This window comes from Pseudomonas xanthosomatis, from assembly GCF_019139835.1.
GTDB lineage: Bacteria > Pseudomonadota > Gammaproteobacteria > Pseudomonadales > Pseudomonadaceae > Aquipseudomonas > Aquipseudomonas fakonensis.
Genome location: NZ_CP077075.1, coordinates 2736662 through 3188772 on the forward strand (window position 1 = coordinate 2736662; position 452111 = coordinate 3188772).

The 452111-nt window shown below is 64.6% G+C and carries 405 protein-coding genes, 8 tRNA genes and 10 pseudogenes (2 of these 423 running past the window's edge); 165 read left to right on the forward strand and 258 right to left on the reverse strand.

What is annotated here, in order from left to right:
• The 4 genes from KSS93_RS12180 to KSS93_RS12195 form a co-directional block, all read right to left on the reverse strand.
• Positions 1 to 383, reverse strand: partial view of a GntR family transcriptional regulator gene (locus KSS93_RS12180; RefSeq protein ID WP_217888469.1) — the 5' portion only. It extends 295 nt beyond the left edge of the window; 383 of the gene's 678 nt are visible here — the first part of the coding sequence; it begins with the start codon at positions 381 to 383; the stop codon falls past the left edge of the window.
• A 16-nt stretch (positions 384 to 399) separates the two neighbouring features.
• The gene (locus KSS93_RS12185) at positions 400 to 1107 is read right to left on the reverse strand and encodes a FadR/GntR family transcriptional regulator (RefSeq protein ID WP_217888470.1); all 708 of its coding nucleotides are present in this window, start codon (positions 1105 to 1107) and stop codon (positions 400 to 402) included.
• Positions 1108 to 1177: 70 nt separating this feature from the next.
• A complete protein-coding gene (locus KSS93_RS12190; protein WP_217888471.1) occupies positions 1178 to 2488 on the reverse strand; it encodes a C4-dicarboxylate transporter DctA in 1311 nt (436 codons plus the stop codon).
• A 273-nt stretch (positions 2489 to 2761) separates the two neighbouring features.
• Complete coding sequence (locus tag KSS93_RS12195) at positions 2762 to 3709, reverse strand: IS110 family RNA-guided transposase (protein WP_217884790.1); 948 nt, start codon at positions 3707 to 3709, stop codon at positions 2762 to 2764.
• Between the two features lie 429 nt (positions 3710 to 4138).
• Between KSS93_RS12195 and KSS93_RS12200 the strand changes: the two genes are divergently transcribed.
• On the forward strand, positions 4139 to 5704 hold the full coding sequence (locus KSS93_RS12200; protein ID WP_217888472.1) for a methyl-accepting chemotaxis protein: 1566 nt from the start codon (positions 4139 to 4141) through the stop codon (positions 5702 to 5704).
• Between the two features lie 147 nt (positions 5705 to 5851).
• Here KSS93_RS12200 and KSS93_RS12205 read toward each other — a convergent pair whose 3' ends face one another.
• Positions 5852 to 10651, reverse strand: a complete 4800-nt coding sequence (locus KSS93_RS12205) for a dermonecrotic toxin domain-containing protein (protein ID WP_217888473.1) — start codon at positions 10649 to 10651, stop codon at positions 5852 to 5854.
• Positions 10652 to 10757: 106 nt separating this feature from the next.
• Between KSS93_RS12205 and KSS93_RS12210 the strand changes: the two genes are divergently transcribed.
• Positions 10758 to 11855, forward strand: a complete 1098-nt coding sequence (locus KSS93_RS12210; RefSeq protein ID WP_217885335.1) for an IS630 family transposase — start codon at positions 10758 to 10760, stop codon at positions 11853 to 11855.
• 51 nt (positions 11856 to 11906) lie between these two features.
• On the opposite strand, the gene KSS93_RS12215 is transcribed toward KSS93_RS12210, so the two are convergent.
• From KSS93_RS12215 to KSS93_RS12250, 8 genes are all read right to left on the reverse strand, one after another.
• A complete protein-coding gene (locus KSS93_RS12215; protein ID WP_217888474.1) occupies positions 11907 to 12392 on the reverse strand; it encodes an Lrp/AsnC family transcriptional regulator in 486 nt (161 codons plus the stop codon).
• A gap of 13 nt (positions 12393 to 12405) precedes the next feature.
• A complete protein-coding gene (locus KSS93_RS12220; protein ID WP_225917337.1) occupies positions 12406 to 13218 on the reverse strand; it encodes an ABC transporter ATP-binding protein in 813 nt (270 codons plus the stop codon).
• A gap of 4 nt (positions 13219 to 13222) precedes the next feature.
• Entirely contained in the window at positions 13223 to 13936 is a 714-nt protein-coding gene (locus KSS93_RS12225; protein ID WP_217888475.1) for an ABC transporter permease, read from the reverse strand.
• On the reverse strand, positions 13933 to 14640 hold the full coding sequence (locus KSS93_RS12230) for an ABC transporter permease (RefSeq protein WP_217842663.1): 708 nt from the start codon (positions 14638 to 14640) through the stop codon (positions 13933 to 13935). Before KSS93_RS12230 ends, KSS93_RS12225 begins: the two co-directional genes overlap by 4 nt.
• Before the next feature lie 109 nt (positions 14641 to 14749).
• On the reverse strand, positions 14750 to 15532 hold the full coding sequence (locus KSS93_RS12235) for an ABC transporter substrate-binding protein (protein WP_217888476.1): 783 nt from the start codon (positions 15530 to 15532) through the stop codon (positions 14750 to 14752).
• A 529-nt stretch (positions 15533 to 16061) separates the two neighbouring features.
• Entirely contained in the window at positions 16062 to 17108 is a 1047-nt protein-coding gene (gene ocd, locus KSS93_RS12240) for an ornithine cyclodeaminase (protein WP_217888477.1), read from the reverse strand.
• An 18-nt stretch (positions 17109 to 17126) separates the two neighbouring features.
• Complete coding sequence (gene ctlX / locus KSS93_RS12245; RefSeq protein WP_217888478.1) at positions 17127 to 18044, reverse strand: citrulline utilization hydrolase CtlX; 918 nt, start codon at positions 18042 to 18044, stop codon at positions 17127 to 17129.
• Between the two features lie 433 nt (positions 18045 to 18477).
• Positions 18478 to 20244 (reverse strand): sigma-54-dependent Fis family transcriptional regulator, encoded by a 1767-nt coding sequence (locus tag KSS93_RS12250; protein ID WP_217888479.1) that lies wholly within the window; start codon positions 20242 to 20244, stop codon positions 18478 to 18480.
• 234 nt (positions 20245 to 20478) lie between these two features.
• Between KSS93_RS12250 and KSS93_RS12255 the strand changes: the two genes are divergently transcribed.
• The 6 genes from KSS93_RS12255 (at position 20479) to KSS93_RS12280 (ending at position 26455) form a co-directional block, all read left to right on the forward strand.
• Positions 20479 to 21573 carry an ABC transporter ATP-binding protein gene (locus KSS93_RS12255; RefSeq protein WP_217888480.1) on the forward strand — a complete coding sequence of 365 codons (1095 nt, stop codon included), beginning with the start codon at positions 20479 to 20481 and terminating at the stop codon, positions 21571 to 21573.
• The gene (locus KSS93_RS12260; protein ID WP_217888481.1) at positions 21573 to 22670 is read left to right on the forward strand and encodes an ABC transporter ATP-binding protein; all 1098 of its coding nucleotides are present in this window, start codon (positions 21573 to 21575) and stop codon (positions 22668 to 22670) included. Before KSS93_RS12255 ends, KSS93_RS12260 begins: the two co-directional genes overlap by 1 nt.
• Complete coding sequence (locus tag KSS93_RS12265) at positions 22667 to 23530, forward strand: carbohydrate ABC transporter permease (protein ID WP_217842670.1); 864 nt, start codon at positions 22667 to 22669, stop codon at positions 23528 to 23530. Before KSS93_RS12260 ends, KSS93_RS12265 begins: the two co-directional genes overlap by 4 nt.
• Positions 23531 to 23534: 4 nt before the next feature.
• Complete coding sequence (locus KSS93_RS12270; RefSeq protein ID WP_217888482.1) at positions 23535 to 24335, forward strand: carbohydrate ABC transporter permease; 801 nt, start codon at positions 23535 to 23537, stop codon at positions 24333 to 24335.
• A gap of 12 nt (positions 24336 to 24347) precedes the next feature.
• Positions 24348 to 24620 (forward strand): DUF2160 domain-containing protein, encoded by a 273-nt coding sequence (locus tag KSS93_RS12275; protein WP_217888483.1) that lies wholly within the window; start codon positions 24348 to 24350, stop codon positions 24618 to 24620.
• A gap of 95 nt (positions 24621 to 24715) precedes the next feature.
• Positions 24716 to 26455: an ABC transporter substrate-binding protein gene (locus KSS93_RS12280; RefSeq protein ID WP_217888484.1), complete on the forward strand. Its 1740-nt coding sequence runs from the start codon at positions 24716 to 24718 to the stop codon at positions 26453 to 26455.
• A 172-nt stretch (positions 26456 to 26627) separates the two neighbouring features.
• On the opposite strand, the gene folD is transcribed toward KSS93_RS12280, so the two are convergent.
• The gene (folD, locus tag KSS93_RS12285) at positions 26628 to 27482 is read right to left on the reverse strand and encodes a bifunctional methylenetetrahydrofolate dehydrogenase/methenyltetrahydrofolate cyclohydrolase FolD (protein WP_217888485.1); all 855 of its coding nucleotides are present in this window, start codon (positions 27480 to 27482) and stop codon (positions 26628 to 26630) included.
• Positions 27483 to 27713: 231 nt separating this feature from the next.
• Here folD and KSS93_RS12290 point away from each other — a divergent pair.
• The 11 genes from KSS93_RS12290 to KSS93_RS12340 all read left to right on the forward strand — a co-directional run bounded on the left by KSS93_RS12290 (position 27714) and on the right by KSS93_RS12340 (position 37379).
• Positions 27714 to 27790, forward strand: a tRNA-Arg gene (locus tag KSS93_RS12290).
• A 35-nt stretch (positions 27791 to 27825) separates the two neighbouring features.
• Positions 27826 to 27901: transfer RNA gene (locus KSS93_RS12295), tRNA-His, on the forward strand.
• A 56-nt stretch (positions 27902 to 27957) separates the two neighbouring features.
• Positions 27958 to 28042, forward strand: a tRNA-Leu gene (locus tag KSS93_RS12300).
• Between the two features lie 37 nt (positions 28043 to 28079).
• Positions 28080 to 28155, forward strand: a tRNA-His gene (locus KSS93_RS12305).
• Positions 28156 to 28306: 151 nt separating this feature from the next.
• Positions 28307 to 28606 (forward strand): DUF6388 family protein, encoded by a 300-nt coding sequence (locus KSS93_RS12310; protein ID WP_217888486.1) that lies wholly within the window; start codon positions 28307 to 28309, stop codon positions 28604 to 28606.
• A gap of 318 nt (positions 28607 to 28924) precedes the next feature.
• The gene (tig, locus tag KSS93_RS12315) at positions 28925 to 30238 is read left to right on the forward strand and encodes a trigger factor (protein WP_217888487.1); all 1314 of its coding nucleotides are present in this window, start codon (positions 28925 to 28927) and stop codon (positions 30236 to 30238) included.
• 91 nt (positions 30239 to 30329) lie between these two features.
• The gene (gene clpP, locus KSS93_RS12320) at positions 30330 to 30971 is read left to right on the forward strand and encodes an ATP-dependent Clp endopeptidase proteolytic subunit ClpP (RefSeq protein WP_166888479.1); all 642 of its coding nucleotides are present in this window, start codon (positions 30330 to 30332) and stop codon (positions 30969 to 30971) included.
• Positions 30972 to 31079: 108 nt separating this feature from the next.
• Positions 31080 to 32363 (forward strand): ATP-dependent Clp protease ATP-binding subunit ClpX, encoded by a 1284-nt coding sequence (clpX, locus tag KSS93_RS12325; RefSeq protein WP_217888488.1) that lies wholly within the window; start codon positions 31080 to 31082, stop codon positions 32361 to 32363.
• A 153-nt stretch (positions 32364 to 32516) separates the two neighbouring features.
• Complete coding sequence (gene lon, locus KSS93_RS12330; protein WP_217888489.1) at positions 32517 to 34913, forward strand: endopeptidase La; 2397 nt, start codon at positions 32517 to 32519, stop codon at positions 34911 to 34913.
• A gap of 154 nt (positions 34914 to 35067) precedes the next feature.
• Entirely contained in the window at positions 35068 to 35340 is a 273-nt protein-coding gene (hupB, locus tag KSS93_RS12335) for a nucleoid-associated protein HU-beta (protein WP_054883552.1), read from the forward strand.
• Between the two features lie 179 nt (positions 35341 to 35519).
• Positions 35520 to 37379, forward strand: a complete 1860-nt coding sequence (locus KSS93_RS12340) for a SurA N-terminal domain-containing protein (protein ID WP_217888490.1) — start codon at positions 35520 to 35522, stop codon at positions 37377 to 37379.
• 212 nt (positions 37380 to 37591) lie between these two features.
• Here the strand turns inward: KSS93_RS12340 and KSS93_RS12345 are convergent, their stop codons facing one another.
• Positions 37592 to 38632 (reverse strand): patatin-like phospholipase family protein, encoded by a 1041-nt coding sequence (locus tag KSS93_RS12345; protein ID WP_217888491.1) that lies wholly within the window; start codon positions 38630 to 38632, stop codon positions 37592 to 37594.
• A gap of 155 nt (positions 38633 to 38787) precedes the next feature.
• Here KSS93_RS12345 and KSS93_RS12350 point away from each other — a divergent pair, with 155 nt between their 5' ends.
• The 3 genes from KSS93_RS12350 to KSS93_RS12360 all read left to right on the forward strand — a co-directional run bounded on the left by KSS93_RS12350 (position 38788) and on the right by KSS93_RS12360 (position 40728).
• Positions 38788 to 39066 carry a hypothetical protein gene (locus KSS93_RS12350; RefSeq protein ID WP_217842681.1) on the forward strand — a complete coding sequence of 93 codons (279 nt, stop codon included), beginning with the start codon at positions 38788 to 38790 and terminating at the stop codon, positions 39064 to 39066.
• Between the two features lie 14 nt (positions 39067 to 39080).
• A complete protein-coding gene (locus KSS93_RS12355) occupies positions 39081 to 39848 on the forward strand; it encodes a CHAD domain-containing protein (protein WP_217888492.1) in 768 nt (255 codons plus the stop codon).
• An 82-nt stretch (positions 39849 to 39930) separates the two neighbouring features.
• Positions 39931 to 40728 carry an acyl-CoA thioesterase gene (locus KSS93_RS12360; RefSeq protein WP_217888493.1) on the forward strand — a complete coding sequence of 266 codons (798 nt, stop codon included), beginning with the start codon at positions 39931 to 39933 and terminating at the stop codon, positions 40726 to 40728.
• Positions 40729 to 40875: 147 nt separating this feature from the next.
• Here KSS93_RS12360 and KSS93_RS12365 read toward each other — a convergent pair whose 3' ends face one another.
• The 3 genes from KSS93_RS12365 to KSS93_RS12375 all read right to left on the reverse strand — a co-directional run bounded on the left by KSS93_RS12365 (position 40876) and on the right by KSS93_RS12375 (position 43708).
• Positions 40876 to 41244, reverse strand: coding sequence for an Mpo1-like protein (locus KSS93_RS12365; RefSeq protein WP_217888494.1), 369 nt, complete (start codon positions 41242 to 41244; stop codon positions 40876 to 40878).
• Positions 41245 to 41335: 91 nt separating this feature from the next.
• A complete protein-coding gene (locus tag KSS93_RS12370) occupies positions 41336 to 42814 on the reverse strand; it encodes a methyl-accepting chemotaxis protein (RefSeq protein ID WP_217888495.1) in 1479 nt (492 codons plus the stop codon).
• An 87-nt stretch (positions 42815 to 42901) separates the two neighbouring features.
• Entirely contained in the window at positions 42902 to 43708 is an 807-nt protein-coding gene (locus KSS93_RS12375) for a TatD family hydrolase (RefSeq protein ID WP_217888496.1), read from the reverse strand.
• A 157-nt stretch (positions 43709 to 43865) separates the two neighbouring features.
• On the opposite strand from KSS93_RS12375, the gene KSS93_RS12380 reads away from it, so the two are divergent.
• The 4 genes from KSS93_RS12380 to greB all read left to right on the forward strand — a co-directional run bounded on the left by KSS93_RS12380 (position 43866) and on the right by greB (position 46909).
• Positions 43866 to 45269, forward strand: coding sequence for an MltF family protein (locus KSS93_RS12380; protein WP_217888497.1), 1404 nt, complete (start codon positions 43866 to 43868; stop codon positions 45267 to 45269).
• 114 nt (positions 45270 to 45383) lie between these two features.
• Positions 45384 to 45818, forward strand: a complete 435-nt coding sequence (locus KSS93_RS12385; RefSeq protein ID WP_217888498.1) for a DoxX family protein — start codon at positions 45384 to 45386, stop codon at positions 45816 to 45818.
• A gap of 233 nt (positions 45819 to 46051) precedes the next feature.
• On the forward strand, positions 46052 to 46360 hold the full coding sequence (locus KSS93_RS12390) for a hypothetical protein (protein WP_217842689.1): 309 nt from the start codon (positions 46052 to 46054) through the stop codon (positions 46358 to 46360).
• Between the two features lie 75 nt (positions 46361 to 46435).
• Positions 46436 to 46909, forward strand: coding sequence for a transcription elongation factor GreB (gene greB / locus KSS93_RS12395; RefSeq protein ID WP_217888499.1), 474 nt, complete (start codon positions 46436 to 46438; stop codon positions 46907 to 46909).
• A 72-nt stretch (positions 46910 to 46981) separates the two neighbouring features.
• Here greB and KSS93_RS12400 read toward each other — a convergent pair whose 3' ends face one another.
• Together KSS93_RS12400 and KSS93_RS12405 are read right to left on the reverse strand one after the other, a co-directional pair.
• Positions 46982 to 49489, reverse strand: coding sequence for an ABC transporter permease (locus KSS93_RS12400; RefSeq protein WP_217888500.1), 2508 nt, complete (start codon positions 49487 to 49489; stop codon positions 46982 to 46984).
• Positions 49489 to 50172, reverse strand: a complete 684-nt coding sequence (locus KSS93_RS12405; RefSeq protein WP_217888501.1) for an ABC transporter ATP-binding protein — start codon at positions 50170 to 50172, stop codon at positions 49489 to 49491. Before KSS93_RS12405 ends, KSS93_RS12400 begins: the two co-directional genes overlap by 1 nt.
• Before the next feature lie 10 nt (positions 50173 to 50182).
• Between KSS93_RS12405 and KSS93_RS12410 the strand changes: the two genes are divergently transcribed.
• From KSS93_RS12410 to KSS93_RS12420, 3 genes are all read left to right on the forward strand, one after another.
• Entirely contained in the window at positions 50183 to 50788 is a 606-nt protein-coding gene (locus tag KSS93_RS12410) for an arylesterase (RefSeq protein ID WP_217888502.1), read from the forward strand.
• Between the two features lie 58 nt (positions 50789 to 50846).
• The gene (locus tag KSS93_RS12415) at positions 50847 to 51128 is read left to right on the forward strand and encodes a hypothetical protein (protein ID WP_217842733.1); all 282 of its coding nucleotides are present in this window, start codon (positions 50847 to 50849) and stop codon (positions 51126 to 51128) included.
• Between the two features lie 120 nt (positions 51129 to 51248).
• Positions 51249 to 52226, forward strand: a complete 978-nt coding sequence (locus KSS93_RS12420; RefSeq protein ID WP_217888503.1) for a L,D-transpeptidase family protein — start codon at positions 51249 to 51251, stop codon at positions 52224 to 52226.
• An 87-nt stretch (positions 52227 to 52313) separates the two neighbouring features.
• Here the strand turns inward: KSS93_RS12420 and KSS93_RS12425 are convergent, their stop codons facing one another.
• A complete protein-coding gene (locus KSS93_RS12425) occupies positions 52314 to 53519 on the reverse strand; it encodes an ISL3 family transposase (RefSeq protein WP_217888504.1) in 1206 nt (401 codons plus the stop codon).
• 148 nt (positions 53520 to 53667) lie between these two features.
• Positions 53668 to 53919: an outer membrane lipoprotei OprI gene (gene oprI, locus KSS93_RS12430; RefSeq protein ID WP_003259780.1), complete on the reverse strand. Its 252-nt coding sequence runs from the start codon at positions 53917 to 53919 to the stop codon at positions 53668 to 53670.
• A gap of 499 nt (positions 53920 to 54418) precedes the next feature.
• On the opposite strand from oprI, the gene KSS93_RS12435 reads away from it, so the two are divergent.
• On the forward strand, positions 54419 to 54700 hold the full coding sequence (locus KSS93_RS12435) for a GNAT family N-acetyltransferase (protein ID WP_217888505.1): 282 nt from the start codon (positions 54419 to 54421) through the stop codon (positions 54698 to 54700).
• Positions 54701 to 54757: 57 nt separating this feature from the next.
• Here the strand turns inward: KSS93_RS12435 and KSS93_RS12440 are convergent, their stop codons facing one another.
• Together KSS93_RS12440 and KSS93_RS12445 are read right to left on the reverse strand one after the other, a co-directional pair.
• Positions 54758 to 55831, reverse strand: coding sequence for a 3-deoxy-7-phosphoheptulonate synthase (locus KSS93_RS12440; protein ID WP_217888506.1), 1074 nt, complete (start codon positions 55829 to 55831; stop codon positions 54758 to 54760).
• Positions 55832 to 55993: 162 nt separating this feature from the next.
• Entirely contained in the window at positions 55994 to 56416 is a 423-nt protein-coding gene (locus tag KSS93_RS12445; RefSeq protein ID WP_217888507.1) for a PilZ domain-containing protein, read from the reverse strand.
• Between the two features lie 108 nt (positions 56417 to 56524).
• Here KSS93_RS12445 and KSS93_RS12450 point away from each other — a divergent pair, with 108 nt between their 5' ends.
• From KSS93_RS12450 to cysB, 3 genes are all read left to right on the forward strand, one after another.
• A complete protein-coding gene (locus KSS93_RS12450; RefSeq protein WP_217888508.1) occupies positions 56525 to 57472 on the forward strand; it encodes a putative 2-dehydropantoate 2-reductase in 948 nt (315 codons plus the stop codon).
• A gap of 100 nt (positions 57473 to 57572) precedes the next feature.
• Positions 57573 to 58070, forward strand: a complete 498-nt coding sequence (locus tag KSS93_RS12455; protein ID WP_217888509.1) for a universal stress protein — start codon at positions 57573 to 57575, stop codon at positions 58068 to 58070.
• Positions 58071 to 58195: 125 nt separating this feature from the next.
• Complete coding sequence (gene cysB / locus KSS93_RS12460; RefSeq protein ID WP_217842739.1) at positions 58196 to 59170, forward strand: HTH-type transcriptional regulator CysB; 975 nt, start codon at positions 58196 to 58198, stop codon at positions 59168 to 59170.
• Positions 59171 to 59261: 91 nt separating this feature from the next.
• Here cysB and KSS93_RS12465 read toward each other — a convergent pair whose 3' ends face one another.
• From KSS93_RS12465 to rloA, 5 genes are all read right to left on the reverse strand, one after another.
• The gene (locus KSS93_RS12465) at positions 59262 to 59996 is read right to left on the reverse strand and encodes a phosphoadenylyl-sulfate reductase (RefSeq protein WP_217888510.1); all 735 of its coding nucleotides are present in this window, start codon (positions 59994 to 59996) and stop codon (positions 59262 to 59264) included.
• A 193-nt stretch (positions 59997 to 60189) separates the two neighbouring features.
• The gene (pabB, locus tag KSS93_RS12470) at positions 60190 to 61533 is read right to left on the reverse strand and encodes an aminodeoxychorismate synthase component I (protein WP_217888511.1); all 1344 of its coding nucleotides are present in this window, start codon (positions 61531 to 61533) and stop codon (positions 60190 to 60192) included.
• Between the two features lie 226 nt (positions 61534 to 61759).
• Positions 61760 to 62740: an alpha-L-glutamate ligase-like protein gene (locus KSS93_RS12475; RefSeq protein ID WP_217842742.1), complete on the reverse strand. Its 981-nt coding sequence runs from the start codon at positions 62738 to 62740 to the stop codon at positions 61760 to 61762.
• Positions 62740 to 64275 (reverse strand): osmotic stress tolerance membrane protein RloB, encoded by a 1536-nt coding sequence (gene rloB / locus KSS93_RS12480; protein WP_217842743.1) that lies wholly within the window; start codon positions 64273 to 64275, stop codon positions 62740 to 62742. The genes KSS93_RS12475 and rloB overlap by 1 nt, the downstream gene beginning before the upstream one ends.
• Positions 64276 to 64280: 5 nt before the next feature.
• Complete coding sequence (rloA, locus tag KSS93_RS12485) at positions 64281 to 64817, reverse strand: retropepsin-like aspartic peptidase RloA (RefSeq protein WP_217842744.1); 537 nt, start codon at positions 64815 to 64817, stop codon at positions 64281 to 64283.
• A 286-nt stretch (positions 64818 to 65103) separates the two neighbouring features.
• Between rloA and KSS93_RS12490 the strand changes: the two genes are divergently transcribed.
• From KSS93_RS12490 to prpF, 5 genes are all read left to right on the forward strand, one after another.
• Positions 65104 to 65820, forward strand: a complete 717-nt coding sequence (locus tag KSS93_RS12490) for a GntR family transcriptional regulator (protein ID WP_217842745.1) — start codon at positions 65104 to 65106, stop codon at positions 65818 to 65820.
• Positions 65817 to 66707: a methylisocitrate lyase gene (gene prpB / locus KSS93_RS12495; protein ID WP_217888512.1), complete on the forward strand. Its 891-nt coding sequence runs from the start codon at positions 65817 to 65819 to the stop codon at positions 66705 to 66707. Before KSS93_RS12490 ends, prpB begins: the two co-directional genes overlap by 4 nt.
• Before the next feature lie 127 nt (positions 66708 to 66834).
• The gene (prpC, locus tag KSS93_RS12500; protein ID WP_217888513.1) at positions 66835 to 67962 is read left to right on the forward strand and encodes a bifunctional 2-methylcitrate synthase/citrate synthase; all 1128 of its coding nucleotides are present in this window, start codon (positions 66835 to 66837) and stop codon (positions 67960 to 67962) included.
• Between the two features lie 163 nt (positions 67963 to 68125).
• Positions 68126 to 70714 (forward strand): Fe/S-dependent 2-methylisocitrate dehydratase AcnD, encoded by a 2589-nt coding sequence (acnD, locus tag KSS93_RS12505; RefSeq protein WP_217888514.1) that lies wholly within the window; start codon positions 68126 to 68128, stop codon positions 70712 to 70714.
• Positions 70715 to 70847: 133 nt separating this feature from the next.
• Positions 70848 to 72038 carry a 2-methylaconitate cis-trans isomerase PrpF gene (prpF, locus tag KSS93_RS12510; RefSeq protein ID WP_217888515.1) on the forward strand — a complete coding sequence of 397 codons (1191 nt, stop codon included), beginning with the start codon at positions 70848 to 70850 and terminating at the stop codon, positions 72036 to 72038.
• Positions 72039 to 72416: 378 nt separating this feature from the next.
• On the opposite strand, the gene acnB is transcribed toward prpF, so the two are convergent.
• Positions 72417 to 75026, reverse strand: a complete 2610-nt coding sequence (gene acnB, locus KSS93_RS12515) for a bifunctional aconitate hydratase 2/2-methylisocitrate dehydratase (protein ID WP_217888721.1) — start codon at positions 75024 to 75026, stop codon at positions 72417 to 72419.
• A 406-nt stretch (positions 75027 to 75432) separates the two neighbouring features.
• Between acnB and KSS93_RS12520 the strand changes: the two genes are divergently transcribed.
• Positions 75433 to 75906 (forward strand): DUF1289 domain-containing protein, encoded by a 474-nt coding sequence (locus tag KSS93_RS12520; RefSeq protein WP_217888516.1) that lies wholly within the window; start codon positions 75433 to 75435, stop codon positions 75904 to 75906.
• Between the two features lie 115 nt (positions 75907 to 76021).
• On the opposite strand, the gene queD is transcribed toward KSS93_RS12520, so the two are convergent.
• Positions 76022 to 76378 carry a 6-carboxytetrahydropterin synthase QueD gene (gene queD, locus KSS93_RS12525; RefSeq protein WP_011533154.1) on the reverse strand — a complete coding sequence of 119 codons (357 nt, stop codon included), beginning with the start codon at positions 76376 to 76378 and terminating at the stop codon, positions 76022 to 76024.
• 54 nt (positions 76379 to 76432) lie between these two features.
• On the reverse strand, positions 76433 to 77512 hold the full coding sequence (locus KSS93_RS12530) for a patatin-like phospholipase domain-containing protein (protein WP_217888517.1): 1080 nt from the start codon (positions 77510 to 77512) through the stop codon (positions 76433 to 76435).
• Between the two features lie 286 nt (positions 77513 to 77798).
• Between KSS93_RS12530 and KSS93_RS12535 the strand changes: the two genes are divergently transcribed.
• The 5 genes from KSS93_RS12535 to KSS93_RS12555 all read left to right on the forward strand — a co-directional run bounded on the left by KSS93_RS12535 (position 77799) and on the right by KSS93_RS12555 (position 81794).
• Positions 77799 to 78107 (forward strand): PepSY domain-containing protein, encoded by a 309-nt coding sequence (locus tag KSS93_RS12535; RefSeq protein ID WP_217888518.1) that lies wholly within the window; start codon positions 77799 to 77801, stop codon positions 78105 to 78107.
• Complete coding sequence (locus tag KSS93_RS12540; protein WP_217842753.1) at positions 78107 to 78421, forward strand: PepSY domain-containing protein; 315 nt, start codon at positions 78107 to 78109, stop codon at positions 78419 to 78421. The genes KSS93_RS12535 and KSS93_RS12540 overlap by 1 nt, the downstream gene beginning before the upstream one ends.
• Complete coding sequence (locus tag KSS93_RS12545; protein WP_217888519.1) at positions 78422 to 79090, forward strand: response regulator transcription factor; 669 nt, start codon at positions 78422 to 78424, stop codon at positions 79088 to 79090.
• Positions 79087 to 80412: a sensor histidine kinase gene (locus tag KSS93_RS12550; protein ID WP_217888520.1), complete on the forward strand. Its 1326-nt coding sequence runs from the start codon at positions 79087 to 79089 to the stop codon at positions 80410 to 80412. Before KSS93_RS12545 ends, KSS93_RS12550 begins: the two co-directional genes overlap by 4 nt.
• A gap of 224 nt (positions 80413 to 80636) precedes the next feature.
• Positions 80637 to 81794 (forward strand): HPP family protein, encoded by a 1158-nt coding sequence (locus KSS93_RS12555; protein WP_217888521.1) that lies wholly within the window; start codon positions 80637 to 80639, stop codon positions 81792 to 81794.
• Here KSS93_RS12555 and KSS93_RS12560 read toward each other — a convergent pair.
• The gene (locus tag KSS93_RS12560; protein WP_217888522.1) at positions 81768 to 82634 is read right to left on the reverse strand and encodes a LysR family transcriptional regulator; all 867 of its coding nucleotides are present in this window, start codon (positions 82632 to 82634) and stop codon (positions 81768 to 81770) included. The two genes, KSS93_RS12555 and KSS93_RS12560, sit on opposite strands and share 27 nt — an antisense overlap.
• 362 nt (positions 82635 to 82996) lie before the next feature.
• On the opposite strand from KSS93_RS12560, the gene KSS93_RS12565 reads away from it, so the two are divergent.
• Positions 82997 to 84298, forward strand: a complete 1302-nt coding sequence (locus tag KSS93_RS12565) for an IS4 family transposase (RefSeq protein WP_217888722.1) — start codon at positions 82997 to 82999, stop codon at positions 84296 to 84298.
• A gap of 673 nt (positions 84299 to 84971) precedes the next feature.
• Here KSS93_RS12565 and KSS93_RS12570 read toward each other — a convergent pair.
• Complete coding sequence (locus KSS93_RS12570) at positions 84972 to 86150, reverse strand: integrase core domain-containing protein (RefSeq protein ID WP_217884504.1); 1179 nt, start codon at positions 86148 to 86150, stop codon at positions 84972 to 84974.
• A 347-nt stretch (positions 86151 to 86497) separates the two neighbouring features.
• On the opposite strand from KSS93_RS12570, the gene KSS93_RS12575 reads away from it, so the two are divergent.
• Positions 86498 to 88387 (forward strand): propionyl-CoA synthetase, encoded by a 1890-nt coding sequence (locus KSS93_RS12575; protein WP_217888523.1) that lies wholly within the window; start codon positions 86498 to 86500, stop codon positions 88385 to 88387.
• A gap of 151 nt (positions 88388 to 88538) precedes the next feature.
• On the opposite strand, the gene zapE is transcribed toward KSS93_RS12575, so the two are convergent.
• Together zapE and KSS93_RS12585 are read right to left on the reverse strand one after the other, a co-directional pair.
• The gene (zapE, locus tag KSS93_RS12580) at positions 88539 to 89612 is read right to left on the reverse strand and encodes a cell division protein ZapE (RefSeq protein WP_217888524.1); all 1074 of its coding nucleotides are present in this window, start codon (positions 89610 to 89612) and stop codon (positions 88539 to 88541) included.
• Positions 89613 to 89854: 242 nt separating this feature from the next.
• The gene (locus KSS93_RS12585; RefSeq protein ID WP_217888525.1) at positions 89855 to 90097 is read right to left on the reverse strand and encodes a hypothetical protein; all 243 of its coding nucleotides are present in this window, start codon (positions 90095 to 90097) and stop codon (positions 89855 to 89857) included.
• A gap of 317 nt (positions 90098 to 90414) precedes the next feature.
• On the opposite strand from KSS93_RS12585, the gene KSS93_RS12590 reads away from it, so the two are divergent.
• A tRNA-Gln gene (locus KSS93_RS12590) sits at positions 90415 to 90489 on the forward strand.
• Between the two features lie 51 nt (positions 90490 to 90540).
• Here the strand turns inward: KSS93_RS12590 and KSS93_RS12595 are convergent.
• The 3 genes from KSS93_RS12595 to KSS93_RS12605 are packed head-to-tail and all read right to left on the reverse strand — an operon-like array spanning position 90541 to position 95664.
• Positions 90541 to 92934: a hybrid sensor histidine kinase/response regulator gene (locus KSS93_RS12595; protein WP_217888526.1), complete on the reverse strand. Its 2394-nt coding sequence runs from the start codon at positions 92932 to 92934 to the stop codon at positions 90541 to 90543.
• A gap of 9 nt (positions 92935 to 92943) precedes the next feature.
• Positions 92944 to 93405, reverse strand: a complete 462-nt coding sequence (locus KSS93_RS12600; RefSeq protein WP_217888527.1) for a response regulator — start codon at positions 93403 to 93405, stop codon at positions 92944 to 92946.
• A 15-nt stretch (positions 93406 to 93420) separates the two neighbouring features.
• Entirely contained in the window at positions 93421 to 95664 is a 2244-nt protein-coding gene (locus KSS93_RS12605; RefSeq protein WP_217888528.1) for an ATP-binding protein, read from the reverse strand.
• 260 nt (positions 95665 to 95924) lie between these two features.
• On the opposite strand from KSS93_RS12605, the gene KSS93_RS12610 reads away from it, so the two are divergent.
• From KSS93_RS12610 to KSS93_RS12640, 7 genes are all read left to right on the forward strand, one after another.
• Complete coding sequence (locus KSS93_RS12610) at positions 95925 to 96452, forward strand: Csu type fimbrial protein (RefSeq protein ID WP_217888529.1); 528 nt, start codon at positions 95925 to 95927, stop codon at positions 96450 to 96452.
• A gap of 24 nt (positions 96453 to 96476) precedes the next feature.
• A complete protein-coding gene (locus KSS93_RS12615) occupies positions 96477 to 97013 on the forward strand; it encodes a Csu type fimbrial protein (RefSeq protein WP_217888723.1) in 537 nt (178 codons plus the stop codon).
• Between the two features lie 17 nt (positions 97014 to 97030).
• Positions 97031 to 97564 carry a Csu type fimbrial protein gene (locus KSS93_RS12620; RefSeq protein ID WP_217888530.1) on the forward strand — a complete coding sequence of 178 codons (534 nt, stop codon included), beginning with the start codon at positions 97031 to 97033 and terminating at the stop codon, positions 97562 to 97564.
• Positions 97565 to 97567: 3 nt separating this feature from the next.
• A complete protein-coding gene (locus KSS93_RS12625) occupies positions 97568 to 98071 on the forward strand; it encodes a Csu type fimbrial protein (protein WP_217888531.1) in 504 nt (167 codons plus the stop codon).
• 36 nt (positions 98072 to 98107) lie between these two features.
• Entirely contained in the window at positions 98108 to 98887 is a 780-nt protein-coding gene (locus KSS93_RS12630; protein ID WP_217888532.1) for a fimbrial biogenesis chaperone, read from the forward strand.
• A gap of 105 nt (positions 98888 to 98992) precedes the next feature.
• Positions 98993 to 101287, forward strand: a complete 2295-nt coding sequence (locus KSS93_RS12635) for a fimbria/pilus outer membrane usher protein (protein WP_217888724.1) — start codon at positions 98993 to 98995, stop codon at positions 101285 to 101287.
• The gene (locus KSS93_RS12640; protein WP_217888533.1) at positions 101284 to 102249 is read left to right on the forward strand and encodes a Csu type fimbrial protein; all 966 of its coding nucleotides are present in this window, start codon (positions 101284 to 101286) and stop codon (positions 102247 to 102249) included. The genes KSS93_RS12635 and KSS93_RS12640 overlap by 4 nt, the downstream gene beginning before the upstream one ends.
• 37 nt (positions 102250 to 102286) lie before the next feature.
• On the opposite strand, the gene KSS93_RS12645 is transcribed toward KSS93_RS12640, so the two are convergent.
• The 3 genes from KSS93_RS12645 to KSS93_RS12655 all read right to left on the reverse strand — a co-directional run bounded on the left by KSS93_RS12645 (position 102287) and on the right by KSS93_RS12655 (position 104791).
• Complete coding sequence (locus KSS93_RS12645) at positions 102287 to 103435, reverse strand: M14 family metallopeptidase (RefSeq protein ID WP_217888534.1); 1149 nt, start codon at positions 103433 to 103435, stop codon at positions 102287 to 102289.
• 93 nt (positions 103436 to 103528) lie between these two features.
• Positions 103529 to 104044: a DUF4880 domain-containing protein gene (locus tag KSS93_RS12650; protein ID WP_217888535.1), complete on the reverse strand. Its 516-nt coding sequence runs from the start codon at positions 104042 to 104044 to the stop codon at positions 103529 to 103531.
• A 438-nt stretch (positions 104045 to 104482) separates the two neighbouring features.
• Complete coding sequence (locus tag KSS93_RS12655) at positions 104483 to 104791, reverse strand: DUF6124 family protein (protein ID WP_217888536.1); 309 nt, start codon at positions 104789 to 104791, stop codon at positions 104483 to 104485.
• A gap of 132 nt (positions 104792 to 104923) precedes the next feature.
• On the opposite strand from KSS93_RS12655, the gene KSS93_RS12660 reads away from it, so the two are divergent.
• Positions 104924 to 105592, forward strand: coding sequence for a LexA family transcriptional regulator (locus KSS93_RS12660; protein WP_217888537.1), 669 nt, complete (start codon positions 104924 to 104926; stop codon positions 105590 to 105592).
• Positions 105593 to 105647: 55 nt separating this feature from the next.
• Here KSS93_RS12660 and KSS93_RS12665 read toward each other — a convergent pair whose 3' ends face one another.
• The 4 genes from KSS93_RS12665 to KSS93_RS12680 are packed head-to-tail and all read right to left on the reverse strand — an operon-like array spanning position 105648 to position 111206.
• Positions 105648 to 107600, reverse strand: coding sequence for an acetyl/propionyl/methylcrotonyl-CoA carboxylase subunit alpha (locus KSS93_RS12665; RefSeq protein ID WP_217888538.1), 1953 nt, complete (start codon positions 107598 to 107600; stop codon positions 105648 to 105650).
• A complete protein-coding gene (locus KSS93_RS12670; protein WP_217888539.1) occupies positions 107597 to 108412 on the reverse strand; it encodes a gamma-carboxygeranoyl-CoA hydratase in 816 nt (271 codons plus the stop codon). Before KSS93_RS12670 ends, KSS93_RS12665 begins: the two co-directional genes overlap by 4 nt.
• Before the next feature lie 3 nt (positions 108413 to 108415).
• Positions 108416 to 110023, reverse strand: a complete 1608-nt coding sequence (locus KSS93_RS12675) for a carboxyl transferase domain-containing protein (RefSeq protein WP_217888540.1) — start codon at positions 110021 to 110023, stop codon at positions 108416 to 108418.
• 19 nt (positions 110024 to 110042) lie between these two features.
• Positions 110043 to 111206 (reverse strand): isovaleryl-CoA dehydrogenase, encoded by a 1164-nt coding sequence (locus tag KSS93_RS12680; RefSeq protein ID WP_217888541.1) that lies wholly within the window; start codon positions 111204 to 111206, stop codon positions 110043 to 110045.
• A gap of 316 nt (positions 111207 to 111522) precedes the next feature.
• Here KSS93_RS12680 and KSS93_RS12685 point away from each other — a divergent pair, with 316 nt between their 5' ends.
• The gene (locus KSS93_RS12685) at positions 111523 to 113196 is read left to right on the forward strand and encodes an AMP-binding protein (RefSeq protein WP_217888542.1); all 1674 of its coding nucleotides are present in this window, start codon (positions 111523 to 111525) and stop codon (positions 113194 to 113196) included.
• A gap of 207 nt (positions 113197 to 113403) precedes the next feature.
• On the opposite strand, the gene KSS93_RS12690 is transcribed toward KSS93_RS12685, so the two are convergent.
• The 4 genes from KSS93_RS12690 to KSS93_RS12705 form a co-directional block, all read right to left on the reverse strand.
• Positions 113404 to 113625 carry a hypothetical protein gene (locus KSS93_RS12690; protein ID WP_217888543.1) on the reverse strand — a complete coding sequence of 74 codons (222 nt, stop codon included), beginning with the start codon at positions 113623 to 113625 and terminating at the stop codon, positions 113404 to 113406.
• A 27-nt stretch (positions 113626 to 113652) separates the two neighbouring features.
• Positions 113653 to 113901 carry an acyl carrier protein gene (gene acpP / locus KSS93_RS12695; protein ID WP_217888544.1) on the reverse strand — a complete coding sequence of 83 codons (249 nt, stop codon included), beginning with the start codon at positions 113899 to 113901 and terminating at the stop codon, positions 113653 to 113655.
• A gap of 97 nt (positions 113902 to 113998) precedes the next feature.
• Positions 113999 to 114250 (reverse strand): acyl carrier protein, encoded by a 252-nt coding sequence (locus tag KSS93_RS12700; RefSeq protein ID WP_217888545.1) that lies wholly within the window; start codon positions 114248 to 114250, stop codon positions 113999 to 114001.
• 146 nt (positions 114251 to 114396) lie between these two features.
• Positions 114397 to 114564 (reverse strand): hypothetical protein, encoded by a 168-nt coding sequence (locus KSS93_RS12705; RefSeq protein ID WP_217888546.1) that lies wholly within the window; start codon positions 114562 to 114564, stop codon positions 114397 to 114399.
• Between the two features lie 139 nt (positions 114565 to 114703).
• On the opposite strand from KSS93_RS12705, the gene KSS93_RS12710 reads away from it, so the two are divergent.
• From KSS93_RS12710 to glgB, 3 genes are all read left to right on the forward strand, one after another.
• Entirely contained in the window at positions 114704 to 116722 is a 2019-nt protein-coding gene (locus KSS93_RS12710) for an alpha-1,4-glucan--maltose-1-phosphate maltosyltransferase (protein ID WP_217888547.1), read from the forward strand.
• 156 nt (positions 116723 to 116878) lie between these two features.
• Positions 116879 to 120196: a maltose alpha-D-glucosyltransferase gene (treS, locus tag KSS93_RS12715; RefSeq protein WP_217888548.1), complete on the forward strand. Its 3318-nt coding sequence runs from the start codon at positions 116879 to 116881 to the stop codon at positions 120194 to 120196.
• A 166-nt stretch (positions 120197 to 120362) separates the two neighbouring features.
• On the forward strand, positions 120363 to 122573 hold the full coding sequence (gene glgB / locus KSS93_RS12720) for a 1,4-alpha-glucan branching protein GlgB (protein WP_217888549.1): 2211 nt from the start codon (positions 120363 to 120365) through the stop codon (positions 122571 to 122573).
• Between the two features lie 117 nt (positions 122574 to 122690).
• Here the strand turns inward: glgB and KSS93_RS12725 are convergent, their stop codons facing one another.
• The 10 genes from KSS93_RS12725 to KSS93_RS12770 form a co-directional block, all read right to left on the reverse strand.
• The gene (locus KSS93_RS12725) at positions 122691 to 123767 is read right to left on the reverse strand and encodes an autotransporter domain-containing protein (RefSeq protein ID WP_217888550.1); all 1077 of its coding nucleotides are present in this window, start codon (positions 123765 to 123767) and stop codon (positions 122691 to 122693) included.
• 419 nt (positions 123768 to 124186) lie between these two features.
• Positions 124187 to 124981, reverse strand: coding sequence for an endonuclease/exonuclease/phosphatase family protein (locus KSS93_RS12730; RefSeq protein WP_217888551.1), 795 nt, complete (start codon positions 124979 to 124981; stop codon positions 124187 to 124189).
• A 90-nt stretch (positions 124982 to 125071) separates the two neighbouring features.
• Positions 125072 to 127225, reverse strand: coding sequence for a glycogen debranching protein GlgX (gene glgX / locus KSS93_RS12735; protein ID WP_217888552.1), 2154 nt, complete (start codon positions 127223 to 127225; stop codon positions 125072 to 125074).
• Between the two features lie 153 nt (positions 127226 to 127378).
• Positions 127379 to 127636, reverse strand: a complete 258-nt coding sequence (locus KSS93_RS12740) for a DUF2934 domain-containing protein (RefSeq protein ID WP_217888553.1) — start codon at positions 127634 to 127636, stop codon at positions 127379 to 127381.
• Between the two features lie 17 nt (positions 127637 to 127653).
• Positions 127654 to 130428, reverse strand: coding sequence for a malto-oligosyltrehalose synthase (locus KSS93_RS12745; protein ID WP_217888554.1), 2775 nt, complete (start codon positions 130426 to 130428; stop codon positions 127654 to 127656).
• Positions 130425 to 132494, reverse strand: coding sequence for a 4-alpha-glucanotransferase (malQ, locus tag KSS93_RS12750; protein WP_217888555.1), 2070 nt, complete (start codon positions 132492 to 132494; stop codon positions 130425 to 130427). The genes KSS93_RS12745 and malQ overlap by 4 nt, the downstream gene beginning before the upstream one ends.
• A complete protein-coding gene (gene treZ, locus KSS93_RS12755; RefSeq protein ID WP_217888556.1) occupies positions 132491 to 134230 on the reverse strand; it encodes a malto-oligosyltrehalose trehalohydrolase in 1740 nt (579 codons plus the stop codon). Before treZ ends, malQ begins: the two co-directional genes overlap by 4 nt.
• Before the next feature lie 14 nt (positions 134231 to 134244).
• A complete protein-coding gene (glgA, locus tag KSS93_RS12760; protein WP_217888557.1) occupies positions 134245 to 135804 on the reverse strand; it encodes a glycogen synthase GlgA in 1560 nt (519 codons plus the stop codon).
• 648 nt (positions 135805 to 136452) lie between these two features.
• Positions 136453 to 136911, reverse strand: coding sequence for an SgcJ/EcaC family oxidoreductase (locus tag KSS93_RS12765; protein WP_217888558.1), 459 nt, complete (start codon positions 136909 to 136911; stop codon positions 136453 to 136455).
• A gap of 91 nt (positions 136912 to 137002) precedes the next feature.
• Positions 137003 to 137170: a DUF6026 family protein gene (locus KSS93_RS12770; RefSeq protein WP_225917338.1), complete on the reverse strand. Its 168-nt coding sequence runs from the start codon at positions 137168 to 137170 to the stop codon at positions 137003 to 137005.
• Positions 137171 to 137371: 201 nt separating this feature from the next.
• Here KSS93_RS12770 and gnd point away from each other — a divergent pair, with 201 nt between their 5' ends.
• The 3 genes from gnd to KSS93_RS12785 all read left to right on the forward strand — a co-directional run bounded on the left by gnd (position 137372) and on the right by KSS93_RS12785 (position 141856).
• The gene (gene gnd, locus KSS93_RS12775; protein WP_217888559.1) at positions 137372 to 138355 is read left to right on the forward strand and encodes a phosphogluconate dehydrogenase (NAD(+)-dependent, decarboxylating); all 984 of its coding nucleotides are present in this window, start codon (positions 137372 to 137374) and stop codon (positions 138353 to 138355) included.
• On the forward strand, positions 138352 to 139860 hold the full coding sequence (gene zwf, locus KSS93_RS12780; RefSeq protein WP_217888560.1) for a glucose-6-phosphate dehydrogenase: 1509 nt from the start codon (positions 138352 to 138354) through the stop codon (positions 139858 to 139860). The genes gnd and zwf overlap by 4 nt, the downstream gene beginning before the upstream one ends.
• A gap of 199 nt (positions 139861 to 140059) precedes the next feature.
• Positions 140060 to 141856 (forward strand): glycoside hydrolase family 15 protein, encoded by a 1797-nt coding sequence (locus KSS93_RS12785; protein WP_217888561.1) that lies wholly within the window; start codon positions 140060 to 140062, stop codon positions 141854 to 141856.
• A gap of 127 nt (positions 141857 to 141983) precedes the next feature.
• Here the strand turns inward: KSS93_RS12785 and KSS93_RS12790 are convergent, their stop codons facing one another.
• The gene (locus KSS93_RS12790; protein ID WP_217884923.1) at positions 141984 to 143231 is read right to left on the reverse strand and encodes an IS256 family transposase; all 1248 of its coding nucleotides are present in this window, start codon (positions 143229 to 143231) and stop codon (positions 141984 to 141986) included.
• A 1207-nt stretch (positions 143232 to 144438) separates the two neighbouring features.
• On the opposite strand from KSS93_RS12790, the pseudogene KSS93_RS26500 reads away from it, so the two are divergent.
• The 4 genes and pseudogenes from KSS93_RS26500 to KSS93_RS12805 all read left to right on the forward strand — a co-directional run bounded on the left by KSS93_RS26500 (position 144439) and on the right by KSS93_RS12805 (position 146151).
• A pseudogene (locus KSS93_RS26500) lies at positions 144439 to 144676 on the forward strand (hypothetical protein).
• 198 nt (positions 144677 to 144874) lie between these two features.
• Entirely contained in the window at positions 144875 to 145084 is a 210-nt protein-coding gene (locus KSS93_RS12795; protein WP_217888562.1) for a DUF1737 domain-containing protein, read from the forward strand.
• Positions 145085 to 145089: 5 nt separating this feature from the next.
• Complete coding sequence (locus tag KSS93_RS12800; RefSeq protein ID WP_217888563.1) at positions 145090 to 145545, forward strand: GNAT family N-acetyltransferase; 456 nt, start codon at positions 145090 to 145092, stop codon at positions 145543 to 145545.
• 336 nt (positions 145546 to 145881) lie between these two features.
• A complete protein-coding gene (locus KSS93_RS12805; RefSeq protein ID WP_217842803.1) occupies positions 145882 to 146151 on the forward strand; it encodes a hypothetical protein in 270 nt (89 codons plus the stop codon).
• 21 nt (positions 146152 to 146172) lie between these two features.
• Here the strand turns inward: KSS93_RS12805 and glpT are convergent, their stop codons facing one another.
• From glpT to KSS93_RS26950, 7 genes and pseudogenes are all read right to left on the reverse strand, one after another.
• Positions 146173 to 147525 carry a glycerol-3-phosphate transporter gene (gene glpT / locus KSS93_RS12810; RefSeq protein WP_217842804.1) on the reverse strand — a complete coding sequence of 451 codons (1353 nt, stop codon included), beginning with the start codon at positions 147523 to 147525 and terminating at the stop codon, positions 146173 to 146175.
• Positions 147526 to 147697: 172 nt separating this feature from the next.
• The gene (locus KSS93_RS12815) at positions 147698 to 148984 is read right to left on the reverse strand and encodes a PQQ-dependent sugar dehydrogenase (RefSeq protein WP_217888564.1); all 1287 of its coding nucleotides are present in this window, start codon (positions 148982 to 148984) and stop codon (positions 147698 to 147700) included.
• Entirely contained in the window at positions 148981 to 149385 is a 405-nt protein-coding gene (locus KSS93_RS12820) for a DUF2231 domain-containing protein (RefSeq protein WP_217888565.1), read from the reverse strand. Before KSS93_RS12820 ends, KSS93_RS12815 begins: the two co-directional genes overlap by 4 nt.
• A gap of 222 nt (positions 149386 to 149607) precedes the next feature.
• On the reverse strand, positions 149608 to 149913 hold the full coding sequence (locus KSS93_RS12825) for an NIPSNAP family protein (RefSeq protein ID WP_217888566.1): 306 nt from the start codon (positions 149911 to 149913) through the stop codon (positions 149608 to 149610).
• Between the two features lie 61 nt (positions 149914 to 149974).
• Positions 149975 to 150532 carry a lipocalin family protein gene (locus KSS93_RS12830; protein WP_217888567.1) on the reverse strand — a complete coding sequence of 186 codons (558 nt, stop codon included), beginning with the start codon at positions 150530 to 150532 and terminating at the stop codon, positions 149975 to 149977.
• A gap of 236 nt (positions 150533 to 150768) precedes the next feature.
• Positions 150769 to 151635: a methyl-accepting chemotaxis protein gene (locus KSS93_RS26945; protein ID WP_437182124.1), complete on the reverse strand. Its 867-nt coding sequence runs from the start codon at positions 151633 to 151635 to the stop codon at positions 150769 to 150771.
• Positions 151630 to 152730 (reverse strand): annotated as a pseudogene (locus tag KSS93_RS26950) (nitrate- and nitrite sensing domain-containing protein); the annotation flags it as partial. The pseudogene KSS93_RS26950 and the gene KSS93_RS26945, both read right to left, overlap by 6 nt.
• Before the next feature lie 324 nt (positions 152731 to 153054).
• Here KSS93_RS26950 and KSS93_RS12840 point away from each other — a divergent pair.
• The 3 genes from KSS93_RS12840 (at position 153055) to KSS93_RS12850 (ending at position 154862) form a co-directional block, all read left to right on the forward strand.
• Positions 153055 to 153552 (forward strand): PaaI family thioesterase, encoded by a 498-nt coding sequence (locus KSS93_RS12840; RefSeq protein ID WP_217888569.1) that lies wholly within the window; start codon positions 153055 to 153057, stop codon positions 153550 to 153552.
• 66 nt (positions 153553 to 153618) lie between these two features.
• A complete protein-coding gene (locus KSS93_RS12845) occupies positions 153619 to 154134 on the forward strand; it encodes a GNAT family N-acetyltransferase (protein WP_217888570.1) in 516 nt (171 codons plus the stop codon).
• A gap of 32 nt (positions 154135 to 154166) precedes the next feature.
• A complete protein-coding gene (locus KSS93_RS12850) occupies positions 154167 to 154862 on the forward strand; it encodes a glutathione S-transferase N-terminal domain-containing protein (protein ID WP_217888571.1) in 696 nt (231 codons plus the stop codon).
• 172 nt (positions 154863 to 155034) lie between these two features.
• Here KSS93_RS12850 and KSS93_RS12855 read toward each other — a convergent pair whose 3' ends face one another.
• A complete protein-coding gene (locus KSS93_RS12855) occupies positions 155035 to 156651 on the reverse strand; it encodes an inorganic phosphate transporter (RefSeq protein WP_217839336.1) in 1617 nt (538 codons plus the stop codon).
• A gap of 127 nt (positions 156652 to 156778) precedes the next feature.
• Here KSS93_RS12855 and KSS93_RS12860 point away from each other — a divergent pair, with 127 nt between their 5' ends.
• The 3 genes from KSS93_RS12860 (at position 156779) to KSS93_RS12870 (ending at position 159078) form a co-directional block, all read left to right on the forward strand.
• Positions 156779 to 157165, forward strand: coding sequence for a DUF488 domain-containing protein (locus KSS93_RS12860; protein WP_217888572.1), 387 nt, complete (start codon positions 156779 to 156781; stop codon positions 157163 to 157165).
• The gene (locus KSS93_RS12865) at positions 157155 to 157619 is read left to right on the forward strand and encodes a GNAT family N-acetyltransferase (protein ID WP_217888573.1); all 465 of its coding nucleotides are present in this window, start codon (positions 157155 to 157157) and stop codon (positions 157617 to 157619) included. The genes KSS93_RS12860 and KSS93_RS12865 overlap by 11 nt, the downstream gene beginning before the upstream one ends.
• 211 nt (positions 157620 to 157830) lie before the next feature.
• The gene (locus KSS93_RS12870) at positions 157831 to 159078 is read left to right on the forward strand and encodes an IS256 family transposase (protein ID WP_217884661.1); all 1248 of its coding nucleotides are present in this window, start codon (positions 157831 to 157833) and stop codon (positions 159076 to 159078) included.
• A gap of 853 nt (positions 159079 to 159931) precedes the next feature.
• On the opposite strand, the gene KSS93_RS12875 is transcribed toward KSS93_RS12870, so the two are convergent.
• The 4 genes from KSS93_RS12875 to KSS93_RS12890 form a co-directional block, all read right to left on the reverse strand.
• Positions 159932 to 162421, reverse strand: a complete 2490-nt coding sequence (locus KSS93_RS12875; RefSeq protein ID WP_217888574.1) for a TonB-dependent siderophore receptor — start codon at positions 162419 to 162421, stop codon at positions 159932 to 159934.
• A 100-nt stretch (positions 162422 to 162521) separates the two neighbouring features.
• Positions 162522 to 163457 carry a FecR domain-containing protein gene (locus tag KSS93_RS12880; RefSeq protein WP_217888575.1) on the reverse strand — a complete coding sequence of 312 codons (936 nt, stop codon included), beginning with the start codon at positions 163455 to 163457 and terminating at the stop codon, positions 162522 to 162524.
• Complete coding sequence (locus tag KSS93_RS12885) at positions 163457 to 163957, reverse strand: sigma-70 family RNA polymerase sigma factor (RefSeq protein WP_217888576.1); 501 nt, start codon at positions 163955 to 163957, stop codon at positions 163457 to 163459. The genes KSS93_RS12880 and KSS93_RS12885 overlap by 1 nt, the downstream gene beginning before the upstream one ends.
• 83 nt (positions 163958 to 164040) lie before the next feature.
• Entirely contained in the window at positions 164041 to 165015 is a 975-nt protein-coding gene (locus KSS93_RS12890) for a D-2-hydroxyacid dehydrogenase family protein (RefSeq protein ID WP_217888577.1), read from the reverse strand.
• A 143-nt stretch (positions 165016 to 165158) separates the two neighbouring features.
• Between KSS93_RS12890 and KSS93_RS12895 the strand changes: the two genes are divergently transcribed.
• Entirely contained in the window at positions 165159 to 165845 is a 687-nt protein-coding gene (locus tag KSS93_RS12895; protein WP_217888578.1) for a helix-turn-helix domain-containing protein, read from the forward strand.
• Here KSS93_RS12895 and KSS93_RS12900 read toward each other — a convergent pair.
• On the reverse strand, positions 165828 to 166709 hold the full coding sequence (locus KSS93_RS12900) for a sterol desaturase family protein (protein ID WP_217888579.1): 882 nt from the start codon (positions 166707 to 166709) through the stop codon (positions 165828 to 165830). The genes KSS93_RS12895 and KSS93_RS12900 overlap by 18 nt on opposite strands.
• A 242-nt stretch (positions 166710 to 166951) precedes the next feature.
• Between KSS93_RS12900 and KSS93_RS12905 the strand changes: the two genes are divergently transcribed.
• Together KSS93_RS12905 and KSS93_RS12910 are read left to right on the forward strand one after the other, a co-directional pair.
• Positions 166952 to 167581 carry a DUF3885 domain-containing protein gene (locus tag KSS93_RS12905; RefSeq protein WP_217888580.1) on the forward strand — a complete coding sequence of 210 codons (630 nt, stop codon included), beginning with the start codon at positions 166952 to 166954 and terminating at the stop codon, positions 167579 to 167581.
• Entirely contained in the window at positions 167559 to 167915 is a 357-nt protein-coding gene (locus KSS93_RS12910) for a hypothetical protein (protein ID WP_217888581.1), read from the forward strand. Before KSS93_RS12905 ends, KSS93_RS12910 begins: the two co-directional genes overlap by 23 nt.
• 88 nt (positions 167916 to 168003) lie before the next feature.
• On the opposite strand, the gene KSS93_RS12915 is transcribed toward KSS93_RS12910, so the two are convergent.
• From KSS93_RS12915 to KSS93_RS12940, 6 genes are all read right to left on the reverse strand, one after another.
• Complete coding sequence (locus KSS93_RS12915) at positions 168004 to 170454, reverse strand: TonB-dependent siderophore receptor (RefSeq protein WP_225917339.1); 2451 nt, start codon at positions 170452 to 170454, stop codon at positions 168004 to 168006.
• Between the two features lie 117 nt (positions 170455 to 170571).
• The gene (locus KSS93_RS12920) at positions 170572 to 171513 is read right to left on the reverse strand and encodes a FecR domain-containing protein (protein ID WP_217888583.1); all 942 of its coding nucleotides are present in this window, start codon (positions 171511 to 171513) and stop codon (positions 170572 to 170574) included.
• The gene (locus tag KSS93_RS12925; protein ID WP_217888584.1) at positions 171513 to 172019 is read right to left on the reverse strand and encodes a sigma-70 family RNA polymerase sigma factor; all 507 of its coding nucleotides are present in this window, start codon (positions 172017 to 172019) and stop codon (positions 171513 to 171515) included. The genes KSS93_RS12920 and KSS93_RS12925 overlap by 1 nt, the downstream gene beginning before the upstream one ends.
• A gap of 69 nt (positions 172020 to 172088) precedes the next feature.
• Positions 172089 to 172394, reverse strand: a complete 306-nt coding sequence (locus KSS93_RS12930) for an I78 family peptidase inhibitor (RefSeq protein ID WP_217888585.1) — start codon at positions 172392 to 172394, stop codon at positions 172089 to 172091.
• Positions 172395 to 172562: 168 nt separating this feature from the next.
• A complete protein-coding gene (locus KSS93_RS12935) occupies positions 172563 to 172856 on the reverse strand; it encodes a DUF3077 domain-containing protein (RefSeq protein ID WP_217888586.1) in 294 nt (97 codons plus the stop codon).
• A 155-nt stretch (positions 172857 to 173011) separates the two neighbouring features.
• Positions 173012 to 173269, reverse strand: coding sequence for a hypothetical protein (locus KSS93_RS12940; RefSeq protein WP_217888587.1), 258 nt, complete (start codon positions 173267 to 173269; stop codon positions 173012 to 173014).
• A gap of 826 nt (positions 173270 to 174095) precedes the next feature.
• Between KSS93_RS12940 and KSS93_RS12945 the strand changes: the two genes are divergently transcribed.
• Positions 174096 to 174917, forward strand: a complete 822-nt coding sequence (locus KSS93_RS12945) for an SDR family oxidoreductase (protein ID WP_217888588.1) — start codon at positions 174096 to 174098, stop codon at positions 174915 to 174917.
• 84 nt (positions 174918 to 175001) lie between these two features.
• Positions 175002 to 175358 (forward strand): DUF7079 family protein, encoded by a 357-nt coding sequence (locus KSS93_RS12950; protein ID WP_217888589.1) that lies wholly within the window; start codon positions 175002 to 175004, stop codon positions 175356 to 175358.
• A 103-nt stretch (positions 175359 to 175461) separates the two neighbouring features.
• Here the strand turns inward: KSS93_RS12950 and arfB are convergent, their stop codons facing one another.
• The 4 genes from arfB to KSS93_RS12970 all read right to left on the reverse strand — a co-directional run bounded on the left by arfB (position 175462) and on the right by KSS93_RS12970 (position 179505).
• Positions 175462 to 175875 (reverse strand): alternative ribosome rescue aminoacyl-tRNA hydrolase ArfB, encoded by a 414-nt coding sequence (gene arfB / locus KSS93_RS12955; RefSeq protein WP_217842879.1) that lies wholly within the window; start codon positions 175873 to 175875, stop codon positions 175462 to 175464.
• Positions 175876 to 175949: 74 nt separating this feature from the next.
• A complete protein-coding gene (locus KSS93_RS12960; protein WP_217888590.1) occupies positions 175950 to 177692 on the reverse strand; it encodes an OPT family oligopeptide transporter in 1743 nt (580 codons plus the stop codon).
• 74 nt (positions 177693 to 177766) lie between these two features.
• Entirely contained in the window at positions 177767 to 177934 is a 168-nt protein-coding gene (locus tag KSS93_RS12965) for a zinc-binding dehydrogenase (RefSeq protein ID WP_217888725.1), read from the reverse strand.
• Between the two features lie 656 nt (positions 177935 to 178590).
• The gene (locus KSS93_RS12970; protein ID WP_217888591.1) at positions 178591 to 179505 is read right to left on the reverse strand and encodes a LysR substrate-binding domain-containing protein; all 915 of its coding nucleotides are present in this window, start codon (positions 179503 to 179505) and stop codon (positions 178591 to 178593) included.
• A gap of 122 nt (positions 179506 to 179627) precedes the next feature.
• Between KSS93_RS12970 and KSS93_RS12975 the strand changes: the two genes are divergently transcribed.
• From KSS93_RS12975 to KSS93_RS12985, 3 genes and pseudogenes are all read left to right on the forward strand, one after another.
• Complete coding sequence (locus tag KSS93_RS12975) at positions 179628 to 180488, forward strand: glutathione S-transferase family protein (protein ID WP_225917340.1); 861 nt, start codon at positions 179628 to 179630, stop codon at positions 180486 to 180488.
• Positions 180373 to 181308, forward strand: coding sequence for an LLM class oxidoreductase (locus KSS93_RS12980; RefSeq protein ID WP_225917367.1), 936 nt, complete (start codon positions 180373 to 180375; stop codon positions 181306 to 181308). The genes KSS93_RS12975 and KSS93_RS12980 overlap by 116 nt, the downstream gene beginning before the upstream one ends.
• Positions 181309 to 181544: 236 nt before the next feature.
• Positions 181545 to 181790, forward strand: a pseudogene (locus tag KSS93_RS12985) (transposase); the annotation flags it as partial.
• A 117-nt stretch (positions 181791 to 181907) separates the two neighbouring features.
• Here the strand turns inward: KSS93_RS12985 and KSS93_RS12990 are convergent.
• Positions 181908 to 182891, reverse strand: coding sequence for an IS5-like element IS2000 family transposase (locus KSS93_RS12990; protein WP_217888593.1), 984 nt, complete (start codon positions 182889 to 182891; stop codon positions 181908 to 181910).
• An 82-nt stretch (positions 182892 to 182973) separates the two neighbouring features.
• Here KSS93_RS12990 and KSS93_RS12995 point away from each other — a divergent pair.
• A pseudogene (locus tag KSS93_RS12995) lies at positions 182974 to 184125 on the forward strand (IS1182 family transposase); the annotation flags it as partial.
• Positions 184126 to 184414: 289 nt separating this feature from the next.
• Here KSS93_RS12995 and KSS93_RS13000 read toward each other — a convergent pair.
• The 6 genes from KSS93_RS13000 to KSS93_RS13025 all read right to left on the reverse strand — a co-directional run bounded on the left by KSS93_RS13000 (position 184415) and on the right by KSS93_RS13025 (position 192124).
• Entirely contained in the window at positions 184415 to 186874 is a 2460-nt protein-coding gene (locus KSS93_RS13000; RefSeq protein ID WP_225917341.1) for a TonB-dependent siderophore receptor, read from the reverse strand.
• Positions 186875 to 186945: 71 nt separating this feature from the next.
• Positions 186946 to 187884, reverse strand: a complete 939-nt coding sequence (locus KSS93_RS13005) for a FecR family protein (RefSeq protein ID WP_217888594.1) — start codon at positions 187882 to 187884, stop codon at positions 186946 to 186948.
• A gap of 52 nt (positions 187885 to 187936) precedes the next feature.
• The gene (locus KSS93_RS13010) at positions 187937 to 188437 is read right to left on the reverse strand and encodes an RNA polymerase sigma factor (protein WP_217888595.1); all 501 of its coding nucleotides are present in this window, start codon (positions 188435 to 188437) and stop codon (positions 187937 to 187939) included.
• A 360-nt stretch (positions 188438 to 188797) separates the two neighbouring features.
• Positions 188798 to 190234: an IS1182 family transposase gene (locus KSS93_RS13015; RefSeq protein ID WP_217888727.1), complete on the reverse strand. Its 1437-nt coding sequence runs from the start codon at positions 190232 to 190234 to the stop codon at positions 188798 to 188800.
• 147 nt (positions 190235 to 190381) lie between these two features.
• Positions 190382 to 191179, reverse strand: coding sequence for a molybdate ABC transporter substrate-binding protein (locus tag KSS93_RS13020; RefSeq protein ID WP_217888596.1), 798 nt, complete (start codon positions 191177 to 191179; stop codon positions 190382 to 190384).
• 6 nt (positions 191180 to 191185) lie between these two features.
• Positions 191186 to 192124 carry a type 1 glutamine amidotransferase domain-containing protein gene (locus KSS93_RS13025; protein ID WP_217888597.1) on the reverse strand — a complete coding sequence of 313 codons (939 nt, stop codon included), beginning with the start codon at positions 192122 to 192124 and terminating at the stop codon, positions 191186 to 191188.
• Between KSS93_RS13025 and KSS93_RS13030 the strand changes: the two genes are divergently transcribed.
• A complete protein-coding gene (locus tag KSS93_RS13030) occupies positions 192123 to 193031 on the forward strand; it encodes a LysR family transcriptional regulator (RefSeq protein ID WP_217888598.1) in 909 nt (302 codons plus the stop codon). The two genes, KSS93_RS13025 and KSS93_RS13030, sit on opposite strands and share 2 nt — an antisense overlap.
• A gap of 24 nt (positions 193032 to 193055) precedes the next feature.
• Here KSS93_RS13030 and KSS93_RS13035 read toward each other — a convergent pair whose 3' ends face one another.
• Positions 193056 to 193976 carry a LysR family transcriptional regulator gene (locus KSS93_RS13035; protein ID WP_217888599.1) on the reverse strand — a complete coding sequence of 307 codons (921 nt, stop codon included), beginning with the start codon at positions 193974 to 193976 and terminating at the stop codon, positions 193056 to 193058.
• A gap of 140 nt (positions 193977 to 194116) precedes the next feature.
• Between KSS93_RS13035 and KSS93_RS13040 the strand changes: the two genes are divergently transcribed.
• The 3 genes from KSS93_RS13040 (at position 194117) to KSS93_RS13050 (ending at position 195504) form a co-directional block, all read left to right on the forward strand.
• Positions 194117 to 194509: a Rid family hydrolase gene (locus KSS93_RS13040; protein ID WP_217888600.1), complete on the forward strand. Its 393-nt coding sequence runs from the start codon at positions 194117 to 194119 to the stop codon at positions 194507 to 194509.
• Between the two features lie 150 nt (positions 194510 to 194659).
• The gene (locus tag KSS93_RS13045; RefSeq protein WP_217888601.1) at positions 194660 to 195217 is read left to right on the forward strand and encodes a GNAT family N-acetyltransferase; all 558 of its coding nucleotides are present in this window, start codon (positions 194660 to 194662) and stop codon (positions 195215 to 195217) included.
• Between the two features lie 74 nt (positions 195218 to 195291).
• The gene (locus KSS93_RS13050; protein WP_217888602.1) at positions 195292 to 195504 is read left to right on the forward strand and encodes a hypothetical protein; all 213 of its coding nucleotides are present in this window, start codon (positions 195292 to 195294) and stop codon (positions 195502 to 195504) included.
• Here the strand turns inward: KSS93_RS13050 and KSS93_RS13055 are convergent.
• The 5 genes from KSS93_RS13055 to KSS93_RS13075 form a co-directional block, all read right to left on the reverse strand.
• The gene (locus KSS93_RS13055; protein WP_217888603.1) at positions 195493 to 195945 is read right to left on the reverse strand and encodes a GNAT family N-acetyltransferase; all 453 of its coding nucleotides are present in this window, start codon (positions 195943 to 195945) and stop codon (positions 195493 to 195495) included. The two genes, KSS93_RS13050 and KSS93_RS13055, sit on opposite strands and share 12 nt — an antisense overlap.
• Positions 195946 to 196046: 101 nt before the next feature.
• A complete protein-coding gene (locus KSS93_RS13060) occupies positions 196047 to 196976 on the reverse strand; it encodes a LysR family transcriptional regulator (RefSeq protein ID WP_217888604.1) in 930 nt (309 codons plus the stop codon).
• A 17-nt stretch (positions 196977 to 196993) separates the two neighbouring features.
• Complete coding sequence (locus KSS93_RS13065; protein ID WP_217888605.1) at positions 196994 to 197503, reverse strand: flavin reductase family protein; 510 nt, start codon at positions 197501 to 197503, stop codon at positions 196994 to 196996.
• Between the two features lie 25 nt (positions 197504 to 197528).
• Positions 197529 to 198560 (reverse strand): methionine synthase, encoded by a 1032-nt coding sequence (locus KSS93_RS13070; RefSeq protein ID WP_217888606.1) that lies wholly within the window; start codon positions 198558 to 198560, stop codon positions 197529 to 197531.
• A gap of 26 nt (positions 198561 to 198586) precedes the next feature.
• Positions 198587 to 199570 carry a DUF1852 domain-containing protein gene (locus KSS93_RS13075; RefSeq protein WP_217888728.1) on the reverse strand — a complete coding sequence of 328 codons (984 nt, stop codon included), beginning with the start codon at positions 199568 to 199570 and terminating at the stop codon, positions 198587 to 198589.
• Between the two features lie 210 nt (positions 199571 to 199780).
• On the opposite strand from KSS93_RS13075, the gene KSS93_RS13080 reads away from it, so the two are divergent.
• Positions 199781 to 200413 carry an HAD family hydrolase gene (locus KSS93_RS13080; protein WP_217888607.1) on the forward strand — a complete coding sequence of 211 codons (633 nt, stop codon included), beginning with the start codon at positions 199781 to 199783 and terminating at the stop codon, positions 200411 to 200413.
• 285 nt (positions 200414 to 200698) lie between these two features.
• Here KSS93_RS13080 and KSS93_RS13085 read toward each other — a convergent pair whose 3' ends face one another.
• Positions 200699 to 201592 (reverse strand): LysR family transcriptional regulator, encoded by an 894-nt coding sequence (locus KSS93_RS13085; RefSeq protein WP_217888608.1) that lies wholly within the window; start codon positions 201590 to 201592, stop codon positions 200699 to 200701.
• Between the two features lie 172 nt (positions 201593 to 201764).
• Between KSS93_RS13085 and KSS93_RS13090 the strand changes: the two genes are divergently transcribed.
• The 4 genes from KSS93_RS13090 (at position 201765) to KSS93_RS13105 (ending at position 205699) form a co-directional block, all read left to right on the forward strand.
• The gene (locus KSS93_RS13090) at positions 201765 to 203078 is read left to right on the forward strand and encodes a dicarboxylate/amino acid:cation symporter (RefSeq protein ID WP_217888609.1); all 1314 of its coding nucleotides are present in this window, start codon (positions 201765 to 201767) and stop codon (positions 203076 to 203078) included.
• 34 nt (positions 203079 to 203112) lie between these two features.
• Positions 203113 to 204024, forward strand: a complete 912-nt coding sequence (ttdA, locus tag KSS93_RS13095; protein WP_225917342.1) for a L(+)-tartrate dehydratase subunit alpha — start codon at positions 203113 to 203115, stop codon at positions 204022 to 204024.
• A gap of 8 nt (positions 204025 to 204032) precedes the next feature.
• The gene (ttdB, locus tag KSS93_RS13100) at positions 204033 to 204641 is read left to right on the forward strand and encodes a L(+)-tartrate dehydratase subunit beta (RefSeq protein ID WP_217843567.1); all 609 of its coding nucleotides are present in this window, start codon (positions 204033 to 204035) and stop codon (positions 204639 to 204641) included.
• A 149-nt stretch (positions 204642 to 204790) separates the two neighbouring features.
• Positions 204791 to 205699, forward strand: a complete 909-nt coding sequence (locus KSS93_RS13105) for a LysR family transcriptional regulator (RefSeq protein ID WP_217888611.1) — start codon at positions 204791 to 204793, stop codon at positions 205697 to 205699.
• Here KSS93_RS13105 and KSS93_RS13110 read toward each other — a convergent pair.
• Together KSS93_RS13110 and KSS93_RS13115 are read right to left on the reverse strand one after the other, a co-directional pair.
• Complete coding sequence (locus KSS93_RS13110) at positions 205685 to 206455, reverse strand: substrate-binding domain-containing protein (RefSeq protein WP_217888612.1); 771 nt, start codon at positions 206453 to 206455, stop codon at positions 205685 to 205687. The genes KSS93_RS13105 and KSS93_RS13110 overlap by 15 nt on opposite strands.
• 124 nt (positions 206456 to 206579) lie before the next feature.
• Complete coding sequence (locus KSS93_RS13115; protein ID WP_217888613.1) at positions 206580 to 207878, reverse strand: MFS transporter; 1299 nt, start codon at positions 207876 to 207878, stop codon at positions 206580 to 206582.
• Positions 207879 to 208074: 196 nt separating this feature from the next.
• Here KSS93_RS13115 and KSS93_RS13120 point away from each other — a divergent pair, with 196 nt between their 5' ends.
• A complete protein-coding gene (locus KSS93_RS13120) occupies positions 208075 to 208497 on the forward strand; it encodes a DUF6508 domain-containing protein (RefSeq protein WP_217888614.1) in 423 nt (140 codons plus the stop codon).
• Positions 208498 to 208709: 212 nt separating this feature from the next.
• Here the strand turns inward: KSS93_RS13120 and KSS93_RS13125 are convergent, their stop codons facing one another.
• The 26 genes from KSS93_RS13125 to KSS93_RS13250 form a co-directional block, all read right to left on the reverse strand.
• A complete protein-coding gene (locus KSS93_RS13125; protein WP_217888615.1) occupies positions 208710 to 209369 on the reverse strand; it encodes a phytanoyl-CoA dioxygenase family protein in 660 nt (219 codons plus the stop codon).
• A 116-nt stretch (positions 209370 to 209485) separates the two neighbouring features.
• The gene (locus tag KSS93_RS13130) at positions 209486 to 210070 is read right to left on the reverse strand and encodes a biliverdin-producing heme oxygenase (RefSeq protein ID WP_217888616.1); all 585 of its coding nucleotides are present in this window, start codon (positions 210068 to 210070) and stop codon (positions 209486 to 209488) included.
• A gap of 333 nt (positions 210071 to 210403) precedes the next feature.
• On the reverse strand, positions 210404 to 212545 hold the full coding sequence (locus KSS93_RS13135; protein ID WP_217888617.1) for an HlyD family efflux transporter periplasmic adaptor subunit: 2142 nt from the start codon (positions 212543 to 212545) through the stop codon (positions 210404 to 210406).
• A complete protein-coding gene (locus KSS93_RS13140; RefSeq protein ID WP_217888618.1) occupies positions 212545 to 213900 on the reverse strand; it encodes an efflux RND transporter periplasmic adaptor subunit in 1356 nt (451 codons plus the stop codon). Before KSS93_RS13140 ends, KSS93_RS13135 begins: the two co-directional genes overlap by 1 nt.
• Complete coding sequence (locus KSS93_RS13145; RefSeq protein ID WP_217842918.1) at positions 213897 to 214652, reverse strand: efflux RND transporter periplasmic adaptor subunit; 756 nt, start codon at positions 214650 to 214652, stop codon at positions 213897 to 213899. The genes KSS93_RS13140 and KSS93_RS13145 overlap by 4 nt, the downstream gene beginning before the upstream one ends.
• On the reverse strand, positions 214642 to 216327 hold the full coding sequence (locus KSS93_RS13150) for a TolC family protein (RefSeq protein WP_217888619.1): 1686 nt from the start codon (positions 216325 to 216327) through the stop codon (positions 214642 to 214644). Before KSS93_RS13150 ends, KSS93_RS13145 begins: the two co-directional genes overlap by 11 nt.
• Positions 216328 to 216350: 23 nt before the next feature.
• On the reverse strand, positions 216351 to 226082 hold the full coding sequence (locus tag KSS93_RS13155) for a beta-propeller fold lactonase family protein (RefSeq protein ID WP_217888620.1): 9732 nt from the start codon (positions 226080 to 226082) through the stop codon (positions 216351 to 216353).
• A 41-nt stretch (positions 226083 to 226123) separates the two neighbouring features.
• Positions 226124 to 227686, reverse strand: coding sequence for a Tad domain-containing protein (locus KSS93_RS13160; RefSeq protein WP_217888621.1), 1563 nt, complete (start codon positions 227684 to 227686; stop codon positions 226124 to 226126).
• A gap of 1187 nt (positions 227687 to 228873) precedes the next feature.
• A complete protein-coding gene (locus KSS93_RS13165; RefSeq protein WP_217888622.1) occupies positions 228874 to 229161 on the reverse strand; it encodes a hypothetical protein in 288 nt (95 codons plus the stop codon).
• A gap of 36 nt (positions 229162 to 229197) precedes the next feature.
• Complete coding sequence (locus KSS93_RS13170) at positions 229198 to 229491, reverse strand: hypothetical protein (RefSeq protein ID WP_217888623.1); 294 nt, start codon at positions 229489 to 229491, stop codon at positions 229198 to 229200.
• Positions 229488 to 230201: a DUF4225 domain-containing protein gene (locus tag KSS93_RS13175; RefSeq protein WP_225917343.1), complete on the reverse strand. Its 714-nt coding sequence runs from the start codon at positions 230199 to 230201 to the stop codon at positions 229488 to 229490. The genes KSS93_RS13170 and KSS93_RS13175 overlap by 4 nt, the downstream gene beginning before the upstream one ends.
• Positions 230198 to 230683, reverse strand: a complete 486-nt coding sequence (locus KSS93_RS13180) for an Hcp family type VI secretion system effector (RefSeq protein WP_217842925.1) — start codon at positions 230681 to 230683, stop codon at positions 230198 to 230200. The genes KSS93_RS13175 and KSS93_RS13180 overlap by 4 nt, the downstream gene beginning before the upstream one ends.
• Positions 230684 to 231149: 466 nt before the next feature.
• A complete protein-coding gene (locus KSS93_RS13185) occupies positions 231150 to 231731 on the reverse strand; it encodes a TadE/TadG family type IV pilus assembly protein (protein WP_217888624.1) in 582 nt (193 codons plus the stop codon).
• A gap of 2 nt (positions 231732 to 231733) precedes the next feature.
• Positions 231734 to 232243: a TadE/TadG family type IV pilus assembly protein gene (locus KSS93_RS13190; protein WP_217888625.1), complete on the reverse strand. Its 510-nt coding sequence runs from the start codon at positions 232241 to 232243 to the stop codon at positions 231734 to 231736.
• Between the two features lie 4 nt (positions 232244 to 232247).
• Positions 232248 to 233099, reverse strand: a complete 852-nt coding sequence (locus KSS93_RS13195; RefSeq protein WP_217888626.1) for a tetratricopeptide repeat protein — start codon at positions 233097 to 233099, stop codon at positions 232248 to 232250.
• Between the two features lie 14 nt (positions 233100 to 233113).
• Positions 233114 to 234073, reverse strand: a complete 960-nt coding sequence (locus KSS93_RS13200; protein WP_217888627.1) for a type II secretion system F family protein — start codon at positions 234071 to 234073, stop codon at positions 233114 to 233116.
• Positions 234073 to 235062, reverse strand: coding sequence for a type II secretion system F family protein (locus KSS93_RS13205; RefSeq protein WP_217888628.1), 990 nt, complete (start codon positions 235060 to 235062; stop codon positions 234073 to 234075). Before KSS93_RS13205 ends, KSS93_RS13200 begins: the two co-directional genes overlap by 1 nt.
• Positions 235062 to 236435: a TadA family conjugal transfer-associated ATPase gene (locus KSS93_RS13210; RefSeq protein WP_217888629.1), complete on the reverse strand. Its 1374-nt coding sequence runs from the start codon at positions 236433 to 236435 to the stop codon at positions 235062 to 235064. The genes KSS93_RS13205 and KSS93_RS13210 overlap by 1 nt, the downstream gene beginning before the upstream one ends.
• A 13-nt stretch (positions 236436 to 236448) precedes the next feature.
• Complete coding sequence (locus tag KSS93_RS13215; protein ID WP_217888630.1) at positions 236449 to 237657, reverse strand: CpaE/TadZ family protein; 1209 nt, start codon at positions 237655 to 237657, stop codon at positions 236449 to 236451.
• 33 nt (positions 237658 to 237690) lie between these two features.
• A complete protein-coding gene (locus KSS93_RS13220; protein WP_217888631.1) occupies positions 237691 to 238335 on the reverse strand; it encodes a CpaD family pilus assembly lipoprotein in 645 nt (214 codons plus the stop codon).
• Positions 238336 to 238346: 11 nt separating this feature from the next.
• The gene (locus tag KSS93_RS13225) at positions 238347 to 239909 is read right to left on the reverse strand and encodes a type II and III secretion system protein family protein (RefSeq protein ID WP_217888632.1); all 1563 of its coding nucleotides are present in this window, start codon (positions 239907 to 239909) and stop codon (positions 238347 to 238349) included.
• 52 nt (positions 239910 to 239961) lie between these two features.
• Entirely contained in the window at positions 239962 to 240855 is an 894-nt protein-coding gene (gene cpaB, locus KSS93_RS13230; RefSeq protein WP_217888633.1) for a Flp pilus assembly protein CpaB, read from the reverse strand.
• Positions 240856 to 240870: 15 nt separating this feature from the next.
• Positions 240871 to 241431, reverse strand: coding sequence for a prepilin peptidase (locus tag KSS93_RS13235; RefSeq protein WP_217888634.1), 561 nt, complete (start codon positions 241429 to 241431; stop codon positions 240871 to 240873).
• 19 nt (positions 241432 to 241450) lie between these two features.
• Positions 241451 to 241645, reverse strand: a complete 195-nt coding sequence (locus KSS93_RS13240) for a Flp family type IVb pilin (RefSeq protein ID WP_217888635.1) — start codon at positions 241643 to 241645, stop codon at positions 241451 to 241453.
• A gap of 485 nt (positions 241646 to 242130) precedes the next feature.
• A complete protein-coding gene (locus KSS93_RS13245; protein ID WP_217888636.1) occupies positions 242131 to 243543 on the reverse strand; it encodes a sensor histidine kinase in 1413 nt (470 codons plus the stop codon).
• Positions 243530 to 244195 (reverse strand): response regulator transcription factor, encoded by a 666-nt coding sequence (locus KSS93_RS13250; RefSeq protein WP_217842940.1) that lies wholly within the window; start codon positions 244193 to 244195, stop codon positions 243530 to 243532. Before KSS93_RS13250 ends, KSS93_RS13245 begins: the two co-directional genes overlap by 14 nt.
• A 309-nt stretch (positions 244196 to 244504) precedes the next feature.
• On the opposite strand from KSS93_RS13250, the gene KSS93_RS13255 reads away from it, so the two are divergent.
• Complete coding sequence (locus KSS93_RS13255) at positions 244505 to 244723, forward strand: hypothetical protein (RefSeq protein ID WP_217888637.1); 219 nt, start codon at positions 244505 to 244507, stop codon at positions 244721 to 244723.
• A 588-nt stretch (positions 244724 to 245311) separates the two neighbouring features.
• Here KSS93_RS13255 and KSS93_RS13260 read toward each other — a convergent pair.
• The 3 genes from KSS93_RS13260 to KSS93_RS13270 form a co-directional block, all read right to left on the reverse strand.
• Positions 245312 to 246343 (reverse strand): AraC family transcriptional regulator ligand-binding domain-containing protein, encoded by a 1032-nt coding sequence (locus KSS93_RS13260; protein ID WP_217888638.1) that lies wholly within the window; start codon positions 246341 to 246343, stop codon positions 245312 to 245314.
• Positions 246340 to 247254 carry a GGDEF domain-containing protein gene (locus KSS93_RS13265; RefSeq protein WP_217888639.1) on the reverse strand — a complete coding sequence of 305 codons (915 nt, stop codon included), beginning with the start codon at positions 247252 to 247254 and terminating at the stop codon, positions 246340 to 246342. The genes KSS93_RS13260 and KSS93_RS13265 overlap by 4 nt, the downstream gene beginning before the upstream one ends.
• 354 nt (positions 247255 to 247608) lie before the next feature.
• Complete coding sequence (locus tag KSS93_RS13270) at positions 247609 to 249024, reverse strand: purple acid phosphatase family protein (protein WP_217888640.1); 1416 nt, start codon at positions 249022 to 249024, stop codon at positions 247609 to 247611.
• Positions 249025 to 249375: 351 nt separating this feature from the next.
• Here KSS93_RS13270 and KSS93_RS13275 point away from each other — a divergent pair, with 351 nt between their 5' ends.
• From KSS93_RS13275 to KSS93_RS13295, 5 genes are all read left to right on the forward strand, one after another.
• Positions 249376 to 251853 (forward strand): TonB-dependent receptor, encoded by a 2478-nt coding sequence (locus tag KSS93_RS13275; protein ID WP_217888641.1) that lies wholly within the window; start codon positions 249376 to 249378, stop codon positions 251851 to 251853.
• An 18-nt stretch (positions 251854 to 251871) separates the two neighbouring features.
• Positions 251872 to 253764 (forward strand): phytase, encoded by a 1893-nt coding sequence (locus KSS93_RS13280; protein WP_217888642.1) that lies wholly within the window; start codon positions 251872 to 251874, stop codon positions 253762 to 253764.
• Between the two features lie 251 nt (positions 253765 to 254015).
• Positions 254016 to 254729, forward strand: coding sequence for a protein TolQ (gene tolQ, locus KSS93_RS13285; protein WP_217888643.1), 714 nt, complete (start codon positions 254016 to 254018; stop codon positions 254727 to 254729).
• Between the two features lie 12 nt (positions 254730 to 254741).
• Positions 254742 to 255185 (forward strand): protein TolR, encoded by a 444-nt coding sequence (gene tolR / locus KSS93_RS13290; protein WP_217888644.1) that lies wholly within the window; start codon positions 254742 to 254744, stop codon positions 255183 to 255185.
• A 2-nt stretch (positions 255186 to 255187) separates the two neighbouring features.
• Entirely contained in the window at positions 255188 to 255967 is a 780-nt protein-coding gene (locus tag KSS93_RS13295) for an energy transducer TonB (RefSeq protein WP_217888645.1), read from the forward strand.
• A 155-nt stretch (positions 255968 to 256122) separates the two neighbouring features.
• On the opposite strand, the gene KSS93_RS13300 is transcribed toward KSS93_RS13295, so the two are convergent.
• Positions 256123 to 256503: a hypothetical protein gene (locus KSS93_RS13300; RefSeq protein ID WP_217888646.1), complete on the reverse strand. Its 381-nt coding sequence runs from the start codon at positions 256501 to 256503 to the stop codon at positions 256123 to 256125.
• A 434-nt stretch (positions 256504 to 256937) separates the two neighbouring features.
• The gene (gene bamA, locus KSS93_RS13305) at positions 256938 to 259301 is read right to left on the reverse strand and encodes an outer membrane protein assembly factor BamA (protein ID WP_217884500.1); all 2364 of its coding nucleotides are present in this window, start codon (positions 259299 to 259301) and stop codon (positions 256938 to 256940) included.
• A gap of 190 nt (positions 259302 to 259491) precedes the next feature.
• Here bamA and KSS93_RS13310 point away from each other — a divergent pair, with 190 nt between their 5' ends.
• The 4 genes from KSS93_RS13310 (at position 259492) to KSS93_RS13325 (ending at position 262345) form a co-directional block, all read left to right on the forward strand.
• Positions 259492 to 260184 (forward strand): response regulator transcription factor, encoded by a 693-nt coding sequence (locus KSS93_RS13310; protein WP_217884501.1) that lies wholly within the window; start codon positions 259492 to 259494, stop codon positions 260182 to 260184.
• Positions 260181 to 261443: a HAMP domain-containing sensor histidine kinase gene (locus KSS93_RS13315; protein ID WP_217884502.1), complete on the forward strand. Its 1263-nt coding sequence runs from the start codon at positions 260181 to 260183 to the stop codon at positions 261441 to 261443. The genes KSS93_RS13310 and KSS93_RS13315 overlap by 4 nt, the downstream gene beginning before the upstream one ends.
• 30 nt (positions 261444 to 261473) lie before the next feature.
• On the forward strand, positions 261474 to 261674 hold the full coding sequence (locus tag KSS93_RS13320) for a DUF1289 domain-containing protein (protein ID WP_217842954.1): 201 nt from the start codon (positions 261474 to 261476) through the stop codon (positions 261672 to 261674).
• Positions 261675 to 262153: 479 nt separating this feature from the next.
• Positions 262154 to 262345: a hypothetical protein gene (locus KSS93_RS13325; protein ID WP_217884503.1), complete on the forward strand. Its 192-nt coding sequence runs from the start codon at positions 262154 to 262156 to the stop codon at positions 262343 to 262345.
• Positions 262346 to 262524: 179 nt separating this feature from the next.
• Here KSS93_RS13325 and KSS93_RS13330 read toward each other — a convergent pair whose 3' ends face one another.
• From KSS93_RS13330 to KSS93_RS13340, 3 genes are all read right to left on the reverse strand, one after another.
• On the reverse strand, positions 262525 to 263703 hold the full coding sequence (locus KSS93_RS13330; protein WP_217884504.1) for an integrase core domain-containing protein: 1179 nt from the start codon (positions 263701 to 263703) through the stop codon (positions 262525 to 262527).
• 224 nt (positions 263704 to 263927) lie between these two features.
• The gene (locus KSS93_RS13335; RefSeq protein WP_217884505.1) at positions 263928 to 264623 is read right to left on the reverse strand and encodes a YoaK family protein; all 696 of its coding nucleotides are present in this window, start codon (positions 264621 to 264623) and stop codon (positions 263928 to 263930) included.
• Between the two features lie 31 nt (positions 264624 to 264654).
• The gene (locus KSS93_RS13340) at positions 264655 to 265128 is read right to left on the reverse strand and encodes a GNAT family N-acetyltransferase (RefSeq protein WP_217884506.1); all 474 of its coding nucleotides are present in this window, start codon (positions 265126 to 265128) and stop codon (positions 264655 to 264657) included.
• Positions 265129 to 265293: 165 nt separating this feature from the next.
• Between KSS93_RS13340 and KSS93_RS13345 the strand changes: the two genes are divergently transcribed.
• Positions 265294 to 265623, forward strand: a complete 330-nt coding sequence (locus KSS93_RS13345; protein WP_217884507.1) for an alpha/beta fold hydrolase — start codon at positions 265294 to 265296, stop codon at positions 265621 to 265623.
• On the opposite strand, the gene KSS93_RS13350 is transcribed toward KSS93_RS13345, so the two are convergent.
• Positions 265624 to 266241, reverse strand: coding sequence for a dihydrofolate reductase family protein (locus KSS93_RS13350; RefSeq protein ID WP_217884508.1), 618 nt, complete (start codon positions 266239 to 266241; stop codon positions 265624 to 265626).
• 207 nt (positions 266242 to 266448) lie between these two features.
• Between KSS93_RS13350 and KSS93_RS13355 the strand changes: the two genes are divergently transcribed.
• Both KSS93_RS13355 and nudC read left to right on the forward strand, forming a co-directional pair.
• Positions 266449 to 267261 carry a crotonase/enoyl-CoA hydratase family protein gene (locus KSS93_RS13355; protein WP_217884509.1) on the forward strand — a complete coding sequence of 271 codons (813 nt, stop codon included), beginning with the start codon at positions 266449 to 266451 and terminating at the stop codon, positions 267259 to 267261.
• A gap of 36 nt (positions 267262 to 267297) precedes the next feature.
• Positions 267298 to 268128: an NAD(+) diphosphatase gene (gene nudC / locus KSS93_RS13360; RefSeq protein WP_217884510.1), complete on the forward strand. Its 831-nt coding sequence runs from the start codon at positions 267298 to 267300 to the stop codon at positions 268126 to 268128.
• Positions 268129 to 268909: 781 nt separating this feature from the next.
• Here the strand turns inward: nudC and KSS93_RS13365 are convergent.
• The 9 genes from KSS93_RS13365 to KSS93_RS13405 form a co-directional block, all read right to left on the reverse strand.
• The gene (locus KSS93_RS13365) at positions 268910 to 270088 is read right to left on the reverse strand and encodes an integrase core domain-containing protein (protein WP_217884504.1); all 1179 of its coding nucleotides are present in this window, start codon (positions 270086 to 270088) and stop codon (positions 268910 to 268912) included.
• A gap of 223 nt (positions 270089 to 270311) precedes the next feature.
• Positions 270312 to 271085 carry a TSUP family transporter gene (locus tag KSS93_RS13370; RefSeq protein ID WP_217884511.1) on the reverse strand — a complete coding sequence of 258 codons (774 nt, stop codon included), beginning with the start codon at positions 271083 to 271085 and terminating at the stop codon, positions 270312 to 270314.
• Positions 271086 to 271280: 195 nt separating this feature from the next.
• A complete protein-coding gene (locus KSS93_RS13375; protein WP_217884512.1) occupies positions 271281 to 272633 on the reverse strand; it encodes a glutamine synthetase family protein in 1353 nt (450 codons plus the stop codon).
• A 10-nt stretch (positions 272634 to 272643) separates the two neighbouring features.
• Complete coding sequence (locus tag KSS93_RS13380; protein WP_217884513.1) at positions 272644 to 273204, reverse strand: helix-turn-helix domain-containing protein; 561 nt, start codon at positions 273202 to 273204, stop codon at positions 272644 to 272646.
• Entirely contained in the window at positions 273197 to 274486 is a 1290-nt protein-coding gene (locus KSS93_RS13385; protein ID WP_217884514.1) for an NAD(P)/FAD-dependent oxidoreductase, read from the reverse strand. Before KSS93_RS13385 ends, KSS93_RS13380 begins: the two co-directional genes overlap by 8 nt.
• A 207-nt stretch (positions 274487 to 274693) precedes the next feature.
• Positions 274694 to 276016: a c-type cytochrome gene (locus tag KSS93_RS13390; RefSeq protein ID WP_217884515.1), complete on the reverse strand. Its 1323-nt coding sequence runs from the start codon at positions 276014 to 276016 to the stop codon at positions 274694 to 274696.
• 11 nt (positions 276017 to 276027) lie between these two features.
• Entirely contained in the window at positions 276028 to 277797 is a 1770-nt protein-coding gene (locus KSS93_RS13395) for a GMC family oxidoreductase (protein ID WP_217884516.1), read from the reverse strand.
• Positions 277798 to 277833: 36 nt separating this feature from the next.
• Entirely contained in the window at positions 277834 to 278553 is a 720-nt protein-coding gene (locus KSS93_RS13400) for a gluconate 2-dehydrogenase subunit 3 family protein (RefSeq protein ID WP_217884517.1), read from the reverse strand.
• 249 nt (positions 278554 to 278802) lie between these two features.
• Complete coding sequence (locus KSS93_RS13405; RefSeq protein WP_217888730.1) at positions 278803 to 280740, reverse strand: DNA topoisomerase III; 1938 nt, start codon at positions 280738 to 280740, stop codon at positions 278803 to 278805.
• A gap of 236 nt (positions 280741 to 280976) precedes the next feature.
• Between KSS93_RS13405 and KSS93_RS13410 the strand changes: the two genes are divergently transcribed.
• Positions 280977 to 282821, forward strand: coding sequence for a polyurethane esterase (locus KSS93_RS13410; protein ID WP_217884518.1), 1845 nt, complete (start codon positions 280977 to 280979; stop codon positions 282819 to 282821).
• A 221-nt stretch (positions 282822 to 283042) separates the two neighbouring features.
• Here KSS93_RS13410 and KSS93_RS13415 read toward each other — a convergent pair whose 3' ends face one another.
• The 17 genes from KSS93_RS13415 to KSS93_RS13495 all read right to left on the reverse strand — a co-directional run bounded on the left by KSS93_RS13415 (position 283043) and on the right by KSS93_RS13495 (position 301017).
• On the reverse strand, positions 283043 to 283477 hold the full coding sequence (locus KSS93_RS13415) for a GNAT family N-acetyltransferase (RefSeq protein WP_217884519.1): 435 nt from the start codon (positions 283475 to 283477) through the stop codon (positions 283043 to 283045).
• The gene (locus tag KSS93_RS13420; protein WP_217884520.1) at positions 283470 to 284639 is read right to left on the reverse strand and encodes a ribosomal protein uL16 3-hydroxylase; all 1170 of its coding nucleotides are present in this window, start codon (positions 284637 to 284639) and stop codon (positions 283470 to 283472) included. The genes KSS93_RS13415 and KSS93_RS13420 overlap by 8 nt, the downstream gene beginning before the upstream one ends.
• 81 nt (positions 284640 to 284720) lie before the next feature.
• Complete coding sequence (gene purB, locus KSS93_RS13425) at positions 284721 to 286091, reverse strand: adenylosuccinate lyase (protein WP_217884521.1); 1371 nt, start codon at positions 286089 to 286091, stop codon at positions 284721 to 284723.
• A 213-nt stretch (positions 286092 to 286304) separates the two neighbouring features.
• Positions 286305 to 286931, reverse strand: coding sequence for a high frequency lysogenization protein HflD (gene hflD, locus KSS93_RS13430; protein ID WP_217842973.1), 627 nt, complete (start codon positions 286929 to 286931; stop codon positions 286305 to 286307).
• Complete coding sequence (gene mnmA, locus KSS93_RS13435; RefSeq protein WP_217884522.1) at positions 286928 to 288052, reverse strand: tRNA 2-thiouridine(34) synthase MnmA; 1125 nt, start codon at positions 288050 to 288052, stop codon at positions 286928 to 286930. Before mnmA ends, hflD begins: the two co-directional genes overlap by 4 nt.
• Positions 288053 to 288111: 59 nt before the next feature.
• On the reverse strand, positions 288112 to 288552 hold the full coding sequence (locus KSS93_RS13440) for an NUDIX hydrolase (RefSeq protein ID WP_217884523.1): 441 nt from the start codon (positions 288550 to 288552) through the stop codon (positions 288112 to 288114).
• A gap of 59 nt (positions 288553 to 288611) precedes the next feature.
• Positions 288612 to 288956 carry a cupin domain-containing protein gene (locus KSS93_RS13445; RefSeq protein WP_217884524.1) on the reverse strand — a complete coding sequence of 115 codons (345 nt, stop codon included), beginning with the start codon at positions 288954 to 288956 and terminating at the stop codon, positions 288612 to 288614.
• An 18-nt stretch (positions 288957 to 288974) separates the two neighbouring features.
• On the reverse strand, positions 288975 to 289994 hold the full coding sequence (locus tag KSS93_RS13450) for an FAD-dependent oxidoreductase (RefSeq protein WP_217884525.1): 1020 nt from the start codon (positions 289992 to 289994) through the stop codon (positions 288975 to 288977).
• Positions 289975 to 291027, reverse strand: a complete 1053-nt coding sequence (locus KSS93_RS13455; protein WP_217884526.1) for an ABC transporter substrate-binding protein — start codon at positions 291025 to 291027, stop codon at positions 289975 to 289977. The genes KSS93_RS13450 and KSS93_RS13455 overlap by 20 nt, the downstream gene beginning before the upstream one ends.
• Positions 291024 to 291557 (reverse strand): DUF3291 domain-containing protein, encoded by a 534-nt coding sequence (locus tag KSS93_RS13460; RefSeq protein WP_217884527.1) that lies wholly within the window; start codon positions 291555 to 291557, stop codon positions 291024 to 291026. Before KSS93_RS13460 ends, KSS93_RS13455 begins: the two co-directional genes overlap by 4 nt.
• The gene (locus tag KSS93_RS13465) at positions 291550 to 293115 is read right to left on the reverse strand and encodes a class I tRNA ligase family protein (RefSeq protein ID WP_217884528.1); all 1566 of its coding nucleotides are present in this window, start codon (positions 293113 to 293115) and stop codon (positions 291550 to 291552) included. Before KSS93_RS13465 ends, KSS93_RS13460 begins: the two co-directional genes overlap by 8 nt.
• Before the next feature lie 36 nt (positions 293116 to 293151).
• The gene (locus KSS93_RS13470; RefSeq protein WP_217884529.1) at positions 293152 to 293556 is read right to left on the reverse strand and encodes a cupin domain-containing protein; all 405 of its coding nucleotides are present in this window, start codon (positions 293554 to 293556) and stop codon (positions 293152 to 293154) included.
• Positions 293556 to 294878 carry a lysine N(6)-hydroxylase/L-ornithine N(5)-oxygenase family protein gene (locus KSS93_RS13475; protein WP_217884530.1) on the reverse strand — a complete coding sequence of 441 codons (1323 nt, stop codon included), beginning with the start codon at positions 294876 to 294878 and terminating at the stop codon, positions 293556 to 293558. Before KSS93_RS13475 ends, KSS93_RS13470 begins: the two co-directional genes overlap by 1 nt.
• A 12-nt stretch (positions 294879 to 294890) precedes the next feature.
• Positions 294891 to 296141: an aspartate aminotransferase family protein gene (locus tag KSS93_RS13480; protein ID WP_217884531.1), complete on the reverse strand. Its 1251-nt coding sequence runs from the start codon at positions 296139 to 296141 to the stop codon at positions 294891 to 294893.
• Positions 296142 to 296223: 82 nt separating this feature from the next.
• Complete coding sequence (locus tag KSS93_RS13485) at positions 296224 to 297126, reverse strand: DMT family transporter (protein WP_217884532.1); 903 nt, start codon at positions 297124 to 297126, stop codon at positions 296224 to 296226.
• Positions 297123 to 298367, reverse strand: a complete 1245-nt coding sequence (locus KSS93_RS13490) for an ATP-grasp domain-containing protein (RefSeq protein ID WP_217884533.1) — start codon at positions 298365 to 298367, stop codon at positions 297123 to 297125. Before KSS93_RS13490 ends, KSS93_RS13485 begins: the two co-directional genes overlap by 4 nt.
• Positions 298368 to 298791: 424 nt before the next feature.
• The gene (locus tag KSS93_RS13495) at positions 298792 to 301017 is read right to left on the reverse strand and encodes an NADP-dependent isocitrate dehydrogenase (RefSeq protein WP_217884534.1); all 2226 of its coding nucleotides are present in this window, start codon (positions 301015 to 301017) and stop codon (positions 298792 to 298794) included.
• 526 nt (positions 301018 to 301543) lie between these two features.
• Here KSS93_RS13495 and icd point away from each other — a divergent pair.
• Complete coding sequence (gene icd / locus KSS93_RS13500; protein ID WP_217842977.1) at positions 301544 to 302800, forward strand: NADP-dependent isocitrate dehydrogenase; 1257 nt, start codon at positions 301544 to 301546, stop codon at positions 302798 to 302800.
• 408 nt (positions 302801 to 303208) lie between these two features.
• Here the strand turns inward: icd and cspD are convergent, their stop codons facing one another.
• On the reverse strand, positions 303209 to 303463 hold the full coding sequence (gene cspD / locus KSS93_RS13505) for a cold shock domain-containing protein CspD (protein ID WP_217884535.1): 255 nt from the start codon (positions 303461 to 303463) through the stop codon (positions 303209 to 303211).
• Positions 303464 to 303694: 231 nt separating this feature from the next.
• Here cspD and clpS point away from each other — a divergent pair, with 231 nt between their 5' ends.
• Positions 303695 to 304069, forward strand: a complete 375-nt coding sequence (gene clpS / locus KSS93_RS13510; protein ID WP_217842979.1) for an ATP-dependent Clp protease adapter ClpS — start codon at positions 303695 to 303697, stop codon at positions 304067 to 304069.
• 30 nt (positions 304070 to 304099) lie between these two features.
• Positions 304100 to 306370 carry an ATP-dependent Clp protease ATP-binding subunit ClpA gene (clpA, locus tag KSS93_RS13515; protein ID WP_217884536.1) on the forward strand — a complete coding sequence of 757 codons (2271 nt, stop codon included), beginning with the start codon at positions 304100 to 304102 and terminating at the stop codon, positions 306368 to 306370.
• 80 nt (positions 306371 to 306450) lie between these two features.
• Here the strand turns inward: clpA and infA are convergent, their stop codons facing one another.
• The 3 genes from infA to aat all read right to left on the reverse strand — a co-directional run bounded on the left by infA (position 306451) and on the right by aat (position 308221).
• Positions 306451 to 306669: a translation initiation factor IF-1 gene (gene infA / locus KSS93_RS13520; RefSeq protein WP_002553999.1), complete on the reverse strand. Its 219-nt coding sequence runs from the start codon at positions 306667 to 306669 to the stop codon at positions 306451 to 306453.
• A gap of 103 nt (positions 306670 to 306772) precedes the next feature.
• Positions 306773 to 307480 carry an arginyltransferase gene (locus KSS93_RS13525; RefSeq protein ID WP_217884537.1) on the reverse strand — a complete coding sequence of 236 codons (708 nt, stop codon included), beginning with the start codon at positions 307478 to 307480 and terminating at the stop codon, positions 306773 to 306775.
• A gap of 60 nt (positions 307481 to 307540) precedes the next feature.
• The gene (aat, locus tag KSS93_RS13530) at positions 307541 to 308221 is read right to left on the reverse strand and encodes a leucyl/phenylalanyl-tRNA--protein transferase (RefSeq protein WP_217888731.1); all 681 of its coding nucleotides are present in this window, start codon (positions 308219 to 308221) and stop codon (positions 307541 to 307543) included.
• A 397-nt stretch (positions 308222 to 308618) separates the two neighbouring features.
• On the opposite strand from aat, the gene KSS93_RS13535 reads away from it, so the two are divergent.
• From KSS93_RS13535 to cysG, 6 genes are all read left to right on the forward strand, one after another.
• On the forward strand, positions 308619 to 311072 hold the full coding sequence (locus KSS93_RS13535; protein ID WP_217884538.1) for a DNA translocase FtsK: 2454 nt from the start codon (positions 308619 to 308621) through the stop codon (positions 311070 to 311072).
• A 61-nt stretch (positions 311073 to 311133) separates the two neighbouring features.
• On the forward strand, positions 311134 to 311757 hold the full coding sequence (gene lolA, locus KSS93_RS13540; RefSeq protein ID WP_217842983.1) for an outer membrane lipoprotein periplasmic chaperone LolA: 624 nt from the start codon (positions 311134 to 311136) through the stop codon (positions 311755 to 311757).
• 12 nt (positions 311758 to 311769) lie between these two features.
• Positions 311770 to 313095 carry a replication-associated recombination protein A gene (locus KSS93_RS13545; protein WP_217884539.1) on the forward strand — a complete coding sequence of 442 codons (1326 nt, stop codon included), beginning with the start codon at positions 311770 to 311772 and terminating at the stop codon, positions 313093 to 313095.
• Positions 313092 to 313466: a fluoride efflux transporter CrcB gene (crcB, locus tag KSS93_RS13550; protein WP_217884540.1), complete on the forward strand. Its 375-nt coding sequence runs from the start codon at positions 313092 to 313094 to the stop codon at positions 313464 to 313466. The genes KSS93_RS13545 and crcB overlap by 4 nt, the downstream gene beginning before the upstream one ends.
• Positions 313467 to 313496: 30 nt before the next feature.
• A complete protein-coding gene (gene serS, locus KSS93_RS13555) occupies positions 313497 to 314777 on the forward strand; it encodes a serine--tRNA ligase (RefSeq protein WP_217884541.1) in 1281 nt (426 codons plus the stop codon).
• Positions 314778 to 316169 (forward strand): siroheme synthase CysG, encoded by a 1392-nt coding sequence (gene cysG / locus KSS93_RS13560; protein ID WP_217884542.1) that lies wholly within the window; start codon positions 314778 to 314780, stop codon positions 316167 to 316169. It abuts the gene before it with no gap.
• 38 nt (positions 316170 to 316207) lie between these two features.
• Here the strand turns inward: cysG and KSS93_RS13565 are convergent, their stop codons facing one another.
• The 5 genes from KSS93_RS13565 to KSS93_RS13585 all read right to left on the reverse strand — a co-directional run bounded on the left by KSS93_RS13565 (position 316208) and on the right by KSS93_RS13585 (position 321517).
• Positions 316208 to 317533 (reverse strand): OprD family porin, encoded by a 1326-nt coding sequence (locus KSS93_RS13565; RefSeq protein ID WP_217884543.1) that lies wholly within the window; start codon positions 317531 to 317533, stop codon positions 316208 to 316210.
• A 118-nt stretch (positions 317534 to 317651) separates the two neighbouring features.
• On the reverse strand, positions 317652 to 318050 hold the full coding sequence (locus KSS93_RS13570; protein WP_217884544.1) for a PPC domain-containing DNA-binding protein: 399 nt from the start codon (positions 318048 to 318050) through the stop codon (positions 317652 to 317654).
• A complete protein-coding gene (locus KSS93_RS13575) occupies positions 318047 to 318598 on the reverse strand; it encodes a PPC domain-containing DNA-binding protein (protein WP_217884545.1) in 552 nt (183 codons plus the stop codon). The genes KSS93_RS13570 and KSS93_RS13575 overlap by 4 nt, the downstream gene beginning before the upstream one ends.
• Positions 318595 to 320175, reverse strand: coding sequence for an acyl-CoA synthetase (locus KSS93_RS13580; RefSeq protein ID WP_217884546.1), 1581 nt, complete (start codon positions 320173 to 320175; stop codon positions 318595 to 318597). The genes KSS93_RS13575 and KSS93_RS13580 overlap by 4 nt, the downstream gene beginning before the upstream one ends.
• A gap of 175 nt (positions 320176 to 320350) precedes the next feature.
• Complete coding sequence (locus KSS93_RS13585; protein WP_217884547.1) at positions 320351 to 321517, reverse strand: acetyl-CoA acetyltransferase; 1167 nt, start codon at positions 321515 to 321517, stop codon at positions 320351 to 320353.
• Positions 321518 to 321910: 393 nt separating this feature from the next.
• On the opposite strand from KSS93_RS13585, the gene KSS93_RS13590 reads away from it, so the two are divergent.
• From KSS93_RS13590 to KSS93_RS13600, 3 genes are read left to right on the forward strand one after another with little or no spacing between them, the layout of a single operon-like run.
• Positions 321911 to 322942 (forward strand): TRAP transporter substrate-binding protein, encoded by a 1032-nt coding sequence (locus tag KSS93_RS13590; RefSeq protein ID WP_217884548.1) that lies wholly within the window; start codon positions 321911 to 321913, stop codon positions 322940 to 322942.
• Entirely contained in the window at positions 322939 to 324822 is a 1884-nt protein-coding gene (locus tag KSS93_RS13595) for a TRAP transporter large permease (RefSeq protein ID WP_217884549.1), read from the forward strand. Before KSS93_RS13590 ends, KSS93_RS13595 begins: the two co-directional genes overlap by 4 nt.
• A gap of 13 nt (positions 324823 to 324835) precedes the next feature.
• Positions 324836 to 325627, forward strand: a complete 792-nt coding sequence (locus KSS93_RS13600) for an SDR family NAD(P)-dependent oxidoreductase (protein WP_217884550.1) — start codon at positions 324836 to 324838, stop codon at positions 325625 to 325627.
• A 222-nt stretch (positions 325628 to 325849) separates the two neighbouring features.
• On the opposite strand, the gene KSS93_RS13605 is transcribed toward KSS93_RS13600, so the two are convergent.
• Entirely contained in the window at positions 325850 to 326773 is a 924-nt protein-coding gene (locus KSS93_RS13605; RefSeq protein ID WP_217884551.1) for a LysR family transcriptional regulator, read from the reverse strand.
• Positions 326774 to 326932: 159 nt separating this feature from the next.
• Between KSS93_RS13605 and KSS93_RS13610 the strand changes: the two genes are divergently transcribed.
• Positions 326933 to 327964: a sigma-54-dependent Fis family transcriptional regulator gene (locus KSS93_RS13610; RefSeq protein WP_217884552.1), complete on the forward strand. Its 1032-nt coding sequence runs from the start codon at positions 326933 to 326935 to the stop codon at positions 327962 to 327964.
• 84 nt (positions 327965 to 328048) lie between these two features.
• Entirely contained in the window at positions 328049 to 328831 is a 783-nt protein-coding gene (locus KSS93_RS13615; protein ID WP_217884553.1) for an SDR family NAD(P)-dependent oxidoreductase, read from the forward strand.
• A gap of 81 nt (positions 328832 to 328912) precedes the next feature.
• Here the strand turns inward: KSS93_RS13615 and KSS93_RS13620 are convergent, their stop codons facing one another.
• From KSS93_RS13620 to KSS93_RS13655, 8 genes are all read right to left on the reverse strand, one after another.
• The gene (locus KSS93_RS13620) at positions 328913 to 329875 is read right to left on the reverse strand and encodes a glutathione S-transferase family protein (RefSeq protein WP_217884554.1); all 963 of its coding nucleotides are present in this window, start codon (positions 329873 to 329875) and stop codon (positions 328913 to 328915) included.
• 98 nt (positions 329876 to 329973) lie between these two features.
• Complete coding sequence (locus tag KSS93_RS13625) at positions 329974 to 330975, reverse strand: glycosyl transferase family protein (protein ID WP_437182047.1); 1002 nt, start codon at positions 330973 to 330975, stop codon at positions 329974 to 329976.
• A gap of 11 nt (positions 330976 to 330986) precedes the next feature.
• Positions 330987 to 331322, reverse strand: coding sequence for a TusE/DsrC/DsvC family sulfur relay protein (locus KSS93_RS13630; RefSeq protein WP_217884556.1), 336 nt, complete (start codon positions 331320 to 331322; stop codon positions 330987 to 330989).
• On the reverse strand, positions 331319 to 331615 hold the full coding sequence (tusB, locus tag KSS93_RS13635; RefSeq protein ID WP_217884557.1) for a sulfurtransferase complex subunit TusB: 297 nt from the start codon (positions 331613 to 331615) through the stop codon (positions 331319 to 331321). The genes KSS93_RS13630 and tusB overlap by 4 nt, the downstream gene beginning before the upstream one ends.
• The gene (gene tusC / locus KSS93_RS13640) at positions 331615 to 331974 is read right to left on the reverse strand and encodes a sulfurtransferase complex subunit TusC (protein ID WP_217884558.1); all 360 of its coding nucleotides are present in this window, start codon (positions 331972 to 331974) and stop codon (positions 331615 to 331617) included. Before tusC ends, tusB begins: the two co-directional genes overlap by 1 nt.
• 1 nt (position 331975) lies before the next feature.
• On the reverse strand, positions 331976 to 332368 hold the full coding sequence (tusD, locus tag KSS93_RS13645; protein ID WP_217884559.1) for a sulfurtransferase complex subunit TusD: 393 nt from the start codon (positions 332366 to 332368) through the stop codon (positions 331976 to 331978).
• An 87-nt stretch (positions 332369 to 332455) separates the two neighbouring features.
• Positions 332456 to 333835 carry a nucleobase:cation symporter-2 family protein gene (locus KSS93_RS13650; RefSeq protein WP_217884560.1) on the reverse strand — a complete coding sequence of 460 codons (1380 nt, stop codon included), beginning with the start codon at positions 333833 to 333835 and terminating at the stop codon, positions 332456 to 332458.
• 653 nt (positions 333836 to 334488) lie between these two features.
• Entirely contained in the window at positions 334489 to 335160 is a 672-nt protein-coding gene (locus tag KSS93_RS13655; RefSeq protein ID WP_217842994.1) for a Bax inhibitor-1/YccA family protein, read from the reverse strand.
• 154 nt (positions 335161 to 335314) lie between these two features.
• Between KSS93_RS13655 and KSS93_RS13660 the strand changes: the two genes are divergently transcribed.
• A tRNA-Ser gene (locus KSS93_RS13660) sits at positions 335315 to 335402 on the forward strand.
• A 492-nt stretch (positions 335403 to 335894) separates the two neighbouring features.
• On the opposite strand, the pseudogene KSS93_RS26955 reads toward KSS93_RS13660, so the two are convergent.
• The 10 genes and pseudogenes from KSS93_RS26955 to KSS93_RS13705 form a co-directional block, all read right to left on the reverse strand.
• A pseudogene (locus tag KSS93_RS26955) lies at positions 335895 to 336185 on the reverse strand (methyl-accepting chemotaxis protein); the annotation flags it as partial.
• Positions 336180 to 337178, reverse strand: a pseudogene (locus tag KSS93_RS26730) (PAS domain-containing protein); the annotation flags it as partial. The pseudogenes KSS93_RS26955 and KSS93_RS26730, both read right to left, overlap by 6 nt.
• A gap of 14 nt (positions 337179 to 337192) precedes the next feature.
• Positions 337193 to 338449, reverse strand: a complete 1257-nt coding sequence (locus KSS93_RS13670; RefSeq protein WP_217884562.1) for a GTP-binding protein — start codon at positions 338447 to 338449, stop codon at positions 337193 to 337195.
• Complete coding sequence (nthB, locus tag KSS93_RS13675) at positions 338446 to 339108, reverse strand: nitrile hydratase subunit beta (RefSeq protein ID WP_217884563.1); 663 nt, start codon at positions 339106 to 339108, stop codon at positions 338446 to 338448. Before nthB ends, KSS93_RS13670 begins: the two co-directional genes overlap by 4 nt.
• Positions 339109 to 339147: 39 nt before the next feature.
• Complete coding sequence (nthA, locus tag KSS93_RS13680) at positions 339148 to 339729, reverse strand: nitrile hydratase subunit alpha (protein ID WP_217884564.1); 582 nt, start codon at positions 339727 to 339729, stop codon at positions 339148 to 339150.
• 87 nt (positions 339730 to 339816) lie between these two features.
• Positions 339817 to 341331 carry an amidase gene (locus KSS93_RS13685; RefSeq protein ID WP_217884565.1) on the reverse strand — a complete coding sequence of 505 codons (1515 nt, stop codon included), beginning with the start codon at positions 341329 to 341331 and terminating at the stop codon, positions 339817 to 339819.
• Positions 341332 to 341679: 348 nt separating this feature from the next.
• On the reverse strand, positions 341680 to 342204 hold the full coding sequence (locus tag KSS93_RS13690; RefSeq protein WP_217884566.1) for a group I truncated hemoglobin: 525 nt from the start codon (positions 342202 to 342204) through the stop codon (positions 341680 to 341682).
• 36 nt (positions 342205 to 342240) lie between these two features.
• Positions 342241 to 343107: a transporter gene (locus KSS93_RS13695; RefSeq protein ID WP_063544291.1), complete on the reverse strand. Its 867-nt coding sequence runs from the start codon at positions 343105 to 343107 to the stop codon at positions 342241 to 342243.
• Positions 343108 to 343199: 92 nt separating this feature from the next.
• Positions 343200 to 344258: an aliphatic aldoxime dehydratase gene (gene oxdA, locus KSS93_RS13700; protein ID WP_217884567.1), complete on the reverse strand. Its 1059-nt coding sequence runs from the start codon at positions 344256 to 344258 to the stop codon at positions 343200 to 343202.
• Positions 344258 to 344440, reverse strand: coding sequence for a hypothetical protein (locus KSS93_RS13705; RefSeq protein WP_217884568.1), 183 nt, complete (start codon positions 344438 to 344440; stop codon positions 344258 to 344260). The genes oxdA and KSS93_RS13705 overlap by 1 nt, the downstream gene beginning before the upstream one ends.
• A 339-nt stretch (positions 344441 to 344779) precedes the next feature.
• Between KSS93_RS13705 and KSS93_RS13710 the strand changes: the two genes are divergently transcribed.
• A complete protein-coding gene (locus KSS93_RS13710; protein ID WP_217884569.1) occupies positions 344780 to 345721 on the forward strand; it encodes an AraC-like ligand-binding domain-containing protein in 942 nt (313 codons plus the stop codon).
• A 60-nt stretch (positions 345722 to 345781) separates the two neighbouring features.
• Here KSS93_RS13710 and KSS93_RS13715 read toward each other — a convergent pair.
• From KSS93_RS13715 to KSS93_RS13730, 4 genes and pseudogenes are all read right to left on the reverse strand, one after another.
• Positions 345782 to 346285 (reverse strand): annotated as a pseudogene (locus tag KSS93_RS13715) (IS5 family transposase); the annotation flags it as partial.
• A gap of 36 nt (positions 346286 to 346321) precedes the next feature.
• Complete coding sequence (locus KSS93_RS13720; RefSeq protein WP_217884570.1) at positions 346322 to 346831, reverse strand: ProQ/FinO family protein; 510 nt, start codon at positions 346829 to 346831, stop codon at positions 346322 to 346324.
• A gap of 162 nt (positions 346832 to 346993) precedes the next feature.
• Positions 346994 to 347671, reverse strand: a complete 678-nt coding sequence (locus KSS93_RS13725; RefSeq protein ID WP_217884571.1) for a type 1 glutamine amidotransferase domain-containing protein — start codon at positions 347669 to 347671, stop codon at positions 346994 to 346996.
• A 66-nt stretch (positions 347672 to 347737) separates the two neighbouring features.
• On the reverse strand, positions 347738 to 348481 hold the full coding sequence (locus tag KSS93_RS13730) for an SDR family oxidoreductase (protein WP_217884572.1): 744 nt from the start codon (positions 348479 to 348481) through the stop codon (positions 347738 to 347740).
• A gap of 105 nt (positions 348482 to 348586) precedes the next feature.
• Here KSS93_RS13730 and KSS93_RS13735 point away from each other — a divergent pair, with 105 nt between their 5' ends.
• Positions 348587 to 349522 (forward strand): LysR family transcriptional regulator, encoded by a 936-nt coding sequence (locus KSS93_RS13735; protein ID WP_217884573.1) that lies wholly within the window; start codon positions 348587 to 348589, stop codon positions 349520 to 349522.
• 160 nt (positions 349523 to 349682) lie between these two features.
• On the opposite strand, the gene KSS93_RS13740 is transcribed toward KSS93_RS13735, so the two are convergent.
• The 6 genes from KSS93_RS13740 to KSS93_RS13765 all read right to left on the reverse strand — a co-directional run bounded on the left by KSS93_RS13740 (position 349683) and on the right by KSS93_RS13765 (position 357218).
• Positions 349683 to 350924 (reverse strand): OprD family porin, encoded by a 1242-nt coding sequence (locus KSS93_RS13740; RefSeq protein ID WP_217884574.1) that lies wholly within the window; start codon positions 350922 to 350924, stop codon positions 349683 to 349685.
• Between the two features lie 148 nt (positions 350925 to 351072).
• Positions 351073 to 352797, reverse strand: a complete 1725-nt coding sequence (locus tag KSS93_RS13745) for an acetyl/propionyl/methylcrotonyl-CoA carboxylase subunit alpha (RefSeq protein ID WP_217884575.1) — start codon at positions 352795 to 352797, stop codon at positions 351073 to 351075.
• The gene (locus KSS93_RS13750; protein ID WP_217884576.1) at positions 352794 to 354392 is read right to left on the reverse strand and encodes a 5-oxoprolinase subunit B/C family protein; all 1599 of its coding nucleotides are present in this window, start codon (positions 354390 to 354392) and stop codon (positions 352794 to 352796) included. Before KSS93_RS13750 ends, KSS93_RS13745 begins: the two co-directional genes overlap by 4 nt.
• Before the next feature lie 9 nt (positions 354393 to 354401).
• Positions 354402 to 355196, reverse strand: coding sequence for a putative hydro-lyase (locus KSS93_RS13755; RefSeq protein ID WP_217884577.1), 795 nt, complete (start codon positions 355194 to 355196; stop codon positions 354402 to 354404).
• A complete protein-coding gene (locus tag KSS93_RS13760; RefSeq protein WP_217884578.1) occupies positions 355193 to 355963 on the reverse strand; it encodes a LamB/YcsF family protein in 771 nt (256 codons plus the stop codon). Before KSS93_RS13760 ends, KSS93_RS13755 begins: the two co-directional genes overlap by 4 nt.
• Before the next feature lie 22 nt (positions 355964 to 355985).
• Positions 355986 to 357218 carry an NRAMP family divalent metal transporter gene (locus tag KSS93_RS13765; protein ID WP_217884579.1) on the reverse strand — a complete coding sequence of 411 codons (1233 nt, stop codon included), beginning with the start codon at positions 357216 to 357218 and terminating at the stop codon, positions 355986 to 355988.
• 253 nt (positions 357219 to 357471) lie between these two features.
• Here KSS93_RS13765 and KSS93_RS13770 point away from each other — a divergent pair, with 253 nt between their 5' ends.
• Entirely contained in the window at positions 357472 to 358137 is a 666-nt protein-coding gene (locus tag KSS93_RS13770) for a GntR family transcriptional regulator (protein WP_217843005.1), read from the forward strand.
• A 162-nt stretch (positions 358138 to 358299) separates the two neighbouring features.
• Here KSS93_RS13770 and KSS93_RS13775 read toward each other — a convergent pair whose 3' ends face one another.
• Both KSS93_RS13775 and KSS93_RS13780 read right to left on the reverse strand, forming a co-directional pair.
• Positions 358300 to 358485 (reverse strand): hypothetical protein, encoded by a 186-nt coding sequence (locus KSS93_RS13775; protein ID WP_217843006.1) that lies wholly within the window; start codon positions 358483 to 358485, stop codon positions 358300 to 358302.
• A 258-nt stretch (positions 358486 to 358743) separates the two neighbouring features.
• Positions 358744 to 358924, reverse strand: a pseudogene (locus tag KSS93_RS13780) (hypothetical protein); the annotation flags it as partial.
• Positions 358925 to 359184: 260 nt separating this feature from the next.
• Between KSS93_RS13780 and KSS93_RS13785 the strand changes: the two are divergent.
• A complete protein-coding gene (locus KSS93_RS13785; protein ID WP_217884580.1) occupies positions 359185 to 359538 on the forward strand; it encodes an SH3 domain-containing protein in 354 nt (117 codons plus the stop codon).
• Here the strand turns inward: KSS93_RS13785 and KSS93_RS13790 are convergent.
• Positions 359515 to 360090, reverse strand: a complete 576-nt coding sequence (locus tag KSS93_RS13790) for a cysteine hydrolase family protein (protein ID WP_217884581.1) — start codon at positions 360088 to 360090, stop codon at positions 359515 to 359517. The genes KSS93_RS13785 and KSS93_RS13790 overlap by 24 nt on opposite strands.
• Positions 360091 to 361049: 959 nt before the next feature.
• Between KSS93_RS13790 and KSS93_RS13795 the strand changes: the two genes are divergently transcribed.
• A complete protein-coding gene (locus KSS93_RS13795) occupies positions 361050 to 361241 on the forward strand; it encodes a hypothetical protein (protein WP_217843010.1) in 192 nt (63 codons plus the stop codon).
• Between the two features lie 133 nt (positions 361242 to 361374).
• Here the strand turns inward: KSS93_RS13795 and KSS93_RS13800 are convergent, their stop codons facing one another.
• Entirely contained in the window at positions 361375 to 362280 is a 906-nt protein-coding gene (locus KSS93_RS13800) for a LysR family transcriptional regulator (protein ID WP_217884582.1), read from the reverse strand.
• Positions 362281 to 362378: 98 nt separating this feature from the next.
• Here KSS93_RS13800 and KSS93_RS13805 point away from each other — a divergent pair, with 98 nt between their 5' ends.
• Positions 362379 to 363140, forward strand: a complete 762-nt coding sequence (locus KSS93_RS13805; RefSeq protein ID WP_217884583.1) for a sulfite exporter TauE/SafE family protein — start codon at positions 362379 to 362381, stop codon at positions 363138 to 363140.
• Here KSS93_RS13805 and KSS93_RS13810 read toward each other — a convergent pair whose 3' ends face one another.
• From KSS93_RS13810 to KSS93_RS13835, 6 genes are all read right to left on the reverse strand, one after another.
• Positions 363141 to 364553 carry a GGDEF domain-containing protein gene (locus KSS93_RS13810; RefSeq protein ID WP_217888732.1) on the reverse strand — a complete coding sequence of 471 codons (1413 nt, stop codon included), beginning with the start codon at positions 364551 to 364553 and terminating at the stop codon, positions 363141 to 363143.
• A 202-nt stretch (positions 364554 to 364755) separates the two neighbouring features.
• The gene (locus KSS93_RS13815) at positions 364756 to 366585 is read right to left on the reverse strand and encodes an SLC13 family permease (RefSeq protein WP_217884584.1); all 1830 of its coding nucleotides are present in this window, start codon (positions 366583 to 366585) and stop codon (positions 364756 to 364758) included.
• A 180-nt stretch (positions 366586 to 366765) separates the two neighbouring features.
• Positions 366766 to 367158 (reverse strand): glycine zipper domain-containing protein, encoded by a 393-nt coding sequence (locus KSS93_RS13820; RefSeq protein WP_217843014.1) that lies wholly within the window; start codon positions 367156 to 367158, stop codon positions 366766 to 366768.
• A gap of 73 nt (positions 367159 to 367231) precedes the next feature.
• Complete coding sequence (locus KSS93_RS13825; protein WP_217884585.1) at positions 367232 to 367414, reverse strand: hypothetical protein; 183 nt, start codon at positions 367412 to 367414, stop codon at positions 367232 to 367234.
• Between the two features lie 167 nt (positions 367415 to 367581).
• Positions 367582 to 367722 carry a hypothetical protein gene (locus KSS93_RS13830; RefSeq protein ID WP_217884586.1) on the reverse strand — a complete coding sequence of 47 codons (141 nt, stop codon included), beginning with the start codon at positions 367720 to 367722 and terminating at the stop codon, positions 367582 to 367584.
• Between the two features lie 118 nt (positions 367723 to 367840).
• Positions 367841 to 368137, reverse strand: a complete 297-nt coding sequence (locus KSS93_RS13835; RefSeq protein WP_217884587.1) for an RcnB family protein — start codon at positions 368135 to 368137, stop codon at positions 367841 to 367843.
• Between the two features lie 117 nt (positions 368138 to 368254).
• Here KSS93_RS13835 and KSS93_RS13840 point away from each other — a divergent pair, with 117 nt between their 5' ends.
• Positions 368255 to 368605: a hypothetical protein gene (locus KSS93_RS13840; protein WP_217884588.1), complete on the forward strand. Its 351-nt coding sequence runs from the start codon at positions 368255 to 368257 to the stop codon at positions 368603 to 368605.
• 214 nt (positions 368606 to 368819) lie between these two features.
• On the opposite strand, the gene KSS93_RS13845 is transcribed toward KSS93_RS13840, so the two are convergent.
• The 4 genes from KSS93_RS13845 to KSS93_RS13860 form a co-directional block, all read right to left on the reverse strand.
• On the reverse strand, positions 368820 to 369587 hold the full coding sequence (locus KSS93_RS13845) for an SDR family oxidoreductase (RefSeq protein WP_217884589.1): 768 nt from the start codon (positions 369585 to 369587) through the stop codon (positions 368820 to 368822).
• Positions 369588 to 369619: 32 nt separating this feature from the next.
• Positions 369620 to 370687 (reverse strand): phosphotransferase family protein, encoded by a 1068-nt coding sequence (locus tag KSS93_RS13850; protein ID WP_217884590.1) that lies wholly within the window; start codon positions 370685 to 370687, stop codon positions 369620 to 369622.
• A gap of 251 nt (positions 370688 to 370938) precedes the next feature.
• Complete coding sequence (locus tag KSS93_RS13855; protein ID WP_217884591.1) at positions 370939 to 371256, reverse strand: SCP2 sterol-binding domain-containing protein; 318 nt, start codon at positions 371254 to 371256, stop codon at positions 370939 to 370941.
• Between the two features lie 54 nt (positions 371257 to 371310).
• Complete coding sequence (locus KSS93_RS13860) at positions 371311 to 372024, reverse strand: histidine phosphatase family protein (RefSeq protein ID WP_217884592.1); 714 nt, start codon at positions 372022 to 372024, stop codon at positions 371311 to 371313.
• Positions 372025 to 372221: 197 nt separating this feature from the next.
• Here KSS93_RS13860 and sohB point away from each other — a divergent pair, with 197 nt between their 5' ends.
• Positions 372222 to 373238 carry a protease SohB gene (gene sohB / locus KSS93_RS13865; RefSeq protein ID WP_217884593.1) on the forward strand — a complete coding sequence of 339 codons (1017 nt, stop codon included), beginning with the start codon at positions 372222 to 372224 and terminating at the stop codon, positions 373236 to 373238.
• A gap of 145 nt (positions 373239 to 373383) precedes the next feature.
• A tRNA-Cys gene (locus KSS93_RS13870) sits at positions 373384 to 373457 on the forward strand.
• Positions 373458 to 373664: 207 nt separating this feature from the next.
• Here the strand turns inward: KSS93_RS13870 and KSS93_RS13875 are convergent.
• The 4 genes from KSS93_RS13875 to KSS93_RS13890 all read right to left on the reverse strand — a co-directional run bounded on the left by KSS93_RS13875 (position 373665) and on the right by KSS93_RS13890 (position 376345).
• Entirely contained in the window at positions 373665 to 373952 is a 288-nt protein-coding gene (locus KSS93_RS13875) for a hypothetical protein (protein WP_225917173.1), read from the reverse strand.
• A 69-nt stretch (positions 373953 to 374021) separates the two neighbouring features.
• A complete protein-coding gene (locus KSS93_RS13880) occupies positions 374022 to 374705 on the reverse strand; it encodes a tetratricopeptide repeat protein (RefSeq protein WP_217884594.1) in 684 nt (227 codons plus the stop codon).
• A 14-nt stretch (positions 374706 to 374719) separates the two neighbouring features.
• A complete protein-coding gene (locus KSS93_RS13885; RefSeq protein ID WP_225917175.1) occupies positions 374720 to 375391 on the reverse strand; it encodes a hypothetical protein in 672 nt (223 codons plus the stop codon).
• Between the two features lie 279 nt (positions 375392 to 375670).
• The gene (locus tag KSS93_RS13890; RefSeq protein WP_217884596.1) at positions 375671 to 376345 is read right to left on the reverse strand and encodes a polysaccharide lyase family 7 protein; all 675 of its coding nucleotides are present in this window, start codon (positions 376343 to 376345) and stop codon (positions 375671 to 375673) included.
• 243 nt (positions 376346 to 376588) lie between these two features.
• Here KSS93_RS13890 and KSS93_RS13895 point away from each other — a divergent pair, with 243 nt between their 5' ends.
• Entirely contained in the window at positions 376589 to 376780 is a 192-nt protein-coding gene (locus tag KSS93_RS13895; RefSeq protein WP_217843030.1) for a hypothetical protein, read from the forward strand.
• Between the two features lie 22 nt (positions 376781 to 376802).
• Here KSS93_RS13895 and KSS93_RS13900 read toward each other — a convergent pair whose 3' ends face one another.
• The 3 genes from KSS93_RS13900 to KSS93_RS13910 all read right to left on the reverse strand — a co-directional run bounded on the left by KSS93_RS13900 (position 376803) and on the right by KSS93_RS13910 (position 377716).
• Positions 376803 to 377216 (reverse strand): DoxX family protein, encoded by a 414-nt coding sequence (locus KSS93_RS13900; RefSeq protein WP_217884597.1) that lies wholly within the window; start codon positions 377214 to 377216, stop codon positions 376803 to 376805.
• Positions 377217 to 377322: 106 nt separating this feature from the next.
• A tRNA-Leu gene (locus KSS93_RS13905) sits at positions 377323 to 377407 on the reverse strand.
• 81 nt (positions 377408 to 377488) lie between these two features.
• Positions 377489 to 377716, reverse strand: coding sequence for a hypothetical protein (locus tag KSS93_RS13910; protein ID WP_217884598.1), 228 nt, complete (start codon positions 377714 to 377716; stop codon positions 377489 to 377491).
• Between the two features lie 145 nt (positions 377717 to 377861).
• Here KSS93_RS13910 and KSS93_RS13915 point away from each other — a divergent pair, with 145 nt between their 5' ends.
• Genes KSS93_RS13915 through KSS93_RS13925 form a run of 3 tightly spaced genes read left to right on the forward strand, consistent with a single transcriptional unit; the run spans position 377862 to position 380834 of the window.
• Positions 377862 to 379016 (forward strand): two-component system sensor histidine kinase NtrB, encoded by a 1155-nt coding sequence (locus KSS93_RS13915; RefSeq protein ID WP_217884599.1) that lies wholly within the window; start codon positions 377862 to 377864, stop codon positions 379014 to 379016.
• Between the two features lie 6 nt (positions 379017 to 379022).
• Positions 379023 to 380468, forward strand: coding sequence for an ATPase domain-containing protein (locus KSS93_RS13920; RefSeq protein WP_217884600.1), 1446 nt, complete (start codon positions 379023 to 379025; stop codon positions 380466 to 380468).
• A 12-nt stretch (positions 380469 to 380480) separates the two neighbouring features.
• Complete coding sequence (locus tag KSS93_RS13925; RefSeq protein ID WP_217884601.1) at positions 380481 to 380834, forward strand: response regulator; 354 nt, start codon at positions 380481 to 380483, stop codon at positions 380832 to 380834.
• 75 nt (positions 380835 to 380909) lie between these two features.
• Here the strand turns inward: KSS93_RS13925 and csrA are convergent, their stop codons facing one another.
• The 8 genes from csrA to KSS93_RS13965 form a co-directional block, all read right to left on the reverse strand.
• A complete protein-coding gene (csrA, locus tag KSS93_RS13930) occupies positions 380910 to 381101 on the reverse strand; it encodes a carbon storage regulator CsrA (protein WP_217843036.1) in 192 nt (63 codons plus the stop codon).
• 260 nt (positions 381102 to 381361) lie between these two features.
• Entirely contained in the window at positions 381362 to 382372 is a 1011-nt protein-coding gene (locus KSS93_RS13935; RefSeq protein ID WP_217884602.1) for a DNA topoisomerase IB, read from the reverse strand.
• A 55-nt stretch (positions 382373 to 382427) separates the two neighbouring features.
• Entirely contained in the window at positions 382428 to 383519 is a 1092-nt protein-coding gene (gene modC / locus KSS93_RS13940) for a molybdenum ABC transporter ATP-binding protein (RefSeq protein ID WP_217884603.1), read from the reverse strand.
• A gap of 1 nt (position 383520) precedes the next feature.
• On the reverse strand, positions 383521 to 384201 hold the full coding sequence (modB, locus tag KSS93_RS13945) for a molybdate ABC transporter permease subunit (RefSeq protein WP_217884604.1): 681 nt from the start codon (positions 384199 to 384201) through the stop codon (positions 383521 to 383523).
• A complete protein-coding gene (modA, locus tag KSS93_RS13950) occupies positions 384201 to 384959 on the reverse strand; it encodes a molybdate ABC transporter substrate-binding protein (RefSeq protein WP_217884605.1) in 759 nt (252 codons plus the stop codon). The genes modB and modA overlap by 1 nt, the downstream gene beginning before the upstream one ends.
• A 112-nt stretch (positions 384960 to 385071) precedes the next feature.
• Positions 385072 to 386169, reverse strand: a complete 1098-nt coding sequence (locus KSS93_RS13955) for an NAD(P)H-dependent flavin oxidoreductase (RefSeq protein ID WP_217884606.1) — start codon at positions 386167 to 386169, stop codon at positions 385072 to 385074.
• A gap of 27 nt (positions 386170 to 386196) precedes the next feature.
• On the reverse strand, positions 386197 to 386367 hold the full coding sequence (locus KSS93_RS13960; protein ID WP_217884607.1) for a hypothetical protein: 171 nt from the start codon (positions 386365 to 386367) through the stop codon (positions 386197 to 386199).
• Positions 386368 to 386374: 7 nt separating this feature from the next.
• A complete protein-coding gene (locus tag KSS93_RS13965; protein WP_217884608.1) occupies positions 386375 to 386677 on the reverse strand; it encodes a DUF1883 domain-containing protein in 303 nt (100 codons plus the stop codon).
• 160 nt (positions 386678 to 386837) lie between these two features.
• On the opposite strand from KSS93_RS13965, the gene KSS93_RS13970 reads away from it, so the two are divergent.
• Both KSS93_RS13970 and KSS93_RS13975 read left to right on the forward strand, forming a co-directional pair.
• Entirely contained in the window at positions 386838 to 387197 is a 360-nt protein-coding gene (locus KSS93_RS13970; RefSeq protein WP_217884609.1) for a hypothetical protein, read from the forward strand.
• A gap of 76 nt (positions 387198 to 387273) precedes the next feature.
• Positions 387274 to 387470 (forward strand): annotated as a pseudogene (locus KSS93_RS13975) (c-type cytochrome); the annotation flags it as partial.
• A gap of 46 nt (positions 387471 to 387516) precedes the next feature.
• On the opposite strand, the gene KSS93_RS13980 reads toward KSS93_RS13975, so the two are convergent.
• From KSS93_RS13980 to KSS93_RS13990, 3 genes are all read right to left on the reverse strand, one after another.
• Positions 387517 to 389073, reverse strand: coding sequence for a hypothetical protein (locus KSS93_RS13980; protein ID WP_217884610.1), 1557 nt, complete (start codon positions 389071 to 389073; stop codon positions 387517 to 387519).
• Positions 389074 to 389259: 186 nt separating this feature from the next.
• Entirely contained in the window at positions 389260 to 389754 is a 495-nt protein-coding gene (locus KSS93_RS13985) for a DUF934 domain-containing protein (protein WP_217843046.1), read from the reverse strand.
• Complete coding sequence (locus KSS93_RS13990) at positions 389738 to 391390, reverse strand: nitrite/sulfite reductase (protein WP_217843047.1); 1653 nt, start codon at positions 391388 to 391390, stop codon at positions 389738 to 389740. The genes KSS93_RS13985 and KSS93_RS13990 overlap by 17 nt, the downstream gene beginning before the upstream one ends.
• A 215-nt stretch (positions 391391 to 391605) precedes the next feature.
• Here KSS93_RS13990 and KSS93_RS13995 point away from each other — a divergent pair, with 215 nt between their 5' ends.
• Positions 391606 to 392682: an ABC transporter substrate-binding protein gene (locus KSS93_RS13995; RefSeq protein WP_217884611.1), complete on the forward strand. Its 1077-nt coding sequence runs from the start codon at positions 391606 to 391608 to the stop codon at positions 392680 to 392682.
• Positions 392683 to 393077: 395 nt separating this feature from the next.
• Here the strand turns inward: KSS93_RS13995 and KSS93_RS14000 are convergent, their stop codons facing one another.
• The 3 genes from KSS93_RS14000 to KSS93_RS14010 form a co-directional block, all read right to left on the reverse strand.
• Positions 393078 to 393296 (reverse strand): DUF2970 domain-containing protein, encoded by a 219-nt coding sequence (locus tag KSS93_RS14000; protein WP_217884612.1) that lies wholly within the window; start codon positions 393294 to 393296, stop codon positions 393078 to 393080.
• Between the two features lie 226 nt (positions 393297 to 393522).
• Positions 393523 to 394245 (reverse strand): UDP-2,3-diacylglucosamine diphosphatase, encoded by a 723-nt coding sequence (locus KSS93_RS14005; RefSeq protein ID WP_217884613.1) that lies wholly within the window; start codon positions 394243 to 394245, stop codon positions 393523 to 393525.
• Positions 394242 to 394742, reverse strand: coding sequence for a peptidylprolyl isomerase (locus tag KSS93_RS14010; RefSeq protein ID WP_217884614.1), 501 nt, complete (start codon positions 394740 to 394742; stop codon positions 394242 to 394244). The genes KSS93_RS14005 and KSS93_RS14010 overlap by 4 nt, the downstream gene beginning before the upstream one ends.
• Positions 394743 to 395004: 262 nt before the next feature.
• Here KSS93_RS14010 and KSS93_RS14015 point away from each other — a divergent pair, with 262 nt between their 5' ends.
• Both KSS93_RS14015 and cysS read left to right on the forward strand, forming a co-directional pair.
• Positions 395005 to 396708 (forward strand): glutamine--tRNA ligase/YqeY domain fusion protein, encoded by a 1704-nt coding sequence (locus KSS93_RS14015; protein ID WP_217884615.1) that lies wholly within the window; start codon positions 395005 to 395007, stop codon positions 396706 to 396708.
• 9 nt (positions 396709 to 396717) lie between these two features.
• A complete protein-coding gene (gene cysS, locus KSS93_RS14020; protein WP_217843053.1) occupies positions 396718 to 398100 on the forward strand; it encodes a cysteine--tRNA ligase in 1383 nt (460 codons plus the stop codon).
• Between the two features lie 141 nt (positions 398101 to 398241).
• Here cysS and KSS93_RS14025 read toward each other — a convergent pair whose 3' ends face one another.
• From KSS93_RS14025 to KSS93_RS14050, 6 genes are all read right to left on the reverse strand, one after another.
• Positions 398242 to 399633, reverse strand: a complete 1392-nt coding sequence (locus KSS93_RS14025) for a sensor histidine kinase (protein WP_217884616.1) — start codon at positions 399631 to 399633, stop codon at positions 398242 to 398244.
• Positions 399611 to 400291 (reverse strand): response regulator transcription factor, encoded by a 681-nt coding sequence (locus tag KSS93_RS14030; RefSeq protein ID WP_217843055.1) that lies wholly within the window; start codon positions 400289 to 400291, stop codon positions 399611 to 399613. Before KSS93_RS14030 ends, KSS93_RS14025 begins: the two co-directional genes overlap by 23 nt.
• A 103-nt stretch (positions 400292 to 400394) precedes the next feature.
• Positions 400395 to 402230, reverse strand: coding sequence for a sensor domain-containing diguanylate cyclase (locus tag KSS93_RS14035; protein ID WP_217884617.1), 1836 nt, complete (start codon positions 402228 to 402230; stop codon positions 400395 to 400397).
• A 423-nt stretch (positions 402231 to 402653) separates the two neighbouring features.
• Positions 402654 to 404027 (reverse strand): nucleotide 5'-monophosphate nucleosidase PpnN, encoded by a 1374-nt coding sequence (gene ppnN, locus KSS93_RS14040; RefSeq protein WP_217843057.1) that lies wholly within the window; start codon positions 404025 to 404027, stop codon positions 402654 to 402656.
• A 233-nt stretch (positions 404028 to 404260) separates the two neighbouring features.
• A complete protein-coding gene (pncB, locus tag KSS93_RS14045) occupies positions 404261 to 405460 on the reverse strand; it encodes a nicotinate phosphoribosyltransferase (RefSeq protein WP_217884618.1) in 1200 nt (399 codons plus the stop codon).
• Positions 405457 to 406107 (reverse strand): nicotinamidase, encoded by a 651-nt coding sequence (locus KSS93_RS14050; RefSeq protein ID WP_217884619.1) that lies wholly within the window; start codon positions 406105 to 406107, stop codon positions 405457 to 405459. The genes pncB and KSS93_RS14050 overlap by 4 nt, the downstream gene beginning before the upstream one ends.
• Positions 406108 to 406251: 144 nt before the next feature.
• On the opposite strand from KSS93_RS14050, the gene KSS93_RS14055 reads away from it, so the two are divergent.
• Positions 406252 to 406953 carry an NUDIX hydrolase gene (locus KSS93_RS14055; RefSeq protein WP_217884620.1) on the forward strand — a complete coding sequence of 234 codons (702 nt, stop codon included), beginning with the start codon at positions 406252 to 406254 and terminating at the stop codon, positions 406951 to 406953.
• Positions 406954 to 407143: 190 nt separating this feature from the next.
• Here the strand turns inward: KSS93_RS14055 and KSS93_RS14060 are convergent, their stop codons facing one another.
• Positions 407144 to 408013, reverse strand: coding sequence for a LysR family transcriptional regulator (locus tag KSS93_RS14060; protein ID WP_217884621.1), 870 nt, complete (start codon positions 408011 to 408013; stop codon positions 407144 to 407146).
• Positions 408014 to 408133: 120 nt separating this feature from the next.
• Between KSS93_RS14060 and KSS93_RS14065 the strand changes: the two genes are divergently transcribed.
• Positions 408134 to 408559 (forward strand): VOC family protein, encoded by a 426-nt coding sequence (locus tag KSS93_RS14065; protein WP_217884622.1) that lies wholly within the window; start codon positions 408134 to 408136, stop codon positions 408557 to 408559.
• A gap of 177 nt (positions 408560 to 408736) precedes the next feature.
• Here KSS93_RS14065 and KSS93_RS14070 read toward each other — a convergent pair whose 3' ends face one another.
• Entirely contained in the window at positions 408737 to 410023 is a 1287-nt protein-coding gene (locus KSS93_RS14070) for a sensor histidine kinase (protein WP_217884623.1), read from the reverse strand.
• Complete coding sequence (locus KSS93_RS14075) at positions 410020 to 410760, reverse strand: response regulator (RefSeq protein ID WP_217838872.1); 741 nt, start codon at positions 410758 to 410760, stop codon at positions 410020 to 410022. The genes KSS93_RS14070 and KSS93_RS14075 overlap by 4 nt, the downstream gene beginning before the upstream one ends.
• A 222-nt stretch (positions 410761 to 410982) precedes the next feature.
• Here KSS93_RS14075 and KSS93_RS14080 point away from each other — a divergent pair, with 222 nt between their 5' ends.
• From KSS93_RS14080 to KSS93_RS14095, 4 genes are all read left to right on the forward strand, one after another.
• Positions 410983 to 411258 (forward strand): DUF2790 domain-containing protein, encoded by a 276-nt coding sequence (locus KSS93_RS14080; RefSeq protein ID WP_217884624.1) that lies wholly within the window; start codon positions 410983 to 410985, stop codon positions 411256 to 411258.
• Entirely contained in the window at positions 411248 to 411793 is a 546-nt protein-coding gene (locus tag KSS93_RS14085; RefSeq protein ID WP_217884625.1) for a thioredoxin family protein, read from the forward strand. The genes KSS93_RS14080 and KSS93_RS14085 overlap by 11 nt, the downstream gene beginning before the upstream one ends.
• Before the next feature lie 65 nt (positions 411794 to 411858).
• The gene (locus tag KSS93_RS14090; protein WP_217884626.1) at positions 411859 to 412491 is read left to right on the forward strand and encodes a LysE family translocator; all 633 of its coding nucleotides are present in this window, start codon (positions 411859 to 411861) and stop codon (positions 412489 to 412491) included.
• A 111-nt stretch (positions 412492 to 412602) separates the two neighbouring features.
• Positions 412603 to 414774 (forward strand): GAF domain-containing hybrid sensor histidine kinase/response regulator, encoded by a 2172-nt coding sequence (locus KSS93_RS14095; protein ID WP_217884627.1) that lies wholly within the window; start codon positions 412603 to 412605, stop codon positions 414772 to 414774.
• 23 nt (positions 414775 to 414797) lie between these two features.
• Here KSS93_RS14095 and pbpG read toward each other — a convergent pair whose 3' ends face one another.
• From pbpG to KSS93_RS14110, 3 genes are all read right to left on the reverse strand, one after another.
• Positions 414798 to 415724 (reverse strand): D-alanyl-D-alanine endopeptidase, encoded by a 927-nt coding sequence (gene pbpG / locus KSS93_RS14100; protein ID WP_217884628.1) that lies wholly within the window; start codon positions 415722 to 415724, stop codon positions 414798 to 414800.
• Between the two features lie 246 nt (positions 415725 to 415970).
• Positions 415971 to 416153: a hypothetical protein gene (locus tag KSS93_RS14105; protein ID WP_217884629.1), complete on the reverse strand. Its 183-nt coding sequence runs from the start codon at positions 416151 to 416153 to the stop codon at positions 415971 to 415973.
• A 104-nt stretch (positions 416154 to 416257) separates the two neighbouring features.
• The gene (locus tag KSS93_RS14110; RefSeq protein WP_217884630.1) at positions 416258 to 416602 is read right to left on the reverse strand and encodes a hypothetical protein; all 345 of its coding nucleotides are present in this window, start codon (positions 416600 to 416602) and stop codon (positions 416258 to 416260) included.
• A gap of 162 nt (positions 416603 to 416764) precedes the next feature.
• Here KSS93_RS14110 and KSS93_RS14115 point away from each other — a divergent pair, with 162 nt between their 5' ends.
• Positions 416765 to 417586 carry a shikimate 5-dehydrogenase gene (locus KSS93_RS14115; RefSeq protein WP_217884631.1) on the forward strand — a complete coding sequence of 274 codons (822 nt, stop codon included), beginning with the start codon at positions 416765 to 416767 and terminating at the stop codon, positions 417584 to 417586.
• A gap of 151 nt (positions 417587 to 417737) precedes the next feature.
• On the opposite strand, the gene KSS93_RS14120 is transcribed toward KSS93_RS14115, so the two are convergent.
• From KSS93_RS14120 to KSS93_RS14130, 3 genes are all read right to left on the reverse strand, one after another.
• Positions 417738 to 417980 carry a hypothetical protein gene (locus KSS93_RS14120; protein WP_217884632.1) on the reverse strand — a complete coding sequence of 81 codons (243 nt, stop codon included), beginning with the start codon at positions 417978 to 417980 and terminating at the stop codon, positions 417738 to 417740.
• 94 nt (positions 417981 to 418074) lie between these two features.
• Complete coding sequence (gene gloA, locus KSS93_RS14125) at positions 418075 to 418602, reverse strand: lactoylglutathione lyase (RefSeq protein ID WP_217884633.1); 528 nt, start codon at positions 418600 to 418602, stop codon at positions 418075 to 418077.
• Positions 418603 to 418809: 207 nt separating this feature from the next.
• Positions 418810 to 419169, reverse strand: a complete 360-nt coding sequence (locus tag KSS93_RS14130) for a histone-like nucleoid-structuring protein, MvaT/MvaU family (RefSeq protein ID WP_217884634.1) — start codon at positions 419167 to 419169, stop codon at positions 418810 to 418812.
• Between the two features lie 359 nt (positions 419170 to 419528).
• Here KSS93_RS14130 and KSS93_RS14135 point away from each other — a divergent pair, with 359 nt between their 5' ends.
• Together KSS93_RS14135 and cobF are read left to right on the forward strand one after the other, a co-directional pair.
• Positions 419529 to 420818 (forward strand): OprD family porin, encoded by a 1290-nt coding sequence (locus tag KSS93_RS14135; RefSeq protein ID WP_217884635.1) that lies wholly within the window; start codon positions 419529 to 419531, stop codon positions 420816 to 420818.
• A 69-nt stretch (positions 420819 to 420887) separates the two neighbouring features.
• Entirely contained in the window at positions 420888 to 421637 is a 750-nt protein-coding gene (gene cobF, locus KSS93_RS14140; RefSeq protein WP_217884636.1) for a precorrin-6A synthase (deacetylating), read from the forward strand.
• Positions 421638 to 421798: 161 nt separating this feature from the next.
• Here the strand turns inward: cobF and KSS93_RS14145 are convergent, their stop codons facing one another.
• Together KSS93_RS14145 and KSS93_RS14150 are read right to left on the reverse strand one after the other, a co-directional pair.
• Positions 421799 to 423007, reverse strand: a complete 1209-nt coding sequence (locus KSS93_RS14145) for a glycosyltransferase (RefSeq protein WP_217884637.1) — start codon at positions 423005 to 423007, stop codon at positions 421799 to 421801.
• Positions 423008 to 423058: 51 nt separating this feature from the next.
• Positions 423059 to 423409 carry a response regulator gene (locus KSS93_RS14150; RefSeq protein ID WP_217884638.1) on the reverse strand — a complete coding sequence of 117 codons (351 nt, stop codon included), beginning with the start codon at positions 423407 to 423409 and terminating at the stop codon, positions 423059 to 423061.
• A 255-nt stretch (positions 423410 to 423664) separates the two neighbouring features.
• Between KSS93_RS14150 and KSS93_RS14155 the strand changes: the two genes are divergently transcribed.
• Genes KSS93_RS14155 through KSS93_RS14175 form a run of 5 tightly spaced genes read left to right on the forward strand, consistent with a single transcriptional unit; the run spans position 423665 to position 430172 of the window.
• Positions 423665 to 427132: a response regulator gene (locus tag KSS93_RS14155; protein WP_217884639.1), complete on the forward strand. Its 3468-nt coding sequence runs from the start codon at positions 423665 to 423667 to the stop codon at positions 427130 to 427132.
• 4 nt (positions 427133 to 427136) lie between these two features.
• On the forward strand, positions 427137 to 427958 hold the full coding sequence (locus KSS93_RS14160; RefSeq protein WP_217884640.1) for a CheR family methyltransferase: 822 nt from the start codon (positions 427137 to 427139) through the stop codon (positions 427956 to 427958).
• On the forward strand, positions 427955 to 428554 hold the full coding sequence (locus tag KSS93_RS14165; RefSeq protein ID WP_217884641.1) for a chemotaxis protein CheB: 600 nt from the start codon (positions 427955 to 427957) through the stop codon (positions 428552 to 428554). Before KSS93_RS14160 ends, KSS93_RS14165 begins: the two co-directional genes overlap by 4 nt.
• A complete protein-coding gene (locus KSS93_RS14170; RefSeq protein WP_217884642.1) occupies positions 428524 to 429750 on the forward strand; it encodes a hybrid sensor histidine kinase/response regulator in 1227 nt (408 codons plus the stop codon). The genes KSS93_RS14165 and KSS93_RS14170 overlap by 31 nt, the downstream gene beginning before the upstream one ends.
• A 44-nt stretch (positions 429751 to 429794) precedes the next feature.
• On the forward strand, positions 429795 to 430172 hold the full coding sequence (locus KSS93_RS14175; RefSeq protein ID WP_217884643.1) for a response regulator: 378 nt from the start codon (positions 429795 to 429797) through the stop codon (positions 430170 to 430172).
• A gap of 333 nt (positions 430173 to 430505) precedes the next feature.
• Here KSS93_RS14175 and KSS93_RS14180 read toward each other — a convergent pair whose 3' ends face one another.
• A complete protein-coding gene (locus KSS93_RS14180) occupies positions 430506 to 431099 on the reverse strand; it encodes a helix-turn-helix domain-containing protein (RefSeq protein ID WP_217884644.1) in 594 nt (197 codons plus the stop codon).
• Between the two features lie 298 nt (positions 431100 to 431397).
• On the opposite strand from KSS93_RS14180, the gene glnT reads away from it, so the two are divergent.
• The 5 genes from glnT to KSS93_RS14205 all read left to right on the forward strand — a co-directional run bounded on the left by glnT (position 431398) and on the right by KSS93_RS14205 (position 437236).
• Positions 431398 to 432732, forward strand: coding sequence for a type III glutamate--ammonia ligase (gene glnT / locus KSS93_RS14185; protein ID WP_217884645.1), 1335 nt, complete (start codon positions 431398 to 431400; stop codon positions 432730 to 432732).
• A 66-nt stretch (positions 432733 to 432798) separates the two neighbouring features.
• Positions 432799 to 433704 carry a class II glutamine amidotransferase gene (locus KSS93_RS14190; protein ID WP_217884646.1) on the forward strand — a complete coding sequence of 302 codons (906 nt, stop codon included), beginning with the start codon at positions 432799 to 432801 and terminating at the stop codon, positions 433702 to 433704.
• A 27-nt stretch (positions 433705 to 433731) separates the two neighbouring features.
• Positions 433732 to 434406: a GltB/FmdC/FwdC-like GXGXG domain-containing protein gene (locus tag KSS93_RS14195; protein WP_217884647.1), complete on the forward strand. Its 675-nt coding sequence runs from the start codon at positions 433732 to 433734 to the stop codon at positions 434404 to 434406.
• Between the two features lie 15 nt (positions 434407 to 434421).
• A complete protein-coding gene (locus KSS93_RS14200) occupies positions 434422 to 435747 on the forward strand; it encodes an FMN-binding glutamate synthase family protein (RefSeq protein ID WP_217839236.1) in 1326 nt (441 codons plus the stop codon).
• 187 nt (positions 435748 to 435934) lie between these two features.
• Positions 435935 to 437236, forward strand: a complete 1302-nt coding sequence (locus KSS93_RS14205; protein ID WP_217884648.1) for an ammonium transporter — start codon at positions 435935 to 435937, stop codon at positions 437234 to 437236.
• Between the two features lie 308 nt (positions 437237 to 437544).
• On the opposite strand, the gene KSS93_RS14210 is transcribed toward KSS93_RS14205, so the two are convergent.
• Positions 437545 to 438597 carry a proline racemase family protein gene (locus KSS93_RS14210; protein ID WP_217884649.1) on the reverse strand — a complete coding sequence of 351 codons (1053 nt, stop codon included), beginning with the start codon at positions 438595 to 438597 and terminating at the stop codon, positions 437545 to 437547.
• A 438-nt stretch (positions 438598 to 439035) separates the two neighbouring features.
• Here KSS93_RS14210 and KSS93_RS14215 point away from each other — a divergent pair, with 438 nt between their 5' ends.
• Positions 439036 to 440367, forward strand: coding sequence for an MFS transporter (locus tag KSS93_RS14215; RefSeq protein ID WP_217884650.1), 1332 nt, complete (start codon positions 439036 to 439038; stop codon positions 440365 to 440367).
• A 73-nt stretch (positions 440368 to 440440) separates the two neighbouring features.
• Here KSS93_RS14215 and KSS93_RS14220 read toward each other — a convergent pair whose 3' ends face one another.
• Positions 440441 to 440824 carry a hypothetical protein gene (locus tag KSS93_RS14220; protein WP_217884651.1) on the reverse strand — a complete coding sequence of 128 codons (384 nt, stop codon included), beginning with the start codon at positions 440822 to 440824 and terminating at the stop codon, positions 440441 to 440443.
• A 327-nt stretch (positions 440825 to 441151) separates the two neighbouring features.
• Here KSS93_RS14220 and KSS93_RS14225 point away from each other — a divergent pair, with 327 nt between their 5' ends.
• From KSS93_RS14225 to KSS93_RS14245, 5 genes are all read left to right on the forward strand, one after another.
• Positions 441152 to 442045 carry a LysR substrate-binding domain-containing protein gene (locus KSS93_RS14225; protein WP_217884652.1) on the forward strand — a complete coding sequence of 298 codons (894 nt, stop codon included), beginning with the start codon at positions 441152 to 441154 and terminating at the stop codon, positions 442043 to 442045.
• A 91-nt stretch (positions 442046 to 442136) separates the two neighbouring features.
• Positions 442137 to 442841 carry an SDR family oxidoreductase gene (locus KSS93_RS14230; RefSeq protein WP_217884653.1) on the forward strand — a complete coding sequence of 235 codons (705 nt, stop codon included), beginning with the start codon at positions 442137 to 442139 and terminating at the stop codon, positions 442839 to 442841.
• An 88-nt stretch (positions 442842 to 442929) separates the two neighbouring features.
• Entirely contained in the window at positions 442930 to 443433 is a 504-nt protein-coding gene (locus KSS93_RS14235) for a sigma-70 family RNA polymerase sigma factor (protein WP_217884654.1), read from the forward strand.
• Positions 443430 to 444395: a DUF4880 domain-containing protein gene (locus KSS93_RS14240; protein ID WP_217884655.1), complete on the forward strand. Its 966-nt coding sequence runs from the start codon at positions 443430 to 443432 to the stop codon at positions 444393 to 444395. Before KSS93_RS14235 ends, KSS93_RS14240 begins: the two co-directional genes overlap by 4 nt.
• A gap of 190 nt (positions 444396 to 444585) precedes the next feature.
• A complete protein-coding gene (locus tag KSS93_RS14245; protein WP_217884656.1) occupies positions 444586 to 446985 on the forward strand; it encodes a TonB-dependent siderophore receptor in 2400 nt (799 codons plus the stop codon).
• A 187-nt stretch (positions 446986 to 447172) separates the two neighbouring features.
• On the opposite strand, the pseudogene KSS93_RS14250 reads toward KSS93_RS14245, so the two are convergent.
• Together KSS93_RS14250 and KSS93_RS14255 are read right to left on the reverse strand one after the other, a co-directional pair.
• Positions 447173 to 447367, reverse strand: a pseudogene (locus tag KSS93_RS14250) (TolC family outer membrane protein); the annotation flags it as partial.
• A gap of 5 nt (positions 447368 to 447372) precedes the next feature.
• The gene (locus KSS93_RS14255; protein ID WP_217884657.1) at positions 447373 to 448236 is read right to left on the reverse strand and encodes a sensor domain-containing diguanylate cyclase; all 864 of its coding nucleotides are present in this window, start codon (positions 448234 to 448236) and stop codon (positions 447373 to 447375) included.
• Positions 448237 to 448669: 433 nt separating this feature from the next.
• Between KSS93_RS14255 and KSS93_RS14260 the strand changes: the two genes are divergently transcribed.
• The gene (locus KSS93_RS14260) at positions 448670 to 449176 is read left to right on the forward strand and encodes a DMT family transporter (protein WP_217884658.1); all 507 of its coding nucleotides are present in this window, start codon (positions 448670 to 448672) and stop codon (positions 449174 to 449176) included.
• Positions 449177 to 449183: 7 nt separating this feature from the next.
• Here the strand turns inward: KSS93_RS14260 and KSS93_RS14265 are convergent, their stop codons facing one another.
• The gene (locus KSS93_RS14265) at positions 449184 to 450089 is read right to left on the reverse strand and encodes a LysR family transcriptional regulator (protein ID WP_217884659.1); all 906 of its coding nucleotides are present in this window, start codon (positions 450087 to 450089) and stop codon (positions 449184 to 449186) included.
• A 93-nt stretch (positions 450090 to 450182) separates the two neighbouring features.
• Complete coding sequence (locus tag KSS93_RS14270) at positions 450183 to 450965, reverse strand: hypothetical protein (protein WP_217884660.1); 783 nt, start codon at positions 450963 to 450965, stop codon at positions 450183 to 450185.
• Between the two features lie 161 nt (positions 450966 to 451126).
• Between KSS93_RS14270 and KSS93_RS14275 the strand changes: the two genes are divergently transcribed.
• On the forward strand, positions 451127 to 452111 hold the 5' portion of the coding sequence (locus KSS93_RS14275; protein WP_217884661.1) for an IS256 family transposase. Its footprint extends 263 nt past the window's final position; 985 of the gene's 1248 nt are visible here — the first part of the coding sequence; it begins with the start codon at positions 451127 to 451129; its stop codon lies beyond the right edge, outside the window.

Here is a 452111-nt window from a genome sequence, read left to right on the forward strand (position 1 = left end):
TCCACCAGCTGGCGCAACTGGCGAATTTGCGCCGGGCGGGCGCGCTGGGTGGCCAGGCCGATCAGCGTGGTTTCCGCCAGGCGCCGGGCGCTGAGCACCTGGCGCGCCTGCTGCGGGTCGGGGGCGGCCAGGTGTGCGGTGTGGCTGGGGCGCTGCACCACTACCTGCTGGTCGGACAGGCGCCCGAGCACCCGGCGGATCACCGTGCGGCTGACACCGAAGGCATTGCCCAGGGCCTGCTCGGGCAGGGCGCTGCCCGGTGGCAGGCGTTGCTCGAGGATGGCGTCGAACAAGCGGGGGTAGATCTGCTCGGCCGACAGGCGGGTTTCGCCGGCGCCCAGCAGGGCAGGCAGGTGGGGGGCGGCTTGGGCGCAGGCGGTCATGGTCGCTCTCCTTGGGTCAGGGGCCGGGGTGGTCGTCGGGGATGTTCAGGGCAATGCCCATGCGCTCGCCTTCGGCGAGGATGTGGCGGCGCATCTGCAGGCTGGCGTGGGCGCTGTTGCGTTCGCGGATGGCACGCACCACCGCTTCGTTTTCGCTCAGGCGCGCAGCCAGGTGTTCGGGGGAGTTGCGCAGCATGTCGGCGCTTTCTTTGAGGGCGTTGCCGGTTTGCTGCACCACGCTCTGGAAGATCGGGTTGGTGGTCAGGGCGAACAGCGCTTCGTGGAAGGCGATGTAGGCATTGAAACCGGCCTCGCTGTCGTTTGATTCCAACGCTTCGCGCATGTCCATCAGGGTCAGGCGCAGCTGACCGATGTCCTGGCTGCCGGCCGATTGCGCCACTAACCCGGCGATGAAGGGTTCGAGGGTGTAGCGCAGCTCCAGCACGTCGGCAAGGCTTGCCTGGGCCACGGTTTCCGGGCTTTGCGCCGGGGCGGCGTCGGCGTCGGCGTCCAGCACCAGCACGCCCTTGCCTGGCAGCGAACGCACCAGGCCCAGGGTTTCCAGCACGATCACCGCTTCGCGCAGGCTGGGGCGGCTGATGCCCATTTGCTCGGCCAGCTCGCGCTGGCCAGGCAGCATGTCGCCGCTGCGCCACTGGCCGCGGGCCAGGGCCTGGCGGAGCTTCTCCACCACTGAGTTGACTACGGTCGATGAGCTGATCACGGTTCGCTCCTTGGTTGACGCGTTAGGCTCGCGTCTGGCGGGGCGGCGGCTGGCGCCGCCCGCCGGGGGCTTAGAATTCCTGTTGATGGGCGCTGCCCTGCTTGCGCGGTGCCGGGGCGTAGCCGGGTTTGTTGGCCAGCACGTTGTTGGCGCGCTCCAGGTCGATATCCTTCTCCCAACGGGCGATGGCCACGGTGGCGACGCAGTTGCCGATCAGGTTGGTCAGCGCGCGGCCGATGCCCATGAACCAGTCCACCGCCAGTACCAGCACCAGGCCCACCACCGGGATCGCCGGTACCGCGGTCAGGGTGGCGGCGAGGATCACCAGGGCCGAGCCTGGGATGCCGTGGGCACCCTTGGAAGTCACCAGCGACACCAGAAGAATGGTCAGCAGGTCGGTCATGGCCAGCGGCGTGCCGGTGGCGTTGGCGATGAACACGATGGCCAGGGTCAGGTAAATGGAGAAACCGTCGAGGTTGAACGAGTAGCCGGTGGGGATCACCAGGCCCACGGTGGAGCTGCCGATGCCCAGGTGCTCGAGCTTGCGCATCACCTGCGGCAGCACGGCGTCGGAGGAGGCGGTGCCGAGCACGATGCTCAGTTCTTCACGCAGGTACTTGATCAGCGGCAGCAGCTTCAGGCCGGAAATGCGCATCACCGTACCCAGCACGATCAGCACGAAGCCTGCGCAGGTCAGGTAGAACAGCGCCACCAGGCCGCCCAGGTGCTGCAGCGAGCTCAGGCCGTACTTGCTGGTGGTGAAGGCGATGGCGCCGAATACGCCGATCGGTGCCAGGCGCACGATCATGCCCATGATGCGGAAGATCACGTGGCTCAGCTCGTTGATCAGCCGGGAGATGCCCGAGGCCGACTCGCCCACCAGGTTCAGCGCGCTGCCGAACAGTACCGAGAACAGCAGCACTTGCAGGATGTTGTTGTCGGCGAAGGCGCCCACCACCGAGGTGGGGATCAAATCCATGAGGAAGGTGGTGGTGCTGTGGATATGCGCACCACGGTCGGCCAGGGCGCCGGCATCGGCGCTGGACAGCTGGTCGAGGTGGATGTTGGCGCCGCTGCCAATGCCGCTGGTGAAGGCGAACACCAGGCCGATCACCAGGGCCAGGGTGGTCAGCACTTCGAAGTAGATCACTGACTTGAGGCCGATGCGCCCGACCTTTTTCAGGTCGCCCGCGCCAGAAATACCGCTGACCACCACGCAGAACACGATCAGGCCGATGAGCATCTTGATCAGCTTGATGAAGCCGTCGCCAAGGGGTTTGAGTTGCAGGGACAGGTCGGGGAAGCTCAGGCCGCAGATGACGCCTAGGGCGAGGCCGAGCACTACCTGGAGAAAGATCGAACGCGAACACCATTTGAGCATGGGAGGGATCTCTGATCGGTGTCCTTGCCCCCCAGCCACACGGAGCGAAAGAGTGCAGGACTTAATTATTGTGGTCTTACCGGTTTGTTCACTGCGAGGGCCATAAAACTCCCATTTTGCTGGTATTGCAAGATTTTTCGGCCTTACCGGTCTGACCAGTTGTCGTGCGGATATCTAGAGGCTGGCACCCGCTGCGCGGGTGATCGCGGGCAAGCCCGCTCCTACAGGGGGTATGCAGGCCTGTAGGAGATTCTATGGTCTCAGGGAAGCCCATTAGCTGACTTTGGGTTGATATTCGTCCTGCCCCTTCAGCAGGGCGAATACTACGCGGGCAAGCTTGCGAGCGAGTATGACCAGCACCTGGGTAGTGCGTAGCCCCTTAGCTATGTAACCCTCGTAGACATCCCGCCAGATCGCGGTACGGCGAGCAGACATCGCGGCGTTGTGCAGCAAACGTCGTGCTTCAGGATCCCCTCGTTTGGACAAACTGCGGCGGTTATCTTTCTGGCCTGATTTCGATACCCGAAGATCCAAACCCAGAAACGCAATGAAGGCATCCGAGTTTCGGAAGTCTCCTCGTTGAAAAGCAGTAATCAGGCGAGCGCCAGTCAACAGTCCGATACCCTCGACCTGCATGCATCGCTTCAGTTGATCTTTTAGCCCGGCTGCTTGCAACTGGTCACAAATGGTCTTTTCGACAAGTGCTTCCAATCGCGCCATGGCCTTCAGATGCTTGGTTATTGCTGACTTGAGCAGCGGCTCGTTAGCCCAGCTTTGCTTCAAGCTCACTCGGGCTTGAACCACAGCAGCACGGCGGCGAAAAAGGCTGATAAGACGGCGGTAGAGACCGCTGGGAGGACTCCAGGGACGTAGTTCCTGGCCCTCGTTCTTGAGGTATCGAGCGAGCAGCTTGGCATCTAGCGCGTCGGTCTTGGCTCGGATGTTGACGCCCTTGCGGTAGTGGCTAAGTTCGTAGCCACCCACCATGTAGATGATGCAGTCAAACTCGTAGGCGAGGTCTGCAAACACCAAGTGATAGATATTCGTGGCTTCGATGGCGACAGCTACTTTTCCCGGCAACGCTTTGAGCCATTTCTTGATGGCTGTTTTGTTGTTGGGAATGGTCTCCAACTGATCGGAATCAGCGTGATAGATCACCAGCTCATCCTTGGCGACATCCACGCCAATGATCGGTAGTGAGACAGTAACTGGCATTGCCATTGGGCTTCCTCCCCGTATAAGGTTTCAGGACTTGAAGGGCCACCCAGAGGCGCAGGCTTGTTTCTATCGTCGGTTGCGAGCCAGAAGCATTCTTTATCGGCGCTTGGGTGAAAGGAGGAGGGGTGAAATCTCCTACGGTCTGTACTGCTGCTAACAGTCAGAAGCCGACTTTGTCCCTCCTCCTCCCTTCAAGTCCTACCATACAAGCCGGCTTGCCGGCGATGAGGCCGGTAGCCTCTAAGCCGGTGCCAGACCTGTCGCCGCCAGTTCAGCTGCGACAACGGGCAGCGCGAGGGAAAATGGTCTGCTTGCAAAGCCCTATGGACCCCGTAGAATTCGCCGCCCATGACTGATTGGTCATTCAAACAAGTATCCGAAGCCAACCGCCTCTCGGCTGGCTCCACGCCCGCGTGAGAATGGAGTCCCATCGTGCGCACCAACCTGCCGGTCAACCCGGTCGAGCAAAGCTTCCCCGAGCACCAGCGGCTCATCTCCGCCACCGACACCACCAGCCTGATCACCTACTGCAACGCCGAGTTCGCCGCCGTCAGCGGCTACAGCCAGGCCGAGCTGGTCGGCAGCCCGCACAACCTGGTGCGCCACCCGGACATGCCCGAGGCGGTGTTCGAGCTGATGTGGCAGTACCTCAAGGCTGGCCAGAGCTGGATGGGCATTGTCAAGAACCGCTGCAAGAACGGCAATTTCTACTGGGTCAGCGCCTATGTGACGCCGATTCTGGAGAACGGCCGGCTGGTGGGCTACGAGTCGGTGCGGGTGCGCCCGACCCGTGAGCAGGTGGCCCGCGCCGAGGCGGTGTACGCGCGCCTGCGCGCAGGCCAAGCCGCACTGTCGCCGGCCCGGCGCCTGGCGCTGGCAGCACGCGCCCTGGTGGTGCCGCTGGGTGCCGGCGCCCTGGCGGTGGGCGCCGAGCGGCTGTGGCCGGGCCTGCCGGCCCAGGGCCTGACCCTGGCGCTGTTCGCCGCCACCGGCTGGTGGGCGCAAAGCCGCATGGCCCGCCACCAGCGCCGGATTGCCGCTTGCGCCGGCAACACCTTCAGCGACCCGGTAGCGGCGCTCACTTACAGCGACCAGGCCGGTGCTGCCGGGCAGCTGGAGCTGATTTTGATCAGCGAAGAGGCGCGTCTTAAAACCGCGCTGACCCGCCTGAGCGACCTGGCTGCACAAATGGCCGATGCCGCTCTGGACGCCGGGCGCCTGTCGCGCGGCACCGAGGCGGCGCTGCTGGAGCAGCGCGCCGAAACCGACCTGACCGCCACCGCCATGACCGAAATGGCCGCCTCCATCGGTGAGGTGGCCGGCCACGTGCAGCTCACCGCGCAAGAAGCCCACACCGCGCACCAGCTCACCGAGCGCGGCAGCCAGGTGGCCGACGCCAGCGGCGCGGCGATTCGCGGTTTGGCCGGCACCGTCGGGCAGATCAATCAGGCGGTCAACGACCTGGCCGGTCAGACCGGTGCCATCGCCGAGGCCGCCGGGATGATCCGCGCCATCGCCGAGCAGACCAACCTGCTGGCGCTGAACGCCGCCATCGAGGCGGCCCGGGCCGGTGAGCATGGCCGCGGCTTTGCGGTGGTGGCCGACGAGGTTCGCGCGCTGGCCGACAAGACCCGCCAGTCTACCCTGCATATCCAGGCCATCACCGACAGCTTGCGCAGTGGTGCCGAACAGGCGGTGAGCATCGCCAGTCTGGGGATTGCCGGGGCTGAGCAGGGTGTGGTTCAGGTGGGTGAAGCGCAGCAGGCATTGCAGGGCATTCGCGAGGCGGTGCTGCGCATCAGCGACATGAGCCAGCAGATGGCGGCAGCGTCGCAGCAGCAGTCCAGCGTGGCCGAGGATGTGTCGCGGCAGATCAACGGGGTGGCCGGTACCGTGCAGCAGAGCGCCAGCCGGGCCAATGCAGCGGCATCGCGGGGGGCGGAGCTGGAGCAGATCTGCGCCGGGTTGCGGGCGTTGGTTGAGCGGTTTAACCGTTAGTGGTTGGTACCGCGTCAGGGCTGACAGGTGCTTGCCACAGCCCTTGCAGCGCCTATGAAACCGAGCGCCGCTCGATCTCACAGGCGCCATAAGCCTTTCGGCGAACACCTGGCAGCCCTGACGCAAACTCCTTAAAACGCTACCCCGTCACTGCAGCGCCCGAATCATCTCCTCGGTAAGCCGGCGCAGCAGCGCCGCCTCAGCGGCCTTGCGGCTCTCAAGCAACAGCTCTGCCGCACGCTGGTAGATCTCCCCTTGGTTCGGGTACAGCCCTGAAACCAGCTCGATACGCTGCAACACCCCGCCGATACGCCACGGCACCTTGGCGAATTTACCCTCCAGCGCCTCGACATAGCCCAGCGGCACAGCAGTACCGGCATAGGCACCCGGTGTTGCGGCTTCGCCCAGGCTGTCGAAGTACTCCGATGCGCCCCCCCATTGTTCAGCCAAGGCTTCGAAGGCCTGCGGCCGCAGCCGCCGGACCCAGGCACTCCAGAACCGCTGTTCCGGCGCCCAGTCAGCCAGGCGCTGGTCGGTGATCGCTGCCGCCACGTCTTCGGCCAGGCGGGCGAGGGTTTCTTCGCTCAGGCGGGCCAGGTAGTCGAAGGCGATTTCCTCGGGTTGCGGGGGCAGGCGCAGGGTCTGGCGCAGGTGAATACGGGCATGCAGTGCCATCTCCACTTCGTCGAGCGGGTAAATGGCGTCGGTCAGGTCGTCGTCGCTGATGTCGTCGCCGGCACGTAATGGAGGGGCTGCATCGCGATCGGCTTGCCCATGCGCCTCGTTGAGTGCCCGGCGCCGGGCGACCCGGGCGTTGTAGATCTCGCCCACCTGGGCGTCCAGTTCCTGTTGGCGCAGCAGGCTGGTGGCGCTGTCCACGGCCACCTGCTCGTCGGCAAGGCCTGGGCCGGCATGGCTGACGGTCTGCCACACCGTCACGTCGGTTTCGACCTGCTGGAACAGCAAGCTGGCCTGGTCGATGCACCCCGTGGTGGCGTCATTGAGCAGGTCGATGATCTGTTCCAGCACCTGGGCCTGGCCCCAGCCGCCGGCGTCTGCGGGTTGGCCATCGCCGGCCAGTGCCTGCACTACCCGTTGCATGCGCAGGCGAAACGCCTGCGGGTGGTGATCAAAATCGCGGGTATCGGGCAAGCGCTCCATCAAATCGTATAACGGCCGCCATTGCGGGTCGGCGTAAGTGTTGGCGATATGGTCCAGCAGGGCCTCCGGCCAGCCGACCGACCATTGCGGTGGCGCGTCGTCCTGGGCTGGCGTGGTCAACCCGGCATCGTTCAGGCGTTGCAACGCTTCGGGGGTAAAGGGGTTGTCGTCGAAGGCGTAGACCATGTCTTCGTTGCCTTCGCGCACGGCTTCGGCGAACGCGCTAGCGTGCAAGTCCGGCGCATCGGTGAGGGCATTGCGGTTCATCTCCACCCGGAGCAGCACCAACGGGCGCTGCTCCATCAGCCCCTGCAGCCCCGGGGGCCATTCACCGATGCCGGTGTACTCAAGGTCCAGCCATTCCAGTTGCGTCCAGCCGGTCAGGTCCGGTGGCTGGTCGAGCGGATTTTCGTACAGCGACAGGCGGCGCAGGCGATTGAGCCCGGCCAGGGCGGTGCGGGTGGCTTGGTCCAGTTCGACCTGGTTCTGGCCCAGGTACAGCTCGCGCAGCGCCGGCCAGCGTTGCAGGGCCTGAAAGTGCTCGGCACCCAGTTCCAGGTCGTTCAAGGTCGCCTGGAATACCTCCAGTTGCGGCAGCCGCGCGAGTTGCAGGAGCGTGCCGGGTGACAAGGCCTGCAGAGACTCGTCCAGGCTCAGGTGGCGCAGGCGCCCCAGCCGGCTGATGATATCCAGCTGGTTCTGGTTTTCCAGGTTCAGGGCGTTACCGGCCAGGTCGAGGATTTCGACTTGCTGCAATTCACCCAGTACGGGAGGCAGCGCGCGCAGCGCGTTGTCACGCAGGTCCAGGTGGCGAACCTGAGGGAAGGCGCGCAGGAAGAGGTTCAGGTCGCCTGCGGGGACTTCCTGCAGGCCATGCACCGCCAGGTTTCGCACGTAGGGCAACTGCACCGGCAGGATCGGCAGTTCGTCGAGGTACTGGCAGTGGATACGCAGGATCACATTGTCGATGTCGGCAATCGTGTCCGGGGCGTTTTCCCGCCGCCAGGCCTGGCGGATGCGGTCGGCCATGAGGCCACGGCGCACCCGTCGTTGTTCGAAGGAGCCTTGGTGAAGGTTGTCGGGGTCGTGCACCCAGCGCTGCAGGGTCTCGTCCAGTTGCCGGTATTCCCGTCGCAGTCGCTCGAGCAGGCGGGTGAAGGCGCCGGGGTTTGGCCCGGCTTCGTTGCGCAGGATGCCGCGCAGCAGCTCGCGGTCGCCTTGCTCGCTGGCGGGGAACAGCTGGTCGAACACCTGGTCGTCGGTCAGCCAGCCGCTGCCACGGCCGCTGAGGCGGTAGCCGATACGGCGGCTGCCGGGCAGGCGCGTCGGCAGGCGGTACATTGGTCGCACCGGCGCCATGCCCAGGTAGCCGGCGGCACCTTGGCGGTTGTCTGCAAGCACTGCGAACAGGGCTTCGCGCAGCCCGTTCGAATCATGAATCTGCAACCCCAGCGCCACCCGTTCGCTGTCGGGCAGGGCATGCAGGATGGCCTGGAACAGGTCGCCGGCGCTGGCCAGCACCTGGTCACGTTCATCACGCGGCTGATAACGGCCCGCTTCGCGTATCACGGTCTTCAGCGGCTTGCCCTCGGTGCCGGCCGCGTGGCGCAACTGGCCGTTCTCGTGCAATTCAATTCGAACCTCGCCGCGCCAGCCAGGCAGTTCGGCGAGGGCGCCGATGGCCAGCGCGTCGCGGTCGGCGCCGGCTTGCTGGAAGCTGCCCAAAGCCCGGTTGATGCGGGCCTCACGCAGGTACAGGCGGGCGGTCTCGGCCAGTTGCAGCGGCAACTTGCCTGAGCTGCGCAACCTGGCCAGGTCTGCCGGGCGGGCGCGGGCGATGATCTCGTTGCAGGCACGCGGGCTCAACGAGGGGAAGTCCCGGGCCAGCAGCTCGCTGCCGGGCAGGGCAGCCACCTCGGGTGTTTTCGCCCCCAGGGCCTGGAAGCTGTCGACCAGCAGCGCTGGCAGCGGCTGATGGTCGGCCAGCGCCTTGCGCACGCTGGCAGCGTCGTAGCCGCTGCAGCGCAGGGCCTGTTCCATTGTTTCGTCAGCCAGCCCCTGGGTAACCGGCCCTACGCGGCGCAACAGCTGTGCGCTATCCCAGCTCAAGGGGCTCTCATGGGGTAGCAGCCAGGCGCCTTGGCCGTTTTGCAGCAACGCTGGCTGGTACTGCTGGCCGCGCGTGTTGGCCAGTCGCCAGCGACCCTTTTCCATAGGTTGCAGGGGGAGTGCTTTGCCCTCGTGATGCAGCCAGCGCTGGTGCTGCCAGTCATGCAGGCCATCGGCGGCAGCCGGCGTACCTGCGGGCCAGGGCTCGGGGCGGGCGAATGGCGACAGGTCGCCCTGCCACAAGCGTTGGCGACCGTCACGCGCCACCCGATGCCATTCGTGCAGCGGGCCCTGGGCTTCGCCAACCGAGGCGGCAGCGCCCAGTACGGCGACTTGCGCCAGGTTTTCCAGCACGTCCAGCAACTGTTCGATGGCCGCTTCGGCATCGCCTTCGTTGGCTGCGTGCACCCCTTCGAGAAACTCGTCCACCAGTTGGGCGCCGCCAATCACCATCATCAGCTCGCCCAGGCCTGGCACGAACAGGCCGGCAACGTTCAACACGCTCAGGCCCACCCCCAGCCAGGCCTGCACGTTGGCCAGCAAGGCGGCGGCGTCGCGCTGCGCCACCGGCACCGCAACGCAGGCTGCGTCGATCAGCTTGCGCTCCACCTGCACCCGCGCGCGGTCCGCGAAGCAGTCGCCTTGCCAGGCGCGCAAGCCCAGCGGCAGGCGGGCGTTCTTGTCCAGGGTTTGCTGCCAAAGGTCGGTAGGTGCGGGGAACAGTTGGTTGAGCCAGTTGCTGGGCGCGCCTTTCTCCCTGACCGGCATGGCGGCCAGTTGCGTGGCATAGGGGTAACTGGGGAGGAGCAGGCCGTGCAGTTTTGTGGCGAATTCGGGCTGTTGTGCCTGGTTGACGTAGCGGCTGAAGATGCGCCGCTCGCTCTCTTGCCACAGGGCTTCGGTCAGGGCCTGGCCCAGCGCCTTGACCGAGCTGTACTGGCGCAGGGTGCGGGTGGGGTGGCCGGGCAGGTAGAGGATGCAGGGTTCGCTGCTGTTGCCGGGCTGCACGCGCAGCAGCAGCGGGCCGTCCAGGGGGATGCCGAACAGGCTGAGGTAGCTGCATTCCAGCGTGCTTGGCTGCCCCGCGATGATCGGCTGGCGCACACCGGCCAGCGCGGCTTCGCCCAGGGCTGCACCCTGTGCATCGAGCTGGCCTTGCAGACGGGCCAGGCTCAACTCTGCTGCGAAGGCTGCACGGTCCTGCTCGCGTAGCAGGGTGCGGAAGGCATCGGTGTCGATGTGGTCGGCCAGGTGGTAGCGGTAACGCTGGCCCAAGTCGAGGTTGCGCACACCGCTGACGAAACGGCCGCTGTCCAGAAGCAGGGGGCTGGTGTCGTCAGCCGAACCATACAGCGCCACCTCGTTGCCTGTGTCGAAGTTCTGCAGCGCAGCCTCCAGCCAGGGCATGTCGCGGCTGTTGGCATAGTTCCAAAGCACCGCAGTGTCCAGGCTGGGCAGGGCGGTGGCAGGGAACCAGCGGGCCAGGGCTGCCTCCAGCAACGGGCGGCAGTAGCTGTCGATTGGCTGCACAGGGGCAAGGGCCTGGGCCACGGCGCGGCTGGCGCGGTAGCTGGCGAGGATGCGTTGCTTGAGCTGCTGGCGCTGGTGGGGGCTGGCGTGCTTGTGCCAGTGGGGGTGGTGGCTGTGAATATGGCTCAGGTGCGGTGAAAGGGGCATGGCTGCTCTCCGGTGGGCAAAGCAGCGAGGCTAGTGTCCTGTCTCGGAAATAACTTAACCCACTTGAGCTACGCTTCGTTGGTCAGCCACAAAGAGGAGTGGAGCCGTGAACTCTCAAGCCATTGTGCTCAGTGACGATGAGCAGGTTGAGTTGAGCCGGCGGGTTCGCTCGGCGACCATCAGCCAGCGCGACGGTCGCCGAGCGCGTGTAATCTTGCTGGCTGCTCAAGGTCATTCACGTAACGAAATCGCTGAATTGACCGGCCTCTCCGTTGTTTCGATCACCCGCTGGTGCAAGCGTTTTCAAGCCCAGCGCCTACAAGGCTTAGTGGATTTGCCTGGGCGAGGACGCAAAACTTCCTTACCTGCCGAAGCTTTGAAACGAACGCTTGAGCAGGTCACTCAACCACGCATTGGCCAACCTCGTTGGAGCTGCCGCAGCATGGCGCGAGTCGCCGGTATTTCGCCTGCCAGCGTCCAACGAATTTGGGCCGCGAACGACATCAAACCGCACCTGACTCGCACCTTCAAACTGTCCAATGACCCGCATTTCGAAGAGAGATTCTGGGACGTCATTGGACTGTATCTGGCGCCACCGGATAAAGCGCTGGTGCTCTGCTGCGATGAAAAGAGCCAGGTTCAAGCCTTGCAACGCACGCAACCAGGCTTGCCATTGGGCATTGGCCACATCCGCACACAGACCCATGACTACGTTCGTCACGGCACGCTAACGCTGTTCGCGGCCATGGATTACCTCCAGGGTCGGCTGATCAGCAGCATCGAAACACAGCACCGGCATCAGGAGTGGCTGGCTTTCCTGAAAAAGATCAACCGGGAAACACCCAAGAACCTGCAATTGCACTTGATCGTGGATAACTACGCCACGCACAAGCATCCGGTCGTCAAGGAATGGCTCAAACGCCATCCACGATTTCATCTGCACTTCACCCCGACCTCAAGCTCCTGGATGAACATGGTTGAACGCTTTTTCCGGGACATCACCGTCTACCTGCGCGATGGCAGCTTTAGTTCGACACGCGAACTGGCTAGCTCCATCACCGCGTTCTTGGCGCTGCACAACGCTCAGCCCTGCCGGTACGTCTGGAACGCGAAAGGTGAAGACATCTTGCGCAAGATCCAGAGTGCCCGAGACGCGATGGCAGGCGCGATGAAAAAGAACGTTTTATCTGAGACGGGACACTAGGGAGGGTGAAGGTGGGGGGCGGGGTACATAACTACCACGCCCGGTTTCAATTCAGATTTGCGGCGCGGTGCTTTTCACCGCCGCCAGCTCCGGGTGCGCCACCAGCTTGTCGATGTGCAACTCGTCGTTGTTCATCCAGGTTTCGGTCAGCACCCGGTAGTGTTCCATGTCGCGGCAGCGCATGCGCAGGCTGTAGTCGAAGTGGCCGCTGATCAGCTGGCATTCGTACACCTGCGGGCAGGCCCGCACGGTGGCTTCGAAGGCTTTTTGCGCCGAGCGCCCGCTCTGGTTGGACAAGGCCACCAGCACCAGCAGCGACAGCCCGGGGCTGACCTGCTGCACATCGATGATCGCCCCGTAGCCGCGGATCACCCCGCGCCGCTCCAGCTTGCGCACCCGCTCAAGGCACGGCCTTGGGGTGAGGTGCACGAGGGTGGAGAGTTTCTCGAAGGTGATCCGCCCCTGGTGACGCAGCACATCGATGATGGCTTCGTCGATGCGGTCCAGCGGGGCGCTGGCGGTGGCCTTGGTATCCATATTCGGCGTGGCTTCACTTCAGACGGTTGGACAGGAACTGGCGCAGGCGCTCGCTTTGCGGCCGGTCGAGAATCTCGGCGCTGCCGTGCTCCTCGACCAGGCCCTGGTGCAAAAACAGCACCTGGCTCGACACCTGGCGGGCAAAGCCCATTTCATGGGTGACCATGAGCATGGTACGTCCTTCCTCGGCGAGCGTCTGTATCACCTTGAGCACCTCGCCCACCAGCTCCGGGTCCAGCGCCGAGGTGGGTTCGTCGAACAGGATGATTTCCGGCTCCATGGCCAGCGCCCGGGCAATGGCCACCCGCTGCTGCTGGCCGCCGGAAAGAAACGCCGGGTACTGGCTGGCGGCGCGGGCCGGCAGGCCGACCTTGTCGAGGTACTTGCGTGCCCGTGCCTCGGCCTCGCCGGCACTGATGCCCAGCACCTTGCGCGGCGCCAGGCAGATGTTCTCCAGCACCGTCAGGTGGCTCCACAGGTTGAAGTGCTGGAACACCATGGCCAGGCGTGTGCGCAGATTCTGCAACTGTGCGGGCGGTGGGGTGCCTTTGGTTATCTGTAAGGTCTGGCCGTCGAGGGTGATGCTGCCGGCGTCGGGTTTTTCGAGGAAGTTGATGCAGCGCAAAAAGGTGCTCTTGCCCGAGCCGCTGGCGCCGATCAGGCTGATCACGTCGCCCTTGCGGGCCTGCAGCGACACACCCTTGAGCACCTGATGCTCGCCGTAGTGCTTGTGCAGGCCGGCGACGCTGAGCTTGAGGGCGCTGGTGTGTGCCTGGGCGCCCGGGGCCTGTTCGAAGGTGGAAAGTGGCAGTGCGGTGGCAGTCATGGGGTCAGCCTCGGGCAGGGTCAAGGAAGCGCATCCAGCGGCGTTCGGCCAGGCGCAGCAGGCCGACCAGGGCGAAGGACAGCAGCATGTACAGCAGGGCGGCCACGCCGAAGGCCTGGAAGGTGAGGAAGGTGGCGGCGTTGGCGTCGCGGGCCACCTTGAGGATGTCGGCGACGGTGGCGGTGAAGGCCAGTGAGGTGGCGTGCAGCATCAGGATCAGCTCGTTGCTGTAGGCCGGCAGCGAGCGGCGCAGGGCCGCCGGCAACACCAGGAACAGGTTGAGCTTCCAGCCGCGCAGGCCGTAGGCCTGGGCTGCTTCCAATTCGCCGGCGGGCAGGTTGCGGATGGCCCCGGCGAAAATCTCCACGGTGTAGGCGCAGGTGTTGAGCACGAAGGCCAGCAGGGTGCAGTTCAGCGCATTACGGAAAAACTGGTCGAGCAACGCGTGCTCGCGCACCACCTGCAGGCTGTACAGCCCGGTGTAGCAAATCAGCAGCTGGATATACAGCGGCGTGCCGCGGAACACGAAGGTGTACAGCTGCACCGGCAGGCGCAGCCAGGCGTGGCGCGAAACCCGCGCCAGCGCCAGGGGCAGCGACAGGGCAAAGCCCAGCACCATGCTGGCGACGAACAGCCACAGGGTCATGGCCAGGCCCGACAGCCCGCTGCCATCGGTGTACAGGTAGGCCAGGCCGTATTGCTGGAGAAGTTCGATCATCGCGCCAGCTCCTTGATGCCGGTGTTGTAGCGCCGCTCCAGCACCTTCAACAGGTAGTTGGAGAGCACCGTGATCAGCAGGTACACCAGCCCCGCCAGGCACAGGAAGAACAACACGTCATTGGTGGTCTTGCCGGCGTTTTGCGCAGCCTTGACCAGGTCGGCCAGGCCGATGATCGACACCAGCGCGGTGGACTTGAGCAGCACCAGCCAGTTGTTGCCCAGCCCCGGCAGGGCAAAGCGCATCAGTTGCGGGAACAGCACCAGGCAGAAGCGCTGGGCGCGGCTCAGGCCGTAGGCGGTGGCGGCTTCCAGCTGGCCGGCCGGCACGCTGAGAATGGCGCCGCGAAAGGTTTCGGTGAAGTACGCGCCATAGATGAAGCCCAGGGTGATCACCCCGGCGCCGAACGGGTCGATTTCCACGTAGTCCCAGCCCAGCGCCTCGGTGAGGTCGTTGAGCCAGATCTGCATGCTGTAGAAGATCAGCAGGATCAGCACCAGGTCGGGCACGCTGCGGATCAGCGTGGTGTACAGGGTGGCGGGGATGCGCAGGAGCTTGGCGCGGGACAGCTTGGCGCTGGCGCCCAGCAGGCCCAGCAGCAGGCTCAGGGCCAGGGACAGCAGGGCCAGCTTGAGGGTCATCCAGGTGCCTTGGGCCAGCAGCGGGCCGAAGCCTTGCAGGCCGCTTGTGAGGAAGTCAGGCATAGCAGGGGATCTCGCGGTGGATTCATCGCGGGCAAGCCCGCTCCTACAGGCAGTGAAGTTTTCGCAGTTCTGTGGGAGCGGGCTTGCCCGCGAAGAGGCCGGTGGGGGCTCATTCGTTGTAGATGTCCACGTCGCCGACGTACTTCTTCTGGATTGCGGCATAGGTGCCGTCGGCGTGAATCATGGCGATGCCCTTGTCGAGCAGGGCCTTGAGCTCGGGGTCGGTCTTGCGCAGGCCCATGGCGATGTCCAGCGGCAAGGTCGGGTCCTTGATGGCCGGGCCGCTGCGAAAATCGGCGCCCTCGGGCTTGGACAGGAAGTTGAGCTGGGCTTCGAGCTTGTCGGTGACGGTGGCGTCCAGGCGGCCATTCATCAAGTCGGCGTAGTTCTGATCCTGTGCCTGGTAGGCCTTTACCTGCGCGCCCAGCGGGGCGAGCACGGCGCGGGCGTAGGCCTCCTGCAGCGAGCCCTGCAGCACACCCACCTGCTTGCCCTTGAGCGATTCGACGCTGTCGCCGAAGGTGGCCGACTTGCGCACGATCACCGAAGTGGGGCTGAGGAACAGGCGGTTGGTGAAGTCGATCTGTTTTTGCCGCGCCGGGGTGACGGCCATGGACGACATGATGGCGTCGAACTTGCGGGCGCGCAGGGCCGGGATCATGCCGTCGAACTCATTGTGCACCCAGGTGCATTTGACCTGGAGTTTTTCGCAGATGGCGTTGCCCAGCTCGATGTCGAAGCCTTGCAGGCTGCCATCGGCGGCGACGGATTCGAAGGGGGGGTATTCGGGGTACACGCCGAAGCGGATTTCAGTCCATTCCTTGGCCTGGGCCAGGGTGGTGGCGCAGAAGGAAAGCAACAGCACGCCGAAGCGTTTGCGCATGGAAAGCATAGGAGTAGGTCCCTTGGTGTTGTTATTGGATTTGGGGCAGTGCAAGGGTGCAGGGTTGTCGCTGTTGTTGTGGTGACTGCTTGGTCAGGGCTCAGGATGCGCGAGGCAGAGCGGTTTTTTGTGTCGTTTGCCAGCGCGTCGAGGGCCGGATTCGGCTGTTGCGTGAACGCTTGCAGCCGAATCGGCTGTCGCGACATGGATTTATGGAAGTGCGACAGCCGATTCCGTCAGGCCTTCGCTGTACCTGTAGGAGATCACCCAGCCCTTTCGGGCTGCGCTGTCGCGCAGGGAACTGGGCACGAAGCCGCCGCGGCCCCTGTGGGAGCGGGCTTGCCCGCGAACACCGGCGAAGCCGGTGCCAGACACCGCGTCGCCTGCTTCGCGGGCAAGCCCGCTCCCACAGGTCCCTGCTAAATCAATGAATTATGTGCAGTTCTATGAGAGCCGGCTTGCCGGCGATAGCGCCCGCAAGGGCGATGCAAATCTGTGCGGCCGCATCGCCGGCAAGCCGGCTCCTACAGGGGGCGTGTCAGGCTGCGTTGGCCTTGCGCTCGGCCGCCGCCGGGCGCAGCAGCGCGAACAGATCCTTCGGGTTGGCCAACTCCGGCACCAGCGCGATGTCCTCGCCGATATCCAGCGCCTTGGCCACATCCAGCACATAGCGCAGCGCCGAGTAGTCCTCGATGGCAAAGCCCACCGAATCGAACAGGGTCACCTGCGCGGCGTCCTCCCGCCCGGCAGCGCTGCCCTCGACCACCTGCCAGAACTCGGTGGTCGGCGAGCCGGCCGGCAACTGCTGGATTTCGCCTTCGATGCGGCTTTGCGGCTCGTACTCGACGATCACCCGGGCGCGCTCGACGATGTCGCGGTGCAGCTCGGTCTTGCCCGGGCAGTCGCCGCCCACGGCGTTCAGGTGCATGCCCGGCTCGATCATCTCGGGGCTGAGGATGGTGGCGTAGGCCTTGTCGGCGGTTACCGTGGTGACGATGTCGGCGCCGCGCACCGCATCGGCCACGCTGGTGGCGATGCGCAGTTTCAGCTGTGGGTAGCCGGCCAGGTTGGCGGCGAGTTTTTCCGACGCGGCGCAGTCGATGTCGAACAGGCGAACCTCGTCGATACCCAGCAGGGTGTGGAAGGCGATGGCCTGGAATTCGCTTTGCGAGCCGTTGCCGATCAGCGCCATGCTGCGGCTGCCTTCACGGGCCAGGTAGCGGGCGGCCAGGGCCGAGGTGGCGGCGGTGCGAATGGCCGTGGTCAGGGTCATTTCGCTGAGCAGCACCGGCGCGCCGGTGTCGACATCGCCCAGGGCGCCGAAGGCCATTACCGTGAGCAGGCCGTCGTGGGTGTTCTTCGGGTGGCCGTTGACGTACTTGAAGGCGTACAGGTTGGCGTCGGATACCGGCATCAGCTCGATCACCCCGTCTGTCGAATGGTTGGCCAGGCGCGGGCATTTTTCGAAGGCGTGCCAGCGCAGGTAGTCCTGGCGGATGTATTCGGCCATTTCACCAAGGCAGGTGGGCAGGCCTTTGCGGTTGACCAGGCGGGCGAGGGCGGGCACGTCTATATAGCGGGTCATGGTGGTTCTCCTTGGCTGTCAGTGGCGCGAAGGCAGGTGCACTTCGGCGAGCATGCAGCGGGCGCTGCCGCCGCCGATGCGTTCGATATGGTCGATGTTCACCACCAGCGGGCGGCTGTGGCGCTGCACCTGGCGGCGTTGGCCGGCGTCCAGCGAGCCCCAGGCGCTGCGCGACATCACCAGCAGCGGCTGGCCGTCGCGGTCGTGCACCTCGAGCATGTTGCCGGCGAAGCGCTCCAGCTGGTCGAAGCCCAGGGCCAGCAGCTCTTTGCCGGTGTCGCGCAGGGAGCGTTCGAGGGCCTGGCGTTCGTCGGCGTGGGGCAGGGCGTCGAGGCAGGCCACGGCCAGCTGGCGGCCGACGTTCATCATCACGTTGCTGTGGTAGATGGGCGCCTGCTGGCGGTCCACGGCGTGGAACAGGCACAGCTGGTAGTCGAGCTGTTCGGCGAACTGGCGCAGGGCTTGTTCGTGGGTGCGCCCGGAGTGGCAGGCGTAGCTGATGCGGTGTTCGCGGTCCAGCACCATGCTGCCGGTGCCTTCGAGGAACAGGTTGTGCTGCTCCAGCGGGGTGAGGTCGACGGTGCGCTGGATGGCGAAGCGCTCCTCGAGCACTTGCAGCACGCCCTTGCCGCGCTCCAGGCGGCGGTTTTCGCCTTGCATGGGGTAGAGCACCAGGCTGCCGTCGGCGTGGCTGCTCCACCAGTTGTTGGGGAAGATCGAGTCGGGGGTGTGGGGCTCGGGGGTGTCCTGCACCACCAGCACCTCGACGCCGTGCTGGCGCAGGCTGTCGACGTAGCCGTCGAACTCTTCCAAGGCCTTGGCGCTGGCGGCTTGCGGGTCCAGCGGGGCTTGCTGGAAGCGGTTGTTGGCGGCGGTGTCGGGGTTGAAGGCGAACCGCGCCGGGCGAATCATGAGGACGGTATTTGTTGTTTGCATTGGGGCACGCATCCACGGGGGGGGGGCTGTGTGGCCATTGTCCGGTGGATGGCGGGGGAATCCCCGCTGAAGCGGGCGGGGTGGGCAGCGGGGGTGGCTGAAAAGGTGGGTTTGGCAGCGGAATCGGCTGTAGCGGTTTTGGCGCACATCCCCTGTAGGAGATTACCTAGCCCTGCGGGCTGCGCGGTCGCGCAGAGAACTGGTCTCGCAGGTGTACTGTGGCCCCTGTGGGAAGCGGCCTTGCCGGGGCGCCGTCCGGTCGAGATGGGCTGCGCAGCAGCCCCTGCAATTTTGCATGAGACTGAGGCCCTGGGGCCGCTTCGCGCCCCATCTCGACCGGACGGCGCCCCGGCAAGGCCGCTTCCCACAGAGACCGTGTTAAATCAATGAGTTGTAGTTTGTTCTATGAGAGCCGGCCTGAAGGTTGGGAGTATCAGTCTGTGGGCACTCTCCCCTGTTCGCGCAGGCGCTTGTACAGGGTGGTGCGGCTGATACCCAGCACTCGTGCCACCGACGACAGGTTGCCATTGGCCTGGCGTAGCAGTTCGTCGAGGTCTGTAGGGCTTTGGGCCGTGTCAGTTGGCGCCTGGGCTTCGGTGAGGAAGTTCACCGGCAGGTGCTCGAGTTCGATCGGGCCGTTGCCTGCCAAGGCCAACGCCACTTGCATCACGCTGACCAGCTCGCGGATGTTGCCCGGCCATGGGTGGCTTTCGAGCAGGGCCAGAATCGCTGCCGGCAAGCGTTCGGGCTGCCCCGGCTCGCGGTAGCGCCGGTGCACCTGCTGGATCAGCATCCGCCGGTCGCTGCGCTCGCGCAACGGTGGCAATACCAGCGCAAGCCCGGCAATGCGGTAGTAGAGGTCCTGGCGAAAACGCCCGGCGCGCACGTCGGCGGCCAGGTCGCGGTTGCTGGCCGAGACCACGCGAATATCCACCGCCACCGGCTCGCCGCTGCCCAGCGGCTGGATGCTGCGGCTTTGCAGCACGCGCAGCAGGCGGGCCTGGGTGGCCAGGGGCATGTCGCCGATCTCGTCGAGAAACAGCACGCCACCGTCGGCCTTGCGGATCAGCCCGCTGTTGCCTTTATGGTGGGCGCCGGTGAAGGCGCCCTTTTCGTAGCCGAACAGTTCCGACTCCACCAGCTCGGCCGGAATGGCGGCGCAGTTCACCGCGATCAACGGCTGGCGCGCGCGGCTGCTGGCCTGGTGCAGGGCGTTGACGAACACCTCCTTGCCCACGCCGGTTTCGCCCTGCACCAGCAGCGGGATGTCCTTTTCCAGCAGCAGGCCGGCCTGGGCCAGGGCCTTGGCCAACCGTGGGTCGGTGGCCGCGGGCGCTGCCCGTGGCGGTTGCTGGCGCGGGGCGTGCCATTGGCAGTGCAGGCGCTGGCCGCCCTGGGTGTGCAGGGCGAACGGGCGGCCTTCGGGGTGTTCAAGGAGCTGGCGCAGCGGCTGCTGGAACAGGCGCTCCAGGCTTTGCTGGCGCGGGTCGCCGCCCAGCAGGCTGTCGGCGCGGTGGTTGGCGGCTTGCACCTGGCCGCATTCGTCGAACAGCAGCAGGCCGGCCCAGGGGCTGTCGAGGTTGTCGGCGGCGCTGTTGAACCGCAGCTGCCAGTGCTGCGCGCCGGGGCCGCTGAGGATCAGGCGGTTTTCCAGGCTCTGGCTGAGCATGCGCACCAGGCCCAGGGTCTGCGTGGCGGGCAGGTAGCCGTCGCTGGCCACATCGAGCACGCCTACCAGGCGCCGCTCATGGTCGAACAGCGGGGCGGCGGCACTGGCCATGTAGCGGTTCTGGCGCAGGAAGTGCTCGTCCTGGCCGACGTGGATGGCCTCGCCACACACCAGCGCAGTGCCCAGGGCATTGGTGCCCACGCCTTGCTCGCACCAGCTCGCGCCGGGGATAAACGCATGCTGCTGGCGCGGCTCGACGAAGCGCCGGGTGCCCCAGGCTTCCAGCAGGCAGCCACTGGCATCGCCGAGCATCACCAGATGGCTGGCGTTGGCCAGCAGGTGGGCATGGTGCGGCAGCACATCGTCGCGGGTCAGGCGCAGCAGGGCCTGGTGGCGTTCGAGCAGGGCGCTCAGCTCGGCGCCGGTCAGGCAGTCGAAGTCGGGGGCGTGCTGGGGTTGCAGGCCGTGGTCGCGGCAGCGCGCCCAGGAGGCCTGGATCAGTTGGGCATGGGTGGCAGTGGAAGGGGCCATGGGCCTGTCCTGTGTCTTGTTGTTGTTCTTGTTGGTGTTCTACCGGCCGCGTTTGAGTGTCGTTCAGGGTTGTTCAATGTCAAACCCCGGGGTGTTCATTTGTTCAGCGAAGCTGTTCACATCTGAACAAGGCCGCGGGAGTTGCGACGGGCTCAGGGCCGGGCCAGAGCCTGTGCGCCGAACTGGCACGGTTCTGGCTCCGTTCGGCGGACAACAATCAGAAAAGGCGCCGCCATGTCCCTGGTGCTGGAGCAGGTCAGCCGCAGTGTCGATGAACAGGTCTGGATACATGACGCCAGCCTGCGGTTCGAACCCGGCTCGTTCAATGTGTTGCTGGGCCGCACCCTGGCCGGCAAGACCAGCCTGATGCGGCTGATGGCCGGGCTCGACCGCCCGGACCATGGCCGCGTGCTGATGGACGGTGAAGACGTCACCGGCCGCCCGGTGCGTCTGCGCAACGTGTCGATGGTGTATCAGCAGTTCATCAACTACCCCACGCTGACGGTGTTCGAGAACATCGCCTCGCCGCTGCGCCAGGCGCGCATGGCCGAAGCCGAGGTGCAGCGCCGGGTGCGCGAAACCGCGCAGATGCTGCGCATCGAGCCGTACCTTGCGCGCCTGCCGCTGGAGCTGTCGGGCGGGCAGCAGCAACGCACGGCCATGGCCCGGGCGCTGGTCAAGGATGCGTCGCTGATTCTGTTCGACGAGCCGCTGGTCAACCTCGACTACAAGCTGCGCGAGGAGCTGCGCCAGGAACTGCGGGCGCTGTTCGCCGCGCGCAACTGCATTGCCGTGTACGCCACCACCGAGCCCAACGAGGCCCTGGCGCTGGGCGGCACCACCACCTTGCTGCACGAGGGCCGGGTGATCCAGAGCGGGCCCACCGCCGAGGTGTACCAGCGCCCGGGCAGTGTGCTGGCTGCCGAGCTGTTCAGCGAACCGCCGATCAACCTGGTGCCCGGCAGCCTCAGGGGCAATGAGGTGAGCCTGGCGGGTGCGGTGCACTTTGCCCGCAGCGCTGCCCTGCGCGAGCTGCCCGACGGCGATTACCGCTTCGGCATCCGCCCCAGCCACCTCACGCTGGTGCCGTCCGGCGATGACGACCTGGAGCTGTCGGTGCTGGTGGAACTGGCCGAGATCAGTGGCTCGGAAACCTTCCTGCATGTGCGCAACGACCACTGGCGGATGATCCTGCACCTGCCCGGGGTGCACGAGTATCAGGTGGACACGCCGATCCGCGTGTTCATCCCCACCCACAAGCTGTTCCTCTTCGACAGCCGTGATGCGCTGGCGCAGGCCCCGGGGCCGCGCCAGGCGAGGAGTGCCTGATGGCCGAGATCCGCCTGCGCCAGCTGGCCCACAGCTACAGCCGCACCCCGGCCAGCGCCGCCGACTATGCCCTGCACGAGCTCGAGCATGTGTGGGAGCAGGGCGGTGCCTACGCCTTGCTGGGGCCCTCGGGCTGCGGCAAGTCGACCTTGCTCAATATCATTTCCGGGCTGCTCAGCCCGTCCCATGGCGAGGTGCTGTTCGACGGCAAGGCGGTCAACGCCCTGACGCCGCAGCAGCGCAACATCGCCCAGGTGTTCCAGTTCCCGGTGGTGTACGACACCATGAGCGTGTTCGACAACCTGGCCTTCCCCTTGCGCAACCAAGGGCTGGACGAGGCGCGGGTACGGGCGCGGGTGGAGGAGATCGCCGAGGTGCTCGATCTGGCCGCGGTGCTCAAGCGCAAGGCGCGCAACCTCAGCGCCGATGAGAAACAGAAGGTCTCCATGGGCCGTGGGCTTGTGCGTGACGATGTGTCGGCAATCCTGTTCGACGAGCCGCTGACGGTAATCGACCCGCACCTCAAGTGGAAGCTGCGGCGCAAGCTCAAGCAGATCCACGAGCAGTTCAACATCACCATGATCTACGTCACCCACGACCAGCTGGAGGCCTCGACCTTCGCCGACAAGATTGCGGTGATGCACGGCGGGCGCATCGTCCAGTTCGGCACCCCGCGCGAGTTGTTCGAACGCCCGCGGCACACCTTCGTGGGTTACTTCATCGGCAGCCCCGGGATGAACCTGATCGATGTGCGGGCCGAGGCCGACGGGGTGAGTTTCGGCGGCCTGCACCTGCCGTTGCCGGAGGGCCTGCGCGAGCGCCTGGCGGCCACCCCTGGTGGACGCCTGCAGGTGGGTATTCGCCCGGAATTCGTGCAGGTGTGGGAGCAGCCGCTGGTGGAGGCCCATGAGGCGCGGGTGCTGGATGTCGAAGACCTGGGTACCTACCGCATCGTCACCCTGGAGCTGGCTGGGGTGACGCTGAAGGCACGCCTGGGCGAGGATCGCCCGCTGCCCACCGGTACGGCCTGGGTCGGCCTGCCGCCGCAGTGGTTGATGCTGTACCTCGATGACGTACTGCTGGAGGCCGGGCCATGAACAAGGTGCACAACAACAAGGCCTGGTGGCTGGTGCTGCCGGTGTTTGTGCTGGTGGCATTCAGCGCCGTGGTGCCGATGATGACCGTGGTCAACTATTCGGTGCAGGACATCTTCGACGCCTCCAACCGCTACTTCGTCGGCGCCGACTGGTACCGCCAGGTGCTGCGCGACCCGGCCCTGCACGACGCGCTGCTGCGCCAGTTCATCTACTCGGCCTGTGTGCTGGCCATCGAGATCCCGCTGGGCATCGCCATCGCCCTGACCATGCCCACCCGCGGGCGCATGGCGTCGGTGTGCCTGATCGTCATGGCCATCCCGCTGCTGATCCCGTGGAACGTGGTGGGCACCATCTGGCAGATTTTCGGCCGCGCCGACATCGGCCTGATGGGCGCCACCCTGGCCAAGCTGGGCATCAACTACAACTATGCCGGCGACCCGTTCGACGCCTGGGTGACGGTGCTGGTGATGGATGTGTGGCACTGGACCTCACTGGTGGCGCTGCTGTGCTACTCGGGGTTGCGCGCCATCCCTGACGTGTACTACCAGGCCGCGCGCATCGACCGTGCCTCGGGTTGGGCGGTGTTCCGGCATATCCAGTTGCCCAAGCTCAAGAGCGTGCTGCTGATTGCGGTGATGCTGCGCTTCATGGACAGCTTCATGATCTACACCGAGCCGTTCGTGCTCACCGGCGGCGGGCCGGGCAACGCCACCACCTTCCTCAGCCAGACCCTCACGCGCATGGCGGTGGGGCAGTTCGACCTGGGGCCGGCGGCGGCGTTCTCGCTGGTGTATTTCCTGATCATCCTGCTGGTGTCGTGGCTGTTCTACACAGCCATGACCCACGCCGACAAGGAGTAGCGCCATGAGCAAACGCAAGAGCATGGCCCTGGCGCTGTACTTCTTCTTTCTGCTGGTGCCGATCTACTGGTTGCTGAACATGTCGTTCAAGAGCAACACCGAGATCCTTGGCGGGCTGACGCTGTGGCCGCAAGCGTTCACGCTGGACAACTACCGGGTGATCTTCACCGACCCCAGTTGGTACAACGGCTACCTCAACTCGCTGTATTACGTGTGCCTGAACACGGTGATTTCGCTGGCGGTGGCGTTGCCGGCGGCTTATGCGTTCTCGCGCTATCGCTTTTTGGGTGACCGGCACCTGTTCTTCTGGTTGCTGACCAACCGCATGGCGCCGCCTGCGGTGTTCCTGCTGCCGTTCTTTCAGCTGTATTCGTCGATCGGGCTGTTCGACACCCATATCGCCGTGGCGCTGGCCCACTGCCTGTTCAACGTGCCGCTGGCGGTGTGGATTCTTGAGGGCTTTATGTCCGGGGTACCGAAGGAAATCGACGAAACCGCCTACATCGATGGCTACAGCTTCCCGCGCTTCTTCGTGAAAATTTTCGTTCCGTTGATCGGTTCGGGCATCGGTGTCACGGCGTTCTTCTGCTTCATGTTCTCGTGGGTGGAGCTGCTGCTGGCGCGCACCCTGACCTCGGTGAACGCCAAGCCGATCGCGGCGGTGATGACCCGCACGGTGTCGGCTTCAGGTATCGACTGGGGGGTGCTGGCGGCCGCCGGGGTGCTGACCATCCTGCCGGGCATGCTGGTGATCTGGTTCGTGCGCAACCATGTGGCCAAGGGCTTTGCCCTGGGCCGGGTGTAAGGAGGGCGGGTGATGGAGTGGATGGCCTGGACCTTGCCGACCGCGTTGTTCTTTGCCGGGGTCGGGGTGTTGCTGGCGTGCATGACTGTGTTCGAGCTGCGCCGCCCGTGCCTTGAGCGGCGTGGCTTTTTGCCGATCGCCACGACCCGTGGCGACCGTTTGTTCATCGGCCTGCTGGTTAGCGCCTACCTGCACCTGTTGCTGGCGGGGCTGAGCGACGGGCCGTTGTGGGTGGCCTCGCTGCTGTCGCTGGCGTGGCTGGTGGTGGTGCTGCGCTGGGGCTGAACCTGGGCAGGGAGGGTGACCTGTGTGGGAGCGGGCTTGCCCCGCGATGGCGCCCGCACGGGCAACACGAAGGCTTCTTCAATCGGGAGTTCACAATGTTCGATAACAACGACAAACGGCGACATTTGACCCTGGCCGCGCTGCTGGTGCTGGCCGGCGTGCACGGCACGGCCTGGGCCGACCAGTACGAGGACGCGGCAAAAAAATGGATCGGCAGCGAGTTCAAGCCTTCCACCCTGAGCGCCGAGCAGCAGCTCGACGAGCTCAAGTGGTTCATCAAGGCCGCCGAACCGTTCCGTGGCATGAAGATCAATGTGGTGTCGGAAACCCTCACCACCCACGAGTACGAGTCCAAGGTGCTGGCCAAAGCCTTCAGCGAGATCACCGGCATCCAGCTGACCCACGACCTGCTGCAGGAAGGCGATGTGGTGGAGAAGCTGCAGACGCAGATGCAGTCGGACAAGAACATCTACGACGGTTGGGTCAACGACTCTGACTTGATCGGCACGCACTTTCGCTACGGCAAGGTGGAGTCGATCACCGACATGATGGCCAACGAGGGCAAGAACTTCACCTCGCCGACCCTGGACCTGAAGGACTTCATCGGCATCTCCTTCACCACTGCGCCGGACGGCAAGGTGTACCAGCTGCCCGACCAGCAGTTCGCCAACCTGTACTGGTTTCGCGCCGACTGGTTCGAGCGGCCCGAGCTGAAAGCCAAGTTCAAGGAAAAGTACGGCTACGAGCTGGGCGTGCCGGTGAACTGGTCGGCCTATGAGGATATCGCCAAGTTCTTCAGCGAGGACGTGAAGGAGATCGACGGCAAGCGGGTGTACGGCCACATGGACTACGGCAAGAAGGACCCGTCGCTCGGCTGGCGTTTCACTGATGCCTGGTTCTCCATGGCCGGTGGCGGCGACAAGGGCCTGCCCAACGGCCTGCCGGTGGACGAATGGGGTATTCGCGTGGAGGACTGCCACCCGGTGGGCTCCAGCGTGACCCGTGGTGGTGACACCAACGGCCCGGCGGCGGTGTTCGCTACCCAGAAGTACGTGGACTGGATGCGTGCCTATGCGCCCAAGGAAGCCCAGGGCATGACCTTCTCCGAGTCCGGGCCGGTGCCGGCCCAGGGCAACATCGCCCAGCAGATCTTCTGGTACACCGCCTTTACCGCCGACATGACCAAGCCGGGGCTGCCGGTGGTCAACGCCGACGGCACGCCGAAGTGGCGCATGGCGCCGTCGCCCAAGGGGCCGTACTGGGAGGAGGGGATGAAGCTTGGCTACCAGGACACCGGCTCCTGGACCTTCTTCAAATCGACCCCGGAGAAGCAGCGCCTGGCGGCTTGGCTGTATGCGCAGTTCGTGACGTCCAAGACCGTGTCGCTTAAAAAGACCATCGTCGGCCTGACGCCGATCCGCGAGTCGGACATCAACTCCCAGGCCATGACTGACCTTGCGCCCAAGCTGGGCGGGTTGGTGGAGTTCTACAGAAGCCCGGCACGGGTGCAGTGGACGCCCACCGGCACCAACGTGCCGGACTACCCACGGTTGGCGCAGTTGTGGTGGAGCCATATCGCCGAGGTGGCCAGTGGCGAGAAAACCCCGCAAGAGGCGCTGGATGGGTTGGCTCGCGATCAGGACCGCATGATGGAGCGCCTGCAGCGTTCCAACGCCCAGGCCACCTGTGCGCCCAAGCTCAACCCCGAGCGTGATGCGCAGTACTGGTTCGACCAACCGGGGGCGCCGAAGCCCAAACTTGCCAACGAGAAGCCCCAGGGCGAGACGGTGAGCTACAACGAGCTGCTCAAGTCGTGGGAGGCGATGCGCAAGTGATCGGCCAGGGCTGAGCAAGCCGGCTCCTACAGGTACAGCGCAGGCCTGAAGGTTATGCGCTCACTGTGGGAGCGGGCTTGCCCGCGAAGAGGCCGGCAAAGCCACAACACAAACCACAGGCAAAAAAAACGGCACCTGCCTGAGGTGCCGTTTTTTGTCCACGCCGTCGTGCTTACTTGTGCAGCTCTTCAGCCGCATACAGCGTGTTTTCCAGCAGGCACGCCCGGGTCATCGGGCCAACGCCGCCCGGCACCGGGGTGATCCAGCCGGCGCGGGGCAGGGCGGTCTCGTAGACCACATCGCCCACCAGCTTGCCGTCTTCCTGGCGGTTGATGCCCACGTCGATGACGATGGCGCCTTCCTTGACCCACTCACCCTTGACCAGGCCCGGCTTGCCGGCGGCAACCACCAGCAGGTCGGCGCGGCCGACGTGGCCGGCGAGGTCTTTGGTGAAGCGGTGGCAGACGGTGATGGTGCAGCCGGCCAGCAGCAGCTCCATGGCCATGGGGCGGCCAACGATGTTGGAGGCGCCGACGATCACTGCGTTCATGCCGTACAAGTCCTGGCCGGTGCTTTCCAGCAGGGTCATGATGCCCTTCGGGGTGCACGGGCGCAGCAGCGGGATGCGCTGGGCCAGGCGGCCGATGTTGTAAGGGTGGAAGCCGTCGACGTCTTTGTCGGGGCGGATGCGCTCGAGCAGCAGGGAGGCGTCCAGATGCGCCGGCAGCGGCAGCTGCAGCAGGATGCCGTCGACGGCCGGGTCGTCGTTGAGGCGGTCGATCAGGTCGGTCAGGGCTTGCTGCGTGGTATCGCTGGGCAGGTCGAACGCTTGCGAGATGAAGCCGACTTCCTCGCAGTCCTTGCGCTTGTGCGATACATAGACTTGAGAGGCCGGGTCGGTACCGACCAGGATCACAGCCAGGCCTGGGGTACGCAGGCCCTGCTGGCGGCGCTCGGCGACACGTTGGGCGATCTGCTTGCGCAGGTTGGCGGCGATCGCCTTGCCATCGATAAGGTGTGCAGTCATAGACGCGTGATTAACCATCGAGAGAGGAACATGAAGAAGCGCGCATTCTCGCACGACACGGCGCAAGGGCAAAGGCGCGTGGTCGGGCAAATTCCCTAACCCCTTCAATAATTTAAATTTTTTAGAGAAAGGTGTTGACGGGTCAGAGGGTCGTCTATAAGATTCGCCGCACTTGTCGGGCACTGCCTGGCACGGGTTGGCAAAGTTGGTTTGTTCCAACTGTACGCTTAAGCGCCCGTAGCTCAGCTGGATAGAGCATCCGCCTTCTAAGCGGATGGTCGCAGGTTCGAGTCCTGCCGGGTGCGCCATTAAGGCCTGGGCAAGTAAGCAGTACCGCAATATGGTGGGCGTAGCTCAGTTGGTAGAGCGCTGGATTGTGATTCCAGTTGTCGTGGGTTCGATTCCCATCGTCCACCCCAGATTCTGCAGAGGCGCCTCGATTGAACGATCCGGCGCCTTTGTTTTTGAGTTGCATGCGGACGTGGTGAAATTGGTAGACACACTGGATTTAGGTTCCAGCGGCGCAAGCTGTAAGAGTTCGAGTCTCTTCGTCCGCACCATGTTTCTGTGAAGTTGTAGGTGTTGTACCGCGTTATGGTGGGCGTAGCTCAGTTGGTAGAGCGCTGGATTGTGATTCCAGTTGTCGTGGGTTCGATTCCCATCGTCCACCCCATATTTTTCGAAGGCGCCTTGGTCGTGAGACCGGGCGCCTTTGTCGTTTCTGGCGTTCGCGCTTTTCGGTCTCTGGTGGCCGTGTAATAAAAGCTGATAAATTTTAGCCGGTTTAGCGTCCGGCAGTAGTTGTCGGCAGAGGAATAGCGCAAATGATCGCAAAAGAAGCGCGCCAGGCCCTGGCGCTGCAACGGTTCGCCGAACAAAACCCGCAATTGCTCGAGGAGGTCCGCGAACTGGATGCCCGTGAGCAGGCCCAGCAGATCGAGTGGGCGTTCGAGGATGCCGCCGACGAGCAGGGCGTGCAGCCCTGGGAGTACGCGTTGCAGCTGATCGCCGAATCGCCTGAGCAATTAAAGGCCATGCGTATGGAAACCCATCGCGAGGTGGCCGAGGCGCTGGGGCTGGAGTGGGAAGAGTATTGCCAGTTCAATGAGATTGAGCCGGAGTAGGGGTTGTGTGAGGGCTTTCGCCGGGCACTTGAAGATTTTCACGCCATCCCCCTTGAAAACCCTGAAAAAAATCCCATATCCCAGCCAGCTGTTGTTTGTTTGACAAGGTTTTGCAACTGCGCGCCATCAACGCCGCCGCGCAGTCACTGTTTGAACAGGCTCGACGCCACGGGGCGCGGGCCTTCCAGGGAAATCGACCGGCGTAGATAACCGACAATCCGGGTGGGGTGACTTCTGCTGCATGAGTCACTAGAATGCTTGCCCTTGATTCTGGAGTCGGGCTATCGCCGGCTAACGTCTGTGCAACGAGGAATATCCATGCAAGTTTCTGTTGAAAACACTTCCGCTCTCGAGCGCCGCATGACCATCGCCGTTCCGGCCGAGCGCGTCGAGAACGAAGTCAACAAGCGTCTGCAGCAGACTGCCAAGCGCGCCAAGGTTGCCGGCTTCCGCCCAGGCAAGGTGCCAATGAGCGTGATCCGCCAGCGTTTCGAAGCTGACGCCCGTCAGGAAGCCTTCGGTGATCTGGTCCAGGCCTCCTTCTACGAAGCCATCGTCGAACAAAAACTGAACCCGGCCGGCGCCCCAGCCGTTGAGCCCAAGTCGTTCGAAAAAGGCAAGGACCTCGAGTTCGTTGCCATCTTCGAAGTCTTCCCGGAGTTCACCGTTGCCGGTTTCGACTCGATCGCCGTGGAGCGCCTGAGCGCCGAGGTGGCTGACGCCGACCTGGACAACATGCTGGAAGTGCTGCGCAAGCAGAACACCCGTTTCGAAACCGTCGAGCGCGCTGCTCAGAGCGACGACCAGGTCAACATCGACTTCGTCGGTAAGGTTGACGGCGAAGTGTTCGCCGGTGGTTCGGCCAAGGGCACCCAGCTGGTACTGGGCTCCGGCCGCATGATCCCGGGCTTCGAAGATGGCCTGGTTGGCGCCAAGGCCGGTGAAGAGCGCGTTGTCAACGTGACCTTCCCAGAGGACTACCAGAACCTCGACCTGGCTGGCAAAGCCGCCGAGTTCACCATTACCGTCAACAGCGTTTCGGCCCCTGCGCTGCCAGAACTGAACGAAGAGTTCTTCGCCCAGTTCGGTATCAAAGAGTCGACCCTGGAAGGCTTCCGCACCGAAGTTCGCAAGAACATGGAGCGTGAACTGCGCCAGGCCATCAAGGCCAAGGTCAAGAATCAGGTCATGGACGGTCTGCTGGCCGCCAACCCGATCGAAGTGCCGAAAGCCCTGCTGGAAAACGAAGTCAACCGTCTGCGCGTGCAGGCTGTTCAGCAGTTCGGTGGCAACATCAAGCCTGAGCAACTGCCGGCCGAGCTGTTCTCCGAGCAAGCCAAGCGCCGCGTGGTGCTGGGCCTGATCGTCGCCGAAGTGGTCAAGCAGTTCGACCTGAAGCCGGACGAAGCCGAAGTGCGCAAGGTCATCGAGGAAATGGCTTCGGCCTACCAAGAGCCTGAGCAGGTCGTTGCCTGGTACTACAAGAACGACCAGCAACTGAACGAAGTTCGTTCGGTTGTACTGGAAGAACAAGTTGTAGATACTGTTCTGCAGAAAGCGACTGTGACAGACAAGTCGGTTTCGTACGAAGAGGCCGTCAAGCCAGCACAGGCACCTGCCGAAGCTGAGTAACAGGCTTCTCTCGTAAGAAACCTCCACAAGCCAGCCTTCGCGCTGGCTTGTGCGTATTCAAGCCATGACTATTTGGGAGTGAGCGCAGGACATGTCCCGCAATTCTTATATTCAGCAGAGCTCTGACATCCAGGCCGCAGGCGGCCTGGTCCCGATGGTTATCGAGCAGTCCGCCCGTGGCGAACGCGCCTACGACATCTATTCGCGCCTCTTGAAGGAGCGGGTGATCTTCCTGGTCGGCCCTGTAGAGGACTACATGGCCAACCTGGTAGTGGCGCAGCTGCTGTTCCTTGAAGCGGAAAACCCGGACAAGGATATCCATCTGTACATCAACTCGCCGGGCGGTTCGGTGACTGCGGGCATGTCGATCTACGACACCATGCAGTTCATCAAGCCGGACGTCTCGACCATCTGCATCGGCCAGGCCTGCAGCATGGGTGCCTTCCTGCTCGCCGCTGGTGCGGCCGGCAAGCGCCACTGCCTGCCGAACTCGCGGGTGATGATTCACCAGCCGCTGGGCGGCTTCCAGGGTCAGGCCACCGACATCGAGATCCACGCCCAGGAAATCCTCAACATCAAGGCGCGCCTGAACGAGCTGCTGGCCCACCACACCGGCCAGGATCTGGAGACCATCAAGCGCGACACCGAGCGTGACAACTTCATGAGCGCCCAGCGCGCGGCCGAGTACGGCCTGATCGACTCGGTTTACGACAAGCGGCAACTGGCATCCTGAAGCAATGCGCCAGAGCGGGCGGGCGCAGATTGCGCCCACCCGCGGACTTGAAAAAGCCAGCGATTGCCTTCATCTTGTGTTTCAAGCCTACCGGATTGGATCGATCGAATGACTGACACCCGTAACGGCGAGGACAGCGGCAAATTGCTCTATTGCTCCTTCTGCGGCAAAAGCCAGCACGAAGTGCGCAAGTTGATTGCCGGCCCCTCGGTATTTATCTGCGACGAGTGCGTCGACCTGTGCAACGACATCATCCGTGAGGAGGTGCAGGAAGCCCAGGCCGAGAGCAGCGCGCACAAACTACCCTCGCCGAAAGAAATCAGCACAATCCTGGACCAGTACGTCATTGGTCAGGAGCGCGCGAAAAAGGTGCTTGCCGTAGCGGTGTACAACCACTACAAGCGCCTGAACCAGCGTGACAAGAAGGGCGACGAAGTCGAACTCGGCAAGAGCAACATCCTGCTGATCGGGCCTACCGGCTCGGGCAAGACCCTGCTCGCCGAAACCCTTGCACGCCTGTTGAACGTACCGTTCACCATCGCCGACGCCACTACCCTGACCGAAGCCGGTTACGTGGGTGAGGACGTCGAGAACATCATTCAGAAACTGCTGCAAAAGTGCGACTACGACGTGGAAAAGGCCCAGATGGGCATTGTCTACATCGACGAGATCGACAAGATTTCGCGCAAGTCGGACAACCCGTCCATCACCCGTGACGTATCGGGCGAGGGTGTGCAGCAGGCGCTGTTGAAGCTGATCGAAGGCACCGTGGCCTCCGTGCCGCCCCAGGGTGGGCGCAAGCACCCGCAACAGGAATTCCTGCAGGTTGATACCCGCAATATCCTGTTCATTTGCGGTGGCGCCTTCTCGGGCCTGGAAAAGGTCATCCAGAACCGCTCCACCAAGGGTGGCATCGGTTTTGGTGCTGAAGTACGCAGCAAGGAAGAGGGCAAGAAGGTCGGCGAATCGCTGCGCGAAGTCGAGCCGGACGATCTGGTCAAGTTTGGCCTGATTCCCGAGTTTGTCGGTCGTCTGCCGGTGCTGGCCACCCTCGACGAGCTTGATGAAGCTGCGCTGATGCAGATTCTCACCGAGCCGAAGAACGCCCTGACCAAGCAGTACGCCAAGCTGTTCGAAATGGAGAGCGTCGACCTTGAGTTCCGCAGCGATGCGCTCAAGGCCGTTGCGCGCAAGGCCCTGGAGCGCAAAACCGGCGCCCGTGGCCTGCGTTCCATCCTCGAAGGCGTGTTGCTTGACACCATGTACGAGATTCCTTCGCAGAAGGAAGTCAGCAAGGTGGTGATCGACGAGAGCGTCATCGAAGGCACTTCGCAGCCGCTGCTGATCTACGAGAACAGCGAGCCGCAAGCCAAGGCCGCCCCCGACGCCTGATCGGGCAAGGGTAGCCACTCAGAAAGGGGCCTTCGGGCCCCTTTTTGCATTTCGTGGACTCGGCGCTTGTAATTTCAAATTGCTGCCCCCACATTAGCCCCAAGCACCATTTCCACCGGTTTCCGGCCACAAGGCCGCTGTAGAGGCGAAATCATGAAGACCACCCTCGACTTGCCTCTTTTGCCATTGCGCGACGTTGTCGTCTATCCGCACATGGTCATCCCACTGTTCGTGGGGCGTGAGAAGTCCATCGAAGCCCTCGAGGCGGCGATGACGGGCGAGAAGCAGATCCTCCTGCTGGCCCAGAAGAACCCTGCCGACGACGATCCGGGCGAAGACGCCCTGTACCGCGTCGGTACCATCGCCACCGTGCTGCAACTGCTCAAGCTGCCTGATGGCACCGTCAAGGTGCTGGTCGAGGGCGAGCAGCGCGGTGCGGTCGAGCGCTTCAACGAGGTTGAGGGGCACGTGCGTGCCGAAGTCAGCCTGATCGACGAAACCGAGGCCGCCGAGCGCGAGTCCGAGGTGTTCGTGCGCACCCTGCTGTCGCAGTTCGAACAGTACGTGCAACTGGGCAAGAAAGTCCCGGCCGAGGTTCTGTCTTCGCTGAACAGCATCGAGGAGCCGGGCCGCCTGGTCGACACCATGGCCGCGCACATGGCCCTGAAGATCGAGCAGAAGCAGGAAATTCTCGAGATCGTCGACCTGCAGGCCCGCGTCGAGCACGTGCTGGCCCTGCTGGACGCCGAAATCGACCTGCTGCAGGTGGAAAAGCGCATCCGCGGCCGGGTCAAGAAGCAAATGGAGCGCAGCCAGCGCGAGTACTACCTGAATGAGCAGATGAAGGCCATTCAGAAGGAGCTCGGCGACGGCGACGAAGGCCACAACGAAATCGAAGAGCTGAAAAAGCGCATCGATGCCGCTGGCCTTCCGAAAGACGCCCTGACCAAGGCCCAGGCCGAGCTGAACAAGCTCAAGCAGATGTCGCCGATGTCGGCCGAGGCCACCGTGGTGCGTTCGTACCTCGACTGGCTGGTGCAGGTACCGTGGAAGGCCCAGAGCAAGGTGCGCCTGGATCTGACCAAGGCCGAAGAGATCCTCGATTCCGACCACTACGGCCTGGAAGAGGTGAAAGAGCGCATCCTCGAATACCTCGCCGTGCAAAAGCGCGTGAAGAAGATCCGCGGCCCGGTGCTGTGCCTGGTCGGCCCGCCTGGTGTGGGCAAGACCTCGCTGGCCGAGTCGATCGCCGCTGCCACCAACCGCAAGTTCGTGCGCATGGCCCTGGGCGGCGTGCGTGACGAGGCCGAGATTCGTGGCCACCGCCGTACCTACATCGGCTCGATGCCGGGCCGGCTGATCCAGAAGATGACCAAGGTGGGTGTACGCAACCCGCTGTTCCTGCTCGACGAGATCGACAAGATGGGCAGCGACATGCGTGGCGACCCGGCCTCGGCGCTGCTGGAGGTGCTCGACCCCGAGCAGAACCACAATTTCAACGACCACTACCTGGAAGTCGACTTCGACCTCTCGGACGTGATGTTCCTGTGCACCTCGAACTCGATGAACATCCCGCCGGCGCTGCTCGACCGCATGGAAGTCATCCGCCTGCCGGGTTACACCGAAGACGAGAAGATCAACATCGCGGTCAAGTACCTGGTACCCAAGCAGGTCAAGGCCAACGGCCTGAAAAAGGACGAGCTGGAGGTGGATGTCACCGCGATCCGCGACATCATCCGCTACTACACCCGCGAAGCCGGTGTGCGTGGCCTGGAGCGCCAGATCGCCAAGGTCTGCCGCAAGGTGGTCAAGGAGCACACCGGGCAGAAGCAGGTGAAGGTCAAGGTCACCGGCGAGCAGCTCGAGCACCTGCTGGGCGTGCGCAAGTTCCGTTACGGGCTGGCTGAACAGCAAGACCAGATCGGCCAGGTGACCGGCCTTGCCTGGACGCAAGTGGGCGGCGAACTGCTGACCATCGAGTCGGTGGTCATCCCTGGCAAGGGTCAATTGATCAAGACAGGCTCGCTAGGCGACGTCATGGTCGAGTCGATCACCGCCGCGCAAACCGTGGTGCGTAGCCGCGCGAAAAGCCTGGGGATCGCTGCAGACTTCCACGAAAAGCACGACGTTCACATCCACATGCCCGAAGGCGCCACCCCCAAGGATGGCCCGAGCGCGGGTATTGGCATGTGCACCGCACTGGTGTCGGCCCTGACCCAGATCCCGGTGCGCGCAGACGTTGCGATGACCGGCGAAATCACCCTGCGCGGCCAGGTACTGGCCATTGGCGGGTTGAAGGAAAAACTGCTGGCGGCACACCGTGGCGGCATCAAGACGGTGATCATCCCTGAGGAGAATGTTCGCGACCTCAAGGAAATTCCGGAAAATATCAAACAGGATCTTCAAATCAAACCGGTCAAATGGATTGACGAAGTCCTCCAAATTGCGCTGCAATACGCCCCGGAGCCCTTGCCAGATGTGGCTCCTGAGATTGTCGCGAAAGATGAAAAGCGCGACGGCGATGCTAAGGAAAGAATCAGCACGCACTAGTACGTATTTCGTTGGGGGGCGTTGGTTGACAGCTTTTTCGGGGCCTTGCTATAAAGCGGCACGCCAAATGTCACCAGGCCACCTAACGCTCGTTTCATAAGCTTTTCATTACATACTTAGAAACAAACTCAATAGAGATATAAGGGGACTTAGAGTGAACAAGTCGGAACTGATTGACGCTATCGCCGTATCTGCTGACATTTCCAAAGCTGCCGCTGGCAAAGCTCTGGACGCTGTCATCGACTCCGTGACCGGTGCCCTGAAAGCAGGCGACGACGTCGTTCTGGTTGGCTTCGGTACCTTCTCGGTCAAAGAGCGCGCAGAGCGCACCGGCCGTAACCCGCAAACCGGCAAGGCGATCAAGATCGCTGCTGCCAAGGTTCCAGGTTTCAAGGCTGGCAAAGGCCTGAAAGACGCCGTCAACTAAGTCGTCTTTCAGCCGGCCAGGGCTTGCCCCGGCCGACCGCGTGACGGCGGGTCGCAAACGTTCCCGCTGGCACGCTCGCTTCGAGAAGGCGCATCCACTGGATGCGCCTTTCTTCTATCAGGACTCTACCCACGCTCCGCGGTTGTCGACGCAGTGGTACAACCGTTTCTGGGGGACGCATGCTGCAGAATATCCGGGACAATTCACAAGGTTGGATTGCCAAGACCATCATTGGCCTCATCGTCGTACTGATGGCGCTGACTGGCTTCGAGGCCATTTTCCAGGCCGCCAGCCACAGCCAGGACGCCGCCAAGGTGAACGGCCAGACCATCAGCCAGAACGAGCTGAGCCAGGCCGTCGACATGCAGCGCCGCCAGCTGATGCAACAGCTGGGCAAGGACTTCGACCCGGCCCTGCTCGACGAGAAAATGCTGCGCGAAGCCGCGCTCAAGGGGCTGATCGACCGCAAGCTGCTGTTGCAGGGCGCCGAAGACGCCAAGTTCGCTTTCTCCGAAGCCGCGCTGGATCAACTGATCCTGCAGACGCCCGAATTCCAGGTTGATGGCAAGTTCAGTGCCGAGCGTTTCGACTCGGTGATTCGCCAGATGGGCTACGGCCGCATGCAGTTCCGCGAGATGCTCGCCCAGGAAATGCTCATCGGCCAGCTGCGCACCGGCCTTGCCGGCAGCAGCTTCGTCACTGACAAGCAGGTGGAGGCCTTCGCCCGCCTGGAGAAGCAGACCCGCGATTTCGCCTCGCTGACCTTCAAGGCCGACCCGGCCGCGATCAAGGTGGGCGACGATGAGGTCAAGGCGCACTATGACCAGCACGCCAAGGAGTTCATGACCCCCGACCAAGTGGTCATCGACTACATCGAGCTGAAGAAGGCGGCCTTCTTCGACCAGGTCAAGGTCAACGATGACGAGCTCAAGGCCCTGTACGAGAAGGAAATTGCCAACCTCGCCGAGCAGCGTCGTGCAGCGCACATCCTGATCGAGGTCAACGACAAGACCAGCGATGCCCAGGCCAAGGCGCGCATCGAAGAAATCCAGCAGCGCCTGAACAAGGGTGAAGACTTCGCCAAGCTGGCCAAGGAGTTCTCCCAGGACCCGGGCTCGGCCAGCGCTGGCGGCGACCTGGGCTTCGCCGGCCCCGGCGTTTACGACCCTGCCTTCGAAGAAGCCCTGTACAAGCTGAACAAGGACCAGGTATCGGCCCCGGTGCATACCGAATATGGCTACCACCTGATCAAGCTGCTGGGTGTCGAAGCGCCGGACGTACCGAGCTTCGCCAGCCTGAAAGACAAGCTGACCCACGAGCTGAAGACCCAGCAGGTGGAGCAGCGCTTCGTCGAGGCCACCAAGCAGCTCGAAGACGCCGCCTTCGAAGCCTCCGACCTGGCCCAGCCGGCCCAGGACCTGGGCCTGAAGGTGCACACTTCGGCGCCGTTCGGCCGCGAGGGTGGCGAGGGCGTGACTGCCAACCGCGCCGTGGTACAGGCCGCGTTCAGCGAAGAAGTCATGGATGAGGGCGCCAACAGCAACGGCATCGAGCTGGATCCGGAAACCGTGGTGGTGCTGCGCGTCAAGGAACACCGCAAGCCTGAGCAACTGCCGCTCGAGGCCGTGGCCAGGAACATCAGCCAGCAGCTGGCCAAGGACAAGGCGACTGCCGAACTCAAGGCCAAGGCCGACAAGCTGGTCGCCGGCCTGCGTGACGGTTCGGTCAAGCCTGCCAGCCAGAGCTGGAAGGTGCAGGAAGCGGCTACCCGTGGCCAGGACGGTATCGACCCGGCCGAGCTGCAGGCAGTGTTCCGCCTGGGCAAGCCTGAGTCCAAGGACAAGCCGGTGTACGGCAGTGTGGTGCTGGGTGATGGCAGCCTGGTTGTGCTGCAGCTCAGGGGCGTCAACGAAGGCGCTGCCGCCACCGACGAAGAGAAAGCGCAGATCCGCCGCTACCTCGCTTCGCGTGCCGGTTCGCAAGACTTCGCGGCGTTCCGCAAGCAACTGGAAGCCAAGGCTGACGTCACTCGCTACTGAGTACCCCAGCCACCACGAAACAGGCCGCGCAAGCGGCCTGTTTCGTTTCTGCAGTTCAGAAGCGCCACACACATGACCCTGTAGGAGATCACCCAGCCCTTTCGGGCTGCGCGGTCGCGCAGAAAACTAGTCTCGCAGATGCACCGTGGTCCCTGTGGGAAGCGTGTTAAATCAATGAGTTGTAGTTTGTTCTATGAGAGGCGGCCTTCACCCTACCGCCTCACCCCCTCATGGCTATCCAGCGTATCCCGCGCAATCTCACGCCCCAGGGCAATCAGCTCCGGCGCCTTGTAGAACTCGAAGAACCGGCATACCCGCTTGGGTACGTTGATCAGCACGTCCGGTGGGTAGCCGGCAATCTTGTACTGCGCAAGCGACGTTTGCATCACCTCGAAACTCTGGTTGATCAAATCCAGCAGTGACGCCGGCCCCACGTTGTCGATGATGAAAGAGCCGGTGGCCGACTTCGGCGCGCCTTCGCTTTGCGGTGCCGCCGCCGGTTGCTGAGCCTCAGGCTTGGCGCCGTCGGCCAGCCAAGGGTTGGGTGACGCCATGCCTTCGGCGTTGATCTCCTGGTCCAGGCGCAGCAACTGCTCGGCAGGCTTGCGGCGGAACGGCATGCGCGAGCCCAGCGAACTGATCAGCGCATCGAAACGCATACGGAACGCCGCTGGCCGTTCGATCACCGGCAACTGGTACTGCTTCTGGTTGGTGGCGTTGAGGTTGACCGCGATGATCAGGTCGCAATGGCTGGACACCACCGGCACAATCGGCAGCGGGTTGAGGATGCCGCCGTCGACCAACATGCGGTTGCCTTGCACCACCGGGGTGAACAGGCTGGGGATCGCCGCCGAGGCACGCATGGCCTGGTGCAGGCAGCCTTCCTGGAACCAGATCTCCTGCTGGTTGGTGAGGTCGGCAGCCACCGCCGTGTAGGGGATGCGCAGCTGTTCGATGTTGATCTCACCGACGATCTTGCGAATTTGCCCGAACACCTTGTCGCCGCGGATGGCACCCAGGCGAAAGCTCACATCCACCAGGCGCAGCACGTCGAGGTAGTCCAGGCTCTCGATCCAGCTGCGGTATTCGTCGAGCTTTCCGGCGGCGTAAATACCGCCGATCACCGCCCCCATTGAGCACCCGGCGATGCAGGCGATCTCGTAGCCGCGCCGCTCGATTTCTTCGATCACACCGATGTGTGCATACCCCCGGGCACCGCCCGATCCCAATACTAGCGCTACACGTTTGCTCATGTTTTCCCCCGGTAGCTGTGCAACCATGGTCCAACAATGCACCCATCGCCCCCTGTGCTTCAATGTAGCCCGCGCTGAACTACGCTGAGCAGGGCACTTTTCAGCTGTTGTACCGTCGAACGGCCATACCGTTTCCCTTCTTCGAGGTTACCCCCATGAAAGCCTGGATTGCCCTTCCCCTGATTGCCCTGGCCCTGGCTGGCTGCGCTGGCAAGACGGCTTATCGCGAAAGTTGCGCGACGCAGCTCGATGCCGCCTGGAAGGAACTGGACCTGGCCAAGGCCGAAGGTTTCGCCGGTGCTGTGAGCTACTCCAAGGCCCTGTCGCTGCTGACCGGTGCCAAGACCCAGCAGCAGTTCGAAGGTTATGAAAGCTGCACGGCCAAGGCCGAAAAAGCCCGCTTCTACATCCGTGAGTCCCGCGCCGGCCGTTGACCTGGGAGGTCTCTATGCCCGCCATGCTCGACCATGTGGTAGCCCAGGTGCTGGCCGTGCAGGTGCGTCTGCTGGCCTGCCGCGAACGCCTGGTGGCCAACACCGACAGCGAAGCGCTGCATGACCTGCGTATCGCCCTGCGGCGCCTGCGCAGCCTGTTGCGCCCGCTACGGGGCCTGCCAGGGGTGGACCAGCTGGAGGAGGCGGCGAAGTCCCTCGGCACCCTGACCACGCCGCTGCGTGACCGTGAGGTGCTGGCGGCCCAGTTGGTCGCCCGTGGCCACCTGCTGGCCGGGCAACGGCGCCTGGAGGGCAGGGCGGGTACCTTCGCCAGCGTAGCGGCCAGCCCCCAGCTCAAGCGGGTGCTGCTGATTCTCGATGCGTTTCCGTTGTTCCTGCGGGCATCCGATCGCGAGGGCCTGGCCGAGCGGCTGCGCCAGCGCATCGACAAGCGCCTGGAAAAGCAATGGAACAAGCTTGCCGAGGCGCTGCAGGACCCGGCCCACGATCGTCATCGCCTGCGCCTGCTGATCAAGCGGGTACGCTACGGCGACGATTCCTACCCGCAACTCGAGCATGCCGGCAAAAAGCTGCAGCGCCTTCTGAAAAAAGCCCAGGGTGATTTGGGTGACTGGCACGACCGCCTGCAGTGGCTGTTGCAGGTGCGCGACCACCCTGACCTGGCAGGCTGCAAGGTGGCTTGGGAGCACGAACTGCACGCAGCCGAGGGCAAGTCGGATTTGACCCTCGACGCGCTGCACAAGGCGCTGGAGCGCCGATAGCCCCTGCAAATGACCGATATACGGGCTGCCGCTGCAGTAACGGCTGGTTAAGATCGAGCTTTTGCGCAGGAGCCAAGCCCTTATGAACTTCACCGAGTTGCTCGCAGCGGCGCGCGCCCACCCTGACGCAGTCAGCGTACCGGCCGACTGGGCCCAGGGCCGGGCGGTATTCGGCGGGCTGATGGCGGCCATGCTGCACGAGGCCATGCGCCTGAAACTGGCCGATGACCGCCCGGTGCGCTCGCTGGCCATCACCTTCGTTGGCCCGGCGGCGCCGGAGGTGCCTATCAGTCTGGAAGTCGAGGTACTGCGCGAGGGCAAGGCGGTCAGCACCTTGCTTGGCCGGGCGGTGCAGAACGGCCAGGTGGTGACCTTGGTGCAGGGTAGCTTCGGTGCCGGCAGGCCGTCGGTGGTCGCTGTCGAGGCGTTGCCGGCGGCAGCTCTGAAGCCGCTTGAACAAGCCGCACCCGAGCTGCCCTTCATCAAGGGGGTCACACCGGAGTTCATGCGTCATGTGGCCTTGCGCTGGGCCGTGGGCGGGTTGCCGTTCAGTGGCAATGCGTCACGCCAGATGGGCGGCTGGGTGCGCCTGCGCGATGTCGCCGAAGCGCCGGCGCAGGCTGCTCACGTGCTGGCCCTGGTGGACGCCTGGCCCCCCAGCCTGCTGCCGCACCTCAAGCAGCCTGCGGCTGGCAGTACGCTTACCTGGACCATCGAGTTCATCCAGCCCGCACCGGCGCTGTCGACTTTGGACTGGTGCCGCTACGTAGTGGAAACCCAACATGCCCGCGATGGCTACGGGCATGCGGCTGCGGCGCTGTGGACCGCAGAAGGGGAGTTGGTGGCGCTGAGCCGACAGACCGTCACCGTGTTTGCCTGATCAGCGCACCACGCCCCTGTGGTGAGCGGCCTTGTGTCGCGATGGGGCGCGAAGCGGCCCCAAGGTCTTAGCGCCATGCGAAATTGCCGGGGCTGCTACGCAGCCCATCGCGACACAAGGCCGCTCCTACAGAGTCAGTGTCCGACTTCAATGCCGATGCTTGTGCCGTTCGCGCCAGGCCTTCCACCACGCCCCGCTCACCACGAACCGGGGAAAAGTGACGAACTGCTCGGTCAGCAGGCGCTGCACGGCGTCTTTGCGGTTGGCGAACGGCTCGGGTTGTTCGGCTTCCAGGCGATGCCCCTGGCGCTGCAATCCAAGGCCCGCAACCAGGGCAATGACGCCAACGGCGATCTGCGACAGGTCCAGCCCGAACAGCCCCGACAGCACCAGCAGGGCGCCGATAATGAACAGCGGCACGGCGATCAGGTGCAACACCAGGTTGGCCGGGTGGCGATGGTTATGGTGGTAGCCGCGCCATTGCCAGGCGGGCAGGTTGGGCAGTCTTTTGTTCATGGGCAGTTCCTCACAGACATGCCCAAAGCTTAGTGCGGCCCCCGGGTGGGGGCCAATCGAGGCTGGCTATGGTGACCATAGCCGCACAGCCCTACAGCTTGAGCTGGCCGATCACCTTGTTCAGCTCCCCGGCCAGGGTCGCCAGCTCGTTGCTGGTGGTGGCCGAACCCACGGTCTGCTGAACGGTTTCCTCGGTGACGTCGCGGATGCTCACCACTGCGCGGTTCATCTCCTCGGCCACCTGGCTCTGCTGTTCGGCGGCCACGGCAATCTGCGTGTTGCTTTCGCGCATCTGTGCCACCGCGCTGGTGATCTCGGCCAGGGCTTCGCCGGCCTCCTTGGCCTGGCGCACGCAGTCGTCGGCCTTGTACGAGCTCTCCTGCATGAAGTCCACAGCATCGCGGGTACCGGCCTGCAGGTCGGCGACCATGGTGGTGATCTCGTCGGTGGAGGTCTGCACGCGCTTGGCCAGGTTGCGCACCTCGTCGGCCACCACGGCAAAGCCCCGGCCCAGGTCGCCGGCGCGGGCAGCCTCGATGGCGGCGTTGAGCGCCAGCAGGTTGGTCTGCTCGGCAATGCTGTGGATCACCCCGACCACGCCGTTGATCTTCTGGCTGTCGTCGGCCAGCTGGCGGATCATCTCGGCCGTCTGCTGCACGCCGCTGGACAGCCCGGCGATGGAGTCCTGCACCCGGCTGACCACCGCCTGGCCGCTGCCAGCCAGGGTGTCGGCGGTCTGCGACAGGTCGCGGGTGGCGCCGGCGTGCTGGGCGATATGGTGCACGGTGGCGGTCATCTCGTTGATCGCGGTGGCGGCCTGGTCGGTTTCGCTCTGCTGGCCGATCATGCCGTGGCGCACCTCGTCCATGCTGCCGGCCAGGCGCGCGGCGCCCGAGTCCAACTGCGCGGCGGTGCGCGCCACGGTGCTGACCACTCGATGGTAGGTGGCCTGCATGGCATTGAAGGCGCCGGCCATCTGCCCGACTTCGTCGCCACAGGCCAGCGGCACCCGCGCCGACAGGTCGCCGGTGCGCTCCACATGCAGCATCACGTCCTTGAGGGTGTTGAGCTGGCTCAGCAGGAAGCGGATCAGCAACTGCGAAGCGCCGAGCATGGCCAACATCAGGACCAACACGCACACGGCGTAGTTGCTGAAGCGGTCGAAGAACACCTGGCTCAGGCTTGGCGACTGGGCGAGCAGGGCCAGGCGCTGGTCGCCCTGGCGGATGACCTGGGCGCCGAACAGCGGGTTGTCACCGAGCAGGGTGGCCGCAGGCAACTCCACCCAACCTTGGGCATCGTCTAGGGCTGGCAGCGGCTCGCCGGCAAACTGCGGCGCCTGCCCGGCCTGCCAGGTGATCAGGTTGGGCGGGGCAGGCAGGGGCTGCCCTGCCGGCCGTGAAGCCAGCAGTTGGGCTTGCGCCTGCACCAGGGCCTGGGTGCCCTCGGCGCGGGCCTGTTGCTCCAGGTGCACGGCGTAGAGCACCAGCAGCAAGGTCGTGACGAAGGCCACCGCGTTGACGGCCCAGAATTTGTACTTCAGCGAAATATTGCTAAGCCAGGCACCCATGGTAGGTCTTCTCTGAGTTGGCGAAAAACATTGTTGGCAAGGTGCCATCATTGTGCCCGCCAAGGCCAGCCGGCTTGTTGATATGCGTCAAGAAACCTCGGGCAGGCCGAAGAACGCCCGCGCGCAGGCGCTGGTATGGGCGGCGGTGAGCTCGGCGCTTTCACTGCGGTGCAGGGCTACCTCGCGTAGCACTTCGGGCAGGTAGGCCGGTTCGTTGCGCCCGTTCTTCGGCTTGGGTCGCAGGCTGCGCGGCAGCAGGTACGGCGCATCGCTTTCCAGCATCAGTCGGCCCTTGGGTATGTTGCCCACCAGCGGGTGCAGGTGGGTGCCGCGGCGCTCGTCGCAGATCCAGCCGGTGATGCCGATGTGCAGGTCGAGGTCGAGGTAGGCGAACAGCGCCTCGCGCTCGCCGGTAAAACAATGCACCACGGCGGCGGGCAGTTGGTCGCGGTAGTGCTTGAGGATCGCCAGCAGCCGTTCGCTGGCATCACGTTCATGCAGGAACACCGGCAGGCGCAGCTCGGCGGCCAGGGCTAGCTGCGCTTCCAAGGCCTTTTCCTGCAGCGGGCGAGGGGAGAAGTCGCGGTTGAAGTCCAGGCCGCATTCACCTACGGCTTTGACCCGTTCCTGCGCCAGCAGCTGGCGCAATTGCCGCTCGCTGTCACCGCTCCAGTGGCTGGCATCGTGGGGGTGCACGCCAGCGGTGCTGAACAGCCGCTGGCCGTCGCCATCGAGCTGCTGGCATAGCTCAAGGGCCTGCTCGCTAACCTCAAGGCTGGTGCCGGTCAGGACCATCTGCACCACGCCGGCTTGCACGGCGCGCTCGACCACGGCCGCCTGCTGGTCATGGAAACTGCTGTTGGTCAGGTTGACGCCGATATCGATCAGTTGCATGGTGCTACCTCGTGCCGCGGGGCGGCCAGCATAGCAAAAACCGCTGGAGCGCGAAAAACCAAGAACTTCAAACGTTTGCTGTGGTCTTTTGCCGTCATTTATCACGGAATGATCATCGCGCATGGCGCACCTCAACCGCCCTCGGAGCCGTTTCTCCATGCTGCGAACCCTCACTGCATTGTTGTTGCTCGGCCTGCTCGTCGCTGTGCCGGCGCACGCCCGCGAGCCCGGGCCGCAGCAGCACGTGCCGGCCAGTCAGGCCCGCGACCTGGGGCAGATCCGCTCGAGCAAGGTGCTGCGGGTGCTGGTCAACCAGAGCCGCAACAGCTCCGGCGAGGTCAAGGGTGAGCCGGTGGGGGTGGAGTACTACCGCCTGCGGGCGCTGGAGCATGCCCTCAACGCCCGAGTTGCTGACGGGCAAGAAATCACCTTGAAGATCGTCCCGCGGGCGAAAGAGCAGTTGCTGGCAGCGCTGCAGCGCGGCGAAGGCGACCTGGCAGCGCCTGGCGAATTGCTTGACCCTGCATTGGTGCGCGGTGTGCAGCCCAGCGCGCCGGTGGTCGACCAGGTGCCGCTGGTGCTGGTCGGGCGCAAGGGCGAGCGCAGCTACAGCCGTGTGGAGCAGTTGTCCGGGCGCACGGTGGCGCTGACCAGCGCCAGTGCTGCCGGGGTGGCGATCCAGGCTATCAACCAGCAGTTGGTACTGCGCAAGCGTGCGCCGATCAAGGTCGAGTGGGTGGACCCGACCCTGGCGGTAGAAGATGTGCTGGAGATGGTCCAGGCCGGCATTTACCCGCTGACCGTGGTCGAGCAGCCGATCGCCCGGCGTTGGTCGCGGGTGATGCCGCGCCTGCGCCTGGACAACAAGCTGAGCCTGGCCCGGCCCGGGTCCATTCGCTGGTACCTGCGCGACGATGCGCCGATGTTGCGTGCGGCGGTGGACCGCTTCCTCGCCACCTACCGGGCCCCGGACAACCAGGACGCTGCTTTCGAGCGCATTTACCGCCGCCAGTACCGGGTGCACAACCCATTGGCTCGCCAGGACCGCCAGCGCCTGGCGTCGTTGCGCCCGGTGCTGCAGAAGCACGGCACCGACCAGCAGATCGACTGGCTCAACCTGGCGGCGCTGGCATTCAAGGAGTCGACCCTCGACAGCAAGGCCCGTGGCAGCGGCGGTGCCCACGGGCTGATGCAGATCACTCCGTCGGCGGCGCAGCGGGTGGGGGTGAGCAACACCAGTAGCGTTGACGGCAACGTGCAGGCCAGCGCCCGCTACCTGGCGATGATCCGCCGCAAGTTCTTCGCCAGCCCGCAAATCAACGAACGCGAGCGCATGGCGTTTGTGCTGGCTGCCTACAATCTCGGCCCCGAGCGGGTTCAGGCCATGCGCGCCGAAGCCCGGCGCCGCGGGCTCAACGGCAACCAGTGGTTCTTCCAGACCGAGCGCATCGCCATGGAACAGGTGGGCATGGGGCCGGTGAGCTTCGTCAACAGCGTCAACAAGTACTACCTGGCGTTCAACCGTGAGCGGGCGTCCTTGGAGCGGGTGGTCAAGCGGTGATAAATCGAAATCATCGATAGTAACTACGGGGTTTTTGCGATTTTCTTATTTGCAGGTTCGATTAAGATGGCCCCCATCGAAACCAAACATCTGCTCACACAAGGAAGCAACGCAATGAACACCGCCATCAAATCCCTGCTGAACACCCGCGCTGGCTACGGCCTGAGCGTCGTCCGCATCCTGGTCGGCATCATCTTCATGGCCCATGGCGCACAGAAGCTGTTCGGCCTGTTCGGTGGCTACGGCCTGGAAGGCACCGGGCAGTGGATGGAAAGCATCGGCCTGGCCCCTGGCTACCTGATGGCACTGCTGTCCGGCAGTGCAGAATTCTTCGGCGGCCTGGCTCTGGTGGTCGGCTTGCTGGCCCGCCCGGCAGCCCTGGCCCTGGCGGTAACGCTGGTGGTGGCGATTTTCTCGGTGCACATTGGTAACGGCCTGTTCATGTCCAACAACGGCTACGAATTCGCCCTGGCCCTGCTGGCCGGTAGTGTGGCGGTGCTGATCGAAGGTGCCGGCCGCCTGTCCCTGGACCGCCTGATCGCCCGCTGAGGCCCACTGCCAGGCAAGCCCGCCCCCCCCCGATGTGGGGGCGGGCTTATGTCGTGATTTACAGCTTGTAACTTATAGCGTCAGGCTCTAGCATACCGATTGCGCCGATTTAAACAGCTACTTGCGGGGCGCAGGAGAGGCTCCGGTGGGCCATCCGAAATACCGCTAAAGCGCTGGTTCGGTGACGCCTCGCACCGCTGCCCAGCGGGATCAGCGAGGCGCAGAGAGACTCCATGAGTTGTCCACGTACCAGTGTTTGTTTAAGCCCCCTGCCTGAAGACCAGGCTTCCCGTACCCCGCGCATTCTGCTGGGTGGCCAGCATCAGCCCACGCTCCTGCGCAACCTCGACGGTTTTTCCCGTCGCAAGGGCCAGGCCCGCGCGTTCCTCATCCAGTTTTTCGAAAGCTGCGCCCAGCTTGGCCAGTACGGCAACGACCGCTTCGACCTGGCAGTCATCCAGGCTCCGGCCGCCGAAGACGCCGCCGAAGTGATCGGCCAGCTCACCCGCATCGCCCGCCAGGGGCTGATCACCCGTCGTTGAGTGCGCGTTTTTTCGCAATGTCGGTCACTCGGTGGGCGCCAGGCGCCTGCCGCGGATGCACTGAGGAGACAGCCGTTGAGCACCAACATCATCACCACCGAAGGTCATGCAGCACTGAAGAAGGAGCTTGACCACCTGTGGCGCGTGTATCGCCCCGAGATCACTCAGAAGGTCACCTGGGCCGCGTCGCTGGGCGATCGCAGCGAGAACGCCGATTACCAGTACAACAAGAAGCTGCTGCGCGAGATTGACCGCCGCGTGCGCTACCTGCGCAAGCGCCTGGAGGACGTCAAGGTGGTGGCGTATGCGCCGGAGCAGGAAGGCCGGGTGTTTTTTGGCGCCTGGGTGGAAATCGAGAACGATGACGGCGAGCAACTGACTTTTCGCATTGTCGGCTATGACGAAATCCATGGCCGCAATGACTACATCTCCATCGACTCGCCCATGGCTCGCGCGTTGCTCAAAAAAAGCCAGGACGATGAAGTGCGGGTACAGACGCCGACCGGCGAGGCGACCTGGTACGTCAACAGCATTCGCTATCAGCCGTAAGCCGGCCCCTACAGGCAGTCACATACCCCTGCAGCAGCCGGCTTGCCGGCGACAGTGCTCGAGCAGCCAACCTTAACTCTCGCGCAACACCGCCAACGGGCTGGCATTCAGCGCCCGGCGCGTGCCGAGCACCCCGGCCCCGCCCACCAGCACCGCCCCTGCCAATGGCAGCACCAGCAGCCACGGGTGCGGCGCCCAGTGCAGGTCGAACGCATAGCGGTACAGCGCCCAGGTAATCACCTCGCAGCCCAGCGCCGCCAGCAACCCGCTCACCGCGCCCAGCAAACCGAACTCGATGCGCCGCGCCTTCACCAGCAGCGGCCGCGCCGCGCCAAGTGCCCGCAGCAGCGCGCCCTGGCGAATGCGTTCATCCAACGTCGCCTGCAAGCCGGCGAACAACACCGCCAAGCCTGCTGCCAGCACGAACAGCAGCACGTACTCCACCGCCAGGGTCACCTGGGCGAGGATGCTGCGCAGCTGCGCCAGCAGGGCATCGACCTGCAGGATGGTCACCGCCGGGAAGGCTCGCGACAGCACGACCACCTCTTGGTCGTGCCCAGGCTCCAGGTAGAAGCTGGTCAGGTAGGTGGTAGGCAGCCCCTGCAGGGTGCCGGGCTGGAAGATCATGTAGAAGTTCGGCTGAAAGCTGTCCCAGTGCACCGTGCGCAGGCTGCTGACCCGCGCCTGGCGCTGCTGGCCGCCGATGTCGAAGGTCAACAGGTCGCCCAGTTGCAGCTTCAGGCTTTGTGCCAGTTCTGCTTCCACCGAAACCCCAGGTATCGCGTCGGCGGCCGGTACCTGCTGCCACCAACTGCCGGCGCTGAGCGCGTTGCCCTGGGGCAGCTCGGCAGACCAGGTCAGGCTGAGGTCGCGTTGCACGGCGCGCTCGCCGGTGGACTCCTTGCTCACCAGTTGGCGCACCGGCTCGTCGTTGATATGGGTGAGGCGCCCCGGGATCACCGGGTACAGCGGCGCCGAGGTGGCGTTGATCTGCGCCAGGCGTTCGGCGAACGGCTGGCGGTCGTCGGCGAGGATGTTCAGGGCGAAGTGGTTGGGGGCGTCCTTGGGTAACTGCGCCTGCCAGTTGTCCAGCAACTCGGCGCGCAGCAGCGCCACCAGCCCCATGGCCAGCAAAATCAGGCCGAAGGCCAGGGCCTGGCCGGCGGCGGCCAGCGGGTGGCGCAGCAACTGGCCCAGGCCCAGGCGCCAGGCCAGCGGCGCGCCGGCCAGCAGTTGGCGCAGGCTGCGCAGCCCCAGCAGCAACAGCCCGCCGAGCACCAGCGCGGCGATCAGCCCGCCGCCGAGCAGGGCGAAGGTCAGCAACAGGTCCAGGCTCAAGCGCCACATGATCAGGCCCAGGGTCAGCAGTGCAGCGCCGTAGACCAGCCAGCTGCTGGGCGGGATCGGCAGCAGGTCGCGGCGCAGCACCCGCAGGGGTGGCACGCGGCCCAGGGCTGCCAACGGCGGCAGGGCAAAGCCGGCCAGGGCCACCAGCCCGGTGCCGATGCCGGCCAGGGCAGGGGTCAGACCGCCGGGCGGCACCTGGCTGGGTAGCAAGCCTTCGAGCAGGCGGAACAGTCCCAGTTGCGCCAGCCAGCCCAGTAGTGCGCCGGCCAGCGCCGCCACGATGCCCAGCATCGCCAGTTGCAGGCAGTACAGGCCCAGGGCCTGGTGACGCGACAACCCCAGGCAGCGCAGCAGCGCACTGGCGTCCAGACGCCGAGCGGCGTAGCGGCTGGCTGATAGCGCCACGGCAACGCCAGCCAGCAGCACCGCCACCAGGCTGGCCATGTTCAGGTAACGCTCGGCCTTGCCCAGGGCACCGCCGATCTGCCGGTTGCCGTCGCGGGTGTCGAGCAGGCGCTGGTTGGCGGCCAGTGACGCTTCGACGCCTTGCCGATACTGCGCCAGGGCCTCGGGTTCGCCACGCCACAGGTCGCGGTAACTGACCCGGCTGCCGGGCTGTATCACCCCGGTGGCATCCAGGTCGGCGAGGTTCATCAACACCCGCGGGGTGAGGCTGTAGAAGTTGTTGGCGCGGTCTGGCTCGTAGGTGAGCACGCGGGTCATGCGCAGGGTCTTCATGCCCACGTCGATGCTGTCGCCGATCGACAGGTCAAGGGCCACCAGCAGGCGTGGCTCGACCCAGGCTTCGCCGGCTGCCGGGCCGCCGCCGGGTGTTTCCACGCCATAGGGAGCGGGCGCGCTGCGCAACTGGCCGCGCAGGGGGTAGGCCGGGTCGGCGGCCTTGATGCTCGACAGTTGAATACCCTTGTCGCCACCCACCACGCTGGTGAACTCCACCACCCGGGCGTGGCGCAGGTTCAGCGCCGCGCCGCTGTTGACCTGCTGCTCGCTGGCCGGGGCGCTGCCCTGCAGCACCAGGTCGGCGCCGAGGAATTCACTGGCGCGCAGTTGCATGGCGCCGTTGAGTCGGGCACCGAAGTAGCCGATGGCGGTGCTGGCGGCTACCGCCACCAGCAGTGCGAAAAACAGCACTCGCACTTCGCTGGCGCGGGCATCGCGCAGCAGCTGGCGCAGGGCCAGGGCGCACAGGCGTGGAAACGACAGGCGGGTCATCATGGCTCCAGGGGCGCCACCAGGCGGCCGGCATCCAGGCGGATCTGGCGGCGGCAGCGCCGCGCCAGGCGTTCGTCGTGGGTCACCAGCACCAGCGTGGTGCCGCGCTCCTGGTTCAGCTCGAACAACAGGTCGCTGATACGCTCGCCGGTGTGGCTGTCGAGGTTGCCGGTGGGCTCGTCGGCGAACAATACCGCTGGCTGCGCGGCGAAGGCGCGAGCGATGGCCACCCGCTGTTGCTCGCCACCGGAAAGCTGGCGCGGGGTATGGCTCAGGCGTTTACCCAGGCCGACTCGCTCGAGCAGGCTGCGGGCATGCTCGCGGGCGTCGCGACGGCCGTCCAGCTCCAGCGGCAGCATGACGTTTTCCAGGGCGTTGAGGCTGTCGAGCAACTGGAACGACTGGAACACGAAACCCACATGCTCGGCACGCACCCGGGCGCGCTGGTCTTCATCCAGCGGGCCGAGGTCGTGGCCGGCCAGCACCACCTTGCCGGCGCTGGGCTGGTCGAGGCCGGCGAGCAGGCCGAGGAGGGTGGACTTGCCCGAGCCCGAGGCGCCGACGATGGCCAGGCTGTCGCCCTGGGCGAGGTCGAGGGAGAGTGCGTGGAGGATAGTCAGGTCACCTTCCGCGCTGGGGACCACTTTGCTAAGGTTCTGCGCAACGAGAATGCTGGGGCCCATGGAGAATCCGATGCGAATGTGGTGGTTGAGTGCCGGCCTGGCCTTGTGTTGCCTGGCCCAGGGGGCGGTGGCGGGAACCGTGCTGGTTGTCGGCGATAGTATCAGCGCAGGTTTTGGCCTGGATACCCGCCAGGGCTGGGTCACCCTGCTTCAGCAGCGGCTGAAGGACGAGGGTTTTGACGATACGGTGGTCAATGCGTCGATCAGCGGCGACACCAGTGCCGGCGGCCAGGCGCGGCTGCCGGCGCTGCTTGCAGCGCACAAGCCGCAGCTGGTGGTGCTGGAGCTGGGCGGCAACGATGGCCTGCGCGGGCAGCCGCCCGCGCAATTGCAACAAAATCTTGCCTCAATGATCGACCGCTCCCGCCAGGCCGGTGCCAAGGTGGTATTGCTGGGCATGCGCCTGCCGCCCAACTACGGGGTGCGCTACACCACCGCCTTTGCCCAGGTGTACGAACAGCTGGCCAGCCAGAAAAAAGTCGCGCTGGTGCCGTTCTTCCTCGATGGGGTAGGGGGCGTGCCCGAGATGATGCAGGCCGACGGCCTGCACCCGGCACAGGTCGCCCAGCAGCGCCTGCTGGAAAACGCCTGGCCGACGATAAAACCCTTGCTGTGACGCTTTTATCGGGGGCCGCTTTCGGCTAATGTTGCGCCCCCCGATTCGAGTGCCCCCGATGCCCCGCCCCGCCTGGTCCCTGTACGCCTACCAACTGATCGAGCCTGACGAGCAACTGGACCTGTTTGCCTGCCAGGAAGTGCGCGTGCACCTGGTGGCCCGTCAGCTGGAGCTGGGCGTGCCGGTGGACCGCACCCTGTGCGGTGGCCTGTTGCCAGCGCAGCCGCGCTGGTCGGGGGTGGCGCGCGCCATCTATCGCGACGAGCGTCTGTGCCCGTTGTGCAAGGCCATCCTCGAGGCGCAGCGCCGTGGTATGCGGCCGGTATGGCCGGAGCTCTGAGCCGGTTGCGTGAAACACCTTTCATCATCTGAAACGCTTGCAGCCTGCCAACGCCTCCCGCTTGTTTCGGGGCGGGTGTACAATCGTTGCCCTTGACTGACCTTTCGAAGGATTTACCGGATGTTGCCGCGCTTTCCTGCCGTCACCCGTAGCCTCTCCCTGGCCGCCCTGCTGGCAGCCGGCCCTGCTGTTGCGCTGGAGCTGCCACTGCCACCGCCCGGTGAAGACGTCGTCGGCCAGGTGCAGGTGATCAAGGCCAAGTACGAAGACACCTTCGCCGACATCGGCACCGCCAACGACCTGGGCTACCTGGAAATGATCGCCGCCAACCCCGGTGTCGACCCTTGGCTGCCGGGTGCCGGCACTGAAATTGTGCTGCCGACCCGCTACATCCTGCCGCCTGGCCCGCGCGAAGGTATCGTCATCAACCTCGCCGAATACCGCCTGTACTACTACCCGAAAGGGCAGAACGTGGTGCACACCTTCCCGCTGGGTATCGGCCGTGAGGGCTGGGGCTCGCCGATCGCCAACACCAAGATCACCGCCAAGACCCCCAACCCGACCTGGACGCCGCCGGCCTCGATCCGTGCCGAGCACGCCGCTGACGGCGACATCCTGCCGACCGTGGTGCCGGCAGGCCCGGACAACCCGTTGGGGCCGTTCAAGTTCACCCTGGGCGTGCCGGGCTACCTGATCCACGGTTCGAACAAGAAGTTCGGTATCGGCATGCGCACCAGCCATGGTTGCTTCCGCATGCTCAACAACAACGTGCTGACGCTTTCGAAGATGGTCCCGGTCGGCACCCCGGTGCGCATCATGAACGAGCCGTACAAGTTCGGTATCAGTGGCGGCAAGGTGTACCTGGAAGCACACACGCCGCTGGACGATCACGGCAACCCGTCGGTGGTCGACAAGCACACCGCAGTCATCAACGCGCTGCTCAAGCGCGAAGACCTGGCCAACAACTTGCGCATGAACTGGGACATGGTGCGGGATGTGGTTGCCGCCGAAGATGGCATGCCGGTAGAGATCGCCGTGCCGGTCAGCGGCAATGGTTCGGCGCCGGTGGTTTCCAGCATTCCGGCAGAACTGCAGTAAGCCTTTGCTAGTTGCCAAAGGCCTGCCTTAGTGCAGGCCTTTTCGTTTTTACCTGCATGCTTTTCACCAGGCAATAAAAAAGGTTCTTCACGGATTGCCGGGAAAGTCATTCTTGATCTTCATGAAAAAGAACTCGCTGTCCCGGTAGCCGTAAGCCATCCGCTTGATCGCCTTGATCCGGTTGTTGATACCTTCCAACTGACCCGTGTGCATCGGCCACCGCACCCTACTCAGGATGCCGCGCCAGTATCCCTTCAGGCGTTTAGCGAACTGCTTCAATGCCGGTATCGCGCTTTCATCAGCTAGGCGTAGCCACTGCTTCCAGGCTGATCGCCAGCCCCAGGCGGTGGTGGGTGACCACAGGGCTTTGAGCTCTGCCTTCATCAGATAAACCGTCATCAGCGATTGGTTAGCTGCTAGCAGATCCTGCAGATGTACCTGCTGATCTTCTCGCTTGAGATTTTCTGGATTACGCAGCAGGAGCCACCGCGCTTGCTTGATCACCTTGCGGGCGGGTTTGTCATGGCGCAAGCGGTTGGCCTCATCGACCCGCACCCGGTCAATTACCTCTCGCCCATACTTAGCGACCACATGAAACAGGTCATAGACCACGCGTGCCTGCGGGCAATGTTGGCGTACCTCCAGGTCAAATGCGGTGTTCATGTCCATTGCCACTGCTTCGATCCGTGCACAGCCCTCCGGCCCCAGCTCTTCAAAAAAGGGTCTGACAGCAGCTCGGCTACGCCCCTCGCCAATCCACAGCACCCGGCGGGTATCAGCATCCAGAACCACGCTGGCATAGCGATGCCCTTTGAACAGAGCGAACTCATCCATCACCAAGCGCCTGGGCTGGGCCTTCGGTAGATTTTCCAGTGCGTGTTGTAGCGCCCGTCGCTCCAGTAAGCGCACGCTGTCCCAATGCAAACCAAACAGCTCGGCGACGTGCAGGGTGGGCAGTCTTTGGCAAGACTGGATCACCGCCTCGGCCAAGCGCTTGGTCATCCGCGAATAGCGATCAAGCCAACGGACTGACTCCATTCGCTTGCCGCATGCCCTGCACCCGACGCGCCGCAGTTCAACATTCAACCGCACTGCACGGCCAAGAATGGGTAGGTCACGGATTGAGCGCTGGCAGTATTCGTGGATGGTGGTGCTGGACTGATGACAGCCGCTGCAAGTGGGGAATCGGGTGGGCTGCGGAATCAGGTCGATCAGCAGGTCATCGCCATCAGGCCTGATCGCAGTGACAGAAAAGCCCTCCCAGAAGGGCAGAAACGTATTAATATCGTGCACAAGAACGCCGGTTTGTAGATGTGTTTGCTCGCACGAACATCATCCATCAAACCGGCGTTCTTGTTTCTGTCTTTCCCGGGATTCCGTGAAGAACCATAAAAAAGCCGACCCACAAGTGGGTCGGCTCCATAACAATCCGTGAGGATTATTACTTGCGGCTGGCTTTGTCCAGCATACGCAGAGCGCGCTCGTTGGCTTCGTCAGCGGTTTGCTGAGCCTTCTGAGCAGCTGCCAGAGCGTCGTCAGCTTTGCGGTAAGCTTCGTCTGCACGAGCTTGGGCGCGAGCTGCTGCGTCTTCGGTAGCGGTCAGGCGAGCTTCGGTTTCTTTGGATACGCTGCTGCAACCGGTAGCCAGAACTGCGGCCAGGGCCAGAGCAGAGAATTTCAGAACGTTGTTCATCGTGTTCCCCTTCAAGGACTTTCTATTAAATAGCCATCTCTCACAAAGAGAAACTGGCCGGCGTACATAGTACCCATTACTTGTAGTAAGTAAACTGACTGAGCGCAAGACGCGCAAAAAAAATCTCACTGCAAGGGCGCCAGCCCGGGGTTTGCAGCGCAACTGTGAAAAATTCGTGCCTGCACGCAAGCGGTTGTAGTTGCGGAACTTTTTTGTGAACTAAAGGTGACTTTAACTGTCCGTCAGCGTCATAGCCCAAACAACATCCGGCTACTGTTGCATGCCTTGTGCAGGGTTGCATAAACCCTCTGTGTGGCATTTTCATCAGCGCCGCTTGAGCAATCCCGCTTGTGCCGCCTACTATTTGTAGGTGCTCCTGCGGCCAGAACGATCCTGATCGTACGATTGTCCAAGGGGCAGAGGTGGCGTAGAGGTCCCTCCGCCGGATAAACCACATCGGTAAGGCAAGGGTCTGCCGTGAGACCTGAGAGGAGTAGTGATGAGCGACACGCTGACCATCCACCATGACCAGGCCGGTCATCAGTTCGAGACCAACGTGGACGGTCACCGGGCCTACCTGACGTACATGGACCTGGGCAAGCAGACGCTAGACATCTACCGCACCTTCGTGCCCAACGCCCTGCGCGGGCGTGGCATTGCCGCCGCGCTGACCGAGAGGGCCCTGGAGTACGCCGAGCAGATGGGCTACACGGTGATCCCTTCGTGCTCGTACGTGGAGCGCTACATGGAGCGCCAGCAGCGCCATTCGAGCAAGGCCTGAAATTACCGCACATATGAAAACGCCGGGCATTGCCCGGCGTTTTCGTTTGGTTGAATTTCAGCGCTGGCGCTTTGGCAGCACATCCTTGAGCTTGGCGCGCATGCCGCGCAAGGCTTTTTCGGTGGCTGCCCAGTCGATGCAGGCGTCGGTGACCGAGACGCCGTACTGCAGCTCGTCGAGGTTTTTCGGAATGGCCTGGCAGCCCCAGTTCAGGTGGCTTTCGACCATCAAGCCGATGATCGACTGGTTGCCTTCAAGGATCTGGTTGGCGACGTTCTCCATCACCAGAGGCTGCAGGGCCGGGTCCTTGTTGGAGTTGGCGTGGCTGCAGTCGACCATGATGTTGGCCTTGATCTTGGCCTTGGCCAGGTCCTGCTCGCACAGGGCGACGCTGACCGAGTCATAGTTCGGCTTGCCGTTGCCGCCACGCAGTACCACGTGGCCGTAGGCGTTACCCTTGGTGGTGACGATGGACACGCCGCCTTCCTGGTTGATACCCAGGAAGCGGTGCGGTTTGGACACCGACTGCAGGGCGTTGATGGCCACGGTCAGGCCGCCGTCGGTGCCGTTCTTGAAACCGACTGCCGAGGACAGGCCCGAGGCCATTTCGCGGTGGGTTTGCGATTCGGTGGTGCGCGCACCGATGGCCGACCAGCTGATCAGGTCCTGCAGGTACTGCGGGGAGATCGGGTCGAGGGCTTCGGTGGCGGTGGCCAGGCCTTTTTCGGCCAGGTCCAGCAGCAACTGGCGGCCGATGTGCAGGCCGTCCTGGATCTTGAACGAGTCGTCCAGGTACGGGTCGTTGATCAGGCCTTTCCAGCCCACGGTGGTGCGCGGCTTCTCGAAGTACACGCGCATTACCAGGTACAGGGTGTCGGAGACCTCTTCGGCCAGCACTTTCAGGCGCTCGGCGTACTCGTGGGCGGCCTTGATGTCATGGATCGAGCATGGGCCGACCACCACGAACAGGCGATGGTCCTTGCCGTCGAGAATATTGCGCACCACTTCGCGGCCGGCAGTCACGGTCTGCAGGGCCTTGGCGCTGAGAGGGATTTCCTTCTTGAGCTGATCGGGGGTGATCAAGGTCTCGTTGGAGGCAACGTTAAGGTCATCGATCGGTAAATCAGCCATCGTGTTACTCGTCAGGTCACGGGTGCCGGCCGCCAGCGATCCCCCGTGCGGCCCAGCAGCAGATTGTTCGCAGCGGGGAGGCCGAACCTTAGCGCGTTAGCGGGGGCGCGACAATGGGCTGGGGCCCGTCATTACGGGGTTTTTGCCGGCCTTGGGCGGTTTTCAGGCGTGGCCCGGGCGCAGGCTGGCTTCGGAAAACGCCTCGGCGTGCAGGCTGACCCAGCGTTCGGCCAGTTGTTGTGCACTTAGCCCGGCCGGGGCGTGCAGCTGGCAATAGTGGTGGATCTGGCACACCTGCTCGCCCATGCGTGCACCGAACAGCGCCTGTTGGTCGGTAAACGCCACGCCCACCCGGTAACCCTGGTCGAGCCGCTGGCACCAGGCCACGTAGCCGGGGTAGCGGGCCTCCAGGCCAAGTGAGGGGATCAGTACTTCAACCGCAGTGCCGCGCCGGTAGGCGCGCGGTTGCAGGCAGGCGATGCCACCGAGGCCCTGGGTGAGGAGGTGGCGGCGGAACAGGTGGGAGGCGGGGCGAAAGGCGAGTTCGACCGGGATCTCGTCGGGGTGGGGCAGGTATCCGCACATGGTCGACTCCGTGTCGATTATTTGACCTTCTTCGCCACAGTATAGAGAGGGGTCGAAAACCGGCTGATTTGCGTGTAGAAAAACGGACGAACGACACAGGAGAACAGCATGGACCCTCGTACTACCCGCATCGGTATCATTGGCAGCGGGGCCATTGGCGGTTTCTACGGCCTGATGCTGGCCCGCGCAGGCTTCGACGTGCACTTTCTGCTACGCAGCGAATACGCCGCGGTGCGTGAGCAGGGGCTCAAACTCGACAGTGCCGTGCACGGCCAGTTGCAGATGCAGGTACAAGCCTACGACAGCGCAGCTGAGATGCCGTCCTGCGACTGGCTGCTGGTGGGCGCCAAGGCCACCAGCAACGCCGAGCTTGCGCCGTTGATCGTGCAGGCCGCAGCGCCGGGTGCGAAGGTTGTGCTGTTGCAGAACGGCCTGGGTGTCGAAGACCAGCTGCGCCCGGCCTTGCGTGACGACATGCACCTGCTGGGCGGGTTGTGCTTCATCTGTGTCCACCGCCAGGGCCCGGGTGATATCCGTCACCAGGCCCTGGGCGCGGTCAACCTGGGTTACCACAGTGGCCCGGCTGGCGATGGCGGCGCAGCGTTGGTGGAGAAGGGGGCCAGGCTGTTCCGTGCGGCGGGCATCGACTCCCAGGCCATGGCCAACCTCGAGCAGGCGCGCTGGCAGAAGCTGGTGTGGAACGTGCCGTACAACGGCCTGTCGGTGCTGCTGCAGGCCAGTACCACGCCGTTGATGGCCGACCCCGACAGCCGCGCGCTGGTGCAGGCATTGATGGCAGAAGTGGTGGAGGGGGCCCGGGCCTGCGGTCTGGAATTGCCCGATGGCTACGCTGAGCACCTGCTGCGGGTGACCGACCAGATGCCCGACTACTGGCCGAGCATGTACCACGACCACGCCCAGCAGCGGCCGCTGGAATTGCAGGCGATCTACGCCGAGCCGCTGCGCAGGGCAGTTGCTGCCGGTTGCCATTTGCCGCGCATGCAGGCGCTGTATCAGGCGCTGGCTTTCATCGACCGGCGCAACGTTTCGGTGTGACCGCCCCGGCCCGAGCCAGCAGCGCCGGACGGCAAAGCGCCGGTCGATGGCGCTGCTAAGCTCAAGCTTGCTCTGCCGCTGCGGCAGTCGAGGAGGCCGAATGATCCGTTCCATGCTGTATGCCACCGACCTGGGGGTATACGCGCCTTTCGTCATGCAACACGCCCTGGCCTTGGCGCACACGTTCAAGGCAGAGCTGTATGTCATCCATGCGGTCGAACCCATGGGCCAGTTCGCCGAATCCCTGTTGCAGAGCTACCTTGACGAGCAGACCCTCGATACCCTGCACAGCGAGGGGGTGAACACGGTAATGGCCAATATCGAACAGAAGGTCCTGGAAAACTTTCGTGACGAATTGGGCGAAGAGGCCGACCTGGCACTGATACGGGCGGTGCGGGTACGCCAAGGCGACCCGGCCCAGGTGATCCTCGAGCAGGCCCAACGCCTGGCCGTCGACCTGCTGATCTTCGGCAGCCACAGCGCCGGGGCGGGGGTGGACGTACCGCTTGGGCGCACGGCGGTCAGGCTGCTGCAACTGTCGCCGGTGCCGGTGTACATGGTGCCGCTGGCACAGCATTTGGGGCGTAGGAAAATTTAACTGCGCAGGAAGGCAAACCCGTGGAGGCGTAACAAAATAGTTCTAGATTTATTGCTGGAACCACTAATATAGTTATAACTCGTCGCGGCCAGCAGCCGGTGACTCACCGCCTTTGAGGGATATCTATGAAGCTTCAACAACTGCGCTACATCTGGGAAGTGGCGCACCATGACCTCAACGTTTCCGCGACGGCGCAGAGCCTGTACACCTCCCAACCCGGTATCAGCAAGCAGATCCGCCTGCTCGAGGACGAGCTGGGCGTTGAAGTGTTCGCCCGCAGCGGCAAGCACCTGACCCGCGTCACCCCGGCCGGCGAGCGCATCATCACCACTGCCGGCGAGATCCTGCGCAAGGTCGAGAGCATCAAGCAGATCGCTCAGGAATTCTCTAACGAGAAAAAGGGCACGCTGTCCATCGCCACCACTCACACCCAGGCGCGCTACGCCCTGCCGCCGGTAATCAGCAACTTCATCAAGCAGTACCCGGAAGTGGCGCTGCACATGCACCAGGGCTCGCCGATGCAGATCGCCGAGATGGCCGCCGACGGCACGGTCGACTTCGCCATCGCCACCGAGGCGCTGGAGCTGTTCGGCGACCTGATCATGATGCCGTGCTACAAGTGGAACCGCTGCGTGGTAGTGCCCCAAGGTCACCCGTTGACCAAGCTGCCAAAGCTCACGCTGGAAGCGGTGGCCGAGTACCCGATCGTCACCTACGTGTTCGGCTTCACTGGCCGTTCGAAGCTCGACGAAGCGTTCAACCACCGCGGCCTGACGCCCAAGGTGGTGTTCACCGCAGCTGACGCCGACGTGATCAAGACTTATGTGCGCCTGGGGCTGGGTGTGGGTATCGTGGCCAAGATGGCGGTTGACCCGAAGCTCGACAGCGACCTGGTGTGCCTGGATGCCAGCGAGCTGTTCGAAGCCAGCATCACCAAGATCGGCTTCCGTCGCGGCACCTTCCTGCGCGGTTTCATGTGCGATTTCATCGAGAAGTTCGCTCCGCACCTGACCCGCGAAGTAATGGCCAAGGCCATCCAGTGCCACAACAAGCAGGAGCTCGAAGAGCTGTTCGAGGGTGTCGAGCTGCCGGTGCACTAAAGGCAGTCGCAAACCTCAAGCGGCAAGAAAGAGCAGCCCGTGCACGGTCTGCTCTTTTTGTGGTTTAAAGCTTAAGGCTTGCCGCTGCTTCTCAGGCTTTGCTGATCAGGTTGCCGGCATGCAGCCCGCATTCTTTCTGCGTGGCCTCTTCCCACCACCAGCGGCCTTCACGTTCGTGCTGGCGCGGCAGCACCGGGCGGGTGCACGGCTCGCAGCCGATGCTGATGAAGCCGCGCTCGTGCAGGCTGTTGTACGGCAGCTCGAGCATGCGGATGTAACCCCATACTTCCTCGCTGGTCATCTGCGCCAGCGGGTTGAACTTGTACAGCGGGCGCTCCGGGGTGGAGAAGGCGCTATCGATCTCCAGCGCCGCCACCTGGCTGCGGGTGCCCGGGCTCTGGTCGCGGCGCTGTCCCGTGGCCCAGGCGCTGACGGTGGCCAGCTTGCGGCGCAGCGGCTCGATCTTGCGGATGCCGCAGCATTCGCCGTGGCCGTCCTTGTAGAAGCTGAACAGGCCCTTTTCCTTGACGAACGGGTCGAGCTTGTCGCGGTCGGGGCTGAGCAGCTCGATGGGCAGGTTGTACTGCTCGCGCACCTGGTCGATGAAGCGGTAGGTCTCCGGGTGCAGGCGCCCGGTGTCGAGGCTGAACACCTTGACCTGCTTGTTCAGCTTCCAGGCCATGTCCACCAGCACCACGTCTTCGGCGCCGCTGAAGGAGATCCACAGGTCGTCACCAAAATGCTCGAAGGCGAGCTTGAGGATGTCCTGCGGGGACTTGCTGGCATAGGTCGCGGCCAGGGCGGCGACGTCGAAGGGTTGGCTCATCAGGCGGTTTCCATCGGGTGAGTGGCGCTGTGCGCTCGTAATGGGCAAATGGTAACAAAAAATGGCGGGTTAGACCGGCTGAAGTCGGCGGCGCCTGCTTCGCGGGCGAGCCCGCTCCCACAGGTACAGCGCAAACTTCAGGCCTGCGCGTAACCTGTGGGAGCGGGCTTGCCCGCCAAACAGGCGCCGCCGCTCACAAGCTCTGCAAGGTCTCCATCAACACCCGCACCTTGGCGATCGATTCTTCGTACTCGGCCTCCCAATGCGAGTCCGCCACCACTGCGCCGCCACCCCAGCAGCTCACCTGGCCATCCTTGACCAGCAAGCTGCGGATGGCGATCGAGCTGTCCATCTCGCCGCGCACGTCCACATACAGCAAGGATCCGCAATACAGCGCCCGGCGCGCGGGCTCCAGCTCGTCGATGATCTGCATGGCACGGATTTTCGGCGCGCCGGTGATCGAGCCGCCGGGGAAGCTGTCGCCGATCAGCGTCAGCGCGTCCTTGCCCGGCGCCAGGCGCCCGGTGACGCTGCTGACCAGGTGGTGCACGTTGGGGTAGCTCTCCAGGCTGAACAGCTCCGGTACCTTCACCGAGCCGATCTCGCAGGTGCGACCGATGTCGTTGCGCAACAGGTCGACGATCATCAGGTTTTCCGAGCGGTCCTTGGGGCTGGCCAGCAGCTCGGCGGCGTTGTGTGCATCTTGCAGCGGGTCGCTGGCGCGCGGGCGGGTGCCTTTGATCGGGCGGGTTTCCACCTCGCCCTGGCTGACGCGGATGAAACGCTCCGGCGAGAAGCTCAGCAGGGCTGCGCCATCGCCCAGTTGCTGGTAGCCCGAGAAGGGCGTCGGGCAGGCGGCGCGCAGGGCCTGGTAGGCGTGCCAGGGGTCGCCCTGGCAAGGCGCGCGAAAACGCTGGGTGAGGTTGATCTGGTAGCAGTCGCCGGCCTGGATGTAGCGCTGCACCTGGTCGAAGGCGGCGCGGTACTGGGCTGGTTGCAGGTCGCCGGTCATCGCTGCGAGCAGGTGGAAGTGCGTTGGCTGTGCAGTATCTGGCGCTTCGAACAGTTCAGCCAGGCGCTGGCGCTCGCTGTCGGCGAGCTTGGGGTGAAACACCAGCTGGCTGGTGGCGAGCTGGTGGTCAGTCAGCAGCGCCCAGGCGTACAGCCCCAGTTGCGCGTCGGGCAGGCCAAGGTCGTCCAGCGCCTGCGCCGGCAACTGTTCCAGGCGGCGGCCGAAGTCGTAGCTGAGGTAGCCGATAAGGCCGCCGGCAAATGGCAGCTCGATGCCCGCTGGCAATTGCGCTTCGCCAAGGCCTGCCAGGGCTTGGCGCAAGCGCTGCAGGTAGGCGCGCCCGTCCTCATCCGCTTGCGCCTGCAGTTGTTGCAGTGGCCAGGCGCTGAGCAGGTCGAAGCGGCCGCGTCCGGCGCCAGGGCGGGCACTGTCGAGCAGGATGGCGCCGGGGGCGTTGCGCAGGCGTGCGAAGTAATGAGCTGGGTCGGCTTGGTAGGGCAGGGGGTGGAGCGTACAGGTCGGCATCAGAATGGACGGCGATGAAAAAGCGAAGATGCCGATTGTAGACCTGTGTAGGAAATGCGCCTAGCGCTGGGGGCGACATTCACATGTTGTGTAAGGACGCGGTCGGGCGCGGACCGTGTAGGAGCGGCCTTGTGCCGCGAAAGGGCCGCGTAGCGGTATCAACACCACATAGAATCGCCGGGGCCGCTAAGCGGCCCTTTCGCGGCACAAGGCCGCTCCTACAGGATCAATTCGGCTGAACGTGCCCGAACAAACCCTGGGCCACTTTTACCCGCTGCTCGGCATCTTCGCTGCGGCCTTCTTTGGCCAGCATCTCGATGTGCGCCTCGATGGCGTGGGTGCGCTGGGTCAGGCCGCAGTCGTTGGCGATCTGGATGTTCAGGCCAGGGCGGGCGTTGAGCTCGAGGATCAGCGGGCCCTTGTCCTGGTCCAGCACCATGTCCACACCGATGTAACCCAGGCCGCACAGCTCGTAGCAGCTGGCGGCCAGCTTCATGAAGCCGTCCCAGTTCGGCAGCTGCACGCCGTCCACCGCGTTGGTGGTGTCCGGGTGCTTGCTGATGATCTTGTTCAGCCAGGTGCCGCGCAGGGTCACGCCGGTGGCCAGGTCCACGCCCACGCCGATGGCGCCCTGGTGCAGGTTGGCCTTGCCGCCCGACTGGCGGGTCGGCAGGCGCAGCATGGCCATCACCGGGTAGCCCATCAGCACGATGATGCGGATGTCCGGCACGCCCTCGTAGCTGATGCTCTTGAAGATCTGGTCGGGGGTGACCCGGTACTCGATGAGTGCGCGGTCGCGGTGGCCGCCGAGGGAGTACAGGCCGGTGAGGATGCTCGAGATCTGGTGCTCGATTTCCTCGTGGCTGATGATCTTGCCCGACACCGTGCGGTAGCGGTCCTCGAAGCGGTCGGCGACCACCAGGATGCCGTCACCGCCGGCGCCTTGCGCCGGCTTGATGACGAAATCGCTGCGCCCGCCGATGATCTCGTCGAGCTTTTCGATCTGCTTTTCGGTCTCGATGATGCCGTACATCTCCGGCACATGGATGCCGGCCGCCAGCGCGCGCTCCTTGGTGATGATCTTGTCATCGACGATCGGGTACAGGTGGCGCTTGTTGTACTTGAGCACGTAGTCCGCGTTGCGCCGGTTGATACCCATGATGCCCCGGGCTTCCAGGGCCTTCCAGGTCTTGATCAGTCCGAACATCAGGCGTCAGCCTTCTTCAGGAATGCCTTGAAGCGCACGAGCTCGGTCAGGCGGTAGCCGCGGTAGCGACCCATCGCCAGCATGAAGCCCACCAGAATCAGCAGCACTGCCGGGAAGGTGAACACGAAGTACACAGCTTCCGGCACGGTCATCAGCAGGTGTGCGATGGATGCGGCGAACAGGGTGCCGATGGCCACTTTCATGGCATGGCCGCCGCCGCGCTCTTCCCAGGTGATCGACAGGCGCTCGATGGTCATGGTCAGGATCACCATCGGGAACAGTGCCACCGACAGCCCGCGCTCCAGGCCCAGTTTGTGGCTGAACAGGCTGATGGCGGCGATCAGTACCACCACGAAGGTCAGCACCACCGACAGGCGCGGCAGCATCTGCAGCTTGAGGTGCTCCAGGTACGAGCGCAGCGACAGCCCCAGCGCGGTGATCACCGTGAACAGCACGATACCGAAGCCCAGCTGCGTTTCGCGGAAGGCCAGGGCGATCAGTACCGGGGTGAAGGTACCCAAGGTCTGGATGCCGATCAGGTTGCGCAGGATCAGGATCACCAGCACGCCGATCGGGATCATCACCATGATCATGAAAGTCTGCTGGGTTTGCAGCGGCAGCCCGTACAGCGAGTATTCGAGGAAGTCCGCGTCGGTGTTCTCGTCGGTCAGCTTGGCCAGGCGGATGGCGTTCATCTCGCTGTTGTTCATGCTGAAGGTGACGCTGGCTTTCTTGCCGCCATCGACGCTGATCAGGTTGTCGTCACCGGTCCACCACAGCAGGCGGTCGGCCGGCAGGCCCTGCTCGCCGGTGTCCGGGTTGAAGTACAGCCAGTCGTTGCCGTTGAAGCTGCGCAGCCACAGTTCAGGGGTTTGCGGGGTGTCGGCCACCAGGCGGATGGTGTGCACCTTCTCCAGCGGTACGTGGGCGATGGACAGCAGCAGGTCGATGACCTGGGCCTTCTTCATCGATGAGGTGTCGCCGGCCAGCAGCAGCTTGACGTTGTCGTCATTGAGGTTGTTGACCCGCTTGATGGTCTCGCTGACGAAGGTCTCGACGTCGGCCGAGTGCTGGCGGATCGGCGCCATCAGCGCCTCGGCGGCGATCTTCTCGGGGCCCTCGACGGCCAGGCTGTCGCGGAAGGTCGGGCCCTTGATCTTGGTCTTTTCGTTGCTGTAGCGCTTGGTCAGCACCAGGCGATAGTAGAGGGTCTGGTTGCCGCTGGCGCGGCGCGCCGACCAGGTCACCTTGCGGTTGCCGTCGGCTCGGTTGACGCTGACCCCGTAGTTGTTGGAGATGAAGCTCTCGTTGAGGCTCACGTAGTCACGGTTGAGCGGCGGTACGAACATCTGCACCTTGACCGGGTCCTTGGCGCTGGCGACGAACTCGACCTTGGCGTCGATGTTCCACAGGTCGTCGGTTTCGTCTTCGGTCACCGGGATGCCCAAGGCGAAGATCTGGTAGGCCGTGACGGCAACGCCCAGCAGCACCAGTACGGTGATCAGGACTTTCAGGTGGAGGGTAAGAGAGCGCATCGGGATTACTCTGCTTTGGGAGCTTCGGTGGCGCAGGCAGGTTTGCCGGCCGCGTATTTAAGGCTTGGGTCGACTAGTGCATCCATGTGCTTGAGGGCCTCGGAGCCGATCAGCAGCGGGAACTGGAACGCGCTGCGGTCGGTGAGGTTGACCTCGATGGTGCGCAGGGTCTGGCCCATGCAGATATCGAGTTCGATGACCGGGCGGGCGGTGTAGGCCTTGCCCGATTCGGCGTCATAGTCCCCGGCGCGGCGCTTGATCTTGCTGACCCGGGCCAGGGGGCGTTCGATGGGGTGTTCGTGGGCGGCGTCGATGGCGAGGTAGAAGCGCACCCAGCTTTCGCCGTTGCGCTTGAAGCGCTTGATGTCACGGGCGCTGAGCGAGGCGGTCTTGGCCCCGGTGTCCAGTTTGGCTGCCACTTCCAGGTCAAGGTCGCCCAGCCGGGCGTATTCGTTCAGGCCGTAGACGGTCTTCTGCGCCGCGGGCGCCAAGGCCGGCAGCACAGTCAGGCAGAGCAGCAATGCAGCGAGTATCGGTTTCATAGTCCTGGCGCGGTGCTGTGCGGGGTTCTGGGCAAGGCGACGGGCCAAGCATCCTTAATAAGCCTGTCAACAGCATGAAATGACGACAGGCACGCTATCCGTGCTCCGAAAGGAGCGCGGCATTCTATCACGCCGATGTGTGGACGCCAGCGCGCCCGCGATCAGACCGTGGCGGGGCGGGGTAAGTTCGTTCTTAGACGATTGTCGACAATATGCTTTTTGTCTTTGACTCGCGGCCTCTGTTTGGCTAGTTTTGCTGGCATGGTTTTAAGAGGTGTCGACAATCATGCTGGATGCCGTGCAAGCACCCGCTAACAGCCAGGACGAAACCGAGACGCTCTCGGAGAACGTCTTCCGCCGTATCCAGGCGGCCATCGTCAAGGGCGAGATCGCCCCCGGCAGCAAAATCTCCGAGCCAGAGCTTGCGCGCACCTACGGCATCAGCCGCGGCCCGCTGCGCGAGGCCATCCACCGCCTCGAAGGCCAGCGCCTGCTGGTGCGGGTGCCACACGTCGGCGCGCGGGTGGTATCGCTGAGCCATGCCGAGCTGATCGAGCTGTACGAAATCCGCGAGTCGCTCGAAGGCATGGCCTGCCGCCTGGCCGCCGAGCGCATGAGCCAGGCCGCCATCGACGAGCTGCGCCATGTGCTCGACACCCATGAGCGTGACGCCGCATTCCAGGCCGGGCAGGGCTACTACCAGCAGGAAGGCGACTACGACTTCCACTACCGGATCATCCAGGGCAGCGGCAACCAGACCCTGTACAAGATGCTCTGCGGCGAGCTGTACCAGCTGGTGCGCATGTACCGCATCCAGTTCTCCACCACCCCCAACCGCCCGCGCCAGGCCTTCGCCGAGCACCACCGCATCCTCGATGCCATCGAGAGCCGTGACGGCGAACTGGCAGAACTGCTGATGCGCCGGCATATCGGCGCGTCCAAACGCAATATCGAGCGCCATTACCAAGGCGCAGACAACAATAGCCCACGAGGTGAGTCATGACAGTCAAGAGCACGCCCGGCCAACGTTTCCGCGATGCGGTTGCCGCCGAACACCCGTTGCAGGTAGTCGGGGCGATCAACGCCAACCATGCGCTGCTGGCCAAGCGCGCCGGGTTCAAGGCCATCTACCTGTCCGGCGGCGGTGTGGCCGCCGGCTCCCTGGGCCTGCCGGACCTGGGCATCAGCGGCCTGGACGACGTGCTCACCGATGTGCGCCGTATCACCGACGTGTGCGACCTGCCGCTGCTGGTGGATGTCGACACCGGCTTCGGCGCCTCGGCGTTCAACGTTGCCCGTACCGTGAAGTCGATGAGCAAGTTCGGCGCCGCGGCCATCCACATCGAGGACCAGGTCGGCGCCAAGCGCTGCGGCCACCGCCCAAATAAAGAGATCGTCACCCAGCAGGAGATGGTCGACCGCATCAAGGCGGCGGTGGATGCGCGCAGCGACGACAGCTTCGTGATCATGGCGCGCACCGACGCGCTGGCGGTGGAAGGCTTGAACGCCGCCCTGGACCGCGCCGCGGCCTGCGTCGAGGCCGGCGCCGACATGATCTTCCCCGAAGCCATCACCGAGCTTTCGATGTACAAGACTTTCGCCGACCGGGTAAAGGCGCCGATCCTGGCCAACATCACCGAATTCGGCGCCACGCCGCTGTACACCACCGAAGAGCTCGCCTCGGTGGATGTGTCGCTGGTGCTGTACCCGCTGTCGGCCTTCCGCGCCATGAACAAGGCCGCCGAGAACGTCTACACCGCCCTGCGCCGCGACGGCACGCAAAAGAACGTGATCGACACCATGCAGACCCGCATGGAGCTGTACGACGCCATCGGCTACCACGCCTTCGAGCAGAGCCTGGATGCGTTGTTCGCGCAGAAAAAAGCCTGACCTGTGGCCCCCGTCGCCGGCACTGCATACCCCCTTGTAGGAGCCGGCTTGCCGGCGATAGGGCCGGTACAGCCACACACGATTAGCCAGAAGAATTCCATAACAAGTTCAAGAAAGGAGAAACCCCATGGCCGAAGCAAAAGTACTCAGTGGTGCAGGCCTGCGTGGCCAGGTGGCCGGGCAGACGGCGCTTTCCACCGTCGGCCAGGCCGGTGCCGGCCTGACCTACCGCGGCTATGACGTGCGCGACCTGGCCGCCGGCGCCGAGTTCGAAGAGGTAGCCTACCTGCTGCTGTACGGCGAGCTGCCAAGCCAGGCCGAGCTTGCCGACTACAAGCACAAGCTCAAGGGCCTGCGCGAGCTGCCCCAGGCGCTGAAGGAAGTGCTCGAGCGCATCCCCCGCGACGCCCACCCGATGGACGTCATGCGCACTGGCTGCTCGGTGCTCGGCACCCTGGAGCCCGAGTTCACCTTCGAGGCCCAGCGCGACAAGACCGACCGCCTGCTGGCGCTGTTCCCGGCGGTGATGTGCTACTGGTACCGCTTCACCCACCACGGCGTGCGCATCGACTGCAGCAGCGACGAAGACACCCTGGGTGGCCACTTCCTGCACCTGCTGCACGGCAAGAAGCCGAGCGAACTGCATGTGAAGGTGATGAACGTTTCGCTGATCCTGTACGCCGAGCACGAATTCAACGCCTCGACCTTCACCGCCCGGGTGTGCGCCTCGACCCTGTCCGACCTGTACTCCTGCATCACCGCTGCCATCGGTTCGCTGCGCGGCCCGCTGCACGGCGGCGCCAACGAGGCGGCCATGGAGCTGATCGAGCGCTTCCAGAGCCCGCAGGATGCCACCGCCGAGCTGCTGCGCATGCTCGAGCGCAAGGACAAGATCATGGGCTTTGGCCACGCCATCTACAAAGAGTCCGACCCGCGTAACGAGGTGATCAAGGGCTGGGCCAAGCAGCTCGCTGATGAAGTGGGCGACAGCGTGCTGTACCCGGTGTCCGAGGCCATCGACAAGACCATGTGGGAGCAGAAGCGGCTGTTCCCCAACGCCGACTTCTACCATGCCTCGGCGTACCACTTCATGGGCATCCCGACCAAGCTGTTCACGCCGATTTTCGTCTGCTCGCGCCTGACCGGCTGGGCCGCACACGTGTTCGAACAGCGTGCCAACAACCGCATCATCCGCCCGAGCGCCGAGTACACAGGCGTCGAACAGCGCAAGTTCGTGCCGATCGAGCAGCGTTAAGGCAAAGGTCGCCGGGGGCTGCTGCGCAGCCCTTTCGCGACACAAGGCCGCTACAGGTGCGGCGCTATCCCTGTAGGAGCGGCCTTGTGCCGCGAAACGGGCGCGCAGCGCCCTCATTGGCCAGACCTGCCCACCGAATACCGTGACCGAGCCTGATAACGATATGAATACTGCATACCGCAAGCCCCTGCCAGGCACTGCCCTGGACTATTTCGACGCCCGCGCCGCGGTCGAGGCGATCAAGCCCGGCGCCTACGACGGCCTGCCTTACACCTCCCGGGTACTGGCCGAAAACCTGGTGCGCCGCTGCGACCCGGCCACCCTCGACGCCTCGCTGAGCCAACTGATCGAGCGCAAGCGTGACCTCGACTTCCCCTGGTTCCCGGCCCGGGTGGTGTGCCACGACATCCTCGGCCAGACCGCGCTGGTGGACCTGGCCGGCCTGCGCGACGCCATCGCCGACAAGGGTGGTGACCCGGCCCAGGTCAACCCGGTGGTGCCGGTGCAGTTGATCGTCGACCACTCCCTGGCCGTGGAGTGCGGCGGTTTCGACCCTGACGCCTTCACCAAGAACCGCGCCATCGAAGACCGCCGCAACGAAGACCGCTTCCACTTCATCAACTGGACCAAGCAGGCGTTCAAGAACGTCGATGTGATCCAGCCGGGCAACGGCATCATGCACCAGATCAACCTGGAGAAGATGTCGCCGGTGATCCACAGCGACCACGGCGTGGCCTACCCGGACACCTGCGTCGGCACCGACAGCCACACCCCCCATGTGGATGCACTTGGGGTGATCGCCATCGGCGTCGGTGGCCTTGAAGCCGAGAACGTGATGCTTGGCCGCGCCTCATGGATGCGCTTGCCGGAAATCGTCGGCGTCGAGCTGACCGGGCGCCTTGCGCCGAATATCACGGCCACCGACCTGGTGCTGGCGCTGACCGAGTTCCTGCGCAAGCAGAAGGTGGTGGGCGCGTACCTGGAGTTCCACGGCGCAGGTGCCAGTGCACTGACCCTGGGCGACCGCGCCACCATCTCCAACATGGCCCCGGAATACGGCGCCACCGCGGCGATGTTCGCCATCGACCAGCAGACGCTGGACTACCTCACCCTGACCGGGCGTGACGACCATCAGGTGCAGCTGGTTGAAACCTACGCCAAGGCCACCGGCCTGTGGGCCGACAGCCTGGCCAAGGCCGAGTACGAGCGTACCCTCTGCTTCGACCTGTCGAGCGTGGTGCGCAACATGGCCGGCCCGTCCAACCCGCATGCCCGGGTGGCCACCAGCGACCTGGCGGCCAAGGGTATCGCCGGGCAGTGGCAGGAGGTGCCCGGGCAGATGCCTGACGGCGCAGTGATCATCGCCGCCATCACCAGTTGCACCAACACCAGCAACCCGCGCAACGTGATCGCTGCCGGCCTGATCGCGCGCAATGCCAACAAGCTCGGTCTTACCCGCAAGCCGTGGGTCAAGTCGTCCCTGGCGCCGGGCTCCAAGGCTGTGCAGCTGTACCTGAAAGAAGCAGGGCTTGAGCAGGAACTGGAGCAACTGGGCTTTGGCATCGTCGCCTTCGCCTGCACCACCTGCAACGGTATGTCTGGCGCGCTGGACCCGGTGATCCAGCAGGAAATCATCGACCGCGACCTGTACGCCACCGCCGTGCTGTCGGGTAACCGCAACTTCGACGGGCGCATCCACCCCTACGCCAAGCAGGCATTCCTGGCTTCGCCGCCGTTGGTGGTGGCCTATGCCATTGCCGGCACCATTCGTTTCGATATCGAAAAAGACGTGCTGGGGGTGGTCGACGGTAAGCAAATCCGCCTGAAGGATATCTGGCCAAGCGATGCCGAGATCGACGCCGTGGTGCGTGCCTCGGTCAAGCCCGAGCAGTTCCGCCAGGTGTACATCCCGATGTTCACCATCGAGGAGGACAAGGGCCCGAAAGTGGCGCCGCTGTACGACTGGCGCCCGATGAGCACCTATATTCGCCGCCCGCCATACTGGGAAGGCGCCTTGGCCGGCGAGCGTACCCTGCGCGGCATGCGCCCGCTGGCGGTGCTGCCGGACAACATCACCACCGACCACCTGTCGCCGTCCAACGCCATCCTGCTGGACAGCGCCGCCGGTGAGTACCTGGCGAAAATGGGCCTGCCCGAAGAGGACTTCAACTCCTACGCGACCCACCGCGGTGACCACCTGACCGCCCAGCGCGCCACCTTCGCCAACCCCAAGCTGTTCAACGAAATGGTGCGCAAGGACGACGGCAGCGTGAAGCAGGGCTCGCTGGCGCGCCTTGAGCCGGAGGGCAAGGTAACCCGCATGTGGGAAGCCATCGAAACCTACATGCAGCGCAAGCAGCCGCTGATCATCGTTGCCGGTGCCGACTACGGTCAGGGCTCGTCCCGGGACTGGGCGGCCAAGGGCGTGCGCCTGGCCGGGGTCGAGGCCATCGTCGCCGAAGGCTTCGAGCGCATCCACCGCACCAACCTGGTGGGCATGGGCGTGCTGCCGCTGGAGTTCAAGCCCGGCACCGACCGCAATACCCTGGGCCTGGACGGCAGCGAGACCTACGATGTGGTGGGGCAGCGCACGCCGCGGGCGACCCTGACCCTGGTGGTTACCCGCCGCGATGGCGAGCGGGTCGAGGTGCCGGTGACCTGCCGCCTGGATACCGCCGAAGAGGTGTCGATCTACGAGGCCGGCGGGGTGCTGCAGCGCTTTGCCCAGGATTTCCTCGAAGGCACCGCCTGATAACCAACAACATGGCCCCTGTGGGAGCGGGTTTACCCGCGAAAGCGATTGATCAGACAACACGGGTGTTCCCGCTGACGCATTCGCGGGTAAACCCGCTCCCGCAGGGTGCTGTGCAAGACAGGAATTGAACATGCCACACGCACCACAAATCCGCATCCCCGCCACCTATATGCGCGGCGGCACCAGCAAGGGCGTGTTCTTCCGCCTGCAAGACCTGCCCGAACCTGCACAAGCCCCAGGCCCTGCCCGCGACGCGCTGCTGCTGCGGGTAATCGGCAGCCCCGACCCCTATGCCAAGCAGATCGACGGCATGGGCGGCGCCACCTCCAGCACCAGCAAGACGGTGATCGTCGCGCCCGGCACCAGGCCCGGCCACGACGTCGACTATCTGTTTGGTCAGGTGTCCATCGACAGCGCCTTCGTCGACTGGAGCGGCAACTGCGGCAACCTCTCGGCGGCGGTGGGTTCGTTCGCCATCGCCAACGGCCTGGTCGACCCCGCACGGGTTCCGCACGAAGGCATTGCCACGGTGCGCATCTGGCAGGCCAACATCGGCAAGACCATCATCGCCCACGTGCCCATCAGCAACGGCGAAGTGCAGGAAACCGGTGATTTCGAGCTGGACGGCGTGACCTTCCCGGCCGCCGAGGTGCAGCTGGAATTCCTCGACCCGGCTGCCGACGAGGATGGCGACGGCGGGGCGATGTTCCCCACCGGCAACCTGGTGGACGACCTCGAGGTGCCGGGCATTGGTACCTTCAAGGCCACCCTGATCAACGCCGGCATCCCGACCATCTTCGTCAATGCCGCCGACATCGGTTACACCGGCATTGAATTGCAGGACGCCATCAATGGTGACCCTGCGCAACTGGCCCGTTTCGAGACCATTCGTGCCTACGGCGCCGTGCGCATGGGGCTGATCGAGCGCATCGAACAGGCCGCCGGCCGCCAGCACACGCCGAAGGTGGCCTTCGTGGCCGCGCCCGCTGCCTACACCGCCTCCAGCGGCAAGGCGGTCAAGGCTGAGGACGTCGACCTGCTGGTGCGTGCGCTGTCCATGGGCAAGCTGCACCACGCCATGATGGGGACCGCTGCGGTGGCCATTGGCACGGCAGCAGCTATTCCGGGCACCCTGGTGAACCTGGCCGCCGGTGGCGGCGAGCGCAGCGCCGTGCGTTTCGGCCACCCGTCCGGGACCTTGCGGGTAGGTGCCGAGGCGCGGCAGGTGGACGGGCAGTGGACCGTGACCAAAGCCATCATGAGCCGCAGTGCGCGGGTGCTGATGGAAGGCTGGGTGCGGGTGCCGGGCGACTGCTTCTGAGACGCTATCGCCGGCAAGCCGGCTCCTGCAGGCATGCGCACTCCCTATAGGAGATCACGCAGCCCTTTTGGGCTGCGCTGTCGCGCAGAGAACTGGTCTCGCAGATGCGCCACGGTCTCTGTGGGAAGCGGCCTTGCCGGGGCGCCGTCCGGTCGAGATGGGCTGCGCAGCAGCCCCGGCAATTTTGCATGAGGCCGAGGCCTGGGGGACGCTTCGCGACCCATCGCGACACAAGGCCACTTCCCACAAAGACCGTTTTAAATCAATGAGTTGTAGTTTGTTCTATGAGAGCCGGCTTGCCGGCGATGAGGCCCTGACAGGCAACAAAAAAGCCCCGGCATCACGCCGGGGCTTTGTTTTACACCTTACTGCTTAAGCTTAAGCCTGAACCACCGGGATCTTGGCGTTGGCTGCCGCTTCGCGGAACTCGGCGATCTGGTCGAAGCTCAGGTAGCGGTAGACGTCGGCAGCCATGCTGTCGATGTCTTTGGCGTACTGCATGTACTCCTCGACGGTCGGCAGCTTGCCGATGATCGAAGCGACCGCAGCCAGCTCGGCCGAGGCCAGGTACACGTTGGTGGCGTCGCCCAGGCGGTTCGGGAAGTTACGGGTCGAGGTGGAGACCACGGTGGAACCGGTCTGCACACGTGCCTGGTTACCCATGCACAGCGAGCAGCCTGGCATTTCCATGCGCGCACCGGCCTTGCCGTAGATGCCGTAGTAGCCTTCTTCGGTCAGCTGGTGGGCGTCCATCTTGGTTGGCGGGGCCAGCCACAGACGGGTAGGGATACCGCCTTTGACCTTGTCCAGCAGCTTGCCGGCAGCGCGGAAGTGGCCGATGTTGGTCATGCACGAACCGATGAACACTTCGTCGATCTTCTCGCCCTGTACCGAAGACAGCAGGCGGGCATCGTCCGGGTCGTTCGGCGCACAGAGCACGGGCTCTTTCACGTCGGCCAGGTCGATTTCGATGATTTCGGCGTATTCGGCATCGGCGTCGGCCGACAGCAGCTCAGGCTTGGCCAGCCAGGCTTCCATGGCCTGGGCGCGGCGCTCCAGGGTACGTGGGTCGCCGTAGCCTTCGCCGATCATCCAGCGCAGCAGGGTGATGTTCGACTGCAGGTACTCGGCGATGGCCTTCTCTGGCAGCTTGATGGTGCAACCGGCAGCAGAACGCTCGGCCGAGGCGTCGGACAGCTCGAAGGCTTGCTCGACGGTCAGTTCGTCCAGGCCTTCGATTTCCAGAATGCGGCCGGAGAAGGCGTTTTTCTTGCCTTTTTTCTCGACGGTCAGCAGGCCCTTCTGGATGGCGTAGTAAGGGATGGCGTGGACCAGGTCACGCAGGGTGATGCCTGGCTGCAGCTTGCCCTTGAAGCGCACCAGGATCGACTCTGGCATGTCCAGCGGCATCACGCCGGTGGCGGCGGCGAAGGCCACCAGGCCGGAGCCGGCCGGGAACGAGATGCCGATCGGGAAGCGGGTGTGCGAGTCGCCACCGGTACCCACGGTGTCCGGCATCAGCATGCGGTTCAGCCAGCTGTGGATGATGCCGTCGCCCGGGCGCAGCGACACGCCGCCACGGGTGCGGATGAAGTCTGGCAGGGTGTGGTGGGTGGTGACGTCGATCGGCTTCGGATACGCGGCGGTGTGGCAGAACGACTGCATGACCAGGTCAGCCGAGAAGCCCAGGCAGGCGAGGTCTTTGAGCTCGTCGCGGGTCATCGGGCCGGTGGTGTCCTGGGAGCCGACGGTGGTCATCTTCGGCTCGCAGTAGGCACCTGGGCGCACGCCCTGGCCTTCTGGCAGGCCGCAGGCGCGGCCGACCATCTTCTGCGCCAGGGTGAAGCCCTTGCCGGTGTCGGCAGGCTGCTCTGGCTTCTTGAACAGGTCGGAAGCACCCAGGCCCAGCTCGGCGCGGGCTTTTTCGGTCAGGCCACGGCCGACGATCAGCGGGATACGGCCGCCGGCGCGGACTTCATCGAGCAGCACTTCGGTTTTCAGCTCGAAGCTGGTGACCAGCTCGTCGCTGCCGTTGCGGCGCACTTCACCCTTGAACGGGTAGACGTCGATGACGTCGCCCATGGCCAGGTTGGTGCAGTCGAATTCGATCGGCAGGGCGCCGGCGTCTTCCATGGTGTTGTAGAAGATCGGGGCGATCTTGGTGCCGAAGCAGAAACCACCGGCGCGCTTGTTCGGAACAAACGGGATGTCGTCGCCGAAGAACCACAGCACCGAGTTGGTGGCGGATTTGCGCGAAGAACCGGTACCGACCACGTCACCGACGTAGGCGACCGGGTGGCCCTTGGCCTTGACTGCTTCGATCTGTGCCAGCGGGCCGACCGAACCTGGCTGCGAAGGCTCGATGCCGTCGCGGGCCATTTTCAGCATGGCCAGGGCGTGCAGCGGGATGTCAGGGCGCGACCAGGCGTCCGGGGCTGGGGACAGGTCGTCGGTGTTGGTTTCGCCAGGCACCTTGAACACGGTCAGGGTGTACTTGTCGGCGATGGCCGGGCGGCTGGTGAACCATTCGCCGGCAGCCCACGATTCGAGTACGGCTTTGGCGTGGGCGTTGCCCGCCTTGGCTTTTTCGGCCACGTCGTGGAAGGCATCGAACATCAGCAGGGTGTGCTTGAGCTGTTCGGCCGCGACGGCGCCCAGTTCGGCGTCATCCAGCAGCGTTACCAGCGTTTCGATGTTGTAGCCGCCCTGCATGGTGCCCAGCAGCTCGGTGGCGTGCTTGCGGTCGATCAGCGGCGATTTTGCCTCGCCCTTGGCGACGGCGGAGAGGAAAGCGGCCTTGACGTAGGCAGCTTCATCCACCCCTGGCGGTACGCGGTTGGTGATCAGGTCTACGAGGAAGGCTTCTTCGCCGGCCGGCGGGTTTTTCAGCAGCTCGACCAGGCCTGCAGTTTGTTCGGCGTTCAGCGGCTGGGGCACGATACCCAGAGCGGCACGCTCTTCGATGTGTTTGCGGTAGGCTTCAAGCACAGTTATTACCCTCATCAGTGGTCCCTAAAGGGGGTCCGGGACGCTCATCCAGCATTCCTTGCACCCATGCGCAGCAACGGCTTTTTGAGCCGTGTTGCCAGGGTCGCAGAGAATCCTTACAGAAGCTGTTTTCAAAGTTTTACGCCTGTAGAACGGAAGGCTGATGAGGGGTTGGTGCGGGACACGCCAGGTGCCTGGCCCGAACCAACGCCGTTCTACCGGATGAACTGTGCTCGTGACGCTTTGAAAACAGCTTCCAACGGACATTGTTGCCTTGAAAAGGCGGAGTGATTCTACGGCAAAAAATGCCCGATGGTAAGGCGCAGAAGATGACTTTAACGGGTGACCCTGGTTAGACAAAGGGCTAACATGAACCCGTGTTCCACCGCCAAGCCGTTGTTTTTCCATGTCCAACCAGTCCATCAAGACCCCTTGCGTCGGCCTTTGCTCCACCGTCTACGGTGACCTGGTGTGCCGTGGCTGCAAGCGCTTCCACCACGAAGTGATCCACTGGAACGGCTACGACGACGAGCAGAAACGCGCCGTGTGGCTGCGCCTTGAGCAGTTGCTGGTGCAGGTGATGATGGCCAAGCTCGAGGTGTTCGACAAAGACCTGCTGCGCCAGCAGTTGGAGAACCGCTCGATCCGCTTTGTCGCGCATCAGTCCGAATATTGCTGGGCGTACCAGCTGATCGCCCGCGGCGCGCGGATGATCCGCGAGCTGGAAGCCTACGGGATGGTATTGCTGCCGGAGTTTCGCGACTGGGACCTGCCGCAACTGCGCGATGCGATCGATCGCGAGTTCTTTTTGCTTTCAGAGGCGCATTACCAGCGCTACATCGCCCCGAGCTTTTTGCGCGATGCCATGGGCCAGGGCTGACGGCTGCTGGCCTCTTCGCGGGTAAACCCGCTCCCACAGGTACAGCGCCGGTCTTCAATCGCGCGCGACACCTGTGGGAGCGGGTTTACCCGCGAAGAGGCCAGCAGGTGTGCAGTCAGTCGCCGGTATATTCACAACCGCTGGTGCAGGTCTCGTGAATACGCACCTTCGACAGCTCCGGCAGCAGCGGCTTGACCTGTTCCCAGATCCACTTGGCGATCACTTCGCTGGTGGGGTTTTCCAGGCCCGGGATGTCGTTCAGGTAGTTGTGGTCCAGCTGCTCGTAGATCGGTTTGAAGATCGCCTTGATTTCGGAGAAGTCGCGGATCCAGCCAGTGTGCGGGTCGAGCGGGCCGGTCAGGTGCAGGGCCACCTTGAACGAATGGCCATGCAGGCGGCCGCACTTGTGCCCGGCGGGGACGTTGGGCAGGCGGTGGGCCGATTCGAAAGTAAATTCCTTGAAGATTTCCACGCTGTCTGAACTCTGTGTGTAACGAAGATTGCGCGCAGTCTACCAGCATGCCCGCTACAAGGCTTGCAGCCGATCGTGCAACTGCCCGGTGGCGATCAGCTCGAGCAACTCGTCACCCAGCCGCTGGCTTTCGGCAATCGCCTTGTACCAGTAACGCTTGCGGCTCGGCGCATCGCCCATGAAACGCTTGAAGTCGTTGCGGTCGGGCAGCTTGCCGTAGGGCAGGGCGGCCAGGTACTGCGCAGATGGCGTCATCAGCAGCACGTTCTGCAGGCGCGTGGCGTCGCCCCGGCGCCAGGGCAGGGCCTTGTCGAACCAGCCGGGCACCACCTTGTCGGTGAAGTGCGGGTACAGCACCAGGTCATCGCCCTGGTACGGCAGGTCTAGGTGGTAGTCCAGCAGGCCGCCGTCGCGGTAGGTGCCGGCCCCGGCACCGGGGATGTCGCGTACACCTTCCATCACCATCGGGATCGAGCCCGAGGCCAGCAAGGCGTGGCGCAGGTTGGCCAGGTTCAGCGCCAGGCAGCGCGAGGGGAAGTCGGTCAGCGGGCCCAGCGGCGGCGCGCTGCGCTGGTCGTGCAGGATCACCCGCTCGAAGTGCCGCGCCAGGTTGGCGCGGCCCAGCAGGTTGCTGGCCAGCACCGAGCCCAGGCCCATGCCCAATCGCCCGCGGTGGTCGTGGGCCAGTTGGCCGTGGCTTTTCACCACCAGAATGTTCAGCCGGTAGTGAGGGTTGGCGAGGATCTGCCCGTCGCGGCCTTGCAGCAGGTCGTCGAGCATGCGCTGGCAACTCTGGCTGATTTGCCGTGGCGTCACGCCCTTGGCGAAGTCCTGCTCGGTGTACAGCTCGCCCAGGCGGCGGATGCCCTCGACCGGGTCGTCCAGGCAGGCGCTGGCGAAACGCCAGGAGCCGATCGAGGCGCCGATCAGCGCGCGTTGGCGGGGCGCCGAGGGCAGCCACTCACCGAACAGCGCCAGGTCCAGGCCCTGGATGCCCAGCGGCTTGGGGCCGCCGGCGGCACCGGGCAGCACGCCCACATCGGCTGCCAGCAGGCCGCGTTCGCGGATCTGCTGCAGGGCGCGTTGGCCAGCCTTGAAGGTCAGTGCGGGGTACTTGATGTGGATGGCGGTCATGGCGCGGTCCGTGCGGGCGGGTCAGGCAGTATAAAGGCAGATGGCCGCACGCACGCATCGGGGGAGCAACTGTCTTGTGCTGCCTGAGCCGGCCTCATCGCCGGCAAGCCGGCTACAGGCATAGCGCTTGAGCAATCTTGTGGGAGCGGGCTTGCCCCGCGACAAGGCCGGTACAGGCGACACAGCACCTGCGCTATCATGCGGCCAGCTGTTTTCAGGTTGAATTAAGGACCTGCGGTTAGTCTTGTTCACGTAGACAACGCATACATCTGCAAGGAGAAACCCCATGAAAACTTTGACTGCCCTGTTCACCGCCGCCGCCCTCGCATTCGGTGCCAACGCCGCCTTCGCCAAGGACGTGCAGCCTGACGAAGTGGTCAAGCTGGTCAACGCCAAGACCATCAAGTCGCTGGATGAACTCAAAGCTACTGCCGTGGCCAAACACCCCGGCGCCACCGTGACCGACTCGGAACTCGAGAACGAATACGGCCGCTACATCTACAAGGTCGAGCTGCGCGACGCGCAAAATGTCGAATGGGACGTCGACCTCGACGCCAAGACCGGTGAAGTGCTGAAGGACGAGCGAGACAACTGATGAGCGAGTTACCGCGAACGGCGCGCTACCTGGCCCTGGCCCTGCTGGCCGCCTGTTCGCTGGCCGCCGCCCGCGACCTGGATCAGGATGAAGCCCTGGAGCTGCGCAAGCAGGGCATCATCCTGCCGCTGGAACAACTGCTCGAAACCGCCCTTGGGCGTTACCCCGGGGCGCGCCTGTTGGAGGCCGAGCTTGAAGAAAAGCACAAGCGCTACGAATATGAAGTCGAGCTGCTGACCCCCCAGGGCGTGGTGCGCGAGATCAAGCTCGACGCCCGCACCGGTGCGCTGCTCAAAGACGAGGAAGACGACTGAATGCGCCTGCTGCTGGTCGAAGACAATGTACCCCTGGCTGACGAGCTGACCACCGCCCTGCAACGCCAGGGTTACGCCGTGGACTGGCTGGCCGATGGCCGCGATGCGGTGTACCAGGGCCAGAGCGAACCCTACGACCTGATCATTCTCGACCTGGGCCTGCCCGGCCTGCCGGGGCTCGAGGTGCTGGCGCAGTGGCGCGCGGCAAACCTGGCTACCCCGGTGCTCATTCTGACCGCCCGCGGCTCATGGGCAGAGCGCATCGAAGGGCTCAAGGCCGGTGCCGACGACTACCTGACTAAACCCTTCCACCCCGAAGAGTTGCAACTGCGCATCCAGGCCCTGCTGCGCCGGGCCAAGGGGCTGGCCAACCAGCCGCGGTTGGAGGCTGCCGGCCTGCATCTGGACGAATCACGCCAATGCGTCAGCCGCGAAGGCGTCGACATCCAGCTCACCGCGGCCGAGTTTCGCCTGCTGCGTTACTTCATGCTGCACCCAGGCCAAGTACTCTCCAAAAGCCACTTGGCCGAGCACCTGTATGACGGCGAGACCGAGCGCGATTCCAACGTGCTCGAAGTGCACGTCAACCACCTGCGGCGCAAGCTTGGCCGCGCGGTGATCGAGACCCGCCGCGGCCAGGGCTACGTGTACGCCGGGAGCGCCGCGTGAAGTCGATCCAGGCGCGCCTGAGCCTGGGCCTGGTGGCGGTGCTGGTGGTGGTGGGCCTGGGCGTGGCGCAACTGACGCTGTGGCTGCTCGAGGCTGGGTTGCAGCGCTACCTGGAGACCGGCCTGCGCAAGGAGAGCGAGAACCTGCTGGTGGCGCTGGTGCGCGGGCCGAACGGCTTGCAGCTGGATGAGCGGCGGATTTCCTCGGCCTATCAGCGGCCGTTCTCGGGCTACTACTTCCGTATCGACTTCGACCAGGGCACCTGGCGTTCGCGTTCGTTGTGGGACCTGGACATGCCCAAGCCGGCCAAGCCCGGCCTGGACGACGGCCACGAGCTGGGCCCCGAGGGCCAGCAGTTGCTGGCCTACCGTGGCGACTACCGGCGCCTGGGCCAGGACATTTCGATCAGCGTGGCCCAGGACTATTCGCCGGTGCGTAAGGGCTTTCGGCGCATGCAGCAGATCGGCCTGGGCATCGGCCTGGTGGCGCTGGTGCTGGTGCTGGTGCTGCAGCGCATCACCGTGACCCGCTCATTGCGCCCGTTGGAGCGTGCCCGCCGGCAAATCGCCCAGTTGCAGCAGGGCCAGCGTTCGCAGCTGGACGCCGAGGTGCCCAGCGAGTTACAGCCGCTGGTGGACCAGATCAACCACCTGTTGGCCCATACCGAAGACAGCCTGCGCCGCTCGCGCAATGCCCTGGGTAACCTCGGGCATGCCTTGAAGACGCCGTTGGCGGTACTGCTGAGCCTGGCCGCCAGCGAGCGCCTGCAAGGCTTGCCCGAGGTGCAGGCGCAGTTGCGCGAGCAACTGGAGCAGATTCAGCAGCGCCTGGCCCGCGAACTGAACCGCGCGCGCCTGGCCGGCGATGCGCTGCCCGGCGCGCAGTTCGACTGCGATGCCGAGTTGCCGGGGTTGCTGTCCACGCTCGGGATGATCCACGGCGAAGGGCTGTTGCTGGCGCGCGACGTGCCGCCCGGGCTGCTGCTGCCCTGGGACCGTGAAGACTTGCTGGAGCTGCTCGGCAACCTGCTGGACAACGCCTGCAAATGGGCTGACCGCGAGGTGCGTCTGGGCATCGCGCCGAGCACCGAGGGCTATCAGCTGTGGGTTGACGACGACGGCCCCGGCATCCCCGAGAGCCAGCGCCTGCAGGTGCTGGAGCGCGGTTCGCGGCTGGACGAGCAGGTCGACGGCCATGGCCTGGGGCTGGGCATCGTGCGCGATATCGTCGAGGCCTGGGGCGGGCGCATGGCCTTGCTCGACAGCACGCTGGGCGGGTTGCGGGTGAGCATCGAGTTGCCGCGCAAGCACCGTCAGGCCTGAATGCTCCTACACAGGGCCACCCTGCAAAAATATTGCATATCAAGCGCACTTTTTTGAATTAGCCCCAAAACGGTGCGCCCGGCACAATCCCTCCTCACGAAACCCCAGCGGTTTCCATCTCTCCATGGACGGAGCCCCTTGCGTTATTGCATTTGCAATACAGGGCCCAGGCCGGTCGCGCTGGGCTTTCTTTTCCATCAAAAAAATACGACCCCATTATTTCGATGTCTGCCTCGCGTCCCGAAAGCCGTCTGCAGCGCCTGCTACCGGCGCCCCTGAACATCCCCCCCAAAGAATGGTTGCGCGCAGGCCTTGGCGGGCTGCTTGGCCTGTTTCTCGCCGGCTACCTGTGCAGCCTGGCCTACGGCCCGTCCATCGCCCTGCATCTACTTGGACCGCTGGCGGCCTCGGCGGTGCTGGTGTTCGCCGTGCATTCCGGCCCCCTGGCCCAGCCGTGGCCGGTGCTGGGCAGCTATGCGTTGGCCGGCGCAATAGGCCTGGCCATGCGCCACAACTTCGGTGACGGCCTGTGGGTTGCTGCCGCCGCGCTGGGTATCGCCCTGGTGCTGATGTGCCTGCTGCGCTGCCTGCACCCGCCGGGTGGCGGTGTGGCGGCAAGCGCGGTGCTGGCCGACCCGGGGTTGGTGGCAATGGGTGATCACCTGCTCGAGCCGGTGCTGCTCAATGCGTTGGTCCTGGTGGCGGTGGCGGTGTTCTACAACCGCTTGACCGGCGTGCGCTACCCCAAGGGCGCGGCGCCGCGCAAGGACCTGCACCACACCCACGACCCGCTGCCCGGGGCGCGCGTAGGCATCAGCGCAGACGACCTGGACCAGGCCCTGGAAGAGATCGGCGAGTTCGTCGACGTGACCCGCGACGAGCTGGAGCGGATCATCCTGGCTACCGAGCAGCACGCACTGCAGCGCAGCCTGGGTGGCATCACCGCTGGCGCTGTGATGTCCCGCGACGTGCAGTCGGCCAACCCCGGCACCACCCTGGAGCAGGCATGGAAGATGCTCGACGGGCATCACCTTAAGACTCTGCCTGTGGTGGAAAACGGCCGTCTGGTGGGCATCGTCAGCCTCAGTGACCTGGTTGGCCCGGCCATGGCCCGCAGCCGTTTCAGTTGGGGCGGGTTGTTCCGTCGCCAGACCGTGCGCCTGGAGCAGGTGATGAGCCGGCGAGTGGTCAGTGTCGGCAGCACCCACCCGCTGGAGCGCCTGCTGCCGCTGCTCAGCGAGCAGGGCCTGCATTGCCTGCCGGTGCTGGATGATGGGCGTTTGGTGGGAGTGATCACTCAGACCGACCTGATCGCAGGCCTCAAGCGCCACCTGCTCAATGCCGCAGCACTGGCCTCAGATAACCGGGTCCCAGCGCTGTGACCAGTCGCTCATGTCGCCGGCCACCAGCCGGCGCAGTACGCTGAAGGCCTGTTGCAGGGCTTCGCTGTCGCGTTTGCGGGCGTACACGAGGAAGGTCGGGTAGGTAAACTCCGGCGCCTGCGGCACCCGCTCGAACACCCCGCTTTGCAGGTAGGCCTGCACCACGCGCGTGCGGAAGTAGCCGCTGCCGCCGCGGTCGAGGATGAACTGCAAGGCCAGTGGCCCGAGGTTGAAGCTCAGCGCCGGGCGCGACAGGTCGGGCAGGGCGGCGTCGTGCTGGCGGCGGAAGGCCTCGCCCCAGTCGATGTAAATGTAAGGCTCCGGGGCATCCACCCGGCGCACGCGGATCAGTTTTTCTTCCATCAACTGCTCCACCTGCAGCCCCGGGCCGTAGGTGGGCTGGTACACCAGTGCTGCGTCCAGCAGGCCCATTTCCACTTTGCGCAGCAGTGATTCGCCGTCGCTGACTTCGCTGCGGATGGCGTGGCTGGGCAGCTCAAGGTGCAGGGCGCTGACCCAGTCGAGCATCATCGGGTTGCCCAGGCTCACTTCGCCACCGATGTGCAGCACCTGCTGGCAACCTTGGGGCAGGGGCAGGTCGCGGCGGGCGGCCTCCCAGGTTTGCACCAGCTGGTTGGCGTAGATGACGAAAGCCTCGCCGTCGCTGGTCAGGCTGGCGCCGTTGTGGTTGCGGATGAACAGCTGGCAGCCCAGTTGCTGCTCCAGGCGCTGGACGCGGGCGCTGATGGCGGTCTGGGAGACGAACAGGCGTTCGGCGGCGGCGGCCAGGCTGCCGCAGCGGACTATTTCCAAGAAGGTTCGGGCCTGGTCGATGTCCATTGGGCTGCTCTGTGGTGGGGGTTGGGTATTCTAGAGCGGTTTGCACCGAAATGGGGCTTTGGGTTGCCCTGAGGGGGCGGCTTATCGGCGATGGCGTTGGTGTGTGGGTTTTATATCTTGCGGTGTAAGTTGGTTGATCTGTTTGATCTGTTTGATCTGTTTGATCTGTTGGTATTTGTATTGGTTGGTTTTGATAGTTTTATGCGCATTCATTTGCTGCATTGACGCTTATTCACCTTTCCGCCCTTACGGCCATCCCTTTCAAGGTCTTCGGTAGAATCTGCTGAAATCCAGTCAGGAAGACCCGAGTGATGTGGGCTGATGTTCTAGCGCGATTCGAGAAAAAAGCACCGGCCAGCGTCATGGCCAAACTCGCTTTGGAGCAAGCTATTGCGCCTGAGTGGGTCGATCAGGTTTTCGAAGAGCACCGCCAGCGGCAGTACTCTCGTGAGCTGTTGTTCTCGACCATCGTCAAGCTCATGTCGCTCGTTTCGCTGGGTCTGAAGCCGTCGCTACATGCTGCGGCAAAGCAGTTGGACGATCTCCCGGTCAGCCTGGCAGCGCTTTACGACAAAATCAGTCGAACAGAACCTGCGCTACTACGTGCCCTGGTGACAGGTTGCGCACAGCGACTGACTCCAACGATCCATGAGTTGGGCTGCTCGGCCATGCTTCCCAATTGGCAAATTCGGGTGGTTGATGGCAGCCACCTGGCCTCCACCGAAAAGCGTCTTGGCGCGTTGCGCCAGGAGCGCGGGGCTGCCCGTCCGGGGTTTTCGGTAGTGGTCTACGATCCCGATCTGGATCAGGTAATTGACCTGCAACCCTGCGAAGACGCCTACGCAAGTGAGCGAGTCTGCGTCCTACCGCTACTGGCTGATGCCCAGCCCAATCAGGTTTGGATCGCTGACCGGCTCTACTGCACGCTTCCTGTGATGGAGGCGTGCGGGCAGGTGAAAACTTCATTTGTCATTCGTGAGCAAGCCAAGCACCCACGCATAATCCAGGAAGGCGAGTGGCAAGCGCCGATGCCCGTCGCAACAGGTATGGTACGCGAGCAATCTATCGAGGTGAGGGGCGGGCACACGTGGCGGCGGGTCGAGTTGACGCTCCATTCAAAAAACGACTCAGGCGATACCAGTCTGATGTTCTGGAGCAACCTGCCCGAGAGCATCAGCACACAGCAGATCGCAGATTTGTATCGTCGTCGCTGGAGCATCGAAGGGATGTTTCTGCGACTAGAAGCCATTCTGGAAAGTGAAATTGAAACCCTCGGCAGCCCGCGTGCTGCGCTGCTTGGGTTCACCACTGCGGTCTTGGCCTACAACGTTCTGGCATTGCTGAAACGCAGTGTTGAGCAAGCCCACCGCGAGACGCTGCCGGAGAGTTGGGAGGCGTCGATCTATCACTTGGCGGTCCAGATCCGAGGGGGCTACGAGGGTATGCAGATCGCCCTACCATCGGAGCACATACCGGTTGTCCCTATAGAAGAATTAGGTCGGCGCCTGCTGGAACTGGCCAAGAACATCCAGCCCAAGCAGGTTGCGAAAAACCCACGAGGCCCCAAGGTGGCCAAGCCCAAAACCTGGGTACAGGGAACGGCGGTACATGCCCACGTTTCAACAGACCGGGTGATCAAGGCTGCCAAAACGAAAAGACCTTGAAAGGGATGGCCCTTACGGCGGCTTACTTTTGTCTTGTCAAAAGTAAGCAAAACCGCTCGCTCCCATCATCCGGCCCCTGCGCTTCGCTCCGGGGTTCCCTCACTCCGGGCTTGCTCCGGGGGTACGCGCCGACGGGCCGTCCCTGGCCCGATCGGCGCTCGACCGGCATCCATGCCGGTCGCCCCCCTACGCAATCCCTGCGTTCGGCCTCCTGAAGTCGCGAAGTTAGTGGCGGCGCCTGGGCTGGCGCAGCTAACCGCTAGTTGCCACCGTGGGACCTCAGGATTTAATCGCGGGGCAAGCCCGCTCCCACGTGGTTCAGCGAGCGCAGTTCTAACGTGGGAGCGGGCTTGCCCAGCGATTGCGTCAGAACAAACATCACATCAATAACAATCAAACCAACATCCCGGCTCTTGATCTGGCTCTTGATGTTGCTTCTAAGCGCGCAATAGCCCAGGCAACACAAATCGCGACTTCAGGAGGCCGAGCGTAGGGATTGCGTAGGAGGGCGACCGGCATGGATGCCGGTCGAGCGCCGATCGGGCCAGGGACGGCCCGTCGGCGCGTACCTCCGGAGCAAGCCCGGAGCGAGGGAACCCCCGAAGCGCAGCGTAGGGGGCCGGATGATAGGAGCAGTGTACGGGTCACCCACATGGGTTACACAAAAGTTCGCTCACATAGGTGACAACACCTGAAGTGTTACATAACCATCATCGGCATCTCGCTCATCGATCCTGCCGAGAATGATTGGGCCGAAAATAACATCCCACACCCCATCCCCGACTTGCTCCAGCCCAATGGTCTGATGCTTGAGCACGTAACCTACATAGATCCTCAAACCCCGGCGGTTGACGATGCCACTGCGATCAGCTGGCAGGCTCTCGATATGACTGGGGTAAGTCATTTCAGGTAGTTTTTCCGGGAACGGGCGTGGCGAAGGCTGGTAGCAGGACGCTGGTGTTTTCTGCTTCAGTGCTTCGTGGAGCCGCTCGTAATTGTAGTGTTGCCGGAAGCGGTCGAAGTGCCGTTGTTGAGCCTCCCAAGCCACTGCGGGCGGTGACGGAAGCGTACTTTTGAGTGTTCGGTGCATACGCTCGTGCCGACCATTTTGCTCCGGTCTGCCAGGCGCAATACGTTCAGGAATGATGCCTAGGCGCAGCCACCAGATGGACAGCTGGGAGAGCCCTGCACGCCCTTTACTGGCAAACGGCACGCCGTTATCGGTCCGGATACGTTCAGGTAGCCCGTTTTCACGAAAGACCTCAGTGAACACAGCCTGTGTCTCCAGAAAGTTCGTATTGGCCATGCTGTGGCACGCGAGCAAGAAGCGACTGGCGTGATCCATGATCGTCAACGGATAGCACCAGACCCCAGCTCCTGTCAGAAACTGGCCTTTGTAGTCCGCAGTGAAGAGCTGATTGGGCGACTCCGCCTTTTCAAGCGGCTTGGGATAGACCGCTACGCGCTGACGCAGGCGCCGCGGCTTGATCAGCTCGGCTTTCTTGAGGATGTTGTAGATCGTTGTCTTGGAGGGAGGCGCCTGGTCAGGAAAACGTTCCTGCAATGCGGCCTGGATCTTCTTGGGCCCAGGCTCCGTCTGGCCCTTGCCGCGTAATTCGATAATGGCCTCGCGAACGGCGACGGGTACAACCCAATCTTGCGTCAGCCGGCGACGGCTACGTTCCTCTAGGCCTGCTGGGCCAGCTTTCTCGAAACGCTCGACCCATTTGTAACCGGTCTTTCGACTGATCTCGTAGGCCTCGCAAAGGGCGCTGAAGCTAGGCGCCCCCTGGAGATAGTCAGCGATGAAAAGCACTTTCATGTCCATAGGTTTCAGCTCTCGCCAAGGCATGGTCAGATCCTCGAAAAACCGACCATGCCAGTTAAAAACTGTTACCTATGTGCGTGAACTGATTTGTAACCCATGTGGGTGAGTCATACCCCGCAGGGATTTTTTGGTGACTTTTTGATCCGTCAAAAAGTTACCCGCCGTAAGGGCGGAAAGGTGACGAAAAGCGCTCATCGTCAATGAATGCGCATACATCTCCAAAAGCAATCACCATAAGCCCCGAACCCGAACCCGAACCCCCAGCGCAAATCTGCACAACCCTTAAGACATAAGTCCCATGGCAGCCCCACCCCCGCCACCCATACTCAACGTTCGCCCTTCAATAACAACAAGTACCGGGTAGCGAACCAATGACCTATCAGCACAGCTACGCCCATTCCATCGCCGACCCCGCGGCCTTCTGGCAGGCCCAGGCCGAACAGCTGGCCTGGCAGCGCAAGCCAACCCTCACCCTGCAACAAAACCCCGACGGCACCCACCGCTGGTTCGAAGACGGCCGCCTGAACACCTGCCACCTGGCCCTAGACCACCAGATCGAGCAAGGTCGTGGCGAGCAACTGGCGCTGATCTACGATTCACCCGTCACCAGCACCCAGCAAAGCTTCACCTACCACCAGCTACGTGACGAGGTGGCGCGCCTGGCCGGGCTGCTGCGCTCGCTGGGCGTGGGCAAAGGCGACGGGGTGATCATCTACATGCCCATGGTGCCCCAGGCCGCCATGGCCATGCTCGCCTGTGCGCGCATCGGTGCCGTGCACTCGGTGGTGTTCGGCGGCTTTGCCGCCAATGAGCTGGCCCTGCGCATCGACGATGCCCGGCCCAGGCTGCTGCTCACCGCCTCCTGCGGGCTGGAGTTCGACCGGGTGATCGAATACAAGCCCCTGGTCGACCGCGCCCTGCAACTGGCCCGCCATCAACCCGGGCATGTGCTGGTGCTGCAACGCCCCCAGGCCAGCGCCGAGCTGCAACCTGGAAGGGATCTGGACTGGCAGCAGGCACTGGCCGGCGCACAGCCGGTAGCGCCGGTGGAGCTGGCCGCAGGCGACCCGCTGTACATCATGTATACCTCCGGCACCACCGGCAAACCCAAGGGCATCGTGCGCGAAAACGGCGGCAATGCAGTGGCTCTGTGTTATGCCATGCGCCACGTCTACGGCATGCAGGCGGGCGATGTGTGGTGGGGGATTTCCGACGTCGGTTGGGTGGTGGGCCATTCGCTGATCGTCTACGGGCCGCTGATGAGCGGCTGCACTACGGTGTTCTACGAGGGCAAGCCAATCCGCACCCCGGATGCTTCGGCCTACTGGCGGGTGGTGCAGCAGTACAAGGTCAATGCGCTGTTCTGCGCGCCCACCGCCATGCGTGCGATCCGTAAGGAAGACCCCGAAGGCGAGCTGATCCGCCGCCACGACCTCGGCTCGCTGCGCCAGCTGTTCCTGGCCGGCGAAAAGCTCGACTCCAGCACCCACGAATGGCTGGAGCGGGTCAGCGGCAAGCCGGTGCACGACCACTGGTGGCAGACCGAGACCGGCTGGCCGGTCACCGCGCCCTGCGTTGGCCTTGAAGGCAGCGCGGCGCGGCCAGGCTCGAGCAACCGCGCGGTGCCGGGCTACCACGTGCAGGTGCTGGACGACGACGGCAAGCCGCTGGGCCCGAACCAGCAGGGCGCCATCGTCATTGCCCTGCCATTGCCACCAGGCTGCAGCCAGACCCTGTGGGGCGACCACCCGCGCTACCTGGAGGCCTACCTGCACAGCTACCCCGGCTACTACCACACCGGCGACGGCGGCTACCTGGACGACGATGGTTTCGTGTACATCATGGGCCGTACCGATGATGTGATAAACGTGTCCGGCCACCGGCTGTCCACGGGCGAAATGGAAGACCTGGTTGCCCGCCACCCGGCGGTGGCCGAGTGCGCGGTGATTGGCGTGCATGACGAGATCAAGGGCCAGGTGCCACTGGCACTGGTGGTGCTCAAGGACGGGCAGGGCATTGGCGAGGTGCAGTTGCAGGGCGAGTTGGTGGCCAGCGTGCGCGAGCACATTGGCGCGCTGGCCTGCTTCAACCGTGTGCGCCTGGTCAAGCGCCTGCCCAAGACCCGTTCGGGCAAGATTCTGCGGGCGGTGCTGCGCAAGATCGCCGACGGGCAGGCCTATGTGCCGCCGTCGACCCTGGATGACCCGGCGGTGCTGGGGGAAATCGAAGCGGTGTTGGCGGACCTGCCCAGGGCGGGGTGATGTATTGGTCGGGCGGGCTCCTGGGTTTGGCGCGGTATCGTCGGGGCCGCTTTGCGGCCCATCGCGACACAAGGCCGCTTCCCACAAAGATCGCAAGCCCTCCAGGCCTGTGCTGTACCTGTAGGCGCCGGCTTGCCGGCGATGAGGCCGGTCAGGTCAGCCCATCCTGCGGCCCCACCTGATGTAACTGCCCCAACCGGCTACGGGTGCGCATCAGGTCGGCCAGCGGCCCGTCCAGGCTATCGGCCAGTGGCCGCTGGCCAATCACGGTCACCTGCCGGTCCTGGTCGTACAACACGTCCACCAGGTTGACGAAGCGCTGCTGCGCCGCCAGCGAACATTCGGCCAGGTCGTCCAGGCCATCGATGATCCAGTGCTCGTAGCGCTCGGCGAGCACCAGGTAATCGATCACCGCAGTGGCCTGCTCGCACAGGTCGGCAAAGGCGAACATCACCCGTTGGTCATCCTCGGCCAGCACCCGCAGCGGGCGCTTGTTGACTTCCAGCACCTGCGGTTGCAGTGCAGGCAGTTGCAAGGTTGCGCGCTGCGCCGCATCCCCCGGCCACACATAGTGCCCCTGGGTGAAACGCTGGTGTGCACGGTTGGCCGGCAGGCTGCGAAAATCCGTGTCACCATCGACTTCCAGCACCTGCATGCGGCCATGGATCAGACGGATCACCGGCAGGAAACGTTCGTGGTAAAGCGGGTTGGGCAGCAGGCCTTCAGGTGCATAGTTGGAGGTTACCAACAACAGGATGCCGCGCTCGAACAGGGCATTGAACAGCCGGGTCAGCAGCATTGCATCGCCGATGTCATGTACGTGGAATTCGTCGAAGCACAGCACCCGCACCTCACCCAGCAGTTCGTCGAGGGTGGCGCCAAGGGCATCGGGCAGCGCGCGGTGGCGGTGCATGCCCTGGTGCAGGCGGGCAAAGAAGTCGTGAAAGTGCAGGCGGCGCTTTTCAGCCACCGGCACTGCCGCGAAAAAGTTGTCGAGCAGCCAGCTCTTGCCGCGGCCCACTGAACCATACAGGTACAGGCTGCTGGGCTGGCCCTGGTCAAGGGCGGCCAACTGAGCGGCCATGGCCTCGATCACCTGGCATTGGCCCTGGCTCAAGGTATAGCCGCGCTCGGCGGCCTTGGCCTGGAAGTGGGTCATCAGCGTGCTGTGCTGCGCGGCGGCGGGGCGCTGGCGGCGCAGCGGGGCGGGGATCCAGGTGGACAACGGTTGGCTCCTAGGCGAGGGCAGGGCGCGGCTTGCTTGGGGCCTGGATTTTGACCACTAGGCAGGCAGGTGGGCAAGTGCCGGGTGCATCAGAAACTGTCCTGTGCCGGCCTCATCGCCGGCACGCCGGCTCCTACAGGGGCCGCATCGGCCTGAAGGTTTATGCGGCCCTGTAGGAGCGGCTTTAGCCGCGAACACCGGCGTAGCCGGTGCCAGGCACCGCGTCGTCCGCACCTATGAAATCAGCCCTTGCGCTCCAGCTGCCGCTCGATCATGTACTTCACTGCCAGGCGTTTCTCCTTCAGGTGGCGTAAATCCTCATCGACGAAGTTGCCTGCCGAAATGGCCTCGGCTGCCAGCACCTGGTTGTCGATATCGACGTATTCATCCAGCAGCCGATCGAGCACCAAGTCATGCTGGCGGCGTTGTTGAACGATTTCGCGGGGGTAGTGCAGGTCCTGGTACAGGTCGTGGGAAACTGGCATGGCGCCCTCCTTGTGGCTGCGCGGGTTAGCTCTACCTGATTGGAAGGGGTGAACACGATTGTGTTGAAGCGAAGCGGAAGAAAAACGACGGATGGTCGCCACGAGGCCCATGGCGGGGTTGGCCTGTCATCAGGCACACACCAGCGGGAAATGGGAGGACAGGAGTAACTTGCTGTTTTCCAGCGTTTTTTTTCAAAAAAAGCTTTTCAATCGAAAACTTCGCTGGTAAAGTGCCGGCCATTCCTGCACAGCGGCTCACGCAACTGGCAGTGAACAGTCAGATCGACGGTTGCATCAGCCACCGTCCTATCCGATACAGGGGCGTCGCCAAGCGGTAAGGCAGCAGGTTTTGATCCTGCCATGCGTTGGTTCGAATCCAGCCGCCCCTGCCATTACTATCTCAGTAACTGCATATCTCCCAAATCGCCTTCTGGCGATTTTTTTCATTCTGCCTTTTGCTTTTCCAGCAGCTCGGCCACTGCCAGGGCCAGCGCCTGCTCGTGCACCGGTTTCTGGATGACCTGGCTGCGCTCCAGGGCAAACTCTTCCAGCTCGGCGTAGCCTGTCAAAAACACTACCGGTAACTGCGCGAAGCGCTGGCGGGCGGCCTGGGCCAGTTGCTCGCCGTTGAGCCCCGGCATGGCGAAATCGGTCAGCAGCAGGTCGGTGCTGTCATCCAGTAGCGCCAGTGCCTGCCGGCCGTTATCGGCCTGGCGTACCTGATAGCCCAGGCGGCGCAGCACGTCACCGATCATTTCGCGCACCAGGTGGTCGTCGTCCACCAGCAAAATCCGCTGCCCGGCGCCGCTGGCCGGCAGGCTTCGGGCTTTTGTTTGTTCGGTAGGCGCAGCGGCTTGAGCCGTGCGTACCGACGGCAGGTACACGCTGACCTCGGTGCCGCGCCCGGGGCGGGTGTCGATGCGTACGCCGCCGCCAGACTGCTTGGCAAAGCCGAATACCTGGGCCAGGCCCAGGCCCGAACCCTTGCCGATATCCTTGGTGGTAAAGAAGGGTTCGAACACCTTGGCCAGCACTTCTTCGCTCATGCCGCAGCCGGTGTCACGGATGCTCAAAACCACATACTCGCCAGGCTCGGGGTCTTCCGGGCGGCGCGGGCGGGCGCTGACCCGGGTGTTGCGGGTGGCCAGGGTCAGCTGGCCGCCGCCGGGCATGGCATCGCGGGCGTTGATCGCCAGGTTGAGGATGATCATCTCGGTCTGGGTCGGGTCGGTCAGCGCGTGCCAAAGGTCGCGAGCCAGGTCCAGGCGCACGGCGATGCGCCCGCCCAGGGTTCGGCTGAGCAGTTCCTCCAGCCCCGAGAGGGTGTGGTTGAGGTTCAGCGGCACCGGCTCCAGGCGCTGCTTGCGCGAGAAGGCCAGCAGTTGTGCGGTGAGCTTGGCGCCGCGCTCGCCTGCTTCGCGGATGTGCTGCAGGCGCTTGTCGGCCTTGTCCAACTGGCCCTTTTCCAGATCGCGCTGCAGAAAGCTCGCGCCGGTGAGGATCACCGTCAGCAGGTTGTTGAAGTCGTGGGCCACGCCGGCGGTGAGCTGGCCCACTGCTTCCAGGCGCTGCATCTGCTGCAGCGCAGCCTCGACGCGCTCGCGTTCGGCGATCTGCTCGCGCAGCCGGGTGTTGGCTTCGGCCAGGTCCAAGGCGGCCTCGCGTTCGCTGGTGATGTCGCGGGCGACCACGTGCAGCAAGGTGTCATCGGGCACCACTACCCACGACAGCCAGCGCTGCTGGCCGCTGGCATGCAGAATGCGCCCGACGAAACGTGCACTGGTGCGCCCCAGCGACAGCGCGGCCAGCTCGGCCAGCAGGGCGTCCTGGTCGACCTCCGGTAGCAGTTGCAGCAACGAGATTTGCGCGAGGCGCTCGCGGGTGAAGCCCAGGCTGGTTTCCCAGGCCGGGTTCAGGGCAACGGGTGTGAGGTCTTTGTTCAGTACTGCCAGCAAGTCCTGGGATAGCTCCCAGGCGCGGTCGCGCTCGCGCGTGCGGCGCTCCACGCGTTCGCCGAGCATTTGGTTGAGCTGCTCCAGGGCGCGGGTGGCCTGGCGTTGCTGGTGGATATCCTGCAGCACACCGGAAAACCGCACGCAGTGGCCATCGACGAACCGGGTCTGGCCGCTGGACAGCAGCCAGCGCGGCTCCAGGCCGTTGGGCTGGGCGATGCGAAACTCCACCCGGTAATGGCCGTCGCTGTCCGGGCGCATGGCCTGCTCGACGGCGCCCTGCACCAGGGCGCGGTCATCCGGGTAGACGCCTGCATAGAACACCTCAAGAGTCATCTCGGTGTCGACTGGCACGCCGAACAGCGCCTTGCAGCGGTCGTCCCAAAGCAGCTCGCCTTGCCCGGGGCGAAAGTCCCAGGTGCCCATGCCGGCGGCGTCGATGGCGATGCGCGCGCGGGCCTCCACATCGGCCAGGGCTTCTTCGGCGCGGCGCCGTCGCTGGCGCTCCTGCACCTCGGTCAGGGCGCGACGCACAGCCTTGGGCAGCAGTGGCAGGTTCTTCTTCAGCACATAATCGGTGGCACCCAGGCGGATCATCTCCACCGCGTGCTCCTCGCCATAAATGCCCGAGAGGAAGATGAACGGCACATCCGGGGCCAGGCGCTGGGCGATGGCCAGCACCTCGGTGCCGGACGAGCCCGGCAACACGCAATCGCAGAGAATCATATCGAAGCGGCCGTCGGCCAGAGCATGCTCTACCGCTACATGGTCGAATACCAGGCGCGCACGCACCTGCAGGCCGCTGCGCTCAAGGCTGGCCAGGGTAAGTTCGGCGTCCAGGCTGCTGTCTTCGACCATCAGCAGGTTCAGTGGCGCGTGCTGCATCCTTTGCCCTCAGTTGCCGGCGCGGCGGTTAAGGCGCAGCGAGCCGGGAGGCGGCTCGTTGAGCACCGCCCAGAACACTCCCAGGTCGGAGATGGCGGCGACGAATTCCTTGAACTCCACCGGCTTGACCACGTAGGCATTGACGCCCAGCTCGTAGGCGCGCAGCAGGTCCGGCTCCTCGCGCGAAGAGGTCAGCATGACGGTTGGGATGCTGCGCAGCTCGGCGGTGCCTCGCACCACCTTGAGCACCTCCAGGCCATCGACCTTGGGCAGCTTGAGATCCAGCAGCATCACCGCCGGGTTGCCGTCGTCACGTTCGGCGTAGGTGTTGCGCCGTAGCAGGTAATCGAGGGCTTCGGCGCCATCGCGCAGCACGATGACTTCGTTGGCCAACTGGCTGCGTTCCAGCGCAAGGAGGGTCAACTCCAGGTCCCTGGGGTTGTCTTCGACCAGCAGGATGGGCTTGAGCATGATGTTAATGGTGCCTCAGTGTGCCGCCGCAGGGCGGGGCAGGGTGAAATGAAAACTGGCGCCCTGGCCTGGCTGGCCTTCGGCCCAGACCCGGCCATCGTGGCGCTCGATGATGCGCCGCACACTGGCAAGGCCAATGCCGGTGCCTTCGAACTCTTCCATGCGGTGCAGGCGCTGGAATACGCCGAACAGCTTGCCTGCATAGGCCATGTCAAAGCCCACCCCGTTATCGCGCACGTACACTTCGGTCTCGTGGGCGTGTTGCACGGTGCCCACTTCGATACGCGCAACATCGCGCCCGCGGGTGTACTTGAGGGCGTTGCCGATCAAATTGGTCAGCGCCATGTTGAGAAAGGCCGGGTCGGCGTGGACCTTGGGCAGTTCGGCGACCTGCCATTGTACCTGGCGCCCGGCATAGTCGGGGGCGGTTTCGTTGCGGATGGCTTCGACCAGCGTGTTGAGGTCCACATCCGACAAGCGTAGCGCCGAGCGGCCCATCTGCGAGAAGTTGAGCAGGTTGTCGACCAGGGTGCCGGCGAAGGCGGCCGCCTCCCCGATGTGCGACAAGAAACGCTGGCCGCGCTCGGAAAGATGCTCGCCCTCGATTTCACCGAGCAGCTCGGTGTAGCCGGCAATGTGCCGCAGTGGTGCGCGCAGGTCGTGGGACACGCTATAGGAGAATGCCTCAAGCTCCTTGTTCGAGCGCTTCAGCTCGCCGGCCAGCTCGGCCAGTTCCTCGGCCTTGCGCAGCACTATGCCCAGTACCGCGCTGCGCAGCTCCAGCACACTTTCGATGATCAGCGGGTTCCACGGGGTGCTGAAGCCGCGTACTTCTTCCTGCCAGCAATCGAAGCTGTGCCGCGGGTGCAGGTTGCCTTGGGTGTCGGGCAGTTTTTCCGGGCGCCCGGCCCAGTTCACCGTATGCCGCTGTTCGGGGCGGAACCACAACAGGTAGTGCGAGTGGATCTGCGAGATGGCCACTGCCAGCACGCCCCCGACATGTTCGGCCAGCTCTGGCAGCAGGTCGATGTCACGCCGCACGTTGTCGCTGTGAAACAGCCCGTCGCCATCACGTTGCCCCAGCCAGTGCACCAGAGCGTTGACCTGAGAGGCCGGCGGGGTGCTGCCGATCAAATCGCAGCGGTCGGCACTGATGATCGCAGCCCCGCTGGCCTCGGCGAATTGCAGCATCACTTCGGGCAAGGCCAGCAAGCCTTGGCTGACGCTGTCATGGTCGGCCATCGCGGCGAGCATGCGCACGATGCGCTGGCGCAGGTCGAGTAATTGGCGCGTGCTGTCGTGCGACTCATGCGCCTCGATCTGCAGCGACAGCACGCTGGCCAGCAGCTCGCAGGCGGTGCGGGTGCGAAAGTCCACCCGGCGCGGCGTGGTGTGGTGGCACGACACCAGGCCCCAGAGCTTGCCGTCGACCACGATCGACAGCGACATCGAGGCCAAGGTGCCCATGTTGCGCATGTACTGCAGGTGCACCGGCGACACGCTGCGCAGCGAGGCGAAGCTCATGTCCAACGCCTTGCCGGTGCGCGGGTTGATGGCCGGTACCAGCATCGATGGCTGATAGTCGGCATCTTCGATCACCCGGATGCGGTTTCTGCGGTACAGCTCGCGGGCCTGGCGCGGAATGTCCGAGGCCGGGAAGCAATGGTCCAGAAAACGTGGGTAGCCGGGGTCGGCCTCTTCGCTTAGTACCTTGCCCACGCCGGCGTCGTCGAAGCGGTAGGCCTTGACCCGGCCGAAACCGGTGATCTGCTTGATCTGTTGCACCGACTGGCGCAGCAGTTCGTCGATGCTGGTGGCCTGGTGCAGGGTGCTGACGAAGGCGCGCACCAAGGGGTAGTAGTCACCTTGCGGGCCATCCAGGCGGTTGTCCTCAAGCTCGAGGATCAGCACCTGGTCATGGCGGTGGGCGAGTACCCGCAACAGGCCCTGGCACGGGGCTTCAGGGTGCAGGCGCAGGTCACCGATGTGAAACGGGAAGATCTCTTCGTCAGGCACGGCGGCGAGTTGGCCGCGCAGGTCGAACCCCGGGGCCAGCAGCTCGGGCAGCGCTCGGCCGAGCAATTCACTGGCCGGCAGGCCCAGCCAGCGCTGGCTGTTCTCGCTGGCTTGAAGAATGCTTAGCGCCTGCTCGTCCAGCACCAGCAGGAAGCCTTGCGGCTGAATGCTGCCCGGGATCTGGATCGGTTCCTCGGCGCAGCGTTCGATGGCCTGGTCGAGCGGAGTCGGGGCAGTGCTCAAGTGAATCTCCTGATGGGGCCTTCCGTGTATGGCTTGCACGGTACCAGAAGCAGGCCCGCTTTGCCGGCATATGGACTTTGGAGGGGCAGGAAGTTCAAGGGTTTCGTCAAAATCGCGTTAAATGTCTCATCGGGGGTGCGGAGGAATTCCTACGCTGCTCACTCCCTTTTTACTAATGCCAAAGAGAGATATCCCTCGCCCGCCACGAGTATTTCCCACTGCTACGCTCAAACTCAACCTCTTCATACAAGGATCGACAGGTGACGGAGCGCTTTTTGGCCGGGTGGTTAGGCCTGTGGTTGAGCGGCAGTGCCGTGGCGGCGGACTTTATGGTCGACGTGCAGGTGCTTGTGCAGCGCGGCTGCATGCTGGTCAACCAGCAACGTGACGCCGGTGCCCAGGCCCTGGGCGTGATCGACCTGGGCAGTGGCGCACGCCTGGACGGCCCGGGCGCGCCCTTGAGCGGCGTGCTGTACAGCCCGCGCCCGCCGCGCCTTGAGTGCAACCCCGATACCACCTACCAGGTGCGCGTCGACGGCGGCCAGCACGGTGGCGTCGGCCAGGTGCGCTACCTGGCCAATGCCGATGAGCGTGCCCGCCCTATCCCTTACCGCCTGTACCGCGATGCCGCCTGGCGTGAACCGCTGGAAGTGGGCGTGGCGCAATCGGCGCGGGTGCCGGAAAGCGGCTCGGTGGAGCTGCCCCTGTACGCGCGTATCGACAAGCTGGCCTGGGTGCCACGGGCCGGTCTGTACGCCGACCTGCTCAAAGTCACCGTCACCTGGTAAGGAGCTCGCATGGCCAAGGACGCGCTGCAACGTACTTCATTGCTATTGCTGACACTGGGCCCGATCCTGCTGCCGGGTGGCTTGGTCCATGGCAGCAGCACCGGCTTCATTCAGGCACGTCTGGTGATCAGCGCCGCCTGCCAGATCAACAGCAACCCGCAGCAACCGGCGACCCTCGGCAACCCCGGGCTGATCGACTTCGGCGCCCAGGGCCCGACCTGGGACCAACCCCTGGCCACCCGCGTGGACGAAGCCGGCGGCGAAGGCAGCCTGCAGATCAGTTGCTCGCCGCAGGTGCGCGCGTTCAGTGTGCGCATCAACGAAGGGCTCAACGGCAGCGACGGTGTGCGCCGCCTGAGCAATGGCCGCGAAACCATCCCTTATCAGCTGGCCATCGACCCTGCTGGCAACAGCCGCTATGCCATCGGCCAGGCCCGCAACTTCACCATCAGGGGCACCCAGCAGGTGCCCGTGCCCATTTACGGCGTGGTGGTCGCGCAGCCGCGTGCGCTGCCGGCCGGGCTGTACCGCGACACCCTCAGAGTGACCCTGGACTGGTAACACCCAAGGAGATCCCGATGCCCAAGCACTACACCCGCTGCCTGCTCGCAGGCATTGGCCTGGCCCTGGCGTCACAGGCCCAGGCGGCCACCGTGACCGGTACCATCAATTCGACCCTGACCCTGACCGCTGCCTGCCAGGTCAACGGCGGTACCGGTACCTCGGGGCTGAACTTCGGTACCCTGAACTTCGGCACCCAAGACGCCCTGTTCACCACTGCCAATGCCCAGGTGCTGGGCCCTGGCGGCGGCGCCATGAGCATCCTCTGCTCGTCCGGCACGGTGCCGGCGGTACGCGTGCGCGCCGGCAGCCATGACGGGCAGTCCACCGGTGGTACCCGGGCGCTGGCCGATGGCGCTGGCAACTTCGTGCCCTACGATTTCTACACCGACTCCGGGCGCACCCAACTGCTGGCCATCGACGGCACCATTACCTTGCCCACCAGCACAGGGGTTGCCCAAACCGTCAACCTGTATGGCCAGGCGCGCGGCAAGGCGGGCCTGCCGGCCGGGGTGTACACCGACACGGTGGCGGTCGAGCTGAGCTTCTGAGCCATGCCCGGCGCGTGGCGGTTGCTTGGCCTGGGCCTTGCGCTGGCGCTGGCGCCACAGGTGCAGGCGGTGACCACCAGTACCTTCCAGGTGTCGGCGACCATCGCCGCTGGCTGCCTGGTGGTGGGCGGTGTGACGGCTTATGGCGTGCTCGACTTCGGCACCCGCTCGGCGCTGGCCACCGGTGTGGTCGGCACCTCGCTGGGCGGCACCACGGTGACTTTCCAGTGCACCCCGGGCGTTGGCCTGAGCATGAGCCTGGACGGCGGCCAGAACAGCGCCAGCGGTACGCGCAACCTCAAGCGCAGCGGCGGCACCCAATTGCTTGCCTATCAGCTGTACAGCGACGCCGCCTACAGCCAGGTGCTGGGTATCGGCAGCAGCGTCACGGTCAGCTACAGCGACCCGACCGCCATCAAGTTGCCGGTTTACGGGCGCACCACCTTGCCCGGCAACCTGCCGGCCGGGACCTACACAGATGTCGTGCAAGTGACGGTGACCTGGTAAGCCCGGGCGCCGCAAAACCAGAAGAAGGAGAGGGGCATGCGGGCAGGCGCGAAACTGGCGCAGGGAATCATCGGGCTGATGTGGCTGGCAAGCCTGCCGGCCTTCGCCGCCACCTCGGTGCTGATCTGGCCGATCGACCCGGTGCTGGAGGCCGACCAGAAGGCCGGCGCGTTGTGGCTGGAAAACCGCGGCAGCACGCCCACCAGCCTGCAGGTGCGGGTATTCGCCTGGCGCCAGGGCGAGTACCAGGAGCAGTTCCAGGCCCAGCGCGAGATCATCGGCAGCCCGCCGGTGGCCAACATCCCGCCGGGGCAAAAGCAGCTGATTCGCCTGACCCGTACCGGCAGCTCGCCTGCCGGGCAGGAGCAGGCCTACCGCATCATCATCGACGAGATCCCTTCACCGCTGCCCAGCGACCCGGCCAGCGAGGGGCCGAAAGCGGCCATTCGCCTGCAGATGCGCTACTCGGTGCCGCTGTTCGTATACGGCGAAGGGCTGTGGGGCAAGGCCGACCCTGAAGGCAAACGCAGCGCCGACGGCGTCGGCAAGCCGCAGCTGAGCTGGCGGGCGGTATCAGTGCAAGGCAAGCCCTATGTAGAGCTGCGCAACACCGGCCCGGTGCATGCGCGGCTGACCGACGTGGTGCTGCAGCAGGGCGGCCAGGAGCGGCCGTTGGTGGAGGGGCTGTTGGGCTACGTGCTGCCCGGCGCCAGCATGCGCTGGCCGGCCCCGTCCGCGCCCGGCGCGGCCAGTGTGCTCAAGGGCCGGGTCAACGGCCAGGATACGGCCCAGGCAATCAAGCAAGGCCAGTATTGACAAGAACCGGTGAACGTCAGGGCCCAGGGAGGACCCGGCAATGGTTGGAAACCGTGTGTGAACTGGGTGCGGGCGGTAACGCACCGGTTGTGGCTGGGCCTGGCCATGTTGGGGCCCGGCCTGGCGGTGGCCGACGAGCTGCCGCCGCCGCCGACCGAAAGTGCGGTCATAGCCGATGCCACGCTCTACCTCGACCTGCTGGTGAACCAGGTGGGCAAGGCTGAGCTGGTGCCGGTGCAGCAGCGGGCAGGGCGCCTGTACCTGCCAAGCGAGGTGCTGCGTGACGCCGGCATCAGCCTGCCGGGCAACCCCCAGGGCGAGGTGGCGCTGGACGACATCCCCGGCCTGCACAGCGACTACGACAGCCAGAACCAGCGCCTGCTGCTGCAAGTACCGCCTGCCTGGCTGCCCGACCAGCAGGTGGGTGAGCGTGGCCTGTACCCGGCCAGCGATACCCGTACCAGCTTCGGCGCGCTGCTCAACTATGATGCCTACCTCAACGACACCGACGACGGCGGCACCTACCTGGCCGCCTGGAACGAGCTGCGCCTGTTCGACACCTGGGGCAGCTTCTCCACCACCGGGCAGTGGCGCCAGTCGTTCAACGGCGCGCAAAGCGACGCGCGCCAGGGCTTTTTGCGCTACGACACCACCTTGCGCTACACCGACGAGCAGCGCCTGCTCAGCTACGAGGTAGGCGACCTGGTGACCGGCGCCTTGCCATGGACCACCTCGGTGCGGGTTGGCGGCCTGCAGTTGTCGCGGGACTTCGGCGCCCGCCCGGACCTGGTCACCTACCCGCTGCCGGCGTTCGCCGGTGAGGCCGCAGTGCCCACCTCCTTGGACCTGTTCATCAACGGCTACAAGGCCAGCAGCACCGACCTGCAGCCAGGCCCCTACAGCCTGACCAACGTGCCGTTCATCAACGGCGCCGGCGAGGCGGTGGTGGTCACCACCGACGCCCTGGGCCGCCAGGTGTCCACCACATTGCCGTTCTATGTCACCAGCAGCCTTTTGGCCAAGGGGCTGTCGGACTTCTCGCTGGCGGCCGGCAGCCTGCGCCGCGACTACGCCGTGCGCGACTTCGCCTATGGCCCCGGGGTGGCCTCGGCCAGCCTGCGCCACGGGCTGTCGGACTTCTTCACCCTGGAGACCCACGCCGAGACGTCCGAATCGCTGATGCTCGGCGGCCTGGGCGGCAACCTGCGGGTGGGGACTTTCGGTGTGCTCAACGCCGCTGTGGCGCAGAGCCGCTTCGACGGCGACAGCGGCCAGCAGGTGGCGCTGGGTTACCAGTACAACAGCCGGCGCCTCGGCTTCAACTACCAGCGCATCGAGCGCCACGGCGAGTACGCCGACCTGTCGCTGGTCGACAGCCCCTACACCCGCCTGAGCCGGCGCAGCGAGCAGGCTACCGTGAGCCTGAACCTGGACAGCTACGGCAGCCTGGGCGCCGGCTACTTCGACATCCGCGTCGGTGACGGCTCGCGCACGCGGCTGCTCAACCTCAGCTGGAGCAAGCCGCTGTGGGGCAACAGCAGCCTGTACCTGTCGGCCAACCGCGACATCGGCGACAGCCATTGGGCAGTGCAGGCGCAGCTGGTGATCCCCTTCGACCTGCGCGGCACCCTGGCCCTTAGCGCCGAGCGCAGCAAGGACGGCCAGGATCTGCAGCGGGTCAACTACAGCCGTGCGGTGCCGGTGGGCGGCGGCGTGGGTTACAACCTGGGCTACGCCACCGGCGGCACCACTGGCGACTACCGCCAGGCCGACCTGACCTGGCGCCTGCAGTCGGTGCAGTTGCAGGCGGGGATGTATGGCAGCAGCGAACAGATGACCCGCTGGGCCGATGCCAGCGGCTCGGTGGTGTTGATGGATGCCGGGCTGTTTGCCGCCAACCGCATCGATGATGCCTTTGTGGTGGTCAGCACCAGTGGCTACGGCAATGTGCCGGTGCGCTACGAAAACCAGCCGGTCGGCCGCACCGACCGCAACGGCCACCTGCTGGTGCCCTACAGCAGCGGCTACTACCGCGGCAAGTATGAGATCGACCCCATGGAGCTGCCGGCCGATGTGCTGGCGCCGCAAGTGGAGCAGCGCGTGGCGGTGCGCCGTAACAGCGGCTACCTGCTGGAATTCCCGCTGCGCCGGGTGCTGGCTGCCAGCCTGGTGCTGGTGGACGGCAAGCAGCAGGACCTCAAGCTGGGCAGCCGTGTGCTGCACCAGGAGAGCGGCGCCGAGGCGGTGGTGGGGTGGGACGGCTTGGTGTATCTGGAGAACCTCTCGCCGAGCAATCACCTGCAGGTGCAGAAGGCGGACGGTGGGCAGTGCCAGGTTGAATTCGCGCTGCCCGAAGGGGAAGGGCCGATTCCGCTGATCGGCCCGCTGGTGTGCCAGTGAGGCTGCGCCAGGCGGTGTTGTTGCTGGCAGCACTGCTGCCTGGCGCTGCCTGGGCGTTGTGCGGGGTGGTGGCCACCGCGCCGGCGGCGTTCGGCTCGATCAATTCGACCCTGGTGCGCACCACCGTGCAAAACGCCTCCACCACCAATGCCGGGTTGCAGTGCACCGGCTCGCTGCTGTCGCTGCTGGTAAGTACCGACCATATCTACGCCACCATCACCGCCACTACCGGCGGCCTGGTAGGGCCGACCGGCGATGTGATCCCGTACACCATCTACGCAAACAACACGACCAGCTACCCGATTACTCGCGGTACCCAGTTCGATTTTGCCCGCAACAACCTGGCCGATGCCCTCGGGCTGCTCAATGGCAACACGCCCAAAACCGTGCCGTTGTACTTGCGTACCGTGGTCGGAGCCAATGTTGCTGCCGGTACCTACACCGAAACCCTGAACATTGCCTGGGCCTGGAACTACTGCTCAGGGATCGGCCTGGGCAATATCTGCCTGGGGCGCGATACAGGTTCTGGCAACCAGACCGTCACGGTCACCCTGACGGTGACCAACGACTGCCAGATCACCACCCCCAATATCAGCTTCGGCAGTGCGCCAGTGGTGGCCGGGTTTGCTACGGTGAACCAGAGCGTGAGCCTGTCGTGCACCAAGGGCAGCGCCTATACAGTGGGGCTGGATGATGGCCAGAACGTCTCGGGTGGGCGCCGGCGGATGAAGTCCGGTACCAGCAATTACCTGGCCTACGACATCTTCAAGAGCGCCGGCACCACCCGCTGGGGCTCAGTGGGCGCGGCGCGGCGTTCGAGCAGCGATGCCAACGTGAACCCGGGCAACGGCACCGGTACCGGCAGCCAGGTGTTCAACTACAACGCCAAGGTGTACACCGACCAGGCCACACCGCCAGCAGGGAGCTACCTGGACAGTGTGATCCTGGATGTGGCGTTTTGAGCAGGCCTGCCCGCCTGCCACCTGACGTGCGCGACCTTCAACGCAAATCGTCGACCATCTTCAACAACGTCTCCAGTACCGCCCCGGCCAGCTTCTTCGAACGTGCGCCCGACCACTCGGCTACAGGCTCCGGTGCATCGTCATGGTCCTTGAACGGCATTTCCAGGGTCAGCGACAGGCAGTCGTAAGTCTGCCCCACCGCATTGCACGCCAGGGTCATGTTGGCCTGGCCGGGTTCGTCGCGGGTGTAGCCGTACTGGGTCTGGAAGTCCGGCGTCAGGCTGCACAGGGTGCTGCGGAACTGCTCCTCCAGCTTGGCGATGCGCGGGGTGTAGCCCGGGTTGCCCTCGCAGGCGGCAGTGAACACGTGGGGGATTTCTTCATCGCCATGGGCATCGACGAAGGCGTCCACGCCGTACTGCTTCATCTGCGCCTGGGCGAAGAACACCTCGGGGCTGTTCTCGACGCTGGCGTCCTGCCAGGCGCGGTTGAGGTCCTTGCCCTTGAAATTGGTGCGCAGGTGGCCGAGGAAGGCGCCGTCGGGGTTCATGTTGGGGATCAGGTATAGGTCGGCCTTGGCCAGCAGTTGCTGGATGCTGGCATCGTTGGCTTCGAGGCGGTCGATCACACCCTCCATGAACCACTCGGCCATGTGCTCGCCGGGGTGCTGCTGGGCGATGATCCACAGCTTGCGCTTGTTCGCCTCACCGGTGCCGGCGCGCAGCAGCGGGATATCGCGGCCCTGCACGCTGCGCCCGCTGGCCAGCAGCTCGACACCGGGGATGCCACGGGCACGCTCGATCAGCTGGTTGTGGCGGGCACGGGGGTAGGGCTCGAAGTAGGCGAACCAGATCTGTTCCTGCTCGGCCTGCACCTCGAAGCGCAGGGCCTGGCCATCGAACTGGCTCGGCACGCGGAACCAGCTTTGCTGGTCGTAGGAGGCCACGGCGTTGTAGCCGCTCCAGGCGTTCTTGTAGGCGGACTGGTGGGCGTTGTCCAGGCTGAAGCGATGGACCTGGCCGAGGGTGAGGCCACTGACCTTGAAGTGGAACCACTGGAAGTGGCCGCTGTGGGTGTCGGGGCGGATGTTCAGGCGCACCTGCGCGGGGTTGCTGGCGTCCAGCACCTGAATGTTGCCGGAATCGAAGTCGCAGTCGATGTGCAGCGGGGACAGCGTCACGGTCATTGCCAGGCTCCTGTCTTGGCGTTGTTGTGACGGTACTGTACACCGCTTGGCGGCAGGGGTGGGGCGGCAATCGGAGGAGGGCGCGTGGGGTTGTCAGGCCAGCAGGCCCAGCGCCAGCAGTGCGGCGGCGCCGAGCCCGATGGCAATCGAGCAACCACCCAGCGACAACGCCGCGCGGCCCTGGCGGTACCAACCGTCATGACCAAGCTGGCGTGCCGGGGCCAGCAGGCTGCGCCAGCGCAGTTCGGTCTGGTGGAAGGCGTGCAGGTGTTCCGGGGCGGCGTCCAGCCAGCGGCGAAAATCAATGCGCTCGCAAGCGGTGGCCTGCGGGCTTTGCAGGCGCACGTACCACTGGATGGCGACACTGGCCAGGGCATCGCCCGGCTCGCGGGTTGTTTGCAGGGCCTGATTCATGTGGCGTTCGATGCTGAGCAGTGGCAGCGACAGGCGCTCGGCAATGGCGGCGAAGCCCAGCTGGTCGAGGCGGCCCAGCAGAAACACCTGCTGTACCCGCCGCGGCAGGCGCTTGAGCGCATGCAGCAGGGCGTCTTCAGCGTGCTGTTCGGCGGTGCGCGGGTCGTGCTCGAGGGGCAGCAGCAAACGGCTCATGGGCAGCTCCTTGCTCAGCATATAGGAGGGGGAGGGGCATCTTCCGTGACGCGAAACCAGCTTAGCCTTAACGAGATTGATTCTCAAGTGCTGATTCGGCAAAGATTTGTAATGAGCGTTCACGCTCTGAAACATTTTTGCTATCATCGCCGCCATCAACGATCTTCATTAGCCTGAAGAGCCAAAAAAAATGACCCGGCAAAAAGCCGGGTCAAAAACCGTGATTAGCCTGATGAGGAGATAATCTGAGAGTCCGACCTGAGGACTTTGCAGGTTATCCAGCGGGTCTCGCGACCAGCTGAGTGCAATAATAATCGTTATCATTTGCCAGTCAATTGTTTTTTGCCGTGTCCGGTAAAAAAACTTTGCTGGCGCACGCCTCATCCACGCCAAGCGGCGTTCAGCCGCTGTGCGTCTATCACGTCTCCCTTGCTATTTTCACTCCTGTTCCATGGCTTCGCGCTGCTCCAGCAGGGCGCGGGACATGTTGATCATGTGCATCAGCGCAAATACCACTTCCCGTGTCGTGCCCTGCAGGTGGCTGGCGGTTTCGTGCGCCGTGGCGGCCGCGCAACGCAGCAGTTCCGAGGCGTGGTCGCTGGCCTGTTGGCGGGTGACGCCTTCGCGCAGCGTCCACAGCGAGCGCTCGAGGTCGGGGGCGCTGGGGGTGGGGTTGAGGTAGAAGTCGAGCGCGCGACGGGCGGCTTCGGTGTCGAGTTCTGTATCCGTTTTTTTCGAACTGCTCATCCTGATGTACCTGCAAATGCCAATCGGGTAAGGGTGTCAGCCGATATTAATACTTGAAGTATTTTTACGTGATTCAAGAAATAATACTTGATGTGTATTGAGCGCTGAGGGGCAGTCCGTATCGTGCCTGCGATGAACATGGACAAATGGATTGCCCTCGTCCGGGAACGGATCGAGGAGCTGGATATCTCCCAGGAGTACCTGGCAGAACGTGTCGGGGTTTCCCAGGGCAGCGTCGGCCATTGGCTGCGCAAACGCCGGCAACCGCGGGTCGATTCGATGAACCGGGTGTTCGTCGAGTTGGGCATGCCCCATTATCAGGTGAGCATGCAACTGCGCGTGCACGGCCAGGTGGGTGAGCAGCCCGGCCGCTATGCGCTGGAAGACGACGATGATGACGATGGTGGCCAGGCCAGGTATTTCGTGTGCTTCCGCTACCCGCTGCGCCAGTGGGCGGCTTTAGGGCAGGCGCAAGCCGAGCCGCCCGAAGCCTTCGAGCAGACCGACTACATGGCCCGGGGCAAGGCGTTCTGGCTGACGGTTGAAAACGACACCATGAGCGCCGCCAGCGGCAAGAGCGTGCCTGAGGGCGCGCGCATTCTGGTCGACGACGGCGTGGTCGCAGAGCCCGGCAAGCTAGTGATCGCCCGGTTGCCCGGCAAGTCGGCGATTTTCAGGCAACTGGCCGAGGAGGGCGGGCAGTTGTATCTCAAGGCCCTGAACAACGCTTATCCGACCTTGGTGTGTGATGAGGGCTGCGAGTTTCTCGGCGTTGTCGTGAAGATGCATGCCAGTTTGTAGCCTGTACCGGCCCCATCGCCGGCAAGCCGGCTCCTACAGGGAGCCGGCTTGAAGTTCAGGCCTCCATATCCACCAGCACCGCCCCCTCGCTGACCATTTCCCCCTCCTGGCACATCACCGCCTTTACCACGCCATCCTGCGGCGCGCGGATGCTGTGCTCCATCTTCATCGCCTCCAGCACCACCAGCGCGGTACCGGCCGCCACGGCTTGGCCGGGCGCCACCAGCACCCGCACGATACTGCCGTTCATGGGCGCAGCCAGGCCGCCCTGGTGGCCGTGGCTGGCCTCGGCAGCGGCGATCGGGTCATGGCGGGTGACGGTATGCAGTTCGCCATGCCACTGCAGGTACAGGCTGTCGCCACGACGCACGGCCAGGTAGCGGCGGCGCACGCCGTCCTGGTCGTGGCACAGCTGTTCGCCATCCAGCTGCCAGTTGGACGGTGCGCTGCGCTCCAGGGCGACGGCCTGCTCCTCGCCTTCGCATTGCAGGTGCAGGCTGCTGCGCGCTGGCAGGCCCAGGCGCAGGCCGTCACGGGCAGGCCATGGCGAGCTGGGGTCATCCCCTCGAAGGCGCATGGGTTCGCTCTGCAGCCAGGCTTCGGCCGCTGCCTCCCAGAACGTGGCGGGCAACGGCTCACCGCCGGGCAGCAGCACCTGCTGGTGGCGCGGGATGAAACCGGTATCCAGCTCGGCGGCGGCAAACGCCGGGTGCGCGAGAATGCGTCGCAGGAAGGCGATGTTGGTTTTCAGCCCGCCGATGGCGAATTCATCGAGCATCGCCAGCAGGCGCAGGCGTGCCTGTTCACGGTCCGGGCCCCAGGCAATCAGCTTGCCCAGCATCGGGTCGTAGAACGGCGATACCACATCGCCCTCGCTGACTCCGCTGTCCACCCGGCGCCCTTCGCCCGGCGCCGATTCGCGGTACAGCGCAAGCGTGCCGGTGGCCGGCAAGAATTCATTGGCCGGGTCTTCGGCGTATAGCCGCACCTCGATGGCATGGCCGCGCAGCGGTACCTTTTCTTGAGTGATCGGTAGCGGCTCGCCGCACGCCACGCGGATTTGCCAGGCCACCAGGTCGAGCCCGGTGATGGCCTCGGTGACCGGGTGTTCCACCTGCAGGCGGGTGTTCATTTCCATGAAGAAGAACTCGCCGCGGGCATCGAGCAAAAACTCCACGGTGCCGGCACCTACGTAGCCGATGGCCTGGGCGGCGCGCACAGCGGCCTCGCCCATGGCCTGGCGCAGCTCGGGCGACAGCCCCGGTGCGGGCGCTTCTTCCACCACCTTCTGGTGCCGACGCTGGATCGAGCAGTCGCGCTCGTTGAGGTACAGGCAGTGGCCGTGCTGGTCGGCGAACACCTGGATTTCCACATGGCGTGGCTTGAGCACGTACTTTTCCACCAGCATGCGCGCATCGCCGAACGAAGCCTGGGCCTCGCGTTGCGCAGAGGCCAGGGCATCGGCCAGCTGGCTTTCCTGCTCCACCACCTTCATGCCCTTGCCGCCACCGCCAGCGCTGGCCTTGAGCAGCACCGGGTAGCCGATGCGCTGGGCGGCGGCACGGAAGGTCTCGAGGTCCTGGGCTTCGCCGTGGTAGCCCGGCACCAGTGGCACGCCGGCCGCCTCCATCAGTGCCTTGGCCGCCGATTTGCTGCCCATGGCGTCGATGGCGCTGGCCGGCGGGCCAAGGAAGATCAGCCCGGCTTGTTCGATGGCGCGGGCAAAGCCTGCGTTCTCTGACAAAAAGCCATAGCCCGGGTGAATGGCCTGGGCGCCGCTGGCGCGGGCGGCGGCAATCAGTTTGTCGACCATCAGGTAGCTGTCGGCGGCCTTGCTGCCGCCCAGGTCGACGCGAATGTCGGCTTCGCGGCTGTGGCGCGCGTCGCGGTCGGTGGCGCTGTGCACCGCCACGGTGGTCAGGCCCATGGCCTTGGCGGTACGCATCACGCGGCAGGCGATCTCGCCGCGGTTGGCCACCAGCAGGGTGGTCAGGGTAGGGCGGCTCATGGGCGCGGCTCCTTTTTGTATTCGGCTTGCCAGGCGGGGCGGCGCTTTTCGAGGAAGGCGCGCAGGCCTTCCTGGCCCTCGGCACTGACGCGAATGCGGGCGATGGTGTTTTCGCAGTAGCGGCGCAGGGCCGGGCTCAGTTCGCCATCGTCCACCTCGCGCAGCAGGTCCTTGGTGGCGCGCAATGCCTGCGGGCTGTTGTGCAGCAGGTTATCGACCCAGGCCTCAACCTGCGCATCCAGCTCGGCGGCCGGGTACACCTCGGCCAGCAGCCCCAGCTCACGGGCACGCTCGCCGCTGAAGCGTTCTGCTGTGAGGGCGTAGCGGCGGGTGGCACGTTCGCCGATGGCCTTGACCACGAACGGGCTGATCACCGCCGGTGCCAGGCCGATGCGAACCTCCGAAAGGCACAGTTGTGCGTCGATGGCGCCGATGGCCATGTCGCAGCAACTGATCAGCCCCAGCGCACCGCCAAAGGCCGCGCCCTGCACCACGGCCAGGGTTGGCACCTTGAGCCGGTGCAGGGCGTACATCAGCTCGCCCAGCTCGCGGGCGTCGTCCAGGTTGGTATTGAAGTCCAGTTGTGCCGACTGCTGCATCCAGGCAAGGTCTGCCCCGGCGCTGAAATGCCGGCCACGCCCGCGCAGCAGCACGAAGCGCAGGCCGGTGTCGTCGGCCAGGTGGTCGAGGGCGACGATCAGCTCGCGAATCATCTGCGCATTGAAGGCGTTGTTTTTATCCTCACGGCTGAGCCACAGGGTGGTGAAGCCGCGCGGGTCTTTTTCCAGTTCAATGGTGTCGAAGTCGGTCATGGGTCACATCCGGAAAATGCCGAAGCGGCTCTGTTCGATCGGCGCGTTCAGCGCAGCAGACAACGCCAAGCCCAGTACATCGCGGGTCTGCGCCGGGTCGATGACACCGTCGTCCCACAGCCTGGCGCTCGAGTAGTACGGGTGGCCCTGGCGCTCGTACTGGTCGAGGATCGGCTGCTTGAGGGCATGCTCGTCCTCGGCGCTGAACACCTCGCCACTGCGCTCGCTCTGCTCGCGTTTGACCTGCGCCAGCACGCCTGCGGCCTGCTCGGCACCCATCACGCCGATGCGCGCGTTGGGCCACATCCACAAGAAGCGCGGGTCGTAGGCGCGGCCGCACATGCCGTAGTTGCCGGCGCCAAAGCTGCCGCCGATGATCACCGTGAACTTCGGCACCTGGGCGCAGGCCACGGCGGTCACCAGCTTGGCGCCGTGCTTGGCGATACCGCCTTCTTCATACTTTTTGCCGACCATGAAGCCTGTGATGTTCTGCAGAAACAGCAGCGGGATGCCGCGCTGGCAGGCCAGTTCGATGAAGTGCGCACCTTTTTGCGCAGCCTCGGCGAAGAGGATGCCGTTGTTGGCCAAAATGGCCACCGGGTAGCCGTGCAGGTGGGCGAAGCCGCACACCAGGGTGGTGCCGAACAGCGCCTTGAACTCGTCGAACTGCGAGCCGTCCACCAGTCGCGCGATCACCTCGCGCACATCGAACGGCTGCTTGGCGTCGGCCGGTACCACGCCGTACAGCTCCTCGGCGTTGTACAAGGGCGCGATTGGCGCCTGGCACTGCAGCTTGCCCTGCTTGTGCCAGTTGAGGTTGGCCACGCTGCGCCTGGCGATGGCCAGGGCATGTTCGTCGTTATCGGCATAGTGGTCGGCCACGCCACTGGTGCGGCAGTGCACATCGGCGCCGCCTAAGTCTTCGGCGCTGACCACTTCACCGGTGGCCGCCTTCACCAACGGGGGGCCGGCGAGGAAGATGGTCGCCTGCTGGCGTACCATGATCGCCTCGTCGGCCATGGCCGGCACATAGGCGCCACCGGCGGTGCACGAGCCCATCACCACGGCGATTTGCGGGATGCCCAGTGCGCTCATGTTGGCCTGGTTGAAGAAGATCCGCCCGAAGTGCTCGCGGTCGGGGAATACCTCGTCCTGGCGCGGCAGGTTGGCGCCGCCGGAGTCCACCAGGTAGATGCACGGCAGACGGTTCTGCAGGGCGATGGTCTGCGCGCGCAGGTGCTTTTTTACGGTCAGCGGGTAGTACGAGCCGCCTTTGACCGTGGCGTCGTTGGCCACGATCATGCATTCCACACCTTCGACCCGGCCAATGCCGGCGATCACCCCGGCAGCGGGCACGTCTTCGCCGTACACCTCATGGGCGGCCAGCTGGCCGATTTCCAGGAATGCCGAGCCGGCATCCAGCAGGCGGTCGATGCGCTCGCGCGGCAGCAGCTTGCCGCGCGAGGTGTGCCGCTGCTGGGCCTTGGGCCCGCCGCCCTGGGCGATGTGGGCGAGCAGGCCGCGCAGGGCGCCGACCTGTTCGAGCATGGCCGCGCTGTTGGCGGCAAATTCTGCCGAGCGCGGGTTGAGCTGGGTGTGCAGGGTAGCCATGAACGCCAGTTCCTTGTGCTCAGCGGGTTTCGTTGAACAGTTCGCGGCCGATCAACATCCGGCGAATCTCGCTGGTGCCGGCGCCGATCTCGTACAGCTTGGCGTCGCGCAGCAGGCGCCCGGCCGGGAATTCGTTGATGTAGCCGTTGCCACCGAGAATCTGGATCGCCTCCAGGGCCATCTGCGTGGCGCGCTCGGCGGTGTAAAGAATTACCCCGGCGGCGTCCTTGCGCGTGGTCTCGCCGCGGTCGCAGGCCTGGGCCACGGCGTACAGGTAGGCGCGGCTGGCGTTGAGCTGGGTGTACATGTCGGCGATCTTGCCCTGGATCAGCTGGAACTCGCCGATGCTCTGGCCGAACTGCTTGCGGTCGTGGATGTACGGCACCACCAGGTCCATGCAGCTTTGCATGATGCCGGTCGGCCCGCCGGACAGCACCACGCGCTCGTAGTCCAGGCCGCTCATCAACACCCGCACGCCGCCGTTGAGCTGGCCGAGGATGTTCTGCTCAGGTACCTCGACGTCATCGAAGAACAGCTCGCAGGTATTGGAGCCGCGCATGCCGAGCTTGTCGAACTTGTTGCTGCGGGAAAACCCCTTCCAGTCGCGCTCGACGATGAAGGCGGTGATGCCGTGGGCACCCTTGTCCAGGTCGGTCTTGGCGTAGATCACGTAGGTGTTGGCGTCGGGGCCGTTGGTGATCCAGGTCTTGCTGCCGTTGAGCACGTAGCGGTCGCCGCGTTTTTCGGCGCGCAGTTTCATCGACACCACGTCGGAGCCGGCATTGGGTTCGCTCATGGCCAGGGCGCCGATATGCTCGCCGCTGATCAGCTTGGGCAGGTACTTGAGCTTCTGCTCATGAGTGCCATTGCGGTTGATCTGGTTGACGCACAGGTTGGAGTGGGCACCGTACGAAAGGGCCACCGAGGCCGAGCCGCGGCTGATCTCTTCCATGCTCACCACGTGGGCCAGGTAACCCAGGCCGGCGCCGCCGTATTCTTCGGCAACGGTGATGCCCAGCAGGCCCATATCGCCGAACTTGCGCCACATGTCGGCGGGGAACAGGTTGTCGTGGTCGATCTGCGCGGCGCGTGGGGCCAGCTCTGCGGCGACGAAGGTACGCACCTGGTCCCGCAGCATGTCGATGGTCTCGCCCAGGGCGAAGTTCAGGGTCGGGTAATGCATGGCGGGGCACCTTGTTGTTCTTGAAATTGGGTTACACCCTAGTCCATGGCCTTGTTGCCGTCCCTGTGGGAGCGGGCTTGCCCGCGAATGCGTCAGCAGGCCCGGCACTGTTGCCTGAGGGGTCGCTATCGCGGGCAAGCCCGCTCCTACAGGGGGAGGCGTAGCACCATTGACCTGGGTTTTGCTTTTCACCTTTACGTTAACGTAAACCTCGACATGCCCCTTGTCCAGTCACCTTTACGTTAACGTCAACATGGTCCACAGTTAACGCCGCCTGCTTCAGTCATGCCCAGAACAATCACAAGAAGGGATGCCCATGCCTCAACCCAGCTACACCTGCGGCCGTCAGGACAAAGCATTGCTCACTCTCACCATCGGCCAGGCCTTCGACGCCACCGTGGCCCGCCACCCCGAACGCGAGGCGCTTGTGGTGCGTCACCAGGCCCTACGCTATAGCTGGCGGCAGCTGGCCGAACAAGTCGACGCCCACGCCCGGGCACTGATGGCGCTGGGCGTGGCGGTGGGCGAGCGGGTGGGCATCTGGGCGCCCAACTGCGCCCAGTGGTGCATCCTGCAACTGGCCACGGCCAAAGTCGGCGCGATCCTGGTCAATATCAACCCGGCGTATCGCACGGGCGAGCTGGAATACGTGCTGCGCCAGTCCGGCTGCCGCTGGCTGGTGTGCGCCGGTGCGTTCAAAACCTGTGACTACCACGCCATGCTGCAAGAGCTGGTGCCGGAGCTGGCCAGCCAGGCGATTGGCCAATTGCACAGCGAGCGCCTGCCCGAGCTGCGCGGCGTGGTCAGCCTGGCCGCCGAACCGCCGCCAGGCTTCTTGCCCTGGGCGGCGCTGGCGGGGCGGGCAGAGGAAGTCGACCCCGCCATATTCGATCAGCGTCAGAACAGCCTGCAGTGCGACCAGCCAGTGAACATCCAGTACACCTCCGGCACTACCGGCGCGCCCAAGGGCGCCACCCTGAGCCACTACAACATCCTCAACAACGGCTACATGGTCGGCGCAAGCCTGGGCCTGACCGAGCACGACCGCATGGTGATCCCGGTACCGCTGTACCACTGCTTCGGCATGGTCATGGCCAACCTTGGCTGCATCACCCATGGCAGCACCATGGTGTACCCCAACGACGCCTTCGACGCCGAACTTACCCTGCGCGCCGTGAGTGATGAGCGCGCCAGCATTCTTTATGGCGTGCCGACCATGTTCATCGCCATGCTCGACCACCCGCTGCGCGCGCAGCTGGACCTCACCACCCTGCGCAGCGGCATCATGGCCGGCGCCACCTGTCCGATCGAGGTGATGCGCAAGGTCATCGACCAGTTGCACATGGCCCAGGTGCAGATCGCCTACGGCATGACCGAAACCAGCCCGGTGTCGCTGCAGACCGGCCCCGACGATGGCCTTGAACTGCGGGTAACCACGGTGGGCCGCACCCAGCCGCAGCTGGAAACCAAGCTGGTGGACGCCGATGGCGGCATCGTTACGCGCGGCGAAATCGGCGAGCTGTGCACTCGCGGCTACAGCGTGATGCTCGGCTACTGGGGTAACCCGCAGGCGACGGCCGAGGCCATCGACCCGGCCGGCTGGATGCACACCGGCGACCTGGCGGTGATGGACGACGACGGCTACGTGCGCATTGTCGGGCGCAACAAGGACATGATCATCAGGGGCGGCGAGAACATCTACCCGCGCGAGCTGGAGGAGTTTCTCCACACCCACCCGGCGGTGGCCGAGGCGCAGGTGGTGGGCATTCCGTGCAGCCGGTATGGCGAGGAGGTGGTGGCGTGGATCCGCCTGCACCCGGGGCACAACGCCACAGCGGATGAACTGCAGCAGTGGTGCAAGGCGCGGCTGGCGCACTTCAAGGCGCCAAGGCATTTCCGTTTTGTCGATGAATTCCCGATGACGGTGACGGGCAAGGTGCAGAAGTTCAGGATGCGCGAGATCAGTGTTGAGCTGCTGTCGGGGCAATAGCATCCGCAGAAACCGGTCGGGCGTGCGGTAATGCCAGTCAGTCAATGAAATTTGGGCCGCTGTGCGGCCCTTCGCGGGCAAGCCCGCTCCCACAGGTAAAGCGCCAGCTTGAGGCGTTGCGCGTTCCTGTGGGAGCGGGCTTGCCCGCGAAGGGCTGCAAACGCTAACTGACTGATATCAGGGCGAGCGGTCTGTTTCTCCCCAAACTCATGGCTTTCGCAGAATCCCGATAAGTTCGTCCACTGTCATCGGCTCGGCGAAGTCGATATGCACCTGTGTTGCGAAACCTATGGCCTTCAGGTAGCGGCGCAGTGTTTTCTCGCTGAGCGCTTCCCTCAAGATCAGGTCACCGGTCACTTTGATGTCATCCCGGCGGCTCTTCAAAAGAATCTTCTGAAGGCTTCTGATGACCAGCTTGTTCATGTCCATGGTCAGTACCTGCGTGGGTGAGTGGCATCAGCTGGCTGTTGCGTTCTTTTTGATGTAGTCCGCGACCTTTTGAACGGTGGTGAGTTTTTCTGCGTCTTCGTCGGGTATTACCAATTCGAACTCTTCTTCAAACGTCATGATCAACTCGACTGTGTCGAGCGAGTCCGCACCCAGATCGTCGGTGAAGGAAGACGCGTTTGTGACTTCGTCGCTAGATTTACTCAAATGTTCGGCAATGATTTTTTTCACCCTTTCTTCAATATTTTCTGTACTCATGACCGTCTCCAGATCATTGGGGTTATGACCTCTGTGTTGTAACGCTCACCGGCATTTGGCGAAACTGGCAGAAATGTCAGTTGCTGAATGCGCCAAATCAGCAGCGCAGCGCTGCACCGCTCCTGAGCACCAGCGCGAGCAGTTCGTCGAAGGTGATGTAGGTCGGCAACTGGCGAGGTATTTGAATGCCGAAGGCTTCCTCCACCAGCGCCTGCAACTCGACCATGTCGAAGCTGTCGGCACCCAGCTCGTCCATCGACCGGTCCGAGCGGACCATCGCCGGGCTTTGCTCGAGGAAGTTGCTGACGATCCGCATCAGGCAGGCGTCGGTATGGCGCTGGGAGTACATGGAGCGGGTCGCCGGTAGAGTGAGACCCTGTTGTTTACCCGGCCAGCCGATTGGGCGCTACTGGTAGAAATGTCAGGTGCGCGTGGCTGCAAACTGTGTTGGCCGGCGATAGGGCCCTCGAACCCAACCAGGGCCCCCAGCCTTGTCTATCCTCTACCTCTCACCGGCGGCTCCTCGCTCGGCGGGTCGCCTACGGTGGGCGGCACAGTCGGCTTGATCGGCAGCTCGTCCGGCTCTTCTTCGGGCACCGGCGGTGGCAACGTCGGGTCGTCGATGTTCGGGTCGGGAGTTTCCGGTGGAATGGGAATGTTCATGGGCCTGACCTCGCGTGGTGAATGAAGCGGTGTTGCAGGCTTGGACTCACGCCCCGCGCCATTCGCTCAGTTTTTTTGAACCCACGCGCCCGATCACGGTTCTGAACCCTTACCGTCACAACTCTATGGAGCGAGTGCGATGTCAGGTAACGAGCCCTTCGAAAGCGTGCCTATGGCGGGCGACCACCCGGACCAGGCCATCAGCCTCTCCCAGGCGCTGCTGGCGCCGCGCATCGTGATCGAGGATGTGGGCCCCGCGCTGGACGGCGGTACCTTTGCCAGCAAGGCAGTGCGCGGGCAGCAGGTCCAGGCCAACGCCAAGGTCTACAGCGACGGCCACGACCGCCTGGCAGTGATGCTGTACTGGCGCCAGGCCCACAGCCGGCGCTGGCATACCGTGGCCATGCACTCGCCGGGCAACGACCTGTGGCTGGCCGAGTTCACCCCAACCGAGCTTGGCCTGCACCTGTTCAGCATCGAGGCCTGGGTCGACCCGTTCGCCACCTACTGCCACGACCTTGAGAAAAAGTACGGCGCCGGCCAAAACGTCGAGCTGGAGCTCGAAGAGGGCCGGCTGATGCTCGGCAAGGGCATCGAGCGCAGCGAGGGTTTGCTCGGCGAACAACTGCTCGAATTGCAACAGCGCCTGCCAAGCCTGGCAGTGGACGACCAGGTGGCGCAGCTGTTGAACCCCGATACCCAGCGCCTGATGAGCGAGGCCGAGCACCGCAGCTACCTCACCCGCAGCCGCGAATTCCCGCTGGATGTGGACCGCGAGGCGGCGCAGTTCGCCAGCTGGTACGAGCTGTTCCCGCGCTCGTGCACCGACAGCCCCGAGCGCCACGGCACCTTCAACGACGTGCACCAGCGCCTGCCGATGATCCGTGACATGGGCTTTGACGTGCTGTACTTCCCGCCCATCCACCCCATTGGCCAGCAGCACCGCAAGGGCCGTAACAACGCCCTCAAGGCCCAGCCCGAAGACCCCGGCAGCCCTTACGCCATCGGCAGCCCCGAGGGCGGTCACGACGCCATCCACCCGCAGCTGGGCAGCCGCGAGGACTTCCGCCGGCTGGTGGCCGCCGCCGCCGACCACGGCCTGGAAATCGCCCTGGACTTTGCCATCCAGTGCTCCCAGGACCACCCCTGGCTCAAGGACCACCCCGGCTGGTTCAGCTGGCGCCCCGACGGCACCATTCGCTACGCCGAGAACCCGCCGAAAAAGTACCAGGACATCGTCAACGTCGACTTCTACGCCCCCGATGCCGTGCCCGGCCTGTGGCTGGCCCTGCGTGACGTGGTGGTGGGCTGGGTGGAGGAGGGGGTCAAGACCTTCCGCGTCGACAACCCGCACACCAAGCCGCTGCCGTTCTGGCAATGGTTGATCGCCAATGTGCGCAGCCAGCACCCCGAGGTGGTGTTCCTCGCCGAGGCCTTCACCCGCCCGGCAATGATGGCGCGCCTGGGCAAGGTGGGTTACGCCCAGAGCTACACCTACTTCACCTGGCGCAACAGCAAGCAAGAGCTGCGCGAGTACTTCGAAGAGCTCAACCGCCCGCCGCTGAGCCTGTGCTACCGCCCCAATTTCTTCGTCAACACCCCTGACATCAACCCGTATTTCCTGCAGACCTCCGGGCGCCCGGGCTTTCTCATCCGCGCAGCGCTGGCCACCATGGGTTCGGGGCTGTGGGGCATGTACTCGGGCTTTGAGCTGTGCGAAGGCACGCCACTGCCGGGCAAGGAAGAGTACCTCGATTCGGAGAAGTACGAGATCCGCCCACGCGACTACACAGCCCCCGGCAACATCGTCGCCGAGATTGCCCGGCTCAACCACATCCGCCGCGAAAACCGCGCCCTGCAGACGCACCTGGGGGTGCTGTTCTTGAACTGCTGGAACGAGCAGATCCTGTACTTCGCCAAGCGCACCCCCGAACGTGACAACATCATCCTGGTGGCCATCAGCCTGGACCCATACAACGCCCAGGAGGCCAGTTTCGAGCTGCCGCTGTGGGAGCTGGGGCTGGACGACCACGCCGACACCCAGGGCGAAGACCTGATGACCGGCCACCGCTGGACCTGGCACGGCAAGGTCCAGTGGATGCGCATCGAACCCTGGCACCAACCGTTCGGGATCTGGCGTATCAGCAAGCAGCACTGACCCCTGTAGGAGCGGCCTCGTGCCGCGAAAGGGGCGCGAAGCGGCCCCGGGATCTCGGCGACATGACAGATTGTCGGGGCTGCTGCGCAGCCCTTTCGCGACACAAGGCCGCTCCTACAAAGGGCGTGCCTAACTCGTAAATGAAAGGAGTCGAACATGGCCAAGCGTTCCCGCCCGGCAGCCTTCATCGATGACCCGCTGTGGTACAAGGACGCGGTGATCTACCAGCTGCATATCAAGTCGTTCTTCGACTCGAACAACGACGGCATCGGCGATTTCGCCGGCTTGATCAGCAAGCTCGACTACATCGCCGAACTGGGCGTCAACACCCTGTGGCTGCTGCCGTTCTACCCCTCGCCACGGCGCGACGACGGTTACGACATCGGCGAATACAAGGCCGTGCACCCCGACTACGGCAGCATGGCCGACGCCCGGCGCTTCATCGCCGAGGCGCACAAGCGCAACCTGCGGGTCATCACCGAGCTTGTCATCAACCACACCTCCGACCAGCACCCCTGGTTCCAGCGCGCCCGCCACGCCAAGCGCGGCAGCAAGGCCCGGGACTTCTACGTGTGGTCTGACGACGACCAGAAATACGACGGCACCCGCATCATTTTCCTCGACACCGAAAAGTCCAACTGGACCTGGGACCCGGTGGCCGGCCAGTACTTCTGGCACCGTTTCTACTCGCACCAGCCCGACCTCAACTTCGACAACCCGCAGGTGATGAAGGCGGTGATCGACGTGATGCGCTTCTGGCTCGACATCGGTGTCGACGGCCTGCGCCTGGACGCCATCCCCTACCTGATCGAGCGCGACGGTACCAACAACGAAAACCTCCCCGAAACCCACGCGGTGCTCAAGGCCATCCGCGCCGAGATCGACGCCAACTACCCCGACCGCATGCTGCTGGCCGAGGCCAACCAGTGGCCCGAAGACACCCGCCCGTACTTCGGCGAGGGTGACGGCGACGAATGCCACATGGCCTTCCACTTCCCGCTGATGCCGCGCATGTACATGGCCCTGGCCATGGAAGACCGCTTCCCGATCACTGACATCCTGCGCCAAACCCCGGAGATTCCGGCCAACTGCCAGTGGGCGATCTTCTTGCGCAACCACGATGAGCTGACGTTGGAGATGGTCACCGACCGCGAGCGCGACTACCTGTGGAACTACTACGCCGAAGACCGCCGCGCGCGCATCAACTTAGGCATCCGCCGGCGCCTGGCGCCCTTGCTGCAGCGCGACCGGCGGCGCATCGAGCTGCTCACCAGCCTGCTGCTGTCGATGCCCGGCACCCCCACGCTGTACTACGGCGACGAACTGGGTATGGGCGACAACATCTACCTCGGTGACCGCGACGGCGTGCGCACCCCCATGCAGTGGTCGCCCGACCGCAACGGCGGTTTCTCCAAGGCCGACCCGCAGCGCCTGGTGCTGCCGCCGATCATGGACCCGCTGTATGGCTACCAGACCATCAACGTCGAAGCCCAGGCCCACGACCCGCATTCGCTGCTGAACTGGAACCGCCGCCTGCTGGCGGTGCGCAAGCAGCAGAAGGCCTTCGGCCGCGGCACTTTGAAAATGCTCACCCCCAGCAACCGGCGCATCCTCGCCTACATCCGCGAGTACACAGGCGTCGATGGCCACACCGAAATCGTGCTGTGCGTGGCCAACGTCTCGCGCGCGGCGCAGGCGGCGGAGCTGGAGCTGTCGCAGTACGCAGACAGGGTGCCGGTAGAGATGCTCGGCGGCAGCGCTTTCCCGCCCATCGGCCAGTTGCCGTTCCTGCTCACCCTGGCGCCGTACGGTTTCTACTGGTTCCTGCTGGCCTCCCACGACCGCATGCCCAGCTGGCACATCCAGGCCAGCGAAGGCCTGCCAGAGCTCACCACCCTGGTGCTGCGCAAGCGCCTCGAAGAGCTGCTCGAAGCGCCGTCCAGCGACACCCTGCAAGGCACCATCCTGCCCCAGTACCTGCCCAAGCGGCGCTGGTTCGCCGGTAAAGAGGGGCCGATCGACCAGGTGCGCCTGCGCTACGGCGTGCGCCTGGGCACCTCGGCATTGCCGATGCTGCTGGCCGAAATCGAGGTGCACAGCGACGGCGCGGTCAGCCACTACCAGTTGCCGTTCGGCCTGCTGCCCGAAGAGCAGATCAGCGCCGCATTGCCCCAGCAGCTGGCGCTGTCGCGGGTACGCCGTGGCCGCCAGGTCGGGCTGATCACCGATGCCTTCGTGCTCGAACCCTTCGTGCGCGCCGTGTTGCGCGCCTGCCAGGACGGCCTGCAACTACCCTGCGGCGATGGCCTGGGCGAGCTGCAGTTCCACAGCAACCTGCAGTTGGCCAGCCTGGCGCTGAATGACGACAGCGAAGTGCGCTACCTCGGCGCCGAGCAGTCCAACAGCTCGGTGGTGGTGGGCGAAAGCCTTGTGCTCAAGCTGATCCGTCGGGTCAACCCCGGGGTGCACCCGGAGCTTGAGATGAGCGCCTACCTGACTGCCGCCGGTTTTGCCAATATCTCGCCGCTTTTGGCCTGGGTCAGCCGCGTTGACGAAGACGGGCAGCCCAACCTGCTGATGATCGCCCAGGGCTACCTGAGCAACCAGGGCGATGCCTGGGACTGGACCCAGAACACCCTGGAGCGGGCCATCCGCGACGAAATGGAGCCCGACAGCCTCGAGCAGGAAGCGCACACCGATGCCCTGGCCGAGCTCAGCGGGTTTGCCGCCTTGCTCGGCCAGCGCCTGGGCGAGATGCACCTGCTGCTGGCTGCGCCAAGCAATGATGCGGCATTCGAGCCGCGGGTCAGCAACCGCCAGGACAGCGAGCACTGGGCGCGGCAGATCAGCGCCGAACTGGGCCATGCCCTCGACCTGCTGGCCCAGCACCGCGCCAGCCTCGACCCCGACGGCCAGGCCCTGGTCGACGACCTGCAGCAACAGCGCCAGGGCCTGCAGCAGCATGTCGCCCAGCTGGCCCGCCAGGCCGAAGGTGGCCTGCTGATGCGGGTGCACGGCGACCTGCACCTGGGCCAGGTGCTGGTGGTGCAGGGCGATGCCTACCTGATCGACTTCGAGGGCGAGCCGGCGCGCCCGCTGGACGAACGCCGGGCCAAACACAGCCCGTACAAGGATGTCAGCGGCGTGCTGCGTTCCTTCGACTATGCTGCTGCGATGATTCTGCGCAGCGCCTCGGCAGTAGACCTCTCCGAGGCTGCGCGCCAGGCCCGCCAGCGGGTCGCCCGGCAGTACCTGCATCAGTCGCGTCACGCCTTCGTCGAAGCCTATGGCCTGGCCACCGCCGCCATGCCCCACGCCTGGCAGCAGGCCGAGGGCGAGCGCGCGGCGCTGGAGCTGTTCTGCCTGGAGAAGGCCGCTTACGAGATCAGCTACGAAGCGGAAAACCGCCCGGCCTGGCTGGCCGTGCCCTTGCATGGTTTGCATGGGCTGGTCAGTGCGTGGGGGGAGGGGTGAGCTTTCTGACTGACGATATGCGTTCCCTGTGGGAGCGGGCTTGCCCGCGAAGCAGGCAGCGCGGTTTATGGCACCGGCTTCGCCGGTGTTCGCGGGCAAGCCCGCTCCCACAAGGTTGCCTGAGGGCAACACAGCAGCTCATGAATTCATGGAAAGGGGCAGCAAGATGAATGCAACCACGCGTGACACCGGTGGCCTTCGGCAACGGGACCTCGATGCCCTGGCCAGCGCCGAGCACGCCGACCCGTTCGCGGTGCTCGGCCCGCACCCCGATGGTGCAGGTGGCCAAGCGATACGCGCCTATTTGCCCAACGCCCTCAACGTGAAGGTGCTGGCCCGCGATGACGGGCGCATCCTCGCCGAAATGCAGCAGGCCAGCCTGCCCGGGCTGTTCAGCGCGCGCCTGAGCGAGGCCCACCCGTACCTGCTGCAGATCGGCTGGGCCGGCGGCGAGCAGGTCACCGAAGACCCTTACAGCTTCGGCCCGCAACTGGGCGACATGGACCTGTACCTGTTCGCCGAGGGCAACCACCGCGACCTGTCCGGGCGCTTCGGCGCCCAGCCCACTCAGGTCGATGGCGTCAACGGTGTGTGCTTCTCGGTGTGGGCGCCGAATGCCCGGCGGGTATCGGTGGTGGGCGACTTCAACAACTGGGACGGCCGCCGCCACCCCATGCGCCTGCGCCACAGCGCCGGGGTGTGGGAGCTGTTCATACCCAGGCTGGGGGTAGGCGAAACCTACAAGTACGAAGTGCTCGGCCAGGGCGGCGTGCTGCCGCTCAAGGCCGACCCGCTGGCCCGCGCCACCGAGCTGCCGCCGAGCACCGCCTCGAAGGTGGCCGGCGAGCTGGCCCACGGCTGGCAGGACCACGACTGGATGGCCCAGCGCGCCCAGCGCCACGCTTACAGCGCGCCGCTGTCGATCTACGAGCTGCACGCCGGCTCCTGGCGCTGCGAGCTGGACGATGCCGGCGAAGTGACGCGCTACTACAACTGGCGCGAACTGGCCGAGCGCCTGGTGCCCTACGTGCAGGAGCTGGGTTTTACCCACATCGAGCTGATGCCGATCATGGAACACCCGTTCGGCGGCTCCTGGGGCTACCAGCCGTTGTCGCTGTTCGCCCCCACCTCGCGCTACGGCAGCGCCGAGGACTTCGCCTTCTTCGTTGACGCCTGCCACCAGGGCGGCATTGGCGTATTGCTCGACTGGGTGCCGGCGCATTTCCCCACCGACGAGCACGGCCTTGCGCGTTTCGACGGCACCGCGCTGTACGAATACGACAACCCGCTTGAAGGCTTCCACCAGGACTGGAACACGCTCATCTACAACCTGGGGCGCAACGAGGTGCGCGGCTTCATGCTGGCCTCGGCGCTGCACTGGCTCAAGCATTTCCACATCGACGGCCTGCGGGTCGATGCGGTGGCCTCGATGCTGTACCGCGATTACTCGCGCAAGGCCGGCGAGTGGGTGCCCAACCGCCACGGCGGGCGCGAGAACCTCGAAGCCATCGACTTCATCCGCCACCTCAACAGCGTGGCCGCCCATGAAGCGCCCGGCGCGCTGATCATCGCCGAGGAGTCCACCGCCTGGCCCGGGGTCAGCCAGCCGGTGCAGCAGGGCGGTCTGGGCTTTGCCTACAAGTGGAACATGGGCTGGATGCACGACACCCTGCACTACATCCAGAACGACCCGATCCACCGCACATACCACCACAACGAGATGAGCTTCGGGCTGATCTACGCCTACTCCGAGCACTTCATCCTGCCCATCTCCCATGACGAGGTGGTGCACGGCAAGCACTCGCTGATCGACAAGATGCCCGGTGACCGCTGGCAGAAGTTCGCCAACCTGCGCGCCTACCTCACCTTCATGTGGACCCACCCGGGCAAGAAGCTGCTGTTCATGGGCTGCGAGTTCGGCCAGTGGCGCGAGTGGAACCACGACCAGCAACTGGACTGGTACCTGATGCAGTATTCCGAGCACCAGGGCGTGCAAAAGCTGGTGGGCGACTTGAACCGCCTGTACCGCGCGCTGCCGGCGCTGCACGAGCAGGATTGCCTGCCCCAGGGCTTCCAGTGGCTGATTGGCGATGATGCGCAAAACAGCGTGTACGCCTGGCTGCGCTGGAGCAGCCAGGGCGAGCCGCTGCTGGTGGTGGCCAACTTCACCCCGGTACCGCGCGAGGGTTACCGCATCGGCGTGCCGTTCGGCGAGCAGTGGCAGGAGCTGCTCAACAGCGATGCCGAGCTGTACGCCGGTTCCAACGTCGGCAACCTGGGAGCAGTGGCCAGTCAGTCCATCGCCAGCCACGGCCAGCCGCTGTCGCTTGCGCTGAACCTGCCGCCGCTTGGGGTGTTGGTGATGAAGCCGGCCTGACCGGCTGACTGTACCGTCCTCTTCGCGGGTAAACCCGCTCCCACAGGGACCGCACAAGATTCAGACTTTGTGCAGTCCCTGTGGGAGCGGGTTTACCCGCGAAAAGGCCGGGCCTGCCTACCAGCGCATCCGCACCCCCAAACTGCCAATCAACCCGTTCAAGTCATTGTCATCCACATCACTGCTGTAATCGGCGCTGACGAACAACGCCACATTGGGCGTAACCCGCGCCACCAACCCTAACCCCAGTTCCACCGTGGCCGAGCTGCGCGAGCTGGAGATCTTGTCCACCTGGTCGAGCTTCACCGTGTCGTAGTTGCTGAAGTCGTACCACACGTTGGTGCGCACATAGGGTTCGATGGGCATGCCGCGAACCTCGTAGCGCCCCGACAGTTTCGCCCCCACCCGGCCGCTCCAGCTCGGCTGGCTGTCGAACGCCTGCAGGGTCTGTTCCTGGGCCTGGTTGCCGGGGAAGAACTGCTGGTTGATCAACTGCGCCTGGGGCTCGATCACCCAGCCGCCGCCCAGACCGATGGGGAAGCCGCCTTCCACCGAAAAGGTCATGGCGTGGCCGCTGTCGTCCACCCGCTGGCCGCTCTCGCTGCGGCCGTTGACATCGATGCGCGTGCCCATGGCCACGGCGTCCACATGCCAGCCCTGCTCATGAGTCATGCTCCAGTACACCCCCAGGCTCTCGCCGCTCAGGTTTACCGCGTTGCGTTGCTTGTCGCCCAGTAACGGGCGTATGCCGTTGAAGCTGCTCTGCAGGTTGTTGTGGCCAACGAAGATGCCTGCGCGGTGCACGTTGCCGCCGGCGGTTTCACGCACGAACAGGTCCGGGCCGACCATCATCTGCTGGCTGGGCGCCTCCAGTTGCGCCGGCTCCCGGCCGCCCGGGCGCGGGCTGCCCGGGAAGAACTGCGCCCACTGGCTGGCAATCAGGTCCGGGGCGGCCTGGCCATGGCGCTCGGCCATGCGCTCGCTGAACGCCGCCAGCATGCCCTGGTTCAGGCCACTGGCGTTCAGCGGGTCAATAGACAGCTGAGGTACCGCAGGGGCCTGCAAAAAGCGCGCGAACGGCTCGCCCTCCTGGGGTTCGAAGGCGAAGGTTTCCACCGGGGTTGCCAGAAGCAGCGACGTGGAAACCGCGTAGAAAAAGCTGTCGAAGCGCACGGGGTTCGAGGTGGTTTTCATGGCGGATCTCCTGTTTTGCGTTGGAGTGAGCAGCGTGTGGTACCGCCCGGAACCTGGCCCGATGTCACGTGCTGACGGCAAAACAGGGGCGACACAAACCAGCGCGCCAACCTTTGCGAACGCGCACGAAGGCGCGAGCTAGAGGCCCGGCACGAATTTTTACTACGAGTGGTTCTGTTCAGCTAAGGAGACGCAGGGGCTTGCGTCAAGAAGGTGTGAAAGGTCCGCGAAAACTACGTTGGGATGGGCAGCTGTTTGAATTTAAAGGATTTACCTTGATGTATATCGATATCGGCGATTTGCCGTGGAGGCGCTATGCCGAATCGTTGCATCGCCCGCTGTCGACGCCTTCCCTGTAGGAGCGGCCTCGCCGGTCCGGCGCCCCGGCGAGGCCGCTCCTACAAGGTTGTGCACGCCGTTTACAACCGCACCTCCACCGCCAGCGGCAGGTGGTCAGACAGATGCGTCCACGGCTTGTGCCCGAGAATTTGCGGCCTGTGGCTGTCGGCGTTGCGCAGGTAGATGCGGTCCAGGCGCAGCAGCGGCAGGCGCGCAGGGTAGGTGCGCGCCAGCAGCCCATGGTGGCGCTCGAAGGCCTCGTGCAGGCCCTGCTCCAGTCTCAGGGTACGGTTGCCGCGCAACTGCCAGTCGTTGAAGTCGCCGGCAATGATCACTGGCGCATCGGCGGGCAGGGCGTCGAGCAGTTTGCGCAGCAACTGCAACTGCTTTTGCCGGTGGCTTTCGAGCAACGACAGGTGCACGCAGATGGCATGCACCTGGCGCCCGCCCGGTACGTCCAGCACGCAGTGCAGCAGCCCGCGCCGCTCGGGGCCGGTGATCGACACGTCGAGGTTGCGGTGCTCGATGATCGGGTATTTGGACAGCAGCGCATTGCCGTGGTGGCCGTCGGGGTACACCGCATTGCGCCCGTAAGCGAACTCGCTCCACATGCTGTCGGCAAGAAATTCGTACTGCGAGGTTTTCGGCCAGTCGGGGTGGCGTGCGGCATGCCGGTCATGGCTGCCGAGCACCTCCTGCAGGAACACGATATCGGCCTCGGTGCTGCGCACCGCCTCGCGCAACTCCGGCAGGATGAAGCGCCGGTTGAAGGCGGTGAAGCCTTTGTGGGTATTGACCGTCAGCACCTTCACCCGGTGCACCGGCGGGGCCTGGCTGACGCTGGCGAAACCTGGACTGCCGGCTTCGGGGTTCACGGTTGCTCCTTTGGGACGCTGAGAATCTCGTGGGAGCGGCGCACCGCCGCTCCCACGCTACTTTCTAGGACCGATTCACCCTATCCAGGTTCATTCTTCCTCCCGCTGCAGCACCAGCAACAGCAGCGCGCGCCCCTGTACCTCGAACAGGCTGTCGAAGGCCAGGTGCTGCGCCTTGCGCAGTTGCGGCCGGTCGGTGTCCACCAGCAGGCTCCAGTAGTCGCCTTCAGGCACGGCCGGCAGCTTGAACGGCACCACGTCGTGGTAGGCGTTGACGATCAGCAGCATGGTCGCCTCGGCGCCGGGGCGGGCGATGCCGCTTTCCTGGGCGCGGCCGTCCATCAGCATGCCCAGGCAGCGGCCGTGCGGGTCTTCCCACTGCTCGACGCTCATCTCGCTGCCGTCCGGGGCCAGCCAGGTGACGTCCTTCACGCCGATGGCCTCGTTGTAGTCGCCCACCAGAAAGCGCGAGCGGCGCAGAATCGGGTAGGCCAGGCGCAGCCGGGTCAGGCGCTTGACGAAGGCCATCAGCTCGGTGCCGTCCTGGTCCAGGTCCCAGTTCACCCAGCCGATCTCGCTGTCCTGGCAGTAGGCGTTGTTGTTGCCGTGCTGGGTGCGGCTGAACTCGTCGCCGGCAACGATCATCGGCGTGCCCTGGGCCAGCAGCAGGGTGGCGAAGTAGTTGCGCATCTGGCGCATGCGCAGGGCGTTGATCGCCGGGTCTTCGGTGGGGCCCTCGACGCCGCAGTTCCACGACAGGTTGTTGTTGGTGCCGTCCTGGTTGTTTTCGTCGTTGTCCTCGTTGTGCTTGTCGTTGTACGACACCAGGTCGCGCAGGGTGAAGCCGTCGTGGGCGGTGATGAAGTTGATCGAGCTGTACGGGCGCCGGCCACGGTTGTTGAACAGGTCGCCCGAGGCGGTGATGCGCGCGGCAAAGTCGGCAAGCATGCCTTCATCGCCCTTCCAGAAGCTGCGCACGGTGTCGCGGAAACGGTCGTTCCACTCCGCCCAGCCGGGGGCGAAGTTGCCCACCTGGTAGCCGCCCGGGCCGCAGTCCCAGGGCTCGGCAATCAATTTGACCTGGCTCAGCATCGGGTCCTGGCGGCAGGCTACGAGGAAGCCGTGCCGTTCGCTGTAGCCGTCGTGGTAACGGCCAAGGATGGTCGCCAGGTCGAAGCGAAAACCGTCCACGTGCATTTCGCCGGCCCAGTAGCGCAGCGAGTCGGTGACCAGTTGCAGCACGCAGGGGTGGCTCAGGTCCAAGGTGTTGCCGGTGCCCGAATCATTGATGTAGTAGCGCTTGTCGTCGGGCATCAGCCGGTAGTACGAGGCGTTGTCGATACCGCGCATCGACAGGGTCGGGCCGCGCTCGTTGCCTTCGGCGGTGTGGTTGTAGACCACATCCAGAATCACCTCCAGGCCCGCGTCATGCAGGTGCGCGACCATCTCCTTGAACTCGGCGATCTTGCCGCTGGCCAGGTAGCGCGGGTGCGGGGCAAAGAACGCGATGCTGTTGTAGCCCCAGTAGTTGTTCAGGCCCTTGTCCAGCAGGTGCTGGTCGTTGACGAAGGCATGGATCGGCAGCAGCTCGATGCTCGATACGCCCAGCTCCTTGATATGCCTCAGCAGCTCATCGTTGGCCAGCCCCGCGAAGGTGCCGCGCAGGTGCTCCGGCACGCCGGGGTGGCGCATGCTGATGCCGCGGGTGTGGGCTTCGTAGATGATTGTGCGCTCCCACGGAACAGACACACGCTGGTCGCGCCCCCAGGTGAAGGCCGGGTCGATGACCTTGCACTTGGGCACGAACGGCGCGCTGTCGCGCTCATCGAACGACAGGTCGCCGTCGGGGTGGCCGATGGTGTAGCCAAACAGCGCTTCGGACCATTTCAGGTTGCCCACCAGCTGCTTGGCGTAGGGGTCGATCAGCAGCTTGTTGGGGTTGAAACGGTGGCCATTCTGCGGCTCGTACGGGCCGTATACCCGGTAGCCGTAGACCAGCCCGGGGTGCGCGTCGGGCAGGTAGCCGTGGTAGATCTCGTCGGTGTACTCGGGCAGCTCGATGCGCTCGAGTTCGTGTTCGCCGGTTGAGTCGAACAGGCACAGTTCAACCTTGGTGGCGTTGGCCGAGAACAGGGCAAAGTTGACCCCCAGGCCGTCCCAGGTGGCGCCCAGCGGGAAGGGTAGGCCTTCGCGGATGCGCGACGGGGCAACGGAGCGGGTTTTTTTCGGGGTGCGGGGGCTCATGGCAGTCCTCGTGGGGCCGTGGAGAGAGAGGAAGATGTGGATACCTGCACCGGCCTCTTCGCGGGTAAAACCGCTCCCACAGGAATATCACCTGGCTTGAGCGAGGCGCGGTCCCTGTGGGAGCGGGTTACCCGCGAAAGGGCCGGAACAGGTTCAACCAGAAGCTGGTTTTTTCGCCGCCCGAGGTTTTTTCACTGCGGCCGCGGGCAACGCCGCCACCTTGGGCTCTGCCGGAGCCTTGGGCTTGGCCGCCGCCTTCTTGCGTGGCGGGGCTTTGGGCGCCAGCGCCTCGGCCTCGGCCAGCTTGCGTGCCTTGTCCCAGTGCTCCTCCTCGCGCCCCTCGGGCTTACCCTCCGATTCCCAGATCTGATACGCGAATTCGCGAATACGCTTTTCATCAACACTCATCACGACGCTCCTGAATGCAATTAGGCATGATCAATCAACACATTGACCGGAAACTCCGCCAGCACGGTGCTCAAGCTCAGCTCCCTTGAAGGGCTGACCGCAGCGCCACCGAAAAGTCCCGAGCAGTTGGCAGGCGACAAGGCAAACGGCAATACCAGCCGGGTATCGTCCCAGTTCTGCGCCGGGATCTGTGGGGTAGTGGCCGGGCCCAGCAGTGCGCTGGCCAGCCGCGGTACAACGATGATGGCGCGTACGCCGTCGCCCAGGCGGGCGAAGGCCAGCACCTTGTCGGCGTGGCGGCCCTGCACGGCAAGCGGCAGGTAGGCGCCACGCTGGAACAGGTCGGGGTGCGCCTGGCGGCAGTCCAGCACCCGGGCCACCAGCGCCTGCTTGATACGGCCATCGCGCCACTCTTCGAGCAGTGCCGGCAAGGCTGCGCTGTCGGCAAGGCTCGCCCGCCTTGCAGCGTAGTCCACCGGGCGGCGGTTGTCCGGGTCGACCAGGCTCAGGTCCCAGTACTCGTTGCCCTGGTACAGGTCGGGCACCCCGGGGGTGGTCATGCGCAGCAGGCACTGGGCCAGGCCGTTCAGCGCACCGGGGCAGTCGAGCTGGCGCGCCGCCTGGTGCAGCGACTGGCGCAACTGCTGGCTCTGCTCGTCCAGCAACAGGGCATCGACATAGGCCGCGCAGGCCTGCTCGTAACCCTCGTTGGGCGCCGCCCAGCTGCTGCGCAACTTGGCCTCGCGCAGGGCTTTTTGCTGCCACTGGCGGATGCGCCCGGCATACTGCTGCAAGGCGTCGCCGTCGTGCAGCTCGAGCGTCAGCGGCCAACTGCCGAGCAGGGTCTGCAACAGCAGCAGTTCATCGCCCGGGCTCGGTGCCGGGCCATCTTCCAGGGCTTGGCGCAGCGGCGCCGCCAGCTCCAGCCAGTGCGCCACGCGGCTGGCCAGCCAGGGGCCGCGTTCGCTGAGCACGGCCAGACGCGCACGGCAGTCCTCACCGCGCTTGTGGTCGTGGGTGGCGGTGGCCAGCAGGTTGTCGGGGAAGTCGCGCAGGCGGCGCTGGGCTTCGTTATGGAACCGCGGTGCATCGGCGCTGAAGCGCTCGGCGGCAAAGCCCACGTCATTGCGCGACAGCAGCCGCCCCGAGCGGTAGAACGCGGTGTCTTCCACGGCCTTGGCCGCGCTGGGGGCGGTCAGCTGCTGAAAACGCACGCAGGCGTGGCGCAGGTGCTTGCGCGGCCGCCCCGGCGGCAGCTGGCGCCAGGGTTGGCCGCCGAGCCAACGCTCCAGGTGCCCGAGCAGCGGCCAGTCGGCCTCGCCCAGCGATTGCCGGGCATCGTTCATGGCCTGCTGGAAGAACCCTTCGTCCTCGGCCGGGCGGCCGCAGGCGTTGATGTACGTGCGGTACACCGGGTAGTGCGCCACCAGCGCCTGCAACGCCCGGCGAATGGCGCCGAGGGTCAGGTCGCGGGTCATCAGGTCGTCGCGGGCCACCTGCAGCAGGGCCTGGGCCACCGACTCGCAGTCACCGGCCAGGCTTGCGTTGAGCACCAGTTGGCGGGCCGTGCGCACTTCCTCGGCAAACTCCGGGCGCTCGCTGACGCTTTGCCACAGCTCGGTCAGCGGGGCTTCGCCGGCCGGGTCGTGCTGCAGCAGCGACACCTCGTTCATGAACTCGTAGCCGGTGGTGCCGTCGGTGAGCCAGTCGCGGTGCAGGTGCTCGCCGGCGCCGAGGATTTTCTCGACGTAGATCGGAAAATGCTCGACAGCGGCCTCCAGTGGCCGCCGGGCCAGCAGCCCGTCAACCCGCCGGCGCAGGTTGCGGCAGTAGCGGCGCGGGTCGGCCAGGCCGTCGATATGGTCGATGCGCAGGCCGTCCACCAGGCCGCGCTCGATCAGTTCGAACAGCTTGGCATGGGTGGCTTCGAACACCGCTGCGCGCTCCACCCGCAGGCCGCCCAGTTCGTTGATGTCGAAAAAGCGCCGCCAGTTGATGTCGTCGGCAGCGGTGCGCCAGCTGGCCAGGCGGTAGACCTGGCGCTCCAGCAGCAGGTGCAGGCGCTTGAAACCATCCGGCGTGGTGCTGTCGAAGGCGGCCAGGGCGCCATCCAGGCTGGCGCCGCTGGCCGCCAGGCGCGCCAGCTCAAGGTGCAGCGGCGCGGCGTCGGCCAGCGGGTCGGCGGCTTCGTGCAACGCACTGAAGTGCTGGGCCAGCGCTTGCAGGCGCGCATCGTCGGCCTGGCCGAGGACGCGCCCGTAGTCCAGCGGGCAAATCGGGAAGCGGTGCTCGTAGTGAGCCACCTCGAGCAAGCCGTGGGCGGCGTCGAAGGTCAGCGGGATATCCCCCTGCTGCAAGGCCACGCCATAGTCGCTGCCCAGAAACGGCAGCAGCAGTTGCCCGGCCAGCAGCGGGTCGCTGGAGTGCCACTGAATGTCGAAGAACTCGGCATACGGGCTGCGCCGCCCCCAGGCCAGCAGGCTCTGCCACCAGGGGTTGTCGGCGCCGCCCACGGCCATGTGGTTGGACACCGTGTCGAGGATCAGCCCCATGCCATGCTGGCGCAGCGCGGCCACCAGGCGCAGCAGCGCCGCTTCGCCACCCAGCTCCGGGTTGACCCGGGTCGGGTCGACCACGTCGTAGCCGTGGCGCGAGCCTGCGCGGGCGGTGAGGATGGGTGAGGCGTACACATGGCTGATGCCCAGTTGGGCGAAGTAGGGCACCAGCGGCACGGCATCGTCCAGGCTGAAGTCGCTGTGCAGTTGCAGGCGCACGGTGGCAGTCAACGGCTTCATTGGTCGCGCTCCCAGGCTTGTTCGCGGGCTTGGGCCAGCAGTTCCAGGCGCCGCGCCGCGTGCTCGTCGTCCAGCAGCTCGCGCACCGGGGCGGCAAAGCGCCGGCGCCAGTTGGGGTGGCTGTCGGTGGTGCCCGGCAGGTTGGGTTGTTCGTCGTTGCCCAGCAGGTCTTCCAGCGGCACCAGCACCAGCGGCGCGCGGGTGTGGCCGACATAGCGGATGGCCGCGTCGATCAAGGCAGCGTCATCGGCCTGCGGGCCGTAGTTGGCCTCCAGGGCGCGGCGCAGGCCGTCGCGCTCCAGCGCCCGTTCATGGCGCCAGTGCAGTTCGGTGGCGGCGTCGATCAGTTGCAGGCGGTGGTTCCAGTCGATATCGCGCCCGGCCAGCCAGCCGGCCAGCGGCGCCAGGTCGTGGGTGCCGGTGGTGGCCAGGGCGTTGTCGGGCCAGTCGAGGATTGCCTTGAACTGCCCAGGTGCGGTCTGCTCGAAGGGCAGCACGCGCATGCCCAGCACGGCCTTGTCGGCCAGGCGCTCGCGCAGGCCCTCGGGCACCGTGCCCAGGTCTTCGCCGAGAATGATCGCGCCATGGCGCGCCGACTCCAGCGCCAGCAGGCGCAGCAGGTCGTCCAGCGGGTAGTTCAGGTAGGCGCCTTCGCCCGCTTTGGCCCCGCGCGGTATCAACCACAGCCGGCGCAGGCCCATCACATGGTCGATGCGCAGGCCCCCGGCGTGGGCCAGGTTGGCCCGCAGCATCTCGATGAAGGCGCGGTAGCCGTTGCGCTTGAGACCTTCGGGGCTGAAGGCGCAGATGCCCCAGTCTTGCCCTGCGCGGTTGAGGATGTCAGGCGGTGCGCCCACGTTGAGGTCGGCCAGCAGCTCGTCCTGGCGGCTCCAGGCCTGGCTGCCGGCGCCGTCGGCGCCCACCGCCAGGTCGGCGATCAGGCCCACGTTCATGCCGTTGCCGCGGGCGGCGTCCTGAGCCCGTTGCAGGCTGCGTTCGGCCAGCCACTGGCAGAAGGCGTGGAATTCCACCCGGGCCGGGTAGGCATTGGCGAAGGCCTCCACCTCGGGGTGGTAAGGGTCGCGCCAGGCAGCGGGCCAGTTGCGCCAGTCGGCGCCAAGGCCGCTGTCCACCGCTTCTGCCTGCAACACCTCGAAGCGGCAGTGGTGCTCCAGGCGCTCGCCGCCGGCCGCGCGAAAGCTGTCGAAGTCCTTGCGCAGCGGGTGGTCGGCCTGGCTGAACTGCTGGTACAGCGCCTCGAGCAGGCGCAGCCGCGCATCGGCGGCCAGGGGCCAGTCCACCAGTTGCTGTTGCTCCAGGGCTTCCAGGGTTTGCTCAAGGCCGGCGGCCTCGATGGCCATGCGCACCTCGCGCTCGCCGAACAACACCGTGGGGCTGGCGTACAGCACGTTGAGCAGCAGGCGGCTGGAGGGCGAGTAGGGGCTGAAGTGGTGCTGGCCGAAGGCCGACAGGGTGTGCATCGGGCTGATGGCCAAGGCATCGGCGCCGCGTTCGGCGGCGCTGCGGGCCAGTTGCTCCAGGGCCAGGCAGTCGCCGTAACCGCCGTCGCCCGGGCGGCGCAGGCTGTACAGCTGCACCGACAGGCCCCAGCAACGCGGTGGCGGTTGCTCGATGCGGTCTTGCAGGGCGTGGCAGCGCGGCGGCGCCACGGCCAGGGTGAAGGTGCGAGCGTCGATGGTCAGCTGGTGGTAACCGACGGGCAGCTCGCCGGGCAGGCGGGCCTGGGCATCCAGTTGCAAGGTACGCTCGGCGCCGTCTTCCAGGGCGCACAGCACCAGGCTGCCAGCACTGAAATAGCGCTGCAGGTCGAGGGGCTGGCCGATGTCGGCGGTCAGCAGCGGCGGCAGGTGCTCGCTGTCGGTGGCCTGTTCGACCGCGCGCAGGCTGGCAGCGATGGCCTGCTCGTCGCCTGCCGGGTGGCCGAGGCCGGCCAGTACGTTGCGCAGCACCTGGTCGCTGACCTGCTGCGGGCGGTTGTTGGCGTCGATCCAGTCGCGCGCCAGGCCCGCCTTGGCGGCCAGGCGGTGCAAGGGGTGTTCGCTCATGGCATCTCCTGTGCGGGGGGCAGCAGGCTGACCACGCAACTGTGCGCGGCCAGCGTCGAGTCGGGGTGGGCGTTGTCGCTGCTGTCGTACAGGCGTTGCTCCAGGGCCGGTAGTTGTGCCGGTTGGGGTTGAGTATCGAGGTTCAGGTCGATGCGCAGTTGCTGGCCGTTGCCCAACTGCCAGCGGGCGCTCAGCGCCTTGTCGCCGAGCACTTCGCTACCCAGGGCGCGGGCCCCGGGCAGGTGCGGGGTGACATGTTGGCGGCGCAGGGCGAGCAGTTGCTGGTACAGGCCGTGCCAGCCGGCCAGCACGTCCTTTTGCCCGGGCCGCGAGGCTTCGAAGGTGGCGGCGGCGTTGGGGTCGGGGATGCGTTCGCGCTGCTGCGGGTCGGCAAAGGCGGCGAAGTGGGCGAACTCGCCGCGCCGGCCTTCACGCACGGCATCGGCCAGCTCGTCGTGGAAGTCGGTGAAGAACAAAAACGGGTCGCGGCTGCCGTCGTCGTCGCCCATGAACAGCAGCGGGATCATCGGCGCCAGCAGCAACAGGGTGGTGGCCGCGCGCAGGGCCGGTGGCGGGCACAGGCGGGTCAGGCGCTCGCCCAGGGCGCGGTTGCCGACCTGGTCGTGGTTTTGCAAAAACAATACGAACGCGCTGGGTGGCAGGTGCCCGCTGGGCTCGCCGCGGGGCGTGCCGTGGCGGTTGGGCTGGCCCTGGAACACGAAACCTTCGGCCAGGCAGCGCGCCAGTTGGTCGATGGGCCGCGCCTTGTAGTCGGCGTAGTAACCCTCGGTTTCACCGGTCAGCAGCACGTGCAGGGCGTTGTGGCCGTCGTCGTTCCACTGGGCGTCGAAGCCTTGCTCGAGCAGGCCGGCCTGGTTGTGTTCGTTTTCCAGCACCAGCCACACCTGGCGGCCTGGCTCCACCGCAGCGCGCACCCGTTGCGCCAGCTCACGCAAAAAATCCGGCTGGTCGATGGCGTGCACGGCGTCCAGGCGCAGCCCGTCGCAGCGGTAGTCGCACAGCCACATCAGCGCGTTCTGGATGAAGTATTCGCGTACCTCGGCGCGGCGAAAATCGATCGCTGCGCCCCACGGGGTCTGGCGGTCCTCGCGAAAGAACGGGCTTGCGTACTGGTGCAGGTAGTTGCCCTCGGGGCCGAAGTGGTTGTAGACCACATCCACCAGCACCATCAGGCCATGGCCGTGGGCTTCGTCCACCAGCCGGCACAAGGCCTGCGGGGTTCCGTAACTGTGCTGCGGGGCGAACGGCAGCACCCCGTCGTAGCCCCAGTTGCGCTCGCCGGGGAACTGCGCCAGGGGCATCAGCTCGATGGCGCTGACCCCCAGCTGCGCCAGGCGCGGCAGCATCTGGGCCACACCCGCGTAACCGCCCAGCAGGCCTACGTGCAGCTCCTGGATCACCGCCTCGTGCCAGGGCCGGCCCTGCCAAGGGTGGCGCCAGGTGTAGGCGCCGAGGTCGACTAACTGGCTGGGGCCTTGCACACCCTCGGGCTGGTAGCGCGAGGCAGGGTCGGCTACCTGCAGCTCATCGTCGATGCAAAAGTGGTAAAGGTCGCCCGCCTGGCAGGGGGCGACGCCGGTGTACCAACCATCGTCGGGCAGCAGCTCGATGGCTGGCTGCCCGGCAATTTCCACGCTCACGCGGCGCGCATCCGGTGCCCACAGGGCGAAGCGCGTCGAGGTGGCGTCCAGTAGCTGTGCGCCATGCCTGTGCATCGTCACGCTCCGCTTTAAAGGTGGGCTTGTTGGGTCTGCTTGACCAGGTCCTCGTACAGGCGTGCGTAGGGTTCCACCGCCTGGCACCAGTTGAACGGCTGGGTCATCGACAGGCAGCGCATGGCGTTGAGCAGGTCTTTCTTGCTGTAGGTGTAGAAGGCCCGGCTCAAGGCTTCGCGGTAGCTTTCAACGGTGGAGTCGTCGAACAAGAAGCCGGTCACGCCGTTCTCGATGGTGTCGGCCAACCCGCCGGTGTTGCGCGCCACCGGCAGCGAGCCGAAGCGCTGGGCGTACATCTGGCTCAAGCCGCAGGGCTCGTAGCGCGAGGGCATCAGCAGGAAGTCGGAGCCTGCGAACATGCGCCGGGCATCGGTTTCGTTGAAGCCGATGCGCACGCCGATGCGCCCCGGGTGGCGCAGCGCCAGTTCGCGCATGGCTTGCTCTTCTTCAGGTTCGCCACGACCGATAATGGCGATCTGGCCGCCTTGCTCGACGATGTAGTCGGCCACCCCCAGCGTGAGGTCCAGGCCTTTCTGGTACACCAGGCGCGACACCACGGCAAACAGCGGCCCTTCGCTCGGCAGCAGGCCGAACAGTTCGCGCACCTGCTGGGTGTTGCGCGCCTTGCCGTCCCAGTCATTGATGCTGAAGGTGTGGTGCAGGTGCTGGTCGGTGGCCGAGTCCCAGCTCTCGTCGATGCCGTTGGGGATGCCGCCCAGCAGCCCTTGCTGGGCTTTGCTGGCCAGGAAGCCGTCCAGGCCGCAGCCAAATTCTGGCGTGGTGATTTCGCGGGCGTAGGTGGCGCTTACCGTGGTGATGTGGCTTGAGTAGGCAAGGCCAGCCTTGAGGAACGACAGCTTGCCGTAGAACTCCATGCCTTCTTGCTGCATGGCATGTTCGGGGATCGCCAGCTCCGGGCTGCAGCCACGCCCATACACTCCCTGATAGGCCAAGTTGTGGATGGTGAACAGGGTCGGGGTGCTCAGGCCGCGCCAGTGCATGTAGGCCGGGGCCAGGCCCGCCGGCCAGTCGTGGGCGTGCACCAGGTCGGGGCGCCAATGGGTCATGCCTTCGCCGGCGGCAATCTCGGCGGCGGCCAGGCCCAGGCGGGCGAAGCGGATGTGGTTGTCGGGCCAGTCGCGGCCGTTGTTGGCGGCATACGGGGTGCCATCACGCTGGTACAGCTCGGGGCAGATCAGTACGTAGATCACCAGGCCGTCGGCCAGGTCCATGCGGCCGATCTTGCACGGCGGCAGCGCGGCGTGGCCGCCCAGTTCGCCGACGATATGGATGGGGTTGTCGCTTTCCATCACCTGGCGGTAACCGGGGATCAGCACCCGCACATCGTGCAGGTGGGCCAGCGCCCGGGGCAGGGCAGAGGACACGTCGCCCAAGCCGCCGGTCTTGACCAGGTCGGCGATTTCCGAGGTGACGAACAGGACTTTGCGCTTGTTCGGGTTGTGCTGGCGCAGCGCGCCGGGTGCCTTGACTGTCGGGGCGAGGCTGGGTGGCAGCGGCTCGCGGTTATCCGGGTTGAATGAATCTGCGTGTGGCTCGACAGCGGCACTGATCATACTTCTCTCCGTCCCTTGTGTTCGCGGGTGCGTTGCGTTGGCTCGTTGTGGTTCTCTCTGTTTTCGGTGTTGCATCTTCGTAGTGCGGTCCTTGCCCCATATTTGTGCGCACAGGCACGGCACGCCTGGCACTCCGGCCAATAGGCGTGTGGACTGGTTGGGGTGGGTGGGCCGAGCGAGAGAAAGTCCCTTTGCAATGGCCTACTTAGTTCCTGACCTGCCCGTGTTTCGGAAAGTTCGACTTTTTTACGTCACGTTTTCCGAGCAAATCGCGGGCCGAATCCGCAGTGTAGGAGACGAAGCGGCATTTATGTGACCAGCTGGTCACTAAACTGGCGACCGTTCGTCCTCGCAAACGTTGGCGGGTTAGGGGGCGTGTGAGTGAGGGCGGTTTGTGTAGGAGACCACCCAGCCCTTCGGGCTGCGCTGTCGCGCAGAAAACTGGTCGCGCAGATGCGCCACGGCCCCTGTGGGAGGCGGCCTTGTGTCGCGATGGGCTGCGCAGCAGCCCCAGGATCTCGACATCATGCAAAATTGCCGGGGCTGCTTTGCAGCCCTTTCCGGCCGGTCCGGCGCCCCGGCAAGGCCGCGCCAGGGGATCGCGTAGCCGGCCCTGCAAAAGGCAGGGGAAAGGTCAGAGCTGCGCCATCAATCCCGCGGCAGCATCGACGAATGATGCTGGCTGATCAGCCAGCGCTGGCCATCGAAGCGGTAGGTAAAGGTGTAGCGCGCGGCCAGCCGCTGCCCGGTGGCGGCAAAGTCGAAGGTATACAGCCCGGCTGCGGTGGCCTCGTTGCAGCCGCTTTGCACCTCGTGTGTGTCGAGCTTGCCGCTGGGGCGGTCCAGCAGGAACTTGCGAAAATAATTCAAGCGCGCTTCAGGGGTGAGCCGCGGGGTGGCAGAGACAGTCGGCAGCAACACCGCATCAGCGCTGTACAGCGCGGCCACCTGGGCGGCATCGCCGCTTAGCAGGCTGGCATTCCACTGGTCGAACAGCTTGAGCAGCTCTGCAGCGCCTGCGATTCGGCATTGAGGGGTATTGGCCTGGGCGTGCAGGCTGGGCAGGCAAAGCAGGGCGAGGGTGCAAGCGAGGGTTACGCGTTTCATCGGTAGCGCCTTTGGCAAGGCAGGCCCGGGGCGGGCCTGCGGCGCGGCTCACTGTAGGAACGGCGCCGCCTGTGGCGTATCGGAAAAACCGTCAGCGACTGAGCGCTTTTTCCCCGTTGCCGGCCTGTTGCAACAGACTGTTCAGCAGGGCCACCTGCTGCAGCAATTGGTCTCGCTCGTCCTTCAACTGGCGCAGTTCGTCACGGCGGATGGTGACGTAGAGGGTCTGGGTGGGAGTTGCAGGCATCAGAGTACCCATGAGTACACCTCGCGTTTCTGGCTGGTGACAAGGGAAAGCGTAGTCGCTTCACGCGGCGCGCATTCTGAATTCTTTCCCTGCTCATGGGAACTTTTTTGTTTATCGTGGTCGTGCCGTTCGTCGGTGAACCCTTGGGCGGCAGGCTGGACTAACCTGAAACCTTCAACGCGTGTCATCCATTGCTAACGGGAGCGTCGGCACATGCAACTGGGAATCGTCGGGCTGGGCCGCATGGGCGGCAATATTGCAAGGCGCCTGATGCGCGCCGGCCATCGCACCGTGGTGCACGACCGCAGCCGCGAGGCCATCACTACCCTTGAAGGCGAGGGCGCGCAAGGGGCCCACGACCTCGGTGCGCTGGTGCAAAAGCTCAAGGCGCCGCGCGCGGTGTGGGTGATGCTGCCGGCCGGCGAGCCCACCGAGCAGACCATCGCCCAGCTGGCCGAGCTGCTGGAGCCGGGCGATGCGATCATCGACGGCGGCAACACCTTCTACAAGGACGACATGCGCCGCGCCGCCGAGCTGGCCAGGCGCGGCCTGCACTACCTCGATGTGGGCACCTCCGGCGGCGTCTGGGGCCTCGATCGTGGCTACTGCATGATGATCGGCGGCGAAAAGGACGTGTTCGAGCGCCTGGAGCCGCTGTTCAAGGCCCTGGCCCCCGGTGTTGGCGACATCCCCCGCACCCACGGGCGCAGCGGCGAGCATCAGCGCGCCGAGCATGGCTATATTCACGCCGGCCCCCCCGGCGCCGGCCACTACGTGAAAATGGTGCACAACGGCATCGAGTACGGCCTGATGCAGGCTTACGCCGAAGGCTTCGACCTGCTGCGCAGCAAGGGTGGTGACGAGCTGCCGGAGGATCAGCGCTTCGACCTGAACCTGCCGGAAATTGCCGAAGTGTGGCGCCGTGGCAGCGTGGTGACTTCGTGGCTGCTGGACCTCACCGCCGACGCTCTGGTGGCCGACCCGCAGCTCAGCCGGTTCAGTGGCTCGGTGTCCGACAGCGGCGAGGGGCGCTGGACCATCGACGCCGCCGTGGAGCAGGCGGTGCCGGTGCCGGTGCTGTCCAGTGCGCTGTTCGCGCGTTTTCGTTCGCGCCAGCAGCAGGGCACCTACGGTGACAAGGTGCTCTCTGCCATGCGCCTGGGCTTCGGTGGCCATGTGGAGAAAAAAGGCCAATGACCGAACAGAAAATCCCCGCTGCACCGCCTTGCACGTTGTTTCTGTTCGGCGCCAATGGCGACCTGGTCAAGCGCCTGCTGATGCCGGCGCTGTACAACCTCAGCCGCGACGGCCTGCTCGACCGCAACCTGCGCATCGTCGGCGTCGACCATAACCCGGCGACCGCCGAAGAATTCGCCGGGCGCCTGCATGCCTTCATGCAGGAGCGCGACAAGGGCGGCGAGGGCGCCGCCAAGTGCCTGGATGAAAAACTCTGGGCGCGCCTGGCCAAGCGCCTGGACTACCAGACCGGCGATTTTCTCGACCCCGCCACTTACCAGGCCTTGGGCAAGCGCATCGACAAGACCGCCCACGGCAACGCCATTTTCTACTTCGCCACCTCGCCGCGCTTCTTCCCTGAAGTGGCCCAGCGCCTGGGCGAAGCCGGCCTTCTGGACGAGTCCGCCGGCGGTTTTCGCCGGGTGGTGGTGGAAAAGCCCTTCGGCACCGACCTTGCCAGCGCCGAGGCGTTGAACGCCTGCCTGCTGAAGGTGATGAGCGAGCGGCAGATCTACCGCATCGACCATTACCTGGGTAAAGAAACGGTGCAGAACATTCTGGTCAGCCGTTTTTCCAACGGGTTGTTCGAGTCGTTCTGGAACAACCACTACATCGACCACGTGCAGATCACCGCCGCCGAGACCGTCGGCGTCGAAACCCGCGGCGCCTTCTACGACAACACCGGTGCGCTGCGTGACATGGTGCCCAACCACCTGTTCCAGCTGCTGGCGATGGTGGCCATGGAGCCGCCGGCAGCGTTCGGCGCCGATGCCGTGCGCGGCGAAAAGGCCAAGGTGATCGGCGCCATCCGCCCCTGGTCGGCGAAGATGGCCCTGAAAAACTCGGTACGCGGGCAATACGCGGCCGGCAAGCAGGGCCGCAGGAAGCTTGCCGCCTATCGCGACGAGCCCAACGTGGCCGAGGGCAGCCAGACCGAAACCTACGTGGCGCTCAAGGTGATGATCGACAACTGGCGCTGGGCCGGGGTGCCGTTTTACCTGCGTACCGGCAAGCGCATGAGCGTGCGCGACACCGAAATCGCCATCTGCTTCAAGCCCGCACCCTATGCGCAGTTTCGCGAGAGCGAGCTGGAGCGGCCCAAGCCCAACTACCTGAAAATTCAGATCCAGCCCAACGAGGGCATGTGGTTCGACCTACAGGCCAAGCGCCCGGGGCCGGAGCTGGTGATGGAGAACGTCGAGCTGGGCTTTGCCTACAAGGACTTCTTCAAGATGACCCCGGCCACCGGCTACGAGACGCTGATCTACGACTGCCTGACCGGCGACCAGACCCTGTTCCAGCGCGCCGACAACATCGAAAACGGCTGGCGTGCGGTGCAGCCGTTTCTGGATGCCTGGGCCAGCGGGGCGGGAGAGGTGCATGAGTACGCCGCTGGCGAGGATGGCCCCGAAGCCGGCAACGAGCTGCTCAGCCGCGACAAGCGCGAGTGGCATAGCCTGGGTTGAATCCTGTAGGAGCGGCTTTAGCCGCGAACACCGGCACAGCCGGTGCCAGGCACCGCGTCGTCTGTTTCGCGGTGGTCCGGCACTCCGGTAAACCCGCTCCTACAGGGCTGTGCTTCGGTTTTGCTGACCAACCCCAGCGGAACGACCAACCCAATCCCGGCATCCAACCCTGCGAACCCCGCCAACAGCAGGAGCACCGATGCCCGCCCACATCGAAGACTACGCCCTGATCGGCAACTGCCGCAGCGCCGCCCTGGTCAGCCGCGACGGTGCCCTCGACTGGCTGTGCCTGCCGCGCTTCGACGCCCCGGCGGTGTTCGCCGCGTTGCTCGGCAACGAAGAAAACGGCCGCTGGCGCATCGCCCCCAGCGACCCGGTAGAACACTGCAGCCGCCGCTACCTGGACGACACCTTGGTGCTGGAAACCACCTGGGTCACCGCCAGCGGCCGCGCCCGGGTGCTCGACTGCATGCCCCTTGGCGAGAGCAACGCCGTGCTGCGCATCGTCGAGGGCCTGGCCGGCGAAACCGCCTTTGAAATGGATCTGGTGCTGCGCTTCGACTACGGCCGCAGCGTGCCCTGGGTTGAGAAGATCGACCCGCTGACCCTGAGCGCCGTGGCCGGCCCTGACCGGCTGATCTTGCGCAGCACCACCGCCACCCACGGCCAGGACCACCACAGCGTCGCGCGCTTTCGCGTGTGCGCCGGCCAGCGCCAGGTATTCAGCCTGTGCCACCAGCCCTCGCACCTGCCAGTGCAGCCCGGCTGCGATGCCGACCACGACCTGGAGCACACCATCAACCACTGGCAGGCCTTCGCTGCCCGCTGCCCCGACGTTGGCCCCTACACCGCGCTGGTGCGCCGCTCGCTGCTGACCCTCAAGGCCATGACCTACGCCCCCACTGGCGGCATGGTCGCCGCAGTGACCACCTCGCTACCCGAGCGGGTGGGCGGCGAGCGCAACTGGGATTACCGCTACTGCTGGCTGCGCGACGCCACCATGACCCTGCTGGCGCTGATGAACCTGGGCTACTTCGACGAAGCCCAGGCCTGGCGCGAATGGCTGCTGCGCTCGGTGGCCGGCAACCCCGAGCAGATGCAGATCATGTACGGCCTGGCCGGCGAGCGCGACCTGACCGAGTTCACCTTGCCGTGGCTGGCCGGCTACGAGCACTCGCAGCCGGTGCGGGTGGGCAACGCTGCCGCCGACCAGTTGCAGCTGGACATCTATGGCGAGTTGGCCGATGCCATGAGCCAGGCCATTCGCGGCGGCCTGCCGCGCCACCCGCGCAGCGCCGCCATTGCCCGGGCGATCATGCCGTACCTGGAGCGTATCTGGCGCGAGCCGGACGAGGGGCTATGGGAGGTACGCGGCGGGCGTCAGCACTTCGTGCATTCCAAGGTCATGGCCTGGGTGGCCTTCGACCGCTCGGCGGGGCTGGCCGAAACCACCGAGGAGGGGCGTGAGCAGGCGCGGCATTACCGCGAGGTGGCTGACCGTATTCGTGAGGAGGTTTGTGTTAAGGGGCTGGATGCCTGTGGCAGCCACTTTGTGCAGGCCTATGGGTCTACCGAACTGGACGCCAGCTTGCTGCAAATTGCCTTGACCGGGTTTTTGCCGGCGGATGATCCGCGCTTCTTGCGCACCCTGGAGCAGATCGAGAAGCGCCTGCTGCGTAACGGGCTGTTGCTGCGCTATGACAGTGACAACTGCAGTGACGGGCTGACGCCGGGGGAGGGGACGTTTTTGGTGTGTTCGTTCTGGTTGGCGGATGTGTATGTGCTGTTGGGGCGGCAGGGGGAGGCGCAGGCGTTGTACGAGCGGTTGACCGGGCTTTGTAATGATGTGGGGTTGTTGGCGGAGCAATATGACCCGGCGGGGGGGCGCATGTTGGGGAATTATCCGCAGGCGTTTAGTCATATCGGGATTATCAATACGGCGTTGAATTTGTATCGGGCGCAGTGTCCGGTGCGGGATCGGGTTAGTTGTGGGTAGTTTGGTTTGGTTTTGAGATTTTTATGCGCATTCATTATTTGTATTGACGCTTATTCACCTTTCCGGGGACTGTCAGATTTTTTGTGTGCGGGCCGGTAACGGCCTGCCGGTAGGCAGGCCCTGATTCTCACCAGGTCGGCCTGATGAACCGATCTCCGTACAGAATCGCAAATTGATTCATCGCGCTTTTCCAGTCATGGGCCGGTTTTCCCCAATTGGCTGTTATGTTGCGCAATCCCAGCCAGATCAGTTTGGTCGCTGCGTCATCGCTTGGGAAATGCCCGCGAGTCTTGATGACCTTGCGTAGCTGGGCGTTGATGCTCTCGATGGCATTGGTGGTGTAAATCACCTTTCTGATGGCCGGCGGGAAGACGAAAAATGGAATCACTCGATCCCAGGCGCGTCTCCAGGCAGCCACCACCGTTGGATATTTCTCGCCCCACGGACCGTTCTCAAACTCATCGAGTGCTTGCTCAGCCGCTTCCGCATTGATGGCTTGGTAAATCGGCTTCAGCTCCTTGGCCAGAGCTCGCCGCTTGTCCCAGGCCGCGAAGTCGAGGCTGTTGCGGATCAGGTGCACGATGCACGTTTGCAACGTCGTCTCTGGAAACACGGCACTGAGAGCCTCTGGCATACCTTTGAGGCCATCGGTCACGGCAATCAGCACATCTTCGACACCGCGCGTCTTGAGATCGTTAAAGACCTTCATCCAAAACTTCGCACCCTCGGTGTTCTCGATCCAGATGCCCAGGATATCCCGCGTCCCGTCGGAGAGAACGCCCAGGGCCAAGTAGATGGCCTTGTTGCGCACCAGGCCCTCTTCGCGGATCTTCACCCGCAGCGCATCGAAGAAAATGACCGGGTACATCGGCTCCAGTGGCCGCTGTTGCCACGCGCCAATCTCGTCCATGACCTCGTCTGTCACAGAGCTGATGAAGTCGGGTGAAACGTCCGTCCCATACTGCTCGGACAAAAAGGCTCGGATCTCCCTGACCGTCATTCCACGGGCGTACATGGCGATGATCTTGTCATCGAAACCGGTGTACCGCCGCTCGTGCTTGGGGATCAGAATGGGCGCAAAACTGCCGTCTCGATCGCGAGGAATTTCCAGCCGCAGCGGGCCATCGCCGGTCAAAACCGTCTTGCCACTCTTGCCGTTACGCTGATTGGTTTCATCCTCCGGGCGCTGCGCGCCCGGCGGATAACCTAGGTGGTGACCGAGTTCGGCACTCAAGGCCCGCTCGATCAAGGCCTTCTTGAACGCCGCTGAGGCATCCTCGATTGCTTCTGCGGACATCAGGCCCTCGCCGAACTGCTCCAGCAGCTCTTTGGGGATTTTTGGCAGGTCACGCAAGGGTTTCTTTTTGGTTGGCATACATACACCTCTTACTCATGTTATGCCCGAACACAAAATTTCTGACACCCTCCCTTTCCGCCTTTACGGCGGGTAACTTTTTGAAGTCCGGAGTGCCGGCCAATCAAAAGTCACCAAAAAATCCTCGCTCCATTCATCCGGCCCCTACGCTGCGCTCCGGGGTTCCCTCACTCCGGGCTTGCTCCGGGGGTACGCGCCGACGGGCCGTCCCTGGCCCGATCGGCGCTCGACCGGCATCCATGCCGGTCGCCCCCCTACGCAATCCCTGCGTTCGGCCTCCTGAAGTCGCGAAGTTAGGGGCGGCGCCTATGAGTACGCAGCTCGGTCGCTAGTTGCATTTGTGGGAACTCAGGATTTAATCGCGGGGCAAGTCGCAGCGGCGCACCGCCGCTCCCACGCCAGAACTTGGTGCGCACAACTAACCTGGGAGCGGGCTTGCCCCGCGATTGCGTCAGAACAACCATCACATCAATAACAATCAAACCAACATCCCAGCTCTTAATCTGGCTCTTGATCTTGCTTCTAAGTGCGCGGTAGTTCAGACAACACAAATCGCGACTTCAGGAGGCCGAGCGTAGGGATTGCGTAGGAGGGCGACCGGCATGGATGCCGGTCGAGCGCCGATCGGGCCAGGGACGGCCCGTCGGCGCGTACCTCCGGAGCAAGCCCGGAGCGAGGGAACCCCCGAAGCGCAGCGTAGGGGGCCGGATGATAGGAGCAGGCGGTTTTGCTTACTTTTGCCAAGACAAAAGTAAGCCGCCGTAAGGGCGGAAAGGTGACGAAAAGCCCCTATCGTCAACGAATGCGCATACATCTCCAAGAGCAATCACGCCAACCCGAACCCTAAACCAGCCCTAAATCAATCGACTTCCTACAAATCCCAATCAGATCTTCCCTATTGCCTGTAGTCCATTTCCGAAACACCCTTTTACCGCCCCTGAGCCATTGCGACCGACCCCACAGCTCCCTAGTCTCGCTCCGTCGTTGCCAATTCAACGACCGGGCCTGCAAACCCGAGTAGAAGAAGGTCGCTGTTACCCGGCGAGCGGCGCATCATCGCGCGTCAGCTTTATGGTGGCTGCGTATGGGAGGTCTCCGGACCTGCCGGGTTTCCTTCTTCTGTCCCGGTTTTTGCAGCCTGTACGCAGCCGCCACCCATCCACTGCAAAGGATTTTCTGGCGGTTTCCCCCTTACAGGAGAAGCACCATGCTGAAAATCGTCCCCGACCCACCCGCCCGCTACCACCTCGAAGACACCCTGATCCAGGCCACCGAGTTCACCCGCTGCGCCCTGGCCGTGGCTCACCAGTCCGCACTGGCCTCACCCCCCCCACTCACTGGGCTCCACCCTGGCACTGACTGCAGTGCACGAAATCGAATGCCTGCGCACGCTGCTGGAGTCAGCACTGGCGCAAGTGCAGTTGGAAGGACAGACGCAGCATTGAGGCCGCGCTTACGTTTTTGAAGTATGCCTGGCGCAGCGGCCTCATCGCTGGCAAGCCAGCTCCTACAGAGGGGCGCGTAAGCCTGCCAGGTAATCCAGTATCTACCAGCCAACTGAGCCAGCACGCGCCGGGCCGGGTATGCCATGATGCCCAGCCCCGGCGCGTCAAAGCGCCCGCACCCAGACAAGGACCCCGCCAATGCCCAGCACCCCACCCGACGGTCTGCCGGTCTACCGCCTGATCACCGGCAAGGACGACGCCGCCTTCTGCAAGCGCATCAGCGAAAACCTCGCCCTCGGCTATCAGCTGTACGGCTCGCCCAGCATCACCTTCGATGCCGTGCAGGGCCACGTGGTCGCCGCCCAGGCCATCCTCTGGCCGGAGCATGGCACGCCGCCGCAGGGCTGAACAAAATGCCCGCCACCACCCTGCGCCGGGCGACCCCGGCAGACGCCGACACCATCGCCGCGTTGGTCGCCGAGGCCTACAGCCCCTACATCCCGCGTATCGGCCGCAAACCCGGGCCGATGCTGGATGACTACGGGCAAGTGGTGGGCGACGAGCTGGTGTTTGTCGCCCAGCAAGACGAGCGTATCGTCGGTGTTCTGGTGTTGCGTCTTGAGGGCCGCGAGCTACTGCTGGTGAACGTCGCGGTGTTGCCTGCGTGCAAGGGGCAGGGCGTTGGCCGCCTGCTGATGGACGCCTGCGAAGCGCAAGCGCGGGCCGCAGGTAGTGAGGCGATTCGTCTGTATACACACGAGCGCATGATCGAGAACATCGCTATTTACCAGAAACTGGGCTACTGCGAGACCCATCGCGCTACCCAAGACGGCTTCGCCCGGGTGTTCATGCGCAAGGTGCTGGGGTAAGACAACGCGCAACTTGATGCTTTGAATACGCACCTGTGGGAAGCGGCCTTGTGTCGCGATGGGCTGCGATCAGCCCCGGCAATTTTGCATGAGACCGAGGCCTTGGGGCCGCTTCGCGCCCCATCGCGACACAAGGCCGCTTCCCACAGGGACCGCGGTGCATCTGCGAGACTAGTTCTCTGCGCGACAGCGCAGCCCAAAGGGCAGGGTGATCCCCTACAGTGACGCACTGCACATCCAGGGCTGGCAACCTGCCATTAACGGCCTATTCTGCGTGATGAAGCTGCATTCCGGCACCGGTCCGTGTGCCGTTTCGCTGACAGAAGGAACCTGCCCATGTCCCACCCCGCCGATGTACCCACCGCCCCCGACCTGCAACGCTTTCTCGACGAAGAGGCCACGTCCGAGGCCCTTGCGCACCTGCTGGAAAAAGCCCTGGCGGCCAGGCAGAACCGCCTGGTAGAGGCCTATCGGGGCAATGCCTACAAAGTCAGTTTCGATGACGAGGACGTGATCATCGAGGGCTACGGCAGCCGCAAGATGCCGGCCCGGCACCTGCCGCTCGACCACTTTATCGCCCTGCTGCGGGCCTGGCCCGGCGCCTGAGGCAGCACCGGGCCCGGCCGGTCAGGCCAGCGCTTCGCGCGGATTGCTCGCAGCCTTGGTGTGGCGCAGGGTCGGCAGCAGGAAGGCGATCGCCAGCAGGCAGGCGCTTACCAGCATCACGAAGCCGCCGTCCCAGCCAAAGTGATCGACGGTGTAGCCCATCGCCGCACTGGCTGCGACCGAGCCGCCGAGGTAGCCGAACAGCCCGGTGAAGCCTGCGGCGGTGCCGGCGGCTTTTTTCGGCGCCAGCTCCAGCGCCTGCAGGCCCACCAGCATCACCGGCCCGTAGATCAGGAAGCCGATGGAGAACAGCGCGACCATGTCGATGGTCGGGTTGCCCGGCGGGTTCAGCCAGTACACCAGGGTGGCCACGGTCACCAGGGCCATGAACACGATGCCGGTCAGGCCGCGGTTGCCGCGGAAGATCTTGTCGGACATCCAGCCGCACAGCAGGGTGCCGGGAATGCCGGCCCACTCGTAGAAGAAGTACGCCCACGAGGTGGTGTCGACGCTGAAGTGCTTGGCTTCTTTCAGGTAGGTCGGCGCCCAGTCCAGCACGCCGTAGCGCAGCAGGTAGACGAACACGTTGGCCAGGGCGATGTACCACAGCAGTTTGTTGCGCAGCACGTACTCGACGAAGATCTGCTTGGCGCTGAATTCCTGCTCGTGGCTCTCGTCGTAGCCTTCGGGGTAGTCGTTCTTGTATTGCTCCACCGGCGGCAGCCCCACCGACTGCGGGGTGTCACGCATGGCGGCAAAGGCGAACACCGCCACCAGCACGGCCACGGCAGCCGGCACGTAGAACGCCGCGTGCCAGTCGTTGGTCCAGCCCAGGCCCAGCAGGAACAGCGGGCCTATCAGGCCGCCGCCGACGTTGTGGGCGACGTTCCACACCGACACCACGCCGCCGCGCTCCTTCTGCGACCACCAGTGCACCATGGTCCGCCCGCTCGGCGGCCAACCCATGCCTTGGGCCCAGCCGTTGATGAACAGCAAGGTGAACATGATCGCCACGCTGGAGGTGGCCCAGTGTGCGAAACCGAAAATGAACATCACCCCGGCCGAGATCAGCAGGCCGAAGGGCAGGAAGTAGCGGGGGTTGGAACGGTCGGACACCAGCCCCATGAGGAACTTGGACAGCCCGTAGGCAATGGCGATGGCCGAAATGGCCAGACCCAGCTGGCCGCGGGTGTAGCCCTCTTCCTCGATGAGGTAGGGCATGGCCAGGGAAAAGTTCTTGCGCAGCAGGTAGTAGCCGGCATAGCCGAAGAAAATCCCGGCGAAGATCTGCCAGCGCATGCGCCGGTAGGTGCTGTCGACGTGCTCGTCGGGCAGCGGCGCCTTGTGCAGGGCAGGGCGGAAGAAGGCAAACATGTGAAGCTCCCGATTGTTATAGGTATGCGAAAGCGAATATTACATTTTCGTTACAGAAAAAATATCGCTTCGATCGGGATAATTTGTTGGTTTGTGAAAGGCCATCACGGGGCAAGCCCGCTCCCACGTTGTTGTGCTACCCGTGGTAGCGGGCTTGCCCCGCGATGCGCCGTCACTGCACCCGCGTCACCCGCCACAGGGTATTGGCCAGGTCATCGGCAATGATCAGCGCCCCGCGCGGGTCCACCGTCACCCCCACCGGCCGCCCGCGGGTCTTGCCGTCCTCGCCGCGAAAGCCGGTGGCGAAGTCCACCGGTTCACCGGCCGGCTTGCCATCCTTGAACGGCACGAAGATCACCTTGTAGCCCACCGGGTTGGGCCGGTTCCAGCTGCCGTGCTCACCCACGAACACGCCGTCTGCGAACTGCGGGCCCATGGCGGCCGTGGAGAAGTCCACCCCCAGCGCCGCCACGTGCGAACCCAGGCTGTAGTCGGGGGCGATCGCCGCCTTGACCTTGTCCGGGTTCTGCGGGCGTACCCGCTCATCGACGTTCTGCCCCCAGTAGCTGAAGGGCCAGCCATAGAACGCGCCGTCTTTCACCGAGGTCAGGTAATCGGGCACCAGGTCCGGGCCCAGTTCGTCACGCTCGTTGACCACCGCCCACAACTGCCCGTTGCCGGGCTGCACGGTCAGTGCGGTGGGGTTGCGCAGGCCGGTGGCGTAAGGGCGGTGGGCGCCCGTCACTGCATCCACCTCCCAGACCATGGCGCGGTCCACCTCGGCCTCCATGCCGCGCTCGGTGATGTTGCTGTTGGAGCCGATGCCCACGTACAGGTAGCGCCCGTCGGGGCTCACCGCCAGCGACTTGGTCCAGTGGTGGTTTATCTCGGCCGGCAGGTCGGTAACCTTGGTCGGCGGGCCGCCCGCCTTGGTCTGGCCGTCCTGGTAGTCAAAGCGCACCAGCGCGTCCTGGTTGGCCACGTACAGCTTGCCGTTGTCGAAGGCCAGGCCGTAGGGGGCGTTGAGATTTTCGGCGAACACCGTCTGCAGTTCGTACTGGCCATCGCCGTCGGCATCGCGCAGCAGGGTCAGGCGGTTGCCGCCCTTGACCTGGGTGTTGCCCTTGGCCTTGATCTGGCTGGCGATCACGTCCTTGGGCTTGAGCTTGGCCGCGCTGCCGCCACGGCCTTCGGCCACCAGAATGTCGCCGTTGGGCAGCACCAGGGTCTGGCGCGGGATCTTCAAATCCTTGGCGATGGCGGTGATGCGGTAGCCCTCGGGTACCTTGGGCATGTTGTCGCCCCAGACCGCAGGCTCGGCGATTTTCATGCTCGGCAGCAGGCCGCGCTCGGGGGCCGGCAGTTTCGGCTCGGGGCCACGGCTCTGGGTCGGCTCACCCTCGCCGCCGCAGGCGCTGAGCAGCAAGGCCATGCTCAGGGCGCTCAGTGCAAGTTTCATGGCGCCACCTCCGTGCGCAGGCCAACCCAGGTAGCCACGCAGGCCAACAGGCTGACGATGACCGACAGCACCAGCCCGGCAGGCATCACCGCCCAGGCGTCCTTGGCGTGTTCGAAAGCGTTGACCAAGCCCAGCAGCCAGGCAGCCAACAGCAGCACGAAGTACAGCTTGCGTGCGCCGCGCAGCAGGCCGGCCAGCGCAAACAGCAAGGCCAGGCCGCTGAACAGCAGGCCGCCGGCGATCAGCCAGGAGGCGAAGTTGCTCCATTGGATCTGAAAGCTCTGGTAGTAGGCGATGTCGCTGAGCAGGCCGCCGAGAAACAACGGCACGCTGCCGGCCAGCAGGGTCGTGTGCAGCACACCAGGGGTGCGGTAGTAGAGAGGGGCGGTGGTGGTGGTCACGGGCACTCCTTATCGATCGGCAATCCTTAAGTGGGGCGCTGGGCGCCTAGCTGAGGAGTGCCGCAGGAGCGGGTTGGTTCAGTTGCAATTGTTACAGCCTACGCAGGCCTCATCGCCGGCAAGCTCCTACAGGTATGGCGCAGGCTTGTGAAGTTATGCGGTCGATGTGGGGCAGTGCGCGGCTGCGACTTGCCCAGCAATAGCGCCGGCACAGCCAACCCATCAACCCAGCACTGGCCGCAAGAAGCTGCGCTCATAACTGAGAATGAAGCGCTGCTCGGTAGCCAGGGCAAACGCAGCAATGCACTCAGGGTCGCTTTCCGACGCCGTGCGATATGCCTCGTAAGCTGCAAGGCTGGGGAAGCTGAACAGCGCGTAGGCCACGTTGTTGGCCCCTTCGCTGGGCAGGAAGTAGCCGTGGTGGCTGCCGCCCATGCGGTTGACGATGGGGATCCACAGCTTGGCGTAGGCCTCGAAGGCCGGTACTTGGTAGGGGTCGATAATGTACTTGAGGTGGCAGGTGACCATTTGCACGCAATCCTTTGGGTGAGCCAGGGGAGGCTCACCTTACAGGCAGTGCCGGGCGGCGTCACGGGGTATCGGGCTGGCGCCAGATCAGCTGGTCGGTAGAGTAACCCTGCTTGCGCGCCAGCTGCAGCAGCTGGTCGCGGGTCTGCTGGCTCACCGTGGGCGTGCGCGACAGCAGCCACAGGTAGTCGCGGTTGGGGTGGCCGACCAGGGCTACGCGGTAGTCGGGGCTTACGTACAGCACCCAGTACTCGCCCTTGGTCAACCCTGGGGCCAGGCGGCTGAACCAGTTGTCAAAGCGCACCCAGAGCTTGTCGGTGCGGCCCGCCACCTGGGGCTCGGCGATGCCGTGGGCCTCGTTCCACTGGCCGTCCTGTTCCTTGCAGCGGTTGTTGACGTCGATGCGCCCGTCTTCGCGCAGGCCGTAACGGGCCTCGGACTGCACGCAGTTGCGCTGGAAGAACATCGGCAGGCGCGCCAGCTCGTACCAGGTGCCCTGGTAACGCTGCAGGTCGACCTGTTGCGTGGTGGGGGGCGGCTGGTGCTGGTCGTGGGAGCTGGAGCAGCCGGCCAGGGCCAGGGTAAGGCAGGACAGCAGCAGGGTGGTGCGCAGGGCCATGGAAACCTCCTGGAAAGGATAAGGTGTACAGGGAGTTGGATGCGCGGACCTGGGGAAAGTTGTATGCAACAAAAAGGTGCAGCAGGGCCTTGTAAAAGCGGGCATTGCTGTGGATGGCACCGGCTGCGCCGGTGATCGCGGCTAAAGCCCCACAGGTGCAGCGCTGCATTCAGACATTGCGCAGTCCTGTGGGGCGGGTTTGCCCGCGAAAGGCTGCAAGGCAGCCCCAGGCAACATCACGCCGTACGGAACCGGCCCACCAGCTGCTGCTGGAGCTCCGCCAGGCGCGCCAGCTCCTGGCTGGTGACCGCTGTCTGCTGTGCCCCGGCACTCACCTGGATCACCAGGTCGTTGATCTCGTTGACGTTGCGGTTGATATCCTCCGACACCGCGCTCTGCTCTTCGGCCGCCGAGGCAATCTGGATATTGCGGTCGCTGATCCGTGCCACCCCCTCGGTGATCGAGGCGAGCAACTCACCGGCCCGGCCAATTCGGCTGGCACCGGACTGCGCCTTGCCCAGGGTTTCCAGCATCGAGCTGCTGGCGCGCTCGGAGCCGGCCTGCAGCTTGCTGATCATCTGCTGGATATTGCCGGTGGACTCCTGGGTGCGCTGCGCCAGGGTACGCACCTCCGACGCCACCACCGCAAAACCCCGGCCATGGTCGCCGGCCCGGGCTGCCTCGATGGCTGCGTTCAGTGCCAGCAGGTTGGTCTGCTCGGCGATGCCGCGTATCACATCAAGCACCGACGAAATGGCATCGCTCTCGCGCTTGAGGTCGTCGAGGATTGCCGCAGTTTGCTCGGCCTGGGTCGACAGCTCGTGAATCAACGTGATGGTGCCTTGCACCTCGGCACGCCCCTCGGCACTGCTGGTGTGAATCTGCTGGGACAGGCTGGCGGCATCGGTGGTGCTTTGCGCCACCTCGCGCACCGTGGCGCTCATCTGGTTGATGGCGGTGGCCACAAGCTCGGTGCTCTGGCGCTGCTGCTCGACGCTGCGGCTGGTTTGCAGGGTCACCGCCGAAGACTCCTCGGCGGCCGTGGCCACCTGGGCGGTGGCGCTGCCGATCTCGCGCACGATCTCGGCCAGCTCGCTGGCCATGCGGTTGAGGTTGCCTGCGATCTGGCCAAACTCGTCCTTGCTGTGGTAAGTGCTGCGCGCGGTGAGGTCGCGCCGGGCCAGGCCGTCGAGGGCGGCGTTGATGTCCTTTACCGCTTTGCCGATGCTGGCGATGATCAGCCACGACAGCAGCGCCACCATGGCCAGGGCCAGCAGGGTACCGGCCAGGGTCAGCCACAGCGCCTGGCTGGCTTCGCTGCGGGCTTCGAGGGCCAGCTTGGCGACGTTGTCCGCCAGGGTTTGCTCGATCTCGCCCATCTGGTCAATGCGCCGGGTGGCAGTCTCGAACCAGGCCTCGGGCTTGATGCCCAGCGGCTGGCCCAAAGGCGCGTCCGCTACCAGGCGTTGCAGCTTGGCCACATCGCTGCTGGCGGTGCTCTGGAGGTTTTGTTGGAACTGGCTGAGGATGGCTGTCGGAGCCTTGCGCTGAAAGCCGTCGAAATAGGCCGAAAACTCGCCCAGGTTACGGCTGAAGCGCGACAGCAGCGTGGCATCGACATGGTCCTGGCTGAAGGCCAGGCCCAATATCACCCGTTCGCGGCCGGCGCGTTCCTTCAACTCGATGAATTGGTTGAGTGCGCCCAGGGCATGCACCACGGCAGTATCACTGACGCGGCTTTCCAGTAACTGGGTGTAGCCGATCAGGGCCTTGATCAGTTCGGTATAGCGGCTGGCGGAGTCGACACTGCCGATGCTCAGCGCGTCGACTTGCCCGCGCAGGTTGCCGAGGTTGCCGAGTGCTGCCAGCAACGGGGCGATATCGGCATGCTTTGCCGCGGGCAGGCCACGCACTGCATCCAGCGCAGTGTCGCTGTCCTTGCGCAGCTGCACCAGGCGCTCGGCCATGTTGCTGCCGCGGCTGCCGATGAACACGCCGCTGGCGCCGCGCTCCCGTTGCAGCAGGGTAATCAACTGGCTCAGGGATTGCGCGGTGCGGCTGGCGGCAACGGTACTTTCCATGTCGCGCAGGGTTCGGTAGTTGTCGGCCAGGTATAAGCCGGCCAGTGCCAGAAAACCCAGCAGGGGGAACAACAGAATCAACAATAACTTCAGACGAAGCGGTGCATTGGTCAGCATGCTTCTGGCCTCGCAGGTAGTGGCAGGGGGGTATAAGGCGTGGCTATTGATGGCTGATGGCTCACGGCCATTATTGTACGGCTATTCAATTTATATGCGAAAGATGCAAGTTTGGTGAAGTTGAAAATAGTAATGCGCCATATTGATGCGCGCACTCGTATATTGATCCAGATCAGTGCATTGTTATTTTATTGGTTATTATTTTTAGGTTTGTTAATTAATGCTGCGGTAGTTGGTGTGTTTGGCCAGGTGTTCACGAATGCCGTTTGCGCCGCTACGATCCCCCTCAGCATCCTGCCAATTCCAACAAGCAAAAGGGCGCCCATGACCGAACACGCGTTTTCCCTGCAACAGCTCGCTGCCCCCGATGGCACCTGCTATGGCTGCGGCTGCGCCCACCCCAGCGGCCTGCACCTGAACAGCCACTGGGACGCCGATGGCATCCACCTGCTGTGCAGGCACAGCCCCGACCCGGCCTTCATCGGTTGGCCGGGCCTTGTGTACGGCGGCCTGCTGGCCATGCTGGTGGACTGCCACTCCAACTGGACCGCCATGGCCCACCACTACCGCGCCGAAGGCCGCGAGCCCGGCAGCCTGCCGCGCATCGACTGCGTCACCGGCCAGCTTGGCCTTAACTACCTCAAGCCCACGCCCATGGGCGTCGAGCTGCTGCTCAAGGCGCGGGTGGAAGGGGAGGTGGGGCGCAAGACCCGGGTCATCTGCGAAGTCTGGGCCGGCGATGTGCTCACCGTCAGCGCCGATTCGGTATTCGTGCGGGTCGATACCGAACGGCTCAAGCAACAGGCCCACGGCGCTGCCTGAGCCTTGCACCAGCAGGGTGGGGCTGGCATTGTCGGGCAACACCCGGATGCCCGACAGGACGTTGCCATGCCCTACCAGATTCGCCCGGCCCGCCACGCCGACTGTGCTGCCCTGAGCCAGGTTGGCCAGGCCACCTTTGCCCTGGCCAGCCCGCCCGACAGCGCCCCTGCCGCGCTGCAGCACTACATCGCCCATCACCTGCAAGCCGAGCATTTCCAGCAGCACCTGCTGCACCCGCACAAGCGCCTGCTGGTAGTGGAGCAGGGCGGCCAGGTGCTGGGCTACAGCATGCTCGACCTGGCTCCGGGCGAACTGGGCATCGCCGCCGCCGATCACCTGGTGGAAATCTCCCGCTGCTACGTGCTGCCGGTCGCCCACGGCCAGGGCGCGGCGCAGCAGTTGCTGGAGGCCACCCTGGCGCGCACCCACGGCGCGGTACGCCTGACTGTCAACGAACTTAACGCCCGGGCCATCCGCTTCTACCAGCGCAACGGTTTTGCCAAAGTGGGCGAGGCGGTCTTCCCATGCGGTGACGAACGGCACTGCGACTGGGTGATGGTCAGGGCGCCCGCTGGTGCGTAACGTTGAAACCCTTCTACTGCCAAGGCATGCCCATGAACGATCTGTCTGCTTTCCCGATTACCCGCAAATGGCCGGCGCAGCACCCTGAGCGGCTGCAGTTGTATTCACTGGCCACCCCCAACGGGGTCAAGGTGTCGATCCTGCTCGAGGAACTTGGCCTGCCCTATGAGGTGCACAAGGTCAGCTTCGACAGCGACGACCAGCTCAGCCCGGAGTTCATCTCGCTCAGCGCCAACAACAAGATCCCGGCCATCCTCGACCCCGATGGCCCGGGCGGCCAGCCGCTGGCGCTGTTCGAGTCCGGGGCGATTTTGCAGTACCTGGCCGAGAAGAGCGGCAAGCTTCTCAGCCATGATCCGGCCCAGCGTTATCAGACCCTGCAGTGGCTGATGTTCCAGATGGGCGGCGTCGGGCCGATGTTCGGCCAGGTGGGCTTCTTCCACTTCTTCGCCGGCAAGGAGTACGAGGACAAGCGCCCGCGTGACCGCTATGTGAACGAGTCCAAGCGTTTGCTCGGCGTGCTGGACCGGCACCTGAAGGGGCGTGAGTGGATGGTCGATGCGTACAGCATCGCCGATATCGCCATCTTCCCCTGGGTACGCAACCTGGTGGAGCGCTACAACGCCCGCGAGTTGGTGGGTTTTGATGAGTTCAAGGAAGTGCAGCGGGTGCTGGCGCGGTTTCTCGAGCGCCCGGCGGTGCAGCGTGGGTTGAAGATCCCGGGGTGAGCGCTTGAGCAAAAACGCAGGTCAGCACTTTGTAGGAGCGGCCTTGTGCCGCGAAAGGGCTGCGCAGCAGCCCCGGCAAAATGTGCAGTGACACCGAAATCCAGGGGGCGCTTCGCGCCCCTTTCGCGGCACAAGGCCGCTCTTACAGGGTATTTGCAGCGCTTTGTGCGGGTCAGAACACCTGGTTCAACACCCAGTACAAACACCCCGCCAGCAACATCGCCGCCGGCAAGGTCAGCACCCAGGCCATCAGCAGGTTGATCAGCGTACGCCGCTGCAGCCCTGAGCCTGTGGCGACCATGGTGCCGGCCACCCCCGAGCTGAGCACATGGGTGGTGGACACCGGCAACCCGAACATGTCCGCCGCACCAATGGTGCACATCGCCACCACCTCTGCCGAGGCGCCCTGGGCATAGCTCAGGTGGGTCTTGCCGATCTTCTCGCCCACCGTCACCACGATGCGCTTCCAGCCGACCATGGTCCCCAGCCCGAGGGCGATGGCCACCGCCACCTTGACCCACAGCGGGATGTAGCGGGTGGCATCGTCCAGCTGGCGCTTGAACAGTTGCACGTGGTTGGCGGTGTCGGCGTCGAAGGCTACCAGCTTGTGCTTGTCGAGCAGGCGGATCACTTCGCTGGTCAAGTACATGTCGTTGCGCACGTTGGCCATGGCTTCGGCCGGTACACGCTTGAGCGAGCCGTAGCCCTTGACCTCTTCACCGATCATGCCGGTCAGCGCGGCCAGGGCCGGTACCAGCTCGGGGCTGGCCTTGGGTTCGTTGATGAAGGCGGTCAGGGTTTGGCGCGGGTCAGCCACTGCCGGTTGCGGTGCGCTGCGCACCAGGGCCTGGCGGGTCACTTCGGCCACCGCCGAGAACTGCAGGGCCTGCTCGTTGGGCATGGTCTTGTTCAGGGCGTAGGCCATCGGCAGGGTGCCGACCAGGATCAGCATGATCAGCCCCATGCCCTTTTGCCCGTCGTTGGAGCCATGGGCGAACGACACCCCGGTGCAGGTGAGGATCAGCACCCCGCGAATCCACCAAGGCGGCGGGGTCTGCCCCTCAGGGGCTTGGTACAGCTCGCGACGTTTGACCAGTGCGCGCAGGGCCAGCAGCAGCAGGGCGGCGCAGGCGAAGCCGATCAGTGGCGAGAACAGCAGGGCATAGCCCACCTTGCTGGCCTGGCCCCAGTCCACCCCGCTGGTGCCGTCGCGCCCGTGCATCAGGGCGTTGGCCACGCCCACGCCGATGATCGAGCCGATCAGTGTGTGCGATGAAGAGGCCGGTAGCCCCAGCCACCAGGTGCCAAGGTTCCAGATGATCGCCGCCAGCAGCAGCGAGAACACCATGGCGAAGCCCGCCGTGGAGCCCACTTGCAGAATCAGCTCCACCGGCAGCAGGGCGATGATGCCAAACGCCACCGCGCCGCTGGAAAGCAGCACGCCGAGGAAGTTGCACAGGCCCGACCACACCACCGCCACCGGTGCCGGCAACGAGTGGGTGTAGATGACCGTGGCCACGGCGTTGGCGGTGTCGTGGAAGCCGTTGACGAACTCAAAGCCCAGGGCGATCAGCAATGCCAGGCCCAGCAGCAGAAAGGGTGTGACCGTGGTGACGAGGGTGCCACTGGCGCTGACGTCCTGCTTGAGGCTGTAGAAGGTGTAGGCCAGGCCCGCCAGCAGCAGGCCGAAGAACAGCACCAGGGTGGCGCGGCCGGGGCGCTGAGACAGGTGCGGGCGGGAGTCGCGCGGGGTCAGGGCATCCTGTCTGACCATCGATGGCGTTGTCATGGGGGCTCCGAGGCATCGACGCTTTGGGGAGGTCTCCAATCCTAGAAACAATTCGTTACCAAGGCGTGACCTCGGTCAACGGAACTCCTAGTCTAGAAGGCACCTCCCGATTGCCAAGCGAGTCAGCATGATCTACTGCAAGCGCGTCTACGAATCAGTGGCCCCCGGTGATGGCCAGCGGGTGCTGGTGGATCGGTTATGGCCGCGTAACAAACGCAAGCAAGACCTGCACGGGCAGTGGCTGCGCGAGGTGGCGCCATCCGACGAGCTGCGCAAGGCGTTGCATGCCGGCGAGTTGGATTTTGCCGTTTTCACGCACCGTTATCGGCAGGAGTTGGCTGCTCATCCTGAGCATTGGTACCCGTTGCTGGACCTTGCGCAGCAGGGCGACCTGACGTTGCTGTACGCCGGCAAGGATACCGAGCACAACAATGCCCGGGTGCTGGCTGACTGGCTGGAGGACGAACTGCTGCGGCGCGGGCCGGGCAGTTCGCCGGTGTGCTATGCCCCTTGAATTGATTGCTGCCAGCGATGCCCACCTGACCTTCGCCCGCGACCTGACCCGGCGCGCCATGCTGCCTTATTACCGCGAGTTCGACCTGTTGTGGATCGAGGAGGCCTTCGATGAAGCCTGGGGCTGGCGCGAGCAATGGCTGGTGGTGGAGCAGGGTGAGGTACTGGGTTTTTGTAGCCTGAGCCAGGACCGCAAGGCGTTGTTCATTCGCGAGTTGCATCTTTTGCCGGAGCACCGTGGGCGAGGTGTGGGGGGCTGGGTGTTGGAGCAGTTGGCGGGGTGGGCGCGGGCCCGGCATCTGCCTTTACTGCGCTTGATGGTGTTTCGCAGTAACCCTGCGCGGAGGCTTTATGGGCGGCATGGGTTTGTGGATATGGGGGAGGATGAGTGTTTTGTACGGATGCAGCGGTGTGTGGATGAGGGGGGCGGTAGGGGGTGGCTTGCCGGTGATTAGGCTCTTGCGGGTGGTGTGTATCTTGTGGTGTTTGGTTTGGTTTGGTTGGTTTGGTTGGTTTTGAAAGTTGTATGCGCATTCATTATTTGTAGTGACGCTTATTCACCTTTCCGCCCTTACGGCGGGTTACTTTTTTTCGTGGAAAAAAGTAACCAAAAAGAGGGTGTCAGAAATTTTGTGTTCGGGCATAACATGAGTAAGAGGTGCATGTATGCCAACCAAAAAGAAACCCCTGCGTGACCTGCCCCAAATCCCCAAAGAGCTGCTAGAGCAGTTCGGTGAGGGCCTGATGACTGCCGAAGCTATCGAGGATGCCTCTGCGGCGTTCAAGAAGGCCCTGATCGAACGCGCCCTGAGTGCCGAGCTGGGCCATCACCTGGGTTATCCGCCGGGCGCGCAGCGCCCAGAGGATGAAACCAATCAACGTAACGGCAAGAGTGGCAAGACTGTTTTAACCGGGGACGGCCCATTGCGGCTGGATATCCCCCGTGACCGAGACGGCAGTTTTGCGCCCATTCTGATTCCCAAGCATGAGCGGCGTTACACCGGTTTCGATGACAAGATCATCGCCATGTATGCACGTGGGATGACGGTCAGAGAGATCCGCGCCTTTTTGTCCGAGCAGTACGGGACGGATGTTTCACCCGATTTCATCAGCTCTGTGACCGCCGAGGTCATGGAAGAAATCGGCGCGTGGCAGCAGCGGCCGCTTGAGCCTATGTACCCGGTCATTTTCTTTGATGCATTGCGGGTGAAGATCCGTGAGGAAGGCCTGGTGCGCAACAAGGCCATTTACCTGGCGCTGGGCGTTCTGCCGGACGGGACGCGCGATATCTTGGGCATCTGGATTGAGAACACCGAGGGTGCGAAGTTCTGGATGAAGGTGTTCAACGACCTCAAGACGCGAGGTGTCGACGATGTCCTTATTGCCGTGACCGATGGTCTTAAAGGCATGCCAGAGGCCCTCAGCGCAGTGTTTCCAGAGACGACGCTACAGACGTGCATCGTCCACCTGATCCGCAACAGCCTGGACTTTGCAGCCTGGGACAAGCGGCGGGCACTGGCCAAGGCGCTCAAGCCGATCTACCAGGCCATCAATGCCGAAGCGGCTGAGCAGGCGCTCGATGAGTTTGAAAGTGGGCCTTGGGGCAAGCAATATCCAACGGTCGTTGCGGCCTGGAGACGCGCTTGGGATCGAGTGATCCCCTTCTTTGTCTTCCCGCCGGCCATCCGGAAAGTGATTTACACCACCAATGCCATCGAAAGCATCAATGCCCAGCTGCGCAAGATCATCAAGACCCGGGGTCATTTCCCGAACGATGAAGCAGCCACCAAGCTGATCTGGCTGGGTCTGAGAAACATCACGGCGAACTGGGGCTCAGCGGCGCATGATTGGAAAAGTGCGATGAATCAATTCGCGATTTTGTACGGGGATCGATTCATCAGGCCAACCTGGTGAAAATCAGGGCCTGCTTGACGGCAGGCCGCTACCGGCCCGCACACAAAAAAACTGACACTCCCGTATTCATTATCTTTATTGACGCTTATTCACCTTTCCGCCCTTACGGCGGGTAACTTTTTGAGGGATCAAAAAGTCACCAAAAAATCCACGCTCCATTCATACGGCCCCTGCGCTTCGCTCCGGGGTTCCCTCACTCCGGGCTTGCTCCGGGGGTACGCGCCGACGGGCCGTCCCTGGCCCGATCGGCGCTCGACCGGCATCCATGCCGGTCGCCCCCCTACGCAATCCCTGCGTTCGGCCTCCTGAAGTCGCGAAGTTAGTGGCGGCGCCTATGAGTACGCAGCTCGGTCGCTAGTTGCCACCGTGGGACCTCAGGATTTAATCGCGGGGTAAGCCCGCTTCCACGCCGGCCGCGTAGTTACTGTGGGAGCTTGCCCCGCGATGGCGTTAGAACAAACAACACATCAATAACAATCAAACAAACATCCCAACTCTTGATCTTGATCTTGCTTCTAAGTGCGCGGTAGTTCAGACAACACAAATCGCGACTTCAGGAGGCCGAGCGTAGGGCTTGCGTAGGAGGGCGACCGGCATGGATGCCGGTCGAGCGCCGATCGGGCCAGGGACGGCCCGTCGGCGCGTACCTCCGGAGCAAGCCCGGAGCGAGGGAACCCCCGAAGCGCAGCGTAGGGGGCCGGATGATGGGAGCAGGGCGGCTTTGGTTACTTTGGCCGCGACCAAAGTAACCCGCCGTAAGGGCGGAAAGGTGACGAAAAGCCGCTATCGTCAATGAATGCGCATACATCTCCAAAAGCGATCACCAGAAGCCCCGAACCCGAACCCGAACCCCTCAGAAATCCCCTCTAAGCGTCAACATGAAATTCCGCGGCTCGCCGTAATAGTTCCCCCACCCCGTAGCCCCAATCGTCGCGTAATACTTCTTGTCCAACAGGTTGTTGCCGTTAAGCGCCAGGCTCCAGTGCTCATCCAACCGGTACTGCACCCGCCCACTCCACAACGTATACCCCGCCTGCTCGATCCGCAGGTCGCCCTGGCGCCGGTAGTTGTCGCTCTGGCTGCTCACCCCCGCCCCGACGGTCCAGCGCTCCAGGGCGCCACCCAGCTGGTAATCCCCCCACACCTTGAGCATGTGTCGCGGAATGAAGCTTGAGCTGAAGGTCAGCTCGGTCGGGTCGCTGGCCTCGATGGTGCTCAGGTACTTGGTCTGGGTATAGGTGTAGCCCGCCAGCAGTTGCAGGCGCTCGAGCGGCGAGCCGCTTACCTCGGCCTCGAAACCCTGGGCGCGGACCTTGCCGTTGTCGGTGTAGCAGTACTGGTCGCCCGAGCCCTTGCAGGTGCCGATATAGTCGGTCTCGGCACGGTGCTCTTCGGTGGTGCGGAACAGGTTGAACGCAGTATTGAGCCCGCCGTCGAACAGCTCACCCTTGATACCCAGCTCGTAGCTGGCGCCGGTCTTGGGCTGCAGCGCCTGGCCCTGGGCATTCACCAGGTTGCTCTGGGGCTGGAAGATGTCGGCGTAGCTGGCGTAGGCAGTCCACTGCTCGTTCAGGTCGTACAGCACGGCAGCGAACGGCGTCACCTGGCCGTTCTCCTGGCTGCGGTTGCGCACCCAGTAGTCCCAGCGCTGGGTGTAGGAGTCGCTTTCGTTGCGGTACCAACTCACCCGGGTGCCCAGCACCAGCGTCAGCGGCTCGGCCAGCTTCAGGCGCAGGTTGGCGTAGGTGCCGAACTGGCGGGTGGTGGAGTCGGTGGGCACGGCGCCGCCACGGGTGGGGTCGAGCAGAAACTCATCCTTGGACGGGTGCGGGAAGCTGGGCGAGGGGTCGAACGGGTTCTGGGTGCCGCTCAAGGCCATCAGCGCGAAGTAGTCGTGGGTCTTCTGGTGGCTGGCGTTGGCGCCGACGATCAGCTCATGCTCAAGGCCGAAGGCGCGGAATTTGCCATCGACGTAGGTATCGAAGCCGTAGTCGGTCTGGTCGTAGTCAAAACGCCCGGCATAGCGGCCCATGCTCGCGGTGCTGGCACCCACCGGCACCGCACCTTCGGCATAGCCGTACTCGATGTTCTGGTTGTTGTGGGTGTAGACCGAGGCGAAGTTCAGCGTCCAGTCATCGTTGAAGCGATGCTTGAGGTCGGCAAAACCTGTGATGCGCTGGCTCTGCAGGTCGTTCCAGCTGGCGCCCAGGCAGGTGGAGCGCGACAGCTTGAGGTCGCTGCCGTCGGCGTAACGCGGCAGGCCGTGGTAGCAGGGCGAGGCATCGACGTCTTCATAGGCCAGGCCCACACCCACGGTGGTGTCGGGGGTCATGTCCCAGTCCAGGGCGCCGTACAGCACCTGGTCCTGGCGCTTGGCGTTGTCGTAGAAGTATTGGCGGTCCTGCAGGGTCGCCACGGCGCGCCCGCGCACGCTGCCCGATTCGTTCAACGGCCCGCCCACATCGACCTGGCCGCGGTAGTTGTCCCAGCTGCCGGCCGACAGCGTCACGCTGGTGCGGGCCTTGTCCTGGCCACGCTTGCGCACGAAGTTGACGCCGCCTGCCGATGAACCCGAGCCCTTCATCATGCCGGCCGCGCCCTTGAGGATCTCCACCCGGTCATAGAACGCCATGTCGCTGGAAAAACTGTTGGCCTGCACGTAGTTGCCGCCCACGTCCAGCGGCACGCCGTCGTACTGGTACTGGCCGTCGAGGTTGAAGCCGCGCGAGTAGAAGTACTTGCCGCCCATGGGCGAGTCATACACGGTGATGCCCGGGGTCTTGTCCAGCACCTGCTCGAGGGTGTTGAGGTTCTGGTCGTCGAGCATCTTGCGGGTCATGACCGTGACCGCCTGGGGCGTCTCTTTCAGGGTGTGCACGCCCTTGCCGATGGTCACCGCTCGGGCCGCATAGGACTGGCTGCCCTCGCTGGTGGCGTCGAGGCGGCTGCCCTCGATGTTCAGCGGCCCCAGCTCCATCGCCGCACCATTGGCGGCCGGCACCAGCACATAACCACCGTTGCCCTGGCGCTGGGCTTGCAGGCCGCTGCCGGCCAGCAGCCGCAGCAGGCCTTCATCGACGCTGTAGCTGCCGTCCAGGCCCGGGCTGTTGAGGTTGCGCGCTTGGGCGGTGTCGAACGAAACGGTCACCCCGGCCTGCACGCCGAACTGGGTGATGGCATTGCCCAAGGGGCCTGCGGGCACGTGGTAGGCGGTCATTCCCTGGGCCATGGCCTGGGCGGGCAGCAGCAGGGCGCCGGGCATGCTGGCGAGGGACAGGCCGAACGCCGCCAGGCGGATGGCCTGGCGCAAGTGGGCGGTGGGGCGGGGGCGAACGTGGGGCATCGAGTGATCCTTGCGTGTCATGGCAGAAAGTCGCTGTCGTCGCGGCTTGTGTCAGGGACGGGCGAGAATCTAAATCAGCAAGATTGGCGTTAAAAAACTTTCAGGCAGGCTCCACGCTCACCCAGTAACGGCTCAGGTAGCGCACGCTCACCGGCAGGGTTTTTGGCAGGTTGGCCAGGGCGATGTCGGTGTCGTCGACGCTGAATGCACCGGAAATGCTCAAGGCCCGAACCTGCGGCGCGCAACGCAACACCCCTGGCCGGTAGCGCGCCAGCTCGTCGATGAAATCGCCCAGACGCCAGTCATTGACGCTGAGCATGCCCATGCGCCAGGCGGTGCTGTCTTCGGGCAGGGGGCGGGCGGGCCCGAACTGCTCGGCATCGAAGCTGGCCTGCTGCCCGGCCTCCAGGCGCAGCACCCGGCCAAGGTGGTGTTGCGGGCGAATCTCCACTGCCGACTGCAGCACGCCGACGCGGGTTTGCGCGGGCAACTGGCGCACGCTGAACGCGGTGCCCAGGGCGCGTACGCTGCCGTTGCCAGTGTGCACGATGAACGGGCGCCGGGCCGGGTCGGCGGCGGTCTTGATGAACACTTCGCCCTGGTACAGCGCGATGGCCCGCAGCGTAGCGTCGTACTGCACATCCAGCGCGGTGCCGACGTTCAATTCGAGCTGCGTGCCATCGGCCAACTGCAAGCTGCGGCGCTCGCCGGAGCCGGTGCGCTGCTGGGCCATCAGCGCCTGCAAGGGCAGCCGTTCGGCCGCCAACCAGCCACTGCCGCCCAGCGTCAGCAGCAGGCCCAACACCTTGAGCACCTCGCGGCGCTTGGTTTGGGCAGCCCCCAGGCTGCGCAGGGCGGCCTGGGGCGGCACCAGGGCCCATTGCTGCTGGAGCTGTTCCACCCGGGCCCAGGCGGCGGCATGCTGCGGGCTGGCCGCCAGCCACTGGCGCCAGGCCTGGGTGCGCGAAGCGCTGGCAGTCCCGTCGTTGAGCTCGACGTACCAGGTGGCGGCGGCTTCGAGGGTGTTCAGGTCCATCAGTGTTCGGCCACCAGCAGGCAGCGGGTCATGGCGCGCACCAGGTGGTTTTTCACCGTGGTCACCGACACCCCGAAGCGCTCGGCCACCGCCGCGTAGGGCAGGCCCTCCAGTTGCACGGCAAGGAAGATGTCGCGGGTGCGCGGGCCCAGTTCATCGAGCAGCGCATCGACCGCCACCAGCATTTCGATGATCGACAGGCGCACTTCGGGGGATACCTCCACCGGTTCCGGGCGCAAGGCCAGGGCTTGCAGGTAGGCCTGCTCGATGGTGCGCCGGCGCACCTTGTCGATCAAAAGCGCACGGGCGATGGCGCTGAGGTAGCTGCGCGGCTCGCGGATAGGCACTTGGCTGCGCGCGGTCATTACCCGCACGAAGGTGTCCTGGGCCAGGTCGGCGGCATCGGCGGTATTGCCCAGCCGTGCGCGCAGCCAGCTCTTCAGCCAGCCGTTGTTTTCGCTGTACAGCTGGTGGAGCGAGGCTTGGTCGAGCGCCGACATGCAGGCAATCCGTGATGTGAATGGGAATTGCTCGCATTGTTGCGGGGTGATGGTTGGATTGCAAGTGCCGCAGGATCAGCGCCTCAGCGTTTACCCAGCGCCTGCGGGTTGGCCACATTCACTGGCGAGCCGTTGAAAAACGCCAGCACATTGTCGAACGCATCGCCGAAATACAGCTCGTAGCCGTTTTTCTCCACATAGCCCAGATGCGGCGTGCTCAGCACCCGCGGGTGGCGCAGCAGCGGGTGGTTGGGGTCGAGCAGCGGCTCCTGCTCGAACACATCCACCGCGGCAAACCCCGGCCTGCCGGCATCCAGCGCCTGCAGCAAGGCGCCCGGTGCAATCAGCTCGGCGCGGCTGACGTTGACCAGCAGGGCGTCGGGTTTCATCTGCCCAAGGTCCGCCAGGGTCACGCCATGCCGGGTGCTGTCGGCCAGGCGCAGGTTCAGGCTGAGGATATCCGCCTCGGCAAAGAACGCCTCGCGCGACGCCGCCGCGCGGTGCCCGTCTGCTTGCGCTGCAGCGCGGCTGGCCTCGCTGCCCCACACCAGCACCGGCATGTCGAAGGCCTGGGCATAGCGTGCCAGGCGCTGGCCGATCTTGCCGTAGCCCCACACCCCCAGCACCTGGCCGGCCAGGGCCTGGCCCATGTTCACCTGCCACTGGCCCTGGCGAAATGCATCGATGGCCGGCACCAGCTGGCGGCGGGCGTTGAGTATCAGCGCCCAGGCAAGCTCCGCCGGCGCCACCGGCGAGCCGCGGCCTTCGGTTACCACCACGCCTTGCGCGGTGCAGGCGGCCAGGTCGAGGTGGCCGGCGACCTTGCCGGTCTGGCTGATCAGCTTGAGCTTGGGCAGGCGTTCGAGCAGGGCGGCGTCGATGCGCGTGCGCTCGCGGGTGAGCACCAGGGCATCGGCGTCGGCGAAGCGTTCGGCCAGTTCGTCCAGCGAGGCGGGCTTGGCCTGGTGCAGTACCGTGACTTCGTGGCCGGCCAGGCGGGTGAAGCAGTCGAGGGTGCGGATCACGTGCTGGTAGTCGTCGGGGATGACAATGCGCATGGGGCTGGCCTGGGGCTTGAGGGGGTTGGGGGACGATAGCGCAGGAGGGGATGGGTTTGCGAGGCGCGCGCATTGGGGCCCAGCAATGACAGCCTGCCCCCCGGCCGCTACCATCCCAGCCGCAACCCGGGAAAGGAACACCCATGAACCACCTGCCCACCCAAAGCTGGCAAGGCGAAATCTGGCTTGGCGATGACCACTGCCTGCTGCTGGGCAGCGTGGCCCGCACCGCCCCCCACGAGCACTACGCCCACCAGGTGCTGATCGGCCTCGACGGCCCGGTCGAAGTGGCCCTGGGCGAGCAGCACCAGCGCGGGCCGCTGCTGCTGATCCCGTCCCGCCAGCTCCACGCCATCCTCAGCGACGGCGCACGCTGCCTGACCCTGTTCGCCGAACCGCTGGCCTTCGACCTTGGCGAGCTGGCCCAGGCCTGCGAGCTGGCCGGCAACCACCCCCAGCACCTGGCCGAGCAGCTGCAAAATTGGCCACGCCGCCCGCTACCCCCGCGCCTGGCCAGTGCCCTGCAGCGCATTCGCAAACTGGACGAACAAAGGCTCTCAGCCCGAGAGCTGGCAAGCACGGCGGCCCTGTCGATCAGCCAGCTCGAACGCCTGTTCAGCGGCACCCTCAAGCTGTCGGTGCGGCGCATGGTGCTGTGGCAGCGCCTGCGCATCGGCATCCAGCTGGCCCTGGGCGGCGCCAGCCTGACCGACGCCGCCGTGGCTGCAGGTTTTGCCGACTCGGCGCACTTCAGCCGCAGCGTGCGCCGCCAGTTCGGCCTGAGCCCCGGCAGCGCCCTGCGCAACCTGCGTTTACGTACGCTCGGCTAGCGCCTGCTGCAAGGCCGCCGGCAGCACTGCGGGCGAGTGCGCCGAGGCGCCGCTGAACGGCTCGCGCAACTGCGCCAGGTACCCTTGCGGATAATCCGGCCGGTCACCGATGCCCATGTCTTTGTCCGCCAGGGCATAGCCCGGCAGGTGCAGGGCGGTACCCAGCAAGCGGTCCCACAGCGGGAAGAACAAGGCGAAGTTCACGTTCCCGGCGGTGCCGTACTTGAGGTGGTGCAGGCGGTGCACCGGCGCCCAGGCGAACACATGGCGCAGCCAGCCGATGCGCATGTCCACGTTGCTGTGTTGCAGCAACAGCTGGGTCGACACGCTGAACGCAAGCAGCAGCGCCACCTCCACCGGCAGCCCGAGCAGCAGCAGGGGCAGGGTGCCGCCCAGGGTCTCGAGCATCTGGTGCAGGGGGTGTTTCATCAGGCCGTTGAAGCCGTACATGCGCGTTACGCTGTGGTGCACCGCATGCAGGCGCCACAGCAACGCGCTGCGGTGGCTGGCGTAGTGCACCAGGGTGATGCCCAGGTCGGCCAGGGCGATTGCCACCAGCAACTGCAGCGCCAGCGGCCAGTGGGCGGGCCACAGGCCGAGGTTTGGCAGCCAGGCCGCCAGCAGCGGCACGCTGGCCACACTGGCGATGGTCAGGCCCTCGTTGACCAGTGCATGGCACACATCGCGCGGGCCATCACCGGCAGGTTGGTTCCAGGCGGGCTTGTAGGGCATCAGCTGTTCGCAGGCCAGTGACAGCAATACCGCGCAGGCCAGCAGCAGTATCAGCCAGGCGGGGTCGTGGGCCAGTGACAGGGCGGTGCCGATGAAGCCGAAGAAGAACAATGGGGCGTATAGCGTGCGCATGGGCAGCTCCTTGCGGTTGGGGCTGCCAGTGTTGGCGGAGGGATGGGGTGGGTGCTTGAACGAACGGCGCAAGCAGGTTGGCTTGCCTGTACGTGGGAGCGGGCTTGCACCGCGATCACCGGCAACGCCGGTGCCATTCATGCGGTGGCCAGGCCCTTTCGCGGGTCACCGTGGCGCCAAGCCTACGGGGAAGGCATGCTACTCATGCCTCACCGCACCTTATAGACGCAAGGAAAGCACCTTTGACCCTCAAGCAAGACATTTTCAACACCTTCGGGCCGAGCATTTTCGAAAGGCCGGTGTTTTATTCGCAACCCGGCGGCCTGCGCTTCGAACTGTCGGAGCAGGGCAGTGCAATCGAGCTGTTCCTGCAGGCAATACGCAAGGCCACGGTGGTCTGCCGTAGCCTGTTTTACGGTGCAGAACCGCTGGTAGTGTGCCTGCAACTGCACAGCAATCAGCGTGGTGATTTTCGTCGTATCTACAGGGCACTTGATAGCGCTGGAATCCGCATTCCGGCGCAGCGCGAGTCATGGAGCGAGAAGACCCACCCGGACGACTGGTTTAGCGAGGATGAGCCTGAATACCAGTTGTACTTGGCGTTCGAAGCCCCGCTTTCGCTACTCGAACCGTTGCTGTGGTGCGCCTTGGCCAGCGACTTTCAAGCCATTCGACCGAAGCCGCGGTGTGCTTTCTTCCTGTTCAACCTGAACAAACGCCTTATGGTTTACCCCTACGATGATCGCGGCATGGATGTGGTAGGGCCCGGGCGCGCGGCGCTGGGTGAGCTTTACGAGGCGCATCGGGGCTGGCTGCTGGATTACGACCGGGAGGCCATGGATGCGACATTTGCGCCCGCCGCAGGCGGATGACTGGTCATCTGTAGAGGCTGAGCATTTGCCGGTCGCCCCCACTTTGACGGTGTCGGGTTGTGCGCTGTTTGGCCTGTACGATGCACTGAGGCTGATCGATTACTGTGAGCGTAATGACATCGGCATTCTCGGTTTTGACGGGTTCGTGATCGAAGGTGGCAAAAGGCGCCCTGACCTTGGCTCCATAGCGGACTTTTCAACGTTGCTCAGTGACAAGGCGTTTGTAAAAGAGTCCGCGCAATTGGGCCGATGTGTGATAGGCATGTTGGAAAACAAGGATATTGTTCTTGAGTTCGTATTGGCCAGGCACGACGGCGACGTAGCAGGCGCATAGCTGCCAGCGATAGGGCCAGCAGCCTTGGTGCAAATCCGTGTCTGCAGGCCCGGCCCCGCCAGGCAGCACCTGACGGGGCCAGCCACCCTCAGAAATCCGCCCGCAGGGTCACCGTGTAGTTGCGTGGGTCGCCGTAGTAGTTGGCGGCATGCAACCAGCCGATGCTGGAGTAGTACTTCTTGTCGAACAGGTTGTTGCCGTTCAACGCCACGCTGAAGTTCTCGTTGATCTGGTACGCCAACCGCGCGTTCCAGATGGCGTAGCCGGCCTGCTCGATCTTGCCCACGCCGTCGGTGCCGCCGAAGTTGTTGTGGTAGTTGCGGCTTTGCACGTTGGCGCCGCCTCCCACGGTCCATTGCTGGTAGTCGCCGGGCAGGTTGTAGTCGGCCCACACGCGCAGCAGGTGGCGCGGGGTAAAGGTGTTGAACGCGGCGCCGCCGGCAGATTCGCCATCGCCCGGGTCATTCAGGTACTCGGTGTGGGTGTAGGTGTAGCCGGCAAACAGTTGCAGCCCGGCCAGCACTTCGCCGCTGACCTCGGCGTCGAAGCCGCGGGTGCGCACCTTGCCGCCGTCCACGTAGCAGTTGGTGTCGCAGGCGCTGTTGCCGTTGTACTGCGCGCGGTTTTGCTGGTCGACCTGGAACAGCGCCAACGTGGTATTGACCCGGCCGTCCAGCAGCTCGCCCTTCAGGCCCATCTCGTAGTTGGCGCCCTCGATGGGCTTGAGGGTGCTGTTCTCTTCGGTCAGCTCGGTCTGCGGCTTGAAGATGTCGGCGTAGCTGGCATAGGCCGACCACTGCTCGTTCAGCGCGTAGATCAACCCGCCATAGGGGGTGAACTCGCCGCTGCTGCGCGCATGCGCCGGGGTGGGGGAGTCGGCGTTGAAGCGCTGCAGCGCATAGTCGTACTTGTAGTTGCTGGTGCGCCCGCCCAGCACCAGGGTCAGCGGGTCGGTGAGTTTGTAGCGCACCACGCCGTACAGGCCGTCCTGGCGGATCTTGCCGTGGGAGGTGCCGGCGTAGGTGGTGCCCAGCAGCTGGTCCATGGTCGGGCGCTGGGGCGAGACCGGGTCGTAGATGTTCATCGGGCCGAGGTTGAGCATGCCGCCCTGCAGGTCGTCGGTCTTAAGGTCGCTGGCGTTGGCGCCCACCACCACCTCGTGCTCGCGGCCGAAGGCGCGCCACTTGCCGGTGAGGTTGACGTCGGCGGCCTTGGTGATGTTCTCGAAGTCGTACAGGTAGGCGCGCGAGCGCATGCCGTCGCCGGTGGCAGGGTCTACGGCGCCGCGGCCGAAGCTGTAGAGGATGTAGTTGGTTTCGCGCAGGTAGGTGCCGGAGGCCTTCAGGCGCCAGTCGGCGTTGAAGTCGTGGGTGATGTCGGCGAAGTAGCTGGTCTGCTTGTTGTCCCACTTGTTCCAGTCGGCGCCGGTGTAGGTGGAGCGGCCCACGTTCAGCGAGCTGCCGTCCTTGTTGCGCGGCAGGCCGCTGAAAAACGGCGTGGAGTGCAGGTCTTCGACGCTGGCGCCGGCGGCCACGGTGGTGGCGTCGTTGATCTGGTATTCGAGCATGCCGTACAGCACGTTCTTGCGGCTGTCGGCGGTGTCGTAGAAGTAGTCCTGGCTTTCGTGGGCGGCCACCATGCGCCCGCGCAGGGCGCCGTCGGCGCTCAGCGGGGCGCTGGCGTCGAGGGTCTGGCGGTAGCTGTCCCAGGAGCCGGCGCTGGCGGTCACCGACAACGCGGGCTCGGCCTTGGGCCGCTTGCGCACCAGGTTCACCGCGGCGCCCGGGTTGCCGCTGCCTTGCAGCAGGCCGTTGGCGCCGCGCAGCACCTCGACGCGGTCGTACAGCAGGGTGTCGGCGGTGAAGCTGCTGCCGATGGCGTAGTAGCGCCGGTCCATCGGCACGCCGTCGTACTGGATGGTCTCCACCTCGAAGCCGCGCGAGTAGATGTACTTGCCGCCGGACGGGCTCTGCAGGGTGGTGATGCCGGTGGTTTTCTCCAGCACTTTGTCGAGGGTGTCCAGGCGCTGGTCGTCCATGGCCTTGCGGGTGACCACGCTGACCGACTGCGGGATATCTTTCAGGCGGTGGGTGGACTTGCCGATGGTCACGGCGTTGGCGGTATAGCTGCCGGAGCCTTCGGTTGTGGCCTGGTCTTGCTGGCCGGTGATGTTCAGCGGCTCCAGGTTCAGTGCCGTGCCGCCGTCGGCAGTGTTCAGCGGCAGGGGCTCCAGGCCGTACACCTGGCCCCCGCGCGGGACGGCGCGCAGGCCGCTGCCGGCCAGCAGCAGGGCAAAGCCTTCGTCGATGCCGTACTGCCCGTGCAGCCCTGGGCTGGCAAGGCCGCGGGTAAGCTCTGAGGTGTACTGCAGGGTGACGCCGCCTTCACTGGCAAAGCGCGCCAGCACCTGGGCCAGGTTGCCGGCGGCGATGCTGTAGGCCTGCGGGGCCTGCACGGGGGCGGCGCTGGCGCCGGCAGCATAGCCTTGCAGGGCGATGGCCAGGGCGCTCAGGGCGAGCAGTTGACGGGGTTTGCCCATGGCGCGAACGCTGCGGCGGGCCGGTGAAGAGGCGCGGATCATTGAACGGTTGTCCCTATGTTTGTGGCAGTTCCACAGCTAAGGACTGATGAGGCGAAAAAACGGGCCAATTGATTTTCAACGGGCGCTCACGGTGACCCAGTAGCGGGTGCGGTAGTCCACCTGCACCGGCAAGGTGGCGGGCAGGGCGGCCAGGATTGCGTCGGTGTCGCGCAGCTGGAACGCGCCGCTGATCAGCAGCCGTTGCACATCGCCCTGGGCGCGCAGCCAGCCCGGCCGGTAGCGGCCGAGTTCGGCGAGGAATTCGCCCAGGGGCATTTCGTCGACTACCAACTGGCCCTGGGTCCATTGCAGGTCCTGTTCGCGGGCAGCGCTCAGCGGGCCTTGGCCGTGGGCGTCGAAACTCAGCTGTTGGCCGGCCTCGAGGGTGTGTTCGGGGCCCTGCAACGGCGTTACCCGCACGGCACCTTCGTACACGGCCAACTGCGTGCGGGCGTCGCGCTGGCGCACTACAAAGCGGGTGCCCAAGGCCTGCAGCGTGCCTTGCGCGGTGGCCACCCGCAGCGGGCGGTGCCAGGGGTGGCCGGCATCGGCGCCGCTGTCGATGAGCACTTCGCCGTGGCGCAGGGTAATCAGGCGTTGCTGCTGGTCGAAGTCCACCGCCACGGCGGTGTCGGTGTTCAGCTCCAGCACCGTGCCATCGGCCAGGGTCAGGCGCTGGTGCTGGCCGACGGCGGTGTCGTAGGCCTGCTGCGGTGCCAGCTGGCGGTAGCCGGCGTAGCCCAGCGGGGCGAGGATGGCCAGGGCCAGCAGTTGCTTGAGCACCTGGCGCCGCTCGCGGTGCAGGGTGCCCATGGCCAGGCGCGGCGGCAGCAGGCCCAGTTGCTCCTGCACCCGCCGGGCCTTCTGCCAGGCCCGTTCGTGCTCGGGCGCGGCGGCGCGCCAGCGGCTGCAGGCGGCCTGCTGCGCCGGGCTGAGGCCGTCATCGAGCATGAGCATGTGCCAGTGCGCAGCCTGGCGCGCCACCTCGGCGCTGATGCGCGGTTGCTCGCCAGCCATCAGCAGTCGTCGTCGAACAGGATGCAGGCCTGCAGCGCACTGGCCATGTGGCGCTTGACCGTGCGCTCGCCGATGCCCAGCCGGGCGGCCACCTGCACGTAGGTCAGGCCCTCCAGTTGCACCAGCAGAAACACCGAACGCACCACCGGCTTGAAGCTGTCGAGCATAGCGTCCAGTTGCTGCAGGGTTTCACGCATGGCCCACAGTTCTTCGGCCGACAGCGCGAACAGCTCGGGCAACTGGGCCAGCAGCTCCAGGTAGGCGCGCTCCAGCGACTGGCGGCGAAAGTGGTCGTACACCAGGCGCCGGCCAACCGTGGCCAGGTACGCCCGCGGTTGCTGCAGGGCAAGGCCCAGGCCGGTTTTGCGCTGGGCCTGGAGAATGCGCACGAAGGTGTCCTGGGCCAGGTCCGCGGCCTGCGCCGAACAGCCCAGCCGGTGGTACAGCCACTGCTTCAGCCAGCTGTTGTGTTCGGCGTAGACCTGGCTCAGCTCATCAACGATCACGGCTATCCCTCCGGTGCGAGGAGCGCACCTTAAGTGATAACGATTATCAAATCAATTGGTGTCGGGAGACTACTCGCACCACAGCTCGGCGATGCGTTGCTGCGCGTCGACGGCCAGCGTCAGGCGCTGGTTGACCATGCCCAGGTCGCGCAGGCCGCTCACCCGCACCACCCGTACGCTGCTGGCCCCGGAGCGGGCCAGGGCCTGGGCCTTGGTGTCGGCGTTGAGTTTTTCGCCGATCAGGCTGTGCGCGGCGGCGGCGGAGCAATTGCGTGAGTACTGGCCGCTTTTGGGCCTGGCATCGTCTTTGGCCTGGGCGAAGGTTGTGGCGGCGGGCAGCAGGGCGAGGGCGAGCAGCAGGCAGCGGCGGTCCATGGCGTTGGGTGTCCTGAAAATGGATGAGACAGGGTTAGCGGCAAGACGTTTCAGGGCGATGGATTTTCAGTATTCGACCCTGCAGCCGCGCTCCCTCTGTAGGAGCCGGCTTGCCGGCGATAGGGCCGGGCCTGAAACCCCGGATGCAAGCCAGAACCTGCGGGCCCTTCAGGCCTTGGCGTTTTTGTGCATGCCCATATGCGCATCATCCATCAGCGCCTTGGCCATTTCGCTCAGGTAATGCGAGGCCCAGACCAGCACCGGTTCGTCGTCCATCACGCCGATGTAAGAGGCGCGGCGGGCGCTGGCGAGCAGGATGGAGGCTTGCTCCATGGCATGGTCGGCGCAGTTGCCGGGGATGACCTGGAACAGCCGCTGGCCTTCGACGGCACCGTCCATGCAGGTGGCGCTGCCGACGGTCCAGCCGAGTTTGCCGAGCAGGGTGGGGGAGGTGGTGTCCATGGGAAGTCCGTTTGGTTTGTATGCCGAGTTGGGGTTGGGGCGCAGGGCAGCGTGGGAGCGGGCTTGCCCGCGATCACCGGCGGTGCCGGTGCCATGCAGCCGCGTTTGCAGGCCAGGCCCTATCGCGGGCAAGCCCGCTCCTACAGGTACAGCGCCTAATGCAGCGTGTAAGGCTGCCGGCGCTGCCCTAGCTGCACCTGCGCCAAGGCACACTCCACCAGTTGGCGCGTGGCTTTCAGCTCATGCATCACTGCCAGCAGCATGATCGAAGCCGGGGACTTGGGCAGGAAGGTGATGGACTGTTGGCCGACGGCCATGCCGCACATGGCGTATTCGAGGGCTTCGACCAGGGTGTCTTCGAGGTATTGAGGGGTATTTGACGTGTGGGGTGGATCGGGGACGATCTTGAGCATGGCGTGGACTCTCTAGTTGCGCTGATCGGACCGCATCCATTCACTTGCAGGTGAAGGGTGGCGGCTACGTACGGGCCTGCAAGACCGGGGCAACTAGAGAAAAGCCCGGCTGGCCCGAAGGCCACCCGTACGCAGCCACCATGAAGCACAGCCAGGCGCAATGAGCCAATAGCTGGGGTGGTACTGGTTCTAGTTGTCCCGCACGGGCTTGCAGACCCGGCCGCTGAATTTGCAGCGGCCCGGCGAGACTAGACCTCAGATCGATGGCGCAACAGGGGGTGAAGCATGCTTGGGAAACGCCCTACATGGAATAGGGAAAGTCGGATGATTTTTTTGTAGGACTGGGCGGGTAGCTGTGGTCCTTTTCGTATATCCGCCAGGTTTTCAGATCAGTCCGTCTGACGGCTATACAGCAAAACCTGCCCTGACGCTGCCGGCGCGCAACGCCGCTACAAGCTTGACAACATCCCGCAAGTTACCTGCAATGACCGGCGTTTCAGCGCCGATACAAGGAACCTGTCATGGCCAGGACGCCATCTTCAGCTTGGGGCAATCTGCCTCGGCTTGTGGTTTTTACACCACTGGGCCTATGCCTGCTCTACATCCCTCTCAAGGTGTTTGCGTCAGGGCTGCCAGGTGTTCGCCGAGAGCCTTTTGGCGCCTATGAGATCGAGCGCCGCCCGCGCGGCGCTCGATCTCATAGGCGCTGCAAGGGTTGTGGCAAGCACCTGGCAGCCCTGACGCAATTACCTTGAATGGGATAGGCCCCTGGGCGGGCCGGGCTGAGCCATCACTCAATGCATCACTGACACAGGCAGGGGGTTACATGGGCAATAGACTTTCTTGCAAAACCGCCGTCATCACCGGTGCAGCCCAAGGCATTGGCGCCGCGATTGCACAACGCTTCGTAGGCGAAGGCTGCTACGTCTACCTCACCGATATCAACGACGAACTCGGGGCCACGTTCGCCGCCTCCCTGGGGGAGCAGGCCTGCTACCTGCACCTGGACGTGCGCTGCGAAGCCGATTGGCAGCGCGTGATCGCCCATGTGCTGAATGAACGCGGTAGCTTGGACGTGCTGGTGAACAACGCAGGCATCACTGGTTTCGAGCAGGGCATGCTTGAGCATGACCCCGAACACGCCCGGCTGGAGGACTGGCGCGCGGTGCACCAGACCAACCTGGACGGTGTGTTCCTGGGCTGCAAGTACGCCATTGGCGCCATGCGCCCTGCGGGGGCCGGGGCCATCATCAACCTGTCTTCCCGCTCTGGCCTGGTGGGCATCCCCGGTGCTGCCGCCTATGCGTCGTCCAAGGCTGCGGTGCGCAACCACACCAAGACCGTGGCGCTTTACTGCGCCGAGCAAGGGTTGAACATCCGTTGCAACTCCATTCACCCGGCGGCCATCCTGACCCCCATGTGGGAGCCCATGCTGGGTACCGGGCCGGAGCGTCAGGCGCGCATGGCTGCGCTGGTTCGCGATACGCCTTTGCGGCGTTTCGGCATGCCGGACGAAGTGGCTGCTCTGGCGGTGTTGCTGGCTTCGGAGGAGGCCGCGTACATGACCGGGAGTGAGTTCAATATTGACGGTGGGTTGTTGGCCGGGTCGGCTGCGACGCCAGTTGTAGAGGGCGACGGTGCAAGCTAGTGCGGCGCATTGAATACAGCAATTTGATATGGCCGGCGGCGCTGTAGCGCCCTTGCAGGATGAAGAATTGGAGGCGTTTTCGCATTGAGATATCTGCTGAGTGAACCGAAGCTGACGGCCGTCAGAGCGGCACTTTCGGAACCCTTCAACGATTTTCCGACTGATTACGACTACCTGGCGTCTGAGCTCGAAGGCGTCGATCCGGAGGTGTTGTATGAAATATTTTTCTCCGAAGTCGCCCCGGTGTGTTTTACCAATATTGCAGCAGTCGTGCCCACCGTCTGGACGGGGTTTGACCCTGACTCACTCAGGGTGGCCATCGAGGCAAGGTTGAAGGCGCGCGAGAGCAGTTGGTTGCGCAGGCAGTTTGATAGGCTCTTGATTATTTGGTTGAGGTATCACTATCGCTACCTCTGGAGGGAGATAGTTAGCAGGCTGTGAGATTGACTGCCAGGTGTTTCAATTCAAGCAATGAATGTATGTAGTTTGCCTGGCGCAAATGAGCTCAGTGCCGACAGTGAGCTGTAGTTGACGGTGACGCCGACTAAAAATCCACCTTCCCCCGCCCCGCCTTGACTGTGCTGCGCCTGGCTTTGCCTTCAAGGCGCCGGGTCTTCGAGCCAAGTGTCGGCTTGGTCGGCCGGCGCTTTTTCTCGGTTTTGCCGGCACTAAGGATCAACTCGGCTAGCCGCGCCAGTGCATCAGCGCGGTTCTGCTCCTGGGTGCGGTACTGCTGGGCCTTGATGATCAACACGCCGTCGCCGGTAATGCGGCTGTCCCGCAGCGCCAGCAGCCGCTCCTTGTAAAACTCCGGCAGTGACGAGGCGGGGATGTCGAAGCGCAGGTGCACGGCGCTGGACACCTTGTTGACGTTCTGCCCGCCGGCGCCTTGCGCGCGGATGTAGGTCAGTTCGATGTCGGCATCCGGCAGATGCACGTTGTTGGAGATGATCAGCATGGTGAGGCCCTTGAGGTTGCCCCGGCATTATCTCAGCCTTTGCCGCTAGCCCACAGAACAAAAACGACCGGCCCCTACAGCGCCCGCAGCATCGCCCAGAACGACGCCCCCACGCCCATGATGCTCTCACCGGCAATCAACCCCGCCGCCGCGGTAATCGCAAAGCGCTCGGCCAGCCCCGGCCACCGGCAACTGGCCAGCCAGGTGACCAGCGCCCCCAGCCCCATCATGCTGCTGATCGACGCCGGCAAGATGAACGCCAGCCCCAGCGCCGCAGTACTCGGCAGCCAGCGCGCCGCCCGTTGTGGCAGCAGGCTGTCCAGCGCGCCCAGCAGCACGCCGGCAGCGCTGCCGGCGGCAATCGCCCAGCGCAGCTCCGGTGCCAGCGCCCCCAGCCCCTGGGTCAGGGTTTGCGCCACGGCCTTCCAGGTGGCCACGGCCGGTGCCGGCCACTGTTGGGTGAGCAGCAGGGCCTTCGGGTCGGGGATCAGCATCAGGTACACCAGCACGCCGACCACACTGCCAATCAGGATGCCGATGCATTGCGCAGCCAGCTGCTTGTGCGGCGTGGCGCCAATCGCCAGGCCAACCTTGAAGTCGTTCATCAGGTCGGTGGACTGCCCGGCCGCGCCGCCTGCGGTGTTGGCGCTCATCAGGTTGATGGCCACCTGGCCTGGGGCAATCAAGCCAAAGCTCAGTTGCGACAGCTTGCCGATGGCGCCAATCGGCGCAATGCCGGTGGCGCCGACCACACGCGCGGCGACCACCGCCAGGCACACCGCCAGCGGGATGCTCAACAGCGCCATCCACCCGTCGATACCGAACAGCAGCACCTGCAGGGTGACGACCAGCGTGATGGCCAGCAGCAGCCCTGCAGCAGGCCACGGGGTAAAGCGCAGCCTGGCGCGGGCTGTTTGCCTGGCCGGCCTTCCGGGCACTTGCCACAGGCGTACCAGCAACGAGGTGAGGGTAGCGCAGACCATCAAGCTCACCCCCGGCCATAGCAGCCACTCCACCAAGGCTGCGAACTGCGGCCCGCTGGCGTTCGGCGCAAGCACCACCCAGCCATGCCCGATCAACCAGGGCGCCAGCCCGCCCCATGCCAGCGCGGCACCAAACAGCAGGGTCAGGCCCACCCGAATGCCGATGATGCCGCCGAAGCCGATCAGCATCAGCGACGGGTCGAGGGTGAAGGTCAGGCGCTCCAGCGCAGGCGTGGGTGCCCAACGGGGTATCGCCCAGGCGAACACGTCGACCCACTTCACCAGCGCCGACAACAGCGCGGCGCTGCACAGCACCTTGATCCGCACCACGGCTTCACGCCCTTGGTTGTAGATTTGCTGCAGGGTCTCCAGGGTGGCCATGCCTTCGGGGAATTTCAGGCCATGGTCGTTGAGCAGGGCCGGGCGCAGGTACCAGGCAATCCAGATGCCTAAAAAGCTCACCGAGAACACCCAGGCCATCATCGGCAGCGGGTCCAGCTGGTGACCGGTGAGCAGGGTGTAGGCGGGGATGGGCGCCACCAGCCCGCCGGACACGATGGAGGCCGCGGCCGAAGCCACGGTCTGGTTGATGTTGCTTTCGTGCAGTGTCCACCCAGGCCGGTCGCTGGTGCGCCGCGCCAGCCCCTGCCACAGGGCGAAGCCGACCAGCAGGGCGATGATCGACATGTTGAACGACCAGCCGATCTTCAGCCCCGCGTAAACGTTCGAGGGTGTCAGCAGGATGCCGAGCACAGCGCCGGTAAGCACCGCCCGCGGGCTCAGTTCACGTTCTACGCGAACCCCGGGCAGGGCGGGGGAGGGAGCGTGGGCCATGGCAATCCTTGGTCGGTTGTGCAAGCGCGGTCTGAACAACTGAGCCTTGAGCACCGCGAAGGTTCATTGGCTGCTCAGGCTCCAGGTGTGCTTACCTGAATCACCAGGTTGCCGAAGTGGTTGGCACTGCGCAGGTGTTCAAAGGCTTCTTCGGCCTTTTCGAAGGGGTAGACCGCATCGATCACGGGCTTTAGCGAGACCTGCGTGAGGGCCTGCAGGGTAGATGCCGGGCCGACATAAATGCTCTCCCGCTGCGTTCCTGCGCACGTCGTGGGGGCAACCGGCTTGTGTTGCTTGTCCGGGCCCCATCGCCGGCAGGCTGGCTCCTACAGGTACAGCGCAGGCCTGAGGCGGACGTGATTCCTGTAGGAGCGGGCTTGCCCGCGAACACGGGCGTAGCCCGTGCCAGACGGCTCCATTTGCCGGGCTGGCCAATTCGCGAGGCAAGCCCGCTCCCATAGAAGAAACTACAACTCATTGAATTAACACGGTCTCTGTGGGAAGCGGCCTCGTGTCGCGATGGGCTGCGAAGCGGCCCCAAGGCCTCGGCCTCATGCCGCATTGCCGGGGCTGCTGCGCAGCCCATCGCGACACGAGGCCGCTTCCCACGGGGGCCGTGGCGCATCTGCGAGATCAGTTCTCTGCGCGACAGCGCAGCACGAAAGGGCTGGGTGATCTCCTGCAAAGGGCACTGGCCGTCGTCGATACTGATTCATGGCACCCACCGGCCTGCGAAGAACCAGCCACAGCCCTCAGCGCGGCGAGCCTTACTTGCCTCAGTAACATCCAGTCCTTTTCGGTCGTTGCTCGAATGCTCATGTTCTTCCTTGATATCGACTGTTGCGACGTTGGCTGAATCTGGCTGTTTCCAACGCTCCAGCCCAGCCACCAGCATCGTTCATGAATGATCAGTAAGGGCTGGCAGCTGTTCCAACTCAAGTTGCCCGCGAATCCAACCCACAAACGCCTGCAGGTGCGGGCGCTCCAGGTTCTCCTTGCGCGCCACCAGGTAGTAGGCAAAGCGCGACGGCCAGGGCCGGTCCAGCGCGACCACCAGCCGGCCACTGGCAAGGTCTTCCTCGGCGTGCTGCGCCTGTACCAGGGCGATGCCCTGGCCACTGGCGGCCGCCCGCAACAGCAGCAGGTCTTCATCGAAACTCGGGCCCCGGCGGCTGCGGCTGTCGGGCTCGACGCCATGGGCCTTTAGCCACAGGCTCCAGTCGGCCCGGTCGGCATCCTGCAGCAGCGGGTAGTGCAGGCAATCCTTTGGTTCATCCAGCGCAGGCCCGCCGGCCAGCAGGCCGGGGCTGGCGACCGGTAACAGCACCGGCGCCAGCAGCGGGATCGACTCCACCCCGGGGTAGTCGCCCAGGCCATGGCGCAGCGCGATGTCAACGGGGTCACGCAGCAGGTCCACAAGCTCGGCGGTGGACTGCACGCGTACGTCGATTTGCGGGTACTGCGCGTTGAAGTCGGGCAGCCGTGGTACCAGCCAGCTGGAGGCGAACGAGGGCTGGGTACTGATGGTCAGGGTATTGCTGCGGGTGAGGGCCTGCAGGTCGAGCAGCGCGCTCTCGATCTGGCCGAACCCGCGCGACAGCCCCGGGTAAAGGCTCGACCCGGCCTCGGTAAGTTGCACGCCATACCGGCTGCGGGTCAGCAGGGTGACCCCCAGGCGGTCTTCCAGCAGGCGGATCTGCTGGCTGATGGCGCCGGGGGTAACGCCCATGCGTTCGGCGGCCGCCTTCAGGCTGCCCAGGCGTGTGGTTTCGCTGAAGGCACGCAACGCAAGCAATGGCAGGACTGCACCCATGTAAACCAACCTTAGAAAAACTAAATCAAGCGAGAGGAATGATCGTTAGAAGGCCCGAGGCCTTGGCCCTAGCATAGCGTGGCGCCAAACAAACCCGGATCAGTATTTTTAAGGTGAACAGCATGCAGGACGCAGCACTTGTGCTTTATACCGACAGCTCCCCCAACGGCTTCAAGGCCACCATCGCCTTGGAGGAAACGGGGCTGCCTTATCAGCTGGTTCACGTGGATATCGACCGGGGCGAGCATCGCCAGGCTGAGTTTCTGGCGCTCAACCCGGCAGGCCGCATTCCGGTATTGGTCGACCGCAAGGCCAATATCGTGCTGTTCGAGTCGGCCGCAATCCTGTTGTACCTGGCGCAATCCAGTGGCCAGTTGCTCGAGCAGGCAGCACAGCCGCGCTGGGCGGCGATCATCTGGTTGATGTACCACAGCGCCAGCATGGGCCCGTTACTGGGGCAGCGCGTGCATTTCGAGTGCTTCGAGGCTGTGCCCAACCCGGCGGCGCAGAAGCGCTACCGCGCCCTCACCGAGGCTGCCTTCGCGGTGCTCGACCAGCGCTTGGCCAGCCATTCGTGGTTGGCCGGTGAGTCCTATTCGATTGCAGACATCGCAAGCTTTGCCTGGCTGCACATTGCTGCGCTCGTAGGCTTTGACTTCAGCCACTACCAGCACCTGAACCGCTGGTACCGCCAGGTGGAACAACGCCCGGCCGTGCAGCGCGGTATCCGTCTGCCTGCGCCTGCCACTGGCCCCTTAAACCGAGCAAGGAATGCCCATGAACTTCACCCACAGCAAAGGGGCCAGCGCCGATGCGTTCGCCCAACACCCCGGTTATCGCCGTATGTTCGCCGAGGGTCACCTGACCATGGGTATTTTCCTGCCGCTGCGTTTCTACCGCGGCGACATGGCTGTACTGCGCGGGCAGGCCCGGCTGGTCAGCGACATCGACCGCCTGGATTTTGCGGCCGTGTGGGCCCGTGATGTGCCTTTGTATGACCCAGGCTTCGGTGATGCCGGCCAGGTATTCGACCCGTTCACCTACCTGGCCTACCTGGCGGCCCATAGCCGCAAAGTCGCCCTGGCAACCGGCAGCGCGATCTTCACCCTGCGCCATCCCATCGACCTGGCCAAGGCTGCGGCCAGCGTCGACTGCCTGTCGGGTGGGCGCCTGGTGCTGGGTATCGCCTCGGGCGACCGCCCCGTGGAGTTTCCGGCCTATGGCCTGGAGCATGAACGCCGCGGGGAGCGCTTCGCGCAAAGCGTGGATTACTTCAGGCAGCTGCTGGGCAGCCAGCAGGCGCCTATCCATTCGCCGTTGGGCCAGCTCGATGGCGCGCGGTTGCTGCCCAGCCCCGTCACGGGGGGCATTCCGTTGCTGGTAACCGGCTCGTCACGCCAACCCTTGCAGTGGCTTGGCGAACAGGCCGATGGCTGGATCACCTACCCCGAAGCCACCCACGACAGCCTGGGGCCCAGGCGCCTGGGCGAGAAGATCCGGGCCTGGCGGACGCTCATTCCCGGGGCAGGCTTTCGCCCGCATGTGACCAATGAGTGGATTGACCTGGACGAGAACCCGAACTTCCCAAGAACGCCGCTACAGGGTGGCTACGTGCTGCGCACCGGCCGCAACGGGTTGATCGAGTTGTTGCAGCAGTGGCGCGAGGCTGGGGTCAACCATGCCGCGCTGGGCATGCAGATGGCCCGGCGCCCGCCGCAGCAGATCATCCAGGAACTGGCAGAAGAAGTGCTGCCGCTGTTTCCATCGCTGAATGGGCCGGAGCCTTGTGTGCAGGACTGGTAGCTGTCGGTGAAAAGACCACCAAGTGCTGGCTCTTGCGGCCCGATCTGCAAGCGCTTTATGTCGATCACTAAACCGAGTACGCCAGCATTGCGTCCAGGCTTGCAAGCATTGAGCGGCAGCATTCGACCCAGGCTGTGTGAAAACGCACGTGATTGTCTAACCTTCTGATCGTCGAGATCGTGGCGGGGACGATCATGAAGCGATTCATTAAAGGTGAATCTCGGACGTAAGTCACGTTGCTGCCGGAGTGCCTGGACGATTACATCACCGAAGAAAATCCAGTTCGGGTGGTCGACGTTTTCGTCGATGAACTCTACCTCGGAGCACTCGGCTTCGAGGGTGTCGATCCGGCTGCAACGGGGCGCCCGGCCTACCATCCAGCAGTCCTGCTGAAAATCTACATCTATGGCTACCTCAACCGGATTCAGTCCAGCCGCCGGCTTGAGCGCGAGGCAGAGCGCAATGTCGAGTTGATGTGGCTAAGAAAACTCCGAACAAGTTGCCCATCAGCCGGAAATGGGCGGCTTGGGGATGCCGAAAAGCCCGATTTTCAGCCGCTGATTATTGGAAAACCAAGGCACAACCTTGGTTTTCTGCCCTCACGGGCGCACCTCTCCCGCAGCAGGCAATAATTGCCGGCGCACCATCCACAGATTCGACAGCGCAAATAGCGTGGTCAGTTGCGCCGTGTTCTTGGCCAAGCCGCGAAAGCGAGTCTTCACATAGCCGAACTGGCGTTTGATCACCCGGAACGGGTGCTCCACTTTCGCACGTACTTGCGCCTTGGCCTTTTCGATCTTGCGCTTGGCTTTGTAGAGCACGCTGCGTTTACTCAAGTGTTTGTAGGTGCTGCGGCGGGCAGCGATCTGCCATATCACCTGGCGCCCCTCGTGTTCTGACCGCTTTTCCACGCCTGTGTAGCCCGCATCCGCACAGACGACATTCTCTTCGCCATGCAATAGCTGAGCGACCTCCGTCACGTCAGCTACGTTCGCGGCAGTGCCGTGAACGTGATGCACTAGGCCCGACTCAGCATCGGCACCAATATGCGCCTTCATGCCGAAGAAGTACTGGTTGCCTTTCTTCGTCTGGTGCATTTCCGGATCGCGTTTGCCTTCCTTGTTCTTGGTCGAACTGGGTGCGTGGATGATCGTGGCATCGACGATCGTGCCCTGGCGCAGCGACAAGCCTTTGTCTCGCAGGTACGCGTTGATGGTTTCCAGAATACCCGCCGCCAACTGGTGCTTCTCCAGCAGATGCCGGAAGTTCATGATCGTCGTGTCTTCGGGGATCGGGGCGCTGAGCGTCAGTCGAGCGAACTGGCGCATCGAGGTGATCTCGTACAACGCTTCCTCCATGGCGGGGTCGCTCAGTGAAAACCAGTTTTGCAGCAGATGAATGCGCAGCATGGTTTCCAATGGATAGGGTTTGCGACCGCCACCTGCCTTTGGGTAATGCGGCTCGATCAATGCGACCAGTCCGCTCCACGGTACGACCTGTTCCATCTCGGCCAGGAAACGCTCACGACGGGTTTGCTTGCGCTTACCGGCATATTCGAAATCGGAGAAGCTCATCTGACTCATGGGCAAGACTTGTTGGCGTGGATGAACGGAGCGCTATTTCAGCACAGGTCAGGCTGCCTGTGCTGACTTGATCGGAGAATCCCTAACGGGCCGGTTGGCTCCCGACTTCAAAACGATTGCCGACTTTCGCCGGGACAACGGCAAAGCCATTCGCAGCGTGTGCCGGCAATTCGTAGTGCTGTGCCGCAACCTCAATCTTTTCTCCCAGTCGATCATTGCCATCGACGGCAGCAAATTCAAAGCCGTAAATAACCGCGACCGCAACTTTACCCAGGGCAAGATCAAGGCGCGCATGCAGCAGATCGAGCAGAGCATTGACCGCTATCTTGCGGCGATGGATTCGGCGGATCGGGCAGCGCCCGAGGTCGCCGAGGCCAAGGCTGAACGGCTGAGCGAAAAAATAGAAAAGCTGAAACAGCAGATGACGAGGCTCAAGGACATTGAAGCGCAGCTTCATGCCAGCCCAGATCAGCAAATCTCTCTTACCGATCCTGATGCACGCTCAATGGCCACGAGTGGCCGAGGTACTGGCACGGTTGGCTACAACGTACAAACAGCAGTCGATGACAAACACCATCTGATCATTGCTCATGAAGTCACCAATGTTGGTAATGACCGAACACAGTTGAGCAATATGGCGAACCAGGCACGCGAAGAGATCGGCGCTGAGTCGCTGACAGTGGTCGCCGACCGAGGCTATTACAAAGGTCCGGAGATCCTCGCTTGCGAGCAGGCCGGGATCACCACTTTTGTCCCGAAACCACTGACATCAAGCAGCAAAGCGGAAGGCCGATTCGGCAAGCAGGACTTCATCTACATCGCTGCATCGGATGAATACCGATGCCCTGCGGATCAACTACTGACTCGCAGGCATTCTTCGGTGGAAGACGGCATGTTGCTGCACTCCTACTGGTTCTCTGGCTGCCAAAGTTGCTCCTTGCAGAAGCAGTGTACGACGGGTAAGGAACGCCGGTTGAAGCGCTGGGAGCATGAAACGGTAGTCGAAGCGGTGCAGATCCGATTGGAGTATGACCCCGGAAAGATGAAGGTTCGCCGGCAGACGGTGGAGCATCCCTTCGGAACGCTCAAATACTGGATGGGAAGCACCCACTTCCTGACCAAAACCCTGCCGAGGGTAAGCACCGAGATGAGCCTTCACGTACTTGCTTACAATCTCAAACGAATGATGAGCATCTTTGGCATCGCTGGGCTGATTGAAGCGATCAGGACATGAGTCCAAGCGTTTATGCGTCCGTATACGGCTATCTGGGTCGCTGCCGCGGCCCAGATAGCACAGGCAGCGCCTGGCGCCCGACTGAGTTAGACCTGCACTTACATCTGCTGAATTTACAGGCTGACCCAGCTTCTTTCGCTACTCGACGTACTTATTTGCGTTTTCACACGGCCTGGACCCGTAGCTGCCAGTGAGGCCTGCGCTCCATTTAGCAATTGCTGTTGGGCTCATCGACAGCGTCGGGTTGAGTGCGCTCATTTGCGATGTCTTGCCGGTTGGCACGCCTACATCAAAAAACAGGCGTGTAACGCACGGTCAGCATCAGGTTGCGCGGATCGCCGAAGCTGTTGGCCCCCCAGCTGTTGCTGATGTTTTGGTAATAGTGTTTGTCGAAGGCATTGTTCAGGTTGGCCTGCAATTGCCACGCGGGCGATGGCCGGTAGGCGATCATGAAGTCGCTTACGCTATAGCCCCCCTGTTTCACCCCAAAGCCGGTGTACGCGCTGCTCTGCGTACGCCAGCCACCACCCACCGTCCAACGCTCGAGCTCACCGGGTAGTCGGTAGGTGGTGAAGACCTTGAACAGGTTGTAGGGTGTCTCGCTGTCGAAACGCTCACCCTTCTCTGCCGAGCCTGTGGACTTGGTGTACTCCGCTGCAGCGTAGGTGTAGCCAGCAGACAGCTGCCAACCAGGCGCCAGCTCTCCGCCCACCTCCATGTCCACACCGCGGGTTCGCACTTCGCCACTGGCCTCATAGCAGGCGCTGACGCCAGGGGCACATTGAGCGGACGGCAAAGATTTGGCGAGGTTTTCCTGCACAAGCTGGAATACCGCCGCGCTGGCGTTCAGCGCGCCACCGAAGTACTCACCCTTGAGGCCGGCTTCATAGTTGGTGCCGGTGATCGGATCCAGCAAGCTGCCGCTGGCGCTTTGTGCAGCCTGTGGCTTGAAGATCCGCGTCCAGCTCGCGTACACCGAGTAAGTGTCGTTCAAGTCGTAGATTACGCCGGCGTAGGGTGTGAGTTCCCGGGTAGCCTTGTAATCGTCACCGAAGCTGTATTCCCCTGAATGGGTAAGCTGCTCGTATTCGTACCAATCCAGACGCGAGCCGAGAATCAGCCGCAGGTCGTTACGCAGATTGAAACGCACCGTGGCATAGGTACTCGATTGTTCTTCATGCCCGGTACGCGACCAATTGTTGTCTATATCAGGCTTGGGATAGGCACCCGGTTCAAAGTGCTGCGGGTCGACGATCACATCCGAGCCAATGCCCGGGCCGCCAGGGCCATCATTGGTTTCGTCGCGCCGCCAACTGGCACCGACGACCAGTTCATGGGTAGCGCCAAACAAGCTGAAAGGACCAGAAGCGTAGGTGTCCAGGCTCTTCTGGGTGTGCTGGTAGGTGTAGCGACCGATGTTCAGGTGGTAGGCATTGTTCTCGTCGGTGTAAAGGCTGCCGCCGAGCATGTCCATGTCGCCGCGCAGCCAGGTGGCGTTCAGGCGCAGCTTCCAGTCATTGTCGAAGCGGTGCTCGACCTCGGCGAATGCACTGCTGTTCTTCTTGTTCCAGTACGTCCAGTTTGGCGCCGTGCGCGTCGACCGTGAAAAGTCGAAAAAGCTGCCGTCGGGGTGGGTAGGCAGCCCGTTCCAATCAGCGCCGGGGTTGTCTTCGCGATTGTACCAGGCGCCAAGGGTGAGGGTAGTGGCCGGGTCCAGATCATATTCGGTGATGCCATAGAACAGCTGCCGCGTATTGCCATAGGCGTCGACGAAACTGTTGCGGTCCTGATAGGCGCCGACGAAACGGCCACGCAAGGTGCCGCTGTCGTTCAACTTATTGCTGATATCGACCTCCCCCCGATAGTCGTCCCACCGCCCCGCGCTGCCGGTAAGAGACAACTGCGGCGTCAGTGTCGGGCGCTTGCGTATCAGGTTGAGGGTGCCAGAGGGGTTGCCAGCCCCCACCATCAAGCCCGAGGCACCCCGTACCACTTCCACATGGTCGTACATGGCTAGCGTCGAGGTACCGAGGGTATCACTGTCATAGGCCACGGGCAGGCCATCGATCATGATGTTGTCGATGGCGGACCCACGCGAATAGAACTCGGGGCGCTCGCCACCTGTCTTGCGCAGGGTCAGACCTGGCGTGTAGGTGGCAATGTCCTCAAGCTTCTGCAGGTTCTGATCGTCCATGCGCTGGCGGGTCAACACTGTCACCGATTGCGGGGTTTCGCGCAGCGAGGTCGGCAACTTGGTCGTCGTCTGCATAGCCCCGGTGGTGTACGACCCGGTGTGCTCGCTGGTCATGCCCAGGCCCTGCCCCTCAATGGTGGTCGCGCCCAGCTGCACCGTCGTTTCGGTGTCGCTGCGTTGCTGCAGGTAGGCGCGGTTGCCATCGGCCATGACAAAACCCAGGCCGGTGCCGGCCAACAGTTGTTGCAGCGCAACGCCAGCCGTGTATTGACCGTTTACCGTGCTGCTGGTCTTGCCGCGGGTCAACGCGCCGTCGGCGAACAGCTGGATGCCACTGCTGGCGGACCACTGCGCTATCGCGCTTTCCAGTGGCTGAGCGGCAATGCTATAGGGGTGTGTTTGCGCCTGGGTGGCGCTGGCTGCGTGTGCTTGCGGCGGGGCGACGAGCGTGTAGACGCAACTCAAGGCGCTGACCAGCAGCAGAGGCTTGATGGGAGTGCTAAGGGTGGGCATTCGAATTTCCAGTCCGTCTTGATGGCAGTACTCGCAACTCATTCTCGTTTGCGATTAAGACTAATGACGGACCACCGGCGTAACACAACGACGCGGTTTTTTGAGTTTTTTCACTAGCGCTGAACGGGGCGTACCAAAGTAAGCCACGGGCCGAGCGTGGTAACACGAATCGGCAGGACCACCTGTAGGCTCTGCAACGCCGCATCAACCTCTGGAGCTTGCATCGCTGCCGTAACTCGCAACTGGGCAAGGCTGTTGTCCGTCAGCAGCAAGTGCGCGCGGGAATACGGTTGCAGACGCTGCAGCACCTGCGTCAATGGCTCATCGCGGAACACCAGGCGTTGCTCACGCCAGGCCAACTGTTGGCCGGGATCGACATGCCTTAGTGCGCCAATGCCCTGCGCGTCGAAGTGCAGAGCCTGACCCTCTCCAGCCTCGGCCTGCTGCCCCGCACGGCTGACCCGCACGCTGTGCTCGGTCACGGTCACGTTCGCGCCGCTCTCCAGCACCTGTACGTCAAACGCGGTACCCAAAGCCCGTACATTGCCACCTGCGGCTTCGACGATGAAAGGCCGCGTCGGGTTGGCCGCCACCTTGAACCAGGCTTCGCCCTGGTACAGATGCAGGCGACGCTCACCGTCGCTGAAATTCACGCTCAGTGCAGTTTGCGGAGCCAGTTGTACGGTAGAGCCGTCTTCCAACGTCCAACTACGTATCTGGGCCACGTCGGTGCGGTAATCTGCCCAGCGCGCGGGCGAAAGGCCGAACACTGTGACGGCAATCAGCACCGCCGCGGCGCTTGCCAACCCTATGGACGTGCGCCTGGAAATACGCTTACGCAAGGTGCGGCTGGCGGCAATTTGGGCGTGGCCCGCTATCCCTGCTGCACTCCACACCTGGCTAGCGCGCTGCCAGGCAGCCGAGTGGCTGGGGTTGGCGGCAAGCCACTGCGCGAATGCCTCATGCTCGGCCGGTGTCGCCCCCGCATCCTGCAGGCGAACGCACCATTCAAGCGCCTGGTCCAAAGGGGTGTGGGAGTCGTGTTCGTTCATTATCCAAGTGCAGGCTGGTGACGGTGAAAACGCACGCAGTGTAACCATCCTTTCATGACATTGCCTTCTCGATGCGCTGCATAGCCTTGACCATCTGGGAAACCACGGTGCTTTTAGAAATGCCTAAGCGCTTGGCAACCTGCTGGTGATCTAGCCCATCGATACGGCACAGGATGAAGACTTCGCGGCAGCGCGGCGGCAATTCGGCGATCACCTGCATCACCTGTTGCAACTCGCGGCTCAATTCGGTCTTGCGCGCCGGGTCGCATTTACCGTCCGGGATCATCTCGACCACCACCGGGTCGGCCTGCACCTCGATGCCCAGGGCTTCACGACGGCGGATATCCATGCCGAGATTGCGGGCAATGCGGAAGATATAGGCCCGAGGGTTGCTGATACGCTCGCCTACCTTGCGGCTGGCCACACGCAGCCAGGTTTCCTGGGTCAGGTCGTCAGCGATGGTAGTACTTCCGAAGTGACGCACCAGGTAGGCTTTGAGCGCTTCACGGTTGTCTAGAAATGTCGATGTCAGATGATTGCGATCTTGCGGCATTCGCCAAGCGTCCTGCGCAGCGGCGGGGAAAATGGTAGCAAGGTATCATTTGTTGCTAACAATTCTCAACTGCGTGTATTGACCGGGACGTGTGGGTGTAGGGTTATTCACTCCTACAGGATTCGCTTCAACTAAGAGGAATTGGGCAAGCCAACAGCGCTTTGGATCAGTGTCCGCAATGGGTCCAGGCCGTGTGAAAACGCAAATAAGTACGTCGAGTAGCGAAAGAAGCTGGGTCAGCCTGTAAATTCAGCAGATGTAAGTGCAGGTCTAACTCAGTCGGGCGCCAGGCGCTGCCTGTGCTATCTGGGCCGCGGCAGCGGCCCAGATAGCCGTATACGGACGCATAAACGCTTGGACTCATGTCCTGATCGCTTCAATCAGCCCAGCGATGCCAAAGATGCTCATCATTCGTTTGAGATTGTAAGCAAGTACGTGAAGGCTCATCTCGGTGCTTACCCTCGGCAGGGTTTTGGTCAGGAAGTGGGTGCTTCCCATCCAGTATTTGAGCGTTCCGAAGGGATGCTCCACCGTCTGTCGGCGAACCTTCATCTTTCCGGGGTCATGCTCCAATCGGATCTGCACCGCTTCGACTACCGTTTCATGCTCCCAGCGCTTCAACCGGCGTTCCTTACCCGTCGTACACTGCTTATGCATGGCGCAACTTTGGCAGCCAGAGAACCAGTAGGAGTGCAGCAACATGCCGTCTTCCACCGAAGAATGCCTGCGGGTCAGTAGTTGATCCGCAGGGCATCGGTATTCATCCGATGCAGCGATGTAGATGAAGTCCTGCTTGCCGAATCTGCCTTCCGCTTTGCTGCTTGATGTCATCGGCTTCGGGACAAAAGTGGTGATCCCGGCCTGCTCGCAAGCAAGGATCTCCGGACCTTTGTAATAGCCTCGGTCGGCGACCACTGTCAGCGCCTCGGCACCGATTTCTTCTCGTGCCTGGTTAGCCATATTGCTCAGTTGCCCGCGATCATTACCAACGTTGGTCACCTCATGGGCAATGATCAGATGGTGCTTGTCGTCGACTGCTGTTTGTACGTTGTACCCAACTGTGCCGGAGCCTCGGCCGCTAGTGGCCATTGAGCGGGCATCTGGATCGGTAAAGGAGATTTGCTGATCGGGACTGGCGTGAAGCTGCGCCTCAATGTCCTTGAGTTTTTGCATCTGCTGTTTCAGCTTTTCGACTTTGTCTTTCAATCGCTCAGTCTTGGCCTCGGCCACTTCCGGCGCTGCCTGATCGGCTGAATCCATTGCCGCTAGATAGCGGTCAATGCTCTGCTCGATCTGCTGCATGCGCGCCTTCACCTTGCCTTGAGTGAAATTTCGGTCGCGGTTGTTCACGGCTTTGAATTTGCTGCCATCGATGGCGATGATCGATTGGGAGAAGAGATTGAGGCTGCGGCAAAGCACTACGAATTGCCGGCAGACGCTGCGAATAGCTTTGCCGTTGTCTCGCCGAAAGTCGGCAATCGTTTTGAAGTCGGGAGCCAACCGGCCCGTTAGCCACATCAGCTCGACATTGCGCTCTGCCTCGCGCTCAAGCCGGCGGCTGGACTGAATCCGGTTGAGGTAGCCATAGATGTAGATTTTCAGCAGGACTGCTGGATGGTAGGCCGGGCGCCCCGTTGCAGCCGGATCGACACCCTCGAAGCCGAGTGCTCCGAGGTCGAGTTCATCGACGAAAACGTCGACCACCCGAACTGGATTTTCTTCGGTGATGTAATCGTCCAGGCACTCCGGCAGCAACGTGACTTGCGTCCGAGATTCACCTTTAATGAATCGCTTCATGATCGTCCCCGCCACGATCTCGACGATCAGAAGGTTAGACAATCACGTGCGTTTTCACACAGCCTGGGTCGAAAACAGACGTTCACGATCGGCCGCTCAGGCGAGCCCTTGGCGGCCCCAGCGCAAACACCTTCAAAGAGATGTGCCCTAAGGTGAAACAATCGGCTCAAACCCCGAATCTTTCAATGCCTGCGCCGTCCGCCTGCTTTGCAGGTAGCCGATCAAAGCCTGTGCACCTTGAGCCTGCTGCGCATTACTGGTGACGCCTGCGGCAATCACGTTCACCCGCTGGACGGCTTCGGGTAACGGGCCAACCACTTGTATACCCGGCACTGCAAGCAGTTCACTCATCTGTTGCAGCGCCACATCTGCCTGTGCGCTCAACAGCGCCTGGCCTGCCAGGCCCGGAGCATCGATGACCAGGCTTTTGGGCTTTACCTGCTCAGCGATACCCAGCCGCGGTAACAGCGCCGAGGCGACATATTGCCCGCTTACGCCGCTGGAGAATGCGATGGCCCTGGCGCCCAGCAAGGTGCGCCGCAGCCCCTCCACGTCGCTGATATCGGGCCGGGGCGCGCTGCTTTGTACGGCAAGGCCGAGACGTGAAGTGGCAATGTCCCTGACTGTGTCTGCCCGCAGATAACCGCCCGCAACCTGCTCATCGAGGGCCTCGCGAATCATGAGCACAACATCTGCCTTTTCTCCCCGCGACAGCCGTGTGGGCAACGCATCTGGCGCGCTTGCATAGGAGGCGCCCCAGCTGAGCACAAGCCGGTCACCGCTCGCCGACTCGAACGCGGGGCGCACGTTTTCGAGCAGGGGCTTGAGCGCCGTCGAGGCCAGGACATGCAGGTCGGCCGCACTGGCGGTGGGTAGCATGCCCGGCATAGCGCAGGTGCAGAACATGGCCATCTGGCCGAAAAAACGCCGGGCGCTTTGCTTCATGTGCGCTCACCCGGCCTTGTTTTGCAGGGCATTGACCAGGGCCCGGCCAAGCGCGGTTGCAGAGGCAGGGTTCTGGCCTGTGATCAGTCGCCCATCCACCACCACCCGGCTTTCGAAGATCGGCGCTTCTTCGAACGTGGCGCCGGCCTTTTTCAGCGCGCCCTCAAGCTCGAACGGAACGATGTTGTCGTAGTGCCGGGCGATCTCTTCCTCGGCGGTAAAGCCCGTCAGCCGGCGCCCAGCGACAAGAGGGCGCCCATTGCCGAGCTTCACATCCAGAAGCCCTGCCGGGCCGTGGCAGACCGCGCTGACAATGCCTGTTTGCTCGTAGATCCGGCGCACGATATTGCTGAGCTCAGGGTTATTGACGAAGTCCCACATGGGGCCATGGCCACCCACCAGCAACACTGCGCCGTACAGCGACGGGTCGACGTTGGAGAGTTTGATGGTGTTGCCAAGCTTGTTGCGGTGCTGCGGGTTGGTCCAGAAGTTCAGGCTGGCTTGATCCTTCAGGTCGAAACCGTCGAACGGCGCCAAACCGCCCCGCGGGCTGGCAAGGTCGAAATCGATACCGCTTTGATCAAAAACTTCTACCGGGTGAGTGAGCTCCGGAAACCAGAACCCGCCCACCTGGTTTTCGGTTTTCTTGTCCAGGCTCGACACCACGATCAGCACTTTTTCGCGCTTGGCGTTCTGTTCGGCGAGCGCTGCAGGCGCACCTGCGACGAGGGCGAAAACGGCAACGGCAAGCCCGATGATTTGCTTGGCAGCAGACATGTCACTTCCTTGGGTTGATAAAGACGGGCCCAACTCTAGGCGCCCGGCCCAGCAGGAGTAACTGGCCGCAAGCGAATGCACTATTTGGAAAAACAGCTTAATCGGGCAGGATTGGCTTGAAATAAACGGCGATAATCTGTCGCTCCAGCCCTTCAAGAAGCCGCCCATGAGCATGAACCACGCCCAAAGCTTTGATGGCCTGCCCGAGTTCCTGGCTGTGGCCAGGCGCTTGAGCGTAACCAAAGCCGCGCTCGACCTTGACCGTTCGGCAGGCTCGGTAAGCCAGGCCGTGCAAAGGCTGGAGCTGCGCCTGGGCACGCCGTTGTTTCACCGCACGACGCGCAAAGTGTGCTTGACCGAGGCAGGCCAGGCGTTGCTGGAGAAAGTCGCCCCGGCGGCCCTGGCCATCGCCGCCGGCCTTGAAGATGCAGCGCAATCGGCGCAGGCGCCATCCGGTACGCTGCGCTTGATCGTCGAGCGCCTTGCACTACCGCATGTCATCGAGCCTGTGTTGCCGGCGTTTCGACTGGCCTGGCCAAATATCAACGTGGAGATTACCGTCAGCAACCGTCACGAGAATTTCGTTTCCGAAGGGTATGACGCCGGCATTTCGATTGGTTCATACATCGCCCAGGACATGATTGCCGTGCGGCTTTGCAAGCCTTACCAGTGGGCGGTGTTTGGCTCGCCGGCTTACTTCAAGGCGCATGGCAGGCCCCAGATGACCGGCGACCTGACACGGCATGAGTGCATCCGTTTTCGCAGGCCCGAGAAGGGTGATATCTACCGTTGGGAATTCACGGAGAACGGCTCGACGGTGCGCATCGACCCGGTGGGGGCCGTTACGGTCAACGACGGCGAGCTGATGCGCAGCCTGGCGGTAAAAGGGGTAGGGCTGATCTACTCGTCCACCTTCCATACCTCGCGCGAACTGGCGGCGGGAACACTTGAGCCCGTATTGCTCGATTGTTCGCCAGGCAGTGACGGGTTGTTCTTGTACTTCTCGAAAACGGCCAGAAACCAACCGAAGCTCAGGGCGTTCATCGACCTATGCCATCGGCTGCTGGCGCCGTGACGCGCTTGGCGCAAGCACAGCCGCTCAATGCCCTGTCGACACCGGCGCATGCTCGGCCATCAATTCGATAATCCAGTCGATAAACACCCGCACCTTGGCGCTGACATGGCGGTTGGGCGGGAATGCCAGGTACATCGGCATCGGTGGCATGTGCCAGCCTTCGAACTGCGCTACCAACTCGCCGCTGGCCAGGTGCGGTTTGGCCATGTACTGCGGCAACCACAGCAGGCCCAGGCCCGCCAGGCCGGCGGCAAGGTAGGCGTTGCCGTCATCGACGGTTAGTTGCGGGTGGCCCTGGGCCTCCACGCGCTCCTGGCCCCGCTGCATCGTGTAAGGCAGGGTTTTGCCCGTGCGAAACCATAGAAACCCCACAGTCTTGTGCCGCCCCTCTTGCAGTTCGCGGGGGTGCTCCGGCGTACCGAAGTGCTGCAGATAGCCGGGCGCGGCATACATGCCGAGTTGCAGGTCGCCCACATGCCTGGCCACCAGGGACTGGTCGGTGATCTCGCCGCCGCGCACCACGCAGTCGACGTTTTCCCCAACGATATCGACGATGCGATCGCTCACTCCCAGGGTCAGCTGGATTTCCGGATAACGTGCAAAGAACCCCGGCAAGGCGGGTATCAGCAGCATGCGCGCCAGGGGGCTGGGCACATCCACCCGCAGCCGCCCGCGCGGTGCCAGCGAGGCGCTGGACACGCTGGTTTCGGCATCGTCCATGTCGGCCAGCAGGCGGACCACGCGTTCGTAGTAGGCCGCGCCGTCGGCGGTCACGTTGACCCTGCGCGTGGTGCGGTTGAGCAGGCGCACCCGCAGCCGCGCTTCCAGTTGCTGGACCAGCTGGGTCACGGTGGTCTTGCTCATGTGCAGGGTGGCTGCCGCCTTGGTGAAACTGCCGGTCTCCACCACCCGGGCAAACGCCTGCATTGCATCGAAACGGTCCATTGCACGCCTCATTCGCCTCCGGATTGTTTGGATTATACAAACAGTCATGGCCAGGGCTGCCCGTTTATCCAGGCCTTTGGCCTTTTTAAAGTGGCTTTACCCAAGACACCGGGCCGTGATGGCCCAGCACGAGGTAAGCCATGCCCAGCAAACGTGATGTTGTATTCCCGCCTGAGCGCCATGCGTTGTACGAGCTGCACCGCTACTCGCCGGCGATTCGCTCCAACGGTTTTTTGTTCGTCTCTGGCCAGGTCGGTAGCCGCAAGGATGGCTCGGCCGAGCCGGACCTGGCGGCGCAGGTGCGCAAGGCCTTCGCCAACCTCAACGCGATCCTGGCCGCGGCCGGCAGCAGTTTCGAGGATGTGGTGGATACCACAATCTTCATGGTCGACCCCGACGCCAAGTTCGAGACCATCTGGGAGGTGGCGGCCGAGTATTGGGGCGAGGCGCCTTACCCGACGGTGACGGCTATTGGCGTGACCTGGCTGTCGGGGTTCGACTTCGAGATCAAGGTGATTGCGAAGCTGTCGTGACAGTGCCGGCGATGTGGCCGGGCCTGCAAACCGAACCGCAGGCCACTGGCCAGGCTCCACACCAGCAGGCTGGCAACACCGCCTGACAACCTCGACACACAGCCATCGATCGCAGATCATCGCCAAGCAAGGATGCTCAGGAGCGACGCCATGGATTGCCTGCCCACACTGTTCACCGACCGTCTCATGCTTACCCCGCTGCAACTGGACGATGCACCGGCTATTCAGGCCCTGTTCCCGCAATGGGAGGTGGTGCGCTACCTCGACCGCCGCGTGCCCTGGCCGTACCCGGACGACGGCGCATTGGTTTATGTGCGCGACATGGCCCTGCCGGCGATGGCGGCGGGCCGTGAATGGCACTGGATGATCCGCCTGCGCGATGAAGGCGAGCGCATCATCGGTAGCATCAGTTTGTATGACCAACCCGGTAACAACCGGGGCTTCTGGCTGGCACCGCAGTGGTGGGGCAGGGGGTATATGCGCGAGGCCTGCCGGGTGATCAACGGGTATTGGTTCGAGACCTTGGTGCGGCCTGTCATGGCGGTGCCCAAGGCCGTTGCCAACCACGCTTCGCGCAAGGTTTCAGAGCATGAGGGCATGCGCAGGGCGGGGGTGAGGGACGGGCAGTTTGTCTCGGGGGCGATGCAGGTCGAGACCTGGGAGATGACGCGCAGTGAGTGGCTCGGCAGCGCTGGTGGTCGCGGCTAAAGTGCCGGAGCGCCGTCCGGTCGAGATGGGCTGCGCAGCAGCCTCGGCCTTTACAGCATCGCCGACATGGCCGTGTGTGGCCGTGGTATCCCGGCAGCCTGATGGGCGTGTACTGCGCCGACGAGTTCCTGCAGGTGGAGCAGTATACCCACCTGCTGCGCTGGTACCACGCCATCGCTGCGCGCCCGGCGGTGGCCCGGGGCAGGGTGGCCAACCGCACTTCGGGGGCGCCGGGCGAGGGCTTGCGCGAGCGTCATGATGCGGCGGGCTTTGCCTCACTGAGCTGAGCCTCGGCGCTTCTCGAAGCGCACATCCCGGGCGTCTACCGCGCCGCTTGCCAGCCACCCGTGGCGGCGATAGAAGCCGTTGGCGCGGGTTGCCTCGTCGCCGTCGGTAATCAGGTGGATCGACGCGTGGTGCTGGAACAGCGCCTGCTCCGCCTGCTGCAGCAGCAGGCGGCCGATGCCCCGGGCTTCGAAGTTCGGGCGGATGAACAGGGCGAACAGCTCCCCTTCGTCGAGGTCCACCATGGCGAAGCCGACGGCCTGCCGGTCGGTTTCGGCGACCCAGGCACAGGGGGCGGCGTTGATGGCGTCGGCCAAGGTCTGGGCGGTGATGCCCAGCGCGTGCAGTTGCTCGCGGGAGAGGTGGTTCTGTTGCACGCTGGTGCGGATGTCGAACAGCAGTTCGATGTCGTCAGCAGTGGCAGGGCGCAGGGTGGTGGCCATGGGGAATTCCTTGTTGTCGGGTGGTGGGCCGTCCAGGCACGTGCAGAGCGTAGCTAAAGCTTGTTCGAGCGGGCTCCTACAGGTTCGGCGCTGACTCTATCTCAGCCAACCCCCTGCGAAACCGCATTCACGCCCTCCAGGGTCGCGAACGAAATGTCCTTGGCGGTCAGCAAGAAATCACTCATGTAGGGCACCTCGAGCATGTCGCTGCGCACCGCCGCGTACAGCGTGGCCTGCAAGCCGGTTTCACCCAGGCGCCTGACCAGCACATAACCGCGCGAACTGTACTCATGCACCGCCCAGTTCGGCAGGCAGCACACACCACGGCCGCTGGCCACCAGTTGCATCATCATGATGGTCATTTCGGCGGTGCGTACCTGGGCCGGCTCGATGTCGGCCGGGTCGAGGAAGCGGGTGAAGATATCCAGCCGGTTGCGCTCAATGGGGTAGGTGATCAAGGTTTGCCCGGCAAGGTCGGCAGGTGTCAGGCAGGCTTTGTCGCGCAGCGCGTGATGCTTGTCGATGGCCAGCATCGCCTCGTAGCCGAACAGCGGTACGTAGGTGATCCCTGGCAAATCCACCGGGTCGGAGGTCACCACCAGGTCGAGGTCGCCGCGCTCCAGGGCCGGCAGCGGGGCGAACGACACACCGGATGCAAGGTCCAGCTCCACCGCAGGCCAAGCACTGCGAAACTCATCCAGCGAGGGCATCAGCCATTGGTAGCAACTGTGGCACTCGATGGCGATATGCAAGCGGTCGGCCGCACCACTTATCAGCCGGCTGAGGTTGCGCTCGGTGCTGCGGATCTGCGGCAGCACCTGGTCGGCCAGTTGCAGCAGCTTCAGGCCTGCGGTGGTGAAGCGCACTGGTTTGGATTTACGCACGAACACCGGCATGCCGATGCGGTTTTCCAGCTCGCGAAACTGGTGCGACAACGCCGACTGCGTCAGGTGCAGGCGCTCGGCCGCATCCGGCAGGCTGTCGGTTTCGCGCAGGGCATGCAGCGTGCGCAGGTGTCTCAAGTCGATCATGGGTAGCGGGCTGGCCCTCAAGGCGCGTCTTGCGCGGCGAGGTTGCAGTATTGTCCTTTGAAGTACAGCAAGGGTTGGGCTGCCGTCGTTTGCTCAACGTTCAGCGCTTTCACTTCACCGATCACGATCAGGTGGTCACCGGCGGCGTGTTCGGCGTGGATCTCGCAGTCCAGCCAGTGCAGGCTGCCGGCAATCAGCGGGTTGCCCAGCGGCGATGCCTGCCACTGCACGCCCTGCCACTTGTCCGTGCCCCTGCGGGCGAACTGGTTGGAAACACCAACCTGTTCGCCAGACAGGATGTTCACCGCAAAGCGGCCTGCCTTGCGTATCGCCGGGTAGCTGGCCGAGCTGGACATCACGCTGAACGACACCAGCGGCGGGCTCATCGACACGCTGTAAAACGACTGGCAGGTAAAGCCAAGCGGCTGCCCATCGATGAGCGAGGTGATCACCGTGATACCGGATGCGTAGTGCCCGAGGGCTTCGCGAAAATGCGACGGCTCTATGGCCAGGCTGGAACGTGACATGGTCGGACCTTCGGGTGGCGTGTCTTCAACGGGCCAGCAGTTCGCGGCGCACGATCTCTGCACCGGCGCTCAGGGCCTGCAACTTGCCGCGGGCCACCTGGCGGGGCAGGGGGGCCATGCCGCAGTTGGTGCACGGGTAGAGCTTGTCGGCATCCACGAACTGCAGGGCCTTGCGCAGGGTGGCGGCGACTTCCTCGGGGGTTTCGACGGCATGGTTGGCCACGTCGATCGCACCGACCATCACCTTCTTGCCGCGGATGAGTTCGATCAGCTCCATCGGCACATGGGAGTTGTGGCATTCCAGCGAGACGATATCGATGCTGGATTTCTGCAGCTTCGGGAAGGCCTCTTCATACTGGCGCCACTCTGAGCCCAGGGTCTTTTTCCAGTCGGTGTTGGCCTTGATGCCGTAGCCGTAGCAGATATGCACGGCGGTTTCGCACTTGAGGCCTTCGATGGCGCGTTCCAGGGTGGCGACGCCCCACTCGTTCACTTCATCGAAGAACACGTTGAAGGCGGGCTCGTCGAACTGGATGATATCGACCCCGGCAGCTTCCAGCTCCCTGGCCTCCTGGTTGAGAATCTTGGCGAACTCCCAGGCGAGTTTTTCGCGGCTTTTGTAATGGTTGTCGTACAGCGTATCGATCATGGTCATCGGGCCAGGCAGGGCCCACTTGATCGGCTGGTCGGTTTGCCCGCGCAGGAACCTGGCGTCCTCGACGAACACCGGTTTCGGCCGGGCAACAGCCCCCACCACGGTCGGTACGCTTGCGTCGTAGCGGTCGCGAATTCTGACGGTTTCGCGCTTTTCGAAATCAACGCCGCTCAAGTGCTCGACAAAGGTGGTGACGAAGTGTTGGCGGGTTTGCTCGCCATCACTGACGATATCAATACCGGCGTGCTGCTGTTCTTGCAGCGCCAGGCGCAGGGCATCTTGTTTGCCTTCGAGCAGAACTTCGTCTTGCAACTTCCAGGGCGACCAAAGGGTTTCGGGTTGTGCCAGCCAGGACGGTTTCGGCAAGCTGCCGGCAGTGGAAGTGGGGAGCAGTTTTTTCATGGGGTGGCCTTATTATTCCGGGCGGTTCAGGCTGCGTATCGGGCGGACCATTGCTCAAGTATCGAGTGGTAAGGCTTGATAAAGTGTTCTTCGGCAAACTTGCCCTGCTCGATGGCCAGCCGGCTGCGCTCCTCGCGGTCGTAGACAATGCGGGTCAATGAATAGTCTTGATGCTGCAGGCTGGGCTGGTAGCACTTCCCGGCGGCAGAGTTGGCATTGTAGATTTCCGGGCGGTAGATCTTCTGGAAAGTGTCCATGGTGCTGATGGTGCTGATCAGTTCCAGGTCGGTGTAGTCACCCAGCAAATCGCCGGAAAAATAAAACGCCAGCGGCGCAACACTGTTCGGCGGCATGAAGTAACGCACCTTCAGGCCCATTTTTTCGAAGTATTCGTCGGTCAGCGAATAGGCATCCTGCTGGTATTCAAAGCCCAGCACCGGGTGCTGGTTGGCCGTGCGCTGATAGGTCTTGCTGCTCGACACGCTCAGGCAAATGACCGGCGGTTTGGCGAAGTGAGCGTGATACGTGGCTGAATTGACGAAGCGTTTGAACAGCTTGCCATGCAGCTCGCCAAAGTGCTCCGGGGTACTGAACGCAGGTTGGTTTTGATTGTGTTCCAGCAGCCGCACGCTGAAGTCATAGTCGCGTACGTAGGATGAAAAGTTATTACCCAGCATGCCTGGAATACGCGTGCCGGTATTGCGGTCGATAATCTGTGTTTTCAAGAGCTCGATCAGCGGCAGGCTGTCATCACGGCTGCCGGTACTGATAGTCATTGCCACCGAAATGATTTCCAGCGCGACGCTGTAACGCTCGCCCTTGGGGTTGTCCCAATGCGCCAAGGCATTGAAGCGGTTGTTAATCATCTGCAAGGTGTTGCGCAAGTTTTGCTGGCGGTTCGCGCCCCTCGCCAAGTTGGCGAAGTTGGTGGTGATGCGGGTATTTTCGGCCGGCTGATAATCCTCGTCGAAGCGAATGCTTTTGATGGAAAAATCAAAGTCCTTGTTCATCATGGCAGTGCGCTCCACTTGAATATTCATCAGCTCAAACAATGGGGCGCAGTGTAGGTTGAGGGGTACTCGGGGGGAACTGAATTGATTTCACAGAACCTTTAGCCCTGTTCATGCGGGGGGGGCAGCATCACGCCAAAGTCGGACGTGGCGCAGCATTCAGGTAAGCTCAACCCCCGCCTCACACTTCACCCGCAAAGGAGCTGCCCCATGCAAAACACGATCGACACAGTGGTCTTCGACCTGGGCGGTGTGTTGGTCGACTGGAACCCGCGCCACCTGTACCGCAAGCTCTTTGCCGGCGATGAAGCTGCCATGGAGGCGTTCCTGGCAAACGTCTGCAATGCGGCCTGGAACGAACGCCAGGACCGCGGCCGGCCATGGTCCCAGGCCATCGCCGAAGCCATCGCCGCACACCCCGGCCACAAGCCCCACATTCGCGCCTACCGCGAGCGCTGGGACGAAATGCTCGCCGGCGCGCTCGACGGCACCGTGCAGGTGCTGGACGAGTTGCATGGCGCAGGTGTCAGGCTGATCGCCCTGACCAACTGGTCGGCGGAGACCTTTCACTACGCTGAGGCGCGCTTCGCGTTCCTGAAGCAGTTCGAGGGCATCCTGGTCTCCGGCCAGGAGGGCTTGATGAAGCCTGAGCCGGAAATCTTCCAGTTGCTGCTGAACCGCTACGGGCTCAGTGCGCCAAGCACGCTGTTCATTGATGACGTGCAGAAGAACGTCGATGTGGCGGTGGAGCAGGGCATGCAGGCCATTCGTTTCATTGACCCTGTGCAGTTGCGCGCTGCCTTGCACGGGCTTGGCCTCCCGGTGGCCCAGGCGCGCGGATGAACGACGGCAGGCGGCTGATGCCGAAGCGCGCCGAGGCCCCTGTGGGAGCAACTGTCTTGCTGATGATCTTGAAGCGGGCGTGATTCCTGTGGGAAGCGGCCTTGTGTCGCGATGGGCTGCGCAGCAGCCCCCGGAACTGAGCATCACGCAAAATTGCCGGGGGCTGCTGCGCAGCCCATCGCGACACAAGGCCGCTTCCCACAGGGCCGCGGTGCATCTGCGGAGACTAGTTTCCTGTGCGACAGCGCAGCCCGACGGGCGGGCTGATCTCCTACAGCGCCTGGTTCACACCCCCTGACGGAAAAACCCGCGCAAATGCTCGACGAAAAACGCCACCTTCGCCGACAGGTTCAAGCGCTCCAGGTACACCGCATAAATATCCGCAGGCGGCGTCTGCCAGTCCGCCAGCACCTCCACCAGCCGCCCGCTCTGCAGGTGCTGGTGCAGGTTCCACTCGGCGCGCATCAGGATGCCCTGGTCGTCCAGCGCCCAGTTCAGCGCCACCTCGCCATCGTTGGTGCTCAGCCGCCCGGCCACCTTCACCGTCTCGCTCTGCTTGCCGCGGCTGAACCGCCACAGCCCGAACGCCGCGTCGTTCTGGCGCAGCACGATGCAGTCGTGCTGCGCCAGGTCCTTCGGTGCCTGGGGCGTGCCGAACGCGGCAAGGTAGGCCGGGGTGGCGCACAGCCGCCGGCGGTTGGCGGCGATGCGGCGGGCAATCAGCCGTGAGTCGGGCAGCTCGCCAAAGCGGATGGCCACATCGATGGCATCGTCCGGCAGGTTGATCGGCCGGTCGCTCAGGTGCAGTTGCACCTCCACCTCCGGGTAGCGCCGGGCGAACGAGGCGATGGCCGGGGCCACGTGGGTGCGGCCAAAACCCAGCGGCGCATTGACCCGCAGCAAGCCCTTGGGCTCGGCCCGGCTGCTGGATACCTGGCGCTCCATCTCTTCGATTTCTTCAAGAATGCGCCGGGCGTTGACCAGGTAGGTCTCGCCCTCGGCGGTCAGGCTGATGCTGCGGGTGGTGCGGTTGAGCAGGCGCACGCCCAGGCGCTGCTCCAGCTGGGCCAGGCGCTTGGAAACCGCAGGCGGGGTGAGGTTCAGCTCCCGGGCTGTGGCGGCAAGGCTGCCCACGCGCACCAGCTGGGTGAAGAAGGCCAGTTCCGACACCGGGTTCATTGGTAACTCCAGGGAAACAATGATGTGAATTCGATTGTATTACAGCAATCCAGAAAAACCATTAACGTTCGCTTGCCTGATTAACCACAAAAAAACCGGGCTATTCAGCTGCCTGCCTGGCAAGCCCGCACCGCCACTCAATCCGACCCACAACAATAATTCGGAGACGGCAATGGCCAAGCGCTACCTTGGAAAACTCTACGTACAAGTGCTCATCGGGGTGACCCTGGGCATCCTGCTCGGGCTGTTCTGGCCCCACATCGGCGTCGACCTCAAGCCCTTGGGCGATGCCTTCATCAAACTGATCAAGATGGTCTTCGCCCCGGTGATCTTCGCCACCGTGGTGCTGGGCATCGCCAAGATGGAAAACATGAAAGAGCTCGGCCGTGTCGGCTCGCGAGCGTTGATTTATTTTGAAGTGTTGTCCACCTTCGCCCTGGTGCTCGGGCTGCTGGTGGTCAACCTGGTGCAGCCGGGGCAGGGCATGAACGTCGATGCCGCCACCCTCGACATCAAGAGCATCGAGACCTATACCGCAGCCGCCGCGCAGGGCACTGGTGGCTTCACCGACTTCTTGCTGCAGGTGATTCCGGCCAGCGTCACCGACGCCCTGGCCAAGAACAACATCCTGCAGATCCTGTTGTTCTCGACCCTGTTCGGCATCGCCCTGGCGCACCTCGGCCCGCGCGGCAAGCCTGTGGTGGACGTGCTCGAAAGCTTCTCCCACGGCATGTTCCACATTGTCGGCATGGTCATGCGCCTGGCGCCGCTGGCCGCCTGCGGGGCGATGGCTTTCACCGTCGGCAAGTACGGCCTGGGCTCGATCGTCTCGCTGGGCAAGCTGGTCGCCACCATGTACCTGACCTGCTTCATGTTCGTGGTGATTGTGCTGGGCTTCATCGCACGCCTGTCGGGCTTCAGCCTGTGGAAGTTCCTCAAGTACCTCAAAGAAGAGCTGTTCACCGTGCTCGGCACCAGCTCGTCGGAGTCGGTAGTGCCGCAGCTGATGACCAAGCTGGAGCGGGCCGGGGTATCCAAACCCGTGGTTGGCCTGGTGATCCCCTCGGGGCTGACCTTCAACCCCGATGGCCAGTGCATCTACTACACCATGGCCGCGATCTTCATCGCCCAGGCCACCAACACCCCGCTCAGCCTGATGGACCAACTGATCGTGCTCGGCGTGCTGCTGCTCACCTCCAAGGGCTCGGCCGGGGTCACCGGCTCTGGCTTCATCACCTTGGCCGCCACCCTGGCGACCATGGACAAGATCCCGGTGGCCGGCATGGTCCTGTTGCTGGGGGTGGACCGCTTCATGTCCGAGGCCCGTGCCATCACCAACACCATCGGCAACGCCGTCGGCACCGTGGCCATCGCCCGCTGGGTCGGCGCCCTCGACCAGCAGCGCCTGCACCAGGTGCTCGACGGCCAGCCCGAACCACAGCCCGAACCGCCGGCCAGCGCGCCAGCCCTTACCCGTAACGCCTGACCAACGCCTTGTGATGCAAAGAGGAGATAACAACGTGGAAACCACACTCGACAAAGACGCCGCCGTAGACAACCTCACCGACGTGCTGGCCAAGTTCACCGCCTACATCGGCAAGCGCCTGCCCAGGGACGTGAAGGCCAAGACCGCCAAGCTGCGCGCCGCCGAAACCAACCCGCTGGCCATCGCCGTGTACGACTCGATGGCCGACAACCAGGAATACGCCGACAAGCTCAACCGCCCCAGCTGCCAGGACACCGGGGTGATCCAGTACTTCATCAGCGCCGGCGCGCGCTTCCCGCTGCTGGGCGAGATGGAGGGCATCCTCGAAAACGCCACCAAGGAAGCCACCGTGCACGGGCCGCTGCGCCACAACGCGGTAGAGACCTTCATCGAGAAGAACACCGGAACCAACACCGGCTCGAAGATCCCGTGGCTGGATTGGGAAATCATCCCCGACGCCGACTACGCCATCGTCGATGTGTACATGGCCGGTGGCGGCTGCACCTTGCCGGGCTCGGCCAAGGTGCTGATGCCGGGGCAGGGCTACGAAGGGGTGACCGAGTTCGTCTTCGACGTGATCACCTCGCGCGGGGTCAACGCCTGCCCGCCGCTGTTGGTGGGTGTGGGGGTTTCGACCTCGGTGGAAACCGCGGCGCGCCTGTCGAAAAAGGCCATCTTGCGTGAGGTGGACTCCAGCCACCCCAACGAAAGCGCGGCCATGATGGAGAAGCTGCTGGAAGAGGGCCTGAACGAAATCGGCATCGGCCCCCAGGGCCTGACCGGCAACAGCAGCGTGATGGGGGTGAACATCGAGTCTTCGGCGCGCCACCCCTCGACCATCGGCGTGGCCGTGTCCACCGGCTGCTGGGCGCACCGGCGCGGCAAGATCCGCATCAATGCCGACCTGACCTACGACATCCTTTCCCACGAAGGTGTGACCCTGTGAACAGCCCTGTGAAAAAAATCATCAACACCCCCATCAGCGACGAAGACCTGGCCGGCCTGAACGTAGGCGATGTGGTCTACCTCACCGGCCAACTGGTGACCTGCCGCGACGTGGCCCACCGCCGCCTCATCGAGCTCGGCCGCGAGCTGCCGGTAGACCTGCGCGGCGGCGCGATCTTCCACGCCGGCCCCATCGTCAAGAAGAAGGACGACGGCAGTTTCGAGATGGTCTCCATCGGCCCCACCACCAGCATGCGCATGGAAAAGTTCGAAAAGCAGTTCATCGAGCAGACCGGCGTCAAGCTGATCGTCGGCAAGGGCGGCATGGGCCCGGAAACCACCACCGGCTGCCTTGAGAACAAGGCCGTGCACGCGGTGTTCCCCGGAGGCTGTGCGGTACTGGCGGCCACCCAGGTGGAGGAGATCGAGCGCGCCGAATGGCAGGACCTGGGCATGCCCGAAACCCTCTGGGTGAACCGCGTGCGCGAGTTCGGGCCGCTGATCATCTCGATCGACACCAAGGGCAACAACCTGTTCGAGCAGAACAAGGCCCGCTTCAATGAACGCAAAGGTGCGGTGATCGAGAAGATCAACAGCCAGGTGCGCTTTATCAAGTAAGCCTGTAGGAGCGGCCTTGTGCCGCGAAAGGGGCCGCTCCTACAGGGATTTCGCTCGCTTCATCATCCCAACTCGCCACGCTGGCCTCACCGGCCCGATCGAAATACCATTGATGCACATTTTCGATCAAACCCACGGGGGCCACTGCGGTGAGCATCAACTTCGACCTCAACGACCTGCAGGCCTTCCGCGCCGTGGTCGAGCAAGGCAGCTTTCGCCGCGCCGCCGACGCCATCCGCATCACTCAGTCAGCCTTGAGCCGGCGTATCGAAAAGCTCGAGTCGGCGCTGGGCGTCAAACTGCTCGAACGCACCACCCGCAAGGTTTCGCTGACCAACGTCGGGCGCGCCTTCCTGCCGCAAGTCGAGCGGCTGCTCGACGACCTCGACCTGGCCCTGCTCAGCGTCGGTGACGGCGGCGCGCTGCGCACCGGCAGCCTGACCATCGCCTGCGTGCCTTCGGCCGCCTATTACTTCATGCCCGATGCCATCCGCAGCTTCCACGGCCAGTACCCGCGCATCAAAATCCACCTGTTCGACGCCTCGGCCAACGAAGTCAGTGCTGCAGTCGCTTCAGGCGAGGCGGATTTCGGCCTGAGTTTTACCGGCAACCTGGCGCCGGAAATCGAATTCAGCCCGCTGCTGGAGGAACGCTACGTGATGGCGTGTCGCAAGGACCACCCGCTGGCCGGGCAGGCGCAGGTGACCTGGGCGCAGGTGTGCGAGCACGACTTCATCACCCTGGGGCGCTCGTCGGGTAACCGGCTGGTGCTGGACCGGGCGCTGGCCGGCGTTACGGCGGGCCGCGAGAGCGTGTGCGAGGCGCGCCATGTGACCACGGTGCTGGGCCTGGTGGAGGCGGGGTTGGGGGTGGCGGCGGTGCCGTCGATCGCCATGCCGGGGCCGGCGCACCTGGTGTTGACCCAGGTGCCGCTGGTGGAGCCCGAGGTGCGCCGGCAGATGGGCCTGCTCAAGCGCCGCGGGCGTACCTTGACACCGGCGGCGCTGGAGATGGAGCGGTTGATCCGCGAGTTGCCCGGCACCTTAGCGCGGAACTGAATCCAGCCCGGTGGCGCGCACGTCGTTCTGCACGGCAGGGGAGGCCAGGTAGTCGAGCAGTTGCTTCGCCTCGGCCGGGTGCTCGGCGCCGGTGGGGATGCCGGCAGCGAAGCGGGTGACCGATTGCAGTTCTTCCGGCAGCTTGCCCACATAAGTCACGCCCGGCACCGGCAGCAACTCCGCGACCTGCTGCAGGCCAACCTGGTACTGCCCCCTGGCCACTTCACCGGCCACCGGCACGCGCTCGACCATGGTGCTCTTGGCGGCAAGCTGCGGCTGGATGCCCAGCTTGCTGAACAACTCGTTCTGCACGTAAACGCCGCTGGCGCTGTCGGAGTAGGCCACCGATTTTGCCGCCAGCAGGGTCTTTTTCAGCTCGGCGGCGGTGCCGATGGCCGGCTTGGGCTGGCCCTGTTTCACCACCAGGCCGATGCGCGAGTCGGCCAGTTCCACCCGCGAGGCGGGGTCGACCTTGCCCTGCTTGATCAGCTCGTCCAGGGCATAGCCGACCATGATCACCACGTCGGCGTGTTCGCCCCGGGCCAGGCGGTTGGGGATGGCCTGCGGCGCCTTGCCCATGGACGGGCCGAGCACGGTGGTCAGGGTATCGCCGCTGCGCGCCGCGTACTGCGGGCCGAGGCGCTGGTAGGCGGCGGTGAAGCCGCCGGAGGTCATCACGGTCAGCTCGGCGGCCTGGGCCAGGCCGCAACAGGCGGCCAGGGCGAGGGTGAGCAGGGGTTTGAAAGAGTGCGGCATGGGCATGTCCTTTGAAGGGGGCTAGTTTTCTGTAGGAGCCGGCTTGCCGGCGATGCAGGCGGCGCGGTGGCTGGCACCGGCTTTGCCGGTGATCGCCGGCAAGCCGGCTCCTACAGGGAAGGCATCACGCGGTGACAGGGGCCTTGGTGGCCAACCGGCGATACAGCACAAAGGTCGCGCAGAACGCGCACAGCGCGGCGAACATCAGCCAATACGCCGGGGCCGCTTTATCGCCGGTCTCGTGAATCAGCCAGGTGGAAATCGCCGGGGTGAACCCGCCGAACACCGCCGTTGCCAGGCTGTAGGCCAGGGAGAAGCCCGCCACCCGCACCTGCACCGGCATGATTTCGGTCAGCGCCGGGATCATCGCGCCGTTGTACAGGCCATACAGGAACGAGAACCACAGCAGCACTTCAAGCATGTGCCCGAAGCTCGGCGCCTGGGCCAGGAACGACAGCGCAGGGTAAGCGCTCAGCACGGTCAGCGCCGACATCGCCACCAGCAGCGGCTTGCGCCCGTAGCGGTCGCTGAGGATGCCGCCGATCGGCAGCCAGGCGAAGTTCGACACGCCCACCAGCAAGGTGACGATCAACGCATCGCTGGTGCTCAGTTGCAGCACGGTCTTGCCGAAGGTCGGCGCGTACACGGTGATCATGTAGAACGCCGTCGTGGTCATGGCCACCATCAGCATGCCCAGCAGCACTACGCCGGCGTTGGCGAACAGGGTGGCGAGCACTTCTTTCATGTTCGGGCGGTGCTTGCGTGCGCTGAACTCTTCGGTTTCCTGCAGGTTGCGGCGCAAGATGAAGATCATCGGGATGATCAGGCAGCCCAGGGCAAACGGCACGCGCCAGCCCCAGTCGGCGATTTCGGCCGCTGTCAGCCACTGGTTCAGGCCAAAGCCCAGGGCTGCGGCGACGACAATCGCCACCTGCTGGCTGGCGGACTGCCAGCTGGCATAGAAGCCCTTGCGCCCGGGGGTGGCCATTTCGGCCAGGTACACCGACACGCCACCCAGCTCGGCACCAGCCGAGAAGCCTTGCAGCAGGCGCCCCAGCAACACCAGCGCCGGCGCCCACAGGCCGATGCTGGCGTAGCCGGGCACCAGCACGATCAACAATGTACCGCAGGCCATGATCGCCAGGGTCACGATCAGGCCCTTGCGCCGGCCTACGTCGTCGATATAGGCGCCCAGCAGCACCGCGCCCAGCGGGCGCATCAAAAAGCCCGCGCCAAAGGCGGCGAAGGTCATCATCAGCGAGGCGAATTCGTTGGCGGCAGGGAAGAAGGCAGCGGCAATGTGGGTGGCATAGAAGCCGAACAGGAAGAAGTCGAACTGTTCGAGGAAGTTCCCGGAAGTAACCCGGAACACCCGACTGGCCTTGGAGGTGCCCGCAGGCGCCGGATGGGTAGGCAGACTCATGGTGTATCTCCAGCGTTTTTTAAAATTTGTAAGTGCTTGTTACGCAGATTCTCGACCAAAGTGGCGTTGAGGATAATCGTTGTTTTCTCATCAATTGATGCGCATATGCGATCAATCCATGGGCGAGGGTGGTATTGGCGGGCGGACTCGGGCATAACACCGGCCTGGGTTTTCAGCGGTAAGGAACGGTCAAGCGATGGGTTTTCTAAAGCGGGTAAAGGGGCTTTTTGCCAAGCCCGAAGTGGCGCCTCGGGCATGGCCGGGGCCGGCAGAAATCGACGAATTGCTGGGTTACCTGCCGCTGCTGTACCCGGGCGGGTTGGCGATCCGTACCAGCGAAGTGCACGGCGATAACCCGTGGCCTGTGTACCTGCCGGTGGTGACGGACTTCTTTGCCGTGCTTGCGCGTGATTGCTGGCAGGACCTGGGCTACAGCATCGAGGCCGGGCATGCTGTGCGCGATGACCCTGCACGCCTCGACCAGGCGGACTTGGCCCAACTGCGCCGCCAGCTCACCTATTGCTGCCGGGGAGAGCGGTTTTGCGACGGCCACTGGCGCGCGATGATCGAACAGGGGCATGTGCTGCGGATTCTGCGGCGGCTGGAGCAGTTGCGTTAGCAGGCCTGGCCCCTGCAGGTACAACACAGCCCGGAAGGTTATACGGTCATGTGGGAAGCGGCCTTGTGTCGCGATGGGCTGCGCAGCAGCCCCGGCAATTTCGAATAGGGCTTAGAGCTTGGGGCCGCTTCGCAGCCCATCGCGACACAAGGCCGCTTCCCACAGGGCTTAGCGCAATCACCCGCTATGTGCCGCAGGCAATACAAGAATGCCTAGACCGGCTCGAACCGTTCACAGGTATTCATCCGCACCCCGCGCAACTTTGCCGTGCGCTGATGCATGGCATGCAGCCCCTCGGCGAAGTAGCCGACCAGCAGCGTACGCCGCCGCCCGCCGTCGATATTCAGGCTGCCGCCGTGCACCAGGTCGACGTCGAACACCAGTACATCCCCGGCACGCCCGTTCAATTGCACGGCCCCGGACTCATCGGCGAAATCGAACGCAGGCTCGCCCGGCTTGGGCCTGTGGCTCGCCGGCACGATGCGCGTGGCGCCATTGCCCGGCCCGTAGTCGTCCAGGTACACCAGCGCCGTAACGCTATCCCCTGGGCGCTCAACCGACAGGTCACGGTGCAACTGCTGGTGGCCACCACCGGCCAGCGGCTCGCGGCCTTCTACCTGTGCCAGGAAAAAGCGCTCGCCGATCAGCGCGCCCACCACCTCCAATAGCGCCGGCAGGCGGCACAGGGCCTGCACGGTGGGGTCGTGGTCCAGTTGCGAATGGCGCCAGTCCTGGCCACGCGGTGCGGGCCACTGGTCGGAGGGGAGGTAGTGGGTGTCGAAGGTGTGGCGCAGGGTGTCGAGCCACTCGGGCGGGACCGCCCCGCGCAGCAGGGCATAGCCGTTTTGGTGCAGGTGGTCGCGGTCGATCATGGCAGGCCCGGAGGGTTGGTGGCATCGGGCCATGGTAGAGCGGCGGCAGAGGCAGGTAAACCTGTGGGAGCAATTGTCTTGGGTCGCCTGCACAGGCCCCAGGCAAACCCGCAGGCTCAGAAGCTCGCCTTCAGCGCCTTGCGGTAAAAATCGAACGCATCCCGCGCGCCCTGGATGGCGGCGTGCTTCTGTGCATCGGTGATATCCAGCCCGTCCAGCAGGGCAACGAATTGGCGCCAGTGCAGGCCGCGCCCGTCCGGGTGGGCGGCCAGGTGGCGGGCGCCGTGGCTTTCGCTCAGGCCGATCAGCTGGCTTTGCTTGAACAAAAACGCCGCACCCAGGTTGGAGCCTTCGCTGCAGTACAGCCAGCCGATGGCGTGCCAGGCATCCGGCGGCTGCACGGCCTCAGGCTTGGCCGGCACGGCCAGGCCCAGGTCGCGCAGGTCGACGCACACTGCCTGGTAGCGCGGCAGTTCGCGCAGGCCCGGCAGCAGCAGGTTCAGTTGCGCCTGTTCATACAGCGCGTCAATGGCACCGTGAAAGGTGTGCTGCAGGCGCAGGAAGCAGCCATAGCGCTCCAGGCTTTCGAACGGGCGGGCGCCCATCACCAGGTTGTCGACGCTGTCGTGGTCGCTGCTGGAGCCGGCTTTGAGTTGCTTGCTCAGGGGCAGTTCGGGGCTGGCTTGGAGAATCGCGTTCATGGTCAGGTTCCGGGCAATTTCAGGTTGCCAGCATGATGGTCAGCGCCAGCGTACAGGACAATTGGCGGTTCATTAAGAATGCTTAACTCGCTGCGTGTCGCGGTCCTTGCCGGCTCTCAATAGAACAAACTACAACGTATTGATTTAACACGGTCCCTGTGGGAAGCGGTCTTGTGTCGCGATGGGCTGCGCAGCAGCCCCGGCAATTCTGCATGAGGCCGAGACCTTGGGGCCGCTTTGCGGCCCATCGCGACACAAGGCCGCTTCCCACAGAGACCGTGGCGCATCTGCGAGATCAGTTCTCTGCGCGACAGCGCAGCCCGAAGGGCTGGGTTAAAAGGCCGACTCGCGAATCACCACCACCAGCGCCCGGCGCAGTGCCTGCAGCAGCGGGCTGCGGGCGCTGCCGGTGATGATAGCCGTGCCGCGCAAGGTCGTCAGGTCGCCGTCAAGCTGGCCCACTGGGCTGAGCAACACCCGGTACAGCGCCTGCTCGGGCTCGGGCACCTGCTGCTGGTCGAGCTTGGCGGCGATCGCGCCCTGGTACACCGAGGCCAGCTCCGGCGCCGAGGTGAGCTTGCGGGTGGCGGTCTGGCTGATGTCGTCCACTTTCAGCCGCAGCCGCGCGCGGCCGGCGTCCTCGGGCACGAACCAGGCCTCGGCGCCGGCCTGCAGGCGCTCGCGGTCGGCCTCGGTGACGAAGGCTTCCACCCGCAGCTTGCGCTCATCCACCAGGGTGCCCAGCCACTCGCCCGCCGGCAGCCATTCGCCCGCAGCCAGCGGCTCGGCCAGGTCGGCCAGACGCCCGGCAAAGGGCGCGCGCACCTGCAACTGGGCCAGCTGGTCGTGCAGTGCCTGGCGCCGTTGCAGGGCAATGCGCAGTTCATCCTGGGCCACGGCCTGGCGTGCTGCCCCTTCGCTGGCGCGCACCTGCAGGCTGCCTTGCTGGCGCAGCAGGGCGATTTCCTGCTCGAGCCGCGCCAGGTCATGGGCCAGCTGCGGCGAGCTTAAGCGGAACAACGGCTGGCCGGCCTGCACCGGCTCGCCGGGGCGCGCCTCGATGGCCTGCAACTGGGCGTCGGCCGGGGTTACCAGAATGGCCTGGCGCTCGGCCCGCAGCAGCGCCGGGGCATCGATGCGGCTGCTCCACGGCAGTACCGCCAGGGTCAGGCCCACGGCCAGCAGGCCGGCGCTCATCAGGGTGTTGCGGTTCATGCGGTAGTCCTTGCGGCGTTGGTGCCAGTGGCGCAGCTCCTGCCAGATCGGCCGCAGGATGAAGTGCACGATCTCGACCAGAAACAGCAGCACGCCGAGCAGCTTGAAGGCGAAGTGATAGACCAGCAGGGCGATGCCCATGAACAGGAAGAAGCGGTACACCCAGGTGGCGAAGGCATAGCCCAGCAGCACCCGGTGCAGCCAGGGCTCGAAATACTCCGGGCGCGGGTCGCCCAGCCCGAACAGCGCCTCGCGAAGGCGCCAGCGCGCCAGGGCGAAGGCGCGCTCCTGCAGGTTGGGCACATCCAGCAGGTCGGCGAACAAAAAATACCCGTCAAAGCGCATCAGCGGGTTGAGGTTCACCGCCAGGGTGAGAATCCAGGTGGTGCTGGCCAGCATGAATGCAGCGCTGCGCAGCGGGCCGTCGGGCAAGAAGCTCCAGGCCAGGGTGGCCCAGGCCGCCAGGCACAGCTCCACGCCCATGCCGGCGGCGCCGATGGCCAGGCGCTGATGGCGCCGGGACAGGCGCCAGGCACCGCTGGCGTCGGTGTACAGCACCGGCCACAGCACCAGAAAGGCCACCCCCATGGTCGGCACCCGGCAGCCGAAATGCTTGCACGCATAAGCGTGGCCGAACTCGTGCAGCACCTTGCTCAGGCTCAAGGTGCAGGCCGCCAGCAGCGCGCCTTCCAGGCTGAAGAAGTGCAGGAAGGTGTGGGTGAAGCTGTCCCACTGGCGGGCCGCCAGGTACAACCCCAGCAGCGCGGCCAGCAGGGTGGCGATGACGAAGCCCTGGCCGAACACCTGGCGCACCCGGGGCAGGGTGCGGGTCAAGAACGCATCCGGGCGCAGCAGCGGGATGCGGATCGACAAGTAGTTCTTCATCAGCCAGCCGGCCCAGCCGGTGGCCCCGGCCTCGCTGCGCTGGCGCAGCTCGTCCATGGCCGTTTCGCCGGCCACGTCCACCAGTTGCTGGGCCCGCAGAAACTGCGCGAACTGCTCCACCTCCTGGCTTTGCATGGCCAGGGTGGTGGACTGGCTGACGGCCGAGGCCACCGCCTCGGCGCTGCCCTTGGGCCAGTGGCTGAGCATTTCGGCCTCGGGCCAGCCGATGCGGTAGAAGCGCCCGCGCGCCGGGTCTTCGAGGGTCCAGCTGGGCGAGCCGTCCCGCGAACGCGGGCCCGGGTGCAGGCGTAGGCTGCGGCGCAGAACCGGCAGGCGTGCCTGGCCGGGTGGCAGGGGCAGGGCAGCTGCGTCCATCACCACCCCAGGTACACACGGGCTGCGGCCAGCGGCCGGCGCAGCAGGTAGTTGAACAGCAAGGTGCGTTCGCCATACAGCTTGGCGGTGCCTTTCAGGCCCACCCGCAGGCGCGCATCGTCTTCGCTGAAGGCCGCTTGCAGGCGGTAGGCCATGGTCCCGTCGCTACCCGGTGTGGCGCGGTAGCCGTGGCGCTGCAGGGTGGCCAGCAGCGGGCTGCCGGGCTGGCTGTTGAGGAACAGGCGCACCTGGGCGCCGGGCGCCAGGGCAATGGCGTCGGCCACCGGCAGCTGCACCTCCAGGCGTGCATCGTGGGGGTCGGCCACCTGCATGATGCGCTCGCCCAGTGACACCGGGCGGCCGATCCAGTCGCTGGGGTCGTCGAAAATCGCCACGCCGTCGCGCGGGGCCAGCATCAACGAACGCTCAAGGTTGCCGTCCAGGTAATCGACATCGGCGCGGGCCTGGTCGCGGCGGGTCTGCAATTCGGCCAGTTGGGCCTTGGCGCGTTCATCGAACAGCGCCTGCTGGCGTGCCTGGCGCAACTGCGCCTCGGCGGCGGTGAGGGTTTGCCGGGCGCTTTCCAGGCGGCTGTCCAGCTCGCGGCGGTCCAGTTGCACCAGTGGCTCGCCCTGGCGCACGGCCTGGTTGGGCTGCACCAGAATGCGCTCGACCACCGCCTGCAACGGTGCGCGCAGTACCGCCGGGTCCCGGGCGACGATCTCGCCGGGTGCGAGCACGCTCTGGCGCACCGGTAGCACGGCCAGCACCAGCAGTGCTGCAGCGATGGCCAGCACGGCCTTGCGCGGGCGATGGCGCAGGCGCTGCAAAAGGGGTGGGCGGCGGCTGCCTTGCAGGCCGGCCCAGGCGTGGGCGCCGGCGTCTTGCAGCAGTTGCAGCAGGGCCAGCTCGGCGGTGCCGGGGGCGCGCTGGCAACTGAACAGCAGCGCCCCCAGCCACTGCCCGTCGCGCCGGCGCAGGGGCAGCCACAATAGCTGCGCGGCCAGGTATTCCGGCCACTGGCTGCGCTCTTGCGCTGGCGCATCGGCGCTGCTAAGTACCCGCGTTTCACCCGCCCAGGGCTGGGTTTGCCAGTGCTCGCACAGGCGCCCCAGCCACAGCACGAAAGGCGCGTTGGCCTCGACCTGGGACAACCCCGAGCAGTGGCTTACCCCCGCGCCGTCGGCCTGCCACAGCAGGGCCTCTTGATAGTCGAACAGCTGGCGGGTGTCGTTGACCAGCAAGAAGCCAAGGCCGCTGAGGTCGGCTTCGCCACGCACCCGCCGCTCCAGTTGCAGCAGCAGCGCCATGCGCTCGGCACGCTTGTCCCGCGCGGGCGTCACGGCAGCGTTCACGAACCGGCCCCCGGCGGCGCCAGTAGCGCCACGCCGCTCATGCCCGGCAGCAGCGCCGAGGTGTCGCCGGTGATGCGCGCGAACACCTTAAGCGACTGGCTGACCGGGTCGATGGCCGCGCCCAGGCGTTCAACCTGTGCGCTATAGCGCTGGCCGGTCTCGTCCAGTTGCACCGCAAAGGCCTGGCCGGGCTTGAGCCAGCCCAGCCAGCTGGAGGGCACGATCAGCTCCAGCTGGTACACGCTGTCGTCATAGATGGCCAGCAGCTCGGTGCCTTCGGCCACGTGCTGCCAGCGCTGCACCATGCGCTGCGATACGCGCCCGGCAAACGGCGCGTTGAGCGTGCAGCGCCCGAGCATGGCCCGGCCCACGCCGCTCTCGGCCTGGGCAATGGCCATGTCGGCGCGGGCCTGGGTGACCTCGCTCTGGCTGATCGACTCCAGCGCATCGAGCTTGCGCGCCACTTCGAGCTTTTTCTGCGCCCCGGCCAGCGCCGCCTGGCTGCGGCTGAGCTGGGCTTTTTGCACCGAGCAGTCGAACGCCGCCAGGCGCTGGCCCTGCTTGAACGTGTCGCCTTCCTTCACGTCCAGCTCCACCAGCTTGCCGCCGATCTCGCTGGACAGCACGGTCTGGCGGATCGGGCTGAGCTGCACGCGCAGCTCGCCGTTGTCACCTTCGGCCTGGGCGCGTTCGGCGGCCACCGCCACCAGGATCGCCAGCACGGCGGCCCACTTGCGTTGCCTAGCGGCCATTGGCGTGCTCCACCGGTACCAGCTCGGCACCGCGCAGCGAACCGAGGCTGTCCCACATGTCCAGGCGCACCACTTGCTGGCGCGGCGCCGGTGGCGGGGCGAGTGGGGCCGGTGCTGCCAGCGGCTTGGCGTAGGCCAGTTGCTGCGCGGCGGCAACGCCGGCCGGTACGCTGCCCTGGCCCTGGTTCAGGCGCACGCTGTTGGCGGCGATGGCCTGGCTCAACTGGGCGATGCCGGCACCGGCGATGCGCTCGGGCAAAGGGTCCAGCCCGGCGGCCTGGTACACCGCGCCATGAGCCACCTGCAGCTCGGCGTAGGCGCGGTCGCGGGTGCGCGTGGCCAGCACGGTTTCGGTGGCGGTGCGTACCCGCTCCAGGCGGCTTTGCGCCTGGCTGGCGTAGGCCCGCTCGCTTTGCTGGTAGATGCCGCGCTGTACCTGTTGCAGCTCGCTCGAGCGCTCGTACACCTGGCTGGAACGCTGGAACTCGCGCCAGGCCACGTTCACCTGGGTCAGCACGGCCATGCGCATGGCCTGGCGGCGCAGCTCGGCCAGTTGCTGGCGGCTCTCGCCGGTTTTTTTCACGGTGGGGTAGGCCAGCACGTTGAGCAGGTTCCAGCTCACCTGCATGCCAGCGTCAGCCCAGTGGTCGTTGACCAGAAAGCTGTTGCTGTCGTAGTTGCCGCCGACGAACAGGTTGGCCCCTGGCAGCAGCTTGAGCAATGCCGCGCGCGATTCCAGCACGGCATTGCGCGCCTGGTAACTTTCGCTGCGGATTTCCGGGCGCTGGATCATCGAGGTGACTTCCAGGTCGGCCAGGTTGTATGCCAGGGCCGGGCGCGCGTAGCTGCTTTCGGCGGGCGCGGCCAGGCTGAAGGCGGTGTTCGGCGGCAGGTTCATGAGGCTTGCCAGGCGCGCCTTGGCCACCGACAGCTCGCCGTCCACCACCTCCAGCTGGCGGATCATCTCCAGCAGGCTCTTCTGGTAGCGCAGCGAATCGATCGGCGCCTGCAAGCGCTGGCGCTCGCCCTCGCGGGCCTGCTCCAGGGCGCCACGGGCATCGCTCAGGGCTTGCTGCACCTGGGGTTGCAGGCGCTCGGCGCCGGCCGCCTGCCAGTAGGCTTCGCGCACCTGCTGGACGATGTCGGCCACCACCTTGCGCCGGGTTTCCTCGGCGGCCAGCACCTTGTTGGCCTGGGCCTTGGCGCTGAAGTAGCTGACGCCGAAATCGAGCACGTTCCACGACAGGCGCAGGCTGGCATCGCGGCTGCTGCGGTCGCTGCTGGTGGAGGGCTCCAGCGACTGCTGGCCGGTGGTTACCGATTCGCTGGACGAACCTGCCACGTTGTCGCGCCCGCGCCAGCCGGCGTTGGCTGCCAGCTGCGGCAGCAGGCTCAGGTTGGCGCCGCTCAGGGTGTTGTCTTCCAGCTGGCGCTGCATCAGGCCCACGCGCTGCTGCAGGTTGTACTTCACGGCGCGGGCCATGGCTTCTTCCAGACTGATCGGCCGGGTCACCGGCTCTTGCGCGGCGAACATGCTCTGGCGGTCGGCGTCGGACTCGGCCAGGCGCTGCTCGGTGCTCATCGGCTCGGGCTTCACGGCGCAGGCCGACAGGCCCAGGATGGCGCAGGCGATGGCCAGGCGCAGGGAGACGCGGTTGAAAGTCGTGCGGGTCATTTGGTCATGCGTCCTTGATGCATTCAGGCAATGTGTTGGAAGTCGTCGTTGGCCCATTCGCCCAGCTGTTGCAGCAGGTCCATGGCCTCGGTGTACAGGGAACCGCTGGCCTGCCGGCCGAGCTGCTGGCTGAGGGTTGCCGGCGCCTCGGCGGTGTCGGCGCGGGCCGGCTCCTGGCCCTGGGCGCGAATGTGCAGCGGCACGCGCTGTTCGCGGCCGTCGGCATCGCGCAGCACCAGGCTCAGGCGCACTTCGCCGTGGCGTTGCAGGTGGCGGCTGTCGATGCGGATTTCGCCGCTGCGGGCGTCGAAGGCGGCCCAGCTGGGTAGCGGCAGGCCGTTGGCCAGGGTCACCCGCTGCATGCTGGCGCTGTCGGCGACCTCCAGCGGCACGCGCAGGCTGACCCAGCGGCCATCGTGGTTGCCCAGCTCGACCTCGGCGCGCAGGGTCTTGCCGTCGAAGCGCAGCTGCTCGTTGGCCTCGCCCTGGAAGCCGGTGTCGGTGACGATGCGGTCGGCGTTGGCCAGTTGCGCAGCGAGGCTGTTGCGGTTGCTGGCCAGGCCGCCATCGTCGAGGCTGCTGTGGCGCACGCTCTCTGCGGCAGGCTGCAGGGCCGGTTCGCTGGTGATCTGCAGCGCGTTTGGCGCAGCTTCCTCCAGCTCGAACGGCGTGTTGCTGGCGGCCAGCGGCAGGGCGGTATCGCCGGTTGCGTTGATCACCGGCGCCACGCCGTCGTTGCTGGCCGGGCGCGCCACCACCAGGGTCAGGGTGACTTCGGTAACGCCGCCCTGGCCGTCGTCGGCGCGCAGGGTGATGCTGAAGCTGCCGGCGCTGGCCGGCGCGGTGCCGCTGAAGGTGTGGCTGTCTGCGTCGAAGCTCAGCCATTCGGGCAGCTCGCCGACCACGCTCCAGGCCAGGTTGTCGTCGTTGGCATCGCGGAACAGGCTGTGCGGCACCTGCACTTCGTACGGCTGGCCGACGCTCACGCCGGGCAGGTGGTAGCCGGCATCGGCCACCGGTACGGCGTTGGCTACATCCAGCTCCAGCACCAGGGTGGTGGACTTGCCGCTGGCGTCGGTGGCCTTGATGGTCAGGCTCAGGCTGCCCACCTCGCGCGGCGCGGTGCCGGACAGGGTGCGGGTGGCCGGGTTGAAGGCCATGCCGGCGGGCAGGCCTTCGATGCTGTAGGTGAGTGTTTCGCCCTCGGGGTCGCTGAACAGGTCGGCGGGCAGCTGCAACTGGTAGCCGGTGCCGGCAGTGGCCGGGGTGAGGCTGTAGTCGCTGTAGGCGTCGTTGAGCACCGGTGGCTGGTTCGGCGGCAGCAGGGTCACGTCGATGTTGAAGCTGTTGCTGTTCAGCGCATCGCCGTTGCTGCCGTCGTTCAGCACCAGGGTGATGGCGTGGCTGCTGGCCTGGGCCGGAGCGTCGGCGCTGCTGGTCCAGCTGAGCTGGCGCACCAGCGCGGTGGCCTGGTCGCGGGTCAGGGCGGCGGTGAAGGTGAGGGTGGTGACATTGCCGTCGCGCACCAGGGTGGCCACCACGTTGCCGTCCAGCAGCACGTTGTTGCCGCTCAAGGTATAGGCGCCGCCGGCCAGCAGGCCGATGCTGTCGCTGGCTTGGCCGCTGATGGCAAGGCTGGCGCCCTGGTAGTTGTTGGCAGCGTCCAGCTCGGGGTCGCTCAGGGTGATGCTCGGGGCCAGTGGCAAGGGTGTGCGGTCTTCAGCATCCAGGCTCGGGCCGTCCTTGGCTTCGCTGGCCAGCACGCTGGCGTCGTTGCCCAGCACCAGTGCGCCGTTGTCGGTCACCAGCAACTGCCCGGCGCCACCCACCTGCACGGTGCCGGTGAGGGCGCCGGTGGCGGTGGAGTAGCGGTTCACGGTGCCGTCCTGCAGGGTGATGAACAGCAGCGCGCCGTCGGCCGACACGGCGATATCGGTAATGGTGCCGCCGCCCTGCACGTTGCCCAGCCAGGTCAGGGTGTCGCCGGCCAGGCTGTAGCCGCTGACCTGGCTGTCGTTGGCCACATAGACAATCTTGCCGTCGGCGCTGACGCTGACCTGGGTCAGGCCGCTCAGGGCGCCGTCGCCTTCGCGGCTGTAGCCGAGCAGCGTCAGGGCGCCGTCGCTGCCTTGCTGGTAGACGATCAGGCTGGAGCCGTTGCCCGAGTTGGTCACCACGAACAACAGGTCGCCTTTGCTGACGATCTCGGTGGGCGACCACAGGTAGGGCGCGCCCCACATGTTGCCTTCCAGGCTGCCGCCATAGGTCAGCGCGCCGCTGGCGTTGTCGCGGCTGAAATACAGCACGGTGTAGGCGTTGATCACGAACAGGGTCTTGCCGTCGGCCGACAGGGCCAGGTCGCGCATGTCGTACAGCGCGCTGGCGTCGATGGCGTAGTCACTCACCACGGTGGCGGCAAGGGTCAGGCTGCCCTGGGCATCGGCGTTGAACACCAGGATGGCGTTGCCGTCGCTGCGCAGCGCATACAGGTTTTTGCCATCGCCCGACAGCTGCAGGTGGCCCATATCGACGCCGCTGTTCAGGGTGCTGACGTGGGTCAGCACGCCGCTTTCGCTGCGGCTGAACAGGGCGATATGGCCCTGGCCATCGACGATGTACACCCGCGCGCCGTCGGCGGATACCACGCTGGCGGAGGGGCTGGCCAGGCCGTAGGCACTCAGGTCAAGGTCCTGCACGCGGTCCAGGTCGCCCATCGACAGTACCGGGTCGTTGCCCAGTACGGGGGCGTCGTTGACCGCGGTGATGTTCACCGTCAGCGCCAGGCTGTCGGCTGCAAGCCCGCGCTGGTCGCTCAGGGCGATGGTCACTGCCACGCTGGCCACCGGCACGTCGCTGCTGTTGGCGTAGGTGATCTGCTGCAGGGCGTTGTTCACGTCGGCGGTGGTGGGCACCTGGCCTGCGGCATCGCTGAAGCGCAGGGTCAGCACGCCGTCGGCGACCGTGAGGGTGCCGATGACCTTGCCGTCCTTGACCAGCTTGCCGTCTTTCACGCTCAGGCCGTTGCCGTCCTTGAAACCGAGCTGGTCGCTGCTGCTGTGGCCGTCGCCGAGGGTGACCGTGAGCACTGCGCCGTCATAGTTGCCCTGGCCGTTGTTGAAGGCGTCCATCTGCGTGTCGCTGACGCTGGCGCCGGGCGCCAGGTACACAGGTTCGCCCTGTTCGGTGTAGCCGACCGTGCTATTGCCCCCGCCGAGCGTTGGCGCGGTGTTGGGCGCCAGCGCTGCGTGCAGGGTCACCAGCGCCTGGCTGCTGGCCGTGCCCTTGTCGGTGCCGCCGCCGTTATCGACCACGCTGAGGCTGATGGTGCGGGTACCGGCGAGGTTGTCGCCGCTGTTGCTGTAGGTGAGGCTGTCGACCAGGGCCTGGGCGCGCTGGGCGTTGCCGTTGACATAGAGCACCAGCTGGGTCTGCCCGCCGCTGCGGATGATCACGTATTGCTGGCCGCTGGCGCTGGTCTGCACGCCGCTGTTGGTATCGTCCAGGTAGATCTTGCCGCCGTTGACGCCGATGATGTCGCCGTTGGCAGTGGGGTCGAGGGTCAGTACCACTTGCCACACCTGCTGGCCGGCCTCCACCACGTCGATCTGGGTGCTCTCGAACAGCTTCACCGGCTCGCCCTCGGCGTTGAACACCGGGGTGAGGCCGGTGGTGTCGACCACCGGCGCATCGTTCACCGCCTCGATGGCCAACTGCACCAGGCGGCTGTCGCTGTGGCCGTCACCGTCGGTCACCTGCACGCTCAAGGTGGCGCTGCTGGCCGGGTCCTGGCTGCTGTTGCTGTAGGCGATGCTGCGCAGCACCTGCTGGGCGTTGGCCTGGCTGACGCTGGCAATGAAGCTTACGGTGAGCACGCCGTCGGCCTGCACGAAGCTGGCGATGGCCTGGCCGTCGAGTAGTACCTGGCCGTTTTCCAGGGTCAGGCCGCTGCCGGTGAGCAGGCTGAACACATCCTCGGCGCTGGCGCCGCCGTCACGCTGGATGACGATGCTGGCGCCCTTGTAGTCATCCAGGGCGTCCAGTTGCGGGTCGTGCAGGGTGGCGCCGGGCAGCACTGCCACCGCGTCGCCGCCTTCGGTGAAGGTGCTCGATTGCGCGGTGAGGTTCAGTACCAGCAGGCCTTCGCTACCGAACTCGCCGGTGAGGTACAGCTGGGTGCCGTCGGCGCTCAGGCTGGCAGCGCGGATTTCGCTCAGGCGCACGCCGTCGATGTTCAGCTGCTGGCCATTGCCCAAGGTGCCGTCGCTGCCCAGCTTGTACAGGCTGACCTGGCTCTCGCCCACGGCAATCAGTGCGCTGCCGTCGTCGCTGACCACCAGGGCCTTGGGCGCGGCGGGCAGGGTAATGCTGGCGCCGCTCTGGGCCAGCTTGCCGTCGGCGCCCACCTGCAGGCTGTACAGGGTGGTGCCGTCGGCGACGTACAGGGTCTTGCCGTCGGCCGCCAGGGCCAGGCTGTTGGCATAGTGCTCGCCAGCGCTGCCGGCCAGGTGCTGCACCAGGCTCAGGGCGCCGTTATCGCCCACGGCATACACGCTGACCAAGGTATTGCCACCGGAATTGGCGGCAAACAGGTACTTGCCGTCGGCCGACAGTTGCAGCGCGCTGAACCAGGCGTTGCCGTCAGTTGGAGAGAGGCTTGCGCTTTGCGCCCAGCTGTCGCCAGTACGGGTGAATACCAGCAGGCCGCTGTCGCTGCTGATGTAGGCGGTGTTGCCTTGCACCAGCACGTCATTGGCCAGGCCCGCGTCGGCGCCGAAGGTGCCCAGGGCGGTCAGTGCACCGCTGCTGGTGTCGCGGCTGAACACGGCAATGCCATGGCTGTCGGTGCTCAGGTACAGAGTCTTGCCGTCGGCCGACAGGCCCAGGCCGCTGGTGCCTTCGCCCAGGCCGTTGCTGGCTGTGGCATCGAGGGTGCTGGCCAGGGTCAGGGTGCCGTCGGCGCCACGGGTGAACACGTACAGGGTGCTGAAGGTCACGTCAGCGCCGGTGCCGGTGGCGTCGTCGTACACCCACTCGCTGGTGCTGCGCAGCACGTAGACCTGGTCGCCCACGCTGACCACGCCGTTGATGCCGGCATAGGGGTTGGGCCAGTCGCCGGACTGCACCAGCTCGGCCAGCTCCAGCGCGCCGATGTCGGCGCCCAGCACCGGGCTTTGCCGGGTCACCTCGACTTCGGCGCTGAAGGTGGTGGTGGCGGTATCGCTGCCACCGTTGGCGGTGCCGCCGCTGTCTTTGACTGCGCTCAGGGTGATGCTGCGCACGCCCAGGGTGGCGCCTTTGCTGTCGGTGTTGGCGTAGCGCGCACCATCCACGACAGCCGCCGCCGCGCTGGCGCTGATGCCGGCGGCGCTGCCCAGCACCACGGTGGCGGTGCCGTCGCTCAAGCTGACGGTGTAGCTCAGGCCGCTGGCGGTAATGCCGCTGCCGGCCACCAGGGCGATCTGGGTGCCGTCCAGCAGCAGGGTTTCGCTGGCGCCGTCTTTTACGCCGCTGACGGTGAAGGTCAGGCCGGTGATGGTCTGCCCGGCTTCCACTGCATCGATGGCGCTGGCATCGAACAGCTTCACGCTGTCCTTGCCCGGCTCCTGTTGGCTGTCCACCGGGGTGGTGCTGACCTGCGGGGCGTCGTTCACTGTGGCGACCTGCACCACCAGCTCGCGGCTGGTGGTGCCGCTCTTGTAGCCGTCCTGGAAGGTCAGCTTGAGGCTGATGCTGGCTTCGGGGTCGGTGCTGGCATTGGCGTAAGAGATTTGACGCAGCACCTGGTTGGCCACGGCCTTGGTGGTGTCGGCGGTGAAGGTGACGGTGAGCTTGCCGTCGACACGGGTGATGGTGGCGATGGTGGTGCCGTTGAGCTGGATCTGCTCGCCGCTGCGGGTCAGGCCATTGCCGGTGGTGAAGTCGAACAGATCGTCGGGGTTGGCGCCGCCGTCGCGTTCCAGGGTGATCACCGCACCGTTGTAGTTGCCGGCGCCGCTGGCCAGGGCGTCGAGTTCGGCGTCGGACACGCCGAGGTTGGCGCCGGGGTGGATCACGCTGGCCTGGCCTTCGGTGTAGTCCAGCTGGGCGGCGTCGGAGATGCTGATGTTGGCCAGGCCCGCGGCGGTGAAGAAGCCGCCGGCGTAGATCGATTCGCCATCGGCCGATACGGCGATGCGGTAGGCGCGGGCACCGATGCCGTCTAGCTGTTTGACCAGTACCGGCTTGCCGTCGCCGTCGATGCGGAAGATGTACAGGCTGCCGGTGTTGCTGCCGGCGTACAGGGTCTTGCCATCGGCAGACAACGCCACGCCCCAGGTCTGGCCTGCGGTGGCGACGCTGGCGATGCGTACCAGGGTATTGCTGGCGCTGTCGTAGTGATAGGCCTGCACGCTGCCGGGGATGGCCGCCGCGACATACACATAGCCGTCGGCGGAAACCGCCAGGCTGCGGTTGTAGATGGTCAGGCCGGTAGTGATCTCGGCACTGCGGGTCAGCCCGCCCTGGCCATCGGCCTCGTAGACCACCAGGCGGCTGCTGCCGAGTACGTACACCGAGCCCTGGGCATCGGTAGCCACGGCGTAGGCCGGGTTCAGGCTGCTGTCGGTGATCACGCTGGCTGCTGCCAGCCCGCCATCGGCGTCGGCCTTGAACACCAGCAAGGTGCTGCCGGCCACGGCGTACAGGGTGCCGTCCTGGCCCACGGTCATCTGCTTGATCTGGGTGGCGCCGGCATCCAGGCTCTGGCCGCTGGCAGTCAGGGTACCGTCGGCATTGACGTTGAATACCGTCACCACGTAGTTGCCGCCGGCCGCCTTCTGGCCCACCAGGTAGAGCTGCTTGCCGTCGCTGGAATACACCGCCGATGCCGCACCGTTCAGGCCGTCGACCTCGACGCCATTGGCCGCGTTACCGTCGTCGCTGGCGCCCTGGACGATGCTCTGTACCAAGGTCAGCGCGCCGGTTGCCGGGTCGCGGCTGTAGATGCCCAGGGTACTGGCGCCACCGGGGGTGACGGCGTGGTTGTTGGTGCCGTTGCTGAGCACGAACACGGTCAGCCCGTCGTCGGATACCTCGACGCTGTAGACCATGCTGCTGAAGCCGCTGAGCCCGCCGTTACTGGTGTACACCAGGGTGCTGCTGTCGGCTTCCAGCACCGGCTTGCTGTTGTCGGCCTCGGCCTGGGAAATCACCCGCAGGGTCAGCTCGGTGCTGGTGGAGGCGCCGGCGCTGTCGGTGACGGTCACTTCGATGGTGTAGTCACCGGTCGCGCTGGTGTCGCCGATGAGGGTACGGGTGGCCGGGTCGAAGGTGACGCCCGTGGGCAGGCCGTCGAGGCTCCAGGTCAGGGTGTCGCCGTAGCCCTGGTCCTTGTCGCTGAACAGCGCCTGGTCAAGGGTGGCGCTGGTATTGCCTACGGTGAGCAGCACGGTGTCGGCAGCGCTGCTGTTGTGCTCGGGGGCGCGGTTGGCGACCTGCTCGACGTCCAGGGGCAGTTCCACCGAGGCGCTCTGGCCGCTGGCGTCGGTGGCGGTGACCACGATGCCGAACTCACCGGTGGCGGTGGTGGTGCCGCTGATGGTGCGGGTAACGCGGTCGAAGCTCAGGCCGTCGGGCAGGCCGCTGACGCTCCACACCAATGCGTCGCCGTCAGCGTCGCTGAACAGGTCGGCCGGCAGCACGGTGCTGTAGCCAGTCTCGCTGGTGGCCTTGGGCGGCACGTAGCTGCCGGCGTTGCCCACCGGCACGCTGTTGGCGCGCAGGGTCAGGCTGAGCACGCCGCTGGCCAGCACACCGTCGCTGATGCTCACCTGCAAGGTCATCAGGCTGCCGGGGGTGGTGCTGCTGGCGGCGCTGTAAGCGAGTTGTTGCAGCACCTGGTTGGCCACAGCCTTGCTGGTGTCGGCAGTGAAGGTGACGGTGAGGCTGCCGTCGGCGGCCACCGTGAAGCTGGCGATGGTGTTGCCACCGCGCTTGATTGTGTTGCCGTCCAGGGTCAGGCCGTTGCCTTCGGCCAGGCCGAAGCTGCCGCCGGCGGCGCTGGGGGCGACGCTGATGCTGGCGCCGTTGTAGTTGTCCAGGCGGTCGAAGTTGGAATCCTTGAAGCTCAGGTCTTCGCCAAACCGGGTCGCCTGGCCCAGGTTCAGGCTTTGCACGCTGCTGTAGCGGGTGACGTTGTCGCCGGCCACCAGCACCGAACCATTGCCGGACACGGCAATGTCCTTGCCGCTGGTGTTGCCCTGCACGCTGGTGTGCAGGGTGAGGTTGCCGCTGCTGTCGATACTGTAGCTGCGTACCGTGCCGTCGCTGCTGGCGGCGTACAGCAGGCTGCCATCGGCGCTCATGGCCAGGCCATTGACGTCGCTGGCGGCGATGCTGGCGATGCGGGTCACCTCGTCTGCCTCGTAACGCAGGATGACGATGCTGTCCTTGCCCGGGTCGGCGATGTACAGGTACTTGCCGTCGGGGGAGATGGCCAGGGCATCGCTGGTGCTATTGGCGGTCAGGCCACTGAGCACCAACTGGTTGAGCAGCACCAGCTTGCCGTCGCTGCCGTGCTGATACACCGCCAGGGTGGGCGATGCGTTGACACCGACGCCGGTGTAGAGGATGAACACCCGGTCGTCGCTGGTGATGATCTGCCCGCCACGGCTGTTGCCGTTTTCGATGGCGCGGGTCAGGTAGGTGAGGGCGCCGGTCTCCTGGTTGCGGGTGTACACCACCACGTCGTTTTGCGCGGTGCCGGCGTACACATAACGGCCGTCGGCAGAAATCGCCAGGTTGCCGCTGGTGTTGCCGTTCTGGGTGGCGACTGCCACCGCCGAGGTGATCTTGCCGTCGGCATCCACGCTCAGTTGCATGATGCTGGTGCTGCCGGAGCTGGTGTAGATCGACTTGCCATCGCTGCTGATCACCAAGTCCGCGATGTTGCCCAGGCTTTCGTTGCTGTAGGTCTGCAGGCGGGTGAGGGCGCCGCTTTCATCTACCGAGAACACCTGCAGGGCATTGCCGCCTGCGACATAGGCAAAGCGCCCGTCGGCCGACCACACCACATCGCTGCCGTTGCTGATGCCAAGGTCCGCCGGGGTGTAGGTTTCGCGGCTGTCCAGGCCACCGCTGTCGCTGAGCACCGGGGCCTTGTTGACCAGGTTGTCGAGGGTGACGCTGGCCTTGATAGCGGACAGGTCGGTGCTTTGCCCACCGCTGTCGGTGAGGCTTTTCAGGGTGATGCTGACGGTGCCGCTGTCGACGCTGTTGTCCAGCACCTGGTAGCTGAGGTTGTCGATCAGGGCCTGGGTGCTTGCGGCGGTCGCAGGTTGCAAGCCGGCCTGCATGTTGATGGTGACGGTGCTCACGCCGTTCTCGACGCTCACCGTCCAGGAGTAGCCGTTGGCTTCGGTGAACCCGCTGCCGTTCTGCAGCACGATCTGCTCGCCGTCGATCACCAGGGCCTGGTTGCTGCCGCTGCTGCTGACTTGCAGGGTCAGTTCGGTGGGGGCCTGGTTGCTGCTGTCGAGGGTGACCTTGACGTTGTCGAACAGGTTGACCGGCCCGAAGCTGTCGGTGCTGTCCTTGATGGTCACCGTGCTTTTGGTCGGGGTGGCGTCGGTACCGGGCGCGGTGGCGCTGGCATCGACCTTGGCCGCCACGTCGGCGGCAGTGGCGACGGCCGCGGCGTCCAGCAGGATGCGCGGCTCCAGGGCCAGCGCCAGGCGGGCGCGCGGGGTGCGGTTGCGGGCGTTCGGGGTGGTGGTCATGGGTTCGAAGTCCTGTCGATGAATGCGGGCGCGGCCTTGGGTCACTCGACCAGGCGGGCGTAAAACTCGTGCTTGATCTTGTCGGCGATGTCGTCCAGCAGGTGTTGGATCTGCTCCTGGCCTTCGTTGAAGGTGGGGGCGTTGGCGTAGGTCATGCTGCCGCCGCCCTGGGCGCAGGTTTGCAGGGGGATGCCGGCCACCCGGTCGAACAGCTGGCGGCCGAAGTCCTGCGGGTCGCCCGGGCGCACGCCGATGAAATGGAACTTCAGGTGGCGGCTGCGAAAGCTCTCGCACAGGTCCTGGAAGCGCCGGCTGGCGGTGGCGGTGCCGCCCGGGTCGTTGTTGCCGTTTTGCACCGCTTCGCCGACCTTGCCGGCGTTGTAGGCGTCGGTGTCGAACCAGTCGCCGGTGGTGTTGGCCAGCATCACGATGATCTTGGCGTTCTGCGCCTTGTCGCTGTCGGGGAAGTCCAGCGGCAGCTCGCTGTCGCCCCAGCCGGCACTGCCGCGCATTTCGGGGGACAGGGCATGGCCGGCCCAGCCCATGCCGATGGCGTAGTTGACGTTGAAGCCGGTGCGCATTTCGTCGAGGCGGTCCTCGACCTTTTTCAGCTGGTTGGTCAGCGGCAGCAGTGCGGCGCGCGGGCAGCCGACGTTGCCGATGATGAAGCGGGTGTCATTGACCCCGGTGGCCTGGCCGAAGTCAGGGTTGGGGCCGGTCCAGCTGATGCTGGGTTCGAGCGGGTGGTTCTCGGGCAGGTCGTGGCGGTAGTACACGCGGGTGAACTGGCCGGTAGGGGGCTGATCCCAGTAGTACACCTGGCCCGGGTACATGCCGCGGTTCATGCACAGGCGTTCGGTGCGCGGGTCGGGCATGCGCCCGTCGGACAGGTCGCGGATGCCGGTGCGCCACAGCGAGGTCAGCTCCACCGGGCGAATGGCCGCGGCGGTGGCCCAGCGGCGCAGGCGCCCGGTGTCGTCGGGGTCGTATACGTTGACCACCTGGCTGAACGGCACCAGCGACAGCCAGATGCGTTTTTCGCTGTTCTCGTCATCGTCCAGCAACTGCCCGGCGAAGCGCTTGAACATCTGGCGCAGGGCAGCCAGTTCGGTGGCGCCTTCGGTGCCGCTGTTGGGCAGCACAATGGCCACTTCGGTGGAGCGCGCCACCACCTCGACGGTGGAGTGCACGCGCATGTCCTTGACCTCGCCGCCGAGCAGCTCGGGGTCGGCCTTGAAGCGCACTTCGACCTTGTAGCGGATGCGTTCGTCTTCGCCGGTCTGTTCTTCGAGTTCGACGCTGTCGCGGTTGATCTGGCTGGCCAGGCTGGTGTCCATGCCGAGGTTGTTGACCACGTAGCCGTAGGCCAGCTCGCGCAGCACGGTGGGCGATTTTTCGTTTTTCATCAGCCGCTCGTTGCCCACTGCCATGGCGGCGGCGTCGGTGGCGCGCTTGACCTGGGCGGCGTTGCTGGTCATGCGGTTGGTGTCCAGGGCATAGGCAGTGGCGAGCAGCGCGCCGCCCAAGGCCAGGACCATGAACGGCGCAATGCTGCCGCGTTGGCGGTGGCGGGCGGCGGTCATGGTTTTTTTGCGGGAGAGCATGGGCGTCGGGGCATCCGGGGTGGCGTGGCAGGGGAATCACGCGGGATGCAAAGATAAGAATAATTCCCAATATCGCTCAATGGGCGGTTTATTAAGAATGCTTAAGGGTGGGGGAGGGGGTGGGGCTGAAAGGTGTTCGCCATGGCCCTTGCGGCGCCTGTGATGTGTTCGCCACAACCCTTGCAGCGCCTATGAGATCGAGCGCCGCCCGCGCGGCGCATCGCGGCACAAGGCCGCTCCTACATCTGTTTCGGGCCAGTTATGCCTGTGCAAGTACCGGCGCCTGCCTTGGTGCATGCCTTGAGTCATGTGAAGCGGCGGCAACGCCCACGCTGAAACCGCGTCGTACCGACAAGGCGGACCAGGTGATGGCACAGGAGAGACTGGCCCGAAACAAACTGTGGGAGCGGGTTTACCCGCGAAGCGCCGCGCGGGCGGCGCTCGATCTCATAGGCGCTGCAAGGGTTGTGGCGAACACCTGGCAGCCCTGATGCGGTTACCCTGAAGGGCCTAATGCCCGGCGCGAGCAACGTTCCTGTGTTGCCTGTACCGGCCTCATCGCCGGCAAGCCGGCTCCTACAGGTACAACGCAAACCTGAAGGTCATGCGATCCCTGTGGGAGCGGCTTCAGCCGCGAAGCAGACAACGCGGTGGATGGCACCGGCTTCGCCGGTGTTCGCGGCTGAAGCCGCTCCCACACCGACCGCAAAGCCCTGCAACTTGCGCGGTACCTGTAGGAGCCGGCTTGCCGGCGATGAGGCCGGCACAGGCAGCACAAGACAGCCACCCGTTCAACGCCTCCATCTGTCAAAAAGATTCGTGAATGCCAATGCATGAAACAGGATCATCCCGCTGGCTATGATAATTACGCTCCAGAACCCAACAGGATGCATGGAAGCCAGTGGGAACTTTATGATCCCACGCCCGCCGAGAATTTCGAGATACGTTTCAACCGGCCACATGGCATAGAACAGTGCGCCCCAAAGCTGCCAAGCTCGAATCATGTCTTTGAATATGTATTTATTTAACACCAATCTCAGTCCTGCGTCGGATAGTGCGAAGATGACGAGTCCAAGCAGTTTCATTTTTGTATTTTCGACGGATAAGTTAAGGTCGGGCCGGAAGTTGGCCCCCGGGCGCATAAGGCTTCTGGGATCTTTCTCCCGACCGGTCGCACAATTTAAAAATTATGGATGCTCGTGAAAAAAGCCGGACACCCACCAGTGAAAAGCAATCATTCCAAAACTGTATGTCACCAGCATCCAGTAGCCAACGGAATAGAAGGAATCAAACTCAAACGCTACAAAGCCGTTATCCCCCAGAAGTAGGAAGTAAAGACCGGAAAAGAACACGGTATAAAGGTAAGCTACCCATGTCTGCCAATTGCGCGTCATGCGGACAAAGATGAATCGCCTGAGTAATAGGCTCAAAATTATATCGCCTGCCGCAAATGTCGCCAGTGTCGCAATTTTCATTTTTGTATTCGTCGGCCAGTTGTTTCAAGTTAATTCTCAACGGCGCCACCTGTCAAAGAGGTGAGTGAATGCCAACGCATGAAAAATAATCATGGCTCCCGTTACCGTGGTCATGATCCAGAAACTGGCCATGTGCATCGTTTCCAATTGGAACTCAATGACACCTTTTCCCGCCATAATCTCGAAGTAAATGACAGCCATACAAGTCGCATAGATGAGTTCTCCCCAAAATTGCCAGGCTCGCATCATGTCCTTGAATACGTATTTATTGAGGGCCAATCGCAGCCTGACGTCGATTAACGCCAATAGGATGAGTCCCAGTAGTTTCATTTTTTGTATTCGTCGATCAGTTGTTTAAGTGTGAGGCCGGAAGTGAAAATCTCGACAGATAATGCTCCCTTACCCATTTGCATGATCGCCCGCTCCTTGTCAGTGCTCATGTAGTGGTATAGGCGCCATGCACCTCTTTTTGGAATTTTTCTGGCAAGCGCACTTCCAGAAATTAATAGGTCGGTAGCGTAGTAGGCGATGTTCCCTTCTCGCTCGCTATAGCCCATCCGCAGAGCGACCTCTTGATAGGTTTTTCTGACTGGCCCAACTACATCTGTTCGCCCTTCATACATCCCTCTGGCGTTTTCGTAGAAGTTGTTACCTCCATGGGCAATCAGTGGCAGCCCGTGAAACGCACACGTCGACCCGAAGCTACGCACGCAACTGCGTATACCGGTAAGAAGCTGCGAGGTCCCGCCCACCATCCCGCCCACTTGCGTCAATATCCGATTGGCCTGCGATTTCAGGCTGTTGGCCTCACCCTGTATCGCCTCCAACCCCTGCTCCGGACTGATCCGCCGCTGATACACATCCTCCACCACACGCTTTGCGTAATACGCCAGCTCGCGGTTGAACTGCATGCGCAAACTGCGATCACGCAAATGCCGGGCACTGACCCCGCAGCCGTAGCTGATAAACCGCGAGGCGGCTGCGTTCACCTCCCAGAAGGCATCGTCCAGCCGGTCGCCATAGTCGCCGCGCTGGCTCATGGCTGTTCTGCCCAGGAGGCGTGGCCGCTGGTGCTGGCTGCGTGGTGGATCCAGCTGATGGTGCGGTAGCTGATGCTCAGGCGCTCTTCGGCGTCCTGGTCGCTCATCAGGATGGCGTGGGGCATTTCCAGGTCCTGGGCGACGATCAGCGCGCCGCCGAGTTTTACCGAGAAGTACTTTTCGCGGTGCCCGCCGGGGTGGGTGCGGTACAGGTGGATGTCGCACTCGACCACTTCCCGGCCATCCACGGCCTGCGCCAGCAGGGGCGTGGCCTTGTCGATGTACTTGGTGATGAACACCGGGTGGTGGGTGCCGCGCAGGGCGTTGGCCGGGTTGACCTGGCCGTGGTTGAAGGACAGCACCATGATTTCGTCCCGGTGCCCGTGCTGGCAGTGGTGGCCGATGGATTCCTGCGAACTGCAGCCAGCGGAAATCAGGCCTTGCTGCTTGCCGGTGATGGTCATGTAGCCATGAAAAGCCATGGGGTGAACTCCTTGTCAGTGAAGCGCGCAGCCTAAGGAGTTCGTTGGCATAAATATGCCAGCTGCTTCTGAAAATTCATGCGGGTTTGGAAACGCAATGTTTATTGACAGGAGGGGTGGAATTGCTGGGGTAACGAGAAAGGAGTGTCGTATTCACAAGCCTGTGCGGGCCTCATCGCGGCAAGCCGGCTCTGATAGAACAAACTACAACGTATTGATTTAACGCGGTCTCTGTGGGAAGCGGCCTTGTGTCGCGATGGGCTGCGCAGCAGCCCCGGCAATTTTGCATGAGGCCGAGGCCTTGGGGCCGCTTCGCGCCCCATCTCGACCGGACGGCGCCCCGGCAAGGCCGCTTCCCACAGGGACCGCGGTGCTTCTGCGAGACCAGTTCTCTGCGCGACAGCGCAGCCCGAAGGGCTGGGTGATCTCCTACACGGACCGTGCAGGGCTGAAGATTAGGGGCGGCTCACTCGCCCTCATCTTCAAGCCCGATCTCTTCGGTCAACTGCTTGTCCAGCGTCACGTCGTTGTACACCACCCTTGCGAAGGCCAGGGCCTGGATGTCCTTGTCCACCAGCAGGTCGCTGCTCAGGGCCAGGTCGGCGCTGCGCCGGCATAGCTGCACCACCAGCATCGCCGAGTCGATCTTGTCCTCGTCGTCGCGGCTTTCGGTGAGCGTGCGCTCGGGCAGCTCGGCATTGTAGGTGGTGCCGCTGGAGTACACCGGGCACAGGTCCTGTTCGTCGCCGCGGTGCAGCGGCTTCCACTTCAGGCTGCGGTCCAGCTCCACTCGGGTGATCACCAACTGATAGCTGCCGAACACCTCGCTGGGGGCGACGCCGTTGACCAGCGCCTGCACACCGTCGTAGTCCAGGCGGTTGTGCATCGCCAGGGTGCTGGCCAGGGTGTGGGCGGCGCGCTCCAGGTGGGCGCGGGCCTGGCTGACGTTGTACAGGTCGGCGATCACCAGGGTCATGCCGATCAGCAGCGGCAGAATCAGAGCGGTTTCTACCAGCGCGTTGCCGCGCTGTCGTTTGCGCAGGCGCATGCTCAATAGTCCTCCGCCTTGTCGCTGGTCAGGTTGCCCAGCAACTGCCGGTACTGGTACTGGAACGCATCACCAATGCCGAACAGCATCGGCAACGGGGTCATGAACGGCTGGGTCAGGTCGACGGTGACGCTGAGCACCGGCGGCGACTGGTCCTGGTCGTCGATCTCCTTGTCGGCCTCGGCGCCGCCGAACTGGCGCAGGGTGTCGAAGGTGAAGATCTCCACCACGAAGTTGTCCTTGTTCAGCAGGCCGTAGGAATAGTCCACCAGGCGTTCCTCGATGGCGTCCTGCAACGCCTCGGGGGTTTGCCGGTAGAACGCCTTGTCGCCGCGAAAGTCTTGCAGGGCGCGCTCCAGGCCCAGGTTGCCGATGCCGATCATCAGCGAGATGCGCGCCAGTTCGAACAGCATCATCACCCCGAACAGCAGCACCGGCAGAATCAGCGCGGTTTCCACCGCAGTGACCCCGTGCTGCTGGCTGAGCAGGGCGCGCAGGCGGGCTGCGATCATCGCCTCAGTCCTCGAGCAGCTTGAGCGGGTGCTGGCTGGCGGCAAGCAGCTCGCTGGTCAGCGGTGCACCGGCCTGTACCCGCGACTGGGCGTTGCGAAAGCTGGCCAGGATGGCGTCGGCGCGGGCCGGCTCCAGGTGCTCCAGCAGCACGTTGCGCGCGGTGTCGTCGTGGCCGGCCAGCACATAGGCCAGGGCCAGGTTCAGTTGCAGCGAGATATCGTCCAGCCCGCGCGCCTGGTTGAGCAGGCCGATGGCGCGGGTGGTGTCGCCGGCGGCCAGCCAGGCCAGGGCCAGGTTGTTCAGCGCCGGGGTGTAGCCGGGGTCCAGCTGCAAGGCGGCGTCGAACTGCTGGCGCGCCTGCTCGCTTTGGCCTTGCAGGTTCAGCGCCACGCCCAGGCCGTTGAGCGCCTGGGTGTTGCGTGGGTCGGCCTGCACCGCGCAGCGGAAGTCGCGTTCGGCCTGGGCGCTTTGGCCCAGGGCCAGGCGGGCGCGGCCAAGGCCTGCGCACAGGGCCAGGCGCTGCGGCCCCGGCAGCGCTTTGACATCGCCACCCAGTGACAGCCGTGCACGTTCCAGCAGGCCCAGGGCCTCACGCGGTGGGCGCACGGCCGAGGCGATGCTGGCGTATTCGAGCAGGTAGCTGCCGCTGAGCTGGTGGCGCTCGTCCATGCGCGCATACACGCCGTGGGCGGCTTGCAGGCGCTGGGCATCGCGCAGGGTGTGGGCCAGCTTCAGGGCCTCGCGGCCCTCTTTGTCCAGCGCAGGCTCGCGGCTGGCCAGGCTGCCGAGGTTGGCGCAGCCGCTGAGGGTCAGGGCCAGCAGGGCGGTGAGCAGGGTAAGGCGGTGGGCACGCATGTTCGGGTCTCGCTTCATTGGCTGAGCAGGCGGATGACGCGCACCAGTGCAGGTGCGCCCATCATCGCAACGATAGGGGGCAAAATCAGGGTCATCAGTGGCACGCTTAGCTGGGCCGGCAGCTTGCCGGCGCGCTCCTCGAGGCTGAGGATCAGCGTTTTGCGGCTCTCTTCGGAAATGGTCCGCAGCGCTTGCGACAGCGGCGTGCCGTAGCGCTCGGCCTGGATCAAGGTAGCGACCATGCTTTCGATGCCGCTCACGCCGGTGCGCTCGGCCAGGTTGAGCAGGGCGCGCGGGCGGTCGCTCAGAATTTGCAGCTCGGCGCAGGTGTAGCGCAGCTCATCGGCAAGCTCCGGCGCCGACAGCGCCAGCTCCTTGGACACCACCTGCAGCACCCGCCCCAGCGGCAGGCCGGCTTCGGCGCAGATCACCATCAGGTCGAGGGCATCGGGCAGGTTGCGTGCCAGGCGCTCGCCGCGCCGGGCACTGCGCATGCGCAGCCACAGCTCGGGCAGGGTGGTGCCGGCGAACAGTGCCAGCAGGCCGCCGGCCAGGCCGTTCAGGCCCAGGCGCGAGCCGGCCGGCACCAGGCCGAACAGCACCACCACCGCCAGCAGCACGCCCAGGCAGAGCTTGCCGGCCATCAGCAGGCCGAGGCCCTGGCGGCTACGCAACCCGGCCATGGCCAGCAGGCGGCGCAGCTTGTATTTGTCGTTGTCGCTGCCGGCCAGTTGCTCGCCCACCCGGGCGATGGGTAGCAGCAGCGCTTGCAGGCGCGGCGGCAGTTGCAGGCCCTGATCGCGGGCCAGGTTGTCGGCCTGGCGCTCGGCGCCATCGCCTGCGGCCTCGCCGAGCAGCCGGGCGCGCAGGGGCGCCGGTTGCGCGCGGCGGTGCAGGCCGATCAGCAGCAGGCCGATGCCGGCCAGCAGCACGGCCATGGCCAGGGCTGGCAGGGGGTCGTCATACCAGGCCATCAGGACACCCTCCGGACCATCAACTGGGTAATCAAAAGGCCCAGGCCGACGCTGCCGAAGGCGTAGAACAGCACGGCGTTGCCGGTGGGGTCGTTGAGCAGGAAGCGAAAGTCCTTCGGCGCGCTCATGTACATGTAACCCAGCGCCAGCGGCACCAGCGAGGCGACGATCTTGGCCGAGGCGCGGGCCTCGGAGGTCTTGGCCTGGATCTTCAGGTGCAGCTCGTGGCGGTCGCGCAGGGTCGAGGCCAGGCGGTCGAGGGTTTCGCCCAGGCGCCCGCCGGCCTCCTGGTTGATGATCAGAATCACCGCAAAGAAGCGGTACTCGTTGAGCGGCACGCGCTTGGCCGAGTCCTGCATGGCCTGGCGCAGCGGCACGCCCAGGCGCAGCCAGTTGTCGATCAGGGCGAACTCCACCGACAGCGGCCCGGGCAGGTTCGGCGCCACCAGGGCGAAGGCGTTGCTCACCGGCACCCCGGCGCGGGCGGTGCGGGTGATGGCGTCGATGGCCTCGGGCAGGCTCTGCTTGAGCTCCTTGAGGTGGCGGGCCATGCCGTTGCGGTAGCCGATGCTGGCCAGCACGCTGAAGGCCAGCACCGTCAGCAGCAGGCTGCCGAGCACCGGGAACGGGGTTTCGCGGCCCAGCAGCACGCCGGCCATGAAGCTCACCAGCAGGGTCAGGCCGGCGCGCATCGGCAGGCTCTGGCGCCAGCCCAGCACTTGCAGGCCCAGCCACAACTGCGCCAGGCGCGGGCCGAGCAGCGGCAGGTCGGCGAACGGGGTGTGCTCCAGGTCCTTGAGAATGCCCGCTGCGGCGCCTTGCGGGTCGGCGTTGCGGGCATCGCCTGCGAGGTCTTCCTTGAGCTGCTCCAGGCGCTGGGCGATGGCCTTGTCGTCCGGGCCGCGGGCACGCAGGCTGCGGGCGGCGAGCACCGCCAGCAGCACGGCGAGGAACACCAGCGCGGTCAGCAGGTCGAGGGTGGCGTCCATCAGGCGTGGCCCCCGAACAGGTGCGAATGCGAGGTGTAGAACTGCGGGCGCTGGCCGCTGGCTTCGTACTGGCCGAGCAGCTTGCCGTTGGCATCGACGCTGTGGGTCTTGAAGCCGAACAGCTCCTGGGTCTGGATCACGTCGTTCTCCATGCCGCAGATCTCGGTGACCGAGACGATGCGCCGGCCGCCGTCGCGCATGCGCTCCACCTGCACGATCAGGTTCACGGCACTGGCGATCTGCCGGCGGATGGCCTCCAGCGGCAGCTGCATGCTGGCCATCATCACCATGTTCTCAAGGCGCATGATGGCGTCGCGCGGGGTGTTGGCGTGCACCGTCGACAGCGAGCCGTCGTGGCCGGTGTTCATCGCCTGGAGCATGTCGAAGCACTCGCCGCCGCGCACCTCGCCGAGGATGATGCGGTCGGGGCGCATACGCAGGGCGTTGCGCACCAGGTCGCGCTGGTCGACCTTGCCGGTGCCCTCGGCGCTGACCGGGCGGGTTTCCAGGCGCACCACGTGGGTTTGCTGCAGTTGCAGCTCGGCGGCGTCCTCGATGGTGATTACCCGGTCGGCGTCGCTGATGTTCTGCGACAGGGCGTTGAGCAGGGTGGTCTTGCCCGCGCCGGTACCGCCGGAAACGATGATGTTCAGCCGCGCCAGCATGGCGCGCTTGAGCACCTCGACCATGTCCATGGACAGCGCGCCGCGCTCGGCGAGAATCTCCAGCGACATGTTGCGGCGCATGAACTTACGAATCGAGATGCTGGTGCCGTCGATCGCCAGCGGGTAGGTGATGACGTTGACCCGGCTGCCGTCGGCCAGGCGCGCATCGACCATCGGGTGGCTTTCGTCGATGCGCCGGCCCACCGCCGCAGCAATGCGCTGGGCGGTGTTGAACACGTGTTCTTCGTCGACGAAGGTGATCGGCGAGAGCTCCAGCTTGCCGTAGCGCTCGACGAACACCTGGCCTGCGCCGTTGACCAGAATGTCGTTCACCGAATCGTCGGCCAGCAGCGGCTCGATCGGGCCGATGCCGACCATCTCGTTGAGGGTTTCTTCGGCGATGGCTTCTTCTTCGGGGCGCGACAGCTGCAGGCGGTGTTCGTCGCAGATGCGCCGGATCATGGTCTCGATCTGCAGGCGCAGCTTGTCGCGGCCCATGGCGGCGGCCTTGAGCGGGTCGATCTGGTCGTACAGGTGGTGGCGCACCAGCTTGCGGTTCTGCGCGCCGGGGGTGTCCTGCGGGCGTTGCTGGGCGCTGCGCTGGGTGTTGGTGGCGCGCAGCTCCTGGCTGGGCGGCGCCGGCTGTTCGGCGGCGTGTTTCACATCGGCGCGCACCGGCCGGGGTTTGTGCGGTTGCTTGATCAGCATCGGTCGGGCTCCTTCACGCGGCGCGCTGGCGGGTCAGCGCCTGCTTCAGGCGGGCCATCAGGCCGCTGCCCTGGGCGACGCGCTGCGGGGTGTGGCCGGTGGCCAGGTCGGCGAGGTCGAGCAGGGCGTTGTGGAATGCCGGGGCCCCGGCCAGCTTGAGCGGGCCGGCCAGCAGGCTGCCGGGCAGCGACGGGCCGGCCCAGGGCAGGGCCAGGTCGATGCGCCGCTCGACGAAGTCCTCGAACTGGCTGCGCTCGATCACGCCCGGGTGCTGGCCACGGGCGGCGTTGCTCACCAGCAGCAGGTGCTGGCCTTCGCTTTCGTCGCCGATCTCGCGCAGCAGGCGGTGCAGGTTGCGCGCATCCTGCACGGTCAGGTCGGTGAGCAGGATGCGCGTCTGGGCGTGGGCCAGCACTTCCAGGCTGCCATGCGGGCGGCCGGCGGGCAGGTCCCAGACCACCTGGTTGAACATGCTGCACAGGGTGCCGCCGATGTTCAGCAGGTGCTCCACGCTGAAGTTCTGCGCCGGGCGCAGGCCGGGGGCCTGGGCCAGCAGGTGCAGGCGTTCGTTGATGCGGCCCATGGCCCGTTGCAGCAGGCGGCTGTCCAGCTCGGTGCTGGTCAGGGCGCTGGCCAGGCCCGCTTCGCCCTCGAAGCCCAGCAGCAGGCTCTGGTCACCGTTGCAGCGGTCGAAGTCGACCATGGCGGTGGGGGTGTGGCGTTGCTCGCTCAGCAGCAGCGCCAGGCTGGCGGCCACGGTGCTGGTGCCGACGCCGCCCGAGGCGCCGCTGATGGCCAGGGTGCGCCCGCTGCGCACACCATGGGCGACGCTGTGGCCGTTGCGCGCGCGGGCCACGGTGGTGGCCAGCAGGTCCAGCGGCACGGGCTTGGCCAGGTAGTCGAACACGCCACTGTGCAGCAGGGTGCGGTACAGGTCGATGTCCTGCTTGCGGCCCAGGGTGACGATATGGCACGACGGGTCGCAGACCTGGGCCAGTTCTTCGAGCGATTGCAGCGGCAGCGGGTCGCCTTCGATGTCCACCACCAGCACTTCGGCGGGCGGGTTGCTGCGGCACCAGGCGATGGCGGCGGCAATGCCGCCGGGCAGGACCTGTTCGGCCGACTGGCCCAGGCGCGTGAGCATTTCGCCGAAGCGGGTGGCCTCTTCGTTGCTGGCGGCAAACAGCATCAGGTCCTGGGCGGGGAGGGTTGTGTCGTTCATGTCGCGGTTCTCTCTGCGAGCGGCCGAAGGCGGTCAGTCCTGGAAGTCGATGTCGAGCAGCTCGCGCACTTCATCTTCGTGGTAGCGCTTGACGGCGCCCACCGCGTTGATGCCGTCGGCGCTGTCGAGGGTGCGCGGGCGGGCCAGGTCGCGCGGGTCGGCGACCATCGCGGCAATGTTGGCGCGCACCGCGCAGCCGGGCTGCCCGACTGCCTCGAACGGCTTGACCGTCCAGGTGTTTGCGTTGGCCACGCTGCAGTCGGGAATCTTCGCCACGATGGCTTCGGACACCACTTGTAGGTCCCAGTCACGGGCTTCGCCGGCGTCCAGGCGGGTGGGGCGAATGCTCACCTCGGCGGCGCCCTGGTCGCGCAGTACGCTGGCCAGGCGTTGGGCCAGGCGGTCGCCGCTGGGGGTGTAGGGCTGCAGGGTCAGGTGCTGGTTGTGCAGGCGGCCCTGGGCGTGCAGCAGGCTGTTGAGGTTGTCCAGCGATTCTGCGGTGAAGCTGCCGTTGCCGCTGGCCTTGAGCGAGGCCATCAGCGCCGATGGCGCCACCGTGGCCTGGGGGACCGGGGTGAACGGGGCAAAGCGGGTTTCACGCATCTGGTTGAGCTGGCGGTCGCAACCACCCAACAGCACGGCCAGGGTCAGCAGGGGCAGCAGGGCACGTTTGGTCATGGCGGTTCTCCTCAGAACAGGTAGCCGGCGGTGGCTTGCAGCGGCAGCACGGCGTCCAGCGAACGCACGCCGCGGCCTGGGGTTTGCAGGTCGCCGGGGGCGGTGGGCTCGACCACGTAGGCAGTGGCGATGATCACCAGCTCCGTGTCTTCCTGGCTGCTGGTTTCGGTCTCGAACAGCCGGCCGATGCCGGGGAGGCTCTTCAGGCCCGGCACGCCGGTGACGGTCTGGCCTACGTTGCTGCGCAGCATGCCTGCCAGGGCGAAGCTCTGGCCGCTGGACAGCTCCACGGTAGTGTCGGCGCGGCGCACCTTGAACGCCGGGATGGTGAAGCCTTGCAGGTCGACCGCGCCGTCGTCGGACAGGTCGCTGACCTCGGGGGCCACGTGCAGGCTGATGCGGTTGGGCGACAGCAGGGTCGGGGTCATGCGCATGATCACGCCGTACTGCTTGTAGTCGATGGTCACCTGGTTGTTGTTCATGATCACGATCGGCACCTCGCCGCCGGCGGCAAAGCCTGCGGTCTCGCCGGACATGGCGGTAAGGTTGGGTTCGGCCAGCACCGTGGCCAGGCCGTCCTCGGACAACGCGGTGAGCAACCCGCCGACGGTCATCGAGCCGCGCGTGCGCACGCCGCCGGCCACGGCGTTGGTCACCGTGCCGCCGGTAAAGGCGCCGGTGGTGGCGTCGAACAGGCTGCTGCCGTTGCGCAAGAAGAAGTTGCCGTCCTTGAGTGCGACATCCCAGTTCAGGCCCAGGGAGGTGGTCATCGAGCGTGATACTTCGACGATACGCACGCTGATGTTCACCTGGGACGACAGCTCGACCTTGAGCTGGTTGACGATGCGCGGGCTGTCGCCGCCACCGCCTGGGGCACCACCACCACCGCCGCCACCACCGCCACCGCCACCGCCCCCTGCGCCGCCGCCTCCGGTGCTGTCGTCTTCACCGCCGACGTAGGCCTTGACCGCATCGATCACCAACTTGGCCTGCTGCGGGGTGCGCACGTTGCCGCGCACGATCAGGCCGTTGCCCGAGGCCGGGCCGAAGTTCACGTTGACCCCCGGCACTTCCTCGGCGATCTGCCGGGTCAGGGCGTCCAGGTCGTAGTGGGTCTCGAGGTTGATGGCGCTGATCACCTGGTCGTTGGCATCCAGCGCGTACAGCGTGGTGCGCCCGGCGCCCTTGGCGTAGACGAACACGTTGCCCGGCGAAGGCATCTGGAAGCTGGCGATGGTCGGGTCGGCCACCAGCACGTTGGCGGCCAGGGCCGGCAGTTGCAGCAGGCGCCCTTGCTTGACGGTGAGGTTCAGCGTTTCGCTGGGTTGTACCTGGGTCAGCTTGCGTGGCAGCGGCGGGCGCGCAGGTTGCGCGGGTTCGGTCACCGGTTCCGGGTCAGGGCCGGTGGCCGGCAGGTTGGCGTATATCGACGGGTCTCCCCAGGTCTCGAAATTGTCGGCGGGGTTTTCCTGGGCGGCGGCCTGGGTTGTTTCGGCCTGCGCGCCGGGTGCGAGCAGGGCGCAGCCGAGGGCCAGGGCCAGTGAGGGGGCGAGTGTTGCAGGGGCGAACTTCATCGTGGCACTTCCAGAAAAACTGCGGTGTCAGGTGGCAGGCGTAGGGGCGTGTTCAGCGCGACAGGTCGCGTTCCTCGACGGCGTCGCCGCGGAACATCTGCAATTTGGCTTGGGGAGCACTCATGCCGTTGTAAAGGCCGGTGGCCTGGCTCAGGGTGGTGATGCTGCGGCCATCGGTGACCATCGGCTGGCGTGGCTCGCGGGCGCCGCGCAGTACCAGTTGCAGGGTACCGACCTCCTTGGCCACCGACAGGCGTTCGGCCTGGGCCGGGGTCACTTCCAGGGTCACGGTCTCGAAGCTGGTGTAGCGCTTCTTGTCCTTTTCTGCCGGTTGCTCTTCACGCACGGTCAGGGCGCCGCGGGTGATGTTGTTCAGTGCCAGCACGCGCACGTTGCGCAGTAAGGTCTGCGAGGCCAAGCGCGGCACGCCGGAACCGGCACCGGCGCTTTCCTTCTCTTTGTCGCGGTCCAGGCTCAACACCACATCGACGCGGTCACCGGTGGAAACCATTCCCGAGTTGCTGGCCACCGCGCTTGTGGGCACCGAGATGGCGCGCAGGCCTGGTTGCAGCACCGCGGCGATGAAGCCCGGCTCGCCTGGTTTGATCAGCATGGTGGCGGCCAGCGGCTGGCCCTCGCGCAACGGGCGGCGCACGGTGCCACCAACGGCGACTGCCAGGCTGTCCTTGTTGTCGATGAAGAACAGCAACGACGAATGCTCGCCTTCCAGCTGCTGCCAGCGCACGGCATTGGCGTCGATGAACTCGCCGGGGTGCAGGTCGCGGGCGGCCACCAGCACGGCGGGCAGGGCAGGCGGGGCAGGCGGCGGCGCAACGACCACGGGTGCCGGGGCGGGGGCCGGTTTGAGCATGACCCGCACCAGCAGCGCGGCGCTGCCGGCGACCAGCAGCGTGCCTGCCAGCAGAAGGACGGAAGGGGTTTTCATGATGAAGTCGCGTGCTCAGGAATGGATGGGAATGAACAGGATGTAGAGGGCACCGGTGACGATGGCCAGCCCGTAGGGGATGCCCTGCGGGCAGTGTTCGGTGATCACGATCGGGGTCTGGATGCCCAGGCGCGGAAAGCGCCGGGCCAGGCGCTGCACGCCGTGGCCGAGCAGTTGCTCGATACGCGCCAGCAGCGGCAAGCCCAGGGCCAGCAGGCCGCCGGCCAGTGCCGTAACGATCAGGAACGCCAGTTGGTCGGCAGGCCCGACCCACAGGCAGATCACTGCCATCAGCTTGACGTCGCCGGCGCCGACCCGGCCCAGGAAGAACAGCCCGCAACCCACCAGCAGTACCAGCGCCGCGCCCAGCAGGCAGGCGCCCATGGCGCTGAACACGCCGAGGGTGTCCAGCTGTTGCCAGGGGCCGAAGCCCAGCAGCGCGGCGGCCGGTTGTACCAACCACAGCGCCAGCAGCACCAGCACCAGCAGGTTGTGGATGCGCCGGTAGAGCAGGTCGGAGCCGACCACGAACACCAGCGCCGGCAGCAGCACGAAGAGGGCGAGGGTGTTGTCCATGGGCGCTCCGGGCTCCGGGTTACTGCCCGGGGGCGTTGGTGTTGGTGATCTGGTCGGCGATGGAGGAGAAGCGTTCCTTCAGCGCGGTGACGAACACACCGTCGGAGCCGAAGATCACGCCGATGGCCGCAGCCATGGCGGCGGCGAGGATGCCGTATTCGATGGCGGTGACGCCGCTTTCATCGTTGAGGAACAGTTTGAGGCGCTTGAGCATGGCGGGCTCCGGTGGGCGAAGGGGTGGATGGGAAGTGGTTGGTATTAAGATTTATTCTCATGTACCGGGCAAGGGCGGGTGTATTAAGAATGCTTAAGGAAGTGAGAGGTTTTGCCGCATCCCTGTAGGAGATTACCCAGCCCTGCGGGCTGCGCTGTCGCGCAGAGAACTGGGCACGAACCCGCTGCGGGCCCTGTGGGAGCGGGCTCGTCGGGGTGCCGAACCACCGCGAAGCAGGCGACGCGGTGTCTGGCACCGGCTTCGCCGGTGTTCGCGGGCAAGCCCGCTCCCACAGGGTATGTGGCGCGCTTACGAATTCTGTTCTTGCGCGACAGCGCAGCCCGCAGGGCTGGGTGATCTCCTATGGAACAAATCACAACTCGGTGATTTAACGAAGATTCTGTGGGAGCGGCTTTAGCCGCGAACACCGGCGAAGCCGGTGCCAGCATTCGCCTGTGCCGGCCCTATCGCCGGCAAGCCGGCTTCTACAGCGGGCGTGTAGAAACGGGGGCTGCGGGGGCCTTGATCTCCAGCGTCGCGCACAGCCCGGGCTGGTTGTCGATCAGCAGCAGTTGGCCGCCGTGCAGGTCGCAGATGGCGCGGGTGAGGGTCAGGCCCAGGCCGTTGCCGGGCACGTTGCCGCTGGTGTCCAGGCGCTGGAAGCGGGCCATGGCGCGGTCGTTGAGGGCGTCGGGGATGCCGCGGCCGCGGTCGGCCACGCACAGTCGCGAACGGTTGCGCACCTGCTCGCCGCGCAGGCTGATCGGCGAGCCCTTGGGCGAGTACTTCAGGGCGTTGTCCACCAGGTTGGCCAGGGCCTGGAACAGCAGCGCGCGGTCGCCGTACACCCTCACCCGCGGGCTGCACTGCACGTTCAGCTGGCAGTCACGCTCCTCGGCAAGCGGTTGGTAGTAGTCGGCAATGTCCTGCAGCAGCTCTTGCGCGCTGTGGCTGTCGAACTGGTGGGCGCAGCGGCCGGTTTCCACCTCGCCAATGCGCATCACCGCACGGAACAGGCTCTGGATGCGTTCGCTGTCGGACACCGCCTGCATCAGCTCGGCCCGCGCCGGCTCGTCCTGCAACTGCTCGGCCACGCTCAGCAGGCGGGCCTGCAGGCGGGTCAGCGGCGTGCGCAGCTCGTGGGCGATATGGCTGGTGATGTTCTTCACTTCCTCCATCAGCCGGTCGATGCGCTGCAGGCTGTGGTTGACCTCGCTGCCGAGCTGGTCGAACTCGTCGCCGTCGCTGTGGCAGGCCACCCGCGAGCCATGCTCGCCACTGGCGTAGCGGGCCAGGGCATCGCGGATGTGGTTGATGCGCTCCAGGTTGCGCCGGCTGAACGGCAGGCTGGTGAGCAGGATCAACAGCAGTACCAGCAGCATGGTGGCACCGGCCATCAGCGGGATGATCCGCGTGCGTTCGAGCATCGGGCGCAGGTTGTAGGCGCTGAAGTAGCTGCCGCCATCGGCCAGCGGCACCAGCAGGCCGAGAATCTCTGCCGTGCCGTTGCCACCGGGCACCACGGCATGGCGCCAGTTGCCCAGGCAGCCGCCGGCGCAGTCGAACTGCGGCACCAGCCAGGCATTGCCATAGCGCAGCTGGCCCTGGGCATCGACCACCGTGGGCAGGTGCTCCTTGCGCGCCTCGGTGGGTTCGCGTTGCTGCAGCGCCGCCACCACCTGCGCGGTGCTGCGCAGGCTGCCGTGCAACTGCTGGGAGCGCACGTCGTTGAGGATCATGTCGCGCACGTGGCTGCGGGTTACCACTTCCAGCAGGTGGTTGCTGCACACGATCGAGATCAGCGACACCAGCAGGCAGACGAAAGCGATGGTCGAGGCCTGGCGAAAGTTGCTGGTGTTGAGCAACTGGCGCAGGCCATAGGCGTTAACCAAGGACATAGCCGATGGCGCGTATGGTGCGGATCATCTGGCGTTCGAAGCCCTTGTCGATCTTGGTGCGCAGCTTGGACAGGTGCACGTCGATCAGGTTGGTCTGCGGGTCGAAGTGGTAGCCCCACACGCGCTCCAGCAGCATGCTGCGGGTGACGGTCTGGCCGCGGTGCTCGGCCAGTACCTGCAGCAGCTTGAACTCCTTGTCGGTGAGGTCGATGCGCTGGCCGTCGCGGCTGACCGTGCGCCGGCTCAGGTCCACCTGCAACTCGTCGATTTGCAGCACCTCGTCGTGGGCGTGCTGCTGGTGGCGGCGGGCGAGCAGCTCCAGGCGCAGCAGCAGCTCGGTGAAGTCGAACGGCTTGCCCAGGTAATCGTCGGCGCCGGCGCGCAGGCCTTCGACGCGGTCGGCGGTCTGGTCGTTGGCCGACAGCACCAGGATCGGCGGGCGCGGCTTGCCGGTGAGCTGGTTGAGTACTTCGATGCCGTCCATCTTGGGCAGTACGCGGTCGAGGATCACCACGTCGAAGGCTTCGCGCAGGATCATGTCCAGTGCACCTTCGCCGTTGTCGGTCATCCTGCAGTTGTGCCCGCATGCATGCAGCTTGCTGCCCAACCAGTGACTGACCGAGGGGTCGTCTTCCACCACCAATACGCGCATGGCGTTGATCCTTTAAATAGCGTCGAAGGAGGGTTGCATTCTCACGGGTGGCCGCTGGCCAACTGAGTTAAGAATTATTAAACAGAATGAGAATACTTATCAATAAGATTTGATTGTATTTTGCAATTACGTTCGATTACTCGCAATTTTCGAAGTTTTGTGCAGGGTTTGGCAGGGAAAAACCCTTGGTATGCCAGGGTTATGCGCAAGGGGATTGCGGGGGAGGAGGCTAGGCGGGAAATGCGGCGTGGTGTATAGACGCGGCAGCTTTGGTTTTTTTCAGAAGGTTTTGCAAGGAGCGCAGGTGACATGCAGGAATGGCTGTTTTACGACTTGCTCGCAGCGCTGATGCGGGTGGTGTGTTACCCCATCGGCTGGTTGGTGTTGCGCTTGCTGACCTTCGGTCACTACCCCCGCCGCGGTATTTGGCTGAGCGGCTCGACCCCGGAGGTGATGACCACGATGCTGGGGTTGGTGGTGTTGCTGGTTGGGGTGATGGCGTTGGCGGGGCAGTTTGTGATGGGGTAGGGCGCTGTCAGGCGGACGCGATTCTACAGGGTGCGCGCTTGTGGCTTCAGTGCCTTGGCCAGGGCGCAGTTCACATGCTCGGTGGTGTGTATCAAGGTGCCCTGATGCGGCATGAGGACATGCGCGTTGATGCCCTGATGCGGCCTTGGTACATGCGCCAAGGCTGGCAACCATGGCCTGACAGGCATGGCCACGTTGCAACAAATGTGGGAGCGGGCTTGCCCGCGAAGCGCCGCGCGGGCGGCGCTCGATCTTGAGAGCGCTGCAAAGCTTTCGTCGGGCACCTGTATGCCCTGATGCACTCTGGAGGCATGCGCCTCGAAGCCTTGATACATACCTGAAGCCACACCTCCGACCTCAATTACTGTTGGGGTGATCGCATCAGGGCTGCCAGGTGTTCGACGAAAACTCCCCTGCGTCTAAAACCGAGCGCCGCCCGCGCGGCGCTTCGCGGTGGTTCGGCACCCCGACAAGCCCGCTCCCACATTTGTTTCGGGCGATGTTTGCCTGTCAGGCCATGGTTGCCAGCCTTGGCGCAAGTCTCAAGGCCGCATCAGGGCATAGAGGCCCCGGCGGCAAGCCCCGCCCCTACAGCGCAGCCCCTCCCGCCAATGGCTTGAGCTCACTCGGCAGCCGCCCGGTCCAGCGCTTGAACGAGCGGCGCAAATTGGTGTTGTCGTTGAAACCGAGCATCTGCGCCACCTCGTCGTTGCCATACCCCTTGACCTGATACAGGTACAACGCCAGGTCGCGCCGGGCACAGTCGAGCTGTTCCTGAAAATGCGTGCCCTGGCGCGCCAGGCGGCGCTTGAACGAGGCCGGGCTGGTGGCGAAGGCGCAGGCGACGCGCTCCAGGCTCAACGGCTGGCGCAGCTGGCCGAGCAGGTGCTCGTGCAACTGGTCGAGAAAACTCGTCTGCCAACCCCAGGTGTTCAATTGCGCATCGCACGCCTGGCGCGCCACCTGCTGGGCGGTGGAGCCGGCGCCGGGCCAGGGGCGCAGCAGGTATTCACGCGGCACGCTCATCACCGTGCACGGGCAGTCGAAGGCCAGCGCATCGCCCAGGTGTACCCAGTACTGCTCCACATACCCAGGCTCCGGGTGGGCGAACTGAAAGCGCCATGGCAACTGCTCGTGCTGTTGGCGGCGGGCCAGGGCGACCACGGCGGTCATGCTGGCTTCGAGCAGGAACAAGGTCTGCTCGCCCATGGCGCAGCTTTCGCGCCAGTACAGGTGCAGGTACTGCTCGTCCAGGCGCAGCACCGGGGTCAGCAGCGGCGACAGCAAGGCGCGGTACTGGCCCAGGCGCTCCAGCGCCTGCAGCAGGTGGTCGGCCTGCTCCAGCAACAGGCTGGCGGCGCCGTAGTGCCCGGGCCACAGGCGCTGGCCATAGAGAAAGCTGCTGTCGGCGGCGTCCAGCAGGCGCTGGGCGTTGGCGATCAGGCGCAGGAACTGTTGCGGGCTGAGCTGCGCGTTGCCGGTGATGATGTCCTCGTAGAACAGCCCGCAACCGCGCAGCAGGTGGTGGGTGTCGATGTGCCGCGAACGCGCCAGGTCGATCAGCGCGGCGGGCAGGTGGTGGGCGGCGATGAAGCGGCTGTCGCTGTCGTAGCCGTTCATGCGCTGCGCACCTGGCGTGGCTTGGCCCTGGCCAAGGCCTGGTTGAGGCGCTTGAGCAACTGCGCTTCGTCTTCGTCCACCGCCATCACGCAGGCGACGCTGGCGGCCAGTTGCAGGCGCTCGCCGTGGCGCACGGTATGGTGGGCCAGGTGGGCGATGCTTTGGCGCAGCGCCTCGGCCATGGCCTGGGCCTGGCGCTCGCCGGTGTTGGGCAGCACCGCGACGAAGCGGTCGCCGGCCAGGCGGCAGAGCATGTCTTGTTGGCGCAGGTTGAGCAGCAGCAGCTGCGCCACCACCTGCAGCACCTGGTCGCCTTCGTCCTGCCCATAGCGCAGGTTGACCTGGTTGAAGTCGTCCAGGTCGATGGCCACCAGCGACAGCGGCTGCTGTTCGGCGCTGGCCTGGGCGATGGCCTGTTGCAGGTGCTGGCGCAGGTACTGGGCGCCGGCCAGCGGGGTGAGCTTGTCGAACAGGCGGTGCTCGCGGAACAGCTGCTCGCGCTTGCGCATTTGCTCGCTGATGGCGCGCTGCTCCTGCTGCAGGTGGTACATGCCCAGGGTCAGCAGCAGCATGCCCACCGGCATGGGCGCGGTTTCCAGCCAGTTGTCCCAAATCGCCTCGGGGGGCAGGCGGATGAATTCGTCGAGGGTGTCCATCCACATGGAGAACGCGGTAAAGCACAGGCCCACGGACAGCAGCCGGGTGACCCTGCCGACCGGGCGGCCACGCAGCAGCATGAACAGCCAGCCACAGAGGATCATGCAGGTACCGCCTTCGCCGGCCACGTCCATCCAGTTGATTTCGGCCCAGGGCTTGATGTTGCCGGCGGCAAGGTAGATGAGCAGGCCGGCGTTGAAGGCCAGCAGCAGGCCGGCGAGGGTCAGGCCATGGCGTTTGAGCAGCGGGGGCATGGGGCGTCCTTGATGTTGTTGTGGCCTGGGCGGGCCCTGTCGCCGGCACGCCGGCTCTCATAGAACAAACTGCAACTCATTGATTTAACACGGTCCCTGTGGGAAGCGGCCTTGTGTCGCGATGGGGCGCGAAGCGGCCCCAGGGCCTCGGCCTCATGCAAAATTGCCGGGGCTGCTGCGCAGCCCATCTCGACCGGACGGCGCCCCGGCAAGGCCGCTTCCCACAGGGGGCGCGGTGCATCTGCGAGACCAGTTCTCTGCGCGACAGCACAGCCCGAAGGGCTGGGTGATCTCCTACAGGGATGTGTGGCCCACCCGGCAGCATGCGGGGTGATTATCTCAATCCGATGACGCTCACTTGCCGCGTGCGGTGCAGGGCAGGCCGTCCGGGCCGGTGCTGGCGTCGCAGTAGCGCTCGCCGGCCAAGGCCAGCTTGGGCTCGTGCAGGAACTTGCGGCCCTTGGCGTCGCGCTGGATGTCGAAGGCGTCGTACAGCTGGTCGTCGGCCGAATAGGCGCGCACTTGCAAGCGGTCCTTCTCTACCCGCACGGTCTGGTACAGCTGGGTGTCCTCGGCGCTGCGGTCGGGCTGGCGGCGGGCGCGGTCGTTCAGGCCGTACATTTTCGAGCCGGTCACCGAGACCATGTACACCGGGCCAATGGCCTGCCTGGCACGCTGCGCGGCAGCGGTGGCCTGGCGCCCGGCGGCGTGGGTCAGGCGGCTGTAGCAGTGGTCGTGGCCCTGCAGCACCAGGTCGACCTTGTAGCGCTCAAGCAAAGGTTGCCAGGCGGCCTTCAGCGGCTCGGTGTCTTCGGGGCGGGCGCAGGTGTAGACCGGCTGGTGCATGACCACGATGTTCCACTGCGCCTTGCTGCTGCGCAGAGTGTTTTCAAGCCATGCGGTTTGTGCCGGCAGGGTGCCCAGGTCCAGGGCCGAGGTGCCGTCCAGCACCACGAAGCGCACGTTCTGGTAATCGCTGTAGTAGCTGGTGTCGGCCACCCCTTCGGCGCCGTTGCGCGGCAGGGCGAACTGGGCCGGCACGTGGGGGCTCAGGCTGCGGCTTTCGCTGCCGTCGGCGTTCAGTTGCTCGAGGTACTCGTGGTTGCCGAAGGCGGTCAGCTGCGGGATGGCTGCGTACGACCAGCCGCCGGCCTGGTTCCATTCGCCCCATTCGTCGTCGTGGGCCAGGTCGTCGCGCGAGGCCACCAGGTCGCCGGCGTGCACCACCAGGGCTGGCTGCGCCACGCTGCGCAGGGCCTGGCGGATGGTGCGCGAGGCGATGGCGAGGATGTCGTTCTGGGTGTCGCCCAGGTACACGAAGCTGAACGGCGCGAACTGGCCTTTGGCGGTGCGGAACTGGTGCCACTCACTCCAGCCGGCGCTGCCCTTGACCCGGTACACGTAGGCGGTGTCGGGCTGCAGGTGCTCCAGGCGCACTTGGTGGTAGTTGGCCGGGCCGTTGTCGCCGTCCAGGCGCTGGGTGCTGCCGCCGAGCTGGCTGGCCTTGGCCTCCAGCGACGGGCCGGCCAGGGCCGGGCCCAGCTGCAGCACGGCGTCGGCCTGGGCCAGGTCGGTGCGGTAGCTGACCGCCATCTGCGTGGCGGCGTTCTGCCCTGGGGTGAGCACGATGCGGTCGGCGAGGGTGCCGGCGGCGTAGGGCTGGCCGGGTGAGCGCGGTATCGGGTTGGTGTCGCTGGCCTGGGCCATGGCGGCGCAGAGCAGGGTGGCGGCGAACAGCAGGGTGGCGGCGAACAGCAGGGGGCGGTGCATGGGGTTTCCTCGAATGGCCCGGATGGCGTGATGGGGGGCAAAGGAAACAAAGGCGAATGACGGTTCGGTTACCGGGTGGGGGGTCGATTTGGCTCAGGTGAGCGGGGCGATTTTTTGTGTGATCAGGGGTGGCCTGATCGCGGGGCAAGCCCGCTCCCACATATGTATTAGGGGCTGGCTGAGGGCGCAGGGGGTCATTTGAGCTCAAAACGTCGGTAAAAACCGCCGAAAACCCGGTGCCGGGGCGTTAGCTGCCGGGCTCTGTCATGCAAGTGCCACACAGCCTTTTTAGCGTTCGCAGCCATTCCCGGGTTCGCCGGGCCACTGCAAACGAGGGTTTCCAAGGTGGCAATGCCGTTACGTCACATCCGTTGCAACGGGTTTCGGGTCAGCCTGCTGGCCATCGCCATCGGCGCCGCACCTGCCTGGGCCGAGGAAGAGGCGGTGGAGCGGGTCGAGGTGATCGGCCAGGCTGCCAGCATCGACAAGGCCCTGCGCGAGCAGAAGAGCTCGGACAGCATCGAGAGCGTGGTGCACGCCGATGGCGTCGGCCAACTGCCGGACGACAACGCCGCCGAAGCCCTGCAGCGGGTGCCGGGCCTGTCGGTGGAGCGCGACCAGGGCGAAGGCCGCTTTGTCAGCGTGCGCGGCATCGCCCCGGACCTGAACAGCGTGACCATCAACGGCACTTTGGTACCGGCCCCCGAGGGTGACCGCCGCGCCGTGGCCCTGGACGTGCTGCCGGCCGAGCTGGTGCAATCGCTGTCGGTGGTCAAGAGCCTGACCCCGGACATGGACGCCAACTCCCTGGGCGGCACCATCGAGGTGGAGAGCCTGTCGGCCTTCGACCACGACGGGCTGTTCTACACCTTCAGCAGCGAGGCCAGCCAGGACACCAACGTCGACAAGACCAGCCCGAAGTTCTCCGGCGCCTTCAGCAACCGCTTCAGCCTGGGTGACGGCGTGGACAACTTTGGCGTGGCGGCGGCGTTCAGCTGGCAGAAGCGCAAGTTCGGCTCGGACAACGTCGAGACCGGCGGCAACTGGGACTTCAGCGGCGCCGATGCGCGCCTGCAAGAGGTGGAGGCCCGCGACTACCAGATCACCCGCGAGCGCACAGGCTTTGGCCTGAACTTCGACTACCAGCCCGACGACTACTCCAGCTACTACCTGCGCACCCTGTACAGCAAGTTCAAGGACACCGAGACGCGCAACGCCATGGGCCTGGAGTTCGCCGATCCGCAGGGTTCGGGCCAGCGTGGCGAGGCCGAGGGCTGGCGCGACCTGAAATCCCGCGAGGACACCCAGGAAATCCAGTCCTACGTGCTTGGCGGCGAGCGCATGATCGAGCAGTGGACCTTAAGCGCCCAGGCCGGCTACAGCCAGGCCACCGAGAAAGACCCGGGCGGCATCGCCGGGGCCAAGTTCGTCGGCGACTTCGACGGTGTGGGGTTTGACGGCACCTCCAAGCCACGCCTGAGCGTGGGCAGCGATTTCTACAACCCCAACAACTTCACCTTGGATGAAGTGGAATGGGAGAAGGTCAACGGCAAGGACCAGGAAAAGAACATCCGCCTGGACCTGGCCCGCGATTACGACCTGGCCGGCAACAGCGCGCAGGTGAAGTTTGGCGGCAAGGTCAGCCGGCGCGACAAGACCAGCGACACCGAAACCTGGGTGTACGACGATTTCACCGGCGTGAGCCTGGCCGACTACCAGAGCGGCAATGTCGACTACGCCCTGGGCCACTACGGCAACGGCATCAGCGCCGGGGCCATCAAGGGTTTGATCGGCAGCCTGGACAAGGCCGCGTTCTACGACGAAGAAGCCTCGCGCATCAACGATTTCGACATGCGCGAGGACATCAACGCCGCTTACCTGATGCACACCCTGGACGTGGGCGACTGGCGCCTGATCGCCGGCCTGCGCTACGAGGGCACCGAGTTCGACGCCAAGGGCACCGGCCTTCGCGACGGCACCTACGAGAGCATCCACAGCAGCAACCGCTACGACCACTGGTTGCCCGGCCTGCATGCGCGCTACCAGCTGACACCGGCCACTGCGCTGCGCGCAGCCTGGACCAACACCGTGGTGCGCCCGACCTTCGGCCAGCTGGCCCCGGGCTTTGCCATCGACGGCGCCGACGCCTCGTTCGGCAACCCCGAGCTGAAACCGCTGGAGTCGATGAACCTGGACTTCGGCATCGAGCACTACATGGGCCGCGCCGGGGTGGCCTCGGCGTTCCTGTTCTACAAGGACATCGACAACTTCATCTACAGCACCGACCTTGCCGGCACCGGCGAGTGGCTGGGCTTCGACGAGGCGCTGACCTTCGAGAACGGCGGCGGCGCGCGCCTGTACGGCCTGGAGCTGGCCTACTCGCAAAAATTCGACTGGCTGCCCGAGCCGTGGGACGGCCTGCTGGTGGGCGCCAACCTGACCCTGAGCAAGTCCGACGCCACCTACCAGGGCGCCACCGGTGCCAAGCGCCACATCGACCTGCCCAACCAGTCCGACACCGTGGGCAACTTCATGGTTGGCTGGGAGAACGAGCGCCTCAACCTGCGCCTGGCCGCCAACTACAAGTCGGGCTACCTGCTGGAGCTGGGCGCCATCGACGACAAGGCCCACGACCAGTACGCCGACGACCAGCTGCACGTGGACTTCAAGGCCGGCTACTTCCTCACCCCCGAGCTGCAGCTGACCTTCGAGGCGCAGAACATCACCGACGAGTCCTACTACGTGTACAGCGGCCACCGCCGCTACAACGCGCAATACGAAGAATACGGCCCGACCTACAAGCTCGGCCTGACCCTTACCCACTTCTGACCCGGATACTGCCTGCCGATGCGTATGTTCAATCTGTCCATGCTGGGGCTGTGTATCGCCCTGGCCCAGGGCGCCGCCGTCGCGGCGCCGAACCTGGCCTTCAAGAGCCAGACCGTTGCCAGCGAATACAGCCAGTGGCTGGCGCCGCTGCCGTTCATGCACCAGGCCGAACGCTTGCAGGTGGCCGCCAAGGCCTTGCAGGTGGTCGATGCCCAGGGCCGTGTGCTCGGTGAGCTGGCCGGGCGTTTCGAGACCCTCGACCACCGCGCCGATGCCAAGGGCCTGCTGGTGGCGACTCTCGACAAGAAGCGCCAGCAGGCCTTGCTGACCCGCCTGGGTGGCGACGGCCAGTGGGCGGCGCCGCTGTACCTGCCCAAGACCCGTTATGCCATCGAAGGCCTGTGCCTGTACCGCGACAGCGCGCGCAACGACTTTTTGTTCCTGGTGGGCGAGGAGGGCGTTGGCGAGCAGTGGCTGGTCGGCCATGCCGGCGTGCCGCTGGCCGAAGCACGCCAGGTACGGGCCCTGAGCCTGCCGCCGCAAAGCGGCTTTTGCCAGGCCGATGACGCCAGCCACAGCCTGTACGTGAACGAAGAGAACGTCGGCCTGTGGCGCTACGAGGCGGCCGCCGAGGCGCCGCTGCTGCGCGAGCCGGTAGACCTGCGTGCGCCGTTCGGCGGGCTGGCCAAAGCTGCTGCGGGCATGGCCGTGGTGCCGGGCGGGCTGCTGGCGCTGGACCCGGCGGCGGGCGCCTTGCACCTGTATCAGCAGGCTGCCGGGCACTGGACCGCGGCAGGTGTGGTACCGCTGGCCACGCTCAAGGAGCCCGAACAGGTAAGCGCCCGCGCTGCCGGCAAGGGGCTGGAGCTGTTGCTGGTGGACGATAAAGGCACCCACCGCGCGCAGCTGGGCTGGGCGCCGAAAGCGCTGCCACTGCCGGCCGCCCCGGCGCAGGTCACCGCGCTGGCGCAGACCGACGGGGTACCCAGCCTGGGTGATGCGGCAGACGACCCGGCGATCTGGGTCAACCCGCAAAACCCTGCGCAAAGTCGTGTGCTTGGCACCGACAAGAAGGGCGGCTTGCTGGCCTACGACCTGGCTGGCAAGCAACTGCAAGACCTGCGGGTGGGGCGCCTGAACAACGTCGATGTGCGCAGCGGTTTTCGCCTGGGCGAGCGCGAGGTGGGCCTGGCGGTGGCCAGCAACCGTGACACCAATGGCCTGCATCTGTTCGCCATTGACCCGCGCAGCGGCCAGTTGAGCGATATCGGCCAGGTGCCCACGGGGCTGACGGAGGTTTACGGCCTGTGCCTGTTCAAGGGCGCCGATGGCGCCATCGACGCCATCGTCAACGACAAGGACGGGCGCTTCGAGCAGTACCGCCTGGACGGCAGCAGCGGCAGGGCCGGCGGCCAGCGGGTGCGTAGCTTCAGCACCCCGACCCAGTCCGAGGGCTGCGTGGCCGACGACCGCCGCCAGCGCCTGTTCATCGGTGAGGAGGATGTGGCGGTGTGGGCGCTGGATGCCCGCAGCAGTGCCCCGGCAACGCTGCACAAGGTGATCGGCGTGGGCGGCCCGGTGCAGGACGATATCGAAGGCCTGGCGCTGTACCACGGTGCGCAGCGCGATTACCTGGTGATCTCTAGCCAGGGCAACGACCGCTACGTGGTGCTCGAGGCCGAGCCGCCGTACCGGCTGCGCGGCAGCTTCCAGGTGGGGTTGGATGCCGAGCGCGGCATCGATGGAGCCTCCGAGACCGATGGCCTGGAAGTGACCTCGGCCAACCTGGGCGGGCCCCTGAGCCTGGGGCTGCTGGTGGTGCAGGACGGGCGCAAGCGCATGCCTGAGGGTAACCAGAACTACAAGTACGTGGCCTGGGCCGAGGTGGCCCGGGCTCTGGGGTTGGAGTGAAGGCCATCGCGGGGCAAGCCCGCTTTGGGAGCAACTGTCTTGCTCATTTCTAATAGCTGATGCGATCCCTGTGGGAGCGGGCTTGCCCGCGAACACCGGCGAAGCCGGTGCCATACACCGTGTCGCCCTTTTCGCGGGCAAGCCCGCTCCCACAGGGGCCGATATTGGCCCGGGAGCGCTGTCATCCCCCCGCAACCTCTTTGCCATTGACTAGGAGCCAGCCGGCTCCCCCGATTGAAAGGACACACAACATGCAAACTCCGACAACCCCGCTGCAACACACCACCGTCTGGGGCCTGGTCAGCGAGGCCAGCCTGGTGGTACAGGCGGTGATGCTGTGCCTGGTGCTGGCTTCGCTGCTCAGCTGGTACCTGATCGTCTGGCGCGGCACCTTGCTGCGCCGCGCCGAAGGCCATGGCAAGGCATTTCTCAAGCAGTTCCGCGAAGGTGAACTCGGCGCGCTGTACCAGGACGCCCAGCGCAACGCACCGGGGGCGGATGCTGGGCTGCAGCAGATCTTCGTCGCCGGTTACCAGAGCTTCCAGCAGTTGCATCCCGGCCAGCAGCCTGATGCGGTGCTGGAGGGCGTCGAGCGCAGCCTGCTGGTGGCCATCGCCGAGCAGGAAGAGCGCCTGGAAAAGGGCCTGCCGTTCCTTGCCACGGTGGGTTCGGTCAGCCCCTACATCGGCCTGTTCGGCACCGTGTGGGGCATCATGAATTCGTTCCTTGGACTGTCCCAGGTGCAGCAGGCGACGCTGTCCACGGTCGCCCCCGGCATTGCCGAGGCGCTGATCGCCACCGCCATCGGCTTGTTTGCGGCCATTCCTGCGGTGATGGCCTACAACCGCTTCTCGGCCCGTGCGCAAACCCTGATCGCCCGCTACTACGCCTTCGGCAACGAGCTGCAGGGCCGCCTGCAACGCCGCTTGCAGGCCGCCCCGGCGAACCTTGCCGCTGCGGCCTGAGGAGACCCGAGCATGCTAGTCAGACCTGTGCGCAAACATGGCCTGAAGGCCGAAATGAACGTGGTGCCCTACATCGACGTGATGCTGGTGCTGCTGGTGATCTTCATGGTCACCGCGCCCATGCTGGTGCAGGGCGTGCAGATCGAGCTGCCCAAGGTGGCCGCCGAGGCGTTGCCCACGCCGAACCAGCAGCGCATCGTGACGCTGTCGGTGAAGGCCGATGGCAGTTACTACTGGAACCTGGGCAGCGAGGTGGACACCACCGCGCAGACCGACAGCGCCGTGGACACCGCACAGATGCGCGAGAAGATCGCCGCCATCGTCGCGCAAGACCCGCAGACCCAGGTGTACCTGCGCGCCGACCGCGACACCGACTATGCCAGCGTAGTGGCCGGCATCGCCGAGCTGCAGCGCGGTGGTGTCAGCCGCCTGGGCCTGATTACCGAGGCGCCGTGACCATGACCAGCCTGACCTTGCAGCAACCGATGTGGCCAGCATGGCGCGAGCATGGCAGCGCGCTGGCCATTGCCGTGGCCCTGCATGCCGGCGCGGCCTGGTTGTTGTTCAGCCTGTCGCACACCCCCGAGCTGCCGCCGCCAGCGGCGCAGGTGATCCAGACCCAGCTGGTGCAGTTGCCGGCGCCGGAGCCTGTGGTGGCTGCGCCGCCGGTGGTGGAGCCGGCACCAGTGGCGCCTGCGCCAAAACCACAACCGACCGTGCAGGCGCCGCCGGTTGAAGACGCGGCGCTGGCGCTCAAGCGGGTGCAGCAAAAGGAGCGCCGCGAGCGCGAGCTGCAGGCTGAGCTTGCGCGCAAGCAGCGCTTGGAAAGCGAGCGCCGCGAGCAGTTGGCGCGGGACGTAAAGGCCCGCGAGGCGCGTGAGCAGGAGCAGCGCCTGGCTGCCGCGCGTGATGCCGAGGCCGCGCGCCAGGCCGCTGCCGCCAAGGCCCGTGCCGAGGCCGACGCCGCCAGCCGGCAGTACCTGCCGATCGCCAAAGAAGCGCCGGACTACCCGCAGCGGGCGCTGGACCGGCATATCGAGGGGGAGTGCACGGTGGCCTACACGGTAGACCCCGCCGGGCGGGTCACCGACCCGCAGGTGGTCGGCAACTGTCACCCGTTGTTCGTCAAGCCATCGCTGGCGGCGGCCAAGCGTTTCCGTTACCAGCCAAGGTTGGTCAATGGTCAGGCGGTGGCGGTGGCCAATGTGAAGAACACCTTCAGTTTCAGGATTGAGTGACGGGGTAATGCCGGGCTGACCATGAGCCATGGGCGGGCTCGGGGCTGTGGGAGCAAGTGTTTTGCTCAACTTCTAAAAACTGGTGCGATCCCTGTAAGAGCCGGCTTGCCGGCGATCACAGGCGCAGCCGGTGCCAGCTTTCGCCTGTGCAGGCCCTATCGCCGGCAAGCCGGCTCCTGCAGGGTAGGTGGTGTGTTTGCGGAGTCGCTGAGCCACACCAGCAACTGGTCGGGGTTGCCATTGGCCATGCGTTCGAAGGTGGGTGATTCGAGCATGGCCTTGGCGCGTGTGCCCAGCGCCAGAAGGTGGGTGGCGAAGCCCGGGCCGAGCTCGCCGCTGTCTTCCAGCGACAGGCCGCTGCGGTTGTGCTGGATGGCCAGGTGGTAGTGGCTGGCCGCATCGCCGCTGGCGGCCAGCACCACTGTGAAGCGCGCGCCGAGCAGGCTGGCCAGGCGCTGCTGTACCAGGGCCAGCAGCGGGGTGGGGTTTTCGTCGTGCAGCGCCGTGGCCAGCGCGGTGTGGGGGAAGGGTGGCATACGGGATCCTGCGCAAGAGGTTCTGTAGTGACCAGCTTAGGCAAGGGCACGGTGAACTTGGGTTAAGCGGGAGTAAAAGCAGGTAATACCCCTGTAGGAGATCACCCAGCCCTTTGGGCTGCGCTGTCGCGCAGAGAACTGGTCTTGCAGATGCTCCACGGTCCCTGTGGGAAGCGGCCTTGTGTCGCGATGGGCTGCGCAGCAGCCCCGGCAATCTTGCATGAGGCCGAGATCTTGGGGCCGCTTCGCGCCCCATCTCGACCGGACGGCGCCCCGGCAAGGCCGCTTCCCACAGGGACCGTGTTAAATCAATAAGTTGTAGTTTGCTCTATGAGAGCCGGCTTGCCGGCGATAGGGCCATCAGCCGCGGCATCATGGTTTGCAGGCCTGACGCCATCGCCGGCAAGCCGGCTCCTACAGGGGGGGCTCAGTTTTCAGAAGGTCTGGCCCAGGGAGAACTGGAAGATTTGCGTTTCGGCGCCGTCCGGCTTTTTCAGGGGCGCGGCCAGGCTGAAGCTCAGCGGCCCCATCGGGCTGTACCAGGTCACCCCGACGCCCAGCGACACCGCCAGCTGGTTCAGGCTCACGCTGCCGCAACCGGTGGTAGTGCTCAGGTAGCAGGTGTCGGCGTACACGTTGCCGGCATCGACGAACACCGAGCTGCGCAGCTGGCGCTGGTCCTTCACGAACGGCAGCGGGAACAGGTACTCGGCACCGCCGGTGATCAGGATGTTGCCGCCCAGGGCGTCGGTGTCGTGGTCGGAGTAATAGGCTTGGCCGGCGCTGGAATAAGCACCGGTGGCCGGGGTGTTGCGTGGGCCGAGGGTGCCGTCCTTGAAGCCGCGTACCGAGCCCTGGCCGCCGGCGGTGTAGTTCTCGTAGAACGGCAGACCGTCGGTGGCGCCATAGCCGTTGCCGTAGCCCAGGTTGGTGTGCAGGCGCAGGGTGGTGTTCTGGGTGACGGGCAGGTAGGTCTGGCCGCTGTAGTCGAGCTTGTAGAACGACAGGTCGCTGCCGGGGGTGGTGGCCATCAGGGTCAGGCTCTGGGCGTGGCCGCGGGTGGCCAGCACGCCCTTGTTGAGGGTGGATTCGGACCAGCCGATGGAGGCTTTGAGGTTGTTGAAGCTCTTGCCTTCGCGCTGGATGAAATCGTAGATCTCATCGGCGCTGTAGGTGCCCGGGCTGATGTCGTCGTGCTGCAGGGTCAGCCCGTAGGTCAGGCGTGAGGTCTCGTTGATCGGGTAGCCGATGCTGACCCCTGCGCCATAGCTGTTGATGGCGTAGTACGACACACCGTCGTCGTAGTAGTCGCTGTAGTCGGTGCTGCTGTAGAAGGCGTTGTAGCCGAGGCTGACGCCATCGGCGGTGAAGTAGGGGTCGGTGAAGCCGAAGTTGTACTTGGTCTGGTACTCGCTGCGGGTCAGGCCGATGGACACCTTGTTACCGGTGCCGAGGAAGTTGCTCTGGCTGATCGAGCCACCCAGGATCAGGCCCGCGCTTTGCGCGAAACCGACGCTGGCGGTGATCGAGCCCGAGGCTTGTTCTTCCACGGCGTAGTTCACGTCGACCTGATCGTCAGTGCCTGGCACTGCTGGGGTTTCGACGTTGACTTCCTTGAAGAAGCCCAGGCGCTCAAGGCGGGTCTTGGACTGGTCGATCAGGTAGGTCGAAGCCCAGCCGCCTTCCATCTGGCGCATTTCGCGGCGCAGCACTTCGTCTTCGGTCTTGGTGTTGCCGCGGTAGTTGATGCGGTTGACGTAGGCACGCTTGCCCGGGTCGACCACGAACATGATGTCCACGGTGTGGTCTTCATCGTGCGGCTGCGGCACGCCGCCTACGTTGGCGAAGGTATAGCCCTCGTTACCCAGGCGGCGGGTGATCAGGTCGGAGCTGGTGGTCATGACCTTGCGCGAGAACACCTGGCCAGGCTGCACCAGCAGCAGCGACTTGACCTGGTCTTCCGGCACTTTCAGGTCGCCGGAGAGCTTCACGTCACGCACGGTGTACTTTTCGCCTTCGTTGACGTTGACCGTGATGTAGACGTGCTTCTTGTCCGGAGTGATGGACACCTGGGTGGAGGCGATGTCCATGTTGATGTAGCCGCGGTCCAGGTAGTACGAACGCAGGCGCTCCAGGTCACCGGAGAGTTTTTCGCGGGCGTACTTGTCGTCGTTCTTGAAGAACGACAGCCAGTTGGTGGTTTTCAGCTCGAACAGCTGGGCCAGCTCTTCGTCGTCGAACACGGTGTTGCCGACGATGTTGATGTGCTGGATGGCCGCCACGGTGCCTTCGTTGATCTTGATCTTCAGGCCCACGCGGTTGCGCGGCTGCGGCACCACTTCGGCGTCGACTTCGGCCGAGTAGCGGCCCTGGGCCACGTACTGGCGCTGCAGCTCGTTACGCACGCCCTCAAGCGTTGCACGCTGGAAGATCTCGCCTTCGGCCAGGCCCGATTGTTTCAGGCCCTTCATCAGGTCTTCGGTGCTGATCGCCTTGTTGCCTTCGATCTCGATGCTGGAGACCGACGGGCGCTCGACCACGTTGATGATCAGGACATTGCCGTCGCGGTTCAGCTGGATGTCCTGGAAGAAGCCGGTCTTGAACAGCGAACGGGTCGAGTCCACCAGGCGACGGTCGTCGACCTGGTCACCAATGCTCAGCGGCAGGGCGCCGAACACGCTGCCGGCAGACACCCGCTGCAGGCCGTTGATGCGGATGTCGGCGACTTGAAACGTTGCCGCCTGGGCCAGCGAGGCCTTGAGCAGCAGGAGGGAGAGCAGCAGTCGCGGGTAGTTCATCGAGGGTTCCAGGCAGGCGTGTTCGTGGGGGTAGGGCGGGGCTGGCGAAGCGGGCGATGAGCATACGAGCGGGCTGTGTACGGCGCGGTTAACCGGGGGTAAAGATGTGTAAAGTCCGACCGGGCGGCGGTGACAGGCGGGCGGTGCGGGGCGATCATTGGCGGCTGTAGACCCTGCCAAAGCGTGCCCCATGACCCCTGTGCTACTGGTCGACGACGACCGCGAACTCACCGAAATGCTCGCCCTGTACCTGGCCCGCGAGGGCTTTTGCGCCACCGCCGTGGCCACCGGCGAGGAGGGCGAGGCCCATGCCCTGAGCGGTGCCTACCAGGTGGTGGTGCTGGATGTGATGCTGCCGGGTATTTCGGGCATCGACGTGCTGCGCCGGGTGCGCGCCCGCAGCCAGGTACCGGTGCTGCTGCTTACCGCCCGTGGCGACAACATCGACCGCATCGCCGGCCTTGAGCTGGGCGCCGACGACTATGTGCCCAAGCCCAGCTCGCCGGGTGAGCTGGTGGCGCGCCTGCGGGCGATCCTGCGCCGGGTGCAGCCCCAGGCTGCGAGCGATAACCAGGCGTTGGATGCGGTCAGCAGCGGCGCGCTGACCCTGTGGCCGGGGCGGCGCCAGGCGCAGTGGGGGCTGACGCCCCTGGACCTGACCGGCACCGAGTTCAGCCTGCTGGAGGCGTTGACGCGCCAGGCCGGGCAACTGGTGAGCAAGCAGGACTTGTCGCTCAACGCCCTGGGCCGGCCGCTGACCCGCTATGACCGGCGTATCGATGTGCATGTGAGCAGCATCCGCCAGAAGCTCGGCCCGCGCGCCGACGGCAGCAGCTGGATCCAGAGCGTGCGGGGCATGGGCTACATGCTGATCGTCGAATGATGCGCCGGCGCCTGTTCTGGAAGCTGTTCCTGGCCTTCTGGCTGGCCAACTGCCTGACCTTTCTGGTGGGGGCGGGCGCCTTCATGCTCGATGAGCTGCGCGGCGACACCCCGGCGTTGCGCTCGTTGCTGGCTACCGAACTGACCCTGCTCAAGCGCTACGGCGAGCAGGCCGGGCGGCAGTTGCTGCAGGTGTCGCCCCAGCCGCCGGATGTGCAGGTGGGGCTCTATGACGCAAGCGGGCGACTGCTGGCCGGCAAGGCGGTGGCGCCGGTGCGTTTCGAGCAGGCGCTGAGCGACGCCGATGGCCGTGCGCTGGTGTTGCGCGCCTCGGTGGCCAGCGGTGTGGGTGAGGCGCCGCGCCCGCGCAGCATGGGCCCGCTGGTCACCGGCACCTTGATGAGCGCGTTGTTCGCGTTGCTGTGCAGCCTGTACCTGACCCGCCCGCTGGCCTGGCTGCGCGAGGCCATGGGCCAGGTGGCGCAGGGCCGTTTCGAGGTACGGGTGCGCCCGCGTCTGGGGCGGCGGCGCGACGAGATCGTCGACCTTGCCGAGGACTGCGACCGCATGGCCGGCCAGCTCAAGGCGCTGGTGCAGGCCCAGCAGCACCTGCTGCACGACATCTCCCACGAGCTGCGCTCGCCGCTGACCCGGCTGCATGCGGCCATCGGCTTGCTGCGCCAGCAACCGGAGCGCGGCGAGATGCTTGAGCGTATCGAGCGCGAATCGCGGCGCATGGACGATTTGATCGAGCAGTTGCTGACCCTGGCCCGGGCCCAGTCGCGCCAGGATGACGGCGCCTGCGAGGTGCTGGATGTGGTCGAGTTGCTGGCGCAGATCGTCGAGGATGCGCGCTTCGAGGCGGGCATGAAGCAGTGCCGGGTGGTGCTGGACAGCGACGGTGCGTTCGTCACCCGTGGCCATGAAGAGTTGCTGTACCGCGCCTTCGAGAACGTGATTCGCAATGCGGTGCGCTATACCGCGCCGGGTACCGATGTGTGGGTGCGGGCGCTGCTGGTGGCGGGTGGTTTGCGGGTGGAGGTGAGTGACCAGGGGCCGGGGGTGGAGCCTGGGCGGCTGGCGGGCATCTTCGAGCCGTTCGACCGTGGGGCGGACAGTGGCGGTGACGGGTTTGGCCTGGGGCTGGCGATTGCCCAGCGGGCGATTCACCTGCACCAGGGGCGCATTGGTGCGCAGGCGGGCGAGGGCGGTGGCTTGCGGGTGTGGATCGACTTGCCCTGCGGGTTGCCTGGAGTATGATGCGCGGCCGCTTCAGGAGCCTTGCCGGTTATGGCCAAAGAGATCGAGAACCCCTGTGTTTCGTTGTGTCAGCTCAACAGTGAGCTGTGTGTGAGCTGTGGGCGCACGCGTGAGGAGATTCGCAAGTGGCGGGGGATGAAGCGGCCGGAGAAGATGGCCACGGTGCAGCGGGCGGCGGCTCGGGTCAAGGCGTTGGTCAAGAAGGGGGGGAAGCGCCAGGGGCGGGATTGATGGGGTTTGCCTGGGGGCGGGGGGCGGCTTGCCGGCGATTGCGTTTGCGTGGGCGGCTTAGATCTGGTGGTGTACGTTATTGTTTGTTGGTTTGTTGGTTCGTTTTAAGTTGTTTTAGTTGGTTTTTAAGTTGTATGCGCATTCATTATTTGTATTGACGCTTATTCACCTTTCCGCCCTTACGGCGGCTCACTTTTTGAGGGATCAAAAAGTAAGCAAAAAATCCTCGCTCCATTCATACGGCCCCTACGCTTCGCTCCGGGGTTCCCTCACTCCGGGCTTGCTCCGGGGGTACGCGCCGACGGGCCGTCCCTGGCCCGATCGGCGCTCGACCGGCATCCATGCCGGTCGCCCCCCTACGCAATCCCTGCGTTCGGCCTCCTGAAGTCGCGAAGTTAGGGGCGGCGCCTGGGCTGGCGCAGCTAACCGCTAGTTGCCACCGTGGGAACTCAGGATAGCAATCGCCGGCTTGCCGGCGATTGCGCCCGAACAAACAACACATCAATAACAATCAAACCAACATCCTGGTTTTTGATCTGGTTTTTGATCTGGTTTTTGATCTGGTTTTTGATCTGGTTTTTGATCTGGCTTTTGATCTGGCTTTTGATCTTGCTTCTAAGCGCGCAATAGCCCAGGCAACACAAATCGCGACTTCAGGAGGCCGAGTGTAGGGATTGCGTAGGAGGGCGACCGGCATGGATGCCGGTCGAGCGCCGATCGGGCCAGGGACGGCCCGTCGGCGCGTACCTCCGGAGCAAGCCCGGAGCGAGGGAACCCCCGAAGCGCAGCGTAGGGGGCCGGATGATGGGAGCATGTACGGGTCACCCACATGGGTTACACAAAAGTTCGCTCACATAGGTGACAACACCTGAAGTGTTACATAACCATCATCGGCATCTCGCTCATCGATCCTGCCGAGAATGATTGGGCCGAAAATAACATCCCACACCCCATCCCCGACTTGCTCCAGCCCAATGGTCTGATGCTTGAGCACGTAACCTACATAGATCCTCAAACCCCGGCGGTTGACGATGCCACTGCGATCAGCTGGCAGGCTCTCGATATGACTGGGGTAAGTCATTTCAGGTAGTTTTTCCGGGAACGGGCGTGGCGAAGGCTGGTAGCAGGACGCTGGTGTTTTCTGCTTCAGTGCTTCGTGGAGCCGCTCGTAATTGTAGTGTTGCCGGAAGCGGTCGAAGTGCCGTTGTTGAGCCTCCCAAGCCACTGCGGGCGGTGACGGAAGCGTACTTTTGAGTGTTCGGTGCATACGCTCGTGCCGACCATTTTGCTCCGGTCTGCCAGGCGCAATACGTTCAGGAATGATGCCTAGGCGCAGCCACCAGATGGACAGCTGGGAGAGCCCTGCACGCCCTTTACTGGCAAACGGCACGCCGTTATCGGTCCGGATACGTTCAGGTAGCCCGTTTTCACGAAAGACCTCAGTGAACACAGCCTGTGTCTCCAGAAAGTTCGTATTGGCCATGCTGTGGCACGCGAGCAAGAAGCGACTGGCGTGATCCATGATCGTCAACGGATAGCACCAGACCCCAGCTCCTGTCAGAAACTGGCCTTTGTAGTCCGCAGTGAAGAGCTGATTGGGCGACTCCGCCTTTTCAAGCGGCTTGGGATAGACCGCTACGCGCTGACGCAGGCGCCGCGGCTTGATCAGCTCGGCTTTCTTGAGGATGTTGTAGATCGTTGTCTTGGAGGGAGGCGCCTGGTCAGGAAAACGTTCCTGCAATGCGGCCTGGATCTTCTTGGGCCCAGGCTCCGTCTGGCCCTTGCCGCGTAATTCGATAATGGCCTCGCGAACGGCGACGGGTACAACCCAATCTTGCGTCAGCCGGCGACGGCTACGTTCCTCTAGGCCTGCTGGGCCAGCTTTCTCGAAACGCTCGACCCATTTGTAACCGGTCTTTCGACTGATCTCGTAGGCCTCGCAAAGGGCGCTGAAGCTAGGCGCCCCCTGGAGATAGTCAGCGATGAAAAGCACTTTCATGTCCATAGGTTTCAGCTCTCGCCAAGGCATGGTCAGATCCTCGAAAAACCGACCATGCCAGTTAAAAACTGTTACCTATGTGCGTGAACTGATTTGTAACCCATGTGGGTGAGTCATACCAGCAGGGATTTTTTGGTGACTTTTTGATCCTTCAAAAAGTTACCCGCCGTAAGGGCGGAAAGGTGACTAAAAGCCGTCATCGTCAATGAATATGCTTACATCTCCCAAAGCAACCACCATCAATCCCCGACTCCTTACCGCACCATAAACCCCACCTGCCAAGCCCGCGGCACAAACCCCACCACCAACGCCAACAAACAAGCCAACCCGCCACTCCCCGCCAGCGCCAGCAACCCCAGCCGCTGCTGCAACCAGGCCCCGATGGCCGCCCCGACCAGCATGCCCGCCCAGGGCACCAGCTGGACCCGCCAGCCCCCGCGCCGCTCCCCCAGCAACCAGCGCCCCAGGCCCCGCCCAAAGCGCGACAGCGCCCCGGTGACATAGGTAAGCCCGATCGGCAGCCCGTTCACCTGCTCGACCACGGCATTGAGCATGCCCATGGCCAAGGTGGCCAGCACCAGCGCCGGGAAGGTCCACGGCAGCGGCCAGGCCGCGCACGCCAGCAGGGCGGCGACGATCAGCAGCAACGGCGCGGCGCGGCGGCGCAAGCGCCGGGCCAGCACCACCCCCAGGGCATTGCCCGCCACGAAGCTGAAGATCGCCAGGGCCAGGCGCAGTATCAGCGCAAGGTCTGCCTCGCTGATCGCCACGGCAAGGCGCGTGGTGTTGCCACTCATGAACGAGACGAAATCACCCAGCGCCAGCAGGCCGATGGCATCGGTCATGCCCGCCAGCACCGACAGCGCGGCCACCAGCCCCAGGCCCACGCGCCCGCGCAGCACATGCAGGCGCGCCCGGCGGGCGCTGTGGGAGGCGGCAGTGGGCAGCATGGCGATGTCTCCAGAGGGCAGGGCCCTGATGTTATACCGCTATTAGCGCCTTGCGCATGGGTACGCACAACAGTTGCAGGCCCGCCGGCGAGTGATAGACCGCTTGGGTGTCACCCTCATAGCCGCAGCGCCGGTAGAAGGCCGCAGCGTTGAGGGTGGCGTCGAGGTGGATCTGTTCCAGCCCGGCGGCCCAGGCGATACGTTCAAGGTGCGTGACCATCGCCCGGGCGACGCCGCGTTGCATGTGCCCGGGCAGCACAAACAACCCGCCCAGCTCGCCACTGGCCAGGTCGATCATGCCGGTGGCGACGGTGTTGCCGTCCAGGCAGGCAAGGTGAAAGTGGTCGGCCACCAGCGTGGTAAAGCCCTCGCTGTGGGGCACCTCGGCCCAGGCCCTGGCGAGATCTTCGCCGTAATCGCCGGGGCACTGGTGGAGGATCGCCTGGCGGCGGATGGCGTAGGCGTCGCGGGCGTCGTGGCGGGTTGCGCGGCGGATATCTAACATGGGTCCCTCCCTGTTTTGGCTGTAAGGCGACAATGCCCCGTGCTTGACGATGTGCGGCAAACACAAGGGCGCCATTGCAAACCCTGGATTGGCGCATGGCAACTACTCAAGGGCTGCCCATGGCGCCATGCTGCGCCTTCCCTTTGGCTGGCAGCGAGGCGTGCGATGGAACTGGATATACCGGTGGTACTGGTCAATGGCCTGATCGGCTGCCTGGATCATCCCGCACTTCACCAAGGCTTGCACCCCCGGCCGGTGATCGCTCCCGATCTGCTGGGCTACGGCACGCTGCAAGGCATGCCTGCCGGGCGTATCGATATCGCCGCGACCCCGGTGCATTTGCTCGCCGGCGAGCATTCGCGCAGCGGCTGGGACGTACCGCACTGGGCCGCGCAGCAGGCGGCCAGCGTCACCGTGCTGCCGGGCGTTGGCCACCTGATGATGCTGGAAGACCCACAGGGCTTTGCCCAGGCCCTGGCCAGGCTGCTGGCCTGATCAATCGATCGAGCCGGTTTGCGCCTGGCTTTTTTGCTCATAGTGGGCCAGCAGCACGCCTGTGGACGTGGCGAAGTGTTCGCGCAAGGTGAACGCTGCGGCCTGGGCATCATCACCGAACAGGCGTTTGCCGTGCCCGAGCACGACCGGGTGCACCAACAGGCGCAGCTCATCCACCAGCCCGGCGGCCAGTAGCTGCTGTACCAGCTCGGCGCTGCCTTGGGTCAGCAGGGCGGCGCCGTCCTGCTGCTTGAGGGTGCGCACGGCTGCGATGACATCGGCGCCCAGCACGTGGCTGTTGTGCCAGGCCACCGACTCGGGGTGGTGGGTGGCGACATGCTTGGCCACGCCATTGAACAGCTCGGCCATTGGCTGGTTTGGCGAGTCGGCGGCGACCTTGGGCCAGTAGCCCGCGAAGATGTCGTAGGTGCGCCGGCCCAGCAGCAGCTCGAACGGCTGGCTGAACAGCGCCTGCATGGCCTTGCCGAAGGCTTCGTCAGCGTACGGCGGCAGCCAGCCGCCGTAGACGAAGCCACCGCTGGTGTCCTCCTGCGGGCCGCCGGGGGCCTGCATGACGCCGTCTAGGGTGATGAAGGCGGCGACGATGAGCTTGCGCATGAGGGGTGCTCCTTGGGATGGGTTTGCCAGGTAGTCGATTAGGCCGATGGAAATTCGACAACAGAAGCAGAAAGCCGCCAGGGCCTCGTAAGAAAAGCCGCTGACGGGGCGCTACAAGGGTTGGCAGTCTTGCTTTTGGCACAAGTACGGCCTGGTGGGTGCGCTAAGATCCTGCGCGTGAACCCTTTCCCCGCAGGAGTGCCGCCCGTGACTGAATACACCGCATTCAAGGTTGAACTGACCGACAGCATCGCCCACGTGCAGATCAACCGCCCAGAGAAGATCAACGCGATGAACGCGGCCTTCTGGGAGGAAATCGTCGATATCTTCCAGTGGGTCGACGACACCGATGCGGTGCGTGCGGTGGTGATAAGTGGTGCCGGCAAGCATTTTTCATCCGGCATCGACCTGATGATGCTGGCCTCGCTGGCCGGGCAGATGGGCAAGGACGTTGGCCGCAATGCGCGCCTGCTGCGCCGCACCATCCTGCGCCTGCAGCGCTCGTTCAATGCCGTGGACAACTGCCGCAAGCCGGTGCTGGCGGCGATTCAAGGTTACTGCATCGGTGGCGCTATCGACCTGGTGTCGGCCTGCGACATGCGTTACTGCGCCCATGATGCGCAGTTCTCGATCAAGGAAATCGACATGGGCATGGCCGCCGATGTCGGCACTTTGCAACGTTTGCCGCGTATCATCGGCGACGGCATCCTGCGCGAGCTGGCCTACACCGGGCGCATGGTGGACGCCGACGAAGCGCTGCGCATCGGCCTGGTGAACCGGGTTTACGATGACCAGGCGGCGCTGCTGGACGGGGTCTTTGCCATTGCCCGCGAGATTGCCGCAAAATCACCGGTCGCCGTGGCCGGCACCAAGGAGATGCTCAGCTACATGCGTGACCATCGTATCGACGATGGCCTGGAGTACATCGCCACCTGGAACGCCGCCATGCTGCAGTCCGAAGACCTGCGGGTGGCGGTGGCTGCCCACATGAGCAAACAGCAACCGACGTTCGCCGACTGACCCCTGTTGGCGGGCGCCTTGAAGGGACCCGAACCGATGTCAGCACGCTGGACAACCGCAGTACTCGACCCGCAGATCGCCGGTGGCCTGGCCGTGGCGCGCAGCCCCGAGGGCTTTTTGTGTGACGCCAACGGCGCGCTGTTCCCCCGTGACTGGCTCAAGCGCCAGGGCCTGGAGGTGCTGTGCGAGCACGGGATTGGCCATTTTGACGGGCAGCCGGTGTTTGTGCTGGAGCTGCGCAATGCCGGCGAGGTGCCGGGCTGCGCCTGGCAGGGGCTGCGGCGCTTCATGCTCGAGGGCGACTTCGACACCTACAAAGTGCTGGGTTATGCCGCGCAGATCGGCACCTGGGCCCGCGAGCACCGGTTCTGCGGCAGCTGCGGGCAGCCGATGACGCAGATCCACTGGGAGCGGGCGATGTACTGCCAGCCGTGCGATCTGCGCAGCTACCCGCGTATTTCGCCGAGCATGATCGTGCTGGTGACCCGTGGCGATGAGGTGTTGCTGGCGCGTTCGCCGCGCTTCGTTACCGGGGTGTACAGCACCTTGGCGGGGTTTGCCGAGCCGGGTGAATCGGCCGAGGACTGCCTGGTGCGTGAGGTACGTGAGGAGGTGGCGGTGGAGGTGAAGAACATCCAGTACGTTGGCAGCCAGTGCTGGCCGTTTCCGCATTCGATGATGTTGGGGTTTCATGCCGAATATGCGGGGGGGGAGATTGTCATGCAGCCGGATGAGATCGAGGATGCGCAGTGGTTCAATGTGCATGAACTGCCGCCGTTGCCGGCGGGACGGTCGATTGCGCGGTATTTGATTGATTTGTATGTGGCGCGGCGGTTGGGGTTGGTTGAGCCGGTGTTGCCTGCTTGATATTGGTTTGTTGGTTTTAATTGTTTTAATTGTTTTAATTGTTTTGATTGTTTTGATTGTTTTGAAAGTTGTAGGCGCATTCATTATTTGTAGTGACGCTTATTCACCTTTCCGCCCTTACGGCGGGTAACTTTTTGAAGGATCAAAAAGTCACCAAAAAATCCTCGCTCCATTCATACGGCCCCTGCGCTTCGCTCCGGGGTTCCCTCACTCCGGGCTTGCTCCGGGGGTACGCGCCGACGGGCCGTCCCTGGCCCGATCGGCGCTCGACCGGCATCCATGCCGGTCGCCCCCCTACGCAATCCCTGCGTTCGGCCTCCTGAAGTCGCGAAGTTAGTGGCGGCGCCTGGGCTGGCGCAGCTAACCGCTAGTTGCCACCGTGGGAACTCAGGATTTGATCGCGGGGCAAGCCCGCTCCCACGCCAGAAGTTGGTGCGCACAACTAGCGTGGGAGCAAGCTTGCCCCGCGATTGTGCCAGAACAAAAAACACATCAATAATAATTAAACCAATATCTCTGCTCTTGATCTGGCTCTTGATCTTGCTTCTAAGTGCGCGGTAGTTCAGACAACACAAATCGCGACTTCAGGAGGCCGAGCGTAGGGATTGCGTAGGAGGGCGACCGGCATGGATGCCGGTCGAGCGCCGATCGGGCCAGGGACGGCCCGTCGGCGCGTACCTCCGGAGCAAGCCCGGAGCGAGGGAACCCCCGAAGCGCAGCGTAGGGGGCCGGATGATGGGAGCATGTACGGGTCACCCACATGGGTTACACAAAAGTTCGCTCACATAGGTGACAACACCTGAAGTGTTACATAACCATCATCGGCATCTCGCTCATCGATCCTGCCGAGAATGATTGGGCCGAAAATAACATCCCACACCCCATCCCCGACTTGCTCCAGCCCAATGGTCTGATGCTTGAGCACGTAACCTACATAGATCCTCAAACCCCGGCGGTTGACGATGCCACTGCGATCAGCTGGCAGGCTCTCGATATGACTGGGGTAAGTCATTTCAGGTAGTTTTTCCGGGAACGGGCGTGGCGAAGGCTGGTAGCAGGACGCTGGTGTTTTCTGCTTCAGTGCTTCGTGGAGCCGCTCGTAATTGTAGTGTTGCCGGAAGCGGTCGAAGTGCCGTTGTTGAGCCTCCCAAGCCACTGCGGGCGGTGACGGAAGCGTACTTTTGAGTGTTCGGTGCATACGCTCGTGCCGACCATTTTGCTCCGGTCTGCCAGGCGCAATACGTTCAGGAATGATGCCTAGGCGCAGCCACCAGATGGACAGCTGGGAGAGCCCTGCACGCCCTTTACTGGCAAACGGCACGCCGTTATCGGTCCGGATACGTTCAGGTAGCCCGTTTTCACGAAAGACCTCAGTGAACACAGCCTGTGTCTCCAGAAAGTTCGTATTGGCCATGCTGTGGCACGCGAGCAAGAAGCGACTGGCGTGATCCATGATCGTCAACGGATAGCACCAGACCCCAGCTCCTGTCAGAAACTGGCCTTTGTAGTCCGCAGTGAAGAGCTGATTGGGCGACTCCGCCTTTTCAAGCGGCTTGGGATAGACCGCTACGCGCTGACGCAGGCGCCGCGGCTTGATCAGCTCGGCTTTCTTGAGGATGTTGTAGATCGTTGTCTTGGAGGGAGGCGCCTGGTCAGGAAAACGTTCCTGCAATGCGGCCTGGATCTTCTTGGGCCCAGGCTCCGTCTGGCCCTTGCCGCGTAATTCGATAATGGCCTCGCGAACGGCGACGGGTACAACCCAATCTTGCGTCAGCCGGCGACGGCTACGTTCCTCTAGGCCTGCTGGGCCAGCTTTCTCGAAACGCTCGACCCATTTGTAACCGGTCTTTCGACTGATCTCGTAGGCCTCGCAAAGGGCGCTGAAGCTAGGCGCCCCCTGGAGATAGTCAGCGATGAAAAGCACTTTCATGTCCATAGGTTTCAGCTCTCGCCAAGGCATGGTCAGATCCTCGAAAAACCGACCATGCCAGTTAAAAACTGTTACCTATGTGCGTGAACTGATTTGTAACCCATGTGGGTGAGTCATACCAGCAGGGATTTTTTGGTGACTTTTTGATCCCTCAAAAAGTTACCCGCCGTAAGGGCGGAAAGGTGACGAAAAGCGCTCATCGTCAACGAATGCGCATACATCTCCCAAAGCAATCACCATAAGCCCGAACCCATCACCCAAACCAATGCTGCCAAGCCAACCTCACAGTCAACGCCAACACCACAGTAATAAACACCGGCCGAATAAACCTGCTCCCCCCGCTGATCGCCGTACGCGCCCCGAAAAACGCCCCGACCATCACCGACAACCCCATGCACAACCCGACGATGTAATCCACCTGCCCGGAAATGACGAACACCGTCAGCGCCGCAATGTTGCTGACAAAGTTCATGCTCCGCGCCACGCCACTGGCACGTACCAGGTCAATGGGGTACAGCAGCAACGTACTGACCGTCCAGAACGCCCCCGTCCCGGGCCCGGCAACGCCGTCGTAGAAACCCAAGGTGAAACCCTGCGGTACCTGCCATTTCTTGCGAATCGGCGCATCGGCATCCAACGGCGCCTTGGGCGTGCCGCCGAACAGCAAATACACACCGCAGGCGAACACGATCACCGGCAGCATCTTGTTCAGCCATTCAGCCGGCATGTAATGGGCGATCACCGCGCCAATCAACGCGCCCGTGAGCGTTGCGAACAGCGCCGGGCGCCACTGCGCCGGGTGGAACAGCTTGCGCCGGTAATAGGTGAAGCCGGCGGTGGCCGAACCGAAGGTGGAACTGAGCTTGTTGGTGCCCAGCACCAGGTGCGGCGGCATGCCGGCAGTCAACAGCGCCGGCGTGGTCAGCAGGCCGCCGCCACCGGCGATGGCGTCGATGAAACCGGCAACGAATGCCACCAAGGCGAGGATCAGCAGGGTGAGAGGTTCTACGGTGAGTTCGAAGGGCATGGGATCTGTGCAGGCAGGAAGGCAGGGGCGGCAAAGGGCCGCGCTGGAAGGAGGGTATGGTAATCCTGAGGGTAAACGGTTGCCAGTACCGGCCTCTTCGCGGGCAAGCCCGCTCCCACGGGTATTGCACAGCCTCTGAGGCAAATGCTGTACCTGTGGGAGCGGGTTTTACCCGCGAAGGCGCCAGCACTCGGCTCACAGGAACCAGCGATACTCCCGCGCACTCACCTCGTGCATGAACGCCAGGTGGTCCTGGCGCTTGTTTTCGCAGTACACCATCACGAACTCCTCCCCCAGCCCTTCGTTCACTGCCGGGTGCTCGCGCATGGCGGCCACGGCGGCGGGCATGTCCTTGGGAAAGTCGATGCCGCTGGTGCGGTCATCGTTCAGTGGCGCGATGGGTTCTTGCGCTGCGTCCAGGCCATGCTCCATGCCGCACAGGATGGCCGCCAGCACCAAGTACGGGTTGGCGTCGGCGCCGGCCAGGCGGTGCTCGATGCGCAGGTTGTGCGGGCTTGACTCGGGGATGCGGATGCATGCGTCGCGGTCCTCGAAGCCCCAGCTGGCACGGCTGGCGGCATTGACCATGGCGCCGTAGCGGCGAAACGCATTGTGGTTGGCGGCGAAGATCGGCATGCAGTGCGGCAACAACGCCAGGCAGCCGGCCACGGCGTGGCGCAGCGGGCGTTGCTGGTCGGCGGCCAGCAGGTTGTTGCCGGCCTGATCGTACAGGCTCACGTGCACGTGCATGCCGCTGCCCGGGGCCTGCAGGTAGGGTTTGCTCATGAACGAGGCGCGCAGCCCGTGCTTGAGCGCCACGCCGCGGGTGCTGCGGCAGAACAGCGCCGCCCAGTCGGCGGCGCGCAGGCCGTCTTCGCAATGGCCGAAGTTGATTTCGAACTGGCCCGGGCCCAGCTCGGCGGTGATCACGTTGGCGTCCACACCCTGGGCGTTGGCGCTGCTGACCATGTCGTGCAGCACGTCCGAAAACCGCGACAGGCGCTCGATGTGCATGTTCGGCTGGTCGTCTTCATCCTGGCTGAACGGGTCGCGGGGGAACTGCGGCAGGCCGTCCTTGAGCGCCCGGTCGAACAGGTAGAACTCAAGCTCGAAGGCCACCACCGGGCGTATGCCGCGGCGCTCCAGGCGTTGCAGCACCCGGGCCAGCACTTCGCGCGGCTCGAACTCGATGGGCGCGGCGGTGCCGTCGGAGGTGATCAGCATCTGCCCCAGCGGCTCGCGCTCCCAGGTCACAGGCTTCAGGGTGCCGGGCACCAGGCGGCGCTGGGCGTCGGGGTCGCCGTCGTTGAAGCAGTAATCACCGATCGGGAACAGCCCGCCCTGGGCGCCCAGCAGCACGCAGTTCTGCGGCAGTTTCAGCGGGCTGCCGGCGGCGACCTTCTCGAGCATGTCGATGGGGTAGCGCTTGCCGTAGAAATGCCCGGGGATATCCAGGCTGAGCAGGTCGACGTAGCGCACGTCGGGGTGGTGCAGGCGGAAGGCGCGGACTTCATCGAGCAGGGTGGGCGCGTTTTTTGTGCTTGTCATTGTAATGCTCTCAGCGGAAGACCCAGAGAACCCGGGTCGCCTGGTCGGTCAGGTTGGCGTAGCGGAACTGGCTGTGGGGCGGTAGCTGGAAACTGTCGTTGGCGCGCAGGGTGACGGCACCCTCGTGCCCGTGGTGCCAGAGCGTCAGCTCACCCTCCAGCACGAAGCCGCCCTGTTCGGAGCTGTCGTCCAGATGCCCCTCGCCACTGCTGGCGCCGGGCGCCAGGTGGCTTTCGAGCATGGCGAAGCGGCCGTTGAGGGTGGGTGACACCAGCACGTCGGTGACCCCGGCGGCGTAGTACAGGGTGCGCCGTTCGCCGGGGCGGGTGACCCAGTCGATCTGGCGCGGCGGCACCGCCTGGTAGAAGTAGGTGGTGGGTACGTGCAGGGCTTCGCTGATGGCGGTGAGGTCGGCCACGGTGGGGCGCGACAGGCCGCGCTCGACCTGCGACAGAAAACCCAGCGAGCGGTTGACCCGGCTGGCCAGCTCGTCGAGGGTCAGGCCGCGGTGCTTGCGCAGGTCGCGCACCAGCCGGGCCAGCGCCTGGGCGTCGTCGATCAGCTCAGGCATGGTCGCGCATCCGGTACCAGGCCTTGGCGGCGGCCTCAAGTGGCGCAGCCAGCAGGTCGCCACCGGGGAAGCGGCCGTTTTCGATGCCCTGGTACAGGGCCAGCAACTCGTCATCGCCGAGGATGGCGTCGCTCACTGCCCGTGCCCCGGCCAGTGTCGGCAGCACGCCATGGCCGGAGAAGCCTTGCAGCCAGTAGCGCTGGCCCTGGCGGCCGATATCCGGGGTGCGCTGGATGCTGCAGTCGATATGGCCGCCCCAGGCGTGTTCGATGGAAACGCCGCGCAGTTGCGGGAAGACCCGTTCCAGGTAGGGGCGGGTGGCTGCGGCCACATCCTTGGGGATACCGCCCAGGTAGGTGCAGCCGCCGCCGAACAGCAGGCGGTGGTCGGGGGTAAGGCGAAAGTAGTCGGGGACGAACTGGTTGTCGATCACGCAGCTGTTGCGTGGTAGCAGAGAGTTTGCGAAATCGGCGTCCAGCGGCGCCGTGGCCACCTGATAGGAGCCCACCGGTAGCAGGCGCCGGGCCAGGTTGCGATCGAGGCGGTCGATGTAGGCATTGCAGGCCAGCACCAACACCTGGCTGCGCACTTCGCCGCTGTCGGTGCGGGCAACGAAGCCGCCGCTGTGCTCGTGGTAGCTGAGCACCTGGCTCTGCTCGAAGATGCGCCCGCCAGCGGCCTCGATGGCGCTGGCCAGGCCCTGGGCCAGTTTCAGCGGGTTGAGGTGGGCGCCGTTGGGATCGTACAGGGCGGCCTGGTAGCGCGGGCTGTCGACCCACTCGGGCAACTCGTCGCGGCCGATCAGGCGCAGGCAGTCGTAGCCGTACTTGGCTTCGGCTTCGCGGCGGGCCTGCTCCAGCAGCGCCACCCGGCGCGGCAGCACGGCGCTCCACAGGCTGCCGGTGCGGTAGTCGATGTCGAAGCCATGGCGCTGGGGCAGTTCGCGCAGCTCGCGGGCGGCCCAGCACATGCTGTCCCACAGGCGCCGGCTGCGCTCCAGGCCCAGGGCTTTTTCAAGCGGCGGCAGGTCGCAAGACCAGCCAAGCAGCGCCTGGCCACCGTTGCGCCCGGATGCGGCCCAGGCCACCCGGCTGGCTTCCAGCAGAGTCACCCGCTGGCCGGCCTCGGCCAGGCGCAGGGCGGTATGCAGGCCGCTGAAACCGGCGCCGACGATCAGTACGTCGGTGTCGTGGGGGCCGTGCAGGGTGGGGCGTAGCGGGATGCTGGCGGGGTAGGTACGGGCGTAGTAACTGGCGACGTGCTGGGCGGACTGCTTGAACATGCCGGGGTCTCGTGAAATTTTTTCTGATTATTTTCATGAAAAAATAGCAGAAGAATTTCATTGCGCCAGTCAGAGAGCAACTTGTAGCCGGCTACAGTTGAGCGCCAGGTTGTGCAAACAAAAAAGCCCTGGCTATCCAGGGCTTTGTTGACGAGGGCGAGGGCAGGCATATCCAAAGGCGCACCGTGGCGCCTTTGAGGCCGTCACTCAGTGCGTGCGTGCCAGCTGCGCGCGAATTTCATGCACCTGCTCAGGCGATACCGCCGAGGCCTGGTTCGACCAACCCTGGCGCAGGAAGGTCGCCAGCTGCGCCACCTCCGTATCGTCCATGCGCTCGGCAAAGCCGGGCATTGGCAGTACCGACGGTGCACGCTCGGTCGATGGCGTTGCGGCGCCGGCGAGAATCACGTGCAGCAAGGCATCGGGGTTGGCTGCATTGACCACCGAGGCACCATCCAGGCGCGGGAACACCCGTGGCGCGCCTTCACCGGAAACGAAGTGGCAGGCACCGCAGTTGTCGATGTACAGCCGCTCGCCCAGGGTCAGGTCCTTGGCGGCGGTCAGCTTGGCGGTGGTCGCTTTGCTGCGCTCGGCCTGCTGCTGGTACGCCGAGCCCTTGGCTGGGGCCAGGGACTTCAGGTACGCCGCCATGGCCTGCAGGTCGGCATCGCTCATGTGCGAGGTGCTGTTGGCGATCACGTCGGTCATCTCGCCGGCCACCGAGGCCTTGGCGTTGCGCCCGCTGCCCAGGTATTCCACCAGCTCTTCTTCGCTCCAGTGCGGCATGCCGCGCAGGGCCGGCACGTTCCAGCCGTTGAGCTCGGTACCGGTCAGGTAGCCTGCAGCCGACTCGTCCAGGCCTTTTTCCTGCAGGGTCAGCGCCCGCGGGGTGTGGCACGAGCCGCAGTGGCCGAGGCCTTGCACCAGGTAGGCGCCGCGCTCGATCGGGGTGGCGCCGGTTTTGGCCACGCTGGCCTGCGGGGCCGGCGCGAACAGCGTGCGCCAGTAGGCGAGCGGCATGCGCAGCGACAGCGGCCAGGGGATCTCATTGGCTTTGTTCGGTTGCTCGACCGGCGCCACGCCCTGCATGAAGTAGGCATACAGCGCCTGGGTGTCTTCATCGCTGACCTTGGCATAGGACGGGAACGGCATGGCCGGGTACAGCGCGCTGCCGTCGTGGCCGATGCCGCGGCGTACCGCGCGTTCGAACTCGCCGTAGCTCCAGTTGCCGATGCCGGTGTGTTTGTCGGGTGTGATGTTGGTGGAGTAGATGGTGCCGATCGGCGAGGCGATGCCCAGCCCGCCAGCGAACGGTTTGCCGCCGTCGTGGCTGGTGTGGCAGGCCACGCAGTCACCGGCGCGGGCCAAGTAGGCGCCTTTTTCGATCAGCGCCGGGGTGACGGCCTGGGTCAGCTTGGCCTGGGCGTCGCCTGCACGGTTGAGCAGGCTGGCGCCGAGCCAGGCCAGCACCACGGCCAGCACGGCGATACCCAGCAATACCGAGAGGATGGAACGGGGTTTGCTATTCATGTGTTCGCTCCTCACGCCTGCACCAGCGGGCCAGGGTTTTTCAGGTACTGGTCCTTGATGGCCTGGGCCGCGAACAGGGTCAGGGCGCCGATCATCGAGGTCGGGTTGGCCTGGAAGTTCTGCGGGAAGGCGTTGCCGCCCGGCACGAACACGTTGTGCACGTCCCAGCTTTGCAGGTAGCGGTTGAGCGCGCTGGTTTCGGGCGAGTCACCCATGATCGCGCCGCCGACGTTGTGGGTGGACACATACTTGGTGATGTCCCAGTGCGAATCCATGCCCAGGAAGCTTTCGCTGTAGCTGTCGGGGTTCAGCTCCTTGGTGATGTCCAGGACGATGTTGCGCAGGTGCTGCTGCAGTTTCAGCTCGTTTTCCTTCCAGTCGAAGGTGATGCGCAGCAGCGGCTGGCCCCATGGGTCCTTGTAGGTGGGGTCCAGGTCGACGTAGTGGTCGCGGTACGACATGCAGCTGGTGGTGATGCTGATTTTCATCGAATGGCCGTACCAGTCCTGCATGCCTTCCTTCCAGCCCTGGCCCCATTCCGGGGTGCCGGACGGCAGCGAGGTGCCGATCGGCGCGCCACTGGCTTGCGAGCTGTGGATCTTGGCGCCGCCGATGAAGCCCAGGGACGGGCCGTCGTAGTTGCCGGGGGAGACGTCGTTGAACATCTGCCCGGTGGCGCCGGCGGTGGCGAAGGGGTTGAAGTTTTTATCCTTGAAGAACAGCGTGGCGCCGCCGTTGCTGAGGAAGGCGTAATTGCGGCCGATGGTGCCCTTGCGGGTAACCGGGTTGTACGGCTGGCCGATGCCCGACAGCAGCATCAGGCGCACGTTGACGAACTGGAAGGCCGCCAGCACGACGATCTTGGCCGGCTGGAACACTTCGTTGCCCTGGGCGTCGACGTAGGTGATGCCCTTGGCGGTCTTGCCGTCCGGGTGCAGCTCCACGCGCAGCACGTTGGCGTTGACCCGGTAGTCGAAGTTGTCCATGCGCTTGAGCGCATCCAGCACGGCGGTTTGCGGCGAGGCCTTGGAGAAGTTCAGGCACGGGTACTTGCTGCAGTAGCCGCAGTAGTTGCACGGCGCGATCTGGTTGCCGTAGGGGTTTTTCCAGGCCCGCGAGACGTTGGCCGACGGGTTGGGGAACGGGTGGTAACCGAGCTTGCGCGCAGCGTCGGCGAACATCACGTTGTTCAGCGTGTCTTCCAGCGCCGGCAGCGGGAAGGGGTTGGAACGCGGGCCCTCGAACGGGTCGCCGCCGACCAGGATCTGGCCGTTGAGGTTGCCGGTGTTGCCCGACAGACCGCAGATCTTGTCGAACTTGTCGAGGTACGGCTCGATCTCGTCCCAGGTGAACGGGAAGTCGCCGATGGTCATGTCGCTTTGCAGCACGCCTGGCGGGTAGGCCTGGTCGGCGTAGGTCTTGAGCTTGATGTCGGTGGGCGTCGGGCGAATCAGCACGCCGGTCCAGTGCAGGCCCGAGCCACCCACGCCAGTGCCGGGCACGAAGGCGCCCCACTGGCGGGTGGGCAGGGCGGTGCCGTTAAGGTTGTGCCGCACGGTGAGCGCGCCAGCCTTGGGCGTGACCATGATCTTGTTGCGCACGCCATAGGCGTACTGGTCAGCCGGCTTGGGGTAGTGGAAGTCGGCGTTGGTGCGGTCTTCACCGCGTTCGAAAGCGCGTACTTTCAAGCCTGCCTGGGCAAGCTCGATGCTCATCAGCGAGCCGGCCCAGCCCAGGCCGACGACGGCAACGTCGACTTCGTCATTGGTAATCTGTGGCATAAAAAACCTTGAATGCTGTAGTGCAGGGCGAAGGGGTCAACCGCGTTGGCCGGTCAGGCTGACCGGGCCGAGGGGGTACGGGACGTTGTGCTGGGCGACCCATTCCAGGTAGCTGGCACGGGCACCGGGGAAGCCGATGGCAATCCACGCTTTCATGCCCTTGTTGCCCCCGTAGATCGGGTCGGCCAACCAGCCCTGGCGGGTGTGGTTGAGCAGTTCGCCGAACAACAGCTTGGCCTTGACGATGTCTTCGCCGTGGGCTGCGAAGTCGACCTGGCCGGCTTGCATCTTCTTCAGTACATCGTCGCGCTTGCCGAGCTCGAGCAGGGCGAAGTGCTGGCCGTGGGTGGCCTGGCACCAGCTCTCGAGTGCGGCGATGCCTTTGCGGTAGATCTGCTGCGGGGTGTAGGGCAGCTGATAGCCGAGCGTGGCCGGGGCATTCAGGTCGAACGGGCCTTCGAGGTAGATCTCGCTACCCAGGTCACCGGCCAGTTGCTGGTCGATGAAGATCGGCACGTTGGTTTCCAGCGCACCGGGGCCACGGCCGTCGGCCGGGATCAGGCGGTCGCAGGCGGCGAGGATGAAAGTCCATTCGGCCGGGGTGAAAAAGCTTGGGGTGTAGCTGTCGAGGCTCGGCGCCGCCAGCTCTGCCGCCATCGCAGCGCTGAGGCCGTTGACGGTGATACCCATGGCGGGCAAGGCGATCAGCGACGAAAGCAGAAACTTCCTTCGCGAAGTGTGTTTGGTTAGCAACATGCAGGTCTACCTATGACTAATCACTCAGACCCGTGAAATGTGGACATGGCAGGCTTGGGCGCTGCTCTTGTGTGACGCTGAGGGTGCGCTGCACTGCACGGACTCATTTGGTCATATGGATGACAGTCATCGTATCTCACGGGGCAAGAATGGTAGCAGGCTACCTAATGGGTAACAATTTATTTCTACCGGTTTTGTCAACGGTGTGAATTGTCGCAGGGCAGGGCGATAACGCCGACCAGCCGGCGTTTACTGCGGCTTGGCTTTTTTGCTGCGGCTGGCCTTGGGCTTGGCCTTGCCGGTGGCGCGGCGCTTTTTCTTCCAGGGGGCTGCGGCCTTGCCTGCAGCCGGGCCGCTGATGGTCAGGCGCATGCCGGCGCAGCGCTGCACCAGCTTGCCCATCCAGGCCGACTGGCGGGTGACGAACTCTTCAAGGCTCATTTCGCCGCTTTGCACCATGTCCAGCGCCTGCTCCCAGATGGCGGTGGTGCCGGGGTCGGCGATGGCCCGGGGCACCGCGTCGATCAAGCTGAAGGCCGCAGGCGTGGCGCTGAGGGCCTTGCCGTTTTTCACCAGATAGCCGCGGTCGAGCAGGCCCTGGATGATGCTGGCGCGGGTGGCTTCGGTGCCGATGCCGGTGGTTTCCTTGAGCTTTTGCTTGAGCTTCGGGTCGTCCACCAGCTTGGCGACGTTCTTCATGGCCTTGATCAGGTCGCCTTCGGTGAAGGGCTTGGGGGGCTGGGTCCACAGGTCCTTGAGGTTCAGGCCGTGCAGGTTGCACCACTGGCCTTTGTGCAGGGCTGGCAGCACCTGGGCGGGGGGCGCTTCGTGGCCTTTGGCCGGGGTCAGGGCCTCGGGCAGGGCGCGGCGCCAGCCGGGTTCGACGATTTGCTTGCCCACTGCACGCAGGGCGTGGCCGGCGCAGTCGAAGTCGGCCTGGGTGCGGTCGTACTCATGGTTGGGCAGGAACTGCGCCAGGTAGCGGGCGCGGATCAGGGTGTACACCGCCTTGTACTTGGGCGGCAGGCGCGCCGGGTCGCTGGCGGCGGCGGTGGGGATGATGCCGTGGTGGGCGCTGACCTTCTGGTCGTTCCAGGCCCGCGAGCGGCGCTGCGGCTCAAGGTGCGGCTGCAACGGGGCGAGGCTGGCGTCGGCCCGTTGCAGGGCGGCGAGAATGCCCGGGGCCTCGCTGTGCTGGCTGAGGGGCAGGTAGCCGCTGTCGCTGCGCGGGTAGGTGATCAGCTTGTGGGTTTCGTACAGCGCCTGGGCAATGTCGAGGGTTTCCTGGGCGCCCAGGCCGAGCTTTTTCGAGCACAGTTCCTGCAGGGTGCCAAGGTCGAAGGGTAGCGGCGCGGCTTCGCGCACACGCTCGGTGGCAATCTGCACCACCTGAGCGCTGCCGGCGGCCTGCAGGTCGGTGGCGGCCTGCTGGGCCAGGGCCTGCTTCAGGCAACGGCCCTGGTCATCACAGGCGTCTTCGGGGGCGCGCCACTGGGCGTTGAATACCTGGCCTGCGCTTTCAAGCTGCACATCGATGGCCCAGAAGGGGACGGGCACGAAGTCGGCGATGCTGCGGTCGCGGTCCACCACCAGGCGCAGGGTGGGGGTTTGCACCCGGCCTACCGGTAATACGCCCTGGTAGCCGGACTTTTGCCCAAGCAGGGTGAACAGGCGGCTCATGTTCATGCCGATCAGCCAGTCGGCGCGCGAGCGGCCCAGCGCCGAATGGTAGAGGCTGAAGGTGTCCTGCCCGGGCAGCAAGCGCCCGAGGGCCTTGCGGATCGAGGCGTCGTCCAGTGCCGACAACCACAGGCGCTGGATGGGGCCGCGGTAGCGGCAGTGCTCGACCAGCTCGCGGGCGATCATTTCGCCTTCGCGGTCGGCGTCGGTGGCGATCACCAGCTCGCGGGCCTCGCCGAGCAGGCGCTTGACCGCCTTGAATTGGCTGGCGGTCTTGGGCTTGACGGTCATTTTCCATTTTTCGGGGATGATCGGCAGGTGCTCGAGGGACCAGCGTTTGTAGCGCTCGTCGTAGGCGTCGGGCGGGGCGGTTTCGAGCAGGTGTCCGATGCACCAGGTCACGCACACGTCGGTGCCTTGCCAGCAGCCGTCGCCACGGCGGTTGGCGCCGAGCACCTTGGCGATGTCTTTTGCCTGGGAGGGTTTTTCGCAGAGGAACAGGCGCATGGCTGCGGGTGCTTCGTCGCTTGGGTTGCGCACTAGGATGCGCAACCCAGGGCGTTCAGGCAAGTTTTATCTGTATGCATGTACAGGTTTTATGCCCGCACCTTTGGCAGGGTAGCCGCAGCCTTGGGGTTGGACCTGGTGGCACGGCCGTGCCAGTTTTGCCGTTCGCCTGCCAGTCGTGTCATTGGACGATGTCGCTGGGGCGCCATTCCTACAAGATACAAGGAAGTCACCTAATGCCTGTTTTCGATTACAAACAGCTCGACAGCAACGCTTCTGCTGCCCTCTACAAAGACGCCATGGCCCTGGCCACCTACGCCTACCACGGTATCGACGACGGCTTTGCCGCCGGCTACCAGCAATACGGCTTTGGCCTGGGCTTGCCGGCCACCTTGGTCAAGGCGCTGATCGGCGGCACCGACAGCCAGGGCGTGGTGCCCGGCCTGCCATGGAACCCCGACTCCGAGGCGCAAGCGCTGACCAAGGTGCAGGCTGCCGGCTGGACGCCTATCAGCGCTGCACAGCTGGGCTACCAGGGCAGTACCGATGCCCGCGGCACCTTCCATGGTGAAAAGCCGGGTTACGAGACTGCTCAGGTGGAGGTGCTTGGCCGGTATGACGACAGTGGCCAGCTGATCGGTATCGGCATCGCCTTTCGCGGCACCAGCGGCCCGCGGGAGAACCTGCTGGGCGACACCCTGGGCGATGCGATCAACGACATGCTGGCGGCGCTGGGGCCGGCAGGTTACGCCCGCGACTATGCAGGCAACGCCTTCGACGGCCTGCTGGGAGATGTGGCGGCCTTTGCCAGGGCGCATGGGCTGACCGGGACCGATATCACCGTCAGCGGGCACAGCCTGGGCGGCCTGGCGGTGAACAGCCTGGCCGATCTCAGTGGCGAGCGCTGGGGCGGCTTCTTCGAAGATGCCAACTACGTCGCCTTCGCCTCGCCAACCCAGGCAGCGGATGCCGACAAGGTGCTCAACATCGGCTACGAGAACGACCCGGTGTTCCGGGTGCTCGACGGCACCTCGGTCACCTGGGGCACCCTGGGCGTGCACGATGGCGAGAAGGCCTCGGCCACCGACAATATCGTCAACTTCAACGACTACTACGCCTCCGGTGCCTGGAACCTGCTGCCGTTCTCGATCGGCAACATCGCCACCTGGCTGTCGCACCTGCCGACGGCCTACGCCTATGGGCTGGGGCGAGTGCTGGATTCGGCGTTCTACCCCTGGACCAGCCGCGACTCGACTGTCGTGGTGAGCAACCTGTCCGATGCCACCCGGGGCTCTACCTGGGTCGAGGACCTGAACCGCAGTGCCGAGCCGCACACCGGCAGCACCTTCATCATCGGCTCGGCCCACGACGACTTGATCCATGGCGGGCGCGGCAATGATTACCTCGAAGGCGGGGCGGGCAACGACACCTTCCGTGACGACGGCGGCTTCAACCTGATCGACGGCGGCAGTGGCCACGACACGCTGAAGCTGGAGCAGGCCCTGGGCCGGCTGGACATCGCCCGGGATGGCGAGGGCACTTTGTACATTCGTAATGCTGACGGCGGTATCAGCCAGGTGCGCAACGTGGAGACCCTGGTGAGCAAGGAGAGCAGCCTGGTGTTCTTCAGCAAGGAGGTGAGCCACGCCGTGGGGGTGGACGGTTTGCTCAGCAGCGGCAAGCTCGAGGCTTATGCGGCTTCGCAAAGTGGCGGGCAGGGGGCGGACGTGCTGGTGGCCGGCAACCAGGGCCAGTGGCTGTTCGGGCTGGGCGGTGATGACCGTTTGCAGGGTGGCAAGGGCAACGATGTGCTGGTGGGCGGCGCGGGCAATGATGTGCTCAGCGGCGGGGCGGGCAGCGATACCTTCCTGTTCAGCGGGGTGTTCGGCCAGGACCGGGTGCTGGATTTCAGTGCCCAGGACAGGCTGGTGTTCATGGGGGTGGAGGGCGGTACGGCAATGCCGGACTTGCGTGATCACCTGAGCCAGGTGGGCAATGACCTGGTGCTGACCTTTGGGCAGAGCAGCGTGACGCTGGTGGGTGTGCCGGGATTGCTGGAGGGGCAGGTGGTGATTGCCTGAGCGGGCGCCTGCGCTGTGCCGCGAAGCCGCTCCTACAGGATCGTACGAGGTCTTGTAGGAGCGGCCTTGTGCCGCGAAGCAGGCAGCGCGGTGGCTGGCACCGGCTGCGCCGGTGTTCGCGGGCAAGCCCGCTCCTACAGGATTACCGCTGACGGTGAGATATGCGCCGTACCTGTGGGAGCTGGCGAAGCCTGCGATGAGGCCGGTGCAGGATTGCGAGGTCAGATGATCTCGCGGGAATCGCGCACCATGTCGACGTGCGGAATGCCGGCTTCGAGGAACTCCTCGCTGACTACCCGAAAGCCCAGGCGCTCGTAGAACGGCGTGGCGTGCACCTGGGCGCTGAGCATCTGCTGCTTGAGGTCGCGGTTTTGCGCCTCGGTGATCACCGCGCGCATCAGCGCATCGCCGACGTTCAGGCCGCGCCAGTCCTTGAGCACCGAAACCCGGCCGATGGTGCCGTCGGGCAGCAGGCGGGCGGTCCCGATCGGGTAGTCGCCCTCCATGGCCAGAAAATGCACCGCCGTAGGGTCTTCGGCGTCGAACTCCAGCTCCGGCGGCACGTGCTGTTCGGCGACGAACACAGCGCTGCGGATGCGGTGGATGTCGGCGTTGTCCTTGTGCCAGTCGGCCAGGCGCACACTGATCTTATTCATCGTTGGCAAACCCCAGGCTTCCTTGCTTGATCAGCTGGCAGACCAGCGTCAGGCCTTCTTCGTCGGCGATCCACTTGCCAAGGTTTTCGATGTGCAGGGCGTCGGCGGCGCAGATCAGCTTCAGCAGCGGGCGCAGGTGGCCCGACAGCAGGCGGCTCTGGCCGCTGGCGAACAGCAGCAGGTCGTCTTCGACCTCCGACCAGGCCATGCGCGCGCTTGGGTTGCGAATCAGCACCGCGCCTTGCTCCAGGCTGTCCAGCAGTTCGGCTTCGCTCAGCTCTTCGCCGGTCACAAGCTCCGGGTAACGCGGCTCGGTCATGAACTGGCCGAACCAGGTCAGCAGCAGGTCCTTGTCGTTCATGTGCTTGTCGATCAGGCCCTTCAGGCGATCGAGGGCATCGTGCTGGATCTGGTGCGGGTCGGCCGCAGGCACGGCGTCGGCGTCGCTGTAGCGCTCTTCGTCAGGCAGGAACTGGCTGAGGAAGTCGGTGAAGTGGGTCAGCACTTCGGCGGCGCTCGGGGCGCGGAAGCCGACCGAGTAGGTCAGGCACTCGTCTTCGGCGATGCCGTAGTGGGCCAGGCGCGGCGGCAGGTAGAGCATGTCGCCGGGCTCCAGGCTCCATTCTTCGCTTTGTTCGAAGTCGGCGAGGATGCGCAGGTCGGCGTGCTCGATCAGCGCGCTGTCGCTGTTGCACATTTGCCCGACTTTCCAGTTGCGGGTGCCGTGGCCTTGCAGCAGGAACACGTCGTAGTTGTCGAAGTGCGGGCCGACGCTGCCACCGGGGGCGGCGTAGCTGATCATCACGTCATCGATACGCCAGCTGGGCAGGAAGCGGAACTCTTCGAGCAGCTCGGCCACTTCCGGTACGAACTGGTCGACCGACTGCACCAGCAGGGTCCAGTCGCGCTCGGGCAGGTCGGCGAAGGCGTCTTCGGCGAACGGGCCGCGGCGCAGCTCCCAGGGGCGCTCGCCGTGCTCGAGCACCAGGCGCGACTCGACTTCTTCTTCCAAGGCCAGGCCGGCCAGTTCGTCGGGGTCGATGGGGCTGACGAAGTCGGTGAACGCCTGGCGCACCAGCAGCGGCTTCTTCTGCCAGTAGTCGCGCAGGAATTCACGGGCCGTAAGGCCGCCCAGCAGTTGCAGTGGAGTATCAGAATTCATGTTCAACCTATTGAAAAAACGTAATTTTCGTACGGGAATAAAAACGCCCGGCGAGGCCGGGCGTTGAACGCTGCGCTCAGCTTAGATGCGTTTGGCCTGGGCCACCGCGTTGCCGATGTAGGTCGCAGGGGTGAGCAATTTAAGCTCGGCCTTGGCTTCGGCCGGCATGTCCAGGCCATCGATGAAGGTCAGCAGCGCCTCTGGCGTGATGCCCTTGCCACGGGTCAGCTCCTTGAGCTTCTCGTAGGGGTTCTCGATGTTGAAGCGGCGCATGACGGTCTGGATCGGCTCGGCGAGGACTTCCCAGCAGGCGTCCAGGTCGGCAGCGATACGCGCCTGGTTGACTTCCAGCTTGCCGATGCCTTTGAGGCTGGCTTCGTAGGCGATGACGCTGTGGGCGAAGCCCACGCCCAGGTTGCGCAGCACGGTGGAGTCGGTCAGGTCACGCTGCCAGCGCGAAATCGGCAGCTTGCTGGCCAGGTGCTGGAACAGCGCGTTGGCAATCCCTAAGTTGCCTTCGGAGTTTTCGAAGTCGATCGGGTTGACCTTGTGCGGCATGGTCGAGGAGCCGATTTCGCCAGCCACGGTCTTCTGCTTGAAGTAGCCCAGCGAGATGTAGCCCCAGACGTCGCGGTCGAAGTCGATGAGGATGGTGTTGAAGCGGGCGATGGCGTCGAACAGCTCGGCGATGTAGTCGTGCGGCTCGATCTGGGTGGTGTACGGGTTGAACTGCAGGCCCAGCTCGTCTTCGATGAAGGCGCGGGCGTTTTCTTCCCAGTCCACTTGCGAGTAGGCCGACAGGTGGGCGTTGTAGTTGCCCACGGCGCCGTTGATCTTGCCCAGCAGCGGCACGGCGGCCACTTGGGCGATCTGGCGCTCCAGGCGGTAGACGACGTTGGCCAGCTCTTTACCCAGGGTGGTCGGCGAGGCCGGCTGGCCGTGGGTGCGCGACAGCATCGGCACTTCGGCGTGGGCGTGGGCCAGGGCGCGGATCGACTCGGCGATCTGGCGCATCAGCGGTAGCAGCACTTCGTCACGGCCGGCACGCAGCATCAGGGCGTGGGACAGGTTGTTGATGTCCTCGCTGGTGCAGGCGAAGTGGATGAACTCGCTGACCTTGGCCAGTTCAGGCAGCTTGGCAGCCTGCTCCTTGAGCAGGTACTCGATGGCCTTGACGTCGTGGTTGGTGGTGCGCTCGATCTCTTTGACGCGTTCGGCGTGCTCGAGCTTGAAGTCGGTGGCCAGGCTGTCCAGCAGGGCGTTGGCTTCGGCGGAAAACGCCGGCACTTCGCCGATTTGCGGGTGAGCGGCGAGGCGCTGCAGCCAGCGCACTTCGACCAGGGCGCGGAACCGGATCAGGCCGAATTCGCTGAAAATGGGGCGCAGGGCCTGGGTTTTGCCGGCGTAACGGCCGTCTACAGGGGAAACCGCAGTGAGCGAAGAAAGCTGCATGGGGTGTTCTCGGACAGTCAGGCTTTTGGAAGGGCGCATATCATACATGAAAAATGCGCCGGAGTCGGGTGGCTGACCAAAGGTCGGGCCTGTTTGAATCTGCTGGCAAACCCTGTGGGAGCGGGCTTGCCCGCGAACACCGGCGTAGCCGGTGCCATCCACCGAGTCGCCTGCTTCGCGGGCAAGCCCGCTCCCACAGGGGCGTGTAGTCGCTCAGTCAGCGGTGCGCATCATGCCGTACAGTTCGTTGAGCAGTTTGCGCCGGCTGAATACCAGCTGCCAGCGGTGCCCGCCGAGCTGGCGCCACAGGCGCGCAGCGCGGATGCCGGCCAGCAGCAGGGCGCGGATTTTCGAGGCGTTGCCGGCTTGCTGCAAAAAGCGCATGTCGCCGTGCACCTGAATGCGCTGGCGCAGGGTGCTCAGGGTGTCCTGGTACAGGGCTCCACTGGAAGCGATGACATTATCGTGAACCAAACCAAAATGCTCGGCCTGGGACTGGATCTGCGGCAGGCGGTTGCCGATGGTGTCGAGCAAGTCGCCGCGCTTGTTCAGCTGGCGCTCCAGGCCCAGCATCGACAGGGCATAGCGCAGCGGTTCGCGCTGCAGGCTGCTGGGGTCGCGCTCCAGGGCGCCGACCAGCGCGCGGTAACCGTCGCGCAGGTTGAGGTCGTCGCCACCGAACACCTCCAGGGTGTTGTTCGGGTCGCGCACCAGCAGGCTGCCGAGCATGCAGCCGATGTTGGCCTCGCTGGCCTGGCCGGTGCGGGCAATGCGGTCCACCAGTACGGCGGCCTGGAACACGCCGCCCAGGGCGACCAGTTGCTCCTGCAGGTTGTTCATGTGCGCGGGCTCCACGGCTCGGCGGTTTCGATCACGCCGCCACCCAGGCACACTTCGCCGTCGTAGAACACCACCGACTGGCCGGGGGTGACGGCGCGCTGCGGCTCGTCGAACACGGCGCGGTAGCCGGTTTCGGTCAGCTCCAGGGTGCAGTGCTGGTCGCTTTGGCGGTAGCGCACCTTGGCGGTGAGGCGGCGCGGGCTGGACAGGTCGATGGGGTTGACCCAGAAAATTTCCGAGGCCAGCAGCGCGCGGGAGAACAGCCACGGGTGTTCGTTGCCTTGGCCTACCACCAGCACGTTGCGCGCAAGGTCCTTGTGCAGCACGTACCACGGCTCGTCGCCGGCGTCTTTCAGGCCGCCGATGCCAAGGCCCTGGCGCTGGCCGATGGTGTGGTACATCAGGCCATGGTGGCGGCCGATCACTTCACCGTCGGTGGTTTCGATCTCGCCGGGCTGGGCCGGCAGGTACTGCTTGAGAAAATCGCTGAAGCGGCGCTCGCCGATAAAGCAGATGCCGGTGGAGTCCTTTTTCTTCGCCGTGGCCAGGCCGTGTTTTTCGGCGATGGCGCGTACTTCGGGCTTTTCCAGCTCGCCCACCGGGAACAGGGTACGGGCGATTTCGTTGCCGCCCACGGCGTGCAGGAAGTAGCTCTGGTCCTTGTTCGGGTCCAGGCCCTTGAGCAGTTCGGTGAGCTCGCCGGTGTCGCGGCGGCGTACGTAGTGGCCGGTGGCGATCAGGTCGGCGCCCAGCGACAGGGCGTAGTCGAGGAACGCCTTGAACTTGATTTCGCGGTTGCACAGGATGTCCGGGTTGGGCGTGCGGCCGGCCTTGTATTCTTCAAGAAAATGCTCGAACACGTTGTCCCAGTATTCGGCGGCGAAGTTGGCGGTGTGCAGCTTGATACCGATACGGTCGCACACGGCCTGGGCGTCGGCCAGGTCTTCGCGGGCGGTGCAGTATTCGGTGCCGTCGTCCTCTTCCCAGTTCTTCATGAACAGACCTTCCACCTGGTAGCCCTGCTCCATGAGCAGAAGGGCGGAGACGGAAGAGTCCACGCCGCCGGACATGCCGACGATGACGCGGGTCTTGGCGGGGTCTTTGAGTGCTGGGCTGGTCATGGCTACCGGTGTGTATCAGGGGGAAAAGCGCGGATTCTATCAAACCCGCGCAGGTTGCGTCAGTCGCGCAGCAGCTCAAGGCTGTGCAATGGGCCTTGCAGGTAATCGTCCAGGCAACGCGGCACCAGTTCGCTGCGCCAGCGGCCGGGGGCTGCCAGCAGTTCGTCGCGGGTCAGCCACACGGCGCGCACGATGTCGCTGTCCAGGGCGCGCTGGGGGTGGTGGCGCAGCGGGCGGGCGGCGAAGCAGATGCGCTGGTAGGTGACGCCGTTGCTGGGGGCGGTATACAGGTAGATGCCGACCACGCCTGTGAGTTCGACGTCCCAGGCGGTCTCTTCGAGGGTTTCGCGCAAGGCGGCCTGAGACAGGGTCTCGTTGGGTTCCAGGTGACCGGCGGGTTGGTTGAAGACGTGCTGGCCGGCCTTGAACTCCTCGACGAAGAGGAAGCGACCGTCGTGCTCGACGACGGTGGCGACGGTGATGTGCGGCTGCCAGGTCATGGGCGTTCCTTGGAGGAGTGGGGCCCCACCATAGCCGAAAATGCCCGGGCCGGCGCGCTTCAGCGCGGCGGGTTGAGGGCCTGCTGCTCGCCGAAGAAGATCACCCAGGTGCGAAAGTCATCGCTGAAGTCGAAGAAGCGGTGCTCGACGCCGGCCGGTACGAACAGCGTGTCGCCGGCCTGCACGCTGACTACCTGGTCGGCGCGGCGGAAGCTGGAGCGGCCACTGCTGATCACATAGATCTCGTCCTGCGCATGGGGTTGCTGGGTGTCGCTGCCACGCGGCGCGAACAGTTCCATGGAAAAGTCGCCACGCTTGAACAGGATGTGGAACAGGTCGTCGCTGGCCTTGAGGCGCTGCGCGGCTTCCCGTTCGTCGAGCTTGAGGAAATCCGAGGCTGTCATGATTATCGTCCTTGAGGGTCACGGTGGGTTTTCTGATAGGTATGCCTGCAGGATATCCCGGGCCAGGCTCTGCGCGCATTTGGCGGCCGCTCCGTTACAGCCGTAGAAGCGCAGGTGCCGCTCGCTGGCGGTGATCTCGGGGCGCCCGCTCGGGGTCTGGGTGAAGGCGCACGGGGCCAGGCGCAGGTCGAGGATGTCATAGCCCATGCGGCGGATTTGCTCGATCGCCCAAGGCAGTTCGGGGTGCTGGCGGTAGCCGTCGGCGAACCAGCGTTGTAACGCCTGCTCGCCTGTCAGCACGATGGCACGTGCATCGGCCAGCACGAACTTGCTGGTCTGCAGCCCGGCGTCCTGGCCCAGGTGCGAACAGGCGAAAAATTCACCGACCCGGGGGTTGTCCAGGCGTGTGCGAATGAACCCGTGCAGCGTGTGGATGGGGTGATGACGCACCAGCAGGGTGGTGCGCGCAACGGTGATGCCACCGGGTGCGGGGGTGGCGTATAACCCGCGAAAGTCCACCAGGGTACGGCAGCGCAACAGGCCATGCTCGGCGGTGCTGACCTGGTGCACGCCGTTTACCTGCTCGGTGGCCGTGGCCAGCCCCTCGAGCAGCGTTGCACCATGCGCGCGTGCGGCCTGGTTGAGCGCTGCAATGTAGGCCAGTGGGTCGAGCACGCCGCCGCAGGGGTCGCAGTCGAGCAGCCCGTTGCGGGCCCGGTACGGGGTGAGGGTGGGCTGTGGGGTGGCAGCTTCGGGCGGGCTGTCGTAGTACACCGGTGCAGGCCTGAACAGCTGCACGCCGGTGCGCCGCTGCAACGCCTGCATCAATGGCAGGTTGGCCTCGGCGAGGCGTGTCCAGTAGGCATCACGGTGGCGTGTGCGGTAGATCCGCGAGTGGTCTGCATGGCTGCTCGGGCGTTGTTCGGGGCGGGCGCCGATCAATTGCACGCGGGCACCCTGTTCGGCCAGGTACAGGGCAGCCGCCGCGCCCAGCGGGCCGTTGCCCAGCACGCAGAAGTCAAACGGCGCAGGCGGCATGGGCAGTGGCCTTGTGGGTGGGTACGCGGTTGAGCACCCAGCGGTGGCCCTGAAGGTTACCGGCGGGGTCGAAGCCCAGCATGCCGTAGGGCGAGGCGATACGCTGGCCGAGCATGTGCGCGCGCAGCGCCTGCGCCGATGCACCGGGCTGCCCGCGTATGGCCATGCACAGCGCGTGGCAGGCCAGGTAGGAGGGCAAGAAATACGGGCCGGGCCGGCGGCCGGTGAGGCTGGCCGCGCGCTCCAGCAGGTCGGCGAACTGTGCCTGCCCGGGCTGCGTCAGGTCGCAGGCCAGGGCCGCCACTGCGGCAGGCACCGGGAGCTTGAGCCGGGCCGCGCTGTCGAGCCGGCAGTCGTCGCTGAACAGCACCTGCTGGCCGTGGCCCAGGGGTAGGCGGCTGGCCACGTATTCGGCGAACTCGCAGGCGCCGGCGATCAGGATGCACTGGCTGTCACCGCGCAACCTGTTGCCCAGGCGCTCGCCCGGGCGCAGGAAACTGATCGAGGCGGTCGCGGCGTGCACGCTCAAGCGTTGGTGAATGGCCTTGCCCAGGCGGTAGCCGTAGTTGCCGCGCTGGGCATAGATGCTGACGCTGCTGCCCGGCGCGATGCCGGCCAGCAGGCAGTCGGCCTGTTCATCATCGTTGCCGAACAGGCGCAGCGCATGGCGCCCGGGCCCATTGCGCGAACACAGGCGCGGGTCGGAGCAGCCAGGGGCGAGGAACAGCAGCGGGTGGCGGTCATACACGCTGGCGGCAGCCAGGGCGGTGACCGCGCCGAAGTGGCCGATCACCACCTCGGTGCCGTCGCCGGCCAGGGCCGTGGCCAGCGATGTGGCGACCTGGGCGTTGCGCTGGTCGTCCAGGCAGCGCAGGTTCAGTGCCACGTCGTGGTGGCGGGTAGCCAGGTAGAGGGCGGCCATGAGGTCCACGGCGTTCTCGCCCTGGCTCTCGCAGGCCGCCACCTTCAACCCTGACGGCTCGTGCAGCCAGGGTGCGCTGGCCAGCCAGGCGGGGGTGGGCAGCGCCTTCATAGCTGGTTCATCTGCACGGGCTGCCCGGCGTGGTCGAACGGGCGGCGGAAGGTGAACGCCTGGGGCGTGGGCCCGTGGTCGTGCAGGTGCTCCAGGCGCCGGCACGCTTCACGCCAGTCTGGCAGCACATCGTCGGCGGTCCACCAGACCACGTAGATCGGCCAGCGCTGGTCAAGGAACCAGCCCTTGCGCAACTGCAGGGCCTGGCGGTGCATCGGGCCACGGTAGGTGAATTCCCAGACCGACTTGAGGTCCTCCCAGACCGAGACGGTCTGAGCCTGGGTCGAATGGCCGCTGGCTACCCCATCGTTGTAGAACCGCGGCACCGCGAACGGGCCCCAGGGGCCCCATTCGCGCTGGTGGTTGGTCAGCCACTCCTTGTCGTCCTGCTGCTTGGCCCGGGTGATGAAGCCGGGGGCGTTCTCGGCCTCGGCGAACACGTCCGGGGTGCGGTCGTCGAAATCCTGCACCAGCGGGTCCCCGTAGGGGGCCCGCAGCACCGAGTAGGTCATCAGGCAGACTCTAGGCATGGCTGACCTCGGCGAGCGTCGGGCTGGCGCGGAACAGCTCGGTGTCCAGCGGCTGCGGGCGAATGCCGGCCTGGCTTGGCTTGGCGTCCAGCGCGGTGCCGCGCAGGGCCTGGTGCAACTGGTCGCAGGCCTTGGGCATCAGCGGCGAGCAGGCCCTGGCGAAGGTGGCCAGCAGGTGCACCACATCGGCGAACCCGGTGCCGGGCAGCGCCAGGGCGTGGTCGATCCAGTCCAGCAGGTGCAGCGCGTCCTCGGCGGCCTGGCGCACATGGAAGCGCTCCACCGACATGCTGCGCAGGATGGTCGCCTCGGCGCTGGCGGCCACCTGGCGAATACGCTCGCTGCAGGTGCCGATGCGTTGGCCTGCCGGTAGCGCTGCCAGGGCGTCGTTGAACTGGCTGGCGACCTTGTGCCACGGCCGGTGCAGCGAGCCGTCGAGGGCGGCGGCCATGGCCTGTTCGTTGTAGTTCGACTTCTCGAAGCCTGGGCAGTTGAGCGCGGCATAGAAGCGCAGCTCGTCGGCGCTGTAACGCTCGCGGCTGTCGTCGGCCCAGATCACGTGGCCGTTGCTGGTGGAGAACTTGGCGTGGTCCAGGTTGTAGAACTCGTTGATCAGGGTGACGCTGGGCAGCCATTTGCCCTCGTCGATCTGGCTGAGCAGGGCGACGTGCAGGATGGCGTAGAAGTACGAGTTGTCGAAGCCGAAGAAGTTGATGTAGTGCGCAGGCTGCTCGCTGGGGCGCAGGCGTTGTGCGCGGCGATAGGAATGGATCAGCTGGGCCATGATTTCTGGCCAGGGGTTGAACATCTGGCCTTCGAAGCCTGGCAGGTCGACCGGGATGCCCCAGGACGAGGGGGTGGTTACCGGGTAGTCGGGCAGCGGCCCGGCCAGGGCATCCTCCACCAGCCACAGGTAGCGCTGGCGGAACGGGCGGGCCTGCCGGTAGAAGGCGACGATGTCTTCACGCAGGCGCTCAAGCTCCACCACCATGACATCCACCCAGGCCACTTCGAGGTTGCGCGAGCCGCTGAGGGTGTTGCGCGGGTCGAGCAGGTTCAGGGCGTTGGTCAGCTTGCCGCAGGCTTCGCAGATGCCGCACTTGCAGGCTGCCAGGCAAGCCGGGCAGTAGCCGGATACCCCTGCCTCGTCGAGCAGCTGCCCGCTGGCGCGGTCGCGCAGGAACGGGTAGGGCTTCTTGACCAGCACGCCGCTGGCGTACAGCTTCAGGAACAGGTCGCGTACGTACTGGTTGGCCTCAGCGTCGGGCGCGTAGTAGTCGTCCACGGCAATGTCGCAATGGCTGAGGGTGTGGCCGATGTTCCGGGTCCAGCGCTCTGCCAGGGCATGCGGCTCGACGCCTTGGCGCCCGGCGGTGACCCGCACGTAGGACTGGTTCACGTCGCTGTAGCAGGTGACGAAGCTGTCGATGCCTTGCAGGCGAGCGGCCCTGGCCAGGATGTCGCCGGCCAGGAACGGGCCGCTCAGGTGGCCCAGGTGCAACCCGCCATTGGGCGTGGGTGGTGGCAGGGTGATGACGTAACGTGGGTTCGCAGGCATGTCCTTGTCCTTTTTTGAGTAGTGGTGGCGCGGGCTTCAGAGGCTGCTGTCCGATTGCCCGCCCCAGTCCCAGTAGATGTCGATCATCACGAAGGGCGCAGCGGTGCGGTTGCGCAACTGGTGATGGAAGTGCCGGGGCAGGTACACCACGTCGCCGAAGGCGATGGTGGTGCTCTGCGACTCGATGGACAGTTCGGCCTGGCCGCTGATGACGATGAAGGTTTCTTCCTCGTCATGGGCGTGGCGGTCCACATCGGTGCCGGGCTCGACCTGCACCCAGATGCAGCCGAACTCGGTCAGTGGGCGCTTGGTGTTGACGTTGCCGGCCCAGGGGAACAGGCGGCGCAGTTTGCAGTTGTATTCGTCGGTGAAGGCGATGTCGGCATGGCGTCGGATGTACGACTCGATGGGCAGCACCTTGGCTTCATGGATGGCATTCATCAGGCTATGGCTTCACGGTCAGGGTGGGAAACGGGGTTTGGGGTGGCGCAGGCGGTCAGCGCCTGGATTTTTTCGGCGATCATCCACGAGCGCAGCGACAGCAGGCTGAACGAGCCGGCATCGCCGAAGCCGTGGGTCGACTCGCACAGGCCGTTGAGGAAGATCGGCGGGAAGTGCGGGTCTGACGAGGCGATCAGGTAGTCGCGCTCGATCTGCACCGAGCCGTCGCTGCGCTTGCTGGCCTTGCCGGCCACCTCGGCGAGCAAGCCCGGGAGAAATTCGTCGTTCTGCGCGCTGCCCAGGTTGCGAAAGCCCGTGGCCAGCACCACCGCATCGACCTTCAGGCGGGTTTCGCGGCCTTTGAGGTTGTTGTGCAGGGTCAGGCGCACCTGGCCGTCCTCCAGCACCGCTTCCTTTATGTCGCTCATATTGTACAGGTGGATGCGCTCGCGGCCGTCGAGCTTTTGCACGTAGAGCTTGTGGTACAGCGACTTGATCACGTCCAGGTCGGCCGAGCTGTAGTTGCTGCGCAGCATTTCGGCGGTGAGCTTCTTCTGCAGCTCGATGGGGGCAGCATGGAAGTCGTCGACGAACTCGGGAAAGTAGACGTTCTCGGTGAACGGGCTGGTGTCCTTGAGCTGGTAGGAGAAGCTGCGAAAAACGTTGTGGATCTGCGCATAGGGGTAGCGCGCATTGAGGTCCAGGGTCAGTTCCACCGCGCTCTGGCTGCTGCCGATCACGGCGATCGAGCGCGGCTGGCCGTCGGCGCACCAGCGCGCGTTGGCGGTGAGGTACTGGGTGAAGTGGGCCACGCGCCCGTCGAACTCGCCGCTGAACGCTTCGGGGATGAACGGCGTGCGCCCCGGGCCGAACGACAGGGTGCGGGCCAGCAGGCTGCGGCCCAGCGAGGTCTGCACCTTGACCAGCTCGCCGGCGTTGCCGGCGCGGCTGATCGCAGTCACCCGTTCGCCGTAGCTGACCCAGCGGTCGAACTGGCGGGCGACCCAGCGCACGTAGCGGGCGTACTCCAGGCGGTAGGGGAATTCCAGGCCCAGGTTCAGGTAGTCGAACAGGCGGTCCTTGGCCTTCAGGTAGCTGAGAAAGCCGTACGGGCTGACCGGGTTGCGCGGGGTCACGAAGTCACGCAGCGGGTTGTGCTGGGTGTCGGACCCGTCGATGAGCATTTCGGCCTGCCAGTCCGGGGCGGTGTTGCCTTCCAGGAACAGGTAGCGGCCGCCAAGGTCCTTTTCTTCCAGGGCCACGGCCAAGGCGATGTTGGCCGGCCCGAAGCCGACCCCGATGACATCCAGTATTTCGGTCATGTTGCTGCTCCTTCAGCGGGATAGGGCATGGGCGGCATTGATGATTCGCTGGCCGCCCTCCAGCAGGTCTGGCAGGCCTATGGTCAGGGCCGGCATGCACTTGAGTACCTGGCTCGATGGGCCGCAGGTCTCGGCGATCATCCGTGCGTCGAACAGGCTTGCGGACAGGCGTTTGGCGAAGCTTGCGTCGTCGAAGGCGATGCCCAGCATCAGGCCGCGTCCGCGCACCTCGAAGCCGCTGGCGATGCCTTCGAGGCCTTCGTTCAGTTGCTCGCGCAGTTGCTGGCCCTTGCTGGCCACGGCGCGGGCGAGGGTGTCGTCCTGCCAGAATTTTTCCACGGCGATGCGGGCGGTGAGCATTGCCAGGTTGTTGCCGCGGAACGTGCCGTTGTGCTCGGCCGGCTCCCAGATGTCGTGCTGCGGGCGCAGCAGGGTGATGGCGAAGGGCAGGCCCAGGCCGCTGAGCGACTTGGACAGGCAGATGATGTCGGGGACGATGCCGGACGACTCGAAGCTGAAGAACTGCCCGCTACGGCCGTTGCCTGCCTGGATATCGTCGATGATCAGCAGCGCGCCGAGCTTCTTGGCCAGCGCCGCGACACCCTGCAACCAGGCATCGGATGCGCAGTTGATGCCACCTTCACCCTGGATGGCCTCGAGCACAAAGGCGGCGGGCAGGTCGTTGCCGTAGCCGGGGCGGCAGAACATGGTCTCGAGCATGCGCAACTGGGCGGGTACGTCGGCCAGGTGCACGCCATCGTAGGGCAGGCGCGTGACGCCCGGCACCTGCACGCCCATCGACTGTTTCTTCGCAGGGTTGGCGGTGATGGCCAAGGCGCCCAGGGACATGCCGTGGTAGCCGCCGGTGAAGCAGGCGATGGCGTGCCGCCCGGTGACCTTGCGCGCCAGCTTGATGGCCGCTTCGATGCAGTTGGTGCCGGTGGGGCCGGTGAACTGCACCTTGTGGTCAAGATTGCGCGGCGCCAGGATGCCGGCCTTGAAGGCCAGCAGGAACTGCTGCTTGGTGTGTGAATACATGTCCAGCGAGTGCAGGATGCCGCCGCGGCGCAGGTAGTCGATGCAGGCCTCGACCATGTCCGGGTCGTTATGACCGTAGTTGAGCGTGCCCGCCCCGGAGAAGAAGTCCAGGTAACGGGTGCCTTTACTATCGGTCAGGTAACTTCCACTGGCAGATTCAAACAGCGTGGGAAACGAACGGCAATAACCACGCACAACCGACTCTAGTTGCTCAAAGACTTCCATGTCAGCTCCTGTTGCCACTTGAAAAGTGGGCACGGCAAGGTAGCGCCTGATAAAGACCAGGCGGGTTCAAACAGCGGTTTCATTACGCTTTTTGTAAGGCGTTCTTTTCGACTTTCAAACCGATGATGGCAAACGACAATACAACCAGGATGGCAAGTATCGAGTAGCTGGAAAGTGTCAGGCGGCTGTCGAACAGCTGGAAGGCAAATACCAGGATCGGGGTCAGTAGCAGCACATAGGACACTTGCGAGGGTTCACTCAAGCTGATGCCTTTTTGCAGGAAGTACAGCGGGATGATATTGCCGAGCAAGGCGATGGTCAGGAACGCCCAGCCGTTGTTGGCGACGCTTGTGCCAATGCCCTGGCCATGCAAGGCGCAGAAGGCGATGAGCAGGAAAAAGCGCATCGACATCAGTTGGTGCAATTGGTAACCCTGCTCGTAGATGCGCTTGGATATGAGGTTGACCAGGGCCATCGCGCAGCCGGTGAGTACCGCCATCAGCAGGCCGTACAGGCTGCTCGCGCTGTCCTGCTTGCCCAGCCCGGAATTGCCCTGCAGCACTGTGTGCGCCACCAGCCACATGCTGGCCACCGTGGCCACGCTCACTAGCAGGCGGCCCTTGGTCAAGCCTTGCAGGCTGCCGGCCAGCGCCAGGGTGAGCAGCAGCGTGGCGATCGGGTTGACGCCGTAGAGCACGGCGGCGGTCATCGCCGGCTCGACGAACTGCAGCGATTCGTAGAGGAACAGCCAGGTCGCCAGGGTGCCCAGGTTGAGCCCGACGAACAGCGCCAGGTTGCGCCGGCCCAGCGCAGGCCAGGGGTCGCGCCGGTACAGGGTGACCAGCAGGAAGAACAGCGCGACGATCGAGAAGATCGCCAGCAGCGAATGTTCCACCGGCACGCCTTGCAGCAGGCTGCCCAGCCATACCGATTGCGCCGCCGAGAGGATGTCGAAGGCCATGATGAAGACCAGCCCGTTGTTCATGCCACGGTCCACAGCTTGCCCTCCTGTTCCATCTTGCGGATCAGTCGGGTGTCGGAGTCCAGGGCCGCCAGGCTTTCATGGGCGAGGAAGATCCCGCCGGGGCTGTCGAACAGGCCACGGGTCGGCTCGATCGCATCGCCCTCGGCGATGTTCCAGAACGCGGTGGTGTAGCTGGCCAGGGTGTTGACCCAGTCCTTGCCCGGCATGGCGGCGACCGTGCCGCGCTGGCCGTTGATCAGCGAGACCGCCCGGGAGTGCTTGTAGTGCACCGGTGGCTGGGCGGTGCGCTGGTTGAAGCGTTCGGGGTCGATGGCGGCGTCCACCAGCAGGTCGATCTGTGAAATGTTGGAGAACAGCTGTGCGTTGCGCGGGGCCTTGGCGCCATGCAGGCGGGCGCCCACCTCGATCAGCACCGGGCCACGCTCGTCGAGCATGATTTCCATGTGCGCCGCGCCGAAGTCGATGCCCAGGCTGGTCAGCACCTTGAGCGCATAGGCGATCAGCGGCTGGACCTGAGGGTCGCACGGGTGGATGAAGTGCTCCTGCATGTAGACGAAGGAGCCGTTGAGCGCTGCCTTTTCGTAGCGCGAGGTGTTGGTGACGTAGTGGCGGCCGCCCAGCGAAACGCTGTCGACCACGTACTCCACGCCGCTGATGTACTCCTGCACCAGTACGCCCTGGTTGGGCTGGCCGAAGCAGTTTGGCGCACCCAGCACGCGCTCGACCGCTGCGCCGACCTGGGCGCTGTCTTCGCAGAAGCTGACCCCGTCGGTGCCGCAGGAGCTCAAGGGCTTGACCACGGTGCGCGCGGTTTGCAGCTCGGGCAGCCGAGCCAGCGCCTGCTCGAGGTTGTGGGCCTGGAACTGGCCGATCGCGCGCAGGCCGTCGCGGCGGATCTGCTCCTGCATCTGGAACTTGTCGCGCAGCATCTGCAGTTTGCTCGGGTCGCAGCAGGGCAGGCCGAGGGCGTCGGCCAGCTGGTTGGCCAGCAGCACGCCGCTTTCGGCGCCAGCGACCACGGCGACGCATGCATATTGGCGCAGAGTCGCGAGCAGGGCGTCAAAACCGCTATCGGCGAAGATGAACTCGCGTTCGAAGTTGTCGGGGTAATACGACTTGGCGAAGGCGGCGGGAATCGGATAGTTGCTGTGGACAGCCAGGCAGCGGCAGTCTCGGCTGAGGAATTCGGACGCGAGGAATTGACCGCTGGAATACGGGTCAATAATGGCTACATGCCGCATTGTGTTGCCTCCATGGCAATTGCAATCCTGTGGTGCGCACTGCACTTGCGAACGCAGGACGAGCCTAGATCAATTCAAGCCATGCGCAAGCGGGCAAGAATGTAAATAAACAATGTGTGAAGAGGGGCGGGCGGAGTTGCTGGGGATGGGAGTTTCGTAATAGCCCGAAATAGAAGGGTTAAATGCGGGCGAGCGATGGCGTGGGCGGCGATGGAGAATTTATATAAATGAAAGTGATTATTGCTTAGTGAGGATGCTCTATTGTCCGCGTTCGCGTGGGTGAGGCTGGCGAACATGGCCGAACGGGTGGCGCGGGAAGATAAGCTTCGATAATGCGATTAATACGTCAGTAAGGGGCAGCAGGCCCTTAAAAGCACAAACCCCGGTGCGTGGCCGGGGTTTGTGTGGTTACTTCAAGCGAACCTTACAGGGCGGCGATGGCGCTGTTCAGGGTCTGGCTTGGGCGCATCACCTTGGCGGTCAGCTCGGCGTCCGGTGCGTAGTAGCCACCGATGTCGGCTGGTTTGCCCTGCACGGCGTTGAGCTCGGCAACGATGGTTGCCTCGTTCTCGGCCAGGGTTTTTGCCAGTGGTGCGAAGCGCGCTTGCAGCGCAGCGTCGTCAGTCTGGGCGGCCAGGGCTTCGGCCCAGTACAGGGTCAGGTAGAAGTGGCTGCCGCGGTTGTCGATACCGCCGACCTTGCGCGAAGGCGACTTGTTGGTGTCGAGGAACTTGCCGGTAGCCTGGTCCAGGGTATTGGCCAGCACCTTGGCGCGCGGGTTGTCGTAGGTGTTGCCCAAGTGCTCGAGCGAGGCGGCCAGGGCCAGGAATTCACCCAGCGAGTCCCAACGCAGGAAGTTCTCTTCAACCAGCTGCTGCACGTGCTTGGGTGCCGAACCGCCGGCGCCGGTTTCGAACAGGCCACCGCCGTTCATCAGTGGCACGATCGACAGCATCTTGGCGCTGGTGCCCAGCTCCATGATCGGGAACAGGTCGGTCAGGTAGTCGCGCAGCACGTTGCCGGTCACCGAGATGGTGTCCTTGCCTTCGCGGATACGGGCCAGGGAGAACTTGATGGCGTCGACCGGGGCCAGTACGCGGATGTCCAGGCCGGTGGTGTCGTGGTCTTTCAGGTACTTCTGTACCTTCTCGATCATCACGCCGTCGTGGGCACGGGCCGGGTCCAGCCAGAACACCGCCGGGGTGTTGCTCAGGCGGGCGCGGTTGACGGCCAGCTTGACCCAGTCCTGGATCGGCGCGTCCTTGGTTTGGCACATGCGGAAGATGTCGCCGGCTTCGACGTTCTGCTCCAGTACGACCTTGCCCTTGCCATCGACCACGCGCACGACGCCGTCGGCCTTGATCTGGAAGGTCTTGTCGTGGGAGCCGTACTCTTCGGCTTTTTGCGCCATCAGGCCAACGTTCGGCACGCTGCCCATGGTGGTCGGGTCGAAGGCGCCGTTGGCTTTGCAGTCTTCGATGGTGGCCTGGTAGATGCCGGCGTAGCAGCGGTCCGGGATCACGGCCTTGGCGTCTTGCAGCTCACCGGCGGTGTTCCACATCTTGCCCGAGTCGCGGATCATCGCAGGCATCGAGGCGTCGACGATGACGTCGCTCGGTACGTGCAGGTTGGTGATGCCTTTGTCCGAGTTGACCATGGCCAGGGCCGGGCGAACGGCGTACAGGGCCTGGATGTCGGCTTCGATCTCGGCTTGCTTTTCAGCAGGCAGGTCCTTGATGCGGGCGTACAGGTCGCCGATGCCGTTGTTGGCGTTGAAGCCGACTTCGGTCAGGGCTGCGGCGTGCTTGTTGAGCACGTCACCGTAGAACTCTTCGACGATGACGCCGAACATGATCGGGTCGGAAACCTTCATCATGGTGGCTTTCAGGTGTACCGACAGCAGCACGCCGGAGGCCTTGGCATCGGCGATCTGCTCGGCGATGAAGGCTTTCAGGGCCTTGCGGCTCATGGTGGCGCAGTCGATCACTTCGGCGGCTTTGACGGCGGTCTTTTCTTTCAGCACGGTGGTGCTGCCGTCTTTTGCGACCAGCTCGATGCGCAGGCTGTCGTCAGCCTCGATCAGCGCGGCCTTTTCGCTGCCGTAGAAGTCGCCCTGGGTCATGTGGGCAACGTGCGACTGCGAGTCGGCGGCCCAGGCGCCCATTTTGTGCGGGTGCTTGCGGGCGTAGTTCTTGACCGACAGCGGCGCGCGGCGGTCGGAGTTGCCTTCGCGCAGCACCGGGTTCACAGCCGAGCCTTTGATGCGGTCGTAGCGGGCGCGGGATTCTTTCTCGTCAGCGCTGGCTGGTTCGTCGGCGTAGTCAGGGATGTTGAAGCCTTTGGCTTGCAGCTCCTTGATGGCGGCTTTGAGCTGCGGAACCGAAGCGGAGATGTTCGGCAGCTTGATGATGTTGGCTTCAGGAGTGGTGGCCAGTTGGCCCAGTTCCGCCAGGTGATCGCCTACCTGCTTCTCTGCGCCCAGTTGCTCGGGGAACGCCGCGAGGATACGGCCAGCCAGGGAAATATCGCGGGTTTCGACGGCGATGTCGGCTGAAGCGGTGAAGGCTTCGACGATCGGCAGCAGCGAGTAGGTGGCGAGGGCGGGGGCTTCGTCGGTGAAGGTATAGATGATCTTGGAACGGGTGGGCATGCGGGTTAACTCTCTGTGTGCTGAGCGTACTCGAGTCTCGAGGTGCGCAGGGTAGGCGCTTCGCCCTGGCATCGCCATGAGCGGAAAGTCGAGAGGCTGCGAGCGGTGATGGTGGATGCATCAGTCGAGCGTCAATTGCTGGGGTGCGGTAACAACCCAGGCTTGGTGGTCTTCGTGACCAAGGGCGAGCCGCGTTTTCCAAGGGTTCGCCCCGATGACCCTGCGGTCGCGGCGCAGTATATCAAACCCTTTGGTCGATTCAGCAAGGTCAAGTGCGATCGCGCCATTTATAAGACCAAAGACGTAGGGGCAATGTGGCGGGATGTCGCAGGTGTTGGCGTGTGGCCATTCGCGGATAAACCTGCACCCACAGGTATCGTGCGCCCTGTGGAAGCGGGTTTACCTGCGAAGGCGAAAAGGTTTGTCTGGCAGGCTGGCACCTTGCAGTTGCAGGTCGGCAGATGTGGTTTAGGCTCATTGCAGCGCTCGATTTCCATCCACACCAGGAAAAGCGGAGTAGTGCAGCATGGGATACCAGAAAATCAAGGTTCCGGCCGACGGCACCAAGATCACCGTCAATGCAGACCATTCGCTCAACGTTCCCGACCACCCCATCATCCCCTACATCGAAGGCGACGGCATCGGCGTGGACGTATCGCCGGTGATGATCAAGGTGGTCGACGCCGCCGTGCAAAAGGCCTACGGCGGCAAGCGCAAGATCGCCTGGATGGAGGTCTATGCCGGCGAGAAAGCCACCCAGGTATACGATCAGGACACCTGGCTGCCCCAGGAAACCCTGGATGCGGTGAAAGACTACGTGGTGTCGATCAAGGGGCCGCTGACCACGCCGGTGGGTGGCGGCATCCGCTCGCTGAACGTCGCCCTGCGCCAGCAACTGGACCTTTACGTGTGCCTGCGCCCGGTGCTGTGGTTCCAGGGCGTGCCCAGCCCGGTCAAGAAGCCGGGCGACGTGGACATGGTGATCTTCCGCGAGAACTCCGAGGACATTTATGCCGGTATCGAATGGAAGGCCGGCTCGCCTGAGGCGAACAAGGTGATCAAGTTCCTCAAGGAGGAAATGGGTGTCACCAAGATCCGCTTCGACCAGGACTGCGGCATCGGCGTCAAGCCGGTCTCGAAGGAGGGCACCAAGCGCCTGGTGCGCAAGGCCTTGCAGTACGTGGTGGACAACGACCGCGAGTCGCTGACCCTGGTGCACAAGGGCAACATCATGAAGTTCACCGAAGGGGCGTTCAAGGACTGGGGCTACGAGGTGGCGCGGGACGAGTTTGGCGCCGAATTGCTCGATGGCGGCCCGTGGATGAAGTTCAAGAACCCGAAAAGCGGCCGCGAAGTGATCGTCAAGGACGCCATCGCCGACGCCATGCTGCAGCAGATCCTGCTGCGCCCGGCCGAATACGACGTGATCGCCACCCTTAACCTCAATGGCGACTACCTGTCTGACGCGCTGGCGGCCGAGGTGGGCGGCATCGGCATTGCGCCGGGGGCGAACCTTTCGGATACGGTGGCCATGTTCGAGGCCACCCACGGCACGGCGCCCAAGTATGCCGGGCAGGACAAGGTCAACCCGGGGTCGGTGATTCTTTCAGCAGAGATGATGCTGCGGCACATGGGCTGGACCGAGGCTGCAGATTTGATCATCAAGGGCACCAACGGTGCCATTGCGGCCAAGACCGTCACCTACGACTTCGAGCGCTTGATGGACGGGGCCACATTGGTGGGCAGTTCCGGGTTTGGCGATGCGATGATCAAGCATATGTGAGGTGCACTGCTCGGTACGGGCTTGGACCGTGTTCGCGGGTGAACCCGCTCTCATAGAGCTGCACATAACTCATTGATTTAGCAGGGACCTGTGGGAGCGGGCTTGCCCGCGAATCAGGCGACGCGGTGTCTGGCACCGGCTTCGCCGGTGTTCGCGGGCAAGCCCGCTCCCACAGGGGGGCGGCGGGTTCGCGCCCAGTTCTCTGCGCGACAGCGCAGCCCAAAGGGCTGGGTGATCTCCTACAGTGATTGCCTGATCTTCAGGCCCGCGTTGTACCTGTGGGAGCCGGCTTGCCGGCGATGGGGCCAGTGCAGGCAGCCCCTGTTATTCGCCTGCATGCAAACGAAAACCGGCCGCCTCGGTAAAGAAGCGGCCGGGTTTTTTCGTATACCGGCAGAGAGCTGGGGGTCAGACTTGCACCGTCTCGTTCTCGGACTGCCCTACGGCCCTGGCCGCTGCAGCGGCATCCTTGATATTGACTGCGTGCAGGCCCTTGGGGCCCTGGATGATCTCGAACTCCACGGATTGCCCGGCTTTGAGGGTCTTGTAACCGTCCATCTGAATCGCCGAATAATGCGCGAACAGGTCGTCGGTCTTACCCTCCTCATTGACGAATCCGTAGCCTTTGGCATTGTTGAACCACTTGACTTTACCGCTTGCCATCCCTATGTCCCTCTGCAAAGGACTCCATCACTGGAGTATCATCCACGTCATCCGCATACGAACCATGCGAGAAAATCTGGTTGACTGCGCGGATCTTTATCGACCACGGTGGGTTCCTATTGGTTGTAACACCGTTTTGCCGATAGTCAAGGTCACCCGGCGCCCGCGCCGAATGGGGCCTGTGCGGTCAACCCACAACCTTAACTTGTCGATCATGATGAAATTCTTTCCATGCATGTACTCAGTGAGATTCGACTAACATTCAATCAGGATCGCCCGCAGTCGCATGAAGACGGGCACGAGGATGACGGCGCCGGTCTCGCGGTACAGGAGGCCAAGCCGCTTCTGCAGGCGCCACCGATGTACAAGGTGGTTTTGTTCAACGATGACTACACGCCAATGGATTTCGTCGTCGAAGTGCTCGAGACGTTCTTCAATCTGAACCGCGAGCTGGCGACCAAGATCATGCTGACCGTCCATACCGAGGGGCGGGCAGTGTGCGGATTGTTTACCCGTGACATCGCCGAAACGAAGGCCATGCAGGTCAACCAATACGCCAGGGAAAGCCAGCATCCGCTACTCTGTGAAATCGAGAAGGACGGTTAATCGCCGACCACTTGGGTATGAGGTGAAGCTATGTTAAACCGCGAGCTCGAAGTCACCCTCAATCTGGCCTTCAAGGAGGCCCGTTCGAAGCGTCATGAGTTCATGACCGTCGAACACCTGTTGCTGGCACTCCTTGACAACGAGGCCGCCGCGACCGTTCTGCGCGCCTGTGGCGCCAATCTCGACAAGCTCAAGCACGACCTGCAAGAGTTCATCGATTCCACCACGCCGCTGATCCCCGTGCATGACGAGGACCGCGAAACGCAACCGACCCTGGGCTTCCAGCGTGTGCTGCAGCGCGCCGTGTTCCACGTGCAAAGCTCCGGCAAGCGCGAAGTCACCGGCGCCAACGTGCTGGTGGCCATCTTCAGCGAACAGGAAAGCCAGGCCGTGTTCCTGCTCAAGCAGCAGAGCGTGGCCCGCATCGATGTGGTCAACTACATCGCCCACGGCATCAGCAAGGTGCCGGGCCATGGCCCGAACACCGACAGCGACCAGGAGATGCAGGACGAGGAGGGTGGTGAGTCTTCGTCTTCCAGCAACCCGCTGGACGCCTACGCCAGCAACCTCAACGAACTGGCCCGCGCCGGGCGTATCGACCCGCTGGTGGGGCGCGAGCAGGAAGTCGAGCGCGTGGCGCAGATTCTTGCCCGTCGGCGCAAGAACAACCCGCTGCTGGTGGGCGAGGCCGGTGTCGGCAAGACCGCCATCGCCGAAGGCCTGGCCAAGCGCATCGTCGACGGCCAGGTGCCCGACCTGCTGGCCCAGAGCGTGGTGTATTCCCTCGACCTGGGTGCATTGCTGGCCGGTACCAAGTACCGCGGCGATTTCGAGAAGCGTTTCAAGGCGCTGCTCGGCGAGCTGCGCAAGCGCCCGCAGGCGATTCTGTTCATCGACGAGATCCACACCATCATCGGTGCCGGTGCGGCGTCGGGCGGGGTGATGGACGCTTCCAACCTGCTCAAGCCGCTGCTGTCGTCGGGTGATATCCGCTGCATAGGCTCGACCACCTTCCAGGAGTTTCGCGGCATCTTCGAGAAGGACCGTGCCTTGGCACGGCGCTTCCAGAAGGTCGATGTCACCGAGCCGTCGGTGGAAGACACCGTGGGCATTCTGCGCGGGCTCAAGGGCCGCTTCGAAAGCCACCACAACATCGAGTACAGCGACGAAGCCCTGCGCGCCGCCGCCGAACTGGCTTCGCGCTACATCAATGACCGGCACATGCCGGACAAGGCCATCGACGTGATCGATGAGGCCGGCGCCTACCAGCGCCTGCAGCCCGAGGCCAACCGCGTCAAGCGTATCGACGTACCGCAGGTCGAGGACATCGTCGCCAAGATCGCGCGGATTCCGCCCAAGCATGTCACCAGCTCTGACAAGGAGCTGCTGCGTAACCTCGAACGCGACCTCAAGCTGACCGTGTTCGGCCAGGATGCGGCGATCGACTCGCTGGCCACCGCCATCAAGCTGTCCCGTGCAGGCCTCAAGTCGCCGGACAAGCCGGTGGGTTCGTTCCTGTTCGCAGGCCCTACCGGCGTGGGCAAGACCGAAGCTGCCCGCCAGCTGGCCAAGGCACTGGGTGTCGAGCTGGTGCGCTTCGACATGTCCGAGTACATGGAGCGCCACACCGTGTCGCGCCTGATCGGTGCCCCGCCAGGCTACGTTGGTTTCGACCAGGGCGGCCTGTTGACCGAGGCCATCACCAAGCAGCCGCACTGCGTGTTGCTGCTCGATGAAATCGAGAAGGCCCACCCGGAAGTCTTCAACCTGCTGCTGCAGGTGATGGACCACGGCACCCTGACCGACAACAACGGGCGCAAGGCGGACTTCCGCAACGTGATCCTGATCATGACCACCAACGCCGGCGCCGAAACCGCCGCGCGGGCCTCGATCGGCTTCACTCACCAGGACCACTCGTCCGACGCCATGGAAGTCATCCGCAAGAGCTTCACGCCGGAGTTCCGCAACCGCCTGGATACCATCATCCAGTTCGGCCGGCTGTCCCACGAGACCATCAAGAGCATCGTCGACAAGTTCCTCATCGAACTGCAGGCGCAGTTGGAGGACAAGCGCGTGTTGCTGGAGGTTTCCGATGCCGCTCGCGGCTGGCTGGCGGCCTCGGGCTACGACGTGCAGATGGGCGCGCGGCCGATGGCGCGGCTGATCCAGGACAAGATCAAGCGGCCGCTGGCCGAGGAGATCCTGTTTGGCGAGCTGGCCGAGCATGGTGGTGTGGTGCACATCGACATGCGCGATGGCGAGCTGGTGTTCGATTACGAGACCACGGCTGAAGTCGCGTAAGGCTGGGGCCGCATAGCGGCCCTGCTTTATGAGCCCACAAAAAAGCCCGGCACATGGCCGGGCTTTTTCATGGCTAAAGCTTAGCGCGCACGGTAGGTGATGCGGCCCTTGCTAAGGTCGTACGGCGTCAGTTCGACGCGGACCTTGTCGCCAGTGAGAATACGGATGTAGTTCTTGCGCATCTTGCCGGAGATGTGCGCGGTAACGACGTGCCCGTTTTCCAACTCCACGCGGAACATGGTGTTGGGCAGGGTGTCGACGACAGTGCCTTCCATTTCGAAGCTGTCTTCTTTCGACATGCAGTAAAGCCCTCGGTATCCAGTGATGGCCCGACGCGTGACTGCACCGGGCAAAAAAAGTGGCGTGGATTATGCCCGAAAATTGTGTTTCAAGCCAATGCTTTCAGTTAAGACTGACCCAGCGCTGGTTGATCAGCAATTCGATGGGGCGGTACTGAGTCTTGTAGTTCATCTTCTTGCAGTTCTTGATCCAATAGCCAAGATAAACCGCCTCCAGGTCCTGGCGCAGGGCTTCGGTGATCTGCCACAGGATGGCGTAGCGGCCAAGGCTGCGGCGTTCCTCCTCCGGCTCGTAGAAGGTGTACACCGCCGACAGCCCGTTGGGCAGCAGGTCGCACACCGCCACGGCCATCAGCCGGCCCTGGAGGCGAAATTCGTAGAACCAGCAGAACGGCAGGTCGCGTACCAGAAAGGTCGAGAACTGGTCACGGCTGGGCGGGTACATGTCGCCATCGGCGTGGCGCTGCTCGATGTAGCGCCGGTACAGGTCGAAGTATTCCTCTTTGAACGCAGGGCGTGCGGCCGTGACGGTCAGGTCGGCGTTGCGTTTGAGAATGCGCCGTTGCTGGCGGTTGGGGATGAACCGCGCGGCGGGGATGCGCGCCGGCACGCAGGCGTTGCAGTGCTGGCAGTGCGGGCGGTAGAGGTGGTCGCCACTGCGGCGAAAGCCCATTTCCGAAAGGTCGGCATACACATGCACGTCCATCGGCTGGCTCGGGTCGAGAAACAGCGTGGTCGCCTGCTCGTCCGGCAGGTAGCTGCAGGAGTGGGGTTGAGTGGCATAGAACTTCAACCGCGCCAGCTCTGTCATGATCAACCCCTTTACGGTGAGACTTTGTCTCTAAGTGTAAGCCAGCTGCGCGCAACGCGCCTAGGCGACCCAGGTGGCGCCGTTGGGCTGGTCGAGGTAGGTGGCAAGGTGCTCGGCAAAGCTTGCCCGGCTGATGGCGCGGGCGCCCAGGCTGTGCAGGTGGTCGGTGGGCATCTGGCAGTCGATCAGCACGAAGCCGGCCTGCTTGAGGTGCTGCACCAGGGTGGCAAAACCCACCTTCGAGGCGTTGTCGGCGCGGCTGAACATCGACTCGCCGAAGAACAGCCGGCCCATGGCCAGGCCGTATAGCCCGCCCACCAGCTCGCCGTCCTGGCGCACCTCCACCGAGTGGGCGATGCCGCGCCGGTGCAGCTGGCAGTAGGCAGCGCGCATGTTGTCGGTGATCCAGGTGCCGTCGGCGTAGTCGCGCGGTGCGGCGCAGGCGGCGATTACCGCGGCGAAGTCGGTGTCGAAGCTGACCTGGTAGCGGCCCTGGCGCATCAGCTTGGCCAGCGAGCGCGACACATGCAGTTCGTCCGGGAACATCACCGTGCGTGGGTCGGGCGACCACCAGAGGATTGGCTGGCCATCCTGGTACCAGGGGAAGCAGCCATGGCGATAGGCCGCGACCAGGCGCTCGGGGGTCAGGTCGCCGCCGGCGGCGAGCAGGCCGTTGGGGTCGTGCAGGGCCTTTTCCAGGGGCGGGAAGGTCAGCGAGTCGCGGGTCAGCCAGGTGAGCATGGTGTCTTGGGCGGTGGGGGAGGGGAGGGCGACCAGCATGGCGCGTGAGCTTTGCAGGGTCAATCGCCGTGGGTTTCTTCGCGGGTAAACCCGCTCCCGCAGGGTTGGCGCATAACCTGTGGGAGCGGGTTTGCCCGCGAATGCGTCCGGCCAGGCGATGTATTCACCTTCCTGTTGGCACCATCCGGCGCATTTGCTGTCACACCTGTGCAAAAACACAGCATAAGCCTTTGTCACAAAAGAAAATGCGTGCTCAAATTGCACCTATATGAAAGTAGCCCCAGTTCACGCCCCCGAACGGCGCGCCGCCATGGCGGCTGACGGGCAGTAATGTTAAAAGTAGTGATTTGTTGGCCAGTCATCGGCCAATCACTATTCGCGCAGGAATAGACGCGTTTTGAAGAAATCCACCGCAACCCCAGCTCCCTTGCCCGTGCCTTTGTGGCGGCAGCAGCTGCATTATCGCCTCAAGGAAGGTGCGCTGATCGCTGTCGGCGCGCTGTGCCTGTATCTGTGGATGGCCCTGGTCACCTACGACACCTCCGACCCTGGCTTCAGCCACACCAGCAACGCCGAGCAGGTACAGAACGCCGCCGGCCGCGCCGGGGCGTACTTCGCCGACATCCTGTTCATGGTGCTGGGCTATTTCGCCTACATATTCCCGTTGCTGCTGGCGATCAAGACCTGGCAGATCTTCCGCGAACGCCACCAGCCCTGGCAGTGGAGCGGCTGGCTGTTCTCCTGGCGCCTGATCGGCCTGGTGTTTTTGGTGCTGTCGGGCGCGGCGCTGGCGCATATCCACTTCCACCAGTCATCCAGCCTGCCGTTCTCCGCCGGGGGGGCGCTGGGCGAAAGCCTCGGCGACCTGGCGCGCAACCTGCTGAACGTGCAGGGCAGCACGCTGATGTTCATTGCCTTGTTCCTGTTCGGTCTGACCGTGTTCACCGACCTTTCGTGGTTCAAGGTGATGGACCTGACCGGCAAGATCACCCTCGACTTGTTCGAGTTGGTGCAGGGCGCCGCCACCCGTTGGTGGGAGGCGCGCAACGAGCGCAAGCGCCTGGTGGCGCAGCTGCGTGAGGTGGACGAGCCGGCCTTCGACCTGGCGCCCATGAGCGCCGACAAGCGCGAAGGCGCCAAGGCGCAACAGGCGCGCGAGCGTGTGGTCGAGCGCGAAGAGCCGCCGGCCCGCCCGGTGGTGCCACGCGAGCCGGTGGTGCCGCGCGTACAAGCGCCTGCCCCGGCCGCCGCCCCGGTGATCATGCCGCCGGCCGCTCCCGCAGCGCCGGAGCCTAGCAAACGGGTGATGAAGGAAAAACAGGCGCCGCTGTTCATCGACAGCGCCGTCGAAGGCACCTTGCCTTCGATTTCCATCCTCGACCCGGCCGAGCAGAAAAAGATCGAGTATTCGCCCGAATCCCTGGCCAGCGTCGGCCAGTTGCTGGAGGTCAAACTCAAGGAGTTCGGCGTGGAAGTCTCGGTGGACTCCATCCACCCGGGCCCGGTCATCACCCGCTATGAAATCCAGCCGGCCGCCGGCGTCAAGGTCAGCCGCATCGCCAACCTGGCCAAGGACCTGGCGCGCTCGCTGGCGGTGACCAGCGTGCGGGTGGTCGAGGTGATCCCGGGCAAGACCACGGTGGGTATCGAGATCCCCAACGAGAACCGCCAGATGGTGCGTTTCTCCGAGGTGCTGTCGACCCCGCAGTACGACGAGCAGAAGTCCCCGGTCACCCTGGCCCTGGGCCACGACATCGGCGGCAAGCCGGTGATCACCGACCTTGCCAAGATGCCCCACCTGCTGGTGGCCGGTACCACCGGTTCCGGTAAGTCGGTGGGTGTGAACGCAATGATCCTGTCGATTCTGTTCAAGTCCGGCCCGGAAGACGCGCGCCTGATCATGATCGACCCGAAAATGCTCGAGCTGTCGATCTACGAAGGCATCCCGCACCTGCTGTGCCCGGTGGTTACCGACATGAAGGACGCCGCCAACGCCCTGCGCTGGAGCGTTGCCGAAATGGAACGCCGCTACAAGCTGATGGCGGCCATGGGCGTGCGTAACCTGGCCGGCTTCAATCGCAAGGTCAAGGACGCGCAAGAGGCCGGCGAGGTCATCCACGACCCGCTGTACCGCCGCGAGAGCATGGACGACGAGCCGCCGACGCTGAAAACCCTGCCGACTATCGTGGTGGTGGTGGACGAGTTCGCCGACATGATGATGATCGTCGGCAAGAAGGTCGAAGAGCTGATCGCGCGTATCGCGCAAAAGGCCCGTGCCGCGGGTATCCACCTGATTCTCGCCACCCAGCGCCCGTCGGTGGATGTGATCACCGGCCTGATCAAGGCCAACATCCCGACCCGTATGGCGTTCCAGGTGTCGAGCAAGATCGACTCGCGCACCATCATCGACCAGGGCGGCGCCGAGCAGTTGCTGGGCCACGGTGACATGCTGTACATGCCGCCGGGCACCAGCCTGCCGATCCGTGTGCACGGCGCATTCGTTTCCGACGACGAGGTGCACCGCACGGTCGAGGCGTGGAAACTGCGCGGCGCACCGGACTACAACGACGACATCCTCAACGGCGTCGAGGAGGCCGGCAGCGGCTTTGACGGTGGCGGTGGCGGCGGTGGCGACGGCGACGACCCGGAAGCCGACGCGCTGTACGACGAAGCCGTGCAGTTTGTGCTGGAAAGCCGCCGGGCGTCCATTTCGGCGGTGCAGCGCAAGCTCAAGATCGGCTACAACCGCGCCGCGCGCATGATCGAGGCGATGGAAATGGCCGGCGTGGTCACCCCGATGAACAGCAACGGCTCGCGGGAAGTGATTGCCCCCGGCGGCCCGCGCGACTGATGATTCCCCCGCCGGGCGCCAATGACGGCGCCCGGCCCATTCACGCTCTACGAGGATTCCCATGCGCATGATTCGCATGCTGTTGGTTTCTGCCCTGGCCGCGGCCAGCCTGTCGGCACACGCGGGCGAAAAGGATGTGCAGCGCCTGACCCAGTTGCTCGAGAAGTCGCAGACCATCGAGGCCAACTTCTCCCAGCTGACCATCGATGCCAGCGGCACCAGCCTGCAGGAGACGTCCGGCAAGATGACCGTCAAGCGCCCGGGCCTGTTCTACTGGCACACCGATGCGCCGCAGGAGCAGGTGGTGGTGTCGGACGGCAAGAACGTCACCCTGTGGGACCCGGACCTGGAGCAAGCCACCGTCAAGAAGCTCGACGTGCGCCTGAACCAGACCCCGGCGCTGCTGCTGTCCGGCGATGTGTCGAAGATCAGCCAGAGCTTTGACATCAGCTCCCTGGAGCAGGGCGAGGTGATGGACTTCACCCTCAAGCCGAAAACCAAGGACACCCTGTTCGACTCGCTGCGGGTTTCGTTCCGCAAGGGCCTGATCAACGAAATGCAGCTGGTGGACAGCGTTGGCCAACGTACCAACATCCTGTTCAACGGCGTCAAGGCCAACCAGCCGGTGGCCGACAGCCGATTCACCTTCGACATCCCCAAAGGCGCGGACGTCATCAAGGAGTAACCGGAGCCCGTGATGGATCTGTTTCGAAGCGAACCCGTCGCCCAGCCCCTGGCCGCCCGCCTGCGCCCGTCCAACCTGGACGAGTACGTCGGCCAGGAGCACCTGCTGGCGCGCGGCAAGCCGTTGCGCGAGGCACTGGAGCAGGGCGCGTTGCACTCGATGATCTTCTGGGGCCCGCCCGGGGTCGGCAAGACCACCCTGGCGCGGCTGCTGGCAAAGTTCTGCGACGCGCACTTCGAAACGGTCTCGGCGGTGTTGGCCGGGGTCAAGGAGATCCGCCAGGCGGTCGAGGTGGCCAAGCAGCAGGCCGGCCAGTACGGGCGGCGCACCATTCTGTTCGTCGACGAGGTGCACCGCTTCAACAAGTCGCAGCAGGACGCCTTTCTGCCCTACGTTGAAGACGGCACCCTGCTGTTCATCGGCGCCACCACCGAAAACCCGTCCTTCGAGCTGAACAACGCGCTGTTGTCGCGGGCCCGGGTGTATGTGCTCAAGAGCCTCGACGAGCCGGCGCTGCGCAAGCTGGTCAACCGCGCGCTGACTGAAGAGCGCGGTTTGGGCAAGCGCAACCTGCGGGTGGGCGACGAGGCCTTCAAGATGCTCATGGCCGCCGCCGATGGTGATGGCCGGCGCATGCTCAACTTCCTCGAGAACGCATCGGATTTGGCCGAAGACGGCAGCGAAATCGACGTCGAGATGCTGCAAAGCCTGCTCGGCGACAGCCGCCGGCGCTTCGACAAGGGCGGCGAGGCCTTTTACGACCAGATCTCGGCGCTGCACAAGTCGGTGCGCGGCTCCAACCCAGACGGTGCGCTGTACTGGTACGCGCGCATGCTCGACGGCGGCTGCGACCCGCTGTACATCGCCCGCCGCGTGGTGCGCATGGCCAGCGAGGACATCGGCAACGCCGACCCCCGCGCCTTGAGCCTGTGCCTGGCGGCCTGGGACGTGCAGGAGCGCCTGGGCAGCCCCGAGGGCGAGCTGGCGGTGGCCCAGGCCATCACCTACATCGCTTGCGCCCCCAAGAGCAACGCCGTGTACGTGGGCTTCAAGACCGCCCTGCGCGAAGCCGCCGAGCATGGCTCGCTAGAGGTGCCGCTGCACCTGCGCAACGCCCCCACCAAGCTGATGAAGCAGCTCGGCTATGGCGAAGAGTACCGCTACGCCCACGACGAGCCCGATGCCTACGCCGCCGGCGAGGACTATTTCCCCGAGCAGCTCGAACCGCGTCAGTACTACCAGCCGGTGCCGCGCGGCCTTGAGCTGAAAATCGGCGAGAAGCTGCGTCACCTGGCCGAGCTCGACCGCAACAGCCCCCTCCAGCGGAGAAAACCTTGATCGCACTCATCGCCGCCGTCAGCGCGGGCGGCATTGCCGGCACGCTGCTGCGCTTTGCCACCGCCAGTTGGGTCAACGCCCACTGGCCACGGCACTTCTATCTCGGTACGCTGGCGGTCAACCTGATCGGCTGCCTGCTGATCGGCCTGCTGTACGGCCTGTTCCTGCACAAACCCATGGTGCCGGTCGAGCTGCGCGCCGGGCTGATCGTGGGCTTTCTCGGCGGCCTGACGACCTTTTCTTCTTTTTCGCTGGACACCGTGCGCCTGCTGGAAAGCGGCCAGGTGCCGCTGGCCCTGGGCTATACCGGCGCCAGCGTGGTGGGCGGGCTGCTCGCCACCTGGGCTGGCCTTGCCCTGACCCGTTTCTGAACCAACACCAACACATAACGAGAGAACGATATGCTCGATTCCAAACTGTTACGCGGCCAACTTCAGGAAGTGGCGGATCGCCTGGCCTCCCGTGGCTTCAGCCTGGATGTCGCGCGCATCGAATCACTGGAAGAGCGCCGCAAGTCGGTGCAGACCCGCACCGAACAGCTGCAGGCCGAGCGTAACGCCCGCTCCAAGTCCATCGGCCAGGCCAAGGCCAAGGGCGAAGACATCGCGCCGCTGATGGCAGATGTGGAGCGCATGGCCAATGAGCTGGCTGCCGGCAAGGCCGAACTGGACGAGATCCAGGCCGAGCTGGACGCCATTCTGCTGACCATCCCCAACCTGCCGGACGCCAGCGTACCGGTGGGCGCCAGCGAAGACGACAACGTCGAAGTGCGCCGCTGGGGCACCCCGCAAACCTTCGATTTCGAGATCAAGGACCACGTCGCCCTGGGCGAAGTCAGCGGTGGCCTGGACTTCGAGGCTGCAGCCAAGCTGTCCGGCGCCCGCTTTGCCGTGCTGCGCGGCCCGATTGCCCGCCTGCACCGCGCCCTGGCGCAGTTCATGATCAACCTGCACACCGGCGAGCACGGCTACGAGGAGCACTACACCCCGTACCTGGTACAGGCCCCGGCCCTGCAGGGTACCGGCCAGTTGCCGAAGTTCGAGGAAGACCTGTTCAAGATCACCCGCGAAGGCGAGGCTGACTTCTACCTGATCCCGACCGCCGAAGTGTCGCTGACCAACCTGGTGGCCGGCGAGATCCTCGACGCCAAGCAGCTGCCGCTCAAGCTGGTCGCCCACACCCCGTGCTTCCGTAGCGAAGCCGGTGCGTCGGGCCGTGACACCCGCGGCATGATCCGCCAGCACCAGTTTGACAAGGTCGAGATGGTGCAGGTGGTAGAGCCGTCCAAGTCGATGGAAGCCCTGGAAGGCCTGACCGGCAACGCCGAGCGCGTGCTGCAACTGCTGGAGCTGCCGTACCGCGTACTGGCCCTGTGCACCGGTGACATGGGCTTTGGTGCGGTGAAGACCTACGACCTGGAAGTGTGGGTGCCGAGCCAGGACAAGTACCGCGAAATCAGCTCCTGCTCCAACTGCGGCGACTTCCAGGCGCGCCGCATGCAGGCCCGCTGGCGCAACCCGGAAACCGGCAAGCCGGAGCTGGTGCATACCCTCAACGGTTCCGGCCTGGCAGTTGGCCGCACCCTGGTGGCGGTGCTTGAGAACTACCAGCAGGCCGACGGTTCGATCCGTGTGCCGGACGTGCTCAAGCCGTACATGGGCGGCGTCGAGGTCATTCGCTAAATGGACTACCTGCCGCTGTTCCACAAGCTGCAGGGGGGCCGCGCGCTGGTTGTCGGCGGTGGCGAGATCGCCTTGCGCAAGGCACGCCTGCTGGCCGACGCTGGCGCCGTGCTGCGCGTGGTGGCGCCGGACATCGACGGCCAGTTGGCCGCGCTTGCCCGTGAAGGCGGCGGCGAGGTGCTGGTGCGCGGTTATGCGCAAGGCGATCTTGCCGGCTGCCGCCTGGTGATTGCCGCCACCGACGACCCGGGCCTCAACGCCCAGGTTTCGGCCGACGCCCAGGCGCTGAGCGTGCCGGTCAACGTGGTGGATGCGCCGGCGCTGTGCACGGTGATCTTCCCGGCCATCGTCGACCGTTCGCCGCTGGTGGTGGCGGTGTCCAGCGGCGGCGATGCGCCGGTGCTGGCGCGCTTGATCCGGGCCAAGCTGGAAGCCTGGATCCCGTCTGCCTACGGCGAGCTGGCCGGGCTGGCCGCGCGTTTTCGCGACAAGGTCAAGGCGCTGTACCCCGACGTCAACCAGCGCCGCGGCTTCTGGGAGACGGTGTTCCAAGGCCCGATCGCCGAGCGCCAGCTGGCCGGGCAGGGCGCCGAGGCCGAGCGCCTGCTGCGTGAAATGGTCGAAGGTGCACCGGTGCAGCAGGGCGGTGAGGTATACCTGGTGGGCGCCGGCCCGGGCGACCCGGACCTGTTGACCTTCCGTGCCCTGCGCCTGATGCAGCAGGCCGACGTGGTGCTGTACGACCGCCTGGTGGCCCCGGCCATCATCGAGATGTGCCGGCGTGACGCCGAGCGCATCTATGTGGGCAAGCGCCGCGCCGACCACGCCGTGCCCCAGGACCAGATCAACCGCCTGCTGGTGGACCTGGCCCAACAGGGCAAGCGCGTACTGCGCCTGAAGGGCGGCGACCCGTTCATCTTCGGCCGGGGCGGCGAAGAGATCGAACAGCTGGCCGAGCAGGGTATTCCGTTCCAGGTGGTGCCGGGCATTACTGCGGCCAGTGGTTGCTCCGCCTATGGTGGTATTCCGCTGACCCACCGCGATTACGCCCAGTCGGTGCGTTTCGTAACCGGCCACTTGAAGGACGGCACCAGCAACCTGCCCTGGCACGACCTGGTGGCGCCGGCCCAGACCCTGGTGTTCTACATGGGGTTGGTGGGGTTGCCGACCATTTGCGCCGAGCTGATCCGCCATGGCCGTGCGGCCAGTACCCCGGCGGCGCTGGTGCAGCAAGGCACCACGCGCAACCAGCGGGTGTTCACCGGTACCCTGGCGGATTTGCCGGCGCTGGTGGCCCAGCATGAAGTGCATGCGCCAACCCTGGTGATTGTCGGGGAAGTGGTGCAGTTGCGTGACAAGCTGGCGTGGTTCGAAGGATCGCAAAACAGCTGAAATCGCCGGGGCCGCAAAGCGGCCCCGGCAATCTCAAGCTAGAACAACGGCACCGAATAACTCACGGTCAACCGGTTCTGGTCCTGGTCCCACTCACTGGGTACCCCGCTGCGCAACATGCCGTTGCGCCAGCTGAACCCCAGCCCCTTGAACGCACCGCTCTGCACCACATAATCCAGGGCGATATCGCGCTCCCACTCCTTCTCGTCGCCACCTGAGGCCATGCGAATGTTCGTGCCTTTCAGGTACGCCACCGACGCCACCAGCCCCGGTACACCCAAGGCTGCAAAGTTGTAGCTGTACTGGCCAAAGCTGGTGCGCTCGCCCGCGCGGGTGAAGCTGGTCACCAGGCGGTCGGTGAACAGGTATATGCTCGCCCCGGCCGCGCCTTCACCGGTGTTGCCCTGGTTCAGTTGCACGAAGTTGCCGCTGTCGGACACCCGCTGGTGGCCGAGCAACACCGAATGCCCACCGATGGCGTAGGTGAACATGGCGCTCCAGGTGTCGTTGTCGATCTTGCCTGCGGTGTCCCCCAGGCCGCCTACGGTGTAGCCGGCCGCACGGCCACTGGCGGAGTCGTTGCGCCCGCTGGCGTCGGTCTTGAAATAGCGCAGGTCGGTGGTCAGCGACTGGTTGTCGGCCAGCGCCCAGGTGTGCACCAGCCCGGCGAAGTGCTGCAGGTAGTAATCCTCAAGCTTTGCCGCGTAGTACTGCAGCTTGAGGTCGCGGGTGAGTTGGTAGTCGGCACCGGCGAACAGGAACTCGTTGCTCTCTTGCGTGCCGCCGGCTACCGCCAGGCCCGAGCGGTTGCTCGAGCCACGCCCGGTGGTGTGTTCCAGGCGCCCGCCGGTGAGTGTCAGGCCGTCGATTTCCTTGGAGGTGAGCATGCCGCCCTCGAAGGTCTGCGGCAGCACCCGGCCGTCGTTGGCCACCAGAATGGGCAGCTTGGGTTGCAAGGTGCCGTAGCGCGCCTCGGTTTGCGAAAAGCGCAGCTTGCCGGTCAGGCCCAGGCGGCTCCAGTCGTGCACCGCGCTACCGTCGCTGTCGTCGGGGATCATCGAGCTGCCACGGTGGTTGCCGGCGCCGCCGTCCAGGCGCACGCCGAGCAAGCCGAGCGCATCGACGCCAAAACCGACAGTGCCGTCGGTGAAGCCGGACTTGTAGTCGAGCACAAAGCCCTGGGCCCACTCGGCCGTTTTGCTTTGGCCGGCAGCGCCCGGGCGGTCGCGAAAGTCGTTGTTGAAGTAGTAGTTGCGCAGGTTGAGGCTGGCCTTGCCATCTTCGATGAAGGCAGCGTTGGCCATGGGCAGGGCGAGGGCGCCAGCGGTGAACAGGTACAGGTGCGCGAATGGCTTTGTTGTCATTGTTTTTTCCTGAGGGGAGAGGGGTATTGCAGGGGGCGCCATCGCCGGCAAGCCGGCTCCTACAGAAGAGCGGTGACACCTGTAGGCGTCGGCTTGCCGGTGATGGCGGTGGTACAGGTCAATCGGGCAGCCACTCCTGCAAGGTCAGCTCGACGGTGATGAACGACAGGTTGCGCCCGCGTTGCAGGCGGCCGGCGAAAAGGTTGCCGTCGGCATCGGCCAGCACCGCCTGCAGGCGGCTTTGCCCGGCGACGATCTCGCCGCTGATGCTGAGGATTTCGACCCCGGGGCCCGGCACGTGAATGCCCTGCATGCCCTGGCGGCCCAGGTAGTGCAGCTCGCCGTCGATCAGGCTGCCCAGCCCGCCGCGCACCACCGCGCAGGTGATGCCGTGGCTGGCGCAGAGGGCTTCGGCGCTGTCGATGATGTCTTCGTTGGGCTTGAGCCGGGCCACCACCAAACGGCCTAGCTGGCCGCTTTGCACCTCGGTTTCAAGCAAGGGTTGCGCGAGGGTCATGAAGCCTCCTTGAGCACAGGGTGCAGCAGGTTGAACTGGGTTTCGGCGTCCGGCTTTACCTGGTAGGCCACTTGGTCGAACAGGCACAGGCGGATCACCAGCGGCTCGCTGCCGACGATCAGCCGGTTGAGCACCAGGTGGCCGCCATGCTGCTGGCCGTCGCGGTCGATGAAGCCTGCGTGGCAATGCAGCAGCGGGGCGCCGGCAGCATCGCGGCCGACCGTGAGGGCGCCGCTGATGAAGGTGATGTAGCCGTCCAGCACCACTGGCTGGCCGTAGTCGTAGGGGCGTTGGGCATCGCTGGTGGTGACCATGCGGTGGTAGCTCAGGTGCGCGGCGCCGCCACACAAAATGCGCCCCACCGCGCTTTGGTAGCGGCGGCCCTGCAGCGCGGCCAGCAGGCCTTCGGCGACGTTGCAGGCCAGCGGCAGCTCCACCCGCAGCTCTTCGCCGTGGGCCACCTCGCAGTCGAGCAGGCGCGGCTGTTGCGGCTGGCCGCCGTGGATGAAGTGGCGCACGCCGCCACGGGTTTCGAAGTGCGGGGTCATGCCGGCTGCTCCTGGCCCGCTTCGAGCAGCGTGCGAATGTGCTTCTTGACGATCTTGCCGTAGCCGGACTTGGGCATGTCGTGCCAGCGCACGAAGCGCTTGGGCCATTTGTAGCGCGCCAGGCGCGGCTCCAGGTGGGCCAGCAATTGCTCGTCGCTGACCTCGCCGGTGGTGACGATCACCGCATAGCCGCACTCGCCCCATTTTTCGTCGGGCATGCCCAGCACCGCCACTTCGTTGACCGCCGGGTGGGTCAGCAGGGCTTCCTCGATTTCCCGCGGGTACACGTTGGAGCCGCCGGAAATGTACATGTCCGACGCGCGGCCGGTGATGAACAGGTAACCCTGCTCGTCCACATGGCCAAGGTCGCCGGTGTGGAACCAGCCGAAGCGGAAGCACGCGGCGTTGGCCTCGGGGTTGTTGTAGTAGCCGGCGAACACCGCCGGGCCGCGCACGCAGATCTCGCCGTCAGTGCCGGTGGGCAGCTCCACGCCTTGCTCGTCGAGGATCGCCACCTGCATGCCGGTGCGCGGGTAACCGCACGAGCCGACCTTGGCCTGGGGGCTGTCCTCGGCATCGTGGCAGTCGGCCGGCAGCACGGTGATGTTGCCGGTGACTTCGCCCAGGCCGTAGTACTGCACCAGCACCTTGCCCAAGGTGCGCAGGGCGTGGCACTGGTCGGCGCGGTACATCGGCGCGCCGGCGTAGATCACCTGGCGCAGGCTGCTGTGGTCGTAACGTTGCACCGCCGGGTCTTCGGTGAGCATCTTGACGATGGTGGGCACAGTGAACAGGTTGTCGATGCGGTGCTCCTGCACCAGGCGCCAGGCCTCGTCGCAGTCCAGCCGCTCGCCGGCCGGCAGCACGCTGGCTGCGCCCCGGGCGACGTTGACCAGGGCGTGGATGCCGGCGCCGTGGGACAGCGGTGCGAGCACCAGCGAGCGCGATTGCTGGCTCAAGCCCGGCATCAGGTCGGCCAGGTGGTTGTTGACCACGAAGGCCATCTGCCCGTGGGTGAGCACGCCGGCCTTGGGGTGGCCGGTGGTGCCGGAGGTGTAGAAGAACCACAGCGGGTCGTGGTAGCGCACTTCGGCCGGGCGGAACGCCGCCTGCAGTGGCGCGCCGTCGTCCAGCAGGGCGTCGTAGCCCAGCTCGCCCGGGCGCGGGGCGCCGATGGCGATGACTGTCTGCAAGGCTGGCGACACGTCGCGCACGGCGTCCACGTAATGGCCGAAGCCTTCATCGTAGAGCATCGCCACCGCGCCGCTGGAGCTGCCCAGGTAGGCGGCCTCCGGCGGGGTGATGCGCACGTTGGTCGGCACCCACACCACGCCCAGGCGAAACGCCACCCAGGCGCTTTCGAACAGCTGCAGATTGTTGCGCGAGTGCACCAGCAGCCGGTCGCCTTGTTGCAAGCCGCGGGCGCGCAGGGCGGCCGCCAGGCTGTCGACCCGCTGCAGCAGCTGGCGCCAGCTGACGCTTTGCGTGCCACGGATGAAACCGGGTTGGTCGGGCAGGCGGCGGGCCACCTGGGCGAGCAGTTCGCCCAGGTTCATCACGTTGTCGATGCCGGTCATGGGTGTAGCTCCTTCAAAGTCTTTGATTTCATTCCGGCCAGGGGCTGCACACTGCCCCCTGTGGCGGCTTCAGCCGCGAAGCAGGCAACGCGGTGGCTGGCACCGGCTACGCCGGTGTTCGTGGCTGAAGCCGCTCCCACAGGGAATGTGGTGCTGGTAACGCTCTGCAGGCCCATCACACCCCCTCCAGAATGCTCACGTAGTTGGTCACAGCCGCGCCGCCCATGTTGAACACCCCGGCGCGGTCGGCGCGGGGCAGTTGCATGTCGCCGGCCTGGCCGCACAGCTGCATGGCCGCCATCACGTGCATCGACACCCCGGTGGCGCCGATCGGATGGCCCTTGGACTTGAGCCCGCCGGAGGGGTTGACCGGCAGCCGGCCATCCTTGCGGCTGATGCCCTCGGCAATCACCCGCGCGCCCTGGCCGTGCTCGGCCAGGCCCATGGCCTCGTATTCCAGCAACTCGGCGATGGTGAAGCAGTCGTGGGTCTCCACCAGCGACAGATCAGCCAGGGTCAGCTGTGCCTGGCCCAGGGCCTGCTGCCAGGCCCGCGCCGCGCCTTCGAATACCGTGGGGTCGCGGCGCGACAGCGGCAGGTAGTCGTTGGCTTGCACCGCCGCGCGAAAACGCACCGCCGGCTGGCCAGCGATGCGCTGGTCGGCGCGGCTTATCACCAGCGCCGCAGCGCCGTCGCTGATCAGCGAGCAGTCGCTGCGCTTGAGCGGGCCGGCGACGAAGGGGTTCTTGTCCGAAGGCGTGCGGCAGAAGTCGTAGCCGACGTCGCGGCGCATGTGCGCGTAAGGGTTGAGCGCGCCGTTGGCGTGGTTCTTGGCGGCGATCATGGCCAGCGCGTCGGACTGGTCGCCGTAGCGCTCGAAGTAGGCGCTGGCGATGTTGCCGAACACCCCGGCGAAGCCGTTCTCGACCTCGGCTTCTTCACGGGCGTAGCAGCACTTGAGCAGGATCTTGCCAACCTCGGCGGTGGGCAGGCCGTTCATTTTCTCGAAGCCCACCACCAGTGCGTGCCGCGACTGCCCGCTGAGGACCGCCTGCAAGGCCGAGTGAATGGCCGCAGAACCTGTGGAGCAGGCGTTCTCCACCCGTACCGACGGGGTAAAGCGCAGCTGCGGCAGGTGGTTGGCCAGCAGCGCCGAAGGGAAGTCCTGGTACACAAAACCTGCGTTGAAATGGCCGACATGAACCGAGTCGATCTGCCCGGGCTCCAGCCGCGCATGGGTGAGGGCGCCGATGGCGGCGTCGGCCATCATCTGCTCGGCGTCGATGTCGGGAAACTTGCCGAAGGGTGCGTGGTACCAGCCGCTGATCAGGGGTGCATCCATGAGGGTATGTCCTCGCTCGATGGGTTTGCGAGGTCGATGGCAAGAACGGTGCCAGGCGCTTGGCAAGCCCTCTGCGCCGTGGTTTTGTGGGCATTCGCCGGGTGTCGGGCGGTAGCAGTTGCGCTGCTACAGGTGTCGCCCTGGGCGGCCGGGCGACAGTCCAGGGAGACACCTGTTACACCGCGGGCGGCACCGACGTGCTCTGAACACAATTTGATACACCGCTGCGTCTATTAACCAGGGCCTTTTAAATCAATGACTTAGACGCTGATTTTGGCTTGTGTAGCCGCTTGCGTGCCGGCTTGGCCCAGGGTGGCACCCCTATTGCTATGTCACTGACACCATCGCCGTATCCCACTCGATCAATAAGAACAAATAGGTCAGGAGAGCTTCATGAGCGATTTCACCCGCCGTTCCTTCATCAAGACGGCCTCCGTGGCATCGGCCGCGGTCGCTGCCGCCGGGTTGGGTTTCTACAGCCCCAGCACCCGCGCCGCCGACTTCAAACTCAAGTTCGCCAACAACCTGCCCATCAGCCACCCGATGAACGTGCGCGCCCGGGCCATGGCCAAGGCCATCAAGGAAGAAACCAACGGCGCGCTGAGCGTGCAGGTGTTCCCCAGCAGCCAACTGGGCAGCGACACCGATACCCTGGCCCAGGTGCGCTCGGGGGCGGTGGACCTGTTTTCGCTGTCGCCGGTGATTCTCGGCACCATGGTGCCCTCGGTACAGATCAGCGCGGTGGGCTTTGCGTTCAAGGACTACCAGCAGGTATGGAGCGCCATGGACGGCGCGCTGGGCGAGCATGTGCGCGGCGAAATCGCCAAGACCGGCACCCTGTTCGCCTTCGACCGCATGTGGGACAACGGCTTCAGGGTGACCACCACCAGCACCCGGCCGGTCACCAGCCCCGACGACCTGCGCGGCATGAAGCTGCGGGTGCCGCCCAGCCCGATCATCATGTCGATCTTCCGCGCGCTGGAGGCGGCGCCCACCAGCATCAACTTCGCCGAGGTGTACTCGGCGCTGCAGACGCGCATCGTCGAAGGCCAGGAGAACCCCATGACCCTGGTGTCCTCGGCCAAGTTGTACGAGGTGCAGAAGTACTGCTCGCTGACCAACCATGTGTGGGACGGCTTCTGGATGCTGGGCAACAGCGCCTCGTTCGCCCGCCTGCCGGCGGATATGCAGGCGATTTTGCGCAAGCATATCGACGCCGCTGTGATGGGCCAGCGCGAGGACCTCGCCAAGCTTGAGGGCAGCACCCGCGACACCTTGAAAGGGCAGGGCCTGGAGCTGGTCGAAGCCCCCGCCGATGCGTTTCGCGACAAGCTGCGCAGCGCCAACTACTACGCCGACTGGCACGACAAGTTCGGCGACCAGGCCTGGGCGATTCTCGAGCAGTACTCCGGGAAGCTGGCATGATGCGCGCCCCTGCGCTACCGGCCTCCACCGTTTCGCAGCGCCTGCCGGCCCGGGTGCTGATCTGCCTCAATACCTGGACCATGCGCCTGGTGGGGGTGATTGCGGTTGCCCTGATGGTGATCGAGACCTTCGTGCTGCTGGCGGGGGTGATTGCCCGTTACGTGCTGCACAGCCCGCTGATCTGGTCCGACGAACTGGCCTCGTCGCTGTTCATCTGGCTGGCGATGTTCGGCGCCGTGCTGGCGCTGGACCGTGGCGAGCACATGCGCATGTCGGCGTTGGTCAACAAGCTGCCCGCCGCCTGGCGTGGTTTCAGCGAAACCCTGTCGGCGCTGATCGTCTGCCTGTTCGTGGCGATGATCATCGGGCCGGCCATGCAGCATTCCCATGAGCAGATGTGGATCACCACCCCGGCGCTGGGCATCCCTGACGGCGTGCGCGCCGCGGCGTTGCCGGTGGGCGCGGTGCTGATGCTGCTGGCGGCGGTGGCACGCATGGCGCGCTATTCGACGGTGCGCCAGTTCATGGCCGGGCTGGCGGTGGTCGGCGCGGTGGCGGCGGCGCTGTGGCTGGCGCAGCCGCTGCTGGCGGCCATGGGCAACTACAACCTGGTGGTGTTCTTTTTGGTGCTGCTGGGCGCCTGCGTGTTCGGCGGCATCCCCATCGCCTTCGCCTTCGGCACCGCGACCATGGCCTACCTGGCTCTGGCCACCCACGCGCCGCTGTCGATCGTGGTGGGGCGCATGGACGAGGGCATGTCGCACATGGTGCTGCTGGCGGTGCCGCTGTTCGTGCTGTTGGGGGTGGTGCTGCAGTTGTCGGGCATGGCCCGCACGCTGATCGACTTCATGGCCTCGCTGCTGGGCCATGTGCGCGGCGGCCTGCAATACGTGCTGCTGGGGGCGATGTTTCTGGTGTCGGGGATTTCCGGTTCGAAGGTGGCCGACATGGCTGCCGTGGCCCCGGCACTGTTCCCCGAGATGAAGCGCCGCGGCTCCAAGCCTGAGGAGCTGGCAGCGCTGTTGTCGGCCACCGGGGCGATGACCGAGACCATCCCGCCAAGCCTGGTGCTGATCACCATCGGCGCGGTATGCAGTGTGTCGATTACCGCGCTGTTCATCGGCGGGTTGATGCCGGCGGTGGTCGCCACCCTGGCGATTGCCGCGGTGTGCTGGTGGCGCTCGCGCAAGGACGACGCGCCGGCCATCGAGCGCGCGCCAATGTCGCGGGTGGGCAAGACCTTCCTGATCGCCTTGCCGGCGCTGGCGCTGCCGCTGCTGATTCGCGTGGCGGTGCTGGAAGGCGCGGCCACCGCCACCGAGGTGTCGACCATCGGCGTGGCCTACGTGGTGCTGGTGGGGCTGGTGATGCACCTGTTCATGGGCCATATCGAGTGGCGCCGGCTGTACCCGATGCTGCTGGAGGCCGCCGCGTTGTCCGGTGCCATTCTGCTGATCATCGGCATGGCCTCGTCGATGGCCTGGGCGCTGACCCAGTCGGGCTTCTCGCAGTCGCTGGTGGAGCTGATCGAGGACATCCCCGGCGGCGTCATCGGCTTCATGGTGGTGACCATCCTCACCTTCCTCATTCTTGGCAGCGTGCTGGAAGGCATCCCGGCCATCGTGCTGTTCGGCCCGCTGATGTTCCCCCTGGCCGAGCTGCTGGGCATCCACCCGGTGCACTACGCCATGGTGGTGATCCTGGCCATGGGCGTGGGGCTGTTCGCACCGCCCCTGGGGGTGGGCTTCTATGCCGCCTGCGCCATCAGCAAGACCTCGTCCGACCACGTTATCCGCCGCGTCTGGGGTTACCTCGGCGCGCTGCTGGTGGCGTTGGTGATCGTTGCCTGTTTCCCGTGGATTTCCATCGGTTTCCTCTAAGAGAGCACCTGACATGAGCCAAGCTGCGAAAACGACTTTGCCGGTACCTGCCCACGGACGTGTGGCCCTGGTGACCGGTGCTGCCATGGGCATCGGCGCGGCCATTGCCGAACGCCTGGGGCACGACGGCCACACCGTGGTGGTGGCCGATATCAACCTGGGTGCGGCGCAGGAGATGGTCGCCGGGCTGCACGCCCAGGGCATCGACGCCCTGGCCCTGGCCATCGACATTGGTGACGCGGCGTCCATCGCCGGGTTGTTCGCCACCCTGCGTGAACGCTGCGGGCGCTGCGATGTACTGGTGAACAACGCCGGTGTCGCCCGGACCCAGGCGTTTCTCGAGACTGAGCTTGAGGGTTGGCAGCGCTTGATGAACATCAACCTCACCGGCACCTTGCTGTGCAGCCAGCAGGCGGCGCAACTGATGCGCGAGCAGGGCTGGGGGCGGATCATCAACGTCGCTTCGATCAGCGGCATGCGCGCCAGCATGGGCCGCACCGCCTATGGCACTTCCAAGGCGGCGGTGATCGGCCTGACCCGGCAGATGGCGATCGAGCTGGCCGAGCATGGCATCACCGTCAACGGCATTGCGCCGGGGCCGGTTGATACCCCGCTGACCCGTAGCCTGCATTCGGCGGCCACCCGCGAGTCGTATGCCCGGGCGGTGCCGCTGCGCCGCTATGGCACGCCGGCGGAGATGGCCGGGGCGGTGGCGTTTTTGGCGTCGCAGGATGCGTCGTACATCAGCGGGCATGTGATCCCGGTGGATGGCGGGTTCATGGCGTCGGGTATTCTGGAGATCTGATTCAACCCCAAACGCGGTTCCTTTTGCAGGAGCAACTGTCTTGCTCAATTTCTAAAAGCTGGCGCGATCCCTGTGGGAGCGGGCTTGCCGGGGTGCCGGACCACCGCGAACACCGGCGCAGCCGGTGCCAGTCACCGCGTCGCCTGCTTCGCGGGCAAGCCCGCTCCCACAGGATTGCGCAGAACCTGAATCAGGTGCTGTATCTGTAGGAGCGTGTGCGGTTCAGTCTTCTGCCAACCGCCGCGCCTCGTCTTCCCGCGTGGCCTGCTCGCCAACCTGCAACGCCGCCTCGACGAATGTGGCGATGCACGGGTTGTGGTTGTCGGCCTTCCACACCGCCACCACCTCGATCACCGGCGCTGCGCGCAGCGGGCGGAAGCTGGTGCTGGCCAGGCGCATGTTGCGCATCGAGCGCGGCACCATGGCCACCCCCAGGCCTTCGCCGACCAGGTTGACGATGGTTTGCTGCATGTTGATCTCAAGGCCGATGTTGGGCGTGACGCCATGCTGCAGGCAGTAGTTGCAGATCATGTCGTGCAGCGCCGGGGCGATGCGCCGGGGCACGATGATGAAGGTCTCGCCGGCAAGCTCTATTGGCTCCACCAAAGGCTGTTCGGCCAGGCGGTGGCCGGGGGGCAGCACCAGGGTCATTTCCTCGCGGTACAGCGTCACCGTCTCCAGCCCCGTGCAGTCCTGCGGGCGGTACATGATCGCCACATCCTTGTTGCCGCTGCTGATGTCCTGGGCCAGGTCCAGCGGCAGGGTTTCGGTGAGCTTGAGGTTCACCTGCGGGTACAGCGCGGCATAGCGCCGGGTGATGGCCGGGGTGATGCTGTAGGCCGTGGACATCATGAACCCCACCGACAGCTCGCCGGCCGCACCCCGCGCCGCTGCCAGGGCGTTGCGCTTGGCTTGCTCGAAGGCGGCGAACACGGTGCCGGTGTCGAGGTAGAAGCGCTGGCCGGCCTCGGTCAGCTCCACCCGCCGGCGTGAGCGGTCGAACAGCTTGACCCCCAGTTCTTCTTCCAGCAGGGCGATCTGCCGTGAAAGCGGCGGCTGGCTGATGTGCAGGCGTTCGGCGGCGCGGCCGAAGTGCAGGGTTTCGGCCAGGGTGCGGAAGTATTGCAGGTGGCGAAGTTCGATCATGATGCTCTCAAAGGTATCAGTCGATGCTGGATTATGTATTGGAAAATATAACTGCGCCTCCCTAATGTGAACCTGCAACGCCCCTTCGGCCCCGGCCGCGCCACAAGCGCTGCCCGCCGACATAGTCACAAGCTATAGAACAAGAAAAAGGTGACGCTGATGACCGCTCTGATCGACCCCGTTCGCCCCTGCCTGCCTGCCATTGCCGAATGCGATATCGCCCACGACAGCGACCCGATGGTGCGCCAGGCCTTTCGCCGTGCGCTGCGCCTGATGGAGCGCGGCATCGCCGTGATGATTCGTGGTGAGACCGGCACCGGCAAGGAGATCCTCGCCCGTGCCCTGCATGCCCACAGCCAGCGCCGCGCTGCCCAACTGGTGGCGCTGAACTGCGCGTCCATCCCCGAGACGCTGATCGAAAGCGAGCTGTTCGGCTATACCCGCGGCGCTTTCTCCGGCGCGCTGCCTGGCGGCAAGAAGGGCAAGGTGCAGCAGGCCGACGGCGGTACCTTGTTTCTCGACGAGATCGGCGACATGCCGTTCGAGCAGCAAACCCGCCTGCTGCGGGTGATTGCCGAGCGCGAGGTGACGCCGCTGGGCGCCGAGCGCAGCGTGCCGGTGAACTTTGCGCTGGTGTGCGCCACCCACCAGGACCTGGCCGCGCGGGTGGCCGACGGCAGTTTTCGTGAAGACTTGTTCTACCGCATCGCCACGGGCGTGGTGCACCTGCCGGCGCTGCGCGAACGCAGCGACCGCGGCGAGCTGTTGTGCAACATGGTTGCCTACGAGCTGCCCGGCTGCGACCCGCGTCAGGTATTGAGTGATGTGTGGGCGTTGCTGCTCGGCCACCCCTGGCCGGGCAACCTGCGCCAGATGCGCGCGGTGGTGCGTTACGCCTGCGCGGTGATGGACGGCGCGCGCATCCAGCGTGGCGACCTGCCGCCGGACTTTCTTGGCCAGTGCCAGGCGCCTGCGGCCTTGCCGGCCAACATCACCCCGATCCGCCGCCAGGCCGTGCAGGGCGATGAGCGCAGCGATGTGCTCGACACCCTGCAGGCCTGCCGCTGGAACATGTCGGCAGCCGCCCGTGAACTGGGCATCTGCCGGCCCTCGTTGTACCGGGTGATGCGCCGGCTGGACATTCCGCCGCTCAAGGAGCAGCTGGCGCTGGGCGCCTGCGGCACCGCCTGACCTTCAGCTAATCCCCATCTTCGAACCACGCCCTCTGCCGAGCAGGGGGCGCGACCGGCTACGGCCCAAGATAAGGAAAACACCATGAGCAACACTGCCGTGCACGCTCCACTGAACTTCACCCTGGCCGGGCGCACCGCGCTGGTCACCGGCGCTGCCCGGGGTATCGGCCACGCCATTGCAGCGGCGCTGGGGTATGGCGGGGCGCGGGTGGCCCTGTGTGACCTGGACCCGGTAGCGGCCGAGCAGGCAGCGGCGCAGTTGCGCGAGCAGGGCGTTGAAGCGGTCGGGGTGGGGGTGGATGTAGCCGATGAAGCCCAGGTATTGGCGATGGTGCAGCAGGTCGAGGCGCTGCTGGGGGGCGTGGACATTCTGGTGAACAATGCCGGGATAGTGTCCACCGCGCCGCTGCTGGAGCTGACCACGGCGGAGTGGAACCGGGTGATGGCCATCGACCTGAACAGCGTGTTCTTCTGCGCCAAGGCGGTGCTGCCGGGCATGATGGCCCGGCGTGGCGGGCGCATCATCAATATCGCCTCGGTGGCCGGCAAGCGTGGTGGCGGGTTGTTGGGCAACAGCTGCTATGCGGCGGCCAAGGGCGCGGTGATCGCCCTGACCAAGGGCCTGGCGCGGGAGGCGGGGCCTTACGACATCACGGTGAACGCGGTGTCGCCGGCGCTGACCGATACCGAGATGACCAGCGTGCTGGCGCCACAGGCCCGTGCCCAGGTGCTGGCGCAGATGCCGCTGGGGCGCGCAGGGACGCCGCGCGATATTGCGGCAGCGGTGTGCTTTTTGGCGTCGGCCGAGGCGGGGTTCGTGACCGGGGAAATCATGGATGTGGATGGCGGGTTCATGCGCGATTGACGTCGACGGTCAGCGTGGGAGCGGGCTTGCTCTGCGATAAAACGATGGCACCGGCTACGCCGGTGATCGCGGGGCCTTCAATCAACTGGCCTGCCAGATCCCCTTGCCCGGCAAGCGTGCGCGGTCGTGGGGCTGGTTGAAGTCCTGTAGCGGGCCCTTGGGCACGATGCCGTTGGGGTTGATGGTCTTGTGGCTCATGTAATAGTGCTTCTGGATGTGCTCCATGTTCACCGTGGCCGCGACCCCCGGCAGTTGGTACAGCTCGCGCAGCCAGTTGGACAGGTTGACGTAGTCGCTCAGGCGGCGCAGGTTGCACTTGAAGTGGCCGTGGTACACCGCATCGAAACGCACCAGGGTGGTGAACAGGCGCACGTCGGCTTCGGTCAGGTACTCGCCAGCCAGGTAGCGGTTGCGGCCCAGCAGCTGTTCCAAGTGATCGAGCTCGTTGAACACCTCGTCGAACGCTGCCTCGTAAGCTTCTTGCGTGGTGGCGAAGCCGGCACGGTACACGCCGTTGTTCACCGCCGGGTAGATGCGCTCGTTCAGGGCGTCGACGGTGGCACGCAGGGGCTCGGGATAGAGGTCCAGGGTGTTGCCGGTGAGCTCGTTGAACGCGGTGTTGAAGATGCGGATGATCTCCGACGACTCGTTGTTGACGATGCGCTTGTCTTTTTTGTCCCACAGCACCGGCACGGTCACGCGGCCGGTGTACTTGGGGTCATCCTGGGTGTAGCGCTGGTGCAGGTACTGCAGGGCGTCGAGGTGGTCACCGGTGGAGCCGTCCTGTTGGTCGAAGGTCCAGCCGTGCTCGCCCATCAGCCAGCTCACCACCGACACGTCGATCAGCGGCTCCAGGCCCTTGAGGGCGCGAACGATCAGGGTGCGGTGGGCCCATGGGCAGGCCAGCGACACGTACAGGTGGTAACGGCCGGCCTCGGGTGCCGGCAGCGGGTTGCGGCGCTGGGCGTTCTCGCGCTTGAAAGCGCCGTCCTTGCCGTTTTCATACCACTGGTCGTGCCAGCGGCCGTCGATCAAAAGGCCCATGGTGAAGCTCCTCGGAACAAAAGTGGTTTGTCGTTGGAGCTCAGTCTAGAGAAAAACGTTCGAATAAATAGCGCAAAGTCTGCGGTGATTTTATCGGTTTATTCGATGTTTTTGCGGGCGGCCCAGTAGCCACGGGCGGTGGCGAAGGCTTGCTCGCGATCCTGACCCAGGCCGCGCAGGGCCAGGGCCATGGTCGCCACCACGGCCAGTTCGCCGTAGCTGTCCTCGGCTTCGCCGCGCCATACCGCCAGCAGGTGCTCGGGCTGCAGGCTGGCCGGCTTCACATGGCGCTGGGCGCTGAGGGCCGGCCATTCTTCGTCCCAGGCTTCGCCGGCCGAGGTGCCGTAGAGGTGGCTGATGACATCCGGGTTGATTTCGATTTCGCCGCCGTCGCCTTTGACGACCACGGCGTGGTCGCCGAGCAGGCGGCTGGCCTCGCGGTGCACCGCCTGGTAGCCGGGGTGGAAGATGCTCTGCAGGCCGCAGCGCGCGCCCAGCGGGTTGAGCACCCGGGCCAGTGAGTGGATGGGCGAGCGCAGGCCGAGGGTGTTGCGCAGGTCGATCATGCGCTGCAGTTGCGGTGCCCAGTCCTGCAGCGGGAAGAACGCCAGTTGGCGGCTGGCAAGGGCCTGCTCGACGCTGGCCCAGTCGCGGCACAGCGGGATGTCCAGAAGGCTCAGCAGTTGCTCGGTGTAGAGCCGGCCGGCGGTGTGGGCGCCGCCGCCGTGCATCATAATGCGCACGCCATTGGCGGCCAGGCACTTGGCCGCCAGCAGGTACCAGGGCAGGTGGCGCTTCTTGCCGGCGTAGCTCGGCCAGTCCAGATCCACGGCGATGCTCGGCGCATGCAGGTGGCTGCGCAGGGCTTCGGTGAAGCCGGCCAGCTCCTCGGCGCTTTCCTCTTTGTGCCGCAGCAGCATGAGGAAGGCACCCAGCTGGGTGTCCTCGACCTTGCCTTCGAGCAGCAGGGTCATGGCGGCGCGGGCCTCCTCGCGGGTCAGGCCGCGTGCGCCGCGCTTGCCCTTGCCGAGAATGCGCACGAATTCGGCGAAGGGGTGTTCGGCCGGGGTTTCCAGGGTCAGCGGGCGGGCTTCGTTCACGGAGGGCTCGGTCATATGCAGTTGGTCGGCTTGGGCAGGCCCGCCAGCTTGGCGGCCAGTTTGGCGGGGGTGCCGTTGAACAGACGGTTCAGGTGCGGGCTGTTGCCCTTGTCCGCACCCAGCTTGAGCGCTGTGTACTTGATCAGCGGACGGGTGGCGGGTGACAGCTGGTATTCGGCATAGAACTGGCGCAGCACCTCGAGCACTTCCCAGTGCTCGGCGGTGAGGGCGATGCTTTCGCGCTCGGCCAGTGCTTCGGCTACCGGGTGCGACCAGTCTTGCAGGTCGACCAGAAAGCCGTCCTTGTCCAGGGCGATGGCGCGCTCGCCGACAGTCAGGGTGCTCATAGCCAGCTGTTGACCTTGTCGTAGTGCAGGGTGAGCTCGACGAAGGCGGGGTAGTCCACGGCCTTGGCCGCGGTGGCGTCGAGGGCGCGGGCTTGCAGGTCTTCGGCCAGAGCGAACAGCCGCCCGTCGAGGCTTGCGGCCTGCAGCGCGCGCAGCGGTTCGCTGCCGGGTTTGAGCGCGTAGGTGGCGTCACCGCACAGCAGTAGCGCGTCTTGCGGGCCGAGCAGGCGCAGGCAGCTGGCCAGGCGCTCGTCGCCGAACGGCGAATGAGTGATTACATGCAGGGTCGTCATCAGAGCGTCACCACCTGGTCGAAACGGGCCATCAGGGCTTTCAGTGCATCGTCGTCGAGCACTTCGACCGGCAGGTTCAGCGCCTCGCCAGCCAGGCCGCGCCGGGCCAGGCTGTGGGCGCAGGCGAACAATTCATCCACGCCGAACATCGGCAGGGCCTGCAGGTTGGCGGCGAGGTTCTTCTGTTGCAGCGCATCGGGCTGCTGCGCGGCGGCCAGCTGGAACACACCGTCGTCGAGAAACAGCATACCCAGCGGCAGGTCGAAGGCGCCGCCGGCCAGGGCAATGTCCAGCGCCTCGCGTGCGGACGGGCCGGCCCAGGGCGCCTGGCGGCTGATGATCAACAAGGACTTGGCCATTTCAATCACCTCCAAAGCAAACCAGGCGGTCGGCCATTTGCGCGGCCTCGTGCAACTGGCCAAGGCCGGACAGCTCCCAGGGTATCGGCAGGTTCACCGCCGGGCGCTGGTAGCGGTTGGCTTCTTCGTCGTTGAGCACACCGCGGCGCAGGGCGGCGGCAATGCACACCACGGCATCGAGGCGGTGCTGGTTGACGAATTCGCGCCACTGGGCGGCTACATCCAGCTCGTCCTGGGGCGTGACGACGTTGGCCGAGGCGCTGTGCACCCCGTCCTGGTAGAAGAACAAGCGGGCAATGTCATGCCCGCCGGCCAGCACCGCCTCGGCAAAACGCAGGGCGCGACGCGAGGAGGGCGCATGGGCCGGAGAAAAGACCGCAATGGCGAATTTCATCGGGAACTCGTGCAAAAGAATGCCGCCATGATAAAGCAAAAAGCCCGCGCGGGTGGGCGCGGGCTCTTCGCCTCGGGCAGGCCGGGCTCAGTGCTGGCCTTTGCTCTCGGGCAGGAACCAGTTGAGCACCAGGGCGCAGATGCCGCCGGTGGCGACCCCCGACTCCAGCACGTTGCGGATGGCCGCCGGCATGTGCGCGAGGAACTCCGGCACCTGCGCCACGCCCAGGCCCAGGGCCAGCGAAACGGCGATGATCAGCAGCGCACGGCGGTCCAGGCGGGTGCTGGCGAGGATGTTGATGCCCGAGGCCGCCACCGCGCCGAACATCACCATGGCTGCGCCGCCCAGTACTGGCTCTGGCACCGCCTGGATCACCCCGGCGACACTTGGGAACAGACCCAGCAGCACCAGCATGGCGGCGATCCAGATACCGATATGGCGGCTGGCGATGCCGGTCAGCTGAATCACGCCGTTGTTTTGGGCGAAGATCGAGCTGGGGAAGGTGTTGAACAGGCCGGCCAGCAGCGAGTTGGCGCCGTTGACCAGCACGCCGCCCTTGATGCGCTGCATCCACACCGGGCCTTCGACCGGCTGGCGCGACACCTTGCTGGTGGCAGTGACGTCACCGATGGCTTCCAGCGAGGTCACCAGGTAGATCACCAGCATCGGGATGAACAGCGCCCACGAAAAGCCCAGGCCGAAGTGCAGCGGGGTCGGTACCTGGAACAGCGCGGCCTGGTGCATGCCGGTGAAGTCCAGGCGGCCCAGGTAGCCGGCCAGGGCGTAGCCCACGGCCAGGGCGATGACGATGGCGCAACTGCGCATCCACACCACCGGCACGCGGTTGAGGATGACGATGACCGCCAGCACGGCGCCCGACAGCAGCAGGTTTTCGCCGTTGGCGAAGGTGCCGTTCTGCATGGCGCCGAAGCCGCCGCCCATGCTGATCAGGCCGACCTTGATCAGGGTCAGGCCGATCATCAGCACGACGATGCCGGTCACCAGCGGGGTGATCAGGCGTTTGACGAAGGGCAGGATGCGCGACACGCCCATTTCGACGAACGAACCGGCGATCACCACACCGAAGATGGCCGCCATCACCGCCTCAACCGGCGTGCCTTGCTGCACCATCAGCGCGCCACCGGCAATCAGCGGGCCGACGAAGTTGAAGCTGGTGCCCTGCACGATCAACAGCCCGGCGCCGAACGGGCCGAAGCGTTTGCATTGCACGAAGGTGGCGATGCCAGAGATGACCAGCGACATGGACACGATCAGGTTGGTATCGCGCGCCGAGACGCCCAGCGCCTGGCAGATCAGCAGGCCCGGGGTGACGATCGGCACGATGATCGCCAGCAGGTGCTGCAGTGCAGCCAAAAGGCCGATCAGCGGGCGCGGTTTGTCTTCGAGGCCCAGTACCAGTTCGTTGGCAGGCGCTGCCGCGCCTGGCTCGTGTTCATGTGAACTCATTGGAAAATGCTGCCCCGGCAGAAAAAAGGAGCGCATTCTACGGGCAGAAAACCGATTGGGGTAGGGGCAGGGCAGATGTCGGCATGATCGGCGAACAAGCTGACTTTAGGGTCCAGTTTTTCAGGCCGTATGTGGTCCCCTGTAGGGGATCACCCAGCCCTTTCGGGCTGCGCTGTCGCGCAGAGAACTGGTCTCGTAGATGCGCCACGGTCTCTGTGGGAAGCGGCCTTGCCGGGGCGCCGTCCGGTCGAGATGGGGCGCGATGCGGCCCCAAGGCCTCGGCCTCATGCAAAATTGCCGGGGCTGCTGCGCAGCCCATCTCGACCGGACGGCGCCCCGGCAAGGCCGCTTCCCACAGGGACCGTGTTAAATCAAAGAGTTGTAGTTTGTTCCATGAGGGCGGGCTTGCCCGCGATCACGGGCGCAGCCCGTGCCATCAATCGCGCAGCCAGCTTCGCGGGTAAACCCGCTCCCGCAGGGATTGCCTGAACTTCAGGTCAGTGCCGTACCTGCAGCCGGCTTGCCGGCGATGAGGCCGGAACAGTCAGCGCAAGGCAGTTGCTTTCACAGAGGATGCGTAGGCCATCCGCGATATTCGAACGCCCACAAAAAAGCCCGCCGAAGCGGGCTCTCTCACAGGGGCAGCGACGCGATCAGTCGTCACGGCCCATGATGCCGAACAGCTGCAGCAGGCTGACGAACAGGTTGTAGATCGATACATACAGACTGATGGTAGCCATGATGTAGTTACGCTCGCCGCCGTGGATGATGGCGCTGGTCTGGAACAGGATGCACACCGACGAGAACAGCACGAAGCCGGCGCTGATGGCCAGTTGCAAGCCGCTGATCTGGAAGAAGAAGCTGGCAACTACCGCGCCCAGCAGTACGAAGAAGCCGGCGGTGATGAAGCCGCTGAGGAAGCTCATGTCCTTGCGGGTGATCAGTACGTAGGCCGACAGGCCACCGAATACCAGGGCGGTCATGGCGAAGGCCGAGCTGACCACTTCGGCGCCGCCGCTCATGCCCAGGTAGCGGTTGAGGATAGGGCCGAGGATGAAGCCCATGAAGCCGGTGAGGGCGAAGGTGGACACCAGGCCCCAGGCCGAGTCACGCAGCTTGGCGGTGAGGAAGAACAGGCCGTAGAAGCCGATCAGCACGACGAATACGTTGGGGTAGCGGAAGCCCATCTGTTGCGAGACGAAGGCCATGATGCCGCTGAAGGCGAGGGTGAGTGCCAGCAGGCTGTACGTGTTGCGCAGGACCTTGCTGATCTCCTGCTGCTCGACCTGTTGGCCCTGGTGTACGGCGTAATCCTGTTCGCGCATGGCGACACTCCTTAGATTGGGTGATGGGCCGGGGTCTCGGACCCTCGGCATTGAAACGTAAGTGAGCAGAGCATACCAGAGCTGCCGCAACCCGCGACACAGAGAGTTTGACAGCTTGTTTCATTACGGTATTATGGCCGCCGCAAAACGAGCTGGAAGCGTGGCCGAGTGGTTTAAGGCAACGGTCTTGAAAACCGTCGATGGGCAACTATCCTAGAGTTCGAATCTCTACGCTTCCGCCACTAATTCTCATTAAAGCCCTGATTTTTCGGGGCTTTTTTGTGCCTAAGCGTTTTGGCTCCCCCATCTGGGCCCCCATTATTAGCGTCGCTTTTACTGGTTTACTGCGGATTGTGATGGATGTGCTGCCTAATGACTCACGTTAGGAAGGGGCGATCTATCGAAGGCAGCGTAGGTGGGAGATATGCTTGGCTATTGCTAGCAGCTATCGACCTGGCGCCTGAATATTGGGGCCGCTTCGCGTCCCGTCGCCGACAAGCGCAGCCCCAAAAGTTGGTGGCGTAGCTCTGGAGTCTGGTGACATTCCTGAGCATCACGATCCCGAATCCCACTTTTCCAGACTTTCTCACAGCTTTCACACTGTTGGTGCTGAACGCAGCATCAGCGTAGGTGTCGAGCCATTACACCTGCCTCTGAAAGGTGCATTGGTGGCCTTCCACCCGAGCGCTTCCTGGCTGGAACATCTAACGCGGCGCTTGCGCGGGTCAGCTGTCGATCATCTGCGCGGCTTGCTGAGTTGCCTGACTTGTACGGGTTGCGAGTTTGCGCACCTCGTCGGCTACCACCGCAAAACCGCGCCCGGCTTCGCCTGCACGGGCGGCTTCGATGGCGGCGTTCAAGGCCAGCAGGTTGGTCTGGCTGGCGATGCCCTGGATGGTGGCGACGATGTGGGTCAATTTGCCTAGGGTTTCCTGCATCACCTGATGCTGTTGCGCCTGTGCCTCACGGATGGTGCTTTCCTCATGCCGAGCATGAATATCAGTTATAGCCCCGACTACCCGCAACGGCGCGCCGTCCGCAGCCCTGCGGGTTTGCCCGCGACCGCGGAACCACCGGTAGGCGCCGTTTTGGTGGCGAAGCCGGTACTCGACATCGAACGGGGTGTTGCCGCTGCGATCGTCGACATGGGCGACAAACGCCGCGATGGCGCGGGCGCTGTCGTCGGGGTGCAGGCGTGAGGTCCAGCTTTCCAGAGTGTTGGGGAATTCTTCGACGGTGGTGCAGCCGAGCAGCCGGCGCATCTGCGACGACCACCAGATGGTGTTGCTCGGGTTAGCCGGGTCCCCCGCGACGACTTCGATGTCCCACAGGCCGTCGTGGAGCATCTCGCGGGAAATGTCAAAACGCTCGGCGGCCAGCTCCAGCTCCTGAATGTGCAGCTGTTGCTCATGGATGTCCCGCAGCGTACCCGCTGTGGCGATGGCAACGCCGTTGCTGTCACGCAGCGAACTGCCGCTGACCCGGCACCAGCGATAGTCGCCGCCGGCGGTGAATTTCATGCGCAGGTCCAGCTCAAACTGTGTGCGGCCGCTGCGGTCGGCGAGGTGCCGGGCCAGTGCTTGCTGATGGGCGTGGCGATCAGCCGGATGCAACTGGTCGTGCCACTGACCCAGCTCGGGCAGATGCGGTGCATGGATCGAGGCGGAGCCCGTCCAGTGCATCGCGCACGTTGGCGCAGGCGTGCCTGTGGCAGTCAGATGCAGTTGCCAGAACAACGCATCGGCACCTTCGGTGATCAGCGTCCAGCGCGCTTGCAACTGCTGCGCACGTTCGTCGCGATCAACCAGGTGCTGTTGCAGTTGGCTCACCTGCGCGGCGAGTTCGCGTGCCTGCTCTTTGAGCGCGCGCCGCTCCTGCAGCAGCTGCTCGACGCCGGTGAGGATGCGCCGCAGCAGCGGGTTGCGCGATGACAGCGGCGTACTCGGCTGGTCGGGCTGGTCGAGGCGGTCGGCGAGGGGGGCCAGTATCCAGCGACTGGTGCGATCGAAAAACAGCATGGCTACATCTCCAACTAGATAGCGGCAGCAGCCGGCAATACCTGCGCCTGGCTGGTCGACAAGGCGAGGCTGTCAAAGCTGCTCGCCCAGGGCAGTGCTGGCCAGGCCGATGGCCCGGTAGCGATTTCGTCTGCGCTCAACAGGCAGTGATCGAGCTCGCGTTGTAACGTTGCGGTATCCAGGTCCTGGCCAATGAACACCAACTCTTGCCGGCAATCGCCGACGACGCTGTCCCACTTGGCCATGATCCCCTGCAGGCGGTACTTGTCCTGCGGCCACTGCGACGGGTCGATGAAGTTCCACCAATGGCCGACATAGTCCCACTGGAACTGCTTGCCGCTTTGCACCAGCAGGCCGATTTCGCGGTGGCGGCTGGCGAGCCAGAAGTAGCCTTTGCTGCGCAGCAGGCGGCCATTGCTCCACGGGCGGGAGAGAAATTCGAGCAGGCGTTGCGGGTGAAACGGGGCGCGCTCGCGATAGACCCACGAGGTCACGCCGTAGGTGTCCGACTCGGCGGTCGGAGTGTCGTCGGCGTCCATCTGCTTCATCCAACCGGGCGCGACCGCCAGGCTGGGCAGGTCGAACAGCTGGGTGCCGAGGATGCTCGACAGTTCCACATTGCCAGCCACCACCGGCAGAATCTGTGCCCGGGGATTGAGCCCGGCCAGCACCGCTCGCAGCGTCTGGTATTGCGCGTCCTCTATCAGGTCACACTTGTTCACCAGAATCACGTTGGCGTACTCGACCTGCTCGATCAGCAGGTCAGCCAACGGGCGCCGCGGCGCAGCAACGTCGGCGCGCTCGACGGTTTCCGGCGAGTCGAGCAACGCCTGAAACTGGCTGGCATCAACCACGGTGACCAAGGTGTCCAGCCGCGCCAGTTCGCTGAGGCTGAAACCTTCGGTGTCGAGAAAGGCAAAGGTCTCGGCCACCGGCATCGGCTCGGAGATGCCGGTGGACTCGATCAGCAGATAATCAAAACGCTGCTGGCGCGCCAGTGCGCTGATCTGCTCGAGCAGGTCGGCGCGCAGGGTGCAGCAGATGCAGCCGTTGCTCATCTCGATCAATTCGTCCTGGCCACGGTGCAGCGTTACATCACGCTGCACCTCGGCGGCGTCGATGTTGACCTCGCTCATGTCGTTGACGATCACCGCCACTTTCAAACCCTGGCGATTGCGCAGGATATGGTTGAGCAGGGTGGTCTTGCCCGCGCCGAGGAAGCCGGAAAGGACCGTCACCGGCAGTCGGCCTGCCTGGGCGCGGGCAGTCATGCGTGCACCGCTCGCGGGCTGTCGACCTTGTCCAGATAGCTCTCGAACAGGTCAACCACCACCAGTCCATCGTCGGCGGCATCGCCCCACAGGTCTTTTACCCGGAACTCGACGTGGTAGGTCGGTTGATGCGCTGCGCTGCGGTCGCCGTGGCCAATCGCATCCGGGAACGGCCACTGCGCAGTGGTGCGGTGCAGCACCACGCCTTGCTTGCCGCGCACATAGGCCGGCATGCGCACATGCCCGGCCACGTATTCATCACGCACGATGACCCGGTCGCCGACTTCAAATGGCGGGCGGCCGGTGATCGCCTCACGACCTTGGGCACGGGCCGGGTTGGCCAGCTTGAAGTGCGAGCCGAGGGCCTCATCCAGTTCTGCCTGGGTAATGACGCCGGTCTCGACCAGCAGGGTGGCGGTAGCGATGACATAGCGCTCGTAATACTCGGTGCCGACATGCTGGCGCACATCGATGCGCTCCACGGCATGACGGATTTCGTCGACGCTGAACTTGCCCATGTGGTCGGCGCCAATGAACATCAGGCTGTAGGCCAGGTGCTCCCAGTCCTGCTTGAAAACCTGCTTGTAGCTGAGGCTGTTGATGCGGTGGGGCACTTTGCCAAAGCCCTGGAAACCGCCGAGATCGTGAAAGCCATCCATTTTGAACACTCCGCAAGGGTAGGGGGTTGGGCGTGTTGCTCAGCCAACACGCGGCAGGGCGACGCCGATCAGCACGTCCTTGGTGACCAGTTGGCGTAGCTGCTCTTCGCTCATGTGCTCGGACCCCGCTGGCCGCAGTGGCAGCACCAGGTAACGGCTTTCAGCGCTGGTGTCCCAGACCTTGATCACCACGTGTTCCGGCAACTCGGTGCCCAGCTCGCGCAATACCGTGCGCCCCTCCCGTACCAGCCGCGCGCGGAATTCGAAGCCCTTGTACCACTCGGGCGGCAGGCCCAGCACCGGCCAGTTGGTGCACGAACACAGGCTGCAGACGATCACGTTTTTCAGCGTTGGGGTGTCTTCCAGGGCAACGATGTATTCGCCCTGCGGCCCGGTGAAACCGAACTGCGCGCAGGCGGCGGTGCCGTCCTTGAGCAGCAGCTCGCGGAAGGTCGGATCGACCCAGGCCTTGGCGACGATGCGCGCGCCGTTGTCCGGGCTCCAGCCGTGTTCCATCAGCTGGGTGAGCTGCTCGATATAGCCTTCGGGGATCAGGTCCTTGTTCTTGAGCACTGCGTAGAGTGCCCGCGCTCGCTCACCCGGGGTTGATGTTGCCGTCATGGGATTACTCCTCTCGTTCAGCGCGGTTGTTGAATGATGTTGCTGTTCTAGTTGTTGTGTTGCCGGGGCGTAGCGGCTGGCGTTTGCTTACAGCGTGCGCCAGTCCACCGCGCTTTCGAATGCCGCCGCCGCTTGGTAAATGGTGCCCTCGGCGTAATGCTTGCCGACCAGCATCAGCCCAACGGGCAAGCCGTCGACCAAACCGCAGGGGATGGACATGGCCGGGTGGCCGGTGATGTCCTGGGCGGCGGTATTACCCAGCATTTCCAATGCCCGCGAGACGTTCTCGGTGATCGAGCAATCTGCCTTCGGCAGCGGCTGGGCGATGATCGGCACGGTCGGCATCACCAGCAGGTCGTATTGCTCCAGCGCCTTGTCGTAACCGGCGCGGGCGAAGCGGGCGATGTTCTGCGCCTTGGCGTAGTAACGGCCGTGGTAGTGGTCGAGGCCAAACTGGCCGACCAGCATGCATAACTTGAGCGAAGGCGAGAGGGCGTCGGCCTGGGCGCGCCAGCTGACCTGTTTGTCGAGCAGGCCGACGTCGTACAGGCCCTTCCAGTTAAAGCCTGCACCGTTGCCGTGCATCATCTGCATGGTCAGGCCTTCGCAGCCGATCGGGCCCCACAACGCGCCAGCCAGGGCGTGCTCGGGCACCGAGACTTCCTCGACCAGCGCACCCAACGCTTCAAACTGAGTGATGGCGCTGCGCACCGACTTGGCAACCCGCGGGTCGAGGTTGGCCAGCTCGAAGCCTTGCTGAAGGATGCCGATACGCAGGCCGTCCACGCCACGATCAAGGTAGTGGCTGTAAGCGTCGATTTCAGGCGCGCCCTGGCGTGGATCGAGCCCATCGGCGCCAGCCATCACTTCCAGCATCAGAGCGTTGTCGCGCACGTTGTTGGTCATCGGGCCGAGATGGTCGAAGGTCGCCTCGACCGCCATCACCCCGGTATACGGCACCAGGCCGAAGGTCGGCTTCAGGCCATAAATGCCGCACCACGCCGCAGGAATACGCGCCGAGCCGCCTTGATCACCGCCCACTGCCAGGTCGACTTCGCCAGCCGCCACCAGCGCCGCACTGCCCGACGACGAGCCACCGGTGCTGAAGCCCGGACGCAGTGGGTTGTGCACCGGGGCCGGGTCCGAAGTATGGCTCGCGCCGGACAGGCAGTAGTGCTCGCAGGTGGCCTTGCCGAGGATGGTCACCCCGGCGTCGAGCAAACGGGTCACCACGGTGGCATCGAACGCTGGCACATGGCCGGCCAGCGGCGCGGCGCCATTCATCATCGGCACACCGGCCAGGGAGATGTTGTCTTTCAGGGCAACGGTTTTACCGAGCAGCTTCCCTGAGCTGGCGCCCATCACCTCGGTGCGGTAGTACCAGGCGTTCAGCGGGTTTTCGCAGCTGGACGGGCGATAACCGGAGGTGCGCTCGTAGCGCACCAGCGGGGTGAAGTCGGGCAACTCGTCGACCAAGTCGTAGGCGTCCAGGCTGGGCTGCATAAGCGCCAGGTATTCGCTGGCTTGCTCGGGGGTCAGTTGCAGATGCAGGCGAGTGGCGAGGGCCTGCAGTTGTTCGAGCGTCGGGCGGGTGATGGCCATGGTGTGTCCTGTTTCCGATGCCAGGCCTCAGGGCCTGGCAAATGGCTATGCGAGAGGCCCGCCTTGGCTGGGCCTGCTACTAAGCTAGTGTCCTGTCTCGGAAATACGTTCTCTTTTGGCGAGTGGCTTGGGTGTTCGGCCAAGGCGCCGCGACGAGTCATAGCAGGGCTATGGCGAGGAGTGGCAACGCAGGCCGGGCGCCCAAGACGCCGCCAAAAGTGAACAGCTTATTTCCGAGACAGGACACTAGCGCCAGCATGCGGGCGGCACTTGGTTGAGCAGGACAGTCGCTTGGTTGAGAAGGACTGCCTTGCGCCAGGTGCTGGGCCCCTAAGTGGCCGAGCGGTGTTACGACTCGAGCCTGGGTACCGCTGCCTGTGCTGGCGCTTCATCGCGCGCGGGCCAGACCACGCCAACGCTCTTCATGCCCTTGGCCGGGTCCATTTCAGGGTTGGCCAGCACCACGTCGCGGTAGGACGGGCTGCCGATCACCGCCGGCTTGAACTTGACCAAAAAGTCGTTGACCTCTTTGCGCAGCTCCGGCGCCAGGTTGTAGTCGTTGTAGCATTCTTCCAGGCAGTCCAGCGTGGCTTGCCAGTGCACCTCGGTCAGGCCCATGCCACGGTGGGCGGTGACCATGTCGCGGCCGCGGTACTTGGCGCTGCCGCCCCAGTGCTGGGAGAGGAAGTCGACAAAGTTGATGTGCTCTTTCTGAAAGGTCGACTCGGACATATGCGCCCAGATATGCCCAATCGCCGGGTGGGCCATGGTCTTGCGCAATACCGCACCGGCAAACTGGTAGATCACGTCGTAGCCGCCCAGGCGGGTGTACAGCGAAGGTTGTTGTTCGATGGATGGGTTTTGGTCAGTCATGTGAATGCTCCATTACGGCCGAGGTTATGCAGGCGGTTAAAAGACCCGGACATACCTGAGGTTCAGACGGAAGTTCTCTTTCGGGCCATTTTCTACCGCGAGGTCACGCCCCAGTTGCATCTGCAGCTGGTCCTGAGCGGTAAAGAACTTGGTGGCGGTGACGCGGAAGTTGGTGGTCTCGCCGCGGTCATCCTGGGAAATGCCATCAATTTTGTTTTCACCACCCCAGGTGTGGCCAAAACCAAGGGCAAGGGACGTGCCCGGGTCGATGATGTAGCGCCCCATCAACTGCGCTGCATAGGACATGTCCTGTTCACGGCGAACCGAGTTGGCACCGAAGTCGTCGTTGTCGCCGTACCAGATCGCATCACCGACCACGTCGACCGCCCACTTCTCGTCGAAGTGCTTGATGTACGCCGCCTGCAAGTCGACCTTCCAGCGGTTCTCGCCCAGGTTGAGCGCGTCTTTGCGGTCGTAGTTACCGGTCGGGGCGATCAAATAAACTGTGGCGCCAACGGTGTCGTTGGCCTCATTCAAGCGGTACTTGAGCGGCGCGGTCAGGATGAGGTCGCCGATACCGCTGGTGCTGCCCAGCGCCGAGGCGTCACCGCCGCTGGAAACGTGGCCGAACGGCAGTAGAAACTGCGGCTCGATGGTCAGCCGGTCGGTCAGTTTATAAACGTGGAGCAAACGCAGGATGCCAACGTCGGAGGTCAGGTTGAAGTCCGAACTGGCCTTGTGGCCCTGGGCGTAGGCACTGTCGGTAGTGGAGTGCTGGTAATACACCACTCCGATGGTTTTATCCGCCGGCAGCACTTCGTAATCCCCCGGCGAAACTTCAACTGCCTGCACAGACAGGCACGGCGCGGCCGCTGCGAGCATCAGGTAACGGAGCTGTTTCATGGACCAAGTCCTTATCGTGAGCCCAAACGCGGGCAAAAAGAGCCCCGCTGCCGCAATAACGGCAGGTGCAGGGCTAAACGTGGAGTCTTTTGTTAGTTGGTGCTTACTTGCGCGTCACGCAACATGCCCGTGTGCGGGTGGCAGTTGATGTACTCGAACACCTGGCTGCTTGCATCGGACACCGACACCTCGTGGTACAGGCGTAACTTCTGCAGCCCCGCCGCCACTCGGAAGAACGTGACGAAGATGCGCAAATGAGTCGGGTGTGATTCCGCCCAGCGTTCGAGTTTTTCCACCGAGCGCCAGTGGCCGATGTTATAACTCATGTCGAGAAAGTTGCCGTCGGCATCGATATTGCGCACGAAGCGATTGCTGTAACAGCCCAACGGCTGGCCGTTGTCGCGCAAGAAGTCCATGCCGTCCTGCAAGGTCGGCAAGATCTCATCCAGATACAACGAACGCTCCGCCGCTTCCGCAGCGGCCCAATCCTGGCCCGAACGAATCAAGGCGATATTGTCATGGCCAACCACCACTACCCGGCCGCCCTTGGCCGGGTCGCCAGACACCACCCGCAGCTCGCCGTCAGGGCTCATCCAGTCGGTTTGCGACACCGGAAAACGGTCGCGCATCGAGCCCCAGTAACCGTGCTCTTCGATCTCGCCACTGGTCTTGTCCATGACCGCGCCAACGCCCGGCAAGTCGCTTTGAAACGCATACAACGTCTCGAACTGCTCCGCCCGCGGTGCAGAGATCTCGCGGTAATAACCCAGCCCATCATTCAAACGCTGCGGCGAACTCCACCAGCCCTCCACCTCGGCCGAGCGCACCCAGCGGCAATAGGCGCCGGCGTCCTTCCAGTAGCCGACGATCATCAGGTTGTCGTAGCCGCTGTTGTCGGTGTGGTGGGTCAGGTCGTGAGTCAGCGGGCCGTCGGCCAGGCTGAAGCTGGCAACGATGTCACGCATCGCCTGCAAGGCTTGCTCGCGCTGGCCGTCACCTTTGTATTGCACGCCCAGGTAAGCCATCACCACCTGAGTCAACTGCTCATCAGCACGGCCCACCCACATCGGAAAGGGCGGCTGGTAGTCATCAGGCACCCGGCGCGATAACGTGCGCGGGCACTTGAGGTGTTTGTCGATTGCAGACTCCATCACAGGCTCCTTGTTGTTCTAGGTTCAGGCACACGCTCAGTTTCAAGGCAGGCATTCGCCAGCCGGGCCCGCACTGCACAGGCCCCCCATTCGAGCAGCCACGACAAGAACTCCTCGGGCGCCAGGTCACGCATGTGCAGCCACCTGAATTCATCGGCCACTTGCTGTTGTTTGAATTGCATGGGCTCACCTCATCGGCATGGGTTGCTGAGTTGCCGTAAGGTCAAAGTTAGGCACGACTGACCAGCCCCGCTTTGTTCGCAAGGACAACCGTTTGGTTGGAAAAGACAGCGCCAAAACACCCGTCGGAGCACGAACCAAGAGGGTGCGGCGCACCACGCAAAACCGGACTTTTGCCCTGAAATGGGGAGGGAAGTTGATGCTGTCGACAGCCACGCGTTTGCGCAATCCCGCGGTAGACACTTTCGCGCCAACGCCAGCCGCTGGCGTGTTTATTGCCTGTATCACCCACGGTAACAATCACCGTTTTCCCCCGTTGTTGCATCAAGGTGAGCGCCATCATGGCTGAGACCAACCTTTATTCCACCCTTGCTGTTTCGCCCGCTCGCCGCTTTGATTACTGGCGAGAAGTGGTCTGCCGCCATTGCCTGTCGGCAGACAGTAAACCCTCGTCGCAGAGCGATTTCGAAGGTGTGCTACAGGTCAACGGAATTGGCCCTCTGGACATCACTACCCTGTCGTCGCCGCTGCACCACTGGGTGCGCTCCGAGAAGCATTTGCGCAGCGACCCGGCCGACGATATATGGCTCGGTTTCACCCTCAACGGCCACGGCGAAATTGAACAACACACCCGCAAAGCAGGCCTCAGCGCTGGCAATTTGTTTCTTTACGACGCAACCCAACCGTTCCGCTTCAGCCTCGGTGGTACCGAAAACCATCTGATCCGCATCCCCCGCTCACTGCTTGCCCAACGCCTGCCCCGCATTGGCGACTTTACCGCGTTGGTGCTGGACGAAGCCCGCCCCGGCGTTATCCCGCTGCGGCAGATGATCGGCCAGGCGGTCAGTTCAGTAGCGCTGTTACAGGATGAAGGGATCTCCCGGCGCTATTGCAACACCATCACTGATCTACTGGTGCTTAGCCTGGAGCTACAGGACCTGAAGACTATTCATCAAGAGCTTGATCTTTATGGGCGGATCATGAACTACATTCAGCGACATTTGACGGAGCCTGAACTGTCGCTTGAGTCGATTGCTGTGGCGCATCACGTGTCGACACGGACGGTGACACGGGCGTTTGCCCGGCACCAGAAGTCACCGGTCGCCGAGATCTGGAAGGAGCGGCTGAACGCTAGCCGGACGGCGATTGAGTGTGGCCAGGTAAGGAGTGTTTCCCAGGCGGCGCTGGAGTTTGGCTTTTCCGATTTTTCACATTTCAGTCATGCGTTCCGGAAGGCATTTGGGGTGGCGCCACATACCTTATTGCGGGGGAGTGGGGTTTGAGGATTGCAGATGTGAGAGGCGAGACGTCGATGGCTTTTTTGAAGGTACAGGTCGCCTTGGTTATCTGCCCTCACGGGCGCACCTCTCCCGCCCCAGGCACAGATTCGACAGGGCAAACAGCGTGGCCAATTGCGCCGTGTTCTTGGCCAAGCCACGGAAACGGGTTTTCACATAACCGAACTGGCGCTTGATCACACGAAAAGGGTGTTCGACCTTCGCTCGCGCCTGCGCTTTGGCCTTCTCGATCTTGCGCCTGACTTTGTAGAGTACGCTGCGTTTGCTCAAGCGCTTGTAGGTGCTGCGACGGGCCGCAATCTACCAGATCACCGCCCGCCCTCCATGCTCCGGCCGTTTCTCCACGCCGGTATAACCTGCATCGGCACAGATAGAATTTTCATCGCCATGCAACAGGTGAGCGACCTCCGTTACATCAGCCACATTCGCCGCTGTGCCGTGGACGTGGTGCACCAGCCCCGACTCAGCATCGGCACCGATATGCGCCTTCATGCCGAAGAAAGACTGGTTACCTTTCTTCGTCTGATGCATTTCAGGATCGCGCTTGCCTTGCGCAAAGAGTCTTCGGCTGCGTATCCCCGCAACTCAACCCTCAACCTTTTCCACCACACCCTCAACCGCAGCTTCCACCGGCTTCGCCTTGGCCTTGGCCCGATTACGCCGATCCTGACTACGCTGGCGCGAAGCCTGCTGCTTGGCATGCAGTGCCTGGGCCGCAGTCACGGTCCCCGCTGGCTGCCCGTTCAAGTCCAGCCGCGGCGCATCCTCGACCATGCTGGCCCAGTAACGGTTGCCCTTGCACCAGGTGGAAATCCCCAGTTTCAGCTGTTCACGGGTCAGCCCCAGCAGCTCGAGATGTTGCTCTGCATCCTTGAAGATGCCTTCCTTGAGCGGCACCTTGGGCGCGGGGTTGACCGGGAAGGCCTGCGGAAAGTGCTTTTGCAACGGCCAGATCGCCGCCACTGCCGGGTCCTGCTCGCGAGGCTTGGCCTGGGCGGCGGGTTTGCGCTTGCGCTGAGGGGCGTTTTCGGCCTTGGCCTGCTCTTTTTCTGCCCGCAGGCGGTCACGGAGTCCAGCTAGTTGTTCAAAACCCATCGTTCAATTCACTGCTTCGAAGTTGATTGCGTGGCGCAAGGATAAGCCATGCAGCGCCTGGAGGCAGCACAAACAGGACAAGTTGCCTGAAATTCAGTGAAAGCCCCATCGCAGGCAAGCCTGTGATGGGGCTGGTAATGCACTTGCGAAAACCTGCAAAAATCACTTCACCCGGGCAACCAGCGCCTCGGCCACCGCTTCGGAGCTGGCGGGGTTCTGCCCGGTGATCAGCCTATCGTCCTCGACCACGAACGGCGCCCAATCCGGGCCTTTCTCATACAGCCCACCCAGGCGCTGGAACTCATCCTCGATCAAGAACGGCACCACATCGGTGAGCTCAACGGCGGCTTCCTCCCCATTGGTGAACCCGGTCACCCGGCGGCCCTTGATCAGCGGCGAGCCATCGGCCGCTTTCACATGGCGCAGTGCGCCTGGTGCGTGGCAGACGAAGCCAATGGGCTTGCCGGCGCGTTCGAACGCCTCTATCAGGCGGATGGAGGTCTGCGACTCGGCAAGGTCCCACAGCGGGCCATGGCCACCTGGGTAGAACACGGTATCGAAATCCTTCGCGTTGACGCTGTCGAGCTTGACCGTATTGGCCAGTGCCTGTTGCGCGGCCGGGTCGGCATTGAAGCGGCGGGTCATGTCGGTCTGAAAGTCCGCCAGCTCGCTTTTCGGGTCGAGCGGCGGCTGGCCACCTGCCGGGGATGCCAGCACTACTTCGGCACCAGCGTCCTTGAACACGTAGTAGGGGGCTGCGAATTCTTCCAGCCAGAAACCGGTTTTCAAGCCGGTGTTGCCGAGCTGGTCGTGCGAGGTCAGTACCATCAGAATTTTCATGCTTGATTCCTCGAATGTTGAAGCCGTGGAGGAGGGGCAGCGGGCCGTCCCTCTATATCAGTTGGCTTAAAAGTCCTGAGAGGTCGGGCGCAGCACGATCTCGTTGATGTCCACATCCGCCGGTTGCTCGATGGCGAAGGCGATGGCCCGGGCAACCGATTCTGCCGGGATTGCCTGCTTGTAAAACTCGGCCACTGCCTGCGCGCTGGTTACGTGCGTGCTGCCGTGTTTGAGCTCGGAATCCACCGCGCCGGGTTCAATGGTGGTGGTGCGGATGCTGCTGCCCACTTCATGGCGCAAGCCCTCGGAAATCGCCCGCACCGCGTATTTGGTGCCGCTGTACACCGAGCCGCCTGGGCTGAACACCTTGATACCGGCCACCGATGAAATATTGATGAAGTGCCCCGCGCCTTGCTGCTCGAACAGCGGCAGCGCGGCGGCGATGCCATACATCACGCCTTTGATGTTGATATCGATCATTCGATCCCATTCATCGACGCGTAGTTCGGCAATCGGCGAAATGGCCATCAACCCTGCGTTGTTGATCATCACATCCACGCGGCCGAAGGTGCTCACCGCGTGTTGCACCAGGGCTGCCAGGTCTTCACGGCGAGTTACATCCACCACTTGGGCAGTGGCCTTGCCGCCTTCGGCCTTGATCTCTTCGACGATAGCATTCAGGCGCTCTTCACGGCGTGCGCCAAGCACCACCGCGGCACCCAGCCTGGCCAGGTGGCGGGCGGTGGATTCGCCCAGGCCGCTGCTGGCGCCAGTGATCACGACGACTTTCCCTTCGATACCTTTGCTCATTTCAGTAACCTCAGTGGGTGGAGATGGCACCGATTATGGGTTGCGGGTTTGTCACAGAGAATGGAATATTCAGGATTTGAGTATTCCTGAAAGTGGAATAAACCGATGCTGAACCGACTCGACATGGTCAGGGTTTTCCTGGCGGTTGCGGATTGCTCGTCGTTCCGTGAGGCCGCCAACCAACTGGCCACATCACCGCAAAAAGTCACCCGGGCGGTGCAGGAGCTGGAGCGGCTGATGGGCGAGCCGCTGTTTCATCGCAGCACCCGGCAGATGCGCATCACCGATTTCGGCAGGGCGCTGGCCCTGGAGGCGAAAGCCGCTGTGAATGGCTTCGACCAGCTGTTCGTCAGGGCCGATAGCGATGCCGATCAGGAGCTGTCAGGGCGGGTGGGGCTTACGGCGCCCCATGCCATCGGCAAGCTCTACCTGGCGCGTTTTCTGGCCGAACTGCGCCGGCAACACCCGAAGTTGAGCATCGACCTAACGTTGGATGATGAATTGACCGACTCGGTGGTTTCGAAGATCGATATCGGCATTCGGGTGGGCAGTGTGCGGGACCGGCGCTTCATTGCCAGGACGGTGGCCAGCGTGCCGCTGATGGTGGTGGCTGCGCCCGGGCTGATTGCCAGTGCCGGCACACCTTTGAGCCTCGAAGCACTCAAAGCCATGCCGTTGTCGCTGCTGCAGGACCGCAGGACCGGCCGTGGCTGGCCGTGGGTTTTCCCTGACGATGGCAGCTTCATTCCCGAGCAACCGGGTTTTACCTGTGACGACCCGGAGACGGAGCTTGAAATGGTGCTGCAAGGGGCGGTGTTTGCCCAGGTTCCGCTGTATCTGGCTGAGCCCCATTTAACCCAGGGCACGTTGGTAGAGGTGATGCCGGACTACGCGCCGCCGCCGCTGGATTTGATTCTCTACCGAACCCGGCCGGGGCCTGCGCCGCGACGAATTCGGCTGGTGTATGACTTCTTGCTGGAGAAGCTCGGTGACAGGAAGGTGTTCCCGGGTGGCGTGCCAATGCTAATCGGCAAACCCTGATTTGAAGATTATGCGCGATCTCGTAGGAGCGTCCTTGTGCCGCGAAAGGGCTGCGCAGCAGCCCCGGCGATCTTGCAGGATGTCGAGATCCTGGGGCCGCTTCGCGACCCTTTCGCGACACAAGGCCGCTCCTGCAGGTAGGCGGCGGCTCGGCCGAGCCTTACCAAAGCCCCCACGTATAACTCACGATCAACCGCGTCTCATCCAGGTCGTTGCCGAAGTTCGAGCGCACCGTGGCATTTCGCAGCTTCACCCCAAGGTTCTTCAACGCACCGGTCTGCACCACATAGCCGATATCGGTATTGCGCTCCCATTCCTTGCCGCCATGCCCGCCACCCACCTGCGCATTGTCACCGCTGACATAGCGGGTCATGAAGGTCAGCCCAGGCACGCCCAAGGCCGCGAAGTTGTAGTCATAACGCAGCTGCCACGAACGCTCATCGATATTGGCAAAGTCGTTGATCTGCACGAAGTTGACCAGGTACGGGTCGCTGTTGGCGATGTAGGGGAAGGGGTCGTCACCGCTCATGCGCTGGTAGGCAGCGGTGAACATATGGCCGCCCAGGGTGTAGGCCACCTGGCCGTTGGCCGAGCGGTTGTCGAGCGGGCGAAAGTTGCCGTCCTCGCGGCTTTTGGCATAGCGCAGGTCGAATTTCAGCGACTGCTGCGCGGCCAGCGGCAACTCGTACACCACGCCGCCGAAAACCTGCTGGTAGACGTCCTCCAGGTTGCCATAGAACAGGCTGGTGCTGAGCCCCTTGCCGAAGCTGTAGGTGCCGCCGGCAAAGCGAAAATCATCGCTAACCCCGCCGATGCGGTTGCCGGTGAAGTCCTGGTAGTTGGTCGAGCTGTTGAATTTGATCTGCTGCAGCTTGCCCACCTGCAACGCCAGGTTGTCGATGTCGCTGGAGGTGACCATGGCGCCTTCGAAGGTGGACGGCAGCAGGCGGGTGTCGTTGCTTTGTGCCACCGGGTTGCGAAACGCCAGCGAGCCGACTTTCAGCACGGTTTGCGACACCTTCGCCTTGGCGGTCAGCGCAAGCTTGGCGTATTCGCGCTGCGAGCCCTGGCCGTTGTTGGCACTGAGGTCGGCCGGCAGCAGGCCGGTACCGCCCGAGCCATCGCCGCCGTCGAGCTTGAAGCCGTACATGCCCAAGGCATCGAGGCCCAAACCGACGGCGCCTTCGGTATAGCCGGAGGTGAACCGCAGCATCGCCCCTTGTGCCCATTCGGCAGCCGAGTCGCGCTGCGCGGTGGGCGGGCCGTTACGAAAATCGCGGTTGAAGTAGAAGTTGCGCAGCTCCACCGCAGCGGTGCTGTCGGCGATGAAATCCGCCGAGGCCGCCAGGGGGAACAACAGTGCGCAGGAACCGAGTGTTGCAAGGGTCTTGTTTGACGACATGCCTGGCATGCTCCGTAGTGGCAGGAGGGTCGATGAACGTTGTTGTTATGCGTGCAACAGCGGCCGAAACGGTGAATTCCGGCGACACGCGGCCCCTCAGGCCCGAAGGCCCGAGTGCGCGTGGTGGTTCAGGGTGTAGCGGGGTGTATCAGTCGATGCGGCCGATGCTGGCGCGTGCCTCGAAGTAATTGCCGGTTTGCCCGGCAATGCTCAGGGTGCCGGCGCGCGGGGCCAGCACCGAGGTTTCCATCTTCATCGCTTCCATCACCGCGATGACTTGCCCGGCGTCTACCTTGGCGCCGTCCTCGACCACCCAGGTGTGCAGGTTGCCGGCCACCGGGGTGAGCACGGCGTTCTCATCCACCGCTTCGGCAGCGGGTTCTGCTGCGGGCGCCGCGCCGGTGAGGCTGATGCCGGCCAGCAGGGCGGCCGGCAGGCCCAGTGCGTGGCGCTTGCCGTCGATCTCGACGAAAGTGCGCAGCACGCCCGGGTCTTGCTGGGCGGCGCTGCGCGGGGCGATGGTCACTTGCCCGGCGAAGTCGGTCTCGATCCAGCGGGTGTGCACGGCAAAGGTGTCGTCGGCGGTGAAGTCGGCGTGGTCCATCACTGCGCAGTGGAACGGCAGCACGGTGGCCACACCCTCCACGCGGAACTCGGCCAGGGCGCGGCGGGCGCGGCGGATGGCCTGCTCGCGGGTGGCGCCGGTAACGATCAGCTTGGCGATCATCGAGTCGAAGTTCGGCGATACCCGCGAACCTTCGACCACGCCGGTGTCCAGGCGCACGCCGGGGCCGCTGGGCGGGCGAAAGCCCTCGATGCTGCCCGGGGTCGGCAGGAAGCCGTTGCCGGCGTCCTCGGCGTTGATGCGGAACTCGAAGCTGTGCCCGCGTGGGGTTGGGGTGCCCTCGAACGACAAAGGCAGGCCATCGGCCACGCGCAGTTGCTCGATGACCAGGTCCACGCCGCTGGTTTCTTCGGTGACCGGGTGCTCCACCTGCAGGCGGGTGTTCACCTCGAGGAACGACAGCGTGCCGTCGGCACTGAGCAGAAACTCCACGGTACCGGCGCCCACGTAGCCGGCTTCGGCGCAGATGTCACGGGCCGAGTCGTGGATGCGCTGGCGCAGGGCGTCGTCCAGATACGGCGCCGGGGCCTCCTCGATGAGCTTCTGGTTGCGCCGCTGCAGCGAGCAGTCGCGGGTGCCGACCACCACCACCCGGCCATGGCGGTCGGCGATGATCTGCGCCTCGATATGCCGTGGCCGATCGAGGAAGCGCTCGACGAAGCACTCGCCACGGCCAAAGGCGGTGACCGCTTCACGCACGGCGGACTCGTACAGGTCGCTGACCTCATCGAGCTGCCAGGCCACCTTCAGGCCGCGGCCACCGCCACCGAAGGCGGCCTTGATGGCGATCGGCAGGCCATGCTGCTCGGCGAAGGCCAGCACTTCACTGGCGCCCTTGACCGGGTCTTCGGTGCCGGCCACCAGCGGTGCGCCGACTTTCAAGGCGATGCGCCGCGCCTGCACCTTGTCGCCCAAGGCGTCGATGGTGGCAGGGTCCGGGCCGATCCAGGTCAGGCCGGCGGCCTGCACGGCGCGGGCGAAGTCGGCGCGCTCGGACAAGAAGCCATAGCCCGGGTGCACCGCGTCGGCGCCGCAGCGGGCGGCCACGGCCAGCAGCTTGTCGATGTTCAGGTAGCTGTCGGCGGGGCGCTGGCCGTTCAGGGCGTAGGCTTCGTCGGCCATGCGCACGTGCAGGGCATCGATGTCGGCGTCGGCGTACACCGCCACGCTGGCGACGCCGTAGTCACGGCAGGCACGGGCGATACGCACGGCGATTTCGCCGCGGTTGGCAATCAGGACCTTTTTCATCGGGCAGCAATCTCGTTGGAAGGGGCAGGCCGCACGGGCTCGAAGGCGCCCAGCGGGTTGAAGCGGATACGGGCATTGACCGGGATTTGCCCGGCCAGGTCCAGGTGGTGCGGCGCCACCACGCCGATCACCGGGTAGCCGCCGGTCAGCGGGTGGTCGGCCAAGAACAGCACCGGCTGGCCGCTGGGCGGCACCTGGATGGCGCCGACGGTGGTGCCTTCGCTGGGCAGCTCGCCGTCGATGGCGCGTTGCAGCGCCTGTTCACCGGCAAGGCGGATGCCGATGCGGTTGGACTGCGGCGTCACCTGCCAGGTCTGCTCGGCGAGCAGGGCCTGGGCCTCAGGGGTGAACCAGTCGCTGCGCGGGCCCATCACCACATCCAGGGTGATGACCTGGTCGCGCCCTGGCATGTCGAACGCCGGTTGCTCGTCGAGCGAGACCGCAGCGCCGCCGATGCGCGGGTTGAAGCCCAGGCGCTGGCCTGCGGCCAGCGGCGCCGGGCCGACCTGGGCCAGGGTGTCGGTGGCCAGGCTGCCGAGCACCGGGGCGTGATCGAAGCCGCCACGCACCGCCAGGTAGTTGCGCAGGCCTGCGCTGGGGGTGTGGATGCTCACCTGGTCGCCGTCCTGCAAGATGAAAGGCGTGTACAGGGCAGGGCGCAACAGTTGGCCGTTGGCGCTGCGCACCTCTACCTGGGCTGTGGCGCCAGTGACGGCGGCCACGGTTTGGCCGTGGCAGGTGAAGCTCAAACCGCCCATCAGCACTTCCAGGCAGGCGCTGCCGGCGTCGTTGCCGACCGCGCGGTTGGCGGCGCGCAGGGCGCTGCGGTCCATGGCGCCGGAGGCCGACACCCCTTGCCCGGCGCGGCCAGGGCGGCCGAGGTCCTGCAGCAGGGTCTGCAAGCCTGGGGAGTGGATTTCCAGGCAGTTGTGTTTGGTCACTTGCGGGCGCTCAGGTACCGCTACCGACACACGCTGCTCCGCGGCCGGGCCTGCATCGACGAAGCGCACCCGGTAGCCCGGTTGCAGCAGGGCAGGCTCGTCGCGCTCCAGGTCCCACATGCGCGTACCGGTGATGCCGATGATCTGCCAGCCACCGGGGCTGGCCTGCGGGTAGATGCCGCTGAAGCCGCCGGCCAGGGCCACGGCACCGGCCGGGATGCGCGTGCGCGGCGTGCTGCGCCGTGGCACCACAAAGCCGGCGCCGCCGCTCAGGTAGGCAAAGCCCGGGGCAAAGCCGCAAAAGGCCACGCTGTATTCGCTGGCGGTGTGGCGGCGGATCACCTCGTCGATGCCGATGCTCAGGGCCTGGGCCACGTCGGCCAGGTCTTCACCGTTGTAATGCACCGGGATTTCGATGAGCTTGCCGGCCTGGCGCTGGCGGGCGCTGATGTCGCGCGCGGCGACTTGCGCTGCCAGCGCCTCGCGGCTGATGAAGCTTGGGCGAAAGTGCAGCAGCAAGGTGCGTGCGGCGGGCACGATCTCTTGTACGCCAGCGATGGGCGCCTGTTGCAGCGCATCGAACAGGGCGAGGGTCTCGTCCAGGTCGGCGAGCTCCACCAGCAATGCATCCAGGCTGACCGGATAGAAATGCATGGGCCTCTCCTACACGTGGTATTGGCTGTCAGGCACGTCGGTGATGAACATGTGCCCCGGCGCGTGGGAAATCGCGAACGGCACCTTCGAAGCCATCACCACCGATTGCGGGGTCACGCCGCAGGCCCAGAACACCGGGATTTCGCCCGGCTTGATGCTGACTGGGTCGCCGAAGTCCGGCTTGGCGATGTCGGCGATGCCCAGCAGGCCGGGCTCGCCGACATGCACCGGGGCGCCGTGCACGCCGGGGTAGCGCGCGGTGATGCGTGCGGCATCGGCCACCCGTTCGGCCGGCACCGGGCGCATCGACACCACCATGTTGCCTTGCAGGCGGCCGGCCGGGCGGCAGGCGCGGTTGCTGCGGTACATCGGCACGTTGCAGCCTTCGCTGATGTGGCGCACGTCGATGCCGGCCTCGAGCAGGTCATTCTCGAAGGTGAAGCTGCAACCGATCAGGAAGCTCACCAGGTCGTCGTGCTCGGCCCACAGGGCGCGCACATCGCTGACTTCTTCAGCCAGCTGGCCGTCGCGCCACACCCGGTACAGCGGCAGGTCGCTGCGCAGGTCGGCATCGGCGGCGAGAAAGGTGCTGTACTCGCCAGGCTCGGTTACATCCAGCACCGGGCAGGCCTGGGGGTTGCGCTGGGCGAACAGCAGAAAGTCATAGGCCCACTCGCGGGGCAGGCAGATCATGTTGCACTGGGTCAGGCCGGGGGCGTGGCCGGCGGTGGGCGACACCAGCCCTGCACGGTAACGGGCACGGGCGGCAGCGGCGGCTTCGCGGGCTTGCTGGAACGGGTTCATGGGCGGGCTCCGGTGAAGGCGCGCAGGGTGGTGCCGGCTTCGAGCAGGCGGCTTTTGACGGTACGGGCGATGCCGACCGCGTCGGGGCTGTCGCCATGCACGCAGATCGAATCGGCCTGCAGCTGGATCAACTGGCCGTCTTCGGCTTCGATCACGCCGTCACGTACCAGGCGCAGCATGCGCTGGGCAATCAGCTCGACATCGTGCAGCACGGCCCCCGGGCGGTTGCGCGACACCAGGGTGCCTTGCGCGGTGTAGGCGCGGTCGGCGAAGGCTTCGGCCACGCAGGCAAGGCCGGCCTCGGTGGCCCAGCCGATCAGCGGCGAGTTGGCCAGGCACACCAGCTTCAGCTGCGGGTCGATGCGCAGCACGGCCTGGATCACCGCCGCTGCCTGTACCGGGTCCTGGGCAATGGTGTTGTACAGCGCGCCATGGGGTTTTACGTAGCGCACCTCGGTGCCTGCGCTGCGCGCCAGGCCCTGCAGCGCGCCGATCTGGTAGATCACGTCGGCGGTCAGCTGCGCCGCCGGCACCGCCATGTTGCGCCGGCCGAAGCCGACCAGGTCGGGGTAGGACACATGGGCACCGACAGCCACGCCGCGGGCGGCGGCGGCCTCCAGGGTGCCGAGGATCCCGGCCGGGTCGCCGGCATGGAAGCCGCAGGCCACGTTGGCGCTGGTGACGATGTCGAGCATCGCGGCATCGTCGCCCATGCTCCAGGCGCCGAAGTTTTCGCCGAGGTCGCTGTTAAGGTCGATGGCAGGCATGAAAAAGTTCTCCGTGGCAGTCTCAGGCTGCGTTGATGAAGGCGAAGATGGCGCCGGCGGACTTGTACGCCATGTACCACGACAGGGCACAGGTGAGCACGCCCAGTACCAGCAACCAGCGCGGGTAGTGGTAGCCGTCCATGAGGTCGGAACGGCGCCAGCCGACGTACATGAAGATGCTCAGGCCCAGCGGCAGGATCAGACCGTTGAAGCCGCCGGCAAACACCAGCAGGGCAGCGGGCGGCTTGCCTGCTGTCAGGTATACGGCGACCGCCACCAGAATGAAACCGACGGTGGCCAGGTGGCGGGTGCGCTCGGTGATGCGGCTGGAGAATACCGTGATGAACGACATCGAGGTGTACGAGGCGCCGATCACGCTGCTGATACCTGCCGCCCACAGCACCAGGCCGAACACCATCAGCCCGGCTTCACCGGCGGCGGCGCCGAAGGCTTGCGCGGCCGGGTTGGCGCCCTGGCCGGACACATCGATGACCACGCCACTGGCGACCACGCCCAGAATCGCCAGAAACAGCACGTAGCGGGCGACGCCGGTGACCAGGATGCCGCTGAGTGCGGCCTTGGACACCACATCGATGTTCTCCACCCCCACGGTGCCTTTGTCCAGCAGGCGGTGCGCACCGGCGTAGGTGATGTAGCCGCCGACGGTGCCGCCGACGATGGTGGTGATTGCGGCGAAGTCGACGAAGTCCGGCCATACCGCCTGGCGCAGGGCTTCGCCCAGGGGCGGGTGGGTGGAGCAGGCGGCGAAGATGATCAGGCCGACTTTCAGGGTGCCGAGCACGATCATGATGCGGTCCATGGCCACCCCTGCGCGGTGCGACGAAAAAATGCCGATGGCCACCAGTGCGCTCAAGGCTCCACCCCATTTGGGGTCCAGGCCGATCAGGGCGTTCAGCCCAAGGCCGGCCCCGGCGATGTTGCCCAGGCTGAACACCAGGCCACCGAAAATCACCAGCACGGCCAGCACATAACCCGAGCCTGGGATGGCGGTGTTGGCGAGGTCGGCGGCGCGCATGCGGGTGAGGGTGACGATGCGCCACACGTTCAGTTGCACGACGAAGTCGATCAGGATCGAGGCGAGGATACCGAAGGCGAACGCGGCGCCCAGGGTGGCGGTGAAGGTGGCGGTCTGGGTCAGAAAGCCCGGGCCGATGGCCGAGGTGGCCATCATGAAGATCGCGGCGATCAGGGATGAACGCCGGGCCTTGCTGAACTCTAAAGCGGTCTGTGTCACGGCAGCATTCCTACAATGAGAGATAACTGCGCTGAGCAAGGGCTATGCCATGTTTCACAAAAATCGAGCAATGTGAGGGTTTATAGGGCTTGGATTGTTGAACAATCTATAGCTAATGAATGAGCATAATGCTCCAGATTGTTACACTTCAACTCACCCGTGCTACCTGATGGAGCACTCGGGGCCCCAGGTGCTTGCCTAGTACACGGCACTCGGGGAACATCCACGCGGTCACCTTCACTCTGGATCGCACATGAACGACACCGCAGCCTCCACCCCGCGTACCTTGGGCGAGTCCATCACCCAGGACATTCGCCGCATGCTGGTGGAGGGGGAGCTGGTACCGGGGCAGCGCCTGTCCGAGGCGGCCCTGGCCGAGACGCTGCAGATTTCCCGTAACACCCTGCGCGAAGCCTTCCGCGTGCTGACCCGCGAAGGGCTGCTCAAGCACGAGCCCAACCGTGGCGTTACCGTGGCCGAGCCGGACATGGCCTCGATCATCGACATCTATCGGGTACGCCGTTTCATCGAGTGCAAGGCCATTGCCCAGGGCTTCCCGCTGCACCCGGGCACGCTGAACATGCGCCAGGCCGTGGACGCGGGCATGCAGGCCCGGGAGGCCAAGGATTGGGTCGGGGTGGGCACCGCCAACATGCTGTTCCATCGCGCCATCGTCGAGCTGGCCGACAGCCCGCGGCTGCTGGTGTTCTACGGGCAGATCTCGGCCGAGCTGCGCCTGGCCTTCGGCGTGCTCAACGACCCTGAGTTTTTGCACCTGCCTTACCTGGACATGAACGCGGCGATCTTGCGTTGCGTCGAGGAGGGGCGCTCGGAGGATGCGACGCGAATGCTGGAGGGGTATCTGGTGCAGTCGGAGCGGATTGTGCTGGCAGCGTATGAGCGGCGGGTGAAGCGCTGAGGGTGGCTGGCCTGCACCAGCCTCATCGCCGGCAAGCCGGCTCCTACAGGGGGCGCATAACCCTCAGGGCTGCGCTGTACCTGTAGAAGCCGGCTTGTCGGCGATAAGGCCGGTACAGGCGGCACAAAACTGCTGCTCGCACAGCAACCGGCACGGTACCGGTCACTGCAACGTAGGCGGCACCAGCGCCAACGGCAGCCCCGCGAGCGCTTGTTCTATATGGGTAATCAATGTCGCCAGCTGATCGGCTTTGTCCTGTTGCCCCTGGGCATCCAGGGTTGCCAGTTGCTGGCGCAGGTTGAGCAGGTGTTTTTGCAAGGCGAGGGCGGAGGTCTGGAACTGTTCCATGTCGGTCTCTTACTGGTGGGCATCCGTGCCGTTGTAGGAAAGCAGGCAAGTTATCAGCTCAATCCCTACGTAAATACTGATTATTCATACATATTCGGCGAAATACTCACCAAGTCCTACGTCATTTTCAGACCATTCCTACGTGTCGAGGTGATTTAGCAGTCGCCTAGTCAGTCTGTACCAAGGCTGCCGCCCCTATCAGCAAAAGGCTGCAGCCCGATACGCGATGCTTGGCGTATGTAGGAAGGCTTGAATCCTTCAGACATTTTCTGTTGCAAATACCCTAGGGGGATCGGCATCCACCACCGCCTTGACGAACGCCCCCGGGTGCTTCCTGGGGCAGGTTGTGGCCAATGCTACCGCTGACCAGGCGGTAGTCGTACTTGCCGGTAAAGCGCTTGGCATAGGCCTCGGCGGGTGGATGTGGTGCGCCGTTGGCTTGCGAGGCGGCGGCCATCGCAGCCAGCGGCAGCAGGGTGCAGGCGAACATGGTGCATCTCCTTGGCGGAGCCATCGGTGCGGGTTTATGGCGCTTATTCAAGGAGATGGCTGTATCGGCTGTGTGCCCTGGCAGCGGTTATCTGGCACTGCTGTGTATCACCGCACATTCCGTACACACTTTGTTACTTGGCGGCCCGATGTGCGTGAATGGCCACGGCTCTGGTAGCATCGGCGCTTTTTGCGGCCAGGGAGAGGCCTGTGAAATACGTCGTCATCGAATCGCACCGCAGTGAATACCCGCATCCCATCAGCTTTGCCGTGGGCACCGTGCTGGATATCGGCCATCGCTACGAGGGCGAGGAGCACTGGCAGGACTGGTACCTGTGCAGTTGCCCCGGGCAGGCGCCCGGCTGGGTGCCGGCGCAGGTCATCGAAGGGCTTGGGGTGGGCCAGGGCAGGGCGCGGGAAGCTTATTGCGCCCACGAGCTGGATATCGACCCTGGGCAGCAGGTCGAAGGGCTGCGGCCGTTGAACGGCTGGCTGTGGTGCCGGCGCCTGCGCAACGGCGAGCTGGGCTGGCTGCCGCAGTCAAAGCTGCGCCTGGTGGGCTGAGGCCAGCACCTCGTTGCTGTCCAGAACACGTGCGTAGTCCATGGCCAGGTTGCTCAGCGCCAGGCTGTGCACCGCTTCGGCCGGCCACATGCGCCCCTGGCGGTCCTGCAGGTCGAAGGTGTAGCAGGCGTCGGCCACCACCACCGTGTCGAAGCCAAGATTGCCAGCGCTGCGCGCAGTCGATTCCACCGAGTTGTTGGTGATCACCCCGACAATCACCAGTTCGCCGATGCCCCGCACATGCAGCCAGCGCTCCAGGCCCGACTGGCAGAACGCATCGGGCACATGCTTTTCAAACACCGCTTCGCTGCCCAGCGGCGTGAATGCCGGCTGGAACTCGCAGCCGGCCTGGCCGGGCCAGAATACCGAGCCCGGGTCGCGCGAAATGTGCCGTACATGCACTACCGGGCGGCTGCTCAGGCGCCAGGCGGCCAGCAGTTCACCCATGCGCAGTTCGGCCTCGGGGTTGTTGCGCGGGCCGAGGCGCGGGTGGTTGATACCGGCTTGCATGTCGATGATCAGCAGGGCGGCGTTGGCGGCGAACTGGGTCATGGGAATTGGCTCCGGGTGCTTGGGGGCTCATTTGATTCGAATGGCTGCCCTAAGGCCAGCCGCTCACGCGGCTTCAGGCGATTTTGCCTTGCAGCGGGGCGGCTGACAGGCATCTGATATGCTTTTTTTGCTCGAAGCTGAATCTGTAACCGTATCAGCCTGGCGCCGATAATGGTGCCAGGCCCAGCCATGCGAAGCGGCGTGCTGGGCAAGCTGCGCCGCTAGCGGCCAGCCTTCGCCGTTCAGCCATCACACTGTAGAGGTTCCGATGGGCAAGCTTGCGCTGTTTCTGGGTGGTTTTCTGTTCCTGACAATTCTGATCGGCTTGCTGGGGACCATCCCGCCGGGCTGAAATGCAAATTTTTAGCGGCCGGTGCAGGAGCAACTGTCTTGTGCTGGCTGTGCTGGCCTCATCACCGGCAAGCCGGCTCCTACAGGTTCAGCGCAGATTCGAAGCTGTGCGATCTCTATAGAAGATTACCCAGCCCTGCAGGCTGCGCTGTCGCGCAGAGAACTAGTCTCGCAGATGTACCGCGGCCCCTGTGGGAAGCGGCCTTGTGTCGCGATGGGCTGCGCAGCAGCCCCGGCAATTTTGCATGAGGCTGAGACCTTGGGGCCGCTTCGCGCCCCATCGCGACACAAGGCCGCTTCCCACGGGAAACTTGTTAAATCAATGAGTTGTAGTTTGTTCTATGAGAGCGGCTTTAGCCGCGAACACCGACGCAGCTGGTGCCAGGCACAGCGTGACCGTTTGGTCACTTCGCCGTGCCGTGCGCTGGACATTTCCTGCAAATTGGCCTCCATCCCCCGCCATACTGGCCTCTGGCCTGCTTTCACTACCGCTGGGCAGGCGGTAGCTGCAAGTCATTCTCAAGCCCAAGGTGCTCGTGTAATCTCCGGCCCCCATCAACGGGGCCCGGAAACGCGGGCCGTCCCCTGCCTTGGAGTCGATCAACACTATGGAATGCAAGAAAGGCACTGCAGCGATGCTGGAGTGGCGCAGTCGTTTTCTCGGAGAAGGCATCCTGCAGGAAGAAGACTACGACCAGGCGTTGCGACGTGCCGAAGAGCTCGAGCATTCCGGAGTCATCAGCACCAGCGAGTGGGTCGAGTTGGTCCGGCTGGCCAACGCCGCCTTGTTGCGCCTGTAAAAATTCCTGCAAGCCTTGAAGAAACTGTCCACAAAAAACGTGGGTAGGTCTGTGGATAAAACGCTACAGGCCAGTATTTACAGGCTCTCTGTCAGATTGAGTAGAAATTGAGCAGCCTTGCCCAGGGCTGCCATCACCCCCTCGGCCTGCCGTCGCGCAGGGCCTGCAGCAGCTCGCGCACCCGCGCGGGCACATCCCCTGCGGGGTACACCGCATGCATCTGCGGGTCCTGCCCGGTACTCGACGTCAGGCGGTAATCGGGGCACACCCGCACCAACCGCCCGGCCTTTACCTCAGGCTCCGCCAGCCAGTCGGCCAGGCGGGCGATACCGGCGCCGGCCAGGGTGCCTTGCAGCACCGCCACCCCCGAACCCAGGCGCAGCCGTGGCTGTGGCCGCAGGCTGGTGATGCGCCCTTCACGGCAGAAGTGCCAGGCCTTGAGGATGCGCGGTGCGGTGTGCAGGATCAGCGCATGTTCATGCAATGCCTCGATACCTTGCGGCGTACCTTCGCGGGCCAGGTATTCGGGGCTTGCGTACAGGTGTCGGCGATAGGCCCACAGCGGGTAGCCGATCAACTCGCTTGACTGGGCGAAAGCGCCGCGAATGACGAAGTCGAAACGCCCTTGCAGCGGGTCGAGGGCCTGATCGCTGTATTGCACATCCAGGGTGATCTGCCGGTGGCGCCGGGAGAATTCGGCCAGTACCTGCGGCAGCACGCGGCTGGCCAGCACCTCGGGGGCCGCCAGGCGTATCCAGCCCTGGGCGTTGCCGGTCAGGGCCGCCAGCTCGTCGGCGGCATCGCGTTGCACATCCAGCAAGCGTTCGGCGTGGGGCAACAGCCGCTCGCCGGCTTCGGTCAGCGTCACGGCGTTGGCGTTGCGGTTGAACAGCCTGGCTCCGCTGTTATCTTCCAGCGCCTGTACTGCGCGGGTCACGGCGCTGGGCGAGCGGCCCAGGGCGCGGGCGGCGGTGACGAAGCTGCGCTTGTGCGCAACGCTGACGAAGGCTTGTATCTCGCGCAACATGTCCAGGGCCATGGCGGTTCCTTATTGCAGTTTTTGCAATGTGGCATTTCAACATAAATGCCGCGCTTTGATTAGTCTGGCCGCCTGTTCACCGCTGCCCGGACCCGACCATGATGGATATCGCCCTGCTTTCGCTGTTCGCTTTTGCCGCCGGCCTGATAGACGCCGCTGTTGGCGGCGGCGGGCTGATCCAGATCCCGGCGCTGTTCAACGTGCTGCCCACGGCGCAGCCGGCAGCATTGCTGGGCAGCAACAAGTTGGCTTCGGTGTGCGGCACAAGCTTTGCGGCGCGCTCGTTCATCCGCAAGGTCAAGCTGGATTGGGGGTTGATCGTGCCAGCGGCGCTCAGCGCCTTCGTCATGTCGTTCTTCGGCGCGGCCACGGTGTCGCTGGTGCCGGCCAGCGTGATGCGCCCCATGGTGCTGGCGATGATCGTGCTGATGGCGGTGTACACCTTCTGCAAGAAGGACTTCGGCACCTTGCACAAGCCCACCGTCATTGGCCGGCGCGAGCAGTGCCTGGCGGTGCTGATCGGCGGCGCCATCGGTTTTTATGACGGCCTGTTCGGGCCGGGCACCGGCAGCTTTTTGATCTTTCTGTTTATCCGCTTCTTCGCCCTGGACTTCCTGCATGCCTCGGCTTCGGCCAAGCTGGTCAACATTGCCACCAACCTGGCGGCACTGGTGTTTTTCATCCCGTCGGGCAACGTGCTGTGGGCCATCGCCCTGCCGATGGCGGTGTTCAACATCCTCGGGGCGTTGACCGGCACCTGGCTTGCGGTGCGCAAGGGAGCGGGGTTCGTGCGCGGGTTGTTCCTGGTGCTGCTGTGCGTGCTGATCGCCAAGCTCAGCTGGGACTTGCTGGTGGCCTGATCAGACCCGCTGACGGTAAGGCTCGGCCTGCTCGATGCGGTTGCGGCCCTGGGCCTTGGCGCGGTACAGCGCCTGGTCGGCCTCGGCCAGCAGCACATCGAGGCTGGGGGCGGCGGCGTCGAAGGCGCAGCCGGCCAGGCCGATGCTCACGGTAATCTGCACCTGCACGCCGGCCTCGCTGAAGGGCAGGTCCTGCACCGCGCGGCGCAGGCGTTCGGCGGTGAACCGGGCAAGTTCCGGGGCAAGGCCGGGCACGACAATGGCGAATTCTTCACCGCCCAGGCGGGCGAACAGTTCGCCTTCGTGCAACTGCTCCTGCACGGTCAGGGCGAACTGGCGCAGCACCTGGTCGCCCACGGCATGGCCATGCTGGTCGTTGATCAGCTTGAAGTGGTCGATGTCCAGCATCATCAGGGTCAGCGGCTGTTGCTGACGGGTATCGAGCAAGGCGTTGGCGCGGCGGGTGAAGGCGCTGCGGGTGAGGGCGCCGGTGAGGTGGTCGACGGTCGCCTGGTGGGCCAGGCGCGCCATCAGGCTGCGGTTGGCATGGCTGACGCAAGCCACCACCAGCGGCCCGAGCACCAGCATGGCGATGCCCAGGCGCGCCGACATCAGGGTGGTCACCCCCGGTTCGCTTTGCGGCACGCTGAAGTGCATGAGGTTTTGCGCCACGGCCACGATCAGCGTGCTGCCGGCGGTCAGGGTCAGCAGAGAAACCAGAAACGGCGAATAGCTCAGCGCGCACCACAGCAGCGCGGCGATGGGGAAGGCGATGGCGCCCGGCCCGCCAAACGCGATGCTCAGCCCCAGCGAGGCCAGCAATACCAGCAGCGGCGCCAGGCGCACTGGCTGGCTGGTGTTGCGGCTGAAGGCGCGGGGCGAGGGTGCGGTCAGCAGTAGCGGCAGCACCAGCACGCTGGTGGAGAACTGCTCGCTGAACCAGGCCAGCCAGGTGGCGCGCAGCGACTGCTCGAACCATGGCGCTGCCATAACGCAAGCCAGGGTGGCGGCGACCATGCCTCCGGCTGCGCAGGCGCCGAACAGGGTCAGGGTGCCGTGGGGCGTGCGCAGGCGCCGGTGGATGCGCGGCAGGCGCGCCATCAGGTACCAGATGGTGACGATGGCGCCCAGGTTGCACAGGTTGAACCACAAGGCCGGTGGCCAGGCGCTGCCGGTGGCAAGGTCCGCCACTACCATGCCCAGGTACACCAGCATGAAACCAGGCGCAGTGGCCAGGCGCGGGTTGCGCAGCAGCACGCCGGCCAGCACGGCATTGACTGGCCAGAACAGCGAGAGGGATTCGATCGGCCGGGCGAGGATGCCGGCCAGGGTCAGGGCGAGGGTCAGGCCGAACAGGGCCGCAACAGGCAACAGGCGTGACGAGGCTGGAAACACCATGGATTCGACCGGCAGGCGAGGATGAAATCCAGGAAAACGACTACAGGCACCTGGGACGATGGTCTGGAAGTGTGTTGCAAGTCGGCGATTGATGTCAATTCGCCTGAACACCCGCAACCCAGACCAGGCGCGGTCCCTGTAGGAGCCGGCTTGCCGGCGATGAGGCCAGTACGGGCAGCACAAGGCAGGTCAGGCCCTATCGCCGGCAAGCCGGCTCCTACAGTCCGAACACCCAAGGCACCATCACCACGGTCACCAGCATCACCAGCAGGGTAAAGGGTACGCCGACCTTGACGAAGTCGCCGAAACGGTACTGCCCCGGCCCCAGCACCAGGGTGTTGACCGGCGAGGACACCGGGGTCATGAACGCCGCCGAGGCTGCCAGGGCCACGGTCATGGCGAACGGGTAGGGTGACATCCCCAACTGCTGCGCGGTACTGATTGCCACCGGCGCCATCAGCACGGCGGTGGCGGTGTTGGAGATGAACAACCCGATCACCGCCGTCAGGGCGAACAGGCAGGCCAGCATTGCCGCCGGCCCGGCGCCGCCCAGCACACCGACCAGCGCGCCGACCGCAAGGTCGATGCCGCCGGTCTTCTGCAGCGCCAGGGCGAACGGCAGCATGCCCACGATCAGCACCAGGCTCTGCCAGTGGATGGCGCGGTAGGCGCTGTTCATGTCGATGCAGCGCCCGGCGCCCATCAGCAGGCAGCCGACCAGCGCAGCGATCACATTCGGCACCAGGCCGCTGACCATCAGCCCCACCATCACCGCCAGGCTCAGCAGGGCCAATGGCGCTTTGGTGCGCGCCGGGGCCACCTGGTCGATCTCGGCCGGCAGGCTCAGCACCAGGAAGTCGCGGGGCTTGGTTTGCAGCTGGCGCACGGCCTTCCACGGGCCTACCACCAGCAGGGTGTCGCCCAGGCGCAGCTTTTCTTCCACCAGTTGCTCTTCGATGGCCAGCTGGTCGCGGCGCAGGCCTACCACGTTGAGGTCGTAGCGAGAGCGGAAGGCTAGCTCCAGGATGCTCTTGCCGATCAGCTGCGAGCCCGGCGGCAGCGACACTTCGGCCATGCCCAGCTCCTGCGACTGGTCGATGAAGTAGGCGGCCTTGAAGTGCAGCGGCTCCAGTTGCATGGTCTGGCACAGGCTGCGCAAATCGTCGCGGTTGGCGAACAGGTCAAGCAGCAATACATCGCCCTGTTGCAGCAGGGTGGCGGAATCGGCGGTGATCACCCGGGTGGTGAACTTGTGCTGGCGCTCGATGCCGATCACGTTGGCGCCATGCCGGGTGCGCAACTCAAGCTCGCCGAGGGTGTGGCCGATCAGCGGCGAACCCGGGCGGATGCGCAGGCGCCGTTCGCGGCCGTTTAGCTTGTAGTCCAGCACCAGGTCCAGCAGGGTGCGCCGGGTTTCCCCGCGGCCATCCTTGCGCACCTCGCCGTTGAGCCAGTGGCGGGTCAGCAGCATGTAGCCGATGCCCAGCACCAGCACCACCAGGCCGAACGGGGTGAAGCTGAAAAAGCTGAAACCTGTGTGGCCGTGGCGCACCAGTTCGCTGTGCACCACCACGTTGGGCGGGGTGGCCACCAGGCTGAGCATGCCGCTGATCAGGCCGGCGAAGCTCAGCGGCATCATCAGCCGGCTGGGCGAGATGTTCAGGCGTGCGGCGATGCTCAGCACCACCGGGATGAATATCGCCACCACGCCGGTGGAGCTCATCACCGAGCCCAGCCCTGCCACCGCAACCATCAGCAGCACTAGCAGGCGCGCTTCACTGTTGCCGGCGCGTTCGCTCATCCACTCACCGATGCGCAGGGCAATGCCGGTGCGCACCAGGCCTTCGCCGATCACGAACAGGGCGGCGATCAGCACCACGTTGGGGTCGCTGAAGCCGGCCAGGGCCTGCTCCACGGTGAGGATGCCGGACAGCGGCAGGGTGACGATCACCAGCAGGGCGACTACGTCCATGCGCGGGCGGTTGATGATGAACAAGGTGATGACGGCGGCCAGCAGGCCAAGGACCCAGAGCAACTCATGGTTCATGGGGAGGGGTGTTCCTTCACACGGGGCACGGTCAGGCAGTGGCACCAGTGTGGCAGCTCGGGCGGCAGGCGTCGTTGATGTGCTGCAATGTTTTTGTCGGGCGCAAAACGATCGCGGGGCAAGCCCGCTCTCACAAGGTATGTGGGAGCGGGCTTGCCCCGCGATCAGGAGGGTGCGCGATCAGTGGCGGTGGCGGCGTTTCTTGTGCTTGCTGCCGTCGTTGTCACCCATGTGGTTGCCCAGCGCACCACCGGCTGCGCCGCCCAGGCCCGCGCCGATGGTCGAGCCGGTGGAGCCGCCCATCTTGCCGCCGAGGTAGGAGCCGCCCGCCGAACCCAGGCCGCCGCCAATGGCCGCCTCGGCGCGGTTGCCCTTGCGCGCGCCGACGGCGCTGCCGGCCGCGCCACCCAGGCCTGCGCCGATCACGCCGCCAGTGCTGCCGCCGAGCTGTTTGCCGACCACGTTGCCCAGGGCGCCGCCCAGGCCGCCGCCGATCGCTGCGGTGCCGTCACCGGCGAAGGCACCCTGGCACAGCAGCAGGCCAAGGGCGAGGGAGGGCAGAGTCAGACGCATGTTGTGAACCTCAGAGCAATCAATAGGGAAGCTGCCGCGTTAGCGGCGGCCAGTCAGGGATTGGAAAGACGCTTCAGCGGTGATAGCGGTCACGGTACTGGCGGTTGTCATCGTCACGGTCGCGGTCGTAGCGCTGGTGATGGCGGTGATCGCCGTCGCGCCAGCCACGGTCATCGTCGTGATAATGGTGGTGGTAACAGCCGCCGAGCGACAGCAGGGTAGCGACCAGCGACAGGCTGGCAATACGCGAAAGCATGAGATAGGTCCTTGATCAGCAAGGGTTTACCGGGCACATCCTGAGACCAGGCCGGTTCGATTTGGTTCTTTGCGGCGCAAAATTTTTGCACCGCAAAAAGCCTCGGCCAGGTGAATAGTGGGTATTGGGCAGGGGGCGTGGGAGCGGGTTTGCCCCGCGATGGCGCCTCAGCGCCGGTAGTAGCCGTGGTGGTAGTAAGGGTGGCCCCAGCCGTGCCAGCCATGGTCGTGGTGATAGGGGTAGTAGACACAGCCACCCAGGCTCAGCAGGGCAGCGACCAGCGAAACGCAAAACACGCGCTTGATCATGATTGGGTCCTTGAACGGTAAGGGATTACCGGACACTTCATCAGACCAGGCGGGTTCGATGTGGTTCTTCACAGGGCCTGGTTTCGCCGCCCAGGCGATGGGCGGCGTGGCGCGAGTTTCAGCTGGCGGGGTGGATGGCCAACACTACGCCATTGGTGGTCTGCACCAGCACGTAGTGCTCGCCCATGCGCACCCAGTGGCTTTCTTTTTCGGGTGCCGGCAAGCCCTTGGCCTGCCAGTCGCGCACGGCTTGGTCATCGCGCTTGTACTGGTCGGGCGCCTTGTCGCCGACCTTGAGTTCGCGGTTGTGGGTTTCCGGGGCTTGAATGCTTTCTTCGGCGGACGGGGCAGCGGTTGCCGCCATGGGCAGGGCGCTGGTGAGCAACAGGGCACAGAGCAGGGGACGAAGGTTCATGGTGGCTCCTTTGGTTTTCAAGGCTGTCCTGTTCTGCGACAGCGGCCCGGGCCTGACAATTCACTCTGTTACGCCGTGGTGCTAGAGTCGCTTTCTTTTTTACCCCGAGGATGGAACATGCGAGCGATTCTGCCGATGACCGTGGCACTGCTGTTGGTGGGCTGTGCGTCATCGACCATGGAGGCGGCCCGCAACGGCGAGCCCACCGCGCGCCTGGACTCGCACAAGACCCCGGATGTGGTCGCCCAGTGCATCCAGTTCAGCTGGCAGGAAGAGAGGGCCTTTGGCGTGGATGCCAGTGGCTACCTGGAGGCGCGCAAGGCGGGTGGGTTTACCGTGTATACCCGCGAAGCCGAGTCGTTCGTGGATGTGTACGCCCAGGCTGGCGGCACGCGGGTCGACTACTACGCGCAGAAGGACGACATGACCGCCCTGCGCCGCCGAGCGGCTGCGGCGACCTGCTTGTAACACTGTGGGAGCAACGGTCTCGGTTGTCTGTCCCGGCCTCATCGCCGGCGAGCCGGCTCCTACAGGTACAGCGTAGGCATTGAGGCTAATGCGATTCATGTGGGCGCGGGCTTGCCCCGCGATGAGGCCGTCACAGGCCACACAATACAAAGGCGCCGACGGTGAGTGGCGCCTGCCGCTCAGTTACACGCTGCAGGCGTTCAAGGGCTGAGGCTCAGGACAGAAAGCCGCCGTCCACATTGAGCGCAGTGCCGGTGGTGTAGCTGGACGCATCGCTGGCCAGGTACAGCACGGCGCCGGCCATCTCTTCGGGGGCGGCCACGCGCTTGAGCGGAATCTGCTGCAGCGCGGCGTTGAGGATGGCGTCGTTCTTCACCAGCGCCGAGGCGAACTTGGTGTCGGTCAGGCCCGGCAGCAGGGCGTTGCAGCGAATGCCGAACTGCGCGCACTCCTTGGCGAACACTTTGGTCATGTTGATGACTGCTGCCTTGGTCACCGAATAGATGCCCTGGAATAGCCCGGGGGAGACGCCATTGATCGAGGCCACGTTGATGATGCTGCCGCCGCCGTGCTCGCGCATCAGCTTGCCGGCCTCCACCGACATGAAGAAGTAGCCGCGGATATTCACGTCCACGGTCTTCTGGAAGGCGCCTGGGTCGGTGTCCAGCACGTTGCAGAACTGCGGGTTGGTGGCGGCGTTGTTGACCAGGATGTCGAGGCGGCCGAACTGCTCGCGGATGCCAGCGAACACCTGCTGGATCTGCTCCATCTCGCCGATGTGGCAGGCCACCGGGGTGGCCTTGCCGCCCGCGGCGATGATGGCCTCGGCCACTTGCTGGCAGCCTTCGAGCTTGCGGCTGGAGACGATCACATGGGCACCTTGCTGGGCCAGCAGGTGGGCGATGGCCTCGCCGATGCCGCGGCTGGCGCCGGAAACGAAGGCGACTTTGCCGTCGAGGTCGAACAGGTGGGTCTTGGACATGCCGGTTTTCCTTGTTGTGGGCGTTGCCAGGGTTACAGGGCGGACTTGCCGATCAGTTGCAGGCTCATCTGCTCCAGCAGGCGGTTCATGTGGATGAACTGGGCGAAGCGTTTATCCTGGGTTTGGCCGTGGAAGAAGCGGTAGTAGATCTGCTGGACGATGCCGGCCAGGCGGAACAGGCCGTAGCAGTAGTAGAAGTCGAAATTGTCGATGCGAATGCCCGCGCATTCGGCGTAATGCGCGACGAACTGCTGGCGGGTGAGCATGCCGGGGGCGTTGCTGGGCTGGCGGCGCATCAGCTGCACCGGGGCCGGGTCGCCGGCCTCGATCCAGTAGGCCAGGCTGTTGCCCAGGTCCATCAGCGGGTCGCCGATGGTCGCCATCTCCCAGTCCAGCACGCCGATGATGCGCATGGGGTTGGCGCTGTCGAGGATGACGTTGTCGAAGCGGTAGTCGTTGTGCACGATGCCGGGGTGCGGGTGGTCGGCGGGCATCTTTTCGCGCAGCCAGGCGATCACTTGCTCCCAGCGCGGTGCATCCGGGGTCAGGGCTTTTTCATAGCGCGTGGCCCAGCCTTCGACCTGCCGTTGCACGTAGCCTTCGGGCTTGCCCAGGTCGGCCAGGCCGCAGGCGTTGTAGTCTACCTGGTGCAACTCGACCATGCGTTCGATGAAGCTCTTGCACAGCGCCCCGGTGCGCTGGGCGTCGAGGCCCAGTTCGGCGGGGATGTCCGAGCGCAGGATGATGCCCTTGACCCGTTCCATCACGTAGAACTCGCTGCCGATCAGGCTTTCGTCAGTGCAGTGGGCATAGGCCTTGGGGCAGTAGGGGAAGCCTGCGTTGAGCTGGTTGAGGATACGAAACTCGCGGCCCATGTCGTGGGCCGACTTGGCTTTTTGCCCGAACGGTGGGCGGCGCAGCACGAACTCGCGGTCCGGGTAGGCCACCAGGTAGGTGAGGTTCGACGCACCGCCCGGAAACTGGCTGATGGTGGCCGTGCCGGCAAGGCCTGGGATGTGGCTTTTAAGATAAGGGTCGATGACGCCGGCATCGAGTTCTTCGCCGGGGCGTACCTGGGTGGATTGGTCGGTGAGCGTCATGCGATTTCCTTATGATCTGTAGCAAGGACTATTGGCTAATCTAATTTCCTGCTGTTGCTGGTACAAGCGTGCCAATGGCTTATTGGCCGGCGTGTTGCCAGTGGATCAACGGCCTTGATGGCAGGCGTGAGCCACACTGTGTAGGAGCCGGTTGCCGGCGATAGGGCCTGATGCCCCGGCACATTTCATCGGCCAAAAAAAACCGAAGCACTCAAGGCTTCGGTTTTTCGCATCGCAATCAGCAGCGCCGATCAGGACGGGAACAGTTCGCTGAGTTTCATCGACAGCATCATGTCCCCTTCGACGCGCAGTTTGCCGCCCATGAAGGCCTGCATGCCGTCGGTCTCGCCGCTGACGATGCCCTTGAGGGTTTCGCTGTCCATTACCAGGGTGCAGTTGGCGTCTGGGTTCTCGCCTTCCTGCAGGTCGCAGGTGCCGTCCTTGACGATCAGCGCGTACTGCTTGCCTTCGTCGGTGATGTTGAAGCCGAACACCAGGTCCAGGCCTTCGGCAGCGGCTGGGTTGAACTTCTCTTGCATCTTCTTCACGGCATCAGCTACGGAGGTCATGGCGCATTCCTTATAGAGTGATATTCGCGTCCCACAGGGACAAACAGGCCGGGCTCATCGGTAGGTGATGAGCTCCGGCGCCCTCAACAGTTGCACATGGGCTTGGCTGTTGAAGGAAGCCAGGGCCACGTCGCGGCCACGGAACTTCAAGTGGCTGAGCGACGTGTTGATGATCTGCCAGTTCAGGGCGAAGGCCTGGGCCGGCGTGATTGCGGTGGTGAGGTGGAGCAGGGCGGCGATGGTGCCACCGGAGGTGAACAGGGCGATGTCGTCGCCGCTGGCGGCACTTGCCAGCAAGCGTTGCAGGCCGGCGCCAACCCGGCCGGTGAAGGCCTGCCAGGTTTCCAGGTGGGCGTCGTCGGCATGCTCGCCTGCGTGCCAGCGCTGCACCATCAGCGCAAACAGGCGCTGGAACTCGCTGCGGTGCTGGGCACCGTTGCGCAATATATGCAGGGCTTCGGGCTCGTCCGGCAGCAGGCCAGGCAGCAGGGCACGGATCACACCGTCAGCGTCAAACTCGTTGAATGCAGGGTCGGTCTCTATGGCAGGTACGTCGACGCCTTGCTCGTTCATGGCGTGCAGCGCCAGGCGGGCAGTATCCTGCTGGCGGCGCAGGGTGCCGGCCAGGCAACGGTCGAAACGCAGGCCGAGCCGGGCCAGGTGTTCACCCAGTGCCACGCTCTGGCGTTCGCCTACGGGCGACAGCACGTCGTAGTTGTCGGTACCGAAGGAGGCTTGGCCATGTCGGATCAGGTAGAGGTTGCCCACGGTAAGGTCCGGCCCGGTTGGAGTTGCTGCGAGGGTAGGATGCCCCAGGCAGGCTGTCAACGAAAAACATACAAGCGTTTGAAAAGCTTGTTTGAACTGTGTTGCCGGCGTTTTCCCTGGCTGGCAGAGGGGTTTGCGCATCGGTATGCTTGGCTACGTTTCGCGCCCGAGGGGCGCTGGTCTATCAAGGAGTCAATGTGGAGTTTCTTGCCGAATACGCAAGCTTTCTCGCCAAAACCGCCACTTTGGTGATCGCCATCCTGGTGGTGCTGTCGGCCATCGCCGGCCTTCGCGGCAACCGCCGGCGCAAACCGGGCGGGCAGTTGCAGGTCACCCGGCTGAACGAGTTCTATAAAGAGCTGCGCGAGCGCCTGGAATCGGGCCTGTTCGACAAGGCCGAGCTCAAGGCCCTGCGCAAGCAGCAGGCAAAGGCAGAAAAGCAGAAGAAGAAAAAGCCCGAAGACAAGGGCCGGGTGTTCGTGCTCGACTTCGATGGCGACATCAAGGCCTCGGCCACCGAAAGCCTGCGTAACGAAATCACCGCACTGCTCACCCTTGCCACCTCTCGCGACGAAGTGGTACTGCGCCTCGAAAGCGGCGGTGGCATGGTGCACAGTTACGGCCTGGCTGCCTCGCAGCTGGCACGCATCCGCGAAGCCGGCATCCCGCTGACCATCTGCATCGACAAGGTCGCTGCCAGCGGCGGCTACATGATGGCCTGCATCGGCGAGAAAATCGTCAGCGCGCCGTTTGCCGTGCTTGGCTCCATCGGAGTGGTGGCGCAGATACCCAACGTCAACCGCCTGCTGAAAAAGCACGACATCGACTTTGAGGTGATCACCGCCGGCGAGTACAAGCGCACCCTGACCGTGTTTGGCGAAAACACTGAAAAGGGCCGGGAGAAGTTCCAGGAAGACCTGGACATCACCCACCAGCTGTTCAAGGACTTCGTTGCCCGTTACCGCCCGCAGTTGCATATCGACGAGGTGGCCACCGGCGAAGTCTGGCTGGGTGTAGCCGCACTCAACCGCCAACTGGTGGACGAGCTGGGCACCAGCGACGAGTACCTGAGCCGCCGCGCCCGCGACGCCAGCCTGTTCCACCTGCGCTACGCCGAACGCAAGAGCCTGCAGGAGCGCATTGGCGTCGCTGCCAGCGGCGCGGTGGAGAACACCTTGGTGAGTTTGTGGAGCAAACTCGGGCGGTTGCGCTAACACCTTGAACCCCTTGAAGATTTTTTTCTTGAAGGGGGTTGCAAGGTGCATCGAATGCCGACATAATGGCGTCCATCGAAACGCAGCTAGCTTGAAAAAGCCTAGCGGTTTCAAGGAGATAGCGAAAGCTGACTCCGAACTTTGAGGCCGAGTAGCAAAGTGGTTATGCTCCGGATTGCAAATCCGTCTACGCCGGTTCGATTCCGACCTCGGCCTCCACTATTCGAAAGCCCCGCAGATTAACGTCTGCGGGGTTTTTCTTTGGGCGCTGAAAACCCAATCGCCAACCAATACGCATTCAAGGTGCCGACACCCCCAGCAGACGTCGCCTTACCTCCAGCGCTATGGCACCGTAGCCTTTCCCTGTACCTCGCTTTGACAGCGAGAGATCCTGCTCGGCAGAAACATCCTCCCACTGCTCCACCGCTAAAAGCGTGTGGTGCTGATGTCGGTATCGAGTTCGAAGTCGATGAATTGCTCATGCTGCGTCAGCAGCCGCCCGGCCAGTCGTGCCATGCCGGGGAAGTCTACGTCCAGAGTCAGAACAATGCTGCCTGACCAGCACACGCCCTGGCTTTCTGCGTACTGGGCCAGGCAGGGGGGAACACCCTGTTCGCGCCAGGCTTTGGCGGAAGACGTGATGAAATGTGCAGTGAGCGCATTTTGCTCCTGCACATTCAATTGGCGCTTCTTCAATAGCCTGTTGATATCCATGGTATCCCCCCTTGGCCGGGGTTGACGTCATCTGCCCGGCCCACACGCCCCGTCAAAACCGCTGCGCCTCTACGGCATCACGATCTTGTACTCGGCAAGCTTGGCCTGTTGCTTTTCACCCACGAACTTCTTGTTGGCCATCTTCGAAAACCGGGTGAAATCGGCCTTGGCGTCTTCCTTGTTACCCAGGTGGTCATAGGCAACGCCGCGAGCATAGAAGGCCCAGGCATAGTCCGGCTGGCGCTGCAGGCCGGTACTGAAGGCTTCTGCCGCTTCCCGGTATTGCCCAAGGTCGGTTAGCGCCAAACCCAGGTGATAGTAGGTCGGCATGTGGAAGCCAGTGCCCTTGCCGGCTTCGCCCAACCCGTTGTCGAGGTTGTGTTGCACCAGTTCCAGGGCTTTTTGCGGGTTGCCGGCGTCGCGGTACATGGCGCTCAGGTCCAGGTAGGCCCGCGGTTCAGGTGTACCGAACTGCATGGACTTTTCCTGCGCGGCCACGGCCTCGGGGTAGCGCTTGAGCTGGCTGTAGGCGTCGGCCTGCACCAGATGGATCACCCGTTCCAGCTTGGCAGGCAGGGTGTTCTTCTGCAGGCACAGATCGCCTTCCTGCAGCACCAGGGAGTAATCGGCGGCTTTGGATGCCTTGAGCTGATTGGAGCAGTGGGCCAGGTTGGCTCTTTGCGGGTTCTGCATGCCTGCACATCCTGCGAGGATGGCTGAGCAGGCGATCAGCGTGGGCCAGTGAGCATTCATCAGAGGCGTCCTTGTCAGTCGAGCAGGTGGGCATTGAGGTCTGGGCGGTAGACCTGCAGCAGCGGCGCGGTCACGGTGCCTTGCAGCGAGCAGAACACGGTGGTGTGCCCTGCCAGCGGTGGGGTGCTGTCGCCGGCGTCGACCATCAGCACGCGGTCGACGAAACCGAACGGCGTGGCGACGCCGGGGCCGGTCAGGCCCTCGGTGCGCCATTGCCCGATCGGGTCACCGACGCGACGAATTTCGGCGCGGGTGGTGGTCTTGCCCTGGCTGACCAAACGTTGCGAGTCAACGATCAGCGGTTTGAGCTTGGCGGCTACCTCTTGCGGCGCGCCATCGGCCACGAACCCCCAGAACAGGAAGTTGCCGATATCCTTGATGGTCTGGGCCTGGTTGTAGTAACCGATCAACGGTACGCCGTTGACGATCAGCGGCTTTTCGAAGTGCTGGTAGGTGCCACCTTCCTGCAGCGGGCTCATGATCGTCGGCGCCTTTACCGGGCCGTAGTCGCTCAGGCGCAAGGTGCCTGCGGGCAGGCGCGCATCGCGCAGGCTCCGGAAGAACTGCGCATCGCAGCGGGAGAATTCGGTCAGCAACTCTTCGGGGGTGCTGACGGTGCGGGCCGGGGCTGCGCAGGTAACACCTGCGGCAAGCAACGCCACACCGGCAAGAAGGGAGCGGAACATGTGAGTCATCCGTGAAGGGGGAGCAAGGTTTTCGGCAGAGATGTCGAAAGCTTTATAGGGGGAGGTGCTGGCGTAACGGCTGGCGCCGCCAGGCGCGCCCAAGCTGCAGGCAAAAGAAAACCCGCCAACAGGGAGCTGGCGGGTTGAACAGAACGTATCGAAGCCAGGCCAGTCTGCCTTCACCAATGTCAGAATTTCGTGAAAGCTGCCGGCCCCGGCCCTCAATAACCGTTACTGAATTTGTCATCGATCTTGTGCCTCAGGCGTGGCCGTTTTGCACTAATTGTGGGCCAGCTCCAGCTGGCTGATCACGCACACCGACCCCTCATCAGGCGGTGTGGTCTCACTGTAATCCACCTGGTTGTACACCCCACCATGGAAGTTGAACGTACGCGCATTCCAGCTGGCGGCCATCTGCAGCGGCCCGGAACCTGCTGTGCGACCGTTGCAGGTGGCAGTCACCGTGGCCACGCCGGCAGAGGTGGTCTCGATCGTGATGTCGAACGGCGCGCCCAGCGGCACTTCAGTCAGCACATTGGCGTTGAGCGGGGTCACCTGGTTGAAGTCCTGGCGAAAGCCCAGGGTGATCTTGCCGTTGTTCCAGAACACCTTGATCACCGGGCTGTCGTCGTCCTTCACGTGCATCTGTGAAATCACCACTTTTTTCGCGGCGTTGACCTTCTCCAGCACCATGCGCTGGTGGTTGCGGTGGCGGGCGGCGCTGCCCAGCGCCCAGTACACGGCCTCTTTCCATTCGCAGCGGGTGCGATGGGTGCTTTTGCTCGAAGCGCCCTTGGTCGGGGCACTCAGTCGTACCGAACCGTCGCTCAGGCGGCTTACCACATTGCTGAGGGTGGCCAGCGCTTTGGCACCGGTGACTTCCAGGGCCACCGGGTTGGTCGGTGATTTCGGCACCGGGGTGGTGATGATGAGGTTGTCGATATTCACAGCCATTTCGCTTTCTCCTTGAAGAAAAAACAGGTCCTGCACCTGTGCGATCCAAACAAGCGGGAGCAAAGTTCAAGGCAATGGACGAGGAGCAAAAAAAAGCCCGCCAGGGGAGGGCGGGCAAAGGACGTATTGAAGGGAGAGCCTCAAGGCTGCGCCTTGTCGGTTAAGTGAGGGTTAACGCTGCTGGCCATTGACCGCCGGCGAACATGGGCCTATACAGGCACGCCTGTAGAAGTGGAGCCTGTGATGCACGACGAAGACGACCTGCACGAGCCCGAGCACGATCACCTGCTCGACCCTGAATTCCATGACGGCTACGACCCCGAAGCCGACGCCTACGGCGCGTTGGACGAGGTCGAGGAAGACGAAGAACTGCAGGATGATTTTGACGACGAAGACGACGAGCACCCGGCCTGGCACGACGACTGCGACGATTGACGCCGCAGTCGCCAATCCTGCATCAGCCCTTGTCCAGGGAGAAACGCCCAGGCCCGGAAACGGCCAGAGCCAGTAGCCCGCCGATAATGCTGAGGTTTTTCAGGAACTGGGTCATGTTGGCGCTGCGCTCAGGGTCGACCATGTTCCAGAACGGGTGGCCGATCAGTGCGGTGCCCAGCACGAACAGGGCGAACAGCAGCGCCAGTGGCCGCGTATAGAAACCCAGGATCAGCAAGATGCCGACCACGAACTCCATGATCACCGCCACTGCGGCGGCCAGGGTCGGCACGGGTGCGCCGAGGGAGGTCATGTAGCCGACCGTGCCCTCAAAGCCGGTCAGCTTGCCCCAGCCGGCAAGCACGAACAAAATCATCAGCAGAACGCGGGCGAGTAGCAGGATTATGTCGCGTTGCCCTTCGAGCAGTGCGTGGCGCATGGTGGCGCTCCGGTGGACGGTGACACTGTCCACTCTAGCAGCTGAATGGCGGATTTCCGGCGGGCAAGAAAAAGGCGCCGCAAGGGCGCCTTCAACGACAATAATTTGGTGCGAGTGGCGGGACTCGAACCCGCAAGGCTCACGCCGACAGATTTTAAGTCTGCTGTGTATACCAATTCCACCACACTCGCACGTTTGAACGCCCAGGCTTCGATAACATAAGGCCTTTGCAATCAAGCGCGCTTTATAACCTATTGATATACAAGCGTCAATCAGCCAGCAGCATCAGGGGGTGTGATGGTGTTGGCCAGCTCGCGCATGGTGCCGGCCGAGTTGCGCAGCCCTTGGGCGTGTTCATCGAGCACGGGCGCCTCGGCTTTGTGGATGGAGTGGCGCAGGTAGCGGGCGTGCCCGTCGAGGGCTTCGGACAACAGGTCGAGGTCACTGGCGGTGCGCAGCAGATCGGCCTGCAACCCTTGCATGCGGGGGTTCGATGGCATGGGACGTCCTTGTGGTGGGCGGTGCCGGCCCACTATAGGGAAAATGTACGCGGGCGACCATGCCCTGGGCTGTCGATAGTCGCGGTGCCGGCAGCACTTTATGACTACGCTCAGTATGTCCTTTTGCGGTACTTGTGGAGCTCCCATGGTTTCAGCGGACCGCCCCGCCGATTCCGTCATGCCTGAAGCGCGCTATGAGCAGCTGGTCCAGGCCGTGGTGGACTACGCGATCTACATGCTCGACCCCACCGGTCTCGTGGTGTCGTGGAACGCCGGTGCCCAGCGCATCAAGGGTTACCGCGCCGACGAGGTGATCGGCCGGCACTTTTCGCTGTTTTTCACCGAGCAGGATTGCGCCGACGGCCGCCCGGCCAGGCTGTTACACCAGGCGCTGGAGCAGGGCGTGTCCCAGGACGAGGGCTGGCGGGTGCGCAAGGATGGCACGCAGTTCTGGGCCCTGGCGGCGCTGGATGTGATTCGCGACGAGCAGGGCAAGGTGATCGGCCTGGCCAAGGTCACCCGCGATATCACCGACCGGCGCGAGTCGGCGTTGCAGCTCGATGCCATGCGCGCGCAGCTGTTCCAGGCGCAAAAGCTCGAAGCACTGGGGCAACTGACCGGGGGCCTTGCCCATGACTTCAACAACCTGCTGACCATCATCCTCAGCTCTGCGCGGTTGGCGGCCTCCAGCCAGGACCCGGCACGTACTCGGCGGCTGCTTGAGCACATCCTCGATGCCGGCCAGCGGGGCACCGAGCTGACCCAGCAACTGCTCAGCTTTGCACGCCATCGGCAGTTGACCGAGGCGCGTATAGCCCCGGCGGCGGTGGTCAAGTCTACCCGCAGCCTGCTGGAGCATGCCTTGCCCCGCGATATCGAGCTGCTTGAAAACGTCCATCCAGCCCTGCCGATGATCGAGGTCGACGCCGGGCAACTGCAGATGGTGTTGCTCAACCTGATGTTCAACGCCCGCGATGCCATCCCCGAGAAGGGGCAGATCCGCCTGCGGGTGGAGCAGGTGCAACTGGCCGGCGAAGTAGAAGGTTTGCATGGCGATTTCGTGTGTTTTGCCGTACATGACAATGGCCAGGGCATCGACCCGCTGGTGCTGCCGCGCATCTTCGAACCCTTTTTCACCACCAAGGCTTTTGGTAAAGGCACCGGCCTGGGCCTGAGCCAGGTTTACGGTTTTGTCAAACAGAGCAACGGCGCCATCTGCGTCAGCAGCCAGCCGGGGGAGGGCACTTGCATGAGCCTCTACCTGCCGGCCTGCCCCGATGCCAACCCGACGGACGGATAGATTGCCATGGTTGAACAACTCAAGCGCCTGCGCACCGGTATTCAGGGGCTCGACGCCCTGCTCAAGGGCGGCCTGGTGGTGGGGGCGTCCTATATCGTCCAAGGCCACCCCGGCTCGGGCAAGACCATCCTTGCCAACCAACTGGCCTGCAACCACGCGCGCGAAGGCGGGCGGGTGCTGGTGGCGACCTTGCTCAGCGAATCCCACGAGCGCTTGTTCCAGTACCTGTCGACCTTGAGCTTTTTCGACCGCCAGCAGGTGGGCGATACCATCCAGTTCGTCAGTGCCTTCGACACCCTCGAACAGGATGGGTTGGATGCCGTGGTACGCCTGTTGCGCCGGGAAATCGCCCGGCATCAGGCCTCATTATTGATCGTCGACGGTTTGCTCAACGCGCGCACCCGCGCGCCCACCAGCCTGGACACCAAGAAGTTCGTGTCCGAATTGCAGGGGCACGCCGCCTTTGCCGGCTGCACGGTGATGCTGCTGACCAGTGCCCGGCTGGAGGAGGGCAGCCCGGAGCACACCATGGTCGACGGGGTGATCGAGCTCAGCGAACACCTGGTTGGCAACACCGCCGTACGCCATGTGCAGTTGCGCAAAACCCGCGGCAGCGCTGCGCTATCGGGGCGTCACGAATGCCTGATCGGTGAGGATGGCCTGCAGGTGTTTCCACGCCTGGAGTCGCTGTACAGCCACCCCAGCCAACCTGGCGGGCAGACGCTCGACAAGGTGGGCACCGGCGTGCCCGACCTGGACCGCATGCTCGGTGGCGGCCTGGCCCAAGGCTCGGTGAGCCTGCTAATGGGGCCGTCCGGGGTCGGTAAAACCGCACTGGGCCTCGCCTTTTTGGCGGCCTCCAGCGAAGTGTCGCCCGGGCTGCATTTTGGCTTCTACGAAACCCCGGCGCGGCTGCGGCTGAAGGCGCAGGCTTTGGGGCTTGGCCTGGCTGAGTTGGAGCGCAGCGGCGCCGTGCAATTGTGCTGGCAGCCCACCACCGAAGGCTTGCTCGACCAGGTGGGCGCACGCCTGCTGGAGCAGGTGCAGGCCTCGGGGGCCAAGCGCGTGGTCATCGACAGTTTGGGCGCCTTTGGCCGGTTGGCGCTGGACCCGCCACGCCTGAATGCGTTCTTCCGCGCCCTGGCCGGCGAGTTGCGGGCGCGGGATGTGACCGTGCTGCTGACCTGGGAAATGCGCGATATTTTCGGCGCCGAGATCACTGCGCCGGCGCCGGACCTCTCGAGCATCGTCGACAATCTGGTCCTGCTGCGCCTGGCCGAGCTCGAAGCACGTCTGCATCGGGTGTTGTCGATCGTCAAGGTACGCGACAGCGACCATGACCCGTCCCTGCAGGCACTTTACCTGGGCGCCGGGGGCATAACCCTCAGGCCCGCCTTCGAGGGCTCCGCCGGGGTGCTCAGCGGGACGGCGATTCCCAAAGGGGACCGCTGACGGGACAGGGCCATGAACACCATCCTGATCGTCGATGACGAATACCTGATTGCCGACATCCTTGGTTTTGCCCTGGAGGATGAAGGTTACCTGGTGGAAAAGGCCAGCAACGGGCGCAAGGCGCTGGATACCCTGCAGGAAAAGCATGTGGACCTGGTGATCACCGACTACATGATGCCGGTGCTAAATGGCGAGGAGCTGGCGCGGGCAATACGTGACGCGCCGCTGCTCGAGCACCTGCCGGTGATTCTCATGAGTGGCGCACAGGCAAACCAGGCGACCCCCGGGCTGTTCGCTGCCGCGTTCGACAAGCCATTCGACATGGACAGGATGATCGCCAAGGTGCGCGAATTGCTGGGCACCTGAGGTTCAGGAGGGCTCCCCGCATGGGCGGGCATTCGATCAGACGCGTCCGTGCGGCTCTATGCGTTGGCTGACAGCTTATTGGTCGTGCTTTTCCGGTGCCGGGCTGCCCGCCTGGATACGCTTGAAAATCTCTTCACGGTGCACTTGTACATCTTTCGGTGCATCGATACCGATCCTCACTTGCATCCCCTTGACGCCCAGAATGGTGACCTTGATGTCATCGTTGATGACGATGCTTTCGCCAACCTTGCGGGTGAGTATCAGCATGTAGTTCTCCTTGGTAATGTAGAAAACCGCGAGGCCTTTGCCCTGCGGCGGGAGCCTGTCCCTCTTCCTTCTCATTAAAGACGCTTTCGGCGGTTAGTAATTCCCCGGCAGACAAATTCTGTTGCGTGTCTTCTTTTGCAGGTGCCGATGAAAGTCGCAGTGATTCATCGGCGAAGGTGCTCGGTGGCAAGGATAGGGGGAATGGCCGGATATGGGAAATTTCCTTGCGTGATGGGGTAAATAGTTGGTTTCAATCAACGTTACGGCGCCAGTTCTTGTAAGAATCGAAGCAGCGCCACCTCGTCCGCCTCCAGCCCCTTGCGTTGACGGGCACGCGGCAGCAAGCCCAGGCGTCCGAGGTGGTAGTGCTCCAGCACGGCGGGGTGGATGTAGCAGCGCCGGCACACGGCTGGCGTATTGCCCAGCCGCGCTGCCACCTGGCGCACGATGCCCGCAGCCTGGCGCCGGGCCTCGCTGTCCGGCTCCCAGGCCAGCGGCCGCAGCAGGCTCAGCGCCAGGCTGCTGCCGGCCCAGGTGCGGTAGTCCTTGGCAGTGAAGTCGGCACCGGTCAGTTGCTGGAGGAACTGGTTGACCTCGGTGGAGCCGATGCTGTGGCGCTGGCCGTCGGCATCCAGGTACTGGAACAGCGCCTGGCCGGGCAGCTCCATGCAGCGCTTGAGCAAGGCCGCCAGGCGCCGGTCGCGCAGGGTGACGTCGTGCTCGACACCGCGCTTGCCGCGGAACTGGAAGCGGATGGTACTGCCCTGCACCTTGACGTGACGGTTGTTCAGGGTGGTCAGGCCGTAGGAGCGGTTGTCGCGCAGGTAGCGGCGGTTGCCGATGCGGATCAGGGTGCTGTCGAGCAGGCTGATCACCAGCGCCATGACTTTCTCCCGGTCCAGCCCCGGGCGTGCCAGGTGCGCTTCCAGTTGCCTGCGCAGGCCCGGCAGAGCTTGGGCGAAGGCCAGCATGCGCCCGTACTTGTGGTCATCGCGCAGCTCGCGCCACTGCGCGTGGTAACGGTACTGCTTGCGCCCGCGGGCATCGCGGCCGGTGGCCTGCAGGTGGCCCTGCGGGTCAGCGCAGATCCACACCTCGGTGTAGGCCGGCGGGATCGCCAGCGCGGCAATGCGCGCCAGGGTATCGGCGTCGCGGATGCGCGCGCCTTCGGCATCGAAATAGTGAAAACGGTCACGCCAGCGGCGGCGACTGAATCCGGGCAGGGTGTCGTCTACATAATGAAGGCTGGCAGGCAGCGGGCAGTCGCTCATCGGCGCGGTCCCTCGAGTGGCTCTGCTCAATGGACAACGCCTGCTGCCTGGTTACTCAGCCCAAGAGCGCCACCGACTTGATCTGTGCCCACAGCGCCTGGCCGGGCCGTACCCCAAGCTGCTCTGCCGAATAGCGGGTGATGCGCGCCAGCAGTGCATTGCCGCTGGCCTCCAGGCTCACCAGCACGTGGGCCGGGTTGTCGGCGGCGCGGCACTCGCGCACCCGCACCGGCAGGCGGTTGAGGATGCTCGAGGCGCTGTCGGCGGCCAGCGCCAGGCTTACGTCACGGGCCTGTACCTTGAGCCGCAGGGCGCTGCCCACGTGCAGATCGGGGTGGGCGATGCGCAGCAACGGGCCTTCACCACCGGGCAGGCGCAGGTCGAACAGCCCGTAATGCGGATCGTGTCCGACCACCACGCCTTCGAGCACTACACCTGCGTCCTCGCCCTGGGCCAGCGACAGGTCCAGGCGCGCCAGGGTCTGGCTGATCGGGCCGCTGGCCATGGCCTTGCCATGCTCCAGCAACACCAGGTGGTCGGCCAGCCGCGCCACTTCATCCTGTGAGTGGCTGACGTACACCAGCGGAATGTCCAGCTCGTCGTGCAGGCGCTCCAGGTACGGCAGGATTTCGCGCTTGCGCGCGCTGTCCAGCGCGGCCAGTGGCTCGTCCATCAGCAGCAGCCGCGGGCTGCTGAGCAAGGCCCGGGCGATGCCCACACGCTGTGCCTCACCGCCGGACAAGGTGGCCGGCTTGCGTTCGAGCAGGTGGCCGATGCCCAGCAGCTGGCAGGCCTGGTCCTGGCTGATCTTGCGTTCGTTGGGCGCAATGCGCCGCCAGCCGAACTCCAGGTTGCCGCGCACCGACAGGTGCGGGAACAGGCTGGCTTCTTGGAACACGTAGCCCACCGGGCGCTTGTGCGGGGCGATGAACAGGCCGTTGGCGCTGTCTTCCCAGACTTCGCCGTTGACCTCGATGTAGGCACTGGCCGCGCGTTCAAGCCCGGCCAGGCAGCGCAGGCAGGAGGTCTTGCCGGAGCCGGAGTGGCCGAACAACGCGCTGATGCCGCGCCCGGGCAACTGCAGGTCGACGTCCAGGGTGAAGTCGTCGCGCGCCAGTTTCAGGCGCGCCTGTATCGATGCACTCATCTCAGCTCCAGCCAGCCTTGCCACGGCGGCCAGCGTAGAGCATCAGCAGCACCAGGAAGGAGAACACCAGCATTGCCCCGGCCAGCCAGTGGGCCTGGGCGTATTCCATGGCCTCGACGTGATCGAAGATCTGTACCGAGACCACGCGTGTCTTGTCGGGGATGTTGCCACCGATCATCAGCACCACGCCGAACTCGCCCACGGTGTGGGCAAAACCGAGGATGCTGGCGGTGATGAAACCGGGCCGGGCCAGCGGCAGCACCACATGGACGAAGGTGTCCCAGGGGCTGGCACGCAGGGTGGCAGCCACTTCCAGCGGGCGCTGGCCGATGGCGCCGAAGGCGTTTTGCAGCGGTTGCACCACGAAAGGCATGGAGTACACCACCGAGCCAATCACCAGCCCCGTGAAGCTGAACACCACCGTGCCCAGGCCCAGAGCCTGCAGCCCCTGGCCGATCCAGCCATGGGGCCCCAGGGCCAGCAGCAGGTAAAAGCCGATCACCGTCGGTGGCAGCACCAGAGGCAGGGCCACCACCGCACCGATCGGCCCGCGCAGCCAGGAGCGGGTACGCGCCAGCCACCAGGCGATGGGCGTGCCCACCACCAGCAGAATGGCAGTGGTAAGGCTGGCCAGTTTGATGGTCAGCCAGACCGCACCCAGGTCACTGGCATCCAGCGGCATCAGATTTCATAACCGTACGACTTGATCACCGCAGCGGCTTTCGGGCCTTTGAGGTATTCGACCAGGGCTTTTGCGGCAGGGTTGTCCTTGCCCTTGTTGAGGATGACGGCGTCCTGGCGGATCGGGTCGTGCAGGCTGGACGGTACGATCCATGCCGAGCCTTCGCTGACCTTGCCGTCCTTGTAGATCTGCGACAGGGCGACGAAGCCCAGTTCGGCATTGCCGGTGGAGACGAACTGGAAGGCCTGGGTGATGTTCTGCCCTTCGACGATCTTGGCTTTGGTGGCCTCGGCCAGCTTCAGCTTGTCCAGCACCTGGGTGGCGGCCAGGCCGTAGGGGGCAGCTTTCGGGTTGGCGATGGACAGGTGCTTGAACTCGTTCTTCTTCAGCACGTCGCCCTTGGCGTCAACGTAGCCAGGCTTGGCCGACCACAGGGCCAGGGTGCCGATGGCGTAGGTGAAGCGCGAACCTGCAACGATCTCTTTTTCCTGCTCAAGCTTGGCCGGGGTGGTGTCGTCGGCAGCCAGGAACACTTCGAACGGCGCGCCGTTCTTGATCTGTGCGTAGAACTGGCCGGTGGCGCCGTAGGCGGCGACCAGCTTGTGGCCGGTATCTTTCTCGAAGTCCTTGGCGATGGCCTGGATGGGCGCGGTGAAGTTGGCGGCTACCGCAACCTGTACTTCATCGGCCCAGGCGCTGTTGAGGGAGATCAGGCTGGCCAGGGCAGTGGCGGCCAGGTGGGGCAGGCGAATACGCATGAAGCAGGCTCCTTGTGGGCGGGTTATCGTTATGTATCTTAATATATAGCGATAAGCCATCCGTCTGGAAGGGGAGAATGCCCGATAGGGCCTCATCGCCCGCACCCGGCCCTTACACTGCCCCGGTAGGAGCCGACTTGCCGGCGATAGGGCCAGCGGCCATTTCAGCAATCTCCCGGGTCAATTCCCCGGCTCCCATCTGCCGCCCCAGCCGCAATCCCTGGCCAGCCCACATATTGCTGAACTCACTGCTGCCCCGGGCCTCGCTGATCGCCCGCAGCGGCATCAGCGCGCCGCCGGCCAAAGGGAAGCGCGGCGCCAGCGGGCTCATCGGCCCCAGTTCGCGCATGATGCGGTTGTTGATGCCACGGGCCGGCCGGCCGGTGAACAGGTTGGTCAATGCGGTATCGCTGGCCGGTGCACTGTCCAGCGCCCGGCGGTGGGCCGGCGACACCTTGGCCTCGGGGCAGAACAGGTAGGCAGTGCCGATCTGCACCGCCGAGGCGCCCAGGGCCAGTGCAGCGCGCAGCCCGCGATAATCGCCGATGCCGCCTGCGGCGATCACCGGCAGGCCCACCGCATCGGCGATCTGCGGTACCAGGGCGAAGGTGCCGACCTGGCTGGTTATGTCGTCACTCAGGAACATGCCGCGGTGGCCACCGGCCTCCAGGCCCATGGCGATGATCGCATCACAGCCGTGGCGCTCCAGCCACAGCGCTTCTTGCACCGTGGTGGCACTGGACAGCACCTTGGCGCCGCTGGCCTTGACCCGTTGCAGCAAGCCGGCCTCGGGCAGGCCGAAGTGGAAGCTGACCACCTCGGGGCGCAGCGCTTCTACCAGCTGGCAGGCCTGCTCGTCGAACGGCGCGCGGTTGGATACCGGCGTCGGCGCCTGGTAGTCGGCGCCGAGTTCGTCGTAGTAGGGCTTTAGCGCCTGCTTCCAGCGCGCATCGCGCTCAGGCTCCGGGGACGGTGGTTGGTGGCAGAAGAAGTTCAGGTTCAGCGGGCCCTGGCAGGCGCTGCGAAAGGCCGCGATCTCGCCTCGCAGTTGCGCTTCGCTGAGCATGGCGCAGGGCAGGGCGCCCAGGCCGCCGGCATTACCGACGGCAATCGCCATGGCCGAGCCGCTGGCGCCGGCCATGGGCGCCTGGAGGATGGGCAACTCGATGTTCAGCAAGTCGAGGATGCGGCGGTCTTGCCAGGTGCTCATGGGCGACTCCTTGAGTGCGGCGGGTATTTACAGCGCTTTGCTGACCTGGATGTCGCTGATCTTCTCGGCGTCATCGCCGTGGATCTTGCGCAGGGCGTCCTGGGCCTGTTCCAGCGATGCGTCGGGCATCAGCGCGAAATCCCAGCGGCGCTGGCCGTCGAGCTTGTATTTGATGACGTACTTGGTGGTCTGGGTCATGCAGGTTTCATCCGAGTTTCGACGACGAGCGACGAATGATCTTGATCTTGTAGGTGGAAGCGGGCTTGCGGGTCACCGAAATCGGCCGTGTGGTCACGGTGTCGATGGTGATGTTCCAGAAGCCGGTGCTGGGCACGTTGATCTTCGCCGGCAGTTTGTCGAAGTGGCCGCCGTGGTAGGTGTGGCGGCCGCCGTTCTTGAAGCTGCGGAAGTTGGCGTCGTTCATCAGGCGGATATTGCAGCGCTGGGAGCCCTCGACGACGACGATGTCGTCCTCGTTGAGGTGCTCGCGCTGGTGTACGAATTTCATGGGGGGCTCCGCAAGGTCTGGTTCAGCAAAGGGGAAAGATATCACGATGTGAGGGTACACTTGCGCCTCGGCTGGCCCGGCCACGAGATTTCTGCCAGATCGGGGAGCAAAGCGGCCCGGGCGTGGTCACAGCATGCATTTGAAGCAGGAGAACCTTTACATGAAATGGCTGGTGGTGGCGTTGTCGCTGATGGTGGGCGGCTGCGCGAGCGTGGCGGACCTGGAGCAAACCCATGAAACCCTGGATGTGATGTCCGGCAAGACGCCGCGTGAATACGCCGACTGTGTGAAGCACCGGCTCGAAGGCAGCCGCGAGGCGCTGCAGGAAGAGCAACGCGGCGACGGCTTGCGCCTGATCGTGCCGCAGAAGCTGTCACCCGATGCCGGCCCCGCGGCGCTGGTGGACATCGACAAGCGCGGCAGCGGCAGCGCAATCAAGGTGCACGAGCGCTTGAGCAATTTCCCGCTGCGCCTGGGCGATGTGCGCGAAGCGGCGACGGCTTGCATCTCGGGGAATTGACCCCGCTCAGTAAATGCACGTCTAACAGGCGGTTTCACCCTTTCCTTGCCGGCGTCCGGTTGTTGCATGCTGGTGACTGCCGCTGGGCCGGCCCGGCATCTTCAGCGACCAGCAGGCGTGAGACGCGGCTCAAACGCCACCAGCCCCTGCAAGGCCCGCGCCTGGGAAGGTTCGGTGGAAAAGACCCGCTTGAAGTTCCACGCCAACGACGGCGTCAACCTGTACCGGCAAAAGGTCGATGGCGTACTGATCGGGCAGGGCAGCGCCCGTTGAAACTGCGTCGGCCGGCGCGCTTATGTGGCGCGCCTGCCGACGTTTCTCAGACGCGCGAAGGGTTGCCCTGAAGCAGCCACTGCCGGCTGTTGCTGGCCATGTCCTGGGCAAAGCTTGAGATGCCCTTGAGCTTGCGCGAGCGTGCATCACGCGCCAGCAACGTATCGATCAGGTTGCGCTGGTCTTGCGCCTTGCGCTCGGTATCGGCGGTGGTTTTGTCGGACTTCAGGTCACCCTTCACGTACTCCTGCACCCGCTCGCTCTGGCTGGCCTCGCGGGTGGTGCTGGCGGCCTGCAGGGCGCCGTCGACGATGCTGGTGCGGGTGCTGCTGCTGGCCTGGTCGTTCACCTGGTAGTAGCGGTAGTTCTGGGTTTTGCTGTCACGGGTCAGCAGCAGCTCCACCCGTGGGTCCAGGCTGGTGTGCCAGGCAGCCTTCAGGCTCGACTGCTGGTCTTGCTGCACCGAGAAGTTGTTGCCCGTGCCAACCTTGCTGGTGCTCTGCGAAACGCTGTAGTCGAAGTGGTCCACTTCATCCTGGCGCATCGGGTTGGGGGCGTCGGTGGTCTGGCTGATCGACGCCTTGAAGTCGGCCAGGCCGCTCAGTAGCGAACGGCTCAGGGTGTTCATCTTCCAGTCATGGTTGGCCGGGCGGGCGCTATCGTCATCCACGCTGTTGAGCTGGCGGAAGGCATCCTTGAACAGGCTGTTCAGCTGCTTGTCACCCTGGCCCCGTTGCCGGGCGGCGTCGAACTGGGTGAGGTAGTTGTTCAGCGCCGCTGAACGTTGCGCCTGGTTACCCAGCAGCGCGCCGTCCTGGCTGTCGAGCTCAAGTTTTACCTGGCCGTCAGGGCCCTGCAGGTTCAGGCTGCGCTGGCTGCCGTCCAGGCGAAGGTCGAAGGTTTGCAGCTCACCGCTGGCAAGCTTGAGGCTGGCATTCATCTGCATGCCGGTGAACAGGCTCTGGTCGACCTGAAGCAGGCCGTCGAGCTTCAGGCTCGGGGTGTCTTGGGTGAGGCCATCAACGGCTTGCTGGAAACCGTCGGCGATTTTTGCCAGCGCCTTGAGTTCTGCTGCATTCAACTCGCCGTTGGCGACCGAGGCATCCACGGCCAGGCCTTGCTCGTCGCTGTACAGGCCGATGGTGACCGTAGCGCCAGAGGCGGTGGTGAGGTTGAGGGTGATGCTGTTGCTGGCGTGCTCGCGCAGGTTGGCCCGTTGCAGCTCAAGTGCGCCCGGGGTGGTTGCGCTGTTGTCGCCTACCACCAGCGCCGATTGGGAAACCCGCTGGCCGCCGTTGGCGGCAAGCTGTTCGATGAGTGACGCGCCCAGGCCCTGGAAGCGTGCGCCGGTGCTGGTACCGGTCACGCTGCCGTACATCTTCATGCTCAGTTTGTCGAGGGCGTTTTCGTTCTGCCAGGCGTAGCGAACGGCTGGGGTGCGCAGGGGCAAGTAGGTGTCGGCATCGGTGACGCGGGTATCCTGGCCGAGTGTGACCTGGGTGGCCGGGGTGTCGGTGACGGTGCCGGCCTGGCCAGATCTGGCGGCCTGAGCGGGGGCGACATAGAGGGGCGCAAGCCGTATCGCCGTGTTGACCGGGTTCATCATCGCTGTCCTTTGCGCAAAAATGAATACAGCCATGCTATCGGCAGGCCAGCAGCAAACTATAGGAGGTCAGGGTCTTGCTGTGCCGGCGATGAGGCCGGGGCAGGCAGTACATACACCACCGCCGGCTGCAAGAAACGAAACAGCCCGCCATGAAGGCGGGCTGTTCGGTGCAGCAGGTGACGATCAGCGGCGGCGGAACAGCGGCAGCGGCTCGTCGGTGGCAGCCTGGTAAGTCACCGAGAAGTCCTTCAGGCTTTGCAGCGCGTCTTCCGGGTCCTTGTCGGCACGGATGGCGAAGGCATCGAAACCGCAGCGGGCCATGAAGAACAGCTGGTCGCGCAGCACGTCGCCGATGGCGCGCAGCTCACCCTTGAACTTGTAGCGGTCACGCAGCAGGCGCGCGTTAGAGTAGCTGCGCCCGTCGGTGAAGGCCGGGAAGTTCAGGGCGATGACCTGAAAGTGCTGCACGTCTTCGCCGATCTCTTCGGCTTCTTCGTCGCTGTCCAGCCACACGCCCAGGCCGCCGTCGCGGGCCTTGAGCACGTGGGCATGGTCGCGCCACATCTGCAGCGGCACGATGTAGTCGTCGCAGTTGGTCAGCTCGTCGAACGAGAAGTCCTTGGGCAGCAGGTGCCAGGTTTCGTCGACGATCTGGTTGTGCTTAATGATTCGCTGCATAGACGCGTTCCTTGAAGGGGTCGATGCCGATACGCTGGTAGGTGTCGATGAAACGCTCTTCCTCGGTACGCTGTTCCACGTACACGGCGATCAGCTTCTCGATCACGTCAGCCATGGCGTCCTGGGCGAAGGACGGGCCGAGGATCTTGCCCAGCGATGCATCGCGTGCGGCGTTGCCGCCCAGCGATACCTGGTAGAACTCCTCGCCCTTCTTGTCCACACCGAGGATGCCGATGTGGCCGACGTGGTGGTGGCCGCAGGCGTTCATGCAGCCAGAGATGTTCAGGTCGATCTCGCCGATGTCGAACAGGTAGTCCAGGTCGTCGAAGCGGCGCTGGATGGATTCGGCGATCGGGATCGACTTGGCGTTGGCCAGCGAGCAGTAGTCACCACCCGGGCAGCAGATGATGTCGGTCAGCAGGCCGATGTTCGGGGTGGCGAAGCCGTTTTCGCGCAGCTCCAGCCACAGTGCGTGCAGTTGGCGCTGCTCGACGTCGGCCAGAATGATGTTCTGCTCGTGGGAGGTGCGCAGGAAGCCGAAGCTGTAGCGCTCGGCCAGGTCGGCGACGGTGTCCAGCTGCTTGTCGGTCAAATCGCCCGGGGCGACGCCGGTGGGCTTGAGCGACAGGGTCACGGCAACATAGCCGGGGCGCTTGTGCGCGCGGGTGTTGCGCGAGCGCCAGCGGGCGAAGCCTGGGTGTTCGGCGTCCTGGGCGCTGTAGTCGAGGTTGTCCAGGGCCTGGTATTCAGGGTCGACGAAGTGGCGCGACACGCGCTGCACTTCGGCTTCGGTCAGGGTGGTGCTGCCGCCACGCAGGTGGGCCATTTCGGCCTCGACCTTCTCGGCGAACACTTCAGGGGTGAGCGCCTTGACCAGGATCTTGATGCGCGCCTTGTACTTGTTGTCACGGCGACCGTAACGGTTGTACACGCGCAGGATGGCGTCGAGGTAGCTGATCAGGTCCTGCCAGGGCAGGAACTCGTTGATGAACGAACCCACCACCGGCGTACGGCCCAGGCCGCCACCCACCAGCACGCGGAAGCCCAGCTCGCCGGCGGCGTTGCGCACCGGCTCCAGGCCGATATCGTGCACTTCGATGGCGGCGCGGTCTTCTTTCGAGCCGTTGATGGCAATCTTGAACTTGCGCGGCAGGTAGGCGAATTCCGGGTGGAAGGTGGTCCACTGGCGGACGATTTCACACCACGGGCGCGGGTCGACGATTTCGTCCGCGGCCACACCGGCGAACTGGTCGGTGGTGGTGTTGCGCAGGCAGTTGCCGCTGGTCTGGATCGCGTGCATCTGCACGGTGGCCAGCTCAGCCAGGATATCCGGGATGTCTTCCAGGGCCGGCCAGTTGTACTGCACGTTCTGGCGGGTGGAAATGTGGGCGTAGCCCTTGTCGTAGTCGCGGGCGATCTTGGCCAGGGTGCGGACCTGGCGTGCGCTCAGCTGGCCGTACGGTACGGCCACGCGCAGCATCGGGGCGAAACGCTGGATGTAAAGCCCGTTCTGCAGGCGCAGAGGGCGGAATTCTTCTTCGCTCAGCTCACCGGCCAGGTAGCGGCGGGTCTGATCACGGAACTGCTTGACGCGGTCCTCGATGATCCGCTGATCGTACTCGTCGTATACGTACATAAAAGTCCTGTCTCAGGCTGCATGCAGCTATTCGCGCGCACGGCCGCGCACTCCGGTTCGGAGCCGGGGAACGATAGCAGGTTGGGTTTATGCGCTAAAGTGATGTTTTTGCATATGAAAAGAACCAAACGAACTAAGTGAGACTGACTGGCATTTGTTCGGCAGCCACGGCAGCGGGGTTATACTCCTGGGTTTGTTTCAAAGGGTGTAATCGCATGCTCAAGGCGCTGTGCCAAAGCTTGTGCCTGAGCCTGCCGCTGGCGGCTAACGCGCAGGCAGCCTCGGTGGTATTCCTCAACCCCGGCACGCCCAACGAGGTGTTCTGGGCCAGCTATACGCGCATCATGCAGGCCGCTGCCGATGACCTGGGCCTGAGCCTGCAGGTGCGCTACAGCGAGCGCAGCGCCGAGGCGGTCATGGCGCAGGCGCGGGAGGTTCTCGAGGGGCCGCAGCGGCCCGACTACCTGGTGCTGGTCAATGAACTGTATGTGGCGCCAGAGATCATCCGCCTGTCCCGCGGTACCGGGGTCAAGCTGTTTCTGGTCAACAACGGCCTGACCGCCAACCAGGCGCGCAGCATCCAGGCCCAGCCCGACAAATATGCACCCGTACTCGGCACGCTTACCGTCAATGACGAGCAGGCCGGCTACCAGATGCTGCACCAGATGGTCGCATTGCTGCCGCGCAACAGTGGCCCGGTGGACCTGGTGGCTTTTGCCGGGGTCAAGAACACGCCGGCCTCGCAGCTACGTGAGCAGGGCATGCGCCGGGCCTTGGCGGACTTCCCTCAGGTGCGCCTGCGCCAGGTGGTATACGGCGGCTGGAGCCGCAAGCGCGCCTATGAACAGGCGGCCATGCTGCTGCAGCGCTACCCCGAAACCCGGCTGGTCTGGTCGGCCAACGACCAGATGGCGTTCGGCGCCATGCGTGCCTTCGAGGAGGCCGGCCGGGTGCCGGGTCGTGACGTGGTATTCAGCGCCGTCAACAGCTCGCCCGAGGCCCTGCGTGCGCGCATCGAGGGGCGCCTGGGGGTGTTGATGGGCGGGCATTTCGCCTTGGGCGGCTGGGCCATGGTGATGCTGCACGACGACGCCCACGGCATCAGCCTTGCCCGTGACGGGCTGCGCGAGCACCAGGTACCGGTGTTGCAGTTGATCGACGAAGGCAAGGCACGGCGCTGGCTGAAGCTGCTGGAGCGCGACGATTACGGTGTCGACTTCAAGCGCTACAGCGCCGAGGGCAGGCCGGCGAACTTCCAGTACCCGTTTCTTACGTCACCCGTCGACTATTGAAAGCCCCTGCTTGAGCAAAGGACATTGCTCGACTTAACTGCTGCTGGTGAAGTGCATTCCCATAATCACTACAAGAGGCAATGCAATGGGCAACTCTACCAAGGTCCGCAAAGCTGACAGCAGTGTCGACGCCTGGGCGATCCTGTGCCTGATCGTGCTGGTGGTGGTCACCGCCGTGTATTGGGTCAGCCACCAGTAGCCTCAGTCTCAAGACCGTGAAGCAAGCCGAACGCCCGCGGGAGGGAATCCTGCGGGCGTTCTCGTACGCGGGCCGGCCTCCCTCTGTAGGAGCCGGCTTGCCGGCGATAGGGCCGGTACAGGCATTTACGCTTGCAGCGCCTGCCTGGGCCCCATCGCTGGCAAGCCAGCTCCTAAAGAGGGGCGTCGATGCAGGGTCAGCGGGCGGTCAGGTGCATCGCCAACTGCACCAGCCCCGCCAGCGCCAGAATGAACACCAGGGTGAACAGCGTGCCCATCACGATGAAGTGGCTGGCCTTGCCATGGGTGAAGTCGCGGGCGCGGTTCTTGCCGCTCTGCACACCAAAGGCGGCAGCGAGGATGCTGTGCAGCATTTGCCAGAAGGTCGGCGGTTTGCCTGGGGTGGGGTCGTCCATGCTTGGCTCCTTTAGCGCAGGGCAATCAGGGACAGTGTAGAAGGGGTAGGGCGGGGAGGTTGGCCATTACTCCCTGTAGGAGCGGCCTTGTGCCGCGAAAGGGCTGCGTAGCGGCCCCAGGATCTCGGCATTATGCAGCATCGCCGGGGCCGCCCTGCGCCCCTTTCCGGCCGGTCCGGCGCCCCGGCAGGGCCGCTCCTACAGAGGGCGATAACGCTTTGGGCCTTCAGGCAAACTCGAACGGCGCCAACTGAAAGCCTTGCTCGTCCACCTGCAACGCCCAGCCACGGCGGTCCCAGTCACCCAGCACGATGCGCCGGGCCGGCTCGCCCTCGACCACCAGCTTGTGGATCGCCGGGCGGTGGGTATGGCCATGCACCAGGGTGCGCACGCCATGGGCGGCCATGACCTTTGGCACCTCTTCAGGCGTCACGTCGACGATCTCGGTGGCTTTCATGCGTGTCTGCGAGCGGCTCTCGTTGCGCAGCTTGCGGGCCAGCTTGTGGCGGCTAGCCAGCGGCAGGTGCCGCAAAATCCACAAGGTCAGCGGGTTGCGCAGGTAACGGCGCAGCTTCATGTAGCCCACATCGCGGGTGCACAGGGTGTCGCCGTGCATCAGCAGCACCTGTTCGCCGCCCAGCTCGACCACGCTCGGGTCGGCCAGCAGCGTGCAGCCGGCAGCTTCGCAGAAGCGCTGGCCGATCAGGAAATCGCGGTTGCCGTGCATCAGGTAGATGGCCGTGCCGCTGTCGCTGAGCCGGCGCAGGGCCTGGCAGATCGACTGCTGGAACGGCGTCATGGCATCGTCGCCGATCCATGCCTCGAAGAAGTCGCCAAGAATGTACAGCGCCCGCGCATGGCGCGCGCGGCCGTCGAGTAGATCAAGAAACGCCCGGGAAATGTCCGGGCGTTCTTCTTGCAGGTGCAGATCGGAGATCAGCAGGATCACTCAATGATCTCGGCTTTCTCGATAACCACGTCGTCCTTCGGTACGTCCTGGTGGCCAGCCTTGGAACCGGTGGCGACTTTCTCGATGGCGTCGACCACTTCACGGCCTTCGATCACTTCGCCGAATACAGCGTAGCCCCAGCCCTGCACGTTCTTGCCGCTGTGGTTGAGGAAGTCGTTGTCGGAGGCGTTGATGAAGAACTGCGCCGAGGCGGAGTGCGGCTCCATGGTGCGGGCCATGGCAATGCTGTACTTGGTGTTCTTCAGGCCGTTGTCGGCTTCGTTCTGGATGCTGGCGCGGGTTTTCTTCTGGCCCATGCTGGCGTCAAAGCCACCGCCCTGGATCATGAAGCCCTTGATTACGCGGTGGAACACGGTGCCGTCGTAGTGGCCATCTTTAACGTACTGGACGAAGTTCTCGGTGGTCTGCGGGGCTTTTTCGGCGTTCAGTTGCAGGACGATTTCGCCGTGGTTGGTGCTCAGTTTGACTTTGGACATGCTTAAGTTCGCTCTCAAGGCATTCGGGAATAGGGTGCGCAAGGCGCTCGGGTTACCTGACGCGTGGCCAGGCGACCGCGACACATGCCAGTGGCGCGCGGCGGCCATTGTGCCGGTTTCGACCCGCGGCGGCGACAAAATGCTGCGACAAATCGCGTCAGATTTGTCCGCGGGCGGCTGTCGGCGGCTTGACTGCTTCGGCTATGATAGGCCCTTTGATTCAATCGGCCTACCCGGCCGGCTACCAGCATTCAAGGACACTATGAGCAAGCCCACTGCCGAAAACGCGCCCAACGCCGCTGCCAAAGGCGCCCCCGCCGTCCCTGCGAACTTCCTGCGGCCGATCGTCCAGGCCGACCTGGACTCGGGCAAGCACAGCAGCATCGTCACCCGTTTCCCGCCAGAACCGAACGGCTACCTGCACATCGGCCACGCCAAGTCGATCTGCGTGAACTTTGGCCTGGCCAAGGAATTCGGCGGTGCCTGCCACCTGCGTTTCGACGACACCAACCCGGCCAAGGAAGACCAGGAATACATCGACGCCATTCAGCGCGACGTAAAGTGGCTGGGCTTTGAGTGGGCGGGCCCGGTGCGTTACGCCTCGGACTACTTCGAGCAACTGCACGACTGGGCCGTCGAGCTGATCAAGCGTGGCAAGGCGTATGTCTGCGACCTGACCCCTGAGCAGGCCAAAGAGTACCGCGGCAACCTCACCGAGCCTGGCAAGAACAGCCCGTTCCGCGAGCGCAGCGTCGAAGAGAGCCTGGACCTGTTCGCCCGCATGAAGGCCGGCGAGTTCAAGGACGGCGAGCGCGTGCTGCGGGCCAAGATCGACATGGCCTCGCCGAACATGAACCTGCGCGACCCGATCCTCTACCGCATTCGCCACGCCCACCACCACCAGACCGGTGACAAGTGGTGCATCTACCCCAACTACGACTTCACCCACGGTCAGTCTGACGCCATCGAAGGCATCACCCACTCCATCTGCACCCTGGAGTTCGAAGGCCATCGCCCGCTGTACGACTGGTTCCTCGACAACCTGCCGGTACCGGCGCACCCGCGCCAGTACGAGTTCAGCCGCCTGAACCTGAACTACACCATCACCTCCAAGCGCAAGCTCAAGCAGCTGGTGGATGAAGGCCACGTACAGGCCTGGGACGACCCGCGCATGTCGACGCTGTCGGGCTACCGCCGCCGCGGCTACACCCCGGCCTCGATCCGCAACTTCTGCGACATGATCGGCACCAACCGCTCCGACGGCGTGGTCGACATGTCGATGCTCGAGTTCAGCATCCGTGACGATCTCGACCGCAGCGCGCCGCGCGCCATGTGCGTACTGCGCCCATTGAAGGTGGTTATCACCAACTACCCCGAGGGCCAGGTCGAGCAACTCGAACTGCCGCGCCACCCCAAAGAAGACATGGGCGTGCGCGTGCTGCCGTTCGCCCGCGAGCTGTACATCGACCGCGACGACTTCATGGAAGAGCCGCCAAAAGGCTACAAGCGCCTGGAGCCGGCCGGTGAAGTGCGCCTGCGCGGCAGCTACGTGATCCGCGCCGACGAAGCTGTCAAGGATGCCGACGGCAACATCGTCGAGCTGCGCTGCTCGTACGACCCGGACACCCTGGGCAAGAACCCTGAAGGCCGCAAGGTCAAGGGCGTGATCCACTGGGTGCCGGCCGAGGGCAGCGTCGAGTGCGAAGTGCGCCTGTACGACCGCCTGTTCCGCTCCGCCAACCCGGAGAAGACCGAAGACGGCGGCAGCTTCCTCGACAACATCAACCCCGATTCGCTGCAGGTGCTCACCGGTTGCCGTGCCGAGCCTTCGCTGGGCCAGGCTCAGCCTGAAGACCGCTTCCAGTTCGAGCGCGAAGGCTACTTCTGCGCCGACCTGAAAGACAGCCAGCCGGGCCGCCCGGTGTTCAACCGCACTGTCACCCTGCGTGACTCCTGGGGCAGCTGAGGAACCACCGTGCTTAATCTTTACAACACGCTGAGCAAGACCAAGGAAGCCTTCAAGCCGCTCGATGGCAACAAGGTGCGCATGTACGTCTGCGGCATGACCGTGTACGACTACTGCCACCTGGGCCACGGCCGCAGCATGGTGGCGTTCGACCTGATCACCCGTTGGCTGCGCAAGAGCGGCTACGAGCTGACCTATGTGCGCAACATCACCGACATCGACGACAAGATCATCAACCGGGCCAACGAGAACGGCGAGTCGTTCGACGCGCTGACCGCCCGCATGATCGATGCGATGCACGAGGACGAGCGCCGCCTGAACATCCTCAAGCCGGACCTGGAGCCGCGTGCTACCGACCATATCCCGGGCATGCACGCGATGATCCAGACCCTGATCGACAAGGGCTACGCCTACGCGCCGGGTAACGGCGACGTGTACTACCGGGTCGGCAAGTTCGTCGGCTACGGCAAGCTGTCGCGGCGCAAGATCGAAGACCTGCGCATCGGCGCCCGCATCGAAGTGGGCGAGTCCAAGCAGGACCCGCTGGACTTCGTGCTGTGGAAGGGCGCCAAGCCCGGCGAGCCGTTCTGGGATTCGCCGTGGGGCCCTGGCCGTCCGGGCTGGCACATCGAGTGCTCGGTGATGTCCACCTGCTGCCTGGGCGAGAGCTTCGACATCCACGGTGGCGGCAGCGACCTGGAGTTCCCGCACCACGAGAACGAGATCGCACAAAGCGAGGCTGCCACCGGCAAGCAGTACGCGGCTGCCTGGATGCACTGCGGCATGATTCGCATCAACGGCGAGAAGATGTCCAAGTCGTTGAACAACTTCTTCACCATTCGCGATGTGCTCGAGAAGTACCACCCGGAGGTGGTGCGCTACCTGCTGGTGGCCAGCCACTACCGCAGCGCCATCAACTACTCCGAAGACAGCCTGCGCGATGCCAAGGGCGCCCTGGAACGCTTCTACCACGCCCTGCGTGGCCTGCCGCGGGTTGCCGCGCAGGGTGGCGAGGAGTACGTCGAGCGCTTCAGCGTGGCGATGAACGACGACTTCGGCACCCCCGAAGCCTGCGCCGTGCTGTTTGACCTGGTGCGCGAGATCAACCGCCTGCGCGACAGCGACCCGCAAGCCGCCGCCGGCCTGGCCGGGCGCCTGCGTGAGCTGGGCGATGTGCTGGGCGTGCTGCAGCTGGAGGCCGATGACTTCCTGCGTGCCGGGGCCGAGGGCAAGGTCGATGCCGCTGAAGTGGAAGCGCTGATCGCCGCGCGCCTGCAGGCGCGTGCCGACAAGAACTGGGCCGAGTCCGACCGCATCCGCGACCAGATCACCGCCATGGGCGTGGTGCTGGAAGACAGCAAGGGCGCGACGACCTGGCGTTTGGCTGACTGATCAGCGTCAGTCAGCAAGAAGGGGGCTGCTTTGCAGCCCTTCGCGGGTAAACCCGCTCCCACAGATAACGCGCTGGCCTGAATTAAGTGCAAATCCTGTGGGAGCGGGTTTACCCGCGAAGGGCCGCATGGCGGCCCCTTTTTATTTGGCCGGCCCCGCCAGCGGGCAATGCAACACCAGCTTTGCGCCACCCAGCGCACTGGCACCCACCTGCAGCCCGAAGCCATGCAAATCGACGATCGCCGCAACGATCGACAACCCCAGCCCGAAGCCCGGGTGACGATGGCCTTCCTCGCTGCGGTAGAAACGCTTCAACACAGCCTCCCGCTCATCTTCCGGAATACCCGGCCCGCTGTCCTCGATGGCGATATGCACGCCGTCCTCGTCCTGATGCGCCTCGATACGCACCTGGCCGCCTTCCGGAGTGAACTTGATCGCATTGCCCACCAGGTTGGCCAGGGCCTCGAACAACAGCTCGCGGTCGCCATGCAGGGCTGCCAGGTGTTCGGGCTGCTGCAGTGCCAGGCGAATGCCGCCATCCTCGGCCAGGGGCAGGTAGAAGTCGTGCATCTCGGCCAGCAGGGCATGTGGGTCCAGGTGTTGAAAGCCGGCGCGGCGGCGGCGGTCTTCCAATTCGCTGATGCGCAAAAGGCCACGAAAACGCGCCATCAGCGTGTCGGTTTCAGCGATCGCCTGGTCCAGCGCCTCACCTTCGGCCGAGTCTGCGCCGCTTTGCTGGCGAATGCGGTACAGCTGCGCACGCAGGCGGGTAAGCGGGGTGCGCAGGTCGTGGGCAATGTTGTCGCACACGCCCTTGACCTCGTGCATCAGCCGCTCCAGGCGGTCGAGCATGGCGTTGACGATGGCCGCCAGCATGTCCAGCTCGTCACGCCGGGCCGACAGCGGCAAGCGGTGGGTGAGGTCGCCCGAGACGATCAGCTCGGCCTGGGCCTGGATCGCGCGGATACGTTTGAGCGGGCGCCGGCGCAGCAGGTACCAGCCGGCAAAGCCGGGTATGAGGGTTAGCGAAATGCCCCACAGCAAGGCATGCAGGATGATCCGGGTGACCACGAACAGCGAGCCGTTGTCGCGCACCAGCACCAGCCAGCGGCCATCCTGCACGCGGATCGCCACCGCATCGCAGCTGTCGCGGGGCAGGCGCGGGTCATCGGCGTCCAGGCAGCGCTTGAGCTCGTGGATCTTGCCGTCCAGCCCCAGGTCTGGCGGGATGGCGCGAATGCGCCCGCCAATCGGATTGAGCTGCGGGTCGAACAGGCCGTAGGCGTCGAAGCTGCGCTCCTCGAAGGCCTGGCTTGCGATCAGTGCATCGTCCAGCTGCTTGCCGCTCATGTGGGTGAACAGGTGCTGGCGTTGCATCATCGAGTGGCGGGTGAGCTTGTTCAGGTAGCTGGACACCTCGAAGTACAGCACCCCCATGAGGATGCTGCTCCAAGCCACGAACAGGAAGCTGTACAGCGCCAGCAGGCGGCTGGTGGACGAGCTCCAGCCTTTAGACGGGTTCGGCAATGGCATAGCCGGAGCCCCGCACGGTACGGATCAGCGGGGTCTGGCCGGGGGAGTCGATTTTCTTGCGCAGGCGGCCGATGTGCACGTCGATCAGGTTGGTGCCCGGGTCGAAGTGGTAACCCCAGACTTCCTCGAAGATCATCATGCGGGTGATCACCTGGCCGGAGTGGCGCATCAGGTATTCCAGCAGCTTGTATTCGGTGGGCAGCAGGTTCAGCGAGTTGTCGCCGCGGCGCGCTTCGTGGCTGATCAGGTCCAGCTCGAGGTCGGCCACCTGCAGGCGGGTCTGGGTCATCGGCGTGCTGTTGCGCCGCAGCAGCACCTCCACCCGTGCGGCCATCTCGTCCGAGGCGAACGGCTTGGTCAGGTAGTCGTCGCCGCCTGCGCGCAGGCCGCGCACCCGCTCGTCCACGTCCGACAGCGCGCTGATCATCAAAATCGGCGTGGCGATTTTCAGGCTGCGCAGGGTGGTGACGATGGTCAGGCCGTCGACTTCCGGCAGCATGCGGTCCACGGTGATCAGGTCATAACCACCGGCAATGGCCTTGGCCAGGCCCTCGCGGCCATTGTCGGCCCAATCCACGTCCAGGCCGTGGCTGGAGAGTTCGGCGACGATTTCCTGGCCGGTGACGGCGTCGTCTTCAATGGTCAGTACGCGAGGCATGCTGGTTCCTGGGCTGCGAGTTGAGGCTTGATTGTGCCAAAGAATAGCCAAACGGCGATTTAAGAAAAATTCATCTGGGCCCGCAAGGCACACGCCAGGCGCTTCAGCCGCCAGCCATGCACACCCGGTTGCGCCCGCCGCGTTTGGCTGCATACATGGCCTGGTCGGCTTCGGCCAGGGCATCTTCGGCGTTAAGCAGCACTTGCTCTGGCTGGTTGAGGTACACCCCAGTGCTGGCGCCGATCTGCACCTGCCGGCCCTCCAGGGTGAAGGTGGCGGCCAGGGCGTCGCACAATTTGCGCCCGATCTCCCGGGCCGCAGGGGCGCTGGCCACGGCGCGGGCGATCACCACGAACTCGTCGCCGGCCAGGCGCGCCACCAGGTCATCGGCGCGCATGGTCGCCAGCATGCGCTCGGCGGCCGTTTGCAGCAACAGGTCGCCGGTTTCGTGGCCGTGGCTGTCATTGACCTGTTTGAAACCGTCCAGGTCGATGAAGTAAAGGGCGAAGGGGGCGCGCTGCTGCAGCAGGTAGTCCAGCGCCTGGAACAGCGCCGAGCGGTTGGGCAGGCCGGTCAGCGGGTCGAGGGTGGCCTGGTCGAGCAGGGTCTGTTCGCGGCGCTTGCGCTCGGTCACATCCAGCGACATGACGAAGAACCCTTCCACCACACCGTTGCGCACATCAGGTACGTAGCTGGCGTGCCAGATGCGCGGGTCGTCCAGGCGGTAGCGCACGTTGTCGGCTTCCACCCTCTGACCGGCCAGGGCCTGGTTGAAGCAGGGCAACAGCTGCTGGTAAACCTCCGGCGCCAGCACGTCCTCGACCTTGCGGCCTTTGAGGGCGGTGGGGTCGATGCCGAAGATCTCCCGGTACACGGCATTGTTGAAGCGGTATTCCAGGTCGTTGCCAATCTGTGCGATCAGCACCGGCAGGTTGTCGGCAATGGCCTGCAGGGTCTGCTGGCTGCGCTTGAGCGCTTCGGTGCGCTGCTCCACCTGCTGCTCCAGGGTAGTCTGGTAGCGTTGCAGCAGGTGCTGGCGGCGCCGGCGTTCGCTGATGTCGCGGGCGAACACCACCACCTGCTCGGCATGGCCGTCTTCGCCGCGCAGCGCCGACAGGCTCAGTTCCACCCACACCGCACCCTTGAGCTGGCGAGCCATGCGCACTTCCAGCACGCAGGCTGGCTGCTGGCCGTCCAGTTGCGCCTGCCAGGGCTGCTGCAGCTTGTCGCGGTCCTCAGTCACCAGCAGTTCGGGCAGGTGCAGCAGTACCAGGGCTTCCGGCGCCACGCCGAGCAACTGGCTGAATTCGCGGTTGGGTTCGAGGATGCGCCCGTCGATACCCACCAGCGCCTTGCTGGTGGGGCTTTGCCGGAACACCTGGCGAAAGCGCGATTCGCTGCTCGCCAGAGCATTGCGCTGGGCCGCCTGCACCTTCGGCCCGCCTTGCGCCTGGCTGCGTTGCAGTATTTGCTGCTCCACCAGCCGGGCCAGGTCTTTCAGGCGCTCGAGGGGCTCGCCGCCGAGGGTGCGCGGGCGGGTGTCGAGCACACACAGGGTGCCCAGGGTCAGGTCGTTGGCAAAGCGCAGCGGGATGCCGGCGTAAAAGCGAATGAACGGCGCGCCGAGCACCAGCGGGTTGTCGGCAAAGCGCGCGTCGGCCAGGGCATCTGGGATCACCAGGGCATCTTCGGCGTGCAGAGCATGTGCGCAGAACGCCACGTCGCGGCTGGTCTGTTCGGTGTCCAGGCCCTGGCGCGACTTGAACCACTGGCGGTTGACGTCGACCAGCGACACCAGCGCCATGGGCACGTCGAGCAGGCTGCTGGCCAGCCGGGTAATGCGGTCGAAACCTTCCTCAGGCGGGGTGTCGAGTATGTCCAGGCTCTGCAAGAAGCAAAGCCGCTCGGCCTCGTTGAAGGGGGAGGGGGCGATCTGCATGGGGCGCGCGCTCGTGGAAATCCTGATAGGCAACGATAGCGGCCTGGTGTGGCAGTGCAACCGCAGTGTCGCGGGGCGAGGCTCTCAAAGGCACTGCAATGACCTGTAGGAGCCGGCTTGCCGGCGATCAGGCCGGGCCTGCAAGCCTAGGCAATGTGCCGTAGTGCTGTTCACTTGAGAGAGGCGTTGCCTGGGTTGGGGCTGCTTCGCAGCCCATCGCGACACAAGGCCGCTTCCCACAGCTACTGCGCATGGCTTGGTAATTCAGCCTTGCGCAGTAGCTGTGGGAAGCGGCCTTGTGTCGCGATGGGCCGCAAAGCGGCCCCGGCAATTCTAAGTGAACAGCATTAGGGCAGTGTGCCGGGGGCTGCGGCCCGATCGCCGGCAAGCCGGCTCCTACAGGGGGTGTGCCTGTTTACCCGATCAGGTGACTACCTGATAGCACGGCACATAGGCCGCGCCGCCCGGCAGTTTCATCCGGTGCTGGTCGACGAAGGCCTGCAGCAGCCGGCCCAGCGGGTCGAGCACTGCAGCGTCGCCGCGGATCTGGTACGGCCCGTGCTCCTCGATCAGGCGGATACCCTTGTCCTTGACGTTGCCGGCGACGATGCCGGAAAACGCCCGGCGCAGGTTGGCGGCCAGTTCGTGGGGCGGCAGGTCGCGGCGCAGGGCCAGGTTGGCCATGTTTTCGTGGGTGGGGTCGAAGGGGTGCTGGAAGCCTTCGGCGATCTTCAGCAGCCAGTTGAAGTGGAAGGCGTCGTTGCGCTCGCGGCGGAACTGCTTGACCGCCTTGAGCCCCTCGACCATGTGCCGGGCCACTTCGGCCGGGTCGTCGATGATGATCTGGTAGTGGGCCTGGGCGGCTTCGCCCAGGGTTGCGCCAACGAAGGCATGCAGTTGCAGCAGGAACGGCTCGGCGCTGCGCGGCCCGGTGAGGATGACTGGGAACGGCAGGTCCTGGTTGTCCGGGTGCATGAGAATGCCCAGCAGGTACAAGAACTCTTCGGCGGTACCGGCACCGCCCGGGAAGATGATGATGCCGTGGCCCACCCGTACGAAGGCTTCCAGGCGCTTCTCGATGTCCGGCAGGATCACCAGCTCGTTGACGATCGGATTGGGCGCCTCGGCGGCGATGATGCCGGGCTCGGTCAGGCCCAGGTAGCGGCTGCCGTGCATGCGCTGCTTGGCGTGGGCGATGGTGGCACCCTTCATCGGGCCTTTCATTACCCCCGGGCCGCAGCCGGTGCAGATATCCAGCTTGCGCAGGCCCAGCTCGTGGCCGACCTTCTTGGTGTACTGGTATTCCTCGGTGCTGATCGAGTGGCCGCCCCAGCACACCACCATTTTCGGCTCCACGCCCGGGCGCAGGGTGCGGGCGTTGCGCAGCAGGTGGAAGACATAGTCGGTGAGGCCCTGGGAGCTTTCCAGGTCGATGCGTTGGCTGGCCAGTTCGCTTTCGGTGTAGACGATGTCGCGCAGGGCGCTGAACAGCATTTCGCGGGTGCTGGCGATCATCTCGCCATCGACGAAGGCATCGGCCGGGGCATTGAGCAGTTCCAGGCGTACGCCGCGGTCTTGTTGATGGATACGCACCTCGAAGTCCTTGTAGGCCTCGAGGATGGTCTTGGCATTGTCGACATGGGCGCCGGTGTTGAGGATGGCCAGGGCGCACTGGCGGAACAGGGTGTAGAGGCTGCCGGTACCGACTTCGCTCAGTTGCTGGACTTCACGTTGCGACAGCGTCTCCAGGCTGCCTTTGGGGCTGACGGAGGCGTTGATGACATTGCGTTGGGGCATCTAAGTCTTTCCTGTGCGGGTAAAACATCCTTCTTTGACAACACCATACAAGCAAATGCGCGGGGTAACGAGGGGGGCTTTGAAAAAGGCTGGGGGAGGGCTGGCATCCCTTCGCTCGACACTGACGCTACAAAGTGATTCGTGGGAGCGGGCTTGCCCCGCGATGGCGTCGGTTCAGGCCTGATGCCATCGCGGGGCAAGCCCGCTCCCACGCTGTATGTGCCAAAGCGCTATCAGGCAACCTTGAATACGTGCCGCAGGTAGGCCACGAAATTCTCGTCCCGGCACTGGGTCTTGCCCGGGCTGTCGCTGATCTTGGCCACCGGTGCGCCGTTGCAGGCGGTCATCTTGATCACCATGTTCATCGGCGCCACCCCGGGGATGTCGCAGGTGAGGTTGGTGCCGATGCCGAAGCTCACATGGATGCGCCCGTTCAAGGCCCGGTACAGCTCGAGCATTTTCGCAAAGTCCAGGCCGTCGGAGAAAATCAGCGTCTTGCCTTGCGGGTCTATCCCCAGCCGCTCGTAGTGGGCAATGGCCTTCTCGGCCCATACCAGCGGGTCCCCCGAGTCATGCCGCAGCCCGTCGAACAGCTTGGCGAAGTACAAGTCGAAGTCCTTCATGAACGCGTCCATGCCAATGCAGTCGGTCAGCGCGATACCCAGCAGGCCACGGTACTCGCGCACCCAGCACTCCAGCGCCGCCGCCTGGCTGTCCACCAGCCGCGGGCCGAGCTGCTGGTGGGCCATGAACCATTCGTGGGCCATGGTGCCGATGGGCTTGAGCTCGTACTCGCGGGCCAGGTGCACGTTGCTGGTGCCGACGAAGCGCCCGGGGAAGTCGCGCTTGAGGATGTGCACCACTTCTTCCTGCACCCGGTACGAGAAGCGCCGGCGGGTACCGAAGTCGGCCAGTTGCAGGCCGGCCAGCTCATCGGCGCTGGCCTCGGCGCTGAGCCAGTCGAGCTTCTGGTACAGGCGCTCGCCGACTTGCTCGATCACCACGTCGCGATAGCGGTAGCGGTTGCGCACCTCGCTGACGATGGCCAGCAGCGGGATTTCGAACAGGATCACGTGCAGCCACGGCCCGCGCACGCGGATCGCCAGCTGGCCGGCATCGTCCAGGCCCACCTGCACGTAGCGCAGGTTGAAGCGGAACAGGCTGAGAAAACGGATGAAGTCCGGTTTGATGAAGGGGATTTTCTCCAGGTAAGCGAGCTGGTCGAGGGTCACCGACACCTCGCCGAGCTGTTCCACCTGGTAGCGGATTTCGGCCAGGTAGGGCGACAGGTCTTCGCTGTTGCGGCAGCGGAATTCCCACTCCACCTCGGCGTTGGGGTAGTTGTGCAGCACCGCCTGCATCATGGTGATCTTGTAGAAGTCGGTGTCCAGCAGGTTCTGCACGATCCGTGGGCCGAATACGCTGTCGCTCATGGGCGAGCCTCCTTCAGGGCGGTGAGTTGGGTGTCCAGGGCCTGCTCGTCGGCGCACAGGCGAATGCCGGCGGCCTGCATGTCGTCGCAAGCGCTGCGGGCGCCCTCGGCGCTGAGGGCGGCGCAGGCCGGAAGGTAAAGCAGCACTTCGAAGCCGGCGCGGCGCAGTTGCAGGGCGGTGGTCTTGACGCAGTAGTCCAGGGCCAGGCCGCCGACGATGATCGCCTGCACCTGTTGCACCTTGAGGTATTCGATGGCGCCGGTGGAGCGGCGCTCGGCCAGGTCGTGGTAGCAGGCGCCGTAGGGGTGCAGGTCGGGCTCGACGCCTTTCCAGACGAAGTAGTCGTAGTCGATGGGGGCGGGCAGGCCGGGCAGCAACTCGAAACCCGGGGTGCCGGGGACGCAGTGGCTGACCCAGGTCAGGTCGGCGTTGGCCAGCGTCAGCGGCTGCAGCATTTGCCCGGGCTCAGCCACCACCCAGGCAGCGTTGGCCGGGTGCGCGTCCTTGCTGCCCAGGCGCAGCTGGGCGCGGCGGGCCATGGCGTTGAGCGCCGGGGCGATCAGCTCGCCACCGGGTACCGGCAGCTCCTGCGCGGCGTTGCAGGTGAAGCCGTTCTGGGCGTCGACGTCAAAACTGGCGATTTTCATCTGGGGCGTCTCCTCGGCTGGAATACGTACATAATCCACCTGGTGCATTAAATGTGTCAAGCGTCATTCTGTGATGGATTTGGTACTTGCGTTATTTATTTGCCCTGGTGGAATATATGCGTGTTTTCAGAGCGGAGCCGCCAAGTGAGCACAGCAGAAGTTTTGGCCAGCGTGGACATTATCGCCCTGCGCCTGTCGCCAGGCAGCCAGCACCTGCAGGTACTGCTGCACCAGCGCGAGCGTGAGCCCCATATCGGGCAATGGGCGCTGCCAGGTGTCATCGTCAATGGCCGCAGCGCCGACGCCAGCCTTGATGCAGCGGCTGCAAGGGCGTTGGCCGAGAAGGCGCAGGTGCAGCCGCAGCACCTGGAGCAGGTGGGCACCGAGGGCAATGCCGTGCGAGACCCGCGGGGCTGGTCGCTAAGCACTTACTACCTGGCCTTGCTCGACCCCGCTGCACAGGTGCAGGGGCCGCAGTTGGCCTTTCACGACCTGGACAGCCTGTTGACCGGCAAGCAGGCGCTGCCGTTCGATCACCGTTTGCTGGTGGAGCGGGCAGTCGAGCGCCTGGCGGCCAAGAGCCTGTATACCAGCCTGCCGCTGTACCTGGTGGCCGAGCGTTTCACCGTGCTCGACGCCCTGGCGGCGATGCAGGTGTGCCTTGGGCAGGCGGTCAATGGCACCTCGGTGCGCAAGCGCCTGGAGCGTATGAAGGGTGAGGGCTGGGTGGAGGATACCGGCGAGAAGCACCAGCCACGGCTGGGGCGGCCGCAGCAGTTGTACCGGCATATACCGCGGGAGGCGCGGGGGTTTGTGTTTGACCGCAGTTTGTTGGCGGGGGGGTAGGGCGGCAGTGGGTCCACAAAAGTACTGTATCTGTGGGAGCGGTTCTGTGGGAAACAGCCCCAGCAATTCTGCATGAGGCCAGTATTTTGGGGCTGCTTCGCAGCCCATCGCGACACAAGGCCGCTTCCCACAGAGTCGCGGTCGCTTTGAGGTAATCAGCTAGCCCTTAAATCATGTTGTTAAAAGGTCTCTACTGACTAGCCACCCGCCCAATCCTCTGCGCCAACCCCAGCACCGCCTCACTCAAGGTCTCCGGCGCCCGGTGCACCAGCCCGATATCGCGGTGGAACACCTTGTCGCCCAACTCGACGGCCCGCACCCCCGCAGGCCATGTTGCCTGGCTGGCAGTCTGCGGCACCAGCGCCACGCCCACCCCCAGCGCCACCAGGCTCACGATCGCGTCCTGCTCGTCCAGTTCGCACTTTTCCTTCAGCGGCATGTGCAGCTGGCGCAGGAAACGGTCCACCTGGCGCCCACCGAACGATGCGCGGTCGTAGCGAATGAACGGCTGGCTGGCCAGCAACTGCTGCCAGTCATCCCCGGGCACATCGGCCGGCACCAGCAGGCAGTAAGGCTCGCGGGCCAGGGTGGTCCAGCGCAGGTCGCTGTGCAGGGTAAAGGGCGGGCGAATGATCACCGCCATGTCCAGCTCGCCGGTGTCCACCTGGTTGACCAGCTCCAGCGACAGCCCAGGCACCACCCGGGTGCGGCAGTGGGGGTAGAGCTGGTGGAAGTCCGCCAGCGCCTGTGGCAGTTGCGCGCGCTGTACCGATGCGATTGCACCAAGGCTGACCAGCTGAACGGGCGGCGCGCCCGGGCTGCTGTGGCCCAGTTCGCCATACAGGCGCACCAGCTCCTGGGCCTGCAATAGCAGTTGCTGGCCACGCCGGTTCAACTGCGCCGAACGCCCAGTGCGGTCGAACAGGGCAAAGCCCAGCTCGGTCTCGAGCCGCTGCATCTGCGCGCTGACGGCGGCCTGGGTCAGGCCGATGCGCTGCCCGGCGGCGGCGAAGGTGCCGTCGCGGGCCACGGCGATGAAGGTCTTCAGCTCGCGGATCAATTAACAAATTTCCTTTGTGCTTTTAACAAAATCATATTGTTTTTTTTATCGCTCGGCGAACCGTAGCATTTCTTCCATCAGCGCTCACACCCCATCCCAATAACAACCTGGAGTTACCTGATGAGCCTTTCGCCGTTCCACCTCGCCATCCCCGTCTACGACTTGCCGGCCGCGCGCACCTTTTACCGCGACGTGTTCGGCCTGGAAGAAGGCCGCTCTGCCCGGCAGTGGGTGGACTTCAACTTCTACGGCCACCAGTTGGTGATCCACGAACACCCCAAGACCTCGTCCCAGGAGCATGTGCACAGCAACCCCGTGGATGGCCACGACGTGCCGGTACCGCACTTCGGCATCATTCTCGAGTGGGCGCAGTGGGAAGCCCTGGCCGCGCGCCTGAGCGCCGCCGGCATGAAGTTCGTGATCGAACCCTACATCCGTTTCAAGGGCCAGGTGGGCGAGCAGGCCACCATGTTCTTCTTCGACCCCTGCGGCAACGCCCTCGAATTCAAGGCCTTCAAGGATATCGGCCAGCTGTTTGCCAAGTGACCCCGTGGCGCGCCGGCTCCGGCGCGCCTTCTAGGGTTTGTACGAAAAGTCGCCGAGCGGCGATCAGGCAAGGCGAAAACAGGCGAGAAACGGCCGGGGTCGCGCTCGACTTTACGGGTTGTAGCGCTGCAAGGGTTGTGGCGAGCACCTGGCGGCCCGCAGGGATAACCCTGAGCCTCACCGCAATTCAACCTCCGCACACAACCCCCCCTCAACCCGATTCCTCAACACCAGACTCCCCCCCATGGCCTGGGTCAGCTGCTGGGCAATCGCCAACCCCAACCCCGTCCCTCCGGTACTGCGGTTACGCGACCCTTCAACCCGGTAAAACGGCTTGAGCACCTCGTCCAGCTCGTCCTCGGGAATGCCCGGCCCGTCATCCAGCACCCGAATCCGCGTCACCCCGTTTTCACACTCCACCTCCAACTGCGCGGCGCCAGCGAACTTCAAGGCATTGTCCACCAGGTTCACCAGCACCCGGCGCAGGGCATGGGGGCGGGTCTGCAGGGGGGCTGGCACGCTGCCTTGGCGTTGTACCTGCGCGCCACTGTCCTGGTAATCGAACACCAGGCTGTCGAGAAAGGCGTCCAGGTTCACCCGGCAAGGTGCCTCGGTACCGCTGTCCATGCTGCGCGCATAGGCCACGCCCTCGCGTACCAGGTGCTCCATGGCATCCAGGTCGTGCCACAACTTGTCCTTCTCCTGGCCTTCATCCATCTGCTCGACCCGCAGCTTCATGCGCGTGATCGGCGTTTGCAGGTCGTGGGAGATCGCCGCCAGCAGCTGCATGCGTTCTTTCAGGTAGGCGCCGATGCGCGCCTGCAGGGCATTGAACGCCACCGCGGCATAGCGCACTTCACGCGGGCCGCTCTCGTCCAGTTGCGGGCCCGGGCTGTTCGGGTCCAGGTCGTCAAGCGCCTTGACCAGCCGGGTCAACGGGCCAATGGCCAGGCGCACTGCCAGCCAGGTGCACAGCAGCAGTACCACCAGCTGGATCAACAGCACCGCCGGCAGCCAGGTGGCCACCGGCACCGGGGCCGGGGTCACGTCGATGGTCAGCGGTGCGCCATCGGCCAGGCGCAAATGGGCCTGGAAGTGCGCGTTGGGGCCGGGTATTTCGAGGAAAGTCAGGCGGTAGCGGTCACCGATGGCCTTGACGATCGACTCGGCGGCCATCGGCGCATCTTCGCTGGGCATGGCGTCCCCGGGCAGGCCGTCGTCCAGGCGGTAACGGTAGGTGCGCCGCTCAAGGCGCGGCAACCAGCTTGCGCGCTCGGCGGCAGGCAGGCGGTCGAGGATGGCCACCGAGGTGGACACGTCCAGCTCCAGGTTGCTGAGCATCATCGAGCGGCTGCTGACATAGCGCTCGTAGGCCTGCAGGCTGAACGACAGGCCGTAGGCCAGCACCAGCCCTGTGAAGAAGATCAGCGCCAGGCGCGAGGCGAGGGTACGAGGCCATTTCATGCCGGCGACTCCAGCAACTGCACCGCCAGCGAGAACACATAGCCTTCGCTGCGCACGGTCTTGATGCAGGTCGGCTCGCGCGCGTCGTCGCCCAGGCGCTGGCGCAGGCGGCTGACCAACAGGTCGATGGAGCGGTCGAAGATGTCTGCTTCGCGGCCCTGGGTGAGGTTGAGCAACTGCTCGCGGCTGAGCACTCGCTGCGGGTGGTCGAGGAATACCCGCAGCAGGCGGTACTCGGCGCCGGACAGCGCCACCAGGGTGCCTTCGGTGTCGAGCAGGTGGCGCGCGGTGGTATCCAGGCGCCATTGGCCGAAGGCGATCAACCGGCTGCTTTCACTGATGGTCAGGTTGGGTGGCAGCATGCGCGTGCGGCGCAATACCGCGTTGATGCGGGCCAGCAGCTCGCGGGCCGAGAACGGCTTGGTCAGGTAGTCGTCGGCACCCATTTCCAGGCCGATGATGCGGTCGGTCTCGTCGTTGCGTGCGGTAAGCATCAACACCGGCGTGTTGCGATGCTTGCCGGCGCGCAGCTCACGGCACAGCAACAGGCCGTCGTCGCCGGGCATCATGATGTCGAGCACGATCAAGTCGACACTGTTGTTCTCAAGGAACGCGCGCATTTGCCGGCCATCGGCGACGATGCTGGTGCGCAGGCCGTTCTTCTTCAGGTAGTTGCCGACCAGTTCGCGGATCTCGCGGTCGTCATCGACGACCAGGATGTGATCGACATGTTCCATCGGGTGCTGTCCTTGGTGGTATGGGGTGGGCGCAGTGTACAGAGCAGGCTGCGCCTTGCCTGCCGGGGTTTGTATTGCAGTGTATCCGGCGCTGCTGCAGATACAGCAGGAAGCACATCACAGCCTTGGCAGACACATGGCCGATACCTGGCAGGCGTGAAATGGCTCTCGACCGGGGAGCAACGTCTCCCCACACCAAAGCCTCGTTTCGGGAGACACACCATGACCATCAAGAACCTCGCCAGCGCCGCCCTGTTCGCCGTACTCGGCCTCGGCGCCGTCGCCGCCCAAGCCAGCAGCACCTCGATGAACGACGCCAGCGTGATGCAGTACCGCTACGGCGATCATCTGGACGTACAGAAAGTGCTGTCGGTGAAGAACGACCAGCATCACGCCTGCGGCGTGGTCAACACCCGCATGGACTACCTCGACTCGCAGAACAAGCCACAAAGCGTCGAGTACCGCTCATACGCCACCAGTGGCTGCCATGACAACTGAGTCGGGCGCCAGGCGCCGTCTGCTCAAGGCTGGCGGCGTGGCCTTGGCGCTACTTGGCCTGGGCCTTGCCGGCCACCTGCTGGCCCGCGACAGCTACGGCCCGATGCCGTCGCTGGCCGGGGCCGGGCAGTGGCTCAACTCAGCGCCACTGGACGATGCCGCGCTCAAGGGCAAGGTGGTGCTGGTGGACTTCTGGACCTACGACTGCATCAACTGCCGGCGCAGCCTGCCGCATGTCAGCGACTGGGCGCGGCGCTACGCCGATCAGGGGCTGGTGGTGGTCGGGGTGCACACCCCGGAATACGACTATGAACACGACATCGGCAACCTCAAGGCCCAGGTCAGGCAACTGGGTATCAGCTACCCGGTGGCCGTGGACAACGACTACCGGGTATGGAACGCCTGGGGCAACCAGTTCTGGCCGGCGCATTACTTCGTTGACCGCAAGGGCCAGGTGCGCCATGTGCATTTTGGCGAGGGCGACTGCAACGGCCAGGAGCAGTTAATCCGCCAGTTGCTCGATGAACAGGGTTGAGCGGATTCACGCCAGCTGCGCCGGCCTATACACTTGCGCGACCTGCCATCACCTGGATGTGAACCATGCCCGAACTTGCCAACCTGCTGGCCTTCGCCCTGATTTGCCTGGGCATGGTGCTGACCCCCGGGCCGAACATGATCTACCTGATTTCCCGCTCCATCTGCCAGGGGAGGGCGGCCGGGTTGATCTCGCTGGGTGGGGTGGCACTGGGGTTCGTCGTGTACATGCTGTGTGCGGCGCTGGGCATCACCGCGCTGGTGATGGCGGTACCGCTGGCCTACGACGCGCTGCGTATCGCCGGCGCCCTGTACTTGCTGTACCTCGCCTGGCAGGCCCTGCGCCCGGGCGGGCGCTCGCCGTTCCAGGTGCGCGACCTGCCGGCTGACAGCCCGCGGCGGCTGTTTGGCATGGGTTTGTTGACCAGCCTGCTCAACCCCAAGATCGCAGTGATGTACCTGTCACTGATGCCGCAGTTCATCGAGCCCGGCCACGGTAGCGTGCTGAGCCAGTCGCTGGTGCTGGGTTGCACGCAGATCGCCGTCAGCGTCACGGTCAATGCGTTGATTGCCGTGATGGCCGGCTCCATTGCGGTGTTTCTGGCGGGCCGGCCTTTCTGGCAGCAGGTCCAGCGCTGGCTGATGGGCACTGTACTGGCGGGCCTGGCAGTGCGCATGCTGGCTGAGGGCCGGCGCTGAAACACCGCAGCCTGGGCAAAGTGCGATAACCGGTGGAACGTCTGCCAACGGCTGATTTCATATCCTGTGAAGGATGGCAATCTGCTCGGGACAAACGATGGTTCGCACAGCATGAAATCAGGCCGGCACACCGAGGTCAAAAGCGCCAACGCGACGCCTGGCTTCCTGCTCAATGGCGGTGCGGTCAGCGGCCTGCTGCAGGGGATGGACTGGAGCAGCTCGCCGTTGGGCGAGCCGGATGGCTGGTCACCCGGGCTCAAGGCGGTGATGGCCACGTTACTGCCGGCCCAGGCACAGATCGTGCTGTTCTGGGGCGCGCAATACGTTGCCCTGTACAACGATGCCTATTCCCCCACCATTGGCCAAAAACACCCCCATGCCCTCGGGCAGCCGGCCCTGGTCCACTGGCAAGAACTGTGGGATGACCTGGAGCCCCTGCTGCGCGGGGTGCGCGAGACCGGCGAGACCTTCTCGGCCAAGGATCGCCCCTTTTACATCGAGCGCAGCGGCTTCGGCGAGACGACCTACTTCGACGTTTCGTATTCTGCCGTGCGCGAGGCCGACGGCAGTATTGGCGGGGTGCTGTGCATCGTCAACGACACCACCGCGCGGGTGCGCTTCCAGCGGCGCCAGGCATTCTTGCTGGAGCTGGGGCAAACCTTGCCGGGGCTGGGCGAGGCGGAGCTGATCGAGGCCCACGCGGTGCGCCGCTTGGCGGTGGAATTGGGCGCGGCGCGGGTGTGCTTCGGCGAGGACCTGGGCGATGGCCAGGGCCTGCGTGTTGCCCGTGAGTGGGCCGAGGGTGTGCCGACCTTGCTGGGCGAGCATGCCTACGCAAGCTTCGACCCGCAGCTATACGAATTGCTCAAGAGCGGCCAGCAGGCGCAGCGCAACTACCTCGCCGAGCAAGCGCCGCCAGCCTTGCTCAAGGGCATGGGCGCCAGCCTGCATGTGCCGGTGCTGCGCGCCGAGCGCCTGGAGGCCGTGCTGCTGGTGCATTTTTTGCGGCCCCGCTTGTTCGCCGAGGACGACTGCCTGCTGGCCGAAGAAACCGCCAAGCAGGTGTGGGCCGCCATTACCCATGCCCGCGCCGAGCGCGCCCTGCACATGCTCAATGAAAGCCTTGAAGAGCGCGTGGCGAACATGCTCGTACAGCGTGAGGCGTCGATGCTGCAACTGCACGAAGCGCGCAAGATGGAGATGATTGGCCAGCTCACCGGCGGCATCGCCCATGACCTGAACAACATGCTCACGCCGATCATCGCCTCCCTCGAACTGGTTCGCCGCCAGCCCGACGCGCAGCGCGCCGCACGGCTGGTCGACGGCGGCCTGCAGGCGGCCGAACGGGCGCGCAACCTGGTCGGCCGGCTGCTCAGTTTTGCCCGTCGGCAGACCCTCAAGCCGCAGGCGGTGGCGCTGGCCGGGCTGGTGGAGGAGATGCGCGAACTGATCGCCCGCTCGTTGGGGGCGACCATCAGCGTCAAGGTACGTATCGACCCGCAACTGCCGCCGGTACTGGTGGACGAGCACCAGCTGGAGCTGGCATTGCTCAACCTGGTAATCAACGCCCGTGATGCCATGGCCGAAGGTGGCCGTTTGACCATTACTGCAGGCGTCGGCGAGGGTGGCCCGGCGTATCCGCCTGGGCTGGCGGCGGGGCAGGTGTGGTTGCAGGTGGCCGATACTGGCAGTGGCATGAGCGATGAAGTGCTCGCGCGCTGCATCGAGCCGTTCTACTCCACCAAGACCGTGGGCAAAGGCGCAGGCCTTGGCTTGCCGATGGTGCAGGGCCTGGCGGTGCAGTCGGGCGGCGGCTTCGGCATTTGCTCGCAAGTGGGCAAGGGCACCCAGGCAACCCTGTGGCTGCCGCCCAGCGAAGCCGGTTTGGCCAATGTGACACCGTTACCAGCGCCCTGTGCGCATGGAGGTAACCGGGTGCTGCTGGTCGATGATGAGCCGCTGGTGCGCCAGGCCACATTGCTGCAACTGCGTGAGCTGGGTTACGAGGTGACCGAGGCTGATTGCGCTGCGCGGGCGCTGGCACTGTTGGACGCTGGGTTGGTGCCTGATGTGCTGCTGACCGATCATGTCATGACTGAAATGACCGGGGTGCGCTTTGCGCAAAAGGTGCGCGAGCGGCTGGCCGAGCTGCCGGTGCTGATCATCACCGGTTATGCCAACCTTTCACCGCGCGAGCTGCACGGTTTCGAGGTGCTGCGCAAACCGTTTCGCCAGGGCGAGCTGGCTCAGAGCCTGGCGCAACTGCTCGCCCGGCAGGGCTGAGGCAGCGCGCCAGGGGCGCAGGCTTAGTCCTGGGCCAGGCGCGAGCCTTTCTGGCGCTCGCTCTTGTACTGCATGGCCACCGCAGGCGCGGCTTTGGCGCTGCCGGTCTCCAGCCACTGGCGCAGGCGGCTGGCGTCGGCGAAGTGGGTGTACTTGCCGTAGGCGTCAAGGATCACCATGGCCACCGGGCGGTTATCCATTTTGGTCAGCAGCACCAGGCAGTGGCCGGCTTCATTGGTGAAACCGGTCTTGGTCAGCTTGATGTCCCAGTTGCTCTTGTTGACCAGATGGTCGGTGTTACGAAAACCCAGGGTGTAGTTGGGCTTGCGAAACGCCACGGTCTTTTCGCGGGTGGTGGACAGCTCGCTGAGCAGCGGGTACTTGCGCGAGGCCATCAGCAGCTTGGCCAGGTCCTGGGCGGTGGAGACGTTCTGGGTCGAAAGGCCGGTGGGCTCGACATAGCGGGTGTGGCTCATGCCCAGGCTGCGGGCCTTGGCGTTCATTGCCTTGATAAACGCGCCATAGCCGCCCGGGTAGTGGTTGGCCAGGGTGTTGGCGGCGCGGTTCTCCGACGACATCAGGGTGATCAGCAGGGTTTCCCGGCGGTTCAGCTCACTGCCCAGGCGCACCCGGGAGTACACGCCTTTCATCTCCGGGTTGTTGGCGATGGTCATGCCGAGCATTTCGTCCATGGGCAGCTTGGCGTCGAGCACCACCATTGCGGTCATCAGCTTGGTGACCGAAGCGATGGGCCGAACGCGGTCGGCGTGGCTGGAATACAGCGTCTGGTTGGTGTTGAGGTCGATCAGCAGGGCGCTGCCGGAGGCCAGGTGCAGCTTGCTCGGATCACGTTGAGCCTGGGCGGGGGGTTGTGCAGCAGCGGTCGACGGCAGGGTGGCGGTACCTGTGAGCAACAGCAGCAGGCTGAGAATGGACAGGGTAGTTTTCACGTTGAGGCTCACTAAATGTTGGTATGTCGTTGGCTGTGCAGGGGTTTTCCCCCAAAAACCGCTGCATTGTGGAGTATGGCCGAAGTGGTGTCGATTGCTCGTTGATGGACCATGGCGATATGAAAAAAGCTTCATGCTTTAACGGTTCCGCGGCTACCGTTTGTCGATTTAACGGGCAAAAAAATGCCCACCAATAAGGCGGGCAGCAAAGAGGCGTAGGGAGCACGCACAACAACAGATTCGGGGTCAGGCGGTAAAGCTTGCTTCGGCCAGTTGGCTGGCCAGGGTCTCGGCGCGGGTGCGGGTGCTCAGCGGGCCGCTGATGGCTTCGCCATCGCGCAACAGGTACCAGCAGGCCAGCAGGCCTTGCTCGCGCAGTGAAGCGGGTACTGCGCTGCCGACGACGGACATGATCTGGATCGGGGCCATGGTGTGGACTCCTGCGAAAACATGTACACACCTTAACGGCCTGGCTCGGCAGGTTGAAATCAATGCCTTCGATAGTGGTCATTGATTTCAACCGTAATGGCCATTTACCAGCGCGGTGGGCCGTAGTAGCCCGGCGGCGGGCCGTAGTAGCGGTGATACACCGGCGGTGGGGCGGGCACGTAGCGTTCCACCACATAGGGCTGGGGCTGGTAGTAAACCGGCGGCGGTGGCGCCTGTACGTAGACCGGTTGTTGCACATAGACCGGCGGCTGTTCCACGTACACGGTGCGGTCGCGCCCGCCGCTGACGGCGGCACCGACCACCGCGCCCACCACGGCGGCACCGATCACCGGGCCCGGGCCACCCCAGCCGCCACCATGTGCCGAGGCCTGGCCGCTGATGGCCAGCGCACCGACCAGCAGGGCGATTCCAGGGATGAGACGTTTCATGATCATTCCTCGCAAGACACCCCACGCTTGGGGTATGCCTACTATGACCGCAGCCAAGGTCAACTGCGCACAGGGGAAGGGTAAAGGTTGTGTAAGGGGCGACCGGCGGTTGCCTCTGTTACGCTAGGTCAAACGTTTCAGCCGGTACATCAGGAGAGGCAGATGAGCATTACCCCAAGCCGCGACACCGTCCTGTGCATTTCTCTGGCCGGGCGCCCCGGCACCTTCGGCGTGCGCTTTCACAACCACCTCTACCAGCAGTTGGGGCTGGACTACTACTACAAGGCCATGACTACTCAGGACCTGCCGGCGGCCGTTGCAGGTATCCGCGCCCTGGGCATCCGCGGTTGTGGCGTGTCGATGCCGTATAAAGAGGCGTGCATGGCGCTGGTGGACGAAATCGACCCGTCGGCGGCGGCCATCGAGTCGGTCAACACCCTGGTCAACAGCAACGGCCACCTCAAGGCCTACAACACCGACTACCTGGCCGTGCGCCAACTGCTCGAGCAGCACCGGGTCGACCCAGGCACCGGCTTTGCCCTGCGCGGCAGCGGCGGCATGGCCAAGGCGGTGGCCAGCGCGTTACGTGACGCCGGGTTCGGCGATGGCACCATTGTCGCGCGCAACGAGCAGGCCGGGCGGCAGTTGGCGGATGTCTGCGGTTATCGCTGGTTGCCCGAGCTGGGCGACCTGTGCCCGCCGATGCTGATCAACGTTACCCCCATCGGCATGGCGGGCGGCCCGGAGGCTGACCAGTTGGCATTCGTCGAAACCGCCATCGAGGCGGCAGAGCGGGTGTTCGACGTGGTGGCGATGCCGGCGCGCACGCCGCTGATCCAGCGCGCCGAGGCGCTGGGCAAGCCGGTGATCACCGGGCTTGAGGTGATCGCCTTGCAGGCGCTGGAGCAGTTCGTGCTGTACACCGGGGTGCGGCCGAGCCGCGAGCAGGTGGATGCGGCGGTGGCGTATGCCCGCGGTGCCTGACTGCACGCGGTCCCCTGTAGGAGCGGCCTTGTGTCGCGATGGGGTGCGCAGCGCCCCCAGATTTTGAACATCATGCAATACCGCCGGGGCTGCTGCGCAGCCTTTTCGCGACACAAGGCCGCTCCTACACGGAGTACGGGCGCAATAATGCTCAGAACGCCTTGCTGCCCTCATCCAGCTGCTGGTCCACCAGCGCCCGGCCATGGGCCAGGGACACATGCTGGGCGTTTTCCAGGTCGGCGAAGAACTTCATCGGCATCGAGATGCGCCTGCTGGTGTGCCCGGCAGGGTCGGTGATCAAACAGCCGGCGGCATAGGGCAGGGGCGAGTCGGGGTGGGGCATCACGCTGGCGGTGATGGTGTGGTCACGATAGTCACAGTGCAGGGATTGCATCGTCCTTACCTCGCTGTGGTCGGGAAGTGCAGTTACTTCCATATACCACGGCGAGGGGCCGGAAGTTCCCGGCCCGACGAGCGTGCGCCGTGTATCAGCCTTTGAGTTCGGCCGGCTGGATCACTTCGACCCAGTAGCCATCCGGGTCCTTGACGAAGGCCAGGTGGTTCATGCGGCCATCCTGCAGGCGCTTCTGGAAGGGGACTTCCAGCGCCTCGAAGCGGGCGCAGGCTGCGCGCACGTCCGGCACCGAAATGCAGATGTGGCCAAAGCCGCGCGGGTCGGTGTTGCCGTTGTGGTAGGTAAACTCCGGGTCGTTTTCGGTGCCGTGGTTGTGGGTCAGCTCCAGCACGCCGGGGATGGATTTCATCCACTGGTGACGCGCAGCGTCGTCGGCGGGAATCTGCGCCGGGTCCACCAGGGCCAGGAAGTACAGGCTGAAGGCGGCTTCCGGGAAGTCGCGCTTGTCTACCAGGCGAAAGCCCAGCACGCGGGTGTAGAAGTCCAGGGACTTCTCGATATCCTTGACCCGCAGCATGGTGTGGTTGAACACGAACTGTGCGGTGGCGGTGTCTGGTTGGGCGGTGACGCCGGGCAGGGCGTTCAGGTCTTGCAGGCTCATGGGGTACTCCAGGGTCAGGGCCTAAAACAGACGGGCCATGATACGGCAGTCAGCCTCACGCGCAAACGAAAGCGCCCTGCACGAGGGCAGGGCGCTGGAATTAGAGGCCCGCATGTGCGGGCGCGTGATGGGGTCGCTAGTCCTTTAGCTGGTTCGATATTGATACAGGGCTTGTGAAAAAAGCGTGAAGTGCAGGTTGAAGTTTCATCAACGTACCCAGCTTTCTACCGCCTGTGCCCCGTATTGTTCCTTCCATGCCTTCAAGCCCCGGTGGTTGCCGCCCTTGGTCTCGATGCGCTCGCCGGTGTGGGGGTTCTGGTACACCTTCACCACCCGCGGGCGGCGTTGCTGTTTGCCGGCAGGGGCCACGGCGCGGGTAGCAGCTTTGGGGTCGAGGATGGCGATGATGTCGCGCAGGCTCTTGTCATAGCTTTTCATCAGGCCGACCAGTTTCTGCTCGAATTCAATTTCGCGTTTCAGGCCGGCGTCCTTTTTCAGCGCTTCCAATTGAGCCATTTGTTCCTGAAGTGCTTTTTCGGCAGCACGAAACTCTGCAAGTCTGGACACTGTCATCACTCCTGTAAGTCTGTCGTGGCATGACGTGACGAACATGAATAATTGCACTGGACGCCGGCCACGCGGGTGGGTACAGCTGTTCGCTGAATCAGAGTGTAGTCGCCACTTTGGGAGTGGTAAACAGCAAACTTTAGTTGTTTTATCGGGGAACTTCGGCGCTTTTTTGCGCGTTATATCCACCCCATTCAGCACACCCCGTAATTCGTTCTAGACCATGGTCCAATGGTGCATTCCAGAGCGTTCGCAGCACAATTCAAGATGATCGTGGAAGTACTCCCGTTCACCCCGTAATACCGGCGCAGCTGGCTGCCCCGGATTGTTTTCGTCTTTCTTTGTGGATGTTCCCTCGCATGTTTGCCCCTTTTCCTCTTGCCCCGGGACGCAGTGTTGCCGGCCTGTTCTCGCTGTGTGCGGCGTTTACCGCCCAGGCTGGCGGTTTTGTCGAAGACAGCCACGCCAAGGTCGAAGCGCGCACGGTGTATTTCAACCGTGATTTCCGTGATGGCCACAGCAGTTCCAGCCAGGGCGCCTCAAAGCGTGAAGAGGCGGCGCAAGGGTTCATCCTGAACTTCCAGTCCGGTTATACCCACGGGCCGGTCGGTTTTGGCGTCGATGCGCTGGGCATGCTGGGTTTGAAGTTGGACTCCAGCCCCGGCGACAGTAACAGCGGCTTGCTGCCTTCCTCCGGGCATGACCCGCGCCATTCCGCCGACCAGTACGCCAAGGTGGGTATTGCCGGCAAGGTGAAAGTGTCGCAGACGGTGCTCAAGTACGGCTCGATGATGCCCGATGTACCGTTACTCAAGTACAACGATGGCCGCCTGTTGCCGACCATGTTCCATGGCGCCTGGCTGACCTCTGAAGAGGTGCGTGATTTGAAGTTCACCCTGGCGCGCCTTAACCAGTACACCGCGCGGGATTCCACCGACCGCCAGGATATTCGCGTGCATTGCAAGAACAAGCGCTATGCCTGCGACATCGAAGCCGACCACTTCGACCTGGGCGGTATCGATTATCGCATCAATGACCGTGTCAGCGCCCAGTATCAGGTGTCGAAGCTGGAAAACATCTACCGCCAGCACTTTCTTGGCCTGGTGGCCAACCAGCCGCTGCAGGTGGGTACGCTGTCGGCAGACCTGCGCCTGATCAAGAGCGACGACATCGGCAACGCCCGTGCCGGTGAAATCGACCACCGCGCCTTCAGCGGCATGCTCGGCTACAGCCTGGGCGGGCACAAGGTCAGCGCCGGTTGGCAGCGCATGTATGGCGATAGCGCCATGCCGTACCTCGACGGCACCAACCCGTACCTGGTCAACTACGCCCAGGTCAACGACTTCGCGGCGGCCCAGGAGCGCTCCTGGCAACTGCGTTACGACTACGACTTCAAGGCCCTCGGTGTGCCGGGCCTGAGCTTCTTCACCCGCTACATCAATGGCCACAGCATCAAGGTGCCGGGCAGCAACGCCGAGGGCAAGGAATGGGAGCGCGACAGCGAGCTTAAGTACCAGGTGCAAAGCGGCACCTTCAAGGATGTCAGCCTGCGCCTGCGCAATTCCACCTACCGCAGCAATTACGAAAAATGGGCGCGGGACATGGACGAGACCCGGGTGATCGTCAGCTATAACTTCTCGGTATTCTGAGAAGTGGCCCTATCGCCGGCTTGCCGGCGATAGGGCCCTTGAAGGCCCCAAAAACAGGCAGACCAGCCCATGAAACAACTGCTGTTGATCGGCATCGGCCCGGGCGACCCGCGCCAGGTTACCTTTGAGGCCGTCGAGGCCATGCAACGGGCCACGGTGTTCTTCGTGCTCGACAAGGGCGCAGCCCGGGACGAACTGGTACATCTGCGCAAGGCCATCCTGGCCCGCTACCTGCCCGAAGGCGGTTATCGCCTGGTGCAGGTTGACGACCCCCGGCGCGATGCCGACGCCCAGGACTACGCCGGTGCGGTGCACGCCTGGCACCAGCAGCGCGCCGCGCTGTACGCCCACCTGATCGAGGATGAACTGGGTGCCGGCGACATTGGCGCCTTCCTGTTATGGGGAGAGCCGGGGCTGTATGACAGCACCCTGCGCATTCTCGACCTGGTACGCGCCCGCGGCGTGCCCCTGGCGCTGACGGTAATCCCCGGCATCAGCAGCGTGCAGGCGCTGGCCGCGCGGCATCAGGTGCCGCTCAACCGAGTCGGCGAGCCCTTGACCCTGTTGCCGGGCAGGCGCCTGGCCGAGCAAGGGCGGGTGGACAACCTGGTGGTGATGCTCGATGGGCAGTGTGCATTTGCAGCGTTGGACGACCCAGGCCTGCATATCTATTGGGGGGCTTACTTGGGGACGGCAGATGAAGTGCTGATCGCCGGGCCGTTGCAGGTGGTCAAGGCGCGGATTCTTGCAGTGCGTGAACAGGCGCGGCAGCGCAAAGGCTGGATCATGGATACCTACCTGTTGCGACGTGAGGGGTGAGGGCGGTGGTCCCGAGGCTCATGCGATCCATGTGGGAAGCGGCCTTGCCGGGGCGCCGTCCGGTCGAGATGGGCTGCGAGCAGCCCCAGAATTTCGACATCATGCAAAACTGCCGGGGCTGCTGCGCAGCCCATCGCGACACAAGGCCGCTTCCCACATGTTCAGAATTGAACCGATTGACGCAACATCGCCCCGGTAAAATTGAACAGCCGCAGCTCATCAAGCTGCCCAAGGCTGTGCTCCACCCGCCCGACCAACTCACTACCGTGGCGCCGAGGGTCAAAGCGCAGGCGCAGCAGCGGTGCACAGCCGTCCTGCGCCCGTTGCCAGGCGCCTTCATCGCTGTACAGCTCGACAGCAGCCTTGGCCAGCGCCTCGGCAGTGCCCTCGACACGCCCCGGCCAAGGTTGCTGCCCCTGCATGCCCTCGGTACCAATCGGCGTGGTCACGCTCGGCGTGCCGCAGCGCAGGGCATCGAGCAGTTGCCCCTTGACCCCCGCACCTGAGCGCAGCGGCGCCAGGCACACCCGGGCGCCGGCCATGGCCGCGTCGCTGTCGGCCACCCAGCCCTTGACGTGAAGGCCCTCGTCCGGCGCATGCAGCGCTTGCACCTTGGCCGACGGGTTGGCGCCATGGATATGTAACTGCGCTTGCGGCAAGCGCCGGCGCAGCATCGGCCACAGGTTGTGGCGAATCCACAGCAGCGCATCGATATTGGCCGGCTGGCTCAGGTTGCCGAGGGTAATGAAGTGCGCGCGCTCGGCGTATGGCCGCAGCGCCGCCAGCGGTTCGGCCACCGGCGGGCAATGGTGCAGCAGGTAGTCCGGCACCCCGAAACCGTTGACCAGCAGGTCCAGCTCGGCGTCCGAAGCAACCAATGCCAGGTCGCAGCGCCACAGGGCCGCCAGCTCGCGCAGGGCCAGCGGCGCCGCGGCCATCTGCCGGTAGAGCGCAGGCCCCGGGGTGGCGAACAGTGCGCGGAAATCATTCGGGTCCAGGCCCTCGACCAGGCGCCGGCGCAGCAGTTGCTGGCGGGCATCACGCAGGCTCTCCAGGCCGCAGGTCAGCAGCAGGTTCAACGCCCCGGGCTGTTGCTGGCGCAGTTGCCGGCCAAAACGTTCCTCGCTATGGAAGCGGTCGAACAGCACCGCATCGGCCGCGGCCAAGGCGCAGTCGTCGCTGGCCATGATGTGTTCGTCGATGCCCAGCGCCGCCAGGTCGGCCTTGTGCTCGCCGTAGGGGGCCGGGCAGGCGAAGGTCACCCGCCAGCCGTGGCGGCTAAATTGCTCGAGGATGTGCAGCAGGTGCCGCCCCGCGCTGCAGGCTTGCGGCGCGGGCCAGCTGAGGCCGATGGCCAGTAGGTGGGGCATGGGGAGGGCCTTGCGCGAAAGAAGGCCTTATTTAAACACGCAAGGGTGGGGTCAAGGGGTTCCGAGAATCTGCACCATCTTGTTGCGCAGATCTTCGATGCCAAATGGCTTGCCGATCATGTGCATGCCCTCAGGCACCACCACGTTCTCGGCGTAGCCGCTGGCAAACAGCACCGGCAGCAATGGCCGCAGCTCACGGGCCTTGGCGGCCAGCTCTTCGCCGCGCATGTCGGGCAGGCCGACATCGGTCATCAGCAGCGCCAGCTGCTGCTGCGGGTCCTGCAGAATGGCCAGCGCTGCCGAGGCGCTGTCTGCCTCGATGGCCGAATAGCCCAGTTCGTCGAGCACTTCGACCATCAGCATGCGGACGATGTCGTCGTCTTCGACTACCAGAAGGTGCATGGCAAGCGTCCTGTTCCAGTGGGTTGTCTCTACTCTGTGCACGGGGCCCTGGCAGAAGTTCCCAAGCTTACCGGCCTACGCAAATAGATGGAACGATTGACGCACGCTGCCTTCAAATACTGGCTAAATGCCCTGCCAGTGCCGCCAAAGCTGGTTAAACTCGCTGTACTCACCGACCGGTGTGGCGCAGGGCGATTCACACAAGACGTAGCCGCCAACACTGTTCATGGACTTTCTCGCTCGGGCCTCAATCCAATGATTCAAGCAGCCTCGATGGATCAACGCAGCTTTCGCAAGCTGCTCAGCCGCAACGTCGGCCTACCCCTGGGAGTGGGGCTTCTGGGGGCCGTGGCCTTTGTCGCGGTGATCAACTACCTGCTGTCGGCCATGCAGTGGGTCGAGCACACCGACCGGGTAATCGGCAATGCCAACGAGACGGTCAAGCTGTCGATCGACATGGAAACCGGCATGCGCGGCTTCCTGCTGACCGGCGATGAGCGCTTCCTCGACCCCTACGAGGTGGCCAAACCGCGTATTTTCAGCAGCCTCGCCAGCCTGCGTGAGTTGGTCATCGACAACCCCAACCAGGTCGACCGCATCGACCGCCTGGTGGCCCTGCAGCGTGCCTGGAACGAGTTCGGCAGCGAAATGATCGGCCTGCGCCGATCCCAGAGCGGCTATCAGGAGGCCATCGGCAACGGCCGCGGCAAGCGCATCACCGACGAGATCCGCAAGGAGTTCGACGCCTTCATCGGTACCGAGCAGCAACTGCGCATGGCGCGCAACGAAACGGTCAGCACGGTCACCGTTACTGCCATCACCGTGTTCGTGCTGTTCATCGTCACCCTCAGCGCGTTGCTGGCCTACCTGGGCCGGCGCGATCTGCTGTCGCTGTCCAACAGCTACGTCGACAACCTGCAGGCCCAGCAACGCGCCGCCGAGCGCCTTGAGCACCAGGCCTGGCTGCGCGCCGGGCAGACTCAACTGGCCGAACAGGTGCTGGGCCAGCTGACCCTGCCGATGCTCGGCGACAACATCCTGCGGTTTTTTGCAGGTTACCTGGGCAGCGTGGTCGGTGCCCTGTATGTGCACGATGAACACGGCAAGCTGGTGCGGGTGGCCAGCTACGGCCTGGACACCGAGCATCAGGCCCGTGAGCAGAAGCTGGGCGAGCATGCCGGCCTGCTTGGCCAGGCCGCCATCCAGGGCCGCCTGCTGCGCCTGGACGACCTGCCCGAAGACTACTATCGCCTGAGCTCGGGCCTGGGCAGCGGGCTGCCGCGCAGCGGTTTGCTGGTGCCGGCCAAAGAAGACGGGCGCATCAATGGCGTGCTCGAACTGGGCTTCTTGCGCCCGCTGCAGGAGCGTGACGTCGAGTTGATGGAGCGTGTGGCCGATAACGTGGGTCTTTCCATCGAGAGCGCCCGCTATCGCCAGCGCCTGCAAGAAGTGCTGGCCGAGACCCAGCAGCTTAACGAAGAGTTGCAGGTACAGCAGGAAGAGCTCAAAACCGCCAACGAAGAGCTTGAAGAACAGTCCCGGGTGCTCAAGGAGTCCCAGGCCTACCTGGAAACCCAGCAGGCCGAGCTTGAACAGACCAACGAGCAACTGGCCGAGCGCACCGACGCCCTGGATCGCAAGAACAGCGAGCTGAACAACGCCCAGGTGGAGTTGCAGGCCCGCGCCGACGACCTGCAGCGCTCCAGCAAGTACAAGTCCGAGTTCCTCGCCAACATGTCCCACGAGCTGCGCACGCCGCTCAACAGCTCTCTGATCCTGGCCAAGCTTCTGGCCGAAAACGGCGAGGGCAACCTCAGCGCCGAGCAGGTCAAGTTCGCCGAGTCGATCTACTCGGCCGGCAACGACCTGCTCAACCTGATCAACGACATTCTAGACATCGCCAAGGTCGAGGCTGGCAAGCTTGAGGTACGCCCCGAAACCACGCCGCTGGAGCGCCTGGTAGCAGGCCTGCAGGGTATGTTCCTGCCGCTGGCCCAGGACAAGGGCCTGAACTTTGCCGTGCAGCTGGAGCACCCGCTGCCGGCCACCCTGTACACCGACCGCCAGCGCCTGGAGCAGATTCTCAAGAACCTGTTGTCCAACGCCATCAAGTTCACCGAGCGCGGCCAGGTCAGCCTGCACATCAGCCACCAGGTGGGCCATGGCATCGTCTTCGCCGTGCGCGACACCGGTATCGGCATTGCCGCCGACCAGCACCAGGCGGTGTTCGGCGCCTTCCACCAGGTGGACGGCACCAGCAACCGGCGCTACGGCGGCACTGGCCTCGGGCTGTCGATTTCCCGCGACCTGGCGCACCTGCTGGGCGGGCAGATCAACGTCGACAGCAGCCCCGGCCAGGGCAGCGTGTTCAGCCTGATCCTGCCCGAGCGCTACGAGGCCGGCGGCGAAGCCACCGAGGTGCTCAGCCTGCGCCCGGCGGTGGACACCCTGCCGCCGGCGCCCAAGGTCGCCGCCCCGGCACGCCACGAGCGGCCGGCCCCGGCGTTCACCGACGACCGCGAGCTGGCACCGTTCAGCAACCGCTGCATCCTGGTGATCGAGGACGAACCCAACTTCGCCCGCATTCTGTTCGACCTGGCCCACGAGCTGGGCTACAGCTGCCTGGTGGCCCAGGCCGCCGACGAGGGCTTCGAGCTGGCCGCCCAGTACCTGCCCGATGCCATCCTGCTGGACATGCGCCTGCCCGATCACTCCGGGCTGACCGTGCTGCAACGCCTGAAAGAGCAGGCCGGCACCCGGCACATTCCGGTGCATATCATTTCGGTGGAAGACCGCGTCGAGGCGGCCATGCACATGGGCGCGGTGGGCTATGCGGTCAAACCCACCAGCCGCGAAGAGCTCAAGGAGGTGTTCGCGCGCCTTGAAGCCAAGCTCACGCAAAAACTCAAGCACATCCTGCTGGTGGAGGACGACGACCTGCAGCGTGAGAGCATCGCCCGCCTGATCGGCGACGACGACGTCGAAATCACTGCCGTGGCCATGGCCCAGGACGCCCTGGAGCTTTTGCGCGACAACATCTATGACTGCATGATCATCGACCTCAAGCTGCCCGACATGCTCGGCAACGAGCTGCTCAAGCGCATGACCGCCGAGGACATCCGCAGCTTCCCGCCGGTGATCGTCTACACCGGGCGCAACCTCACCCGCGAAGAAGAAGCCGACCTGCTCAAGTACTCGCGCTCGATCATCATCAAGGGTGCCCGCTCGCCCGAGCGCCTGCTCGATGAGGTCACACTGTTCTTGCACAAGGTCGAGGCGCAGTTGTCCAATGAACGCCAGCGCATGCTCAAGACCGCGCGCAGCCGCGACAAGGTGTTCGAAGGGCGCAAGATCCTGCTGGTGGACGACGATGTGCGCAACATCTTCGCCCTCACCAGTGCCCTGGAGCACAAGGGCGCCATCGTCGAGATCGGCCGCAACGGGCGCGAGGCCATCGAGGCGCTGGAAGCCAACGACGACATCGACCTGGTGCTGATGGACGTGATGATGCCGGAAATGGACGGCTACGAGGCTACCCGGCTGATCCGCCAGCAGCCACGCTGGCGCAAGCTGCCGATCATCGCCGTCACCGCCAAGGCGATGAAGGACGACCAGCAGCGCTGCCTGCAGGCCGGCGCCAACGATTACCTGGCCAAACCGATCGACCTGGACCGCCTGTTCTCGTTGATTCGCGTGTGGCTGCCGCAATTGGAGCGAATTTGACATCTTGACCAGTGAACGCAACACCGACATCGAAATCCGCTTGCTGATCGAGGCCATCTACCTCAAGTACAGCTACGATTTTCGCGACTACTCCGGCGCTTCGATCAAGCGCCGCATCCTGCACGCGCTGCGCCAGTTCGACTGCCGCACGGTGACCGCGCTGCAGGAGCGCGTGCTGCACGACCCGGGCATGTTCATTGAGCTGCTGCAGTACCTGACGATCCCGGTCAGCGAGATGTTCCGCGACCCCGGGCATTTTCTGGCACTGCGCGAGGAAGTGGTGCCGCTGCTGCGCACCTGGCCGTCGATCAAGGTGTGGATCGCCGGCTGCAGCACCGGCGAGGAGGTGTACTCCATGGCCATCCTGCTGCGCGAGGAAGGGCTGCTGGAGCGCACCATCATCTACGCCACCGACATCAACCCGCATTCGCTGGAGCGCGCCAAGCAAGGTATCTATTCGATGCAGAGCATGCGCGAGTACGAAGACAACTACCGCAAGGCCGGCGGGCGACGGGATTTTGCCGAGTACTACACCGCCGCCTACGGCAACGCCATCATGGACAGCAGCCTGCGCGACAACGTGACCTTCGCCGACCACAGCCTGGCCACCGACAGCGTGTTCTCCGAAACCCAGCTGGTGTCGTGCCGCAACGTGCTCATCTACTTCAACAAGAACCTGCAGGACCGCGCCCTGGGGCTGTTTCACGAGTCGCTGTGCCACCGCGGCTTTCTGGTGTTGGGCAGCAAGGAATCGGTGGATTTTTCGGCCTACGGCGAGCGCTTCGAGCCGCTGGTCAAGCCCGAACGGATCTACCGCAAATCATGAGCGGCCTGCGCGCAGTGGTCATCGGCGCCTCGGCAGGCGGCGTTACCGCGCTGTTCAGTGTGCTCGGCGCGCTGCCCGACAGCTTCAGGCTGCCGGTATTGTGCGTGCTGCATCTGCCCGACGATCGCCACAGCCAACTGGCCGAAGTGCTGCAACGGCGCCTGCAGCGCCCGGTCCGCGAGGCACAGGACAAGGCACGTATCGAGGACGGCGTGGTCTATGTGGCTGGGCCTGGTTATCACTTGTCGGTGGAGCGGGACCTTACCCTTTCGCTCAGCCAGGAGGAACCGGTGCATTTCTCGCGCCCGGCCATCGATTATCTGTTCGAGTCGGCTGCCGACACCTATGGCGCCGGCCTGCTCGGCGTGCTGCTGACCGGGGCCAACGAAGACGGCGCCCGGGGCCTTTTGCATATCAAACAAAACGGGGGCCGGACCGTGGTCCAGGACCCCCGTGACGCGCAGGTCGCGCTGATGCCGGAGGCCGCGCTGGCCCTGCACAATCCCGACCATATTCTTTCCCTGAGCGGTATCGGGCAGTTGCTCGCCACCCTGGAACCCAGTGCATGCCAAGCCAAACAATCGCCAAACTGCTGATCGTCGACGACCTGCCAGAGAACCTGCTGGCCCTCGACGCCCTGATCCAGGGCCCGGACCGCGAGGTGCACCCGGCCCAGTCGGCGGAACAGGCGCTGTCGCTGTTGCTCGAACACGAGTTCGCCCTGGCCATTCTCGACGTGCAGATGCCGGGCATGAACGGTTTCGAGCTGGCCGAGCTGATGCGCGGCATGGAAAAGACCCGCAGCATCCCCATCGTCTTCGTCAGCGCCGCCGGGCGCGAGATGAACTACGCGTTCAAGGGCTACGAAAGCGGTGCGGTGGACTTCTTGCACAAGCCGCTGGACACCCTGGCGGTGAAGAGCAAGGTGACGGTGTTCGTCGATCTGTTCTGCCAGCGCAAGGCCCTCGATCGCCAGTTGCAGGCGCTGGAAAGCAGCCGCGCCGAGCAGGAGCAGTTGTTGGCCCAGTTGCAGGTGGCGCGCGGCGAGCTGGAGCGCGCGGTGCGCATGCGCGACGACTTCATGTCGATCGTCTCCCACGAGGTGCGCACCCCGCTCAATGGCCTGATCCTCGAAGCCCAGCTGCGGCGCATGCACCTGAACCGCGGCAACCTGGCAGCGTTCAGCGAAGAAAAGCTCAAGGCCATGGTCGAGCGTGACGAACGGCAGATCAACAGCCTGATCCGTCTGGTCGAGGACATGCTCGATGTATCGCGCATTCGCACCGGCAAGCTGTCGATCCGGCCCAAGGCCTTCGACCTGGGCGTTCTGGTCAAGGGCTTGGTGGAGAACTTCGCCGCCCAGGCCGGTGCGCTGGACACCCATATCGAGCTGGAGCGCTGCCAGGCGCTGCAAGGGGAGTGGGACGAGTTTCGCATCGAGCAGGTGCTGGCCAACCTGTTGTCCAATGCCTTGCGCTATGGTGAGCGCAAGCCGGTACGGGTGCGGGTGTTAGAGGACGGCGCCATGGCCTGCGTGCAGGTGCAGGACGCCGGTATCGGCATCGACAGCCAGAACCAGCGGCGCATCTTCCAGCAGTTCGAACGCGTCGCCGCCCAGCAGGCCAGTGGCGGGTTGGGGTTGGGGTTGTATATTTCCGAGCAGATCGTGCTGGCCCATGGCGGGCGCATAGAGGTGCACAGCGCCGCGGGGCAGGGTGCCACGTTCAGCGTGTACCTGCCGCTGCCGGTGGTGTTGCAACAAAGCGACCAGACGCAGGCAACCTCTGCGTAGGCCTGGGGTCTGATAGCCATCCTGTTGAATTTGAAGGCGTTGTCATGAGTGAAGATGCACAAGATGTGGTGTTGGTGGTCGAGGACGAACCGGCCATTCGCATGATTCTGCGCGATTACCTGGCCGGTGAGGGCTACCACGTGCTGGTGGCCGAGGACGGCGAACAGGCGTTCGCCATTTTGGCCAGCAAGCCGCACCTGGACCTGATGGTCACCGATTTTCGCCTGCCGGGCGGTATTTCCGGGGTGGAGATCGCCGAGCCTGCGGTGAAGCTGCGCCCGGATTTGAAGGTGATCTTCATCAGCGGTTACCCGGCCGAGATCCTCGAGTCCGGCAGCCCCATCGCCCGCCGCGCGCCGATCCTGGCCAAGCCGTTTGACCTCGACACCCTGCACGAGCAGATCCAGGCGTTGTTGCGCTGAGGGTGCTGCGCGCCCTTTGTAGGAGATCACCCAGCCCTTCGGGCTGCGCTGTCGCGCAGAGAACCGGGCACGAGCCCGCCGCGGCCCCTGTGGGAGCGGGCTTGCCGGGGTGCCAGACACCGCGTCGCCTGCTTCGCGGTGGTTCGGCACCCCGACAAGCCCGCTCCCACAGGTCCCTGCTAAATCAATGAGTTATGTGCAGTTCTATGAGAGCCGGCTTGCCGGCTATGAGGCCATCAGCCACAGCGCAAGATCCGGCATTGTGGTTTGCAGGCCGGGCCCTGTCGCTGGCAAGCCAGCGCCTGCAGAGGGGGCGTCTGTCGGGCCCGCGTATCACTCACTGCCGTAATTCATGATCGACAACAACCGAATCGGCACCTGCACCAGCTTCTCCGGCCCGTGGGGCGTTTCGCCGTCGAAGGTCAGGCTGTCGCCGGCCTGCATCTGGTACAGCTGGTTGCCATGGCGGTACACCAGCTCGCCTTCGAGCAAATGCAAAAACTCCGTGCCGGGGTGGGCGAAGGTGGGGAACTCCTCGCTGGCGTCATCCATGCTCACCATGTACGCCTCGAAGTTTTTCTTCGGCCCCCGGGCGTGGTTCAACAGGTGATAGGTATGGCCCTTCTCGGTGCCGCGGCGCACCACCTCCAGCCCTTCACCGGCCTTTACCAGCAGGGCATTGCCGTCGGGCTGGTCGTACTGGCTGAACAGCTTGGCCATGGGCATGCCCAGTACGTCGCACAGGCGGCTCAGGGTATCGAGGCTGGTGGACACCTGGGCGTTCTCGATCTTGCTGAGCATGCCCTGGCTGATGCCGGCGATGCGGGCCACGTCGGCCAGCTTCAAGGATTGCGCCTGGCGCTGGCGCTTGATCTGCATGCCCAGATACTGCTCCAGGCGTAGCCGCGGTTCGGTCTCGGTCGACATTCGGTGTCCTGCACGGTTTCAGTTCAAGAATATTGTTTTCGCACTGGGAAAGTGCGTGAGTTTCCTCGGGTGAAAGGGAGTTTCCCATATTTCAACGGGAAATTCTTCGCTAAGGCACCAGGCGCTATCGCGGGGCAAGCCCGCTCCCACGGGGTTTCGTGGGCAGCGTGGAAGCGGGCTTGCCCGGCGATGGGTGAAGTTGGCAAGCGTGTTGCATTCCTGTGGTGAAAGTAAGTTTCCTTCTTGGAAATTTAACCAGGCCAACCTTGCTGTGCCCTTACCCAGGAGTGATCAACCCATGTTGCCAGCAGAAACCCAGCGCATCCTCGACCAGTTCGGCATCAAGTACGTGCTGGCGCAGTTCGTCGACATCCACGGTTCGGCGAAAACCAAGTCGGTGCCGGTCTCGGGCCTGAAGATGGTGGCCGAGGAGGGCGCCGGCTTTGCCGGGTTTGCCATCTGCGGCATGGGCATGGAGCCCCACGGCCCGGACTTCATGGCCCGCGGCGACCTCAGCACCTTGATCCCGGTGCCCTGGCAGCCGGGCTACGGCCGGGTGGTGTGCGTCGGCCACGTCGATGGCAAGCCCTGGCCCTACGACAGCCGCCATGTGCTGCAGCAGCAGGTGCAGCGCCTGGCCGACAAGGGTTGGACCTTGAACACCGGCCTTGAACCCGAATTCAGCCTGTTCCGCCGCGACGAGGCCGGCAAGCTGCAACTGGTGGACGCCTCCGACAACCTCGACAAGCCCTGCTACGACTACAAGGGCCTGTCGCGCTCGCGGCTGTTCCTCGAACGCCTCACCGAAGCCTTGCAACCGGTGGGCTTCGACATCTACCAGATCGACCACGAAGACGCCAACGGCCAGTTCGAGATCAACTACACCTACAGCGACGCCATGGAGTCGGCCGACCGCTTCACGTTCTTCCGCATGGCCGCCGGCGAAATCGCCAACGACTTAGGCATGATCTGCTCGTTCATGCCCAAGCCCGACCCCAAGCGCGCCGGCAACGGCATGCACTTCCACCTGTCGCTGGCAAGTTCGACCAACAAGAACCTGTTCCACGACCCGTCCGACAGCAGCGGCATGGGCCTGTCCAAACTCGCCTACCACTTCGCCGCCGGCCTGTTGGCCCACGGCCCGGCGCTGTGCGCCTTCGCCGCGCCCACGGTCAACTCGTACAAGCGCCTGGTGGTTGGCCGCTCGCTGTCTGGCGCCACCTGGGCCCCGGCCTTCGTCGCCTACGGCGCCAACAACCGCTCGGCGATGGTGCGCATCCCCTATGGCCGCCTGGAGTTCCGCCTGCCGGACGCCGGCTGCAACCCCTACCTGGTCACCGCCGCAATCATCGCCGCCGGCCTGGACGGCATCGACCGCCAGCTCGACCCCGGCCAGATGTGCAACGAGAACCTCTACAACCTGAGCCTGGAAGAAATCGCCGCCCGCGGCATCAAGACCCTGCCGCAGTCGCTCAAGGAAGCCGCCGATGCGCTGGAGGCCGACCCGCTGTTTCGCGAGGTGCTCGGCGCCGAGATCGTCGATGAGTTTCTCAAGCTCAAGCGCATGGAGTGGGTGGAGTACTGCCGCCATGTCTCCGACTGGGAAATCCAGCGCTACACCGAATTCTTCTGATCGCCAGCCCCATCCCTGGGTAGCGGCGAATGCAGCGGCTACCCACTGCCTAGAAGGAGCATCACCATGTGTGGAATCGTAGGTCTGTACCTGAAAAAGCCCGGGCTGGAACCCCAGCTCGGCAAGCTGTTCGAACCCATGCTCCAAGCCATGACCGACCGTGGCCCCGACAGCGCCGGCTTTGCCATCTACGGCGACGAGGTGGCCGATGGCTGGGTCAAGCTGACCCTGCAGGCCACCCGCACCGACTACCCCTGGGCCGAGCTGATGGGCCAGCTCGAAGGCCGTCTGGGCTGCTCGCTGGACTGGTTCCAGAACGCCAGCGCCGCCGTGCTCAAGGTGCACACCACTGAAGCCGCCGCCCGCCAGGCGCTGGCCGAGCTTGCCGCCGAGGTGCGCATCATGAGCGCCGGGCAGAGCATCGAGATTCTCAAGGGCATGGGCCTGCCGGCCGAGATTTCCAGCCGCTTCGGCCTGGCCGGCATGCAGGGCAGCCACATCATCGGCCATACCCGCATGGCCACCGAAAGCGCGGTGACCATGGAAGGCAGCCACCCGTTTTCCACCGGCGCCGACCTGTGCCTGGTGCACAACGGCTCGCTGTCCAACCACTTCCGCCTGCGCCAGGAGCTCAAGCGCGAAGGCATCAGTTTCGAAACCGACAACGACACCGAGGTGGCCGCCGGCTACCTGGCCTGGCGCCTGCAACAGGGCGACACCCTGGCCCAGGCCCTGGACGGCGCTCTGCAAGACCTGGACGGCTTCTTCACCTTTGCCATCGGTACCCGCAACGGCTTTGCCGTGATCCGCGACCCGATCGCCTGCAAGCCGGCGGTGCTGGCCGAAACCGACGACTACGTGGCCATGGCCTCGGAGTACCAGGCCCTGGCCAGCCTGCCGGGCATCGAAAACGCTAAGGTCTGGGAGCCGGCCCCGGCCACCCTGTACGTCTGGGAGCGCGAAAGCGCCTGACCTGCCACCGAACCCCTGGAGAATCTTATGAAGACGATCGACCTTTCCAGCACCTCGGTGCGTGTCCTCAACCAGTCCCTGCACGGTGATGTGCAAGGCAGCGAGTGGCGGGTGAGCCACCCCGACGGCAAGCACAACCTGGCGGTGGGCATCAACGCCCCGGTGTCGGTGGATATCGACGGCCACGCCGGCTACTACTGCGCCGGCATGAACCAGCAGGCCAGCATCACCGTGCACGGCAACGTCGGCGTGGGCGTGGCCGAGAACATGATGTCCGGCTCGGTACGCATCAAGGGCAGCGCCTCCCAGGCTGCCGGCGCCACTGCCCATGGCGGGCTGCTGGTGATCGAAGGCGATGCCGGCGCCCGTTGCGGCATCTCGATGAAGGGCGTCGACATCGTGGTCGGCGGCAGTATCGGCCACATGAGCTGTTTCATGGGCCAGGCCGGGCGTTTGGTGGTGTGCGGCGATGCCGGCGATGCGCTGGGCGATTCGCTGTACGAGGTGCGCATCTACGTCAAAGGCTCGGTGCAGTCGCTGGGCTCGGACTGCATCGAGAAAGAGATGCGCGCCGAGCACCTGCAAGAGCTGCAGGCACTGCTGGACCAGGCCGGCCTTGCGCACAAGGCGGCCGATTTCAAACGCTACGGCTCGGCTCGCCAGCTGTACAACTTCAAAGTCGACAACGCCAGCGCGTACTGATCCAGGAGCAACCCCATGAGTGAGAAATTCCCCCCGGTACTGCGTGAGTCGGCCACCTTCGATCGCCTGACCATCCAAGAGATCCAGCGCGCCGCCGAAACCGGCATTTACGATATCCGCGGCGGCGGCACCAAGCGCCGCGTGCCGCATTTCGACGATCTGCTGCTGCTGGGTGCCAGCGTGTCGCGCTACCCGCTGGAAGGCTACCGCGAAAAGTGCGGCACCGACGTGGTGCTGGGCAATCGCTTTGCGAAAAAGCCGATCCACCTGAAGATCCCGGTGACCATCGCCGGCATGAGCTTCGGCGCGCTGTCGGCCAACGCCAAGGAGGCCCTGGGCCGTGGCGCCACCATCGCCGGCACCAGCACCACCACCGGTGACGGCGGCATGACCCCGGAAGAGCGCGGCCAGTCGCAGCACCTGGTGTACCAGTACCTGCCGTCGCGCTACGGCATGAACCCCGACGACCTGCGCAAGGCCGATGCCATCGAGATCGTTCTGGGCCAGGGCGCCAAGCCGGGCGGTGGCGGCATGCTGCTGGGCATGAAAGTCACCGAGCGAGTGGCCGGCATGCGCACGCTGCCGATCGGCGTCGACCAGCGCAGTGCCTGCCGCCACCCGGACTGGACCGGCCCGGACGACCTGGCAATCAAGATCGCCGAGCTGCGCGAGATCACTGACTGGGAAAAACCCATCTACGTGAAGATCGGCGCCAGCCGCCCGTACTACGACGTCAAGCTGGCGGTCAAAGCCGGCGCCGATGTGATCGTGCTCGACGGCATGCAGGGCGGTACCGCCGCCACGCAGGAAGTGTTCATCGAGCACGTCGGCATCCCGATTTTGCCGGCCATCCCCCAGGCGGTGCAGGCGCTGCAGGAGATGGGCATGCACCGCAAGGTGCAACTGATCGTCTCGGGCGGCATCCGCAACGGCGCCGACGTGGCCAAGGCCATGGCCCTGGGCGCCGACGCGGTGGCCATCGGCACCGCCGCGCTGATCGCCCTGGGCGACAACCACCCGCGGCTGGATGCGCAGCTCAAGGAGATCGGTTCGGCCGCAGGCTTCTACGACGACTGGCAGAACGGCCGCGATCCGGCCGGCATCACCACCCAGGACCCGGAACTGGCCAAGCGCCTGAACCCGGAAGAGGCCGGACGGCGCCTGGCCAACTACCTGCGGGTGTTGGTGCTGGAGGCGCAGACCATGGCCCGCGCCTGCGGCAAGTCGCACCTGCACAACCTCGACCCCGAAGACCTGGTGGCCTTGACCGTAGAAGCCGCAGCCATGGCACGAGTGCCGCTGGCGGGCACCGCGTGGGTGCCGGGGCAAACCCAGTACTGACAGGCCAGCAGGGCCTGTCGCAATGGCAGGCCAACCCCGACCCTGTAGGAGCCGGCTTGCCGGCGATAGGGCCATCGGCCGCACCACAGCTTCAGGGCTGTGAATGGCAGGCCCGGCCCCATCGCCGGCAAGCCGGCTCCTACCGGTGAACGGGGCTTCTTATTCCGATCACACAGGAGTGCCCCGCATGAAGCTTGCCCTTGCTGTTGTGCTGTTCGCGCTGACACCGTTGGCCCACGCCGCCGACCCCACCCTCGACACCGGCAATACCGCCTGGATGATCTGCGCGGCGATGTTCGTGCTGATGATGTGCATCCCGGGCCTGGCGCTGTTCTACGGTGGCATGGTACGGGCCAAGAACTTCCTTTCGGTATTTACCCAGCTGTTTGCCGTGGCCGGGGTCATCGGCATCCTCTGGGTGCTGTTCGGCTACAGCCTGGTGGTCAGTACCGAAGGCATGGTCGAGGGGCAACTGACCTTCAACAGTTTCATCGGCGGCCTGGACAAGGCGCTGATGCTGAACATCGGCCACGACAGCCTGGTGGGCACCATCCCCGAAGGGGTGTTCGCGGTGTTCCAGCTGACCTTCGCCATCATCACCCCGGCGCTGATTGCCGGCGGCTTTGCCGAACGCATGAAGTTCAGCGCCTCGCTGCTGTTCATGGGCGGCTGGTTCGTGCTGGTGTACGCGCCCATCGCCCACATGGTGTGGGGCGGGCCGGGGGCGTTGATGGTCAACTGGGGTGTGCTCGACTTTGCCGGCGGCACCGCCGTGCATATCAATTCCGGCGTGGCGGCCCTGGCCGCAGCGCTGATGCTGGGCAAGCGCAAGGGCTACCCGCAGGTGGCCATGCCGCCGCACAACCTCGGCTTCACCCTGGTGGGTGCAGGGCTGTTGTGGGTGGGCTGGTTCGGCTTCAACGTCGGCTCGGGGCTTGCCGCCAACCAGGGCGCCGGGGTGGTGATGCTGGCAACTATGGTCGCCGCCTGCGCCGGCATCGTCGGCTGGTTGCTCACTGAAACCCTGATGCATGGCCGGCCCACAGCGCTGGGCGCGGCGTCAGGCGCATTGGCCGGGCTGGTGGGCATCACCCCGGCGTGCGCCTTCGTCGGGCCGCTGGGGGCAGTGGTGATCGGTTTGCTGACCGGGGCGATCTGCTTCTTTGCCGTGACCAAACTCAAGCAGGCGCTGGGTTATGACGACAGCCTGGATGTGTTCGGCCTGCATGGCGTGGGCGGTATCGTCGGGGCGCTGCTGACCGGAGTGTTCGCCGCGCCGACGCTGGGGGGTTACGTGGAGGGCGTGACGCCGTTGGGGCAGGCGCTGGTGCAGTTGAAGGGGGTGGCGTTCACCTTTGTGTACTGCTTCGTGGTGAGCTGGGCGATTCTTGGTGCGATCAAGCTGGCGATCGGCTTGCGCGCTTCGCGCGAGGATGAGGAGCAGGGGTTGGATTTGGCCGAGCACAACGAGCGGGCTTACAACCTGTGAGGGCCTAATCGCCAGTTCAAGCCGGCTCTCATAGAACAAGATACCACTCATTGATTTAGCAGGGTCCTGTGGGAGCGGGCTTGCCCGCGAACACCGGCGAAGCCGGTGCCAGACACCGCGTCGCCTGCTTCGCGGTGGTTCGGCACCCCGACAAGCCCGCTCCCACAGGGGCTGCAGCGGGCTCGTGCCCAGTTCTCTGCGCGACAGCGCAGCCCAAAGGGCTGGGTGATCTCCTACAGGCGATCGCGTCAGCCTGGATACCGCGCAACCGTGTAGGAGCCAGCTTGCTGGCGATGGGGCCAGGCCTGTCAGGCCCAGATATCACTCACCACAAAACCTTCGGTGAACGGGTCGTCATGGTCCAGCACATAGGTGTTCAGGCCATAGATCCAGCTGGTGCCGGTAATGGTCGGCACCACGGCGGTGTAGTCGCCGATGCGGGTCTCTTCCACCAGGCGCCCGGTGAACACGTTGCCCAGCACACCCTGGTGACGGAAGTCCTGGTCCAGCGGCAGTTCACCCTTGGCGTGCAGGATGGCCATCTTGGCGCAGGTGCCGGTGCCGCACGGGCAGCGGTCGAGGGCGCCGGTCCAGGTGGACGGGTTGTCCCAGTCCAGCTCGCCGGAGGCCACGGTCACGGCGTTCTTCCAGTCGGCTTCGGGGCTGTCGGTGGGGCCGGAAAGCTGCGAAATGGTAATGCCGATGCCCGGGTAGTCCGGGTGCGCCACCGGCAGTTGCTCGATGGCCGCCTGGCGGATCATCGCGCTGATGCGGGCGATCTCGGCGCCGTGCTCGGGGGTCAGTTGAATGTGCGGGAACTGGCGTACATCGGCGATCACGTAGAACATGCCGCCCCAGCCCACATCCACGGTCACCTCGCCAAGGTGCGGCACCTGGATCTTCGCATCCAGGTGCGCAGCGAAGGCCGGCACGTTCTTGAAGGTGACGCTCTTGACCTTGCCGTTGCGGCACTCGGCCTTGATGCCGATCAGCCCGGCCGGGGCTTCGAGAATCAGCTCGGTGACCGGCTCCTTCATCGGCAGCATGCCCATTTCCAGCAGCACGGTGACCACCGAGATGGTGTTGCCACCGGACATCACCGGGTACTCCACCTGCTCCATGATGATGTAGCCGGCGTCGGCGTCCGGGTGGCTCGGCGGCACGATGATGTTGCAGCACAGCGGCGGGTAGCCACGTGGCTCGCGCAGCATCAGTTTGCGCAGTTGGTCGTCGTTTTCCCGCAGCCAGACCATTTTCTCGTGCACGGTATTACCGGGAATATGCGGCACGCCCCCGGTAATTACCCGCATCGGTTCGCCAGCGTGCGTATCGACCGCGTGGATGGTTCTTTTGAAGGCCATGGAAGTCTCCGGTTTCTTATCGATTGTGGGTAGTGCAGGGGGCGTCGAATCGCCCGCTTGTTTGCACTTTCTCACCCCTTGGGCCTGCGCCCCTATAACGCCCCGGACAGCTCATATGACGTTGGCGCAGCGCCGCTGCTTGCGGGCAAACCCAGGCAAACCGGGGCCTGGCCGATTTCTCGCATTCTTTGAGGTAATCGTTCTATTTCCTGACCTCATGCGAGCTTAGGCTGAAAAACAGGCGACACGTCCTGCAAAAAACCACTTGCGAAGATGCTCAACAACGGCGGCAGGGACAGCCGTGCGCCACACGAGGGTGAACTTAATCAGACCACGCCCAAGTAACGACCCATTCTAAAAACAATAGTGATGACCCGAGCCGGCAGAAGTAGTGCGTGCCCGGTGTCATCTGCCTCGAGCAGCGAAGAGACAATAACAATGACCATCGACAACAAGATTTCACTGGAAGACGCGCCCCTGAACGCCTTCCACAAAAAACTGGCCGTCTACTCCTCCGGTGCGCCGTTTCTGGATGGCTACATCCTCAGCATCATCGGCGTGGTGCTGGTGCAGTTGAGCCAGGCCCTGCAACTGAGCGTGTTCGAAGAAGGCATGGTGGCGGCGGCGTCCTTGATCGGCATGTTCTTCGGCGGTTTCGTTGGCGGGCTGTTCACCGACAAGCTCGGGCGCAAGACCCTTTACGTGCTGGTGCTGGTGGCCCTGGCGGTATTCTCCCTCGGGCAGTTCTGGGTCAGCTCTGCCGCAGCCTTGATTGCCCTGCGCTTCGCCCTGGGTGTGGCCATCGGTGCCGACCACCCGCTGGCCACCTCGCTGCTGGCGGAGTTTCTGCCACGCAAGCCGCGCGGCTCGATTCTCGCCAGCCTGGTGATGATGTGGTTCGTCGGTGCGGCGGTGGCTTATGTAGCCGGTGAATTCATCCTGCGCGCCATGGGCCCCGAGGCCTGGCGTTGGGCGCTGGCCAGCGCCGTGGTGCCGGCGGTGCTGTTCCTGATCATGCGCGTCGGCACCCCGGAGTCGGCCCGCTGGCTGCTGAGCAAGGGCCGCATTGCCGAGGCTGACCAGGTGATCAAGCGCGTGTATGGCAGCAAATTCTCCATCGCCGACCTGCCGGAGCCGGTGTCCGAGCGCCGGGTGTCGGTGGGCGCGTTGTTCCACTCGCACTATGGCAAGCGCATCTTCTTCGTCAGCCTGTTCTGGACCTGCTCGATCATCCCGCAGTTCGCCATCTACGCCTTCGCCCCGAAAATCCTCAGCGCCATGGGCCTGACCGGCGACCTGGCCGCCTGGGGCGCAGTGGCCATCACTATCATCTTCGTGTTCGGCTGCATGCTCGGGGTGAAGCTGATCAACCCGCTGGGCCGCCGGCGCATGCTGATGCACAGCTTCTTGTGGTCGGGCCTGGCGCTGTTGCTGCTGGGCCTGTTCCCGGAAGGCGCCGGCCTGCTGACCCTGGCCCTGTTCGGCAGCTACGCGCTGTTCATCGGCGGCGCCCAGGTGCTGCAGTACGTGTACCCCAACGAGCTGTTCCCCACCGAAGTGCGTGGCTCGGCCGTGGGCCTGGCCACCTCGCTTTCGCGCATCGGCGCGGCAGTCGGGACTTACCTGGTGCCAATGTCGCTGTCGTCGATCGGCATTGCCAACACCATGATCGCGGCGTTCGGCATCTCGATGGTGGGGCTGCTGGTGACCTGGCTGATGGCCCCGGAAACCCGTTCCCTGGATTTGGCCAAGGCCAGCGCCGCGGCATAGAGACAATCGCCGGCAAGCCGGCTCCTACACAACCCTGTAGGAGCCAGCTTGCCGGCGATGAGGCCCTTGCAGGTCAGCGGCGATAGTGGCCGTGGTCATCCTGATAACGATGGTCATGCTGGTAAGCTGCCGCCCGGCGCCGTTCGATGTCGCGGCGGTGCTGTTCCTTGCGCCATTGCTCCTTGCGCCACTGCTCGCGGCGCCAATCATCGCGCCGCGAATGCCAGCGGCCATCGCGCCAGTAGCGGTCTTCGTCATGGGCCAGCATTGGCGCCTGTTGCAGCGCTTCGCTGCTGGCCAGGCTCGGCCAGGGGTTCTCGGCCTTGGTGGTTGCAAAAGCCGGGGCTTGATGGGCTGGCGCCGGGCTGGAAGCTTTCATCTGGGAGGCCATCGCCGAGCCCGTTGCCCCGAGGGCGAGCAGGCCAAGCACAAGCAGGCGAGAGACAGAACGTTTCATCATCGGGCACCTTCCGGTTGTCGCGACCGAAGTGGGCCGCGCTTGATCACATAGACCTGCAACGGGCGAAAAGTTCTGTAAAGTTTTTGTCAGTAATGTCAACGGTTTCAATGGGTTGCGGGTTTTTTTGGCGCGCCCTTTAGCAGGCTCGGCCTCATCGCCGTTCAAGCCGGCTCCTACAGGGGAGAGTGTCAGGCTGGACATCGCGTAGCCCTGTAAGAACCGGCTTGCCGGCGACAGGGCCCGCCCAGGCACTACAACCGCTTCCCCAATCCGCGCCCGAGCGTTAGCCTCGTAATACCCAAAGCCAATAGATTTTCCACTCCCATGCCCGCCGCCTTCCCCGCGCTACCCTCACTCAACGCCCTGCGCATGTTCGAAGTGGTCGCCCGCCACCTGAACTTTCGCCTCGCCGCCGAGGAACTGGGCGTCACTCAGGCCGCCGTGGCCCAGCAGATTCGCGGCCTGGAGGCGAGCCTGGGCATTCGCCTGTTCGAGCGTCTGCCCCGTGGCCTGGGCCTGACCGATGCCGGGCGGGCCTACGCCACCAGCGTGCGCGCGGCCCTGGCGATGATCGACGAGGCCACCCGCCTGCTGCGCCCGGCGCCTGCGCACTTCACCGTGAGCGTAACTCCCACCTTCGCCTCCAAGTGGCTGATCCCAAGGCTTGGCGACTTTGCCGAGGCCAACCCGGGCATCGACCTGCGCCTGCTGGCCAGCGACCGCCTTTCGCACTTTCACACCGACGCCGTGGACTTGGCCGTGCGCTACGGCCAGCCGCCGTTCGGGCCCGGGTTGAATGTGGAACTGTTGATGGAGCAGCGGGTGGTGGCGGTGGCCAGCCCGGGGTTGCTGGCCGGCAAGGGCCAGCCGGGCAGCTTCGAGGCGTTGCAGGGGTTCGTTGCGCTGCACGATGCCCACGATTACTGGCCCGCCTTCAGCGCTGCGCTGTTCCCCGGCCACCCGCCGCCCACGGCGCGCAACCTGCGCTTCAACCAGACCGCGCTGGCCATCGAGGCGGCGCTGGCGGGGCAGGGCATCACCCTGGCCAGCCAAGCCTTTGTCGCCGCCGACCTGGCGGCGGGGCGGCTGGTGCAGGTGTTCGAATTGCAACTACGGCTGGACAAGGCGTTTTACCTGGTGTGGCCGCGCAACCCCCGGCAAGGCGAAGCGCTGCAGGTCGTCAAAAGCTGGTTGAAACGGCAAGTAGCCGATAGCTGAGCTACTGGCTTTGCAAGCCCCAACTGCCTCCCTCGGCTCACCAGCGGCTGCTAGGGTGAATGCATTCCAACGCAGTTCATCAGGAGGCAGCATGTCAGTACAAAAAGTGGCAATCATCACCGCCGGCGGCAGCGGCATGGGCGCGGCGGCGGCCCGGCGCCTGGCTGCGGACGGCTACAAGGTCGGCATCCTTTCGTCCTCGGGCAAGGGCGAGGCGCTGGCCGCCGAACTGGGCGGCATCGGCGTCACCGGCAGCAACCAGTCGGTGGACGACCTGAAGCGCCTGGTCGATGCGGTGATGGCCAAGTGGGGGCGGGTCGATGTGCTGGTCAACAGCGCCGGCCACGGCCCACGTGCGCCGATCCTCGACATCACCGACGAGGACTGGCACAAGGGCATGGAGGTGTACCTGCTCAACGTGATCCGCCCGCTGCGGTTGGTTACGCCGATCATGCAAAAGCAGCAGGGCGGGGTGATCATCAACATCTCCACCGCCTGGGCCTTCGAGCCCAGCGATCTGTTCCCCACCTCGGCAGTGTTCCGCTCGGGCCTGGCGGCGTTCAGCAAGGTCTTCGCCGACACCTATGCCGGCGACAACGTGCGCATCAACAACGTGCTGCCCGGCTGGATCGACAGCCTGCCGGCCACCGAGCTGCGCCGCGACATGGTGCCGCTCAAGCGCTATGGCACCAGCGAAGAAATTGCCGCCACCATCGCCTTTTTGGCCAGTGACGGCGCGGCTTACATCACCGGGCAGAACATCAAGGTCGATGGCGGCTTGACCCGCAGCGTATGAAGGCGGCGGGCCGGCGGGTATGGAAGCGCATTAATGATAAGTATTATCATGCGCGACTTTCTGTCACCTGCCCCTGGAGGCCCGCCCCATGCCCCCCGCCAACCGCGACGCCGTCGGTGAGTTGTACACCCAGCACCACAGCTGGGTGGTAACCCTGCTGCGCAGCCGGCTGGGCAACCGCGAGCAGGCCCTGGACCTGGCCCAGGACACCTTCGTGCGCTTGCTGCGCAGCGAGCTGCCGGCGCCCTTGCGTGAGCCGCGGGCCTACCTTGCGACCATCGCCGGGCGCCTGTGCCTGCAGCACTTTCGCCGCCAGGCACTGGAGCGTGCCTACCTCGAAAGCCTGGCGCGGCTGGAGCCTGCGCAGCAACCTTCGGAAGAAACCCGCCTGTTGGTGCTCGAAGCCCTGGACGCTGTCGGCCAGGTGCTGGACGGCCTGGGCAGCCGGGTGCGCGAAGTGTTTTTGCTGTCGCAGCTCGACGGCCTGACCTACGCGCAGATCGGCGAGCAACTGGGGCTTACCGTCAATGTGGTGCAAAAGGCCATGCTCAAGGCCTACCGGCATTGCTACGCCGAGGTCTACGGCGCATGACGCCGCACATGGCAGGCACCCAGCGCCTGGCGCCCGAGGTGCTGGAGCAGGCGATGCTGTGGATGGTGCGCCTGCAGTCGGGTAGCAGCAGCGAGGCTGAACAGCACGCCTGCTGGCAATGGCGTGCGGCGGACCCGGCCCATGAACTGGCCTGGCAACGCCTGGCCGGCCTGGGGCAAGGCCTGCGCGACAGCATCGCCGTGTTGCCTGCGTGCAGTACCCGGCGCCTGCTGCAGGCGCGTACCCAGGTTTCCCGGCGTAGCGTGCTTGGCGGCCTGACGGGCGCCGGTGTGCTGCTGGCCTGCGGCTACGGCGTCACCCAGCGCAGCGTGCTACCCACCCTGTTCAGCGACTACGCCACCGCCACCGGCGAGCGCCGCAGTTGGCGCCTGGCGGGCATCAGCTGGCAACTGGACACCGGCAGTGCGCTGGACAATGACCAGGTGGCGGGCCGCCAGCTGCTGACCCTCAACCGCGGCCGGGTGTTGCTGGAGGTGGGGCAGGGGGCAGCAGTCAGCCTGCGTGCCGGGCAGGCGCGCGTGCTGCCGGGGGCCGGCGCACGGCTGGTGGTGCGCCAGCAGGCCGCTGCCACCTTGGTGCAGGTGCTCGACGGCAAGGCCTTGGTGGAGTACGGGCAGGGCGGCCGCACAGGGCTTGAGGCGGGCTGGCAGCAATTGTTCATCGCCACCGGCGTGGGCAGCGCGGCGCCGTTGCCGCTGGGGGCGGCGGCCTGGGCCCAGGGCCAGCTGGTGGCCGAGCGCATGCCCCTGGGTGCGCTGCTGGCCGAGCTGGACCGCTACCGCAAGGGCGTGCTGCGCTGCGACCCGCAGGTGGCTGGCTTGCAGGTCAGCGGCACCTTTTCGCTGGACCAGCCCGAGGCCAGCCTGGATTTGCTGGCCGAGGTGCTGCCGGTGCGGGTGCAGCGGGTGTTGGGGTATTGGGCCAGCGTGGTGCCGGCCTGATCGGGCCTCATCGCCGGCAGCCGGCTCCTACAGGAGATCGCGGTCCTCTGTAGGAGCCGGCTTGCCGGCGATGAGGCCCTGAAAATTTTCATCAGCTTTCGGCAGGTTTTCCATTCTCGCGCATCAAGACAGGCAAACGCGCTGATTTCACCGCGTGCCACCCACCCCTGTCTTGCCAAGGATCGTCTCGATGCTGTGTCGCCTTACCCCCCTTGCCACCTCGCTCACCGTCGGCCTGGCCATGGCCGCCTTGCACCTGCCGGCCCAGGCCGAGGTGCGCCGCTTCGATATCGCCCCCGCCAGCCTCGATTCCGCCCTTGCGCAGTTCGGCCAGCAGGCCGGGTTGATGGTGGCGGTGGATGCGCAGTTGTCCCGTGGCGTGCACAGCCCGGGGCTGCGCGGCGAGCATGAGGTGCAGCAGGGCCTGGCCATGTTGCTGGCCGGCAGCGGGTTGCAGCCTGTGCAGGTGGCCGCCGGCCGCTACCGGCTGATCCCGCAGGCCACAAGCAGCGGCGCACTGGAGCTGGGCGCCACCAGCATCAACGCCGCAGGCCTGGGCGCCACCACCGAGGGCACCGGTTCATACACCACAGGCTCCACCAGCACCGCCACCAAGATGAACCTGTCGCTGCGCGAAACGCCGCAGTCGATCAGCGTGATCACCCGCCAGTTCATGGACGACCAGCAGCTCAGCACAATGGCCGATGTGCTCAAGCAGACCCCGGGCATCACCATGTCCCAGGACGGCGGCGAGCGTTTCAACATCTACTCGCGCGGCAGCGGCCTGAACGCCTACCAGTTCGACGGCGTTACCACCTACCAGGAAAACCAGACCCGCAACATGCCCAGCACCCTGCTGGACATGGCCATCTACGACCGCGTGGAGGTGGTACGCGGCGCCACCGGGCTGATGACCGGCGCCGGCGACCCCAGCGGGGTGGTCAACGTGGTGCGCAAGCGCCCGACCAGTGACTTTCACGCCTATGTGCAGGGTGGGCTGGGCTCGTGGAACTACCAGCGCCTGGAGGCCGACGTGTCCGGCCCGCTGAGCGCCGACGGCGGTGTGCGCGGGCGCGTGGTGGCGGCCAAACAGACCAACCACACCTTCATGGACTGGTACCAGCAGGACAAGGATATCGCCTACGGCGCCCTGGAATTCGACCTCACCGACACCACCCTGCTGCGCGCCAGCATCGACCACCAACGCTACCGGCCCACCGGCGCCCAGGGCGTGCCGCTGATCTACAACAACGGCACGCCCACCCACTTCTCCCGCTCCACCAGCTCTGGTGCACGCTGGAACAGCGACCGCTTCGAAACCACCAACTACAACCTGGGCCTGGAGCAGCAACTGGCCGGTGACTGGCAGTTGAAAGTCGGCACCACCTACATGGACGTCGACCGCTACGCGCTGTCGGGCGCTTACTACAGCTCGTCGAACAACTCCAACCTGAGCCCGGACGGCACCGCCAAGATCGACCAGAGCGACGCCACCGCCACCCAGCGCCAACGGGCCATCGACGCCACCGTGCAGGGGCCGGTCGAGCTGTTCGGGCAAACCCACGAGCTGATCTTCGGTGCCAACTACTTCGACTACATCAACCGCCACCATGCCGAAGGCACCGATGATGCGGTGGTGGACTTCAACAATTGGGGCAATGAACTGCCCAAGCCGGACACCGACAGCTTCACCCCGGTACTGGACTACGACGTGGACACCCGCCAGAGCGGCTACTTCGCGGCCGGGCGTTTCAACCTGGCCGACAGCCTGCACCTGATCCTCGGCGCGCGGGTCAGCAACTACCGCTACCACTCGCACCTGCAGAGCCTGCCCAGCGGCACCCCGTCGAACTCCAGCTTGACCGAGCGCGGCGTGGTCACGCCCTATGCCGGGCTGATCTACGACCTGACGCCTGAGCAGTCGCTTTATGTCAGCTACACCGACATCTTCAAGCCGCAGTCGTCGCGCGACAGCAGCGGCAAGGTGCTTGAACCTGTGGTGGGGACCAACTACGAAACCGGCTGGAAGGGCGAGTTCTACGATGGCCGCCTGAACGCCAGCGTGGCGTTGTACCTGATCAAGCGCGACAACGTCGCCGAAGAAGACGGCACGGTGATCGGCACCACGGATGAAACTGCCTATCGGGCAGTCAGCGGTGCCAAGACCAAGGGCATCGACATGGAACTGGCCGGCGAGCTGGCGCCGGGCTGGAACCTGCAGGGCGGCTACAGCCATTCACGCACCGAAGACGCCGACGGCAAGCGCCTGACCACCCAGCTGCCAATGGACACCTTGCGCCTGTGGAGCACCTACCAGTTGCCGGGCGACTGGCAGCACGTGACGCTGGGCGGCGGGGTCAACTGGAACTCCAGCAGTTCGGTGTACTTCAGCCGCTACGGCGCGCGCGTTACCCAGCATGACTACACAGTGGCCAACCTGATGGCGCGCTACCGCTTCAACGAACACCTGTCGACCACGCTGAACCTGAACAACCTGTTCGACCAGAAGTACTACAGCGGGTTTTCCGGGAGCTGGGGGCACTACGGTGCGCCGCGTAACTTGATGGCCAATCTGAGGTATGAGTTTTGAGTGACGGCCCCACCGCCGGCAAACCAGTTCCTATGGAACAAATCACAACTCTTTGATTTAACGAAGATTCTGTGGGAGCGGCTTTAGCCGCGAACACCGGCGAAGCCGGTGCCATCTAGCGCGGTGCCTGCTTCGTGGCTAAAGCCGCTCCCACAGGTGCCGGCGCGCTTGCGGCCGTAGTTCCCTGCAACTCCGGCCCCAGATACGCATTGACCTGGTTGATATCGTCATCCCCCAAACTGCCCACCGACGAGGCCAGGCGCAGGCGCGACAGAAGGTACTTGAGCTTGGCCTCGGACAGATCGTGGCGCGCGACGAACAACAGCTCTTCGGCATTGAGCACGTCGGAGTTGGTGCTGGTGCCACCCTCCCTGAACCCCTTTCATTTCACCCCGCCGCGTACCGGCGCCGCTTCTTCTCGTACATGTCCCCATCGGCATGGCTGAGCAGGCTGTCGGCATCCTGCCCGTCCACCGGGTACAGGGCCACGCCGATGCTGCATGACGGCATGGCCAGGCCGCCGAACTCATCCCCCAGCGGTTCGGCCATGGCGGCCAGTATCTGGCCCATTTTCTCGCTGACCGCTGCAGGTGTTGCGCTGTCTGTCAGCAATACGGTGAATTCGTCGCCGCCCATGCGCGCCACCGTGCCCGTGGCCGCCACGCATTGCTCCAGGCGCCGGGCGATGGCGCACAGCACGCGGTCGCCCAGGGCATGTCCGTAAAGGTCGTTGATTGCCTTGAACCCGTTGACGTCCAGAAACAGCAGCGCCAAAGGCTTTTTATGGTACTGCGCCTCCTGCAGTGCGGCGGTCAGGCGCTGGTTGAACAGCGAGCGGTTGCACAGGCGGGTGAGCGGGTCGTGGTGGGCCAGAAAGCGCAGCTCTTCTTCAGCCTGGGTCAGCGCGGTGACGTTGCGCGCCACGCCGATGCGCGCGCCCACCTCGTCGGACCAGAACGCCGCCCAGAGAATGTGCACCACGCCGCCATCCTTGCGGATGTAGCGGTTGCGAAAGTCGAAGTGCGCCTGGCCGTTCATCACCCGGATGATCGAGGCCTTGGTGGCGTCCAGGTCGTCGGGGTGCATGTAGCGGGTGATCGGGGTGCCGATAAGTTCGCTTGCCGGGTAGCCGAGCAGGGCTTCGCAGGCGTTGCTGACGAAGACGATGGTGTTGTCCCGGTCGACCACGAACACGGTGTCCAGCATCAGGTGGATCAGCCTGGGATACAGGGCTTGGAGGTCGACGGGCATAGAGGGCGAAGTCCGGGGCGTTTGGGCGCTGCCAGCATACACAGGGCGGGGCCGGTTTCACCACCGCATGTGGGGGCAATCCCTGTAGGGGATCACCCAGCCCTTTCGGGCTGCGCTGTCGCGCAGGGAATTGCTCTCGCAGATGCACCGCGGCCCCTGTGGGAAGCGGCCTTGTGTCGCGATGGGGCGCGAAGCGCCCCCAATGCCTTGGCCTCATACAAAATTGCCGGGGCTGCTACGCAGCCCATCGCGACACAAGGCCGCTTCCCACAGAGATCGTGTTAAATCAACGAGTTGTGATCTGTTTCATAGCAACCGGCAAGCCGGCTACAGAGGTATGCACAGGGCGAATGAAGAGTGTGCAGGGCTTCGATTTCCATCAGCAATCCATATTGCGCAAGCTTTGCCCATTCCCCCTGTTCAGAGGTGCTCCATGTTCAGCAAAGCCGCACTGCTCGCCATCATCCCCGCCGGCCTGGCCCTGCTGGCCGGCGTTGTCCTGCCGTTTCAGGCGGCCAGCAATGCCGCGGTCGGCCGTGCGCTGGGGCACCCGTTGTGGGGCGCGCTGACTTCGCTGCTGGTGAGCACGGCAGTGGTGGTGGCGGCCTTGCTGGTATTGCGGGTGTCGGCGCCGAACCTGGGCAAGGCCCTGCAGGGGCCCTGGTGGCTGTGGGTGGGTGGCGTTTTGGGTGCGCTCTATGTGGCAGCCGCTGCAGCCTTGACGCCCAAGCTGGGGGCGGCGGGGTTCCTGTTGCTGGTGGTGGCCGGGCAGATCATCACCTCGGTGGTGGTGGACCATTTCGGTTTGATGGGGCTGGCGCAGAAGCCGGTTAACCTGGCCAGGGTGCTGGGTGTGCTGCTGATCATCGGCGGTGTGCTGCTGGTGCAGGGCGCTGGTGCATCGGCCGCCAGCGCATGGGCTTTGCCGGGCGGCAAGTGAACGGCGTTCAGCGGGGTTGGCTGCAGGCGTACAGCGTTTCGCGCAGCCAGCGGTGAGCCGGGTCGTTGTCCTTGCGTGAGTGCCAGACCTGCCGGTAGGCGATCGGCGGCAGCGGGAAGGGCGGGGTAAAGGACGCGAGTGTGTCGAAGCGCGCCACCGATGTGGCTGCGCGGCTGGCCACGGTGAGCACCAGGTCGGTGCCGGGCAGCACCTCCAGGGCGGCGCTCCAGTGTGGCAGGGCCAGGGCGATATGCCGGCTGTAGCCATGCGCTGCCAGGGCGCGCTCGATCTCGTCGAAGGCATCGGGGCGCATGGCCATCAGCACATGCGGCCGGGCCAGCCACTGCTCAAGCGACAGCGCGCCGTTGGCCGGCAGGGTACTGCGCTCGGCGACGCTGACGAAGTCCTCGCTGAACAGCGCCTGCGAGTTGATGTCGGCGGGCACTTCGTTGAACACACCCAGTGCCAGGTCCAGCTCGCCGTCCTGCAGTTGCCCCATCATCACTTCGCGGCTGGCCTGACTGATGGCCAGGTCAATGCCGGGCGCGGTGTTGCGCAGGTGCTGCACCAGCGCTGGCAGGATGATCCGCGAGGCGTAGTCCGACAGCGACAGGCGAAAGCGCCGCTTGGCCTGGGCCGGGTCGAATACTGGCGTTGCGAGCAGGCCGTTGAGGCTGGCCAGGGCGTCCTGCAGCGGCCCGGCCAGGGCCTGGGCGCGGCTGGTGAGGGCCATGCGGCCTTGCTGGCGCACCAGCAGCGGGTCATCGAAGTGCACGCGCAGTTGCGCCAGGGCATGGCTGACCGCCGGCTGGCTGCGGTGCAGGCGCACGGCGGCGCGGGTGACGTGTTTTTCCACCAGCAGGGCGTTGAGGGCCAGCAGCAGGTTCAGGTCGATCTTGCGCAGTTCGTCCATGGGGGAGGGCCCAGGTTGACGGAGGGTATTTTGTGGGAATGGCTGTTATGTGCTGCCTGTACCGGCCGTGCGAGACGATATGGCGGGGCTCGCTCAGCGCGCCACGGCCTGCTCGATCAGCAGCTTCCAGTTTTGCGCTTCCTGCCAGTCGTCAGCGAATGGCAGCTGCACCCAGAACGGGTGATGCCCTTCGCATTGCAACTGCAGGTGCAGCGTGAAGCTGCGCACGGTGGTGCTGCTGGTCGTGGTGGTGGAGCGGGACTTGCCGCTGCCGAGCATGCCCCAGCTGTTGGTGAACGCATAGATGTTGCGCCGGCCGTGCTTGGTGGTGGTGTTGCTGGTCGTGGTGGTGCTGGCCTGTTCGTCGACATACACCTGCTTGACCACCCGGGCGGCGTCCATCAGTGCATGCTGTTCGCCGCTTTGGTCGGCCAGCAGGTACAGCGTGCGGCTGTCGGTGAACACTCCCAGCATGCGCCCGCCACGGGTGACCCAGCGGTAGGCGCCGAGCGCCTGGCTGGCCATGAACGCCTTGCCGGCTTCGCGCCGCACTTCGTCGGCCTGGCGCCAGGCCTTGTCCACGGCCCACTGCTGCGGGCGCCACAGCAGCGACACCGGCCGGTACAGGTAACCCAGGAAGCAGAACATGATCACCGCCAGGATCGGCCCGCCGATGTAGTGGCCGGCCCAGACCCAGCTGACCAGCCAGTAAAGACAGAACGCCGAAGTCACCATCAAAAAAGCCGCACTGATGGTGCGGATGCGCTGGGCCAGGCGGGTTTCGGCCTGTTGCAGTTTGGCCAGGGCGTCGCTCAGCGGGGCGGGGGTGGCGGTGAGGGTGGTGTCGGGAGCGGGGGCGAGTTGTTGGGTGGTCATGGTGCTTCCTGCAGGTGGCGGACAACGGCCGGGGAGTATACCGGTGGTTAGAGCGGGGTTGGGGGCGGGGGCCTGGTTTTGCTAACTGGGTTGGTTTTTTGCAGGTTTGGAGGGTGTCAGAAATTTTGTGTTCGGGCATAACATGAGTAAGAGGTGCATGTATGCCAACCAAAAAGAAACCCCTGCGTGACCTGCCCCAAATCCCCAAAGAGCTGCTAGAGCAGTTCGGTGAGGGCCTGATGACTGCCGAAGCTATCGAGGATGCCTCTGCGGCGTTCAAGAAGGCCCTGATCGAACGCGCCCTGAGTGCCGAGCTGGGCCATCACCTGGGTTATCCGCCGGGCGCGCAGCGCCCAGAGGATGAAACCAATCAACGTAACGGCAAGAGTGGCAAGACTGTTTTAACCGGGGACGGCCCATTGCGGCTGGATATCCCCCGTGACCGAGACGGCAGTTTTGCGCCCATTCTGATTCCCAAGCATGAGCGGCGTTACACCGGTTTCGATGACAAGATCATCGCCATGTATGCACGTGGGATGACGGTCAGAGAGATCCGCGCCTTTTTGTCCGAGCAGTACGGGACGGATGTTTCACCCGATTTCATCAGCTCTGTGACCGCCGAGGTCATGGAAGAAATCGGCGCGTGGCAGCAGCGGCCGCTTGAGCCTATGTACCCGGTCATTTTCTTTGATGCATTGCGGGTGAAGATCCGTGAGGAAGGCCTGGTGCGCAACAAGGCCATTTACCTGGCGCTGGGCGTTCTGCCGGACGGGACGCGCGATATCTTGGGCATCTGGATTGAGAACACCGAGGGTGCGAAGTTCTGGATGAAGGTGTTCAACGACCTCAAGACGCGAGGTGTCGACGATGTCCTTATTGCCGTGACCGATGGTCTTAAAGGCATGCCAGAGGCCCTCAGCGCAGTGTTTCCAGAGACGACGCTACAGACGTGCATCGTCCACCTGATCCGCAACAGCCTGGACTTTGCAGCCTGGGACAAGCGGCGGGCACTGGCCAAGGCGCTCAAGCCGATCTACCAGGCCATCAATGCCGAAGCGGCTGAGCAGGCGCTCGATGAGTTTGAAAGTGGGCCTTGGGGCAAGCAATATCCAACGGTCGTTGCGGCCTGGAGACGCGCTTGGGATC

Bases quoted from the DNA above. Each gene is read 5' to 3' on its own strand.
- KSS93_RS12930 (WP_217888585.1), bottom strand. From the start codon at position 172,394: ATGGACCGCCGCTGCCTGCTGCTCGCCCTCGCCCTGCTGCCCGCCGCC.
- KSS93_RS13070 (WP_217888606.1), bottom strand. From the start codon at position 198,560: ATGAAAAAACTGCTCCCCACTTCCACTGCCGGCAGCTTGCCGAAACCG.
- arfB (WP_217842879.1), bottom strand. From the start codon at position 175,875: ATGCTGATCATCTCCAACAACGTGCATCTGCCGGATGCCGACATCGAA.
- KSS93_RS13005 (WP_217888594.1), bottom strand. From the start codon at position 187,884: ATGAACGAACACGACTCCCACACCCCTTTGGACCAGGCGCTTGAATGG.
- KSS93_RS13165 (WP_217888622.1), bottom strand. From the start codon at position 229,161: ATGAAAATTGCGACACTGGCGACATTTGCGGCAGGCGATATAATTTTG.
- KSS93_RS13795 (WP_217843010.1), top strand. From the start codon at position 361,050: ATGGAATGCAAGAAAGGCACTGCAGCGATGCTGGAGTGGCGCAGTCGT.
- treS (WP_217888548.1), top strand. From the start codon at position 116,879: ATGGCCAAGCGTTCCCGCCCGGCAGCCTTCATCGATGACCCGCTGTGG.
- clpX (WP_217888488.1), top strand. From the start codon at position 31,080: ATGACTGACACCCGTAACGGCGAGGACAGCGGCAAATTGCTCTATTGC.
- KSS93_RS12890 (WP_217888577.1), bottom strand. From the start codon at position 165,015: ATGCGCATTGTCATCCCCGACGACTACCAGCACGTGATCCGCACCCTC.
- KSS93_RS13345 (WP_217884507.1), top strand. From the start codon at position 265,294: ATGGAACTGGATATACCGGTGGTACTGGTCAATGGCCTGATCGGCTGC.
- KSS93_RS14085 (WP_217884625.1), top strand. From the start codon at position 411,248: ATGACAACTGAGTCGGGCGCCAGGCGCCGTCTGCTCAAGGCTGGCGGC.
- KSS93_RS13580 (WP_217884546.1), bottom strand. From the start codon at position 320,175: ATGACCGGCATCGACAACGTGATGAACCTGGGCGAACTGCTCGCCCAG.
- KSS93_RS13420 (WP_217884520.1), bottom strand. From the start codon at position 284,639: ATGAATTCTGATACTCCACTGCAACTGCTGGGCGGCCTTACGGCCCGT.
- KSS93_RS13470 (WP_217884529.1), bottom strand. From the start codon at position 293,556: ATGAATGCCATCCATGAAGCCAAGGTGCTGCCCATCGAGTCGTACATC.
- KSS93_RS13800 (WP_217884582.1), bottom strand. From the start codon at position 362,280: ATGGCCCTGGACATGTTGCGCGAGATACAAGCCTTCGTCAGCGTTGCG.
- KSS93_RS13745 (WP_217884575.1), bottom strand. From the start codon at position 352,797: ATGAAAAAGGTCCTGATTGCCAACCGCGGCGAAATCGCCGTGCGTATC.
- KSS93_RS14065 (WP_217884622.1), top strand. From the start codon at position 408,134: ATGAGCCTTTCGCCGTTCCACCTCGCCATCCCCGTCTACGACTTGCCG.
- KSS93_RS13175 (WP_225917343.1), bottom strand. From the start codon at position 230,201: ATGAGCCAGCGCGGCGACTATGGCGACCGGCTGGACGATGCCTTCTGG.
- KSS93_RS13235 (WP_217888634.1), bottom strand. From the start codon at position 241,431: ATGGACAACACCCTCGCCCTCTTCGTGCTGCTGCCGGCGCTGGTGTTC.
- KSS93_RS13910 (WP_217884598.1), bottom strand. From the start codon at position 377,716: ATGCCATCGAACCCCCGCATGCAAGGGTTGCAGGCCGATCTGCTGCGC.
- KSS93_RS12530 (WP_217888517.1), bottom strand. From the start codon at position 77,512: ATGACCGCCATCCACATCAAGTACCCCGCACTGACCTTCAAGGCTGGC.
- KSS93_RS13960 (WP_217884607.1), bottom strand. From the start codon at position 386,367: ATGACCCAGACCACCAAGTACGTCATCAAATACAAGCTCGACGGCCAG.
- KSS93_RS13395 (WP_217884516.1), bottom strand. From the start codon at position 277,797: ATGCCACAGATTACCAATGACGAAGTCGACGTTGCCGTCGTCGGCCTG.
- KSS93_RS13410 (WP_217884518.1), top strand. From the start codon at position 280,977: ATGCCTGTTTTCGATTACAAACAGCTCGACAGCAACGCTTCTGCTGCC.
- KSS93_RS14035 (WP_217884617.1), bottom strand. From the start codon at position 402,230: ATGCAGATCGCCCCCTCCCCCTTCAACGAGGCCGAGCGGCTTTGCTTC.
- clpP (WP_166888479.1), top strand. From the start codon at position 30,330: ATGTCCCGCAATTCTTATATTCAGCAGAGCTCTGACATCCAGGCCGCA.
- KSS93_RS13890 (WP_217884596.1), bottom strand. From the start codon at position 376,345: ATGGCTGTGAATATCGACAACCTCATCATCACCACCCCGGTGCCGAAA.
- cysB (WP_217842739.1), top strand. From the start codon at position 58,196: ATGAAGCTTCAACAACTGCGCTACATCTGGGAAGTGGCGCACCATGAC.
- KSS93_RS12800 (WP_217888563.1), top strand. From the start codon at position 145,090: ATGCCCGCCACCACCCTGCGCCGGGCGACCCCGGCAGACGCCGACACC.
- KSS93_RS12190 (WP_217888471.1), bottom strand. From the start codon at position 2,488: ATGCTCAAATGGTGTTCGCGTTCGATCTTTCTCCAGGTAGTGCTCGGC.
- prpB (WP_217888512.1), top strand. From the start codon at position 65,817: ATGACAGTCAAGAGCACGCCCGGCCAACGTTTCCGCGATGCGGTTGCC.
- KSS93_RS13300 (WP_217888646.1), bottom strand. From the start codon at position 256,503: ATGCCACCCTTCCCCCACACCGCGCTGGCCACGGCGCTGCACGACGAA.
- glgX (WP_217888552.1), bottom strand. From the start codon at position 127,225: ATGAGCCCCCGCACCCCGAAAAAAACCCGCTCCGTTGCCCCGTCGCGC.
- tig (WP_217888487.1), top strand. From the start codon at position 28,925: ATGCAAGTTTCTGTTGAAAACACTTCCGCTCTCGAGCGCCGCATGACC.
- KSS93_RS12465 (WP_217888510.1), bottom strand. From the start codon at position 59,996: ATGAGCCAACCCTTCGACGTCGCCGCCCTGGCCGCGACCTATGCCAGC.
- KSS93_RS13270 (WP_217888640.1), bottom strand. From the start codon at position 249,024: ATGCACCGCCCCCTGCTGTTCGCCGCCACCCTGCTGTTCGCCGCCACC.
- KSS93_RS14145 (WP_217884637.1), bottom strand. From the start codon at position 423,007: ATGCCCCACCTACTGGCCATCGGCCTCAGCTGGCCCGCGCCGCAAGCC.
- KSS93_RS12385 (WP_217888498.1), top strand. From the start codon at position 45,384: ATGAACACCGCCATCAAATCCCTGCTGAACACCCGCGCTGGCTACGGC.
- clpS (WP_217842979.1), top strand. From the start codon at position 303,695: ATGCATGTACTCAGTGAGATTCGACTAACATTCAATCAGGATCGCCCG.
- KSS93_RS14000 (WP_217884612.1), bottom strand. From the start codon at position 393,296: ATGGACGACCCCACCCCAGGCAAACCGCCGACCTTCTGGCAAATGCTG.
- serS (WP_217884541.1), top strand. From the start codon at position 313,497: ATGCTCGATTCCAAACTGTTACGCGGCCAACTTCAGGAAGTGGCGGAT.
- KSS93_RS12585 (WP_217888525.1), bottom strand. From the start codon at position 90,097: ATGCCAGTTTCCCACGACCTGTACCAGGACCTGCACTACCCCCGCGAA.
- KSS93_RS12670 (WP_217888539.1), bottom strand. From the start codon at position 108,412: ATGACCGACTTCGACACCATTGAACTGGAAAAAGACCCGCGCGGCTTC.
- KSS93_RS12450 (WP_217888508.1), top strand. From the start codon at position 56,525: ATGGACCCTCGTACTACCCGCATCGGTATCATTGGCAGCGGGGCCATT.
- KSS93_RS12575 (WP_217888523.1), top strand. From the start codon at position 86,498: ATGACCTATCAGCACAGCTACGCCCATTCCATCGCCGACCCCGCGGCC.
- KSS93_RS13760 (WP_217884578.1), bottom strand. From the start codon at position 355,963: ATGCCTGCCATCGACCTTAACAGCGACCTCGGCGAAAACTTCGGCGCC.
- KSS93_RS13110 (WP_217888612.1), bottom strand. From the start codon at position 206,455: ATGCCGCACTCTTTCAAACCCCTGCTCACCCTCGCCCTGGCCGCCTGT.
- KSS93_RS12250 (WP_217888479.1), bottom strand. From the start codon at position 20,244: ATGGCCCCTTCCACTGCCACCCATGCCCAACTGATCCAGGCCTCCTGG.
- clpA (WP_217884536.1), top strand. From the start codon at position 304,100: ATGTTAAACCGCGAGCTCGAAGTCACCCTCAATCTGGCCTTCAAGGAG.
- KSS93_RS13045 (WP_217888601.1), top strand. From the start codon at position 194,660: ATGGATTGCCTGCCCACACTGTTCACCGACCGTCTCATGCTTACCCCG.
- KSS93_RS13365 (WP_217884504.1), bottom strand. From the start codon at position 270,088: ATGCCTTGGCGAGAGCTGAAACCTATGGACATGAAAGTGCTTTTCATC.
- KSS93_RS12815 (WP_217888564.1), bottom strand. From the start codon at position 148,984: ATGAAACTTGCACTGAGCGCCCTGAGCATGGCCTTGCTGCTCAGCGCC.
- KSS93_RS12795 (WP_217888562.1), top strand. From the start codon at position 144,875: ATGCCCAGCACCCCACCCGACGGTCTGCCGGTCTACCGCCTGATCACC.
- KSS93_RS13215 (WP_217888630.1), bottom strand. From the start codon at position 237,657: ATGAACGACACAACCCTCCCCGCCCAGGACCTGATGCTGTTTGCCGCC.
- KSS93_RS13825 (WP_217884585.1), bottom strand. From the start codon at position 367,414: ATGCTTTCGCGTATTGCCAGCCTGTCGCTGGTCGCTACCCTGCTGTCG.
- KSS93_RS12765 (WP_217888558.1), bottom strand. From the start codon at position 136,911: ATGAAACGCGTAACCCTCGCTTGCACCCTCGCCCTGCTTTGCCTGCCC.
- KSS93_RS13170 (WP_217888623.1), bottom strand. From the start codon at position 229,491: ATGAAACTACTGGGACTCATCCTATTGGCGTTAATCGACGTCAGGCTG.
- KSS93_RS13400 (WP_217884517.1), bottom strand. From the start codon at position 278,553: ATGTTGCTAACCAAACACACTTCGCGAAGGAAGTTTCTGCTTTCGTCG.
- KSS93_RS13445 (WP_217884524.1), bottom strand. From the start codon at position 288,956: ATGACAGCCTCGGATTTCCTCAAGCTCGACGAACGGGAAGCCGCGCAG.
- KSS93_RS12270 (WP_217888482.1), top strand. From the start codon at position 23,535: ATGAGCAAACGCAAGAGCATGGCCCTGGCGCTGTACTTCTTCTTTCTG.
- KSS93_RS14230 (WP_217884653.1), top strand. From the start codon at position 442,137: ATGTCAGTACAAAAAGTGGCAATCATCACCGCCGGCGGCAGCGGCATG.
- KSS93_RS13705 (WP_217884568.1), bottom strand. From the start codon at position 344,440: ATGCAATTCAAACAACAGCAAGTGGCCGATGAATTCAGGTGGCTGCAC.
- KSS93_RS14245 (WP_217884656.1), top strand. From the start codon at position 444,586: ATGCTGTGTCGCCTTACCCCCCTTGCCACCTCGCTCACCGTCGGCCTG.
- KSS93_RS13490 (WP_217884533.1), bottom strand. From the start codon at position 298,367: ATGCGGCATGTAGCCATTATTGACCCGTATTCCAGCGGTCAATTCCTC.
- KSS93_RS12940 (WP_217888587.1), bottom strand. From the start codon at position 173,269: ATGCTCAAGATCGTCCCCGATCCACCCCACACGTCAAATACCCCTCAA.
- rloB (WP_217842743.1), bottom strand. From the start codon at position 64,275: ATGCGCTCTCTTACCCTCCACCTGAAAGTCCTGATCACCGTACTGGTG.
- KSS93_RS12920 (WP_217888583.1), bottom strand. From the start codon at position 171,513: ATGGCTGGCGAGCAACCGCGCATCAGCGCCGAGGTGGCGCGCCAGGCT.
- KSS93_RS12570 (WP_217884504.1), bottom strand. From the start codon at position 86,150: ATGCCTTGGCGAGAGCTGAAACCTATGGACATGAAAGTGCTTTTCATC.
- KSS93_RS12205 (WP_217888473.1), bottom strand. From the start codon at position 10,651: ATGCCCCTTTCACCGCACCTGAGCCATATTCACAGCCACCACCCCCAC.
- KSS93_RS13615 (WP_217884553.1), top strand. From the start codon at position 328,049: ATGAGCAACACTGCCGTGCACGCTCCACTGAACTTCACCCTGGCCGGG.
- KSS93_RS14015 (WP_217884615.1), top strand. From the start codon at position 395,005: ATGAGCAAGCCCACTGCCGAAAACGCGCCCAACGCCGCTGCCAAAGGC.
- KSS93_RS12650 (WP_217888535.1), bottom strand. From the start codon at position 104,044: ATGAGCCGTTTGCTGCTGCCCCTCGAGCACGACCCGCGCACCGCCGAA.
- KSS93_RS13205 (WP_217888628.1), bottom strand. From the start codon at position 235,062: ATGGACGCCACCCTCGACCTGCTGACCGCGCTGGTGTTCCTCGCCGTG.
- KSS93_RS13495 (WP_217884534.1), bottom strand. From the start codon at position 301,017: ATGCCCACCCGTTCCAAGATCATCTATACCTTCACCGACGAAGCCCCC.
- KSS93_RS13595 (WP_217884549.1), top strand. From the start codon at position 322,939: ATGATGCGCGCCCCTGCGCTACCGGCCTCCACCGTTTCGCAGCGCCTG.
- KSS93_RS12265 (WP_217842670.1), top strand. From the start codon at position 22,667: ATGAACAAGGTGCACAACAACAAGGCCTGGTGGCTGGTGCTGCCGGTG.
- KSS93_RS13885 (WP_225917175.1), bottom strand. From the start codon at position 375,391: ATGTTCCGCTCCCTTCTTGCCGGTGTGGCGTTGCTTGCCGCAGGTGTT.
- KSS93_RS12360 (WP_217888493.1), top strand. From the start codon at position 39,931: ATGAACTTCACCGAGTTGCTCGCAGCGGCGCGCGCCCACCCTGACGCA.
- nthA (WP_217884564.1), bottom strand. From the start codon at position 339,729: ATGACGGCAACATCAACCCCGGGTGAGCGAGCGCGGGCACTCTACGCA.
- KSS93_RS14095 (WP_217884627.1), top strand. From the start codon at position 412,603: ATGAAATCAGGCCGGCACACCGAGGTCAAAAGCGCCAACGCGACGCCT.
- KSS93_RS13460 (WP_217884527.1), bottom strand. From the start codon at position 291,557: ATGCCTAGAGTCTGCCTGATGACCTACTCGGTGCTGCGGGCCCCCTAC.
- KSS93_RS13090 (WP_217888609.1), top strand. From the start codon at position 201,765: ATGGCCAAGCGCTACCTTGGAAAACTCTACGTACAAGTGCTCATCGGG.
- KSS93_RS13210 (WP_217888629.1), bottom strand. From the start codon at position 236,435: ATGCTGATCAAGCAACCGCACAAACCCCGGCCGGTGCGCGCCGATGTG.
- KSS93_RS13385 (WP_217884514.1), bottom strand. From the start codon at position 274,486: ATGTTCAAGCAGTCCGCCCAGCACGTCGCCAGTTACTACGCCCGTACC.
- glpT (WP_217842804.1), bottom strand. From the start codon at position 147,525: ATGTTTGCCTTCTTCCGCCCTGCCCTGCACAAGGCGCCGCTGCCCGAC.
- KSS93_RS13880 (WP_217884594.1), bottom strand. From the start codon at position 374,705: ATGAATGCTCACTGGCCCACGCTGATCGCCTGCTCAGCCATCCTCGCA.
- KSS93_RS13225 (WP_217888632.1), bottom strand. From the start codon at position 239,909: ATGAAGTTCGCCCCTGCAACACTCGCCCCCTCACTGGCCCTGGCCCTC.
- KSS93_RS13965 (WP_217884608.1), bottom strand. From the start codon at position 386,677: ATGAAATTCGTACACCAGCGCGAGCACCTCAACGAGGACGACATCGTC.
- KSS93_RS12600 (WP_217888527.1), bottom strand. From the start codon at position 93,405: ATGCTCAAGCCCATCCTGCTGGTCGAAGACAACCCCAGGGACCTGGAG.
- KSS93_RS13815 (WP_217884584.1), bottom strand. From the start codon at position 366,585: ATGAACCATGAGTTGCTCTGGGTCCTTGGCCTGCTGGCCGCCGTCATC.
- KSS93_RS13015 (WP_217888727.1), bottom strand. From the start codon at position 190,234: ATGAAGCGATTCATTAAAGGTGAATCTCGGACGCAAGTCACGTTGCTG.
- KSS93_RS13190 (WP_217888625.1), bottom strand. From the start codon at position 232,243: ATGATCGCAGCCCGCCTGCGCGCCCTGCTCAGCCAGCAGCACGGGGTC.
- KSS93_RS14215 (WP_217884650.1), top strand. From the start codon at position 439,036: ATGACCATCGACAACAAGATTTCACTGGAAGACGCGCCCCTGAACGCC.
- KSS93_RS12885 (WP_217888576.1), bottom strand. From the start codon at position 163,957: ATGTCGGCGCTCGACCAAGCCTCGCTCCACCAGCTGTACAGCGAAAAC.
- KSS93_RS13060 (WP_217888604.1), bottom strand. From the start codon at position 196,976: ATGATCGACTTGAGACACCTGCGCACGCTGCATGCCCTGCGCGAAACC.
- KSS93_RS13990 (WP_217843047.1), bottom strand. From the start codon at position 391,390: ATGTACGTATACGACGAGTACGATCAGCGGATCATCGAGGACCGCGTC.
- KSS93_RS12685 (WP_217888542.1), top strand. From the start codon at position 111,523: ATGCCTCAACCCAGCTACACCTGCGGCCGTCAGGACAAAGCATTGCTC.
- KSS93_RS12565 (WP_217888722.1), top strand. From the start codon at position 82,997: ATGGCCAAACTCGCTTTGGAGCAAGCTATTGCGCCTGAGTGGGTCGAT.
- KSS93_RS13485 (WP_217884532.1), bottom strand. From the start codon at position 297,126: ATGAACAACGGGCTGGTCTTCATCATGGCCTTCGACATCCTCTCGGCG.
- KSS93_RS14080 (WP_217884624.1), top strand. From the start codon at position 410,983: ATGACCATCAAGAACCTCGCCAGCGCCGCCCTGTTCGCCGTACTCGGC.
- KSS93_RS12970 (WP_217888591.1), bottom strand. From the start codon at position 179,505: ATGGGTGCAGTCCTGCCATTGCTTGCGTTGCGTGCCTTCAGCGAAACC.
- KSS93_RS14115 (WP_217884631.1), top strand. From the start codon at position 416,765: ATGAGCATTACCCCAAGCCGCGACACCGTCCTGTGCATTTCTCTGGCC.
- KSS93_RS13920 (WP_217884600.1), top strand. From the start codon at position 379,023: ATGGTTGAACAACTCAAGCGCCTGCGCACCGGTATTCAGGGGCTCGAC.
- KSS93_RS13295 (WP_217888645.1), top strand. From the start codon at position 255,188: ATGACCAGCCTGACCTTGCAGCAACCGATGTGGCCAGCATGGCGCGAG.
- KSS93_RS12195 (WP_217884790.1), bottom strand. From the start codon at position 3,709: ATGGCAATGCCAGTTACTGTCTCACTACCGATCATTGGCGTGGATGTC.
- KSS93_RS12660 (WP_217888537.1), top strand. From the start codon at position 104,924: ATGAACATGGACAAATGGATTGCCCTCGTCCGGGAACGGATCGAGGAG.
- KSS93_RS13390 (WP_217884515.1), bottom strand. From the start codon at position 276,016: ATGAATAGCAAACCCCGTTCCATCCTCTCGGTATTGCTGGGTATCGCC.
- KSS93_RS14050 (WP_217884619.1), bottom strand. From the start codon at position 406,107: ATGAAAATCGCCAGTTTTGACGTCGACGCCCAGAACGGCTTCACCTGC.
- KSS93_RS12560 (WP_217888522.1), bottom strand. From the start codon at position 82,634: ATGGACATCGACCAGGCCCGAACCTTCTTGGAAATAGTCCGCTGCGGC.
- KSS93_RS13220 (WP_217888631.1), bottom strand. From the start codon at position 238,335: ATGACCAAACGTGCCCTGCTGCCCCTGCTGACCCTGGCCGTGCTGTTG.
- aat (WP_217888731.1), bottom strand. From the start codon at position 308,221: ATGCTCACCTGGCTGACCCGCGACTCGCTGACCTTCCCGCCCCTGGAA.
- KSS93_RS13525 (WP_217884537.1), bottom strand. From the start codon at position 307,480: ATGACAGAGCTGGCGCGGTTGAAGTTCTATGCCACTCAACCCCACTCC.
- KSS93_RS13840 (WP_217884588.1), top strand. From the start codon at position 368,255: ATGCGAGCGATTCTGCCGATGACCGTGGCACTGCTGTTGGTGGGCTGT.
- KSS93_RS13275 (WP_217888641.1), top strand. From the start codon at position 249,376: ATGCCGTTACGTCACATCCGTTGCAACGGGTTTCGGGTCAGCCTGCTG.
- KSS93_RS12690 (WP_217888543.1), bottom strand. From the start codon at position 113,625: ATGGACATGAACAAGCTGGTCATCAGAAGCCTTCAGAAGATTCTTTTG.
- KSS93_RS12825 (WP_217888566.1), bottom strand. From the start codon at position 149,913: ATGGTCACCTGCCACCTCAAGTACATTATCGACCCCTACCAAGTACCG.
- KSS93_RS12390 (WP_217842689.1), top strand. From the start codon at position 46,052: ATGAGTTGTCCACGTACCAGTGTTTGTTTAAGCCCCCTGCCTGAAGAC.
- KSS93_RS14155 (WP_217884639.1), top strand. From the start codon at position 423,665: ATGATTCAAGCAGCCTCGATGGATCAACGCAGCTTTCGCAAGCTGCTC.
- KSS93_RS13915 (WP_217884599.1), top strand. From the start codon at position 377,862: ATGGTTTCAGCGGACCGCCCCGCCGATTCCGTCATGCCTGAAGCGCGC.
- KSS93_RS12540 (WP_217842753.1), top strand. From the start codon at position 78,107: ATGAGCGAGTTACCGCGAACGGCGCGCTACCTGGCCCTGGCCCTGCTG.
- KSS93_RS13280 (WP_217888642.1), top strand. From the start codon at position 251,872: ATGCGTATGTTCAATCTGTCCATGCTGGGGCTGTGTATCGCCCTGGCC.
- KSS93_RS14150 (WP_217884638.1), bottom strand. From the start codon at position 423,409: ATGCACCTTCTGGTAGTCGAAGACGACGACATCGTCCGCATGCTGATG.
- KSS93_RS14225 (WP_217884652.1), top strand. From the start codon at position 441,152: ATGCCCGCCGCCTTCCCCGCGCTACCCTCACTCAACGCCCTGCGCATG.
- KSS93_RS12370 (WP_217888495.1), bottom strand. From the start codon at position 42,814: ATGGGTGCCTGGCTTAGCAATATTTCGCTGAAGTACAAATTCTGGGCC.
- KSS93_RS12975 (WP_225917340.1), top strand. From the start codon at position 179,628: ATGCAGGACGCAGCACTTGTGCTTTATACCGACAGCTCCCCCAACGGC.
- KSS93_RS12400 (WP_217888500.1), bottom strand. From the start codon at position 49,489: ATGACCCGCCTGTCGTTTCCACGCCTGTGCGCCCTGGCCCTGCGCCAG.
- KSS93_RS13590 (WP_217884548.1), top strand. From the start codon at position 321,911: ATGAGCGATTTCACCCGCCGTTCCTTCATCAAGACGGCCTCCGTGGCA.
- hflD (WP_217842973.1), bottom strand. From the start codon at position 286,931: ATGAACAACCTGCAGGAGCAACTGGTCGCCCTGGGCGGCGTGTTCCAG.
- KSS93_RS13970 (WP_217884609.1), top strand. From the start codon at position 386,838: ATGAAATGGCTGGTGGTGGCGTTGTCGCTGATGGTGGGCGGCTGCGCG.
- KSS93_RS13655 (WP_217842994.1), bottom strand. From the start codon at position 335,160: ATGCGCGAACAGGATTACGCCGTACACCAGGGCCAACAGGTCGAGCAG.
- KSS93_RS13055 (WP_217888603.1), bottom strand. From the start codon at position 195,945: ATGGCCACCACCCTGCGCCCTGCCACTGCTGACGACATCGAACTGCTG.
- KSS93_RS13320 (WP_217842954.1), top strand. From the start codon at position 261,474: ATGGCCAAAGAGATCGAGAACCCCTGTGTTTCGTTGTGTCAGCTCAAC.
- csrA (WP_217843036.1), bottom strand. From the start codon at position 381,101: ATGCTGATACTCACCCGCAAGGTTGGCGAAAGCATCGTCATCAACGAT.
- KSS93_RS14025 (WP_217884616.1), bottom strand. From the start codon at position 399,633: ATGCCATTGCCGAACCCGTCTAAAGGCTGGAGCTCGTCCACCAGCCGC.
- KSS93_RS13900 (WP_217884597.1), bottom strand. From the start codon at position 377,216: ATGCGCCACGCACTGCTCGAAGGGCAACGCGACATAATCCTGCTACTC.
- prpF (WP_217888515.1), top strand. From the start codon at position 70,848: ATGCCACACGCACCACAAATCCGCATCCCCGCCACCTATATGCGCGGC.
- KSS93_RS14010 (WP_217884614.1), bottom strand. From the start codon at position 394,742: ATGTCCAAAGTCAAACTGAGCACCAACCACGGCGAAATCGTCCTGCAA.
- oprI (WP_003259780.1), bottom strand. From the start codon at position 53,919: ATGAACAACGTTCTGAAATTCTCTGCTCTGGCCCTGGCCGCAGTTCTG.
- KSS93_RS12980 (WP_225917367.1), top strand. From the start codon at position 180,373: ATGGGTATTTTCCTGCCGCTGCGTTTCTACCGCGGCGACATGGCTGTA.
- KSS93_RS13790 (WP_217884581.1), bottom strand. From the start codon at position 360,090: ATGACCCAGTTCGCCGCCAACGCCGCCCTGCTGATCATCGACATGCAA.
- KSS93_RS13750 (WP_217884576.1), bottom strand. From the start codon at position 354,392: ATGCATTTCTATCCGGTCAGCCTGGATGCATTGCTGGTGGAGCTCGCC.
- KSS93_RS12655 (WP_217888536.1), bottom strand. From the start codon at position 104,791: ATGAGCAGTTCGAAAAAAACGGATACAGAACTCGACACCGAAGCCGCC.
- KSS93_RS14270 (WP_217884660.1), bottom strand. From the start codon at position 450,965: ATGACCACCCAACAACTCGCCCCCGCTCCCGACACCACCCTCACCGCC.
- KSS93_RS13000 (WP_225917341.1), bottom strand. From the start codon at position 186,874: ATGAGTTGCGAGTACTGCCATCAAGACGGACTGGAAATTCGAATGCCC.
- KSS93_RS13730 (WP_217884572.1), bottom strand. From the start codon at position 348,481: ATGAGCAAAGGTATCGAAGGGAAAGTCGTCGTGATCACTGGCGCCAGC.
- KSS93_RS13180 (WP_217842925.1), bottom strand. From the start codon at position 230,683: ATGGCTTTTCATGGCTACATGACCATCACCGGCAAGCAGCAAGGCCTG.
- KSS93_RS13710 (WP_217884569.1), top strand. From the start codon at position 344,780: ATGGCTGAGACCAACCTTTATTCCACCCTTGCTGTTTCGCCCGCTCGC.
- KSS93_RS12865 (WP_217888573.1), top strand. From the start codon at position 157,155: ATGCCCCTTGAATTGATTGCTGCCAGCGATGCCCACCTGACCTTCGCC.
- KSS93_RS13440 (WP_217884523.1), bottom strand. From the start codon at position 288,552: ATGACCTGGCAGCCGCACATCACCGTCGCCACCGTCGTCGAGCACGAC.
- rloA (WP_217842744.1), bottom strand. From the start codon at position 64,817: ATGAAACCGATACTCGCTGCATTGCTGCTCTGCCTGACTGTGCTGCCG.
- KSS93_RS14240 (WP_217884655.1), top strand. From the start codon at position 443,430: ATGACGCCGCACATGGCAGGCACCCAGCGCCTGGCGCCCGAGGTGCTG.
- KSS93_RS13075 (WP_217888728.1), bottom strand. From the start codon at position 199,570: ATGAACAAGGACTTTGATTTTTCCATCAAAAGCATTCGCTTCGACGAG.
- KSS93_RS13185 (WP_217888624.1), bottom strand. From the start codon at position 231,731: ATGCGCCTGCGCAAACGACAGCGCGGCAACGCGCTGGTAGAAACCGCT.
- KSS93_RS12895 (WP_217888578.1), top strand. From the start codon at position 165,159: ATGAACCACCTGCCCACCCAAAGCTGGCAAGGCGAAATCTGGCTTGGC.
- KSS93_RS12375 (WP_217888496.1), bottom strand. From the start codon at position 43,708: ATGCAACTGATCGATATCGGCGTCAACCTGACCAACAGCAGTTTCCAT.
- KSS93_RS12445 (WP_217888507.1), bottom strand. From the start codon at position 56,416: ATGTGCGGATACCTGCCCCACCCCGACGAGATCCCGGTCGAACTCGCC.
- KSS93_RS14110 (WP_217884630.1), bottom strand. From the start codon at position 416,602: ATGAAACGTCTCATCCCTGGAATCGCCCTGCTGGTCGGTGCGCTGGCC.
- KSS93_RS13755 (WP_217884577.1), bottom strand. From the start codon at position 355,196: ATGAACCCGTTCCAGCAAGCCCGCGAAGCCGCCGCTGCCGCCCGTGCC.
- KSS93_RS12310 (WP_217888486.1), top strand. From the start codon at position 28,307: ATGATCGCAAAAGAAGCGCGCCAGGCCCTGGCGCTGCAACGGTTCGCC.
- KSS93_RS13480 (WP_217884531.1), bottom strand. From the start codon at position 296,141: ATGGAAGTCTTTGAGCAACTAGAGTCGGTTGTGCGTGGTTATTGCCGT.
- KSS93_RS12705 (WP_217888546.1), bottom strand. From the start codon at position 114,564: ATGAACATTCCCATTCCACCGGAAACTCCCGACCCGAACATCGACGAC.
- KSS93_RS13030 (WP_217888598.1), top strand. From the start codon at position 192,123: ATGAGCATGAACCACGCCCAAAGCTTTGATGGCCTGCCCGAGTTCCTG.
- KSS93_RS13145 (WP_217842918.1), bottom strand. From the start codon at position 214,652: ATGGCCGCTAGGCAACGCAAGTGGGCCGCCGTGCTGGCGATCCTGGTG.
- KSS93_RS14135 (WP_217884635.1), top strand. From the start codon at position 419,529: ATGTTTGCCCCTTTTCCTCTTGCCCCGGGACGCAGTGTTGCCGGCCTG.
- zwf (WP_217888560.1), top strand. From the start codon at position 138,352: ATGACCGAACAGAAAATCCCCGCTGCACCGCCTTGCACGTTGTTTCTG.
- KSS93_RS12880 (WP_217888575.1), bottom strand. From the start codon at position 163,457: ATGGACCTGAACACCCTCGAAGCCGCCGCCACCTGGTACGTCGAGCTC.
- gloA (WP_217884633.1), bottom strand. From the start codon at position 418,602: ATGAGCCTGCAAGACCTGAACGCCCTGCCCGGCGTCACCGCCCAACCA.
- KSS93_RS13370 (WP_217884511.1), bottom strand. From the start codon at position 271,085: ATGCCCTTCGAACTCACCGTAGAACCTCTCACCCTGCTGATCCTCGCC.
- tusD (WP_217884559.1), bottom strand. From the start codon at position 332,368: ATGAAATTCGCCATTGCGGTCTTTTCTCCGGCCCATGCGCCCTCCTCG.
- KSS93_RS13160 (WP_217888621.1), bottom strand. From the start codon at position 227,686: ATGCTCTCCCGCAAAAAAACCATGACCGCCGCCCGCCACCGCCAACGC.
- KSS93_RS13135 (WP_217888617.1), bottom strand. From the start codon at position 212,545: ATGGACGCAGCTGCCCTGCCCCTGCCACCCGGCCAGGCACGCCTGCCG.
- nudC (WP_217884510.1), top strand. From the start codon at position 267,298: ATGTCAGCACGCTGGACAACCGCAGTACTCGACCCGCAGATCGCCGGT.
- modB (WP_217884604.1), bottom strand. From the start codon at position 384,201: ATGCCGCTGGATGCCAGTGACCTGGGTGCGGTCTGGCTGACCATCAAA.
- malQ (WP_217888555.1), bottom strand. From the start codon at position 132,494: ATGAGCGAACACCCCTTGCACCGCCTGGCCGCCAAGGCGGGCCTGGCG.
- KSS93_RS12915 (WP_225917339.1), bottom strand. From the start codon at position 170,454: ATGGGCAAACCCCGTCAACTGCTCGCCCTGAGCGCCCTGGCCATCGCC.
- KSS93_RS12700 (WP_217888545.1), bottom strand. From the start codon at position 114,250: ATGTACTCCCAGCGCCATACCGACGCCTGCCTGATGCGGATCGTCAGC.
- KSS93_RS14200 (WP_217839236.1), top strand. From the start codon at position 434,422: ATGAGTGAGAAATTCCCCCCGGTACTGCGTGAGTCGGCCACCTTCGAT.
- KSS93_RS13255 (WP_217888637.1), top strand. From the start codon at position 244,505: ATGCAGGAATGGCTGTTTTACGACTTGCTCGCAGCGCTGATGCGGGTG.
- KSS93_RS13605 (WP_217884551.1), bottom strand. From the start codon at position 326,773: ATGATCGAACTTCGCCACCTGCAATACTTCCGCACCCTGGCCGAAACC.
- acpP (WP_217888544.1), bottom strand. From the start codon at position 113,901: ATGAGTACAGAAAATATTGAAGAAAGGGTGAAAAAAATCATTGCCGAA.
- KSS93_RS13125 (WP_217888615.1), bottom strand. From the start codon at position 209,369: ATGATCGACCGCGACCACCTGCACCAAAACGGCTATGCCCTGCTGCGC.
- KSS93_RS12435 (WP_217888505.1), top strand. From the start codon at position 54,419: ATGAGCGACACGCTGACCATCCACCATGACCAGGCCGGTCATCAGTTC.
- KSS93_RS13650 (WP_217884560.1), bottom strand. From the start codon at position 333,835: ATGAGTTCACATGAACACGAGCCAGGCGCGGCAGCGCCTGCCAACGAA.
- KSS93_RS13995 (WP_217884611.1), top strand. From the start codon at position 391,606: ATGCTCAAGGCGCTGTGCCAAAGCTTGTGCCTGAGCCTGCCGCTGGCG.
- mnmA (WP_217884522.1), bottom strand. From the start codon at position 288,052: ATGACCAGCCCAGCACTCAAAGACCCCGCCAAGACCCGCGTCATCGTC.
- KSS93_RS12595 (WP_217888526.1), bottom strand. From the start codon at position 92,934: ATGCAGCACGCGCCACTGAACCTGCTGATGGTCGAAGACAGCAGCCTG.
- KSS93_RS12230 (WP_217842663.1), bottom strand. From the start codon at position 14,640: ATGCCTGACTTCCTCACAAGCGGCCTGCAAGGCTTCGGCCCGCTGCTG.
- KSS93_RS14195 (WP_217884647.1), top strand. From the start codon at position 433,732: ATGAAGACGATCGACCTTTCCAGCACCTCGGTGCGTGTCCTCAACCAG.
- KSS93_RS13835 (WP_217884587.1), bottom strand. From the start codon at position 368,137: ATGAACCTTCGTCCCCTGCTCTGTGCCCTGTTGCTCACCAGCGCCCTG.
- cobF (WP_217884636.1), top strand. From the start codon at position 420,888: ATGAAACAACTGCTGTTGATCGGCATCGGCCCGGGCGACCCGCGCCAG.
- KSS93_RS13020 (WP_217888596.1), bottom strand. From the start codon at position 191,179: ATGAAGCAAAGCGCCCGGCGTTTTTTCGGCCAGATGGCCATGTTCTGC.
- KSS93_RS13725 (WP_217884571.1), bottom strand. From the start codon at position 347,671: ATGAAAATTCTGATGGTACTGACCTCGCACGACCAGCTCGGCAACACC.
- KSS93_RS12490 (WP_217842745.1), top strand. From the start codon at position 65,104: ATGCTGGATGCCGTGCAAGCACCCGCTAACAGCCAGGACGAAACCGAG.
- KSS93_RS13545 (WP_217884539.1), top strand. From the start codon at position 311,770: ATGGATCTGTTTCGAAGCGAACCCGTCGCCCAGCCCCTGGCCGCCCGC.
- gnd (WP_217888559.1), top strand. From the start codon at position 137,372: ATGCAACTGGGAATCGTCGGGCTGGGCCGCATGGGCGGCAATATTGCA.
- KSS93_RS13925 (WP_217884601.1), top strand. From the start codon at position 380,481: ATGAACACCATCCTGATCGTCGATGACGAATACCTGATTGCCGACATC.
- prpC (WP_217888513.1), top strand. From the start codon at position 66,835: ATGGCCGAAGCAAAAGTACTCAGTGGTGCAGGCCTGCGTGGCCAGGTG.
- KSS93_RS12455 (WP_217888509.1), top strand. From the start codon at position 57,573: ATGATCCGTTCCATGCTGTATGCCACCGACCTGGGGGTATACGCGCCT.
- KSS93_RS12225 (WP_217888475.1), bottom strand. From the start codon at position 13,936: ATGATCGAACTTCTCCAGCAATACGGCCTGGCCTACCTGTACACCGAT.
- lolA (WP_217842983.1), top strand. From the start codon at position 311,134: ATGCGCATGATTCGCATGCTGTTGGTTTCTGCCCTGGCCGCGGCCAGC.
- KSS93_RS12215 (WP_217888474.1), bottom strand. From the start codon at position 12,392: ATGGATACCAAGGCCACCGCCAGCGCCCCGCTGGACCGCATCGACGAA.
- KSS93_RS13630 (WP_217884556.1), bottom strand. From the start codon at position 331,322: ATGAGCACCCTGACTGTCGGCGAGCGCGCCATCGCCCTGGACAAGGAC.
- KSS93_RS13155 (WP_217888620.1), bottom strand. From the start codon at position 226,082: ATGACCACCACCCCGAACGCCCGCAACCGCACCCCGCGCGCCCGCCTG.
- KSS93_RS12625 (WP_217888531.1), top strand. From the start codon at position 97,568: ATGCCCGGCGCGTGGCGGTTGCTTGGCCTGGGCCTTGCGCTGGCGCTG.
- tusB (WP_217884557.1), bottom strand. From the start codon at position 331,615: ATGACGACCCTGCATGTAATCACTCATTCGCCGTTCGGCGACGAGCGC.
- KSS93_RS12745 (WP_217888554.1), bottom strand. From the start codon at position 130,428: ATGAAGCCGTTGACTGCCACCGTGCGCCTGCAACTGCACAGCGACTTC.
- lon (WP_217888489.1), top strand. From the start codon at position 32,517: ATGAAGACCACCCTCGACTTGCCTCTTTTGCCATTGCGCGACGTTGTC.
- KSS93_RS14090 (WP_217884626.1), top strand. From the start codon at position 411,859: ATGCCCGAACTTGCCAACCTGCTGGCCTTCGCCCTGATTTGCCTGGGC.
- KSS93_RS12365 (WP_217888494.1), bottom strand. From the start codon at position 41,244: ATGAACAAAAGACTGCCCAACCTGCCCGCCTGGCAATGGCGCGGCTAC.
- KSS93_RS13830 (WP_217884586.1), bottom strand. From the start codon at position 367,722: ATGATCAAGCGCGTGTTTTGCGTTTCGCTGGTCGCTGCCCTGCTGAGC.
- KSS93_RS13575 (WP_217884545.1), bottom strand. From the start codon at position 318,598: ATGACCCCGCACTTCGAAACCCGTGGCGGCGTGCGCCACTTCATCCAC.
- KSS93_RS13130 (WP_217888616.1), bottom strand. From the start codon at position 210,070: ATGAACGCGATTCTCCAAGCCAGCCCCGAACTGCCCCTGAGCAAGCAA.
- KSS93_RS13670 (WP_217884562.1), bottom strand. From the start codon at position 338,449: ATGACTGCCCGCGCCCAGGCAGGCCGACTGCCGGTGACGGTCCTTTCC.
- acnD (WP_217888514.1), top strand. From the start codon at position 68,126: ATGAATACTGCATACCGCAAGCCCCTGCCAGGCACTGCCCTGGACTAT.
- KSS93_RS13415 (WP_217884519.1), bottom strand. From the start codon at position 283,477: ATGAATAAGATCAGTGTGCGCCTGGCCGACTGGCACAAGGACAACGCC.
- KSS93_RS12870 (WP_217884661.1), top strand. From the start codon at position 157,831: ATGCCAACCAAAAAGAAACCCCTGCGTGACCTGCCCCAAATCCCCAAA.
- treZ (WP_217888556.1), bottom strand. From the start codon at position 134,230: ATGCACAGGCATGGCGCACAGCTACTGGACGCCACCTCGACGCGCTTC.
- KSS93_RS13475 (WP_217884530.1), bottom strand. From the start codon at position 294,878: ATGACCGAAATACTGGATGTCATCGGGGTCGGCTTCGGGCCGGCCAAC.
- KSS93_RS13240 (WP_217888635.1), bottom strand. From the start codon at position 241,645: ATGCTCAAGCGCCTCAAACTGTTCCTCAACGATGAAAGCGGCGTCACC.
- KSS93_RS13340 (WP_217884506.1), bottom strand. From the start codon at position 265,128: ATGTTAGATATCCGCCGCGCAACCCGCCACGACGCCCGCGACGCCTAC.
- KSS93_RS13035 (WP_217888599.1), bottom strand. From the start codon at position 193,976: ATGGACCGTTTCGATGCAATGCAGGCGTTTGCCCGGGTGGTGGAGACC.
- KSS93_RS14265 (WP_217884659.1), bottom strand. From the start codon at position 450,089: ATGGACGAACTGCGCAAGATCGACCTGAACCTGCTGCTGGCCCTCAAC.
- KSS93_RS13310 (WP_217884501.1), top strand. From the start codon at position 259,492: ATGACCCCTGTGCTACTGGTCGACGACGACCGCGAACTCACCGAAATG.
- KSS93_RS13315 (WP_217884502.1), top strand. From the start codon at position 260,181: ATGATGCGCCGGCGCCTGTTCTGGAAGCTGTTCCTGGCCTTCTGGCTG.
- KSS93_RS13010 (WP_217888595.1), bottom strand. From the start codon at position 188,437: ATGCCGCAAGATCGCAATCATCTGACATCGACATTTCTAGACAACCGT.
- KSS93_RS14165 (WP_217884641.1), top strand. From the start codon at position 427,955: ATGAGCGGCCTGCGCGCAGTGGTCATCGGCGCCTCGGCAGGCGGCGTT.
- KSS93_RS13150 (WP_217888619.1), bottom strand. From the start codon at position 216,327: ATGACCCGCACGACTTTCAACCGCGTCTCCCTGCGCCTGGCCATCGCC.
- KSS93_RS12380 (WP_217888497.1), top strand. From the start codon at position 43,866: ATGCTGCGAACCCTCACTGCATTGTTGTTGCTCGGCCTGCTCGTCGCT.
- KSS93_RS13335 (WP_217884505.1), bottom strand. From the start codon at position 264,623: ATGCTGCCCACTGCCGCCTCCCACAGCGCCCGCCGGGCGCGCCTGCAT.
- KSS93_RS12860 (WP_217888572.1), top strand. From the start codon at position 156,779: ATGATCTACTGCAAGCGCGTCTACGAATCAGTGGCCCCCGGTGATGGC.
- KSS93_RS14205 (WP_217884648.1), top strand. From the start codon at position 435,935: ATGAAGCTTGCCCTTGCTGTTGTGCTGTTCGCGCTGACACCGTTGGCC.
- KSS93_RS13690 (WP_217884566.1), bottom strand. From the start codon at position 342,204: ATGACTGACCAAAACCCATCCATCGAACAACAACCTTCGCTGTACACC.
- glnT (WP_217884645.1), top strand. From the start codon at position 431,398: ATGTTGCCAGCAGAAACCCAGCGCATCCTCGACCAGTTCGGCATCAAG.
- ppnN (WP_217843057.1), bottom strand. From the start codon at position 404,027: ATGCCCCAACGCAATGTCATCAACGCCTCCGTCAGCCCCAAAGGCAGC.
- glgA (WP_217888557.1), bottom strand. From the start codon at position 135,804: ATGATCAGTGCCGCTGTCGAGCCACACGCAGATTCATTCAACCCGGAT.
- pabB (WP_217888511.1), bottom strand. From the start codon at position 61,533: ATGCCGACCTGTACGCTCCACCCCCTGCCCTACCAAGCCGACCCAGCT.
- KSS93_RS13080 (WP_217888607.1), top strand. From the start codon at position 199,781: ATGCAAAACACGATCGACACAGTGGTCTTCGACCTGGGCGGTGTGTTG.
- KSS93_RS13065 (WP_217888605.1), bottom strand. From the start codon at position 197,503: ATGTCACGTTCCAGCCTGGCCATAGAGCCGTCGCATTTTCGCGAAGCC.
- cspD (WP_217884535.1), bottom strand. From the start codon at position 303,463: ATGGCAAGCGGTAAAGTCAAGTGGTTCAACAATGCCAAAGGCTACGGA.
- KSS93_RS13025 (WP_217888597.1), bottom strand. From the start codon at position 192,124: ATGGGCGGCTTCTTGAAGGGCTGGAGCGACAGATTATCGCCGTTTATT.
- KSS93_RS14030 (WP_217843055.1), bottom strand. From the start codon at position 400,291: ATGCCTCGCGTACTGACCATTGAAGACGACGCCGTCACCGGCCAGGAA.
- KSS93_RS12645 (WP_217888534.1), bottom strand. From the start codon at position 103,435: ATGACCGTGACGCTGTCCCCGCTGCACATCGACTGCGACTTCGATTCC.
- KSS93_RS13875 (WP_225917173.1), bottom strand. From the start codon at position 373,952: ATGGATATCAACAGGCTATTGAAGAAGCGCCAATTGAATGTGCAGGAG.
- KSS93_RS13735 (WP_217884573.1), top strand. From the start codon at position 348,587: ATGCTGAACCGACTCGACATGGTCAGGGTTTTCCTGGCGGTTGCGGAT.
- KSS93_RS12235 (WP_217888476.1), bottom strand. From the start codon at position 15,532: ATGCTTTCCATGCGCAAACGCTTCGGCGTGCTGTTGCTTTCCTTCTGC.
- KSS93_RS12665 (WP_217888538.1), bottom strand. From the start codon at position 107,600: ATGAGCCGCCCTACCCTGACCACCCTGCTGGTGGCCAACCGCGGCGAG.
- ctlX (WP_217888478.1), bottom strand. From the start codon at position 18,044: ATGCAAACAACAAATACCGTCCTCATGATTCGCCCGGCGCGGTTCGCC.
- KSS93_RS13685 (WP_217884565.1), bottom strand. From the start codon at position 341,331: ATGGCCATCACCCGCCCGACGCTCGAACAACTGCAGGCCCTCGCCACT.
- KSS93_RS12440 (WP_217888506.1), bottom strand. From the start codon at position 55,831: ATGGCTGATTTACCGATCGATGACCTTAACGTTGCCTCCAACGAGACC.
- KSS93_RS12830 (WP_217888567.1), bottom strand. From the start codon at position 150,532: ATGGCCCTGCGCACCACCCTGCTGCTGTCCTGCCTTACCCTGGCCCTG.
- KSS93_RS13260 (WP_217888638.1), bottom strand. From the start codon at position 246,343: ATGAACGGCTACGACAGCGACAGCCGCTTCATCGCCGCCCACCACCTG.
- KSS93_RS12535 (WP_217888518.1), top strand. From the start codon at position 77,799: ATGAAAACTTTGACTGCCCTGTTCACCGCCGCCGCCCTCGCATTCGGT.
- KSS93_RS13770 (WP_217843005.1), top strand. From the start codon at position 357,472: ATGAACGACACCGCAGCCTCCACCCCGCGTACCTTGGGCGAGTCCATC.
- KSS93_RS13250 (WP_217842940.1), bottom strand. From the start codon at position 244,195: ATGCGCGTATTGGTGGTGGAAGACGACCCCTCGGTCAGTCACTGGTTG.
- KSS93_RS12710 (WP_217888547.1), top strand. From the start codon at position 114,704: ATGTCAGGTAACGAGCCCTTCGAAAGCGTGCCTATGGCGGGCGACCAC.
- KSS93_RS12725 (WP_217888550.1), bottom strand. From the start codon at position 123,767: ATGAAAACCACCTCGAACCCCGTGCGCTTCGACAGCTTTTTCTACGCG.
- KSS93_RS13775 (WP_217843006.1), bottom strand. From the start codon at position 358,485: ATGGAACAGTTCCAGACCTCCGCCCTCGCCTTGCAAAAACACCTGCTC.
- KSS93_RS13195 (WP_217888626.1), bottom strand. From the start codon at position 233,099: ATGCGTGCCCACCGCCTTACCCTGCTCACCGCCCTGCTGGCCCTGACC.
- KSS93_RS14105 (WP_217884629.1), bottom strand. From the start codon at position 416,153: ATGGCCCCGATCCAGATCATGTCCGTCGTCGGCAGCGCAGTACCCGCT.
- KSS93_RS14075 (WP_217838872.1), bottom strand. From the start codon at position 410,760: ATGGAACATGTCGATCACATCCTGGTCGTCGATGACGACCGCGAGATC.
- KSS93_RS14255 (WP_217884657.1), bottom strand. From the start codon at position 448,236: ATGCCCGTCGACCTCCAAGCCCTGTATCCCAGGCTGATCCACCTGATG.
- KSS93_RS13380 (WP_217884513.1), bottom strand. From the start codon at position 273,204: ATGCCTGAGCTGATCGACGACGCCCAGGCGCTGGCCCGGCTGGTGCGC.
- KSS93_RS12340 (WP_217888490.1), top strand. From the start codon at position 35,520: ATGCTGCAGAATATCCGGGACAATTCACAAGGTTGGATTGCCAAGACC.
- KSS93_RS13600 (WP_217884550.1), top strand. From the start codon at position 324,836: ATGAGCCAAGCTGCGAAAACGACTTTGCCGGTACCTGCCCACGGACGT.
- KSS93_RS12420 (WP_217888503.1), top strand. From the start codon at position 51,249: ATGTTGCCGCGCTTTCCTGCCGTCACCCGTAGCCTCTCCCTGGCCGCC.
- KSS93_RS13450 (WP_217884525.1), bottom strand. From the start codon at position 289,994: ATGCCGCCTGCGCCGTTTGACTTCTGCGTGCTGGGCAACGGCCCGCTG.
- KSS93_RS12630 (WP_217888532.1), top strand. From the start codon at position 98,108: ATGCGGGCAGGCGCGAAACTGGCGCAGGGAATCATCGGGCTGATGTGG.
- KSS93_RS14260 (WP_217884658.1), top strand. From the start codon at position 448,670: ATGTTCAGCAAAGCCGCACTGCTCGCCATCATCCCCGCCGGCCTGGCC.
- KSS93_RS13200 (WP_217888627.1), bottom strand. From the start codon at position 234,073: ATGGCCTGGTATGACGACCCCCTGCCAGCCCTGGCCATGGCCGTGCTG.
- KSS93_RS13405 (WP_217888730.1), bottom strand. From the start codon at position 280,740: ATGCGCCTGTTCCTCTGCGAAAAACCCTCCCAGGCAAAAGACATCGCC.
- glgB (WP_217888549.1), top strand. From the start codon at position 120,363: ATGAATGCAACCACGCGTGACACCGGTGGCCTTCGGCAACGGGACCTC.
- KSS93_RS12935 (WP_217888586.1), bottom strand. From the start codon at position 172,856: ATGGACACCACCTCCCCCACCCTGCTCGGCAAACTCGGCTGGACCGTC.
- KSS93_RS13855 (WP_217884591.1), bottom strand. From the start codon at position 371,256: ATGACCTCCGTAGCTGATGCCGTGAAGAAGATGCAAGAGAAGTTCAAC.
- KSS93_RS13985 (WP_217843046.1), bottom strand. From the start codon at position 389,754: ATGCAGCGAATCATTAAGCACAACCAGATCGTCGACGAAACCTGGCAC.
- KSS93_RS12790 (WP_217884923.1), bottom strand. From the start codon at position 143,231: ATGCCAACCAAAAAGAAACCCTTGCGTGACCTGCCAAAAATCCCCAAA.
- KSS93_RS26945 (WP_437182124.1), bottom strand. From the start codon at position 151,635: ATGGCCAGCGAGCTGGCCGAGATCGTGCGCGAGATCGGCAGCGCCACC.
- KSS93_RS12555 (WP_217888521.1), top strand. From the start codon at position 80,637: ATGTCTGCCTCGCGTCCCGAAAGCCGTCTGCAGCGCCTGCTACCGGCG.
- KSS93_RS12850 (WP_217888571.1), top strand. From the start codon at position 154,167: ATGAACGATCTGTCTGCTTTCCCGATTACCCGCAAATGGCCGGCGCAG.
- KSS93_RS12350 (WP_217842681.1), top strand. From the start codon at position 38,788: ATGAAAGCCTGGATTGCCCTTCCCCTGATTGCCCTGGCCCTGGCTGGC.
- purB (WP_217884521.1), bottom strand. From the start codon at position 286,091: ATGCAGCTTTCTTCGCTCACTGCGGTTTCCCCTGTAGACGGCCGTTAC.
- KSS93_RS12280 (WP_217888484.1), top strand. From the start codon at position 24,716: ATGTTCGATAACAACGACAAACGGCGACATTTGACCCTGGCCGCGCTG.
- KSS93_RS14220 (WP_217884651.1), bottom strand. From the start codon at position 440,824: ATGAAACGTTCTGTCTCTCGCCTGCTTGTGCTTGGCCTGCTCGCCCTC.
- KSS93_RS12410 (WP_217888502.1), top strand. From the start codon at position 50,183: ATGCGAATGTGGTGGTTGAGTGCCGGCCTGGCCTTGTGTTGCCTGGCC.
- KSS93_RS13085 (WP_217888608.1), bottom strand. From the start codon at position 201,592: ATGAACCCGGTGTCGGAACTGGCCTTCTTCACCCAGCTGGTGCGCGTG.
- KSS93_RS13980 (WP_217884610.1), bottom strand. From the start codon at position 389,073: ATGAACCCGGTCAACACGGCGATACGGCTTGCGCCCCTCTATGTCGCC.
- modC (WP_217884603.1), bottom strand. From the start codon at position 383,519: ATGAGTGCATCGATACAGGCGCGCCTGAAACTGGCGCGCGACGACTTC.
- KSS93_RS12345 (WP_217888491.1), bottom strand. From the start codon at position 38,632: ATGAGCAAACGTGTAGCGCTAGTATTGGGATCGGGCGGTGCCCGGGGG.
- KSS93_RS14070 (WP_217884623.1), bottom strand. From the start codon at position 410,023: ATGAAATGGCCTCGTACCCTCGCCTCGCGCCTGGCGCTGATCTTCTTC.
- KSS93_RS12770 (WP_225917338.1), bottom strand. From the start codon at position 137,170: ATGGGTACTCTGATGCCTGCAACTCCCACCCAGACCCTCTACGTCACC.
- tusC (WP_217884558.1), bottom strand. From the start codon at position 331,974: ATGGCCAAGTCCTTGTTGATCATCAGCCGCCAGGCGCCCTGGGCCGGC.
- infA (WP_002553999.1), bottom strand. From the start codon at position 306,669: ATGTCGAAAGAAGACAGCTTCGAAATGGAAGGCACTGTCGTCGACACC.
- KSS93_RS12945 (WP_217888588.1), top strand. From the start codon at position 174,096: ATGGGCAATAGACTTTCTTGCAAAACCGCCGTCATCACCGGTGCAGCC.
- KSS93_RS13040 (WP_217888600.1), top strand. From the start codon at position 194,117: ATGCCCAGCAAACGTGATGTTGTATTCCCGCCTGAGCGCCATGCGTTG.
- KSS93_RS12805 (WP_217842803.1), top strand. From the start codon at position 145,882: ATGTCCCACCCCGCCGATGTACCCACCGCCCCCGACCTGCAACGCTTT.
- KSS93_RS12680 (WP_217888541.1), bottom strand. From the start codon at position 111,206: ATGCATTACCCGACCCTGAACTTCGCCCTGGGCGAGACCATCGACATG.
- KSS93_RS13805 (WP_217884583.1), top strand. From the start codon at position 362,379: ATGATGGATATCGCCCTGCTTTCGCTGTTCGCTTTTGCCGCCGGCCTG.
- modA (WP_217884605.1), bottom strand. From the start codon at position 384,959: ATGCGTATTCGCCTGCCCCACCTGGCCGCCACTGCCCTGGCCAGCCTG.
- KSS93_RS12845 (WP_217888570.1), top strand. From the start codon at position 153,619: ATGCCCTACCAGATTCGCCCGGCCCGCCACGCCGACTGTGCTGCCCTG.
- KSS93_RS13895 (WP_217843030.1), top strand. From the start codon at position 376,589: ATGCACGACGAAGACGACCTGCACGAGCCCGAGCACGATCACCTGCTC.
- KSS93_RS13570 (WP_217884544.1), bottom strand. From the start codon at position 318,050: ATGACCCTCGCGCAACCCTTGCTTGAAACCGAGGTGCAAAGCGGCCAG.
- KSS93_RS13720 (WP_217884570.1), bottom strand. From the start codon at position 346,831: ATGGGTTTTGAACAACTAGCTGGACTCCGTGACCGCCTGCGGGCAGAA.
- KSS93_RS13330 (WP_217884504.1), bottom strand. From the start codon at position 263,703: ATGCCTTGGCGAGAGCTGAAACCTATGGACATGAAAGTGCTTTTCATC.
- KSS93_RS12355 (WP_217888492.1), top strand. From the start codon at position 39,081: ATGCCCGCCATGCTCGACCATGTGGTAGCCCAGGTGCTGGCCGTGCAG.
- KSS93_RS14175 (WP_217884643.1), top strand. From the start codon at position 429,795: ATGAGTGAAGATGCACAAGATGTGGTGTTGGTGGTCGAGGACGAACCG.
- KSS93_RS13350 (WP_217884508.1), bottom strand. From the start codon at position 266,241: ATGCGCAAGCTCATCGTCGCCGCCTTCATCACCCTAGACGGCGTCATG.
- KSS93_RS12545 (WP_217888519.1), top strand. From the start codon at position 78,422: ATGCGCCTGCTGCTGGTCGAAGACAATGTACCCCTGGCTGACGAGCTG.
- bamA (WP_217884500.1), bottom strand. From the start codon at position 259,301: ATGAACTACCCGCGACTGCTGCTCTCCCTCCTGCTGCTCAAGGCCTCG.
- KSS93_RS12475 (WP_217842742.1), bottom strand. From the start codon at position 62,740: ATGTTCGGACTGATCAAGACCTGGAAGGCCCTGGAAGCCCGGGGCATC.
- KSS93_RS13620 (WP_217884554.1), bottom strand. From the start codon at position 329,875: ATGGGCCTTTTGATCGACGGCCGCTGGCACGACCAGTGGTATGAAAAC.
- KSS93_RS12415 (WP_217842733.1), top strand. From the start codon at position 50,847: ATGCCCCGCCCCGCCTGGTCCCTGTACGCCTACCAACTGATCGAGCCT.
- KSS93_RS12855 (WP_217839336.1), bottom strand. From the start codon at position 156,651: ATGACAACGCCATCGATGGTCAGACAGGATGCCCTGACCCCGCGCGAC.
- KSS93_RS14120 (WP_217884632.1), bottom strand. From the start codon at position 417,980: ATGCAATCCCTGCACTGTGACTATCGTGACCACACCATCACCGCCAGC.
- KSS93_RS12875 (WP_217888574.1), bottom strand. From the start codon at position 162,421: ATGCCCCACGTTCGCCCCCGCCCCACCGCCCACTTGCGCCAGGCCATC.
- pncB (WP_217884618.1), bottom strand. From the start codon at position 405,460: ATGAGCGACAGCGTATTCGGCCCACGGATCGTGCAGAACCTGCTGGAC.
- KSS93_RS14210 (WP_217884649.1), bottom strand. From the start codon at position 438,597: ATGGCCTTCAAAAGAACCATCCACGCGGTCGATACGCACGCTGGCGAA.
- KSS93_RS13740 (WP_217884574.1), bottom strand. From the start codon at position 350,924: ATGTCGTCAAACAAGACCCTTGCAACACTCGGTTCCTGCGCACTGTTG.
- KSS93_RS12840 (WP_217888569.1), top strand. From the start codon at position 153,055: ATGACCGAACACGCGTTTTCCCTGCAACAGCTCGCTGCCCCCGATGGC.
- KSS93_RS13115 (WP_217888613.1), bottom strand. From the start codon at position 207,878: ATGAGTCTGCCTACCCATCCGGCGCCTGCGGGCACCTCCAAGGCCAGT.
- nthB (WP_217884563.1), bottom strand. From the start codon at position 339,108: ATGGATGGCTTTCACGATCTCGGCGGTTTCCAGGGCTTTGGCAAAGTG.
- KSS93_RS13265 (WP_217888639.1), bottom strand. From the start codon at position 247,254: ATGCCCCCGCTGCTCAAACGCCATGGCCTGACCCTCGCCGGCCTGCTG.
- KSS93_RS12405 (WP_217888501.1), bottom strand. From the start codon at position 50,172: ATGGGCCCCAGCATTCTCGTTGCGCAGAACCTTAGCAAAGTGGTCCCC.
- KSS93_RS12635 (WP_217888724.1), top strand. From the start codon at position 98,993: ATGTTGGGGCCCGGCCTGGCGGTGGCCGACGAGCTGCCGCCGCCGCCG.
- KSS93_RS13850 (WP_217884590.1), bottom strand. From the start codon at position 370,687: ATGACGCTCACCGACCAATCCACCCAGGTACGCCCCGGCGAAGAACTC.
- KSS93_RS13845 (WP_217884589.1), bottom strand. From the start codon at position 369,587: ATGTCCAAGACCCACCTGTTCGACCTCGACGGCAAAGTCGCCTTCGTT.
- cpaB (WP_217888633.1), bottom strand. From the start codon at position 240,855: ATGAAAACCCCTTCCGTCCTTCTGCTGGCAGGCACGCTGCTGGTCGCC.
- KSS93_RS13610 (WP_217884552.1), top strand. From the start codon at position 326,933: ATGACCGCTCTGATCGACCCCGTTCGCCCCTGCCTGCCTGCCATTGCC.
- KSS93_RS12675 (WP_217888540.1), bottom strand. From the start codon at position 110,023: ATGGCTACCCTGCACACCCAGCTCAACCCGCGCTCGGCAGAATTTGCC.
- KSS93_RS13455 (WP_217884526.1), bottom strand. From the start codon at position 291,027: ATGAAGGCGCTGCCCACCCCCGCCTGGCTGGCCAGCGCACCCTGGCTG.
- KSS93_RS14235 (WP_217884654.1), top strand. From the start codon at position 442,930: ATGCCCCCCGCCAACCGCGACGCCGTCGGTGAGTTGTACACCCAGCAC.
- KSS93_RS12620 (WP_217888530.1), top strand. From the start codon at position 97,031: ATGCCCAAGCACTACACCCGCTGCCTGCTCGCAGGCATTGGCCTGGCC.
- KSS93_RS12520 (WP_217888516.1), top strand. From the start codon at position 75,433: ATGTCCAACCAGTCCATCAAGACCCCTTGCGTCGGCCTTTGCTCCACC.
- tolQ (WP_217888643.1), top strand. From the start codon at position 254,016: ATGCAAACTCCGACAACCCCGCTGCAACACACCACCGTCTGGGGCCTG.
- folD (WP_217888485.1), bottom strand. From the start codon at position 27,482: ATGACTGCACACCTTATCGATGGCAAGGCGATCGCCGCCAACCTGCGC.
- KSS93_RS12990 (WP_217888593.1), bottom strand. From the start codon at position 182,891: ATGAGTCAGATGAGCTTCTCCGATTTCGAATATGCCGGTAAGCGCAAG.
- KSS93_RS12255 (WP_217888480.1), top strand. From the start codon at position 20,479: ATGTCCCTGGTGCTGGAGCAGGTCAGCCGCAGTGTCGATGAACAGGTC.
- KSS93_RS13465 (WP_217884528.1), bottom strand. From the start codon at position 293,115: ATGCCTGCGAACCCACGTTACGTCATCACCCTGCCACCACCCACGCCC.
- KSS93_RS13120 (WP_217888614.1), top strand. From the start codon at position 208,075: ATGGGTTTTCTAAAGCGGGTAAAGGGGCTTTTTGCCAAGCCCGAAGTG.
- KSS93_RS13585 (WP_217884547.1), bottom strand. From the start codon at position 321,517: ATGGATGCACCCCTGATCAGCGGCTGGTACCACGCACCCTTCGGCAAG.
- KSS93_RS14180 (WP_217884644.1), bottom strand. From the start codon at position 431,099: ATGTCGACCGAGACCGAACCGCGGCTACGCCTGGAGCAGTATCTGGGC.
- icd (WP_217842977.1), top strand. From the start codon at position 301,544: ATGGGATACCAGAAAATCAAGGTTCCGGCCGACGGCACCAAGATCACC.
- tolR (WP_217888644.1), top strand. From the start codon at position 254,742: ATGCTAGTCAGACCTGTGCGCAAACATGGCCTGAAGGCCGAAATGAAC.
- KSS93_RS12785 (WP_217888561.1), top strand. From the start codon at position 140,060: ATGCCCGCCCACATCGAAGACTACGCCCTGATCGGCAACTGCCGCAGC.
- KSS93_RS13695 (WP_063544291.1), bottom strand. From the start codon at position 343,107: ATGAAACAGCTCCGTTACCTGATGCTCGCAGCGGCCGCGCCGTGCCTG.
- KSS93_RS13820 (WP_217843014.1), bottom strand. From the start codon at position 367,158: ATGCGTCTGACTCTGCCCTCCCTCGCCCTTGGCCTGCTGCTGTGCCAG.
- KSS93_RS13935 (WP_217884602.1), bottom strand. From the start codon at position 382,372: ATGAGCGACTGCCCGCTGCCTGCCAGCCTTCATTATGTAGACGACACC.
- KSS93_RS13245 (WP_217888636.1), bottom strand. From the start codon at position 243,543: ATGTCCTTGGTTAACGCCTATGGCCTGCGCCAGTTGCTCAACACCAGC.
- KSS93_RS12220 (WP_225917337.1), bottom strand. From the start codon at position 13,218: ATGACTGCCACCGCACTGCCACTTTCCACCTTCGAACAGGCCCCGGGC.
- KSS93_RS13375 (WP_217884512.1), bottom strand. From the start codon at position 272,633: ATGACAAGCACAAAAAACGCGCCCACCCTGCTCGATGAAGTCCGCGCC.
- oxdA (WP_217884567.1), bottom strand. From the start codon at position 344,258: ATGGAGTCTGCAATCGACAAACACCTCAAGTGCCCGCGCACGTTATCG.
- KSS93_RS13565 (WP_217884543.1), bottom strand. From the start codon at position 317,533: ATGACAACAAAGCCATTCGCGCACCTGTACCTGTTCACCGCTGGCGCC.
- KSS93_RS12275 (WP_217888483.1), top strand. From the start codon at position 24,348: ATGGAGTGGATGGCCTGGACCTTGCCGACCGCGTTGTTCTTTGCCGGG.
- KSS93_RS12260 (WP_217888481.1), top strand. From the start codon at position 21,573: ATGGCCGAGATCCGCCTGCGCCAGCTGGCCCACAGCTACAGCCGCACC.
- KSS93_RS14170 (WP_217884642.1), top strand. From the start codon at position 428,524: ATGCCAAGCCAAACAATCGCCAAACTGCTGATCGTCGACGACCTGCCA.
- KSS93_RS12900 (WP_217888579.1), bottom strand. From the start codon at position 166,709: ATGCGCACGCTATACGCCCCATTGTTCTTCTTCGGCTTCATCGGCACC.
- KSS93_RS13955 (WP_217884606.1), bottom strand. From the start codon at position 386,169: ATGAGCACCTGGCAAGACCGCCGCATCCTCGACTTGCTGAACATCGAG.
- cysG (WP_217884542.1), top strand. From the start codon at position 314,778: ATGGACTACCTGCCGCTGTTCCACAAGCTGCAGGGGGGCCGCGCGCTG.
- ocd (WP_217888477.1), bottom strand. From the start codon at position 17,108: ATGACCCGCTATATAGACGTGCCCGCCCTCGCCCGCCTGGTCAACCGC.
- KSS93_RS12960 (WP_217888590.1), bottom strand. From the start codon at position 177,692: ATGGCCCACGCTCCCTCCCCCGCCCTGCCCGGGGTTCGCGTAGAACGT.
- KSS93_RS14190 (WP_217884646.1), top strand. From the start codon at position 432,799: ATGTGTGGAATCGTAGGTCTGTACCTGAAAAAGCCCGGGCTGGAACCC.